Origin of the sequence: Nocardioides sp. JS614 (assembly GCF_000015265.1) — a bacterium.
Taxonomy (GTDB): Bacteria; Actinomycetota; Actinomycetes; order Propionibacteriales; family Nocardioidaceae; genus Nocardioides.
In genome coordinates, this window is sequence record NC_008699.1 from 2263739 (window position 1) to 2715286 (window position 451548).

The 451548-nt window shown below is 70.2% G+C and carries 440 protein-coding genes, 5 tRNA genes, 3 rRNA genes, 1 pseudogene and 1 riboswitch (2 of these 450 only partly in view); of the genes and pseudogenes, 287 read left to right on the forward strand and 162 right to left on the reverse strand.

The features are described from left to right. The 6 genes from NOCA_RS12180 to NOCA_RS12205 all read left to right on the forward strand — a co-directional run. On the forward strand, positions 1-492 hold the 3' portion of the coding sequence (locus tag NOCA_RS12180; RefSeq protein WP_011755573.1) for a DUF2231 domain-containing protein. 30 nt of this gene lie to the left of the window's left edge; only the last 492 of its 522 coding nucleotides appear in the window; its start codon lies beyond the left edge, outside the window; its stop codon occupies positions 490-492. 441 nt (positions 493-933) lie between these two features. Continuing rightward, positions 934-3456, forward strand: a complete 2523-nt coding sequence (locus NOCA_RS12185; protein WP_199797578.1) for an excinuclease ABC subunit UvrA — start codon at positions 934-936, stop codon at positions 3454-3456. Positions 3457-3625: 169 nt separating this feature from the next. Continuing rightward, positions 3626-4726: an NAD(P)-dependent alcohol dehydrogenase gene (locus NOCA_RS12190; RefSeq protein ID WP_011755575.1), complete on the forward strand. Its 1101-nt coding sequence runs from the start codon at positions 3626-3628 to the stop codon at positions 4724-4726. Between the two features lie 131 nt (positions 4727-4857). Beyond that, positions 4858-5124, forward strand: coding sequence for a hypothetical protein (locus tag NOCA_RS12195; protein ID WP_011755576.1), 267 nt, complete (start codon positions 4858-4860; stop codon positions 5122-5124). Between the two features lie 147 nt (positions 5125-5271). Then, positions 5272-5874 (forward strand): DUF1326 domain-containing protein, encoded by a 603-nt coding sequence (locus NOCA_RS12200; protein WP_011755577.1) that lies wholly within the window; start codon positions 5272-5274, stop codon positions 5872-5874. Positions 5875-5878: 4 nt separating this feature from the next. Then, positions 5879-6694, forward strand: a complete 816-nt coding sequence (locus NOCA_RS12205; RefSeq protein ID WP_041546504.1) for a DUF2182 domain-containing protein — start codon at positions 5879-5881, stop codon at positions 6692-6694. 580 nt (positions 6695-7274) lie between these two features. Here the strand turns inward: NOCA_RS12205 and NOCA_RS12210 are convergent. Next, a complete protein-coding gene (locus NOCA_RS12210; RefSeq protein ID WP_140404056.1) occupies positions 7275-8330 on the reverse strand; it encodes a HoxN/HupN/NixA family nickel/cobalt transporter in 1056 nt (351 codons plus the stop codon). 795 nt (positions 8331-9125) lie between these two features. On the opposite strand from NOCA_RS12210, the gene NOCA_RS12215 reads away from it, so the two are divergent. After that, complete coding sequence (locus tag NOCA_RS12215) at positions 9126-10364, forward strand: IS110 family transposase (RefSeq protein ID WP_011754492.1); 1239 nt, start codon at positions 9126-9128, stop codon at positions 10362-10364. Positions 10365-10656: 292 nt separating this feature from the next. Here NOCA_RS12215 and NOCA_RS27085 read toward each other — a convergent pair whose 3' ends face one another. Further along, positions 10657-11223: an IS30 family transposase gene (locus NOCA_RS27085; RefSeq protein WP_238383464.1), complete on the reverse strand. Its 567-nt coding sequence runs from the start codon at positions 11221-11223 to the stop codon at positions 10657-10659. Positions 11224-12207: 984 nt separating this feature from the next. Further along, positions 12208-13215, reverse strand: a complete 1008-nt coding sequence (locus NOCA_RS12230) for an enoyl-CoA hydratase/isomerase family protein (RefSeq protein WP_197687792.1) — start codon at positions 13213-13215, stop codon at positions 12208-12210. 137 nt (positions 13216-13352) lie between these two features. On the opposite strand from NOCA_RS12230, the gene NOCA_RS12235 reads away from it, so the two are divergent. The 6 genes and pseudogenes from NOCA_RS12235 to NOCA_RS28270 all read left to right on the forward strand — a co-directional run bounded on the left by NOCA_RS12235 (position 13353) and on the right by NOCA_RS28270 (position 18736). Further along, a complete protein-coding gene (locus NOCA_RS12235; RefSeq protein WP_049774330.1) occupies positions 13353-13811 on the forward strand; it encodes a cobalamin-dependent protein in 459 nt (152 codons plus the stop codon). After that, entirely contained in the window at positions 13808-15226 is a 1419-nt protein-coding gene (locus NOCA_RS12240) for a phenylacetate--CoA ligase family protein (RefSeq protein ID WP_011755583.1), read from the forward strand. The genes NOCA_RS12235 and NOCA_RS12240 overlap by 4 nt, the downstream gene beginning before the upstream one ends. Beyond that, positions 15226-16209, forward strand: a complete 984-nt coding sequence (meaB, locus tag NOCA_RS12245; RefSeq protein ID WP_011755584.1) for a methylmalonyl Co-A mutase-associated GTPase MeaB — start codon at positions 15226-15228, stop codon at positions 16207-16209. The genes NOCA_RS12240 and meaB overlap by 1 nt, the downstream gene beginning before the upstream one ends. Before the next feature lie 12 nt (positions 16210-16221). After that, positions 16222-17931 (forward strand): methylmalonyl-CoA mutase family protein, encoded by a 1710-nt coding sequence (locus NOCA_RS12250; RefSeq protein WP_011755585.1) that lies wholly within the window; start codon positions 16222-16224, stop codon positions 17929-17931. A 64-nt stretch (positions 17932-17995) separates the two neighbouring features. Then, positions 17996-18214 (forward strand): annotated as a pseudogene (locus NOCA_RS28660) (FadR/GntR family transcriptional regulator); the annotation flags it as partial. Positions 18215-18265: 51 nt separating this feature from the next. Next, positions 18266-18736: a FadR/GntR family transcriptional regulator gene (locus NOCA_RS28270; protein ID WP_238383465.1), complete on the forward strand. Its 471-nt coding sequence runs from the start codon at positions 18266-18268 to the stop codon at positions 18734-18736. 67 nt (positions 18737-18803) lie between these two features. Here NOCA_RS28270 and NOCA_RS12260 read toward each other — a convergent pair whose 3' ends face one another. The 10 genes from NOCA_RS12260 to NOCA_RS12305 all read right to left on the reverse strand — a co-directional run bounded on the left by NOCA_RS12260 (position 18804) and on the right by NOCA_RS12305 (position 27841). Continuing rightward, positions 18804-19580, reverse strand: coding sequence for an IclR family transcriptional regulator (locus tag NOCA_RS12260; protein WP_011755587.1), 777 nt, complete (start codon positions 19578-19580; stop codon positions 18804-18806). Positions 19581-19671: 91 nt separating this feature from the next. Continuing rightward, positions 19672-20877 (reverse strand): NAD(P)/FAD-dependent oxidoreductase, encoded by a 1206-nt coding sequence (locus NOCA_RS12265; RefSeq protein WP_158305665.1) that lies wholly within the window; start codon positions 20875-20877, stop codon positions 19672-19674. After that, positions 20877-21227, reverse strand: a complete 351-nt coding sequence (locus NOCA_RS12270; protein WP_011755589.1) for a non-heme iron oxygenase ferredoxin subunit — start codon at positions 21225-21227, stop codon at positions 20877-20879. The genes NOCA_RS12265 and NOCA_RS12270 overlap by 1 nt, the downstream gene beginning before the upstream one ends. A 54-nt stretch (positions 21228-21281) precedes the next feature. Continuing rightward, positions 21282-22106: an SDR family oxidoreductase gene (locus NOCA_RS12275; RefSeq protein ID WP_011755590.1), complete on the reverse strand. Its 825-nt coding sequence runs from the start codon at positions 22104-22106 to the stop codon at positions 21282-21284. Continuing rightward, positions 22103-23455 carry an aromatic ring-hydroxylating oxygenase subunit alpha gene (locus tag NOCA_RS12280; protein ID WP_011755591.1) on the reverse strand — a complete coding sequence of 451 codons (1353 nt, stop codon included), beginning with the start codon at positions 23453-23455 and terminating at the stop codon, positions 22103-22105. Before NOCA_RS12280 ends, NOCA_RS12275 begins: the two co-directional genes overlap by 4 nt. Continuing rightward, positions 23445-24185 carry a class II aldolase/adducin family protein gene (locus NOCA_RS12285; RefSeq protein ID WP_011755592.1) on the reverse strand — a complete coding sequence of 247 codons (741 nt, stop codon included), beginning with the start codon at positions 24183-24185 and terminating at the stop codon, positions 23445-23447. Before NOCA_RS12285 ends, NOCA_RS12280 begins: the two co-directional genes overlap by 11 nt. Then, positions 24182-24478 carry a hypothetical protein gene (locus tag NOCA_RS12290; RefSeq protein WP_011755593.1) on the reverse strand — a complete coding sequence of 99 codons (297 nt, stop codon included), beginning with the start codon at positions 24476-24478 and terminating at the stop codon, positions 24182-24184. Before NOCA_RS12290 ends, NOCA_RS12285 begins: the two co-directional genes overlap by 4 nt. Positions 24479-24571: 93 nt before the next feature. Beyond that, positions 24572-25600, reverse strand: coding sequence for a ketol-acid reductoisomerase (gene ilvC / locus NOCA_RS12295; RefSeq protein ID WP_011755594.1), 1029 nt, complete (start codon positions 25598-25600; stop codon positions 24572-24574). Between the two features lie 237 nt (positions 25601-25837). Next, the gene (locus NOCA_RS12300) at positions 25838-26692 is read right to left on the reverse strand and encodes an alpha/beta fold hydrolase (RefSeq protein WP_011755595.1); all 855 of its coding nucleotides are present in this window, start codon (positions 26690-26692) and stop codon (positions 25838-25840) included. A 90-nt stretch (positions 26693-26782) separates the two neighbouring features. After that, positions 26783-27841 carry a hypothetical protein gene (locus tag NOCA_RS12305; protein ID WP_011755596.1) on the reverse strand — a complete coding sequence of 353 codons (1059 nt, stop codon included), beginning with the start codon at positions 27839-27841 and terminating at the stop codon, positions 26783-26785. A gap of 328 nt (positions 27842-28169) precedes the next feature. Here NOCA_RS12305 and NOCA_RS25790 point away from each other — a divergent pair, with 328 nt between their 5' ends. Then, positions 28170-28691 (forward strand): MarR family winged helix-turn-helix transcriptional regulator, encoded by a 522-nt coding sequence (locus NOCA_RS25790; RefSeq protein ID WP_049774332.1) that lies wholly within the window; start codon positions 28170-28172, stop codon positions 28689-28691. A 344-nt stretch (positions 28692-29035) separates the two neighbouring features. On the opposite strand, the gene NOCA_RS25795 is transcribed toward NOCA_RS25790, so the two are convergent. The 9 genes from NOCA_RS25795 to NOCA_RS12355 all read right to left on the reverse strand — a co-directional run bounded on the left by NOCA_RS25795 (position 29036) and on the right by NOCA_RS12355 (position 38512). Then, a complete protein-coding gene (locus NOCA_RS25795; protein WP_011755598.1) occupies positions 29036-29881 on the reverse strand; it encodes an amidohydrolase family protein in 846 nt (281 codons plus the stop codon). A 16-nt stretch (positions 29882-29897) separates the two neighbouring features. Further along, entirely contained in the window at positions 29898-30626 is a 729-nt protein-coding gene (locus NOCA_RS12320) for an ABC transporter ATP-binding protein (protein ID WP_011755599.1), read from the reverse strand. Then, positions 30623-32443 (reverse strand): branched-chain amino acid ABC transporter ATP-binding protein/permease, encoded by a 1821-nt coding sequence (locus NOCA_RS12325; RefSeq protein ID WP_011755600.1) that lies wholly within the window; start codon positions 32441-32443, stop codon positions 30623-30625. The genes NOCA_RS12320 and NOCA_RS12325 overlap by 4 nt, the downstream gene beginning before the upstream one ends. Next, positions 32440-33312, reverse strand: a complete 873-nt coding sequence (locus NOCA_RS12330; protein ID WP_011755601.1) for a branched-chain amino acid ABC transporter permease — start codon at positions 33310-33312, stop codon at positions 32440-32442. The genes NOCA_RS12325 and NOCA_RS12330 overlap by 4 nt, the downstream gene beginning before the upstream one ends. 36 nt (positions 33313-33348) lie before the next feature. Next, complete coding sequence (locus NOCA_RS12335) at positions 33349-34521, reverse strand: ABC transporter substrate-binding protein (RefSeq protein ID WP_011755602.1); 1173 nt, start codon at positions 34519-34521, stop codon at positions 33349-33351. A 190-nt stretch (positions 34522-34711) separates the two neighbouring features. Next, positions 34712-35740 (reverse strand): 4-hydroxy-2-oxovalerate aldolase, encoded by a 1029-nt coding sequence (dmpG, locus tag NOCA_RS12340; protein ID WP_011755603.1) that lies wholly within the window; start codon positions 35738-35740, stop codon positions 34712-34714. Further along, positions 35737-36681 (reverse strand): acetaldehyde dehydrogenase (acetylating), encoded by a 945-nt coding sequence (locus tag NOCA_RS12345; RefSeq protein ID WP_011755604.1) that lies wholly within the window; start codon positions 36679-36681, stop codon positions 35737-35739. The genes dmpG and NOCA_RS12345 overlap by 4 nt, the downstream gene beginning before the upstream one ends. Then, positions 36678-37493, reverse strand: a complete 816-nt coding sequence (locus NOCA_RS12350; RefSeq protein ID WP_011755605.1) for a 2-keto-4-pentenoate hydratase — start codon at positions 37491-37493, stop codon at positions 36678-36680. Before NOCA_RS12350 ends, NOCA_RS12345 begins: the two co-directional genes overlap by 4 nt. Before the next feature lie 62 nt (positions 37494-37555). After that, on the reverse strand, positions 37556-38512 hold the full coding sequence (locus NOCA_RS12355; protein ID WP_011755606.1) for a LysR family transcriptional regulator: 957 nt from the start codon (positions 38510-38512) through the stop codon (positions 37556-37558). A gap of 157 nt (positions 38513-38669) precedes the next feature. On the opposite strand from NOCA_RS12355, the gene NOCA_RS12365 reads away from it, so the two are divergent. Continuing rightward, a protein-coding gene (locus NOCA_RS12365) for an IS3 family transposase (protein WP_086000393.1) occupies positions 38670-39937 on the forward strand; the annotation gives its coding sequence in 2 pieces (ribosomal slippage) (positions 38670-39024 and positions 39024-39937; 1269 coding nt in all). Positions 39938-40192: 255 nt separating this feature from the next. Here NOCA_RS12365 and NOCA_RS12370 read toward each other — a convergent pair. From NOCA_RS12370 to NOCA_RS12385, 4 genes are all read right to left on the reverse strand, one after another. Continuing rightward, the gene (locus NOCA_RS12370) at positions 40193-41548 is read right to left on the reverse strand and encodes an FAD-binding oxidoreductase (protein WP_011755608.1); all 1356 of its coding nucleotides are present in this window, start codon (positions 41546-41548) and stop codon (positions 40193-40195) included. 107 nt (positions 41549-41655) lie between these two features. Continuing rightward, positions 41656-42879 carry a CaiB/BaiF CoA transferase family protein gene (locus NOCA_RS12375; RefSeq protein ID WP_011755609.1) on the reverse strand — a complete coding sequence of 408 codons (1224 nt, stop codon included), beginning with the start codon at positions 42877-42879 and terminating at the stop codon, positions 41656-41658. After that, positions 42876-43649: an enoyl-CoA hydratase/isomerase family protein gene (locus NOCA_RS12380; RefSeq protein ID WP_011755610.1), complete on the reverse strand. Its 774-nt coding sequence runs from the start codon at positions 43647-43649 to the stop codon at positions 42876-42878. The genes NOCA_RS12375 and NOCA_RS12380 overlap by 4 nt, the downstream gene beginning before the upstream one ends. After that, entirely contained in the window at positions 43649-44797 is a 1149-nt protein-coding gene (locus tag NOCA_RS12385) for a CaiB/BaiF CoA transferase family protein (protein WP_011755611.1), read from the reverse strand. Before NOCA_RS12385 ends, NOCA_RS12380 begins: the two co-directional genes overlap by 1 nt. Before the next feature lie 46 nt (positions 44798-44843). Between NOCA_RS12385 and NOCA_RS12390 the strand changes: the two genes are divergently transcribed. Then, a complete protein-coding gene (locus tag NOCA_RS12390) occupies positions 44844-45899 on the forward strand; it encodes an NAD(P)-dependent oxidoreductase (RefSeq protein WP_140404102.1) in 1056 nt (351 codons plus the stop codon). Further along, on the forward strand, positions 45896-47386 hold the full coding sequence (locus NOCA_RS12395; RefSeq protein WP_011755613.1) for an aldehyde dehydrogenase family protein: 1491 nt from the start codon (positions 45896-45898) through the stop codon (positions 47384-47386). The genes NOCA_RS12390 and NOCA_RS12395 overlap by 4 nt, the downstream gene beginning before the upstream one ends. 572 nt (positions 47387-47958) lie before the next feature. Here NOCA_RS12395 and NOCA_RS12400 read toward each other — a convergent pair. The 3 genes from NOCA_RS12400 to NOCA_RS12410 are packed head-to-tail and all read right to left on the reverse strand — an operon-like array spanning position 47959 to position 52679. Next, positions 47959-48474, reverse strand: a complete 516-nt coding sequence (locus NOCA_RS12400; protein ID WP_011755614.1) for a hypothetical protein — start codon at positions 48472-48474, stop codon at positions 47959-47961. 37 nt (positions 48475-48511) lie between these two features. After that, the gene (locus tag NOCA_RS12405) at positions 48512-49690 is read right to left on the reverse strand and encodes a cytochrome P450 (RefSeq protein WP_011755615.1); all 1179 of its coding nucleotides are present in this window, start codon (positions 49688-49690) and stop codon (positions 48512-48514) included. Between the two features lie 25 nt (positions 49691-49715). Further along, a complete protein-coding gene (locus NOCA_RS12410; protein ID WP_238383466.1) occupies positions 49716-52679 on the reverse strand; it encodes an MMPL family transporter in 2964 nt (987 codons plus the stop codon). A 244-nt stretch (positions 52680-52923) separates the two neighbouring features. Between NOCA_RS12410 and NOCA_RS12415 the strand changes: the two genes are divergently transcribed. From NOCA_RS12415 to NOCA_RS12430, 5 genes are all read left to right on the forward strand, one after another. Next, positions 52924-53502, forward strand: coding sequence for a TetR/AcrR family transcriptional regulator (locus tag NOCA_RS12415; RefSeq protein WP_238383467.1), 579 nt, complete (start codon positions 52924-52926; stop codon positions 53500-53502). A gap of 365 nt (positions 53503-53867) precedes the next feature. Then, positions 53868-54515 (forward strand): helix-turn-helix domain-containing protein, encoded by a 648-nt coding sequence (locus NOCA_RS12420; RefSeq protein WP_041546508.1) that lies wholly within the window; start codon positions 53868-53870, stop codon positions 54513-54515. Further along, positions 54512-55084 (forward strand): PaaI family thioesterase, encoded by a 573-nt coding sequence (locus NOCA_RS12425; RefSeq protein WP_011755618.1) that lies wholly within the window; start codon positions 54512-54514, stop codon positions 55082-55084. The genes NOCA_RS12420 and NOCA_RS12425 overlap by 4 nt, the downstream gene beginning before the upstream one ends. Positions 55085-55151: 67 nt before the next feature. Next, positions 55152-55532 (forward strand): BtrH N-terminal domain-containing protein, encoded by a 381-nt coding sequence (locus NOCA_RS28275; RefSeq protein ID WP_011755619.1) that lies wholly within the window; start codon positions 55152-55154, stop codon positions 55530-55532. Continuing rightward, a complete protein-coding gene (locus tag NOCA_RS12430; RefSeq protein ID WP_011755620.1) occupies positions 55529-56263 on the forward strand; it encodes a DUF4872 domain-containing protein in 735 nt (244 codons plus the stop codon). The genes NOCA_RS28275 and NOCA_RS12430 overlap by 4 nt, the downstream gene beginning before the upstream one ends. Positions 56264-56297: 34 nt before the next feature. On the opposite strand, the gene NOCA_RS12435 is transcribed toward NOCA_RS12430, so the two are convergent. Continuing rightward, positions 56298-57869: an MDR family MFS transporter gene (locus tag NOCA_RS12435; protein WP_197687769.1), complete on the reverse strand. Its 1572-nt coding sequence runs from the start codon at positions 57867-57869 to the stop codon at positions 56298-56300. Between the two features lie 759 nt (positions 57870-58628). Between NOCA_RS12435 and NOCA_RS12445 the strand changes: the two genes are divergently transcribed. Both NOCA_RS12445 and NOCA_RS27090 read left to right on the forward strand, forming a co-directional pair. Beyond that, positions 58629-59123, forward strand: a complete 495-nt coding sequence (locus NOCA_RS12445) for a MarR family winged helix-turn-helix transcriptional regulator (protein ID WP_158305667.1) — start codon at positions 58629-58631, stop codon at positions 59121-59123. Between the two features lie 344 nt (positions 59124-59467). Next, entirely contained in the window at positions 59468-59797 is a 330-nt protein-coding gene (locus NOCA_RS27090) for a hypothetical protein (protein ID WP_140404101.1), read from the forward strand. 977 nt (positions 59798-60774) lie between these two features. Here NOCA_RS27090 and NOCA_RS12450 read toward each other — a convergent pair. Both NOCA_RS12450 and NOCA_RS12455 read right to left on the reverse strand, forming a co-directional pair. Then, positions 60775-63129, reverse strand: a complete 2355-nt coding sequence (locus NOCA_RS12450) for an MMPL family transporter (RefSeq protein WP_011755624.1) — start codon at positions 63127-63129, stop codon at positions 60775-60777. Positions 63130-63164: 35 nt separating this feature from the next. Continuing rightward, positions 63165-63767 (reverse strand): TetR/AcrR family transcriptional regulator, encoded by a 603-nt coding sequence (locus NOCA_RS12455; RefSeq protein WP_011755625.1) that lies wholly within the window; start codon positions 63765-63767, stop codon positions 63165-63167. 189 nt (positions 63768-63956) lie between these two features. Here NOCA_RS12455 and NOCA_RS12460 point away from each other — a divergent pair, with 189 nt between their 5' ends. Further along, on the forward strand, positions 63957-64442 hold the full coding sequence (locus tag NOCA_RS12460) for a MarR family winged helix-turn-helix transcriptional regulator (RefSeq protein ID WP_083768147.1): 486 nt from the start codon (positions 63957-63959) through the stop codon (positions 64440-64442). A gap of 572 nt (positions 64443-65014) precedes the next feature. On the opposite strand, the gene NOCA_RS28665 is transcribed toward NOCA_RS12460, so the two are convergent. Both NOCA_RS28665 and NOCA_RS12470 read right to left on the reverse strand, forming a co-directional pair. Further along, positions 65015-65398 (reverse strand): MarR family transcriptional regulator, encoded by a 384-nt coding sequence (locus tag NOCA_RS28665; protein WP_083768148.1) that lies wholly within the window; start codon positions 65396-65398, stop codon positions 65015-65017. Continuing rightward, positions 65395-66186, reverse strand: a complete 792-nt coding sequence (locus NOCA_RS12470; RefSeq protein ID WP_049774336.1) for an MFS transporter — start codon at positions 66184-66186, stop codon at positions 65395-65397. The genes NOCA_RS28665 and NOCA_RS12470 overlap by 4 nt, the downstream gene beginning before the upstream one ends. A 240-nt stretch (positions 66187-66426) precedes the next feature. Between NOCA_RS12470 and NOCA_RS28445 the strand changes: the two genes are divergently transcribed. Further along, on the forward strand, positions 66427-66804 hold the full coding sequence (locus NOCA_RS28445; protein WP_011755628.1) for a helix-turn-helix domain-containing protein: 378 nt from the start codon (positions 66427-66429) through the stop codon (positions 66802-66804). A 120-nt stretch (positions 66805-66924) separates the two neighbouring features. Here the strand turns inward: NOCA_RS28445 and NOCA_RS12480 are convergent, their stop codons facing one another. Both NOCA_RS12480 and NOCA_RS12485 read right to left on the reverse strand, forming a co-directional pair. Further along, positions 66925-67527, reverse strand: coding sequence for a GNAT family N-acetyltransferase (locus NOCA_RS12480; RefSeq protein ID WP_011755629.1), 603 nt, complete (start codon positions 67525-67527; stop codon positions 66925-66927). Positions 67528-67602: 75 nt separating this feature from the next. Continuing rightward, a complete protein-coding gene (locus NOCA_RS12485) occupies positions 67603-68352 on the reverse strand; it encodes a tyrosine-type recombinase/integrase (RefSeq protein WP_197687768.1) in 750 nt (249 codons plus the stop codon). A gap of 57 nt (positions 68353-68409) precedes the next feature. Here NOCA_RS12485 and NOCA_RS27960 point away from each other — a divergent pair, with 57 nt between their 5' ends. Next, the gene (locus NOCA_RS27960) at positions 68410-69510 is read left to right on the forward strand and encodes a GNAT family N-acetyltransferase (protein WP_197687767.1); all 1101 of its coding nucleotides are present in this window, start codon (positions 68410-68412) and stop codon (positions 69508-69510) included. A gap of 393 nt (positions 69511-69903) precedes the next feature. Here NOCA_RS27960 and NOCA_RS28670 read toward each other — a convergent pair whose 3' ends face one another. The 7 genes from NOCA_RS28670 to NOCA_RS12530 form a co-directional block, all read right to left on the reverse strand. Continuing rightward, a complete protein-coding gene (locus NOCA_RS28670; protein ID WP_011755632.1) occupies positions 69904-70371 on the reverse strand; it encodes a PGPGW domain-containing protein in 468 nt (155 codons plus the stop codon). A gap of 129 nt (positions 70372-70500) precedes the next feature. Then, on the reverse strand, positions 70501-71355 hold the full coding sequence (locus tag NOCA_RS12505; RefSeq protein WP_011755633.1) for an SDR family oxidoreductase: 855 nt from the start codon (positions 71353-71355) through the stop codon (positions 70501-70503). A gap of 22 nt (positions 71356-71377) precedes the next feature. Beyond that, a complete protein-coding gene (locus NOCA_RS12510) occupies positions 71378-72019 on the reverse strand; it encodes an NAD(P)-dependent oxidoreductase (protein WP_011755634.1) in 642 nt (213 codons plus the stop codon). Between the two features lie 30 nt (positions 72020-72049). Then, entirely contained in the window at positions 72050-72985 is a 936-nt protein-coding gene (locus tag NOCA_RS12515; protein ID WP_011755635.1) for an NADP-dependent oxidoreductase, read from the reverse strand. 55 nt (positions 72986-73040) lie between these two features. Beyond that, positions 73041-73394 (reverse strand): DoxX family protein, encoded by a 354-nt coding sequence (locus NOCA_RS12520; protein WP_011755636.1) that lies wholly within the window; start codon positions 73392-73394, stop codon positions 73041-73043. Positions 73395-73439: 45 nt separating this feature from the next. After that, the gene (locus tag NOCA_RS12525) at positions 73440-74477 is read right to left on the reverse strand and encodes an LLM class flavin-dependent oxidoreductase (protein ID WP_011755637.1); all 1038 of its coding nucleotides are present in this window, start codon (positions 74475-74477) and stop codon (positions 73440-73442) included. A 1-nt stretch (position 74478) separates the two neighbouring features. After that, positions 74479-75192, reverse strand: a complete 714-nt coding sequence (locus NOCA_RS12530) for a TetR/AcrR family transcriptional regulator (protein ID WP_011755638.1) — start codon at positions 75190-75192, stop codon at positions 74479-74481. Positions 75193-75314: 122 nt separating this feature from the next. Between NOCA_RS12530 and NOCA_RS12535 the strand changes: the two genes are divergently transcribed. Together NOCA_RS12535 and NOCA_RS12540 are read left to right on the forward strand one after the other, a co-directional pair. Next, positions 75315-76097 carry a maleylpyruvate isomerase family mycothiol-dependent enzyme gene (locus tag NOCA_RS12535; protein ID WP_011755639.1) on the forward strand — a complete coding sequence of 261 codons (783 nt, stop codon included), beginning with the start codon at positions 75315-75317 and terminating at the stop codon, positions 76095-76097. Between the two features lie 137 nt (positions 76098-76234). Further along, positions 76235-76687, forward strand: a complete 453-nt coding sequence (locus NOCA_RS12540; RefSeq protein WP_041546513.1) for a hypothetical protein — start codon at positions 76235-76237, stop codon at positions 76685-76687. A gap of 128 nt (positions 76688-76815) precedes the next feature. Here the strand turns inward: NOCA_RS12540 and NOCA_RS12545 are convergent, their stop codons facing one another. Next, positions 76816-77595 carry a GTP pyrophosphokinase gene (locus NOCA_RS12545; protein ID WP_041546514.1) on the reverse strand — a complete coding sequence of 260 codons (780 nt, stop codon included), beginning with the start codon at positions 77593-77595 and terminating at the stop codon, positions 76816-76818. A 40-nt stretch (positions 77596-77635) separates the two neighbouring features. Here NOCA_RS12545 and NOCA_RS27965 point away from each other — a divergent pair, with 40 nt between their 5' ends. The 3 genes from NOCA_RS27965 to NOCA_RS28455 are packed head-to-tail and all read left to right on the forward strand — an operon-like array spanning position 77636 to position 78395. Next, positions 77636-77848: a hypothetical protein gene (locus NOCA_RS27965; RefSeq protein ID WP_049774338.1), complete on the forward strand. Its 213-nt coding sequence runs from the start codon at positions 77636-77638 to the stop codon at positions 77846-77848. Then, a complete protein-coding gene (locus NOCA_RS28450; protein ID WP_274378278.1) occupies positions 77845-78078 on the forward strand; it encodes an aldehyde dehydrogenase family protein in 234 nt (77 codons plus the stop codon). Before NOCA_RS27965 ends, NOCA_RS28450 begins: the two co-directional genes overlap by 4 nt. Further along, complete coding sequence (locus tag NOCA_RS28455; RefSeq protein WP_049774341.1) at positions 78075-78395, forward strand: aldehyde dehydrogenase family protein; 321 nt, start codon at positions 78075-78077, stop codon at positions 78393-78395. The genes NOCA_RS28450 and NOCA_RS28455 overlap by 4 nt, the downstream gene beginning before the upstream one ends. Positions 78396-78428: 33 nt before the next feature. On the opposite strand, the gene NOCA_RS12555 is transcribed toward NOCA_RS28455, so the two are convergent. The 3 genes from NOCA_RS12555 to NOCA_RS12565 all read right to left on the reverse strand — a co-directional run bounded on the left by NOCA_RS12555 (position 78429) and on the right by NOCA_RS12565 (position 80057). Beyond that, on the reverse strand, positions 78429-79061 hold the full coding sequence (locus tag NOCA_RS12555; protein WP_011755642.1) for an NAD(P)-dependent oxidoreductase: 633 nt from the start codon (positions 79059-79061) through the stop codon (positions 78429-78431). A gap of 132 nt (positions 79062-79193) precedes the next feature. Next, entirely contained in the window at positions 79194-79640 is a 447-nt protein-coding gene (locus NOCA_RS12560) for an alcohol dehydrogenase catalytic domain-containing protein (RefSeq protein ID WP_011755643.1), read from the reverse strand. A 45-nt stretch (positions 79641-79685) separates the two neighbouring features. Further along, positions 79686-80057, reverse strand: a complete 372-nt coding sequence (locus NOCA_RS12565) for a DoxX family protein (RefSeq protein WP_011755644.1) — start codon at positions 80055-80057, stop codon at positions 79686-79688. Positions 80058-80161: 104 nt separating this feature from the next. Here NOCA_RS12565 and NOCA_RS12570 point away from each other — a divergent pair, with 104 nt between their 5' ends. Then, a complete protein-coding gene (locus NOCA_RS12570) occupies positions 80162-80845 on the forward strand; it encodes a TetR/AcrR family transcriptional regulator (RefSeq protein ID WP_197687766.1) in 684 nt (227 codons plus the stop codon). Between the two features lie 342 nt (positions 80846-81187). Here NOCA_RS12570 and NOCA_RS12575 read toward each other — a convergent pair whose 3' ends face one another. Continuing rightward, positions 81188-81754: a class I SAM-dependent methyltransferase gene (locus NOCA_RS12575; protein WP_238383470.1), complete on the reverse strand. Its 567-nt coding sequence runs from the start codon at positions 81752-81754 to the stop codon at positions 81188-81190. Positions 81755-82220: 466 nt separating this feature from the next. On the opposite strand from NOCA_RS12575, the gene NOCA_RS12580 reads away from it, so the two are divergent. Further along, positions 82221-82457 (forward strand): hypothetical protein, encoded by a 237-nt coding sequence (locus tag NOCA_RS12580; protein ID WP_011755647.1) that lies wholly within the window; start codon positions 82221-82223, stop codon positions 82455-82457. Between the two features lie 97 nt (positions 82458-82554). Here NOCA_RS12580 and NOCA_RS12585 read toward each other — a convergent pair whose 3' ends face one another. The 6 genes from NOCA_RS12585 to NOCA_RS12610 all read right to left on the reverse strand — a co-directional run bounded on the left by NOCA_RS12585 (position 82555) and on the right by NOCA_RS12610 (position 88522). After that, positions 82555-83508, reverse strand: coding sequence for an alkylmercury lyase family protein (locus NOCA_RS12585; RefSeq protein WP_011755648.1), 954 nt, complete (start codon positions 83506-83508; stop codon positions 82555-82557). Next, positions 83505-83912 carry a MerR family transcriptional regulator gene (locus NOCA_RS12590; RefSeq protein WP_011755649.1) on the reverse strand — a complete coding sequence of 136 codons (408 nt, stop codon included), beginning with the start codon at positions 83910-83912 and terminating at the stop codon, positions 83505-83507. Before NOCA_RS12590 ends, NOCA_RS12585 begins: the two co-directional genes overlap by 4 nt. A 522-nt stretch (positions 83913-84434) precedes the next feature. Continuing rightward, complete coding sequence (locus NOCA_RS12595) at positions 84435-85265, reverse strand: cytochrome c biogenesis CcdA family protein (RefSeq protein ID WP_011755650.1); 831 nt, start codon at positions 85263-85265, stop codon at positions 84435-84437. Positions 85266-85362: 97 nt separating this feature from the next. After that, entirely contained in the window at positions 85363-86346 is a 984-nt protein-coding gene (gene ccsB / locus NOCA_RS12600) for a c-type cytochrome biogenesis protein CcsB (RefSeq protein WP_011755651.1), read from the reverse strand. Beyond that, positions 86343-87836 carry a cytochrome c biogenesis protein ResB gene (gene resB, locus NOCA_RS12605; RefSeq protein WP_140404099.1) on the reverse strand — a complete coding sequence of 498 codons (1494 nt, stop codon included), beginning with the start codon at positions 87834-87836 and terminating at the stop codon, positions 86343-86345. The genes ccsB and resB overlap by 4 nt, the downstream gene beginning before the upstream one ends. A 101-nt stretch (positions 87837-87937) precedes the next feature. After that, positions 87938-88522, reverse strand: coding sequence for a TlpA family protein disulfide reductase (locus NOCA_RS12610; protein WP_011755653.1), 585 nt, complete (start codon positions 88520-88522; stop codon positions 87938-87940). Between the two features lie 156 nt (positions 88523-88678). On the opposite strand from NOCA_RS12610, the gene NOCA_RS12615 reads away from it, so the two are divergent. Continuing rightward, complete coding sequence (locus NOCA_RS12615; protein ID WP_041546515.1) at positions 88679-89260, forward strand: TlpA family protein disulfide reductase; 582 nt, start codon at positions 88679-88681, stop codon at positions 89258-89260. A 54-nt stretch (positions 89261-89314) separates the two neighbouring features. After that, on the forward strand, positions 89315-90922 hold the full coding sequence (lnt, locus tag NOCA_RS12620; RefSeq protein WP_140404098.1) for an apolipoprotein N-acyltransferase: 1608 nt from the start codon (positions 89315-89317) through the stop codon (positions 90920-90922). 89 nt (positions 90923-91011) lie between these two features. Here the strand turns inward: lnt and NOCA_RS12625 are convergent, their stop codons facing one another. The 5 genes from NOCA_RS12625 to NOCA_RS12645 all read right to left on the reverse strand — a co-directional run bounded on the left by NOCA_RS12625 (position 91012) and on the right by NOCA_RS12645 (position 94974). After that, positions 91012-91608 carry a cadmium resistance transporter gene (locus tag NOCA_RS12625; protein ID WP_011755656.1) on the reverse strand — a complete coding sequence of 199 codons (597 nt, stop codon included), beginning with the start codon at positions 91606-91608 and terminating at the stop codon, positions 91012-91014. A gap of 129 nt (positions 91609-91737) precedes the next feature. Continuing rightward, positions 91738-92259, reverse strand: a complete 522-nt coding sequence (gene lspA, locus NOCA_RS12630) for a signal peptidase II (protein WP_011755657.1) — start codon at positions 92257-92259, stop codon at positions 91738-91740. A gap of 44 nt (positions 92260-92303) precedes the next feature. Further along, positions 92304-94274 (reverse strand): heavy metal translocating P-type ATPase, encoded by a 1971-nt coding sequence (locus NOCA_RS12635; protein WP_011755658.1) that lies wholly within the window; start codon positions 94272-94274, stop codon positions 92304-92306. Beyond that, the gene (locus tag NOCA_RS12640; RefSeq protein WP_011755659.1) at positions 94271-94585 is read right to left on the reverse strand and encodes a hypothetical protein; all 315 of its coding nucleotides are present in this window, start codon (positions 94583-94585) and stop codon (positions 94271-94273) included. The genes NOCA_RS12635 and NOCA_RS12640 overlap by 4 nt, the downstream gene beginning before the upstream one ends. Beyond that, on the reverse strand, positions 94582-94974 hold the full coding sequence (locus NOCA_RS12645) for an ArsR/SmtB family transcription factor (protein ID WP_011755660.1): 393 nt from the start codon (positions 94972-94974) through the stop codon (positions 94582-94584). Before NOCA_RS12645 ends, NOCA_RS12640 begins: the two co-directional genes overlap by 4 nt. Positions 94975-95072: 98 nt before the next feature. Here NOCA_RS12645 and NOCA_RS12650 point away from each other — a divergent pair, with 98 nt between their 5' ends. The 4 genes from NOCA_RS12650 to NOCA_RS12665 all read left to right on the forward strand — a co-directional run bounded on the left by NOCA_RS12650 (position 95073) and on the right by NOCA_RS12665 (position 99120). Then, positions 95073-95684, forward strand: coding sequence for a class I SAM-dependent methyltransferase (locus NOCA_RS12650; RefSeq protein ID WP_011755661.1), 612 nt, complete (start codon positions 95073-95075; stop codon positions 95682-95684). Positions 95685-95749: 65 nt separating this feature from the next. Further along, positions 95750-96688, forward strand: a complete 939-nt coding sequence (locus tag NOCA_RS12655) for an ABC transporter ATP-binding protein (RefSeq protein WP_011755662.1) — start codon at positions 95750-95752, stop codon at positions 96686-96688. Beyond that, the gene (locus NOCA_RS12660) at positions 96685-98271 is read left to right on the forward strand and encodes an ABC transporter permease (RefSeq protein ID WP_011755663.1); all 1587 of its coding nucleotides are present in this window, start codon (positions 96685-96687) and stop codon (positions 98269-98271) included. Before NOCA_RS12655 ends, NOCA_RS12660 begins: the two co-directional genes overlap by 4 nt. A gap of 147 nt (positions 98272-98418) precedes the next feature. After that, entirely contained in the window at positions 98419-99120 is a 702-nt protein-coding gene (locus NOCA_RS12665) for a DUF305 domain-containing protein (RefSeq protein WP_049774344.1), read from the forward strand. Between the two features lie 362 nt (positions 99121-99482). On the opposite strand, the gene NOCA_RS12670 is transcribed toward NOCA_RS12665, so the two are convergent. Continuing rightward, entirely contained in the window at positions 99483-99983 is a 501-nt protein-coding gene (locus NOCA_RS12670) for a methyltransferase family protein (protein ID WP_011755665.1), read from the reverse strand. 81 nt (positions 99984-100064) lie between these two features. On the opposite strand from NOCA_RS12670, the gene NOCA_RS12675 reads away from it, so the two are divergent. The 19 genes from NOCA_RS12675 (at position 100065) to NOCA_RS12760 (ending at position 115400) form a co-directional block, all read left to right on the forward strand. Beyond that, a complete protein-coding gene (locus tag NOCA_RS12675) occupies positions 100065-100400 on the forward strand; it encodes an ArsR/SmtB family transcription factor (protein WP_011755666.1) in 336 nt (111 codons plus the stop codon). Further along, positions 100400-101317 (forward strand): cation diffusion facilitator family transporter, encoded by a 918-nt coding sequence (locus NOCA_RS12680; protein WP_011755667.1) that lies wholly within the window; start codon positions 100400-100402, stop codon positions 101315-101317. Before NOCA_RS12675 ends, NOCA_RS12680 begins: the two co-directional genes overlap by 1 nt. A 249-nt stretch (positions 101318-101566) precedes the next feature. Then, complete coding sequence (locus NOCA_RS27980) at positions 101567-101854, forward strand: hypothetical protein (protein WP_197687765.1); 288 nt, start codon at positions 101567-101569, stop codon at positions 101852-101854. Next, entirely contained in the window at positions 101855-102058 is a 204-nt protein-coding gene (locus tag NOCA_RS27985) for a hypothetical protein (RefSeq protein WP_197687764.1), read from the forward strand. It begins immediately after the preceding gene. A gap of 67 nt (positions 102059-102125) precedes the next feature. Next, positions 102126-102659: a hypothetical protein gene (locus NOCA_RS12690; protein ID WP_238383471.1), complete on the forward strand. Its 534-nt coding sequence runs from the start codon at positions 102126-102128 to the stop codon at positions 102657-102659. A 342-nt stretch (positions 102660-103001) separates the two neighbouring features. Further along, entirely contained in the window at positions 103002-103442 is a 441-nt protein-coding gene (locus NOCA_RS28675) for a helix-turn-helix domain-containing protein (RefSeq protein ID WP_011755669.1), read from the forward strand. Between the two features lie 326 nt (positions 103443-103768). After that, on the forward strand, positions 103769-104449 hold the full coding sequence (locus NOCA_RS12700; protein ID WP_197687763.1) for an SAF domain-containing protein: 681 nt from the start codon (positions 103769-103771) through the stop codon (positions 104447-104449). A 3-nt stretch (positions 104450-104452) separates the two neighbouring features. Then, positions 104453-105292 carry a hypothetical protein gene (locus tag NOCA_RS12705; protein ID WP_011755671.1) on the forward strand — a complete coding sequence of 280 codons (840 nt, stop codon included), beginning with the start codon at positions 104453-104455 and terminating at the stop codon, positions 105290-105292. Continuing rightward, a complete protein-coding gene (locus NOCA_RS12710; RefSeq protein WP_011755672.1) occupies positions 105289-106968 on the forward strand; it encodes a CpaF family protein in 1680 nt (559 codons plus the stop codon). Before NOCA_RS12705 ends, NOCA_RS12710 begins: the two co-directional genes overlap by 4 nt. Beyond that, positions 106965-107897, forward strand: a complete 933-nt coding sequence (locus NOCA_RS12715; RefSeq protein WP_011755673.1) for a type II secretion system F family protein — start codon at positions 106965-106967, stop codon at positions 107895-107897. Before NOCA_RS12710 ends, NOCA_RS12715 begins: the two co-directional genes overlap by 4 nt. Beyond that, positions 107894-108805 carry a type II secretion system F family protein gene (locus NOCA_RS12720; protein ID WP_011755674.1) on the forward strand — a complete coding sequence of 304 codons (912 nt, stop codon included), beginning with the start codon at positions 107894-107896 and terminating at the stop codon, positions 108803-108805. The genes NOCA_RS12715 and NOCA_RS12720 overlap by 4 nt, the downstream gene beginning before the upstream one ends. Before the next feature lie 74 nt (positions 108806-108879). Beyond that, complete coding sequence (locus NOCA_RS12725) at positions 108880-109083, forward strand: hypothetical protein (protein WP_011755675.1); 204 nt, start codon at positions 108880-108882, stop codon at positions 109081-109083. A 6-nt stretch (positions 109084-109089) separates the two neighbouring features. Continuing rightward, positions 109090-109485 carry a TadE/TadG family type IV pilus assembly protein gene (locus tag NOCA_RS12730; RefSeq protein WP_011755676.1) on the forward strand — a complete coding sequence of 132 codons (396 nt, stop codon included), beginning with the start codon at positions 109090-109092 and terminating at the stop codon, positions 109483-109485. Beyond that, positions 109482-109940, forward strand: a complete 459-nt coding sequence (locus tag NOCA_RS12735; protein WP_011755677.1) for a TadE/TadG family type IV pilus assembly protein — start codon at positions 109482-109484, stop codon at positions 109938-109940. Before NOCA_RS12730 ends, NOCA_RS12735 begins: the two co-directional genes overlap by 4 nt. Next, positions 109937-110389, forward strand: a complete 453-nt coding sequence (locus NOCA_RS12740) for a pilus assembly protein TadG-related protein (protein WP_011755678.1) — start codon at positions 109937-109939, stop codon at positions 110387-110389. Before NOCA_RS12735 ends, NOCA_RS12740 begins: the two co-directional genes overlap by 4 nt. After that, complete coding sequence (locus NOCA_RS12745) at positions 110386-113646, forward strand: LysM peptidoglycan-binding domain-containing protein (protein ID WP_011755679.1); 3261 nt, start codon at positions 110386-110388, stop codon at positions 113644-113646. Before NOCA_RS12740 ends, NOCA_RS12745 begins: the two co-directional genes overlap by 4 nt. Before the next feature lie 22 nt (positions 113647-113668). Continuing rightward, positions 113669-113944, forward strand: coding sequence for a hypothetical protein (locus NOCA_RS12750; protein ID WP_011755680.1), 276 nt, complete (start codon positions 113669-113671; stop codon positions 113942-113944). Then, complete coding sequence (locus tag NOCA_RS12755; protein WP_011755681.1) at positions 113941-114507, forward strand: hypothetical protein; 567 nt, start codon at positions 113941-113943, stop codon at positions 114505-114507. The genes NOCA_RS12750 and NOCA_RS12755 overlap by 4 nt, the downstream gene beginning before the upstream one ends. Positions 114508-114770: 263 nt before the next feature. Beyond that, positions 114771-115400 carry a hypothetical protein gene (locus tag NOCA_RS12760; RefSeq protein ID WP_083768149.1) on the forward strand — a complete coding sequence of 210 codons (630 nt, stop codon included), beginning with the start codon at positions 114771-114773 and terminating at the stop codon, positions 115398-115400. A 265-nt stretch (positions 115401-115665) separates the two neighbouring features. On the opposite strand, the gene NOCA_RS27990 is transcribed toward NOCA_RS12760, so the two are convergent. The 4 genes from NOCA_RS27990 to NOCA_RS12775 all read right to left on the reverse strand — a co-directional run bounded on the left by NOCA_RS27990 (position 115666) and on the right by NOCA_RS12775 (position 119134). Continuing rightward, positions 115666-116505 carry a hypothetical protein gene (locus tag NOCA_RS27990; RefSeq protein ID WP_011755683.1) on the reverse strand — a complete coding sequence of 280 codons (840 nt, stop codon included), beginning with the start codon at positions 116503-116505 and terminating at the stop codon, positions 115666-115668. 248 nt (positions 116506-116753) lie between these two features. Next, the gene (locus NOCA_RS27565; protein WP_158305670.1) at positions 116754-116915 is read right to left on the reverse strand and encodes a hypothetical protein; all 162 of its coding nucleotides are present in this window, start codon (positions 116913-116915) and stop codon (positions 116754-116756) included. An 86-nt stretch (positions 116916-117001) separates the two neighbouring features. Continuing rightward, on the reverse strand, positions 117002-117646 hold the full coding sequence (locus NOCA_RS12770) for a hypothetical protein (protein ID WP_011755684.1): 645 nt from the start codon (positions 117644-117646) through the stop codon (positions 117002-117004). A gap of 249 nt (positions 117647-117895) precedes the next feature. After that, positions 117896-119134, reverse strand: a complete 1239-nt coding sequence (locus NOCA_RS12775) for an IS110 family transposase (RefSeq protein ID WP_011754492.1) — start codon at positions 119132-119134, stop codon at positions 117896-117898. A gap of 408 nt (positions 119135-119542) precedes the next feature. Between NOCA_RS12775 and NOCA_RS12780 the strand changes: the two genes are divergently transcribed. The 16 genes from NOCA_RS12780 (at position 119543) to NOCA_RS12850 (ending at position 136286) form a co-directional block, all read left to right on the forward strand. Continuing rightward, on the forward strand, positions 119543-120496 hold the full coding sequence (locus NOCA_RS12780) for a hypothetical protein (protein WP_041546517.1): 954 nt from the start codon (positions 119543-119545) through the stop codon (positions 120494-120496). 61 nt (positions 120497-120557) lie between these two features. Next, positions 120558-120779, forward strand: a complete 222-nt coding sequence (locus NOCA_RS12785) for a hypothetical protein (protein WP_140404174.1) — start codon at positions 120558-120560, stop codon at positions 120777-120779. Continuing rightward, positions 120776-121624, forward strand: a complete 849-nt coding sequence (locus tag NOCA_RS25830) for a hypothetical protein (protein WP_011755686.1) — start codon at positions 120776-120778, stop codon at positions 121622-121624. Before NOCA_RS12785 ends, NOCA_RS25830 begins: the two co-directional genes overlap by 4 nt. 39 nt (positions 121625-121663) lie before the next feature. After that, a complete protein-coding gene (locus NOCA_RS12795; protein WP_011755687.1) occupies positions 121664-121957 on the forward strand; it encodes a hypothetical protein in 294 nt (97 codons plus the stop codon). Further along, positions 121957-122823 carry a hypothetical protein gene (locus NOCA_RS25835; RefSeq protein ID WP_011755688.1) on the forward strand — a complete coding sequence of 289 codons (867 nt, stop codon included), beginning with the start codon at positions 121957-121959 and terminating at the stop codon, positions 122821-122823. The genes NOCA_RS12795 and NOCA_RS25835 overlap by 1 nt, the downstream gene beginning before the upstream one ends. Further along, the gene (locus NOCA_RS12805) at positions 122823-123599 is read left to right on the forward strand and encodes a hypothetical protein (RefSeq protein WP_011755689.1); all 777 of its coding nucleotides are present in this window, start codon (positions 122823-122825) and stop codon (positions 123597-123599) included. Before NOCA_RS25835 ends, NOCA_RS12805 begins: the two co-directional genes overlap by 1 nt. Next, positions 123596-125566, forward strand: a complete 1971-nt coding sequence (locus tag NOCA_RS12810) for a type IV secretion system protein (protein ID WP_011755690.1) — start codon at positions 123596-123598, stop codon at positions 125564-125566. Before NOCA_RS12805 ends, NOCA_RS12810 begins: the two co-directional genes overlap by 4 nt. Before the next feature lie 65 nt (positions 125567-125631). Beyond that, positions 125632-127137 carry an SCO6880 family protein gene (locus tag NOCA_RS12815; protein ID WP_011755691.1) on the forward strand — a complete coding sequence of 502 codons (1506 nt, stop codon included), beginning with the start codon at positions 125632-125634 and terminating at the stop codon, positions 127135-127137. Beyond that, positions 127137-128675: an ATP-binding protein gene (locus NOCA_RS12820; protein ID WP_011755692.1), complete on the forward strand. Its 1539-nt coding sequence runs from the start codon at positions 127137-127139 to the stop codon at positions 128673-128675. Before NOCA_RS12815 ends, NOCA_RS12820 begins: the two co-directional genes overlap by 1 nt. Positions 128676-128703: 28 nt before the next feature. Beyond that, the gene (locus NOCA_RS25840) at positions 128704-131850 is read left to right on the forward strand and encodes a peptidoglycan DD-metalloendopeptidase family protein (protein ID WP_011755693.1); all 3147 of its coding nucleotides are present in this window, start codon (positions 128704-128706) and stop codon (positions 131848-131850) included. Between the two features lie 77 nt (positions 131851-131927). Further along, positions 131928-132530 (forward strand): hypothetical protein, encoded by a 603-nt coding sequence (locus NOCA_RS12830; protein ID WP_011755694.1) that lies wholly within the window; start codon positions 131928-131930, stop codon positions 132528-132530. Continuing rightward, complete coding sequence (locus NOCA_RS27095; protein ID WP_140404175.1) at positions 132527-132814, forward strand: hypothetical protein; 288 nt, start codon at positions 132527-132529, stop codon at positions 132812-132814. Before NOCA_RS12830 ends, NOCA_RS27095 begins: the two co-directional genes overlap by 4 nt. Further along, on the forward strand, positions 132811-134289 hold the full coding sequence (locus tag NOCA_RS12835; RefSeq protein WP_041546521.1) for a type IV secretory system conjugative DNA transfer family protein: 1479 nt from the start codon (positions 132811-132813) through the stop codon (positions 134287-134289). Before NOCA_RS27095 ends, NOCA_RS12835 begins: the two co-directional genes overlap by 4 nt. After that, positions 134286-134987, forward strand: a complete 702-nt coding sequence (locus tag NOCA_RS12840) for a hypothetical protein (protein ID WP_011755696.1) — start codon at positions 134286-134288, stop codon at positions 134985-134987. Before NOCA_RS12835 ends, NOCA_RS12840 begins: the two co-directional genes overlap by 4 nt. A 5-nt stretch (positions 134988-134992) precedes the next feature. Next, entirely contained in the window at positions 134993-135340 is a 348-nt protein-coding gene (locus NOCA_RS12845; RefSeq protein WP_140404176.1) for a hypothetical protein, read from the forward strand. Between the two features lie 142 nt (positions 135341-135482). Beyond that, positions 135483-136286 carry a M48 family metalloprotease gene (locus NOCA_RS12850; RefSeq protein WP_011755698.1) on the forward strand — a complete coding sequence of 268 codons (804 nt, stop codon included), beginning with the start codon at positions 135483-135485 and terminating at the stop codon, positions 136284-136286. 467 nt (positions 136287-136753) lie between these two features. Here the strand turns inward: NOCA_RS12850 and mobF are convergent, their stop codons facing one another. After that, complete coding sequence (gene mobF, locus NOCA_RS12855) at positions 136754-142684, reverse strand: MobF family relaxase (protein WP_011755699.1); 5931 nt, start codon at positions 142682-142684, stop codon at positions 136754-136756. A gap of 313 nt (positions 142685-142997) precedes the next feature. Here mobF and NOCA_RS12860 point away from each other — a divergent pair, with 313 nt between their 5' ends. After that, entirely contained in the window at positions 142998-143384 is a 387-nt protein-coding gene (locus NOCA_RS12860) for a hypothetical protein (protein WP_041546522.1), read from the forward strand. Further along, positions 143365-143892 (forward strand): hypothetical protein, encoded by a 528-nt coding sequence (locus tag NOCA_RS25845; protein WP_011755701.1) that lies wholly within the window; start codon positions 143365-143367, stop codon positions 143890-143892. The genes NOCA_RS12860 and NOCA_RS25845 overlap by 20 nt, the downstream gene beginning before the upstream one ends. A 61-nt stretch (positions 143893-143953) precedes the next feature. Here the strand turns inward: NOCA_RS25845 and NOCA_RS12870 are convergent, their stop codons facing one another. The 7 genes from NOCA_RS12870 to NOCA_RS12900 form a co-directional block, all read right to left on the reverse strand. Then, positions 143954-144184, reverse strand: coding sequence for a hypothetical protein (locus NOCA_RS12870; RefSeq protein WP_011755702.1), 231 nt, complete (start codon positions 144182-144184; stop codon positions 143954-143956). A 114-nt stretch (positions 144185-144298) separates the two neighbouring features. Further along, entirely contained in the window at positions 144299-144550 is a 252-nt protein-coding gene (locus NOCA_RS12875; protein WP_011755703.1) for a hypothetical protein, read from the reverse strand. Next, a complete protein-coding gene (locus NOCA_RS12880) occupies positions 144547-144843 on the reverse strand; it encodes a hypothetical protein (RefSeq protein ID WP_011755704.1) in 297 nt (98 codons plus the stop codon). Before NOCA_RS12880 ends, NOCA_RS12875 begins: the two co-directional genes overlap by 4 nt. Then, positions 144840-145079, reverse strand: a complete 240-nt coding sequence (locus NOCA_RS12885) for a hypothetical protein (protein ID WP_011755705.1) — start codon at positions 145077-145079, stop codon at positions 144840-144842. The genes NOCA_RS12880 and NOCA_RS12885 overlap by 4 nt, the downstream gene beginning before the upstream one ends. Continuing rightward, positions 145076-145372 (reverse strand): hypothetical protein, encoded by a 297-nt coding sequence (locus NOCA_RS12890; RefSeq protein WP_011755706.1) that lies wholly within the window; start codon positions 145370-145372, stop codon positions 145076-145078. Before NOCA_RS12890 ends, NOCA_RS12885 begins: the two co-directional genes overlap by 4 nt. 76 nt (positions 145373-145448) lie before the next feature. Further along, positions 145449-146453, reverse strand: a complete 1005-nt coding sequence (locus tag NOCA_RS12895; RefSeq protein ID WP_011755707.1) for a DUF932 domain-containing protein — start codon at positions 146451-146453, stop codon at positions 145449-145451. A gap of 115 nt (positions 146454-146568) precedes the next feature. Beyond that, positions 146569-148149: a ParB/RepB/Spo0J family partition protein gene (locus NOCA_RS12900; RefSeq protein ID WP_011755708.1), complete on the reverse strand. Its 1581-nt coding sequence runs from the start codon at positions 148147-148149 to the stop codon at positions 146569-146571. A 311-nt stretch (positions 148150-148460) separates the two neighbouring features. Between NOCA_RS12900 and NOCA_RS12905 the strand changes: the two genes are divergently transcribed. Further along, positions 148461-148916 (forward strand): hypothetical protein, encoded by a 456-nt coding sequence (locus NOCA_RS12905; RefSeq protein WP_011755709.1) that lies wholly within the window; start codon positions 148461-148463, stop codon positions 148914-148916. 726 nt (positions 148917-149642) lie between these two features. Continuing rightward, on the forward strand, positions 149643-150032 hold the full coding sequence (locus tag NOCA_RS12910; RefSeq protein WP_011755711.1) for a single-stranded DNA-binding protein: 390 nt from the start codon (positions 149643-149645) through the stop codon (positions 150030-150032). A gap of 373 nt (positions 150033-150405) precedes the next feature. Here NOCA_RS12910 and NOCA_RS12915 read toward each other — a convergent pair whose 3' ends face one another. Beyond that, on the reverse strand, positions 150406-150723 hold the full coding sequence (locus NOCA_RS12915; RefSeq protein WP_041545921.1) for a hypothetical protein: 318 nt from the start codon (positions 150721-150723) through the stop codon (positions 150406-150408). 264 nt (positions 150724-150987) lie between these two features. On the opposite strand from NOCA_RS12915, the gene NOCA_RS12920 reads away from it, so the two are divergent. Further along, complete coding sequence (locus NOCA_RS12920; RefSeq protein WP_041545920.1) at positions 150988-151212, forward strand: hypothetical protein; 225 nt, start codon at positions 150988-150990, stop codon at positions 151210-151212. Positions 151213-151246: 34 nt separating this feature from the next. Here NOCA_RS12920 and NOCA_RS12925 read toward each other — a convergent pair whose 3' ends face one another. Together NOCA_RS12925 and NOCA_RS12930 are read right to left on the reverse strand one after the other, a co-directional pair. After that, a complete protein-coding gene (locus NOCA_RS12925; protein WP_011751502.1) occupies positions 151247-153640 on the reverse strand; it encodes a site-specific integrase in 2394 nt (797 codons plus the stop codon). An 8-nt stretch (positions 153641-153648) separates the two neighbouring features. Further along, the gene (locus NOCA_RS12930) at positions 153649-154884 is read right to left on the reverse strand and encodes a tyrosine-type recombinase/integrase (RefSeq protein ID WP_011751501.1); all 1236 of its coding nucleotides are present in this window, start codon (positions 154882-154884) and stop codon (positions 153649-153651) included. Between NOCA_RS12930 and NOCA_RS12935 the strand changes: the two genes are divergently transcribed. Genes NOCA_RS12935 through dprA form a run of 3 tightly spaced genes read left to right on the forward strand, consistent with a single transcriptional unit; the run spans position 154864 to position 157150 of the window. Continuing rightward, positions 154864-155925 (forward strand): DUF4192 domain-containing protein, encoded by a 1062-nt coding sequence (locus NOCA_RS12935; protein ID WP_274378279.1) that lies wholly within the window; start codon positions 154864-154866, stop codon positions 155923-155925. The two genes, NOCA_RS12930 and NOCA_RS12935, sit on opposite strands and share 21 nt — an antisense overlap. 14 nt (positions 155926-155939) lie before the next feature. Then, a complete protein-coding gene (locus tag NOCA_RS27825; RefSeq protein WP_011755714.1) occupies positions 155940-156104 on the forward strand; it encodes a hypothetical protein in 165 nt (54 codons plus the stop codon). Further along, positions 156101-157150 (forward strand): DNA-processing protein DprA, encoded by a 1050-nt coding sequence (gene dprA, locus NOCA_RS12940; RefSeq protein ID WP_011755715.1) that lies wholly within the window; start codon positions 156101-156103, stop codon positions 157148-157150. The genes NOCA_RS27825 and dprA overlap by 4 nt, the downstream gene beginning before the upstream one ends. A 242-nt stretch (positions 157151-157392) precedes the next feature. On the opposite strand, the gene NOCA_RS12945 is transcribed toward dprA, so the two are convergent. Together NOCA_RS12945 and NOCA_RS25850 are read right to left on the reverse strand one after the other, a co-directional pair. Continuing rightward, a complete protein-coding gene (locus NOCA_RS12945; RefSeq protein WP_011755716.1) occupies positions 157393-157662 on the reverse strand; it encodes a hypothetical protein in 270 nt (89 codons plus the stop codon). Beyond that, positions 157659-157961, reverse strand: a complete 303-nt coding sequence (locus NOCA_RS25850; RefSeq protein WP_011755717.1) for a hypothetical protein — start codon at positions 157959-157961, stop codon at positions 157659-157661. Before NOCA_RS25850 ends, NOCA_RS12945 begins: the two co-directional genes overlap by 4 nt. A 62-nt stretch (positions 157962-158023) precedes the next feature. Between NOCA_RS25850 and NOCA_RS12955 the strand changes: the two genes are divergently transcribed. Then, positions 158024-158980 carry an ATP-dependent DNA ligase gene (locus NOCA_RS12955; protein ID WP_011755718.1) on the forward strand — a complete coding sequence of 319 codons (957 nt, stop codon included), beginning with the start codon at positions 158024-158026 and terminating at the stop codon, positions 158978-158980. Here NOCA_RS12955 and NOCA_RS12960 read toward each other — a convergent pair. Beyond that, the gene (locus tag NOCA_RS12960) at positions 158947-159162 is read right to left on the reverse strand and encodes a hypothetical protein (protein ID WP_041546523.1); all 216 of its coding nucleotides are present in this window, start codon (positions 159160-159162) and stop codon (positions 158947-158949) included. The two genes, NOCA_RS12955 and NOCA_RS12960, sit on opposite strands and share 34 nt — an antisense overlap. Positions 159163-159660: 498 nt before the next feature. Between NOCA_RS12960 and NOCA_RS12965 the strand changes: the two genes are divergently transcribed. From NOCA_RS12965 to NOCA_RS12980, 4 genes are all read left to right on the forward strand, one after another. Continuing rightward, complete coding sequence (locus NOCA_RS12965) at positions 159661-160440, forward strand: hypothetical protein (protein WP_011755720.1); 780 nt, start codon at positions 159661-159663, stop codon at positions 160438-160440. Then, positions 160437-161123: a hypothetical protein gene (locus tag NOCA_RS12970; RefSeq protein ID WP_011755721.1), complete on the forward strand. Its 687-nt coding sequence runs from the start codon at positions 160437-160439 to the stop codon at positions 161121-161123. Before NOCA_RS12965 ends, NOCA_RS12970 begins: the two co-directional genes overlap by 4 nt. 328 nt (positions 161124-161451) lie before the next feature. Next, positions 161452-161901 (forward strand): hypothetical protein, encoded by a 450-nt coding sequence (locus NOCA_RS12975; RefSeq protein ID WP_011755722.1) that lies wholly within the window; start codon positions 161452-161454, stop codon positions 161899-161901. Positions 161902-161990: 89 nt separating this feature from the next. Further along, complete coding sequence (locus tag NOCA_RS12980) at positions 161991-162629, forward strand: HNH endonuclease family protein (protein ID WP_011755723.1); 639 nt, start codon at positions 161991-161993, stop codon at positions 162627-162629. 112 nt (positions 162630-162741) lie between these two features. Here the strand turns inward: NOCA_RS12980 and NOCA_RS27100 are convergent, their stop codons facing one another. From NOCA_RS27100 to NOCA_RS13030, 10 genes are all read right to left on the reverse strand, one after another. Beyond that, positions 162742-162957 (reverse strand): hypothetical protein, encoded by a 216-nt coding sequence (locus NOCA_RS27100; protein ID WP_011755724.1) that lies wholly within the window; start codon positions 162955-162957, stop codon positions 162742-162744. A gap of 167 nt (positions 162958-163124) precedes the next feature. Beyond that, positions 163125-164585: a sigma factor-like helix-turn-helix DNA-binding protein gene (locus tag NOCA_RS26550; RefSeq protein ID WP_158305671.1), complete on the reverse strand. Its 1461-nt coding sequence runs from the start codon at positions 164583-164585 to the stop codon at positions 163125-163127. Continuing rightward, a complete protein-coding gene (locus tag NOCA_RS25865) occupies positions 164582-165127 on the reverse strand; it encodes a hypothetical protein (protein ID WP_049774349.1) in 546 nt (181 codons plus the stop codon). Before NOCA_RS25865 ends, NOCA_RS26550 begins: the two co-directional genes overlap by 4 nt. Before the next feature lie 29 nt (positions 165128-165156). After that, complete coding sequence (locus tag NOCA_RS13000; RefSeq protein WP_011755727.1) at positions 165157-166833, reverse strand: DEAD/DEAH box helicase family protein; 1677 nt, start codon at positions 166831-166833, stop codon at positions 165157-165159. Continuing rightward, positions 166830-169172, reverse strand: a complete 2343-nt coding sequence (locus NOCA_RS13005; RefSeq protein ID WP_011755728.1) for an ATP-binding protein — start codon at positions 169170-169172, stop codon at positions 166830-166832. The genes NOCA_RS13000 and NOCA_RS13005 overlap by 4 nt, the downstream gene beginning before the upstream one ends. A 372-nt stretch (positions 169173-169544) precedes the next feature. Further along, entirely contained in the window at positions 169545-170006 is a 462-nt protein-coding gene (locus NOCA_RS13010; protein ID WP_011755730.1) for a very short patch repair endonuclease, read from the reverse strand. Further along, positions 170003-171202 carry a DNA cytosine methyltransferase gene (locus tag NOCA_RS13015; protein WP_011755731.1) on the reverse strand — a complete coding sequence of 400 codons (1200 nt, stop codon included), beginning with the start codon at positions 171200-171202 and terminating at the stop codon, positions 170003-170005. The genes NOCA_RS13010 and NOCA_RS13015 overlap by 4 nt, the downstream gene beginning before the upstream one ends. Positions 171203-171316: 114 nt before the next feature. Further along, entirely contained in the window at positions 171317-171646 is a 330-nt protein-coding gene (locus NOCA_RS13020; protein WP_011755732.1) for a hypothetical protein, read from the reverse strand. 186 nt (positions 171647-171832) lie between these two features. Continuing rightward, positions 171833-173356 carry a hypothetical protein gene (locus NOCA_RS13025; protein WP_011755733.1) on the reverse strand — a complete coding sequence of 508 codons (1524 nt, stop codon included), beginning with the start codon at positions 173354-173356 and terminating at the stop codon, positions 171833-171835. Beyond that, positions 173346-173711, reverse strand: coding sequence for a hypothetical protein (locus tag NOCA_RS13030; RefSeq protein ID WP_011755734.1), 366 nt, complete (start codon positions 173709-173711; stop codon positions 173346-173348). The genes NOCA_RS13025 and NOCA_RS13030 overlap by 11 nt, the downstream gene beginning before the upstream one ends. A gap of 216 nt (positions 173712-173927) precedes the next feature. Between NOCA_RS13030 and NOCA_RS13035 the strand changes: the two genes are divergently transcribed. Next, positions 173928-174797 carry a hypothetical protein gene (locus tag NOCA_RS13035; protein WP_011755735.1) on the forward strand — a complete coding sequence of 290 codons (870 nt, stop codon included), beginning with the start codon at positions 173928-173930 and terminating at the stop codon, positions 174795-174797. Between the two features lie 31 nt (positions 174798-174828). On the opposite strand, the gene NOCA_RS27570 is transcribed toward NOCA_RS13035, so the two are convergent. The 11 genes from NOCA_RS27570 to glnA form a co-directional block, all read right to left on the reverse strand. After that, a complete protein-coding gene (locus NOCA_RS27570) occupies positions 174829-175005 on the reverse strand; it encodes a hypothetical protein (protein ID WP_158305672.1) in 177 nt (58 codons plus the stop codon). 10 nt (positions 175006-175015) lie between these two features. Continuing rightward, the gene (locus tag NOCA_RS13040) at positions 175016-175243 is read right to left on the reverse strand and encodes a hypothetical protein (RefSeq protein WP_041546525.1); all 228 of its coding nucleotides are present in this window, start codon (positions 175241-175243) and stop codon (positions 175016-175018) included. A 120-nt stretch (positions 175244-175363) separates the two neighbouring features. Further along, on the reverse strand, positions 175364-175597 hold the full coding sequence (locus tag NOCA_RS13045) for a hypothetical protein (RefSeq protein ID WP_140404030.1): 234 nt from the start codon (positions 175595-175597) through the stop codon (positions 175364-175366). 246 nt (positions 175598-175843) lie between these two features. Further along, positions 175844-176560 carry a hypothetical protein gene (locus NOCA_RS13050; RefSeq protein WP_011755736.1) on the reverse strand — a complete coding sequence of 239 codons (717 nt, stop codon included), beginning with the start codon at positions 176558-176560 and terminating at the stop codon, positions 175844-175846. Beyond that, positions 176557-176721, reverse strand: a complete 165-nt coding sequence (locus NOCA_RS27575; RefSeq protein ID WP_158305673.1) for a hypothetical protein — start codon at positions 176719-176721, stop codon at positions 176557-176559. Before NOCA_RS27575 ends, NOCA_RS13050 begins: the two co-directional genes overlap by 4 nt. Positions 176722-176844: 123 nt before the next feature. Further along, positions 176845-177240, reverse strand: coding sequence for a hypothetical protein (locus tag NOCA_RS13055; protein WP_041546527.1), 396 nt, complete (start codon positions 177238-177240; stop codon positions 176845-176847). Between the two features lie 506 nt (positions 177241-177746). Then, on the reverse strand, positions 177747-179096 hold the full coding sequence (locus tag NOCA_RS13065; protein ID WP_011755738.1) for an ATP-binding protein: 1350 nt from the start codon (positions 179094-179096) through the stop codon (positions 177747-177749). 61 nt (positions 179097-179157) lie between these two features. Continuing rightward, positions 179158-179508 carry a hypothetical protein gene (locus NOCA_RS27105; protein ID WP_011755739.1) on the reverse strand — a complete coding sequence of 117 codons (351 nt, stop codon included), beginning with the start codon at positions 179506-179508 and terminating at the stop codon, positions 179158-179160. A gap of 166 nt (positions 179509-179674) precedes the next feature. Then, positions 179675-180862 carry a site-specific integrase gene (locus NOCA_RS13075; RefSeq protein WP_011755740.1) on the reverse strand — a complete coding sequence of 396 codons (1188 nt, stop codon included), beginning with the start codon at positions 180860-180862 and terminating at the stop codon, positions 179675-179677. A 105-nt stretch (positions 180863-180967) separates the two neighbouring features. Next, positions 180968-181243, reverse strand: a complete 276-nt coding sequence (locus NOCA_RS13080) for a helix-turn-helix transcriptional regulator (protein WP_011755741.1) — start codon at positions 181241-181243, stop codon at positions 180968-180970. A 389-nt stretch (positions 181244-181632) separates the two neighbouring features. Then, complete coding sequence (gene glnA / locus NOCA_RS13085) at positions 181633-183057, reverse strand: type I glutamate--ammonia ligase (protein ID WP_011755742.1); 1425 nt, start codon at positions 183055-183057, stop codon at positions 181633-181635. Between the two features lie 187 nt (positions 183058-183244). On the opposite strand from glnA, the gene NOCA_RS13090 reads away from it, so the two are divergent. Both NOCA_RS13090 and NOCA_RS13095 read left to right on the forward strand, forming a co-directional pair. Beyond that, positions 183245-183658, forward strand: a complete 414-nt coding sequence (locus NOCA_RS13090) for an RDD family protein (RefSeq protein WP_238383472.1) — start codon at positions 183245-183247, stop codon at positions 183656-183658. 74 nt (positions 183659-183732) lie between these two features. Further along, a complete protein-coding gene (locus NOCA_RS13095; RefSeq protein ID WP_041546530.1) occupies positions 183733-184581 on the forward strand; it encodes a hypothetical protein in 849 nt (282 codons plus the stop codon). A gap of 5 nt (positions 184582-184586) precedes the next feature. Here NOCA_RS13095 and NOCA_RS13100 read toward each other — a convergent pair whose 3' ends face one another. Genes NOCA_RS13100 through lipB form a run of 3 tightly spaced genes read right to left on the reverse strand, consistent with a single transcriptional unit; the run spans position 184587 to position 187130 of the window. Next, the gene (locus NOCA_RS13100; protein WP_011755745.1) at positions 184587-185303 is read right to left on the reverse strand and encodes a DUF4191 domain-containing protein; all 717 of its coding nucleotides are present in this window, start codon (positions 185301-185303) and stop codon (positions 184587-184589) included. 36 nt (positions 185304-185339) lie between these two features. Then, entirely contained in the window at positions 185340-186290 is a 951-nt protein-coding gene (gene lipA, locus NOCA_RS13105) for a lipoyl synthase (RefSeq protein ID WP_011755746.1), read from the reverse strand. A gap of 39 nt (positions 186291-186329) precedes the next feature. Beyond that, positions 186330-187130, reverse strand: a complete 801-nt coding sequence (gene lipB / locus NOCA_RS13110; RefSeq protein WP_083768155.1) for a lipoyl(octanoyl) transferase LipB — start codon at positions 187128-187130, stop codon at positions 186330-186332. On the opposite strand from lipB, the gene NOCA_RS13115 reads away from it, so the two are divergent. Further along, on the forward strand, positions 187129-187608 hold the full coding sequence (locus NOCA_RS13115; protein ID WP_041546531.1) for a hypothetical protein: 480 nt from the start codon (positions 187129-187131) through the stop codon (positions 187606-187608). The two genes, lipB and NOCA_RS13115, sit on opposite strands and share 2 nt — an antisense overlap. On the opposite strand, the gene NOCA_RS13120 is transcribed toward NOCA_RS13115, so the two are convergent. Genes NOCA_RS13120 through lpdA form a run of 3 tightly spaced genes read right to left on the reverse strand, consistent with a single transcriptional unit; the run spans position 187554 to position 191666 of the window. Beyond that, on the reverse strand, positions 187554-188450 hold the full coding sequence (locus NOCA_RS13120) for a TIGR01777 family oxidoreductase (protein ID WP_011755749.1): 897 nt from the start codon (positions 188448-188450) through the stop codon (positions 187554-187556). The genes NOCA_RS13115 and NOCA_RS13120 overlap by 55 nt on opposite strands. A 7-nt stretch (positions 188451-188457) precedes the next feature. After that, positions 188458-190251: a 2-oxoglutarate dehydrogenase, E2 component, dihydrolipoamide succinyltransferase gene (gene sucB, locus NOCA_RS13125; protein WP_011755750.1), complete on the reverse strand. Its 1794-nt coding sequence runs from the start codon at positions 190249-190251 to the stop codon at positions 188458-188460. 35 nt (positions 190252-190286) lie between these two features. Next, complete coding sequence (gene lpdA, locus NOCA_RS13130) at positions 190287-191666, reverse strand: dihydrolipoyl dehydrogenase (RefSeq protein WP_011755751.1); 1380 nt, start codon at positions 191664-191666, stop codon at positions 190287-190289. Positions 191667-191813: 147 nt separating this feature from the next. Here lpdA and NOCA_RS13135 point away from each other — a divergent pair, with 147 nt between their 5' ends. After that, the gene (locus tag NOCA_RS13135; protein WP_041547577.1) at positions 191814-192182 is read left to right on the forward strand and encodes a hypothetical protein; all 369 of its coding nucleotides are present in this window, start codon (positions 191814-191816) and stop codon (positions 192180-192182) included. Between the two features lie 10 nt (positions 192183-192192). Here the strand turns inward: NOCA_RS13135 and NOCA_RS13140 are convergent, their stop codons facing one another. Beyond that, positions 192193-193701, reverse strand: coding sequence for a leucyl aminopeptidase (locus tag NOCA_RS13140; protein WP_041546532.1), 1509 nt, complete (start codon positions 193699-193701; stop codon positions 192193-192195). Positions 193702-193742: 41 nt separating this feature from the next. Here NOCA_RS13140 and gcvT point away from each other — a divergent pair, with 41 nt between their 5' ends. The 7 genes from gcvT to NOCA_RS13175 are packed head-to-tail and all read left to right on the forward strand — an operon-like array spanning position 193743 to position 199837. Then, positions 193743-194858, forward strand: a complete 1116-nt coding sequence (gene gcvT / locus NOCA_RS13145; RefSeq protein WP_011755754.1) for a glycine cleavage system aminomethyltransferase GcvT — start codon at positions 193743-193745, stop codon at positions 194856-194858. A gap of 1 nt (position 194859) precedes the next feature. After that, complete coding sequence (locus NOCA_RS13150) at positions 194860-195120, forward strand: hypothetical protein (RefSeq protein ID WP_011755755.1); 261 nt, start codon at positions 194860-194862, stop codon at positions 195118-195120. A gap of 55 nt (positions 195121-195175) precedes the next feature. Beyond that, positions 195176-196714, forward strand: a complete 1539-nt coding sequence (locus NOCA_RS25870; protein WP_049774352.1) for a sigma factor-like helix-turn-helix DNA-binding protein — start codon at positions 195176-195178, stop codon at positions 196712-196714. A 24-nt stretch (positions 196715-196738) separates the two neighbouring features. After that, positions 196739-197560 (forward strand): PhzF family phenazine biosynthesis protein, encoded by an 822-nt coding sequence (locus tag NOCA_RS13160; RefSeq protein WP_011755757.1) that lies wholly within the window; start codon positions 196739-196741, stop codon positions 197558-197560. Between the two features lie 16 nt (positions 197561-197576). Continuing rightward, entirely contained in the window at positions 197577-198398 is an 822-nt protein-coding gene (locus NOCA_RS13165; RefSeq protein ID WP_011755758.1) for a thymidylate synthase, read from the forward strand. A gap of 19 nt (positions 198399-198417) precedes the next feature. Next, a complete protein-coding gene (locus NOCA_RS13170; protein ID WP_011755759.1) occupies positions 198418-198900 on the forward strand; it encodes a dihydrofolate reductase in 483 nt (160 codons plus the stop codon). A 13-nt stretch (positions 198901-198913) separates the two neighbouring features. Beyond that, complete coding sequence (locus NOCA_RS13175; RefSeq protein ID WP_041546533.1) at positions 198914-199837, forward strand: LLM class F420-dependent oxidoreductase; 924 nt, start codon at positions 198914-198916, stop codon at positions 199835-199837. A gap of 24 nt (positions 199838-199861) precedes the next feature. Here NOCA_RS13175 and NOCA_RS13180 read toward each other — a convergent pair whose 3' ends face one another. After that, on the reverse strand, positions 199862-200374 hold the full coding sequence (locus NOCA_RS13180; RefSeq protein WP_011755761.1) for a flavodoxin domain-containing protein: 513 nt from the start codon (positions 200372-200374) through the stop codon (positions 199862-199864). Between the two features lie 112 nt (positions 200375-200486). On the opposite strand from NOCA_RS13180, the gene dapA reads away from it, so the two are divergent. The 8 genes from dapA to NOCA_RS13220 all read left to right on the forward strand — a co-directional run bounded on the left by dapA (position 200487) and on the right by NOCA_RS13220 (position 215155). After that, on the forward strand, positions 200487-201383 hold the full coding sequence (gene dapA, locus NOCA_RS13185; RefSeq protein WP_011755762.1) for a 4-hydroxy-tetrahydrodipicolinate synthase: 897 nt from the start codon (positions 200487-200489) through the stop codon (positions 201381-201383). Positions 201384-201391: 8 nt separating this feature from the next. After that, a complete protein-coding gene (locus NOCA_RS13190; protein ID WP_011755763.1) occupies positions 201392-203077 on the forward strand; it encodes a ribonuclease J in 1686 nt (561 codons plus the stop codon). Between the two features lie 465 nt (positions 203078-203542). Beyond that, entirely contained in the window at positions 203543-206179 is a 2637-nt protein-coding gene (locus NOCA_RS13195) for an FtsK/SpoIIIE family DNA translocase (protein WP_011755764.1), read from the forward strand. Continuing rightward, on the forward strand, positions 206176-207873 hold the full coding sequence (locus NOCA_RS13200) for a helix-turn-helix domain-containing protein (protein ID WP_011755765.1): 1698 nt from the start codon (positions 206176-206178) through the stop codon (positions 207871-207873). The genes NOCA_RS13195 and NOCA_RS13200 overlap by 4 nt, the downstream gene beginning before the upstream one ends. A 96-nt stretch (positions 207874-207969) precedes the next feature. After that, the gene (gene rimO, locus NOCA_RS13205; RefSeq protein WP_238383495.1) at positions 207970-209373 is read left to right on the forward strand and encodes a 30S ribosomal protein S12 methylthiotransferase RimO; all 1404 of its coding nucleotides are present in this window, start codon (positions 207970-207972) and stop codon (positions 209371-209373) included. A 34-nt stretch (positions 209374-209407) separates the two neighbouring features. Continuing rightward, positions 209408-210016 (forward strand): CDP-diacylglycerol--glycerol-3-phosphate 3-phosphatidyltransferase, encoded by a 609-nt coding sequence (pgsA, locus tag NOCA_RS13210; RefSeq protein ID WP_011755767.1) that lies wholly within the window; start codon positions 209408-209410, stop codon positions 210014-210016. Between the two features lie 277 nt (positions 210017-210293). Then, on the forward strand, positions 210294-212288 hold the full coding sequence (locus tag NOCA_RS13215) for a bifunctional metallophosphatase/5'-nucleotidase (RefSeq protein WP_140404029.1): 1995 nt from the start codon (positions 210294-210296) through the stop codon (positions 212286-212288). Between the two features lie 77 nt (positions 212289-212365). Then, positions 212366-215155, forward strand: a complete 2790-nt coding sequence (locus NOCA_RS13220; RefSeq protein WP_011755769.1) for an ExeM/NucH family extracellular endonuclease — start codon at positions 212366-212368, stop codon at positions 215153-215155. 36 nt (positions 215156-215191) lie between these two features. Here the strand turns inward: NOCA_RS13220 and NOCA_RS13225 are convergent, their stop codons facing one another. Continuing rightward, positions 215192-216961, reverse strand: a complete 1770-nt coding sequence (locus tag NOCA_RS13225; protein WP_011755770.1) for a glycoside hydrolase family 15 protein — start codon at positions 216959-216961, stop codon at positions 215192-215194. An 18-nt stretch (positions 216962-216979) separates the two neighbouring features. On the opposite strand from NOCA_RS13225, the gene NOCA_RS13230 reads away from it, so the two are divergent. The 4 genes from NOCA_RS13230 to NOCA_RS13245 are packed head-to-tail and all read left to right on the forward strand — an operon-like array spanning position 216980 to position 218301. After that, positions 216980-217486, forward strand: a complete 507-nt coding sequence (locus NOCA_RS13230; RefSeq protein ID WP_011755771.1) for a CinA family protein — start codon at positions 216980-216982, stop codon at positions 217484-217486. A gap of 34 nt (positions 217487-217520) precedes the next feature. Beyond that, positions 217521-217790 (forward strand): helix-turn-helix domain-containing protein, encoded by a 270-nt coding sequence (locus NOCA_RS13235; RefSeq protein WP_011755772.1) that lies wholly within the window; start codon positions 217521-217523, stop codon positions 217788-217790. Between the two features lie 44 nt (positions 217791-217834). Further along, complete coding sequence (locus tag NOCA_RS13240) at positions 217835-218089, forward strand: hypothetical protein (protein WP_011755773.1); 255 nt, start codon at positions 217835-217837, stop codon at positions 218087-218089. After that, the gene (locus tag NOCA_RS13245; RefSeq protein WP_011755774.1) at positions 218089-218301 is read left to right on the forward strand and encodes a hypothetical protein; all 213 of its coding nucleotides are present in this window, start codon (positions 218089-218091) and stop codon (positions 218299-218301) included. The genes NOCA_RS13240 and NOCA_RS13245 overlap by 1 nt, the downstream gene beginning before the upstream one ends. Positions 218302-218304: 3 nt before the next feature. On the opposite strand, the gene NOCA_RS13250 is transcribed toward NOCA_RS13245, so the two are convergent. From NOCA_RS13250 to NOCA_RS13260, 3 genes are all read right to left on the reverse strand, one after another. Continuing rightward, a complete protein-coding gene (locus tag NOCA_RS13250) occupies positions 218305-219111 on the reverse strand; it encodes a DNA-formamidopyrimidine glycosylase family protein (protein WP_011755775.1) in 807 nt (268 codons plus the stop codon). Further along, on the reverse strand, positions 219104-223654 hold the full coding sequence (locus NOCA_RS13255; RefSeq protein WP_011755776.1) for an ATP-dependent helicase: 4551 nt from the start codon (positions 223652-223654) through the stop codon (positions 219104-219106). Before NOCA_RS13255 ends, NOCA_RS13250 begins: the two co-directional genes overlap by 8 nt. 165 nt (positions 223655-223819) lie before the next feature. Next, positions 223820-224335 (reverse strand): carboxypeptidase-like regulatory domain-containing protein, encoded by a 516-nt coding sequence (locus NOCA_RS13260; protein WP_011755777.1) that lies wholly within the window; start codon positions 224333-224335, stop codon positions 223820-223822. Between the two features lie 251 nt (positions 224336-224586). Between NOCA_RS13260 and NOCA_RS13265 the strand changes: the two genes are divergently transcribed. After that, complete coding sequence (locus NOCA_RS13265) at positions 224587-224940, forward strand: SPW repeat domain-containing protein (RefSeq protein ID WP_443189696.1); 354 nt, start codon at positions 224587-224589, stop codon at positions 224938-224940. Between the two features lie 91 nt (positions 224941-225031). After that, positions 225032-225601 carry a TetR/AcrR family transcriptional regulator gene (locus tag NOCA_RS13270; protein WP_011755779.1) on the forward strand — a complete coding sequence of 190 codons (570 nt, stop codon included), beginning with the start codon at positions 225032-225034 and terminating at the stop codon, positions 225599-225601. A 223-nt stretch (positions 225602-225824) separates the two neighbouring features. Here NOCA_RS13270 and NOCA_RS13275 read toward each other — a convergent pair whose 3' ends face one another. After that, positions 225825-227087, reverse strand: coding sequence for a GNAT family N-acetyltransferase (locus tag NOCA_RS13275; RefSeq protein WP_011755780.1), 1263 nt, complete (start codon positions 227085-227087; stop codon positions 225825-225827). Positions 227088-227147: 60 nt separating this feature from the next. On the opposite strand from NOCA_RS13275, the gene NOCA_RS13280 reads away from it, so the two are divergent. Continuing rightward, on the forward strand, positions 227148-228254 hold the full coding sequence (locus NOCA_RS13280; RefSeq protein ID WP_011755781.1) for a DNA glycosylase AlkZ-like family protein: 1107 nt from the start codon (positions 227148-227150) through the stop codon (positions 228252-228254). On the opposite strand, the gene NOCA_RS13285 is transcribed toward NOCA_RS13280, so the two are convergent. Both NOCA_RS13285 and NOCA_RS13290 read right to left on the reverse strand, forming a co-directional pair. Then, positions 228251-228634 carry a RidA family protein gene (locus NOCA_RS13285; RefSeq protein ID WP_011755782.1) on the reverse strand — a complete coding sequence of 128 codons (384 nt, stop codon included), beginning with the start codon at positions 228632-228634 and terminating at the stop codon, positions 228251-228253. The genes NOCA_RS13280 and NOCA_RS13285 overlap by 4 nt on opposite strands. Positions 228635-228660: 26 nt before the next feature. Continuing rightward, the gene (locus tag NOCA_RS13290) at positions 228661-229095 is read right to left on the reverse strand and encodes a DUF4153 domain-containing protein (protein ID WP_011755783.1); all 435 of its coding nucleotides are present in this window, start codon (positions 229093-229095) and stop codon (positions 228661-228663) included. A gap of 286 nt (positions 229096-229381) precedes the next feature. Here NOCA_RS13290 and NOCA_RS13295 point away from each other — a divergent pair, with 286 nt between their 5' ends. From NOCA_RS13295 to NOCA_RS13345, 11 genes are all read left to right on the forward strand, one after another. Continuing rightward, entirely contained in the window at positions 229382-230542 is a 1161-nt protein-coding gene (locus tag NOCA_RS13295; RefSeq protein WP_041546535.1) for a methyltransferase domain-containing protein, read from the forward strand. A gap of 7 nt (positions 230543-230549) precedes the next feature. Next, positions 230550-230744 carry a DUF3046 domain-containing protein gene (locus tag NOCA_RS13300; protein WP_011755785.1) on the forward strand — a complete coding sequence of 65 codons (195 nt, stop codon included), beginning with the start codon at positions 230550-230552 and terminating at the stop codon, positions 230742-230744. A 7-nt stretch (positions 230745-230751) separates the two neighbouring features. Further along, the gene (locus tag NOCA_RS13305; protein ID WP_041546536.1) at positions 230752-232014 is read left to right on the forward strand and encodes an MFS transporter; all 1263 of its coding nucleotides are present in this window, start codon (positions 230752-230754) and stop codon (positions 232012-232014) included. Further along, positions 232011-232805 (forward strand): S-methyl-5'-thioadenosine phosphorylase, encoded by a 795-nt coding sequence (locus NOCA_RS13310; protein WP_011755787.1) that lies wholly within the window; start codon positions 232011-232013, stop codon positions 232803-232805. Before NOCA_RS13305 ends, NOCA_RS13310 begins: the two co-directional genes overlap by 4 nt. 194 nt (positions 232806-232999) lie before the next feature. Continuing rightward, positions 233000-234052 carry a recombinase RecA gene (gene recA, locus NOCA_RS13315; protein WP_011755788.1) on the forward strand — a complete coding sequence of 351 codons (1053 nt, stop codon included), beginning with the start codon at positions 233000-233002 and terminating at the stop codon, positions 234050-234052. Next, a complete protein-coding gene (locus tag NOCA_RS13320; RefSeq protein ID WP_011755789.1) occupies positions 234036-234644 on the forward strand; it encodes a regulatory protein RecX in 609 nt (202 codons plus the stop codon). Before recA ends, NOCA_RS13320 begins: the two co-directional genes overlap by 17 nt. Then, positions 234634-235125 carry a phosphoribosyltransferase gene (locus tag NOCA_RS13325; RefSeq protein ID WP_011755790.1) on the forward strand — a complete coding sequence of 164 codons (492 nt, stop codon included), beginning with the start codon at positions 234634-234636 and terminating at the stop codon, positions 235123-235125. The genes NOCA_RS13320 and NOCA_RS13325 overlap by 11 nt, the downstream gene beginning before the upstream one ends. After that, positions 235122-235826, forward strand: coding sequence for a GNAT family N-acetyltransferase (locus tag NOCA_RS13330; protein WP_011755791.1), 705 nt, complete (start codon positions 235122-235124; stop codon positions 235824-235826). Before NOCA_RS13325 ends, NOCA_RS13330 begins: the two co-directional genes overlap by 4 nt. Positions 235827-235833: 7 nt before the next feature. After that, positions 235834-236685, forward strand: a complete 852-nt coding sequence (locus NOCA_RS13335; protein WP_011755792.1) for a PPK2 family polyphosphate kinase — start codon at positions 235834-235836, stop codon at positions 236683-236685. Beyond that, on the forward strand, positions 236682-237461 hold the full coding sequence (locus tag NOCA_RS13340) for a HipA family kinase (RefSeq protein ID WP_011755793.1): 780 nt from the start codon (positions 236682-236684) through the stop codon (positions 237459-237461). Before NOCA_RS13335 ends, NOCA_RS13340 begins: the two co-directional genes overlap by 4 nt. Continuing rightward, positions 237458-237850, forward strand: coding sequence for a DUF3037 domain-containing protein (locus NOCA_RS13345; RefSeq protein WP_011755794.1), 393 nt, complete (start codon positions 237458-237460; stop codon positions 237848-237850). Before NOCA_RS13340 ends, NOCA_RS13345 begins: the two co-directional genes overlap by 4 nt. A 1-nt stretch (position 237851) precedes the next feature. Here NOCA_RS13345 and NOCA_RS13350 read toward each other — a convergent pair whose 3' ends face one another. The 4 genes from NOCA_RS13350 to NOCA_RS13365 all read right to left on the reverse strand — a co-directional run bounded on the left by NOCA_RS13350 (position 237852) and on the right by NOCA_RS13365 (position 241357). Beyond that, on the reverse strand, positions 237852-238595 hold the full coding sequence (locus tag NOCA_RS13350) for a sirohydrochlorin chelatase (RefSeq protein ID WP_011755795.1): 744 nt from the start codon (positions 238593-238595) through the stop codon (positions 237852-237854). 103 nt (positions 238596-238698) lie between these two features. Then, the gene (locus NOCA_RS13355; protein ID WP_011755796.1) at positions 238699-239445 is read right to left on the reverse strand and encodes a phosphoadenylyl-sulfate reductase; all 747 of its coding nucleotides are present in this window, start codon (positions 239443-239445) and stop codon (positions 238699-238701) included. Then, entirely contained in the window at positions 239442-239639 is a 198-nt protein-coding gene (locus NOCA_RS13360; protein WP_011755797.1) for a hypothetical protein, read from the reverse strand. The genes NOCA_RS13355 and NOCA_RS13360 overlap by 4 nt, the downstream gene beginning before the upstream one ends. Next, entirely contained in the window at positions 239636-241357 is a 1722-nt protein-coding gene (locus tag NOCA_RS13365) for a nitrite/sulfite reductase (protein ID WP_011755798.1), read from the reverse strand. The genes NOCA_RS13360 and NOCA_RS13365 overlap by 4 nt, the downstream gene beginning before the upstream one ends. A 351-nt stretch (positions 241358-241708) precedes the next feature. Here NOCA_RS13365 and NOCA_RS13370 point away from each other — a divergent pair, with 351 nt between their 5' ends. Then, positions 241709-243157, forward strand: a complete 1449-nt coding sequence (locus NOCA_RS13370; RefSeq protein ID WP_011755799.1) for a glycine hydroxymethyltransferase — start codon at positions 241709-241711, stop codon at positions 243155-243157. Between the two features lie 17 nt (positions 243158-243174). Here the strand turns inward: NOCA_RS13370 and NOCA_RS13375 are convergent, their stop codons facing one another. Next, positions 243175-244848, reverse strand: coding sequence for an acyl-CoA dehydrogenase family protein (locus tag NOCA_RS13375; protein ID WP_011755800.1), 1674 nt, complete (start codon positions 244846-244848; stop codon positions 243175-243177). Between the two features lie 17 nt (positions 244849-244865). On the opposite strand from NOCA_RS13375, the gene NOCA_RS13380 reads away from it, so the two are divergent. From NOCA_RS13380 to NOCA_RS13395, 4 genes are all read left to right on the forward strand, one after another. Continuing rightward, positions 244866-245849 (forward strand): YihY/virulence factor BrkB family protein, encoded by a 984-nt coding sequence (locus tag NOCA_RS13380; RefSeq protein ID WP_011755801.1) that lies wholly within the window; start codon positions 244866-244868, stop codon positions 245847-245849. A 10-nt stretch (positions 245850-245859) separates the two neighbouring features. Then, positions 245860-246960: a potassium channel family protein gene (locus tag NOCA_RS13385; RefSeq protein ID WP_011755802.1), complete on the forward strand. Its 1101-nt coding sequence runs from the start codon at positions 245860-245862 to the stop codon at positions 246958-246960. Between the two features lie 85 nt (positions 246961-247045). Beyond that, positions 247046-249052, forward strand: a complete 2007-nt coding sequence (locus tag NOCA_RS25875) for an ATP-binding protein (protein WP_011755803.1) — start codon at positions 247046-247048, stop codon at positions 249050-249052. Between the two features lie 451 nt (positions 249053-249503). Beyond that, positions 249504-249803, forward strand: a complete 300-nt coding sequence (locus tag NOCA_RS13395; protein WP_011755804.1) for a hypothetical protein — start codon at positions 249504-249506, stop codon at positions 249801-249803. Between the two features lie 41 nt (positions 249804-249844). Here NOCA_RS13395 and NOCA_RS13400 read toward each other — a convergent pair whose 3' ends face one another. The 4 genes from NOCA_RS13400 to NOCA_RS13415 are packed head-to-tail and all read right to left on the reverse strand — an operon-like array spanning position 249845 to position 254252. Further along, positions 249845-251479: an NAD(P)-binding protein gene (locus NOCA_RS13400; RefSeq protein WP_011755805.1), complete on the reverse strand. Its 1635-nt coding sequence runs from the start codon at positions 251477-251479 to the stop codon at positions 249845-249847. A gap of 1 nt (position 251480) precedes the next feature. After that, a complete protein-coding gene (locus tag NOCA_RS13405) occupies positions 251481-252485 on the reverse strand; it encodes a thiamine pyrophosphate-dependent enzyme (RefSeq protein WP_011755806.1) in 1005 nt (334 codons plus the stop codon). After that, entirely contained in the window at positions 252482-253687 is a 1206-nt protein-coding gene (locus NOCA_RS13410; protein WP_011755807.1) for a transketolase C-terminal domain-containing protein, read from the reverse strand. Before NOCA_RS13410 ends, NOCA_RS13405 begins: the two co-directional genes overlap by 4 nt. Beyond that, complete coding sequence (locus tag NOCA_RS13415; RefSeq protein ID WP_011755808.1) at positions 253680-254252, reverse strand: 2-oxoacid:acceptor oxidoreductase family protein; 573 nt, start codon at positions 254250-254252, stop codon at positions 253680-253682. Before NOCA_RS13415 ends, NOCA_RS13410 begins: the two co-directional genes overlap by 8 nt. Positions 254253-254424: 172 nt before the next feature. On the opposite strand from NOCA_RS13415, the gene NOCA_RS27580 reads away from it, so the two are divergent. Beyond that, on the forward strand, positions 254425-255066 hold the full coding sequence (locus NOCA_RS27580) for a hypothetical protein (protein ID WP_011755809.1): 642 nt from the start codon (positions 254425-254427) through the stop codon (positions 255064-255066). Here NOCA_RS27580 and NOCA_RS13425 read toward each other — a convergent pair. Next, on the reverse strand, positions 255054-256118 hold the full coding sequence (locus NOCA_RS13425) for an NAD(P)-dependent alcohol dehydrogenase (RefSeq protein ID WP_011755810.1): 1065 nt from the start codon (positions 256116-256118) through the stop codon (positions 255054-255056). The two genes, NOCA_RS27580 and NOCA_RS13425, sit on opposite strands and share 13 nt — an antisense overlap. Before the next feature lie 256 nt (positions 256119-256374). Between NOCA_RS13425 and NOCA_RS13430 the strand changes: the two genes are divergently transcribed. Next, positions 256375-256719, forward strand: a complete 345-nt coding sequence (locus NOCA_RS13430; RefSeq protein WP_011755811.1) for a helix-turn-helix transcriptional regulator — start codon at positions 256375-256377, stop codon at positions 256717-256719. Further along, a complete protein-coding gene (locus NOCA_RS13435; protein WP_011755812.1) occupies positions 256709-257944 on the forward strand; it encodes a type II toxin-antitoxin system HipA family toxin in 1236 nt (411 codons plus the stop codon). The genes NOCA_RS13430 and NOCA_RS13435 overlap by 11 nt, the downstream gene beginning before the upstream one ends. Positions 257945-258121: 177 nt before the next feature. Here the strand turns inward: NOCA_RS13435 and NOCA_RS13440 are convergent, their stop codons facing one another. From NOCA_RS13440 to NOCA_RS13455, 4 genes are all read right to left on the reverse strand, one after another. After that, positions 258122-259360 carry an IS110 family transposase gene (locus NOCA_RS13440; RefSeq protein WP_011754492.1) on the reverse strand — a complete coding sequence of 413 codons (1239 nt, stop codon included), beginning with the start codon at positions 259358-259360 and terminating at the stop codon, positions 258122-258124. A 292-nt stretch (positions 259361-259652) separates the two neighbouring features. After that, positions 259653-259727 (reverse strand) — tRNA-Val (locus tag NOCA_RS13445). Positions 259728-259751: 24 nt separating this feature from the next. After that, positions 259752-259825: transfer RNA gene (locus NOCA_RS13450), tRNA-Cys, on the reverse strand. Between the two features lie 31 nt (positions 259826-259856). Further along, a tRNA-Gly gene (locus NOCA_RS13455) sits at positions 259857-259929 on the reverse strand. A gap of 167 nt (positions 259930-260096) precedes the next feature. Here NOCA_RS13455 and NOCA_RS13460 point away from each other — a divergent pair. Next, on the forward strand, positions 260097-260921 hold the full coding sequence (locus NOCA_RS13460; protein WP_011755813.1) for an aminotransferase class IV: 825 nt from the start codon (positions 260097-260099) through the stop codon (positions 260919-260921). On the opposite strand, the gene NOCA_RS13465 is transcribed toward NOCA_RS13460, so the two are convergent. Next, positions 260907-261338: an SsgA family sporulation/cell division regulator gene (locus NOCA_RS13465; protein WP_041547603.1), complete on the reverse strand. Its 432-nt coding sequence runs from the start codon at positions 261336-261338 to the stop codon at positions 260907-260909. The genes NOCA_RS13460 and NOCA_RS13465 overlap by 15 nt on opposite strands. 138 nt (positions 261339-261476) lie before the next feature. On the opposite strand from NOCA_RS13465, the gene NOCA_RS13470 reads away from it, so the two are divergent. After that, positions 261477-261548 (forward strand) — tRNA-Val (locus tag NOCA_RS13470). 114 nt (positions 261549-261662) lie between these two features. On the opposite strand, the gene NOCA_RS13475 is transcribed toward NOCA_RS13470, so the two are convergent. After that, the gene (locus NOCA_RS13475; RefSeq protein ID WP_041546538.1) at positions 261663-261848 is read right to left on the reverse strand and encodes a hypothetical protein; all 186 of its coding nucleotides are present in this window, start codon (positions 261846-261848) and stop codon (positions 261663-261665) included. A 279-nt stretch (positions 261849-262127) separates the two neighbouring features. On the opposite strand from NOCA_RS13475, the gene thrS reads away from it, so the two are divergent. After that, positions 262128-264134 (forward strand): threonine--tRNA ligase, encoded by a 2007-nt coding sequence (thrS, locus tag NOCA_RS13480; RefSeq protein ID WP_011755816.1) that lies wholly within the window; start codon positions 262128-262130, stop codon positions 264132-264134. A gap of 10 nt (positions 264135-264144) precedes the next feature. Here the strand turns inward: thrS and NOCA_RS13485 are convergent, their stop codons facing one another. Continuing rightward, a complete protein-coding gene (locus tag NOCA_RS13485) occupies positions 264145-264630 on the reverse strand; it encodes a GNAT family N-acetyltransferase (RefSeq protein ID WP_011755817.1) in 486 nt (161 codons plus the stop codon). Between the two features lie 23 nt (positions 264631-264653). Here NOCA_RS13485 and NOCA_RS13490 point away from each other — a divergent pair, with 23 nt between their 5' ends. From NOCA_RS13490 to NOCA_RS13500, 3 genes are all read left to right on the forward strand, one after another. Next, positions 264654-265178: an HIT family protein gene (locus NOCA_RS13490; protein WP_011755818.1), complete on the forward strand. Its 525-nt coding sequence runs from the start codon at positions 264654-264656 to the stop codon at positions 265176-265178. After that, positions 265175-265954, forward strand: coding sequence for an inositol monophosphatase family protein (locus NOCA_RS13495; protein ID WP_011755819.1), 780 nt, complete (start codon positions 265175-265177; stop codon positions 265952-265954). Before NOCA_RS13490 ends, NOCA_RS13495 begins: the two co-directional genes overlap by 4 nt. 92 nt (positions 265955-266046) lie before the next feature. Next, the gene (locus NOCA_RS13500) at positions 266047-266667 is read left to right on the forward strand and encodes an antibiotic biosynthesis monooxygenase (protein WP_011755820.1); all 621 of its coding nucleotides are present in this window, start codon (positions 266047-266049) and stop codon (positions 266665-266667) included. 24 nt (positions 266668-266691) lie between these two features. Here NOCA_RS13500 and xylA read toward each other — a convergent pair whose 3' ends face one another. Further along, positions 266692-267855 carry a xylose isomerase gene (gene xylA, locus NOCA_RS13505; RefSeq protein ID WP_011755821.1) on the reverse strand — a complete coding sequence of 388 codons (1164 nt, stop codon included), beginning with the start codon at positions 267853-267855 and terminating at the stop codon, positions 266692-266694. A 410-nt stretch (positions 267856-268265) separates the two neighbouring features. On the opposite strand from xylA, the gene NOCA_RS13510 reads away from it, so the two are divergent. From NOCA_RS13510 to NOCA_RS13545, 8 genes are all read left to right on the forward strand, one after another. Continuing rightward, on the forward strand, positions 268266-269396 hold the full coding sequence (locus NOCA_RS13510; protein ID WP_011755822.1) for a sugar ABC transporter substrate-binding protein: 1131 nt from the start codon (positions 268266-268268) through the stop codon (positions 269394-269396). A gap of 91 nt (positions 269397-269487) precedes the next feature. Beyond that, positions 269488-270246, forward strand: a complete 759-nt coding sequence (locus NOCA_RS13515; protein WP_011755823.1) for an ATP-binding cassette domain-containing protein — start codon at positions 269488-269490, stop codon at positions 270244-270246. Beyond that, positions 270243-271502, forward strand: coding sequence for a sugar ABC transporter permease (locus NOCA_RS13520; protein WP_011755824.1), 1260 nt, complete (start codon positions 270243-270245; stop codon positions 271500-271502). Before NOCA_RS13515 ends, NOCA_RS13520 begins: the two co-directional genes overlap by 4 nt. Positions 271503-271507: 5 nt before the next feature. After that, the gene (locus tag NOCA_RS13525; protein WP_011755825.1) at positions 271508-272695 is read left to right on the forward strand and encodes an ROK family transcriptional regulator; all 1188 of its coding nucleotides are present in this window, start codon (positions 271508-271510) and stop codon (positions 272693-272695) included. A gap of 30 nt (positions 272696-272725) precedes the next feature. Continuing rightward, complete coding sequence (gene pgsA / locus NOCA_RS13530; RefSeq protein ID WP_011755826.1) at positions 272726-273346, forward strand: phosphatidylinositol phosphate synthase; 621 nt, start codon at positions 272726-272728, stop codon at positions 273344-273346. Positions 273347-273349: 3 nt separating this feature from the next. Next, positions 273350-274279, forward strand: a complete 930-nt coding sequence (gene pdxS, locus NOCA_RS13535; RefSeq protein ID WP_011755827.1) for a pyridoxal 5'-phosphate synthase lyase subunit PdxS — start codon at positions 273350-273352, stop codon at positions 274277-274279. Continuing rightward, entirely contained in the window at positions 274276-274881 is a 606-nt protein-coding gene (gene pdxT / locus NOCA_RS13540; RefSeq protein ID WP_011755828.1) for a pyridoxal 5'-phosphate synthase glutaminase subunit PdxT, read from the forward strand. Before pdxS ends, pdxT begins: the two co-directional genes overlap by 4 nt. Before the next feature lie 9 nt (positions 274882-274890). Continuing rightward, positions 274891-275670: a YebC/PmpR family DNA-binding transcriptional regulator gene (locus tag NOCA_RS13545; protein WP_011755829.1), complete on the forward strand. Its 780-nt coding sequence runs from the start codon at positions 274891-274893 to the stop codon at positions 275668-275670. 108 nt (positions 275671-275778) lie between these two features. Here NOCA_RS13545 and NOCA_RS13550 read toward each other — a convergent pair whose 3' ends face one another. Continuing rightward, complete coding sequence (locus NOCA_RS13550) at positions 275779-276774, reverse strand: type IV toxin-antitoxin system AbiEi family antitoxin domain-containing protein (protein WP_011755830.1); 996 nt, start codon at positions 276772-276774, stop codon at positions 275779-275781. A gap of 315 nt (positions 276775-277089) precedes the next feature. On the opposite strand from NOCA_RS13550, the gene ruvC reads away from it, so the two are divergent. From ruvC to NOCA_RS27995, 9 genes are all read left to right on the forward strand, one after another. After that, complete coding sequence (gene ruvC, locus NOCA_RS13555; protein WP_011755831.1) at positions 277090-277623, forward strand: crossover junction endodeoxyribonuclease RuvC; 534 nt, start codon at positions 277090-277092, stop codon at positions 277621-277623. Further along, the gene (gene ruvA, locus NOCA_RS13560) at positions 277620-278222 is read left to right on the forward strand and encodes a Holliday junction branch migration protein RuvA (RefSeq protein ID WP_011755832.1); all 603 of its coding nucleotides are present in this window, start codon (positions 277620-277622) and stop codon (positions 278220-278222) included. Before ruvC ends, ruvA begins: the two co-directional genes overlap by 4 nt. A gap of 4 nt (positions 278223-278226) precedes the next feature. Next, positions 278227-279309, forward strand: a complete 1083-nt coding sequence (gene ruvB, locus NOCA_RS13565) for a Holliday junction branch migration DNA helicase RuvB (RefSeq protein WP_011755833.1) — start codon at positions 278227-278229, stop codon at positions 279307-279309. A gap of 165 nt (positions 279310-279474) precedes the next feature. Further along, complete coding sequence (yajC, locus tag NOCA_RS13570) at positions 279475-279786, forward strand: preprotein translocase subunit YajC (RefSeq protein ID WP_011755834.1); 312 nt, start codon at positions 279475-279477, stop codon at positions 279784-279786. Between the two features lies 1 nt (position 279787). Continuing rightward, positions 279788-281482 (forward strand): protein translocase subunit SecD, encoded by a 1695-nt coding sequence (gene secD / locus NOCA_RS13575; RefSeq protein WP_011755835.1) that lies wholly within the window; start codon positions 279788-279790, stop codon positions 281480-281482. Next, positions 281482-282720, forward strand: a complete 1239-nt coding sequence (gene secF, locus NOCA_RS13580) for a protein translocase subunit SecF (RefSeq protein ID WP_011755836.1) — start codon at positions 281482-281484, stop codon at positions 282718-282720. Before secD ends, secF begins: the two co-directional genes overlap by 1 nt. Continuing rightward, a complete protein-coding gene (locus tag NOCA_RS13585; protein WP_011755837.1) occupies positions 282717-283274 on the forward strand; it encodes an adenine phosphoribosyltransferase in 558 nt (185 codons plus the stop codon). Before secF ends, NOCA_RS13585 begins: the two co-directional genes overlap by 4 nt. Before the next feature lie 92 nt (positions 283275-283366). Beyond that, positions 283367-285598 carry a RelA/SpoT family protein gene (locus tag NOCA_RS13590; protein WP_011755838.1) on the forward strand — a complete coding sequence of 744 codons (2232 nt, stop codon included), beginning with the start codon at positions 283367-283369 and terminating at the stop codon, positions 285596-285598. A gap of 179 nt (positions 285599-285777) precedes the next feature. Further along, positions 285778-286671, forward strand: coding sequence for a collagen-like protein (locus tag NOCA_RS27995; RefSeq protein WP_041546539.1), 894 nt, complete (start codon positions 285778-285780; stop codon positions 286669-286671). A 24-nt stretch (positions 286672-286695) separates the two neighbouring features. On the opposite strand, the gene NOCA_RS13600 is transcribed toward NOCA_RS27995, so the two are convergent. Continuing rightward, entirely contained in the window at positions 286696-287922 is a 1227-nt protein-coding gene (locus tag NOCA_RS13600; protein WP_041547608.1) for a DUF349 domain-containing protein, read from the reverse strand. Positions 287923-288193: 271 nt separating this feature from the next. Here NOCA_RS13600 and NOCA_RS13605 point away from each other — a divergent pair, with 271 nt between their 5' ends. From NOCA_RS13605 to NOCA_RS13845, 50 genes are all read left to right on the forward strand, one after another. Beyond that, the gene (locus tag NOCA_RS13605; RefSeq protein WP_011755841.1) at positions 288194-289864 is read left to right on the forward strand and encodes a trypsin-like peptidase domain-containing protein; all 1671 of its coding nucleotides are present in this window, start codon (positions 288194-288196) and stop codon (positions 289862-289864) included. A 72-nt stretch (positions 289865-289936) separates the two neighbouring features. Then, positions 289937-290650, forward strand: coding sequence for an MBL fold metallo-hydrolase (locus NOCA_RS13610; RefSeq protein ID WP_011755842.1), 714 nt, complete (start codon positions 289937-289939; stop codon positions 290648-290650). 1 nt (position 290651) lies between these two features. Further along, positions 290652-292007 carry a histidine--tRNA ligase gene (gene hisS, locus NOCA_RS13615; RefSeq protein ID WP_011755843.1) on the forward strand — a complete coding sequence of 452 codons (1356 nt, stop codon included), beginning with the start codon at positions 290652-290654 and terminating at the stop codon, positions 292005-292007. Beyond that, positions 292004-293776, forward strand: a complete 1773-nt coding sequence (aspS, locus tag NOCA_RS13620; RefSeq protein WP_011755844.1) for an aspartate--tRNA ligase — start codon at positions 292004-292006, stop codon at positions 293774-293776. Before hisS ends, aspS begins: the two co-directional genes overlap by 4 nt. Positions 293777-293939: 163 nt before the next feature. Then, positions 293940-294950: an ABC transporter permease gene (locus NOCA_RS13625; protein ID WP_011755845.1), complete on the forward strand. Its 1011-nt coding sequence runs from the start codon at positions 293940-293942 to the stop codon at positions 294948-294950. Positions 294951-295041: 91 nt separating this feature from the next. After that, positions 295042-296799: an ABC transporter substrate-binding protein gene (locus tag NOCA_RS13630; RefSeq protein ID WP_041546541.1), complete on the forward strand. Its 1758-nt coding sequence runs from the start codon at positions 295042-295044 to the stop codon at positions 296797-296799. Between the two features lie 175 nt (positions 296800-296974). Continuing rightward, positions 296975-297991 carry an ABC transporter permease gene (locus tag NOCA_RS13635; protein ID WP_011755847.1) on the forward strand — a complete coding sequence of 339 codons (1017 nt, stop codon included), beginning with the start codon at positions 296975-296977 and terminating at the stop codon, positions 297989-297991. A 10-nt stretch (positions 297992-298001) separates the two neighbouring features. Further along, positions 298002-299045, forward strand: coding sequence for an ABC transporter ATP-binding protein (locus tag NOCA_RS13640; protein WP_011755848.1), 1044 nt, complete (start codon positions 298002-298004; stop codon positions 299043-299045). Next, a complete protein-coding gene (locus NOCA_RS13645; RefSeq protein WP_011755849.1) occupies positions 299042-300319 on the forward strand; it encodes an ABC transporter ATP-binding protein in 1278 nt (425 codons plus the stop codon). The genes NOCA_RS13640 and NOCA_RS13645 overlap by 4 nt, the downstream gene beginning before the upstream one ends. Before the next feature lie 30 nt (positions 300320-300349). Next, on the forward strand, positions 300350-301720 hold the full coding sequence (locus tag NOCA_RS13650) for a replication-associated recombination protein A (RefSeq protein ID WP_011755850.1): 1371 nt from the start codon (positions 300350-300352) through the stop codon (positions 301718-301720). Positions 301721-301725: 5 nt separating this feature from the next. Next, on the forward strand, positions 301726-302241 hold the full coding sequence (locus NOCA_RS13655) for a hypothetical protein (RefSeq protein ID WP_041546542.1): 516 nt from the start codon (positions 301726-301728) through the stop codon (positions 302239-302241). Beyond that, entirely contained in the window at positions 302238-302555 is a 318-nt protein-coding gene (locus NOCA_RS13660; protein WP_011755852.1) for a DUF6167 family protein, read from the forward strand. The genes NOCA_RS13655 and NOCA_RS13660 overlap by 4 nt, the downstream gene beginning before the upstream one ends. Beyond that, complete coding sequence (gene alaS / locus NOCA_RS13665; protein WP_011755853.1) at positions 302555-305245, forward strand: alanine--tRNA ligase; 2691 nt, start codon at positions 302555-302557, stop codon at positions 305243-305245. The genes NOCA_RS13660 and alaS overlap by 1 nt, the downstream gene beginning before the upstream one ends. A 23-nt stretch (positions 305246-305268) precedes the next feature. Further along, entirely contained in the window at positions 305269-305739 is a 471-nt protein-coding gene (ruvX, locus tag NOCA_RS13670) for a Holliday junction resolvase RuvX (protein ID WP_011755854.1), read from the forward strand. Then, positions 305740-306933, forward strand: coding sequence for an endolytic transglycosylase MltG (gene mltG, locus NOCA_RS13675; protein WP_011755855.1), 1194 nt, complete (start codon positions 305740-305742; stop codon positions 306931-306933). Positions 306934-306967: 34 nt separating this feature from the next. Then, positions 306968-307780 (forward strand): shikimate dehydrogenase, encoded by an 813-nt coding sequence (locus NOCA_RS13680; protein WP_011755856.1) that lies wholly within the window; start codon positions 306968-306970, stop codon positions 307778-307780. Then, positions 307777-308505, forward strand: coding sequence for a prepilin peptidase (locus tag NOCA_RS13685; RefSeq protein WP_011755857.1), 729 nt, complete (start codon positions 307777-307779; stop codon positions 308503-308505). The genes NOCA_RS13680 and NOCA_RS13685 overlap by 4 nt, the downstream gene beginning before the upstream one ends. A 39-nt stretch (positions 308506-308544) precedes the next feature. After that, positions 308545-309723: a chorismate synthase gene (gene aroC / locus NOCA_RS13690; RefSeq protein ID WP_011755858.1), complete on the forward strand. Its 1179-nt coding sequence runs from the start codon at positions 308545-308547 to the stop codon at positions 309721-309723. Further along, positions 309720-310271: a shikimate kinase gene (locus tag NOCA_RS13695; protein WP_011755859.1), complete on the forward strand. Its 552-nt coding sequence runs from the start codon at positions 309720-309722 to the stop codon at positions 310269-310271. The genes aroC and NOCA_RS13695 overlap by 4 nt, the downstream gene beginning before the upstream one ends. After that, entirely contained in the window at positions 310268-311365 is a 1098-nt protein-coding gene (gene aroB / locus NOCA_RS13700; RefSeq protein ID WP_011755860.1) for a 3-dehydroquinate synthase, read from the forward strand. Before NOCA_RS13695 ends, aroB begins: the two co-directional genes overlap by 4 nt. Beyond that, positions 311362-311802: a type II 3-dehydroquinate dehydratase gene (locus NOCA_RS13705; RefSeq protein WP_011755861.1), complete on the forward strand. Its 441-nt coding sequence runs from the start codon at positions 311362-311364 to the stop codon at positions 311800-311802. The genes aroB and NOCA_RS13705 overlap by 4 nt, the downstream gene beginning before the upstream one ends. 112 nt (positions 311803-311914) lie before the next feature. Next, positions 311915-312712, forward strand: coding sequence for an SIMPL domain-containing protein (locus NOCA_RS13710; protein WP_011755862.1), 798 nt, complete (start codon positions 311915-311917; stop codon positions 312710-312712). A gap of 244 nt (positions 312713-312956) precedes the next feature. Next, complete coding sequence (gene efp / locus NOCA_RS13715; protein ID WP_011755863.1) at positions 312957-313520, forward strand: elongation factor P; 564 nt, start codon at positions 312957-312959, stop codon at positions 313518-313520. Then, positions 313520-313927 carry a transcription antitermination factor NusB gene (gene nusB, locus NOCA_RS13720; protein ID WP_011755864.1) on the forward strand — a complete coding sequence of 136 codons (408 nt, stop codon included), beginning with the start codon at positions 313520-313522 and terminating at the stop codon, positions 313925-313927. The genes efp and nusB overlap by 1 nt, the downstream gene beginning before the upstream one ends. A gap of 36 nt (positions 313928-313963) precedes the next feature. Next, complete coding sequence (locus tag NOCA_RS13725; protein WP_011755865.1) at positions 313964-315340, forward strand: dihydrolipoyl dehydrogenase family protein; 1377 nt, start codon at positions 313964-313966, stop codon at positions 315338-315340. Continuing rightward, complete coding sequence (locus tag NOCA_RS13730; RefSeq protein WP_011755866.1) at positions 315337-316173, forward strand: DUF1206 domain-containing protein; 837 nt, start codon at positions 315337-315339, stop codon at positions 316171-316173. Before NOCA_RS13725 ends, NOCA_RS13730 begins: the two co-directional genes overlap by 4 nt. Positions 316174-316288: 115 nt before the next feature. Then, positions 316289-317608: a hypothetical protein gene (locus NOCA_RS13735; RefSeq protein ID WP_011755867.1), complete on the forward strand. Its 1320-nt coding sequence runs from the start codon at positions 316289-316291 to the stop codon at positions 317606-317608. Positions 317609-317619: 11 nt separating this feature from the next. Beyond that, positions 317620-318651 (forward strand): NADPH:quinone reductase, encoded by a 1032-nt coding sequence (locus NOCA_RS13740; RefSeq protein ID WP_011755868.1) that lies wholly within the window; start codon positions 317620-317622, stop codon positions 318649-318651. Between the two features lie 228 nt (positions 318652-318879). Then, entirely contained in the window at positions 318880-320349 is a 1470-nt protein-coding gene (arcD, locus tag NOCA_RS13745) for an arginine-ornithine antiporter (RefSeq protein WP_011755869.1), read from the forward strand. Between the two features lie 141 nt (positions 320350-320490). Continuing rightward, positions 320491-321786: an arginine deiminase gene (gene arcA / locus NOCA_RS13750; protein WP_011755870.1), complete on the forward strand. Its 1296-nt coding sequence runs from the start codon at positions 320491-320493 to the stop codon at positions 321784-321786. 28 nt (positions 321787-321814) lie between these two features. Next, the gene (locus NOCA_RS13755; protein WP_011755871.1) at positions 321815-322819 is read left to right on the forward strand and encodes an ornithine carbamoyltransferase; all 1005 of its coding nucleotides are present in this window, start codon (positions 321815-321817) and stop codon (positions 322817-322819) included. Between the two features lie 14 nt (positions 322820-322833). Further along, a complete protein-coding gene (arcC, locus tag NOCA_RS13760) occupies positions 322834-323790 on the forward strand; it encodes a carbamate kinase (RefSeq protein ID WP_011755872.1) in 957 nt (318 codons plus the stop codon). Between the two features lie 147 nt (positions 323791-323937). Continuing rightward, on the forward strand, positions 323938-324552 hold the full coding sequence (pyrR, locus tag NOCA_RS13765; protein WP_011755873.1) for a bifunctional pyr operon transcriptional regulator/uracil phosphoribosyltransferase PyrR: 615 nt from the start codon (positions 323938-323940) through the stop codon (positions 324550-324552). After that, complete coding sequence (locus NOCA_RS13770) at positions 324549-325523, forward strand: aspartate carbamoyltransferase catalytic subunit (protein WP_011755874.1); 975 nt, start codon at positions 324549-324551, stop codon at positions 325521-325523. The genes pyrR and NOCA_RS13770 overlap by 4 nt, the downstream gene beginning before the upstream one ends. Continuing rightward, the gene (locus NOCA_RS13775; RefSeq protein WP_011755875.1) at positions 325520-326818 is read left to right on the forward strand and encodes a dihydroorotase; all 1299 of its coding nucleotides are present in this window, start codon (positions 325520-325522) and stop codon (positions 326816-326818) included. The genes NOCA_RS13770 and NOCA_RS13775 overlap by 4 nt, the downstream gene beginning before the upstream one ends. Next, positions 326815-327951, forward strand: coding sequence for a glutamine-hydrolyzing carbamoyl-phosphate synthase small subunit (gene carA, locus NOCA_RS13780; protein ID WP_011755876.1), 1137 nt, complete (start codon positions 326815-326817; stop codon positions 327949-327951). Before NOCA_RS13775 ends, carA begins: the two co-directional genes overlap by 4 nt. Further along, positions 327951-331382, forward strand: a complete 3432-nt coding sequence (carB, locus tag NOCA_RS13785) for a carbamoyl-phosphate synthase large subunit (RefSeq protein WP_011755877.1) — start codon at positions 327951-327953, stop codon at positions 331380-331382. Before carA ends, carB begins: the two co-directional genes overlap by 1 nt. Before the next feature lie 31 nt (positions 331383-331413). Then, on the forward strand, positions 331414-332451 hold the full coding sequence (locus NOCA_RS13790) for a quinone-dependent dihydroorotate dehydrogenase (RefSeq protein ID WP_041546543.1): 1038 nt from the start codon (positions 331414-331416) through the stop codon (positions 332449-332451). Next, positions 332448-333269, forward strand: a complete 822-nt coding sequence (pyrF, locus tag NOCA_RS13795; protein ID WP_011755879.1) for an orotidine-5'-phosphate decarboxylase — start codon at positions 332448-332450, stop codon at positions 333267-333269. Before NOCA_RS13790 ends, pyrF begins: the two co-directional genes overlap by 4 nt. Beyond that, entirely contained in the window at positions 333266-333697 is a 432-nt protein-coding gene (locus tag NOCA_RS13800; protein ID WP_011755880.1) for a hypothetical protein, read from the forward strand. The genes pyrF and NOCA_RS13800 overlap by 4 nt, the downstream gene beginning before the upstream one ends. Before the next feature lie 102 nt (positions 333698-333799). Next, positions 333800-334126: an integration host factor, actinobacterial type gene (mihF, locus tag NOCA_RS13805; RefSeq protein ID WP_011755881.1), complete on the forward strand. Its 327-nt coding sequence runs from the start codon at positions 333800-333802 to the stop codon at positions 334124-334126. Between the two features lie 15 nt (positions 334127-334141). Further along, positions 334142-334726 (forward strand): guanylate kinase, encoded by a 585-nt coding sequence (gmk, locus tag NOCA_RS13810; protein WP_011755882.1) that lies wholly within the window; start codon positions 334142-334144, stop codon positions 334724-334726. Between the two features lie 9 nt (positions 334727-334735). Continuing rightward, on the forward strand, positions 334736-335068 hold the full coding sequence (gene rpoZ, locus NOCA_RS13815) for a DNA-directed RNA polymerase subunit omega (protein ID WP_011755883.1): 333 nt from the start codon (positions 334736-334738) through the stop codon (positions 335066-335068). Between the two features lie 82 nt (positions 335069-335150). Further along, positions 335151-336353: a bifunctional phosphopantothenoylcysteine decarboxylase/phosphopantothenate--cysteine ligase CoaBC gene (gene coaBC, locus NOCA_RS13820; protein ID WP_041546544.1), complete on the forward strand. Its 1203-nt coding sequence runs from the start codon at positions 335151-335153 to the stop codon at positions 336351-336353. Positions 336354-336434: 81 nt separating this feature from the next. Next, positions 336435-337625, forward strand: a complete 1191-nt coding sequence (gene metK / locus NOCA_RS13825) for a methionine adenosyltransferase (RefSeq protein WP_011755885.1) — start codon at positions 336435-336437, stop codon at positions 337623-337625. Between the two features lie 124 nt (positions 337626-337749). Continuing rightward, complete coding sequence (locus NOCA_RS13830; RefSeq protein WP_011755886.1) at positions 337750-339783, forward strand: primosomal protein N'; 2034 nt, start codon at positions 337750-337752, stop codon at positions 339781-339783. Between the two features lie 75 nt (positions 339784-339858). Then, the gene (gene def / locus NOCA_RS13835) at positions 339859-340404 is read left to right on the forward strand and encodes a peptide deformylase (RefSeq protein ID WP_011755887.1); all 546 of its coding nucleotides are present in this window, start codon (positions 339859-339861) and stop codon (positions 340402-340404) included. Between the two features lie 2 nt (positions 340405-340406). Continuing rightward, entirely contained in the window at positions 340407-341357 is a 951-nt protein-coding gene (gene fmt, locus NOCA_RS13840; RefSeq protein ID WP_011755888.1) for a methionyl-tRNA formyltransferase, read from the forward strand. 25 nt (positions 341358-341382) lie between these two features. Continuing rightward, a complete protein-coding gene (locus tag NOCA_RS27125; protein WP_087530591.1) occupies positions 341383-341571 on the forward strand; it encodes a hypothetical protein in 189 nt (62 codons plus the stop codon). Then, positions 341568-342986: an RsmB/NOP family class I SAM-dependent RNA methyltransferase gene (locus NOCA_RS13845; RefSeq protein ID WP_011755889.1), complete on the forward strand. Its 1419-nt coding sequence runs from the start codon at positions 341568-341570 to the stop codon at positions 342984-342986. The genes NOCA_RS27125 and NOCA_RS13845 overlap by 4 nt, the downstream gene beginning before the upstream one ends. On the opposite strand, the gene NOCA_RS28460 is transcribed toward NOCA_RS13845, so the two are convergent. After that, entirely contained in the window at positions 342966-343661 is a 696-nt protein-coding gene (locus NOCA_RS28460; protein WP_274378257.1) for an AAA family ATPase, read from the reverse strand. The two genes, NOCA_RS13845 and NOCA_RS28460, sit on opposite strands and share 21 nt — an antisense overlap. Positions 343662-343709: 48 nt before the next feature. Here NOCA_RS28460 and ligD point away from each other — a divergent pair, with 48 nt between their 5' ends. The 9 genes from ligD to NOCA_RS13890 all read left to right on the forward strand — a co-directional run bounded on the left by ligD (position 343710) and on the right by NOCA_RS13890 (position 350838). Next, a complete protein-coding gene (ligD, locus tag NOCA_RS13850; protein ID WP_011755890.1) occupies positions 343710-344690 on the forward strand; it encodes a non-homologous end-joining DNA ligase in 981 nt (326 codons plus the stop codon). A gap of 9 nt (positions 344691-344699) precedes the next feature. After that, entirely contained in the window at positions 344700-345362 is a 663-nt protein-coding gene (gene rpe / locus NOCA_RS13855; protein ID WP_011755891.1) for a ribulose-phosphate 3-epimerase, read from the forward strand. Between the two features lie 120 nt (positions 345363-345482). Next, positions 345483-345640: riboswitch (FMN riboswitch) on the forward strand. Between the two features lie 77 nt (positions 345641-345717). Continuing rightward, a complete protein-coding gene (ribD, locus tag NOCA_RS13860; RefSeq protein WP_041546545.1) occupies positions 345718-346785 on the forward strand; it encodes a bifunctional diaminohydroxyphosphoribosylaminopyrimidine deaminase/5-amino-6-(5-phosphoribosylamino)uracil reductase RibD in 1068 nt (355 codons plus the stop codon). Positions 346786-346787: 2 nt separating this feature from the next. Next, on the forward strand, positions 346788-347441 hold the full coding sequence (locus tag NOCA_RS13865; protein WP_011755893.1) for a riboflavin synthase: 654 nt from the start codon (positions 346788-346790) through the stop codon (positions 347439-347441). Then, the gene (locus tag NOCA_RS13870; protein WP_011755894.1) at positions 347438-348718 is read left to right on the forward strand and encodes a bifunctional 3,4-dihydroxy-2-butanone-4-phosphate synthase/GTP cyclohydrolase II; all 1281 of its coding nucleotides are present in this window, start codon (positions 347438-347440) and stop codon (positions 348716-348718) included. The genes NOCA_RS13865 and NOCA_RS13870 overlap by 4 nt, the downstream gene beginning before the upstream one ends. A gap of 3 nt (positions 348719-348721) precedes the next feature. Next, positions 348722-349207, forward strand: a complete 486-nt coding sequence (gene ribH / locus NOCA_RS13875) for a 6,7-dimethyl-8-ribityllumazine synthase (RefSeq protein WP_011755895.1) — start codon at positions 348722-348724, stop codon at positions 349205-349207. Positions 349208-349218: 11 nt separating this feature from the next. Then, positions 349219-349482: a phosphoribosyl-ATP diphosphatase gene (locus NOCA_RS13880; RefSeq protein WP_011755896.1), complete on the forward strand. Its 264-nt coding sequence runs from the start codon at positions 349219-349221 to the stop codon at positions 349480-349482. A gap of 11 nt (positions 349483-349493) precedes the next feature. Beyond that, the gene (gene hisG / locus NOCA_RS13885) at positions 349494-350357 is read left to right on the forward strand and encodes an ATP phosphoribosyltransferase (protein ID WP_011755897.1); all 864 of its coding nucleotides are present in this window, start codon (positions 349494-349496) and stop codon (positions 350355-350357) included. Then, positions 350341-350838, forward strand: coding sequence for a PH domain-containing protein (locus tag NOCA_RS13890; protein WP_011755898.1), 498 nt, complete (start codon positions 350341-350343; stop codon positions 350836-350838). Before hisG ends, NOCA_RS13890 begins: the two co-directional genes overlap by 17 nt. On the opposite strand, the gene NOCA_RS13895 is transcribed toward NOCA_RS13890, so the two are convergent. The 4 genes from NOCA_RS13895 to NOCA_RS13910 are packed head-to-tail and all read right to left on the reverse strand — an operon-like array spanning position 350835 to position 354013. Then, complete coding sequence (locus NOCA_RS13895; protein ID WP_011755899.1) at positions 350835-351758, reverse strand: aldose 1-epimerase family protein; 924 nt, start codon at positions 351756-351758, stop codon at positions 350835-350837. The two genes, NOCA_RS13890 and NOCA_RS13895, sit on opposite strands and share 4 nt — an antisense overlap. A 10-nt stretch (positions 351759-351768) precedes the next feature. Beyond that, the gene (locus NOCA_RS13900; protein ID WP_011755900.1) at positions 351769-352323 is read right to left on the reverse strand and encodes a 4-amino-4-deoxy-L-arabinose transferase; all 555 of its coding nucleotides are present in this window, start codon (positions 352321-352323) and stop codon (positions 351769-351771) included. An 8-nt stretch (positions 352324-352331) separates the two neighbouring features. Next, the gene (locus tag NOCA_RS13905) at positions 352332-353567 is read right to left on the reverse strand and encodes an amino acid deaminase/aldolase (protein ID WP_011755901.1); all 1236 of its coding nucleotides are present in this window, start codon (positions 353565-353567) and stop codon (positions 352332-352334) included. Next, positions 353567-354013 carry a hypothetical protein gene (locus NOCA_RS13910; protein ID WP_011755902.1) on the reverse strand — a complete coding sequence of 149 codons (447 nt, stop codon included), beginning with the start codon at positions 354011-354013 and terminating at the stop codon, positions 353567-353569. Before NOCA_RS13910 ends, NOCA_RS13905 begins: the two co-directional genes overlap by 1 nt. Positions 354014-354082: 69 nt before the next feature. On the opposite strand from NOCA_RS13910, the gene NOCA_RS13915 reads away from it, so the two are divergent. From NOCA_RS13915 to pheT, 9 genes are all read left to right on the forward strand, one after another. Then, positions 354083-354610, forward strand: a complete 528-nt coding sequence (locus NOCA_RS13915; protein WP_011755903.1) for an SseB family protein — start codon at positions 354083-354085, stop codon at positions 354608-354610. Positions 354611-354890: 280 nt separating this feature from the next. Next, positions 354891-355622, forward strand: coding sequence for a translation initiation factor IF-3 (gene infC, locus NOCA_RS13920; protein WP_011755904.1), 732 nt, complete (start codon positions 354891-354893; stop codon positions 355620-355622). A gap of 97 nt (positions 355623-355719) precedes the next feature. Beyond that, positions 355720-355914 (forward strand): 50S ribosomal protein L35, encoded by a 195-nt coding sequence (rpmI, locus tag NOCA_RS13925; RefSeq protein WP_011755905.1) that lies wholly within the window; start codon positions 355720-355722, stop codon positions 355912-355914. 70 nt (positions 355915-355984) lie between these two features. Next, positions 355985-356377, forward strand: a complete 393-nt coding sequence (gene rplT, locus NOCA_RS13930; RefSeq protein ID WP_011755906.1) for a 50S ribosomal protein L20 — start codon at positions 355985-355987, stop codon at positions 356375-356377. Further along, positions 356374-357153: a TrmH family RNA methyltransferase gene (locus NOCA_RS13935; RefSeq protein ID WP_041547636.1), complete on the forward strand. Its 780-nt coding sequence runs from the start codon at positions 356374-356376 to the stop codon at positions 357151-357153. Before rplT ends, NOCA_RS13935 begins: the two co-directional genes overlap by 4 nt. A 10-nt stretch (positions 357154-357163) precedes the next feature. Beyond that, positions 357164-359470: an alpha-glucosidase gene (locus NOCA_RS13940; protein WP_011755908.1), complete on the forward strand. Its 2307-nt coding sequence runs from the start codon at positions 357164-357166 to the stop codon at positions 359468-359470. Then, positions 359467-360495 (forward strand): sensor histidine kinase, encoded by a 1029-nt coding sequence (locus NOCA_RS13945; protein WP_011755909.1) that lies wholly within the window; start codon positions 359467-359469, stop codon positions 360493-360495. The genes NOCA_RS13940 and NOCA_RS13945 overlap by 4 nt, the downstream gene beginning before the upstream one ends. Positions 360496-360595: 100 nt before the next feature. Next, positions 360596-361702, forward strand: a complete 1107-nt coding sequence (gene pheS / locus NOCA_RS13950; RefSeq protein WP_011755910.1) for a phenylalanine--tRNA ligase subunit alpha — start codon at positions 360596-360598, stop codon at positions 361700-361702. Between the two features lie 7 nt (positions 361703-361709). Next, complete coding sequence (pheT, locus tag NOCA_RS13955) at positions 361710-364193, forward strand: phenylalanine--tRNA ligase subunit beta (RefSeq protein WP_011755911.1); 2484 nt, start codon at positions 361710-361712, stop codon at positions 364191-364193. A 59-nt stretch (positions 364194-364252) separates the two neighbouring features. Here the strand turns inward: pheT and NOCA_RS13960 are convergent, their stop codons facing one another. Beyond that, a complete protein-coding gene (locus tag NOCA_RS13960; RefSeq protein ID WP_011755912.1) occupies positions 364253-365053 on the reverse strand; it encodes a maleylpyruvate isomerase N-terminal domain-containing protein in 801 nt (266 codons plus the stop codon). Positions 365054-365152: 99 nt separating this feature from the next. Here NOCA_RS13960 and argC point away from each other — a divergent pair, with 99 nt between their 5' ends. From argC to NOCA_RS14025, 13 genes are all read left to right on the forward strand, one after another. Beyond that, positions 365153-366199, forward strand: coding sequence for an N-acetyl-gamma-glutamyl-phosphate reductase (gene argC, locus NOCA_RS13965; RefSeq protein WP_011755913.1), 1047 nt, complete (start codon positions 365153-365155; stop codon positions 366197-366199). Then, on the forward strand, positions 366196-367347 hold the full coding sequence (gene argJ / locus NOCA_RS13970; RefSeq protein WP_011755914.1) for a bifunctional glutamate N-acetyltransferase/amino-acid acetyltransferase ArgJ: 1152 nt from the start codon (positions 366196-366198) through the stop codon (positions 367345-367347). Before argC ends, argJ begins: the two co-directional genes overlap by 4 nt. Further along, positions 367344-368282, forward strand: coding sequence for an acetylglutamate kinase (argB, locus tag NOCA_RS13975; protein WP_011755915.1), 939 nt, complete (start codon positions 367344-367346; stop codon positions 368280-368282). The genes argJ and argB overlap by 4 nt, the downstream gene beginning before the upstream one ends. 95 nt (positions 368283-368377) lie before the next feature. Beyond that, positions 368378-369514, forward strand: a complete 1137-nt coding sequence (locus tag NOCA_RS13980; RefSeq protein WP_238383352.1) for an acetylornithine transaminase — start codon at positions 368378-368380, stop codon at positions 369512-369514. Next, on the forward strand, positions 369511-370431 hold the full coding sequence (argF, locus tag NOCA_RS13985; RefSeq protein ID WP_011755917.1) for an ornithine carbamoyltransferase: 921 nt from the start codon (positions 369511-369513) through the stop codon (positions 370429-370431). The genes NOCA_RS13980 and argF overlap by 4 nt, the downstream gene beginning before the upstream one ends. After that, positions 370428-370970 (forward strand): arginine repressor, encoded by a 543-nt coding sequence (locus tag NOCA_RS13990; RefSeq protein ID WP_011755918.1) that lies wholly within the window; start codon positions 370428-370430, stop codon positions 370968-370970. Before argF ends, NOCA_RS13990 begins: the two co-directional genes overlap by 4 nt. Continuing rightward, positions 370967-372400, forward strand: a complete 1434-nt coding sequence (gene argG, locus NOCA_RS13995) for an argininosuccinate synthase (RefSeq protein ID WP_011755919.1) — start codon at positions 370967-370969, stop codon at positions 372398-372400. Before NOCA_RS13990 ends, argG begins: the two co-directional genes overlap by 4 nt. Then, on the forward strand, positions 372400-373812 hold the full coding sequence (argH, locus tag NOCA_RS14000; RefSeq protein WP_011755920.1) for an argininosuccinate lyase: 1413 nt from the start codon (positions 372400-372402) through the stop codon (positions 373810-373812). Before argG ends, argH begins: the two co-directional genes overlap by 1 nt. Then, positions 373796-374389 carry a DNA-3-methyladenine glycosylase gene (locus NOCA_RS14005; protein ID WP_011755921.1) on the forward strand — a complete coding sequence of 198 codons (594 nt, stop codon included), beginning with the start codon at positions 373796-373798 and terminating at the stop codon, positions 374387-374389. Before argH ends, NOCA_RS14005 begins: the two co-directional genes overlap by 17 nt. A gap of 421 nt (positions 374390-374810) precedes the next feature. Then, positions 374811-376337: ribosomal RNA gene (locus NOCA_RS14010) — 16S ribosomal RNA — on the forward strand. A gap of 438 nt (positions 376338-376775) precedes the next feature. Next, positions 376776-379904, forward strand: a 23S ribosomal RNA gene (locus NOCA_RS14015). Positions 379905-380034: 130 nt separating this feature from the next. Then, positions 380035-380151, forward strand: a 5S ribosomal RNA gene (gene rrf, locus NOCA_RS14020). The 16S, 23S and 5S rRNA genes sit together here, the layout of an rRNA operon. A 193-nt stretch (positions 380152-380344) precedes the next feature. Then, complete coding sequence (locus tag NOCA_RS14025; RefSeq protein ID WP_011755922.1) at positions 380345-380701, forward strand: single-stranded DNA-binding protein; 357 nt, start codon at positions 380345-380347, stop codon at positions 380699-380701. Here the strand turns inward: NOCA_RS14025 and NOCA_RS14030 are convergent. Beyond that, complete coding sequence (locus NOCA_RS14030) at positions 380676-381800, reverse strand: DUF1015 family protein (protein WP_011755923.1); 1125 nt, start codon at positions 381798-381800, stop codon at positions 380676-380678. The two genes, NOCA_RS14025 and NOCA_RS14030, sit on opposite strands and share 26 nt — an antisense overlap. A 14-nt stretch (positions 381801-381814) precedes the next feature. Here NOCA_RS14030 and NOCA_RS14035 point away from each other — a divergent pair, with 14 nt between their 5' ends. The 13 genes from NOCA_RS14035 to NOCA_RS14095 all read left to right on the forward strand — a co-directional run bounded on the left by NOCA_RS14035 (position 381815) and on the right by NOCA_RS14095 (position 397153). Further along, entirely contained in the window at positions 381815-382846 is a 1032-nt protein-coding gene (locus NOCA_RS14035; RefSeq protein WP_238383353.1) for an HAD-IIA family hydrolase, read from the forward strand. Positions 382847-382856: 10 nt separating this feature from the next. Continuing rightward, the gene (locus tag NOCA_RS14040; protein ID WP_041546548.1) at positions 382857-383066 is read left to right on the forward strand and encodes a hypothetical protein; all 210 of its coding nucleotides are present in this window, start codon (positions 382857-382859) and stop codon (positions 383064-383066) included. Between the two features lie 10 nt (positions 383067-383076). Beyond that, positions 383077-383916 (forward strand): TlyA family RNA methyltransferase, encoded by an 840-nt coding sequence (locus tag NOCA_RS14045; protein ID WP_011755925.1) that lies wholly within the window; start codon positions 383077-383079, stop codon positions 383914-383916. After that, a complete protein-coding gene (locus tag NOCA_RS14050) occupies positions 383916-384875 on the forward strand; it encodes an NAD kinase (protein ID WP_011755926.1) in 960 nt (319 codons plus the stop codon). The genes NOCA_RS14045 and NOCA_RS14050 overlap by 1 nt, the downstream gene beginning before the upstream one ends. Further along, positions 384868-386622, forward strand: a complete 1755-nt coding sequence (gene recN, locus NOCA_RS14055; RefSeq protein WP_011755927.1) for a DNA repair protein RecN — start codon at positions 384868-384870, stop codon at positions 386620-386622. The genes NOCA_RS14050 and recN overlap by 8 nt, the downstream gene beginning before the upstream one ends. A gap of 84 nt (positions 386623-386706) precedes the next feature. Then, entirely contained in the window at positions 386707-387879 is a 1173-nt protein-coding gene (gene steA, locus NOCA_RS14060; RefSeq protein WP_041547641.1) for a putative cytokinetic ring protein SteA, read from the forward strand. Continuing rightward, on the forward strand, positions 387876-388742 hold the full coding sequence (locus NOCA_RS14065; protein WP_011755929.1) for a copper transporter: 867 nt from the start codon (positions 387876-387878) through the stop codon (positions 388740-388742). The genes steA and NOCA_RS14065 overlap by 4 nt, the downstream gene beginning before the upstream one ends. 11 nt (positions 388743-388753) lie before the next feature. After that, on the forward strand, positions 388754-390463 hold the full coding sequence (locus NOCA_RS14070) for a CTP synthase (protein WP_011755930.1): 1710 nt from the start codon (positions 388754-388756) through the stop codon (positions 390461-390463). Positions 390464-390483: 20 nt separating this feature from the next. After that, the gene (locus tag NOCA_RS14075) at positions 390484-391065 is read left to right on the forward strand and encodes an NUDIX domain-containing protein (protein ID WP_011755931.1); all 582 of its coding nucleotides are present in this window, start codon (positions 390484-390486) and stop codon (positions 391063-391065) included. A 55-nt stretch (positions 391066-391120) separates the two neighbouring features. After that, positions 391121-392431, forward strand: a complete 1311-nt coding sequence (locus tag NOCA_RS14080; RefSeq protein ID WP_011755932.1) for an SIR2 family protein — start codon at positions 391121-391123, stop codon at positions 392429-392431. Between the two features lie 49 nt (positions 392432-392480). Continuing rightward, positions 392481-393596 carry an alanine dehydrogenase gene (gene ald / locus NOCA_RS14085; protein WP_011755933.1) on the forward strand — a complete coding sequence of 372 codons (1116 nt, stop codon included), beginning with the start codon at positions 392481-392483 and terminating at the stop codon, positions 393594-393596. Beyond that, positions 393593-394549, forward strand: a complete 957-nt coding sequence (xerD, locus tag NOCA_RS14090; RefSeq protein WP_011755934.1) for a site-specific tyrosine recombinase XerD — start codon at positions 393593-393595, stop codon at positions 394547-394549. The genes ald and xerD overlap by 4 nt, the downstream gene beginning before the upstream one ends. Before the next feature lie 6 nt (positions 394550-394555). After that, a complete protein-coding gene (locus tag NOCA_RS14095) occupies positions 394556-397153 on the forward strand; it encodes a DEAD/DEAH box helicase (protein WP_011755935.1) in 2598 nt (865 codons plus the stop codon). 121 nt (positions 397154-397274) lie between these two features. Here NOCA_RS14095 and NOCA_RS14100 read toward each other — a convergent pair whose 3' ends face one another. Further along, positions 397275-398651 (reverse strand): glycoside hydrolase family 26 protein, encoded by a 1377-nt coding sequence (locus NOCA_RS14100; protein WP_011755936.1) that lies wholly within the window; start codon positions 398649-398651, stop codon positions 397275-397277. A 23-nt stretch (positions 398652-398674) separates the two neighbouring features. Here NOCA_RS14100 and NOCA_RS14105 point away from each other — a divergent pair, with 23 nt between their 5' ends. The 13 genes from NOCA_RS14105 to NOCA_RS14165 all read left to right on the forward strand — a co-directional run bounded on the left by NOCA_RS14105 (position 398675) and on the right by NOCA_RS14165 (position 408313). After that, positions 398675-398965, forward strand: a complete 291-nt coding sequence (locus NOCA_RS14105; protein WP_011755937.1) for a GNAT family N-acetyltransferase — start codon at positions 398675-398677, stop codon at positions 398963-398965. 326 nt (positions 398966-399291) lie between these two features. Continuing rightward, positions 399292-400272, forward strand: coding sequence for a ParA family protein (locus NOCA_RS14110; RefSeq protein ID WP_443189697.1), 981 nt, complete (start codon positions 399292-399294; stop codon positions 400270-400272). Continuing rightward, complete coding sequence (locus NOCA_RS14115) at positions 400269-400616, forward strand: hypothetical protein (protein WP_011755939.1); 348 nt, start codon at positions 400269-400271, stop codon at positions 400614-400616. Before NOCA_RS14110 ends, NOCA_RS14115 begins: the two co-directional genes overlap by 4 nt. Next, positions 400613-401542 carry a segregation and condensation protein A gene (locus NOCA_RS14120; RefSeq protein ID WP_011755940.1) on the forward strand — a complete coding sequence of 310 codons (930 nt, stop codon included), beginning with the start codon at positions 400613-400615 and terminating at the stop codon, positions 401540-401542. The genes NOCA_RS14115 and NOCA_RS14120 overlap by 4 nt, the downstream gene beginning before the upstream one ends. After that, entirely contained in the window at positions 401532-402257 is a 726-nt protein-coding gene (scpB, locus tag NOCA_RS14125) for an SMC-Scp complex subunit ScpB (RefSeq protein ID WP_011755941.1), read from the forward strand. Before NOCA_RS14120 ends, scpB begins: the two co-directional genes overlap by 11 nt. Beyond that, a complete protein-coding gene (locus NOCA_RS14130) occupies positions 402254-403009 on the forward strand; it encodes a pseudouridine synthase (RefSeq protein WP_011755942.1) in 756 nt (251 codons plus the stop codon). Before scpB ends, NOCA_RS14130 begins: the two co-directional genes overlap by 4 nt. A gap of 62 nt (positions 403010-403071) precedes the next feature. Then, positions 403072-403593 carry a nitroreductase family deazaflavin-dependent oxidoreductase gene (locus NOCA_RS14135; protein WP_011755943.1) on the forward strand — a complete coding sequence of 174 codons (522 nt, stop codon included), beginning with the start codon at positions 403072-403074 and terminating at the stop codon, positions 403591-403593. 112 nt (positions 403594-403705) lie between these two features. Then, positions 403706-404092 carry a chorismate mutase gene (aroH, locus tag NOCA_RS14140; RefSeq protein WP_011755944.1) on the forward strand — a complete coding sequence of 129 codons (387 nt, stop codon included), beginning with the start codon at positions 403706-403708 and terminating at the stop codon, positions 404090-404092. Further along, positions 404085-405170 (forward strand): prephenate dehydrogenase, encoded by a 1086-nt coding sequence (locus NOCA_RS14145; RefSeq protein WP_011755945.1) that lies wholly within the window; start codon positions 404085-404087, stop codon positions 405168-405170. Before aroH ends, NOCA_RS14145 begins: the two co-directional genes overlap by 8 nt. 11 nt (positions 405171-405181) lie before the next feature. Next, positions 405182-405883 carry a (d)CMP kinase gene (cmk, locus tag NOCA_RS14150; RefSeq protein WP_041546550.1) on the forward strand — a complete coding sequence of 234 codons (702 nt, stop codon included), beginning with the start codon at positions 405182-405184 and terminating at the stop codon, positions 405881-405883. A 21-nt stretch (positions 405884-405904) separates the two neighbouring features. After that, the gene (locus NOCA_RS14155) at positions 405905-406669 is read left to right on the forward strand and encodes a lysophospholipid acyltransferase family protein (protein ID WP_011755947.1); all 765 of its coding nucleotides are present in this window, start codon (positions 405905-405907) and stop codon (positions 406667-406669) included. Then, a complete protein-coding gene (gene der / locus NOCA_RS14160) occupies positions 406666-408051 on the forward strand; it encodes a ribosome biogenesis GTPase Der (RefSeq protein WP_011755948.1) in 1386 nt (461 codons plus the stop codon). The genes NOCA_RS14155 and der overlap by 4 nt, the downstream gene beginning before the upstream one ends. A gap of 188 nt (positions 408052-408239) precedes the next feature. Then, positions 408240-408313, forward strand: a tRNA-Pro gene (locus NOCA_RS14165). A 62-nt stretch (positions 408314-408375) separates the two neighbouring features. Here NOCA_RS14165 and NOCA_RS28465 read toward each other — a convergent pair. After that, entirely contained in the window at positions 408376-408510 is a 135-nt protein-coding gene (locus NOCA_RS28465; protein ID WP_274378258.1) for a hypothetical protein, read from the reverse strand. Between the two features lie 125 nt (positions 408511-408635). After that, on the reverse strand, positions 408636-409367 hold the full coding sequence (locus tag NOCA_RS14170; RefSeq protein ID WP_011755949.1) for an AIM24 family protein: 732 nt from the start codon (positions 409365-409367) through the stop codon (positions 408636-408638). A 123-nt stretch (positions 409368-409490) separates the two neighbouring features. Here NOCA_RS14170 and NOCA_RS14175 point away from each other — a divergent pair, with 123 nt between their 5' ends. The 6 genes from NOCA_RS14175 (at position 409491) to NOCA_RS14200 (ending at position 414501) form a co-directional block, all read left to right on the forward strand. After that, positions 409491-409907, forward strand: a complete 417-nt coding sequence (locus NOCA_RS14175) for a hypothetical protein (protein WP_011755950.1) — start codon at positions 409491-409493, stop codon at positions 409905-409907. Between the two features lie 43 nt (positions 409908-409950). Further along, on the forward strand, positions 409951-410670 hold the full coding sequence (locus NOCA_RS14180) for a sulfite exporter TauE/SafE family protein (protein ID WP_011755951.1): 720 nt from the start codon (positions 409951-409953) through the stop codon (positions 410668-410670). A gap of 163 nt (positions 410671-410833) precedes the next feature. Beyond that, positions 410834-411595, forward strand: coding sequence for an SDR family NAD(P)-dependent oxidoreductase (locus NOCA_RS14185; RefSeq protein ID WP_011755952.1), 762 nt, complete (start codon positions 410834-410836; stop codon positions 411593-411595). 68 nt (positions 411596-411663) lie between these two features. Continuing rightward, entirely contained in the window at positions 411664-412416 is a 753-nt protein-coding gene (locus NOCA_RS14190) for an SDR family NAD(P)-dependent oxidoreductase (RefSeq protein WP_011755953.1), read from the forward strand. Between the two features lie 79 nt (positions 412417-412495). Further along, entirely contained in the window at positions 412496-413983 is a 1488-nt protein-coding gene (locus NOCA_RS14195) for a cobyric acid synthase (RefSeq protein ID WP_011755954.1), read from the forward strand. Continuing rightward, positions 413980-414501 carry a bifunctional adenosylcobinamide kinase/adenosylcobinamide-phosphate guanylyltransferase gene (locus NOCA_RS14200; protein WP_011755955.1) on the forward strand — a complete coding sequence of 174 codons (522 nt, stop codon included), beginning with the start codon at positions 413980-413982 and terminating at the stop codon, positions 414499-414501. The genes NOCA_RS14195 and NOCA_RS14200 overlap by 4 nt, the downstream gene beginning before the upstream one ends. 160 nt (positions 414502-414661) lie before the next feature. Here NOCA_RS14200 and NOCA_RS14205 read toward each other — a convergent pair whose 3' ends face one another. Genes NOCA_RS14205 through NOCA_RS14215 form a run of 3 tightly spaced genes read right to left on the reverse strand, consistent with a single transcriptional unit; the run spans position 414662 to position 416929 of the window. Further along, entirely contained in the window at positions 414662-415351 is a 690-nt protein-coding gene (locus NOCA_RS14205; protein WP_011755956.1) for an adenosylcobinamide-GDP ribazoletransferase, read from the reverse strand. Beyond that, positions 415344-416363 (reverse strand): nicotinate-nucleotide--dimethylbenzimidazole phosphoribosyltransferase, encoded by a 1020-nt coding sequence (gene cobT / locus NOCA_RS14210; protein WP_011755957.1) that lies wholly within the window; start codon positions 416361-416363, stop codon positions 415344-415346. Before cobT ends, NOCA_RS14205 begins: the two co-directional genes overlap by 8 nt. Positions 416364-416368: 5 nt before the next feature. After that, positions 416369-416929: an ATPase AAA gene (locus NOCA_RS14215; protein WP_011755958.1), complete on the reverse strand. Its 561-nt coding sequence runs from the start codon at positions 416927-416929 to the stop codon at positions 416369-416371. Between the two features lie 22 nt (positions 416930-416951). Here NOCA_RS14215 and NOCA_RS14220 point away from each other — a divergent pair, with 22 nt between their 5' ends. Then, positions 416952-417740: a spermidine synthase gene (locus NOCA_RS14220; protein ID WP_011755959.1), complete on the forward strand. Its 789-nt coding sequence runs from the start codon at positions 416952-416954 to the stop codon at positions 417738-417740. Between the two features lie 141 nt (positions 417741-417881). On the opposite strand, the gene NOCA_RS14225 is transcribed toward NOCA_RS14220, so the two are convergent. The 3 genes from NOCA_RS14225 to NOCA_RS14235 form a co-directional block, all read right to left on the reverse strand. Further along, positions 417882-419180 carry an ISL3 family transposase gene (locus NOCA_RS14225; RefSeq protein WP_011755226.1) on the reverse strand — a complete coding sequence of 433 codons (1299 nt, stop codon included), beginning with the start codon at positions 419178-419180 and terminating at the stop codon, positions 417882-417884. Between the two features lie 125 nt (positions 419181-419305). Next, the gene (locus NOCA_RS14230; protein WP_011755960.1) at positions 419306-420418 is read right to left on the reverse strand and encodes an acyl-CoA dehydrogenase family protein; all 1113 of its coding nucleotides are present in this window, start codon (positions 420416-420418) and stop codon (positions 419306-419308) included. A 15-nt stretch (positions 420419-420433) separates the two neighbouring features. Then, the gene (locus NOCA_RS14235) at positions 420434-421621 is read right to left on the reverse strand and encodes an acyl-CoA dehydrogenase family protein (RefSeq protein ID WP_011755961.1); all 1188 of its coding nucleotides are present in this window, start codon (positions 421619-421621) and stop codon (positions 420434-420436) included. Between the two features lie 110 nt (positions 421622-421731). On the opposite strand from NOCA_RS14235, the gene NOCA_RS14240 reads away from it, so the two are divergent. The 4 genes from NOCA_RS14240 (at position 421732) to NOCA_RS14255 (ending at position 425066) form a co-directional block, all read left to right on the forward strand. Beyond that, positions 421732-422928, forward strand: coding sequence for a Rieske 2Fe-2S domain-containing protein (locus NOCA_RS14240; RefSeq protein ID WP_011755962.1), 1197 nt, complete (start codon positions 421732-421734; stop codon positions 422926-422928). After that, on the forward strand, positions 422928-423230 hold the full coding sequence (locus NOCA_RS14245) for a hypothetical protein (protein ID WP_011755963.1): 303 nt from the start codon (positions 422928-422930) through the stop codon (positions 423228-423230). The genes NOCA_RS14240 and NOCA_RS14245 overlap by 1 nt, the downstream gene beginning before the upstream one ends. After that, the gene (locus NOCA_RS14250; protein ID WP_011755964.1) at positions 423231-424331 is read left to right on the forward strand and encodes a ferredoxin--NADP reductase; all 1101 of its coding nucleotides are present in this window, start codon (positions 423231-423233) and stop codon (positions 424329-424331) included. It begins immediately after the preceding gene. Between the two features lie 156 nt (positions 424332-424487). Next, positions 424488-425066: a hypothetical protein gene (locus NOCA_RS14255; RefSeq protein ID WP_011755965.1), complete on the forward strand. Its 579-nt coding sequence runs from the start codon at positions 424488-424490 to the stop codon at positions 425064-425066. A 33-nt stretch (positions 425067-425099) separates the two neighbouring features. On the opposite strand, the gene NOCA_RS14260 is transcribed toward NOCA_RS14255, so the two are convergent. After that, positions 425100-425792 carry an MBL fold metallo-hydrolase gene (locus NOCA_RS14260; RefSeq protein ID WP_011755966.1) on the reverse strand — a complete coding sequence of 231 codons (693 nt, stop codon included), beginning with the start codon at positions 425790-425792 and terminating at the stop codon, positions 425100-425102. Continuing rightward, on the reverse strand, positions 425792-426520 hold the full coding sequence (locus tag NOCA_RS14265) for a maleylpyruvate isomerase family mycothiol-dependent enzyme (RefSeq protein WP_011755967.1): 729 nt from the start codon (positions 426518-426520) through the stop codon (positions 425792-425794). The genes NOCA_RS14260 and NOCA_RS14265 overlap by 1 nt, the downstream gene beginning before the upstream one ends. Before the next feature lie 142 nt (positions 426521-426662). On the opposite strand from NOCA_RS14265, the gene uvrA reads away from it, so the two are divergent. The 11 genes from uvrA (at position 426663) to NOCA_RS14320 (ending at position 439083) form a co-directional block, all read left to right on the forward strand. Then, complete coding sequence (gene uvrA, locus NOCA_RS14270) at positions 426663-429722, forward strand: excinuclease ABC subunit UvrA (protein ID WP_011755968.1); 3060 nt, start codon at positions 426663-426665, stop codon at positions 429720-429722. Positions 429723-429812: 90 nt separating this feature from the next. Beyond that, positions 429813-430229, forward strand: a complete 417-nt coding sequence (locus NOCA_RS14275) for a Rieske (2Fe-2S) protein (RefSeq protein WP_041546551.1) — start codon at positions 429813-429815, stop codon at positions 430227-430229. Between the two features lie 29 nt (positions 430230-430258). Then, positions 430259-432259, forward strand: coding sequence for an excinuclease ABC subunit UvrC (gene uvrC / locus NOCA_RS14280; protein WP_011755970.1), 2001 nt, complete (start codon positions 430259-430261; stop codon positions 432257-432259). A gap of 3 nt (positions 432260-432262) precedes the next feature. Further along, on the forward strand, positions 432263-433168 hold the full coding sequence (rapZ, locus tag NOCA_RS14285; protein ID WP_011755971.1) for an RNase adapter RapZ: 906 nt from the start codon (positions 432263-432265) through the stop codon (positions 433166-433168). Between the two features lie 7 nt (positions 433169-433175). Beyond that, on the forward strand, positions 433176-434168 hold the full coding sequence (locus tag NOCA_RS14290) for a gluconeogenesis factor YvcK family protein (RefSeq protein ID WP_011755972.1): 993 nt from the start codon (positions 433176-433178) through the stop codon (positions 434166-434168). Positions 434169-434190: 22 nt separating this feature from the next. After that, entirely contained in the window at positions 434191-435177 is a 987-nt protein-coding gene (gene whiA / locus NOCA_RS14295) for a DNA-binding protein WhiA (RefSeq protein ID WP_011755973.1), read from the forward strand. A gap of 167 nt (positions 435178-435344) precedes the next feature. Next, complete coding sequence (gap, locus tag NOCA_RS14300; protein ID WP_011755974.1) at positions 435345-436340, forward strand: type I glyceraldehyde-3-phosphate dehydrogenase; 996 nt, start codon at positions 435345-435347, stop codon at positions 436338-436340. A gap of 2 nt (positions 436341-436342) precedes the next feature. Continuing rightward, the gene (locus NOCA_RS14305) at positions 436343-437542 is read left to right on the forward strand and encodes a phosphoglycerate kinase (RefSeq protein WP_011755975.1); all 1200 of its coding nucleotides are present in this window, start codon (positions 436343-436345) and stop codon (positions 437540-437542) included. Between the two features lie 101 nt (positions 437543-437643). Continuing rightward, positions 437644-438438, forward strand: coding sequence for a triose-phosphate isomerase (tpiA, locus tag NOCA_RS14310; RefSeq protein WP_011755976.1), 795 nt, complete (start codon positions 437644-437646; stop codon positions 438436-438438). Positions 438439-438469: 31 nt separating this feature from the next. Further along, positions 438470-438700 carry a preprotein translocase subunit SecG gene (secG, locus tag NOCA_RS14315; protein ID WP_011755977.1) on the forward strand — a complete coding sequence of 77 codons (231 nt, stop codon included), beginning with the start codon at positions 438470-438472 and terminating at the stop codon, positions 438698-438700. 23 nt (positions 438701-438723) lie between these two features. Beyond that, positions 438724-439083, forward strand: coding sequence for an RNA polymerase-binding protein RbpA (locus NOCA_RS14320; protein ID WP_011755978.1), 360 nt, complete (start codon positions 438724-438726; stop codon positions 439081-439083). A gap of 59 nt (positions 439084-439142) precedes the next feature. Here the strand turns inward: NOCA_RS14320 and NOCA_RS14325 are convergent, their stop codons facing one another. The 7 genes from NOCA_RS14325 to tkt form a co-directional block, all read right to left on the reverse strand. After that, positions 439143-440108, reverse strand: coding sequence for a type IV toxin-antitoxin system AbiEi family antitoxin domain-containing protein (locus NOCA_RS14325; protein ID WP_011755979.1), 966 nt, complete (start codon positions 440106-440108; stop codon positions 439143-439145). Between the two features lie 118 nt (positions 440109-440226). Next, a complete protein-coding gene (pgl, locus tag NOCA_RS14330) occupies positions 440227-440952 on the reverse strand; it encodes a 6-phosphogluconolactonase (protein WP_011755980.1) in 726 nt (241 codons plus the stop codon). After that, complete coding sequence (locus NOCA_RS14335) at positions 440949-441860, reverse strand: glucose-6-phosphate dehydrogenase assembly protein OpcA (RefSeq protein WP_011755981.1); 912 nt, start codon at positions 441858-441860, stop codon at positions 440949-440951. The genes pgl and NOCA_RS14335 overlap by 4 nt, the downstream gene beginning before the upstream one ends. Next, complete coding sequence (gene zwf, locus NOCA_RS14340) at positions 441857-443407, reverse strand: glucose-6-phosphate dehydrogenase (protein ID WP_011755982.1); 1551 nt, start codon at positions 443405-443407, stop codon at positions 441857-441859. Before zwf ends, NOCA_RS14335 begins: the two co-directional genes overlap by 4 nt. Next, entirely contained in the window at positions 443404-445071 is a 1668-nt protein-coding gene (locus tag NOCA_RS14345; protein ID WP_011755983.1) for a glucose-6-phosphate isomerase, read from the reverse strand. The genes zwf and NOCA_RS14345 overlap by 4 nt, the downstream gene beginning before the upstream one ends. Continuing rightward, on the reverse strand, positions 445068-446180 hold the full coding sequence (gene tal, locus NOCA_RS14350; RefSeq protein WP_011755984.1) for a transaldolase: 1113 nt from the start codon (positions 446178-446180) through the stop codon (positions 445068-445070). Before tal ends, NOCA_RS14345 begins: the two co-directional genes overlap by 4 nt. A gap of 57 nt (positions 446181-446237) precedes the next feature. Beyond that, a complete protein-coding gene (tkt, locus tag NOCA_RS14355; RefSeq protein ID WP_443189698.1) occupies positions 446238-448283 on the reverse strand; it encodes a transketolase in 2046 nt (681 codons plus the stop codon). A gap of 260 nt (positions 448284-448543) precedes the next feature. On the opposite strand from tkt, the gene NOCA_RS14360 reads away from it, so the two are divergent. Then, a complete protein-coding gene (locus NOCA_RS14360; protein WP_011755986.1) occupies positions 448544-449488 on the forward strand; it encodes a heme o synthase in 945 nt (314 codons plus the stop codon). Positions 449489-449829: 341 nt separating this feature from the next. Here the strand turns inward: NOCA_RS14360 and NOCA_RS14365 are convergent, their stop codons facing one another. The 3 genes in view from NOCA_RS14365 to NOCA_RS14375 are tightly spaced (each overlapping or abutting the next) and all read right to left on the reverse strand, a layout consistent with a single transcriptional unit that may run on beyond the window. Then, positions 449830-450747: a COX15/CtaA family protein gene (locus NOCA_RS14365; RefSeq protein ID WP_011755987.1), complete on the reverse strand. Its 918-nt coding sequence runs from the start codon at positions 450745-450747 to the stop codon at positions 449830-449832. Then, entirely contained in the window at positions 450747-451544 is a 798-nt protein-coding gene (locus NOCA_RS14370; RefSeq protein ID WP_011755988.1) for an ABC transporter permease, read from the reverse strand. The genes NOCA_RS14365 and NOCA_RS14370 overlap by 1 nt, the downstream gene beginning before the upstream one ends. Further along, on the reverse strand, positions 451541-451548 hold the 3' portion of the coding sequence (locus tag NOCA_RS14375; RefSeq protein ID WP_011755989.1) for an ABC transporter ATP-binding protein. It continues 940 nt past the right edge of the window; the window shows 8 of its 948 coding nt (coding positions 941-948); its start codon lies off the right edge, out of view — the gene reads right to left on this strand; the stop codon is at positions 451541-451543. The genes NOCA_RS14370 and NOCA_RS14375 overlap by 4 nt, the downstream gene beginning before the upstream one ends.

The window sequence follows — 451548 nt, forward strand, 5'->3', positions numbered from 1 at the left end:
TTGCCGGCGAAGCACCCCCGATCCGCCCTGGCCGGCCCGTACGGTCATCCGTTCCACCCGATCCTGGTGACGGTCCCGATCGGGGCCTGGGTGGCCAGCCTCGTCTTCGACATCGCGTCGATGGCCGCTGATGGCGACGAGGCGGTCTTCGCCGAAGGCGCCTACTGGCTGATAGCGGTGGGCATCGTCGCGGCGCTCGCCGCCGCCCTCTTCGGTCTGCTCGACCTGCTGGCGATCCCACGTGCCACGCCCGCTTTCAAGACCGGCCTCACCCACATGGTCCTCAATCTGGCGGTCGTCGCACTCTTCCTCGTCGACTTCCTCGTGCGCGCCGCAGACGGGTACGAGGAAGCCGCGGGCGCCCTTCCGTTCATCCTGTCGATCGTTGCGCTGCTCCTGCTCGGCGCATCAGGGTGGCTGGGCGGGAAGCTCGCCTATCGCTACGGTGTCCGGGTGGCCGACGAGGCGACGCAGGCCGACGGGTTCCGCTGACCCCATCGCGAGACGACGCCGCACGACGTTGGAAGGTGCCGAGTCTCAGCTCGACACCAGAGCGGTGACCCCTTGCTCGTTCGCCGCTGTGGAGGTCGCGTTCGACCTCGAGGTCGTAGGCGGTCTGGACGCTGGTCCAGCACCATTCGTCGACACCGGGTGCCTTCGACAGCCGCAGGGCGGTGTCGATGGTGATGGCCCACGTGTCACGTACGATCTCGCTGGGGCCCGCACGTGGCCGAATCCTGCGGACAAGGGTCGCGCACGATCCCTTCGAGCGACTTCAAAGAAGGCCGCGACGTCGTCAAGGGTCTTGAGATAGTCAGCCGCGTCGAAGCGCTTGTCGTCCTCGTCGCCATCAGCCGAGGACGGGTCCTGGAGACGCCCCTGATCGAGAGGCGCGACCAGATCGAGAAGACTGACGGGATCGAGAAGGGGCACGTGATCGACGAGGTGAAGGGCGCCGGCCGGACCGCGCGGAACGGAATCCAGGTGCGGGGCGCGCGTGTGCACAACCTCAAGGACGTGTCGGTCGATGTTCCCTTGGACGGCTTGGTCGCGATCGCGGGGGTTTCGGGTTCGGGGAAGTCGTCGCTGGCGATGGGGGTGCTGTATGCCGAGGGGTCGCGCCGCTACGTCGAGGCGTTGTCGACCTACACGCGGCGACGGATGGCGCACGCCACCCGCGCGCAGGTCGACGAGGTGCGGCACGTGCCGGCGGCGCTGGCATTGCGACAGCGTCCGGCCGTGCCGGGGGTCCGTTCGACCTTCGGGACGTCCACGGAGCTGTTGAACGTGTTGCGGGTGATGTTCTCTCGTCTTGGCGCGCACCTGTGCCCCAACGGTCACCGGCTGGCACCGACGATCGACGTGGCGGCGGACAAGGATCTGGTCTGTCCCGAGTGTGGCGCGCAGTTCTCCCCGCCTGGCGCCGAGTCTTTCGCGTTCAACTCCGGCGGCGCCTGCCCGGTCTGCCAGGGCACCGGCACGGTCCGCGACGTCGACGATGCCGCGCTCGTCCCCGACGAGTCCAGGTCCATCGCGGACGGTGCGGTCGCACCGTGGGGCATGTTCGGGCTGACGGTGATGCCGCAGGTCGTCGCCGAGCTGGGGGTCCGCACGGGGGTCCCGTACGCCGACCTCACCGACGCCGAGCGGGAGATCGTGCTCGACGGCCCGCAGGTGAAGAAGCACATCAGGGTGCCATCGAGGAACGGGAAGCTGTTCGACCTGGACTTCACCTACCGCAACGCCCGGCTGGCGGTGCGAGAGGCGATGAACAACGCCACCAGCGAGAAGGGCCTGGCTCGCGTGGCCCGGTTCATCACCGCCCACACTTGCCACGCCTGCGGCGGCACCCGCCTCTCCGAGGAGGCACGCGGCACCCAGGTCGCCGGCATCGACCTCGCCGAGGCAACCGCCTTGACCCTGGACGAGGCGGTCGCCTGGGTGCCCTCGGTGACCGACACCCTGCCCGCGGACATGCATCCGATGGCCCGGATGCTCATCATCCAGTTCGAGGCGATGGCCCGGCGGCTGACCGAGCTCGGGCTGGGCTACCTGAGCCTGGACCGGACGGGTTCCACCCTGTCGACCGGTGAACGGCAACGCGTCCAGCTCGCGCGAGCGGTCCGCAACGACACCACCGGGGTGCTCTATGTCCTCGACGAGCCTTCCATCGGCCTGCACCCGGCGAATGTGGAGGGGCTCGTGGCAGTGATGCGGGATCTCCTCGACAACGGGAACTCCGTTGTCGTGGTCGACCACGACGTGCAGGTCCTGCGTGAGGCGGACTGGATGATCGAGCTCGGCCCCGGCTCCGGCGCAGACGGCGGGACAGTCCTCACCCAGGGCACCATCGCGCAGGTTGCCGCCGATCCCTCGTCGCTGATCGGCCCGTTCCTCACCGGCGGTGTGGACGTCGTCCGTCGTCTTCGTACGCCGCTCGAGACATCGGAGGACCGTGGTGTGATCCGGCTGGTGACCTCGCGGCTGCACACCGTGCAGGCCCTGGACGTCACCATCCCCCAGGGTCGACTGACCGCGGTGACCGGGATGTCGGGGTCGGGCAAGACCACGCTCGTGCTCGACAGCCTGGTCCCTGCGTTGCGGGCCACCGCCGACAACACCCCGCTGCCCGACCATGTGGTCTCCGTCGACACCGCAGGGGTGTCGAGGGTCGACGTGGTCGACGCCTCTCCGATCGGCGTGAACGTCCGCTCCACCGTCGCGACGTACTCGGGGATCCTCGACGAGCTGCGCCGAGCGTACGCAGCCAGTGATGCCGCGAAGGACCGCGGACTGACCGCGGCCGACTTCTCCTACAACACCGGGTCGCTGCGCTGTCCGCGCTGCGAAGGCACCGGCCAAGTCGTCCTGGACGTGCAGTTCCTGCCCGACGTCGACATCCCCTGTCCCGACTGCGGAGGCGCCCGCTACTCACCCAGCAGCAACGACATCCTCCTCGACACCGAGGACGGTACGCAGTCGCTTCCCGGGCTGCTCGCCCTCACCGTCCGGCAGGCTCATGAAGTGCTCGACGGGCTGCCGAAGGTGCGTCGCAAGCTGCAGACCCTCATCGACCTCGGACTCGGCTACCTCACCCTCGGCGAAGGCACCCCGGCCCTCTCCGGCGGGGAGGCGCAACGGCTCAAGCTCGCCTCCGAGCTCGGCCGCGACCAGTCCGGCACGCTGTTCGTTCTCGACGAGCCGTCCGTGGGCCTGCACCCCCTCGACACCCAGGTCCTGATCGGGGTGCTCGACCGGCTCCTGGCCAAGGGGGCCACGATCGTCCTCGTCGAGCACGACCTCGAATTGATCGCCAACGCCGACCACGTCATCGACATGGGCCCCGGCGGTGGGACAGCCGGCGGTCGCATCATCGCCAGCGGCACTCCCGAGCACATCGCCGCCTCCACGGACAGCATCACCGGCCGGTACCTCCGGGTCGGACCCTGTCGGTGAATGTCGCCGTTCGGGTGACATCCACGGTCTGGCGACACGCCGTGTCAGCCGACCAGCCGAGCATGACCGTAGGTCGGACCTCCCATCCGGACCATCCACACTCGCCTCGGTTGCGGAATCCACGGCACGGTCGAAGAATGGTCGGCATCCAACCGGAGGGAGCTCTCTCATGACCGTCACCGCTGCCGTTTCCCGTGAGAAGGGCGCGCCGCTCGTCGTCGAGGAGCTGGAGCTGGATGCGCCACGCTCCACCGAGGTGCGCGTGCGAATGGTGGGTTCCGGGATCTGCCACACCGACGCTGTTGCCCGGGACCGCATCTACCCGGTGCCCGAGCCGTCGGTCTTCGGACACGAGGGGTCTGGCGTCGTCGAGGAGGTCGGCTCCGATGTGCGTGGCGTGCAGGTGGGGGACCACGTCGTGCTGGGCCCGTCGTACTGCGGCAAGTGCACCTTCTGCCGAAGCGGTGAGCCGATGTACTGCGAGAACGGCTTCCCCGAGCTGTTCGGTTGTCGTCGGCACGATGGGACCACGGCCTTCAGCAAGGATGGCGAGATGGTCGGCTCCCACTTTTTCGGGCAGTCGTCGTTCGCGACCCACGCCAACGTCACCGAGAACAGCGTCATCGTCGTCGACAAGGACGCCCCGCTGGAGCTGCTCGGCCCACTGGGATGCGGGCTCAACACCGGTGCGGGGGCCGTGCTCAACGAGATGCGGCCGGCGGCCGGGTCCTCGATTGTCGTCTTCGGTACCGGAGCGGTCGGCTTCGCCGCGCTCATGGCGGCAGCCGCGGTGTCGTGCTCCACGATCATCGGCGTCGACATCCACGACTCCCGTCTGGAGCTGGCCCGGGAGCTGGGCGCGACGCACACCATCAACTCCTCGTCCCAGGACCTGCATGCCGAGCTGGAGAAGATCACCGGCGGGCGGGGCGTGAACTACGCACTGGACACCACCGCGAGGTCAAGCGTGGTTCGGGACGCTGCCGATGCGCTCGGCAAGCGGGGTGTGCTCATCGCGGTCGGCGCGGCCGCGCCCGGCGATGAGGTCAGCTTCGAGGTCGGCAACTCTCTGGTCAAGGGCTGGACCTTCAAGACCGTGATCGAGGGGTCGGCAGTGCCGCAGGTGTTCATCCCGCGCCTGGTCGACCTGTGGAAGCAGGGCAAGTTCCCCTTCGACAAGCTGGTGAAGACCTACTCCCTGCATGACATCAACACCGGCTTCGAGGACTCCGCCTCCGGGGCCGTCATCAAGCCCGTGGTTGCCTACTGACAACGGTCTCGATCGAGATGGCCTGATCTGCACTGCGATCCCGCTGCAGCCGTCCGCCGCGCCGACTCGAGCCATCTGTTGCTCCGCAGTCAGCGGGAGCCGGGCACTCTTGCTCGCACACGACAGGGAGCGTGCCGTCGCCGTTCGGCGCCCTGACCCTCAAGGCAGCCGCCTATCAAACCGACTCCCGCGACAAGGAGCGCCACCTGCAGGACGCCGCGCTTCTGCTGGCGGCGATCGAAGACCCCTACGCGCTATGCGAGCAGTTCGCGGGATCGGACAAGTCTCGGCTGGCGGCTATCGCGGCGGCATTGCACGACGGCGCCCCGGCTTGGCGGGCGTTGCCGGCGGACCGGCAGGTCGACGGACGGGTAGCCCTTCGAATCCTCGCGGCCTGATCTGCGCTCCACCCACCATCAGTGGCGGCGGTGTGACGCGCTTAGTGCGCCGCGCCGGAGGAGGGGACACGATGCCGGCCGCAAGCCGTTGACGCCCTGGTCGGTCCGGGAGAACACTGACCGGAAGCGAGCGCGAAGGGGAGTCCGATGACGTGGAACCTGGCCGGCAGCTACAGCGAGACCTGCTCCTGCGAGCTCATGTGCCCCTGCAACATGTCTTTCGACCACGGGGCCACCTACGACTTCTGCCGCGTGACGCTGGCCTTCAACGTCCATGAGGGCTCGGTGGAAGGCACCGACATCGCCGGGCGGAAGGTCGTGCTGATCGCAGACACCCCGAAGGTCATGACGGACGGCAACTGGCGCGTGGGCGTGTTCGTCGACGACGGAGCGTCGGAGGAGCAGTTCGACAAGCTGGTCCAGGTCTTCGGCGGCCAGCTGGGTGGCCCGATGGCGGGACTCGCACCGCTGATCGGGGAGATGCTCGGCGTGCAGCGCGCGGCCATCGACATCGAGGACGACGGCCTGCTGCACAGCGTCCGGGTCGGTGACGAGATCGACTTCCAGATCCAGGACATCGTCCCGTTCGGCGTTGAGACTGGTGAGCCGGTGAGGTTCGCGGGGATGTTCCACCCGGTGGGGTCGGATCTGGTGATGGCTGAGGCGAAGCGCACCAGGATCAACGCCTTCGGCATCACCTACGAAGGAAAGACGGGGTTGTCGAAGTCGAGCTTCACCTGGGCCGCTTGAGCCCATGACCGAGGCAGAGTCGATCACCGGCTCGGGCCTTGGACCGGCATACGCTGCGTCGCGTGCCCATGTCGGGATCGTTGCTGTGCTCGTCGCGCTGGCCGGGGTCGGCTGGTGGTGGACGGCCGACGAGATGCGCGGCATGGATCAAGGGCCCTGGACCGCCCTGGGTACCTTCGGCTGGTTCATGGGCGTATGGGTGGTGATGATGGCGGCCATGATGTTCCCGTCGGTCGCCCCGACCGTCGCCCTGTACGCACGGATGAGCAGGTCGTCCACCCGACCCGTCGTGTTCACCACCGGCTACCTGGCCGCGTGGGCGGGCGCGGGAGTGATCGCATTCGTGGGTGGGTTGGCCACGGCGAACGCGGTGCATGGTGCGCTCGGATGGGATTCCGCAGGCCAGAGGATTGCCGGGGGCACCTTGCTGGTTGCTGCCGCCTACGAGCTCACGCCTCTCAAGGACGTCTGCCTGGGCAAGTGCCGCAGCCCGCTCGGGACACTGCTCGGGTCCTGGCGCGACGGGTGGGCCGGTGCCTTCCGGATGGGGTTGGGCAACGGCGCCTGGTGCGTCGGTTGCTGCTGGGCGCTGATGGTTTCGCTGTTCGCCCTCGGCGTGATGAGCGTGACATGGATGGCAGTGGTCGCCGGTCTGATCGCGGTCGAGAAGCTGATGCCGTGGCGTCGCGTGGCGACGTACGCGACGACGACTGTGCTGATCGTGCTCGGCCTCTTCATGACGTTCGCCCCTGACGCGCTGCCCGGCCTCACCGTCCCGGGCCACAGCCCCATGCCTTCGATGTCGTCCATGCGCTCCTGAAGCGACCCCCCGCGGCGGATTGCCGCACCTGAAGCGACCTTCTGTACCACGCTTGTAACGAGCGCGGCTCCCGATCGTCCGCCGCGACAGAGGATCGTCTGGCTCGGGACCGGGATCGCTGACGGGATCTGCCGGGATCGTTCGGGCCGCAACAGACCATCTCGCAGCAGCCCAGTCGGTTCTGCGCGGACGCACTTCGGAGAAGACCCATGCCCGGCTGGTGGCTGAGGTCGACGCCGAACGAGGGCATCGACTGGAAGATCTCTCTCGGTCGACCCACCGTCAAGGCCACCAACACGCCACCACCCTGTGGCGGATGGAACGGCCCGGTGGCCTCACTGGGGGAGCCGGGGGCGTGGCAGCCGCTCCGAGCGACGCCAGATGGCACAGGGCGCAACGTCGCGACGCGGTCCTCTGGAGCCGCTACACGTCTTGGTCATCTTCGCCGGCACCACGCTCGCTCTTGGAGTCCTCGCTGGCATTCCGCGAGACGCGGCTGCCGCGCACATCCTCGTCGCCGTCGCCAACCTCACCCGCTGGTGTTCGAGTACGAGACCGACGTTCCGCGGTTTACCGAACTTCAGGTGTCCGACTCCATGAGCGTCCGTGACCGTCTGGCGTTGATCGTCAGAAGGCCCACCGTCCAAACGATGACGAAGACGGCGACGATGCCGAACCCCACGTAGTCGAGATTGAGGGCTGTCGATCCCGAAAGCCAGCTGATGCTGAACTCCTCAGCCACCAGCTGCACTAGCAGGATCGTTCCTATGGTAAGTGCGATAAGCACCGACAGCAGCGTGATGACGGCGTTGTACGTGATCCGACGCTTCGGGTCGTCCGAGGACCACTCGTACGCACGCGACATGACGATGCCGTCGGTGCTGTCGCCGATCACCATGCCGGCGGTGAACAACACGGGCAGGACCATCACCGCGTACCACGGAAGCGCGTACGCCGCCGTTCCACCGGCAAGGACCAGAAGCGCGACCTGGGTAGCTGTGTCGAAGCCGAGACCCATCAGCAGACCGGCAGGGTACAGGTGCCACGGCTTGTCGATCTTCTTGATGACGCGACTGAAGAGCTTTGCCAGGATGCCGCGGCTGTGGAGGTGGTGCTCGAGACGATGTTCGTCGAATGTTCCCGCTTTGATGTGACGCCGGGCGTGCAGTATGCCCGTCAGAGCGTTCATGTTCATGAGGCCGACCGCGACGAGGAAGAACCCGGCCGCAGAGGAGCCGATGACCCCCAGGGTGTGCTGCAACTGGGAGTCGGCGTCTTGCACTGGCCCGGCGACGGCCGTAACACCCAGTGCGATGACCGCGGCGAGCCCGAAGACCACGCTCGAATGGCCCAGAGCGAACCACAGGCCAGTGCTGCGAGCAGCCTTGCCGTCATTGACGAGCTTGCGGGTCGCGTTGTCGATGATCGTGATGTGATCAGCATCGAAGGCGTGGCGGGCGCCGAGCAAGAACGCGGTCACGCCTACGCCCAGGCCGAAGACACCGGCGTTGCCGATCTGGTAGGCATGCGGAAGCACCGCAAGAACGAGGGTGCCCCAGCCAACAACATTGAGCGCCAGAGCGACGACGGCCACCAAGGTGAGTTGTCGGCGGGACTGAGACATCGCGTCATTCACACCACAATGTTATTGCAAACAGTTCGCAATAGGTGCTGAGGGGTGTCTCACGTCGCGCCCTCCTCCCGTGGCCGGCCCGGGTCGTGCACGATCCGCGTCACCGTTTCGCCCTCACTTGGGGTTGCACGGCGTGGATCACTAGCTGAACCACCCGGTCGACTCCGGCCTGGTCGGGAGCCGTCGCGGCCGCGCCCAGCGCATGCAGGCAGTCGTCCGCCAGCTCGCCTCATCCGAGCGCGCCGCGAGGACGAACGTGAGTGTGAGGTCGACGGCGAGGTGATCCTCGCCGCCAGGGATCTCGTTGTGGACGATCCCACTTGGGCCAGGAGCGATCGGAGGTACATGACGCCCAGCCGCCCTATCTGATGGCTCTCAGCGACCGCCTTCGCCCCTGCCACGAAGCCGAGACCATGAGGCTAGGGGTCCTCCCTGGTCGGGACCTCGCACGGATCTCCTGCGGAATCCCGCTGGTTTCAGGGCAACAGAAAGGGCCCCTGAACCTGAAAACATTCAGGTCAGCAACGCGGCGCCTTCGTTCCTTGGCGCACCGTGGTGCGCGAAGATTCGGCACGGCTTGCGCGTTGCAGTCCGCGGGCGAAGGGGCGGATGCTGAGGGGTTCGTCGTGGTCGACCCCGGATACTCTGTGGTGCTTGCGAGCCTGTAGGTCAGCATGGTGGTGGAGGGCTTCCACGGGAACCGTGGATTGGTGCCAGCGAGCCCGAGCGTCAGACTTTCGAATCTCCCTGCCCTCCTCACGACGGACGCCTGGATCCGATCGCGAGGAGGAGATGGCCATGGAAGTGATCCACGTCCGGTGTGCGGGCATGGACGTGTCGAAGAAGGACGCCAAGGTCTGCGTCCGACATGCGGGAGCAGGTCGGCGCAAGACCGTGGAAACGGTCACGACCTGGACCTCAATGACCGGCCAGATCCTGGCGCTGCGCGAGCATCTGATCGCCGAGCAGGTCACGTGTGTGGTGATGGAGGCAACCGGTGACTACTGGAAGCCGTTCTACTACCTGCTCGAAGACCTGCCCGGTGTCGAGGTGATGCTGGTCAACGCCCGCCATGTCAAGACCCTGCCGGGACGCAAGAGCGACGTCGCCGACGCGACCTGGCTGGCCCAGCTCGGTGCGCACGGCCTGGTCCGGGCCTCGTTCGTGCCACCCGAACCGATCCGGCAACTGCGGGACCTGACCCGGGCACGGACCGCGATCACCCGCGAACGTGGCCGGGAGGTCCAACGGCTGGAGAAGCTGCTGGAGGACGCCGGGATCAAGCTGTCCGCGGTCGCCTCCGACATCATGGGCGTCTCAGGACGGGCCATGCTCGAAGCGCTGATCGCCGGCGACCGCGATCCCGCCGGGCTTGCCGACCTGGCCAGGCGTCGACTGCGGTCCAAGATCCCTGAACTGACCGAAGCGCTCGCTGGCCGGTTCACCGAACACCACGCGTTCCTCGCCCGGGTCCACCTGGATCTCATCGACCGACACACCGCCGCCGTCGAGCAGTTGACTGAGCGGATCGAGGTGGTGATCGAGCCGTTTCAGGGCTTCCACGACCTGATCTGCACGATCCCGGGAATCTCCACGATCACCGCCGACATCATCACCGCCGAGACCGGCGCGGACATGACCCGGTTCCCCACTGCCAAGCACCTCGCCTCTTGGGCCGGGACCACACCCGGCAGCAACGAGTCCGCCGGGAAGGTGAAGTCCTCACGGACCAGGCCCGGGAACCCCTACCTGCAGGGCGCACTCGGGGCGGCCGCGATGGCGTGCTCACAGAACCGGACCACCTACCTCGGCGCGCGCTACCGGCGGATCGCCAGCCGGCGCGGCCCGCTGAAGGCCAACGTCGCGATCCAGCACTCCATGCTCATCGCGATCTGGCACATGGGCACCACCGGCACCCTCTACGACGACCCTGGAGGCGAGTTCTTCAACCGCCTCCACCCCGACCGCACCAAGATGCGAGCCATCAGCCAGCTCGAAGCCATGGGCTACCGCGTCACCCTCGACCACGCGAGCTGAAGACCTCTGACGCGAAGGCCCACCCGCTGGGGTGAATCTTCGCGTCAGAGGCCCTTTCGGGTCTACGACACTTCTCAGATGTCGTAGTACTGACTGACTGACCCACTCTGACCTGCGCAAACGTCGACGTCGTTCCTCTATTTGTACCACGCGTGTAACGCGAGCGGGTCCGACGCTGAACTCGTCGCGGTAGTCGACGTCGATCGACGGTTGCGGCCCTCGGTTGTCGATCGCGGGGGAGTAGGCACCAGGCCGGGCGGAAGCGCCCTGTCATGCCTGCGGGTTCAGGCGGTCAAGGCAACAGCTCGGCGAGTGCTGGTGATGGTGTCTTGAACTCGAGGGTCTGTCGAGGTCGTTCGTTGAGCTCTTGGGCGATGGCGTCGAAGTCGGCTTGGGTGAAGATGCGGAAGTCGAGCCGTCGAGGCCGGTACTGACGCAGCAGGTCGTTGGTGTTCTCATTGCTTCCGCGCTGCCACGGCGACTTCGCATCACAGAAGTGGACCCGGATCCCGGTGGTGTCGGTGAACCTGCGGGGCGCAGCCATCTCGTGGCCCTGGTCCCGGGTCAGCGACCTGGCCAGGTGCCTCGGCAAGGTAGCGATCCGCGGCGTCAAGTGCGTCGGCCACCGTGTCGGCCTTGTGGTTGCCATCGGGCAGCGCGACCAGGCATCAGGAATCGAGTCGACCGCTCGACCAGCGTGACGACCGGGCTCATGTTTCATGCCGAAGACCAGGTCGCCTTCAAAGTGGCCCGGCACGGCACGGTCCTCGACCTTGGCCGGGCGTTCGTAGACGGTGAGGATGCCCGGTCGTCCGCCACGACCATCGGGAAGCCGGACACCCGGAGGGCGACGGATCACCCGCCCGGTGCGCAGGTAGCGGTCAGCTCGCGACGCAGTGCGTCGCGCGACTGCACGAACAAGGTGCAGTAGATGCTCTCGTGCGACGGGGCGGTCTCAGTGGGTCAACGCAACACTTCTCTAACTCAAGGAGGTTGCGGTGGCGCGGACTCGATAAGCAGGCGTTGTTCAACCATCATGAGACTCAGAGCCACTTGACGTCGCCGACCGGGACACTGAGGCCACTGAGGACCCCGGTCGTCTGCACCGACATGGCGAAAGTGACCTTGACTCACCCTTGATGTCGCTCGTGTCAGCCATGATCCAAACCTCAGTCGGGAGAGCCGATCCTGGAGTGAAGTTCCGTCGGGTGTGCAACGCGCACTCACATACCCGTGGAGGCGGACAAGATGCGCGACCTAACACGTTGACTGCAGACAGTGACGAGGTCGCCAAGGTCTGAAGGCCCCGGCCAGATCCCTCAGCGGGAACGGTGTTCGCCGTTCGCGGGGCCCCAAACCCGACTGGAGGTCGCACGCACGCCTCCACATCGACGAGCGAGCTCGGTCATTCGATTCTGTACGGGATCTGCGCGGACCGCCGGTTCGGACAGGGTTAGAGGCGCCCAGCTTCGTCTATGCCATCGACCACTAGCCTCATCCCATGGAGTGGGATGTCGCCGGCCACGCGATCCGGATGACAGGAGACGAGCACTACGCTCCCGCCTACTACGGTCCTTGGTACTCCGTGCGGTGCGTTGGATGTGCGGGCATGGGAGAGGAGGCCTGCGCTCATATGCTCTGGCGGGTCCGAGGAGGTCAACGTCGAGCAGCTTGAGGTCGATGTCCCGGCTATCCTTGACGAGGCTGTCGCGCACCTTCGGCGCAACCTCGTGCCTCTTCCCAAAAGATGCCGTCGATTCCGTCACGATGATGGCCGCGCCATGTTGGATGAGCCCGGCGACGCCTTGGTTCTCCTCGCCGAGCGCTTGCACGCATGCGACGACTAGGAGTCGAAGAACTCAGCTACCGCGGCGTCGGTGACCTCCGACAACGTGGCGGGCTGCCAGACCGGGGAGCGCTTCTCGACCATCCTTGCCCGGATTCCTTCGGTGAAGTCGTGATGAATGAGACTGCGGCTAACAATCCCGAACTCCATGGCTAGCACCTCCGCGAGGTCCGATGCCTGACGAGCGGTGCGTAGTGCTCGCAGGGCTACCTTGAGCGCGGTCGGTGGCTGCGACTCAATGATGGTGGCTGCGTTTCTGGCGAGCTGCTGGGGGTGCGATCGGAGTCGTTCAAGGATGAGCTCGACCGTGGGCGCTGAGTAGCACTCGTCAATCCAGGGGCGCTGCGCGGCAAGGGACGGACACGGTGGTTCTTGGTGCTGTTGGGCAAGCCGAAGGACGCCGGGTGGCGACTCCAGCAAGGAGTGAAGATCCCTAGAGTTGATCGCGCGGTCGGCGAGTCCGCAGTAGATGATGTCGGCGGCCTCAAGGGACGCCGAGGTGAGAGCAACGTGGAGCCCGACCTCTCCCGGTGCGTTGGCGAGCAATCGCGTTCCACCGACGTCTGGGCAGAATCCGATACGTAGTTCGGGCATTGCCAGGCGGGTGCGTTCGGTGACGATGCGGTGTCGGCCGTGCGCTGAGATACCTACTCCGCCTCCCATGACGATGCCATCCATGACTGCGACGTATGGTTTATGTAGCTGATGGATGGCCAGGTCGAGGTCATATTCGGCTCGCCAGAAGGCGCGGACGTTGTCGGGCCGTTCTGCGATCTCCTCGACGATCCACCGCACGTCGCCGCCTGCGCAGAATGCGCGGCCTTCGCCGGTGACTAGGTAGGAGTCGATCTGCGGATCCGTCTCCCAGTGCGCGAGAGCTGCTCGCATGGAGGTCACCATTTCGAGGGTCAGGGCGTTCAACGCCTCTGGTCTGTCGAGTCGGATCCACCCCACCCGGTCGGCGACGACGATGTCGATTCCGGAACCGGCCACAGCGCTCTCCACTTCGGTCGAAGGTCGGCTGGGGGCCGACACGCCCATCAAGAATAGTGATTCTTTATAACTTCTTGCGGAGTGCGAGTGTGTTACCTAAGGTAGGACCACATATGTGGCACACGCCACAGGCCAACCTAGGAGCCCCCATGCCGCTGTCCGCACACTCCGACATCGACGCAGGCGACACCGCTCCGATCCGCATCATGCTCGCTAAGATCGGTCTCGACGGGCACGATCGAGGCGTCAAGGTCGTCGCCCGCACACTGCGTGACGCCGGCATGGAGGTCGTCTACACCGGCCTTCACCGCAGCCCAGAGCAGGTCCTCGAAGCCGCCGTGCAAGAAGACGTCGACGTGCTCGGCATCAGCCTGCTCTCCGGAGCACACCTGACCATTTTCGGTCGACTCTTCACGCTCATCGCAGATCTTCCCTACACGCCACGATTTGCCGTCGTCGCTGGCGGCGTCATGCCCGACGAGGACGAGAGGACCCTGATCGAACTGGGTGTCGCCGCTGTCCTCGGCCAGGACACCGCGCCGCGCCACATCGTCGAGGTCGTCACCGACGCCGCGAACCAGGCCCGGAACCAGGTAGAGGCCTCGTGAGCCTCAAGCAACCGCTCGAAGACTGGAAGTGGCCACCGTCGTACGACGACACCTACCTGCCCGCTAATAACGACCAGCCGTACTGGTTTCCAATTCGAGAAACCATGGCCCCCGAGGATCGCGACGAACTGATCCTGACCCGCATCCAGGACGTCATGGCGTATGCCTGGGACCACGCGCCGTTCTACCGCCGAAAGTGGACTGTCGCAGGCCTAGAACCTGGCGACATCAAGTCGCTCGACGACTATGCACGCGTCCCAGTCGTCGAAAAGGCCGAACTGCGGCTCGACCAAGAAGAGAATCCGCCCTTTGGCAGCTACCTCAGTGTCGATCGCGAAGAGGTCACCCACATCAACGGAACCTCAGGTACCACCGGTCGCCCGACAGCCTTCGGCATCAACGAGCGCGACTGGCGAGCCGTCGCCAACGCCCACGCCAGAGTTATGTGGGCCATGGGAATCCGCCCCACCGACACCGTGCTCATCGGCTCCCCCCTCTCCTTGTACTGGGGATCCTGGGGCGCGTACATCGGGGCCGAGCGACTCGGAGCCACCGTCTTTCCCTTCGGTGCCGGTGTCGCCGGTCAGAGTCTGCGCACCATCCAATGGATGAAGCAGATGGGCGTGACCGTCTTCTACGGCACTCCTTCATACGCTCTTCGCCTTGCAGAGGTCGCAACAGACGCAGGAATCTCCCCAGACACTCTCGGGCTGCGAACAATGTTCTTCTCCGGAGAACCGGGCGCAAGCATTCCTGCAGTACGTGACCGCATCGCAGGAGCGTTCAACGCCGCGGTTTACGACTCCGGGAACATGGCCGAAGTCAGCCCTTGGATGTCACTCGGCGGAGATCAGGACGGACCAGGGATGCTTTGCTGGCAGGACCTCGTCTACACCCAGGTATGCGACCCATCGACATACCTGCCCGTGCCGTACGGCTCCGAAGGCACTCCGGTTTACACAACGCTTGAGCGAACCAGCCAGCCGATGATTCGACTGCTTTCCAACGACCTCACCAAATGGGAGGCACCCGCAACCGACGGCCGTCGCACCTATCCCCGCCTTCCTCGCGGGATCTACGGCCGGATCGACGATATGTTCGTGGTCCGCGGCGAAAACATCTACCCGAGCGCCATCGACGACGTCGTGATGCAGTTACCGGGTTACGGCGGCGAACACCGAATCGTCATCTCCCGCGAGAGCACCATGGACGATCTTCTCGTTCAGATCGAGCACCGCGAGTACACGACCGCTGAGACGTCCGCATGGACCAACCGCGTCGCCGACGAACTGCAGGCCGTACTCGGTATCCGCGCCCGAGTGGTCGCGGTCGCACAGAACACCTTCGACCGGACGGACTTCAAAGCTCGCCGCGTCATTGATGACCGCCGCCTCTTTCTCACTGGCGACAACTGATGACCCGAACAACCACTCGCCCAAGCGGCGCATCAGCGAACCCGGCCGAGCTCGCACAACGCATCCGGAGCCAAGAACCCAGCGCAATCGGGGTTGCTCTGACAGCGGTCGAACGCAGGGATCGATCGGCCGACGACCTGCTCGCCGCACTCCGAGGGACCGAGCCTCACGCTCACGTCATCGGAATCACCGGCCCGGCCGGCAGCGGAAAGAGCACGCTCGTCGCCAGACTGGCCGCCAACTACCGCGACGATGGTCTGACAGTCGCTGTCCTCGCAGTCGACCCCTCAAGCGGTTACTCCGGCGGAGCCATCCTCGGCGACCGGATCAGGATGAACGCACTGTCAGGGGACACCGGCATCTTCATCCGGTCCCTGGCCACCCGAGGAGCAACCGGTGGGCTCTCACGAGCAGTCTTCGATGCCATCAAAGTCTTCGACGCCGCCAGATTCGACCGCGTACTCGTCGAAACAGTCGGCGTCGGACAGGACGAAATCGACGTCATGAGCGTCGCGCAGACGATTGTCGTGGTCAGCGTGCCCGGGCTCGGAGATGACATCCAAGCCATCAAGGCCGGGATCCTAGAAATCGCCGACGTCCACGTGGTCAACAAGGCCGACCGCCCCGGTGCAGATCTCACCGCCTCTGAGATCCGAGAGTCACTGCGACTCGCGTCCAGCGCACCCGACTCTTGGCGCCCGCCGATCATCCGGACAGTGGCGACCGGCGGGAAGGGCTTCGACGAGCTGCGCGAAGCCCTTGAGGAGCACCAGTCGTGGCTCACCGCGTCCGGCGCCCTAGAACTCTACGAACGCAACGCAGCCACATCACAGATTCGGTGGGCCGCCGTCGACATCGCGATGCGGTCGACCCAACCCGGTACCACGCACCTGAACGAACTTGTCGAAGGCGTACGCATCGGGCGGCTCAGTCCGCACGAAGCCGCACATGCACTGGTAAGCGGCAAAACACAACTTGACTGAGGAAGGACGAGCATGAGCACCCACGAGGCCGACGCCATCAAGATCACCAACGAGGCCGCCGTCAAGGCCATCGAGGAACGACTCGCAGGGTGGGAGAGCCACGAGCTCGAGGCATTCTTGCAACGGACGCCAGAGTCGAAGGGAGTGTTCCGCACTGGCAGCGGCGCCCCCGTCAAGAGGGTCTACACGCCGGCTGACCTTCCCGAGGACTGGAACGATATCGGACTTCCGGGTCAATTCCCGTTCACGCGAGGGCCTTACCCGACCATGTACCGGGGCCGCCACTGGACGATGCGCCAGATCGCCGGATTCGGTCAAGCCGAAGAGACCAACAAGCGCTTCCAGTACCTCATCAACCAGGGACAGACGGGCCTCTCCGTCGACTTCGACATGCCCACACTGATGGGTCTCGACAGCGACGACCCCATGAGTCTGGGAGAGGTCGGCCGCGAAGGAGTCGCCGTCGACGTGCTCTCCGACATGGAGGCACTCTTCGACGGAATCGACCTGGAGAACATCTCCGTGTCGATGACCATCAACCCGTCTGCCTGGATCCTGCTGGCCATGTACATCGCTGTAGCCGAAGACAAGGGCTACGACCTGAACCGACTGAGCGGAACGATTCAGAACGACATCCTCAAGGAGTACGTCGCCCAAAAGGAATGGATCTTCCCGGTTCGTCCGAGTATGCGCATTGTCCGAGACTGCATCGCTTATTGCGCTGAGAATATGGCCCGTTATAACCCGGTCAACATCAGCGGGTACCACATCAGCGAAGCCGGCGCGAACGCCGTGCAGGAGGTCGCCTTCACCATGGCGATCACGCGCGCCTACGTGAGTGACGTCATTGCGGCCGGCGTCGACGTCGACACGTTCGCTCCGCGACTGTCGTTCTTCTTCGTGAGCCAGGCTGACTTCTTCGAGGAAGCCGCAAAGTTCAGGGCTGTCCGGCGCTTCTACGCCAAGATGATGCGCGACGAGTTCGGAGCCGAGAACGAACAGTCCATGCGGCTCCGGTTCCACGCTCAGACTGCAGCGGCAACGCTGACCAAGCCACAACCCATGAACAACATCATCCGCACGACGCTCCAAGCCCTCTCAGCAATCCTGGGCGGGGCACAGTCGCTCCACACCAACGGTCTCGACGAGGCGTACACGATCCCGAGCGAAACCGCCATGAAGATCGCGCTTCGCACCCAGCAGGTCATCGCACATGAGACTGGCGTTCCTAGCATTGTCGACCCCCTCGGCGGCTCGTACTACGTCGAGGCACTTACCGATGAGATCGAAACGGGAATTCACGACTATCTAGCCAAGATCGAAAGCCTTGGTGGAGTCGTAGCAGCGATCGAGAACGGCTTTATGCAGCGCGAGATCTCAGACACGGCCTACCAGTACGCGCTCCGCAAGGAGAGCGGCGACCGCCCTGTGCTTGGGGTCAATATGTACATCGATGAGAACTCGACGGAAGAGATCGAGACACACCAGCTCGACCCCGAGTCCGAGCAGCGCCAGATCCGCCGCGTGCAGCAGGTACGTGCGGAGCGCAACGCCGAGACCGCACAGGCAGCTCTCGCAACCCTGGTCGAAACAGCTCGCGACAACGACGCCAATCTCATGCCGGCAACCATCGCCGCTGTCCGAGCCGGTCTGTCGATGGGCGAGATCACCGGTGCACTACGCGACGTGTTCGGAACCTACGTCGAGACACCTGTGTACTGAGCAGGCAATCCCAACCTTGCGTGGGAAGGTGGTCTTACGACCATGCGTTCAGGAAGGGGATGCGATGGACCCAGCTGAGGCTCATTGGACCCCGATTCGAGTACCACGCAGCCACGAACTAGTTCTCGCACAGATAGAAGACCAGATCGTGCACGGCAGGCTACGGCCCGGGGACCGACTCCCTCCCGAACGTGACCTGGCCAAGAGCCTAAGCGTCAGTCGCGGCGCGGTCCGCGAAGCGATAAGAGTTCTGGAATCTTTGGGGGTTATTCGTGCATCGCCCGGCTCAGGCGCAAAGGCCGGGTCCCTTGTCGTTGCCGAAGACACAGCCGCGATGTCGACCGTCTTCCGCCTTCACCTTGCGCTCGCTTCCTTCTCCCAACGTGAGGTCATGGAGGTGCGGGTGCAGCTCGAACGCTGGAGCGCCCACGAGGCCGCCCAAGCTGCTGGCCGCGGAAACCTTGAGGACCTCGACCGCTTGCTTGAGGCAATGAAGTCTCCCGAAATCGAAAGCGCGCGCTTCAACGCCATCGACGCCGCGTTCCACCTGGGCCTGGCCGAGGCTGCTGACAACCGGCTCCTTGCGACCCTCATGAGCGCCATTCGCGACGCCGTGCAACGAGAGATGGCCGCCGCATTCGCTGACCTGGCCAACGCGCCGGCCGTCATGAGCCAACTCGCTTCGGAGCATGCGGCGATCCTCGAGGCAGTTCGCGGCGGCAAGGCCGAGGAAGCTGCGGACCTGGTTCAAGCACACATCGAGGGGTTCTACGGATACCTCGACGTCGACCGACGCCGCACCTAAGTCGATCACACGACCCAACGCGTCAGCTGTAGCCGACGGGGTGCCTGTGGGCGCGGGTTCTGCGCTGTTAGCTCCAGGTTCTCCCACCGAGAGCGGTGGCCAAGCCAGCAGCAGCCTGCGTGACGGCCCGGATGCTTCGCTGAACAGCAGGTGCGTCCAACGGACCGGAGACTGACAACGCCAGGCTGGCGTTCCCGGCGGCATCAACGACCGGCGCCGCCACGCACAACACCCCGAGAGCGTGCTCCTCGCGATCCAAGGCGTATCCGTCTTCTGCGACCTGAGCGAGCTGTCGAGAGAGACCTGCAGGGGAGGTGATCGTGTACCGAGTACGTGGAGGCAATCCACGGGCGATGACCGCTTCCTTGGCCTCTGCCGAGCTGTAGGCGAGCATCGCTTTCCCAAGCCCAGTGCAATGCATCGGCTTCCTGGTCCCGGGTCTGGTGTTGACGACGTTGCGGTGCGGCCCGCTGATCTTCTCCAAGTAGAGAACCTCTCCGCCATGCTGGACACCCAAATGGATTGAGTGTCCGACGCGCTGGTGGAGGTCCTCCAGGAACGGCATTGCAACCTCGCGGAGACGCTGCTGCCGACCGACCGACGCTCCGAGCTCGAAAAGTCTGATACCCGGGCGATAGTGCTGACCAACTCGCTCTACGGCGCCCTGGGCGATGAGTTGCTGCAGCAACCGGTGCACCGTCGGCTTCGGAAGCGAAGTTCGCTCACTGATTTGACCCAGTGCGGTGGGCTCGCCTGCCATGTCAAGTGCTCCCAGCACCTGAAACACGCGCTCTACCACCGACGTAGAATCATCGGCGGCTCGAACAGTCGAAACCTCACTCATGACCCTCTCCTCTCAGCGTCGCTGCTCGTCGGCACGGCGGGTGACCAGACAGCCCTCTTCTCGAGAACGCACCGCCCGTCACCAAGCATCGTCAGACCCCTAGGTCCTTGGCCGCCGCCCGCCAGAGTTCGCGAGCAACAGGTCCGTCGCTGAGGACCTGCTTCGCAAGTGCGATTACATCGGGGCGTGCGTATGCAGCAACCGCCGCAACAGCGCCACCAGTCAGGTAAGCGGCTGTGAAGCTCGTCTCGTCGGTCTGGACGACCGCCTCATTCCATCCACGTGTGTATCCGACGTACTCCAACGTGTCGCCGTACTGGTCGGACCACACGTAGGGGAGGTGGTTGTACTCTGTCGACCCGCCGAGAATGTTCCGTGCAGCGACGACAGCCTGCGCTTGGGCGTTGGTTTCGTGCTCCAGCCGAATCGAGCCGTACTGCGGGTGAGTCCATCGCACGGCGTCACCTGCAGCAAACACCCCAGGCCTGCTCGTCTCGCATCGTTCATTGACGAGGATTCCGTCGCCGATCTCCACACCGGATCCCGAGAGCCACTCGACATCGGGGACCACTCCGATCCCAACGACGACCGTGCTGGCTGGCAACCTCGTCCCATCGTCGAGGCGAACGCTGCCGACCCGGTCTTCGCCGTCCATGTGTACGACGGTCCGACCTGTCACAAACTTGACGCCACGCCGTTCGTGGAAGGACCGAACCCATGCTCCGACCTCTGCCCCTAAGGAGATCCCGAGTGGCTCGGAGCCCGCCTCGACGACGGTGACGTCGACCTGGAGTCCCGCCATGACCGCTGCCAACTCGCAACCCACGTAGCCCGCGCCGACGACCACGACAGGACCGCCGCCATGGACGGCGTCCCACAGGCCTTTCGCGTCCGGAATCGACCTCAGGTAATGAACACCTCTGAGATCGGAGCCGGGCACTTGTAGTCGGCGCACTCGGCAACCGGTGGCAATCAACAGCCTTGAGAATGCGATCTTCTCGCCCTGATTCGTGATCAAGACATCGCTGTCCGGCAACAACCCTTCGACCCGTGTTCCGAGAGCCAGTTGAACTCCCTTGGATGCGTAGAACTCTTCATCTCTGAAGAACAGCTCCTCTCGAACCGGATCGTCCCAAGTCGACTCCTTGGACAGCGGAGGCCGCTGGTACGGACGGTGATCTTCGTCCGACACCAAGACGACGCGAGTGCCGCGGCCTCGCATCGCGAGGAACTCCGCAGCGCGACCACCTGCCATGCCGCCGCCGAGGACGACCACCGGATCCTCGGTCTCGACCATCACGAGGCCCGCACTGACGCCGTCGCCGGATCCGGGGCACCTTCGACGAGGAAGATGTCCCCATCCTCGACCTCGACCCGGTACACAGGGACGGGCTCGGTCGCAGGCTCGTGCGTGGCTTGTCCAGTGCGAAGGTCGAACCGGCCATCGTGGAGCGGACATCCGATCTCACAACTAGATTCGAACAGTTGCCCCATGTCGAGCCAGCCCTCTGCATGCGAACAGAGGTTGTTGATGGCGTAGACCTTGTCCTTGATTCTGACGAGCAGCACTTCCTCGCCATCCAGGTCTACAACCGTGGTCTGCCCTGGGGTTAGGTCAGAGATGTGCGCCACGAGGTTGCGGGCCATGAGTCCTCCGCTTTGAGTCGTTGAGATGGGATTGGTGCAGGCGATCGACTGCTTTCAGAGCATCGAGGACCCACCGTTGACGCTCAGAACCTGGCCGGTAATGAACGACGCGTCGTCAGAGGCAAGGAATGCGATCGCAGCCGCCTGCTCCTCGGGGTAGGCCGGGCGACCCAAGGGAATCGAATCGAGCATCATTTCGTTGATTCGCGCGATGTGCGCGAGCTCTTCGGGGCTTCGCTTACGGTCGACTCGGCGCTCTAGCCGGCCGTCGGTGCGTCCGGTCGCCGCAGGCGCGACACAATTGCAGAGGATGCCCTTGTCGGCCGTCTCGCGAGCGATGCTCGTCGTGAGCGCGTGGACAGCTCCCTTGGCCATGTTGTACGGCGCCCGATCCCACAACCCGTTTCGGACGGACTCCGCGCCGACGTTCACGATCCGGCCCTGCCCCTGTTCAATCATGGTCGGCAGCACGGCCCGGCAACACCAAACAGTCGGAAGGATGCTGCGGTTCATCTCCGCTAGGATCTCCTCGTCGCTCCAGTCCCACAGCGGCTTGAGCGCTGTTGCACCGCCGATGTTGTTCACGAGGACATCGACCTGGCCGTATCGCTCGAGACAGGTTGAGATCAACTTCTCCGCTGTCGCGTACTGCATAAGGTCGCCGGTGAAGGCTGACGACGTGGTGATCTCGGAGGTCTCTTGGATCACCTGGTCCAGCGTTTCGGCATTGAGGTCGGCGAGCAGGAGCTGGGCGCCTTCGGTCGCCATGCGCCTGGCGGCTGCCCGTCCGATCCCGCGCCCGGCACCGGTGATGATGACGGTTTTGCCGCGCAGTCGATTGCCGGCCCGAACATCTAGGTCGGCGTCTTCAGGCCTCATTTGCTGTCCTCCTTGGCCGACGTGGCGCCTGCAGCATCAGGCCACTCGGTGTCGTGACCGTCCTTGAGGTGGAAGTCGCGTGCGTTTTCGAGAATGAGCTTGCGCAGGGTGAGCGGGAAGACATCGGTGGCCGAGAACGTCTCCGGGGTGTCGTAGGCCTGATGGCGCACGACCTTCTCGTCCTGGCCGGAGAAGTTGTAGTTCATCATCCAGTTCTGGAAGACCTCGAAGTACACGTGGTCCCAGATTCGCTTGGTCCGGGTCAGCGGCATCGTGGCGTGGAAGTAGAACACTCGAGACGTTTCGGCATCAATCGGAACGGTGATGCGGGAGTAGATGTGATCGGAGTACGAGACCTGGAATGTGCACGGAAGGTGTGCATCCTTCCACTCAGGGTCGATCTCAAGTGGGTCGCGCTTAAAGGGCGTGGGCATGACCTTCTTCGTCGCGCCGTAGACCTTGTGCCACGCGACCCGCCGATCACTCTTCGGCCACTGGGCTCCGCCGAGGCCGGGGTAGGAGTCCTGCAGGCCTGCCTCCGGGGCAGGGGGCCAGGTCTTAACCTCGGTCGCTGTCGCCTTCTCGGCGGCGTGCTTGGCGCCGGTCCCGACGAAAGCGTCGGCGAACCCCAGGGCGCCAGGCGGGTACATGAGTGCGCGTCCGTTGACGACGCGCGGACGGGGCCGACGGGGGCCCATCTTGCTGGCGATCAAGAGGTTCGCTGCATCCATCATCATGAGGTGCACGGAGTTCCGGTGCACGTAAAAGACGTGCGAGTCGAGAAGGTTCTCGAAGGCCGGCCGCCAGTTGCAGTTCCAACTGGTCACGCTGACCTGGATGAGAAATTCGTCGTTGAAGAACTGCGGCGGCACATCCTCTTCAATCGGCGCTGGGTCGCTCTCGCCCATCCATGCGAAGACGATGCCCTTGTGGGTCTGGGTCGGGTACGAACGGACCCGGGCGTCAGGCATTCCGGGGATGCGCGACTCGGGGCCTTCGCCCAGTACCGCCACACACGCGCCGGTCTCGTCGAAGGTCCAACCGTGGTAGGGACACGTGATCGTGCCCGCGAAGTGGCACTTGCCGTGCGCGAGGCTGGCTCCGCGGTGTGGGCACGTACTGCTGGTGGCCACCACGTTCCCGTCCTTGCCACGAAAGAACGAGAGGTCCTGCCCAAGCATCTTGACCGTGGTCGGCTTGCCGGACTTGACCTTCTTTGCCTCGATCGCGGGGTACCAGTACTCCTTAAGTCCCATCTCCGGAATTCGCTCGCGCAGTGCTGAGGGGTGAAGAGAGTTGGTGTTCTCGTCCTCCGCGGCTGCGGGCCGCGCTCCTGCGCTACCTGCCATTGTTCTGTCCCTTCTGATGGGCACCGACGTCTTGCCGGGTGCAGTAGTAGGCCCAAGCCCGGTCGATCTGACGGGACTTATCGGGGATATCGGCGAAGGCTGCGATCTCGTCGCCGATGAGTGACATGGGGGTTCCAAGCGCGCTGGCTTGCAGCACTGCTCGGGCCGTGCCTTCCAGCCAGACGGCGCGCACGAGCGCTTCACGGACTGTCGTTCCGGTGCTCACGGCTCCGTTACCCCGGAGGATGACGGCTGTGCCGGCTGCCAACGTGCCAGCTAGTCGCGCGCCGGCTTCAGGGGTGCGAATGAGCCGAGGGTCTGCGTGAACTGGAACGTGTGCGCCAAGGTAGGCGCCATAGCCGACGGTCGGGTGAACCGCGTCTACGACGGTGGAGAGCGCAAGTGTCCACGGCCCGTGGAACCGAAGGACAGCGTTTACGTCAGGGCGTGCGTCGTAGATCTGCTCGTGGATGTGTCGCTCAGGGGGAAGCTGCGCCAACTGGTCGTCACTAGGCTCAGCCGGTCGGTAGTGGATGAACTCGGTCGCCTCGCGAATCAGACCTGGGGCGGTGCGCGGTGTGATGAGCAGGTACTCCGGAGCAGTCGACCGGGATGAAATATGGCCGAAGCCTTCGGTCAGCCCCAAGTTGTCGCTAAGTCGGCACGCGCTCAAGAGGTCATCTAGGACGTCCGCGTTGATGGCCGTCGTGGTCGCTTCTCGGGTGTTCATGTCCGCTTGCCGCCAAAGTCCTCAGCGTGGACGCTCGCGAGGATCTCGAACGCGTCCAGCCAAGCGTCCAGGAGCTCCCGGCTCTCACATAGACGGTCATCGCGCTGGACGGCTTCTGCTACCTGCTCAAGGCGGCCGTAGGAGGCTCGATCGAGCAGACCGCCGTCGCGCAAATCACTGTAGTTGTAGCCGCTGGCCACGGCCCGGTGAACGATCGGGTCGCCTTGTCGCCGCCAGAGAATGAGTCCGTCCACCTGCTGATCGATCTCGCCGGCGTCGTCGACGTGGGTCATATGGACCCTCCTCGCAGAAAGTTATGAACTACAACTAGTTTGGAACGGAAACGTGACGAAGTCAACACAACTGGGAATCCGACTCTGGCCCCGTCAGCGGGTTGCGGTGCCCTCGGTGTAGTCCGAGTCGTGCGACTTCACCCAGGACATCAGCTTCCGCATCTCGCTGCCGGTCTGCTCGATCGGGTGCGACTCACCCTTCTTGCGGAACTCGGTGAACTCCGGCGAGCCGTTGTCCATGTCGCCGATGAAGCGCTCGGCGAACGAGCCGTTCTTGATATCGGCGAGGACCGCCTCCATGTTCTTCTTCACGTCGGGCGTGATCACCCGCGGGCCCGAGAGGTAGTCACCAAACTCCGCCGTGTCCGAACACGACCAGCGCTGCTTGGCGATGCCGCCCTCGTACATCAGGTCGACGATCAGCTTCAGCTCGTGGAGGCACTCGAAGTAGGCGACCTCGGGCTGGTAGCCGGCCTCGGTGAGGACCTCGAAGCCGTACATGACCAGCTGCGAGGCACCGCCGCAGAGCACGGCCTGCTCGCCGAACAGGTCGGTCTCGGTCTCCTCGGTGAAGGTCGTCCTGATGCCGCCGGCACGCAGGCCGCCGATCGCCTTCGCGTACGACAGCGCGAGGTTCCACGCCTTGCCGGACTCGTCCTTCTCGACGGCCACGAGGACCGGGACGCCGCGGCCGTCGACGTACTCGCGACGCACCAGGTGGCCCGGGCCCTTCGGCGCGACCATGAACACGTCCACGCCGTCGGGCGGGGTGATGTAGCCGAACCGGATGTTGAAGCCGTGGCCGAAGACCAGGGTGTCGCCCGGGGTCAGGGCGGGCTCGATCTCCTCGGCGTAGAGCTTCCGCTGGTGCTGGTCGGGCGCGAGGATGACGATGACGTCGGCCTCCTCGGCCGCCTCGGCCGGCGTGACCACACGCAGGCCCTCCGCCTCGGCCTTCGCCCGGCTCTTCGAGCCCGGCTGCAGGCCGACGCGGACGTCGACGCCCGAGTCGCGCAGCGACAGCGCATGGGCGTGGCCCTGGCTGCCGTAACCGATGACCGCCACGTTCTTGCCCTGGATCAGGGACAGGTCGGCGTCGTCGTCGTAGAACATCTCAGCCACGGGGGCTCCTAGTCTTCTTCGGTGATTGTGTAGACGTCAGTCCCGGATGTTCCGGGTGACTACGGGCATGACCTGGGCTTACGGTGAGCGCTGCCCTGACGCGAGCGTGGGACCCTCAAGTCCGGTGCGCCAACGATCGCTTCGGCCCTGGCTCACACTTGCCTGGGGGACCGACGTCGACTGAGGGCGCATAATGTGCCGCTGGCCTCCGGCCGGATCAGAATTCGACGCCTTAGCTCAATGCAGTAGGAAGTCGGTCGTGAGGCGATCGAACGCGTCCTGGTGTTCCAGTTGGGCCCAGTGCCCACACCGAGGGAACACGTGCAGTTGCGCATCCGGCATCTCCTTCAGGGCGAAGAACGCGCCATCGAGCGGCATAGTCCGATCGTCGCGCCCCCACATCAGAAGCGTGCGATGAGGCACGTTCGCCAGATGCCGCCAGAGCTGGTTCTCGTTCGGGCTCGCTGACGACCCAATGGACCGCAGTGCCCGAAGGGCACCCTCCTCGGCGCCCGGAGCGGTCGCGGCCGCGAAGCGCTCCTCGATCAGGTCATCGGTCACGAACGAGTGGTCGTAGGTCATAATCTCGACGAGGCGGCGCATCTTCTCGCGAGTGGGCCCCGGTGCTGCGTAGAAGTCGATCAGGACCTTCTGGCCTTCTGCCGGGTCGACGGCGAAGATGTTCTTCGCCCCTCCTCCGGGACCCATCAGGATGAGCCGCCGCACACGGTCGGGATAGTCGATCGCCAGGCGGAGGGCGGTCCCGCCGCCCAGAGAGTTCCCGACGAAGTCAGCCTGCTTGATTCCCAGGATGTCCAGGACATCGCGAATGACCCGAGCCGAGAGGACGTAGTAGGGCTCGTCGAACTCCGGCTTGTCCGTCAGGCCGTACCCAACCTGGTCTATGACGAGAACACGGAAAGATTTGCTGAGCGTCGCGACGTTCTGTTTGAAGTTGCTCCATCCCGAACCCCCGGGACCGCCCCCGTGTAGCAGGACCAGCGGAGGCCCATCGCCGGTCTCGTTTAGGTGAACTCGCGCCTCAGGTGTCGTGACGAACCGGCTGGTCGAATCAAAGTCGATTGATGTCATCTACTTGCATCTGCTTTCAAGCTCGAACTGACGGATAGATCCTGGGACGTGGTCCCGGCCGCCGTTCTCGGCGGCCCGGCCGGAGGTTTGCTAGCTGAACAGGGCGAAGCATTTGTTCGAGTTGAAGAGGTCGGTGACCACCAGGTCGGACCAGTTCAACTCAAGGCCGGACTCGGCGCAGGCACCTGCAAGGCAGAACCAATTCAGCATCTCGTGCTGTCCAGCGCCCACGATGTGTTCCACGGTGGGCGCGGTGAAAGCAGCCCAGTCTTCAGCCTGGAACGCCTCGTAGAGCTTTTCGTCGGCCGGGGTGTCCGGGACGATGTGCCAACTCTTGTCGTTGAGGAAGGCGTGGGACCAGCTCGACGATGCCACGAAGGCCACCCGGAGATCGCGGTCGCGGAACGATCGAGCCATTGCTCGACCCAACTCGAAACAACGCTGCGGGGAGGGCCCGACCGGATCGACATCCTCGTTCTCGATATCCGCGAACCTCGCCATGCCTCCTCGTCGCACGATGGCGTGCTGCCCGTAACAGTTCACAGTCATCGGAACGAGCGCGTACGGGAACTTCGAACCCGCGTTGTCGTAGTCCAAGAAGAGCTGCGTATTGAGAATCGCGTGCGGAAAGCGTGAGTTGGCGCGCTTCTCGTACGAGTAGGCCACGTCGAAGCCTGCGCGCACCAGGTCGTTGGTCAGCTGGCGCGCGCGGGCTGCGTCTCCGCGCACCGGAATAGTGAAGTCGTCGGGCCAACCCCATGCGTTCGGCACCCCGAACTCGTTCATGTGTTCAAACGGTGCGACCTCAAGGTCGGGGTAGGCCAGCACGCAGAACGGCGGCACGACCTCTTCTCGGAAGTTCTCGTACTGGTCGTCTCCCCAGACCACCACGACGTCTGGTTGGAAGTCGTCCAGGTAGTCGCGGCAACGCCGCAGGTGCTCGAGGAGGTCGGCGCGATGGCCGGCTGCGGCGGCGACACCCTCGTCATCGGCCCACTCCTTCTGCATGAGGGGCGGCCAGTTGGCCGGGTCCTTGTAGCCGGCCGGGATGCCGGGGTCGTTGAGCGTCCACTTGAGCAGGTCGGCCATGTGCTCGTCGGTTCCGGCGAGCATTGGGTAGTGCGTCATGCCGATGCCGATCGCATCCATCGGTGCCCCTTGTTAACAGCGTAGAGATCAAGACTGTTATGAACCATAACCTCTTTGCCGGAGCATGTGAAGGGGGCAATTCCGGGAGATGGCCGGTTGGAGCAAGAGTGCTCGGACCCGTGCGTCGACCTGGGCGCTGGTATACCTTGTGGCCTTGTCGCGACCGGTCGCCCGTCGCCGCGCGACCCCCGCAGTTGAAGGTCAAGTGTCTTCGGAGCGAAGGAGCAGTCCCATCAGTCGCTCGCCAGATGCCCCGGCGTCCACCAGCCCGAAGGAAGGGGCACGTCCTCGACGAACCGTCGAAAGCCTCGCACGTCAGATAGACCTCGTGCGCACTGAATACGGTCACGACTTCGACGTGCTGCCCCTGAAGACCCTCCTACTCCTGCACCGCATCATCGCCACCGTGAGCCGCGCAGAAGGCATCGAACTGGGCCCGTCCAAACTGAACGGCACCTACTTCAACATCCTCACCGTTCTGCATCGCTGCCCTGGACCGATTTCAATGAAGGAACTGGCCGAAGCCCTCTCAGTGCAGCCCCCGAACCTCACTGGCGCAGTGCGAGACCTCATCGATCGAGGCCTGCTGGCTCGCAACGAGAACCCCGAGGACCGACGCTCCTACACCGTGGGCATCGCGCCAAGAGGCGAAAACCTGTTGAGCGCGCTACTGCCAGGTCACTGGTCGATGCTCTCAGTCATCTTCTCAAGTCTCTCGCACGACGAACTCGACGTCCTCTCCGGGCTGCTCGAGCGCGTGCTCGCAGACATCGCGGATCCGCTCGGCCCCAAGGGCCTAAAGCCCACCCTTCACGACGCCGCGAACCACACCGCTAGCGACACCACCTGAGCTGCGAGTCGTCGCCCCGGTTGGTCACAGACCGCAAGGTGGCGCGACGGAGTTGAGCTGTCCGTCGGCCGAGGAGTCAACGCCGCCAGCGTCGAATCCCCGCCGACGTCGAACCGCACCATCCTGCGCTACCGCTAGATGTCGTTGTCGTGTCGCGGTGGGCCGAGATCCCCTTCCTGCCGCACGACTCCGGGCGACTCACATAAGAGTTCCGTCCCAGGAACCGCTGTGGCGAACTAGAGAGATACTCGTCCGAAGTCCGAAGTCCGAAGTCCGAAGTCCGAAGTCCGAAGTCCGAACTCCGATGTCGTGTTACGCGTCGACGACCAGATGTCGCAGATGTGTCAACGCTTGTCCCGTCGGTAAACACTCACAGCCGTTTCGCTCCCTATACATCGGGCCTCGGTTTCACTGAGCTCGTCGACCAACTCAGCGGTCCACGCCATCGTCGTGCGGTAGCCAGCGCGCATGCTCGACACAGGCCAATTCGATCCCATCATCAGTCGCCGTGATCCGAACCGCGCCATCAACACATCGACGAAGGGCCGAATCAGCGCGAGTGGAACATCGTCGTGGCGCGTGGTCCAACCAGACAGTTTCACGAACACGTTCGTCCTCGTCGCGAGGTCGGCAACAACCCTCGACCAGGCATCGAAGGCGCCCCGGTCGTGCAAGACCGGACTGACCATGTGGTCGAGGACAATGGTTAGGTTAGGTGCTGCCGAAGCGATGGCGTCGCATGCTGCTAACGCGCTGGCGAACGGCACCTGCACGTCAAGAGTCAGGTCGAGGCCATCCAGCAATTGAAGTGACTCTCTCGCCCTGCCGTCGACGAGCACCCCATGGTCGGGTTCCCAGCCATCGAGATATCGGAGTCCCACCAACTTCTCGTTGCCTGTGAGTCGCTGAAGGCCAGCAGCCGTCTCGGTCGGAGTCGACAACGGCACCCATCCGACGACGCCCGCAATGGCAGGATGCTGGCTGCCGATTTCCAGCAGGGACTCACTCTCGGATACTTCGGTAGTCGAGCTCACCAGGACCACGTCCGAGACGTCGGCAACTCTCATGTTGGCGAGCAGGTCGGCTATCGAGTAGTCACGGCGAATCGCTCGGAAACGGTTCTCGTTGAGCCAGCCCATACCGGGGCCGTCCACGCTCCACACGTGGGCGTGCGTGTCTGTAAGCGGCATCGACCTGGCTCAAGTTCTAGGAGATGCCAAGGTAGCGACCCTCAAGGCGCTTCATTACGTTCTCGGCATGCCCTTGAAGGTTCAGCTCCTCAGCGATCTGCCCGCGCTCCATCACAAGCGCTCGGTCAGCGAGCTTAAGAGCGCGCTGCGGACTTTCCTCGATGATCAAGAGCGAAATTCCGGAGTCTCGCAGTGAAGCGAACTCGTCGTACAGCCCGTCGGTGATGATGGGCGCAAGACCAAGTGACGGCTCATCGACGACGAGCAAGGCGGGCTCACCCACGAGCGCCCGAGCAACCGCAAGCATCTGTTGCTGGCCGCCCGAGAGTAGCCCCGCGTGACGCTCGAGCATCTCCCCGAGCACAGGGAATCGCTCGATGGACTTCACGAGGGCCGGACTTCCCATGGCCTTCGACATACGCAGGTACCGGCCGTAGGTTCCCAGAACGAGATGGTCCCGGACTGTCAGCTCGGGAAAGAGCTCCCGCCCCTGCGGCACCAGTGCCCCGCCCGCCTGGCGGAAGCGCTCCGGATGCTGGTTCTTCACGACGGTTGATCCGACCGCGACCGTTCCAGTGCGGGCTACGAGACCGGCGACAGCCTTCGCAAGGCTGGTCTTACCCGCTCCGTTGCTGCCTAGCAACGCAACGACCTCGCCCGGCTGAACCTCAAAGGACACGTCGCGGACCGCAATCGCCCCTCTGTACGAGACGGTCACGCCGTCAACTGCCAACGCGGCGCTCATGCCTGACCTCCGGTCGTTCCATCTACCCGGTCTAGCGGCTCACCCAAGTACGCCGCGATGACAGCCGGATCGCTCAAGGCCGCGCCTGTCAATGCAGTCAGAAGCACCGAACCTCCTACGAGAACCGTGACCTGGGAAGCCACTGATCGCACAAAGTTCATGTCATGCTCCACCAGGACGATCGGAAGGCTCTGACCAACCCGCGTCAGCGTATGCGCCAAGGTGCGCCGCTGCTCATCGGATAGGCCAGAGGCCGGCTCATCCAGCAGAAGGAGTTTCGGCTCCCGACAAAGAGCGCGAGCAAGTTCAACGAAACGCTGGTCGGCCAGCGACAACTCGCTGGGCATGCGGTTCGCCAGCTGGGCAATCTCAAGTTCGTTGAGGATCGCCATCGCACGCGCCCGGGCAGCACCCAGTTGCTTACCATCCCCGAGACGGAAGAATGACGTGTTGTTTGCGAGCGCGCTTCCGACGGCGACGTTGTCCAGAACCGTCAGTTGTTCGGAGAGCCGAACCGTCTGGAACGTTCGTGCGAGACCAGCGCGCGCGATCGCTACTGGTCCACTGGAAGTGTGATTCTGTCCAAAGATCTCGATGCTGCCATCGTCTGGCTTACTCAGTCCCGATACCAGGTTGAACAGGCTTGTCTTGCCGGCACCGTTCGGGCCGATCACAGCGTGGATGCCCCGGGAGCCGATCGTCAGGTCGACATCAGACACGGCCTTAACGCCGCCAAAGCTCTTCGATGCTCCTGTGATCTTCAGCGACGCTCCACCTGACAGGGAAGCGTCTGCCGACGTTGGCCGCAGGACCGTCAATGCGGTCTGCTTCACTACCGAATGCGGAGCTTCGCGGACCGAGCTGGGAAGAACTCTCGCGACGCTTTGCCCAACGAATCCGATGAGCCCGCGGTCGCGTACCAGCGCAAAGATCGCAAGGAACAACACGCCCTCGATGATCAGAAGGTAATCCTGCAGTGAGATTGCGATGTCTGGCAGGAATCCCAAGATCAAAGCACCCAGGAATCCGCCCAAAAGGAACCGCAATCCGCCGATGTACATCATTAGAAGCAGTTCAAAGATTAATCCCGGACCAAACTGGTCAGGGGACACGTAGAGGCGGGTGTGCGCAAACACAGAACCAGCAAGGCATGCGACCAACGCGCCGAACACGAAGACCTCCAGGCGTCGCCGACGGACCGCCACACCCAGCGATTCGGCCATCGTCGCATCGTGGCTCAATGCCACGACCTCCAGGCCGGTCAGCGCACGAAGCCGGTATCGGGCGAACAGCCACACGGCGAGCAGAACGACTCCGGCCAGGACTGCTTGCTGCGTGCGGGACTCAAACGAGTACCCGAAGACTTCGAGCGGCTCGATTCCGCTGATGCCGAAGGTGCCGCCGAAGGCATCGAGATGACTTACGAGCTGTTCAACGATGATCACCATGAATAGCGTGACGAGGGCGAGCGTGAGCTCGGAGATCCGCAAGCACAGGGAGCCGATGATCAGGGCGGCGCCGAGCGAGATCAGAAGGCTCACACCGATTGCGGCGAGGGGGTTCATATCGTGCTCAGTCGTGAGGACTCCGCTGCCGTAAGCCCCAACGGCCATGAAGGCGACGGCACCGAGCGAGAGCTCCCCTGCATACCCGATCTGGACGTGCATTCCAACTAGTGCAATGCCGTAGACGACGGCAAGGGAAAGAATGCCGGTTCGGTACGAGTCTCCAAGGGACGCGACCAGCAGTGCGAACACTGCGATCGCGATCAGTACGGGAGTTGCGCTCCGCGCATGACGGACGGTCGATTCGTTCATGCCCTGGCCTTAGCTGTGGCGAATGCGCTGGGTACCGCCAACATAAGAACGGTCAGCACGATGTAGACGAGTGAGGTTTGCAGATCCGCAGAGACGTAGCGAGCAATCATCTGCTCAAGGACGCCGATGACGATGCCGGCAGCCATGGCTACGCCAATGTTCACGAATCGAGCGAGTGTGGCGCCCACCATCCCGACAAGTGCGAGGGGCAGGCCTGCGTTGTACACGAAGGGAGTGATGGGGATAAGCATGCAGCCGAGGAGCGCGGCGATGACGGCGGTTCCAACGAACGCTACGTCTCGGAATCGGCTCACGCTGATTCCGACAAGCGCTGCTCCCACAGGGTTCTGGGATGTCGCGGTCATCGCCCTGCCGTGCACCGACCTGGAGAAGTAAAGGACGAGGCCGGTTCCCAGCGCGAGCGTGGCGGCGAGGATCAGAAGCCGCTGGGGCTGGAGGACCACTCCGCCGATCGTCATCCCGTCACCGCCGATCCACGCTGGCGCGGAGTGAATGTCTCGGCCGTAGGCGACGAGCATGACGCCCTGCAAGAGGATGCTGAGAGAGAAGGTGACGAGGAGCAGCTGACTCATGGTCGACTTCGCCTTGATGGCTGGGCGAAGAATGATGCCACTAAAGGCAGCCGCGACCAGGCCGACCACGCCGACGCCGACCACAACAGCGATCGCGAGCGGCCAGCCCCTACCGATCAGCGACGATGCGATCAGGGCTCCAAGGACCATCAACTCACCGATAGCCGCGTTGATGACCTTGGAGACCCTATAGGTGAGGCAGATCGCTACCGCGAGTAGGCCATATACCGCGCCACTTGTGATGCCTGCGACTAGCAGGACCCAAAAGGTATGCAACTCTCAACCTCAATCTGGATCGGACTCGGGTTTTTACTATTCGTCGATGGGGTGCCACTGACCATCGTCGTACTTCACCAGGACGTACCCGCCCAGTGCGCCGGCGTGATCGTCAGGAGTGCGCTTCCACGGTGTGATCGCACCTTCAAAGCTTTGGATCTCCAGGGCGTCACGGACCTCACTCGGGTCCGTGGAATCGGCAGCCTCAATTGCGTCGGTAGCACTGATCATGGCGTCCCACGCCATGATTGCGTTGCTAGCTCCACCGACGGTGTCCTCACCGGCCGCCTCCATCCCGTCGAGGTACGCCTGAACGGCATCCTTGCCAGGGCCGGCGGGCAGCGTGTCGACGACCTGGGAGCGGTAGCTCCAAGCAGTCGTCCCCTCCAGAAGGTCTCCGGCGATCTCTTCGAAGGCCGTGGTTGTTGTGCCGCCGTTGAGTCCCCGCGGCATGTCAGGGGCTAGCGAGTCGAGGGCCTTAAGCGCAGTGACACCGTCGGGGCCAGTCGACCAACTGAGAACGAAGTCCGGGTCGGAGTCGAGAACCGTGGTCATCTGCGCCGTAATGTCAGTGGCGCCCGGCGAGAAACTCTGAAGGGTGGTCAACTCGACGCCATCGGTCTTGTTCTCGAAGTAGCCCTTCGGCACGTCGAGGAAGGGCGTGTCGGCCCCGATGATTGCAACCTTCTCCACTCCGATGCTGGCCCAGTACTCCTCGTAGGCGTCCAGTCCCGCGGTCGTCGGGGGGGTTGCCGTGAAGGCCCACTCCAGGTCGTCGCCAGACATGCCGTACGACCAGGATCCGCCCGTGGAGACAAGTGGAGTCTGCGCGCGAGTCGCTGCGGGAATGGCTGCGATCGTGGTCGGCGTACCGTCAGGGCCGATGATGACCGAGACCTGCTCCTGCTCCGCGAGTCGAGCCACTGCGTCTGCGGCCTTCTGCGGGTCAGATGCAGCGTCGATGGTGATGAGCTCGACGTCGCGACCGAGGAGACCGCCGTCGGCGTTGATCTGCTTGACGAACGCCTCGGCGCCTCGGATCTCGTCGGCGCCGAGCACGGACCCGTCGCCAGTCAGGTTGAAGACGGCACCGATCTTGATGGCATCAGAGGCGCTGTCTCCGGAGTTTTCGCTGCTGCCGCATGCGGCGCTCGTCATCACGGTGAGAGCGGCGACAACTAGCGCCAAGGCCCTCTTCTTGTGGGTCATTCGTGTTCTCCCTAGGCGTGTTCCGAGAGCGGACGTGACTGTGAGGTCGGTCACTGGCGCATTACAGTGACAGTCCTCACGTGTGGCCACAACGGCTCCATTCCTTTGAGTGGAATGCTGGCGAGGCCAATGCGAAGTTGTTACCTGACGAGGTGCAGAGCGTCGCGATAGAGCAGTCGGCCAACCGTCCTCAACGGTCTGCCGCTACCTCGGACAGTTCCATGGCGATGTCGACGATCATGTCTTCTTGGCCTCCGACGAGCCGGCGATTCCCCACCTCGGTCAGGATGGTTCGAACGTCGAGGTCGTAGGTCTGAGCCGCCTTCTCGGCGTGCCGCAAGAAGCTGGAGTACACGCCGGCGTAGCCGAGCGTCAAGGTTTCCCGGTCCACGCGTACAGGCCGGTCTTGGAGCGGGCGAACGAGGTCCTCGGCAGCGTCTTGCAGTTGGTAGAGGTCGCAGCCATGTTGCCAGCCGAGGATATTGGCCACGGCGACAAAGGCCTCGATGGGGCAGTTTCCCGCACCTGCACCTTGTCCCGCGAGCGAGGCGTCGACCCGAGTGACGCCCGCTTCAACCGCAACCACGCTGTTAGCGACCGACAGAGACAAGTTCTCATGGGCATGGATACCGATCTCGGTCGTGGCATCCAAGACGTCACGGTATGCCCGGACGCGGTCACGCACGGCGTCCATGGTCAGCCGGCCACCCGAGTCCGTCACGTAGACGCAATGGGCGCCGTAGGACTCCATGAGAGCCGCTTGGGCTGCCAGCTCGCTGGCCGCAGCCATGTGGCTCATCATCAGAAATCCTGCGACATCCATGCCGAGGTCGCGCGCCGTCTCGATGTGCTGGGCCGAAACGTCGGCTTCCGTGCAATGCGTCGCGACACGAACGGAGCGAACACCGAGGTCGTGCGCCTTGCGCAATTCATCCACCGTCCCGATGCCCGGAAGTAGGAGCGTGGTCAACCGAGCGCGTTGGATGTTGGCAGCTGCAGCCTCGATCCACTCCCAGTCGGTATGGCTTCCGGGACCGTAGTTGAGGCTGCTTCCGGCGAGACCGTCGCCATGCGAGATTTCGATGGCGTCGACCCCTGCGACATCAAGGGCTGCGGCAATCTGGGCTACCTCGCCGGGCGCAAGCTGGTGTCGGATGGCGTGCATGCCGTCGCGGAGAGTGACGTCCTGGACAAAGACAGTCGTACGCGTTTCGTTCACGCCACTGCTCCGCTGAGTTTCTGGGCTGCCATCGCTTCCGCAACACGCAACGCTGCGGAGGTCATGATGTCGAGATTGCCTGCATATGCCGGCAGGTAGTGCGCTGCGCCCTCTACTTCCAGAAAGACGCTCACCTTGTGTGTGACGGGCTCCGAGGTGAGCGTCCCGACCGGCAGTCCGTCCAACGGCTGAATTTCAATACGCTGCTTGAGGCGATACCCGGGGACGTACTCGGCAACAGCATCAACCATCGCACGTATGGACCCCTTGACCGCGTCGTGGTCGGAAGGTCCGATGAGCGCAAGAACCGTGTCACGCATGATGAGAGGTGGCTCCGCAGGGTTCAGAATGATGATGGCCTTCCCCTTCCGGGCACCGCCGACCTGCTCGATGGCGTGGGCCGTCGTCTCGGTGAACTCATCGATGTTCTGACGTGTTCCAGGCCCCGCCGACTTCGATGCAATTGAAGCGACGATTTCCGCATACGCAACAGGAGTGACTTGGGAAATTGCCGCGACGATCGGGATAGTGGCTTGCCCGCCGCACGTCACCATGTTGACGTTGTCTGCAGAGAGGCTCGCGCCCATGTTGACGGCGGGCACTACGAACGGTCCGACGGCTGCAGGTGTCAGGTCGATCATTCGCTTGCGGTAGCGCCTGAGGGCGGTGTAGTTGGCAGCGTGGGCGCGGGCAGAGGTCGCGTCGAGCACGATGTCGATGGCCTCGAAGTTGGGCATGCGAATCAGGCCGTCAACCCCGTCCGAGGTCGTAGGTACTCCGAGCCGGTTCGCGCGTGCGAGCCCGTCGCTATCGGGGTCAATGCCAACCATCGCTCCGACCTCAAGCGTCTTTGATAGCCGCAGAACCTTAATCATCAGATCAGTACCGATGTTGCCGGAGCCGATGATGGCGATTTGACGGGGAATCGTTGATGCAGTCACGGCTTCTCTCCTATGCCGAAAGATGCGGACACGGTCCCGAGACCGTTGATGTTGGCCACGGCCGTCATACCCGGGTGAACGGTGACCATTGGACCGAGAGCACCCGAGAGAACGACCTGGTCCTTGCGCAAGGGCGTCCCGAGATCTCTCATCGTGCGGGCGAGCCACGCGAGGGCCTCGAGCGGATCCCCGAGGCAGTCGATGCCAGAGCCAGACGAAGCCATAGCTCCGTCGACCGTCATCTCCATCGTGACCTCCCGAGGTTCGAAGCTGTCGAGGCTCCGGCGTTGCGCCCCGAGTACGTACATGCAGCTCGACGCGTTGTCGGCGACGGTGTCCACGAAGGTGATATCCCAGGACTCGACTCGACTGTCGACGATCTCCAGGGCCGGCACTGCGTAGTCGACTGCCGCCCGCGCTGAGCCAGCGTCGAGATTGGGGCCGTCTAGGTCGGACTTGAGAATAAACGCAACCTCGGCCTCGATGCGGGGTTGCAGCAGCCGCGTCGAATCAATGGTGGCTGCGCCCGAAACCTCCATGTCGTCGAAGAGGATCCCGAAATCGGGTTGGTCGACACCGAGTTGTCTTTGGACCGCAGGCGATGTTAGTCCGATCTTGGCTCCGACGACCCTCGCGCCCCTTTGTTTGCGGCGCTCAACGTTGCGGCGCTGCACCTCGTAGGCCCGTGCGCCATCGGCGCCGATGAGGTCACGAACCGGGGCGCAGGGCTTCCTCGTCTGCTCGGCGGCAGACAGCCGGTCGGCCGCGTCCTGTATCGCTGATGTGGCTTGAGCCGCGCTTGGTTGGTTCATGGTCACCTCTCGTCATGTGAGCGTGACCACTGTGTGACGTGGGGGCGGGCGGCGCCATCGCATCATTCCGATAGTCGAAACGGATGGCGAAGTGGTGGCGAGCTTGCCCGTTCAGCCGTTGGTCGGGAGGGGGCGACGTCGCAGGTGAGGAATCTCTTGTTCGAGGCGGACACGTGGTGGACGATGGCCGAGGCGACAACTCGGACATTCGCTCTCCGGCTCGAATGTGGCGATGTGACGAGCCAGTAGGTTCGCTCGACCATCACGCTGGCACTGAGGACGGGGCGAAGGTCACCGGCTTGCCCCACCATGAACAGGGGAAGTACACCGACTCCTGCGCCCGCTCGGACTGCCGCGAGCTGTCCGAGCGAGGTCGTGCACCTGACGACCTTCTGTTCGTCGGGTATGCCCAGCTCGCGAAAGTCGAGCTCTGACATGTCGAGGAGCGACTGGACGTACCAGACGAAATCGTGGGCACGCAGGGAATCCAGGTCGGGGGGAGTTCCGTGACGATCGAGGTAAGGGATGCTGGCGAACAGCCCGAGCCGATAGGGAGTGAGTCTTACGGTGTCGATGTTCGGGTTCATCGGAGGCTGAAGGGTGATCGCGATGTCGAAGTCTCTGGCTGAAACCGACGGTGTGCGACTCGTCATCATCAGTTCGATCTCGATGGACGGGTCGGCTCGGCGAATCTGCGCCGATAGTGGCGCGAGAATGTGTGTTCCGAATCCTTCGGTAGTTGCGACGCGCACTGTCCCAGCCGTGTTGTCACGTCCGGCGAACGCGGCAAGCGCCTCGTGTTCAATCCGCTCAGCGCGCTCCAACAGTCGGAGACCTTCGTCGGTGAGGTTCCAGCCAGCCGGTCCCTTGTCGAAGAGCCTGTAGCCAACATACTTTTCCAGGGTCCTGACGTGCCGGCTGACGGTGGTGTGGCTGACCTGGAGATCCGTCCCCGCGGCTGACAGACTGCCGTTGCGCGCCAGCGCAAGAAAGTACTGGAGGTCCTCGAGCGGATTCATTCCCATCCTCCGTATCGCGTCGGCATCTAGCCAAGATCAAGTTCATCTCAGCCGTGGATGCCTGTCCGATGCCATCAGAAGGCATGGCCGGGCCCTGACCCCGGTTCTTGGACACGCTGAATCCAGCATTCGCTGGGGAAGCGAGATGATCCTCACCATGGCCCGCAAGAACTACTCCGATGAGTTCCGTCGGCAGGCCGTCGACTTGTACGAGTCCACTCCGGGGGCGACGGTGCGTGGCATCGCCGATGACCTGGGGGTCGAGCGTGGCACTCTGCGCCACTGGCTCGAGCAGTTCGGGACCGGCAAGAAGACCGCTGCTGACGGCACGTTGACCTCCAGCCCCCTCAAGACCGACCAGCCTGCACGGCGCGCCTCGAAGGTGGCGGCCGAAGAAACCCCTGAGCAGCGGATCGCCCGACTCGAGGCCAGGGTCCTCGAACTGGAGGTCAGCGAGCAGAAGCTCACCACCGAGCGTGAAATTCTCCGGTCGGCAGCCAAGTATTTCGCTGGGGAGACGCGCTGGTGACCCGCTTCCAGTTCGTCGCCGACCACCAGCACGCCTTCGAGGTGAAGCGGATGTGTGAGCTCGTCGAGATCGGACGCTCGTCGTTCTACGCCTGGCAGGCTGCCGCGCCAGGCCGGGAGGCGCGGGCCGAGGCCGACGCCGAGCTCGCCGAGAAGATCCGGACGATCCACACCGAGGACAACACCATCGGAGCACCACGGGCGACCGCCGAGCTCAACGACGGCGTCGCGCCGAGCGAACGGGTCAACCACAAGCGGGTCGCCCGGGTGATGCGTGAGCACGACATCCGCGGCTACCAACGCAAACGACGGGTCCGGACCACGATCCCCGAGCCGTCGCAGCAGAAGGTGTCCGACCTGCTCAAGCGGGACTTCACCGCCGACGCGGCCAACCTCAAGTACGTCGGCGACATCACGTACCTACCGATCGCGGACGGCACGAACCTGTACCTGGCCACCGTGATCGACTGCTACAGCCGCCGAGTCGCGGGCTGGGCGGTCGCGGACCATATGCGCGTCGAGCTCGTCCAGGACGCCCTCAAGGCCGCCCAGCTCACCCGCGGCAGCCTCGCCGGCGCTGTGTTTCACAGCGACCACGGGTCGGTCTACACATCGAAGGACTACGCCAAGCTCTGCGCCGACCTGGGCGTCACCCAGTCGATGGGTGCCGTCGGCACGAGCGCCGACAATGCACTCGCGGAGTCGTTCAACGCGACCCTGAAACGCGAGGTCCTCCAAGACGCCAACGTGTGGCCTGACGAGACCACCTGCCGCCGCCAGGTGTTCCGGTGGCTCATCCGCTACAACAACCGCCGCCGGCACTCCTGGTGCCGCTACCAGTCCCCGGTCGCCTTCGAGACCGGCACCATCGCAGCTAGGCTCCCGTCAGCTGCGTAATCCAACCCCGTGTCCAAGAACCGGGGGTAAGGCCCGCCCTATCCCCGATCATGACGCAGGATGATCCATGCCTTATCGGGCGCATTTCGTTGACCGGAACGGCTCAGGATGTGGGCGAGGCATTGCGCCCAGGCGCTGCTGTCAGAGCATGGGTGCTGTCCCGCCACCCAAAGCGTGGAACGGCTGTACTGCGGCGCCGCTCGAGTTCACCTTCGCGAGGGCGGTCGTGCGACGGAACTAGTCGCAGGCGACGCCCTAATAGCTGCGGCCGGGGTTCAGGATGCCGGCCGGGTCGAACGCTTGCTTGATCCGAAGGTGAAGGTCCCGTTCAGCACTTCCGAGCTGACGCTCCAGCCATGGCAGTTTGAGGCTGCCGACCCCATGCTCACCGGAGGCGGTGCCGCCCAGCCCGAGGGCGGCATCGACGATCTGTCCGAACGCAGTTTCGGCTCTGGCTCGCTGCTCCGCTGACGAACCATCGAATACAAGTGTTGGATGCAGATTGCCGTCGCCCGCGTGTCCAAAGGTGCCGATCATGACGCCCGACTCGTCACGAATTCGGTCGATCTTGTCGAGCAACGCGGGTAGCAGGTGCGGCTGGACCGCGACGTCGTCGAGGATGGTGGCTCCGAACCGTTCGAGGGCAGGGAGCGCGGCACGACGAGCCGCCATGATCGCCGCGCCCTCGTCCTCATCCTCGGTTCGGAACGTCTCCGCGCCATTGGCGGTCGACATCTCCTTGAACGAGAGTGCGGCGGCGGTCGCCTCAGAGCCGTCAAACTGAGCGATCAAGAGCGCGCCTGCTGCTTCGTCGAGATCCATGCGCGTCAGGGCGTTGACCGCGGCGATTGTGGGTCGGTCCATGATCTCCATAGCCAGCGCCTCCAGGCCGGTCTGTTGGGACTCGAGGACCGTGGCTATCGCCGATTCGGGAGATTGGAAGGATGCGGCTACCGTCGCCACAAGCGCGGGTCGTGGACGCAGCCGAACCGTTGCTTCGACGATGACTCCTAGTGTTCCTTCGGATCCGATGATGAGACGTCGAAGGTCGAGCCCTACGACGTTCTTTCGGGTCAGCGAGCCAGTCTCGACGACCTCTCCCGTGCCGATGACGGTCTTCAGGCGCAAGGCGTGGTCCGCGGTGACGCCATACTTTGAGCAGCACATGCCGCCGGCGTTAGTGGCGAGATTGCCCCCGATCGAGGAGATCTCTCTGCTGCCTGGGTCTGGGGCGTACCACAGACCGTGCCCTCGGGCCGCGCGGTCGAGGTTGCCGTTGATGACCCCTGGCTGGACTCGCGCCGTTCGTGCAATCGGGTCGATCGCGAGGATGGTGTCGAGCCGCGCAACGCTAAGAACCACGCCGCCGTCGATGGCGTTGGCGGCTCCGGCGAGCCCGGTTCCAGCGCCTCTTGGGACCAGTGGTACCGCGTGATCGCTGCACCAGCGGACGACATTGACCACTTCCTCCACCGTGTCGGCGAGGACGACAGCAAGTGCCTTGCCGTTTTCCGCGATCAGGCACTGGTCGCGTTCGTATCCGAGCATCGCACTTGGGTCGGTGAGGACAGTTCGGGCCTGATTCTTCAGGCTGAGGAGGTTTGGGGTCATAGCGGTGATGACTTCCTTGGGGAGTGCATTGGACTACTCACGAAGCCGGACTACCCGACGCCGGCCATTCGCCGTGTCGTCGCCTGGTTCGCTGATACAGCGACGGCTCAATGCTTCTGGTTATCAATCGAGTCTCGTTGGTCGAGCCAGTCTCGGACCGCTCGGTTGTGCTCACCCAGGCCCGGTGGGGGCAGATGCCAGCTCGGCATCAGGTCTGCCCCATCGCGATTCTCGATTCGCACTGGCGAGCCTGGAAGGTTGAGCCGACCTGCAGTCTCGTGTTCGACTTGTATGACAAGGCCTTGGCTGAGGGCCTGGGGCCATTCGTAAACGTCTTCAATTGACCGCACTCGACCACATGGCACACCGGCGGCCGTGATGACATCGATCCAGTGATCTGACGTGTTGCTGGTCAACCGGGTCTCGATGGACTCGATCAGTTCTGCCCTGTGGGCGACTCGCGCCTGGTTGGTAGCGAATTCCGTAGCCGTTGGGTCGATTCGCAGCTCATGCGCGAGCGCGCTCCACAGTCGATCGTTGGCGGCCGCGATTTGGATGATCCCGTCAGATGCCGTGAATGTTCCGTACGGTGCGATCGATGGGTGGTGATTTCCGGACGAGACGGGGTTCTCACCACCCACGAGAAACCGCGTCGCCTGGAAACTGTGCACCCCGCAGATCGCGGCCAGAAGAGACGTTCTGACAATGGCACCCTCGCCAGTCTCGCGAGCCCGGAGGATCGCGGCCAGCGTGCCGTAAGCGCCGTAGATTCCGGCCAGCAGGTCCGCGATGGGAACTCCGACCCGCGTCGGCTCCCCCGGCGGACCCGTTATCGACATCAGGCCGGCCTCGCCTTGTGCAATTTGGTCGTAGCCGGGGCGGGCGCCTTCTGGTCCGTCATGTCCCAATCCGGTGATGGAGAGAACGACGAGCTTCGGGTTGATGTCAAGCAAACGCTCTGGCGGCAGGCCCAGACGCTCTAGTACGCCGGGGCGAAAGTTCTCCATCAGTACGTCCGCGTGACGAACAAGGCGGATCAGGAGAGATATGTCGTCGCCTGACTTGAGGTCCAGTTGGAAGGACTGCTTGTTGCGGTTGGCCGCGAGGAAGTAGGTGGAGACCCGGTCGTCGTCGCCATCGCCGATGAACGGGGGTCCCCAAGATCTGGACTCGTCGCCCGCTGCCGACTCCACTTTGATCACATGGGCACCGAGATCACCTAGGAGCATTGCAGCGTGGGGACCGGCAAGGGCACGCGTCATGTCGATGACGGTGGTTCCTCGCAACGGTCCAGGCCTGGGCCGAAGGTCCGAGTTGTCCCCGTCGGTCATCGGCCACTCCACTTCGGGTCCTGTCTCGCTCCGAAGCGTTCCACGGCTTCGCGAAAGTCGTGGCTTCCGTATACCTGTTCCAGGACGTCGTCGTTACTACGGTCGGGTTCAAAGAGAAGGCGGTTCAGCGAGGTCTTCGCTGCCCGCATGCTGAGCGGCGAATGATTCTTGAGTCGTTCAGCTTCGCTCTCTACCACGACACTGATTTGACCGGCGGCACATAGCTCTGCGACGAAGCCACGCTGGTGAGCCTCGGCAGCAGTCATGAGCCGTGCTCGCAGGAGGAGGTCGAACGCTGTGCTTCGTCCCAGGAGCTCAACGATGAGCCGGTAGGAATGTTGAGAAAGACAGTTGCCAAGGGTGCGTGCCATCGGCGCACCGAACTGTGCCGACGTGGTTGCAATGCGTAGGTCACATGCGGCGGAGATCAGGAAGCCTCCACCGACGCAGTAGCCGTCGACTGCGGCAATGGTTGGCACCGGAACGCTCAGGATTGCGTCGATGACTCCGTCAATTTTTCGCTCGTAGTCGACGCCGTCTCGACCCGAGTCGAACGATTGGAACTGGGTGATGTCCGTTCCAGCGATGAACGCGCGCGGTGACGAGGATTGCAGAACCATTGCGCGTACGTCGTCGGCCTCTGCCTCTCGGCAGGCAGACTCGAGTCGGGCGTACATCTCCCAGGTCATGGCGTTCAGCTTTTCTGGCCGGTCGAATGTGACGTAGAGCACGTCATGGAGCCGGTGGACTTGAATGTTGGGTTCGCTCATCACGCCTCCCCCGCGCCGAACTCCGCTAGGACTTGCTGGGTGTGCTGGCCCAGAAGCGGCCCAGCCTGACCTGCGACTGTCGGCGTCCTCGAAAACCGCATCGGCGACCTCGTCTGTCGCACGGTCCCGATGGTCGGATGTGAGGAATCCCAAAAGAACTCGCGTTCCGCTAGGTGCGGATCTGTGAGGGCCTGTTCGATGTCAGCGATCCTTGCGCATGGCACCTGTGCACGGATGAGCTTGTCGAGAAGCTCTGAGGTGGAGAAGGCCCGGGTCGCCCCCTCGAGAACTTCGGCCAGTTCTGCACGATGGCGGAATCGTGTCCCGCCGTCGACGAACCTCGGGTCTCGTTCTAGTTCGGGCAGGCCAAGCACCTCGCACAGTGCCGACCACGTCTTGGTCGTGACCGCGCCAAGAGTGACTTTGCCGTCGCTGGTTCCAAACGCCTGATATGGGGCGAGGCTTTGGTGTGCGGTCCCTAGAGGCGCGCCAACTTCGCCGTTGACAAAGTATCGGGGGGCCTCCCAAACGGCCAGAGAGACCGCTGACTCGAGCAGCGAGACGTCGATAAATTGGCCCAGTCCGGACCGCTGACGCTCGTGGAGCGCGGCTGTGACAGCCAGCGCGACATACAGTGCACATACGAGGTCGCAGACCGGGACGCCGACCTTGACGGCGGGCCCACCCATCGACCCAGTGAGGCTCATGAGACCGCTGCGGGCTTGGGCCATGATGTCCAACCCAGGCAGTCCGGCGTCAGGGCCGTCTTGTCCCCACCCGGACGCCGAGGCATAGATCAACGATGGTGCGCGGGGTGCGAGGTCTGAGTACCCCAATCCCAGTTTGGACATCGCTCCTGGTCGTAGGTTCTCGACCAGAACATCAGTGTTCCGGACCAGCTCCAAGAATGCGGACATCCCGTCGGGGGACTTCAAATCGAGGACGACGGATTCTTTGTTGCGATTGATGGTGGCGAAAGCCGCGCTCTCGCCGTTGACGATTGGGGCCGTCTGGCGGACAGAGTCGCCTTGACCGGCCATCTCGACCTTGATGACTCTGGCTCCCAAGTCAGCCAGGTGCATCGTGGCCCACGGGGCAGCGAGAAACCCGCCGACCTCTAGGACGGTGATGCCTTGCAACGTCGTCATATAACCGCCTCCCTGTCTGTGCGGCGCAAGGCGACCACAGCCTCAGATGCTGGGTCAACCTGTTCGTTTCTGCACAGGAGGTGCACGCAGTTGGCCCTTGTCCTTGGACCTTGCTACGCCGAGTGTTGCGTCCAAATTCCTTACTCCAACACTGACTACGGGAGATGGCCTCGACATGGAGCGCATCGCATTCATTGGACTCGGCAACATGGGCAACTCGATGGCGAAGAACCTGATCGCCGCCGGGTTCGACGTGGTTGGGTTCGACGCCGACTCTCGTACGAACCAGCGTTCGGCCGAGACAGGCATCCCAGTCGCCGCGGACGTTGTGGACGCCGTCACCGGCGCAGACGTTGTGATCACGATGCTCCCCAATGGCGACATCCTTCGCCAGGTGCTGCTGGGCGCTGGCGCCGAATCTGGCGTCTTGAACTACCTCGCACCGGGGGCGCTCGTCATCGACTCATCCTCGATCGACGTCGCCAACTGTTTGGCGGTACACGAGAGCGCGGCCTCGGCGGGCATCGCCTTCCTCGACGCTCCGGTCTCCGGCGGGGTCGGAGGCGCTGCGGCAGGGACCCTCACCTTTATGGTGGGTGGGGACGAAGCACACGTGAGGCGAGCCTGGCCGCTCTTCGAGGCCATGGGCAAGAAGGTCGTTCGAGTCGGCGGACCGTCGACCGGACAAGCCGTCAAGATGTGCAATCAGATGATCTACGCCTCGTCGCTCGTCGCGGTTGCAGAAGCCTTCTCTCTCGCCGACAAACTCGGTGTCGCACCGAAGATGCTGTTCGAGGTAGTCACGAGCTCCTCAGGAGACTGTTGGGCCATCCGCAACTCCTGCCCCTGGCCCGATGTTGTCGAAGGAGGATCAGCAGCCGACGAAGGCTTCGCCCCACGCTTCTCCTCGCGGCTAATGAGCAAGGATCTTCGACTGGCTACCTCCGCAGCCTCGAACGTTGGCCAGCCTCTGCCTCTGACGGGCAAGACTGTGACGTTCTACGAGAAGGTCGCCGTACATGAGCCGGCACTTGATGTCACTGCCGTGATCCGCGAGATCAATGAAGCCGGCGCGTCTACTGCGACTGTAGTCACCCGATGAGCCTCGGCATCACCGCGCCGACAGACGCGATCTCGATGGACATGCAGATGCTCATCGGAGGCAACTGGGTGGACGCGCTGGGCGAGGAACGCATCCCCGTCGAGAGCCCCAGCACGATGACCACGATCGGATCCGTTCCGCGCGCACGCTCCGTCGACATTGATCGTGCAGTGGTCGCGGCGCGCCAGTCGTTCCCGGCCTGGCGTGATACACCGCCACGGCAACGGGGGCGACTGCTCGCACGAATCGCTGACGCCCTGGAACCGTTGGCCGAAGAACTTGCTCGAACAATCTCCACCGAGAACGGCAACGCGATTCGGACACAGTCTCGCGGAGAGGTCGCGTTCTCCGTCGACGTATTCCGGTACTTCGGGGGGATTGCAAGCGAGGCCAAGGGAGAGACCATTCCGCTGGGAAGCACAGTCCTCGACTACTCCCGTCGTGAGCCTTTCGGCGTCGTCGGTGCGATCGTTCCCTGGAATGCGCCCTTACAGCTCAGCGCCATGAAGATCGCTCCGGCTTTGGCAATGGGAAACACCATCGTCCTCAAGGTTGCCGAAGATGCTCCGCTGGCGGTGCTCCGGCTGGCCGAGGTTGCCAACCAAGTCCTGCCGGCGGGCGTCCTCAACGTCATCCCAGGGTATGGCGACGAAGCAGGCGAAGCGCTCATTCGCCATGCCGACGTCGATAAGTTGACCTTCACGGGCTCGACTGCGATCGGCAGTCACGTCATGGCGACGGCCGCGGAAAGAATCGTTCCAGTCTCGCTGGAGCTCGGAGGGAAGAACCCACAGATAGTCTTTCCGGACGCGGACAACGACGAAGTAGCACGTGGCGCCATCATGGCAATGCGGTTCGCTCGCCAAGGCCAGTCGTGTACTGCAGGGTCGCGTCTATTCGTGCACTCCTCAATCTTCGATTCCTACCTCGATCGATTCGTTGGCGCGCTACGCGAACTCAGGGTCGGTGACCCATTGGACGAAGCCTCCGACATCGGCGCCATCGTCAATAGGAAGCAGTTCGACAAAGTCTGCGGCTACATCTCGGAGGGCATCGAATCGAACTCGACCGTGCTGCTCGGTGGACTCCCGCCCTCCGACGGGCCACTAGCGAACGGCTACTACGTCACGCCCACAGTGCTGTCGCAGGTCGATCCTGCGTGGCGCCTGGCTCGCGAGGAGATCTTCGGGCCCGTCGTGTGTGCCATCCCGTGGACCGATGAGGAGGAGGTCTTGGAACTCGCCAACCGGTCCCACTATGGGCTGAGCGCGTTTATTTGGACCTCTAACCTCGGAGCTGCCTTGCGAGCGGCACATGCGGTCGAGAGCGGATGGGTTCAGGTGAATCAAGGCGGCGGTCAAGTACTTGGCCAGTCCTACGGAGGGTTTAGGCGGAGCGGCATCGGGCGCGAGTTCTCACTCGAAGGAATGCTCGACAGCTACACCCATCGCAAGCACGTCTCGATCAATCTCGCTCCCATCGGATAGGACGAGCAAATGGTCTCAGGGGAGGAAGGGACTGCATCATTTGGTGACAGCACGACCACAGCGCGGGGCGTCCCTGGCGCGGTACGGCTTGGGCACGATGCATCGTCACCATCGGTGTCATCGAGTCTGGAACGCCTCTTCACCGAGTCCGGAGAACCGGGGGAACATCAACAGTTTCGGGCTACCGGGCCAGGATCCACAGCGAGCATCTGGACTAAGCCGACTGTCTCTACCTCTGACGACAAGTTCGAGCACTACGCCGAGAAGTGATCACAGGTCGTAGTACTGACTGACTGACCCATGCTGACCTGCGCAAACGTCGAGGATGTTCGACAATTTGTACCACGCTTGTAACGAACGCTGGCCTGAGGACCGCGCCAGAGTGCCCGGCGGAGCTGGTCCGGCTCGCCGCTGTCCACGGCGTCCCGTGGGCGGCGCGCGAAGGGACTAGTCAGACGCTGCATCGAGAGCACCTGGGTCTGGGCGGGAGGCGTGCGGACGTCGAGACCCTCGACAAGCTTGACTCCTCGATAGCGCACGGCAGGTCGCTACATCTGGTGAACCCGCCTGCACTATCCCATCCAGGCAACGGGCTTCCAGGATCGTCGTTTGCGGGCCTCCGGGTGTGTTGCAAGCCTCAGGCGGCGCCGCGCTTCGAGTTCGAGACGGTGTCCGACTCGGACAGCTGGTTCATCGAAAGCACTGGCCAGCCCGGCCGCGAGGGCCATGGCGGCCCAGTCGTTGCGTGCGGTTGCGCGGACGGCGTGTGCAACTTCCGCGTTGGGCGGGTGGTCCGCGAGGTCGTCGATGACCTTCCGGACGCCCCGGTAGATCCAGTTGGCGTGCTGCCATGCCTCGATGACGGAGTCCTCGCGGTCCTCGGGTTCGTCGGCGAGCCCTCGTTCCAGCGATGCCACCAGGCGTGTGTGCCATCGGAGCAGAAGAGCGTTCGCGAGGTCTTCGATGCCATCGAAGAGGGTGTCGATGCCGACGATGTCGGTGGGAATCTGCCCGTCATTGCGGGCGAGGATCTCCTCGATCACCGCATGGAGGACGCCAGCGCGGCTCGGCTTTGGATCATCCTTCATGGGTGTCCCCTTCCTGAGGATGCGGTGTGCGCGTGTCCTATCGCAGGGGCAGCGAGGAGTACCCGCGGATCGGCCCGGAGCGGAGTCGCACCGCTGAGTCGAGGTCGACGTCCCAGTCACGGCGGCGGGCTAGGAGTGTTTCCAGCGCGATGCGTGCTTCGAGGCGGGCCAGGGATGCGCCGAGGCAGAAGTGGATGCCGCGTCCGAACGCGACCTGGCGTTCCGGGTCACGGTGGATGTCGAAGTGGTCCGCTTCGGGGAACGCTTGGTCGTCTCGGTTGGCCGAGCCGAAGAGCAACAGCACGGTGTCGCCGGGTTCCATGGCCTGCCCGTGCAGGTCCACCTGTCGCGTCAAGGTGCGTGCCAGGCCTTGGACCGGGGAGTCGTAGCGGAGCAACTCCTCGACTGCTGCCGGGACGAGCTTGGGGTTGTCGGCCAGCTGTCGTCGGCTATCGGGGTGTTGGGCGAGGACGACGGCGCTGTTGGAGAGCAGGTTCGTGGTCGTCTCGTGCCCGGCGACGAGTAGCAGCAGGCAGAAGCCAAGGAGCTCGTCCTCACTGAGATGTTCACCGTCCACCTCGGCGTGGACGAGTGCGGTCATCAGGTCGTCTTGGGGGTGCGCCCGTCGTTCGGCGAGGAACGCGGAGAAGTATTCGTAGAGCGCGGACGCGGCGTCCAGCCCTGCGCCGAACTCGCCTCGGGTGGGGTTGGACTGGATGAGGGTGGTGGACCAGGTTCGGAAGCGGTCGCGGTCTTCACTCGGCACGCCGAGCATGTCGGCGATGACGATGGCCGGCAGCGGGCCGGCGAACCCGGAGACGAAGTCCCAGGCGCCGGCCTCCGGGGCCTCGTCGAGGAGGCCATCGACGAGGGTCTCGATGTGCGCCTCGAGCCCGGCGATGCGGCGTGGGGTGAAGGCCTTGCTGACGAGGCGGCGCAGCTGGGTGTGCCGGGGAGGGTCGCTCATGATGAGCATGGGCAGGAACAGTTCGGTCATGTCCACGCCGGGTGGGGTGGGGAAGATGCCGGACGCCGAGGAGTAAGTCGTCGGGTCGGCCAGGGCTCCCCAGACGTCCTGGTGGCGGCTGAGCACCCAAGAGCTTGCCTGTGGCGACCAGTACGCGGGGGCGTTGTCGCGAAGCTCGCGGTACACGGGGTAGGGATCCGCGATCACCGTTGGGTCAAACGGACTGTAGGTCAGCTGCTGGTGGTCCATGGCGGGAGCCCCTTCGGGTGTCGGGTCATGCGCGAGCACCGGCAGTCGTGCCTGGCTGCGGCGCGGATGCCGCGGCCGGGTTCCGGTGTGGCCACCAGCTGCGGTCCTCGAGCAGTGCTGCGCAGGCGGGGACGACGAGGGTGCGAACGACGAACGTGTCGAGCAGGAGTCCTGCGGCGACAGCGAACCCGGTCTGGGCCAGAGCCTCGACGGGGGAGAACAGCAGGGCGACGAAGGTGGAGGCGAAGATCAGGCCGGCGGCGGTGATGACGGGTCCGGTGGCGGTGACCGCTCGGGCGACCTCATCGCGGTCCAGAGCGAGCCCGCTCTCGCGCATCCGGCTCATCAGCAGGATGTTGTAGTCCGCGCCCACGGCGACGAGCAGGACGAACACGATGACCGGGACCGTGAAGTGGATGTCCTGGCCGATCAGGTGCTGGAACACCAGCGTGGTCAACCCCAGGGCGGCCGCACACGACAGCACCACGGAGGCGAGCAGGTAGAGCGGTGCGACCAGAGCGCGCAGGGTGAGGATGAGGATCAGCAGCACCATGAGCAGGACGGCCGCGACTACCAGGACGGCATCCTCGGCAAGGTAGTGGGCGAGGTCGGCGCCCAGGCCGGCGGCGCCGGTGGCGAGGACGGTGGAGCCATCGAGGCGGGTGTTGTTCATGGCCTGCTCGGCGGCGTCCTGGATCTCGTTGTAGCGCTCCTGGCCGGCGGGGGTGAGGGGGTCGGTGTCGCCGGTCACCTGGATTCGGGCCAGTTTTCCGTCCTCGGAGAGGAACAGGTTGCGGGCAAGAGCGAAATCGGGCTTCTCGAGCGCGGAGGCGGGTAGGTAGAAACCGCCGGCCTCGGGAGTGTCGGCACGTTGGTTGACGGCGCGGAGGTAGTCGCCGGAGTCCTCGAGCCCGTTGCTCAACTTCTCGGTCTGCGTCAGGAGCTGCTCGATGCCCGGTGCGATACCGGCGGCCCCGGTCGCGAGCCGCTCGGTGCCTCCTTCGAGTTCGCCGAGCTTCTCGCTCAACAGGGCCTGCCCGCGGGCGATCCGGTTGCTGCCGGACTGTGCCTGGCGAAGTCCGGCGGCGAGCTGGTCGAGCCCGGTCGCGAGGCGTCCGTCGCCGGCAGCAAGACGCTCGGCGCCGGCGGCCGCTTTGGCGAGGCCTGGCAGGAGCTGGTCCCGCTGTCCGGTGTAGATCGTGCGCAGCCCTTCGCGGGAACGTCTGCAGGTCGGGTCGGCCGTACAGAGCGGGTCGCCCTCAAGGGCCTCGACGATCGTGCCGAGGCCCTCGACCGCTTGGGTGACCTGGTCGTGGGCGGTGCTGAGTCCGGCGGCCAGCGCGGCGGCACCGTCGCGGAGCCTGCGGGCACCGCTGGCGGCCTGGTTCGTGCGGTCGGCGGCCTGGCCGAGGCCGTCGGCGATGCGGCGGGTGCCGTCGCTGAGCTTCCCGGCGCCGTCTTGGGCCTTGCCGGCGCCGGAGGAGACCTGGTCGAGGGCGCCGCCGAGGTCTCCGGCCCCCGACGCGAGTCGTTCCAGCCCGGGCTCTCCGGCCTCGAGCTTGCGGTCGGCCTTGCGCAGTCCTTGGGCGAGCTTGCCGAGCTGGTTGGCGATCGAGGCGGGCTTTAGCGATGTGCCGGTCGGCTGGGTGATGCTGCGGACCTGGTCGGCGCCGTCGACCTTGGCTACCGCGGCGCTGACCGAGTTCAGGACGGCAAGGTCTCGGGTGTTGGCCATGTCGTGGTCGGAACCGATGAGCACGTAGTCCGGCAGCGTCTGGTTCGGCGGGAAGTGCTCGGCCATCGCAGCAAGTCCCAGGTTGCTGGGGGTGTCGGCGGGTTGGGCTGCACGTTCGTCGAAGGAGAGCTGCATCGTGGGCAGCACCAACGCCAGCAGAATCAGCACCGTCACCCCGGCGATCAGGATCTGGGCGGGGCGGCGGGCGACGAGGCGTCCGGTGCGGGCCCAACGGGAGTCCGCCCGGGTTGCCGGGGCGGGTCCGATTCGCGGGCCGAGCCAGCGCATCAGTGCGGGGGTGAAGGTGAGGCTGACCGCGACGGTGACTGCGACGCAGATCGCCATCGGGGGGCCGGTGGTGGCGAAGATGGCGAGATCGGTGAAGCCCAGGCAGGTGGCGCCGAGGATGACGGTGGCCGCCGAGGCGAGCAGTGCTGGGCCGACCCGGGAGACCGACTCGGCGACCGCTTCGGAGGGTTCGAGGCCGTTGCCGTACTCCTCGCGGAATCGGGAGATGAGGAACACGCAGTAGTCGGTCCCGGCGCCCAACGTGATAGCCACGACGAACGCATCGGTGTAGGTGGACAGCGCCAGCCCATGCTCCCCTGCCCAGGCAAGGGCGCCGCGGGTGCACAACAAGGCCACGCCGATGGTCACCAGCGACACGAGCACGGTCGCGAACCGGCGGTAGACCAGCCACAGGATCCCGACCAGCAGGAGGAGGGAGACGGCGGTGATCTTCAACGAGGCGTCGTTCACCGCCGTGGTCAGGTCTGTGATCATCGCTGGGTCGCCGGTCACGTGGACGTCGGTTCCGGGTGGGACGTCGAGCTCGTCGACGACCGAGCGAAGCCACTTCACGTCCTCATCGGAGGCCGGTGACCCGACCGCGGAGCGCAGCCCGACGACCAGGTAGGTCGCTTCGCCGTCCTTGCTGGTCATCGACCGCTGCGCCTGGGGTTGGCCGAGGTAGTCCTGGACCTCCGAGACCCGCCCCGGCTCCTCCTCGAGGGCGTGAACGAGGTCGGCGTAGACACGACGGTCAGCGGCACCCAGCCCGTCGTCGTCGGTGATGACGACAAACACGTAGGACTGGGTGTCGCCGGACCCAAAGGCGGTGTCCATCACCCGCAGCCCGTGCAGCGTCGGGGAGTCCTCGGGCAGGAACGCGGTGCTGCTGCGTTCGACCACGGTCCCTAGCGGAGTCACCAGGAGCGAGAGCGCCGCGGCCGCCAGCACCCAGCCGAGAACCACGATCGCTGGGAAGCGGTGCCCGACACGGAGGGCAGACCTCAGCGGCCCCCTGATCTCCGGCCGAGCGCCACGCCGCATCCTCTGCACCAATCGTCTAGATCTTTGGTTTGTACTCGCAGTACAACATACGATGTGGACGGCGTCGACCCCCGAGAACCGAACGGTCCGGGCGGACAGGGAGCAGAGGTGGGCAATGAGGAAGCTGCCGGCGAAGCTGGCCAGTCAGCTGTACGGCGCGGCCGAGTTGATCGCGGAGCGCGGTCTGGATGGCACCAAGATCGAGGACATCGCCGAGGCCACGGGCATTCCCAAGGCCACGATCTACTACCACCTCGATGGCAAGAACGCCGTCCTGGAGTTCCTCCTCACCGACCTGCTGGAGATGATCGCTGGGGCCGTCGGTGTTGCGGTGTCGAGCGCTGAGGACGCGCGGACCCGTCTCGAGGCGGCAGTCGCCGCGCAGTTGGGCGTGATGCTCGCGCACCCGTTCCTGTGCCGGGCGCTGGTGGGCGACCTCGGTCGGGCCACCCGGCTGCCTGACCTGGCGGTGGCGTTGCGCAGCGCGTTCTACGAGCCGATCGAGAAGCTGCTGGCCGACGGCGTCGCCGACGGGTCGCTGCGCCAGGTCGCCGATCCGGGCGCCGTGGCCCTGAGCGTCTTCGGCGCCATCACCGTCGCCGGCCTCAGTGCAGCGGTCGAGGGGCCGTCCGCCGATCCGTCCGCCGACGCAGCGCGCTTCTCCGCCGCGGTCGGCGAACTCATCCTCGACGGCCTCGCCACGCCTCGCCCGCGCGGTGGCCACGAATCGGACGAGCGGCCGTGACGGCCTGGGCGACCTGGGCGGCCTGGGCGAGCTCCTGCGCCGGTTGAGAGGAGAGTTCCGCGGCAGCTGCTTGGCTCGGCGAGTCCAAGATCAGCGGTCAAGTTCCGAGATTGCGTGTCCGCATGCGCTGCACTCGTACCGGAGCCGCTGAACGGGCTCCTGGCCCATCTGCTGAAGCGTCTGCACCCTAGGTGGGGGAAAGGGGGTCTGGCACGCGGGGCACGTTTCCGTACGGACGTGATGAGGCGACGCGAGCTCGGGTTCGTCCGGCTCCGTGCGTGGCCCGGCGGTGCCGTCGGGCTCACTCACTGGATCGGGTCCGGCGACGCGAACTTGGATACATGCATGGATGTATCCTGCCGGATGTGACTGCTGGCGAACAGACCCGACAGGTTCGGGCGGCGACAACCCGCCTGCTGTTGCTGGACACCACCGTGGCGTGCCTGGCGGAGCTGGGGTACGCGGGGACCACTGGGCCGGCGGTAGCTGAGCGAGCCGGCTTGTCGCGAGGCGCGCAGCTCCACCACTTCGGCACGCGAGACCAGATGGTCGTCGCGGCTGTCGAGCACCTGGCCCAGCAGCGCCTGACGCATGTTGACGACAGCCTTGCGAAGCGCATGGGAGACAGGGCGGATGCCTCGGCTCAATCCAGCAGGGCGGCGGCGCTGGCGGCCCTCGAGCTCCTGGCGGAGGCGATGTCCGGGCCGCTGTACGGAGCGACGTTGGAACTGTGGGCCGCGGCGCGAACCAACGACGACCTTCGCAAGCACCTGGTGCCGGCCGAGGAACGCGTGCGCGCCGATCTTCGCGACGTCTGTCGCGCATGGATCACGACGGACCCGCTACTGGTTGAACTCACTCTGGATCTCCTGCGAGGCCGGGGCGTGAGCGGGATGCTGGTCCCTCACCCTTCTGATGCGCAACGGCTTGTCCTGGAGCGTTGGATCGACACGATCGACGCCGTCGAGACCATTGGTGCGGTCGGTTTCCGCGAGGGCGGCAGGGCGCAGTGAGTCGTCTTGATGAGCTGATCGCGACGTTCGCTGAGAAGTTCCGTCCTCGAGAGGACGGAACTCGTCTTCCTTCGCACCACGCCAACTGCCTGGGCTGCGGCGAGGACAATCCGCATGGCCACCGTCTCGAGGTGCGACGTGCCGGGCAGGGCGTGGTCGCTGAACACACCTTCGACCATCGGCACGAAGGCGCACCGGGTATCGCTCATGGTGGGGCCTTGGCGACGGTCGTCGACGACCTCTACGGTTTTCTCCAGTACCTGGTGGGCGGCCCCGCGGTCACTCGACGCCTTGAGATCGAATACTTGCGTCCAGTGCTCCTCGACGTCCCGTACCGGTTGGAGGCCCACCTCACCGGCCGCAAGGAGCGCCGGCTCGAGGTCGAAGCGAGCATCGCCGACCCGGAGGGGCAGATTGTGCTCACCTCGACCGCCGTGTTCGTGCTCGTCGACGTCGGCCACTTCGCGACCGCGTACGCACGAACCCAGGAGAACACCTCCACAAGCGCGATCACCGATACCGCAGCCGAGGCCGGAGACCCGGGAACCGTCCCGTGGCCGCAGCCGTGAACGCACGGCCCGACGACCGACGGGCACCCCCCGCCCTACGCAGATCTCGACGCCCGAGGAAGACCAGATGACGACCAGCCGTGCGTCCGTCCAGGTGTCGCCGTATCCGCATCGGACGGGTGGACACTGCGGTTCCGGCGCCCTACGAGACCTCCTGGAATGGGCCGGACTCGGATGGGACGGCCCTCCCATCGAAGGCCTGGTCTTCACCCTCGGCGGCGCGCTCGGTCTGTCCTACGTACGCTCGCCCAACCTGTTCCCCCCCTTATACCTGGTTGGCCGCGGCGGTGAACTCGAACTGGACCTACCTCGCCGGCTCGGCGGGACCGCCCAGCAGCGGGCCACCGACGACCCCACCGAGGGGTGGTCCTGGGTGCGCTCGGAGGTCGACCAAGGCCGACCGGTGATGGTGTGGGCCGACATCGCTGAACTGCCTACCTGCGAGTGAAGCTCTCGATGAGTCGCCACGACATCGTGGTCATCGGGTACGACGACGACGCCCAGGTAGCTCTTGTGGTCGACAACGATCGCGAAGACATCCAACAGGTTCACTACGACGCCCTCGCCCGGGCCCGTTCCTCGACCTCGTTCCCGCAGCCCACCCGACACACCATGTACGACATCACGTGGCCCACTGAGCTTCCGGATCTGGCATCCGCCGCCGCTGGCGCGTTCGCTCAGTCAGCCCGGTCCATGAACGAGCCGGCCACCGCTGCCGGCATCTTCGACGACCTACACCCCGCGCCGGGTGACGCTGCTGGAGGGCTCCGCGGCACCCAGGAGGAGGTCCACAGTGCCGGGGTTGCGGCAGCGACTGCTTTCGCCGAGGACATCGCGGGCTGGATGCAACACGACGACGAGCAGCTGGAACTCATGTTGTTCAGCCTCGGCGCGTTCATCGAGAAGGCAGGAACCGCCGGTGGTCTCTTCCGTCGGCTCCTGGAGCAGGGTGCCTCCGAGATCGCGCAGATGACCGGGGATGAGGCGACTGCCGCCCTTGCGCGTTCGGCCAGCGCCACCGCGAACGCTTGGACTTCCGTGGCGAAAGCGGCTACCGCTCGCGAGAGGTCAGCGCATGAACGGGTTCGCGACGCCGCGAAAGCGGCGTCGGCCCTCCCTGAGCTCGAGTTCACGTTGACCGAACGCCTCCGGGGCGCCTCAGAGGCGCTTCGAGGGTGACCGACCTGACCGGGCTGCGCTGTGGGTAGCGGGATCACTCGCCGTGGGTAGAGGTATCGGCCACGAGACTCCCGGCTCCGCGGCTGTCGTCCTCGCGGGCGGTCCCGCGGCTGTGTCGCAGTGGTGTCTCGTGCAAAAAGAGGAGGATCACGAATCCGGCGAGGGCGAAGGGCACGGCGGCGAGGAAGGTCGTCTGGAGCGCTTCCGCGAAACCACCGGTGACCGCGGCGTGGATGGCGTCAGGTAGTTGATCGATCTGTTGGGGGGTGGCCTGGGTGGGTGATCCCTGCGGCATCTGGTCGGGTGTGATGCCGGCTGAGGCGAGGTGGGCCGGGATGGTGTCGCGGAGGCGGTGCGTAAGCAGGGCGCCGAACATGGCGACACCCATCGCGCCGCCCAGGGAACGGAAGAATGTCGCGCCTGAGGTCGCCACTCCCAGGTCGTCGTGGGGTACGGCGTTCTGGGTGGCGAGTACCAGCACCTGCATCGTCATGCCGATCCCGAAGCCGGTCACGAACATGTAGATCCCGGCGACCCACAGCGACGTGTCCACGTCCAGCGTGCTCATCAATGCCAGCCCGATGGCGGCGATGAACATCCCGGCGACGGGGAAAATCTTGTAGCGACCGGTGCGGGTGATGATCCGACCGGATCCGATCGAGGTGAGCAGCAGTCCCACCATGAGGGGGAGTGTCTGCAGACCGGAGGCGGTCGGCGATTCGCCCTTGACGATCTGGAGGTACTGCGGCAGGAAGATGATGGCGCCGAACATGGCCACCCCGATGACGAAGCCGGCCAGGCTCGTGATCACGAAGGTGTGGTTGGCGAACAGGCGTGGCGGCATGATCGGCTCGGCAGCTCGGCGTTCCTGGACCACAGCAAGGGCGAGGAGGACGATCGCTGCGGCGGTCAAGCCATAGGTCCATGCGGAGTTCCAGGCGAACTCCTTGCCGCCAAGCGACAGGACGAGCAGCAGGGCGGATACCCCGGCCACGATCAAGAAAGCGCCGAGCCAGTCGATGGCATGGCGGCGGCGCGGGAACGGGAGCTGGAGAACCCGTTCGGTCACCACGAGCGCGACGATCCCGATCGGGATCCCGACCCAGAAGCACCAACGCCACGACAGGTGCTCGACCAGGAAGCCACCCAACAGCGGCCCCGCCACCGTGGCGAGCCCGAACACCGAACCGATGTAGCCCTGGTACCGCCCGCGCTCCCGCGGACTGACGACGTCACCGATGATGGCCTGGGACAAGGCCATCAAGCCGCCGACACCGATACCCATCACCGCTCGGAACGAAACGAGCTGGGCCATGTTTTGCGAGAAACCTGCTGCGAGGGAGGAGACGAGGAAGATCGCGATGGCCGCTTGGAACATGATCTTGCGGCCGTAGAGGTCAGAGAGCTTTCCCCAGATGGGTGTGGACGCGGTCGCGGTCAGCAGTGTCGCCGAGACCACCCAGGCCAGTTGGTCCTGCCCGCCCAGCTCACCGACGATCGTCGGTAGAGCTGTCGCCACGATCGTCTGCGACAACGCGGCGACGAGCATTCCCAGCATCAATCCGACGAGCACCGTGACAATCTGCCGGTGGGTCAGGTGCGGCATCTCGGGTTGGGTTCCGATTACCCCAGGAGACGCGGAAGGAGTTTCGCTTCGACCGTTCTGCGACTGCGACCTCGGGGGGCGTGCCTGCTTCATCGACCACTTCCTGTCTTGGCTGTTCACATCGTCGTAGAGGGTTGGGAGAGGCGGCCCACGTCACCCGTCCAAGCGGTCCGGCGGCGGTCAGTGGGGAGCCCGTCGTCGACTCGACTCGCGGCGTCGCCGATCGCGTCGCGCTGCGGGGGGCCGCGATTGCGGTGGTCGGACCATCGTCGGCGGAGTCACGGGGTCGGCGTTGCCGAGGAACGACTCGATCTGCCGGATGCCTTCCTTGGCTTCTCGAGCTAGCCGCTTATCGCCCCGCCGCGGGGCGGGGCCCACCGCAAGGGCCCACTCCTCGGGCGTCAGCACGTGTCCGCTTGTCGAGAGACCCATGGCGACCAAGCCGGTCAAGGCGTTCCACGCCAGCCAGTGCGCCGCGTCGCAGCATTCGTCCAACAACTGGCGTGATAGCCGCTGAGGGATGTCCGGGTCCACTGTCGTCACCTCGGTCGACGACCTTCAAGTCAAGCCCTGATGCTTGGCTTTGCCAAGGACTTTGACGTTACGCCGTCTTCGAGAGCCCTGCAAGCACCCGACGGGGCTTGCTGACTGGGAGAGCCTCTTCTTCCACCTGCCGGCTTGCGCCGACTCACATCCCCCGTACGGATCTACAGTGGGCAGGTGCCGGCATCTCCTCGACGCGCGAATCGTCCCGGGTCAGTGAGCAGCAACACGGTCGCGGGTCAGGATGGAGGCAAGGCTGCACGGCCCGGAAGCCGCGACGCGGTTGATGACATCGAACGGGAACTCACGCTGGTGGTTCGGCGTGCCCAGAAGGTCCAGCTGGGCGGAGGGCCCGCGCTCTCCATCGACCGTGCTGGGTACTCGGTGCTCGCGCGGCTGCACGAGGTCGGCCCCCAACGTCCGAGTGCCTTGGCCGACCAGTTTCACCTCGACGCGTCCACCATCACTCGCCAGGTCCGGATCCTGCAACGGGAGGGACTGGTTGAGCGTGCATCGTTCGACGGAGACGGCCGCGTGGCCATCTACGGCCTGACCGATCAAGGTGTCGAGGTCATCAACAGCCTGCTCGCCAGACGACGTCAGCTCCTCGCCGACCTCCTTTCGAGTTGGACAGACTCCGACCGGACGGCCTTCGCGGACCTGCTGAAAAGCTTCAACGGCAGGCTCGATGAGCGCTTCGGATCAGACTAGGCAATCTGTCCCGGGTGAGGCCCCACGTCGGCATTCCGCATCTTCGGGCCTCTCATTGCATCCGCACGAACATGCCATCGCCCGGGTATCAGTCCCTGCTCGATGTGCTCTGCTGAGATGAGTCGCCGCTGGGACCATGGGTGGTATGAGCCAACCGTGATCGGTCGGATCGAACGCCGTCGCCGGCCGGCAGCCCGCCACTGGCGGCGCCGAGGAGGGGCGCTGGGTGGCCCCGCACGACGGAACCCTTTTCCTCCTATGTATCTCGGCGTAGGCTGAACGCCACCGCTACGTACCGGGTGATTGTGATCCCGGGTTCGGCCGCCCGACTGGAGGTGGGCGAAGTGAGATACTGGAACCTGAACGGGTTGGCTTGGCAACATCTGGCGACGGCGCTGTGTGATGTGCTGGCAGTCGTGTGGTGGACGCTCGTGGCGGGCCTCGTTGCCTACGGCGGATGCTGGTACGTGGGTCGGCTCGTCTATGGCGAGTGGGTTCGCGAACACCCCCCGCCCCGCCTGCGTTTCCTTGCTGAACGACGGCTGCGCCGAGACCTCGCCCGCGGGCTTGCCGACCTTGAGGCATACCTGAGCGAACGCGATCCAGTACACGTCAACGAGACCCGTCCTGGCCGGGTGCGGACTTGGAGCCGCCAGGTGTGGCGTCGGCATTGAGAAGGCGCCGATGCTTCGGAGCCCTCCAGGGTCTGGGGTTTGCCGGTCATTTCTGACGCCTCTTAAAGCCGGCCGTCGATGGCTGCGTGCGAGGCGAACGATCGCCGCCAGAGAATCGGCAACCCGGTCGTTTGGGGACCGATCGTCCCGGGTGCGGCAGACGTAGCCCCGCGCGGTGCAAGACCCGCACGGGGGCGGATCTCGCACCGCGCGGGCGAGGTCGGTGAGCAGCGAGGAGGCTGCGGCCCTCCAGGCAGGCTCAAGGTGGCGGCCGTCCGTCCATGGGCCGCACCCGGGGGCGTCGTTGGGTCATCGTGAGCAGATGATGTCGAACCGCGGCAGGACGATAGCGAGACCTGTTCCGCGTCACTGAGCGCAGCCGCGTGAGGTGAACAGGCCCGAGGCATCACGGGTGTTGGTCAGGTGTTCGGCTGTTGCTCACCGACGACCCCCTGTCGCTACGCCGCCGCGCGATCGCAGAGGGCGACGGGGCAGCCCGGCCGCCATCCCGGGGGCGGTTGCGCCCATTCGCCGCGACGCGGATGATGGTCGAGGAGCGCGAACCCAGGGCAGGGCGACCCCTACCGCGTCCGTGAGGGCGATGTCGGCAACATGATCGTCGCTGCCTGGATCCCGGTTCTCACGCATGGGGGCCGCAGTGGAGGCCGCCCCGGTCGAGCCCGCGTAGCGGCCGTGGCCTCGACCAGATCCAGCATGGCGAGCTGGCACGCGAGGCCGCGACGGCTCGGTGGGCACGGCCGTAGCGGCCTTCTGATTAGCCGAGACGTCGACGTTCATCGCGATCCTGCGCGGAGAGATGGAGGGAATGCTGGATTGCTGGTTTGATGGCCGCCGGGATCTTGGGTAGCCGAGGGGCCAGGACGTTGATGGTCTACCGCGCTTGACCGTGCCCGGGTCGGTCTGGTGATGGCTCCAAAGTGTGTCAGGAGCGATCGGCTCTGGGTGCGTCAGCCTTCTCATCGGCTGCGGATGTCGTTGTCTTCTCGGTCGGTGGGTTCGGCCTGCTGGTTGAGCATGGCCAAGAGCTTGTCGCCCTCGATGTCGAGGTCCGGCAGTAGGTGGTCGAGCCAGCGGGGCAGCCACCATGCTCGCTCGTCGAAGGCGGCCATGAGCGCCGGGACGAGGGTCAGCCGGACGAGGAAGGCGTCGATGAGGATGCCGGCGGCGAGGGCGAAGCCGATCTGCTTGATCATGATGTCGTGGCTGAAGATGAAGCCGGAGAACACTGCGACCATGATGATGGCGGCTGCGACCACGACCCGGCTGGCCTGGTCGAACCCGTGGACGACGCTCTGGCGGGCTGCTTGGCCGTGGATGTGCGCCTCGCGCATCGAGGAGACCAGGAAGACCTCGTAATCCATGGCGAGTCCGTAGAGGATGCCGGTCACGATGATCGGCATGAAGCTCATCAGCGGGCCGCCGGTGTCGAACCCGAAGAGGCCGCTGAGCCAGCCCCACTGGAAGACGGCAGTGGTGGCACCGAAGGTGGCCAGGATGCTGAGCAGGAAGCCCGCTGTGGCCTTGATTGGGACCACGACCGAGCGGAAGACCAGCATCAGGATCAGGATGGAAAGGATGATGATGATGCCGAGATAGAGGGGAAGAACGCCGGCGATCTTGTCGGACATGTCGATGCGGATGGCGGTGAACCCGGTCACGCCCAACTGCACCTGGTTGCGCTGGGCGATGGCGTTGCCGGGCTCGCGTAGCGATTTGACGAGGTCGCTGGTGGCCTCGTCATCGGGTCCGGAGGCGGGGATGATGCTGAACACAGCCAGGTCGCCAGCCTCGTTGACGCCAACGGGGGCGGCCAGCACAATGTCGCCTCGGTCCTGGAACTCGCCGATTAGTTTCGCGGTCAGCTCGGGCGTGACGCGGCCTGAGGTGCCGACGGGCTCGGCGGTGACCAGGAGGGGGCCGTTGAATCCCTCGCCGAAGCCTTGGGACACTGCCTCGTAGCTCTGGCGGGCGGCTGTGTCCTGGTTGGCGGTCGCGCCGGAAGGGATCCCCAGGTGCATGCTGGCTGCGGGGATCGCCATCACGCCCAGGATCGCGACCACACCGGCGATGACAGGCCACCTGAACCTGATCACACCCTTGACCCAATGGTCAGCGACGCCGTGCGACTCGGCCTCGACCTTGGTGCGGCGTCGGGCTCGGGCTTTGTCGGAGCAGATCCGCTCCCCGACCAGACCGAGCAGCGCCGGCAGAAGGCTCAGGGCGATGAGGACGGCCAGGGCCACCGTGGACGCGGCGACCAGTGCCATCGTGGACAGCACTGCGATGCCGATGACGGTGAGCGCGGTGAGCGCGATGAGGACGGTCAGGCCGGCGAAGAACACGGCACTGCCCGCGGTGCCGACTGCTCTGCCGGCTGCCTCCTGAGCGGTGAGTCCCTGGTCGAGGATCAGTCGTCGCTGCCGGTTGACGACGAACAGTGCGTAGTCGATGCCGACGGCGAGCCCGACCATGAGGCCGAGGACGGGAGTGGCGGAGTTCATCTCGACGACGTTCGAGAGCGCGTATGCGCCGCCCACGCCGATGCCGACGCCGACCAGTGCGGTGATCAGGGGCAGGCCGGCGGCGACAAGGGAACCCAGGGTGAGCACCAGCACGAGGGCGGCGACGGCGAGACCGATCACCTCGCCGATGCCGATGGGGATCTCGAGGGCCTTGAGCGAGTCGCTCGGTAGAACGGTCATCCCCGTTCCCTGCTCGGCGCGTTCCACCACCTCGACCACCGAGGTGACGTCGTCATCTGTCAGTGAGGTTGCGGCGACCGTGAATTGAAACTGGAACAGCGCGACCTGCCCGTCCGAGGACACCAGCACGCCGGGCACCGGTTCCCCGTCCACCAGCAGCGGCTGGTACGGAGGCCCCTGCTCCTGTGCCGGTTCTTGGTCCGACCCGGCTGGGGGATCGCCCGGTGCATTCTCCTGGGGGGTGCCCGGTCCTCCCTGCTCGGCGGCACCCAGCGCGGCGTCGAGGGGGTTGACGACCTTCTCGAGGTCATAGACGTCGCTGACGGTGCCGCTGATGACCGCGAGTCGCTCCGGAGTGTCGAGGCGCTCGCCGTCCGGCACGGTGAAGACCACGCTGGCCTGGCCTCCCGAGGCCTCGGGGAGCTCATCGGCCACGCGGTCGAGCACGGTCTGGGCCTCGGTGCCCTCGATCTTCATCTCGGAGCTGACGCTTACCCCGTTGATTGCCATGCCACCAACGACCACCGCGAGGACTGCGACCCAGCCGGCGACGAACAGCCACGGTTTGCCGAACGCGGTTCTTCCGAGCCGGTACAGGAAGGTTGACATCGGTCTGGTTCTCCTAGAGGGCGTGGAGTCGCTGGCTAGAGGCCGTGGCGTAGGTAGTCGAAGGTGAGGTCGAGGAACGAGTCGTAGTCCATCGACACGGGGCTGAGGTCGTTCTCGCCGTCCAGGTGCACGTCGAGGGTTCCCTCTAGGGCGGCCATCACGGCGCCGTACACGGCGCCAAACAGCAGCGGTACGTAGATGGCGGGGTACCGGTCCCCGGCCACGGATCCCAAGAGTTCCTGTGCGGTGTGGCGCATGCGTTGCTGAACGCCCAGGACGTAGGGTTCCAGGGTCGGGTAATGCCGCGCCATCGCCATCAGTTCGCGCATCCTGACCAGCGTGTCCGCGGCGAACTGATCCCGCATCACCGCCAACAGAGCATCGAGCAGGGGCAGGTCCGCAGGTAGGCCGGCGAGGATCGCGCTGGCGTCGTCGACACCACCGAACGCGACCGAAGCGACTGCTTCCTCCTTGCAGGAAAAGTGGTTCGCGAACGTTCGCCGCGAGTATCCCGCCCGCTCCACCACGTCCGTTGTCACGAACCCGAACAGCCCTCGCTCGCGGGCCAACTCGAAAGCCGCTTGAGCCAGCGCCTGTCTTGTCGCCTCACGCTTGAGGTCTCGCAAACCACGATCCATTGCCTCAGTATGCCCAGCTCTGCCCATCGAGCAACATTGCCCAATGGGCAGGTAGACATGCGGCCCGGCCGTTCCTTCGGCAATGCAGCTGCCCGCCGGCTGCGGGCCGGTAGCGTGGCGGCCGGACGAAGCGGCCGATCTGCCTCCGGCGCCGGTTTTGTCATGGGCCATTGACTTACGGGAGTACGCATGGCTGTTGGTAATAAAGGGGTCGGTGCTGGAAACGGACGGAACCAGGCGGCGACCGGTGACGGGGGGCAATTCGCCGATGCGGTGCTGGCGTTGCTCGCGGTTGCTCGCAGAACGAGGGGACGTTTGCAGCCGCTCTTTGACGACGTCACTGTGCCGCAACTGGTCCTGCTCGACGCCGTGCAGGCGTGCGGTCGCGAGGGTGTCGGCGCCATCTCGGCGTACACGCTGCTGAGTCAACCGACGGTGACCCAACAGGCGGCCACGCTAGAAGCTGCCGGTCTCCTGCGCCGCATCCCGGCCGAGGATGATCGACGCCGGCGCGTGCTCACCCTCACCGAACGCGGAGAGCGGCTCTTGGCTGCGAAGCGTGGCTTGGTCGCCGACCGACTTTCGGTGGCCTGGACATCCCTCTCGGTCGAGGAGCAGTCGATCGCGGTCCCATTGCTTCGTCACATTACGAATCTCGTCGCGGAACTCACTTGACCCCTCAGGACCGCTCTGCTGCGTGAACGCTACCGGTTCGGAACACGTCAGATAGAGAGAGGAAGGTGGTTGAGAACGGCACGCGATTTCCCCCACACCACTGATTGGGGGAGTCGAGTTTGAGGATCCTCCCGCGACGGGCGGCCGGCTCGTCTCATGCCGCACCCGAGGACACGACGTGCTGCACCGACACGAGGGCGGTCACCAACGGGAAGGCCCTCTGCACGGACTGCTGACACCTGGGCATGCTCTTGCGAGGCCTGAGCTCGGGCGCGTCGTCGCTTTACGTGCGATGAGGGGCTCCTGCGTGCCGGGGATCGTTCTCAAACCGCGAGTTCGAGCTCTGCGTCCGATGATTACAGGCCGTAGTACTGACTGACTGACCCGTGGTGAACTGCGCGAACTCCGATTCGTTCGGGCGATATGTATCCCGTTGGTAACAGCCGAGCGATGTCGGCCCTCGAGGGGCGTTCAGCTACGAGGACGTCCTCCCCTGCGCGGGGACCCGCGGCGATTGCGCCAACGTCAATAGCACCTTGTTCAGCTCGCTGAGGAGCGTGACAAGCCTGGCTTCATCCTCCTCGGGCATACGCGAAAGGCCACTCGCAAGCGCATCGACGAGCCGTTGCCGCCGCTCGGCAAGCAGGGTCACTGCCTCGGGGGTGGGGAGGACGAGGACGCCTCGGGCCGTCCGAGTCGTCCGGCTCGCGCCGGAGCAGTCCAATGGAGGCGAGCGAATCGACCGTACGACTGGCGGTGGCATCCGTCGTTCCCATCCGGGCCGCAAGCGCGCCGAGGCGAAGCGGCGACTCGTCGACGGCGACCGCGAGCGCGAGCCGCTGCGTCCAGGAGAGCGGGCGCTCGTCAGCCTCCTGGAACTGGCCTCGGGGGTGGACGAGGAGCAGGACGAGCCGCTCAAGATGCGCTGCTAGCCGAGCAGGTTCCGGTCCGCTCATTCGACTGCCTCTGCGACGGGGACGAGCCGCGATTGCGGTAGGCGCGGAGTGACGAGGAGGGCGACGAACACTGCGACGAACGCGGCTGCCGCTCCGATCGAGAAGGCGGTTACAAAGGCCGACTCGGCCGGGATGTTCGTCCTTCGGATCGTGTCGGCGGTCAGGATCGCCGCCCCGACCTGGCCGCCGATCACGCCGCCGACGGTGCGCATCACGGTGTTCATGCCCGTCGCGACTCCGGTCTCGCTAGGCCGCACCGAGTCGACGATGACTTTCGCCATCGCCGCAAAGGTGAAGGGGATACCGCTGCCGAGCACGATCATGCCCAGCACGATCTGCCAGGGATGGTCGTGCCAGAGGGCGAACATGGCGAGCCCGACTGAAGCCATCGCCATCCCGAGCGCCATCGGCCACTTCGACCCGTAGCGCCGGCCGAGCACGCCGGCGAGCGGACCGGAGACGAACCCGGCGAGCGCGCCAGGTAACAGATAGAGCCCCGCGGTCGTCGTGCTCGCGCCGAACCCGTATCCGACCAGGCGTGCGAGCGAGTCAGGAAGCCCCTGCGGCGTCTCGGCGAAAATCGGGATCAGCACAAAGGAGCCGAACATGGCAAAGCCCGCGATCAGGCCGGTCAGATTGGAGAAGAGCACCGGCCGCCTAGCCCCAATGAAAGGCGTGACCACGAACGCGACGGGCACCATCGGCAGGCTGATCTCGAAGATGATGCATGGCGGCGCGAGGGCGTCGCACAACTCGGCGGCGACGTCTGGCGAGACGATCTTCGGCAACGGACGTCGCGACGATCGTCTGCGTTGAGCGCCGTCAAGGCGTAACCAACAGCAAGACCGCAAAGACGCGCAGCGTCGGCCCGACTGTCATACCCGGTCCGACTGCCACATAGGGAGGCCCTCCGTCGCTGGCACGTCCAACAACATTACATTGCGTAACGAAACAAGAGTTCCGGTCGCTCAATGACGAGGAGGTTCGCGGCGGCGGCTCCCGCTTGCTCCGACTAGTGTCTGTCAGCGATGGTTTCCGGAATCGACCCCTCAGCGCTGCGCGCCGCCCGCGAGAAGGCGGGCCTGACCCAGCATGAGTTGGCGCGTCTTGTTGGTGCCGCCGGTGGGGAGCGCATATCTCGTTGGGAGCTGGGCGCGTCGGTTCCTCGACCGGACTTCTTGGTCAAGCTTGCTAGACCGTTGACCGTGTCCCTGGCCGCCCTCGTTCAAGATGACCTCAGCGGCAACGCCCCCGGTTGGATGGTCCGCCTTCACTCCACGGGCTCGTGGGCGGGACCTCGCCTACTGCTCGCCACGTTCGCGGCCTACACGGGTCGCAACCACCTGCTCGCGGAGTTCCAGGAGATGGCCCGCGTCTTCTGGGACAACTCCCTCCAGTCGGACTAGGCACGGGCGAGCCCTAGGACGTGCCGCGCCCGCGGCGTAGGGACCTGTCGGCACGTTCATGAAGACATGCGCTCTGAGGAGCTGGTTGGAATCGCCCGGTCATGCCGAGTTTCGGGCGCGTCAGGGCGACGGACGCAGGCGGTCGTGGATGTGCGTCACCTTGACCCATTCCGCGCGCAACATGGCATACATGTATCCGTCGTGCCATGTTCCATCGCGGTGCAGTCCGGATTGCACCGTGTGCGCCTCTCGTCGCATGCCTAGTCGCTCCATCAGCCGCCAAGAAGCTCTGTTCTCGACGGTGCATCCGGCGACAACGCGATGCAGCCCGAGGTGACCGAAGCAGATGTCGAGGAGGGCCGACACAGACTCGGTGGCCAGGCCGCGTCCTTGCCAGTCGGGGCTAACGACCCAACCGATTTCCGCCGCTACGCCCTGGGCTTGTTCGCGTACTTCAGCCTGTGAATAGGCGTTCTCGCGCACCAGCAGGAGGTCCCCAATCACTTGGTCGCCGACCTCCACGACCAAAGTGCTGGCGAGGCGCTCCGCCTCGACGAATCTGTCCGTCCACGGGCCCAGTTCACCTGGCAAACCGGTCAGGAAGTCGGAGACCCCTGGCCTTCGGCGGATGGCCCAGATGACCTCTGCATCACTTCGTGTGGCTGGTCTTATGGAGGCACGCGCAGTCCGGTGGGGCCAAGCAACCGATTCAGCGAACGTCATGACATGGAGTCTCGCGCAGCCCGTATACAAAAGGCACAGGCTGGTCGAAACCGCCCGACCATGCCGCTGACCGGGTCAGGTGCCGGACGCCATGTAGGCCGCCAGGACGTAGTTGGGGTGTCGGTCGAGGTTCTTGCGGGCGCGGTCGTAGCGCATGGTGGTTCTCGGGTCGGCGTGCCGGGCCGCGATCTGGACGTCACGCAGGTCGACCCCGGCGTCGAGCATGGTGGTGACGAAGGTGTGGCGGAGCATGTGCGGGTGCATCCGATCGGTGGCGATTCCCGCGACCCGGGCGAGGGCTCGCAGCCGGCGGGTGGCGCAGTGCCGGTCCATCCGGTTGCCGGTGCGGCTTCTGAGGATCGGCCCACCGGTCCGGCCGTCGACCGCGCGCTCGATCGCGCGTCCCACCGCGGGTGGCAACGGGACCAGCGCGATCTTGTCGCCCTTGCCCCACACGCGGAGCACGCGATGTCCGTGCACTTCCTCAAGAGCCTCGACATTGGCGCCGGTCGCTTCGAAGATCCGCAGCCCGAGCAGGCCCAGCATGGTCACCAGGGCGAAGTCGTTGATGTTGGCCGACTTCCTGCCGGCGGTGAGCATGGCCTCGAGCTGGAGGTGGCTGAGACCCAGCGTGGGTGACTCCGTGGAGACGCGGGGACGGCGCACGTACTCCGCTGGCGAGTGCTTTAGGAGGCCGTCGATGACGCAGGTGCGGTAGAAGCCGGCGACCACCGATAGCCGACGCGAGACGGTGGAGGGCTTGTATCGGCCGACCTCCTGCATCCAGCGGAGGAAGAGCTCGACGTGGGGGCGCTGGGCCGCCAACGGGTCCAATCCTTGCCGGCCGCACCAGCCGAGGTAGGAGCGTAGGTCGGACTCGGTGTGAATCCGGGACTGGCCCTTGAAACGTGCAAGGTAGGCCGCGACGGCGATGCGAAGCGTGGCGCTGGCGTCTGCGCCAGGGACGATGAGTTGGGCAGTGTTCATCGCCCCACTGCGTCACTCGCAGAAGGCGCTGTCAACGCCACCGCTCTGCAGCCGTCGTCATCGGCGCCTGGGGGCGCCGCGTTCCCACCAGTCGACAGGCGGACCGTTACCAATCAGGCTGGTTGTGAACTCGACGTCCGAAGCGTTGCAGAACTTCCAGAGTTCCTTCGCCGCGCGGCTGTACTGAAAGACGACCTGATCGACCTCGAAGACATCGAGCTGACCGGCACGAAAGCGGTCAACGGCCTCCCCGACATGTTGGACAAGTTCAGCCAACTGAGCCTGGTGATACTCCGCAACCGCCTCACGTGCGGCCCTCCGCTCCGACTTGCTGGACATACCAGCGAGGCTACTAAGTCGGCAGCGGCAGGACGCTTCCTCGACGACCATGCCCTCACAGCGGCAAGGGAGGACGTCTTCAGTTCGCCTAGGGTACTGTCGGCACGCTGCAACTTCCGGTACAAGAACGCCATGGTGCGACTTCGTGTGGATGACTCGGCCGCCGCTAACGACGGTGCAGCGGTGTGGCCCATGTACAAGTCAGTCTTCGGCGATTACTCCGACTACGAAACGTGGCACGGGGCCGTCTGGGGCAAGCACAGCGTCCGGAACGGATTTCGCCTCGCCCGCGCGTACGACGCCGACGTGCTCGTCGGCTTCGCCTACGGCTACACGGGTGAGCACGGCCAGTGGTGGACCGACAACGCGCTCAGGGTGCTGGAGCATGAGGTCGCCGATGCCTGGCTGGGAGGACACTTCGAGTTGGTCAGTATCGGGGTGCTCGACACTGCTCGGCGTCGGGGTATTGGTCGAGGACTCATGCACGTCCTCCTTGAAGGTCTTCCCCATGAGCGTCTGCTCCTGATGACGTCTTCAGATCCTTCAGACCCGGCGAGGCGGCTCTACGCGTCCGAAGGCTGGCACGTCCTAGGTCCAGGCATTGGTGACGGGACCGTCATCATGGGGCGGCGTACCGGTGATCCGCCGACGGTCTAGAAGAGCCCGCACATCGGCATGAGAGTGCGCTTTGACTGCAGGTCGCGGGGGAGTGGCAGGTGCCCACAGAGCTCAGGTTCCGGCGCCAACTCGAATGGAACGAGGGCCCCGGCGTCGCCGAGGCCCTCGTTCTCGAACGCTGAGTTCGAGCTTTACGTGCACAAGTGACTATATGTCGTAATACTGACTGACTTACCCATGCTGACCTGCGCAAACGTCGAGGACCTTCGGCCATGTGTACCACGCTTGTAACGAGCGGGCGCGGAATCGAGCGCTGTACGTACAAGGGCACGTCCCGCGGCGTTGCCGTTCGAGGCGGCCGTCCGAGCCCCGCTTCGTGGGTGACATCGCGGGCGCCAAGCTGCTCACGTCGTCGGATCCATGCCGTCACGATCACTCGTCGCACGCATGGCCAGGTCCGCTCGGGAGAGGCGCCACACTCGCTCGGCGGAAACGCCGATAGCTCCACGCGATCAACCCCAGGGCCACGAGCCCCGACATGACGAGCGAGATGCCTGCCGCGGGGCCGCCGGGGAGCCAGCTGCGGTGGGAGAACCACCACCATGGGGGAACCGGGGGACCCGACACCCAGAGCAGTCCGCACGCCAGGACTCCGACGGCCAGCAGGGTGGACGAAGCGATCCTGGGCCAAGTCTCGACGTTACGCGCTGCACCGGCCAAGGCACGCTGCTTGAGCGGCTCGAGACGTCGCTCCGCCCATTCGTACTGCCGGGCCAGGATCGCTACCGCCGCGAAGATCATCAGGGTCCCCGGACCGGGAACGGCCAGAGCGACGAATCCAGCAACCAGAAGGGTCCAGCCGACGACTTCTAGCGCCAGTCGCTGTCCAACACGTTTCACAGCAACAGCGCCCGCATAAGACGCCGCGACAACCGTGCTGCAGGGTCATCGGATGAGGCCGCAGTCGCAGCGGCGACAAGCATCAGAGGAGTCATTCCGAGCGTGAACCTGTCGCCGACGGCTGAGTGGTCAGACCCACGTGCGCAAGGTAGTCGCCAGGGGCTCGGTGGGGTGACCGATGAGGCGGGCGAGGTCGCCCGGGGTAGGTGCGAGGGCGCCGTCGCGCATGTTGCCGTGGAGGGCGACCATGAAGCCGGCGGTCCCCTCGTCGAGACCGAACGCGAGCATCTGGTCGTGCTCCTGCTCGGGGGTCAGTGCCTGGTAGCGCACGGGCTGGTCCAGCACCTGCCCGGCGACGCCGGCGAACTCTTCGTAGCTCCATGCGGTGTCACCGGAGAGCTCGTAGGCCTGCCCCTCGTGACCGGTGCTGGTCAGCACCACAGCGCCGGCTTCGGCGAAGTCCTTGCGGGGTGCGGTCGCGAGACGCCCGTCGCCGACACTGTTGGCGATGACCCCCTGGTCCCGGGCGGCAGCGAAGTCCTGCTGGTGGTTCTCGGTGTACCAGCCGTTGCGCAGGAAGGTCGCCGGGATGCCAGAGGCGGTGATGAGCTCCTCGGTGGCCTTGTGCTCGGCAGCGAGGCCGAGGATGGTGGTCGGCGCCTGCAGCGCGGAGGTGTAGATCATGTGTCCGACGCCGGCGCGGCGGGCTGCCTCGATGGCGTTGCGGCGCGGTCCGAGGGCTTGCCCGGGTGCCCCGACGGAGATCAGCAGCAGCCTGTCGACGTCGGCGAGTGCGGCTGTGGTGCCCTCGACGTCGTCGAGGTCGAGAGCAGCGGTGCGCACTCCTCGGTCGGCGAGGGCGCTGAGGCGATCGGCGTTTCGACCGAGGGCGAGGATGTCGCCTGCGGGGATGCCGCGCCCGAGGAGCGCGTCGATGGTGAGGCCGCCGAGCTGTCCGGTGGCGCCGACGATGGCGATGGTCATGAGTTGAGTTCCTTTGTAGTTGTCAGTTGCTGATGGCGGGGGCGCGGTGGACATAGGTGGTGTCGTCGACCTGCCCAGCGGTGAAGGCGGCGATGTCGGCGCGGCCGATGGCGAAGCCGAGCTTGTCGGTGCCGAAGAACCCGACCCGGGGGGTGCCCTTCTTGGGGGTGTCCTTGGGGGCGATGAAGCGGACGATCGTCCAGTCGAGGTTGGACGCCATGACCAGGTCGGTCATCCCGGTGATCTCGTCGTAGGCGCGCCGCATGAAGGTGCGAGGCATGAAGGTCGTGAACCTGGTGACCAGCGTCGGCCGCTCGCGTGGGTCGAGGATCGCCGGGGTTGCGTGACCGACGTAGCGCCGTACGCCGTGGCGCCCCATGGCATCAAGGATGTGGCCGATGCCCACGACGAGGGGCAGCCCGGTCGCTGTGCGTTCCATGCTGGGGCCGAGCGCACTCACCACGGCGTGAGCCCCGAGGATGGCGGTGTCGATCGCGGCGGCATCGTCCAGCTCGCCGATGACGACGCGGACCCGGTCGGCCCAACCGGGCGGGACCTTGTCGGGGTTGCGGGCGTAGGCGGTGACGGTGTGGCCTCGGTCGAGCAGCTCAGTGACGGTGAGTGATCCGATGGCGCCGGTGGCGCCGAAGACGGTCACGTTCATGAGTTGGAGCTCCTGGTTTCGTGTAGGTGTTCAGCGGGTGATGAGGACCTTGCCGAGGGTGCCGTCGGCGAAGGCCGCGAACGCCTCGGGCGCGCGCCCCAAGGGGATGGCGGTCTCAACGTTGACGCGGAGCTCACCCCTGGCTACCCGCTCGAGCAGCGCCGCGAGCTTCTCGGCGGTGGCGTCGGCCATGATCGTGGCGACGGTGACGTCGTCGCGGCCGAACTGCTCGGCGCTCGCACCGAGGGTCGAGGCTGCGGCGCCGCCGGGCTTGAGGACGGTGGCGAGCGCGCTGGGGTCGCCGGCGGCGTGCACGATCTTGTCGACGCCCTGCGGCGCGATGGCCTCGATGGCGGCGGCGACGTCGCCGGTGTAGTCGAGGGTGTGCGCCGCGCCGAGGCTGCGGACGTAGGCCTCCTCCTGACCGGGCTGGGCGGTCCCGATGACAGTGGCACCGGCTGCCGCTGCGAGCTGGGTGGCGATGGAGCCGACGCCCCCGGTGGCTCCGGAGACGAGCACCGTCTCACCGGCCTGGATGTCGAGTGCCTCGAGCGCGTCTGAGGCGGCGACGCCGGCCAGGCCGATGACGGCAGCCTGCTGGGAGTCGACTCCGGACGGGACAGCGGTGACGGCGGTGGCGGGCAGCGCGACGTACTCGGTGAAGCTGCCGGTCCTGGGGCCGAGCGCCATGCCGGGGAAGACGGCGGTGACCCGGTCGCCGACCGCGACGCCTTCGACGCCCTCACCGAGGGCGGTGACGGTGCCGACGAGGTCGCGGCCGAGCACGACGGGGAACTCGATGCCGGGGATCATGTCCCAGACGTAGCCGGCGGTGACCGACAGGTCGAATCCGTTGACCGAGGCCGCCTCGACCTCGACGAGGACCTCGCCGGCGGTGGGCTCGGGAGTCGGCAGGTCCTGGACGGTGGGCTGGGTGTCGCGGGCGGTGATGGCGAATGCCTTCATGGTGTTCCTCCTGTGGATGGGTGGATCGGGTGGTGGGTCGGGCAGGGATGGATGTTCAGGCGGTGACGATGCGCAGCACCAGGACTGCGACCGACAGCACGAGCGGGACCAGCGGCATGGCCAGGCCCTTGGTGTCGCCGACGCGCAGGTGGCCGCCCATGGCACCGAGGAAGTAGGCAGTCAGGCCGGCCGCGGCGGCGATGCCGAGGGGCTCGAGCCACAGACCGGCGACGATGCCGATGGCACCGGCGACTTCGAGGGCGGCCAGGACGGGGATGTAGCGCATCGGGACGCCAACGGTCTTGTGGATGCTGGTGACGACCTGCTCGTTCTGGCGCAGCTTCATTGCCGCGGAGTTGACGGCGAGGAAAGCGAGCAGGACGGTGGCGATGACGAGGGCGATGAACATGGTTCGTTTCCTTCGGTGGAGGGGACAGCTGGTGGTGTGGCCGGCCTACTGGCCGAGCTCTTTGCGGATTTGGGGGAGCACCTCAGTGCCCAGGAGGTCGACGCTCTTCAGGAAGTCGGCGTGCGGCATGCCGCCGACGTCCATCTGCAGGATCTGTCGGTCGTGGCCGAGCAGCTGGTGGAGGTGCAGGATGCGGTCGGCCACCTCGTTGGGTCCACCGGCGAAGACCATGCCGCCGGGCTCGACTGCTGCCTCGCGACCCGGGAGCGCCATCGCGGGTCGGCCGACCTCGGCTGCGCCGGTGGCCATCATGCGGCGCTCGTGCTCGAGGTAGGTGGCCTTGGCCGCCTTGTTGTCGGTGCCGACGAACCCATGGACTGCGACGGCGATCCCGGCCTCCTCCGCGGGGTGTCCCATCTGGGCCCAGGCGTCGCGGTAGGCGTGGCCGTACTGGGCCCAGTGCTCCGGGGTGCCGCCCAGGATTCCGAGGAACATGGGGACACCGAGCTCGACGGCGCGACCGACCGAGCTGGGGCTGCCGCCGGTGCCGAGCCAGATCCTCAGTGGCTGCTCGGGTCGGGGCACGATCAGGACGTCGGATAGCGGCCGCTGCCGGTGGGGCCCGTTCCAGGTGACTCTCTCCTGGGCGTTGAGCGCGAGCAGCATCTCGAACTTCGAGGCGTAGAGCAGGTCGTAGTCGGCCTCGTCGTGGTCGAAGAGCGGGAACGTGATCGCCGAGGATCCCCGGCCGGCAACCGCCTCGATACGGCCGGGCGCAATGGCGGCCGCGGTGGAAAGCTGCTGGAAGACCCGGACCGGGTCGTCGGTGGACAGCACGGTCACGGTCGTGCCCAGCTTGATGCGGCGGGTCGAGGCGGCCGCGACGTTGACCATCGCCGTGGGGGAGGACAACGGCATCGAGCGGGTGTGGTGCTCGCCGAAACCGAAGAAGTCGAGCCCCACCTCCTCGGCCAGGTGGACGGCCTCGAGGACGTCGCGAATGGCCCGTGCGGTGGTCCCGTAACCGCCGTCGGCGGTACGAGGGGTGTTTCCGAACGTGTAGACGCCGAGCTCGAACGTCATCTCAGTTGCCCTTCTCGGGAGTGGACGGGGTGGTGCTCTGCGGGCAGACCGGCTTGCTGCCCTTGGTCTTGCGGGTGCCGGCACCGAGGCGGTGCTCGCTGTTGCGGCGCATCGCCTCCTCGGTGGCGGAGGCCTGGGGGGCCGCCGGGCCGTCGGTGGCGGCGGAGGCCCGCAAGCCGTCGAGGACCAGGTGGACCAGCCGCGCCGACGCCTCGTCGGAGATGTCGTGGGCGCGCTCGACGAGGCCCGCGTTGGCCATCAGCAGGAGTACGACGTCCTGGGTGGTGAAGTCCTGGCGCAGGACGCCTGCGGACCGGGCGCGGTCGACGAGCGTGACGAGACCCTGAAAGGCACGAGCCCTGAAGGCCTCGATCTCCGGTGCTCGGGTGACGTCCATGGTCACCAGGTCCGCGATGCCGCGGTCACGGGCCTGCATGAGACCCACCGCGGTGACGTATGAGGCGAAACCGTCCCAGGGGTCGGGCTCGGCCAGTGCTGCCTCGACCGCGTCCAGCTCCTCGGCCATGCGCTCCGCGAACACCGCAGCGATCAGGTCACCCCGCGTGGGGAAACGCCGGTACAGCGTCGCGTTGCCCGTGCCCGCCTGACGGGCGATGTCGTCCAGCGGTGCGTCCAGACCCTGCTCGGCGAACACGGCGCGGGCGGCCTCGACGATAGCGGCCCGGTTGCGGGCGGCGTCTGCTCTCAGCTCCATGGACACCAGAACATAGCAAGAGTGGGGACTATTCCCCACTTTTGTCGTAGAGTTCCGTCCATGACCCACCACGTTGCTCGTCCTGCACCGTTCGACCTCGACGACCCGAACGGTGGCCGGCGATGAATCCCACCGCACGCGACTCCTCGGCAGCCGCGCACCTCACCGCGTTGGGCTCGTCCGTGCGACAGCTCCGCGCCGTCGTCGAGCCGCTGGGGGGCGACGACCTGACCAGCGGTGCCTACACCAGCGAGTGGAGCGTCGCGGACGTGCTGTCACACCTCGGCTCCGGGGCAGTCATCAGCATGCGCCGCCTCGAGGACACGCTCGCCGGTCGGCCGACACCGGACGACCACGCCCCAGGAGTGTGGGAGGAGTGGAACGCCAAGACGCCGATGCAGCAGCGGAGCGACGCGCTGGAGGCGGACACTCGGCTCCTGACCAGTCTGAAGCAGGTGCCGCTGGATTCCCTTGATGAGCTCTCGTTCCCGATGGGCCCGATGACGTTGACGTTCACCGACTTCGTCGCGATGCGCCTCAACGAGCACGTCTTCCACACCTGGGACATCGCGGTCGTGACCGAGCCGTCGGCGACCCTGCTTCCGGACGGCGCAGCGCTGGTGGTGGACAACCTCGGCCTTGTCGCGCGCTTCACCGCGCGGCCCACCGGCGACACCTGCACCATCACCGTGCGCACGTCCGCGCCCACGCGCACGTTCTCGGTGGACCTGACCCCGGATGCCGCTGCCCTGCGCACGGTTGACCCCGAGGTTGAAGCCGAGGTGGAGCTGCCGGCAGAGGCCTTCGCACGTCTCGTCTACGGCCGCCTGGACCCCGACCACACGCCGCCTGGCCAGCACGGCGACGCGCTCGACCAGCTGCGGCACGTGTTTCCGGGCCCATGACGCCCCGCGGCTGGAATCGGTGGTCGGGCCCCGGCCCGCGGGGCGCGAACGCCGCTCCTGGCAGGAGCGAACGACCGTGGACACGACTCGGCATCATCTCGATCGCGGCTCATCTGGGTTATGAGCTCGCTGCCGGCGTGGCGGTGCCGCTCGCGCCCCACGTCGGGGTGCGTGCCGGGGTGGCGGCCTTCGCGGTCCCCGCTGCCGCTGCCTACGCGCCGGCCGGCCGGCTGCCCAGTCCACGCGGGGACCGCACGTACGCCATCGTCAACGGGCTCTTCCTGGCGGCCGTAGTGGCGCACTACACCAGCTGGCCACGTGTCTGGCGCGCCGGAGTGCCGTGGCTGACCGAGTGCGAAGGGCTCGACGGCCCCGTGATCGGCCCGTACAACGTGATCCTGCAGGTCTCCGCCGTGGCGGCGGTCGCCGGACTCGTGGAGAACCGGAGTCGGTGGCGCTGGGGAGTCGTCACAGTACTGATGGCAGCGCCCGTCCTGCGGTGGGCCACGCCTCGGGAGTACGCCAGGCTCTTGCAGCAAGCAGCGGAGCACCCACGGCGGTGGAACCGGCGGCTGGCGGCACAGGCGTAAGAGCTGCGAGAGTCGCGAGGGTTGCCAGCCCCGCGAAGCCAATGCGAAGGCCCGGGCGGAGCCGGGCCTTCGTGTACGAACACTCTGAGTTGCGAGTGTCAACCAAACGCGGGGCAGTCCCGGACGGTTCAGCCTCCTGGTGGGGATTTCCGTGCTGCGGAGATGAAGCTCAAGAAGTCAGACACCGTCTGGTCGGTGATGACGTCGTCAGCGAGCCCTGTGTCCGCGAGGTCCTGGACCTCCCCCGAGAGCCTCTCCATCTCGCGGTCCAGCTCGGCGGCCGTCGCTGCGGCGTCCCGAAGACCGACCCGGAGCTCGTGGGGTACTGAGCGGTCGTACTTGTAGAAGATCTTGTGCTCGAGGCTGGCCCAGAAGTCCTGGGCGATCGTGCGGAACTGCATCTCCACCGGGACGAGCACGGTCTCACCCGACAAGAACACCGGGATCTCGACGATGGCGTGCAGCGAGCGGTAGCCGCTCGGCTTGGGGTCAGAGATGTAGTCCTCGAGCTCGACCAGTCTGATGTCGGCCTGGCTGCAGAGCACCTGCTGCACGCGATACACGTCGCTCGTGAAGCTGCACACCACCCGGACCCCGGCGATGTCGCGGACGCCGTCCCGCAGCTCAGCGAGGCTCGGGCCGCAACCCTGTTTGCGAGCCTTGGCCACCACGCTCTCGGGGCTCTTCAAACGGCTGATGATGTGTTCGATGGGGTTGTACTGATGGAGGAGGCGGAACTCGTCCTGCAGGATCGAGACCTTGGTCTCGATCTCCATGATGGCGAACTGGTACGTCGCCATGAACCTGGTCACATCTTTCCGTGCCGACCTGAGATTTGTGAGTGCATCACCTAGTCCGAGAGGCTCGGCCGACGAGGGGTCCGAGCTTGGATGATGCGCGTCGTCCACATCCGAAGGCTACGCCAGGCCTCGCAGCAACAGGGGGAGTGTGCACGATGTCGGCCGGCACCGCGCGACCGCTCTTGTCGGTGCTCCTCAGCTTGTCCACGCCGGCTTCGTCGACAAGGGTCACGGCTCCACCCCCGTGTCGATGCTCAATGACGTGAACCTGATCGAGCGCGAGCCTGATGGCATCATCATCCCCTGGAACGGGCCTCTGTTCGTCATCGGATTGGCGGTCGTTCCGGCCCTCGCCGCGTGAAGTGCTGTGGTCCTCAAGCTCCCGGAGCTCGCGACGTCCTGGTGCAACACCTCGACATCCGGAAGATCCACTTCGCCGGTGGCGGTCCGACGGCTCGCAAGATCACTGTCGCCGCTTCCGCCAACCTCACCCCGGTCGCCACCGAGCTCGGGGGCAAGTCGGCCAACCTCGTGTTCGCCGATGCGGATCTCGACGCCGCAGCGCAGCTCACTGCGTTCCAGGGCCGTTGAGTCAGAGCGGGCAAAGCTGCGCTTGCGGTAGCCGGATCCTGGTCCAGGACGGCATCTACGACGCGTTCGTGGAGAGGCTCATCGCCGCCGTGGAGTCAGCTTCGGTCGGCGATCCCTTTGATCCGTCCGTCCTGGTCGGCCCAGTCATCACCAAAGGCGCAGCTGATCGGATCATGGGCATCATCGACCAGGCAGGCGATGAGAAAATGGGCGAGCTCGTCATGGGCGGCAAGCGACTCTCGGGCGACCTGAAGGATGGCTTCTTCATCGCCCCGGCCGTCGTGCCCCGAGCGAAGCGTCGCGCAGGAGCCGAGTAGCGGCTGGCCCCGGTGTCGCGAGGGGCAACACACTCAGCGGTCGGCGAGGATCGGCGCCTGACAGACCCAGGTGGCGTCTTCTGCTTCACCGATGAGAAAGTCTGCGAGGGACGTTCGGGAGAGACGCAAACCTCCCGAATCGCCGATCTGTCGCGCGCGGGCGGGAGCGTCGAGGGGCTTGTCGTGGAGAAGGGGCAACCTGACGATGGTCCAGTCAAGGGTCGAGGCGCGGACGACCTCTGCCATGGCGACGATGGCACGATAGGCCGGACCTGCTCCGTACCGGATGCCGGTCACGAGCGCCTTGATGCGCAGGTCACGACGGTCCGCGGGGTCGGGTGCCGAGGGCGTCGAGGTTGTGACGAGTCGGCGGGTGCCGGCCTCGGTCATCTGATCGATGATGGTCTGCATGCCCGGCACGAGCGGCGCGATGCTGGCCTTGTCCCGTCCGGGACCGAGGAGGCTGATGACAGCGTCTGCACCGGTGACCGCCGTACGGACGGCGGCGGCATCGTCGAGCTCGCCGACCACCACGTGCAGTCCCGGCAGCTCGTCGAGCTTGGCCGGGTTGCGGGCGTAGGCGGTGACCCGGTGGCCCTGGTCGAGGGCGCGGCGGATCACGAGCTTCCCGGCCGGTCCGGTGGCACCGAAGACGGTGATGTGCATGGTTCTCCCGGTGGTCTTTGGTACTTCTCTACGAGGAGTCAGTTGGTCGTGATGACGAGTTTGCCGAGGGGCCCGGCGGTGACTCGGCGAGCGCGGCCGGGGCCTTGTCGAGGGGGAAGGACTCTTGGATCGTCAGGTGGGTGACACCGTCGACCTGGTGGGTGGCGGCGCGGACCAGGATGGTCGGATCGGGGTTGGCGTAGATGCCGATGACGATCGCCTCTGGGTGGGCAGTTGTTCGGGGGAGCCGATGAGCGTGGAGACGAATCGGCCACCGGCGCGCGCGGCCGGGAGGTGGGCGCCCGGGTCTCCAGCGAGGTGGAAGGCGACGTCCACACCGTCGGGGTGGGTCTGTCGGACGGCTTGGACCACGTCGCCGGTGCCGGCGAAGTCCTTGCCCAGGACGACCGGGAACCGGTGCTCCATCCCGTTGAGGTAGCTGTTGGCGACCGCGACATCGAAGCCGTTGACCGAGGCGGCATGGACGCGGACGTGCACCTCACCTTCGGCGGGCTCCGGTACGTCGAGGTCGGCCAGTTCGGGGGTGTTGCCGAAGTCGGTCAGGACGAATGCGCGCATGTCAGGTCTCCTTCGTCGAAATCGATCGGCGGGTCCCGCCAGGGGTCAGAACGAGTACGGACCGAAGCGGCCCCAGGCCACGAAGGCGGCGACGATGAACAGGGCCGCGTTGAAGGCGATCGCGCCGGGTTCGTGACGTCGGCGGTGGGTGTCGGCCGCGAGCAGCATCACGACGGCCAGGCCAGCGGCAGCCAACGGTGTGAGGACCGGCGCGATCTCGGTGGCGGCCGGCAGGATCAAGCCGATCGCAGCGAGTAGTTCGATCACACCGATGATCCGCACGGTGCCGGCCGAGTAGTCCTCCACCCACGGCAGGCTGGTGGCCAGCTTCTCCTTCGGCTGGCTGGCCTTCATGACGCCGGCCATGGCGAACATTGCGGCGAGGACGATCTGGAGGACCCATAGAAGAACGTTCATCAGTCGGTGTTGTCTCTCTTGCTCAGGCGGAACGGTCGCTCCACTTGCATGGCAATCTATCAGACAAGTGAAGTTGCTGTTCCACTTGCGCGTAGAGTAGGGCCATGTCGCGTGAGTCGGGTCCCGGACAGATGCACGTCGACGCTGAGAGGTGTCTGCGCGTCGATGCGGAGCGGAACCGCGAGCGCGTCATCCACGCGGCACGCGAGGTCTTTGCCGAGCAGGGGCTTGAGGCCTCGACCAACGAGATCGCCCGTCATGCCGGGGTCGGTGTTGCCACACTCTTCCGTCGTTTCCCGACCCGAGACGAGCTGGTCGCGGCGGCGTTCGCCGACAAGATGAACGCCTACGTCAGCGCCGTCGACGACGCGCTCGCCGACCCTGATCCATGGCATGGCTTCTGCGCCTACATCGAACGCGTCTGCCGCATGCAGGCCGACGACCGCGGCTTCGCCGACGTCCTCACCATGACCTTCCCTACCGCCAAGGCATTCGAAGAGGAACGCAGAAGGTCCGCCGAGGCGCTGACCGAGCTGCTCGAACGCGCGAAAGCCACCGGCCGGCTCCGCGAGGACTTCGCCCACCAGGACGTGCCCCTGATCCTGATGGCCAACGCTGGCGTCGTCACCGCCACCAAGGACGCCGCCCCTGAGGCATGGCGTCGCTTCGTCGGCTACCTCATCCAGTCCTTTGCCGCCGAGGCCGCTCAGCCCCTCCCGGACCCGCCCACGCATCGTCAGATGTACCGAGCGCTCATGCGACTGACGAAGACATCAAGAAAAAGTTGACAGCTCAGTTGGGTCGCCGACCATCGCTGCCGGGGGACTCGTAGTTCCGTGGTTTGCCGAACACCGGTCGCACCCGCACGCTCAGTGGGCACTTCGACCCCGGCGGGGGAGGGCTGTCGCGCGTGCGTCGCGAACGTCGGAACGGGAGCATGAAACGAGGGCCCCGGCTCTGCCTTGGGGCCCTCGTCGTCGAACGATGAGTTCGAGCTCTACGTGCACAAGTGACTAGATGTCGTAATACTGACTGACTGACCCATTCTCACCTGCGCAAACGTCGATAATCTCCGGCCATTTGTACCACGCTTGTAGCGAGCGCGTCCTTCACTCGTATTGCGGTCGCCGTCACGCCGACGGTTCTCCTGCCTTGCGCGCGACGAGTCGCTCGACCAGACCCAGTTTGAACCGCTGCACTTGCTCGATCCGAAGCCCCCGTACTTTCACGTCGTCATGCGGGCGGCGCATGAAGTGCTCTCCTCCCAACGGCATCGTGACCAGTTCCAGCAGCCGCTGCACCCCGCGAGCGATGGCTGAGGTGCTCCGGACGTGGTCGACGAGGATCAGCTGGCCGCCTGGCCGCAGGACCCGGACCATCTCGTCGAGCGCTGTGTCGAGGTCCGGGATGGCGCAGAGCCCGAAGGTGCACACGACGGTGTCGAAGGACTCATCCTCGAAGGCCAGCGAGTGCGCGTTGCCCTGGCTCAGGTCCGCCGCTCTGCCTTGGTTCGCGGCGCGACCGCGCGCGATCTCGAGCATCGCGTCGCTTAGGTCGATGCCGGTCAGCCGTACTTCAGGTGGATAGAAGGAGAGGTTCAGGCCGGTGCCGATTGCCACCTCGAAGGTGTGACCTGAGGCTTGCGAGCAGGCCCACTGCCGCGAGTTGCCGAAAAGCACTCGGTCCCACATGCCCATCTCGCGGTCGTAGCCACGCGATTTCTTGTCCCAGTAGCGCTGCCACCTCGCTGGTTGGTATGCACTCTGTGTCATCGCACCGCACCCGCTTCGGTCATGTCTTCAGCACCCTACTTCCTCCTAGCGGCACGAAGTGCTTTGGGCGGGCTGAGCGCTCGGCTCCACAAGGCGGTGCAGGAGCGCACTGGGGTCGAGGCGAGGCGGGGCAGTGCCATGGTTTCCTCCGGTCCTTCGCGTGGGTGACCATCGGTCTGCCTGCTCATACGAGGGGTGGAGAACGTGCCAGCCATGCCTCCCGATGCGCCCCGGCGAAGTCTCGGCCCTCAACGTCGAGGACATCCTCTGTCAGTTGACCAGAGTCCTGATCAGCATCCGCCGGTCCAAGACCGACCAGTACGCGCGCGGCACTCGTCGGAGTGGCTCGCGATGACAACCTGCTGACGGATCGGGCGCACTGTTCACCCGCGTGTTCTGGCGCAACCACCCCACCGCCGAGCGCATCGGACCTCGAGCGATCAGCGGGACGGTCCAGGGGAGGGCCATAGCGGCCGGCTTCGTCGGCATCCCCGTGTCCGGACACTCGCTCCGGGCCGGCCACGCCACGACCGCCGCTGGCAACGGCGCCTCGATCGACCGCATCGCCGCGCAGGCCCGGCATCGCGACCTCGGCACCCTGCTCAACCACTACATGCGGCTGCACTGAGGCGATGGCCACCACCACCAGCCGGGACCTCGGCCTCTGAAGCGGAGTGCCGGAGCGCTCAGTGTCGATCCAGTACGCGATCAGGGTCGTGGAATGCTCAACGTCCCAGCAGCGGTTGGAACAGTCGGACGGCGAGGTCCAGCGCTTCGGTCCGATCGAGGATCTGCCCGGGGATGTGCGGGTTTGCCGAGGTCCAAGCTTGGGCTGCAGTGCGGTCGGTGAAGAAGTTGAGGTAGTCGCAGCAGCAGTCGGACGAGGGGCCCCCACCTGCAGTGGCGCCGACGAAGACGACCACCTGGTTCGGTTCCCACGTAGCGTCACCTGTTGTCATCGTCACGGTGATGGGTTCGCCGGACGTGACGTCGAAGGAGTCGATGCGGGTGTTCTGGCCGAGCATGGCCGAGATACCCAGTGCGTCGATGGCGCACATCGCGTGTACCTCGACCCGGTCTGCGATCCGGACCCGGTGTCGGGTAGGCGAGCTCGAGAACGGGTAGGCGACCGCGATGCCGCCGTCGGGGTCCAAGCGGATCGCGTCTGCCTCATGCAACGCGGACAACACCTCCGAGGTAGGTCGACCAGCTGCGGCGGTCACGGCGTCGAACTCGCTGGGGGCCGGGGGTCGTCCCCTCGCCGCGAAAGCGCGCAGGATTTCCTGGTGGACCGCCTTCTCGACGGGGTCGAGCGGGACCGCTCTGCTACGCCAGGCGCTCAGGACTTCGCCGGGCACTACCGCTGAACGCGCCAGCGCTGTTCGCTTCGCTTCGGCTATCGCTTCGCGCAGCTGGTCGACCGACGGCGCTGGGACGATCCGGCCTTCCTGATCGCGGTAGAGCCGGCACGAGACGCCGCAGTCGCATTGATCAGCCCATGCGAAGGGATCGGTCCCGTCGATCAGCAGCGTCGGCGACCCGTTCATTCCCAGTGTGGCCGCCTCAGTGTCAGTGGTGACCTCTCGTGTGGCGACCGGGAGGTCGGTGGCCTCGGCCAGCCGGTCCAGCATCGGCCGCACGTTCGGGCAGTCGGTCACGTGCAGCACCTCGAGCTTCATCGGACCACCTCTCGTGTGACTGTCAGAGCGTCGAGCAGAGCGCATGTGCGGTCAGCCCGGGGAAGTTCGCAGGTGTCCACCAGGGCGGTCAGCGAGTCGTGCATCCGTTGGAGATCGGAGATCCTCCGCTGCAGGTCGGCCCTGCGCTGCTCGGCCAGCCCACGAGCCGCATCGCAGCTTTCCGGGCCACCGGCATCGAGATGAAGCAGTTCATCCACCTCATCCAGCCTGAATCCCAGCTCTTGGGCGCGCTTGATGAACAGCAGCAGGCCAACGGTCGAGGACGGGTAGTCGCGATAGCCGCCCGGAGTGCGTGGTGGTTCAGACAACAGGCCGCGGCGTTCGTAGTAGCGCAGGGTCTCGCTGTTCACGCCGGCTCGATCCGCCAGTTCCTTGGTCCGCATGACTCCATCGTGAACCCTGTACCCAACTACGAAGTCAATCCCGACCCGGGGAACCGCCCAGCCGACTATCAGGACGGCTCGTGGTCTCGTTTCCACTGCGCCGTGACTGCACTCTTGTGGTGCACCCCGAACAGTCTGGCCGGGACCCACCACTTGACCGCGCGACCCAGTGTCGTGCGGCGGCACCAGCAGTCGGCATCGCACCCACATTCGCGGTTGCGCGGATTGTGCAGACGCTGGATCAGGCTTCGGCTCACCCTGTGGAGTCTAGGTCGCTCTGAGTTGAGCGAGACCCTCGGAAGCCTGGCGTCAGGCGGCTCCTCCGCGGAGCTGCCAGCTGACCACGGATGCGGCGAAGACCTCGTCGATGCCGATGCCGATCCGGTCGAGGGAGCCTGCGGCCAGACCAGCGGTGCGGACTGCGCGACCTTCCTCCAGGTGCCCTTCACCAAATCGGCCGGGGTATTCCGCGACACCCAGTTCCTTGCCACCGCTCCGGGCGAGGAATGCCGGGAGGCATGGTCAGATCGGCGTCTGCCAGTTGGCGACCACGCCTTGGAGGCGCGTCATCAGGTCCAGCCACAGCCCGCTGACCTGGAGTACCCCGAGCGTGACCATGACCAGCCCTCCGACCAGCATCACCGTGGAGGCGTGGCGGCGCGCCCATTGGAGCCGGCCCATCGCCCGCGAGACCGAGAACGCGGCGATGATGAACGGGATCCCCAGGCCGACGCTGTAGGCGAAGGACAGGAAAGCGCCGCGTCCGGCGCCGGCGCTGCTGGTGGCAAGGGTGAGCACGGCGGCGAGAGTGGGGCCGATGCAAGGGGTCCAGCCGAGTCCGAACATGACGCCGAGGAGTGGTGCACCGGCGAGCCCGGCGCGCGGGCGGTAGCCGAGCCGCAGGCTGCGACTGGCGATCGGCAGTTTCCAGAACAGGCCGGTGAACATCAGACCGAAGACGATGGTGAGCGCCCCCAGGACGCGGACCAGCGTCTCCTGGTGAGCGATCAGCAGGGAACCGAAGGTGCCGAACAGGACTCCGTAGCTGGTGAACACTGCGGCGAACCCGCCGACGAACAGGACAGCGCCCAGGACCACCCGACGTGTGCTGGGCGCGCGGGCGGTCGTGCGGGCCGCGGTCTTCGTCGCCCGGGGACCCTCCAAGGTCGTTTCGGTGGCGCAGGCATCGGTGGGCTGGCGGTTCTCCGCGCCGGACATCCCGGCGACGTATGACAGGTAGCCGGGCACGAGCGGAAGGCAGCACGGCGAGAGGAAGGACACCAGTCCGGCCGCGATCGCCAACAGTGCGGCGACCACGAGCGGTCCGGACATCACCAGGTCGCTGGCGTTCATGGCAACGATGGTCTCGGTCCTTTCCTTGTGTGGGCCGCGCTGTCCGCGGCGGATCTAGTGCGAAACCTAGGCCAAAGGCCTCGATCGATGGGGTGGGTCAGACGCCGGCGTAGGAGTGGAGTCCAGAGATCCACAGGTTGACGCCGAAGAAGTTGAACAGGAACGCGGCGTAGCCCGCGAGGGCGAACCAGGAGGCGCGGACGCCGCGCCACCCGGCGGTTGCCTGGGCGTGCAGGTGTGCGGCGTATAAGACCCAGGTGATGAACGCCCAGGTCTCCTTGGGATCCCAGCCCCAGTAGCGGCCCCAGGCGTTTTCGGCCCAGATGGCGCCGGCCATCACGGCGAAGGTCCAGATCGGGAAGGCGAAGATGTGGGCGGTGTGGGCGACCTGCTCCAGGGTGCGCGTGGTGGGGAGGCTGGCGGCGTAGCGTCCCCTGGGGGTCTGCGCGGTGCCGCGGCGCTCTTGGCGATGGCGGACCAGGAACAGGGTGGTCGCGACGGCGCCGACGGTGAAGACGCCGCCGCCGGTGATGGCGGCGGCGACGTGGATCAGCAGCCAGTAGGAGTCCAGGACCGGCACCAGCTCGCCGGCGGGGGCGTAGAGGACGGTGACGGCCAGGCCGAGGGCGAGTAGGACGATGGCCACGATCCAGACGCCGAAGGCCCGGACCGGGCGCCTGGACAGGAACGCCAGGTACGCCGCGCCGGCTGCGAGGGCGCACACGAGCACGAACTCGTACATGTTGCCCCACGGCACCCGGCCGGCCGCGAGACCCCGGGTGACCACGCCGCCGAGATTCAGCAGGAACGCCAGCACGGTCAGCGACGTGCCGAACGCGCCCAGCAGGCGGCTGCGGGATGGCGGGTCGGCGACCAACGTGCCGGTGTCTGCCTCCTGGGTGCCTGCCGCACGAGCGCCTTCCAGGCGTGCGCTTGCCACCCCGGCGCCGTCCATCTGGGCGCCTGCCATGCGTCCGGCGGTTTCGGCGGCGTAGGCCAGCATGGCCAGGGCGTAGACGGCGATGGCGGAGTACACCAGGCCGTTGGAGAGCTGGGCGAATGTCTGCTCGTCGAGGATCATGCGGAGGCGTCCTTGCTAGCGGTAATGGAGGGGTGGTCCGGGCCGTGCAGCGCGGCGACGAGGTCCTGGATCTCGTCGGGGGGAGGTTCACGGCGGGTCAGGGAGTAGCCGGCGACCTCGACAAGGGCCCCGCCGTCCTCGGTGGGGCGAACCCGCAGCCACAGCCGGCGGCGGCGGATGGCCAGTGAGGCGGTGAGGCCGACGAGGAGGACGACCGCGGCGGCGAGGGTGATCTCCTTGCCGGGGTCGTAGGCGATCTGGAAGTTGGCGAACCGGGACACGCCGTCGAAGGTGAGGCTGCCTTGACCGCCGGGAAGCCGCATGGTCTCACCGACGGACAGAGCCTGGCTGAAGGGCTTCCCGTTGCGGCGCACCTGGGTGAGCTCGTCCTTGTCGAGGGTGAACACCGACTGCGGGACGCCGTCGGCGAACCCGAGGTCGCCGGTGTAAGCGGTGAGGAACAGTTGGGGGTTCAGGGTGTCGGGGAACATCGAGTAGGGGCCTTGCGGGCCGACGTCGGCGGTGGGCAGGAAGAAGCCCTCGAAGGCGAGCTGGGTGGGCTGGGCGTCCGGCGCCTTGATCACGCCGTCGGAGGCGTAGCTGGTGTCCAGCGGCAAGAACTGCACCGGTCCGGTGAACACGGCCTTGCCACGCCCGTCGCGCACGGTGACAACGGGGGCGTATCCGTTGCCCGTGAGGAAGAACTTCGTCTCGTTGACGTCGAGCGGGTGGTTGGGCTCGACTGTGACGGTCTGCTCCTCACCGCCCCCGGCGCGGTAGGCGAGCCGGGCGGCGAACTGTGAGGGCTGACCGAGGTTGCGTCCGCTGGTCTGGTACGAGACGTCGAACTCCTCCAGGCGGAAGGCCAACGGCTCCAGGTCGTCCACGTCGGTCCACGCCGAGGGGGAGAAGGCGTCGTACTGGGAGAGGTCATTGGCGAAGGTTCCGCCCTCGGTGACCGCCACCCGGCCCTCGAACCCGACCAGCTTGCCGGCGGCGATGCCAACCAGGAGCACCAGCAGCGACAGGTGGAAGGCGAGGTTGCCGACCTCGCGCAGGTAGCCGCGCTCGGCCCGGACTTCATCACGGGAGGCGACGACGCGGAACCGGCCGCGGCGCAGGTGCGCCGCGGCGGTGGCGATGACCTCGGCCGGCTCACGTGTGGTTTCCCAGGCGCGGTGGCTCTCGAAGCGGGCCAGGTTCCGTGGGGCAGCTGGGGGAGCGCTCCGCGCGGACTGCCAGAGTCGACGGGATCGGGGCAGCACGCACCCGGTCATGGAAACCAGCAGCAGCACGTAGATGGCGGCGAACCACGAGGACGCGTAGACGTCGAACATCCCGAGCCGGTCCAGCCACGGCGCGAGTCGGGGATGCTCAAGGACGTACTGCTGCACCGCGGCCGGATCGGTGGCCACATTGCGCTGCGGAAAGACCGACCCCGGGATCGCGGCAAGCGCGAGCAGACCGAGCAGGACCACCGCGGTACGCATCGACGTCAGGGTGCGCCACGCCCAGCGCAGCCACCCCCACGACGGCGGCGCCTGCGCCGTGCCTGCTGGGGCGGCTTCCGTTGCCTTCGTCTTGACGTCAGTCACTGCCCGGCCCCCGATTCCGCTGCGGTCTCGGTGACGATCGTCGACAACGTCGAGTAGTCGACGGGGCCGACGATTCTGGCGGCGAGGCGACCTTGGGCGTCGACGACCATGGTGCTCGGCACTGCGCTGGGCGGCAGCGCCGGACCGAAGGCGAGCACCGCATCGGTCGAGGTGTCGGTGGTGATGCTGGGGTACTCGACGCCGTAGCTGTCCTCGAACGCCCGCGCCGCGGCGTCGTTGTCGCGCACGTTGATCCCGACGAACCGCACGCCCAGCTTCTGGGACTCCTCCGAGACCCGCTTCAACACGGGTGCCTCGGTGCGACACGGCGCGCACCAGGACCCCCAGACGTTGAACACGACCACCTTGCCGGCCAGGGAGGTGCTGTCGAAGCGACCGCCATCCAGCAGCTCGCCCGTGAACGGCTCGACCTGTTGTCGGTCTCCAGCGGCGATGACCTCGACGACCCCGTCGGTGGCGGTCGGGGTCCTGCCGTCGGCGGCGCAAGCCGACAGGGTCACAGCCACGGCAACCAGGCAGGCCAGGCCGCGCACCCGGGATCTCGACCGGCTGGTCCTCATGGTGGAGCTCCTCCAGGGCAACGGGGGTAGGGTGCTTCGGATCGCGCCGCAGCCGGGTCCTAATGTACGTAGTAGCAATCAGGTCCACCGCGCCGGCACCGGCGACCGAGACAGCAGGTAGGGAAAATGGGACGACCCAGCCGGGGCGGACGTGTCTTGACGGGGAGGGTCGCCGGGGTCGCGGTTGTCGCGCTGCTGACTGCGTGTGGCGCACCGTCCAGCGACGCGCCGGGCGAGGACTTCGCGGCTCCGCCGGTCGAGCCGATCGCAGTGGACGGTCTCGATCGCTGCACGGGGTTGGAGCGCGACGCCTCCGGCGACGACGACGCCGATCGGCTGCCAGAGGTGGACCTGCCGTGCCTCAACGAGTCGAGGAAGGTTGACGTCTCCCGGCTCGACGGCCCAGCCGTGGTCAACCTGTGGGCGTCGTGGTGTGGACCCTGCCGCAAGGAGATGCCGATGCTCGCGGACGCGGCCCGGCGCAACCCCGATGTCCGGTTCCTCGGCATCAACACCCAGGACCGTCCCGAGGCGGCCGCCGACTTCCTCGCCCGGACAGGTGTGACGTACCCACAACTCGTCGACATCGACGGGGTCGTGCTCGGCGACACCCGCGTCCCCGGGCTGCCGGTGACCCTCGCCTTGGATGCCGACGGCAGGGTCGTGGACCGGGTGATCGGCGAACTCTCCGGCGCGGAGCTCGCCACGCTGTTGGACTCGCTGGCAGAGCAGGAGTGACCGGTGCCACCCGCGCCCCCGACTTCCGTCTCGGCCCGGTCAGCCTCACCGGACGTGACGGCCCTCTGTCCCGTCTACCAGCCTCGACGCAGCAGCCGGCTCGCACGACTCGCGGGCGCATCGCTGGCCGGCATCGCCGCTGCAGGAGCCAGCGCTCCGTGGGAGCAGCGCTGGCTCCTACCGTTGGCGGTCGCTGCGCTGGTGCTCCTGCTTCAGCGAGTGTCCCTGCGCCAAGGGTTCCTCCTCGGGCTGCTGTTCGGCCTCGGCTACACGCTTGTCCTCACGGTGTGGATGCGGGCAGTCGGCACCGACGCCTGGCTGTTGATCAGCCCGGTGGTCGCCGCCTACTACGCCCTCGCGGGGGTCGGCATCGCGCTCGTGGGTCGGCTACGCGGCTGGCCGTGGTGGACCGCCTGCGTGTGGGTGGCGGTCGAGACCGCAATGTCGACCTGGCCTCTCGGCGGCTTCCCGTGGACCCGGTTGGCGTGGGCCACCGTGGACACCCCGTTCGCCCTGTGGCTGCCCTGGGTCAGCGCCACCGGCGTCAGCTTCCTGGTTGCCCTAACCGGCGCCACGCTTGCCTGGATGGTCCGTGAGGGCCGAGCCCGCCCCCTTGGAGCGGGTGCGGCCATCGTGGCCGCACTTCTGGTCGGCTCCGCGCCCGTCCAGTTCAGGCCCGATTCGTTGACCTCCTCCTGGGAAGCCGGACGGCCGACCGTGACGGTCGCCGCGGTGCAAGGCGACGTGCCCGGCGCCGGGAACGACCTGGTCGCCGTGCACGAGCAGGTCACCAACAACCACGTCCAGGCCACCATCAGCCTCGCCCAGCAGGTGCGGTCCGGCGATGTCGAACAGCCCGACTTCGTGTTGTGGCCGGAGAACTCCACCGCCGTCGACCCGTTCCGCGACGCGCAGACCAACTCAGGGATCTCCCGGGCCGTGTCGGCGATCGGAGTGCCGGTGCTGGTTGGCGCCATCGTCGACGGCCCTCGTCCGGACGCTGTGCTCAACCAGGGGCTGGTCTGGTTGCCGGACGGCTTGACCGAGGTCCGCTACACCAAGCGTCACCCGGTGCCGTTCGGCGAGTACGTGCCATTCCGCAGCCAGCTCTCCGGGCTCAAGATCGGGCGTCTGGACATGATCCCGCGCGACATGATCGCCGGCACGCGCACCCAGCCGCTCGACATCGCAGGCACCCGCGTCGTGGACCTGATCTGCTTCGACGTGGCGTTTGACGACTCCGTCACCGACCAGGTCCAAAACGATGGAGAGATGGTGACTGTGCAGACCAGCAACGCCACGTTCACCGGGACCGCGCAGCTGCAGCAGCAGTTCACCATCAGCCGGGCTCGGGCCATCGAGACCGGCCGCACCGTGGTGGTCGCCTCCACCAATGGCATCAGCGGCGTCATCGGCCCGGACGGCACCGTCCGCGACCGGCTGGCGCCCCGGACAACCGACATTGCGGTCGCTCAGGTACCCCTGATCGACGCACAGACGCCCGCAGTGCGCTACGGCTCGCTGATCCGACAAGTCCTGTCGCTGGCAGGTGTCACTGCTGTGATCGCTGCGACCGCAGCGGCCGCCGGACGCAGATTCCCGAGGCTGCGTCGCCTTGGCGGATGGCCTGCGCGCCGTAGCGAGCGAAAGCTAGGTCCTTGAAGGCAACAGTCCCAATCCCTTCCGGACGGGGCGTCGCGACGAGGTGAGTCGGCGAAGCCTGTCCCTCGCCTCTCACCTAGACGGGGCTGTCAGAGGCCGAACGCGCCGCCCTCGATCAGGATGACGAGGCCGAGCACGATGAGGACGAGCGGGAACAAGATGTGCTCCCAACGCTCCAGCACCTCTGCAATCGGCTTGCGGGTGGCCACGAACCTGGCGGCGAGGACGAGAACAGCGACCAGGGCCAGGAACACGATGCTATAGGCCACCAGGGCGCCGGTGCCGACAGCGAGGAACACCGGCACGTAGACCCCGATGTTGTCCCCGCCGTTGGCGAAGGTGACTGCCGCCACGGTGAGCGCGCTGATGGGCTTATCGGCGAACTTGTCGTCGTCATCGTCCCCGTTACGCCATACCTGCCAGGCGGCATAAATACCCAGGAGCAGTGGAATGAGACCGAAGTACGGGATGGCGTCGTCGGGAAGGAATACCCCGGCACCGAATGTCACCGCGAGTGAGGCGAGCAGGATGGCGCCGAAGCCTAGGTACTGCCCGACGATGATCTTGGTGGTGGTACCTCGTTGTCCGGCTCCGCGTGCGAAGAACAGGGACAAGACGATGATGTCGTCGATGTTGGTAACCAGGAACAGGCCAATAGCCTGCAACGCGGAGGAGATCACGTTCATGCTTCGGCGTTCCTTCGGTTCGACGTTCTTCGTCGTCTTGGGTCTCGAGGGGGTCTGTGCCTGCTCGGTGGCGACGACAGCCGAGTTCATGGCGCCCAGGCTCGCGCTGCTGGGCACTGGAGGCGATGGCTATGTCCGTGGAGGGTCGTTCGTGACCGGCCGGGCGGCGGTGTGGTTTTTCGCCGGCGCCGCAGCCGTCTCCTTGGTGCGTTCTGGGCGGGCGTGCAGCACGGCGATCACGACGAACCCGGTGACCAGGAATGTGTCGGCGAGGTTGAACGTGGGCCACCAGCCGGTGTGCAGGTAGTCGGTGACCACGCCGTCGCGGGCGCGGTCGACCACGTTGGCGAGGGCGCCGCCGATGACCGCTCCGCCGGCGATCCGCTCGACCCACCCGGCGTGCGGGGCCCTGCGCCACGCGTACACGGCCAGGGTGACGGCGATGGCCGCGGTGATGGCCACGATCACGCCCACCGGAAGTCGGTCGCCCATGCTGAACGCGACGCCGGAGTTGTGGGCCAATTTGAGCTGCAGTAGCCCGAGATCGACCGAAGAGTTGGCCAGCTGGACCTCGGATACCGCCTTCGCGGTCAGGTCGATCCCAGCAACCGTGGCCGCCGCCAACAGGACTACGACACGACCAGTCCGCACCCGCGTGCCTGCCTCCGCTAGACCGCGGCTCAGCGGGCCCCGGCTCACGTGGCCCCGGCTTCCGCTGGCGCGGGAGCGACGGGCGGCTGTTCCGGCGGCGGGGGAGGAAGCGGTCGGACGCGGCCGGCACGTACGCCGTTGCCGATCACGAAGATCTCCGCTAGCTCGTGGACCAGGACCACTTCGGCGAGTCCGAGCACGCCGAGGGCGGCCAGCGGGATCAGGATGGCGATCAGCACGAGGGAAAGTCCGACGTTCTGCAGCATGATCGACCGTGCGCGGCGGGCGTGGGTCAGGGTGTGCGGCAGGTGGCGCAGGTCTTCGCCCATGAGGGCGACGTCGGCGGTCTCGATGGCCACGTCGCTGCCCATGGCGCCCATCGCGATGCCGACGTCGGCGGTGGCCAGCGCGGGGGCGTCGTTGACGCCGTCGCCGACCATCGCGGTCGGCCGGTCCTCGCGGAGCCGGGCGATGATGGCCGACTTGTCCTCGGGCCGAAGCTCGGCGTGCACGTCGGTGATGCCGGCCTGGGCGGCCAGGGCGGCGGCGGTGCGCTCATTGTCGCCGGTGAGCATGGCGACCTGGTAGCCGCCAGCGCGGAGCCGTGCGACCACCTCGGCGGCCTCTGGTCGCAGGTCGTCGCGGACCGCGACGGCGCCGATCAGATCTCCGTCGTACTCGACCAGCACCGCGGTGGCGCCCGCCTCCTGCATGGCGGTCACGGGTGCGGCGAGCTCGCCGGCGGGGATCCACCCGGGTCGGCCCAGTCGGGCCAGCCGGCCGCCGACGGTTCCGGTCAGACCGGCGCCGGTCACCGCCTCGACGTCCTCAGCGTCCCGGTGGTCGGGGACGTCGGCCAGGATCGCGCGGGCCAGGGGGTGCTCGCTGCGGGACTCCAGGGCGGCCGCGATATCGAGGACCTGCTCTCGGGTCTGGCCGGGGGCGGTGGCGACCTCGACCACAGACGGTTGGTTGCGGGTCAGGGTGCCGGTCTTGTCCAGGGCGACGGCACGGATCCGGCCCAAGGCCTCGAGGGCGGCGCCGCCCTTGACCAGGGCGCCGATCCGGCTGGCGGCGCCGATGGCGGCGACCACGGTGACCGGCACGGAGATCGCCAGTGCACACGGGGAGGCGGCGACCAGGACCACCAGGGCGCGTTCGATCCAGGTCGCGGGATCGCCAAGCAGGCTGCCGGCGACTGCGATGATGGCAGCGAGGATCATGATGCCCGGCACCAGTGGTTTGGCGATGCGGTCGGCGAGCCGCTGGGCGTTGCCCTTGCGGGACTGCTCGGCCTCGACGATGTTGACGATCCTGGCCAGGGAGTTGTCCTCGGCGGTGGTGGTGACCTCGACTTCGAGGACGCCGGTGCCGTTGATCGAGCCGGCGTACACGGTGTCGCCGACGCCGGCCTCCACTGGCACTGACTCGCCGGTGAGCGCGGAGACATCCAGGGCAGTGCGGCCGGTACGGATGACGCCATCGGTGGCTACCTGCTCTCCGGGGCGAACCAGGAGCGTGTCACCTATCACCAGGTCGGCGGGGGAGACCCTGACCTGGGCGCCATCACGAAGGATGGTGGCCTCGGCCGGGACCAGCGAGAGCAGCGCGCGCAGGCCGTGGCGGGTGCGGGCTACGGCGTACTCCTCCAAGCCCTCGCTGATGGAGTAGAGAAAGGCCAGTATGGCGGCCTCGGGGACCTCGCCGAGGATCACCGCGCCCACGGCGGCGATCGTCATGAGTGTGCCCACCCCGATCTTGCCCTTGGCCAGCCGCTTCAGCGTGCCGGGCACGAACGTCCAGGCACCCAGCGCCAGTGCGACCGCGTTCAGGCCAGTGACGACGGACTCGGAGGCGTCGTTGAGGTCGGCGATAAGGCCGGCGATCAGGAAGACCCCGGCCAAGGCAGCGAAACGGAGCTCGCTGACCTCCCACAGCCGTTCGGGTTCCTGCTCCTCCAGCTCGCCGTCGTCGGTACGGGGTTCGTCGTGGCCGCAGCCGCAGGCGTCCGTCACGGTTCCACTTCCTCTGTAGTGCTGGTGGGCGTGGTCTCGGTGTCTGTGTCGGTGTGGATGTCGTCTGGACCGTAGGTGGGGCAGAGCTCGACGGCCTCGCCGGTCAGGGCGAGCAGCAGCTCGGCCGTGCAGAGCAGGTCGATCAGCTCGGTGTGAGGCGATGGAGTAGTACATCTGCCGGCCCCAGGACGACCCACGATCAGGCCGCGGTCCCGCCGGCAGGCCAGGGTCCCGGACACTCCTCCCTGCGACGGCCCCAGGTCTTTGGTCGCGCCGACCACTCGGGGCTCGATGGCGATCACCGCACTCACCGTGCGCCGTCCTCGCCGGTCGCCCCGCTCAGGTCACCGCTTAGGCCACCGCTCGGGTCGCCGTAGTTCGGACACAGGGCCACCGACTGCCCGGTCGCTGCCAACAGGGTCTCGGCAGAGGCGAGCAGGCCCATCAACTCGGGGCGGCTCAGCGAGTAGAACGATTGCCGGCCCACCGCCCGATACTCGACGAGGCCGCATTCGCGCAGGCACCCCAGGTGTGCCGACACCGTGGACTGGGCCAAACCCAGACGGCGTTCCAAGTCCACGACCCGCGCCTCTCCCGATACGAGCTGCCGCACGATCGCCAGCCGCACTGGGTCGGCCAGCCCGCGGAACAGCGCGGTCGCCGGGGCCAGCGTCTCCCGCTCCTCTTGCATCATCGCCATATCTGGATGATAACTTGCGAGCTAGATAGATCGTCAAAACCGGATGCCACCTGGCTCTGGCGCTGACTCCTAGGGGTCCCGACGAGAGGGTGTGCGCGATGTTGATGAACCGGACCGAGACGTTGATGGTCGACAACCCGGCCCGCCGGGCGCTTCAACGCTGGTACGAGGCGCCCACCCTGAGGCGGCTCGGCGGCCCGCTGCCGGCCGGCTCCCGGGTGCTGGAGATCGGCTGCGGGCCCGGCTATGGCACGTCACTGATCATCGACTACTTCGGCGCCGGGCACGTCGACGCGGTGGACCTCGACCCGCGGATGATCGGCAAGGCCCGGCGGCGCCTGCGCCACCACAGCGACCGGGTGCGGCTGGCAGTCGGCGATGCCACCGACTTGCATGCCGCACTGGGTGTGGGCGAGGAGGCGTACGACGCCGCGTTCGACTTCGCGATCGTCCACCACATCGAGGACTGGCGCGCGGCGCTGGCCGAGATCACCCGGGTGTTGCGCCCGGGCGGGGTCTTCTACTTCGAGGAGGTCACCGCCCACGCCTTGGCCCGACCCAGCTACCGGGCCCTGTTCGACCACCCCGAGCGCGACCGATTCACCGCCGAGGAGTTCCTCTACGAATTGCCCCGCCACGGCCTGCGGCCCCTCGGCACGGTCATCAGAATCCGCGGCGACTACCTGCCCGGCGACGCCCGGCGCAGCTGAGCGGCTCGGTCCCTCGGCGTGTGCACGCCGAGCCGCCGAGCAGCCCGTTGAAGGGAGAAGCGCAGATGACATCTACAACCACGGCTGAAGCCATCACGGTGGCCGGCCTGCGCAAGAGCTTCGGCCCGACCCGGGCTCTGGATGGCCTGGACCTGGCCGTCGGCGCGGGTGAGGTGCACGGCTTCCTCGGCCTCAACGGGGCCGGGAAGACCACCACGATCCGGATCCTGCTCGGCCTGATGCGCGCCGACGCAGGCACGACGCGACTGCTCGGGGGCGACCCCTGGGGGGACGCCACCCGGCTGCACCGCCGGATCGCCTACGTGCCCGGCGATGTCGCGTTGTGGCCCGGCCTGACCGGCGGTGAGGTGATCGACCTGCTCGGCCGGATGCGCGGCGGCCTGGACGGGAAACGCCGCGACGAACTGCTCGAGCGGTTCGACCTCGACCCCCGCAAGAGGGGCCGCGCCTACTCCAAGGGCAACCGGCAGAAGGTCCCCTTGGTCGCCGCGCTGGCCTCCGACGCCGAACTGCTGCTCCTCGACGAGCCCACCTCCGGACTGGACCCGTTGATGGAGGAGACCTTCCGTCAGGTCATCGCAGAGGACCGTCACCGGCTCGGCCGGACGGTGCTGCTGTCGAGCCACATTCTGGCCGAGGTCGAGGTGCTGTGTGACCGGGTCACCATCATCCGTGACGGCCGGGCCGTGGAATCCGGCACTCTCACCGAGCTTCGCCATCTGACCCGCACCTCGGTCACCGCCGAAGTGACCGGCCCGGCGCAGGACTTGGGCACCCTCGCCGGTGTCCACGACCTGCACATCGACGGCACCCGGGTCCGGTTCGGGGTCGACGGCGCCGGGCTCCCGGACGTGTTGAGCTTCCTCGGATCCGCGGGGGTCCGCTACATCGTGTGCCGGCCGCCCAGCCTGGAGGAGCTGTTCCTGCGCCACTACGAAACCCAGCCCGCCACCACAGCGTCCGGGCCCGGCGGCACCAGATGAACGCCCCGGCCGATTCCCTGGTCGGTACCGGCTCCCTGGTCCGGCTGATCCTGCGCCGGGACCGCTGGCTCTTGGCGCTGGGGATCCTGCTCCTGGCCGGCTACCCGATCCTGGGGGTCGAGAACGCGTCCGCCGGTTTCGTGGAGTTGGCCGAGAGTCCGGGGATGCTGATGCTGCACGGGCCGCTGTACGGCACCACCCGTGGGGCGCTGGCCACCTGGTCCTCGGTCGATTTCCTGTGGGCGTACGGGCTGGTCAGTCTGCTGATGGTCATCAGGCACACCCGGGCCGATGAGGAGGCCGGTCGACGTGAGCTGCTCGGTGCCACCGTGGCTGGTCGGCATTCCGGGTTGGCGGCGGCGCTCGCCGTGACCTTGGCCGGCAACCTGGTGTTGGCGCTGGTCACCGCGGCCGGGGAGATCGCCCAGGGCCTGCCTGTTACCGGCGCGATCGCGTTTGGGCTGATGCTGGCCGCCGTTGGGTGGACGTTCGCCGCCCTCGGTGCGCTGGTGGCCCAGCTCACCCAGACCGCCGCGGCGGCCCGGGGCATCGGGGTGGCCGTGCTCGGTATGACGTTCTTGCTCCGCGCCGCCGGCGACGTCGGCGGCGCGGGCGGCAGCCGGTCCTGGCTGTCGTGGCTCTCCCCGCTCGGCCTGGCGAACGAGATCCGGCCCTTCGCCGGAGAACGATGGTGGATCCTCGCCCTCTTTGCCGTCATGGTCGCCGCGCTCACCTCCGCGGCTGTCGTGCTGTCGGCGCGACGTGACGTCGGCGCCGGGCTGGTCCGCCCCGGGCTGGGCCCGGCCCGGGCGACCCCGTGGCTGCGCGGCCCGGTCGCCCTGGCCTGGCGGCTCCAGAGGGGACCGATGCTCGGCTGGGTGGTGGGATTGGTCGTGCTCGCCGGGGTGTTCGCCGGCACCGCCGAGAGCGCGGGCGAGTTCTTCGATGACAGCGAGCAGCTCAAGGACATGTTCGAACGGATCGGGGGCCGGGCCGGGGCCAGCGACGTGTTCCTTGCCGCCATTTTCGGCATCCTGGGCCTCATCGCCGCCGGCTACGCAGTACAAGCCGCGCTGTGGCTCCGGACCGAGGAAGAACAACTCCGCGCCGAGCCGGTGCTCGCCACCGCGACCGCGCGTCTCCGCTGGGTCGCCAGCCATCTGGCCTTCTCGCTGCTCGGCCCGGCAGTGGCACTGGCGGCGGCCGGCCTGGTCGCGGGGCTGGTATACGGCGTCAGCGTCGGCGACCTCGGACGGCAGGTCCCCCGGATGCTGGGTGCGGCCACGGTGCAACTGATCGGCGTCTGGGTCCTCACCGGAATCGTGGTCGCACTGTTCGGGTTGCTACCCCGGCTCGCGCCGGCAGCCTGGGTCGCTTGGGTCGCCTTCCTCATCTTGATGATGATCGGCGCGGTCTTTCAGGTCAGCCAGACCCTGCTCGACCTCTCCCCGTTCACCCACCTGCCCAAGCTGCCTGGCGGACACCTCGACAGGACCACGCTCGCCTGGCTCCTTGGCATCGCTGCGGGACTCACCCTCGCCGGACTGACCGGCGTCCGACACCGCGACATCGGCCGCACCTAGCCACAGGTCAGCGCGCGCCCGGGGACCTCCGACCCTCGGTCGTGGGCAGATCTGCCCTACCGGTGATGCCGTGTGGGCAAAACCGTGGAGTCTGAGAAGCGCCCCGGAACTCAGGAGACTCCCATGCGACGGCTGCCTGCACTGGTCGTGACCCTGGTCGTGGTCGCAGTAGTGACCACCATGGCCGCTGTCGGCGCGATTGCATGGGCTATCCAAGGCAACGACTCGCAGGGGCGGATGGGGCCCGGGATGATGGCTAGCGGCTCCAGCAGTACACCTGGTTGGTGGGACGACTCCTGGGGCTCGATGATGGGAATGATGAGCTCGGCCGGCGTGGCCAGCGAGCCCGAGTACCTGGCCGAGATGGTCGCCCACCACCAGGAGGCGGTCACCGCCGCAGGCGAACTCGCCCGCTCAGACCGGGCCGAGATGCGGGCCTTCGGCGAGTCGATCGTGAAGACCCAGTCCGCGCAGATCCAGCAGATGCGGTCCTGGCTCAAGGACTGGTACCCGGAGCAGTCCACCGGGCTCGACTATCGGCCGATGATGCGCGACCTGTCCGAACTCTCCGGCGACCAGCTCGACCAGGCGTTCTTGCAAGACATGATCGGCCACCACATGGCCGCGGTGATGATGTCCCAGCAATTGCTCTGGCGCGGCACTGACCATGGCGAGGTGGCAGAGCTGGCCCGAACCATCCGAGATGACCAACACACCGAGATCGTCCAGATGCAGCGCTGGCTCGCGCAGTGGTTTGACACCGACTGGCGCGGCGGCATGGGCTGCGGCACCTGGTCTGATCAGGGCTGGGGCATGGGCCCGGGGATGATGTGGGGATCTGGGCGCTGAGGCGGCACCAGATGGTGGAGTCTATGCTTCGCAGCGGTGTGAGCCGGAGCTGTCGAAGCGCTTGCATCCGGTACACCTAGGTACGGTCTTAGAGCTATGACCGGGGGCACCCTGGACGGGTAACTGCTCGGCGATCGCGTATCGCCACTACCAGGAAGGGCTTTGTGGCCCGACGGCCCACATCGTCGTACGACGTGTCCGTCGCGGCCTACGCCAGATCATGGGCGTCGCGCCCTGCGGTCAGGCGCAACCGCTCAACGTGGCCGAGATCGGCCAGATCGTGTCCGCGATCGATCCCGGCCTTCCACCAGCCAGATCGACCATGCTCAACGTCCACGCCGTCGGCGGCGCCTGCTTATTCCTCATGGGGAATCGACCCCCTCCACCGGGAGACGGACCGCCCGGAAGGTCCTCAGGTCGAGCCAGCGCGGCACGTTGCGAACGTACGCCGCATAGTCCTCGCCGAACTGTGCGCGCAGGGCGTCCTCCTCGGGTGCGACCTGGAACCGGTCGATGTACGCGACGAACGCCGCGACCGGGATAAGCGCAGCCCACTGGCCCCGCGCGGCGGCGTGAGCTGCCAGCAGTCCGGCCATGCCGACGTACATGGGGTTGCGCGTGAAGCGATTGGGCCCCCCGGTGACGAGGGTCGTGGCCACAGCGGGGTCGAGCGGATTCACTGAGGTGTTGCTGCGCCGAAACGCCCTGACCGACGACGCGAGGAGGGCGGTCGAAGCGGCCGCCACCGCCGTTGCGGTGAGGGTCCTCGCCGTGCTTCGGGGCGTGGAGTTGGCGACGAGCACTTGGCCCAGGGCCGCGCCGACCGCGACCGCCACAGGCGGCACGCGGTTCTGCAACTGCATCGCGACTCCCATCGGTTTCCGGATCTGACCAGCACAATACATCGTGTCATGAATACAGCAAGTCATGTACTATCCCGGATCATGGTCACCGCCACCGCATCCTCGCTCGATGCCCTCGCCCGATTCGGGCATGCGCTGTCCGATCCGACCCGGGCCCGCATCCTCATGCACCTGCGAGTCGCCCCTGCCTATCCGGCTGAGCTCGCCGACGACCTCGGCGTGACCCGACAGTCGATGTCGAACCACCTGGGCTGCCTGCGGGGATGTGGCCTGGTTGTCGCAGTCCCCGAGGGTCGGCGTACCCGCTACGAGCTTGCCGATGCGCGGCTCGCCCACGCGCTGGCCGACCTGCACGACATCATCCTGGTGACCGATCCCGACGCCTGCACCGAGACTGAAGAGCAGGAATGCTGCTGATGGGACACGGACATGGACATAGTCACTCCGCGGCGGCGGGGCACGCCGGCGGCAGGTACCGGTGGCGGCTCGCGGTCACGTTCGCCATGGTTGCCACCTTCCTGGTGGTCGAGCTCGTCGTCGGGTTGTGGTCGCATTCGCTGGCCCTGATCTCCGATGCCGGCCACATGACCGCGGACGTCGTGGCGCTCGGGGCCGCGCTGGTCGCCACCCGGATCGCGACCCGCAAAGACACCAGCGGGCGGCGTACCTATGGCTCCTACCGCGCCGAAGTGTTCGCCTCTGGACTCACCGTGCTCATCATGCTCGGCGTAGCGGTCTACGTCGTAGTCGAGGCTGTCGGTCGGATTGGTGCGGAACCCGAGGTGCAGACCGGCGCGATGCTGGTCGTCGGCGCGATCGGACTCGCCGTCAACATCGCCTCGATGCTGCTCCTGCGCGAAGGGTCCACCGAGTCCCTCAACGTCAAGGGCGCCTACTTTGAGGTCGTCGCCGACGCAGTCGGCAGCGTCGGGGTCATCCTCGCTGGCCTGCTCGTCGCCACCACCGGCCAGACCTGGTGGGACACCGGTGTCGCCGTCGCGATCGGACTCTTCGTCGCCGTCCGCGCCATCGTCCTGGGCCGTCAGGTGCTCGCTGTGCTCGGCCAGCATGTCCCCGACGGCATGCAGGTCGATCAGGTTGTCGCCGACCTCGAAGCACTGCCGGGAATCGAGGACGTCCACGACCTCCACGTCTGGACCCTCACCTCCGGGATGAACGTCGCCACCGCCCACCTCGTTGTCGCCCCCGACGCTGACCCCCAGCGGGTCCTGACCGACGCCCAGGCATTGCTCTCATCGAGCCACCGCATCGAACACGCCACCCTCCAGACCGAGACAGCCCCCACCCGGCAATGTCACGAGGTCACCTGGTGAACACCAACCTGCCCCTGGAGACCGGCGGCGCAACCTCTCCCGTGCTGCCCAAGCCGCCGACCTCAGGCCAGGGCCGCGCCCGCCGCCCCGCCCCGTCCTGGTCCGCCGGGTGCGCCTGTCGTCGCATTCACGATCGCCTACAACGTCATCGAAGCCGTTGTCGCGCTCGTCGCGGGCTCGGTCGCGGGGTCGGCCGCCCTGCTCGGCTTCGGCCTCGACTCGGTCATCGAGGTGTCCTCGGCCGCGGCCGTGGCCTGGCAGTTCGCCGGCACCAACCACAAGGCCCACGAGAAGGTCGCGCTCAAGGTGATCGCCTTCTCGTTCTTCGGCCTCGCCGCCTTCGTCACCTACGACGCCACAAGCAGCCCGATCACCGGCCAGGCACCCGAGCACTCAACCCTCGGCTTCGCATCGGCAGCGCCGCCCTTAAGCCTGCTGATGATGCCGATCGCATCGCTCATCCAGCGCCGCACCGGAACCGAACTCGGCTTCAGCTCCGCCGTCGCAGACTCCAAGCACACCCTGCTGTGCACCTAGATGTCCGCCGCGCTGCTGCTGGGCCTGGCCGCCAACAGCCTGTTCGGCTGGTGGTGGGCCGACACCATCGCCGCCCTCTTCATCGCCGCCCTCCCGGTCAAGGAAGGCATCGGCGCCTGGCGAGGAGGCCTGTGCTGCTCACCGGCGGAGGTCTTCTTCGAACGCGACCAGGAAGACTGCGATGAGGGTGGTGCATGCTGCTGACCGAACACCTGACGGATCTCTCAGAAGGCTCCTTGTGACGACACGTCTCATCTACCTCACGCCCGTCGTGCTTGCCGCCCTCCTGCTCACGGGTTGCGGTGGCGCTGACGGGCCAGACGACGATGGCGCTGCCTCGCCACCCACGTCGGCCGGCCAGGTCGAAGCCGATGCGACAGCGATGCCACCGTGGCCAGCCCCCGTCGACGATGTGCCCGCCCGGGTCGAAGCAGCCGGTCTCGATCTGGGACCGATGGGCACGGCCGAGCACTACCACCCGCGGCTGGAGATCATCATCGGCGGGAAACCGGTCCAGCTGCCGGCGAACATCGGGGTCGACCCCTCCACCGGCGCGATGTCGGCCGTCCATACCCACGAGACGGACGGCACCATCCACATCGAGGCCGACACGGTCGGCGAGGTGTTCACCCTCGGCCAGCTGTTTACCCAATGGGGCGTGCAGTTGACCTCCACCCAGATCGGTGGGGTGAAAGCCGAACCCGGCGAGAAGGTCGTCGTCACCAGCAACGGAACCCAGGTCCCCGGCGACCCCCGTGAACTGCGGCTCGAGCCCGAGCAAGTAATCGTGCTGCGACTCCCGTAATCGCTGGCCCTGTCGCGGGATTCGGTAACCCTCCACGAACCCTCCAGATTCCTTCGGCGGTCACCTCGCTTTCGCCGAGGAATCTGGATCGCCCCGGCCTTTTTGAGGGTACGAGTCACCTCCGACAGACCGAGGCAGCCGCGGTTCAGAGGCGGTGCTACCTGTGGGGCGTCCGGATATGAAGAGGCCAGGCCCACCGAGCGCGCACAGGCGCAACGCCCGACAGGATCAGCGGACGTGTCCCAGCGCCTCCTGCCCATCGCGGCTACCACGTAGGTCGCTCAATGATGAGGAGATTCGCGGCGGCTGCTCCCCGCATGCTGCGACTAGTGTCTGTCAGCGATGGTTTCCGGACTCGACCCCTCAGTGCTGCGCGCCGCCCGCGAGAAGGCGGGCCTGACCCAGCATGAGTTGGCGCGTCTAGTTGGTGCCGCCGGTGGGGAGCGCATATCTCGTTGGGAGCTGGGCGCGTCGGTTCCTCGACCGGACTTCTTGGTCAAGCTTGCTAGAGCGCTCGACATCCCGACCCTTCGTCTAATTCACACGGAGGGTGAGGTTCCTGATCTCAGAGCACTGCGCTTGAAGGCGGGGCTGACGGTGCCCGAGTTGGCTGCGGCCGTCAACGTGGCTGTGCCGACCTACTACGCCTGGGAGCAGGGCCGTTGGACCAGACTCCCAGCAGCCAGGCAGCTTGAGAGTCTCGCGCGTGGGTTGGGGGACACAGTCGACGTCGTCGCCGCGGCCTTCCAGGAAGCCCGGCAGCAGCGTCTGCGGCGCGGGTAGGTCCAGCGCCGTAGACGGGCGCGCCTGGCGCCGAGTTTGACCGTAATCCACAGGGAGATATTCCTCCCGAAAAGTCCGCACGATTTGTGGTCCCATTGACCTGGATGTTCGGTGCGTGCGAGCGCTCAGTCCCATCGGGGGGATTGGGCCACGCAACCACTTCCGGTCAGGACTCGGGCGATGACATCTCGGAATCGGTCAGCTGTGGAGAACGATTCTCTCGATAGAAATGCACTAGTGTGATTCTATCGAGTCGGGCTCGCGATGACCGCTCCCGGCACGTCTTGACACGTAGGTGATCGAGACAAGAGAGGACTCGGGGATCCATGTCGATGAACACTGCTCAACAAGCACGGGACGAGGTTGGCGCCAATGTCAAGGCACCTCCCGACCACAACCACTTCCCACGGCTGAGGCGCCGCCGCAGGCGTTGGGTCCTGGCACTCTGCGCGGCTCTTGTCGCTGCCGGCGGCCTGGGGACCGCGTTCGCGTTCACCTCGGTTAACGACACCCAAGAGGTCCTGGTCGTCAGCAACGACATCAAGCGTGGCGAGACCATCGAGGCCGGCGACCTCGCCGTCGTGCGGGTCAGCGTCGACCCGGCGTTGACCCCGGTCCCCGGCAGCCAGAAGGCCGTGCTCGAGGGCAGCCGCGCTGCCGTCGACCTGTGGGCCGGCACCCTGCTCACCGCGCAGGCGGTCACCGACAACCTGGTGCCGGGGGAGGGAGAGTCCCTGGTGGGCGTCAGCCTTACTCCCGCCCAGATGCCGTCGGAGCCGCTCTACGGCGGCGACGTCGTCCGGATCGTCACCACGCCCGGCGACCAGGGCGAGATCACCGACGAAGACCCGGTCACCATCGAGGCCACCGTCGTTGGTGTTAACCGGGTCGAGGAGACGGGCGAGACCGTCGTCGACGTCGCGGTGCCCGAAGCCGAGGCGGCCGAACTGGCTGCCCGGGCTGCCACCGGACGGGTCGCACTCGTCCTGGACGCGCGGGAGCGCTGAGGCATGGCGGTGATCGTCCTGGCCTCCGCGAGCGGTTCGCCCGGCGTGTCCACCACGGCGCTCGGGCTCACCCTCAACTGGCACCGACCCGTGCTCCTGGTCGACGCAGACCCGACCGGATCCTCCTCGGTCTTCGCCGGCTACTTCCAGGGCGCCCAGGAGCCGACCGGCGGCCTGATCAACCTCGCCCTGTCCCTGCGCGAAGGAACGCTGGCGGACGCACTGCCCCGGGAGACGCTGCTGCTGGACCCCGAGGCGCCGGCCGAGCGGTCTGCTTGGTTCCTGCCCGGCATCCGGGCCCACGAGCAGGCCCCCAGCCTGCTGCCCCTGTGGGAACCGCTCACCGAGCAACTGCGCGCCCTCGACCGCAACGGCCAGGACGTCATCGTCGACGCCGGACGACTCGGCCTCGCCGGCTGGCCCCAGCCGCTGATCGCTGCCTCCGACCTGACCCTGCTCGTCACCCGCAGCTCGCTGCCGGCCCTGGCCGGTGCCACCAGCTGGGCCAAGACCCTGCGGGCACAGTTCGCCGCGGTCGGTGGGCTCTCCCGTCTCGGGGGATTCCTCGTCGACGAGGAGCGACGCTGGCCCTCGCTTCCCACCGGCGCCCGAGTCCGGCCCTACACCGCACGCCACATCGCCAAGGCCCTCCAGATCCCCGTGGTCGCCTCCGTGGACTGGGAGCCCGCGGTGGCCGAGGTCTACTCCCACGGCGCCCGCAAGCCACGCAAGTTCGAGTCCTCCGGACTGCGGCGCGGCTACCGAGGCAGCACCGCCGCAATCCAGTCCATCCTCGGCGCCAACCAGGCCGCCCTCGCTCCCACGAACGGAGGCCACGCATGAGCACCAACGGACACCACCCGGAGACCAACCGCCGCGACCCGCTGCGCGCAGACGAGTGGCTTGAGGCCCGCCATCCCGCGAACCGTGAGCAGACCTCGCCGTTCGCCCGAGGACGCGGTTCCAACGGCACCCCGCCGCCCCCGCCGGTCGTCGAGGACGACGACCCGACCTCGCTGCCGATCTTCGCCGGCGCCTGGACCAGCGAAGGCGAGGGCCAGATGCCTGGCCGCGCCCGCTCGGAGTTCAGCCTGCGCCCGCTTGTGGCGCCCGCACCGGAGCAGCACCAAGACACCCGCGGCACGGATGGCGAGGTCGAGCTGGACTGGGAGCTGATCGCGCAATACCGCGCTGAGATCTCCGCGCGACTGACCGCCCGGCTCGACAAGGAAGGTGGTCGGGTCACCGAGGAGGACCGCGAGCAGATGGGCCTCGACGTCATCGAGGAGCTCATCAAATCCGAGGCCGAGACGTTGGTCTCGACCGGCCGTCCGCCGTGGACGAAGGACCACGAGAAGGCACTCAAGTCCGCCCTCCACGCCGCCCTGTTCGGGCTCGGCCGCCTGCAGCCCCTGGTCGAGCGCGAGGACGTCGAGAACATCATCGTCATCGCCCGCGGCCCGGTCTGCTCGGTGTGGCTGGAGCTGGTCGACGGCACCCTTGTGGAGGCCGCCCCGATCGCCGACTCCGAGGACGAGCTGCGCGAGTTCCTCTCCGACCTAGGCGCACGGCAGAACCGGCCCTTCACCGAGGCCCGGCCGCACCTGGACCTCCGGCTGCCCGGGGGAGCGCGGCTCGCGGCCGGCTCCTGGGTGATGGCCTACACCTCCGTCGTGATCCGTCGCCACAGCATGCGCGAGGTGTCGATGGACGAGATGGTCTACGACCGCAAGGCGTGCAGCGCGGTCCTGGCCGACTTCGTCGCAACCTGCGTGCGGGCGGGCAAGAGCATCGTCGTCTCCGGGGTCCAAGGCAGCGGCAAGACCACCTGGGTCCGGGCCCTGTGCTCGTGCATCCCGCCCTGGGAGATGATCGGCACCTTCGAAACCGAGTTCGAGCTGCACCTGCACGAGCTCGTCGACCGCCACAAGATCGTCCACGCGTGGGAGCACCGCCCCGGATCCGGCGAGGTCGGCATCGACGGCCGCCAGGCCGGTGAGTTCAGCCTCGAGGAGGCCATCCACCACTCCTTCCGGTTCAGCCTCGCCCGCCAGATCGTCGGTGAGGTCCGCGGCCCGGAGGTCTGGAACATGCTCAAGGCCATGGAGTCCGGGCCGGGCTCGATCAGCACCACCCACGCCCGCAGTGCCGAGCACACGATCGAGAAGCTCGTCTCCTGCGCCATGGAGAAAGGCCCCCAGGTCACCCGCGAGCTGGCGATCAGCAAGCTGGCCGCCGCGATCGACATCGTGATGTACCTGCGCTCGGAGGTCGTCGCCAATCCCGACGGCACCTTCCGCAAGCAGCGCTGGGTCGAGGAGGTCCTGGTCGTCCAGCCCAGCATCGACGCCGCCAGGGGATACGCCACCACCCCGATCTTCACCCCTAACCAGCTCGGCCAGGCCGTCGCGACCGGCAAGCTCGACAACTTCCTCGCCCAGGAGCTGGCGCGGCATGGGTTCGACCTCGAGGCGTACAAGGCCGAGTCCCAGGCCAACCCGGGGGTGGCCACCTCATGAGCACTGCGTTCCTGCCCGCCGTCTTCGGTGCGCTCATCGTCATCGGTCTGATCGGGATGGTCTACGCGCTAATCCCCGCGCCGCCGGAGCCGCCGCGGCCCGCCCGGACCGTCACCCCGTTCGGGCGGCTGGGGAACTGGTTCGTCCGGCTCGACCGGCGCACCCGGATGCTGATGGTCGGCGGTGCCATGGCTGGCCTCCTGGTCGCGCTGGTGACCGGCTGGGTGATCGCGATCGTGCTCGTCCCGGCCGGGATCGTCGGTATCCCGCTGTTGCTGACGCCCCCGCCGGCGGCCGCGAGCATCGAGAAGCTCGAGGCGCTCGAGGAGTGGACGCGGTCCCTGTCGGGCAAGCTGACCGCCGGCCAGTCCCTGCGCTCGGCGCTCATTAAGTCCCTGCAGTCCGCGCCGGCGCCGATCGAGCGCGAGGTCGGACTGATGGTCTCCCGGTTGTGGAACAACACCGCCAGCACCGAGGACGTGCTGCGCGCCTTCGCCGAGGACCTCAACGACTCCACCGGCGACGTCGTCGCCAGCCAGCTGATCCTTGCCGCCAGCGGCCGCGGCCAGGCCGGACTGTCGAAGGCCTTGGACGCCCTCGCTGAGACCGTCGCCTCCGACGTGCGCGCTCGCCGCCAGATTGCCGCCGACCAGGCCAAGCCCCGCACCACCGCCCGCACCGTCACCGTGATCACCCTCGGTGTGCTGGGCATGCTCGCCTTCACCGGGGACTACATCGAGCCCTACGGGTCCCCGCTGGGCCAGGTCATCCTCGCCGTCCTGCTCTCGGCCTACGTGGCCACGCTGCTGTGGATGCGCCGGATGGCTGTCGCCAAGCCGCTCCCGCGGTTCCTCGACCTCCAGGCCCGCAACGCCCACCGCGCCGCCCAGCGCACGGCACCGGGCGAGAAGGAAGGAGCGCTCGCATGACCGGCTTGCAGATCGCGCTCGCCAGCGGCACCCTCATCGGACTGGCCCTCGCCCTGCTCGTATGGCGCATCGCGCCCTCCGACCCCGACCTGGTCGACGCGCTGGACCGTCTCTCACCTGACCACGTCGTGCCCCGCCGCAACACTCCCGGCCTCGACGTCGACACCGGCACCGGCTCGGCGGTCGATCGGATCGGCTTGTGGGCGATGAAGAACCTGCCCGGCGGCGCCTGGGCCCACACGCCTCGCAAGGACCTGGCCATCCTGCAGATCAGCGAGACCCGGTTCTACGGCGAGAAGGTCGTCTGGGCTGCGCTCGGCCTGATCATGCCGCCGCTGCTGGCCGCCTTCTTCACTCTGATCGGCCTTCCGCTGCCGTTCGCCATTCCGACGCTCGGCTCGCTGGCCCTGGCAGCCCTGTTCTGGTTCATGCCCAACTACAACGCCGCCGACGATGCCAAGAAGGCCCGCATCGAGTTCAGCCGCGCCCTGGGCGCCTACATCGACATGGTGGCCACCGGCGTCCGCGACGGATCCAGCGGCCAGCAGGCGCTGCGCTCGGCAGCCGAGGTCGGCGACAAGTGGGTCTTCAAGCGGATCGAGAGCGAGCTGCGCCGCGCCCGCTACATGACCCGCGCACCCTGGGACTCCCTGCACGGTCTCGCCGACGAGCTCGCCGTCCCCGAGCTCGATGACCTCGCCGACATCATGCAGCAGTCCGGCCAGGACGGAGCCCAGATCTACAACAACCTCCGGGCCCGCGCCGCCGCACTCCGCTCGGCGATGCTCAGCGCCGAGGTCGGCAAGGCCAACGCCACCTCCGAGCGCATGTACATCCCAGCCAGCCTGCTCGGCATCGTCTTCATGGCGATCCTCGTCACCCCCTCCCTGCTCCGCTTCACCACCTGACCGACCTAACACCGACCCCAAAGAACCAGGGTCACCCAGACCGCCAACCGAACAACCAGGAAGGAAGAACCCCGATGTTGAAGCTCTTCATCGCCCTCCAGATGGCGGCGCTGACCTCGCTCGCCTCCCTCGAGGACCGCGTCACCAGGCAGCGCGACGAGCGCGGCTCCGTCACGATCGAGCAGGTCCTGTGGGCCGGCGCCGTGATCGTCATCGTCGGCATCGTCGTCGCGGCCATCAAGTTCTTCGTGACCAGCGAGTCCGCCAAGATCAAGTAGGCCGCCATGTTCGCCAGCCTCTACCGCCGCAGCCGGGACGAGCGCGGGTCGGTGACCATCCAGATGGTCTTCCTGATGCCCGCGCTGTTCCTGCTGATGTTCCTCGGCCTCCAAGGCGCCCTGTACTACCACGCGAAGCAGGTAGCGCTCGCGGCCGCGCAGGAGGGCGCCCGTGAGGCGGGCAGCGAGACCGGCACCCGCGATGCCGGTGTGGCCACGGCGAACACGTTCCTCCAGGACGCCGGAGGCTCCGACGTGATGACCTCCACCAGCGTCTCCGGATCACGGACCACGACCACGGCCACGATCACCGTGACGGGCAAGTCCATGAGCGTCATCCCCGGCTGGCACGTGACCGTCACCCAGAGCGCCAGCGTCCCGGTCGAGAGGCTCACCGAATGACCAGGCAGACGAGGCGGACCAGCGCACGCCGCCGGCGCCGGGACGAGCGCGGGTCGGTGGCCATCGAGGCCGCGATCGGTGTCCCGGCCTTCGGCCTGTTCGTGGCGATGATCATCCTCGGCGGCCGCGTGGAGATGGCCAAGCAGTCCGTGGACGCAGCCGCCTACGAGGCGGCACGAGCGGCCTCCATCGAGCGAACTCAGAGCGAGGCCATCACCTCCGGCAAGTCCGCGGCCACCAGCAGCCTGCACGACCAGGGCCTGCAGTGCACGACCACCAACATCACGATCAACGCTGCGGCCTTCAACGCCCCGCTGGGAACCACCGCCCAGGTCACCGCCACCGTGACCTGCAAGGTCGACGTGGCGGACCTGAGCATCCCCGGCCTGCCCGGCACCCGGACGATCACCGCCACCGCCAGCAGCCCCGTCGACGCCTACCGGGAGCGCCGATGATGACCGCCCGCATCCGCAGTCTCACGACGCGGCGCTCGCGTGATGAGCGCGGCTCCATCAGCGTCTGGTTCGCCACCGCAGCACTGGCGATGATCATCCTCGTCGGGATGGCCGTCGACCTCGGCGGCAAGGTCCACACCCAGCAGCAAGCCCGCAGCGCTGCCGCCCAGGCCGCCCGCACCGGCGCCCAGGAGGTTCAGGGCTCGACCGCAGTCCGCGGCGAGGACCTCCGCGTCGACCTCACCGCCGCCAAGACGGCCGCCATGGACTATCTCCGCGCCGCCGGCGTGGAGGGAACCGTCCGCGTCGTCGACGGCGACACCCTGATCGTCACCACCACCGACACATACACCAGCAAGTTCCTCGGGATCATCGGCCTGGACACAATGCAGGTCACCGGGGAGGCGTCCGCGCGGCTCATCCGCGCCGAAGGAGGCATCGAGAGATGACCACGCCCACCCATCCCACCCTGGGCCAGCGGCTCACCGGCCTCGCAGCCTCGATCGCCGTACTCGGCATCGTCCTCGGGCTGCCCGCACTATTCCTCGCGATCGGTGCCAGCCCAATCCCGGACCACGTCCCGACCCTGGACGGCATCAAGAACGCGCTCATGGCGCCCGACGACGGCACCCTCGTCCTCGGCCTGTTCAAGGTGATCGGCTGGGTCGCGTGGGCCTTCATGGCGCTGAGCCTGGTCGTGGAGGCCATCGCACGGCTCCGCAAGGTCCAGGCGCCCCAGCTGCCGGGCCTGGGCCGGCCGCAGGCCGCAGCACGCGGCCTCATCGGCCTCGCCGCTCTGCTGTTCATCGCCGCGCCCATCGCCGCCCAGGCAGCCACGATCACCACGGCCGCCGCGGCGCCGGTGACGGTGGGACCTGTCAACGCCGGTGCCGCCGACCAGGCACCCGCCCAGCAGGACGTCAAGGTCGAGACGAAGCAGGAGCGCCAGCGCAAGACCGTCGACCACGCTGTGAAGCCGGGGGAGAGCCTGTGGTCGATCGCCGAGAACCACTTCGGCGACGGTGCCCGCTACAAGGAGCTCGTCGAACTCAACCGCGACCTCCTCGGCGCGCAGCCGAGCTTCCTCGAGCCCGGTTGGGTTCTCAAGCTGCCCGCGGTCAACGGCGGGGCACCGGCGCACGACTACACGGTGCAGCCCACCGACACCCTCAGCGAGATCGCCCAAGAGCAGCTCGGCGACGCCGACCGCTGGCCCGAGATCTACCGGGCCTCCAGCGGCATCACCCAGCCCGGCGGGGCCCGGCTGACCGACCCCGACGTCATCGAGGTCGGCTGGAAGCTCAACATCCCCGGCGCCGAGCAGGGAGGCAGTCACGACGACACCCGGCACCAGCAGCCGCGCGACGTCGAGCCCGAGACGCCCGCCAGCCCCGAGGACCAGCGGCCCGTCGACCCGCCGGCCGAGGAGGAGCCGCCGGTCGCCCACGAGCCTGAGGTGCCCGAGGTACCCGAGACGGCCGTGCCCGACGCGCCGCCCCAAGCCGAGGCGCCGGCGTCGCCGGCCGCCGACGTCGACCAGGTCGACGACGCTGACGACTCGATCCTCGACGCGCCGTGGGTCCTCGCCGGTCTGACCGGCGGGGGCGTCCTGCTGTCCGGGGCGCTGCTCATGGCCCTGCGGTCCCGCCGCCGCGCCGGCTACCGGAACCGGACGCCCGGCCGCGCGATCGCCGCGCCGCCTTCGGAGCTCGCGCCGGTCGAGATGACCCTGAACGCCACCGGTGCCGCGGCCGCGGCGACCGTGGAGTTCGCGGACGAGGCGCTGCGCCGCCTCGCGGCCGCCGTCGGCGCGCAGGGCACCACGATGCCGCCGCTCGCTGCCGTGGAGCTCGGGCACGGCAAGTTGACCCTGCACCTGAGCGCGCCGGCCGCAGTCCCGGCGCCCTGGGTAGGCAGCACGGACCAGACCCACTGGCAGGTCAGCACGGACACCGCCGTCGACGAGCTCGGCCCCGACACCGGCAACGTCGAGCCGCCCTACCCGCTACTGGCCACAATCGGCATGAGCGACACAGGGGAGACGTGGCTGCTCAATTGCGAGGAGCTGTCCACACTCACCATTAGCGGCGACCCGACCTACGGCCGGGACTTCGCCCGCCACCTCGCCGCGCAGCTCGCCGTCAACCCGTGGTCGCGCCGCGTCCAGGTCGACTGCATCGGCGTGGCTGAGGAAGCCGTCGCCATGGACGAGCGGATCAGCTACTACCCGACCGGATCAGCCGGGTCACCCGCGACCGCGGAGGCCCTCGCGGCCGCCGTCACCACTGTCGACCGGGCGAAGCGACATGACACCGACGCGTCCACGGCGCGCACCGGCAGCGTCGACGACGACACCTGGCCCGCCCGGATGCTGTTGCTCGACGCGGCGGCCGGAGACCCCGAGGACCTTGAGCAACTGCTGCAGCTGGTCACCAACCACGTCGGGCAGTCCGCCACCTCCATCGTCGTCGCCGGCGAGCGTCCCAACACACCGGGCGCCGTCCTGCACATGACGAACACCGGCCGCGTCGTCCTCGAGCACGCCGGCCTCAACCTCATCGCCGTCGGCCTCACCAGCGACGAAGCCCGCGGCTGCGCCCTGGTCTACGCACAGAGCGAGGTCGCCGAGGACGTCCCCGTGCCGGTCGACGAGACCGTCACCGACGGCTGGGAGGCCTACACCGACCAGTCCGGGGCACTGCGCCGCGAGTACACCCTGCCGCGCAACACCCCCGCGGACACCGTCGACGAGCCGCTGTCCTCCCTCCTGGAGGGCGACGACGAGGACTACATCCGTCAGAGCGCGATCGTGCAGGAGGACCTCGAGACGCTGGCGCCGAAGGTGCCCGAGCACGTCCGAGCCGAGGTCGAGCAGAGCGACCCCACTCTCGACCAGGACATCGCCGACTGGTTCTCGACCAACAGCGACCGTCCACGGCTCAGCCTGCTCGGTCCGGTCACCGCGCGCACCCACGGCAAGGCCCTGGCCAAGCGCAAGCCCTACTTCACCGAGCTCCTCGCGTACTTGGCCCTGCACCGCAAGCACGGAGCCACCCGCGAGGAGATCGGCGAGGCATTCGGGATCACCCCCGGCAAGGTGCGCGACTACACCAACACCGTCCGCGAATGGCTGGGCACCAACCCCACAACTGGAGAGCCCCACCTGCCCCACGCCGACAAGGCCCCTGCCACCAAGCTCCGCGGCGTCAACGTCTACCAGGTCGACGACGGCCTCCTGGTCGACCTGCACCTCTTCCTCCGACTGCGCAAGCGCGGGCAGGCCCGGGGCGGCGCGGAAGGCGTCGCCGACCTCTGCACCGCGCTCGAGCTCGTGGGCGAGGCGAAGCCGTTCAGCCAGCTGCGTGAAGAGGGATGGTCTTGGCTCGTCAACGAGCCCGACCGCGTCGACCTCATGGCTTCTGGCTGGATCGCCGACGTCGCCCTCATCGTCGTCACCGAGGCTCTCGCCGCAGGCGACCTGGTCAAGGCCCGCTCCGTCGCCTACGTCGCCAACCGGGCCGACCCTGACGGCGAGAGCACCCGCCTGTGCCTGGCCCACGTCATGAAGGCCGAGGGCGACCAGCTCGAGGCCGACCGGATCCTCCGCGAGGAGATCTGCAACCGGTCCGATGACGGCGACGCCCCCATGGAACTGTCGGAGCGCACTAAGACCATCATCAGTACCCACGGCTGGCTCGCGAGCTGACTCGGGAAGGGAGCACCAGCACATGACCACCTTCAACCAGGAGCTCACCGGCCGCTACGTCGCGGCCGGCGGCGACCGCCCCGACCTCGACGCCCGACGCGTCGCCAGAGCCGTCTTCGTCCGCGACACCATCCGCACCCTCTACGACGCCGACAAGCGATTCGGCATCGACCCCGCCGACAGCGGCTCGCTGGCCGAGCTCGTCGACGCCGCCGAAGAACACCTCGAGCACATCGCCACCGACGTCAGCCAGCGATCAGTCATGGCGCCGCCCAACACAGGAGGAGACCCCGCATGAGGAAGCACCACTCCGCACTTGGGGGAGTGGCCCTCGCCCTCGCCCTCACCCTCACGGGCTGCTCGGACGACGGCACCGACCCCGAGGCCGAGGACACCCCGACCGCCACGCCCAGCTCGACCCCGACGAGCACTGCGCCGACGCCGCAGACTCCCGAGGAGAAGGCGGCAGCTCAGCTGACCGGGTACCTGAAGGTGCGCGACGACTTCTACCGAGCCGCCACGATCGACTTCAAGCGTCTGAACAAGGTCGCAACGGGCGACGAGTTCCTCCAGATTCAGGCCGCCGTCGCGGATCTGGAGCGGTACGCGATCAAGGTCACGGGCCAGTACGGCCACACCCTCGACGAACCGCGGCGCCGCACCGACTCGATGATCATCATCACCGACTGCGAGGACCGAACCGACGTAGTCGAGCGCAACAAGGACGGCAAGAGCATCAAGCACACGGACCCTAACGGGGATCCGCTGGGCAACCCCCTTCCTGTCGAGTACACCCTGGTCAAGGACAAGGGAGCGTGGAAGGTTTCCAAGTCCGACATCAAATGGGATCAGTCATGCTGAGGCGGCTCCTCGCTCTCGCGCTGACGGTCGCGGCGTCGCTGGTTGTCGTGTTGTTCACCGCGTCGAGCGCAAGTGCGGAGTGCGTCGAGGTCTACAACCCGGAGACAGGCCAGTTTGAGCTTGACTGTTCGGACGGCGGCGGCGATCCCGGAGGGAGCGGCGACAACGGCGGTGGAGGTTCGTCAACCTGCTCGTACGCGGGCAACGAGATCCCATGCACCGGACCGGACGGGTCGGTGTGGAGTAGTGCTCATGGGTGCTACGTGGGGGAGGCCTACCCGGCGGATGAGACCGAGCCACCGCCTGGTCAGACCGAGGAGGACGGCGCCTGGCACGTCTGCTACTTCCCGCCGCCGGGGTCCTCGTGGGAGCTGATGTGGATCGAGAACGGCACGGTGACGATCGACCCGGTGGTCCTTGCGAACCGAGCGATCGCCTCGATGGACCTGGACCCGATCACGATCGGGATCGTCCCCGAGTCGGGCCCCAACCGGGTCGGTCTCGTCGGTCTGCCGGTGTGGATGTGGGTGGACAGCCCGACTGGCGACACGTTCGGCCCGATCACCGCCTCAGCCAGCGAGGGCACGGTCTCGGTCAGCGCGACCGCCAGCGTCTCCAGCATCGTGTGGAATATGGGTGACGGCAACAAGGTGACCTGCGCCGGGAAGGGGACGCCGTACGCCGATCACTACGGGAAGCAGGACTCCCCGACCTGCGGGCACCGCTACGCGAAGATGTCGACCGACCAGCCCGAGGGTGCGTACCAGGTCACCGCGACGAGCCACTGGGTGGTCGAGTGGACCGGTGGCGGCCAGTCCGGAACCATCGAGTTCGACCTGGCCACCGAGCCCCTCCCGATCCGCATCGGGGAGGCCCAGGTGCTGACCCAGTGACCCTGTACTAGCAGACCGACCACCGACACAGGTCCCCGTCCTCACAGCAGGAAGGGGACCTGTGTCGTTCGCTGCCCGAGCGCGCCCGGAGGCACCCGGCCCGCCGAGCGGAGCTGCTCGTGCTGCCGCTGCTGGACATGAAAGAGCCCCAGGCGTCTCGGGTCACCTGGGGCTCGCGAGAAGTAGAGCATGGGGTGGCTCGCCTGCGCAGATGAATAGGAAATCGCGGCCCTAGGCGTTCACCATCGGGGCGCCAGCTGGCCCGTCACGTGACCTGGGTGCCGCCCTCCTGGCGGTCGACGAGGCGGGGACCCGGGCCAGCGCCGCGCCGACCTGGCTGCCCCGGCGAGAGGAAGCCGCGCCGTCGTGCGGTGCCGATCCAGTCCCGCACGGTCGGCTCGGGGCGCCCGAACTTCGTGGCGAGCCGACCCGTTAGCCCCGGCCCGTTGGCGGCTTCCTGGAGGTACGCGCGCGCTACGTCCTCGAGCAGCGTGTCCGGTAGGCCTGGTCGGCCGCGGCGCTTGCCTGCCGCGGAGCTCGTCGCAGTCTCCAATGCGCTGAGTTCCTCGGGCAGGAGGTCCTCTACCGCGATGTCTCGCCGGCCATCGAGGCCGAGCTGGATGACGCCCTCGCTACGCCAGTCGTCTTGGGCGAGAGTCGCCTGAGCGCGAGCGACGATCTTGCCAAGAGGGATGCGGCGAAGGAGATCGCTCGTGATGAGCTGGCCCGGTTCAGCGCCGCGATCGTGGTCGGTTGCAGCGCGGTCCTCGTCGCTGCCGTCCTCGTATCGCCAGGTCAGCTTGAAGAGCTCGAGTTCCGCAACCTCCAGGCCGCGGCCGCGGTTGACCAGGATCCCGTAGACCCGGACCGGGAGGTCTCGCGACGTGTAGACGAAGTCCGCCACGTAGCCGGCGCCGCGCGCGCGGCTCTTCATGTAGAGCTCGAGGCGATCCGGCGGCGGCGCGTCGCCGGGAGAGTCAAAGCCGGGATCGAAAAGAGACTGCTTGAACAGGTCGTACATCTGGCGCGTCCGCGTGAAGTCGTACGACAGGTCGCGGACCTCGAGGTGGTCGTCGGGCAAGTGATCGGTGGCGTTCTCGGTCATGGTCTCGACGGTAGGCCAGCAGGGCCGCGAACCGTACGGAAAAACCGTCCGACTTGCGCCGCCCAATTAGTCGGACGCCTGCGGCTGTTGAGGCAGGCACGGAAGGGGAGGCGGGGCGCTGACGTAACGCGCACCCTCAGGCCCTCGATCGGCGGCGCTCGTCAAACTGTGAGCGAGGCTCTCAGGGGAGAGCTCATCCCGTGTCCGTTCACCGGCAAGCGCCTGGGCGGTCGACAGGAACCGGCTGTCTAGCGGTAGTCGTCCGGTGACATGAACGTGGAGATGTCGGAGCTGGGCACGCACGGTTCCGCCAGTCGGGCGGCAAGCTCCTCCTCGGTCAGCTCCCGAGAGGCCGGCGTCACGTAGTCCGGGTCGTCCCAGCCGCAGCGGATGCAGGCACCGGCGACCATTCGGTAAGAGCCACAGCTCGCGCACCGGCTCCTCGCGCCCGTTGCCGCCCTCAGGCACATGGCGGTGATCACCGATAGGAAGTGGCTCACCCCCGAGACTCCGATGTGCGCGTCGTTGGCGATCGCGTTCTTGGCGTGGGCAGCCAGTTGACGTAGTCCCACGTCTCACGTGTGAGCTTGGTGCTGTACGAGCGCAGCTGCTTGCTGGAAGGACCCTCGGCTTGATCAGCGATCAGCAGGTTGGTCCAGCCCACGACGTCAGCCGCCTTGGGGGCGTCGCCACCTTCGGGTATGAGCGAGTCGTCGGCAACTTCGCCGGCGCAGGTGACCATCGCCTCGCGCAGTCGCACCCCGACCGCCTGGAAGTCCTCGGCCTCGCGTGCGCCGTCGAGGGACTCGACCGCCTGCTCCCACAGGCGCCACGCTCGAGGAAGCAGTCCCGCAGCCTCATCGGTGATCGGGCGCTCCTCCCGGCTGGCGATGCGAACCATGAGCCCGACGTGAAACGTGAGCGCGACGTCGCGGCTGGTGAAGTCGTCCTGCGAGTAGTAGTTGAGCGAGTTGCTGATCGCCCACCAACGACTGTCGCTGCAGTGCACGTCCCAGATGTCGTGCAGCACCGAGCCGACCCGCTCGACCGCGACCTTCTCCAAATGCACCACGGGGTCGTCGGCCATCTGGGCCGCGAAGTAGTCGAGGACCTGTTCTCGCTCGAGGTCGGACGCCTTCACCGTTGTCCTCCCCGGTCATCGGCAACCACCCCGCCAGTCTGACAGGGCCTTGAGCTGCCCATCCGGCCGCTGGTCATGAATGTCTACCAGTCCGGTGTGGAAAGTCGGCATTCGCCGGTTGGAAGAGTCCGCTGCATCTCGACAACTAGGCCCCGCACCACCCTGGTCAAGAAGTTTCTGCACCTTTCGGGGGGACGTCCTCTGACGCGAAGATTCACCCCAGCGGGTGGGCCTTCGCGTCAGAGGTCTTCAGCTCGCGTGGTCGAGGGTGACGCGGTAGCCCATGGCTTCGAGCTGGCTGATGGCTCGCATCTTGGTGCGGTCGGGGTGGAGGCGGTTGAAGAACTCGCCTCCAGGGTCGTCGTAGAGGGTGCCGGTGGTGCCCATGTGCCAGATCGCGATGAGCATGGAGTGCTGGATCGCGACGTTGGCCTTCAGCGGGCCGCGCCGGCTGGCGATCCGCCGGTAGCGCGCGCCGAGGTAGGTGGTCCGGTTCTGTGAGCACGCCATCGCGGCCGCCCCGAGTGCGCCCTGCAGGTAGGGGTTCCCGGGCCTGGTCCGTGAGGACTTCACCTTCCCGGCGGACTCGTTGCTGCCGGGTGTGGTCCCGGCCCAAGAGGCGAGGTGCTTGGCAGTGGGGAACCGGGTCATGTCCGCGCCGGTCTCGGCGGTGATGATGTCGGCGGTGATCGTGGAGATTCCCGGGATCGTGCAGATCAGGTCGTGGAAGCCCTGAAACGGCTCGATCACCACCTCGATCCGCTCAGTCAACTGCTCGACGGCGGCGGTGTGTCGGTCGATGAGATCCAGGTGGACCCGGGCGAGGAACGCGTGGTGTTCGGTGAACCGGCCAGCGAGCGCTTCGGTCAGTTCAGGGATCTTGGACCGCAGTCGACGCCTGGCCAGGTCGGCAAGCCCGGCGGGATCGCGGTCGCCGGCGATCAGCGCTTCGAGCATGGCCCGTCCTGAGACGCCCATGATGTCGGAGGCGACCGCGGACAGCTTGATCCCGGCGTCCTCCAGCAGCTTCTCCAGCCGTTGGACCTCCCGGCCACGTTCGCGGGTGATCGCGGTCCGTGCCCGGGTCAGGTCCCGCAGTTGCCGGATCGGTTCGGGTGGCACGAACGAGGCCCGGACCAGGCCGTGCGCACCGAGCTGGGCCAGCCAGGTCGCGTCGGCGACGTCGCTCTTGCGTCCCGGCAGGGTCTTGACATGGCGGGCGTTGACCAGCATCACCTCGACACCGGGCAGGTCTTCGAGCAGGTAGTAGAACGGCTTCCAGTAGTCACCGGTTGCCTCCATCACCACACACGTGACCTGCTCGGCGATCAGATGCTCGCGCAGCGCCAGGATCTGGCCGGTCATTGAGGTCCAGGTCGTGACCGTTTCCACGGTCTTGCGCCGACCTGCTCCCGCATGTCGGACGCAGACCTTGGCGTCCTTCTTCGACACGTCCATGCCCGCACACCGGACGTGGATCACTTCCATGGCCATCTCCTCCTCGCGATCGGATCCAGGCGTCCGTCGTGAGGAGGGCAGGGAGATTCGAAAGTCTGACGCTCGGGCTCGCTGGCACCAATCCACGGTTCCCGTGGAAGCCCTCCACCACCATGCTGACCTACAGGCTCGCAAGCACCACAGAGTATCCGGGGTCGACCACGACGAACCCCTCAGCATCCGCCCCTTCGCCCGCGGACTGCAACGCGCAAGCCGTGCCGAATCTTCGCGCACCACGGTGCGCCAAGGAACGAAGGCGCCGCGTTGCTGACCTGCGGAAACGCGCGTCCCCCCTCTGCGTCCCCCCTCCAATTCGGGGGTTTGGGGGGACGGATGCGGGGACGCCCGCTCGCGACCTTTCTGCCGTGCACAGCCACGGACGAAAGGGGAGCGAGTGCGATGAGTGTGGGTGACCAGCTCGGCCTCGACGACAACAGCGAACTGCTCGACCAGGCCCGCCAGAAGTGGCTGGCTTGGGTGGCCGTGGATCCACGGCTTGGAGTCGTCGAGGAGTTCGACGACCTCCGGGCCTGGCTGCCCTCGGTGGACAGCGCAGCCTCTGACGAGGTCCTCCTGGCGCTGGCCATGCTGGCGGCCCCCGATGGCGGCGACGACATCGCCGCTGCGGCCGCGCTCGCCAAGTGCCTGCTGCCCGGCGCGTGCCGGCTCGCCGGCTGGCTGAGCACTCTCCCTCCCCGCGAGGTCTTCCGCGACAGCCAACCCGTCGCGGCCGGCTCCTGGTCGGCCGTCGAGCGGATCGACGAGCTGGTGGCCTCCCAGCTGTGGATCGAGGTTCGGACCTTCAAGTGGCGCCGGCTGCGCAAGGTCGCCGCGAACATCCTGATCAACACCCGCGTCGGCGTCCTCCGCGAGGTCGGGGATTTCTTCTACGTCACCCGGGCCGACCGCACATGGGCGAACACCACCCTCGTGGAGTCCTTCTCGTCCGGAGATTTGGCCGACCTCGACGCAGGAGCGTGGAGCGCCGCCGCGATCCCGACCGAACGGGTTGCCGGCGCCTTGTTCCGCCGTCCCGAGATCCTCGCCGACGCCGGTCCGGAGCAGGAGGAGCCGTCGGCCACCGAGGAGCTGCTGGAGCTGCTGGCGTGGGCCTGCGAGAACCACGTGATCAGCCCGGCCGACCGCCACCTGCTGCTTTGCCTGGTCGACGAGGCCGACCGGGTCGAGACCCGCAACCTCGCTCGCGGCTACGGCGGTCTGCTGAGCAACGAGGTGTCCAGCCGGGTCGCGCCGCGGGTCGGGGTGTCCGAGGCAACCGTCCGTCGCCACGGCTCCCGCAGCATGCGCGCCCTCGCCGCGGCCGCGCCGGGGAAGTTCGGCCATGACGAATGAGCGCAACCGTGATCGCTCGTACCGCCCCACGACACATAGGCGACTGGAGGTGGTGAAGCCCATGACAAACACCCAAGACGACGGCGAGAGCCGTACGCCGGAGCAGATCGCCGAGCTGTTCGCGATCGCCGGCCGCGAGACCGAGGCGATCGAGCAGCTCACTGGTTGCGTCGCCCATCTGCACGAGGTCCAGGCCGCCAAGGCACAGCTGGCAAGCCTGACCCCGGCTGAGGTCCGCGCCGCGCTTGAGTTCCGCCGCGGCGGCATCGGGGAGGCTCAGTGAGCACCCAGACCTCAAGCCGCCCGGTCGGGGTCGACGAGCTCAAGCGGGCCTGGGACGCCGTGAACGCCGGCGAGTTCCGCACCGGCGTCGGCGCCGGCAAGGGACCCCGCGGCCGCAGCATCGCCGCCGCGGACGACTGGTCGCCAGCCGCGGGGGAGCACACCATCGCTGTGATCGGATGCGCCGGGTCGGTGGGAGCCAGCACCATCGCCCTGGCTGTCGGCCTGGCTGCCGCCGGCCCGGTCCGGGTGATCGAGTGCTGCTCGGTCACCGCTTCTGGTCTCGCCGCGGCGAGCACCGCCGAGCTCGGCCTGCACCCGACCGACTGGCGTCAGGGCAAGCGCGACCACGTCCTGCTCGAGCGGGCCAGCGAGGTCCTCGCCGGCGTCGACGAGATCCCGCTGCCGATTGACGCCGAGAACGAGACCCAGCTGACCATCCTCGACGTCGGCTGGGAGGCCGGCCAGCTGCTGGCCACCGACTGCTGGCTCGCCGAGGCCGTCCGCACCGCCGACCAGGTCGTCCTGGTCACCACAGCCACCGTCCCGGGGATGCGCCGCGTCTCGGTCGCCCTCGAGCTGCTGGCCAACCACTGGCAGCCCGAGCAGATCACCCTCGCCGTGCGCGGTCCGCGCCGCAAGAAGTGGCCCCGGGGCCTCGAGCACGCCGGCGGCCCCGCCGTACGCCGCGCCCTGGTCGCGGACCGGTGCGTGGAGATCCCCGAGGACCGCGACCTCGCGGTCAACGGCCTGGACTCCCGGCCCGTCCCGGCCCCCCTCATCTCGGCAGCCCGTCAGCTGCTCGCGCCCGCCCACCTGCCCGCCGACACCAGCGAAAGCGCCTGACCCGCACCGGGTCAGCAACCCCAGAAAGGAAGTCCACCCATGGACGTCATGACCGCTCTCCTCCCGATGGCCGCCCAGGTCTGCCCGAAGGCGCCGCCGGGTGCTGTCGGACCCACCAACGAGATCACCAGCTACGTGCTGTGGGGCGTCATCGTCCTGTTCGGCCTAGGCATCGTGATCGCCATCGGCGCGATCATCGCCGGCCGCGTGTTCTCCCTGCCGCATGCCTCCAAGGTCGGGGTGATCTCGGTGGTGGTCGTGTTCGCCTGCGCGATCGCCTATCTGGTCCTGCCCGGCATGCTCAACGGGATCCTCGGCAAGGGCTGCATCTGATGCGGCGCGCAGGCACGAAGAAGGCCGAAGGTGCCACGGAGTGGGGCCGGCGTCGCCTGCTCGGAATCCTGGTCGCCGCCGCCGTCGTGGCTGCGCTCCTGCTCGGTGGCCTTGCCTACGCGGTCTATCTGGCCGTCGCCGGGATCGGCGAGGAAGCCAGCGCCAACACCGACGTCGCCACCGGCGAGACCGACCGCTCGACGGTGGCCCAAGGTGCCGTGCACCGCGACGAGGTAGCGGCCGAGCCGATGCTGGCCGTTCCCGAGAGCGCCGCCTTCCCGGCCGAGACCACCAGCGCCAAGGCGCCCGTCATCAAGATCCCGGCTGGCACCGGTGTGAACGGACCGGCGTTCGTGATGACCGGGTTCCCGCACACCCCCGAGGGCGCGATCGGGCAGCTCGCGCAGATCGACCTCGCGGTACTGCAGTCGATGAGCCTGACCACGGCCGCGGAGGTCTACAACGCCTGGGCCCTGCCCGGCGGGGTCCGCGCCGAGGAGTGGTGGATCACCGCCAGCGTCCAGGCCTTCTTGACCAGCACCGGAATGGGCGAGGTCAAGGACCCCAGCTCCTCGGTCTCCCTCGAGCCGGCCGCCGCGCTCGTGAAGGGCACCGATGGGCCCGACTGGACCACCGTCTGCGTGCTGATGAAGGTCACCGCCTCCTACAAGCAGGAAGGCCAGATCGCCTTCGCCCACTGCGAGCGCATGCAGTGGGTCGGCGGCCGCTGGATGGTCGCCCCCGGCGCCCCGCCCGCACCCGCCCCCGCGACCTGGCCTGGCACGCAGCTCGCCCACGAGGCCGGCTGGCGCACCTGGTCGACCGACGACACCACTGACCCTGACCACATCGAAGGGGACCACTGATGAAGAACCTGACGACCGGCAACGACGACTCGCCGGCAACCCTGGTGCACATCGGCATCCTGGTGGCGGTCGCCTGCATGGTGGCCACCGTCGTCTGGCTCGGTGCTCGCACCCGGGCCGACGACGACTCCGGCGGCCCCGACACCACCGGCGGGGACAACTCGAGCCAGACGGTCGAGAACGCATCGGTCGAGCAGGTCGCACCGGACACCGCACCGGCCGACGGCGTCGTGATCCCGACCGGCGACGACCAGGTCGACGGCTACCCGACCGGATTCCCGGCCACCGACCTCGGCGCCGTGGCGCTGCAGGTCGAGCTGGCCAAGGCACAGCTCGGGTTCGACTACGACCAGGCCGTCACCGTCGCCCGCCTCTACGCCAACCCCGAGGACAAGGCCGTCTTCGAGGAGCGCTCCCGTGCCGCGGTCGCGCTGCGCCGCCAGCAGGCCGGCGTCGCGAAGGAGGGCGACGTGCCCGCCCCCGCGTCGTACGCCGTCACCCCGGTCGCCTACACCCTCGAGCAGCTCGACACCGGCTACTACGCGGTGAACCTGCTCAGCTACGTCACCCTCACCACCGCCGACGGCCAGGTCAAGGACAGCCTCTACGCCGGCACCCAGCTGATGCGGTGGCTCGACGGTGACTGGCGACTGGTCCAGGGCAGCGAAGCGGACATCGAGCACCTGGTCTCGGAGGGCCAGCCGCAGGCGGTGGCGCCCGGCACCCCCGAGTTCGCGAAGGCCGGCTGGATCCGGATCAACGGAGCTCCCCAGTGAGCACCGTCATCACCGCCGTGCGCCGGGCGAGCCGACTCGGCATCGCGGCCCTGGCGCTCCTGGTGCTCACCACGCTCCTCGGAGCTGCCTCGACCCTCCAGCCTCCCGCCGCAGCGGCCAGCGAGCCGGCCGCCAGCACGGCGCACCTCGCTCCAGTCGCCCCGGCGGCGACCAGCGGCACTCAGCCGACCCGCAACCTCAAGATGGGCTGCCCGGGGCCCGACGCCCTATGCGACCTCGGCAGCGACGCCGTCGACTGCGCCAAGGACCCGATCGATTGCGGCAAGGACGCCGCCGGCGATGTGAAGGACGGTGCCGGCGACCTGCTCGACGGCGCAGGAGATCTGCTCCCCGACGGCTGCGGGATCCTCGACGCGATCTGCGGCAACATCGGCGGACTGCCCGGGCTTTCGGGCGTCCCTGGGCTGCCCGGGATCCCCGGTCTGCCGAACGTCGGTGACCTCTTCGGCGGCGGCATCCCCGGGCTGGGCGACATCCCCAACCCGTTCGAGGCCATCGGCGACGTCATCGCCAAGGCCGCGGCCGACGCCTGGACCGCGGCCATGCTCGCGATCTGGAACTCCGGCCTGTTCGTGCTGCGCATCGTGCTCACGTTCAGTGAGCTGTTCTTGACTCCGGACCTGAGCGCCGACGGCCCGGGCAAGGACGTCTACGCCTTCACCCTGTGGCTGGCGCTGGCCCTGGTGGTCATCTTGGCGATGATCCAGCTCGGCGCCGCCGCCTTCAAGCGCGAGGGCAAGAGCCTCGCCCGGGCCTTCATCGGGTCCGGCCAGTTCGTCTTGGTGTGCGCCAGCTGGTTCGGGTACTGCGTCATGATCATCGCGGCCTGCGGGGCGCTGACCAAGGCGCTGATGAAGTCGCTGCTCAAGGTGCAGACCTGGCCCGACTGGGACCCGCTCGGCGGACTCGGCATCGACGACATCACCGACGCCGGCGTGGCCACCGCGCTGGCATTCCTCGGGATCTTCCTGTGGCTGGCCGCCATCGGGCACGTCCTGGTCTACCTGGCCCGCGCGGCGTCCCTGCTGGTGCTCACCGCCACGGGGCCGCTCGCGGCCGCCGGCCTGGTCTCGGAGTTCACCCGCTCCTGGTTCTGGAAGTCGCTGCGCTGGTTCCACGCCGCGGCGTTCACCCCGGTGCTGATGGTGATGGTGCTGGGCATCGGCGTGCAGTTCGCCAACGGAGTCGCCGCCCACCTAGCCGAGGACACCGCCAAGGCGTTCGGCACCGCGCTGCCGGCCGTGATGACGATCCTGATCAGCGTCGTCGCCCCGCTGTCCCTGTTCAAGCTCCTTGCCTTCGTCGACCCCGGCACCCCCAGCGGCGCGTCCTTTCGCCAGGGCATGGCCATCCAGGGCGGCCTCCAGGGCCTGCTCAGCGGCGGCGGCGCGGGCGGAGGCTCGTCGGCTGCGTCGACCACCGACGCCAACGGCCGCTCCTCGGGCGAGCAGAGTGCCGAGGCCTCGACCGGCGACCGGTTCAGCAAATCGACCCAGGGCGCCCTGGGCAGCTTCGGCCCGGTGGGCCAGGCCCTGTCGACCGGCATGGGCTGGATCAACTCCGCCGGCGCGAAGGCGACCTCGCTGATGTCGGACGAAACCAACCAGGCCGGTGTCGGCCAGAGCACCTACGGCCCCGACTTCAGCGGCCTGAGTGGACGGCAGTCCGGTGGCCAGTCCGGCGGCCAGGGCGGGACCCACCCCGGGTCGCAGAACGGCGACCAGAGCGACGGGGATTCGTCGATGCCGACCCCGCCCACGCCTCCTGCGCCGCCCACCCCGCCGACGCTGCCCACTGGCGGCGGACCCGGCGGCGGTTCAGGTGGCCAGGGCGGCAGGGGAGCTGACGCAGCTCCCAAGACCCCGGCCGCCGGCGGCGGGGGAGCAGCAGGAGGTGCCGGCGGCGCCGGCGCGGCCGCTGGCGGCATTCCACCGGTGGCGGGGTAACCGATGCACCGACCGCCCCACCTCGAGCACCGATCGACACCCACCGACCAGAAGGGAAGCCGACGATGACCACCTACGCCGACTACCAGCGCGACCGTATCGGCTGGTTCTTCGGCCTCTCCGGAGGCCAGCTGATGTTCCTGGCGCTGGCCAGCCTGCCGGCGTTCTGGGCGATCAGCCGCGGAGCGTGGTTCTCCGCGTTTCTGTTCGCCCTGGTCTGGGTGTTCCTCCTGGCCATCACCGTGATCCCGGTGCGCGGCCGCTCGGCCACCGGCTGGGTGTTCGCCTCGACCATGTACGCCGTCGGCGGCCTGTTCGGCTGGACCTCGTTCCGCGCCAAGGCCACACAGGGCCGCGGCGACGACCTCGACACCCCGGACCTGCCCGGGGTCCTCCAGGGCGTCCAGATCCACGACGGCCCGCCGCACGGCTCGCAGCTGCAGCGCGTAGCGATCATCGAGGACCACGCCATGAAGACCTGGGCGGTCACGGCCTCGATCGTGCACCCCGGCATCGGCATGAAGGACACCGAAGAGCGAGCCCGCTACGGCGAGGCGCTGGCCGGGCTGCTCGACGTCGCCGGTCGCACCGAGAAGGTCGACGAGATCCTCTTCATGGTGCGCACCGTCCCCGAGGACGGCGCCGAGCGCGACCTGTGGGCAAACCGCCACCGCCGCCCCAACGCCCCGGAGCTGTCGGAGGTCGTCAACAGCGACCTGGCCCACGGCCTCACCCAGGCATCGGTGCGCACCGAGCAGTTCGTGACGATCCTGGTCCCGGAGACCCGGATCGCGAGGTCGGCCAAAGAGTCCGGGGGCGGCTTCGAGGGCCGCTGCCGCGAGCTCTACCTGCTCATGGCCGAGATCGAGGCCCAGCTGCGCGGCCCGATGGGGATGACCACGGTGCGCTGGCTCACCAGCCCCGAGCTCGCACTGGCCTGCCGGACCGGATTCGCCCCCGGCGACCGCGCCGGCATCGTCGAGGCCCTCTCGCTGCGGGAGAAGGACCCGAGCGTCAACGCCGACGTCCCGTGGGCGATGGCCGGCCCCTCGGGTGCCGACGCCACAGTGCGGCACTACAGCCACGACGCCTGGAACTCGGTCAGCGCCACCATCAAGCTGCCGACCCGCGGCGTCGCGATGGGTGCCCTGGCACCGATCCTCACCCCCAGCGAGTTCGGTGAGCGGCGATCGTTCGTCGTCGCGTACCCGATCGTGTCCCAGACCAAGGCCGACCGGCAGTCCGGCAACGCCGAGTGGGCCGCCGACCTGGCCGAGGGGATGAACGAGAAGCTCGGCCGCAAGACCCGCGCCAAGCAGCGCGACGAAGCCCACAAGGCCCGCGGCCTGGACGCCAAGCTGGCCCGCGGCAACTCGCTGACCCGGCCCTACGGCGTGTGCACGGTCACCGTCCCCAAGTCGATGCGGATCACCGAGTTCGGGCGCCGCCTGGACGCCTCGGTCCGACGCGCCGGGTTCGCACCGCTGCGCCTCGACCTCGCCCAGGACGTCGGGTTCGCCGCGTCCACCATCCCCCTCGGCTCGAGCCTGACCCGGAGCGGAGACGCCTGATGACCACCACCCCCCGCCGGAACCGCCGCGGCGGCCGCGACATGGCCGCCCTGCTCTCCGACTTCGGGCACGACCTGCCCACGATCCCCACGCTCGCCCCGGAGGCCAAGGAGCCCCGGCTCTTCCGCTACGCGCCGCGCCGCGGTGCCACCCGCCGCGGCCGAGGCTGGGCCGCCGCCACCGCCCCGGCGATGGCCTGGCGGATGACCAGCGACCAGGCCCCGGTGTTCTGGCCCTTCGTCTCCGCTCCCGCCCTGCCCCCGACGGGCGCCCAGATGGGCGTCGACCAGCTCTCCGGCGGCAGCTTCTACTGCGACCCGTTCGGGTGGGTGCTGCGCGACGACGTACCCGCGACCAACCCCAACATCTTCCAGTTCGCCAAGCCGGGAAGTGGCAAGTCCGGCACCACCAAGGCGTTCTGCACCCGGATGATGCCGTTCGGCTACCGCACCCTGGTCACTGGCGACGTCAAGGACGAGTACGAGTCGCTGTGCCGCGCGCTCGGTGTCGACCCCTTCGTCATCGCCCCCGGCTTCTGGGCCCGGGTCAACCCGCTGTCCATGGGGCCGCTCGGCGACGGCTGGGAGAAGCTCTCGGCCGAGGAGGCGCAGCGCCGCGCCACGATCATCTTCAAGCGGTGGCTCGTCCTGGTCCGCGGCCTGGTCGGCAGCATGAAGATCGACGATGAGCGCCGGGTGCCCTTCGGCCCCGACGAATCCGACGTCGTGCGCAACGCGCTGGCGATCCTCACCGGCTACGCCGCCGGCAACAGCGTCCTGCAAGAGACGACCATCCCGCGGCTGTGGGACCTGCTGCGCAACCCCACGGAGGAGCTCGTCCGTGCCTGCGAATACGCGAACACCCGCCAGTTCCTCGACGAGACCCGGCGGCTGCGCAACGCGCTCGGCGAGCTGGTCACCGGCACCCTCGCCGGCCTCTTCGACGACTTCACCAACATCGAGGTCGACTGGCGGGCCCCGATCCAGTCGTTCAGCCTCTCCCGGCTCGACGGCCTGGGCGATGAGGCCGTGGGCATCGCGCTGCTGTGCATGAACTCCTGGGGGCGTGGTCTGCGGGAGATCGCCGAGCCAGGCGACCTGCGCATCGTGGTGCGCGACGAGGTCTGGAAGCAGATGCGCCTCGGAACCGCCGCAGTAGCGAGCTTCGACGCCGACCTGCGGCTCTCACGCGGCATGGCCGGCAAGGGCGGCGACATCCAGTTCTGCAACCTCCACAAGCCCTCCGACCTGCTCTCGGTCGGCGACGCCGACTCCCAGGCCGCGATGATCGCCAAGGACCTCCTCGAGCTGGCCGACATCAAGATCCTCGGTGCCCAGAAGCCCCGTGTCGCCCGCGAGCTCGACTCCATGCTCGGGCTCGGCCCGATCGCCCAGGACCTCGTCTCCGGGTGGGCCATGCAGGACAAGGGCCGCGCCCTGTGGTGCATCGGCGACGCCACCTACAAGGTCCAGACGGTGCTCCACCCGCTGGAGAAGAAGCTCTACTACACCAACGAGGCCATCGAGTCCGCCGCCTGAGCGCGCGCGACCTCGGGACTGACCTGTCATGAAGAAGCTGCTGCTCGCGGGACTGCCCGTCCTGATCATCTTCATGGGGCTGCCGTTCCTCGTGACGCTGATGGTGGTGATGACGACCACCGCGGCCGCCGAGTGCCGCACCCAGAGCAGCCAAGGCACCGCGCCTACCGAGCTCGGTGACCTCGGAGCCATCGACGGCCCGGTGGGCGGCCCGGTCAACGGCAACATCACCATGGCGCAGGCCAACATCCCGCGCCGCTCCGGCCTCGACGGGTTCCGGGCCTCCATGCCCAAGGTCCTGTCCAAGAACCCCGAGTTCGTCACCCTCAACGAGGCCAGCGGCTGGAGCCTGGAGCAGATCGAAGCCGCCGCCCCGGGCTACTCAGCCTTCCGGGTGGCAGCCCCGGCCGGCACCGGCACCGGCCCCGAGCAGGCCATGGGCAACGTCGTGCTCTGGAAGAGCTCGACCTGGACGAAGGTCAACGGCGGCCGGGTCCAGCTCGTCGACGACGACAAGACCTTCTACGACGGGCGTCCGGTCACGTGGGACCGCTTCGCGACATGGGTCATGCTGCGCCGCGCCGACGGCTCCGTGGTCTCGGTGGTCTCCACCCACCACATGACCAACCCGCACCGTTGGCCGAAGCAGCACGGCAACCCGCCGCTGACCCGGCCCCAGCAGTACGGCGCCGGAATGGACATCCTGCTGCAGCTGCGCAACTCGCTGGCCGCCCACGGTCCGGTGCTGATCGGCGGCGACATGAACACCCAGGCCTCCTACACCGACATCCCCTGGACGGCGGCCGCGAAGATGAAGGCCGCCGGCTACGGATGGCACAACCACGGCGTCGACTTCATCTTCTTCCCGCACCACCAGGGCGCCCGGCTCGAACAGGGCTGGGACGGCACGATGGTTTCGGACCACCACTGGCTCTCGGCTCGCATCGCGATGAACGGCGCCGGCCCGGAGAGCGCGCCCGAGACCACCACCACGACTGACGGGGTCGTGCCCGCGGCGACCACCGCCCCGACGTCCGCCGAGCCGCCGGCCGGCGACGTGCTCGCCCAGCTGATGCGGCTACGGTTCGCGTCCAACTACCCGACCATGACCGACGAGCAGGCCCGCAACGCGATCACCATCGCCCAGGTCGCCCGCAATCTCGAGATTCCCCGCTACGGGCTGCAGATCGCGATCGCCGCCGCGATCCAGGAGTCCAAGCTGGTCAACCTCACCGGAGGTGACCGCGACTCCGGCGGCCTGTTCCAGCAGCGCCCCTCGGCCGGCTGGGGAAGCCGGGCCGAGATCACCAACGCCGTCCTCGCGGCCCGCGCGTTCTTCGGCCAGGCCCAGCACACCGGCAACCCCGGGCTCCTCGACATCCCCGGCTGGCAGAACATGCCGCTCACCCAGGCCGCGCAGGCCGTCCAGCGCTCGGGCTACCCCGACGCCTACGCCCAGTGGGAGGACGTCGCCGGCGACATCACCGATCTGCTCGGCGGCGACCTGCCGGACCTGCCCGACGACGGCTCCACCACGAACGTCGCCAACTGCCAGGGCGAGACCGTCAACCCCATCACCGTCGGCACCCTCAACCTGCTCGGCGCCGGCCACACCGACAAGCCGGGGGAGCGGGCCGGGTACGACACCTGGGACAAGCGACTGCCCGGCGCCATGCGCACGATCGAGAACGCCGGCGTCACGATCACCGGCCTCCAGGAGGTGCATGGCCCGCAGGCCCAGGCGCTGGAGAACCAGTACGCGGCCAAGTGGGGGATGTACCCGGCCAGCGGGAAGGCACAGAACCGGGTGATCTGGGACCGCAACGAGTGGGAGCAGACCGACGGGCGCCTCGTCGGCATCCCGTACTTCGGCGGGAAGGACGTCGGCATGCCGCTGGTGCAGCTGACCTCGACGACCACCGGGCAGGTGATCTGGGTCTGGAGCATCCACAACCCGGCCAACACTCAAGGAAGCGCCGCCGGGCACCGCCAGGAGGCGCTGCGTCGCCAGCTGGCCACGATGACCGAGCTCGCCGGCACCGGCACCCCTGCGGTGATACTGGGCGACTTCAACGACGGCAAGGACGGCAGCAACGCCTCGCACTGCGCACTGACCCCTGAGCTGAGCAACGCCTTCGGCGGCTCTGCCGAGCCCTGCAAGAAGCCCAAGCAGGACGCGCCGATCGACCACGTCTACGGCGCGAACCTCACCTGGGCCGGCGCCGAGGTCGACACCAGCACCCAGGCCAGCAAGATCGCCGACCACCCGCTGGTGACCGCCACCACCGCCGGCAGCAGCGCCGGGTGCGCCGTCGACTCCGGTACAGCGGAGGCCAAGTACAACCTCGGCCCGGTCAAGCCGCAGCTGACCCAGCTGGTCAACATCCTCGGCCCCATGTTCGACATCAAGACCGTCGGCGGCTACCGCGAGAGCGCCACCGACCCCAACGGCCACCCGGCCGGGCTCGCGGCCGATTTCATGGTGCCGCTCAACGCGGCGGGCCGCGCGCAGGGCGATCGTCTCGCCGCCTACGCCAAGGCCAATGCCCAGAAGCTCGGCATCGACTACATCATCTGGTACCAGCGGATCTGGTCGGTCGCCCGCGTCGGCGAGGGCTGGCGGCCGATGGAGGACCGGGGGAGCGCTACCGAGAACCACCTCGACCATGTCCACATCAACGTCAAGCCCGGCGCCTCCGTCCAGCCGGTCGGCCTCGAGGGCGCGTCCTGCGACGAGGTCGTCTATCCGGTGCCCGCGCAGTACGTCGGAACCGACAACCACAACTGGCACGAGACCGGCGCGTACTGGTCCAAGTGGCACACCGGCACCGACTTCTCCGCACCCTGCGGAACCACCGTCTACGCTGCCCACGCCGGCACCATCGAGATCGACACCACCCAGCGTTCCTGGGCTGGGCCGCAGCTGGTCAAGGTCACCACCGGCGCCGGGTCCCTGACCACGTGGTACGCCCACATGGCGACCGTCAGCGTCAGCCGTGGCCAGACCGTCGCCGCCGGCGAGCCGATCGGCCAGGTCGGCAAGGAGGGCAACGTCTCCGGCTGCCACCTCCACTTCGAGGTCCACCTCAAGAACGGCTCCATCTACGGCCCCGACAACGTCGATCCCTCGACCTGGCTCGCAGAGAACGCATCACGCCCGAGCCGCGCCGTGTGATCGCACCGAAGCCCTGACGGCACATAGGTGACCAGCAAGGCCCAACGACCCACGACCGCCTGGAGGTGGCCAGACCGATGCAGCGTGAGCGACGACGAGACCCCTACCCGTGGACCTGGGAGATCCCCGTAGCGGTGGCCTTGGCGACCCTGTTCGTCATCGTCATCGGCATCCAGCTCGGCCGATCAGTCGCCAATCTGCTCGCCGGCGCCGGATGGACCTGGCCCGACGCCAACGCCGGCGCGTTCCCCTCACCCATCGGCACCGCGTTCTGGACCAGCCTTCCCGGCGTCCTCGGCGGCCACGCCGACGCCGGGCTGCCCAGCCCCACCCCCGACGGTCTGGCCGGCCGCGGCCTGGTCTGGGTCAGCCTCGCCCTGGCCGAGGTCGCGCTGCTCACCGCGACCATCTGGGTCGGCGCGTGGGCCTACCAGCGCTGGGGCCCGGGCCGCATGCGCGGCATGGCGACCGCAGCCGAGGCCGAGAAGCTGCTCGGCGTCACCCGGCTCCGCAAGGTCGCCGGCATCGTCCGCCCGGACCTCCACGGCAAGCAGGCCGCCCCGACACCGGCACCGGTCCAGCGCACCCCCGGCGACCTCACCGAACAACCCGGCCCGCAGCTGGGCCACGGCCTCAGCCCGTGGCTCCTGGACGGCCGCCGAACGAAGGAACACCGATGAGCCACGAAACCCCACTGCACGGCAACCCGACACTTCGCACCCGCGGCCGCCACCTCTTGGGCGGCATCATCTGTCGCCGTCGCGGACACCGCCCCGTCCTCGTCGAGCGCCACTACTACGTGACTGTCGGCCAGGTGGAACTCCTCGGCGAGGCGCGCGACCTGCTGTCCGACGCCTCCTTCCCGCTCCTCGGTCGCCGAGCAGAAGAACGCCATGGCCGTGCGGTGATCTGCCGTCGATGCCTCGCCCCGTGCGGGGACAGCGTTCCCGAGGTGGCGCGATGAAGCTGAGGTTCGACCCCTGGGACGTGGGCTGGCGCATCGGTAACGCCCACGAGCCGCGAGGCGGCGAGCTGTGGGTCCCGTGGGACCGCACCGCCGGCGTAATCGGCCCGCAGGGATCCGGCAAGACCCTCGACCTGCTCACCCCTGCACTGCTCGGCGCTCCGGGTGCCGCCCTGGTGACACTGACGAAGGTCGAGGACCTGCTGCTCAGCCTCACCGAACGCTCCCGCGACGACCGGCCCTGCGTGGTGCTCGACCCCTTCGGCCTGGCCGAGGGCGTCGTCGACGAGCTGATCTGGGACCCGATCGCCGGCTGCGTAGACCCCAAGGTCGCCGAGCGGCGCGCCAAGGCTTTCACCGCCGGCACCGTCAAGGGCGCGATCACCGGCGGCACCGGCGACGATGCTGCGCGGTTCTACGCCGCCGAGTCCGCGAAGGTGCTGCAGGGCTACTTCCACGCCGCGGCGCTGACCGGTAGGACGCTCGAGGACGTGCTGCAGTGGGTCGCCAACCCCACCGCAGCCACCCAGCCGATGGAGATCTTGCGGCGGCACCCGCACGCCGAGCCGTTCTGGCACGGCCTCCTGCACGGTGCGCTGAACGGTGACGACCGCACCGCCGGCAACACCGTCACCACGGTGCAGCAGGCGGTCTCGCTGTTCTTCCAGGCCGACATCCGCCGCCGCTGCATTCCCAGCCCCGGACGTCCCGCCACCGACCTCGCCGACGTGATCCGTCGACGCGGCACCATCTACCTGCTCGGCCGCGAAGACCCCTACGCCTCGGCCAGCCCGCTGATGACCGCCGTGGCCGAGCACGTCTTGGACACCGGCCTGCTCCTGGCCAACAGCTCCCCGCGGGGCGGCCGGCTGTGCCCGCCCCTGGTCTCGGTGCTCGACGAGCTGCCGTCGACCGCGCCGCTTCCGACCCTCCGTACCCGAATGGCCAACGAGCGCGCCCTGGGGCTGTCGTTCATTTGGGCCGCCCAGACTCGGCCCCAGCTGACCAGCATCTTCGGTGAGCACGAGGCCCGAGCACTGCTCGGCCTCACCAACGCCCTGGTGATGTTCGGCGGCTCCAAGGACGTCGCCTTCAACCAGGAGATCTCCGACCTCCTCGGAACGGTCCGCATCGGGCGGGTCACCCACTCCACCGGCGGAGCCAGTGGCGGTGGGCGCAGCTTCTCCGGCGACGACATCCCGATCATGCGGCCGGAGGAAGTCCGGCAACTGCCCGAACGCCAAGCTCTGGTCGTCGCCGAGAACGGCAAGCCGATCATCGCCAAGCTGCACCGCTGCGTCGAAGGCAAGGCAGGGGAGCGCCTGCTGGCCGACCAGCGGGCGCTGCGCGAGCGCCTCACCAACGACCGGCGCATGGTCATCACCCCCGAGGCCCGAGCCACCGCCGCGCTCGTCGAGGCGCGCCGTCTCGGTTTCGTCGACGACGAGACCGACCACGCAAGGAGTGAACTGTGACCACCGAGCAGCAGACCCGCCGGGCGGCACCCACGCTGATGGTCTTCCCGTTCCCCGTCCCCGGGGACCATGTCCGGCTCGCCTACCGCGAGCTCCACATCGCCATCAGCGGCACCGAGGAGGAGAAGAAGGCCCTCGGCAACCACGCGCTGCTGTCGCGGCCCTGGGAGCCGGCGACTTGCCTGGACCCCGAGCTGCGTCACGACCTGTGGGAGTGGCTCGAGGACGTCGTGATCTGGCTCAACCGCGAGTACACCTGGGACGTCTCCGGTCTCATCCCCAGCTGCTGGCCTCTGCACCCGCACCTGGTCCACGAGATCGCCGTCCTTGCCGACCAGCGCCGGCGGGCCGGCCTGGCGATGACCAGCGACGCGCTCGAGGAGTGGCACCGCTACTGCCTGCCGGCGTTCACGGACCGGATGCGCAACAGGCTGCGCACCCACTGCGACGACGAGCACAAGAGCTGGCCGGCCAACCCGCGCCACAGCGAGCACCTGGCCGACGCCAGCCGCCAGCGCCGCGAGAACACGATCGCCCGCGACATCGACGCTCTGCCCGTCAACCGTCGGGCACACGAACAATCGCCGGCCGGTCCACCGCGGCTCGGCCTCGTCGACCTCGACACGGGCGAGATCCACGACGACGAGCTAGGCGGCGCTCAGCCGCGCACCCGCACCGAGAAGGGACCCCGCGAATGATGCAGATGAACGAACGCTCCGAGGCCATCCGCCGAGCCCAGCGCGCCCTCAAGGCTCTCGGCGAGCACCCGCGCTCAAGCAAGAAGGAGCTCGGCCACGCGCGCGAACACGTCAACGCCTGCTACTCCCACGGCTCGGGTGAGTACGTGTGGAACGCCGTTGCACAGGTCGAGGCGATGGCCGATCGCCGATACGGCGTACCGAGCACAGACGAGCAGCGTCAGCTGGTCGAGGCGACCGAGGACCTCGAGGAGCCTGCGACAGCCGCCCGCGGCCGAGCGGCCGAGGACCGCGCAATCCCGTCGACGTCGGCGACCCCAGACGTGGAGCTCGCGCCCACTGCATCGCGATGAAGTGGGCACGACGGGCTCAAGACGGCGTTAGAACGCCGCTGAGAGAACGGCAACCCCTGCCAGCGGGTAGTCACACACCGCTTCGTTGTGGGAGAGCCATTCTGATCGTTCTCGCCCCGTCGACCTCCCAGGCGTAGAACTGATGCCGGATCAGCTGACCTCAGCGCTCCTGATCGTGGTGGCTATCGCCTACCTCGGCGGAGCCGTTCTGTTGATCGTGGCGCTTGCGAAGGTCCTGTTCGCCTGGTCGGTCAGCTGGCGCACCAGCGGGCAAACAAGCCCGGTTGACGTCGTGCTGCAGCAGCGGGCCGCCGCGGCGATGGCCGCCGTCGCCGCAGTCGCGAACGTCCCGCCTCCGGCAACCGACGTCGTTGCGATCCTGGGCGCCCCGGTCGCCGGGGAAGCCGATGGGACCGTGGGCGATGGTGGTCTCGCTGTGACCCGCTTCCGGGCTGGTCGTCCCCCCACCGTGGTGTTCGCGCGGGCTGCGCTCACCGGCCTCAGCGCCGGCGCAGTGCAGAGCCTGGCCGCCCACGAGCTCGGCCACGTCATCCGCCGCGAGCGCAGTTCGGCCGCGGCGCGGTACTCGTGGCTGGTCGGTTACCTACTCCTCGTGTTGGCAGGCGCTGGTCTCACTGCAGCTGCTCTTGTGGCCTCGCCCCAGCTGGCCGGCCCCTCGTTGCTGGCCACGATGAGTGCGGCCGTTGCGTTTCTCGGTCTCCGCTTCACCTTCGACCGGCGCGAGGAGGCTGCCGCCGATCTCTTCGCTATCGACCTGACTCGCGACCTGGACGCGGCCGCGGAGCTGATGCGGTTCTACGAGGAAAGCCTGGCGCGGCAGACGCCCGACGGCGGCCGCGCGTGGTCGCGGCTGGAGCGGAGGTGGTTCGCAACCCACCCCGAGCCGCAGGCGCGGCTCGCAGCCATGCGCCGTCGCCTTGGGTGACGTCTCGAACGAGGTGGCGAAAACACCTCTGGTAGCAGCCGGACCGACCTCGTTGGCCCCTTCAGCGGCTGGCAGCCGACGTAGTCCATCCGGTCGGCTGAGGCCTCGGTAGACCCCTGGCTTCTCGCTGCGTGAGGATGACGATCGTGACTCCAACCGATCTGGGACCAGTTTGGCGGCAGCACAATTGCTCACGTAAGCACAGGACCTTCCTGACGATGGCGAAGTGCATCTGGAACGACGCTCCTTGGGTCTCCGGCGAAGGAGCTATCGCGTTGGTGGCGTGCAGACCTTCTGGGCCTGTCAGGTACCGGCACGGAGCCGTGTCCCTGCACCAGACGGCTGATAGTGCGTTGGAGGCCAAGACGTTGATCGACGAGACCGGCTGCGGAGGCCGCTGTCACCGCGACCACAGGATCGTGCAGCTGGTCTTACCGTGACGCCAGCGTGCGGGCGTCCGGAGGGGGTCAGCGGCGTGGGGTACCGCGGCGGGGCGGCCGCGGACGGTTCACGTCCTGCCGATCTCGTGCCACGCCCTGCGACTGGGTCGGCGCCGGGGTGCCTTCGCCGGTGTCGATCGGGATCTCGAGGCGGGACACGATCCGGTAGCGCAGGTCACGGGCCGGGCTGTCGCCCAGGGGCTTCTCAGCGACCAGGCCGCGCGTGGCGGCGCCGACGTCGTGACCCTGCTCGTGGGCCTGCTGCAGCATCGCGGCGGTGGCCGGCCAGTCGCCCTGCTCGAGCAGCCGCGGGTCGAGTTCGCGAGCCAGTGGGGCCCACCGCTCGGCCGGGGTCTTCTCGGCCGCGGCCGAGAGCCGTGCGCGAACCTCGCTGCTCTTGTGGAGCTCGGCCAGTGCCGCCTTCCGCGGGTCGGCATCCCAGGTCTTGATCGCGTCGCGCAGGTCGCGTCGCGCCTGCAACTGGGAGAGCTGCAGGCGGGCCCGGACCTGGTTGGCGCCCGGCTCCCAGGCGCGGCTGGGACGTGCCGAGATGACCCGCATAGCGGCCATCTGTGCCTGCTCCGGGGCGAGGTTGTCCAGGCGCTCGGTGAGCAATTGGTCACCGAGCGAGCGGAAGGCGGGCTGGCCGCTGGCCAGCGCGGCAGTGAGCGCAGCGGGCCCGCGCTGGGCGAGCAGGTCGGCGGGGTCGAGGCCGTCGGGGAACCGCGCGAAGCCGGGGTCGAGGCCGTGCGGGGTGAGCATCCAGAAGTCGCGCTCGGCCGCGACCTGGCCAGCGAGGTCGGCGTCGGTGGCCACGATCGGGTCGCGGCCGACGGCAGCCAGCTGGGCGGCCTGCTCGTCGGTCAGCGACGTGCCGAGCGGCGCCACGCCGAGGTAGAGGCCGGCGCTGGCCAGCGTGACCGCCACGGCGTCGATCGGGCCCTCGACGATCACTGGGACCGCACCCTCGGCGAGCAGCTCGTCGACGACACCGAATAGCTGGGCGCCCTTGTGGAACAGCGGGGTGTCGGCTGTGTTGAGGTACTTGGGGCCGCCCTTGTCGGCGTCGGTGAGGTCGGGCCGGCGGCGGCCGACGAAGCCGAGCACTTCGCCCTGGTGGATCACCGGGAACATCACCCGGTCGCGGAACCGGTCGATGAGGCGACCGGTGCTGGCCTCGATGGCGACGCCGGTGGCCACCATCTCGGCGTCACTGACACCGCGGCCGCGCAGGTGGTCGACCAGGTTGGTCCACCCGGCTGGCGCCTGACCGGGACGGAACCGCTCGTCGCCGGCGAGGTCGATGCCGAACCGTCCGGTGAGGTAGTCGCGGCCCCACGAGTCGGTGAACCGGGCCTCGAAGAAGGCCTGTGCCATGTCGTTGATCTCGAGCATGCGCTCACGCGAGACGGGGGAGGAGTGCCACTCGTCAGCCCGCTGGTACATGAGCCGGAGGTCGGCGTCGGTGGGCTCCAGTCGGCTGCCGCCGAGGTCGCGGATGTAGGCGGCCAGCGTCAGGTCGGGCTCGACGAACTGGTCCTCGTCGACGTCGACCAGGTCGCCAGCGACGGCGTCGACCACGTGCTCGTCGGCCGCGTTCTCGTCGACGTCGACCAGGTGCTCGTCGTACGGGCCGGGGTCCTCGGCGAGCGGCCAGTCGCCCCAGTCGGGGTCGGTGGCGTGGTCGACGAGCGTCGCGGGGTCCGGCTCGATCCCGTCCCACAGGTCTGCGGGCGGCTCGTCGAAGTGGTACTCGTGCGCGTGCTCGTCGGGAGCGGTCTCCAGCGCGATCGAGGTCCGCCAGACCAGCGCCTGGCACTCGTCGACGCCCTCCCAGCCGTCGCTCGGCATCGCCCGCCCGGCACCCAGCAGAGCCTCGGCCTGCCAGCCGCGCTGCATGCCGTGGTCCACGTTCGCGACGAGCGCGGGCCACCAGGTGCTGGCCTGGATGCTCGCGGCGCGCTCGGGACCGAACAGATCCGCGAGCCGCGGGGTCCACTCGGTGGTGACGCTCTCACCGTGGGAACCGTCGCCGATCTGGGAGGCAACGGCCGGGGTGAGCTGACGGGCCATGCGCCACCACACGGCCGCCGCGGCGTGCTCGTCGGGCAGCGGCCCGGCCGGGTGGTCGGCCGCGGTGGCGGTGCGCAGCAGCTCGTGGGCGGTGACGCCGGCGCGCGACATCGCGGCGAGTCGCTCGGCGAGCAGCGGGGTGAACTCGTCGTCGCGGACCTGCGGGGCGAGCGAGTAGAGCAGCTGGCGCCATTCCTTGAGCGCCGGGGTGTGGTCGCCGGTGACGGCGCGGTTGAGCCGTCGCTGCCAGGTCGCGGAGGCCTTCTGCAGCTGCGGTGCACCGGTCGGTCGCCGGTCGTCGACCAGGACCTGCATGGCGGCCCGCCAGACCTCGACGTTGGCGACCGTGGCGGCCTCGGGCCGGAGGCCGTTCTGTGCCCACGCCGGTAGTGCGGCCTGGTCGGTCGCCCGCGTTCGGACCTGGTCGGCGAGCTGCTCGACCAGGTGAGCGCGCTGGGAGAGGTAGGCGCCCCAGTGCGGGTCCTTAGCCAGGCGGGCCGGGACCGCGGGCATCCACGGCAGCGGCCCTGCGCCGGCGTTGCGCAAGCCGGAGGCGTCCAGGCGCCAGTCGAGGACCGCGGCGCGGTCGTGCGCGGTCTCCAGCTCCCGGTCGCCGGCGGCCGCCCGGAGCGCGTCGACGGGGTTCTGGCCGGCCGCGCCGAGCAGCAGCAGATGGGCACGCAAGGTTGGCCAGGCGGCCTCCTCCGAGAGCCCGGGGACGAGCGTTTCGACCGCGTTGTCCAGGGCGTCGACCACGTTGGTCGGGGCGCCGTTGGCGTCCTGGCCGACGTCGTCATGGCGCAGGAAGTCCTCCGCGGCGACGTAGAGGCTGTCGAGGTAGCGCTGTGCCGCCTCGCCGAGCCGGGTGGCCGGATCGGCCTGCTCGCGCAGCAGGCTGGTCGCGGACCGCTGCATGTTGTCGCGCGCCAGCATCGACTCGAGGATGTCGGTCGGCGTGAGCGGCCGGACCAGCGTCGGGTGGATCACCGAGTGCGGGTCGCCGTCGCCGACGACCTCGAGGTAGACGTGGTTCGCGTGCACGCCGCGGGTCATCATCGTGTAGAGCTGCTGGCGCGACTCGCTGCCGGTGGCCAGGCCGTGCATCGTGTCGGCGGTGACGCCCTGGGCGGTGTGCACGGTGCACGCGTAGCCGAGCTCGGAGGATCGGGCGACGTAGTCAGCGGGCAGCCGCACGGTGCGGCCGTGCTGGGTGTGCTGGACGGTCAGGTCGCCGTCGTCGTGGATCTCCAGCACGTTCCAGCGGTCGCCGTTCTTCACCCAGTCGGTGGCCGAAGTACGCAGGCGACGGTCGTTCTCGCGGGTGATGATCAGTTCGCCGATCGAGGCCTCGTTGCCGTCGGCGAGCCGGCGGACCGGTCCGCTGGCGGCGACGTCGGCCGGCTCGATTCCTTCGAGCCGGTGGGCGCGGGCCTGCTGGTTCAGCTCGCTGACCAGGTCGCGGGTGGGGGCGAGCATGATCGAGTCCAGGCCGGCGGCACGGTCGGCCTGCCAGGCCGCGAAGACGTCCTCGGTCATGGTGGCCAGGTCGCCTACGTGGACGCGGTCGCGGTCGAGGTAGAAGCCGAGCGACTCGGGCTTGCCTTCGCGCAGCGCGAGCGAGGCGGCGCCCTCGGCGGGATCCTTGAACCGGACGAGCTCGGTCAGCTGCAGTGCCCCGTGGGTGGCGCGGATGTCGCGCAGCACGCCGCCGGCGCCGATCGCGGAGAGCTGCTGGTCGTCGCCGATCAGTCGGACGCTGCCGCCGCGCTCGAGGATGTAGGAGACCGCTGCGTCCAGCGAGAGGGTGTCGGCCATCCCGGCCTCGTCGATGACCACGAGGGTGGAGGAGTCGATGCGGGCGACCCAGGCGGGCATCGCGGCGCCGGACTCGCGGGCCTGCTCGAGCGAGTGGGTCAGCTTGGCCAGGGTGTCGGTCTGGGTGTCGATTTGGGAGCGCAGCGCGTCCGCGGCCGCTGCTGAGGGAGCCAGGCCGATGATGGTGCCGCCGCCATCAGCCCAGGCGCTGGCCAGGGCTCGCATCGCGGTGGTCTTGCCGGATCCGGCGGGCGCGATCGCCAGCTGTAGCCGGGCGCTGGAGGTGGCCATCTCGCGGACCAGCGTTGCCTGTCCGGCGTTGAGGGTGATGCCGTTGGCGGTCGACTCGAGCAGCGCCAGGTCGACCGAGTCGGTCGTGACGGCGTACCCGTCGTGCCGGCCGGCGACCTCGACCAGGCGCTGCTCGGCGGCGAGTACCTTGCCCGAGGTGAACAGCTCGGCGCCGCTCTGGGTGTAGACCGAGGTCCCGTCCGCGCGCCGCAGCTCGACCGGTTCGCTGATGGCGTCCCAGGCGCGGGCCATGCTCACCGAGCGGCCGTCGAGGACCTCGCTTACGAGCAGGTCGACGACGTGGGGGACCTGGTTGGTGGGCACGTTGGCGCCCCGGACCTGCCTCTGGGCCTCGGCGTAGACGTGCCAGAACTGCCAGGTGCTCCGAGCTCCCTCCATCGTCGCCACGATCCGGTCGGTCGTCTTGGCGAACCAGGCCGAGTCGGCCAGCGACCGCGCTGCGCCCTTCGGGTTCAGTGCGCCGTGGACCATATGCTCGACCCGCTGAGGGGTGCCCAGCACCTCGATGGCCTCACGGCTCCAGGTCTCGCGCTGCTCGGCCAGCGAGCGCGGCTCGTGCTTGGCCTCGCGGGTCTCCAGCGTCGCCTGCTGGGACAGCTGGATGGTCTCCACCGGCGTCGGCGGGCGGCCGTGGGTGGCCTGGAACGCGGCCGCGAGGACCTTGCGGCGGTCCTCGACGCTGGCGCGGCGCTTAGAGAAGCGGCGGTTCAGCTCGGGGTCGACGCCGACGATCTCGCGCACCGGCCGCTTGCGGGCGTCCTCGTTCGGCCGCTCCTCGAACCGCACGCCGAGGGCGTCGACCAGGTGCCGCTCGAGCGCGGTGTTGTAGGTCTCCGAGGCCGAGACCACCGCCTTGTGCAGCGGCCGGCCATCGATGGCCAGCCACTTGCCGTCGAGCGTCTGGACCTTGTTCGCCACGGCGACGTGCGTATGCAAGTCAGGGTCTCCCGCGCGGGAGTCGCGGTGGGTGAACGCCGTGGCGACCAGGCCGCGGACGTCAACCTGGCGGACGCCGTTGGTGCCTCGGCGGGTGAACAGTGCCTTGGATTCGATGAAGCCCAGCGCGTCCTTGATCGCCGCCTGGTGGGCCCGCTCGATCACCGCGGCGGTCTTCGGGTCGGAGATCGCCCACAGCACCGAGACGCTCTTGACCGGGGAGAAGGTCAGGTCGTAGCCGGCCACCGCGTTGGTCTTCGGTCGGGAGTGCTTGGCGATCGCGGCGGCCAGCTCGCGTGCGTCGGCGGGTTCACGGCCGTGCTCAGCACGGAAGAACTCGGTGCCGACCTCGGTGCGGACCTTGGCCCGGTCGGCCGCGGGGACCGGCCAGTCACCCGGCAGGCCGGCGGCCTCGTTGAGGGCCGCGATGCGCTTGGCGACCTCGATCCGGAACGGGCTGATGTCGTTCTCGTAGACCTTGTACGGCGTGCCGAGCTGGCGGGCCGTCTTGTAGTCCGCGTAGGTCGGCCGGTCGACGCCGTCGCGGCCGATGCGTAGGTCCAGGTCCTTGGTCCGCTGGGTGGCCAGCGGGTGGTGACCGGAGCCGAACAGGCTCTGCATGTGGTCAGCGGTGACGATGTCGCCGGCGTCGAGCCCTTCGAGTCCCTCCATGCCGGAGCCGACCCACACGCCGGGAGTCTCGCCCTTCTCGGTGTAGTAGCTCGCGAGGCCGGTGTGGCCCTTGTCCGTGGCGTCCATCGCTGCGACCTGGCGGGTCAGGTAGTCGTACCCCGACCCCGCCGTCAGCTTGTGGAGGCTCATCGTCACGGTCACCTACGTGCGCGCGGGCGGTCTGTGCGATCACTTCCGGCCAGATTCGTGCTGTGTTCTTTCTATTCGGCAGACCGAGAATGCAAGAGGTGTGTGGCACTTGGGAGGTCGCGGAAATCTGGGGGGACGCTGAGGGACGTGGGTGACGGCTCGGGCGTCGGGTTCGGACTGGGTGAGGTGGGCGGGGCTGGCTGGGGTCGAGATTGGCGGATTCGGAAGGTTTCTTGGCCGGTGGTGATCGCACGGGGACCGGGATCTGTCGTAGGTGACTGTCAGAGTCCATGTCGACACGAGTGAGGACCGGATGAGTCAGCAGACGATCAAGCAGCAGGCGCGGCGTACGGCGCGGGAGATGGCCGAGAAGCGGCGGCGCGAGCGCGAGGAGCGGGAGCGCCGGGTGGTCGACCTGGCCGAACGGGTCATGGTCGCGATCGGTGAGCGCGACGCGGCGGTGGCCGAGACCGAGAAGCGCGCCGGGGATGCGCTGCGGGAGTTGACCGAGGTCGAGGGGCTGTCACTGGGCGAGGCGGTCGAGTGGTGCGGCGAGACGATCACCGTGCGGGAGGCGACGCGGCTGCGGCGACTGGCCGCACCGGACGGCAGCGCGGAGGCTGAGGGCGGCGCGGCCGCAGAGCGGGAGCCCGACGCAGCGGCCGAGAACGGGGGAGCGGGTGCCGGTTCGGCGGCTTGATGACGCCGGCCTCGCGGCGGTCGCGGCGGCGCTGGCGGACCCGGCAGTGATCACGCGCTACCGGGCAAAGGTCGCCACGGTGCCCGGCAGTGAGTGCCTGTGGTGGACCGGGGCCGTGGCTGGCCGCTCGGAGCGGGAGCGCACGTCTGGCGGTGGCCACGGCCGGTTCTGGTACGCGCCGGGGCGGGTGATCATCGCCCACCGGTTCGCGTACGCGGTCATGCGCGGCGTGGAGGCGCTCGCGGAGGCGCGGCTGCTCGGGCATCGGTGTCACAACCCGCTGTGTCAGCGGATCGCACCGGATCACGTCGTGGTGTCGAGCGCGGCGCAGAACCGCCGGGAGTGGTCGGTGCAGCGGCGGCTGCCGTACAGCCCGCTGGCCGACCCGCGTGGGCCGCGTCGGCGGGCGCGGGAACTGCGCGACCTGGCGCGTGAGGACCCGCAGCTGGTTGCCGACGACCTCGCGCGGCTCCAGGAGTTGCTGGGCGAGCAACTGACGCTCTGGTGACGAGCCCGACGCAGAAGGCCGCCCGCACCGTCGAGGGTGCGGGCGGCCTTGCGATTGTTGGTCAGGCTGGCTCGCCGTCGAGGAGCCGACCGAGCGTCTCCCACAGGTCGAGGTAGCCGTCCGCGTCCTCGGGCGACTGCTCGCCCCACTTGGCGTGAAGAGCGCGGATGCGGTCGAGCCGGTCGAGCCGGTCGGGGAGTGCGGCACGAGCGGCGGCCATGAACTCGACATCGGCGGCGTGGCCGGTGGCCTTGAGGCCGAGCCGGTGGTCGTGCCCGGTGTAGTAGGCCACGAGGACGTTGTCGGGAATCAGGGCGTCGGCGGCGGTGGCGCGGATCTTGTCACCGTCCGGAGTCCACGGCCGGGGTGGCGCGGGCCTCCAGGGCGCGGAGCGTGGCGTCGTCGCTCATGCTGGCTGGTCCTCCCGGGCGGTCGCGGCGGCGAGGTCGAGCCGCCCGGATGCGGCGGTCGCCACGGCGGTGATCCGGGCGGCCAGCGCCCGCAGCTCGGCGGGCGTGCCCTGGATCGCCACCACGTCGTCACCGGCCAGCGTCAGGACCGGCTGGCGGTGCTCACCGGCACCCACCCAGTCCTCGCCGGGGGTGAACACCTGGACGCTGGTCTCGCGGGCTGCCAGCCACTCGATGTGCGCGCTCACGGGGTCACCTCGACGGGTGCGGTGCCGATGAGGCGGCGGAACGCCGCCACGTCGGACTCCATGGTGAGCAGACGCCGGTGCTGATCGTCGGCTCGTGCGGCGACCTCGGTCAGCACCTCCCGCAGGCCGTCGAGGAAGGCGACAACGTCGCGGGCGCTGAGGTCTCCGCGTGTCGGGATCGGCACGCGAAGGTCAGCCGCGTAGGGAACTGCGTTCATGGCTACGCGGATGGCGCGCTGGTCGTCCGCGCTGATCACGGTGCCGGCCGGGTCCGGCTGGGTCTGCTCGGTCATGACTGCTCCTGTTCGGCGCTGCGGTGGGTGTGCTCGGCGTGCAGGGCGTCCAGCGCCGTGGCGAGGCTGGACAGGGCCGCGTCCAGGTGGGCGCGGGCGGTCTCGGGGGTCCAGCGGCGTACGTCGCGCAGGCGGTTCTCGATGACGATCAGGTCGCAGGCCGTCTCGCTGAGGGGGTGCCGGTCCTTGGCAGCGCTGGCCGCGACGTCGGCGGCGGGGGCGGTCGGCTGCCTCATCGCAGCACGTCCTCGACTGCGCGGCGCTTGGCCTCGTCGAGCGTGGCGGTGCGCATCCCCCAGCGCTGGCCGTAGCCACCGTCGATGTCGGCGTAGAACCCCGGCGCGAGGTAGGTCGCACAGTCGCCGGGGGTGATCCGGATCAGGTAGATGCGCCCGTGCGCGTGGACGCTTGCGGTGTGCGCGGTCCAGCGACCCGGCCAGCGGTCGTCGGCGTCCACGGTGTGCCACTCCACTGGCGTGCTGTCGGTGTCGGCGAGTGCGGTGATGACGTGGGTGGTCGTGTCGGTCATGGCTCCTCCTTCAGTTGGGCCGGTGGGGGGCCGGACTCGGGGTCTCAGCCCGCCACCGGAGGAACTGGCGGGACGGTCAGGCCGGAGCGAGCGCGGTCCAGGCGCGTCGCTTGATCCGGTCGGGGTCGTCGCTGGTGAGCACCCGCGTGGCCCGGGCGGCGTGCTCGTCGCCCTTGGTGCGGACCGGGGCGTAGTGGTCGACGTACTCGGCCACGGCCTGGTAGCCGGCCCACGCCGTGGCGCGGATGCCGGCCTGCGTGTCGGCGTCGGCGAACAGCCAGTGCAGCCGGGAGCGGCGGCGGCGCTCGGTCTCGCGGACCCGCTTGGTGCCGTTGGCCTCGGCCTTGCCGAACGTGGCGTCGATCAGGGCGTCGAACGCAGCGTCGGTCATGGTCTGCTGGATCAGCCGCTCGGCCTCGACCTGGAACGCGTCGACGTAGGTGAACGTCAGCCCGAGCGCGTCGCGGGCGGCCTGGACGGCGGCCTTGGCGTTGCGGGTGTGCCGGATCGAGAACGACGACTCGTGGTTGCGCAGGGCCGCGCTCTGGGTGTTCGCGCACACGACGCGGACCGGGGTGACGAGGATGCGGAACGCGCTGGAGCCGTCGTGACTGTTGAGCGCCGCGATGTTCAGGTCGACGCGGTCGGTGCCGCCGACCGTGAGCGAGTCCGGCAGCTGCATGGTGATGAACACCTGCCGACCGCCGCGCAGCGAACCGGCGGTGTCGAAGATCGCGCCCGACTCCTCGGCCAGCAGGTTCAGGAACTCGGCGTGGTCCTCGTTCTGCAGCGGGGTGTAGCCGCCGCCGACGACGCCGAGCGCCTCGGGTGCCCCGGTGAACGGGTTGGTGCGCACCGTGGCGAAGCCGGGGACCTCGATCGCGGTGACGCCGACCTCGCTGACCTCGGCGGTGGTGAGCGGCAACTTGCGGACGTACCAGCCGCCCAGGTGGCCGAGCCGCATGGCCTCCTCGGCGGTGAACGCGCGGTCGCGGACGGTGGTGCCCAGGCGGTGCCAGGCGTCCTTGCGGGCGAAGACGGCTGCTGCCTGCGTGCCGTGGGTCTCGATCTCGTGGGCCATGTCGGGGTCCTCCCGGTGTCGGAATCAAACGAACTGAGTTCAGTCTATGGTTTCTATTCCACTGAGGACGGTTCTCCACAGGGAGAACCGCCCTCAGGTGGGGGAGGGGAGCGGGTCAGGCGGCGCTGTCCCTCGCCTCGCCGCTGGCCTCGTCGGCGTTGTCGCTGGCGTCCTCGGTGGTGCTCGGCTGCGGCTCCTCGCCGAGCAGGATCCGCTCGACCTCGCTGGGCTGGTAGCCCCACTCCACGAGCGCGCCGAGCACGCGGGCGTCCCACGCTGTCGGGTTGCGCCACGAGTGCTTGCCGGTCGTGGCCTCCCACGCGGCCACGACGGCGGCGAGGGTGGTCATGGTCGCGGCCTTCGGCGTGCTCGCCTTGGTCGCGATCTTGTGGCACTCCTCGTACCCCGCGCCGTAGTAGCCAGTCGGGACGTCGATCCCGAGCAGCGTGAAGAGCATCGGGTGCCGGTGGTCCATGGCCTTGCTCAGCGAGTGGTGGCCGGTGACGACGGCCTCGCAGATCAGGGCCTCGGCTCCCTTCGGGGCGGTCTTGCGGGCCACGAAGGTGGCCAGCCACTCGCGGCGCACCGTCTCCGCGCTCGCCCAGGCCTTGTTGTTGGCGATCACGCGGCGGCGCTCCTCGCGGCGGGCCTCGGCCTCCTCCTCGCTCTCGCCCTCGTCGCCGCTCTCGGCGGTGGTGCTGCCGGACCCTCCGCCGCGACGACGCAGGCCGGAGGCGTCGAGGTCGGTGACGACCCAGACCGGCACGTACTGCTGGTAAGGCTCGGCGGGCTCGTAGTCCTCGTCCTCCTCGTCGGTGCCGTCCTCGCTCTCCTCGTCGTACGCGTCCTCGGGGTAGACCCACTCCTTGACGACGTGAACGCGAGCGCCGGGAACGTTGGGCCACTCCTCCTCGGGCAGCGGCTCACCCTCGCCGGTGACCAGCCGCTCGATGCGCAGCACCTCGTCGGCCTCTGCGACCTCCTCCGCGCTCAGCACCGGCAGGCCCTCGGCGCGCAGCCGCTCGACCTCGGCGGCGTCGGCCTCGCGCTCGGCTGCCTCGTCGCGCAGCCGCTGGGCCTCATGTGCGAGCGATCGCCGCCACTGCTTGGTGTTCTCCAGGCGCTGGACGGCCTCGGGGTCGTGCTCGAACTCGGCGAAGATCGCGGCCTCCTCCAGCGTCAGGTCGCCGGAGTCGAGCCGGTTGCGGGTCTGGTCGGCCTTGGTGACCGCCAGGGCCGCGTTCACGGTGGGGCGGTCGATGCTGGTGCGCTTGGCGATCTGCGCGGCGCTCACGCCGAGCAGGGCCAGCTGCTCCACGCCCGCGACGATCTCGGCCTCGCGCATCCCGGCGCGGTGGATGTTCTCGACCATCTGGTCACCGATCCGGTCGGCGTCGGCGGGCTGGGGCACGACACGGGCCGGGATCAGGCCGGTGGGGGTGCCGACCTCGGCGGCGGTCACGGTGCGGCGCTGGCCGCGCAGCAGGACGTACTGGCCGTTCTCGTTGCGGTAGACCGTGACGGCCTCCAGGACGCCGCGCTCCTTGATCGACTTGCGGAACTCCTTGTGGTCGGGTCGCAGGTCGGTCCTGACGTTGGTGCCGATGATGATGTCGGCGGGGTCGAGGTACGCGAACTCCTCGGCCTGGACGGCGTCGGCGGCGGTGTCGGCGGGGGTCTGGATGGTGTCGGTCATGTTGCGGTCCTCCGTAGGTAGAATAGAAAGAACTGACAGGCCTAAGTCTCCCCGCGGGGGCCGACGCCTACCGGGGCACAGGGCGGACCTGTGGAAAGGTGGGCACCCGGTGAGGGTGGGGATAACCCCGGCCTCGGCGGGCGCGGACTCCGCTGCGGCGGCGTGGCGCAGCTGCACCTCGTAGCTGGCTGGAACGGAAGGAATCGAGCGAGGGTGAGAACGGCTGCGGAGGGCCCCGACCGGGAATGCAGTGGCGTTGGTGTTAGCCGCTGCGGCTCGACGCCGGCGGCCGTGACCAGGGGAGTGATCAGGTGACGAGCCAGACCACGATCCCGGTCGGGATCTACTGGAAGCCCGGCGTGTGGGACCTCGCGCGATCGGCCTACATCGCCGACCTGGACACCGACGTCGACTCGCCCGGCTCGTTCGTCGGCTGGCTCGCCCAGGCGCTCGGGCTGCACGCCCGGCGCTCACCACAGCAGCGGGCCGAGCTCGCGGCCGCGGGCGAGAAGCATCCCGCCCTGGTCAGCGTGACCCGCAAGAGCTTCAACAAGAAGCACGACCTGCCGGCCGCGACCATCGAGGCGGTCGAAGACGCGCTCGTGGCCGATCGTCAGGAGCTCGGCCGGATGCTCGCCCGCTCCGCGTTCGCCCAGGAGGCCGTGATCGCCGCGGCCGAGGATGCCCGCCGGCGGCTGGGCCGCGAGCTGCCGCCGCCTCCGCAGAAGCTCAGCAACCGGCCGCCGCGGCGCCGGCCGGCACGGTAGGTCGGCTGGCCGCCGGCACGGGTTGTGTCGGTGCCTACGCCTAGCGTGCTTCTTAGCGCCCCGATCCGGTACCCGAGAGCCGGTCGGGGCGCTTCTTTGCGCCCTCGTTGATCGCCCCGGACCCCTTCGCGGACCTAGGTGACTGCGGGGCCGGCCTGCGTCCCGCCCGAACCGAGGAGGAACGCGTGTCCAGATCACCCTGCCGCGCTCGACGCGGCTCGACCCACCCAGCAGTCCTGGCCACCCTCGCCGCAGTCCTGGCGTCCGCACTGTGCCTGTCCGCCACTTCGCCGGCGGCCGCGGCTGAGCCCGTCGAGGACATGGGCTGCCGGATGGTCATCTGGGCCTCCGACAGCGTCTTCGACACCTCCTACGCCCACGACGGCATGCGGCACGCCTTTCGCGGCTGCCTGGTCAAGCGCAGCTGGTCCACGAAGTCCTACCGCTCCCTCATGAACCGGCAGTGGCGGCTGCACAACCACCTGGCCAGCTCGGAGTGCCGGGTCGGCGACTACCACTCTCCGGCCTCAGGCGAACCACCTACAAGGGCATCCGCGTCGTCGTCTTCAAGTACCGCTTCGACTACCTGGTGCCCTGCTGAGCAGTCCCACGCGAGCACGAGCGGATCCGAACAAGTTCGGCCGATGTGATCGCTGCCGGACCCCGATGGGACCTAGGTGACTGCGGGACCGATCCGAACGTCTCGCAGTCACCTAGGAGGAAGTCATGTCCACCACCGTCACCTTCGCCGGCAACCTGGCCGAGGCTCCCGAGCTGCTCTCCACCCGCGAGAACAAGCCGTTCGTCAGCTGTCGGGTCCTGGTCAACCGGCGCGTACAGAACGACGACGGGGAGTGGGTCAACGACGAGCCCACTGCCCACAACGTCAAGATCTTCGGCTCGGCCGCCACGCACGTGCACGACAGCTGCGGATCCGGCGACCCGATCTTCGTCCACGGCCTCGAGCGCACCGAGAGCTGGCCGGACAAGGAGACCGGCGAGAAGCGCACCAAGGACGTCGTGGTCGTCGACAATCGCTTCGGCGAGGTCGGCGTCTCGCTCAAGTACGTCTCCGCGCGCATCGAGCGCGCCGCCCGCCCGGCTCAGGCCAGCTGACCGCGCGGAGGTTCCGATGGATCTCGTCGTACAGTCCCCGGACGAGCTGCTCGCCGCAGTGCCGCACGTCCTCGGCTTCAAGCTTTTCTGGACTAGCGACTCTGGAGCACGCTGCGAGCGAGCGCTTCGCGCCCTCGGAGTCAGGTCGGCGTCGTCCTGCGTTCCGGTCACGTCGCCATGAGTCGCGGCGCGCGGAGCACCAGCCGCATCAAGCACGCTGGTCGCCGACGCGTCACAGAGGCGATCTACATCGTCGTCGCCAGATGGTACTGACCGTGCCGTGACACCGTATGGAAGAGAACACTTGGCGCCTCGATCCGTTGTCGAGGCGCCAAGCCAGGGGGTGTGCCGATTCACGTCAAGCTGTGGCCTGTCAGGAGAACCCTCCGACCCAGGAGCCGCAGCCGACGATCACGCCGCCGCTACGACGGCATGCCCGGATCTCGATCGCAGCGTCTTCAGTGATGCCGGAAAAGGTCTGCGAGTTGCTGGTTCCGGATCCCCCGGATGCGATCACGGTCTCGATCGTGCCGTTGGGTCGACGCAGCTGGGCAACGGCCGCGTCTCCGTCCGCGGCAGTGTCGGTAGCGGTGAGCCGGTCTGGGACATCGGTCCAATTGGCTCGGGCGCCGGTGGTCGTGGCCTGGAAGTCGTTGGCCCATGCCGGGTTGGCACTGAGGGCGAGGAACATGCTCACTCCGAGCACGACTGCTGCGCGAACTGCTTTCATGGTTGGTCCCTCCCGAGCGGGTGATGTGGCCGCGTTCCCGATGATCGCGGCTGTGATCAGCATCACATTTGGCCCGTGGCTTGCCAATGCCGTCCGCCGAGCCTTCGCCGAAAAGCCACGGAAAGTTCGGCATCGATGCCAACGGATCCGCCACTGGCTACGTCTTAGGTTGTAGGAGCTTTCCGCGAGGCGGGCCGACGGCGGGACCACTCGAAAGGGGATCTGATGACAGAGGAACTCCCGTACCAGGAGTCGATCGATCCGGATCGGTTGCACGCCCTGCTTGAGGAAGAGATCGGTCAGCCACCTCCATGGCGGCCGGGCATGCTTGAGCAGATCGTCAGGGAAGGGCGCGCCTGGCGCCGGTTCCAGTTTGCGATCGACCTGCTCGTGGGTCTTTCGGTCGTGCTGGTCGTCGCCGGCGCCGGCGTCTGGCTTTGGTGGGGCTAACTGCTTCTTCTACGGCCAGGCTCGGGCCCGGGGGTCAGGCTTGCGGCGCGTTCGTCGGGGGTATGGCTGGATCTCCCAGGAACACGCTGCCCTTGCGAGGTGGTGCGGTGGCCAAGATCTTGTCTTGGGCGGCGCGCAGGCTGATCGTGAGTTGTTCGACCTCACCGGGCCAACCGCGTTCCTCGGCTTCTGTGATGCGTTGTAGGAGGCTGGCTGCGATGGCTTCGAGTCTGTCGAGCTGGGCGGGGTCGACACGCAGGACGGGGCAGCGGATGCAGGCGTGCTCGTGTTCGCAGCTCGACCCGTAGGGCCGGGCACAGGAGCCGAGCTCGACACGGCGCAGGGCGAAGTGTTCCTCGAACTCGTCCCACTCTTCGGGGGTGGGCTCGCGGTATTCCTCGGCCGGTCGCGCTGATCGGCGGCGATCGACGAAGGTTCGGAAGGTGCGGATTAGGTCGTCTTGGAAGACGGCGGTGTAGGGCTGGGTGCTGTTGAGGTGGCGGTGCCCGAGGATCCGCGAGGCGATGTGCAGCGGCAGTCCGTCTTGGACGGCAGTGGTGGTGAAGACCCGTCGGAAGTCGTGCGGGGTCAGGTGCATGGGGTTGCCTGCGGTGTCGGTCAGGCCCATCCGGTCGGCCACCTCCCGCAGGGTGACTCGGACCATGGTTGGGCTCATCGCCGTCGGACCGGAGCCGTAGTCACGCTGGAACAGGTGCGGCAGTGGTGGCCCGGTGGTGGCTTCGTAGTTGTCGTAGCGCGCGACCAGCGGTACGGCTCCGTTGTAGCGGTTGCGCAGTCTGCTGATGATCTCGGCCAGGACGCGGGCAAGGTCGGGGGTGACCAGGAGCAGTCGTTCCTCGTTCGTCTTCGACGGGACGATCTGCAGCAGCGGGACGAGCTCGCCGGTGGTGGACAGCCGGTGAGACACCAGCGCAAGGTGGGTGAGCTCGAGGAGTTCCTCCAGGCGCACACCGCTGTGTCGCAGCGTCTCCACGACCGCCCACAGCCAGAATGCGTCCTCCTCGGTCCGGCCGACGCTGAAGCGTTCGCCGGTCTCAACGCAGACCACGTCGTAGGCCAGGTCGGGAGGTAGGCCGCGGCCGCCACGGATCCGGGTGCTGATCCGCTGATAGGTGCGACCGTTGAAGTTGAATGAGGCATCGGCAGGTGTCTGCTTGGCCAGGGCCAGCATCGCCTCGGCGTCGCGGCGGTCCTGTTCCAGCCTGGCGAGCATCCGCGGGACCAGCGGCACTCGTTCGCGGATGCGCTGGTGGATGCGGGCTTGATGGGCCAGCTTCCGTTTCTTGTTGCCGGCCACGTCGGCGCGGGTGACTGGTGAGGCCACCACCCATGGTGCGAGCGTGGCGTCATCGAGCGCCCAGTCACGTAGGTCCAGGTAGAGGCAGCGCACGGTGAGCAGCACGTCGAGGAAGTCGGCTCGCGGCCTCCTCGACCCGTCGGGGGCGACGATGACGGCCAGGCGCTCCTTCCAGGCGGTCACCGTCGTCTTGGGCAGGGCCAGGGTGTCGCTCCCGGCGAGTTCGGGGTGGTGGCGCTCCAGGTCGGCCCAGAAGTTGCCGGCCAGCATCCGCGCGAGCGACTTCAAGGTGGTGTAGTCGACGTTGGTCTTCCGTTCGGCCAGGTAGCGCACCAGCAGGTCACGCACGGGCCCGGGAGCGAGCCCGTAGCGGTCGACCAGCTCGGCGGGGGTGCGTTGCCCCACGCGCAGCGCGGCACGCAGGGAGGAGTCCTTGGGCAAGATGCCGACCCCGGCCAGCAGGGTCCAGGTCTGTCCCAGTCCGGCGGCGGGGACTCCGTGCTTCTCCCGGTAGTGGGCCCGCAGCTCGAAGAGGTCCTCGGCGCTGACGTCCTGGAGGTCTTTGCCGGTGTGGAGCATGATCCTGGCCAGTACCGTCCAGACGTCGCGCTGTTGGCGACGGCTGATCTGATGCTGCTCGGCGAACGCCTCGATCCGGGCGATTAGGGCGGGATCTTGCTGCACCAGGACCTGTTGATAGCCCTTGGTCTTCCAGGTCGCGAAGAACTCGTGGCCGGGCAGGACCACCCGCGACACGATCAGGGTGCGCATCCCTGCGACTGCGATCTGGCGCACCGTCTTCGGGTCGCGGTGGTCCTCGCCGTGGCGCTCGGGCAGCCAGCCCAGCGGGTTCGTGTCGGCACCGGCCGCAACCCATCGGTCGCGCCAACCGGCCCCGGGGAAGATGAGCAGCCAGTCGAGCACCCAATCTGCCCCTTCCAGCAGCCGATTGCTCGCGTACTCGGTCACCGGCCAGTCCGGGAGTTTGGCCACCAGCCGCAAGACCTCGTCCTTCACCGCGGTGTCGTGTGGCCCGGCGAAGACCTGGTCCACCAGCTCGGGATGCTCGCGGTAGTACGGCCCGGCGACCTTCAGCTGCTCGCTGGTCAACACGCTCCTCAAGGCAGTACCCCGTCACCGAACAGCACCGCCAGGTCGGCGGCCCGGTAGCCGCGGTCGACAGGCTCCGGGGCTGGCTTCGGCTTGGCCAGACGGGCCAGGTGTTCGGCGACCCGCTCCACGGTGTGGCGCTCGTCCTCGACGAGATAGATCTCCGCGGTCGTTTCCAGGTGGGCATGGCCCAGGATCGTCTGGACGTCGCGCAGCGAGACGTGCTCGTCGGCGGCCATCCGCAACGCGCAGGTGTGGCGCAGGTCGTGCATGCTCCAGTTGGTGCCCAGCTTCGCGTTTGCGCGGCGCAGCACCGCCCGAAGCGCCTCGTAGCTCAACGGGATCCGGGCCAACTTGCCGTCGGCGTCACGTCGTCTGCGCAGCGTCACCCACAGCGGGTCAGCCGGGCCGACGCCACCGATCTCGGCCAGATAGAGCCGCAGCCACACGAACGCGTCGTTGCTGCCCGGCAGCCACTGCTCGGCACGGCTGCCCTTGCGGATCACCCGGACCTGCTGGTTGCCCCAGTCCACGTCGCAGCCGCGCAGGCCGAGGACCTCCGCCGCGCGGGCGCCGTTGCTGATTGCCAACGCCAGCAGCGCACGGTCCCGGTTCGAGCCCATCGCGTCGAACAGATTTGCCCAGGCTTGGTCCGGCAGCGCCCGCGGCTGACGCCGCGGGACCTTCGGGTTGTGCCGGACCCGACCCTCGGGACGGAACCGCTCCATCGGGTTGTGATGCGCGTTCGAACGTCCCTGGCCGCGATGGTCGCGCGCCACCGGGTTCACCACCGGACCCAACCCCTGCTCGCCCCAGAACTCGTAGAACGAGGAGACCACCGCGTTGCTGTGCCGGATCGTACGTGCCGCGTAGTGGTCGTCCAGGTAGCGCTTGCCGGTCACCTGGTTCACCGTCCCGGCTGTCGCTGCTGAGACGGTCCGCTGTGACCGGCGCGGCTTAGGATGCAACTGCAGCCACAATGTCAGGTCACGTACTTCTGCTTGGGTGGCTCGGTCCCACTCCACGCCGACCGCCGCGAGCCAGCGCCACCACCGAAGCAGCCCATAGGCATAGGACCGCACGCTGCCCCGACTATTGCCCCGCGCTGCGAAGTCCCGGAGGAACTCCGCGATCGGGCGAACCGCATCGCCCGCGTCGTCGTAGACCAGCCAGGCAACACCGGAGCCACCGGAGCGAACGCAACCCAAGCGCTCAATCTGCAGTTGTTCGAGATCACGCGACAAGCCAGGACTCCCGTACGACGACCATCATGGGCGCATACATCTATCAGCCGGCCCCCGCTGGTAGTCCGGTCAACATGGCCTGAGGAGTCGATCGTCCTCGTGCCCTTCCGGCCCGGGCTCCCCATCACCCGCGTCGACCTGCCGAAGACGGCCGCCGACCGCGAGGAGGTCTGGGACGCCCTCCGCGGCCCCTACGGCCGCCACGCCCGCCCCGGAGCGCGCCTGGCGATCCTCTGCTTCACCGAGGACCGCCGCAGCGCCGAGCTGGCCAGCCAGCATCTGTCCAACCACCTCGACACCGTGGGTATCACCACGCACATCCGGCTGTGGGCGGACGGGGAGCGGTGGCGTGAGTTCAACACCGGCCAGACCGGACTTCAGACCCCGGCGACCGCCGAGCGGATCGCGGCCGCGACCGTGCTGACCGGCGCCGCCCAGCCGGCCGCGAGCCGGGCCTCCCTGGCCGCGTCCATGGTCGGGGACCGTGAGCCGATCGCCCAGCTGATCCCCGTGGCCCGGGCCGCGGCCGCGGGCAGCACTCCCGCCTTCGAGCGGGACTGGGCACTGGACCGGCTCGAGCAGTTCCACACCGACGGCAACCGGATCTCCGACGTCGACGGCGCACGGATGCTGGTGGCCCTGGAGACGATCAGCACCCGCGACGCGCTGTGGGAGGACATGAGCAGGGAGAACCACACCTCCCACATGGCCCTCTGGAACGACCTGACCCGACGCGCCCCCGACGAGGTCCGCGCGGCGCCGGCCTCCATGCTCGGCTTCGCCAGCTGGCTGCACGGCGATGGCGCCAAGGCCTGGTGCGCCCTCGACCAGGTGCCCGCCGACCGGCCCTACTCCATGGCCGCCATCGTCGCCTCGGCCCTGCAGAACGGCATCCACCCGCGCGAGTGGGAGCGATACCAGACCCAGATGCGCGACCTCGCCGGCGAGCTCGACGAGTCCTTCGTGCCCAAGCCTCCCGAACACCCGCGGGACCTGCCGAGCACGCAGCCAATCACCGACCGCCCCGCCCCGGGCCGCTGAGAAGGGACAGCGCGATGAACTACGACGACACCGACCCGATCGACGACGCCCAGACAAGCGCCACCGAGCGCCAGCTGCGCCGCCTGGTGGTGCCCGAGCCCGCGGCCTATGCCCCCGATAAGCGCCTCGACGTCATCCACGAACCCGACCTCGACCTGCTGTGGGGAGGCCAGGCATGAGCACCACCCGCACCGACGTCGACGACGTTGACCGGCTCGCCCGCGTCACCCTCAGCAGGACCATCGAGCCCGGGGACGTCCGCGTCACCGGCCTGGTCAGCGAGCTCGGCGCCGGCAAGGTCCTCGGCTACCTCGAGGCCGCCGGCGACGTCGAGTCCCACTGGGGCTTCGCGCTCGCCCAGGAGCTCGGCCGCGTCGACCCCGCCCAGGTGCTTGAGCAGGCCGCCGCCCGCGGCATCCGCTTCATCGTCCCCGGCGACGCCGAGTGGCCCACCCAGCTCGGCGCACTCCGCAATGCCGGCGCCCTCCACGAACGCGGCGGCGAACCCGTCGGCCTGTGGGTCCGCGGAGCGCACGACCTGCGTCAGCTCGCCGGCAACTCCGTCGCGGTCGTCGGATCGCGAGCCGCCACCAGCTACGGCGCCGAGCAGGCAACCGAGCTGAGCCGCGACCTCGCCACCATGGGCCACACCGTCATCAGCGGCCTCGCCTACGGCGTGGACCAGGCGGCGCACCGCGGCGCCCTCATCGCCGGCGGCCCGACCATCGCCGTGCTGCCCGGCGGCGTCGACCGGCCCTACCCGGCCGCACACGCCCAGCTGCTCGAGGCGATCGCCGAACGCGGCCTTGTCGTCTCCGAGGCACCCCCGGGAGCCGGCCCCACCCGAACCCGCTTCCTGGCCCGGAACAGGGTCGTCGCCGGCCTGTCTGAGGGAACGGTCGTCGTCGAGGCCGCACTGCGCAGCGGCGCACTCAACACCGCGCACTGGACCACCAACCTGCACCGACCCGTCATGGGCGTCCCCGGCCCCGTCAGCAGCGCGGCGTCTACCGGCGTCAACCAGCTCGTGCGGCTCGGTCAGGCCAGCATGGTGACCAGCGCCCAGGACGTCATCACCGACCTCACCACCCACGCCAACGCTGCGGCCACCTCCGCCGATGGTGCCTCCGGGGAGCTCGACGAGTCGTTCATTCCCGGCCCCGTGAGCTCCATGCGGAGCGGCGTCCCCGGCCCGGTGGCCCCGGTCGCCGCCCCCCGTCGCTGAGGCGATCTTCAGCAGCCTGTGGATAACCCTGGTTCCGTCCAAGCGCCACCTACGCTGCTGACAGTACGGAGGCGTGCTCGAGGTCGCCGCCAGGAACGCAAACGAACAAGGAGAACACCGATGATCACCCTGACCGTGAGCCCCCGGCCGCGGCGGCCGTCCGCGTTGACTGGATGTGGACCGTGAGTGTCGAGCGCGTGCTGGATGCTGCGCCCGACCTGCTCAACTGGGCCAGCTGAGCCCTAGCTGCCAGGGCCGGTCCAGTTCGGATCGACCGGCACCGGAATCAGGTTCTCCGTCCGCAACCAGTCCATCTTGACGACCGGTTTGAGTGCCGCGTCGTCATGCCACACCACCAGGGCCTCCCATCGCCGGCCCTCACGCTTCCAATCGAGGACCAGCCCCCGGGACGGCTTGAGCCGGCCTGGATTCCGGATCAGCACGAACCGCACGTCGCCGTAGGGCCGCCATGCGTCGTTCTTCGGCGGGTTGGCAGACACGGCGTCGCTCACTCGGTGGTGAGCAGCTCGGCCGGGATCCACTCCTCGACCGTGGCCCAGCGCCCGGGCCTCAACTGCGCGACGTAGACGACTCGGCCTTCCCACAGGTGGCCGGCGCGCCGCCACTCCAGGAGCAGGCCTGGGCGTGGTTGTGACGCGTCGACGGGAACGCTGACCCAGCAGTGCCGCCCCGGGTGCTCGGGCCCGGCTGCGCTCGGCGGCGGCGCTGGCTCCTGGTGGACGCCTCGGTCGACGCGCACGCGGTCCTTCAAGGGGATGCCCGCCCCGCGCCCGTAGCCGCCGCCCACCATGGCCCATAGCGTAGAACACTTGTTCGAAGTGATGGGCGGCGTTGGTTTCGTACGCTGAATGGGTGCCGACCACCTGGGAGCCGATGCTGGCCAAGCCGGCAGCCACGCTGCCAGCGGTCGGCGGCCTGCTGGGCGGCACCGTCTACGAACCGAAGTGGGATGGCTACCGGGCCATCCTCGAGCGCACGGGCGCAGGGTGCCGGGTGTGGTCACGCAAGGGCGCCGACCTAGCGGCAGGGTTCCCCGAGATCGTCCAAGCCGCCCTCGAGCGGCTGGAGCCGGGCACGGTGATCGACGGTGAACTCGTCGTGTGGCGGGACGGCCGACTCGACTTCGGGGCACTGGCCCCGCGGCTGGCATACCGCGGCCGCCGCAGGTCGCCGGCGGACCTCCCACCTGCCTCCTTCCTAGCTTTCGACGTCTTGGTTGCAGGCGACGTCGACCTGCGGACCAAGCCGCTGCGCGATCGCCGGGCAGTGCTCGAGCAGTTGGCGGGATCGTGGCAGCCGCCGATGCAGCTGACGCCGCAGACCGCGGACCCGGCGGAGGCGCAGCGCTGGCTGACGGAGTACGACGCGGCGGACGTCGGTGTGGAGGGCCTGGTCGCCAAGGGAGCCGGTCAGCGCTACCTGCCTGGTCAGCGGGGGTGGGTGAAGTTCCGTATCCGCAACACTCGCGAGGCCACGGTCGGGGCGGTCATCGGTCGTGTCGACCAACCGGTTCGGCTGATCCTCGGCCTCCGAGACGCCGCTGGCACGTTGCGTGTGGCCGGCGCGACCCATCCGCTCACTCCGAGGGAGTCGGTCGAGCTCGCCTCGGTGCTCGTCGGCACCGATGACCACCCGTGGCCGGCTGAACTCGGCACCCGTCAGCTGGGGCGTTTCAGCCGCGAGCCGGTTGCGATCACCCGGGTGATCCCCACGGTGATCGTCGAGGTTGAGGCAGACACCGCGTTTGAGCACGGCCGGTGGCGGCACCTGACCCGTTACCGCCGGCTGCGCCTGGACCGCTCCAGCTGAGGATCGACCCTCGCGGTCGACGCGGAGAGAGGAATGCGCCAGCCCGGCCGCAGCTGCTCCCGAATGCGCTCGAGCGCCTCGTCGTAGGACGCCGCGGTGGCCGACAGATCGGCTCGCGCCAGCTCGTAGCCGCCGCGGTGGTCAGGGGGAATCTCCTGGAGGGCAGCGGTCATCGCGAGCACGAGCCGAAGTGTAGAAGCGCGGGCCGACAGCGGACTCGCCACACGGGTAGACACCCGGGTCGCCGGGCGGTCGAAGTACTCCCTCGCAGGCGTGATCGGGGTTTGGGGCGCCGAAATGCCGATACATATGGTGGAGCGCTCATCGGAGTGCTCGCGAAAGGAGCACGGTGATTGACAAGATGAAGATGCCGGCGGGGGTCACCCCGATGCCGTCGACCACGGTCGCGCGGTTCATGGCGGTCTACGACGAGTTGTGCCCGACCGTCGATGACGAGGTGCCGGTCGAGGTCTTCGCCGAGCGCCTGGTCTGGCCGCTCGGCTCGGTCCTCACGGTCGCGGAGTGGTGCCGCGACCGCGACCTGATCGACACCGACGCCGGCATGGGCGACCCCATCCGGATCATCGAGGGGCGCTACCGCCCGTGGGGTAGAGCCCCAAGGCGGAGAGAAGTACGGCAACCGGTCTCCTCGTGCCGGCCGGGTGCCGTACTTTCTGGCCATGGAGACTCAGGGCCGCACGTCGATTCGGTTCACCCTGAACGGCCACCGCTACGAGCTGACCCGTCAGGACGTCGAGAGCCGGCTCGCGGACGTCGCCCCCGACGCCATCCGCAAGCACGCCGTGAAGGTAAACGGCACCTGGTTCCCGGTCATCCAGGCATTCGAGCTCGCCACCGGCATCCCGCGATCGGAGTTCATGTCCAACACCGCCCGCCGACACCTGGCGGCGCTCGGGTACGAGGTCGCCGGCGACGTCGAGCCGCGCACCGAGCCGCCGAGGGTCCGCAGCGTGGCCACATCGCCCGCTGCTGCGGCGCCCACGCGCGATCTTGAGGAGCCAGCGGAGCTGTCGGGCGAATGGCACACCGAGGCCAACGTCCAGGCATCCCTGGTGACCGCGCTGGCCGCCGAAGGGTGGCGGATCCTGTCGGTGGCCAACACCGCCACCAAGGAGCAGGGCATCGACGTGATCGCCTCGCTTGACGGCCAGACCGTCGGCGTCGAGGTCAAGGGGTTCCCCAGCCGCGGCTACGCCGACCCGGCTCGGGCCGGCGAGGTCAAGCGAACCAGCCCGAGCACGCAGGCCGGCCACTGGTACGCCCAGGCCGTGCTGGCCGCGATGCGCCTGCGGGGCAAGGAACCGACCTGGCGCAGCGTCATCGCCGTGCCCGACTTCCCGCGCTACCGCGACTTGCACGCCGAGACGGCCGGATCACTGGCTGCGGCGCAGATCGAGGTGTGGTGGGTCGACCAGACCGGCGCGGTGCACCGGCCGTGACCCGCGCCCGCTGGTACGCGAGGCCGGAAGGAGAGGGGCTCATCCTCCGAAAGGCGCCAAGGCTGGCCAGCTGGAACAAGGCCACCGATCCCGACCAGGTCCGGCTGCGCGAGTACCTCGAGGACACCGCCGACCTCCTGGCGCCCGCCATGGTTAGCGGCCCCTGGGCGCTCCGGCTCGACGTCGGGCTGCCAGCAGGGCGCGACCTCATCGACATGGCCGACCTGGACAACTACGCCTTCCCGCTGGCCACCCACCTCCGGAGCGAGCACCTGGTCTCGGTGTGGTGCACAAAGCGGCACGCGGACACCTCGAGCGTCGTCGTCGCACCCGCGCACGAGACGGCAGCACCGGAGGCGACCTACACCTTGCGGACCACCGCCTCGTCCCAGACCAAGGCCTACAAGGAGCAGGTGCGCGCCGCGGTCGCCGGCGCCGCTGAGATCCCCGCCGGCGCCGTCCAGCTGCAGGTCGCGTTCGTCGTCGGCCCGCAACGGAACTGGCTCAGCCTTTGGAAACCAACGATCGACGCCCTCGACCCGCTCCTCGGCCGCACCCGAGCCGATCGCGACTGGCACCCCAAGGACGGCCGGATCACCGACCTCGGCCTCCACGTCGACATCGACCCTTCACTGGGCCACGATGTCGTGGCCACGATCGCCGCCGCACCGGCCGGTGCCTGATCGGGGGCACTGAAAGCTCGGGCATTGTCGGCGGGGCGCGGCATGATGCGCTCATGGCCGGTGGGAAGGACGCGTTCCTGGAACTTCTTGAGCGCAGCTCAGGGGAGTTGTACGCCGATTACCCAGGTTTGATGGACACCGGAAGCCTGATCCCCACACCGAATGAGATCCACGAGGACGACGTCGCGCTGTTCGAGGAGGGCCGTGACGCCGGCCTGATCAGCGTGCTGCGCGGCGGACGGTTCAACACCCTCGACCGGCCAACCGCCGGCGGGCACTGGGGTTTGCTGTCTCGATCTCGACAGGGGGGTGGTATAACGCCGAGTATTTGCCGCAGATCGCCGCCTACGTTGACGCGATCCTGCATCTCGGATACCCGGCGGGGCGGGTCTTGTTCGAGCTGCCCGGGGCCGCGCTCCAGCTCGACTTGGCGATCCTCGACGACACCGGGCGGGTGGTGGTGCTGGGCGAGGCGAAGCGCGACACCGCGATGCTGGCCACTCTGCGGGCGAACGTCGAGAACCGGTACTCCGCCACGGCACCTGACATGTCCGCCGCCAAGGACGAGGTCCGCCAGCTCGCGTGGCGGCTGTGGACCGTGGCGCCGGACTACACATGGCTCATCGGGCCGAACCACCGGCTCGCGTTCGAGACCCGCCCGTCACCGCTGCGCCTGCAACTGACGAGCGGAGGGCGACTTCCGCCCGCAGCCAACCTGGGGCTCGACGGCCAGCCACCCGTCGCGATGATGCCGCCGCCCAAGCTGCGGCGGCCGTAGAGCGCATGCGTCGCCGGGCCGTCGGTGCTCATCGCTAACGTGACGCGGTGCCGTCGTCGTGGGTCGAGGGCAGACGGAGGAGGAGATCGGTGCGGTTGCTGTACGTGATCGTCGGTGTTGTCGTGGGGGTCAGCGTCCTGAACGCCCCTGCGTATGGGGAAGAGGAGCGGTTGCGGGATGCCGTACGGCAGCTGTCGGTGGCTCGAGAGACCAACGTCGGTTACGACCGCGAGAAGTTCCAGCACTGGATCGACGTCGACGGCGACTGCCAGGACACCCGTGCCGAGGTCCTCATCGCAGAGTCCCGCGATGGGACGACGGGCGGGTGCGTCGTCGCGACAGGGGAGTGGTTCTCTTACTACGACCGCGAGACGTGGACCGATGCGAGCGACGTCGATATCGATCACATGGTGGCGCTGGCCGAGGCGTGGGGTTCTGGTGCGAAGCGCTGGACTGGGGCGACCAGGAAGCGGTTCGCGAATGATCTGCGCGACCGACGGGCGCTGGTCGCTGTCACAGACAACGTCAACCAGTCCAAGGGGGACCGCGACCCGGCTGAGTGGATGCCCCAGTACGGCCAGTGCCGGTACCTCCGCGAGTGGGTCGCGATCAAGCTGCGGTGGAGCCTGAAGGTGAACCGGGCAGAGAGGCGGCGGCTGGTGGAGCTGGCCGGTGGCTGCAGGAACAAGTCGCTTCGGTGGACACCTGCCCGCGTCGTGTACCGATAGAAGCGGATTGATGCGCGGACGGCATTCGGACTGCGTGCGCACGTCTCCGCTGAGCTAGTCTTCGAGCGTGATCCCTCGGCACCAATGACAGCCCTGCAGAGGGGCTGTCGACTCACATCGAGAAGGGATCACTCATGTTGATCACGATGCTCTGTCGTGCCTTGGCGACGCTCGAGGCGTCGACCGGGCACTGGCTGTGCTCGCCGCCGAGTTGGACGGCCTTCATCGGGAGGCCGTGGAGGCCGGTCGACGAGGAGCCGTTGAACCTCTTCAACCAGTGGTGGCTGCTCGGCCAGTGGGTCTTGGCGCACGAGGAGTAGGCCGACATCGGGAAGGCCCGCCCCCTGGCCTGCCGGTGGCACCGGGCCCTCGGCAGGGCGTGAACGGCTGGGGACGCAGACCAGCCATCCGTCTAGCGAAGCCGACGCTCAGGGGCCGCGTGGTCGAGCTGCTGGCGGGATGCAGGATGCGGCCAGCTCTTCGGGGTACTGAAGATCAGTGCGTCGCGCTACGCGCGCCACACGCGTCCTGCGGGCAGATGTGGCGGACGCTGGCGGTGTCCGTGCTCGTGTTGAGCAGGAGCGCAAACTTGCAGCCCTCAACGAGGCCGAACTCGGCGGCCACCGCACGCAAACTCGAGACTTGAGCATTGCTGGTCATCCGCGTGACGCGCACCTCGCCGTGTCCCTCCGGGAGGGCAAAGTATCTTGTCGACGGAGCGGTTCTGAGGCCCAGCTGCCAAGTGAGCCAGCGATTCACGGGTATACCGCTGCCGCGAAGGATCTCGCGGTCGACTACGAGTTCGATGCCCACCACGTCTCCACTGGTCTTGATGTTCGGAGGCTGCTTGGGTTCCGTGTCCTCGACGGGGACAGCCCCCCGTTCGGCCAGGTCATACAGGCCAGCGGGGTTAAGCCCGATGAGGTTGCTCGACAGGCACTGGTTCACCCGCCAATCACTGACGGGGTAACGGCGCTGTGTCTCAACGCGGAGTTGGTCAACAGGCAGCGGCCCGAGATCTCGGAGAACCTCAACCAGGGCGTCAACGGCGGAGCCATAGCGGTTCTCTGAGCCGGGGACACGCCAATCGGAGAGCGCCCAAGTGCCCTCTGGTCGAACTTGTGAGAAGGCTGGGTCTCGTCGCATGTTCTCCCGCGCGGCATGTTCACTGCATCCTGCCTGTACCGCGATCTCGTCCGCAGCTCGTGGTTCGCCCTCGAGCTTGAGCCAGAGATACGCCACGTCTCGGGTGAGTCGCGCGGGTCGAATCCAACCCAGATCGTGGGCGGCCAGTTTGCTGTTTCTGTGCGCGAGAACGCTTCGCCAATCGAGGTCCTCGGGAAGGCCAAGCCCGGCGGCGGCTTGGTCAGCTTCCTCGTGGGTCAGGGGTGCGAGCTCGACCATTCGGCCCAATTGTTGTCGCAGCTCGTTCGGCCGAAAGGTCCAGAACTCGGAGAGCGCCCCAGCCCAGGTGCGGGGATGGCTGGCACCCAAGGTCTTGAGCAAACACCCCAGCGCGGTCGTGGAGTGAGCGTCCACAAGCTTCGCGAGGTGACGATGCGCCACCGCCGGGGAGTCGCCGAGTTCCGTGTGCAAGGCGGAGAGAAACTGCGGGGCCCGATTTTCCATCGCGCGCACGAGCGCGCCTTCAGACGCCTTCTGTACCTGCCGGACGCGTTCGCGGGTGAGGTTCAGAGCCAGTCCAATCTCATCCAGTGTCTCCCCAGCGAGGCGCCGACGGAGGATGTCTCGGCTGCGTTCAGGGAGAGCCACCCAAGCGTCATCGAGCCACCCGCGAGCGCCGAGGTCCCCGTCGCCCAGGTCATCGACCGTCTCGGCACAGCCGCCAGCGCTGGGCGCGCCCGCGCGGCTGCGCTCATCCTGGGCCGAGTCATCCGCCGATCGAGGCGAGAACACGGCGACCCAGTCGGGTTCGGCGGGATGGTCGTCGCTCATAGTGAAACGTGAACGAGCCGGAGGTCGCATCGCCCTGCGAGCCGTAGGTGCGCCTTCTTCTCGTTGGCTGGAATAGGCCTGGTGAAGGTCTCGATCACACAGATCACCCACGGTCGATGATCGCCCTCAGCACTCGCTGTCAGGGCAGCCCAGCACAGGTGCTTGAGGTCGCGGGCCTGAGCCCAGGTCAGGACGGTTTCCTCCTCCCCCTTCCGGGCGGTTAGGCGGAGTGGCTTGGAGCGGATGGTGTCGGGGTCCAGTTCCCAATCTGAGCCCAGCACCTTACGTACCAGGGCTACGGGCACGTCCTCGGCACCGTCGACCAGCCCCGCGTACTTGCCGACACCACTGAGGGACCGACTCCACTCCTTCATGGGTCCGTCCTTGATCCACACGCGCGCGTCGCCGTCGGAGAGGTACTCCCGAAGGCGGCCGCCGACCTCAGGATCATCCACCCACTTGGCGTACTGGGCCGAGTGCTCCTGCGGCGTCAGGCTCGCCCAGTCGAGCTGCTTTGCGTCGGCGTATAGGCGCGTGACCACCTTCGTCTCTACTTCACGAGGAATGCGCATCATTCGAGACCGATCGCTGTTGGGAACTGGAGGCGTACCTCATCGGCCGCTGTCTCAAGGTCGGCGGCGTCGCGGATCCAGTAGTCGAGGAGCGTGCCGGCGGTCTCGTCGTTGAACGTGATCTGTGAACCACCGGGGAGCGGGAGTGAGAGTTCCTCGATGTCTCCGCCCCGGATCGCCGCAAGGGTTCGCTTGAGGTCCAGGCCGGCGGCGACGCGCCGCACGTCGGTGACGAAGTCAAGCACCTTGAGACTCTCCTTGCCCTCGCGTAGACGTAGGCCGCGGCCGAGCTGCTGGACGAAGATTCGTCGGCTGTGTGTCACACGGAGGAACGCGATGAGGTTGACGTCGGGTACGTCGACGCCTTCGTTGAACACATCGACGCACGTGATGATGGGAACCCGGCCGAGCCGGAACGCATTGAGCAGAATCTGACGTTGTTGTCTGCTGAGCCCGCTGTGCAGATACGAGGCTCTGCGCCAGCTCTGATCGGCGCCAGCGAGCAGAGTGGCCATACGCTCCGCGTGCTCGATCGTCTGGCAGAAGACGATGGCCCGCGGGTCGCGGATCTCCCGCCAGGCCTGCCTGAACTCGTCGACGATCTCCTCATCGCGCTGCGGAAGGAAAAGAGCCTTGTTGAGTTCCTTGATGGAGTAGCCGTGCTCGCTGGCGTGGCGGACGAAGTCCCAGTCGAGGTTGTCGACGTACATGCGGTAGTCCACTTGGGCGAGATACCCGTCCGCCATGCCCTCGGCAATGCCGAGGCTGTACGAAGGTTGCCCGAACCGGGACGTGATGTCGAACTTGTCACCTCGCCAGGGCGTAGCCGTGACCCCGAACTGGCGGGCGTCCTGACACTCGTCGAGGAGCTGGGCAAACATGCCCGTCTCTCCGACGTGGTGGGTCTCGTCGATCATGATCAGCGATGGACGCCAGTCCGTTCTGACAAGGCCAAGCACTGAATCGATCGTCGCCACGGTGACGCCTTCGAAAGAAGTGGGTCTGGTGTCGCCTGTCAGGACCTGGGTTGGCACTGACTTGTCCAGGTGACGCCACAGGGCCTTCTCGAGCTGCTCGACGAGTTCCTTCATGTGGGCGACGACCAGGATCCTGGCGTCTGGGTGGCTCTCCAGATGACGCCGTATCACCTCGCCACCGACCACCGTCTTACCGAGCCCGGTCGCCAGTACGAGCAGGGCTCGGTTCGTGTCCTCGAGGTCCTGCTGAATCCGCTCGGCCGCTTCAAGCTGGTACGGGCGCAGCTCGTACTTAGACGGGACACGTGCGGGCATCTTCGCGTAGATGGCCTCAAGGGTCGGGCCAGCCCACGCGTCGACCTTTATGCCGATCCCGCCGAGGGCCTTGCGTCGTGCCTCGGCGGTGGCGTTGAGGCTCGTATTGGTGACGACGACGGCATGGTCCGCCCCGTAGCGGGACCGGGCCCGCTCGGCGTCGTCGACGCCCGTGCGGTCCACGGCGCCTCTGCTCGAGAACTTGCACTGCAGCACCCACTGCTCGCGGTCCCGGACTGCCAGGATGTCCGCTCCCTCGTCGCCTGCGCCGTCGATGATTCGGACGTCGGTGAAACCTAGGTGCCAAAGCGCCCGCTCGGTTGCGAGGGTAAGGCCTCGTGGACCGCCCGCGAGGAGGGCGCGAGGGGCAAGGAACCCGCTCACTGCTCCTCCGGGGCGAGTTCTTGCTGGAGGAGTTGGAGGCTCAACCGCGTCCGGCGAAGCTGGCTGACGCTCGGTGACGCCTGGAAGGTGAGGAGTGTAGCGACGTCGTTCAGGTAGCCCACCACGCGCGCGAGGCTGAGACGCCGCGAAGAGGGGGATGTCAGGGAGGTGTAGGGACCCGCGAAGACGTTGCCCTCCATGAAGGGTTCCGGCCAGTTCTCCAGCAGTTTCACCAGGTAGAGGGGAGGGGCGTAGAGCAGGAACCGGCCGCTTCCCACCAGCGACGCGGTGAGTGTGTCGCCCCCGTCGGCGATCAGGGCGTTCTCGGTCTGCGTCTGCTCGTCGGGGTCGAGGTAGCTCAACGCCCGCTGAGTGTCCGAGTTCACGTTGTCCGCCATGCGCTGTCGGATGTCGGCCAGCAGCTCGGCGGCCTGCGCGCGGATGACGGCGGGGTCGACGGCCGTGTCCGGCAAGCAGGTCGCGCGCAGCCGAGCCGCGATCTGCGAGTGGGCCAGGTGGCTGTCGGCCTTCACCTTGAGTGCCGCACTCACTTCGGCCACCACCAGTTCGGCGGGCTCGAGGCCGAGCTTGGTGAACGCCTCGTGCGTCAGGTCGATGAGGGCCGTGGCGGTCCCTCCCGGCCCGAGCGCGAGCCAGATCGGCGTCGGGTGGTTGTCGGCGTCCGCGATGTGTTCATGGAGCGTGCGCGTCTCGACCTGAAGCTGTCCCAGGTCGGGTAGTCCGAATGTGCGACTCAGTTCCGGCATGATCTCGCTGGAGCCCACGTATCGGGCGAGCCGCTCCTGGACCGTTTCAGGCTTGGCCGGCGCGGTGGGTTCGGGTTCGGGTGTGGGTTCCTCCGTCGTCGAAGGTTCCTCGGTAGAAGTGGAGCCCTCTCCTCCCAGCGCGGCGATCACCGCATCTTCATCGGCCTGGTTCTTGGAGTCGCCGGTGGCTTTCGCCAACTTAGCGGCCTCGACGCGCTCCTCGTGGATGAGGACCTGTGCCCACCACTTCTCGTCTGTCTGGTAGTCCGGGTCGCCGGCCCAGAACTTGCGCGCCCACTGTCGAGTCTCCTCGTGCAGCGGTCGGTTACCGTCGCCGGGGACCAGACACCTGCGCCCGGCGGCGTTCCTGCGATATCCCTTGTGGAGCCGGGCAAGGGGGGAGTTGTTCTCCGGGTATCCGGCTGCCTTGGCCTTCTCAGGCTGAAGCGGGGCCTCTCCACGCAAGTAGTCGACAGCTGCCTTCCAAGCGCGGTCGCTGTACTCGAAAGCCGTCTTGTCGTAGTGAACCGGGACGTAGTCGAGGTGGATCTCACCGATCAGCCGTCCGCCCTGGTTGACCAGTTCGATCGGGTACTCGACGTCCACGCCAGCGGTCGGGTCGTTCGGATTGGTCCAGTTGAACAGACGCTTGTCGTACTGCAGGATCTTGCGTCCGTTGCGCAGGAAGTCGATCCCGAACTCGCGCTTGTCGAGGTGTCGTTGTACTCCGAGCCAGCCGTGCAGGCGCCGTTCGCGCTGACGGAGTTGGGAACTGCCGCACTGGTCGCAGGTTTCCTTGCCAAGGTTCTGCCAGTTGCCACATATCTCGCAGGCGTCTGCGGGCTGGAAGGTCTGGTCGATGTCGATGTACGCCGGGATCTTCTCGGCGCTCGCCCCGCTGCCGTAGATGATGAATCGGTCGTCGCCCCAGCGGCATAGCTTCCGAGGCTTGACCTTGGCCCCTTGGACCCATAGCTCGTACGGCTTGTTGTCCAGGAGCCAGCCGTATACCCGCCCCAGGGTCGTGCGGAGGTTTTCGGCGTTGCGTTGGAGCCATTCGGCTCGAGCGAGATGCAGGTTGCTGACGATGATCTTGGTGCCGTGCTCGCTCGGGTCGTCCTTGGGCTCGGTGATGTCTGGCGCCTCGAAGTCGGGGCCGAGCTTGTCGAGGTCGATTTCGACACCGATCCACTCCGGGTCGCCCTCGCGGGTCGTGAGGACGCGCGTGCGGCGTCCGAGCCGAGCGGTGCTCACGTTGAATCCCATGCCGAACAGCCCGAGCTTGTCGAACCGGTCGTTGCTGGACCACCCGGCTTTCACCGCCTGCTCGAGGGTGGTCCGGGTCATGCCCCGGCCCGTGTCCTTTACGACCACTTCGGCTCCAGCTAGGCTCGCGCCCGGCCCGGGGAGGGTCACGCTGACCTTGTAGCCTCCGGGCCAGGAGTGACCGCCTTCGATGATGTCTGTGAAGTCGTCGAAGGCGTTGTCGACGAGCTCGGCGATGCACTGCCACTCGTCAAACTCGATCTCGCCGAGCATCCGAAGGATGCGTGGTGAGGGGGTGATGTCCATGAGTGCGGTGGCCCTTTCAGGTCGTGGGGCTCAGGGCCGCAGTCGGCCCATGTGGGTTGTCTGCGTGGACGCGTTTCCATGCGTCGCGTAGCGCGCTGAACCGTTCGGTGTTGTCGGAGACGTCTCCGATGTACCGCTCCGCGGTCCCTCCGGAGCCGTCCGACCACCGGAGATATGCGTAGACGCGCCGGCTGTCGCTGTAGCAGCGCAGTGCGACGCTTCCAAGCGCCGTGGTGCCGTCTTGGCGTCTGATCAGGCGCGCTTCATGGCCGCCGGCAGCCATGTCCTGCTCCGCCGCGCGTTCGCTGCTTGTCAGTCCCTTCGTGGGCAGATACAGGGCGGGGTCGGGCTTGGTTGCCCGGACGCGTCGGCTCATGAGTCTTCCCGCAGGGCGATGATCACGCGGTCGGCTGCGGCGTCTGGATCGGCGATGATGTCGCTCGCCCAAAGGCGCAGCACCCTCCATCCCCGTGCGGCTAGCTCTCGGTCGACGTCCTGATCTCGTCGGACGTTCCGTTCGATCTTGTCCACCCACCACTGGGTCCGGGTGGGGAACAAACCAGCCAGATCGTCCTTGCCCCGACGTCGCCACTCTGCGGGGTTGCCGTGCCAAAGGTCGCCGTCGACGAAGATGGCGATCTTCTTGCCGCGAACCACCAGGTCTGGGCGCCCCGGCACGTCCGGCGCGTGCAGGCGGTATCGGCCGCCGCGCGCATGCACGGCGCGGCGGAGGAGGAGCTCGGGCTTGGTGTCCTTCGCGCGAACCGCGCTCATGATGCGACTGGTCACGGCCGGATCGCGCGGCTGGACTACTTGCGTTTTGGTCTTGGTCATCGTTCCCGCAGAACCTTCGCGATCTCGCGACCCATCACTGCACCGAGACGGACGGGGACGGCATTCCCGAGTTGGCGCATTTGCTCGCCCCGCGGACCCTCGAGCCGCCAATCGTCAGGGAACGTCATGATGCGCGCGACTTCGCGAACAGTCAGGTAGCGGATGCTCCCGTCATCACGCCGGAGAACCGACTCACCGCCAGGAACGCCGTGTACGCCTGCCTTGACGGTCTTGGCCGGCCTGTCGAGCACGTTGGCGGTGTGCCCGGGGTACTCACGAGCGCCTGGCCAGCCGATGTGGTGGATGTAGCCCGGCGTGTCCTGTCGCTCTACCGGTTCGGGCAGGTCGTGGATGGCGTCCCTCAGGGTCTTCCATGGCCGTAGACCGTCCTCCGGTGGCGTGACGCCGGGATGCTCTTTGATCGGCGCGTGGGGATGCCGATCTGAGTACTCTCCGGACAGTTGGGCGCGCAGAAGAGCGCCGGCACTGTGCGTGGGGTCGGGGAAGCTCCACGAGATCCCTAGATCCTTGCGGAAACCGACCAGCACAACTCGCCATCGATTCTGCGGAACGCCGTAGTCGGCGGCGTTGACCAGCTTGAACGCGATGTCGTATCGCTCGGTGGGATCGCCGCCGCCACCGCGCAACGCCTTGACCAGACGGCGGTCATGATCGGCCCATGGTTCCCCGTCGACGCGTTGCTCGAATGGGGCAGCCAGTTCTCGGCGGATGTAATCCCAATAGGGCTCGAAGGAGGGCCGGAGGAGGCCCCGCACGTTCTCGGCGAGGATGACCAGTGGTCGTGTTTCCCGGACACAACGGTTGAACTCAGGCCACAGGTTGCGTTCGTCGAGGTGACCCTTGTGGGCCCCGCCAAGGCTGAACGGCTGGCAAGGTACGCCGCCAGCGACGACATCGACGTCTCCGAGGAACGGCGTGAAGTCGACTTCCCCAATCCCTCCTTCGATGAGGGGCCACGGGTCGGCGAGCGTCGCGGGAGGTGTCTCGTCGGGCAGGTAGTCCACGGCGTTGTTGGCCCTGAGGGTCGCGCAAGCACGCTTGTTCAGCTCGTTGAGCAGAAGGTGGCGAAAGCCAGCCTCGTGCAGTGCCATCGCGAGGCCACCACCACCGGAAAAGAGTTCGATGCAAGAGCCAGAGTCGGCGTCGTCTGCTGCCTCCGGAGCGTCGTGGACCATACCGCGGGACGCTACCGCGGACCTCCGACACGAAGGGCGTGAACACGCGTCTTTAAGAGGGCATCGTGCGACCCGGACAGCACCTAGCTGGTTGAACGAGGTTGACCGGTCGTATCACTCGTCATTGTCTTGGGGGAGCACCCAGACCCAACCTGAGAGGTCGTAAACCGCTCGGCCGTCAGCGGTGGTACCAATCTTTGGAAACTCGTCGACGTAGTCGTCGGCGTCGGACCGGGTGCAGACGAGCGTGTCGCCAACCTCGGTGACGTAGCCCCAAATGCCGTTGGGGTCGTTGGCCCGCCAGGCGTGGAGGAACTCGCCGAGCGCCTCTGCGGTCGCGATGGGGCGCACCCACCCGTTCCAGCGCTCTTCCAAGACACCCTCAGCGTCCAGGGCCAAATCGTCGACCATGTTCTCCGGAGCGCTGTCTATGTAGACCTTCATCGCCTTCCTCCGTCTTCGGGGTCGTCGAGCGCCGATAACACACGTTCCGTCATGCGCCCGACGGCGTGGGCTCTGTCGTCATGATCTTGCCTTCCGTGCTAGGTCCGCTCTGCAGGGCTCGACCCGTCGAGGCGCTCGAGGTTCAGTACGTTGCCCGGGAGCCAGCCGAAACATGCCAATCTGACCCTATCGAGAGGGACCGGATGGTCGCGTGCCCGACAATGTGTGGGGCTCTCGGACCTCATGACCCATGCGCCTATCCGAACCGACAGGCGACGTTCCTCGCCCCAGACCGTGCAGCGCCGCGACCGCGGAAGCGGCGATCGCGGCAGCACTCGTGGCACTGCTGGCTGCGCGCATCGTCTCCGAGACTGGCGCCGGGACAGGGACCATTCGTTTGGCGAGGATATCGGCGGGGGAGACCCAGACGACGTCGCGGCCGAAGGCCGGCGCCGTTGCCAGGCCGGCCTCGACGTCGTTGTGCGCCCGGCGGGACAGGGCTCGCGCCGGCCCGGTGAGGTCGGGAGCGTCGGCCTTCTCAGCGACGACCACGGCGAGCTCGGATCCGGCCTCGATCGCACGAAGCGTTGCGCGCACGGCTTGGGGTAGCCCTGGGCGGTCGGCGATGACCCCGGGGCTGGCCAGGGTGGTCTTGCCGTGGGTGATCTCGCGGTACGCGGCGCGGACGTCCGCGGCCGCGCGGGCCAGTGGCTCCTCGAGGCGGGCCCCGGGGGGAGCGAGGTCGCCCCAGCGGCTGGCCAGGTTGCTCCAGGACCGCCCTGCGTCGGCGATGGCGGGGACGAGGCGATCGTAGCGCTCGAGCAGGCCGGCGGTCTCGGCCGCGTCGACGAGGACCATGCTCGCGCCGGCGATGAGCCCTTGGGTGCGGGTGATCAGCAGGATGTTGGACGGTTGGAGGTCCCGGGCCAGCGCGCGGTGGGTTTGGATGTCCCAGTTGGCCAGTGCTTGCGCTAGCCGGTCGGGGTCGTCGATGGGGCGCATCGCTTCGCCGGCGAGGGCTTGCGGGAACCGGTCGGTCAGGTAGCTGCGGGCGGTGTTCTCGCAGGCGGAGATCCGGTCGATCCAGACACCGGTGGGGGTGATCGCGTAAGGGGAGCGGTGCTGTGCCAGGTGGATCCGTCGGCCGGCGCTTCGAGCGTCGTTGACGCGGTCGCGGCCGTGCTCGTGGAGCGCGACGTTGACGGCGTGGGCGGTCAGGTAGAGCCCGTGCATGATCCGGGTGCGTGCTGCCTCTAGGTCGCGGTGAGCGTCAGGCTGCTCGTGGCGGATCTCGGCGCCGTAGCGGCGGACCAGCGAGGCGGCGTTGAGGAATGTCTGGGTCATCTGGTCGATGCGAGGGCTGGTCGGGCCTTGCCCTGGCCAGGCAGTACGGCCGGAGAGGCTGGTCTCGATGGTGGCGGCCTGGGCGGAGAGGCTGGTGATGGGCCCGTCGCGCTCGTCGACGCCAGGTCGTCGACCGGGCAGGGATGCCCACAGGTCCTCGGCGGCCGCGACCATCGTCGGCCAGCTGCGCAGCAGCGTTCCGGCGGCGTCTCCGTCAATGTCCATGAGGAGCTGGCGCGCCAGGTAGTCGACGTCGACGAGCATCTCACCGACGCTGCGCATGTCGCGGGAGGTCATCGGGATCTGGTCGACGTCGAAGAGCTCCTCGTCGATCTCGGCGTACGCCAGCCGCAGGTCAGTAGCCAAGGCCGCGGGCTTCCCGGATGAGGTCGCACAGGTCGACGACCAGTTGGGAACCGTGCACCAGGTCGGACCGGTGCAGCGCCAGGGGACGGGTTAGCTCCTCGGCCTCGGTGAGCAGTTGGAGCGGCGAACGCTTCTCGAGCTCCGCGTCCTCGTCGAGGTCGGGCAGCTCGTAGTCGTCGGGCAGCAGGGCGCTGGCCTGGGAGTGCGCGAGATAGACACCGAGCCCGAGGTCGTGCAGCGATGAGTGGGCGGCGGCCCGGTCGGCGTCGCTCCACACCTGGGTGGCGGCCTGGTGCAGCAGGAGGGTGATCGAGCCCAGGCGGTCCCAGGTGCCGTCAGCGTTGAGGGTGTCCACGGGTGTTCCTTTCGGTCAGAGGTCGTCTGGCCCATGAACCCACGTCCGGGTCGGTCTTCGCTCCGCTGAGCGGCGGGCTGTGGATAACTCGGGGTCGTGTCGGCGGCTGGGCACAAACTGGTCTCGTTCGCCTATGTCGAACGGCGGTTGCCGGACGATCACCGCAGGCAAAGTCAAGAGATTCGCACTAGTGCTGACAGATGGAGGAGGGTCGTGATGATGAGGTTCCCGATGATCGTGCTGAGGGGGGTGACGCTGGCGCCGGCGCTGCTGGTGAGCCTCGTCCTCACCGTGGTGGTGTGCGCCTTGCTCCCGCCGGCGCTCGGCCTGGTGGCGTTCCTGGCCGCCGTCGGCCTGCTCGTTGCGCTGGCGATCGGCCAGCTCGAGGTGCCGGCGATCGCGACGCTGACCCTGTCCCGTCTCGCGACCGCAGCTGAGCTCCAAGTGATGGCGCCGGTGCTCGCCGAGCTGGGCGGCCGCGGCGTCGACGTCGGTGCCCTGTTCGTGCGCCGGTGTCAGGGTCCGAGCACCCCGGTGGCTGTGGCGATCGCGGGTCGCGCGGTCGTGGTCACCCCCGGGCTGGTGGAGGCCACGTACTGCGGAGGAGTGACCACTGCGGAGGCGGCCGCCGCGATGGCTCATGCTGTCGGCCAGTGGCGAGCGATCCGGCCGCGGCTGGAGCTCGCTGTGCTGGCGGCGGCGACGCCGTGGCGGCTGGTGGTCGCGACGTTCCGTGGCGTGGCCCGGGCCTTCGCCTGGCTTCCGTTCATGCGGCTGGCTTGGACGCTGCGGGGTCTCGTCGGTGTGATCTGCATCGTGCAGTCGGTCGCTGAGGACCGGGCCGCTCCGGGGGTCCTCGGCGGTGCGGTGATCGCCCTGACCTACCTGGTGCCGGCGGCCGTCTGGCGGATCGAGGCCCGGTCGGAAGCCGCAGCCGACCAGCTGGTGGTCTCCCTCGGCCTGGGCTCCGTGCTGGCTGGCCTGCTCCGGCGTCATGGACATCCGATGACGCTCGAGCGGCTGCAGCGCCTGGAGACGGCCGTCGAGCAGCCTCAGCGGCCGCGGCTGCACCTGGTGCACGGCTGAGGACACTCTCTGGGCGTTGCAGGTCTGCGGGCTACTCGTCTTCCTGGAAACCGGACGTGGAGTGGTGCACGCAGCCGCGGCCGTTGCCTTCGTGCGGCTTGTGGTTCATGCACGGCAGCGACCCCAGCTTGTGAGAGCAGTCGACCCAGTGGACCGTCGTGCGGCCGATGATGCGGCGGGCATCCGATGATGCGAACGCGGTAGCCATCGCGAACCTCCTAGCGGCGCGGGGGGCGGCGGCGGCCGAGCTGGGGCCGCCGGTAGGCGGCCGTGTCGGTGTGGTCGTGCTGTCGACCGGACCGGTGGACCTGCGCGATCTCGGCGTCGACGGAGGGTCCGGTGTCGGCAGCCGCGGCCTGGGCGGTCTCCTCGGTGGCCCTGATCTCCTCGGCGCGCTGACGGGCCTCTTCCTCGAGCGCGGCTTCCTCGCGAGCGGCGTCACTCATCTGAACTCCCATGGATCCCGTGGACCGGCACCGGCTGCGCCAGTCCCTTTTGGTCTCCTAAGTGCGGACCAGCGGTGGGAGCGATCACTTCGGCTGATCCGATTGGCGCCCCCGGGCAGGTCAGGTCGGCTGTGCCAGCAGCGTGGCTCCCAGCAGCTGGGCCGTGTGCTCGACGACCGCCAGGGAGCCATGCTCATTGGGGCGGTCGCAGCACGGATGGGTGTCGAAGCCCTCGTCGACGACGACGCGGTGCAGCTGGCTACCGCAGGCACGACATCGCCGGCCGGCGTGGGTGGGGCACTGGTCGACCGCCACGACGCAGGGCAGGCACGCCGCGGGCGTCGGTGGGCTCACGTGGTGGGCACGGTCCCAGTCGCGTCGCTGACTCAGCAGCGTGGCGGTCTGTCGCCACAGCGAATGCTCAAGGTGCGCCGGCGCCTGTTGACCGAGCGCCTGGTCGACGACCGCTTTGAGCAGCTGCTCACCGCAGCCGAGGAGTCGTTCGTCGAGGCCACGGGCGTAGCACCACCGGCCAGCGTCTTCGCGGCCATCGTCAGCTGCTCGTCCATGACCTGCCCTGGTCGAGGTCCATGGCTCCCTCTACCGACTCGGGGACCGGGGCGTCGGGCGCGACGATGCGCTCGGGATCGGGTCCCGGCTCTGCTCGGACATCCGCCGGCGGGCGTTGTCGGTGATCTCGCTGGCGATCCCGGCCGACTGACGGGCGTTAGCCGCAGCGTGGTCGACGATGTTGCCGAGCAGGCGCACGTCCTCGTCGGCGCGGCCGAGCTCCTTGCCGGCGGTTGCGATGCTTCGCTCTAGGTTGACCGGCTCCAGCAGGCCCAGGGCAGTGACGTCCCGGCTGGCCTGGTGCGCGGTCTCGGCGTGCTGGGCAGCCAGCTGGGCGACCGGCTTTGCGAGGGCGACCATCTCGCCGACGACCGCGATGCGCGGCTTGAGCTGAGCGATCTCGCTGGCGATGACGGGATCGGAGGTGTCGGCCAGGTCGAGGAGGGTGCGGGCGTCGGTGACGGACTGCGATGCGCGGTTGAGGTGCGCGAATAGGTCGTGGGTGAGCTCCGGCATGTCGTTGCACCGCGTGTGCAGCCGGCCCAGGTGCTCGCCGGCGGCCTCGAGGTAGAAGGAGCCGCGCTCGGACAGCTTGGCCTTGGCCGAGTCGAGTTCGGCGTCGTCGAGCACGCGGAGTGCGGAGGCGATCGTCTCCTGGAGCTCCTCCACGACCCAGCGCGCTCTGCTCACGGCCTGCTCGGCCTCGAACACAGCGTCGGCGGCGCTCAGCGTGGTGTCGGTGGTCATGCCGACTCACCGTCACTGGTTTCGGGCGGGGGAGCGGTGGGCGGCGGCAGTACCTCGCGGAGTCGATCGAGCGCAGCCAGGGCCTGCTCGAGGTGGGTGCGGGCCTCCTGAACCGGGTCACGGTCCGCCGCGGCGGACGGGGAATCGGTGGGCGTGCTCACGGGCAGCTCCTTGGTGGACCGGGGTCATCTCTCGGTCACCAAAGGAAGGTCGACCCGCCGGGGCGATCACCCGACGCGAAAGAAATCTCGCGATGTTCGAGTGGGGCCGGGTCAGGGCTGGTCCTAGGACATTGACTCCTGCCCGCCGTCGACGTCCTGGCTGATGATGTGCGCGGTCGCGTTCCGCGCGGCGTTGAGTTGCTTGTGGAGGTTGACCGCGAGACCGCGGGCCTCCTCGAGGTGGAGGCGGGCGACGTCGACTGCCATCGCCGGGTCCGACTCGTCGGTCATCGCATCCATGCTGAGCACCTGGTGAGCCAGGGCCCGCTCAAGCGTGCTGGAGAGCTGCGAGAAGGCCTGGGGGAGAGCGGCCGCGAGGTCGGCGAACTCCGCCAGCTGGTCCGAGGTCTTGGCCGGGATCTGGTCGCGCTCCCACATCGTGGCGCGGTTGAAGCCGTAGACGTGCTCGCGGGCGGCCGTCGCGTGTCCGCCTGCTTCGAGCTGGTCGTTGTCGTCCACCGAGTTGTCCTTCCTGCCGAGAGGTGTCGCTGACTCGAGTCTCGCGGATCTCGCCGGCGGACGGGTGGCCGCCGGCGGCCGGCTGTGGATAACCGCAAGGTCCCTCCATGCCTGCGAGGCGAGAGACTGAGCAGCCATCGAGGACAAAGGGGCCCTGATCGCGCGGCGCGTTCGCGATGTCCGCCCTGCGTGGTTCAACGCCCCCAGGATGTCGAGGCCTATCGCCGGCTCGCCGCGGCGGTCAGCGAGTGGAACGCCTACTGCGCCCCGACGACGGAGACACTGACGTCAGACGACTCCGAGTTGCTCGACGGGCTGGCCGATGTCGCGCCACCGCAGCCCCTGGCCGCGCTGCTGCCCGACGTGACAGGGCCCATGTTGCGACGGTCCAGCCGCCAGCTCTAGCGCTATCGCGGTCCGTGTCGGCCCGCTCCGAGCCCGTTACACAGCTGCGTTAAGTAACCGAATTATGCCACCACCGGTCTGGTCGCGGTGCGCGCCGCCACTCAGGAACGCGGCCGCCCAGATCCGCCGCTGGGCGGTGGCAACTGGCGGGGTTCGTTCTGCTCGCTCCGGCGAAGCATGTCCCGACCCGCGTGCGTTGCTGAGGGATCCAGCCCGGCGTTCGCGATCATCTTCTGCAAGCTCAGCAGTTCGGTCGCTGCTTCGGGTCGCGTGCGTTCGTAGTGGCTCAGAACGAAGCGGTTGAAGAGCGGGACCGCCATCGCCAGCTGGCCGCGCTTGGGTGCGTAGACGTCGCCCTCCTCGATGAGCTCCTCACGGAGCCAGGACAGCTCTTGCTGGGAGCGACCGAGAGTCTTGGCGATCGCCGCTGTCGAGGCGCGCCCGCCGTGCAGAGCGAGTGCGGCAAGGAACTCCATCTGTCGATCGCTGATTCGGTCCCATCGGGGGCCAAGGGTGCGGCGCTCGAGCATGTCGGCGACCTGGGGGAGTGCGGCTTCGACGTCGCCGAGGGTGATCTGGTCGGGCCCGGGCGCGGATGTCCAAATGGCGTGGGCGAACAGCTGCACGTGGGCCGGGTAGCCGTTGCTCGCCTCGACCACGGCTGCCGCCGCCTCGGGGGTCCACGCGACGCCGGCCCGGCGTGCCGGCTCCACCACGGCGTAGCGGGCGTCATCGGGTTCGAGAGTGAGGGGGATGGGCTCCAGCACGAAGAGGCGATCTGGGTGGGTCACGCCGGCCTTGCGGAGCGCATCGGGAGTGAAGGGCAGCCCGGTGCCGGCGAAGAGGACCGGCGAGGAGGGGTGGTCGACGTTGAGTCGGTGCAGTGTCGCCGCGAGCAGGGCGAGGTCAGGACCAGAGGCGACCTGGAGCTCATCGACGGTGATCAGCAGGCCCCCGCTGTGGGCGTCCTTCCGTACTTCGGTAGCCAGCGTGGCCAGGGCGTCAGCGAGCGTTCCCGCGTCCAAGCCTGGTGCTGCGGCGTTGGATTGGCGAGTGGAGATCCCGGCACCGATGCCCGCGATGCTGAGGTTGACCCCACCGATCCGCTCGAAGGTTTTGCGGGCGCGCTGCCACGGGCCGGCCTCCTCGGCCATACGGGTGCGAGCGCGCTGGAGCAGCGCTTCTACCAGACCAGCGTGGCCCGAGACAGCCTGGAGGTTGACCACCTCGAAGCCTTGCTCCTGAGCGAGGTCCGCGAATGCGCTCACCGTGACGGTCTTCCCCACGCCGCGCGGGCCGGCAAGGATCATGTCCTGGGCGCGGACGCGGCCGCCAGAGACAATGTCGTTGAGCACCAAGTGCCAGTCACGGAGAAGGCCGTCGCGTCCTGCCAGGACGGGCGGGTTGTGGCCAGCGCCGGGCGTGTACGGGCTCTGATCCACCAGCGCCACCTTCCTAGACTCACCTAGATTTCGAGGAGTTTCTAGGTCAGTCTAGGTGGCAGTCGGCTCACTAGGCCGGACGAGCTCTCGCGCATGTGACCGGCGTGTCAAGGGCCGATCCGGGGTGGCGGGGTGGAGCGCCGCCGGCAGTGGACCGGTCGGCGCCGAGGCGTCGACGGGCTGCATGCTCGGGACTCTCGGGGGTTGGTCCGGCAGCGCCAGCGACGAGGAACTCGCCGAGCTTGTCGGCAAGCTCGGCGATGTCGGCCGACAGCACCTGCTCCAGGATATCGGCGATGCTGGCGGCGGAGCCGTCGCAATGGTCGACCAGGTCGGAGGCGAGGCGATCGAGGGCGCGGTCGCCCTGCTGGGTGAAAGTGACGATGCCGGAGCCCGGCTTCTCCGCGGGTGAAGTGCTCATTGGGTCCTCCTCTGCTTGGTCACCTAGGTGATCCCGGACCTTGCGAGCGATCAGCGAGCGCTTCGTCAGCTCGGCAGCGGGCGGCGGCCGCCAGGTTCGCCGCCGTCGTGCCGCAAAAAGCGATGAGCGCGCCGGCTGAGGGGCGCGGGCGGTCTCGGATCCGCGGCTAGCCCCGAGAGGGTTGCTCGAGTTCTGTGTCAGCCTCTTTGCCCGCGTGGCGCCCGGCTGCAAAGGCCGCATCCACTGCTGCACGGGTTCGCTCCGTGCTGCTGGGCATGAGATGGGTGTAGGTGCGCAAGGTGAAGCCGGGGTCGCTGTGGCCGAGGTATTCGGATACGGCGCGAATCGATTCGCCGGCGTCGAGGAGCACGGAGGCGTACCAGTGGCGTAGGGCGTGCATGCCGTTGTCACGCGCTTGCTCGATGCCCACATGGGCTTGGCCGGGCTTCCAGAGCCGTGTGTTGAAGTAGTTGCGGTTGAGGGCAGAACGCTCGCGTGTGGTGAGTATGAGCCCTGCGCTCGCCTTCTTGTCCGCTTGGGGCGTTCCCCACGGAAGCGTGATGCTCCGTCGCGGGTAGGTAGCGAGGTGGTTGCTGAGTTCCGTCGCGACGCTCTCGGGCAAGGGGACGGTTCGGGTCTTGTCGCCCTTCGGCAGGCCGAAGACCAGGCGGTTGCCTCCGAACACCTTGACTTGCCGCCTGACCTCCACAACTCCGCGGAGGAAGTCGACGTCCTCGACTGCGAGCCCAAATACCTCGCCTTGGCGTAGTCCCAGCCCCGATCCCAACGTGACTGCGATCCTGTACTGCGGCGGAAGCGCGTCGTGCATGGAGGAGACCCACTCGGTCGGCCAAGGCACCACCTTGCGGCGCGACGTTGCGGGTCTTGTCACTGAACTCGCTTTGCACGGATTCTTGGCAATCATGTCGTCGTCGACCGCAGCCGAGAAGATGGCAGACACGTTAGAGAAGATGACGCGCCGGTAGGTCTCGGCCATCTCCATCGACCGTAGGAGCTTCTGGATGGTCGACGGCTTGATTTGTCGCAGTTCGAGGTGTCCTAGCGTCGGGAACACATGGAGCCTGAGTCGCAACTCGGTCGCCTCGTAGGTCAGCGGACTGAAGGTCCGACTATCGAGCCACTCCTCGGCATAGGCGCGAAACGAGATCTTGCCGGCGTCGACATCAAGGTAGGTCCCACGAAGCTTGTCCGCCTCGACCGTGTTGCGGAACGCAACCGCCTCGGCCTTGCGTCGGAAGGTCTTGCGACGCTGCCGCCCCTCGGGATCTCGGTAGTTGACGACGTAACGAGGGCTGCCGTCGTCGGATGATCGCCCAGAGCTAATGCTTGCCATGGCAGCCCTCGGCAGCGTCGGACCGGGTGACCAACCATGCTGATGAGCATCTGCTCGCTGGTGGCGATGGAGTCGATTCCGGGCCAGGCTGGTGGCCTGTCGGGATCACTGATTCTCCTCGAGTCGCACCGTCCAATTGATCACGGTTGCTGCCCGCCAGCGCAGGTGCTTGCCGACACGGAAGCCGGCCGGGCCGTAGCCCGTCGTCCGCCAGGAGTAGATGGTCTGCTTGGTCACTCCAAGGTAGGAAGCGACATCGTCGATGTCCCACAGCTCTTCGGCGTCGACCAGCCTGGGGGCACGGCTTCCGCGGCCTCCGCGACGCTGCGGCCCAAAGATTCCCGGTTCCACAGCCGGCACGTTCGAGTTCGTTGCCATCATCAAGCCCCTCCTTGCGGCGTTGACGGAGATTCGGTCTACAGGCACCTATGTCTGACGGAGGCGCCGGAGCGATCACGCAGGTGCAAGTGATGTCGCAGCGAGCTGACTCGGGATCGGTGGGGGGCGCCGAACCGTGCGATGCCACGCTCGTGGCTCGGGCAACGGACCAAGTTCGAGACCGCTGTGGCGACCTTCCCTGACGGAGCCAGGCGAACCGTGCGCCAAGGGGTGGCGCGTCTGAGATTTGTACCGGATTTGTAACAGACGAGCGGCTACCAACAGAAAACGCCGCCGAACGACCAAAAGGTCGCTCGGCGGCGTTTGTGCAGGTCAGCGGCTGTTCTTTGCGGTCGTTCGGTGTTGCTGAATGACCGCAGCCGGAGGCCCGGTTAGATGTCGTAGTAGAGCTCGAACTCGTGCGGGTGCGGGCGCTGCTGGACCGGCAGGATCTCGTTCTGGCGCTTGTAGTCGATCCAGGTCTCGATCAGGTCCGAGGTGAAGACGTTGCCGGCGGTGAGGAACTCGTGGTCGGTCTCGAGGTTGTTCAGCACGGCGTCGAGGGAGGCCGGGACCTGCTCGATGTCGGCCATCTCGTCCGGCGGGAGCTCGTAGATGTCCTTGTCGATCGGGGCGGCGGGCTCGATCTTGTTCTTGATGCCGTCGAGGCCGGCCAGCAGCAGCGCCGAGAACGCGAGGTAGGGGTTGGCCGAGGGGTCGGGGCAGCGGAACTCGATCCGCTTGGCCTTCGGGTTCGAGCCGGTGATCGGGATCCGGACGCAGGCGGAGCGGTTGCGCTGGGAGTACACCAGCGAGACCGGGGCCTCGAAGCCCGGCACCAGCCGGTGGTAGGAGTTGACCGTCGGGTTGGTGAAGGCCAGCAGCGACGGGGCGTGCTTGAGCAGGCCGCCGATGTACCAGCGGGCGGTGTCGGAGAGGCCGCCGTACCCGGTCTCGTCGTAGAACAGCGGCTCGCCGGCGTTCCAGATCGACTGGTGGCAGTGCATGCCCGAGCCGTTGTCGCCGAAGATCGGCTTCGGCATGAAGGTCGCGGTCTTGCCGTTGCGCCACGCGACGTTCTTGATGATGTACTTGAACTTCATCACGTCGTCGGCGGCCTTGAGCAGCTCGTCGAAGCGGTAGTTGATCTCGGCCTGGCCGGCGGTGCCGACCTCGTGGTGGGCGCGCTCGACCTGCAGGCCGGCCCGCTCCAGCTCGATGACCATCTCGTCGCGGAGCTCGCCGAAGTGGTCGGTGGGCGCGACCGGGAAGTAGCCGCCCTTGTACTTCACCTTGTAGCCGCGGTTGTCGTTCTCGAACGCCGCGCCGGTGTTCCAGGCGCCGGCCGAGGAGTCGATCTCGTAGTAGCCCGCGTTGGCCTTGGTCTCGAAGCGCACGTTGTCGAAGACGTAGAACTCGGCCTCGGGGGCGAAGTACGCCTTGTCGCCGATGCCGGTGGTGCCCAGGTAGGCCATCGCCTTGCGCGCGATGTTGCGCGGGTCGCGGGAGTAGGCCTCGCCGGTCAGCGGGTCGTGGATGAAGAAGTTGACGACCAGGGTCTTGGCGGTGCGGAACGGGTCGAGGTACGCCGTGGTCGGATCCGGGAACAGCGACATGTCGGACTCGTGGATGGCCTGGAAGCCACGGATCGACGAGCCGTCGAAGCCCAGCCCGTCGTCGAAGACCGACTGGTCGAACGAGGACACCGGGACCGTGAAGTGCTGCATGATGCCGGGCAGGTCGCAGAAGCGGACGTCGATCATCTCAACGCCCTCGTCCTTGACGTACTTGAGCAGCTCGTCGCTGTTCTGGAACATTCGTCCTCCTTGGCTGCCACGCGGGGCGACAACCCGAAATTCGGTGAGCAAGAACCGGGGCGACGCTGCTCCGGGCGGTGGTCGCAACGTACGCACGGCCAGTTTCTCGACCGTATCCGGTTTGTTTCCGGCATGTAACAGGTGGCCGATGACTGGACCGGCGACCGCCCGCCCTACCCTGGCCGTCGTGACCGCACCGCACGAAGTCCCGTTCGAGACCGCCTCGTGGGGGCGCCGGGTGCTGGCGCTGCTGGTCGACTGGGTGGCCAGCACGTTCGTGGTGGTCCTGTTCATGGGCTGGTCCGACTACGCCAGGACAGGCGGCCCCGGCGGTCTCTACGTGCTGTTGGTGTTCGTCGTCGAGTCCGCGCTGCTGACCGCCACGGTCGGCGGCTCGTTCGGCAAGCTGGCCACGCGGCTGCGGGTGGTCTGCGTCGACGGCGGCGGGCAGGTCGACCCGCTGCGCTCCCTCGGCCGGGCGGTCGCCGTCGCCCTGGTGATCCCGCCGCTGGTGTTCCGGCCGGACCGTCGCGGCCTGCACGACGTGCTGGCCGGCACCGCCACGGTCACCCTCGGGACGGTCCGTTCTCCACAGGCCTGACCCGGCGGGGGGTTTGCCCGTTGGGTGCACCGGGTCATGCTGGAGGCGTCGACCACTCTCGGAAGGGCCCCGTCGTGACCAGCCTGAGCTCCGTACGCCGTACCCTCGCCGCGCTCGCGGCCGTCCCGCTGCTGCTGACCGGGCTGGCCGCCTGCGGCGACGACCCGGGCCCGACTGCCGCGCAGGACCCGGCCGGGACCTCCGCGCTCGGCGCTCCTGCCGCGGACCTGGCGCCAGGTACGGACGTCGACCCCGCGGACTTCGCCGACCTGCTCGCCGCAGGGGTGGCGCGGATGGACACCGCCCACCTGACGATGAGGTCCGAGATGGGCTCCGCCGGCGCCATGACGGGGGAGGGCGACGCCGACTACCGCGGTGACCGCCCGGTCGCGCAGCTGACGATCACCTCCGACTTCGTCGCCGACGCGATCGAGGCCCGGATCGTCGACGGCGCGCTGTACCTCGACCTCGGCCACCTCAGCCACGACAAGTTCTGGAAGCTCGACCTCGACGACCCCGACAGCCCGTTGGGGGCGCTCGGCTCGCAGCTCGACCCGCGCTCGGCGGTCGACATCGTGGCGAAGGGCCTGGAGCGCGTCACCTACGTCGGCCCGGACGGCGACCTGGACCACTACCGGGCGAGCGTCGACCCGCAGGCCGTGCTCGACGCCGTCGGCGGCCTGGGCCCGATGGGCACGCAGGCCGACGGGACCCCGGCCATGCCGAAGACCCTGGACTACGAGCTCTGGCTCGACGACCAGGGCCGGGTGACCCGGCTGACCTCGACCATGGGCGACCTGGGATCGGTCGAGATGACGATGTCCGACTTCGGCGCCGACGTGTCCGTCGAGGCGCCGCCGGCCGACCAGGTCACCGACATGCCGTCGATGTTCGACCACCCGGGGACCGAGCCGCAGGCCTGAGAGTCCTACCGACCGCGGAGCTGGCCGCGCATGCCCTTCATGCTGGTCGGCACCGGGCCCTTGGGCAGCGGGATGTTGGACCGGTTGGCGTCCAACGCCTTGAGCCGGTTGAGGAGGTCGGTCATCTCGGCGGGCTTGACCGTCTTGCCGAGCTTCTGGACATGCTTGACCAGCTTGGGCAGCGGGACCTGACCCTCGTCGTTGCCGCAGACGACCTCGTGGGTCGGGACCTCCGAGGCGACCCGCTCGTGCTTGCGGCGCTCGGCGGTCATCAGCTGGCGCAGCCGGTTCGGGTTGCCCTCGCCCACGAGCACGATGCCCGGAGGCCCGACCACCCGGTGCACGACGTCCTGCTGCTTGTTGAACGCGATCACGGGGTCCGTCCGCCAGCCCCGCTTGAGCATCCGCAGCGCGGCGGCAGCGGCGCCCGGCTGGCCCTCCATCTGGGAGTACGCCGCACGCTGGGCGCGCCGCCCGAAGACGATCATCGCCAGCAGGGTGCCGACCAGCAGCGCGCCGACCACCGAGAGGACGACGCCGAGGGCGCCCTCGCCGGGGAGGATCCAGAAGACCACGAAGCCGATCACACCGCCGACCAGCAGCGAGCCGAGGATCCACAGGCCGAGGCGCGGGTCGGACCGCTTCGCCATCCGGTAGGTCTCGACGAACTGCTTGCGCCGGCTCATCTTGTCCGGGTCGACGGGCTTGGGGTCCTTCGCCATCTTCTGGTGCTGCCTCACTGAGTCGTTCGGTCGGGATCAGGCCGTGACGCCCTCGCGGGCCTCGACAGCCTGACGGTACAGCCGACCGGCGCGGTAGGACGAACGGACGAGCGGCCCGGACATCACCCCGGTGAACCCGACCTCGTCGGCCTCGTCCTTGAGCTCCACGAACTCCTCCGGCTTGACCCAGCGCTCGACCGGGTGGTGCCGCGGCGAGGGGCGGAGGTACTGGGTGATGGTGAGCAGCTCGCAGCCCGCGGCGTGCAGGTCGCGCAGGGCCTGCGAGACCTCCTCGCGGGTCTCGCCGAGGCCGAGGATCAGGTTGGACTTCGTGACCAGGCCGAAGTCGCGAGCCTGGGTCAGCACGTCGAGCGAGCGGTCGTAGCGGAACGCCGGACGGATCCGCTTGAAGATCCGCGGCACGGTCTCGAGGTTGTGGGCGAGCACCTCGGGCCGCGACTCGAAGACCTGGGCGAGCAGGTCCGGCTTGCCGCTGAAGTCGGGGATCAGGTTCTCCACGCCGATGCCCGGGTTCAGCTCGTGGATCTGGCGCACGGTCTCGGCGTACAGCCAGGCGCCCTCGTCGATCAGGTCGTCGCGCGTGACGCCGGTGATGGTGGCGTACCTCAGGCCCATCGTGCGCACCGACTCCGCGACCCGCCGCGGCTCGTCGCGGTCCAGCGGCTTCGGCCGGCCGGTGTCGATCTGGCAGAAGTCGCAGCGCCGGGTGCACTGCTCGCCGCCGATCAGGAAGGTCGCCTCGCGGTCCTCCCAGCACTCGTAGATGTTGGGGCAGCCGGCCTCCTGGCACACGGTGTGCAGTCCCTCGGACTTCACCAGGTTCTGGAGGTGCTGGTACTCCGGACCCATCTTCGCTCGGGTCTTGATCCACTCGGGCTTGCGCTCGATCGGGGTCTCCGAGTTGCGTGCCTCGAGCCGGAGCAGCTTGCGGCCCTCTGCTTGTGGGGAGGGGGGAGCTTGCGTCACGTTGGCCAACTGTACGCGGCGGGTGGAGGCGGTCCCGCCTCAGGGAGTGAGCAGCTCGATCCGCGGCTGCTTGGCCGGGTCGGGGCGCGGCTCGTAGTCGGGCGTGGGGTCGTACGGCGCCCAGGCGAGGTACTCGCGCAGCCGCCGCTCGACGTACGGCGTCGCCTCGGCCACGCTGACGTCGCGACCGAGCTCGCGGCTCAGCGAGGTGACGCCTGCGTCCGCGATCCCGCAGGGGACGAACCGGTCGTACCACCCGAGGTCGACGTCGCAGTTGAGGGCGAACCCGTGCATGGTCACGCCGCGGCTGACCCGGATGCCGATCGCCGCGACCTTGCGCTCCCCGAGGGGGGCTCCGCCGCCCTCGGACCTCCCGGGCTCGGCCTTGAGCCAGACGCCGCTGCGGCCCGGCACCCGGGCGGTGGTGACGCCCAGGTCGGCGCACGCCCGGATCAGCGCCTCCTCGAGCCGGCGCACGTAGTCGACGACCAGCACGTGGTCGGGCAGGGTGACGATCGGGTAGCCGACCAGCTGGCCGGGGCCGTGGAAGGTGATCTTGCCGCCGCGGTCGACGTCGATGACCGGCGCGCCGCCCGGGTCGGCCGGCCGCTCGTGCGGCTCGGTGCGCTTCCCGGCGGTGAAGACCGGCGGGTGCTCGAGCAGCAGCACGGTGTCCGGCTCGTTGCCGTCCGCGACCTGCTGGTGCACCTCGCGCTGCAGGTCCCACGCGGCGACGTACTCGACCATCCCGACGTCTTGGAGCTTCACGCGCTCGAGCCTACTGCGCGCCCTGTGGACGACGGCGGGCCCGGGGCACCGGTCGGGGTAGGAGAGGACCATGCCGCTCCTGCCGCTCCTGTCCCTCCTGCTGGCGCTGCTCGGCCCTGGCACCGCGCCGGACCCGGCCCCGCCCCGGCCGGTCGTCGTGCTGCACGACTGGGACCAGCAGCGCGCGGCGGCGTGGGCCACGTCCGATGTCGCGGGGCTGCGCGCGCTCTACACCGCCGGCAGCTCGGCCGGTGCGGTGGACGTCGCGATGCTGCGCGCCTGGCGGGAGCGCGACCTGCGGGTCGAGGGGATGCGGATGCAGGTGCTCTCGGTGTCCGTGCGCGCCGACACCGGGCGGCGCCTGGTGCTGGTGGTCACCGACCGGCTCGCGTCCGCGGTCGCGGTCGGCGCCGGCGTACGCCGCCCGCTGCCGCGCGACGCGGTATCGACCCGGCGCCTCGTGCTGGTGCGGGCCGCGGGGGAGTGGCGGATGGCTCAGGTCAGGCCCGCGCCGAGCACGTCGTCCACCGTGCGGTCGTGGAACCGGTAGCCCGCGTCCTCGAGGGCCGCGGGGCGCAGGTTGATCGAGCCGAGCGCCTCGGGGGCGAGCGGGCCGGCGCCGGCCCGGATCGCGAACCGCGGGGCGACCAGGAACGCCTTGCGGTGGGTGGCCCGGGCCAGCGCCTGGGTGAACTCCGCGTTGGTCGGCGTCAGCGGGCAGCACACGTTGAACGGGCCGGCGGCCGTCTCGTGCTCCACCAGGTGGGTGACGCCGCCGACCCAGTCGCGCAGGGAGATCATCGCCATCCGCTGTCGTCCGTCTCCGAGCCGAGCGCCCAGCCCGAGCCGGGTGAGCAGCTGCAGCTGCTTGAGCGGCGCCGCCCGTCGGTCCATCACCGGGGCGGTGCGCAGCACGCACAGCCGGGCGCCGGCCGCCGCGGCCGGGTCGGCGGCATCCTGCCACTCGCGGCTGACGCGGGTGAGCAGGCTGTCGCCGCTGCTCTGGGTCTCCTCGGTGACGACCTGCTCGCCGTGGTCGCCGTACCAGGCGATCGCGTTCCCGGCGACGAAGGCCGGCTTCCGCTCGCTCGCGGCGATGGCGCTCGCGAGCACCCGGGTCGTGGTCACCCGGCTCTCGCGCAGCGCGCGGGCCCAGCGGCGCGAGTGCGGGTTGCCGATCGTCGGCGACCCCGCCAGGTTGACCACCACGTCGGCGCGCTCGACCAGCTCGCGGTCGTAGCCGCCGGCGTACGGGTCCCACGTCGACTCGCTCGGCGACGACGTGGGCCGGCGCACCAGCGCGACCACGTCGTGGCCGCGCTCGGTCAGCTCCCGGCTCAGGTGGGTGCCGAGGAAGCCGGAGGCGCCGGCGATGACGACGGTCAGCGACATGCTCTCCTCAGACCTCGAACTGGCCCGACTCCAGGCGCTGCTTCACGTCGGTGAGGAAACGGCCTGCGTCGGCGCCGTCGACCAGCTGGTGGTCGTAGGTGAGTGCCAGGTAGACCATGTAGCGCACCGCGATCGTCTCGCCGAGGTTCGGGTCGTCGATGACCACGGGCCGCTTGACGACGGCGCCGGGCCCGAGGATCGCGACCTGCGGCTTGTTCACGATCGGGGTGTCCCACAGGGCCCCGACGCTGCCCAGGTTGGTGATCGTGAACGTCCCGCCCGAGAGCTCGTCCGGGCCGATCTTGTTGGTGCGCGTGCGCTGGGCGACGTCGGCGATCTTCTTCGCCAGGCCGGCGATGGAGAGGTCGCCCGCGTCCTTGATCACCGGGGTGATCAGACCCTTCTCGGTGTCCACCGCGATCGCGAGGTTCTCGCGGTCGTAGTAGGTGACCTCGCCCGCCTCGGTGTCGATGGTCGCGTTCAGCGCCGGGTGGTGCTTGAGCGCGTCGATCGCGGCCTTCGCGAAGAACGGCAGGTACGACAGCTTGACGCCCTCCCGGGACAGGAAGTCCGCCTTCGCCTCGTCGCGCAGCCGCGCGATGTTGGTGACGTCGACCTCGACCACCTGGGTCAGCTGGGCGGAGGTCTGCAGCGAGTCGACCATGCGCGTGGCGATGATCTTGCGCAGCCGCGACATCTTCACCGTGGTGCCGCGCAGCGGCGACGGCGCGCCCGAGGAGACCGGTGCCGAGGGGGCAGCCGGGGCGGCCGGAGCCGCCTGGGCGGGCTGCTGGGCCTGTTGCTGGGCCTGTTGCTGGGCCTTGGCGGCGTCGAGCACGTCCTGCTTGCGGATCCTCCCCCCCACGCCGGTGCCGGTGACGCTCGCGAGGTCCACGCCGTGCTGGGCGGCCATCTTGCGCACCAGCGGCGTCACGTAGCCCGGGCCGTCACCGCTCGCGACGGGCTGGGCGGCGGGCTGCGCAGTGGGCTGGGCGGCGGCGGCCGGCGCGGGAGCCGGCGGGGCGGCCTGCTCCTGGGGCGCGGGTGCCGGCTCGGGCTCGGGTGCCGCCTCGGGCTCGGGCTCGGGCTCGGGGGTCGGCTCCGGCTCGGGCTCGGGGGTCGGCTCGGGCTTCGACTCGGCCGGCGCGGCCTGTCCGGACCCGATCACGGCGAGCTCGGCCCCGACCTCGACGGTCTCGTCCTCGGCGACCTTGATCTCGAGCAGGGTGCCGGCGACCGGCGAGGGGATCTCGGTGTCGACCTTGTCGGTGGAGACCTCGAGCAGCGGCTCGTCCACGGCGACCTCGTCGCCGACCGACTTCAGCCAGCGGGTGACGGTGCCCTCGGTGACCGACTCGCCGAGGGCCGGGAGGGTCACGGCCGTCCCGGAGCCACCGGACGGCTTGGCCTCGGCCGCCGGGGCCGGCTGCTCGGCAGCGGGCTGCTGCGCCTCCTGCTGCGCCTGCTCCTGGGCGGGCTCCGGCTCGGGCTGTGCCTCGGGCTCCGGCTCGGGGTCGGGCTGGGCCTCGGCCTGGGCGCCGCCGGAGTCACCCGAAGACTCACCGGCGTCCCCGATCACCGCCAGCACGGCACCGACCTCGACGGTGTCGTCCTCGTTGGCCCGGATCTCCAGCAGCGTGCCGGCGATGGGGGAGGGGATCTCGGTGTCGACCTTGTCCGTGGAGACCTCGAGCAGCGGCTCGTCGACGGCCACCGAGTCGCCCACCTGCTTGAGCCAGCGGGTGACGGTGCCTTCGGTGACGGACTCGCCGAGTGCCGGCAGGTTGACTTCGGTGGCCAATGGACTTCCTTCGCTTCAGGTGCTGGTGTTCGGGTTCAGGAGTGGGCGTGCAGGGGTTTGCCCGCCAGCGCCAGGTGCGCCTCGCCGAGCGCCTCGTTCTGCGTCGGGTGGGCGTGGACAAGGGGTGCCACGTCCTCCGGGTACCCCTCCCAGTTGTAGATCATCTGGGCCTCGCCGATGAGCTCGCCGACCCGGTCGCCGACCATGTGCACGCCCACGACGGGGCCGTCCTTGCGACGGATCAGCTTCACGAAGCCCTGGGTCTTGAGGATCTGGCTCTTGCCGTTGCCGCCCAGGTCGTAGGTGAGCGTCTCGATGCCGTCGGCGCCGTAGGTCTCCGCCGCACGCGCCTCGTCGAGCCCGACGGAGGCGACCTCCGGGTGCGAGTACGTCACGCGGGGGATGCCGGCCTCGTCGATCGGGCTCGGGTCGAGGCCCGCGATGTCCTCGGCGACGAAGATGCCCTGCTGGAAGCCGCGGTGCGCCAGCTGCGGGCCGGGGACGATGTCGCCGACGGCGTACACGCCGTCCAGGTTGGTGCGGCACCGCTCGTCGGTGAGCACGAACCCGCGGTCCATGGTCACGCCCTGCTCGTCGTAGCCGAGGCCTTCGGTGACCGGCCCGCGACCGACTGCGACAAGCAGCAGGTCGGCCTCGATCACGTCGCCCCCCTCGACGGTCACCGCGACGCCGGTGTCGGTGTGCTTGACGCTCTGGAACGGGGTGCCGGTGCGGAACACGATGCCGCGCTTGCGGAACGCCCGCTCCAGCGCCTTGGAGGACGCCTCGTCCTCGACGGCCACCAGCCGCGGCAGCGCCTCGACGATGGTCACGTCGGCACCGAAGCTGCGCCACACGCTGGCGAACTCGCAGCCGATGACGCCGCCGCCGAGCACCACGACCGAGGCGGGCACCCGATCCAGCCGCAAGGCGTGGTCGGAGGTGATCACCCGCTCGCCGTCGATCTCGAGCCCGGGCAGGGTGCGGGCGTACGAGCCGGACGCGAGCACCACGTGCTTGCCGGTGTACGCCGTCTCGCCGACGGTGACCGTCCGCGGGCCGGTGAGCCGGCCGGCGCCCTCGATCACCGTGATGCCGCGGCCCTTGATCAGGCCGGTGAGGCCCTTGAACAGCCGCGAGACGACACCGTCCTTGTAGGCGTTGACCCCCGCCATGTCGATGCCCTCCAGGGTGGCGCGCACTCCGAACGTCTCGGCCTCGCGGGCCTGGTCCGCGACCTCGGCGGCGTGCAGCAGCGCCTTGGTCGGGATGCAGCCGATGTGCAGGCAGGTGCCGCCCAGGTGCGACTTCTCCACCAGGCCCACGGACAGGCCCAGCTGTGCTGAGCGCAGGGCGCAGGCGTAACCGCCGGAGCCCGCACCGAGGATGAGTACGTCGAAGTCGGCGTCGGCCACCCGCCCATCCTTGCACTTCCGCGCAACGTGTCCACACCGGCCTCCGGGCTACTCGCGGGTCACCTCGTGGTCACCGCGGCGAACCTGGCGGCGCACCTTGCGGCGATCTCCCGTGGGTTCGCCCGGGTTGTTGGCACACTGGTCGGCATGTCATGGATGGACCGGCTCCGGCGCAGCTCGGGCCCGAAGATGCGGCGCCCCGCGCGGGACGCCTACCGGACCGGGTCGACCCGGGTGCGCGCGTCGGACTCGGTGGACCTCGAGCACCTGCACTCCTGGGTGAGCGATCGGCGCGGCGTCGAGGGCTTCGTCGAGCCGCGCACCGCCGTCAGCGACGTGACGTTGCTGCTGGTCGCCCACGACGGAGAGTGGACCCGGCGCCGGGTGCCCTCGATCGGCTGGGCGCACGACTTCTGCAACCGCCAGCAGATCCCCTCCTACGACGCCGCGGTCGTCGGCATCCCGCAGCGGATGCGGGACTACAACCGGCGCAAGAAGCTCGAGGGCGGGCTCTGAACCCGCCCGCCTACTTCTGCTCGGACAGTGCCCGGGCGTAGTCGACCAGGGTGGCGACGGCGACACCGGTGCCGCCGGCGGTGACGTGCCCCCAGGCGCCGCCGGAGTTGAACGACGGCCCGGCGATGTCGAGGTGCGCCCAGGGCAGGCCCCCGGTGAACTCGCGCAGGAACGCCGCGGCGAACAGCCCGCCGCCCCACCGGGTCCAGTCGTGCTGGGCGAGGTCGGCGATCTTGCTGGAGGTGATCCGCTCGCGCATCGACTCCGGGATCGGCATCGGCCACATCGCCTCGCCGGCCGTGCCGGCGGCCGCGAGCACGTCGTCGACGACGTCGGTCGACCCGAGCACGCCGCTGACCCGGTCGCCCAAGGCGACGACCATGTGGCCGGTCAGGGTGGCGACGTCGATGATCACGTCCGGCTTCACCTCGGTCGCGCGGACCAGGGCGTCGGCGAGCACCAGGCGGCCCTCGGCGTCGGTGTTGAGCACCTCGACCGTGGTGCCGCCGTACATCGACAAGACGTCGCCGGGCCGGGTCGCCGAGCCCGACAGCATGTTCTCCGCCATCGGCGCGTACGTCGACACCTGCACGGGCAGGCCCAGCCGGGCGATCGCGAACGTCGCCTGGACGACCGCAGCGGCGCCGGCCATGTCCGACTTCATCTCGCTCATGCTCTGCGCCGGCTTGATGGTCAGCCCGCCGGAGTCGAAGGTGATGCCCTTGCCGACGAGCGCAAGGTGGTGCTTGGCGCCCTTCGGCGCATAGCTCAGCTCGACCAGCCGCGGCGGCGCCGACGAGCCGGCACCGACGCCGAGGATGCCGCCGCAGCCGAGCTCGGCGAGCTCCTTCTCGTCGAGGACCCGGATGGACACCTTCGGGGCGCCGCGCCCCTTGGTGAGTGCCTTGGTCGCCTCGGCGACGGTGTCGGCGAAGGCGGGCGGGGTCAGGTCGCCGGGCGGCGTGTTGACCCAGTCCCGGGTCGCCGCGACGGCGGCGGAGACGATCCGCGCCTGCTCGAACGCGGCTACCACGTCCTTCTTGCGCGCGGCGCCGCTGAGCAGGACCACGTCGGCCGGTGCGCCCTTCGCCTCCGCGGCCGGCTTCTTGTACGTCGTGAACGTGTAGCCCCCGAGCTCGTAGCCCTCGGTCACGGCGCGGACCAGCTCGGGCGTCCCGGCGGGCAGTGCGATCGCGACCGAGGCGGCGTTGGTGACCGCGCGAGCCGCGACGCCCGCGCCCCGGCGTACCGCCTCGGTGTCGGGGGTCGCGCCGAGCCCGACCAGCACCAGCAGCGGGGAGGTGATCGCGCCGCTGGTCGGGACCTTGGCGACCTCGCCCGCCTTGCCGGTCACCCCGAGCGTGGCGAGCAGGGGGCGCAGCTTGCGGCCGTAGGCGGAGGCGACGTCCTCGCCGCCGTCGGCGAGGGTCGGCCCCTTGGCGCCTTGGACGACCCCCACCACGACGGCGTCGCTGCGGGTCTTGGCGGGGCTGGCGCTGCGCATGGTGTACGACGTCACCGGGGCAGGATAGTCCGGGGTGCTGCGGTAGGTTCGCGGCCATGGTGGACCTCCACGAACAGGAGCTGCGCTCCCCGCTCCACGCACGTCACGTGGCCCTCGGGGCCAAGTTCGCCGCTTTCGGCGGCTGGTCGATGCCGTTGGAGTACTCCACCGGCATCGTCAAGGAGCACACCGCGGTGCGCGAGTCGGTCGGCATCTTCGACGTCAGCCACCTCGGCAAGGCCGTGGTGGCGGGGCCGGGCGCCGCCGCGTTCGTCAACCGCACGCTGACCAACGACCTCGACCGGATCGGCCCCGGCCAGGCGCAGTACACGCTGTGCTGCGACGACGCGACCGGTGGCGTGGTCGACGACCTGATCGTCTACCTGCACGCCGAGGACCGGGTGCTGCTGGTGCCCAACGCCGCCAACACCGCCGAGGTGGTCCGCCGGCTCGCGGCGGTGGCCCCGGACGGGGTCACGGTCACCGACCGGCACCGCGACTTCGTGGTGCTCGCCGTGCAGGGCACCCGATCGGACGAGGTGCTGGCCGAGGTGGGGCTGCCGACCGGCCACGACTACATGTCCTTCGTCGAGCAGACGTTCGCCGACGAGACCGTCGTGGTCTGCCGCACCGGCTACACCGGCGAGCGCGGCTACGAGCTGATCGCACCGAACGCGGTCGCCGAGCCGCTCTGGGACGCGCTGCTCGCCGCCGGCGAGGAGTTCGGGATGCTGCCCTGCGGGCTCGGCGCCCGCGACACGCTGCGCACCGAGATGGGCTACCCGCTGCACGGCCAGGACATCTCCCTCGACGTCACCCCGAACGAGGCGCGCCTGGGCTGGGCGGTCGGATGGCGCAAGGACGCCTTCTGGGGCCGCGACAAGCTCACCGCCGAGAAGGCGGCCGGCCCGAAGCGCCAGCTGCGGGGCCTGGTCGCCACCGGTCGCGGCATCCCGCGCCCGCACATGAGCGTGAGCCTCACCCCCGACGTGCTGCTCGGCGAGGTCACCTCCGGAACCTTCTCGCCCACCCTGCGCAAGGGCATCGGCCTGGCGCTGATCCCGTCGTTCGTCGACCCGGAGGCCGAGGTCGGCGTCGACATCCGCGGCCGTCGCGAGGTCTTCCAGCTCGTGAAGCCGCCGTTCCTCGACCCGTCCGTGCGGGAGGGCTGAGATGAACCTGCCCGACCAGCCCGCCACGTTCCGCCCACCGTCGCCGACCGAGCGGCCCTGGTGGTGGCGGCTCGAGAACGCCGCCGGCGACGAGGTCACCGTCGGGCCGGACCTCGCCGGCGAGCGGTTCTCGAGCCAGGCCGACGCCGAGTCCTGGGTCGGGGAGACCTGGTCGGACCTGGCGGCCGAGGGCGTCGACGCGGTCACCCTGTTCGAGCACGACCGTCGCGTCTACGGACCGATGTCCCTGCACGCACAGTAGGGGCCGTGGCCTCGGCCCTTGGTGGGCGACCGGCACCAGGAGAAGGATGTCGGGCATGCGGAACGACGCCGACTTCGCGGCGTACCTGGCAGCGCGCTGGCCGTTCCTGCTGCGGTCGCTGCTGCTGATCGGCTGCCCGCCCGGCGCGGCGGAGGCGATCGCGCAGACCGGCCTGGCCCGGTGCTACGCCGCCTGGGACGAGGTGCTCGAGACCGACGACGTCGACGCCACCGTCTACCGCGTGGTGCTCGACGTCTGGCACCGCCGCAAGCGCCCGCCGGTGCCGCCGGTGCCGCCGGTCGAGTCTGGGGGCGAGCCCGGCAGCCAGGCCCCGCCCCGGACCGAGGCCGGGAGCGAGCACCAGGTCGTCGACCCGGCCGAGCTGCGCCGGCGGCTCGAGGCGCGGCTCGCCGAGCTGACGCCGGGGGACCGCGAGGCGGTGGTGCTCCACGTCGTCGCCGGCCTCTCCGAGACCCAGGTGGCCGAGGTGCTGGACCGCCCGGTCCGCAGGATCAGCGCGCCGGCGTCCCCCGAGGACCTGCGGATCGTGACCGAGTCCATCGAGGTGCTCGCCCCGCCCTTCGACGGCGTGGTCGCGGAGGCCGGTGTCCGGCGCCGCCGACGCCGGAGGATCGTGGTCGCCTCGGTCGCCGCAGCCGTCCTCGTCCTCGCGGCGGCCGGCTGGGCGCTGTCCCGTTCGCCGGCCGAGCGGCCGGCGGACGCCGACTGGGTGGTCCTGCCGCAGCCGAACCCCGTCGACGTGCCCTGGTACGCCGGCGGGCTGCTGCACCTCTCGACGGTCGCCATCCGGATGCCGGCCGTGGGCGACCTCGCGGCGGTCAACGACGGGGCCGTGTTCACCGACGCCGAGGGGACGGTCTGGTTCGCCGCGGGCGACGGCGCGGTCACCGAGATCGGCCGGACCGCGCCCGACGCCAGGGTGGCGGTGTCGGACCAGACCGACTGGGCCGCGTGGGTGGATCCCTCCGCCGACGTACCCCGCCTGGTGGTGCACAACCTCGTGTCGGGCAAGGACACCGGCCTGGACCTGCCCGGGTCGGGCTCGGTGCTGGCCGTCGACCAGGCGCGGGTCTACTACACGACGACCGAGGGCGACTTCCAGTGGGAGCCGGCGGGGGACCCGATGCTGCTGGACCGCACCGGCCTGCTGGACGTGGAGTCGGCCAGCCGGGTCTACGCCGACTCCCGCGGGATCGAGATCGTGCAGGCGATCTTCCGGGTCGCGAACCTGCGTCCGGGGATCGGCGCCCTGCTCTCGCCCGGCGGCAACTTCGTGCTGAGCCGGGCCGGCGACGGCTCGGTGCCGTTCCGGCCGCTGCTGTACGACGCGCGCTCCGGCGACCGGATGCGCTCCGGGCTGGCCGCCGGCGAGCTCGCCCTGGACGCGACGTTCGGCCCCAACCACACGGTGAGCTACTTGGTCGCGCCCCGCTCCGAGATCGGCGCACCGCCGGCGGTCGACGGCAACACCGAGCCGCTGGTCATGCTGCGCACCTGCGACCTGGACCCCGTGGTGTGCCACGACGTGATCCCGCTGGCGCGCCCGGGTGAGCGGCCGCTGCTGGGCCACTGAGCGGGTCGCTGCCAGACTCCCGGCATGCGCTTCAGCCAGGTCGACGTCTTCTCCAGCCAGCCGCTGCGCGGCAACCCGGTCGCAGTCGTGCACGACGCCGACGGGGTGACCGACGAGCAGATGGCGGCGTTCGCGCGGTGGACGAACCTCTCCGAGACGACCTTCCTGCTCGCGCCGACCCAGGCCGGGGCGGACTACCGCCTGCGGATCTGGACGCCGGGCGGGGAGCTGCCGTTCGCCGGCCACCCCACGCTGGGCAGCGCGCACGCCTGGCTCGAGGCCGGCGGCGTCCCCGCCACCGACGGCGAGCTCGTCCAGGAGTGTGGCGCCGGGCTGGTGCGGCTCCGGCGGGGCACCACCCTCGCCTTCGCGGCACCGCCCCTCATCCGCTCCGGCCCGGTCGACGACGCCGATCTGGACGCGATCGTCCGTGCGCTGAGGGTGCGCCGCGACGACCTCCTCGAGGCCGCCTGGATCGACAACGGGCCGGGCTGGGTCGGCGTCCTGCTCGCGGACGCGGAGACCGTGCTCGGGCTGCGGCCCGACTGGGCGGCGTTCGGCGACCGCCAGATCGGTGTCGTGGGCCGCCACGCAGCGGACGGTCCGGCCGACGTCGAGGTGCGGGCGTTCTGCCCGGACCTCGGCATTCCGGAGGACCCGGTGACCGGCTCGCTCAACGCCGGGATCGGCCAGTGGCTGGCGGGCAGCCGCCTGCCCTCGGCGTACGTCGCGTCCCAGGGGACCGCGCTGCTGCGTGCCGGGCGGGTGCACGTGGTGAAGGAGGGGCAGACGGTGTGGGTCGGCGGCGACACCCGGACGACGATCAGCGGCTCCGTGGATCTCTGACGGCTACGCTCGCAACGTGCGGGCCTACCTCGACCTCCTCCAGCGCGTCGTCGACGAAGGCGTCCCCAAGGGCGACCGCACCGGCACCGGGACGCTGAGCGTCTTCGGGCACCAGATGCGCTTCGACCTGCGCGCCGGGTTCCCGCTCGTGACCACCAAGAAGGTGCACACCCGCTCGGTCTTCGGGGAGCTGCTGTGGTTCCTGCGCGGCGACACGAACGTGAAGTGGCTCCAGGACCGCGGCATCACGATCTGGGACGAGTGGGCCGACGAGCAGGGCGACCTGGGACCGGTCTACGGCTACCAGTGGCGCTCCTGGCCGACTCCTGACGGGCGGCACGTCGACCAGATCGCCCAGGTGGTCGAGCAGATCCGTGACTCCCCGGACTCGCGGCGCCACGTCGTGTCGGCGTGGAACGTCGCGGACATCCCCGACATGGCGCTCGCGCCGTGCCACACGATGTTCCAGTTCTACGTCGCGCCGCCTGGACCTGGGGAGGAGTCCGGGCCGGGGCGGCTCAGCTGCCAGCTCTACCAGCGCTCTGCGGACGTCTTCCTCGGCGTGCCGTTCAACATCGCGTCGTACGCCCTGCTCACCCACATGGTCGCGCAGGTGACCGGCCTCGAGGTCGGCGACTTCGTGCACACCCTCGGCGATGCGCACCTGTACTCCAACCACCTCGACCAGGCGCGGCTCCAGCTCACGCGGGAGCCGCGGCCGCTGCCCCGGCTGGTGCTCGACTCGTCGGTGACCGAGCTGGACGCGTTCGACCTCGAGCACATCGCGGTCGAGGGCTACGACCCGCACCCCGGAATCAAGGCCCCCATCGCCGTATGAGCCGGCAGGTGAGCGGCCGATGACCCCCGGCGGCAAGCGCGTCGTCCTCGTCGCCGCCGTGGCGCGCAACGGCGTGATCGGCGACGGCCCCGACATCCCCTGGCAGCTGCCCGGGGAGCAGCGGCTGTTCAAGGGCCTGACCTGGGGGCACATCCTGGTGATGGGCCGGGCGACCTACGACTCGATCGGCCGGCCGCTGCCCGGGCGCACCACGATCGTGCTCACCCGGTCCCCGGACTGGTCGGCCGAGGGGGTGCATGTCGCCCACGACCTGCCGGCGGCCCTCGCGCTCGCCGACACGCTCGAGGGCGAGGTGATGGTCGCCGGAGGCGGCCAGGTGTACGCCGCCGCGCTGCCGGTCGCCGACGAGCAGGTGCTCAGCGAGGTGGACCTGGAGCCGCAGGGCGACGCGTTCTACCCCGAGTTCGACCGCAGCGAGTGGCGCGAGACCGCCCGCGAGCAGCACGACGGGTACGACCGCGTGGTGCTTGTCCGGGCCTGACAGGCTGGCGGGCATGGAGCTGCGCGTCTTCACCGAACCCCAGCAGGGAGCCACCTTCGACGACCTGGTGCGGGTCGCCCAGGAGGCCGAACGGCTCGGCTTCGGGGCGTTCTTCCGGTCCGACCACTACCTCGGGATGGGCACCGAGGGGCTGCCCGGCCCGAGCGACGCGTGGGTGACCCTGGCCGGCCTGGCCCGGGAGACCACGACCATCCGGCTCGGCACGATGATGACCAGCGCGACGTTCCGGCTGCCCGGGCCGCTGGCGATCGCGGTCGCCAACGTCGACCAGATGAGCGGCGGGCGGGTCGAGCTCGGCATCGGCGCCGGCTGGTTCGAGGCCGAGCACACGGCGTACGGCATCCCGTTCCCCGGCACCGCCGAGCGGTTCGACCGGTTCGAGGAGCAGCTCGCGATCATCACCGGGCTGTGGGCGACACCGGCGGGGGAGCGGTTCGACTTCGAGGGGGTGCACTACCGGCTCGCGGACTCGCTGGCGCTGCCCAAGCCCGTGCAGCCGGCTCCGCCGGTGCTGGTCGGCGGTCTCGGCAAGCGCCGTACCCCGGAGCTCGCGGCCCGCTACGCCGACGAGTTCAACCTGCCGTTCGTCGACGAGGCGACCACGGCGGCGCAGTTCGCGCGGGTGCGCGAGGCGTGCGCCGAGCAGGGCCGCGACCCGGGCACGCTGACCTGGTCCAACGCGCTGGTGCTGTGCGTCGGTGCCGACGAGGCCGAGCTCGGCCGTCGCGCGGCCGCGATCGGTCGCGAGCCCGCGGAGCTGCGCGTCAACGGGCTCGCGGGGACGCCCGCCGAGGTGGTCGACAAGATCGGGCGGTACGCCGAGCTCGGCGCCGAGCGGGTCTACCTGCAGGTCCTGGACCTGGCCGACCTCGACCACCTGCGGCTGGTGGCCGCGGAGGTCCTGCCGCACGTCTGAGGCGTCCCGGGTGGGTGGCCGTCCTCAGGCGAGCGTCGAGGCGGAGAGCTCGGCCGCGATCTGGTGCGCCCAGTGGTCGATGTCGACCCAGTCGCGCAGGTCGCCCGACCGCAGCGCTCGCCGGCGTGACGGCGCCAGTCGCAGCGCCTGGTCGATCAGGTCCAGGCGGCGGACGACGAGCGCCCCGCCGAACGCCTGGCGGCTCCGGGCCCCGAGCAGGTCGGCGTACCGGTCCAGGTCGGAGGGCCCGGTGGTGGAGCCCTCGTCGTTCGCGAGCATCCCGCTGCTGAACAGCCACACCGGGCGGTCGTTGAGCGCGGCGCGGTACCGATCGGCGAACGCGGCCGCCTGCTCCATCCAGTGGCCGCGGTAGACCGAGCTGCCCAGCACCACGGCCTCGTGGTCGCGGACGGCCTCGACCGCGGCCGCCGGACGGACCCGTACGTCGTGTCCGGCGACCGAGAGCACGGCTCCGATCTGCTGGGCGATCTGGCGCGTCGCGCCGTACCTGCTGGCGAATGCCACAAGCACAGACATGTAGTCCTCCTCGCTCTCACCCTGCCGGGGGACGGCGGAGCCGGCACAGGGAACAAGGCCCCGCGGCGACGGGTCCGAAGGACCCGGCGCGCGGAGCGATAGCCTGTAGGACATGACCTCCGCGCCCGCCGCTCCCTTCGGTCGTGTGCTCACGGCGATGGCCACCGCCTTCCACGACGACGGGTCGGTGGACCTCGAGGGCACCGCCCGGATCGCCGCCTACCTCGTCGACCACGGCCACGACGGGGTCGTGGTCTCCGGCACCACCGGCGAGTCGCCGACGACCACCACCGCGGAGGACGGCGCGATCCTGGCCGCGGTCAAGGACGCGGTCGGTGGCCGCGCGGTCGTCGTGGCCGGCGTCGGCACCAACTCCACGGCACACTCGGTCGAGCTGGCCGAGCAGGCCGCCAAGCTGGGCGCCGACGGGCTGCTGCTGGTCACGCCCTACTACAACAAGCCCGGCCAGGCGGGCGTCCTGCACCACTTCACGGCCGTTGCCGAGGCCAGCGACGTCCCGGTCATGCTCTACGACGTCCCCGGCCGCACCGGCACCCAGATCGCGCTCGAGACCTATGAGGCGGCGATCCGGCTGGAGACCGTCGTCGCGGTCAAGGACGCCGTCGGCGACTTCACCCGCGGCGTCAAGATCATGCAGCTGGGCTACGCCCTCTACTCCGGCGACGACGCGAACAACCTCGGCTGGCTCGCGCACGGCGCCGCCGGCTTCGTCTCCGTCGTCGGGCACGCCGCCGGCGAGCAGTTCAAGGCGATGGCCGACACCTTCCAGGCCGGCGACCACGCCGGCGCGCTCGAGATCTTCACGCGGCTGCTCCCCGCGATCGACGCCGTCATGGGCGTCCCCAACTACGGAGCGACCACCGCCAAAGCAGCGCTCCAGCTGCTCGGCGTCCTCGACAACCGCAACGTCCGGGCACCGCTGGTGCCGTTGGACGACGACGAGGTGGCCGCGCTGCGAGCAGGGCTCGCCGCATCCGGCCTCCTGTAAGGAACCAGATGAGTCATCCCCATCCCGAGCTCTCCGCACCGGCCGCACTTCCGACGGGGGGCCTGCGGGTCATCCCGCTGGGCGGGCTGGGCGAGGTCGGCCGCAACATGACGGCCTTCGAGTACGACGGGCGCCTGCTGCTGGTCGACTGCGGGGTGCTGTTCCCGGAGGACCACCACCCCGGCGTCGACCTGATCCTCCCGGACTGGTCCTCGATCCGCGACCGGCTCGACGACGTCGAGGCGCTGGTGCTGACCCACGGGCACGAGGACCACATCGGCGCGACGCCGTACCTGCTGCGCGAGCGGGGGGACATCCCGCTCGTCGGGTCGGAGCTGACGTTGGCGCTGCTCGGCAGCAAGCTGCGCGAGCACCGGCTCAGGGAGACCGTGCACCACGTGGTCCGGGAGGGCGACCGGGCGCGCTTCGGCCCGTTCGACCTGGAGTTCGTGGCGGTCAACCACTCGATCCCCGACGCGCTCGCGGTCGCCATCCGCACCGGCGCCGGCATGGTGCTGCACACGGGTGACTTCAAGATGGACCAGCTGCCGCTGGACGGCCGGATCACGGACCTGCGAGCGTTCGCGCGGCTGGGGGAGGAGGGCGTCGACCTCTTCCTCACCGACTCCACGAACGCCGAGACACCCGGCTTCACCCCGGCGGAGAAGGCCATCACCCCGGTGATCGACCAGGTCTTCCGCGACTCCAAGCAGCGGATCATCGTCGCGTGCTTCGCCTCCCACGTGCACCGGGTCCAGCAGGTGCTGGACGCGGCGTACGCCCACGAACGTCAGGTCGCGTACGTCGGCCGCTCGATGGTCCGCAACATGGGCATCGCCCGCGACCTGGGCTACCTCCAAGTCCCGCCGAGCGTGCTGGTGGACACCAAGGACCTCGCCGACCTGCCTCCCGAGCGCCAGGTGCTGATCTCGACGGGCTCCCAGGGCGAACCGATGAGTGCGCTGTCGCGGATCGCCCAGCGCAACCACAACTTCGTGCACATCGAGGAGGGCGACACCGTCCTGCTCGCCTCGAGCCTGATCCCGGGCAACGAGAACGCCGTGTACCGGGTGATCAACGGCCTGGCCCGGTGGGGGGCGCGGGTCGTGCACAAGGGGAACGCGATGGTGCACGTGTCCGGTCACGCCAGCGCCGGCGAGCTGCTCTACTGCTACAACATCGTCAAGCCGCGCAACGTGCTGCCGGTGCACGGCGAGATCCGGCACATGCTCGCCAACGGAGAGCTCGCCCGGGAGACCGGCGTCGAGAACGTCGTGATCGCCGAGGACGGCGTGGTGGTCGACCTGATCGACGGCGTCGCCTCGATCGCGGGCAAGGTGGACTGCGGGTACGTCTTCGTCGACGGCTCCTCGGTCGGCGACATCACCGAGTCCGACCTCAAGGACCGGCGCATCCTCGGCGAGGAGGGCTTCATCTCGGTGATCGTCGTGGTCGACTCGGTCAGCGGCAAGGTCGCCGGTGGCCCGGAGATCCACGCCCGCGGTTTCGCCGAGGACGACTCGACCTTCGACGAGATCAAGCAGCCGATCATCGACGCGCTCGACCTCGCGGTCGCCGAGGGCAACACCGACTCCTACCAGCTCCAGCAGACGGTGCGCCGCGTGGTCGGTCGTTGGGTCAGCGCCACCCACCGCCGCCGCCCGATGATCATCCCCGTGGTGATCGAGGCCTGAGGCAGTCGCGCCGACCAGGTCGGTTTCCCCGGTGAACCGGGGAAACTGGAACTTCTCGGCCGAAGTTTCGGGCCCGAAGTGGCAACTTCCCCGGTGAACCGGGGAACCGTCCCCAGCGCGCGGGCCAGAAGGCAAACGGCGGCGCGTCGGGCACTCGCCCGCCTCGTGGATGGCGATGGTGTCCGGACTCACCGACGACGGGGTGGGTGGGCCTCGGTCCGGTCCGGTGGGCGAGCCGCCGAGGGCCGTAGGTGCCCGGGACTCTTCGGCCAATGCCGGAACTTCTCGGCCGAAGTTTCGGGCCAACAGTTCCGGTTTCCCCGGGTAACCGGGGAAACCAACCCCGGCAGGCCCGCGGAGGAGCCCGATGTCAGGAGCCACCCGACCACGGGTGGGCGAGCCACCACAAGACACGCACCCCTGTGATCCGTGTGACGGGAGTGGCCACTGCGTAGGGTGGTGACCATGGCGACCCGTACGTCTTCCCCGCCGGGGTCGCGGAGCAAGAGCACGTCCACGACACGCACCACGTCTGGGAGCTCGAGCACCCGATCCCGGAGTACCAGCCCGAAGCGCAAGCCTGCCCCCAAGACGGCGGCGCCGAAGAGGTCGACCCGAGGATCGTCGACCCGGGGCAAGTCCCGGCGCCCGGCCAGTCGCCGGCCCGCTCCGCGAGCCGTGCGCAGCGGCCCGGGTCCGGTCGCTCGCACCTTCGGCCTGGTCTGGCGGGGGATCTCGGCGGTGTGGCTCGGCATCGCGCACGGTCTGGGCGCGGTCGCGCGGAGCATCGGCCACACCGCCCGTGAGCTGGAGCCGGCGCACCGGCGGGACGGGGCGGGGCTGGCCCTGTTCGGCCTCGCGGTCGTCGTCGCCGCCGCGGTCTGGTGGCAGCTGCCCGGCTCCGTCATGGACGGCGCCCGCACGGTCGTCGAGGGCTCGGTCGGCAAGGTCGGGTTCCTGGTGCCGCTCGCGCTGCTCTACGTCGGGTGGCGCACCATGCGCGACCCCGAGCAGAACGGCCCGGTGGGCCGGCAGGTGGTCGGCTGGTCGGCGTTCGCCCTGGGCCTGCTCGGCATCGTGCAGATCGCCGGCGGCAACCCGCAGCCGGTGCTGGGCGACTCCAGCGACCTGCGCACCGCCGGCGGCGCCGTCGGGTACGTCGTGGCGAGCCTGCTGCTCGACCTGCTCCGCTCGGAGTTCGTCGTGGTGCCGCTGCTGGCGCTGCTCGGCTTCTTCGGCACCCTGATCATCACCGCGACGCCGCTCTACCAGGTGCCCGCCAGGCTGGCCCACGCCCGGGACCGGCTGCTCGGCCGCGCCACCCCGGAGACGGACCCGGACGCGACCCAGGCGATGCCCGCGGTCCGCGGCCGCCGGCACCGGTTCGACGAGACCGGCGAGATCGATCCCGACATGGGCGACCCGGCGTACGACACCCCGGTGCTCAGCGACCGGGAGCTCAAGCGGCGCCGCAAGAAGGCAGCCGCCGACCCCGACGCCGGCCTCGACCTGTTCGCGCCGACCGAGGTGACCCCGGCGATCACGGAGCCCGAGGACGAGACGCACACCGAGCTCGAGCCGCCGCCGCACGCCCCGCTGCCGGGCCGCGTCGAGCAGCTCGAGCTGTCCGGCGACATCGCCTACGTCCTGCCGCCCAACGACGTGCTCAAGCCGGGGTCCGCGCACAAGCCGCGTTCGCGCGCCAGCGACCAGGTCGTCGAACGGCTCACCCAGGTGATGGACGAGTTCGGGATCGACGCCCAGGTCACCGGCTACACCCGCGGCCCGACCGTCACCCGCTACGAGGTCGAGCTCGGCCCGGGCGTCAAGGTCGAGAAGATCACGAACATCCAGAGGAACATCGCGTACGCCGTCGCCTCGGCGGACGTGCGGATCCTCAGCCCGATCCCGGGCAAGTCCGCGGTCGGCGTGGAGATCCCGAACTCCGACAAGGAGATCGTCTCCCTCGGCGACGTGCTGCGGTCGAACACCGCCCGCTCGGACCACCACCCGATGGTCGCCGGTCTCGGCAAGGACGTGGAGGGCGGCTTCGTGGTCGCCAACCTCGCGAAGATGCCGCACCTCCTGGTCGCGGGCGCGACCGGCTCCGGCAAGTCGAGCTTCATCAACTCGATGATCTGCTCGGTGCTGATGCGCTCGACGCCCGACGAGGTGCGGATGATCATGGTCGACCCGAAGCGGGTCGAGCTGAACGCCTACGAGGGCGTGCCGCACCTGATCACCCCGATCATCACCAGCCCGAAGAAGGCCGCGGAGGCCCTCGCCTGGGTGGTGCGCGAGATGGACCTGCGGTACGACGACCTCGCCAACTTCGGGTTCCGCCACATCGACGACTTCAACAAGGCGGTGCGGGGCGGCAAGGTCCACCCGCCGGCGGGCAGCGAGCGGGTGCTCACGCCGTACCCGTACCTCCTGGTGGTCGTCGACGAGCTCGCCGACCTGATGATGGTCGCGCCGCGCGACGTGGAGGACGCGGTCGTCCGGATCACCCAGCTCGCCCGCGCCGCCGGCATCCACCTGGTGCTGGCGACCCAGCGGCCCTCGGTCGACGTGGTCACCGGCCTGATCAAGGCGAACGTGCCCTCGCGGCTGGCGTTCGCCACCTCGAGCCTCGCCGACAGCCGGGTGATCCTCGACCAGCCGGGCGCCGAGAAGCTGGTCGGCCAGGGTGACGGGCTGTTCCTGCCGATGGGTGCCTCCAAGCCGGCGCGGATCCAGGGGTCCTGGGTCACCGAGGCCGAGATCCATCAGGTGGTCAAGCACTGCAAGGGCCAGCTCGAGCCGTCGTACCGCGAGGACGTCACCGCGCCGGCCGCCAGCAAGCGGGACCTGGACGACGACATCGGGGACGACCTCGACCTGGTCATCCAGGCCGTCGAGCTGGTGGTCTCGACCCAGTTCGGGTCGACCTCGATGCTGCAACGCAAGCTCCGCGTCGGCTTCGCCAAGGCCGGGCGCCTGATGGACATCCTCGAGAGCCGGGGCGTGGTCGGGCCGAGCGAAGGCTCGAAGGCCCGCGACGTCCTGGTCAAGCCCGACGAGATCGATGCCGTGATCGCGACCCTCCAGGGGGAGATGTGAGCAACCTCAGCACGGATCTGCAAGAACCCGTCCAGTCCGTCGCGGCGGAGCCGGTCGAGATCCGGGTCGACGCCCGGCTGGCCGGGCCGGTCGGCGGGGTCGCGGCCGTCGTCGCCATCGCCTATCTCTCCCGTGCCATCGGTGGCGGCGGGTGGCTCGACTGGGCGCTCGCGCTCGTCACGGGCGCCATCGCGGTGGCACACCTGCAGTCGCTGGCCGACTCCCGGGTGCCGCTGCTGGTCGCCGACGAGCAGGGCGTCCGGCTGCGGCGCGGCCGCACCTGGCGCGGCCTGCCCTGGCAGGACATCGAGCAGCTCGAGCACGAGCCGCGCCGGGGCCTGCTCCGCGACGGCCGGCTGGTCCTGGTGCCCCGTGACACCGACGCCGCGGTGCTGACCGTCCCGCTGTCGCTCTCGACCCGCGTGGTCGGCGCCGACGACGGCCTGACGGCCGCGCTGGCGCACCTGGCCGACGAGCCCGAGCAGGTCGTCGAGATCGTGACGGAGGACGTCGACCGGGACGACGCGGACGACGTCGTGGACGAAGACCTGGCTGTCGATGCCGAGGACCTGGACGTCGAGGAGTGGGACGAGCCGCACGACGAGCCCGGACCGGTGCACCCGCTCCTGCACGACCCGCGTCCGGCAGTCGCTCGCGGCATCGAGTCCCTGGCGGCCCGGCTGCGGTTGACGCCCCGCCCCGCCGAGGACCCCGTCGAGCCCGAGCCGACGATGCCCGAGCAGGCGGGACCCGAGCCGACGGTGCCGCTGCCGCTCGTGACCAGTCCCACCCAGAGCCCACTACGGGAGCCGGTGCCCGCGGTCCGCTCCGAGATCCGGTTCGACGGTGCCGCCGCGTTCGCGCTGGACCCGGCTGAGGACGCCACCAGGGTCGACGCCCGCCTCCCGGAGGCCGGTGAGCTGCACCGCTCCGAGGGTCTCCTGATCGACGACCTCGTCCTGGAGCAGGGCGCGGTGCTGCCCGCCGCCGACCCCGTCGTCGGCCCCGAGCTCGCCGCGGCCCGGACCCGGCTGTCCCTCACCGTCGACCAGCTCGCGGAGCGCACCCGGATCCGGCCGCACGTCATCGAGTCCATCGAGGTCGACGACTTCGCTCCCTGCGGCGGCGACTTCTACGCCCGCGGCCACCTGCGCACCCTCGCCCGGGTCCTCGGCGTCGACGCGGCACCGCTGCTGGCGGCGTACGACGAGCGCTATGCCGATGCGCCGATCGACGCCCGGCGGGTGCTCCAGGCCGAGCTCGCGACCGGGGTCGACGGCCCGATCCGCAGCACCCGCGGCGGGCCGAACTGGTCGGTGCTGGTCGCCGCGGTGATGGCGATCGTGCTGGCCTGGTCGATCGCCCGGCTGGCCCTGGACAGCCCGGTCGAGCTCGACCGCAAGCCCGTGCTCAACGGGTCCCCGTCGTCGGTCGGCAAGCTCGGGCCGGCGGTGCCCGTCCTCCTGGAGGCCTCCGCCGGCGGCGCCCACGTCGTCGTCCGGGACGGCGCGGGTGAGGTCGTCTACAGCGGCGACCTGGCCTACGGCCAGTCGAAGACGGTCAAGGCGTCCCCACCGGTGCGGGTCCAGTCCTCCGACGGTGCGCTCCACGTGACCGTCGACGGGCAGGACCGGGGGCCGCTGGGTGCCGACGGGCAGCCCGCGCAGAACACCTTCGCGGCCGCGACCGAGTGACGCCGCCGCGGCCCGTTTCGACGGGCCGCGGCCCGGTTGACATACTCGACGACGACCATGACGACTGACTCCAGCCCTGCCCCCGTCCGCGAACTGCTGTCGGTGGCGATGGTGACCCTCGGCTGCGCCCGCAACGAGGTCGATTCCGAGGAGCTCGCCGGGCGCCTCGAGGCCGACGGGTTCCGGCTGGTCCAGGACCCGGCGGAGGCCGACACGGTCGTCGTCAACACGTGCGGCTTCGTCGAGGCCGCGAAGAAGGACTCCGTCGACACCCTGCTCCAGGCGGCCGACCTCAAGGCCCGGTCCGAGCAGGGGCAGGGCCGCACGCGGGCCGTGGTCGCCGTCGGCTGCCTGGCCGAGCGCTACGGCAAGGACCTCGCCGCCTCCCTGCCCGAGGCCGACGCCGTCTTCGGCTTCGACGACTACCCCGACATCGCCGCCCGACTGCGCTCGATCGTCGCGGGCGAGGCCCACGAGGCGCACACCCCCCACGACCGCCGCACGCTGCTGCCGATCACCCCGGTGGAGCGGGTCCTGTCCACCACGCCGGTGCCCGGCCACGCCTCCGGCCCGGCGTCGGTACGACGGCGCCTCGACGACGGCCCGACGGCGGCGCTGAAGCTGGCCAGCGGGTGCGACCGGCGCTGCTCGTTCTGTGCGATCCCGGCCTTCCGGGGCTCGTTCCTGAGCCGCCGCCCGAGCGACGTGCTCCAGGAGGCGCGCTGGCTCGCCGACCACGGCGCTCGCGAGCTGTTCCTGGTCAGCGAGAACTCGACCTCCTACGGCAAGGACCTGGGCGACCTGCGGCTGCTCGAGACGCTGCTGCCCGAGCTGGCCGCCGTGGACGGGGTGGAGCGGGTCCGCGTCTCCTACCTGCAGCCGGCCGAGACCCGGGCGGGACTGATCGAGGCCATCGCGAGCACGCCCGGGGTGGCGCCGTACTTCGACCTGTCCTTCCAGCACGCGAGCGCCCCGGTGCTGCGCCGGATGCGCCGGTTCGGCGACCCGGAGAGCTTCCTCGCCCTGCTCGCGCAGGTCCGGGGCCACGCGCCGGCGGCGGGCGTGCGCAGCAACGTGATCGTGGGCTTCCCCGGCGAGACCGAGCAGGACCTCGAGACCCTGTGCGACTTCCTGGTCGCCGCGCGCCTCGACGTCACCGGCGTGTTCGGCTACTCCGACGAGGACGGCACCGAGGCCGCGACGTACGACGGCAAGCTCGACGACGACGAGATCCGAGCCCGGGTCGAGCACGTGAGCGACCTGGTCGAGGAGCTGACCTCCCAGCGGGCGGCCGAGCGGCTCGGCGAGCAGGTCGAGGTGCTCGTGGAACGGGTCGAGGACGGCCCGGGCGGGCGCACCGTCGAGGGCCGGGCGGCCCACCAGGGCCCCGAGGTCGACGGCGCCACCTACCTGCTGGACAGCGACGCCCGCGTCGGCGACCTGGTGCGTGCGGTCGTGGTGGGCTCCGAGGGCGCCGACCTGGACGCGAGACCCCTGTGACGACCGAGGGTGCTGTGATGACCGAGGTGCCGCGATGACCGAGGTGGCGGCCAAGCCGAGCAACTGGAACGTTCCGAACGTGCTCACCACGTTGCGGATCGTGCTGGTCCCGTTCTTCGGCTGGGCGCTGCTGGTCGACGGCGGCGACTCGATCCTCTGGCGGAGCGTCGCCTGGGTGGTGTTCGTGGTCGCGATGGTCACCGACAAGATCGACGGCGACCTGGCGCGCAAGCACAACCTGGTCACGAACTTCGGCAAGATCGCCGACCCGATCGCCGACAAGGCGATCACCGGGATGGCCTTCGTCGGCCTCTCGATCGTCGGTGACATCTGGTGGTGGGTGACGATCGTCGTCCTGCTGCGCGAGTGGAGCGTCACCCTGCTGCGGCTCTCGGTGCTGAAGAAGGTGGTGATCGCGGCCGCCGACCTCGGCAAGCTCAAGACCACGTTCCAGGCGATCGCCCTGGGGAGCCTCTGCCTGCCGCTGCGCGACCCGGACCTGCCGGACTGGGCCGGGGTTCCCGGCGAGGTGTTCTTCTACGCTGCTCAGGCCTGCCTGGCGGTCGCCGTCGCCCTGACCCTCTGGTCGGGCTGGGAGTTCTTCCGCGGTGTCTGGCAGCAGCGGCACGCGCTGCGAGGCTGAGGCTCCGCCTGCGTGTCAGCGCGCCCACCCTTCCGGGTGAGAAGGCACAAGGTCTGCCCGCCCGAGGGGTCGCCGCTTGGCGACATCTGCTTTGTCGAGAGCCCCTCGAGACGCAGGACTTCCCGTCTACATCCGTTGGTCGCCAAACCGTTACGTCTCGGGCACTTGGACTCTGGATTTCTTGCGGGCGCGTGAGGTTAGGTACCGGCACCAATCCTTTCTCAACCGTCGAAAGGTCGATCCATTGCCTGCCAGTAGCTCTCGGGCGCGACGGGGCGTGCGTGCCCTGACCGCCACCGCCGGACTCGCGCTGGTCGCGACGTCCACCACCATGATCACGACGCCTGCGAGCGCCGCGGACCCGGTCGACATCCAGATCATCGGCACGAACGACTTCCACGGCCGGCTCCAGCCGGATCGCGACATCCCGGGCGCCGCCAAGTACGCCGGCGCCATCGACGCGCTGCGTGCGGCGAACCCGAACACGATCTTCGCGGCCGCCGGCGACCTGATCGGAGCGACGACGTTCGACTCCTTCATCGCCCAGGACAAGCCGACCATCGACATCTTCAACGCGATGGACCTCGACGTCTCCGCCGTCGGCAACCACGAGCTGGACCAGGGCTACGACGACCTGGTCAACCGGGTGATGGCGCCGTTCGACGCGACGACCAACCCCAAGGGCGGTGCCGGCTGGACCTACATCGCGGCCAACCTCGACGAGCCCGGCACCGCTGACGAGATCGCGCCGTCGTTCACCAAGGACGTGGCCGGCGTGACCGTCGGGTTCGTGGGTGCGGTCACCGAGCACCTGCCCGAGCTCGTGAGCCCCGACGGGATCGAGGGCGTCACCGTCACCGACATCGTCGACGCGACCAACGAGGAGGCGGCCGAGCTGAAGGCGGCCGGCGCCGCCGTGGTCGTGCTGCTCGTCCACGAGGGCGCGCCGTCGACCGACTGCGCCACGATGGACGACGACCCGACCTCCGACTTCGGCTCGATCATCAACGGTGTGGGCGGTGACGTGGACGCGATCGTCTCCGGCCACACGCACCTCAACTACAGCTGCTCCTTCCCGGTCGCCTCCTGGGCCGGCGACGCGACCCGCGTCGTCAAGGACCGCCCGGTCGTCTCGGCCGGTCAGTACGGCGCGTTCTTGAACAAGCTCGACTTCTCCGTCGACCCGGCCACCGGCACCGTCCTGGCGGTCACGAACGAGAACCTGAACCTGAACACCGGTACGTACACCGCTGACCCGGAGGTCCAGGCGATCGTCGACCAGGCCAAGGCAGACGCCGAGGGCCCGGGCGCCGAGGTCCTCGGCCAGCTCGGCGGCGCGTTCAAGCGCGCGACCAAGGCGGACGGCTCGGAGAACCGCGGTGGCGAGTCCACGCTCGGCAACTTCGTGGCCGACGTCCAGCGGTGGGCGACGCGCAGCAGCACGTTCGGCGGAGCGCAGATCGCGTTCATGAACCCGGGCGGCCTGCGCAAGGACATGGTCGGCAATGCCGACGCCGGCTACCCGGCCGGCGTGACCTACCGGCAGGCGGCCGACGTCCAGCCGTTCGCGAACACCCTGGTGAACAAGCAGTTCACCGGTGCCCAGATCCGGCAGATCCTCGAGCAGCAGTGGCAGCCCGAGGGCGCCTCGCGGCCGTTCCTCCGCCTCGGCACCTCGAGCGGGTTCAAGTACACCTACGACGCCGACGCCCCCGCGGGCGAGCGGATCGGCACCATGTGGCTGCGCGGCCAGGTGATCGCGGACGACGCGACCTACTCGGTCACGGCGAACAGCTTCCTCGCCGGTGGCGGTGACAACTTCACCGTGTTCAGGGACGGCACGCAGTCGCGCGACACCGGCCAGACCGACCTCCAGGCGATGGTCGACTACATGGCCCGCCACGGCGCCGACAACCCGGCGGTGCCGGTCTGGAAGCAGCACGCGGTCGGCGTGAACTGGATCTCCGACAACATCGTGCAGCCCGGCTCGCGGCGCGTGAAGCTGGACGTCTCCTCGTGGGCGTTCACCGGCGTCGGTGACGTCCAGGACACCAAGATCTTCGCCCGGATCGGGACGAAGACCCTCGGCCAGTTCGCGGTCGACAACACCATCGTCGCGCTCGAGGACGTTCTCTCGGCGTACGACGAGACCGGCACCGCGCGGGTCGCGCTCGGCGTCCCGGCAGACGACACGGGCACCCTCGCGCTGCGCCTGGTCGGCAACAACACCGGCACGGTCATCAAGGTCCCGGTCCGCGTCAAGCGGCGCTAGGCACCACCCTCTCGTCGGGGCCCGCCGTCAGGCGGGCCCCGACCCAGGCGTCACCCCACCCACTCGGAAGGATCCCCATGTCCACGACGTCTCGGACGTCGCGGCGAGGGTTGGCGGTCGTCGCCACCCTCGCAGCGGCGGCGACCGGAATCACCCTGGCCCCACTCCCGGCCGCCCAGGCCGCCAGCACCGGCCTCGTCATCAGCGAGGTGTACGGCGGCGGCGGCAACAGCGGCGCGACCTACACGAACGACTTCATCGAGCTCTACAACCCCACGTCCGCGCCGATCTCGGTCAACGGCATGTCGGTGCAGTACCGCAGCAGCGGCAGCGTCAACCCGGCGACCGGCGTCACCGCGCTGAGCGGGTCGGTCCCCGCCGGCGGTCACTATCTCGTCCAGCAGGCCGCCGGAGCCGGTGGCACGACCGCGCTGCCGACGCCGGACGCGACCGGGTCGATCGCCATGAGCGGCTCGGCCTTCACCGTCTGGCTCGCCAGTGGCACCACCGCGCTGAACCCGACCGCCGACGGCACCGCCGTACGCGACGGGATCGTCGACCTGGTCGGCGTCAACAGCAACACCTTCGAGACCGCCAAGGCCGCGGTGCTGAGCAACACCACCTCCAGCAGCCGCACCGCGCCCGACAACGACAACAACGCGGCCGAGTTCACGGCGGGTGCCCCGGACCCGCAGAACAGCAGCGGTGGCACCACCGAGCCGCCGGCCGAGCCGACCGCCGCCACCATCGCCGAGATCCAGGGCACCGGAGACACCTCGCCGCTGGTCGGGGAGACGGTCGTGACCGAGGGCGTCGTGACAGCGGCGTACCCGAGTGGCGGCTACAACGGCTTCTACCTCCAGACGCCGGGCACCCCGGACACGCCGGGAGCGTCCGACGCGGTCTTCGTCTACGGCTCCGCCGCGACCGCGACCGTCGCGATCGGCGACAGCGTCGAGGTGACCGGCGACGTCAGCGAGTTCAACGGCACCACCGAGATCTCGGCGGCCGCAGCCGACGTCGTCGACCTGACCGACCCGCTGGGCACCGTCAGCCCGCTCGACGTGCCGTGGAGCGAGCTGGACACCGCGGCCGAGAAGGAGTCGCACGAGGGCGAGCTGGTCACCCCGCAGGGTGCGTTCACCGTCAGCGACAACTACGACACCAACTTCTACGCCTCGTTCACCCTCGCCGCCGGCGACCACCCGCTGGTCCAGCCGACCGACGTCGTCGACGCCCAGGACACCGCCGCGGTCGCCGCGGTCCAGGCCGACAACGCCGCCCGCACGATCACCCTCGACGACGGCGCCAGCATCAACTTCAACTCGAGCGCGAACAAGGGCATCCCGCTGCCGTGGCTCTCGCAGGACAACCCGGTCCGCATCGGCTCGGCGGTCACGTTCCACCAGCCGCTGGTGCTGGAGTACCGCAACAGCATGTGGAACCTGCAGCCCACCAGCCAGGTGACCGGCGCGGGGACCGACGTTGCGACCTTCACCAACACGCGCACGGCCGCCCCCGAGGCGGTCGGCGGCGACATCCGGCTGGCGACGTTCAACGTGCTGAACTACTTCCCGACCACCGGTGCCGACTACGAGGCGGCCGGCCTGGGGACCTGCACCTACTACAACGACCGCGCCGGCAACCACATCACCGTGAACCGGTGCGGCACCGACGCGTCGCCCGGTCCGCGCGGAGCGGCCGACGACGTCAACCTCCAGCGGCAGCAGGCCAAGATCGTCGCGGCGATCGACAACCTGGGCGCCAGCATCGTGTCGCTCGAGGAGATCGAGAACTCGGTGAAGTTCGGCCTGGACCGCGACTACGCCGTCTCGACGCTCGTCGACGCCCTCAACGCAGCGGCCGGCTCGGGCGTCTGGGCGTACGCGCCCTCGCCGGACGCCGCCGACCTGCCGACGGTCGCCGAGCAGGACGTCATCCGCACGGCCTTCATCTACAAGCCGGCCGACGTCTCGCTGGTGGGTCCGTCGCACGTGCTGACCGGGTCGGCGGCCTTCGCCGACGCGCGTGAGCCGCTCGCGCAGGGGTTCAAGGCCACCGGCGCGCCGGACGCCGACGCGTTCCTCGTGATCGTCAACCACTTCAAGTCCAAGGGCTCGGGCGTCGACGACGGCACCGGCCAGGGCAACGCGAACCCGGACCGCATCGCCCAGGCCGAGGCGCTCAGCGACTTCGCCATCCAGGTGGCCGCGGGCCTCGACACCGACGCCGTCTTCCTGACCGGTGACTTCAACTCCTACACCCAGGAGGACCCGCTCCAGGTCCTGTACGGCGCCGGCTACGACAACCTCGAGTCGACCACCGACCCCGAGGAGACGACGTACAGCTTCGACGGCCTCGCCGGCTCGCTCGACCACGTGCTGGCCAGCCCGGCCGCCGCGGCGATGGTCACCGGGGTGGACATCTGGAACATCAACGCCGACGAGTCGATCGCGTTCGAGTACAGCCGCTACAACTACAACGCGACCGACTTCTACGCGCCCGGCCCCTACCGTGCCTCCGACCACGACCCCGAGGTCGTCGGCATCGACCTGCCCGTCATCGGCCCGGTCGCATCGACGGTGACCGCCGAGGACGTGACGGTCGTGTTCAGCAAGGAGCGTGCCGAGATCCCGGTGAGCGTGACGGCCGATCACGTCGTGCCGACCGGTGAGGTGACGATCCTCGACGGCGACCAGGTGCTCGGGACGGCCACCCTGACGGACGGCAGCGCGGTCGTGGTGCTGCCGAAGAAGGCCCTCAAGCGCGGCACCCACGTGCTCACGGTGGCCTACTCCGGTGACCAGGCCGTTGCCGCCGGCAGCACCACCGTGACGGTGCGGGTCACCAACCCCGCCGGGCACTGACCGACCACGTCGACCCGCCCGGGACTCTCGGGCGGGTCAACGTGGCGTGAGGTCGAACGCCGCGCGCACGAGGGCCAGGTGGCTGAACGCCTGGGGGAAGTTGCCGATCATCCTCGCGCGCGCGGCGTCGTACTCCTCCGGGAGGAGCCCGACGTCGTTGGCCAGGCCGCACAGCCGGTCGAACAGGGCGTGCGCCTCGTCCGTGCGCCCGCACCGGGCGTACGCGGAGACCAACCAGAACGAGCACGCCAGGAACGGGTGCTCGTCGCCGGGCAGGCCGTCGACACCGGTCTCCGTGCGGTAGCGCAGCACCAGGCCGTCGCGGACCAGGTCCTCCTCGACCGCCTTGATCGTCCCGAGCATCCGGGGGTCGTCGCCGGCGACGAAGCCGATCTTGGGGAGCACCAGCAGCGAGGCGTCCACGGCGGTCGTGCCGTAGTGCTGGACGAACGTGTTGCGTTCGGCGTCGAAGCCGCGCTCCAGGATCTCGGCCCGCACGGTGTCACGCAGCCCGCGCCACTGCTCGACGGGGCCCTCCAGGTCGAAGTCCTCCACCGCGCGCTCCGCGCGGTCGAACGCCGCCCACACCATCGCCTGGGAGTGGGTGAACCGTTGCTGCGGACCGCGGATCTCCCACAGCCCGTGGTCCGGCTCGCGCCAGGTGCGAGCCAGGTTGTCCATCAGCGCCAGCTGGAGCGCCCAGCCGTTGCGATCCAGGCGTCCGGTCGCCTGCCGGGTCTGCTCGAGGGCGATCATCACCTCGCCGACGACGTCGAGCTGGCGCTGCAGCGCGGCACCGTTGCCGATCCGGACCGGCCGCGAGTCCTGGTAGCCGGGCAGGTGCGCGAGCTCGAGCTCGGTGATCCGCCGGCCGCCGTCGACGGCGTAGACGATCTGCAGGTCCGCCGGGTCGCCGGCCACGGCGCGCAGCAGCCAGCCTCGCCACAGCTGGGCCTCCTCGGTGTAGCCGGCCTCGATCAGGGCGCCGATCGTGAGCGCCGCGTCGCGCAGCCAGCAGAACCGGTAGTCCCAGTTGCGCACCCCGCCCGGGTCCTCGGGCAGGGAGGTGGTCGGTGCGGCGACGATCCCACCCGTCTCGGAGTCGGTCAGCATCCGCAGGGTGAGCAGCGAGCGGCGCACCAGGTCGGAGTGCGGCACGTCGGTGCGGCACCGCGCGGCCCAGTCCTGGTCCGCGGCGACGGTCGCCTCGACGCGGTCGTCGAGCACCCCGAGGTCGCGCAACGGCACGTGCGAGGGCAGCCAGGTCGTCGAGAACGTCAGGACCTCGCCCTCGGTCACGTCGAACTCGTCGGTGTGGCGGTGGTCGCTGGCCCGGGGGAGCCGAGGCCCCCGGAGCACGAGGCGGTCGGGACCGCCGATCGCCGTGATCACGGCCTCGCCGTCGACGACCTGGCGGCGCACCCAGGGCAGGATCGCGCCGTAGTCGAGCCGCACCACCCACTCGTGGCGCATCCGCACCGTGCCGCTGACGCCGCAGATCCGGCGTACCACGTCGGAGCGACGGTCACCCGGCGGCATGACGTCGGTCAGGGTCACGACCCCGGTGTCGGTGGTGAACGTGGTCTCCAGGGCCGAGGAGCCGCCGACGTAGCGCCGGCTGACCCGGTAGCCGTCGGCCGGGCACAGCTGCCAGTGACCGTGGTCCTCGGTCCCGAGCAGGGCGGCGAAGCAGGCCGAGGACCCGAAGCGGGGCAGGCAGAGCCAGTCGATCGAGCCGTTCGTCCCCACCAGGGCCCCGGTCTGCCGGTCGCCGACCAGTGCGTAGTCCGCGATCGGTAGCGCCATGCCGCGAGGTTAGCCGCCGTGGCTAACCTGACCTGCGTGACGGACCTGCTCACCCGCGTGCACCTGCTCCTCCGGGCCGGTGGCCACACGATCGCCACCGCAGAGTCCCTGACCGGGGGTCGGCTGGCGGTCGCGCTCACCGACGTGCCGGGCGCCTCCGAGACCTACCTCGGGGGTGTCGTCACCTACGCCACCGAGATCAAGTCGTCGCTGCTCGACGTCGACGACGCGATCATCGAGCAGCACGGGGTGGTGTCCGCCGAGTGCGCCCGGGCGATGGCGTCGGGGGTGCGGGCCCTGATGGGGGCGAGCTTCGGCGTCTCCACGACCGGCGTCGCGGGCCCGACCGAGCAGGAGGGCAAGCCCCCGGGCACGGTGTTCGTCGGGATCGCCGGCCCCGGCCTGGTCGAGGTCGTCGCCCTGGAGCTGAGCGGCGACCGCGGCCGGATCCAGGGGCGTACCTGCGACGAGGCGTTCGCGGCGTTGGAGGCGGTCCTGCGGCGGGAAGAAACGCGCCTCGGGTAGCGTTGTTCGTACGTTCCACGGAGAGGAGAGGCGCATGGTGCTGTTCCGCCGGCTGCTCGGCGACGTGCTCCGCGACCTGCGGATGCAGCGCGGCCTGACGTTGCGCGAGGTCTCCGCCGAGGCCCGGGTCAGCCTGGGCTACATCTCCGAGATCGAGCGCGGCCAGAAGGAGGCCTCCTCCGAGCTGCTCGCCTCCCTGTGCGCGGCCCTCGACGTCCCGCTCTCCGACGTCCTGCGCGAGGTGTCCGACGCCGTGGCTCTCGAAGAGGCGGCGAGCACGCTCACCGTCGTCACCGCGGCCTGATCGCTGCCGCGTAACCGCCCTCCCCGGCGCCTCGTTGGGCGGCCATGACCGGCCGCCCACGCGCTCATCTCGTCGTGCTCGCCGTCCTGGCGCTGGCGGTCGGGACGCTGCCGGCCCTGGCGTTCACCGCACCGGCCGCCGGGGCTCCCGGGGACGGCCCGCTGCTCACCCGGATCTCGGGGTTCCACCTGGACCCCGACCGGGCGCGGGTGCGACCCGACGACTACACCGCGTACCGCGTCGACCTGTCGGGCCTGGCCCGCGCGTACCTCGGGTCGGCGAGCAGGGCGAGCCGGTAGTGGCGCTCGTGGTCGGCACCGGGCCGGGCTACGGACGGGTCGGCGTCTACCTCGAGGGCGAGCTGCTGCGACGGGTGGCGTTGCGCAGCGGCACGGCGCGGGCGCGAGTGCTGGTCCCCGTGGCGACCCTGTCGCACCCGACCAGCGGCCGGCTGACGATCCGGACGCTGAGCGGCAAGCCGGTCCGGATCGAGGGGCTGGGCCTGCGGTAGTCGCTAGCGGCGTGGCTGGCAGGACGGGCACCAGTAGGCGATTCGCTCGCGCCCCGGCTGACCGAGCTGGTCGTGCACGATCGTCGTGCCGCACCGCAGGCAGCGCTCGCCGGAGCGCCCGTAGACCCAGAGGCTGCGGCCCCGGCGCTTGTCGCCGGTGGTGCAGATCTGGGCCTGGTGGCGGTTCTGGTCGAGCATCGAGCGCGCCAGCCGGACCATCCGGAGCGGGTCGGCGACCACGGCGAGCGGGTCGCGCGGGTCGTAGCCGGTGAGGAAGCACAGCTCGCTGCGGTAGATCGTCCCGATCCCGGCGAGGTTGCGCTGGTCCAGCAGGGCCTCGCCGAGCGGTCGGGTCGGGTCGGCGGTGAGCCGGCGGACCGCCTCCTCGGCGTCCCAGTCCGGGCCGAGCAGGTCCGGACCCAGGTGCCCGACGACCTCGTCCTCACGCTCGCGGGGCAGCAGGTCCACCACGCCGAGCTGGAAGCCGACGGCGCTGCGGCCGCCGACGTCGAGCACCACCCGGGCCAGGTGGGCGGGCTTGGTCCAGCGCTCGCCGGCGCGGTAGACGCGCCACGAACCCTCCATCTTCAGGTGGGTGTGCAGCGTCCAGTCCTCGGCCCCGTGGTCGGAGTGGGTGTTGATCCGGGTGAGCAGGTGCTTGCCGCGGGAGACGGTCTCGAGGACCGTGCCGCCCGAGAGGTCGGTGGTGGCGTGCTGCGGGACGCGGAGGTCGGTGCGCACCAGCCGCTGCCCGTCGAGCGCCCGGCGCAGGCGCTCGGCGGTGCGCCACACGGCGTCGCCCTCAGGCACCGGCGGCCGCCCGCAGCCGCAGCCCCTTCGGGGTCGCGACGAACCCGGCGGCCTGGAGCGCCGCGCGCAGCGGTGTCGAACCGGAGCCGAGCAGCTGCTCGCCGTCGGCGCGCTCGACCGTCATCCGGCCCAACGACCCGCGCCGGGCGGCCTCGGCGAGCGAGGCGGTGGCCGGGCCGAGCCGGTCGGGCTCGTCGGACCAGGTGAGCAGGGTGCGGCCGCCGCGTTCGACGTACAGCGTGAGGACGCCGTCGACGAGCACCACCATCGCGCCCGCCTTGCGTCCGGGGCGGTGGCCGCTCGTCTCCGGCCAGGGCAGCGCGGCACCGTAGGGGTTGGCCGGGTCGGTCGCGGCGAGCGCCGCCGCGGTCGGCTTGGCCTCCGCCGCCACCTCCGAGAACGTGCGCAGCCGGTCGACGGCTCCGGCGGTGCCGAACTGGGCGGCGCCGAGCCCGGCGACGAAGTAGCCGCGGCGACAGCGCCCGGAGTCCTCGAAGGCGGAGAGCACCTTGTAGACCGCCGCGAAGCCGCCTGGGACCCGCTCGCTGACCACCGCCCCGCGGGTCACCACTCCGTGGCGATCGAGCAGCCGCTCCGCGGTCGCGTGGGCGCGCCGGGTGGTGTCGGTGTCGAGCGCGGGCAGCAGCGCCCAGCGGCCGGCAGTCTCCGGCGGTCCGGAGCGCGAGGGGCGGCCGGCCCGCGGCGCCGGCCGGCGGGTGCGGTGGGCGGGGGTGCCGGAGCGGGTCAGGGCGCGCAGCGGCGTGAGCGTGTCGTTGCTGATCCGGCCCGCCCACACGAGGTCCCAGAGCGCCGCCGAGAGCGCGGCGTCGTTGGTGGAGCCGACCGCGTCGGAGAGCTGGCGGAAGAACCAGGCGCCGCCCGGGGCCAGGGCGTCGAGGACGGCCTGGTGCGCTTCACTGTGCTCGAACGGCTGCGGCTCCGGCAGCGTGAGGTGCGCCTGGTCCGCGAGGTGCAACGACACCCAGCCGTCGGACCCCGGCAACGCGGCGTGGCCGGCCCAGAGGACCTCGCCGGAGGCGGTCAGCTCGTCGAGGTACGACGGCTCGTAGTCGCTCACCCGGGCGGCGAGCACCAGCGGCTCCAGCGCGGAGGCGGGTAGGGCGCAGCCGGCGAGCTGGTCGACCACGGCGAGGACCCCGTCCACCCCGCGCCGCGCCCCTCGGCTGGTCGAGCCCGTCGCGACGCGCTGCCATGCGGCCAGGAACCGGCCCAGCGCCTCCGGCTCCACCGGCTCGATCTCCTGACGCAGCCGGGCCAGCGAGCGCCGGCGGAGCCGGCGCAGCACCTCGGCGTCGCACCACTCGGTGCCGCTCCCGGAGGGCCGGAACTCCCCGTCGAGCACCCGGCCCTGGGCGGCCAGCCGCTGCAGTGTGTGCCGGACCACCGCCGCTCCGAGACCCAGGCGGGCCGCGACCTGCTCGGTCGTGAACGGACCGTGGCTACGGGCGTAGCGCGACACCAGGTCGCCGAGCGGGTCCTCGACCGGGTCGGTGAACACGTCGGGGGTGCCCGGCGGCACCGGCACGCCCAGGCCGTCGCGGAGCCGGCCGACGTCCTCCACCACCGCCCAGCGCTCCGCGCCGGCCATCCGGACCTGGACCACGCGCCGGGCCCGGCCGAGCGCTTCCAGCCACTCGCCGACGTCGGCGCCGGCAACGCATCGGGCGGCCACCTCGTCGGTGCCGAGAGGGCCGATCAGGCGGACCAGGTCCACGACGCCCTCCGGGTCGCGGGCCCGGCGATCGGGGGCGAGCCGCTGGAGCTCGGCCTCGACCTCTGCGAGCACCTCCGGGTCGAGCAGCTCGCGCAGCTCGGCGCGACCCAGCAGCTCGGCGAGCAGGCCCTGGTCGAGGGCGAGGGCGGCCGCCCGGCGCTCGGCGATGGGCGAGTCGCCCTCGTACATGAACTGCGCGACGTAGCCGAACAGCAGGCTGCGGGCGAACGGCGAGGGCTGGTGGGTCGCGACGTCGACGACCTGGACCTCGCGCCGGTCGACCCCCCGCATCAGCGCGAGCAGGCTGGGGAGGTCGTAGACGTCCTGGAGGCACTCGCGCACGGCCTCGAGCACGATCGGGAAGGAGGGGTACTTCGCAGCGACCTCGAGCAGCGCGGCGGAGCGCTGCCGCTGCTGCCAGAGCGGGGAGCGCCGGCCGGGGTCGCGGCGGGGGAGCAGCAGGGCCCGGGCGGCGCACTCGCGGAACCGGGACGCGAACAGCGCGGAGCCGCCGACCTCGGTGGTGACGATCCCCTCGACCTCGTCGGGGTCGAAGACGATCACGTCGCCGCCGGGTGGCTCGGACTCGGTGTCGGGGATGCGGATCACGATGCCGTCGTCGGAGGCCACGGCCTGACCGTCGACGCCGTACCGCTCCCGCAGCCGGGCGTTGATGGCCAACGCCCAGGGCGCGTGCACCGGGGTGCCGTAAGGGGAGTGGACGACCAGGCGCCAGTCGCCGAGCTCGTCGCGGAACCGCTCGACCACCAGGGTGCGGTCGCTGGGCAGCACGTTGGTGGACTCGAGCTGCTCGTGCAGGTAGGTGAGCAGGTTGCCGGCGGCGTACTCGTCGAGCCCGTCGCGGACCGCGCGCGCCGTCGCCCGGTCGCGGGGCAGGGCGGCCAGCTCGCGGGTGAAGGCGCCGATCGCGGCCCCGAGCTCGGCCGGCCGGCCGAGCGTGTCGCCCTTCCAGAACGGGAGCCGGCCGGGGACGCCCGGCGCAGGCGTGACCAGCACCCGGTCGTGGGTGATGTCCTCGATCCGCCAGCTGGTCGCGCCCAGGGCGAACACGTCGCCGACCCGGGACTCGTAGACCATCTCCTCGTCGAGCTCGCCGACCCGACGGCCGGGTCCCGTGCCTCCGACGAGGAACACGCCGAACAGCCCGCGGTCGGGGATGGTGCCGCCGCTGGTGACGGCCAGGCGCTGGGCGCCGGGGCGACCGGTGAGGGTGCCGGTGACGCGGTCCCACACGATGCGCGGGCGCAGCTCGGCGAACTCGTCGGAGGGGTAGCGGCCGGCGAGGAGGTCGAGGGTCGCGTCGTAGGCGCTGCGCGGGAGCTGGGTGAACGGAGCGCTGCGGCGGACCAGCTCGAACAGCTCGTCGGCCGGCCAGGCGTCGAGGGCGGTGGCCGCGACGACCTGCTGGGCCAGCACGTCGAGCGGGTTCGTCGGGACGCGCAGGGACTCGATCGCGCCGGTGCGCATCCGCTCGACGGCGACGGCGGTCTGCGCGAGGTCGCCGCGGTGCTTGGGGAACAGCACGCCGCGAGAGACCTCGCCGACCTGGTGGCCGGCCCGGCCGACGCGCTGGAGCGCGCTGGCGACGCTCGGGGGGCTCTCGATCTGGATCACCAGGTCGACCGCACCCATGTCGATGCCGAGCTCGAGGCTGCTGGTCGCGACCACGCAGGGCAACCGGCCGCGCTTGAGGTCGTCCTCGATCAGCGCGCGCTGCTCCTTGGACACCGAGCCGTGGTGGGCCTTGGCGATCACGGTGGTGCCCGGGTCGCCGGTCGAGCTCGTCGAGATCCCGGACTGGGCCATGATCGCCGCGGGCGGTCCTCCGCTGGTCGAGGTGCGAGCGGAGCGGGCCTCGAGACCGGCGTCTGCCGCGCGCTCGGTCGCGATCTCGTTGAGCCGGGCGGTGAGCCGCTCGGCGAGCCGGCGGGAGTTGGCGAAGACGATCGTGGAGCGGTGCTGCTGGACCAGGTCGGCGACCCGCTCCTCGACGTGCGGCCAGATCGACTGGGCGCGCTGCGGGTCGTCGGTGTCCTCGTCGTACTCCGCGGGAGCGGTCATGTCCTCGACGGGCACGACGACGCGCAGGTCCCACTGCTTCTCACTCGGCGGGGCGACGATCTCGACCGGGGCGGTGCCGCCGAGGAACCGGGCCACCTCCTCGAGCGGGCGCACGGTCGCGCTGAGGCCGATCCGCTGGGCGGGCCGCTCGAGCAGTGCGTCGAGCCGCTCGAGGCTCACCGCGAGGTGGGCGCCGCGTTTCCCGCCGGCGACGGCGTGCACCTCGTCGACGATCACGGTCTCGACGCCGCGCAGCGACTCCCGCGCCTGGCTGGTGAGCATCAGGAACAGCGACTCGGGGGTGGTGATCAAGATGTCCGGGGGAGCCGTGGTCAGCTTGCGGCGGTCGGCGGCCGGGGTGTCGCCGGAGCGGACGCCCACCCGGACCTCGGGGACCGTCGTGCCGAGCCGCTCGGCGGTGTGCCGGATGCCGGTGAGCGGTGCCCGCAGGTTGCGCTCGACGTCCACGCCCAAGGCCTTCAGCGGGGAGATGTAGAGCACCCGGCAGCGGTGCCGCTTGTCCTCGGGCGGCGGGGTGGTCATCAGCCGGTCGAGGCTCCACAGGAACGCACTGAGCGTCTTGCCCGAGCCGGTGGGTGCCACGACCAGCGCATGCCGGTCGGCGCCGATCGCCGCCCAGGCCCCCTCCTGGGCCGGGGTCGGCGTCGCGAACGCCGCGCCGAACCAGGTGCGGGTCGGCTCGCTGAACCGTTCGAGAGCGCTCACCCGCCCATCCTCGCCCACGGCACCGACAGTCGGGGCCCGGCTACTGGGCCGGGAGGGGCAGCTCCGGGGCGGCCGGCTCGCCGGCGTGCGGCATCGGCACGGGTCTGGCCGACATCCCCGGCGCGAATCGCAGCCGATCCGAGTGTTCTGCCGAAGTCGCCGGTGTCAGCGGATTCCCGTGTCGCAGCCGATGTCGACCTTCGAGTAGGCGCCGACTCTGACTTGTGCGTGCGCCGGGTCGCACGACATGCCGGCGTCAGCGGTCACGACGTAGGCGCCGGGTGCCACGGCGATTCGGTAGGTGCCATCCGTTTCGGTGGTCGTGCGCGCGACCACGTTGTCGCCGGAACTGGAGTCACCGGGGAGCTCCGTGGTCACCGTGATCCTCGCGCCGGCCGCCGGCTTGTCGGCGCACTGGTCGTCCTCGGTCTGGACAGGGCACTGCGGCCCGAGGTGGACCAGGCCGGCGATCCCCGAGTCGTCGCGGCTCGCGCCCGGGCTGCCCTGGTCGCCGCAACCGGCGAGAAACGAGACGGCCACCGCCATGGTGAGCAGTCCACGTACGCGCATGTTGGTGAGACGTTCGAGCCCGTACCGGCGTTCCACGATTCCAGAGGTGCCCGTGACGGCAGCGCCGGCGTACTCGCCCGGCTCCCGGTCCTGGTGCTTGTGCCGAGCCACCTCGAACCACCGGCCCTGGGTCGATCTGGGCCAAGTGGGTCACGCTGATATGTCCCCTCAGCGGCGCCGCCGGCAGAGGTAGCAGACACGCGGTCAACATCCGCAACGTGGCGCAACTAGGGTTCCGATCTGTCTGAGGGATCGCGGAGGGAGGCTTGACCGGGCGGTCAATCAAGGCGCATCCTGGTGGTGGACGATCCGCCTGAGTAGCGACGGGTCCGAGGGGTGAAAGTGAGGAACCACTGATGCAGATGTGGACACGATGGCAAGCCTGGGCGGCGTTCGTGGCTGGCGCCTGCGCAGCGTTGTCACCGCTTTTCATCGAGATGGACGACGCGGCAACCTGGACGATGGTGGTCCTCGGTGTCGTGACGGCGGCGGTCGCGCTGGGGTCGATGGCGATGTCGGAGGACCGGGTGACCGGGTATGCGTTGGTGCTCATGGGTGTGCTGTTCGTCGGGTCCCCTTGGGTGATGGACGTCGCCAGCACCGACAACGACATGGCCGTGACGGCGTGGATCGTCGGTGCGGTCACGGTGGTGGCCGGGCTGTTGAGCCTGCCCGGGATCGAGCAGAGGATGCACCACAGGCTGATCCCGCACTAGGGGCGGCTCAGGTCAACGGCGACGGGCAGGCCGTCGATCGCGGCCTGCCCGTCCTTTCGTCCTGTCCGTCCGCCGACCTTCCGGAGTACTGATGGCAGCTGATGACAGCCGCACCCGCATCCTCGACGCGGCCGAGGAGCTCTTCGCCGAGGACGGCTTCGACGCGACGCCGACCGCCCGCGTGGCCGATGCCGCCAAGGTGCCCAAGGGACTGGTCTTCTACTACTTCCCACGCAAGATCGACCTGCTGCTGACGCTGTTGCAGGAGCGGCTTCCGGTGCCGACGACGGAGGTAGTCAGAGGTGTCGTACGGCGAGGTGATCCCGCCGGGTCGCTGGTGGCCCTGCATCGCAGGATCGGGCTGGACAACCACGACTCGCTGGTGTTGCGTACGATCATCTTCCGCGAGAGCGGCACCCATCCGCAGGTGCGTGACCACCTTCGTCGCTTACGGCATTCGCTTGTCGAGCTCACCGAGTCCGCGCTGGACCAAGCCGTCGAGTGGACGTTGGCGAACACCCTCCGCCGCCAGGCCGCGGAGACGTTCGTCTCCGTGATGCTCGACCACGCCAACGCGCGCAGGGCGGGTGGGGTGCCGCCGGACGTGCAGGGCGCGGCGGCCGTCGTGGCGTTGGCGCTGAAGGCTCCCAAGCTCGCGTGAGCACGGCAGGTGCGGGCGGGCGGCTGGCACTGGAGCGTCGGCCAGAAGCCCTGGTGCCGACCTCGACCCGCTGCTTGACGGCGCGACCGAGGTCGCCCAGCGCGCCGTCGTCGCCGATCAGGCCGCGGTCGCGCATCCGGTATCTCCCCGCAGCGCGACTGCGAAGTTCGGACGCATCCACCGAGTGGCCGAGTCCCCGCGCATCGGCACGGTCATCGCCCGCTCAGAACCCCACCGCCGCGGTCGGCGCGAGATCGGTGCGCATGGCCCGCCACAGCTCGCGCACCGCGCCGGGCCGCTGCTCCTGCACCAGGCCCGCCCGGTGCCGGGCGAGCAGGTTCCCACCGCCGAGGTACGCCGAGCCCAGCGCCGCGACATCCAGCCGTAGGTCCGGGTCCCCGGACGCGCGCTCCACGACGGCCTCGCCCGAGGCATCCGCGCGGATCCGCCACCTGCCCTCGTTCCAGGGCGCCGCGGTGTCGGTGACCTCGACCACGACGTCGCACGCCGCGCTCCACCCGCGGGCCTGCAGCGCGGCCGGCAGGTCGACGAGGCGCACCCACAGGCCGTCGTACGTCCCCACGTCCGCGGCCGACCGGGGTCCACCCAGCCACGAGAGCAGCGGGTCCTCGACGCCGACGCTGCCGACCTTCACGGTCGCGATCAGGTCCAGGTCGACCAGCCGCCTCAGCAGCGCCAGGCGTGCTGCCGGCTCGCCGACGACCGTCCACACCTCCACCTCCCCGGCCGGCCGCGCCTTCTCCCACTTCTCGGTGCGCCGGAACGCCGCGAACCCGACGTCCACGCCGTCGCGCAGCGCGAACAGCACCCGCCACGGCTCCTTGCCGCGCAGGTGCTCGGGCAGCTGCAGGCACACCTGGTGGTAGTAGCCGGGCTCGCCGACGACCGTGCCCAGCTCGGCGTGGGCGAGGTGGCAGGCTCGCAGCCGCGCCGGTACGTCGGGCTCCGAGGCCGGGACCATCCGGGTGGTGAGCGCGGCCGCGGGCGCCTCGAGGCCGGGCGCGGACAGCGCCGTACCCCGCCCGAGCCGCACCTCCAGCTCCAGCGACGCCAGGCCGTAGCCGTGCCGCCCGTAGATCGCCGGCTCGCTCGCGTGCAGGGCCGAGAGGTGCAGGCCCTCGGCCCGCACCTGCTCGAAGTGGTGGCGCAGCATCGCCGTGAGGACGCCGCGACGCCGGTGGTCGGGGTGCACGCCCACCCAGGTCAGGCCCGCGCACGGCACCTGCCGGGCCCCGGCATCGGGGCCGGGGATCGACAGGGTGAGAGGGAAGACGCCGTAGATCCCGGGATACGTCGCCGGGTCCGCGCCGTCCAGGTCGACGGCGAAGCGCTGCTCGGGCGCGAGCCCGGTCAGCTGCACCTCCGTCGGCGCGCTCGGCACCTCGGCGAACCAGACCGTGTGGTCGGTGGCGAGGTACCGCTCGGCGTCGGTGGCGCGATCCACCTTGATCGGGTCGGGGCTCATGTCCCCAGCAAACCCTCGGCACGGTGGCAGGAACAACCGGTTTGACTACCCTCGTGTCCCGTGACCGGGCCGCACCAGCTCTCGCAGGCGGACGCGCGGCGGGTCGCCGTCCGCGCGCAGCTGCTGGACGCCGAGCGACCGGCCGACCTGACGACGGTGCTACGCCATCTCACGGTGCTGCAGCACGACCCGATCAGCGCCATCGCGCCCAGCGCCGACCTGGTGCTGTGGAGCCGGCTCGGGCCGGCGTACGACCCCGGTGAGCTGCGCGACGCCGTGGACGAGCAGCGGGTGATCGACCTGCACGGCCTGCTGCGCCCGGCCGAGGACATCGCACTGTTCCGCGCAGAGATGGCGCGCTGGCCCGGCAGCGGGGACCTGCGGGACTGGCAGGTGCAGCGGGTCGCCTGGGTCGAGGCGAACGCGGCCTGCCGGCTGGACCTGCTCGAGCGGCTGCGCGCGGACGGGCCGCTGCCGATCCGCGAGCTGCCCGACACCTGCGAGGTGCCGTGGGGGAGCAGCGGCTGGACGAACAACAAGAACGTCCAGCGATTGCTGGGGTTCATGGTGCAACGCGGCGAGGTCGCCAGCGCCGGTGGCTGGGGCAAGGACCGGCTCTGGGACCTCGCCGAGCGGGTCTACCCCGACGACCCGGTGCCACCGGCCGACGAGGCGGACCTCCTGCTCCGCGAGCGGCGGCTGCGGTCGCTGGGGATCGCGCGGGTGCGGGTGGCAGAGGTTCCCGGTGAGCCGTACGACGTCGGCGACGTCGGGGAGCCGGCGGTCGTCGACGGTGTCAAGGGGGAGTGGCGGGTCGACCCGCACTACCTCGACGGCGCCCCGTTCGCCGGCCGGGCCGCATTGCTCTCGCCGTTCGACCGGCTCGTCGCCGACCGCAAGCGGCTGGCGGAGCTGTTCGACTACGAGTACCTGCTCGAGATGTACAAGCCCGCCGCCAAGCGCCGCTGGGGCTACTACGCGCTGCCCGTCCTGTACGGCGACCGCCTGATCGGCAAGCTGGACGCGACCGCGGATCGCGCCGCAGGGGTGCTGCGGGTGACGGCGCTCCACGAGGACCAGCCGTTCGCGCCCGAGATCCGCGCCGCGGTCGAGGCCGAGATCGACGATCTCGCGCGCTGGCTCGACCTCGAGATCGAGCGCGGTTAGGAGTCGAGCACCGCGTCCAGCTCGACCTCGACCTTCCAGCGCGGGTCGAGCAGGCCGGCCACGACGACCATGGTCGAGGCGGGCTGCACGTCGCCGAACACCTCCCCGTGCACGGCGCCGATCGCGTCCCCGTCCGCGGCGGAGACGACGTACTGCCGGGTGCGCACCACGTCGCCGACCGACCCGCCGAGCTCGGTCAACGCAGCCAGGCAGATCTCCCAGCAGCGGCGGGCCTGGACGGCGGGGTCGGGGTCGACCGAGCCGTCCGGCCACACCGGCGCGGTGCCGCTGACCGCAACGACCGAGCCGACGCGGACCGCGCGGCTGAAGCCGATGGAGGACTCGAAGGGCGATCCGGAGCGGGCCGAGGTGCGGGTCATGGCCGCAGCCTAGGACGGGCGCGAGGTCAGTCGTCCCGGCACTGGCCCGCCGGGTCCGCGGACCCGGCGGCCGGGTCGAGGAGGCCGGTGGCCCGGGAGCGTCCCAGGTTCCACTCCAGCCAGTCGTCGTCGGCGGGCTCCCGGCCGGCCAGCGCGCAGACCCGGTCGGCGGGATCGACCCGCGCCAGCGCGGGGACGGCATCGTCCGAGAGACCGCGCAGGTAGGTCCAGTCCACCCGCCCGGTCTCGGCGTACCGGTCCAGGTTGTGCTCGGCGATCCAGGCGTCCGGGTTCAGTGCCGCCAGCGCCAGCAGCGCCACCGCGCCGCTGAGCGGTGCGAACCGCGGCAGCCACCGCGCTCGCAGCACGGTGCCGGAGGCCAGGACGGCCAGCACCAGGATCCCGAGCCAGCCCTCGAAGACGTCGACGAGCAGCCGCCCGCGGGCGGTAGCTGCCCGCACAGCTGTAGCCCACCAGCGCGCCGGCCCGCTCGGCCACCAGGAGGTGGTCGCCGGGTTCGGTGCTGGCCAGGCGGGCCGTCCAGTGGTCCGGCCCGGGCGGCTCCGTGGCGAACGTGGAGATCCCGTGACGGACCTCCTCGTCGTAGATCGCGGCGATCCCGGGCAGGTCCGCCACGGTTGCCGCCCGGATCGTCGCCCCCGTGCTGGCGCCAGTCATGGCGCCATCTTCGCGGAGCCTGGCCGGAACCGGTGCCCAGGTGTGGCTGCCGGCTGGTTGGATTGCCCCATGAGCAGCGACACGTCCCGGGACGGCGCGATCGTCCCCGACACCAAGGACTGGACCTGGGTCCTGGACCGGGCCTGCCCCGAGTGCGGCTTCGAGGCCTCGCGGGTCACCGTCGACCGGCTCGCCGAGGTCGTCCGCGACAACGCGACGACGTGGGAGGCGGTGCTGACCCTCGACGACGCGACCGTTCGCCCGGACCCGGCGACCTGGTCGGCGCTCGAGTACGCCTGCCACGTCCGCGACGTGCACCGCCTCTTCGATGTCCGGCTCGGGCTGATGCTCGACGAGACCGACCCGCAGTTCGCCAACTGGGACCAGGACGAGACCGCGATCGCCGAGCGGTACGCCGAGCAGGACCCGGCCACGGTCGCCACCGACCTGCTCGACGCGGCGGAGGTCGTCGCGGCGCGCTACGAGGCGGTGCCGCCCGACGCGTGGAGCCGGCGCGGCTTCCGCAGCGACGGCAGCGCGTTCACCGTCGAGAGCCTGGGCCGCTACCACCTGCACGACATCGTCCATCACGCGTGGGACGTGCGGGCGCTTGCCGCCCGGGCAACCGTCGAGGCCTACGACGCGCACGCCGCGTCCTACCGCGACGGGACGAACGACGTCTCGGCCGAGACCGCCGCGCAGGTCGCCGACCTCGTGGCCACGCTGGGGCCGGGCGCCCGCGTGCTCGAGATCGGCAGCGGGGGCGGACGCGACGCGGTGGTGCTCGAGCAGGCGGGCTTGTCCGTGCGCCGCACCGACATCACCCCGGCCTTCGTCGACCTGCTGCGCGAGGCCGGTCACGAGGCCGATCTGCTCGACCCGCTCGTGGACGACCTGGCCGACCCGCGTGCCCCGAGGAGGCCGTACGACGGCGTCTGGGCGAGCGCCAGCCTGCTCCACGTCGACCGGGCCGACCTGCCGGCGGTGCTGCACCGCTTGGCCGCGGCCACGCGTCCTGGGGGCGCGCTCCTGCTGTGGCTGAAGGAGGGTGACGGTGAGGCGTGGTCCACCCACGGCTTCGTCGGCGCCCCCCGCCACTTCGTCTACTGGCGCGAGGCCCCGCTGCGCGCCGCGTTGGAGGGCGCGGGCTGGACCGTCGACCGGGTCGACCACAGCGTGAGCAGCCGCACCGGCGAGCCGTGGCTGGACGTGCGGGCGACGCGGGCGTGAGGAACCCATGAGACACACCGAGTTCTGGTCCCGACTGGACGACGCACTGGGGCCGGCGTACTCCCGATCCTGGGCCGACATGTACGTGATGGCCGAGCTCGGCGGCCGGACCGCCGCGCAGGCGCTGGCCGCGGGCGTGCCGCCCAAGCAGGTCTGGGCGGCGGTCTGGAGCGCGCTCGAGCTGCCGGCGAGCAAGCGGTGATCGAGTGGTGAGCGTCCGTGCCCTGCCCGACGTCGCGGAGGTGCAGCGGCGCACGATGCGCACGCTGGTCGCCGCGCAGGCGGTCGGCGCCATCGGCATCACCATCGGCATCGCGACGGCCTCGCTGCTCGCGCGGGACATCTCCGGGTCGGAGAGCCAGGCCGGCCTCGCCCAGACCTTCCAGGTGCTCGGCGCGGCGGTCGCGGCCTACCTGCTGGCGCGGCTGATGTCGGTGCGCGGCCGGCGGGTCGGCCTGGTGACCGGCTACCTCCTCGGCGCCGCCGGCGCGCTGCTCGCCGTACTGGCCGGCGTGGTGGACTCGATGCTGGTGCTGCTCGTGGGCGCGGTGCTGCTCGGCTCGACGACCGCCGCGAACAGCAGCGCCCGGTACGCCGCGACCGACCTCGCCGAGGACGCCCACAAGGGCCGGGCGCTCTCCACGGTGGTGTGGGCGACGACCATCGGCGCGGTCGCCGGCCCCAACCTGACGGGACCGGCGGGCGCCCTGGCGGGCTGGCTCGGCATTCCCGAGCTCACCGGGCCGTTCGCACTCGGCAGCCTCGGCATGCTCGGGGCCGCGTTGATCACGTTCCTGATGCTGCGGCCCGACCCGCTGCTCACGGCCCGGGAGGTGGCCGGGGTCGCTCCCCAGGCGCCCGGCGGGACCGGCTGGGGGCGCGCCGTCGCCGCCGCCCGGGAGCGCCCGGTGATCGCCTTCGCCGTCCTGGCCATGGCCTGCTCGCACGCCGCGATGGTCGCGGTGATGGTGATGACGCCGCTGCACATGGAGCACGGGCACGCGGAGCTGCGGGTGATCGGCATCGTGATCAGCGTCCACGTGCTCGGCATGTTCGCGTTCTCCCCGCTGGTCGGCATGCTCGCCGACCGCACCGGCCGGCCGGCCGTCCTGCTCGAGGGCGCGGCGCTCCTGCTCGCGTCGCTGGTGCTCTCCGCCCGCGCGCCCGAGGGCAGCTCCTGGCAGATCTTCGTCGGGCTGTTCCTGCTCGGGCTGGGCTGGTCGTTCGCGACCGTCGCCGCCTCGACCCTGATCGCGCAGCACGCGCCGCTCGACGCGCTCACCGACGTCCAGGGTGCGGCCGACCTGGTGATGGGGCTGACCGCCGCCGGGGCCGGCGCCCTGGCCGGCGTCGTGGTCGGCGCCTGGGGCTACCCGGAGCTCGCGATCTCCGCGATCGGCCTGGTCGCGTTGGTCGCCGTCGGCGGTCTGGGCGCCCGCGCGTCCACCCGGCCTGGCAGGGTGGACGCATGACCGTCGCGGACGTCGCCGTGATCGGCGGCACCGGCTTCTACTCCTTCCTCGGCGCCGCCGGGGAGGAGGTCGAGGAGCACGTCGTGGACACGCCGTACGGTGCGCCCTCGGCCCCGGTCTCGGTCGGCACTGTCGCCGACCGCCGGGTGGCGTTCCTGCCCCGGCACGGCCGGCACCATGAGTACCCACCTCACCGGATCCCCTACCGCGCCAACCTCTGGGCGCTGCGCTCGCTCGGTGTGCGCCAGGTGCTGGCGCCGTGCGCGGTGGGCGGCCTGAGCCCGGAGGTGGCGCCCGGGGACGTCGTGGTGCCCGACCAGCTCGTCGACCGCACCCAGGGGCGGGTGTCGAGCTATGTCGAGACCGGTGCGGTGCACCTGCCGTTCGCCGACCCGTACTGCCCGGGGGTCTCGGCCGCGCTGCTGGCCGCGGCGCCCGACGCCCGCGTCGGGGGAGCGATGGTGGTGATCGAGGGGCCGCGCTTCTCCACCCGAGCCGAGTCGCGCCACTACGCCGAGCAGGGCTGGGCGCTGATCAACATGACCGGGGCACCCGAGGCGGCGCTCGCCCGCGAGCTGCGGCTGTGCTACGCCACGATCGCGCTGGTCACGGACATGGACGCCGGCGCCGAGAGCGGGGCGGGGGTCAGCCAGGAGGAGGTGTTCGCGCTGTTCCGCGCGAACCTCGGCCGGCTCGAGGGGGTCCTGACCCGGGCCGTCGCCGGGCTGCCGGACCCCGAGGGCTGCACGTGCTCGTCGTGGGCCGACGGCATCGATCTGACCTACCTCTGAGGAGGGCGGAGGTCCGGACGACACGCCGCCCCTCCTGCCGACGTCGAACAGGTGTTCGGGCTAGGTTGGGTCCACAGGTACGACGCGGAGCGAGGTCGTCCACAGCTTCGGCGGTGCTGATCAGGGCACTGTCGGTGGCTCGCTCTAGCGTCGCCGATGTGCCTGGACCACGACGAGAGAAGAGGAAGCAGCAGATGGCTGGAGGAGACCGCGAGAAGGCCCTGGACGCCGCACTCGCCAACATCGAGAAGCAGTTCGGCAAGGGTTCGGTCATGCGCCTCGGTGACGAGGTCCGGGCCCCGCTCGAGATCATCCCGAGCGGCTCGATCGCCCTCGACGTCGCACTCGGCCTGGGCGGCTTCCCGCGCGGTCGCGTCGTGGAGATCTACGGCCCGGAGTCCTCGGGCAAGACGACCGTCGCCCTGCACGCGGTGGCCAACGCCCAGCGCGCCGGCGGCATCGTGGCGTTCATCGACGCCGAGCACGCCCTCGACCCCGACTACGCGAAGAACCTCGGCGTCGACACCGACGCGTTGCTGGTCTCCCAGCCCGACTCCGGTGAGCAGGCGCTCGAGATCGCGGACATGCTGATCCGTTCCGGTGCGCTCGACCTGATCGTGATCGACTCGGTCGCCGCGCTGGTGCCCCGGGCCGAGATCGAGGGCGAGATGGGCGACAGTCACGTCGGCCTCCAGGCCCGCCTGATGAGCCAGGCGCTGCGGAAGATGACCGGTGCGCTCAACAACTCCAAGACCACGATGATCTTCATCAACCAGCTGCGCGAGAAGATCGGCGTGATGTTCGGCTCGCCCGAGACCACCACCGGCGGCAAGGCACTGAAGTTCTACGCCTCGGTCCGCCTCGACGTGCGCCGCATCGAGACGCTCAAGGACGGCACCGACATGGTCGGCAACCGGACCCGCGTCAAGGTCGTGAAGAACAAGGTGGCCCCGCCGTTCAAGCAGGCCGAGTTCGACATCATGTACGGCAAGGGCATCAGCCGCGAGGGTGGCCTGATCGACGTCGGCGTCGAGGCGGGCCTGGTTCGCAAGGCCGGTGCCTGGTACACCTACGAGGGCGACCAGCTCGGCCAGGGCAAGGAGAACGCTCGCGCCTTCCTGCGCGACAACCCCGACCTGGCCAACGAGCTCGAGAAGAAGATCCTCGAGAAGCTCGGCGTCGGGCCGACCGTCGACCAGGACGTGGCCGAGCTGCCGGCGGAGCCGATCGGTGTCGGCGACTTCTGAGTCCCGACAGCTGCCGCCCTGGCTCGGTGATGTCGCGGCCGGGGTCGACGCGTGGACCCGACGTGCGTCGGCCCCGCCCGACCCGGTTGCCGACGGGCCCGACGCCGACCCCGAGGCGGTGGCCCGCAAGATCCTGCTCGACCAGCTCACCGGGCAGGCCCGCAGCCGCAAGGAGCTGAGCGACAAGCTCGCCTCGCGCAACGTGCCCGACGAGGTCGCCAGCCGGCTCCTCGACCGGTTCGAGGAGGTCGGCCTGGTCGACGACCGCGCCTTCGCCCGGGCCTGGGTGCAGTCCCGTCAGCCCAACAAGGGCCTCGCCCGACGGGCGCTGGCCCAGGAGCTGCGCCGCAAGGGCGTCGCCGACGAGGTGGCGCGCGAGGCTCTCGACGAGGTGGACCCGGCCGACGAGGAGGCGGCCGCCCGGGCGCTGGTGCGCAAGAAGCTGCGCTCCCTGGCCCGGGTTGACGAGACAACCGCGACCCGGCGGCTCGTGGGCCTGTTGGCCCGCAAGGGCTACGGATCCGGCCTGGCGTTCGCGGTAGTGCGCGACGAGCTGGCCTCGGCTGGGCAAGAATGCCCAGGTGGCGAGTGAGCGCGAGGTCCTGACGTACGAGCTGTTCGGCATCGCGGTGCGAGAGCTGGCCCAGCAGGTCGTCGACTCCGGCTACGAGCCCGACCTGGTGCTCTCGATCGCCCGCGGCGGTCTCGGCCTCGGGATGGGGCTGGGCTACGCGCTGGACGTGAAGAACCTCTCCGCGATCAACGTCGAGTTCTACACCGGGGTGGACGAGCGGCTGGAGCTCCCCGTGGTGCTGCCGCCGACCCCCGACGCCGTCGACCTGGCGGGTCTCAGGGTGCTGATCGCCGACGACGTCGCCGACACCGGCCGGACGTTGGAGATCGTCCGCGACTTCTGCGCGGACCACGTCGCCGAGGCGCGGATCGCGGTGATCTACGAGAAGCCCTGGACGCTCGTGCGCCCCGACTACGTCTGGCGCCGCACCGAGTCGTGGATCGACTTCCCGTGGTCGGCCGAGCCGCCGCTGACCCGGCGCCCGGCAGGTGCCTCGTGAACGGCCACCGGGTGGTCGTCCACGACCGTGGCCGCGACCTCACCGGCGTGGTCCACGACGGCGAGGCCTGGGCGGCGGCCGCCAGGCGTACGGTCGCGAGCCTGCACGCCGACCCGGTGCCGGTGGACCTCTCCGGGGAGGTGAAGCAGTTCGCGGTCGACCACGACAACCGGGTCGCGGTGCGGGCGATGACCCGTGGGGACCTGCCGGACGTGACGCGCTGGCGCCAGAGCGAGCACGTCCGGCGCTGGTGGGCCGCCGAGGGCGACCCGACGCCGGAGCGGATCGAGGCCCGCTACGGACCCTGCATCGACGGGATGCGGCCGACCCGGATGTGGGTGGCCGAGGTCAACGGCCGCTCGGTGGGGTTCGTCCAGGACTACCGGATCGGCGACTACCCCGACTACGCCGTCCTCGGCCCGGACCCGGACGCCGTCGGGGTCGACTACGCGCTGTGCGAGGAGTGGAGCGGGCGCGGCTTCGGCGCCCGCGTGCTCTGGGCGTGGATGACCCGCGCCCGGCAGCGGTTCCCGGCGGCGACGACGTACTTCGCCGCCCCCGACCACCGCAACGCCGCCTCGTTGCGGATGCTCGCCAAGGCCGGCTTCACCGAGGGGTTGTGGTTCGACGAGCCGAAGGAGGACGGATCCGTCGACACGGTCGTGGGCTGCAGCCTCGACGTCCCGCGGGTCCTGGGATGATGCCTCGATGACCGCCCACGCCCAGCCCATCCCGCGCGGCCCCGTCGACCTGGCCGCGCTCCGCACCGACCGCACCGCCGGGGTGAAGGGCGGCAAGACGGCCGGCAAGCAGGCGCTGGTCGACCTCGGGCCGGAGCTCTCCGACCTCCAGGAACGGCTGTTCGCCCAGGGCCGCAAGGGCTCCCCGCGCCGGGTGCTCCTGGTCCTCCAGGGCATGGACACCTCCGGCAAGGGCGGCATCCTGCGGCACACCGTCGGCCTGGTCGACCCGCAGGGCGTCCGGATCACGTCGTTCAAGGCGCCGACGGACGAGGAGCGCGCGCACGACTTCCTGTGGCGGATCCGCAAGGCGCTGCCGGGGCCCGGCCTGATCGGCGTCTTCGACCGCTCCCACTACGAGGACGTGCTCGTCCCGCGGGTGCACGGGCTGGTCGAGCCCGAGGAGATCGAGCGCCGCTACGAGGTGATCAACGACTTCGAGCGTGGGCTGGTCGAGGAGGGGACGACGATCCTCAAGTGCCTGCTGCACATCTCGCCCGAGGAGCAGAAGAAGCGCCTGCTCGCCCGGCTGGCCCAGCCGACCAAGCACTGGAAGTACAACCCCCACGACGTCGACGAGCGCGCGCGCTGGGCCGACTACCGCAGCGCCTACGAGGCGGCGATCGAGCACACCAACACCGAGGTCGCGCCGTGGCACCTGGTGCCCAGCGACGCGAAGTGGTACCGCAACCTCGCCATCGGGCAGCTGCTCCTGGAGACGCTGCGCGGACTCGACCTCGCCTGGCCGGCGGCGGACTTCGACGTGGCGGCCGAGCGGGACCGGCTGCTGCACGAGGACCCCGAGGGCCCGGTCTCGTGATCCCCTCCGTCGCCGTGACCCGCTACGTGACGCCACTGCGGGAGGGCGGCAGCCTGCCGGGCATCGTCGAGGGCGACGACCTCGGCACCTACGTGTGCAAGTTCCGCGGTGCCGGGCAGGGCGTGCGGGTGCTGGTGGCCGAGGTGATCGTCGGCGAGCTGGCCCGCCGGATCGGCCTGCGCACGCCCGAGCTGGTGGCGCTCGACCTCGACCCGGAGATCGCCCGCTACGAGGCCGACGAGGAGGTCCAGGACCTGCTCAACGCGAGCCCGGGGCTCAACCTCGGCGTGGACTTCCTGCCCGGCGCGTTCGGCTTCGACGGGGAGGTCCCGACGGACGCAGGGGTCGCCGGCAAGGTGTTGTGGCTCGATGCGTTCACCGCCAACGTCGACCGCTCCTGGCGCAACCCCAACCTGCTGGTCTGGCACGGCGACCTGTGGGTGATCGACCATGGCGCGGCGCTGTACTTCCACCACGCCTGGCCCGGCGGCTCCTTGACCAAGGACGGCGCGGCGGCCCGGTTCGCCGCCCAGCCGTGGAGCCCGGACGACCACGTCCTCCTGGGGTTCGCGAGCGAGCTGCCGGCCGCCGACGACGAGGTCCGCGCCCGGCTCGCGCCCGACGTGTTCGCCGAGGTGCTGGCCGCGGTCCCCGACGCCTGGCTCGAGCCGGTTCCGGGCGCCGACGGCCCCGACGCGCTCCGGGCGGCGTACGTCGACTTCCTGTCCGCGCGGCTCGCCGCCCGGCAGTGGCTGCCGGAGGTGTCGGCCCGATGACCGCCGTGACCCCCCGGCTCTCCTACCAGTACGTCGTCCTGCGCTGCGTGCCCCGCGTGGACCGCGAGGAGTTCGTCAACGTCGGCGTCGTGCTCTACTGCGAGGCCACCGGCTTCCTCCAGGGCGCCTGGCACGTCGACCGGGAGCGGCTCCGCGCGTTCGCGCCGGGCCTGGACCTCGACCAGGTCTGCGACGCGCTGGAGTTCGTCGAAGGGGTGTGCGCGGGGGACGAGCGCGCCGGTGCCGTGGCCGGACAGCCCCTGGGCCAGCGCTTCGGCTTCCTGAAGGCGCCGCGCAGCACCGTCCTCCAGCCCGGCCCGGTCCACGGCGGGCTGACCCGCGACCCCGCACGCCAGCTCGAGCGCCTGGTCGAGCAGCTGGTCTCCTAGCTCAGACGGGCACCAGCTCGACCGCGCCGACGGCGTACCGCGCCAGCACGGTGCGGGCCAGCTCCGGGTGGGCGCCGAGCGGCTGGGACACCGCGATCGCGCCCGCCTCCAGGGCCAGCTCGGCGGCGCGGTCCGGCAGGAAGCCCGGGGCGAGGAAGAGCGAGGCCACGGCGATGTGGCGCCGCCCCTCGCCGCGGAAAGCGCGCACCGCCTCGCCGGTGGTCGGGGGGGAGGCCGAGGCGAACGCGGCGGTCACGGGCAGCTTGTGGCGCGAGCCCCACACACGGGCGAGCCGGGCGACGGACTGGTTGGCGAGCGGGTCGCTCGAGCCGGCCGCGGCGAGCACCAGGGCGTCGAGCTCGCGGGCCCGAGCCGCGCGCAGCGCCTCGCGCATGCGCACGTCCAGCACCTCGAGGAACCGCGCCTCGAGCCCGAGGATCGAGGTCGCGCGGACCTGCAGGCCCGGGTGCCGCTCGGCCGCCTCGGCGACGGCGCTTGGCACGTCGACCTTGGCGTGGAACGCCTCCGTGAGCAGCAGCGGGACGACCACGATCTCGTCGAAGCCCGCCTTCACGAGGCGGTCCACGACGGTCGTGAACGACGGTCGGGAGAGCTCGAGGAACGCCGGCTCGATGCGCAGGTCCGGGCGCAGCGCCCGGACCTCGTCGACCAGGGCCTTGATCGTGGCGGCAGACCGCGGGTCACGACTGCCGTGAGCGAGGGCCACCAGAGCAGGAGCAGCCATCACGCCGCCTCCTTACGTGTGCGTGCGGTTGGTGCGGGGGAGTGCATCTCGGGCAAGCCGCGGTCGGCCACGCTGTCGGCCGGGCTGGGGTGCGGGATCCGGGTCATGAGTGGATCCCGCACTCGGTCTTGGTGGTGCCGGCCCAACGGCCGCTGCGTGGGTCCTCGCCGGGAGCCACGCGGCGTGTGCAGGGCCAGCAGCCGATGGACGGGTAGCCGTCGTACGCGAGCGGGTTCACCAGCACGTCGTGGTCGGCGATGTAGCGCTCGATCTCCTCGTCGGTCCAGCGTGCCAGCGGCGAGACCTTGACCTTGCCGCGCTTGGCGTCCCAGCCGATGACCGGGGCGATCACGCGGTGCTGGGTCTCGGCGCGGCGCAGCCCGGTCGCCCACGCGTCGTACCCCTCGAGGGCGTCCGCGAGCGGCTGCACCTTGCGCAGCGCGCAGCACAGGTCGGGGTCGGTCTTGTAGAGGTCCGTGCCGTACGCCGCGTCCTGCTCGGCGACCGACTGCACCGGGGTGATCGTGATCAGGTTGACCGGCAGCGTCGCCTGGACCGCGTCCCGGGTCCCGATCGTCTCGGCGAAGTGGTAGCCGGTGTCCAGGAAGAGCACGTCGATCCCCGGCGCGACGCGGGAGACCAGGTGCGCGAGGACGGCATCCGCCATCGACGACGTCACGCAGAACCTCTCGCCGAAGGTCGCCACCGCCCACTCGACGATGTCCTCGGCGGGCGCGAGCTCGAGCTCGGCGCCCCAGTGGGACACCAGCTCGCGCAGCTCCTCGGAGGAGCGGCCAGCGGTCTCGATGCCACGGAAGTTGCGAGCCGAGTTCGTGGTCGCCGCGGTCATGACGGCGCTCCCGGTGCAGCGGTCGAGGGGCGGACCAGACCGAGCATCTTCAGGGAGAAGGCGCGCAGGCAGGCGCGGCACTCCCAGGTGCCGTGGGGCGAGTGGACCTCGCCGTTCTCCGAGAGGACCTCGTGCGGGCGCAGGTCCTCCTCCCCGCAGTAGGGGCAGTGGAAGGGGACGGCGCGCTCGCTCATGTCGCCACCGCCTCCAGGGTCTTGTCGCCGCGCAGCAGCTCCTCGTCGGCGCGCTCGACCCAGGCGGCGAACGCCTCGCCGTCGGTGCGGTCGGTGAGGTAGTTGGTGACGACCGAGGTGATGTAGTCGTCGAGCCCGGCGCTGGTGACCTTGTGCGCGCGCAGCTTGCGGCCCAGCCGCTGGGTGAGCCCGATGCCACCGCCCAGGTGCACCTGGAAGCCCTCGACCTGCTCGCCCTCGTGCAGGACGAGCTGGCCCTTGAGCCCGATGTCCGCGACCTGGGTACGCGCGCAGGCATTCGGGCACCCGTTCACGTTGACGGTGATCGGCGTGTCGAGGTCGGGGAAGCGCCGCTCCAGCTCGTCGACCAGGGCGCTGGCCCGATGCTTGGTCTCGACGATCGCCAGCTTGCAGAACTCGATGCCGGTGCAGGCCATCGTGGAGCGCCGCCATGGGGAGGGGCGCGCGGACAGGCCGATCAGCTCCAGGTCGTCGAGCAGCTCGTCGACCCGGGCGCCGTCGACGCCGAGGATCACGAGTTTCTGGTACGCCGTGAGCCGGACCCCGTCCACGCCGTACTTCTCGACCAGGTCGCCGAGCCGGCTCAGCAGGCTGCCGCTCACGCGTCCCACGGTCGCGCTCGCGCCGACGTAGAACCGGCCGTCCTTCTGCTCGTGCACGCCGATGTGGTCGCCGTTGCCGGCCGCGACCTCCGGCGACGCGCAGTCGGGGAGCCGGCGGTGGAGGTACTCGTTCTCGAGCACCTCGCGGAACTTCTCGATGCCCCAGTCCTGGACGAGGAACTTGAGCCGGGCCCGGGACCGGAGGCGCCGGTAGCCGTAGTCCCGGAAGATCGAGATCACGCCCTCCCACACGTCGGCGACCTCGTCGAGCGGGATCCAGACGCCCATCTTGGCGGACAGGAAGGGGTTGGTCGACAGGGAGCCGCCGACCCACAGGTCGAAGCCGGCGCCGAGCTCGGGGTGCACCACGCCGACGAACGCGACGTCGTTGATCTCCGGCGTCGCGTCGAGCGAGGGGTGCCCGGAGACGGAGGTCTTGAACTTGCGGGGGAGGTTGGCGTAGTCGGGGTTGCCCGCGCGCCGGCGGCCGATCTCCAACAGGGCCGGGGTCCCGTCGATGATCTCGTCCTTGGCGACGCCGGCGACCGGGGAGCCGAGGAACCCACGGGGGGAGTCGCCGCAGGCCTCCTCGGTGGTCAGCCCGACGCGGGCGAGGCGGTCCCAGATCTCCGGGACGTCGACGATGTCGATCCAGTGGTACTGGATGTTCTGCCGGTCGGTGATGTCGGCGGTGTCCCGGGCGAAGTCGGTGGAGATGCCGCCGAGCGTCCGCAGCTGCTCGGCGCCGAGCAGTGCCCCGTCGCTGCGCACCCGCATCATGAAGTAGCGGTCGTCGAGCTCGTGCGGCTCGAGGGCTCCGGTCTTGCCGCCGTCGAGCCCGGGGCGACGCTGGGTGTAGATGCCGTACCAGCGGAACCGGCCGCGCAGGTCGGCGGGGTCGATGGAGTCGAACCCGCGCTTGCTGTAGACGTTCACGATCCGGTCGCGCACGTTGAGCGGACTGTCGTCCTTCTTCTGCTGCTCGTTGGCGTTGAGCGGCTCGCGGAGGCCGAGGGCCCACTGGCCCTCGGCCCGCTTGGGACGCGGGATCTCGGTGCTGCTGGCGGGCTGGACGGTGTAGCGCAGGTCAGTCATCGGGGCTTCCTGAAGCGACGGTGCGAGCGACCATCGAACCGGGGGCGGCCACGTCGTCGGGGCCTGCGGTCAACCGGTGCGGTCAGCTGCGCGGTGGGCGAGGGTCAGGAATGCCAACACATCATGCTGCGGGTGCGCCCGAGGTCCACGTGGCGTCGAGCCACGAGGTAGGCGTGCGTCACAGCGGAGACCATGTCAAGGAGTCTCAGGGGGCGGACGGGCATCCCACAAGACGAAATCTCATGATGTGAAACGAGAGTCCGCTATGCGAGACAACAGCCAGGCGCATCCGCCCCGCGGGCGCGTGGACTGCGACCCACGTCACACCACGGCCACCACTAGGCTGGCCGCATGAGCGACGAGCGCATCAGTTCCCTCACCAGCAGCGCGTACCAGCAGGCTCTCGAGGTGATCGCCTCGGTCGAGCCGCGGATCGCGGAGGCGACCCGGCAGGAGCTCGTCGACCAGCGAGGTTCGCTGAAGCTGATCGCGAGCGAGAACTACGCCTCGCCGGCGGTGCTGCTGACCATGGGCACCTGGCTGAGCGACAAGTACGCCGAGGGCACCGTCGGCCACCGCTTCTACGCAGGCTGCCAGAACGTCGACACCGTCGAGGCGCTGGCCGCCGAGCACGCGCGCGAGCTCTTCGGGGCGCCGTACGCGTATGCCCAGCCGCACTCCGGCATCGACGCGAACCTGGTGGCGTTCTGGTCGATCCTGGCCCACCGGGTCGAGACCCCGGCGCTCGAGCGGCTCGGCGCCAAGAACGTCAACGAGCTGACCGAGGCGGACTGGGAGTCGTTGCGCCACGAGCTCGGCAACCAGCGGCTGCTCGGGATGGCCCTGGACGCCGGCGGCCACCTCACCCACGGCTTCCGCCCGAACATCAGCGGCAAGATGTTCCACCAGCAGCAGTACGGCACCGATCCGGAGACCGGGCTGCTCGACTACGCCGCGGTCGCCGCCAAGGCCCGCGAGTTCAAGCCGCTGGTGATCGTCGCCGGCTACTCCGCCTACCCGCGCCGGGTGGACTTCGCGAAGATGCGCGAGATCGCCGACGAGGTCGGCGCGACGCTGATGGTCGACATGGCGCACTTCGCGGGCCTGGTCGCCGGGAAGGTGTTCACCGGCGACGAGGACCCGATCCCGCACGCCCACATCACCACGACCACGACCCACAAGTCACTGCGTGGCCCGCGCGGCGGCCTGGTGCTGGCCCAGGAGGACTTCGCCGCCGACGTCGACCGCGGCTGCCCGATGGTGCTCGGCGGCCCGCTGGGGCACGTGATGGCGGCCAAGGCCGTGGCCCTCGCCGAGGCCCGCCGCCCGGAGTTCCGGACCTATGCGCAGAACATCGCCGACAACGCCCAGTCGCTGGCCGAGGGCTTCCTGTCCCGCGGTGCCCGGCTCGTCACCGGTGGCACCGACAACCACCTGGTGCTGCTCGACGTCTCGGCGTTCGGGCTCACCGGCCGGCAGGCCGAGTCGGCGCTCCTCGACTCCGGCGTGGTCACCAACCGCAACTCGATCCCGCAGGACCCGAACGGCGCCTGGTACACCTCCGGCATCCGCCTCGGCACGCCGGCCCTGACGACCCGGGGCTTCGGCCACGACGAGTTCGACCGGGTCGCCGAGCTGATCGTGGACGTGCTCAGCAACACCGAGCCCGGCACCACCAAGGACGGCAAGCCGTCGAAGGCGTCCTACCGGCTCGGTGACGGCGTGGCCGACAAGGTCCACGCCGCCGCCGCGGAGCTGCTCGACAAGCACCCGCTCTACCCAGGCCTCGACCTGGCCTGAGCCTCGAGCGGCTCCGGTCAGAGCGTCGGCGTCGCCCGCTCGACGATCGCGCGCAGGTCGCCGCCGTCCAGGGTGCCGAAGACGCCGTCGTACGACGTGCCGAGCCGGGAGGCGCAGAACACGTCGGCGACCTCCGGGGGGGCGAAGCGCACGAGCAGCGCGCCCTGCAGGCACAGCGCCATCCGGCTGGCAAGCCGCCGGGCGTTGACCTCGAGCGAGTCGGGGTCGCCCAGGAGGGATCCGATCAGCGCCAGCGTGTCCTCGATCGCCCGGTCGAGGCGGGCGTCGCCGCCGCGGGCCCGGCCCACCTCGGTGATCCAGGCGTCGAGCACCTCGGGCTCGCGGCCCAGGGCGCGCAGCACGTCGAGGGCGTTGACGTTGCCCGACCCCTCCCAGACGGAGTTGACCGGGGCCTCGCGGTACAGCAACGGCATCCCCGAGTCCTCGACGTAGCCGTTGCCGCCCAGGCACTCCAGCGCCTCCGCCACCAGGAACGGGGTGCGCTTGCAGACCCAGAACTTCGCGAGCGGGAGCGCGATCCGGCGGAACGCGGCCTCGTGCGCCGCCTCCGCGGCGTCGGGCCGGCCCAGGCCGTCGACAGCGGCCGCCAGCCGGATCGCGAGGGCCGTCGCCGCCTCCGTCTCGACCGCCAGGTCCGCGAGCACGTTCTGCATCAGCGGCTTGTCGGCGAGGAGCGCGCCGAAGGCCGTGCGGTGCGCGGCGTGCCAGGACGCCTCGTTGACCGCGCGCCGCATCAGCGAGGTCGACCCGAGCACGCAGTCGAGCCGGGTGGCGGCGACCATCTCGATGATGGTGCGCACCCCGCGGCCCTCGTCGCCGAGGCGGTAGCCGACGGTGCCGTCGAGCTCCAGCTCGGACGAGGCGTTCGAGCGGTTGCCGAGCTTGTCCTTGAGGCGGACCACGTCCATCTGGTTGCGGGTGCCGTCGGCGAGCACGCGGGGGACCACGAAGCAGGTCAGGGCCGACCCCTCGGCCTGGGCGAGGACCAGGAACATGTCGTTCATCGGCGCCGAGGTGAACCACTTGTGCCCGTGGAGGGTGTACTCGCCGTGCGCGGAGGTCGGGCGCGCCTCGGTCACGTTGGTGCGGACGTCGGAGCCGCCCTGCTTCTCCGTCATCCCCATGCCGGCCAGTGCGCCGGCCTTCGTCGTGGCGAGCCGGAGGCCCGGGTCGTACGTCGTGGACGCCAGCAGCGGCGTCCACTCCTTGGCGAGCGCCTCGTCGGCGCGTAGCGCGGGGACGGCGGCGTACGTCATCGAGATCGGGCAGCCGTGGCCCGCCTCGGTGTGCGACCAGGCCATGAAGCCGGCGGCGCGGCGCACGTGCGCGTGCGGCGCCCCGGCCTCCTGCTGCTCCCAGGGTGCGGCCGCCAGTCCGTGGCCGACGGCGCGGCCCATCAGCCAGTGCCAGGAGGGATGGAACTCGACCTCGTCGATCCGGTTGCCGTAGCGGTCGTACGGCGCGAGCCGCGGCTCGTTGCGGTTCGCGAGCAGGCCGTGCTCGCGCGCCTCGTCGGTGCCGGCCTCGGCGCCGAGGGCGGCCAGGTCCTCGACCACGTCGGCGGAGGCGTGCCGGGTGACCGCCTCGACGAGGGCGAGGTCGGCCGTGACGACGTTGTGACCAACCAGTGCTGGCGGCTGGTTGGCGGATGCGCGGATGTCGGATCGCATGGGCCTACGGTAGATCCATGTCCGGGGCGGAGGGAGCAGAGCGCCAGGAACGCGCCCCCCGGGCCTCCCCGCTGGCCCTCCGGCTGCGCCGGCTGCGCGAGGTGGTGTGGCGGCTGTTCGTCACCACCGTCGCCTCCTGCCTGAAGTACCGGGTGACCGGCCTGGCGGCGGAGGCGGCGTTCTTCGCCGTGCTCTCCGTGCCCCCGCTGATCTTCGCGATGGCCGGCGCCATCGGGTACGTCACCGACCAGTTCAGCCCGGCCCAGGTCGCCGACGTGCGGGCCGCGGTCGTCGATCTCTCCGCGCGGGCGCTCACCGACGGGGCGGTGCACAAGATCATCGAGCCGACCATCGACGACGTGCTCCGGGGCGGCCGTTTCGACGTCATCTCGCTCGGGTTCGTGCTGGCGCTGTGGTCCGGCTCCCGGGCGCTGAACGTCTTCGTCGACACCATCACGATCATGCACGGGCTCGGCGGGCACCGCGGGATCGTGAAGACCCGGGCGCTCTCGTTCCTCCTCTACGTCCTCGCGATGGTCACCGGGGTCGTGACGATCCCCCTGGTGATCGCCGGTCCGAGCCTGGTCGAGGACTGGCTGCCGGAGCGGCTGGACCTGCTGATGGGGTTCTACTGGCCGGTGGTGACCGTCGTGTGCATCTGCTTCCTCGCGACGCTCTACCACGTGTCAGTGCCAGTGCGGACGAACTGGAGCTTCAACCTCCCGGGTGCGACCTTCTCGTTGTTCTGCTGGGTCGTCGGGTCCTACCTGCTGCGGTGGTTCCTGACCGTCACGGCGACCGACTCACGCTCGATCTACGGTCCGCTGGCGGCACCCATCGCGGTGCTGCTCTGGCTCTACCTGGTGTCGATCGCGGTGCTCATCGGGGCAGCGGTCAATGCGGCCTTCGACACGGTCTTCCCGCAGAAGGCCACCACGCGCGCCAGACTCGAGCTCGTGTCGCGGCTGCGTCGCTTCGGTGCGCGGCCCGACAACGACTAGATTCACCACCGTGGCCGAGGACTCCAGCGACATCACGCAGGGTCGCGTGCGCGGGAAGCTCTCGCTGCCCGACCAGGCGCGTTCGCCCTGGTGGGAGCTCGGCCGCCGGCTGCTGGCCGCCCTCGCGATCCTGGTCGGCACCGTGCTGCTGGTCTGGCTCGACCGGGAGGCGTACGTCGACGGCAACGACCCGACCGGGCGGGTCGACCTGGTCGACTCGCTCTACTACACGACCGTCACGCTGAGCACGACCGGGTACGGCGACATCGCGCCGGTCGAGGCGCACGCCCGGATGATCAACGCGTTCGTCGTCACCCCGCTCCGCATCGCCTTCCTGGTGCTGCTGATCGGGACCACCCTGGAGGTCCTCGCCTCCCAGGGCCGCGAGCTGTTCCGAGCCGCCCGTTGGAGGAAGCACATGAGATCCCACGTCGTCGTGGTCGGCTACGGCACCAAGGGCCGGGCCGCCGTCGACACGCTGGTCAACAACGGTCAGGACCGCGAGTCGATCATCGTGGTCGACCCCGGCGCGGCGGCGCTCCAGGAGGCGCACGCCGACGGGCTCGCGGTCGTCACCGGCGACGCCACCCGGCAGGACGTGCTGCGCCGGGCCGGGGTGGAGAACGCCGACCAGGTCATCATCACCACCGACCGGGACGACTCCAACGTCCTCGCGACGCTGACCGTGCGGCAGCTCAACCCGGAGGTCTGGATCGTCGCGGCGGTGCGCGAGCAGGAGAACGTCGCGCTGATGCGCCAGTCCGGGGCGAACTCGGTGATCACCTCCTCCGACGCCGTCGGGCGGCTGCTCGGGCTCTCGTCCCTCTCGCCGACGCTCGGCTCGGTGATGGAGGACCTGCTCACGTACGGCGAGGGCCTGGAGGTCGCCGAGCGCGACCTCCTGGTCAGCGAGGTCGGCCGACAGCCCCAACGGCTGCCCGACCAGGTGATCGCCGTCGTGCGGGACGAGAAGGTCTACCGCTACTTCGACCCGGTGGTCACCCAGCTCGCCCGGGGCGACCGGCTGATCGTCGTACGCCCCGCCAAGGAGCTGCCCTGGGCGCCTCGGCCCGGCACCCACGACGAGGACCTCGCCAACGACGACGACTGACGCCGCGCCGTCTGCGAGACCTGCTGATGCCACGATCGCCCGCGACCACTAGCCTCTCCTCGGGGGTACATGGGTGGGGGTAGGGATGCCGGGGGACCGGAGCGAGCCGCGCTCGCGCGCACATCCCGGCACGGCTTACGGGCTGGCCGGGTGCCTCGTGCTGCTCGCGGTGCTGGCCCGCGAGCCTGCGCTCGACAGCCCGGGCTTCGCGACGGTCTGGCCGGCCGGCGGCCTCGCGGTCCTGTGGTTCGTGCTGCGAGACGCGCGCCTGCTCAGCTTGGACACGCTCCTCCTTGCCGCCGCCGCGGCCACCGGCAACGCCGTCCTGGGGGCTGATCCCCGCCTCAACGCGGTCTTCGTCGGCGTCACGGTCACGCAGACGCTGCTCGCGGTCTGGCTGCTGCGCCGCTGGAGCCCGGAGCTGTGGGGCTGCGGGGGTGACCGGCCGCTCGACCGCCCCCGGATGCTGCCGCGCTACGGGGGAGCGCTGGCCGTGGCCATGGCCGTCGGCGCGCTGCTCGGCACGGCCGGAGCGGCGGCCGTCAGCGGGGAGTACGAGCCGCTGTCGGGAGCGCTCTACTTCGGTCGCACGCTGGTCAGCAGCCTGATCGTCGTGACACTGGGGATCCTGGTCGGGCAGTGGGTCTCGCGGCCCCGGCCGCGGGGCTCGCTGGTCGGCTACGGGCCGGTCGTGGAGCTGCTCGCTGCCTCGGGCTTCACCGCGGCCATGTACGGCTTGGCGTTCGCCTTCGACGACCTGCCCCTCGTGTTCCCGCTGCTCGCCGCCACGGTGTGGTTCGGACTGCGGTTCAGCACCCTCGCCAGCGCGGCGCACTCCTTCGTGGTCGGAGTCGCCACGCAGGCGTTGACGATGACCGGCTACGGCCCGTTCGCGGCCGTGGAGCGGGCCGACGTCGGCACCCTGCTCGCCGAGTTCTACGTCGCGACCATCGTGGTCACCGGCCTCGCTCTCTCGACCGGTCGGGACGAGCGGCAGGCGCTCTCGGCCGAGCTGCTGCGCACGCAGGAGGAGACGCTGTACCAGGCCAGCCTGCGCGAGGCCGTGCTCGGCTCGATGAACGAGGGCCTGTTCGTCCTCGACGAGGCCGGCAACCTGTTGGTGCACAACGCCGCGGCGGCCGAGATCTTCGGGCTCGCCTACGACGAGGTCGACTGGGAGGTCCTGGCCGCGCGCTCCCGGCAGTGGGCCGACGGCAGTGCCGTCGGCACCCCGGAACGCCCGTCGATGCGCGCCCTGGCCGGCGAGACCGTGCGCGACGCCGAGCAGATGATCACTCGTACGGACGGCACGCAGCGGGTCGTCTCGGTCTCCGCGGTCCCGCTGCCGCGCGACGAGGTGCGGCACCGGGCCCGGGCGCTGGTCATCTTCCGCGACATCTCCAGCGAGCACGCCCGGCGCGCGGAGCTGGCCGCGTTCGCCGGGGTCGTCGCCCACGACCTGCGCAACCCGCTGGCCGCGATCGACGGCTGGACCGAGATGATCGCCGACGAGCTGGACTCCGGGAACCTCAGCGCCGACCTGGCGCGCGACTTCGTCTCGCGGGTCCGGTCCTCCTCGCGCCGGATGCGGGAGCTGATCCGGGACCTGCTCGCGCACGCGACGGCCAGCCAGCGCGACCTCGAGGTCGAGCGGGTCGACCTCGCTGCGCTCGTCGCCGAGGTCGCGACCGCACGCCACGCCGAGTCCCGGGTGCGGGTCGACCCGCTGCCCGTCGTGCTGGCCGACCCGGTGCTGGTCCGCCAGGTGCTGGACAACCTGATCGGCAACGCGCTGAAGTACGTCGCCGCCGGGGTCGAGCCGGAGATCGTCGTCCAGGGCTGCCGCACCGACTCGCGGATGGTGACCGTGCAGGTCGCCGACAACGGGATCGGCATCCCGGCAGGAGAGCACGAGCGGGTCTTCGACGAGTTCCACCGGGCGCACTACCGCGACTACGAGGGGAGCGGTCTGGGCCTCTCGATCGTGCGCCGGATCATCAGCCGGCACGACGGCACGATCGTGGCCCGTGCGAACCCGAGCGGTCAGGGCTCGATGTTCGAGTTCACCCTCCCGGCGTACGACGGAGAGTGATCCCGGTTCATCCCCACGGGTGAGCCGGAGCGGTGCCCGGTACGGCGATCCTGGCCCGGTCGGGCAGCCCGTTCGCCGTCCTCGAGCCACGGGGGTCCGGGGGCGGCGACGGGGCCGCCCGACGACGCGACGGGCCGGGTACCGGTCCTGACCTTTCCTCCAGATTCGCTCAACCGGCCCCGCGCAAGGCCGATGTCTGCCTACAGTCGACCTGGATCGCCTCGGTGACCCGAGACACCGGCGAGATCCACCTCCGGGAGACGGAGCCCGGGGAGCGCTACGTCGACAGGGAGGCGGCCCGCGGTCGTCGCTGCCCTCGGGCCACTCCCTGTCCACGCCGCCGGTCGCAGGTCCCGAGGGCCCGGGACCATCGACCCTGCTCCGTCCCGCCACGCGCGCGCAGGCTGGAACCGAAGGCCGACGTGGACGCAGGAAGAGCGGAGGTGTCGTCGTGCAGTTCCCCTGGCAGTCGCGCCCGCGCGCTCCGCGCCCGCAGGTCGACCCGATCCGCCTGGACCCCGCCGCCGACGTCGCGAGCCAGCGGGCCGTGGTCGCGCGGCTGAGCACCGAGCAGATCACCGCGGCCTGGTACCTCTCCGGCGACGCCCTGGTGGCGGCCCGGGACCCGCGTCGGTCCGCGCAGCTGGTGGTCCTGCGCGGCGTCCTGCTCGACGCCCTCGAGCGCCGCGACCCCGCCCGCTACGACCGGTGGCTGCGCGACGGCGGCCCGCCGGTCGAGGCGTGCAGCTGACCGAGGCTGAGCCCCGTCCCGGCCGGGCGAACCCGGGTCCGCTAGATCTCCTCGGGTGCCATCCGGATCGCCCCGGCCGGGCACTCCGCGGCGCACAGCCCGCAGCCCTTGCAGTAGTCGAGGTCGATCAGGTACGGCGTGTCCGGGTCGCCGGTCTTGGTGATGGCGTTGTCGGGGCACACGCCGAAGCAGTTGTCGCAGGAGAAGCAGTTGCCGCAGGACATGCAGCGCCGTGCCTCGTAGAGGGCGCTGTCGGCGTCGAGGGACTCCACGACCTCGTCGAAGGTCGACGACCGGCGCACCGCTTCGAGCAGCGGCCGGTGCGCGCGGGGCGCGTCGGCGAAGTACCAGGTGTTCAGCGCGTCGAACTCGGCGGGAGCCGGCTCCGCGGGCCGCGGCGCCGTCCGGTCGCGCAGCCAGGCATCCACCCCCATCGCCGCCCGTCGGCCGTGGCCGATGCCGACCGTCGCCGAGCGCTGGTCGGGCACCATGTCGCCGCCGGCGAAGATGCCCGGGCGACCGGTCATCATCTGGTCGTCGACAGACACCACGCCGTGGTCGACCTCGATGCCGGCGACCCCGTCCAGGAAGCGCAGATCGGTGTCCTGGCCGAGCGCGAGCACGAGTGAGTCGGCCGGCAGCTGCTCGGTGACCCCGGTCGGCTGTGGGAACCCGGTCTCGTCGAGCTCCATCCGCTCGATGGTCAAGGAGCCCTCCTCGACCTGGGTGATCGAGGACAGCCAGGTGAACCGGACGCCCTCCTCCTCGGCCTCGCGGACCTCGGCCTCGTGCGCGGGCATCCGGTCGCGGGTGCGCCGGTAGACGACCAGCGACTCCTCGGCGCCGAGCCGCTTGGCGGTGCGGGCCGCGTCGACGGCGGTGTTGCCGCCGCCGTAGATGGCGACCCGGCGCCCGAGCATCGGACGCTCGCCCTCGCCGAGCTGGTGCAGCAGCGCGACCGCGTCGACGACGTGGGAGGCCGCGCCGGCCGGCAGGTAGGCGCGCTTGCCGAGCTGGGCGCCGACCGCCAGGAAGGCCGCGTCGTACCGCCCCTCGCGCATGGTCGCGTCGAGGTCGGTCACGGTGACGCCCACCTGCAGGCGCACGCCCAGGTCGAGGATCCGCTGGATCTCGGCGTCCAGGACCGCGCGGGGGAGGCGGTACTCCGGGATGCCGTAGCGCATCATGCCGCCGGGCTTCGGGGCCGACTCCAGGACCGTCACGGCGTGCCCGAGCCGGGCGAGCTGGTAGGCCGCCGAGAGCCCCGAGGGGCCGGCGCCGACGACGAGCACCCGCAGCCCGCTCGACGGGCGGTCGACGGTGACCTGCCAGCCGCAGCGGATCGCCTCGTCGCCGAGGAAGCGCTCGACGGAGTTGATGCCGACGGCCTCGTCGAGCTGGCCGCGGTTGCAGCCCGTCTCGCACGGGTGGTAGCAGACCCGGCCCATGACCGCCGGGAACGGGTTGACCTCCATGATCCGGCGCCACGCCCGCTTGTAGGCGTCCCCGCCCTCCTCGGCGTCGTACAGCCAGGTGCGGATGTCCTCGCCGGCGGGGCAGGCCCGGTTGCACGGCGGCTGGTTGTGGACGTAGACGGGACGCTCGGTACGCCAGGAGCCGGTCTTGTTGGCCCGGCTCGAGCCGACGTCCAGGGTGATGGCGAACGGGTGGTCCATGTCAGTCGCTCCCGGTTCGGGGCTCGGCCTCGAGGAGGCCGAAGCGGGCGATGTTGCGGTCGGCGCCGGCCTGGAGCCGCGCGACGAGATCGGGACGGGCGTGCTTGCCGAAGAGGTGCGCGTAGCGGCCCTGCAGCTTCAGATACTCCTCGACGGGGACCTGGCGGCGGATCGGAGACACGTCGGTGACCTCGCCGTGCTCGGCCTCGAAGACCGGGAAGATCCCGGACTCGGTCGCGAGCCGAGCCAGGCGGATCGTGTCGCTGGGGGCCGCGGCCCACCCCAGCGGGCAGGGGACCAGCACGTGGAGGTAGCGGGCGCCGCGGATCGACATCGCCTTCTCGACCTTGCGCTCGAGGTCGCGCAGGTCGGCGACGGTCGCGGTGGCGACGTACGGGATCTCGTGCGCCATCGCGATCAACGGCGCCGACTTGCCCTGGCCGAACGCGTTGCCCGGCTCGGGCCCGACCGGAGCCGTGTTCGCCGTCCGTGCTGCCGGAGGCGTGGCACCCGAGCGCTGCACGCCGGTGTTCATGTAGCCCTGGTTGTCGTAGCAGACGTACAGCACGTCGTCGTTGCGCTCGAACATGCCCGAGAGGCAGCCGAACCCGATGTCCACCGTGCCGCCGTCCCCACCCTGTCCGACGACCCGGGTCTCGCGGCCGAGGGCCCGCAGGCCGGCGGCCATGCCGGCCGCGACCGCGGGGGCGTTGCCGAACAGCGAGTGCAGCCAGGCGACCTGCCAGGAGGACTCCGGGTACGGGGTGGAGAAGACCTCCAGGCAGCCGGTGGCATTGGCGACCACCAGGTCGCCCCCGGCCGCCCGCATCGCCGCGTCGAGGACGTAGCGTGCGCCGAGCGCCTCGCCGCAGCCCTGGCAGGCCCGGTGGCCGGAGGTGATCGAGTTCGTCCGGTCGGGGTGCGCCTGCACGGAGCGGAGCTCGAGGTCGACGAGCCGGTTGCCGGCCGCGAAGGTGCCGACCTGGTAGAGCTTGAGATCCGTCACGACGTCCTCCTCCAGGGGGTACCGGCCCGCGCGAGCAGGTCATGGTCGAGGTCCAGGAAGTGCAGGCCGCGTGGGTCGAGCCGCTCCGCGAGGACGTCGTCGACGAGCCGGCGCAGCGAGCCGCGGGTCACCGGGCGTCCGCCGAGGCCGGCCACGACGTCGTACACCGCCGGGCCGCCGCCGACGGTCCCGCGCAGGGCCAGCCGGACGTCCCGTCCGACGATGCCGCCGACGCCGGGGGAGAAGGCGCGCTCGACCACGACCACCTGGCGCGCCGATCCGAGCGCCTCGCGCACGGCGTCGAGCGGCCAGGGCCGGAAGCAGGTGATGCCGAGCGAGCCGGCAGCGATGCCGTCCTCGCGGAGCGCGTCGACGACCTCGTTGACGCCCCCGAGCACCGAGCCGAGCGCCACCACGACGACGTCGGCGTCCTCGGTGCGGTAGGGCCGCACCAGGCCGCCGGTGTCCCGGCCGAACTCCGCGTGGAAGTCCCGCTGGATCCGGGGCAGCTCGTCGAGGGCCGCGAGCTGCTGGTCGTGCATGAGGTAGCGGACCTCGGTGAACGCCTCCGGGCCGACCATCGAGCCGATCGTGATCGGGTCGCTCGGGTCCAGGTGCTGGCGTGGCACGAACGGGGGCAGGAACGCGTCGACCTGGGCCTGCTCCGGCACGTCGATGGCCTCCACCGCGTGGGTGAGCACGAAGCCGTCCATGCACACCATCACCGGCAGCGACAGGCGCTCGGCGAGGACGAACGCCTGCAGGTGCAGGTCGACGGCCTCCTGGTTGGAGACCGCGAACAGCTGCACCCAGCCCGCATCGCGCTGCGACATCGAGTCGGACTGGTCGTTCCAGATGTTGATCGGCGAGCCGATCGCCCGGTTCGCGACCGTCATCACGATCGGCAGCCCGAGGCCCGAGGCGTTGAAGAGCGCCTCGGCCATGAACAACAGGCCCTGGCTCGCGGTCGCGGTGTAGGTCCGCGCCCCGACGCCGGAGGCACCGATGCACGCCGACATGGCCCCGAACTCCGACTCGACCATGAGGTACTCGCACCCGCGCAGCTCACCGGTGCGGACGAAGTCGGAGAGCGCCTCGACGATGTGGGTCTGCGGCGAGATGGGGTACGCCGCGATCACGGCGGGCCGGCAGCGAGCCACCGCCGTGGCGACCGCGCGGGAGCCTTCGAGCTGCTCAAACATGACAGATCACCCCATGCGCTCGGGTGGCGACCTCGACGTTCGCCTCGACGATGTCCGGCGGCAGCACGCCGCCGAACCGGTGCCGGATCGCCGTCGTCACGGCCTCCAGGGTGACGACCCCGGTGAGCGCCGCGAACGCGCCCAGGAGCGCGGTGTTGGGCATCGGCCGGCCGAGGAACTCGCGTGCCATCTCGGTCGCCGGCAGGGTGGCGGCGCGCCCAGGGGCGAGCCAGTCGACGTACCCCTCCAGGCCGACGTCCGCGAACGAGCGCGAGGTGTTGACCAGCAGGTAGGTCACGGGGCTGGCCCCCTCGAGGACCGCCAGCACGTGCAGCAGGGTCGGGTCCTGGACGACGAGGGCGTCGGGGACCGAGATGGGCTCGTGGAAGCCGATCGGGCGGTCATGGATGCGACAGAACGACACGACCGGGGCGCCCGTGCGCTCGGAACCGAACGTCGGGAACGCCTGGCCGTGCAGCCCCATATCGAAGGCGGCGGCGGAGAGCATCTCCGCCGCCGTCACGACACCTTGGCCACCGCGGCCGTGGAACCGGACGTTGAACACGCCCTTACGTTCCCCGTGGTGCCTCCGAGGGCGCAGGGCCGAAGGTCCCCAGGGCGCGCGACGTTCTTCCTCCGCGGCCCGGTCCCGCACGGAGCAGGCGAGGGACGGACGTCCCAGGTGCGGCGCACTTTCGGCCCTGCCGGGTCCGGCGGCCGCGGCGGATCGTGAGGGCATGAAGGGCACACCGGAACGGGTCATCGAGAGTCGGGCGATGCGGCGTTACCGCGCCGGCTGGAACGGCGTCGTCATCCTGCTGGTCGCCGTGGGGACCGCGGCGGGCTCCGTCGCCATCGGCTGGGCGCCGCTCGTGGGCATCACGGCGTGTCTGGCCGTGCTCGGCGCCGCGTTCGGTGTCGCCTGGGTCGAGCCCGACGGCGACCGTCGGCTGGCCGCCACGACCGGCGCACGCTACGGCGCCGCCGCCGCGACGATCCTCGGCGGGTTCCCGGCGCTGATCGACGGCTGGACCGCCCTGGTGCTGATCACGACGACCCTGACCGCGCCGCCGATCCTCGAGCAGCTGCGGCGCAGCCTGCACGGCAAGAGCGCTCCGGGCGCCGTCGACGATCCCACTCGGCTGAGCGAGCGCGACCTGGCCGAGCGGTGGCGCTCGTCGTACGACGAGGTGCACCGCGCCGACGCGACGCCTCGGGAGCTGCTCGACGTGATCGCGGAGCGCGGGCGCCTGCTCGACGAGCTGGAGCGTCGCGACCCGCGCCGGTTCCGCGCCTGGCTGGCCGCGACCGCGGAGACCAAACCGGGGCCGCGACCGGGCAGCAAGCCCGGCAGCCAGCCCGGGGCTCAGGGCCGGTAGGCCCGGTTGGGCACCACCACCGCCCGCCCGTCGATCTCGCCGCGGGCCAGCTCGGCGTAGACCTCGGGTGCCTGCGCGAGCTCGAAGGTCGTGGTGTGTGCGGTGAGCAGGCCCCGCGCCGCGAGGTCGAGAACCTCGACCAGCTCGGTCCGGTTGCCCCAGTACGTCGTCTGCACGCTGCACTCGTAGGGGACGCCGAAGAAGGAGAACGGCAGGCTGCCGCCGGCGATGCCGACGACGGTGAGGTCCCCGAGCTGGCGGACCGCCTGGGCGGCCAGGGCCAGCGTGTCGTCCGAGCCGACGAAGTCCAGCACGACGTCCGCGCCGACCCCGTGGGTGAGCTCACGGACCTCCGCCGCCGTGGCGGGTCCGGGGGTGAGCGTGGCGTCGGCACCCACCTTCGAGGCCAGGCTCAGCGCGGAGGAGCGCGGGTCGACAGCGATCACCCGGGCGGCCGTGACAGCACGGAGCACCTGGACGCCGAGGTGGCCGAGCCCGCCGACGCCGATGACCAGCGCGGTGGCGCCGGGCGCCAGCTTCGCGAGCGAGCGTCGCACGGCGTGGTAGGGCGTGAGGCCTGCGTCGGTCAGTGGAGCGGCGGTCACCGGGTCGAGGCCCTCAGGCAGCGGAACGACGTGTCGCGCGCCGCGCACCAGGAGGTACTCCGCCATCCCGCCGTCCAGGCCGAGACCCCCGCCGCCGGACGGCACGGGTGCCAGGTCGGGGCGCTCGCAGTAGGTCTCGACACCTGCGCGGCAGCGGTCGCAGACGCCGCAGCCCCAGGCCCCGACCACGGCGACCGGCTGGCCGGGCTCGAGCCCGGTGACCCCGGTGCCGACGGTGTGCACCCAGCCGGCGTTCTCGTGGCCGAGCGTGAACGGCGGGGACCAGGGCAGCGTCCCGGGCTCGAACTCGTGCATCAGGTGCAGGTCGGAGTGGCAGGCGCCCGCACCTCCCACCTGGACCAGGACCTCGTCGGGGCCCGGTTCGGGGACGGCGACGTCCTCGAGCACCGGGTCGGACTTCCATGCGCGCAACCTGAGAGCCTGCACCGCTCCCACCTCCGGTACGAGTCGATGCTCGCAGTCTGCGCGGATGCCGGCGTCAGCGCACGAGGCCCGGGGCACCAACCGGGGGAGACGAAGGTCCCGAGTGCTTCAGCCGGTCGAACTCGATGCGCACGTTGCCTGGAGCCCGACCAGGAGCCCCGCCAGCTGTGTGGGCGAACGACCCGCTGCAAGAATTGCGTCGCGTGGTGTGCATTAGATTGGATCTAATGCTAGGTTAAGTACAAAGTAAGGGGCATCCATGGCCAGGATTCGGGTCTCGCCGCGCCGAGGTGCGGCCGACGCAGCGGTCGTGCTCGGCCAGCAGGTGAAGGCTGCGCGCGTCGCACGCAGGTGGACCGCAGTCGAGCTGGCCGAGCGGATCGGGGTCGACCGCCGTACGGTCGCAGCCATCGAAGCGGGGGACCCGGGCGTCTCGCTCGGCAACGCGTTCAATGCCGCCGACATCCTGGGCGTCCCGCTGTTCGGCGCTGAGGACCGCGCGGAGCTCGCGCGGCTCCGTCGAGAGGGACGAGACCGGCTGGCACTGCTGCCCACTCGGGTGGACAAGCCTCGGAAGCAGGCGGAGCCTGACGATGACTTCTGAGCCGTACCGGGCCCGTCGCGTCTTCGTCTGGACCTGGCTGCCCGGCGAGTCGACGCCCGTGGTGGCCGGGGCGGTCGACCGCGTCGGCGCCGATCGTCTGGACTTCACCTACGCCCGGTCCTACCTCGACAACGAGAGGGCGATCAGCCTCTACACGCCCGAGTTGCCGTTGCGTCGCGGAACCCAGGAGCCGATGGACGGCCTGACGGTCGCTGCTTGTCTCAGGGACGCGACACCGGACTCCTGGGGTGAGCGGGTGATCGGCAACCGCCTCGGCTCGGGCGACACTGAGCTCAGCGTCGAGACCTACATGTTGGAGTCCGGCTCGAACCGACTTGGTGCCATCGACTTTCAGGAGAGCCCCGAGGACTACAGCCCGCGCGTGGACACAGCCGGCCTGGACGAGCTGTACGACGCCGCCGAGAAGGTCCTTGCTGGGGAGCCGTTGAACCCGGCCATCGGCGATGCTCTGATGAACGGGACCGCCATCGGTGGCGCGCACCCGAAGGTCCTGATCAGCGACGACTCGGGAGTCGAGCACCTCGCCAAGCTGTCGGTCTCCAGCGACGTGCATCCATGGGTTCGAGCCGAGGCCGTCGCAATCGAGCTCGCACGACTCTGCGGCATCGAGGTGCCCAAGGCGCACGTCATCAAGTCGGTGGGCCGGGAGGTGCTGCTCATCGAGCGGTTCGACCGTCCACCCGGTGGCCGGCGCCGTCACGTCGTCTCGGGTCTGACGATGCTCGGTTTCGACGCGCTCCTGGGTGCGCGCTACGGGTCGTACCCCGAGATGCTCGACGTCCTTCGTGAGTGGGGCCGCGCTCCACAAGACATCGGCCACCGGCTCTTCGAGCGCATCGTCTTCAACATCGCGGTCGGCAACAACGACGATCATGCACGGAACCACGCAGCGTTCTGGGACGGCACGAGCCTCGAGCTCACCCCGGCGTTCGACCTGACCCCGCAGCCCCGTTCGACCGACACGTCTGCCCAGGCGATGGCCATCGGCCGTGACGGAAGCCGAGCCAGCCGGTTCTCCGTGTGCGTGGCCGCGGCCGCTGACTACGGACTCTCCCGAGCCGAGGCAGGGCAGATCGTCGAGCGCATTGTCGCGACGGTCGAGAACCACTGGTCCGAAGCTGCGGACGCCGCCGGGCTGAGCGAGGCGGATCGGAACCTGCTCTGGAAGCGGTCCATCCTCAACCGTTCGTCCTTCTACGACTGAGACTTCACGAGTGGCCCGGCCCGGCGGGGCCTGGCCCCTCTGAGTTCATGCAGGCATACGCAGTCAGCAGCGTCCGTTGCTTGCTCCTCGCAGGTTCCCCGAAATGGAAAGAGACCCTCGAAAGGGCCTCTGACGCGAAGATTCACCCCAGCGGGTGGGCCTTCGCGTCAGAGGTCTTCAGCTCGCGTGGTCGAGGGTGACGCGGTAGCCCATGGCTTCGAGCTGGCTGATGGCTCGCATCTTGGTGCGGTCGGGGTGGAGGCGGTTGAAGAACTCGCCTCCAGGGTCGTCGTAGAGGGTGCCGGTGGTGCCCATGTGCCAGATCGCGATGAGCATGGAGTGCTGGATCGCGACGTTGGCCTTCAGCGGGCCGCGCCGGCTGGCGATCCGCCGGTAGCGCGCGCCGAGGTAGGTGGTCCGGTTCTGTGAGCACGCCATCGCGGCCGCCCCGAGTGCGCCCTGCAGGTAGGGGTTCCCGGGCCTGGTCCGTGAGGACTTCACCTTCCCGGCGGACTCGTTGCTGCCGGGTGTGGTCCCGGCCCAAGAGGCGAGGTGCTTGGCAGTGGGGAACCGGGTCATGTCCGCGCCGGTCTCGGCGGTGATGATGTCGGCGGTGATCGTGGAGATTCCCGGGATCGTGCAGATCAGGTCGTGGAAGCCCTGAAACGGCTCGATCACCACCTCGATCCGCTCAGTCAACTGCTCGACGGCGGCGGTGTGTCGGTCGATGAGATCCAGGTGGACCCGGGCGAGGAACGCGTGGTGTTCGGTGAACCGGCCAGCGAGCGCTTCGGTCAGTTCAGGGATCTTGGACCGCAGTCGACGCCTGGCCAGGTCGGCAAGCCCGGCGGGATCGCGGTCGCCGGCGATCAGCGCTTCGAGCATGGCCCGTCCTGAGACGCCCATGATGTCGGAGGCGACCGCGGACAGCTTGATCCCGGCGTCCTCCAGCAGCTTCTCCAGCCGTTGGACCTCCCGGCCACGTTCGCGGGTGATCGCGGTCCGTGCCCGGGTCAGGTCCCGCAGTTGCCGGATCGGTTCGGGTGGCACGAACGAGGCCCGGACCAGGCCGTGCGCACCGAGCTGGGCCAGCCAGGTCGCGTCGGCGACGTCGCTCTTGCGTCCCGGCAGGGTCTTGACATGGCGGGCGTTGACCAGCATCACCTCGACACCGGGCAGGTCTTCGAGCAGGTAGTAGAACGGCTTCCAGTAGTCACCGGTTGCCTCCATCACCACACACGTGACCTGCTCGGCGATCAGATGCTCGCGCAGCGCCAGGATCTGGCCGGTCATTGAGGTCCAGGTCGTGACCGTTTCCACGGTCTTGCGCCGACCTGCTCCCGCATGTCGGACGCAGACCTTGGCGTCCTTCTTCGACACGTCCATGCCCGCACACCGGACGTGGATCACTTCCATGGCCATCTCCTCCTCGCGATCGGATCCAGGCGTCCGTCGTGAGGAGGGCAGGGAGATTCGAAAGTCTGACGCTCGGGCTCGCTGGCACCAATCCACGGTTCCCGTGGAAGCCCTCCACCACCATGCTGACCTACAGGCTCGCAAGCACCACAGAGTATCCGGGGTCGACCACGACGAACCCCTCAGCATCCGCCCCTTCGCCCGCGGACTGCAACGCGCAAGCCGTGCCGAATCTTCGCGCACCACGGTGCGCCAAGGAACGAAGGCGCCGCGTTGCTGACCTGTGGGTTTGTGGTGGGCGATACTGGGTTTGAACCAGTGACCTCTTCCGTGTCAAGGAAGCGCGCTACCACTGCGCCAATCGCCCGGGTCTTGAGTTAGTGGGACTGCATGGAGGTGGGTACGGGATTTGAACCCGTGTACACGGATTTGCAGTCCGTTGCCTCGCCTCTCGGCCAACCCACCATGGAGGCCAAACCAGGGAGAGACCTCTCCGAGCGGACGACGAGGCTCGAACTCGCGACCTCAACCTTGGCAAGGTTGCGCTCTACCAACTGAGCTACGTCCGCTTGCGCATCCGATCCGGTCACCCGGTCGGCGTGCGTGAGAACAGTAGCCGATGCCCCAGACCATGCAAAATCGACCCCCGGACCGCGCGCCGCGCGCCTCCGAGGCGGTGTTCGGGGCCGCGCGAGCCGCCCGTCCCGGCCGAATCCGACCCTCCTAGAGTGACCGCATGCGCGCCTGGATCAACGGCCATCTCCTCCCCGATGCGACGGCTCCGGCCGTCCCGGTCACCGACCACGGGCTGACCGTCGGGGATGGGGTGTTCGAGGCGGTCAAGGTCGTCGACGGACGGCCGTTCGCGCTCGACCGGCACCTCGAGCGGCTGCACCGCTCCGCGCACGGGCTCGGGCTCGCGGGCATCGACGAGGACGCCGTACGGCGCGGCGTCGCCGCCCTCCTCACCGGGGAGCCGCTCGCTCTCGGCCGGCTGCGGATCACCTGCACCGGTGGGCCGGCACCGCTCGGCTCGGGCCGCGGTGACGCGGCGCCGACGCTGATCGTCGTGCTCGACACGATGACCGCCTGGCCGGACACGACCAGCGTCGCCACGGTGCCGTACCCGCGCAACGAGCGCGGCGCGCTGGCCGGGCTGAAGACGACGTCGTACGCCGAGAACGTCGTCGCGCTGGCTGCCGCGCGCGAGCGCGGTGCGAGCGAGGCGATCTTCGCCAACCTCGCCGGTCACCTGTGCGAGGGCACCGGCTCGAACGTGTTCTACGTCCTCGACGGCGAACTGCGCACCCCGACGCTCGCGAGCGGGTGCCTGGCGGGTGTCACGCGGGCGCTGGTGCTGGAGTGGTACGGCGCCCGCGAGGTCGACGAGCCGATCGAGGTCGTCGAGCGCGCCAGCGAGGTCTTCCTCGTCTCGACCACCCGCGACGTGCAGGCCGTCGCGCGCTGGGACGAGCGCGAGGTCCCCGCGCCCGGCCCGGTCACGACCGCGGTCCGCGAGGTGTGGCGGAGTCGGGAGCCGGAGCTGCTACTCCGCGCGTGAGATCCCGGTGAGTTCGGCGACGAGGTCGTCGAGGTCGATCGCCTCCGACCCGACCGGCACGATCGCGAGCGTGCGGGTCAGGAAACGATAGAGCTCGTGGGTGTGCAGCTGGGTCACCAGGCGGCCGTCCGGGGAGCAGAGCTCCATTACGACCGCGGCGCGGCCATGCTCGTCGATACTCGGCCACAGCTGGATGTCGCCCTCGCCGGCCGGATCGGTCAGGCCCTGCAGCAGCAGGTCGCGCCCGACCGCCCAGCGGACCTCGTCGCGCGGGCCGCGGAAGGTGATCCACACCGCCCACGGGTCGGCGGGGTCGTAGCCGAAGGTCGCCGGGAGGTCCACGGCATGCCCCGAGGCATCGAGGCACTGGAGGGACAGGTCTTGGGCGATGGCTCGAGCCCGGGGCTGCTGCGTCACGGTGGGGGGACGGAGCACCCGGCCGTCCGTGACGCGATTCGCCGCAGCCGTTGCGACCCGGTGCCCGCCGAATGTGAACCGGCCCGGACGGTGCGCTAGAGTCTGCGACCGCACCGCCCTTCCGGCGGAGCACGTCTCGGGCGATTGGCGCAGTGGTAGCGCGCTTCGTTCACACCGAAGAGGTCACTGGTTCGAACCCAGTATCGCCCACCGAGAGCAGGCCGCACGCAGCGCGTGCGGCCTGTCGTGCGTTCGGGTGGGTGGTAGCGCGGCTCTGCCGTTTGCACGCAGCGCGTGCGGCCTGTGTCGTTCGTGCGGAAGGGCTCAGATCCCGCTGCGCGCCAGTGCACTCTTCGTGCGGGTGCTCTCGCGGCGGGGCAGGTGGTTGCCGAAGGTGTCGCCCGCGCACAGGTCGTAGCTGTCCCCGAGCTCGGGAGCGACCCAGCCGACCTGCGGTACGTCGACGATCAGGTGACCGCAGTGGGAGCAGATCTCCCGGGGGCCCGGCACGGTTCCACGTCGTCCGAATGCCTTCACGTCTCTATCGTCTTCCCTCCACTTCCGTATTGCAGAGGCCAAAGTATGTCTAGAACAAGGCATTAGTGCCCGAGATCGCCGAGCCGGTCCCGGTGCTGCCCGCCCGCACCCGACATGTCTCGGAGCTCATCGGTCAGGGACCCCATCGGCCTCCGGTCGGCCCACCTGACCCATCGGAAACCGGAGCGCGCTCGCCTGAGACGCCCCGATACGATCGGTGGGTCCGTCTCGTCTGCCGCCCCAGGAGTCACCGTGTCCGACCTGAAGATCGCCCTCACCCACGCCGACGCGCGTGAGGAGCGGACGGTCACGACGGGCACCAAGGCATGGGAGCTCTTCCAGGACGACCCGTCGGTGATCGCGGCCCGGGTGAACGGCGCGTTGCGAGACCTCGCCCACGAGCTCGCCGACGGCGACCAGGTCGAGCCCGTGGCCATCGACAGCCCCGACGGGCACGACATCCTGCGCCACTCCACCGCGCACGTCATGGCCCAGGCGGTCCAGCAGCTGTTCCCGGACGCCAAGCTCGGTATCGGCCCGCCGGTCGAGAACGGCTTCTACTACGACTTCGACGTCGATACCCCCTTCAACCCTGCGGACCTCGACAAGATCGAGACCGCGATGCGCAAGATCATCAAGGAGGGCCAGCGGTTCTCCCGCCGGGTCACCACCGACGCCGACGCGATCAGCGAGCTGCGGGACGAGCCCTACAAGATCGAGCTGATCGGCCTGAAGGGGTCCGGCGCCTCGACCGGCTCGACCACAGAGGCCGTCGAGGGTGCGAGCGTCGAGGTCGGTGCCGGCGAGCTGACGATCTACGACAACATCCGCCGCAACGGCGACGTCGCGTGGAGCGACCTGTGCCGTGGCCCGCACCTGCCCACCACCAAGCGGATCCCGGCGTTCAAGCTGATGCGCACCGCCGCGGCGTACTGGCGCGGGAACGAGAAGAACAAGCAGCTCCAGCGCATCTACGGCACCGCCTGGGAGTCCAAGGACGCCCTCGAGGAGCACCTGCACCGGATCGAGGAGGCCGAGCGGCGCGACCACCGCAAGCTCGGGCGCGACCTCGACCTGTTCAGCTTCCCGGACGAGATCGGGTCCGGTCTCCCCGTGTTCCACCCCAAGGGCGGGGTGATCAAGCGGGTGATGGAGGACTACGTCCGCCAGCGCCACGTCGAGGAGGGCTTCGAGTACGTCGGGACCCCGCACATCGCCAAGGAGGGCCTGTTCTACACCTCCGGGCACCTGCCGTACTACGGGGAGGCGATGTTCCCGCCCCTCGACGTCGACGGCATGGACTACCGGCTCAAGGCGATGAACTGCCCGATGCACAACCTGATCTTCCGGTCGCGGCAGCGCTCCTACCGCGAGCTGCCGCTGCGGCTGTTCGAGTTCGGACACGTCTACCGGCACGAGAAGTCCGGCGTGATCCACGGGCTGACCCGCGTCCGGGGGTTCGCCCAGGATGACTCGCACTCGTACGTCACCAAGGAGCAGGCGCCGGCGGAGATCAAGCACCTCCTCGACTTCTGCCTCGGGCTGTTCCGCGATTTCGGCCTGGACGACTTCTACCTCGAGCTGTCCACCCGGGACGACTCCAAGCCCGACAAGTTCATCGGGTCGGACGAGGACTGGGCGGTCGCGACCAAGGTGCTCGAGGACGTCTGCATCGCCTCGGGCCTGGAGCTGGTCCCCGACCCGGGCGGGGCGGCGTACTACGGGCCGAAGGTCTCCGTGCAGGCGCGTGACGCGATCGGCCGGACCTGGCAGATGTCGACGATCCAGTACGACTTCAACCAGCCCTCGGCGGACCGGTTCGACCTCCACTACACCGCCGCCGACGGCTCGCGTCAGCAGCCGGTGATGATCCACTCCGCCAAGTTCGGCTCGATCGAGCGGTTCATCGGCGTGCTCGTGGAGCACTACGCCGGCGCCTTTCCTCCGTGGCTGGCGCCCGTGCAGGTGCAGGCGATCCCGATCGCCGAGCGGCACAACGACTACCTCTACGACGTGGCCAAGCGGATGCAGGCCCAGGGGCTGCGGGTCGAGGTCGACGACTCCGACGACCGGATGCAGAAGAAGATCCGCAACGCCCAGCTCCTGAAGGTGCCGTTCATGATGATCGCCGGCGACGACGACGTCGCGGCCGGCGCGGTCTCCTTCCGCTACCGCGACGGGCGCCAGGACAACGGCGTTCCCCTCGACGAGGCGATCCGCCGGGTCGCCGACGCGGTCGCGAGCCGCGAGCAGGTGTAGCGGCAGGCGGCTACGCCCGGAGGCTCTTCACGTAGCGGCGGCACGGCGAGACGTACGTCGTGCCGCCGGCGGTGACCTCGTAGGGCAGGTCGCCACCGTCGCGCCAGCCGTGCTTCTCGTAGAACCGCCGCGCGCGGGCGTTGCCGGCCACCACGGCGAGCCACGCCTCGGCATGTCCCGCCGCGGCGATCTGCCGCTCGGCCTCCGCGAGCAGCGGAGCCGCCACGCCGGAGCCGTGCCGGGCCGGATCGACGAAGAGCTGTTCCAGCTCGTCGTCCGCGATCATGATGAACCCGGCCAGGCCGCCGTCGACCTCGGCCACCGTGGTGTCGGCGACCCGACCGGGCGTCCGTTCGTGGAAGGCCGCCAGGGTCCGGGCGGCGGTGAGGCCCTCGGGCACGTGCCCGGCGTGCGCCAGGTGCCACCCGCGGTGCCAGATGTCCGCGGCCACCGCCATGTCGTCGTCGCGGGCGGGACGCAGCGTCGGGTCACTCACGGGTCCACCCTAGGGTTGGGCCCATGACCGACCCTGCCGGCCACGAGCGCGACGGGTTCGAGGGCTTCGACCGGCTCTGGACACCGCACCGGATGGCCTACATCGTCCCGAGCATCCCGGTCGACGGCGACGGCTGCCCGTTCTGCGCGATGGAGCACATGGCGCCCGAGGACAGCCTCGTCGTGCACCGCGGCGAGACCTGCTTCGTCGTCCTCAACCTGCACCCCTACAACCCCGGGCACCTGATGGTGCTGCCGCACCGGCACGTCGCCGAGCTGGAGGACCTCAGCGTCGAGGAGGTGACCGAGCTGATGACGACCACCCAGCAGGCGGTCCGGGTGCTGCGCGAGATCGCCGGCCCGCACGCCTTCAACATCGGGGTCAACCTCGGCGGGGTCGCGGGCGGCTCGCTCTCGCAGCACCTCCACCAGCACGTGGTGCCCCGCTGGTCCGGGGACGCCAACTTCATCACCGTGCTCGGCGGCACCAAGACGCTCCCGCAGCTGCTCGCGGACACGCGCCGCCTGCTCGTCGAGGCCTGGGCGTGAGCCCGGACCCGAGCCTGGCCGAGGACGCCGCCCTCGCCGCCCGCCTGGTCCGCGACGCCGGCACCCTGGCGGCCCGGATGCGCGCCGAGGGGCTCGAGGCCGCGACCAAGACCTCGATCTCCGACGTCGTGACCGCTGCCGACCACGCCGCCGAGCGACTCGTCGTCGACGCCCTCGCGGCCGAGCGACCCCGCGACGGCGTGCTGGGGGAGGAGGGCGCGGCGAGCGAGGGTACGTCGGGCCGCACCTGGGTGATCGACCCGGTCGACGGCACCTACAACTTCGTGGCCGGCCTGGACTGGTGGTGCTCCGCGCTCGCGCTGACCGATGGTGACGACCTCGTGCTCGGGGCCGTCCACCACCCGGCCTCCGGGCGGACCTTCGTCGGTGGGCCGGGCCTCCCGACGACCGTGGACGGCGTCGCGTTGCCCGCCCTCGACGACCGCCGACTCGCCGCGGCCTGCCTGACGACCTACCTGCATCCGCCGTCGTACGGCGCGGAGGTCGGCGCGGCCTTCACCCGCCTGGTGGGCGGCGCGGCGACCCTGCGGATGCTCGGTTCGGCGTCGATGGACGCCACCGCGATCGCGTCGGGTCAGCTGCACGTCCGGTGCCAGCACTCGTTGCCACCCTGGGACGACCTGCCCGGCGCCGCGCTGATCCTCGGGGTGGGCGGAGCGACCGCGCACGTGGACGCTGCAGGTGTGCGCTGGTCGGCTGCGGGTGCGCCGCGCGCCGTGGCGGACGTCTGCGCCGCCCTGGAGGCGACCGGCTGAGGTTGTTCGTTGCGGATCGGCTGACGGGGGAGGAGCGTGGTCACCGTCCGGCGACGCCATCCGGGCGCCGTCCCGAGGCGGGAGGCACAGCCATGCACGCACGTTCGATCACCTTCATGGGTGACCCCAGCCGGCTGGCCGCCGGCATCGACTACGTCCGCGACGACGTGATGCCCATGCTCGACGCGATCGAGGGCTGCCTCGGGATGTCCATGCTCGCCGACCCCGAGACCGGCCAGGTGATCGTCACCAGCTCGTGGCGCTCGGCCGAGGACCTGGACGCGAGCGACCGGCTGCTGACAGGGAGCCGGGCCCGGGCCGCCGAGATCATGGGCGCCCCGCCCGAGGCGGCGGTGTGGGAGGTCGCGGTCATGCACCGCGACCACCGGGCCGCGGCGGGCTCGTGCTGCCGGGTCACCTGGCTGCGGCTCAACCACACCGACGTCGGGCGCGGCGTCGAGCTGTACCGCACCGCGCTGCTGCCCGCGATGGCCGAGCTGCCCGGGTTCTGCAGCGCGAGCCTCCTGGTGGACCGGAGGGCCGGCCGGGCATGCAGTACGACGACCTACGACTCACGCGCGGCCATGGAGAGCAGCCGGGACCGCAGCTGGGCGATCCGGGACGCCGGCGTGCGCGAGTCGGGCGTCGACGTGATGGACGTGGCCGAGTTCGACCTGGTGCTGGCGCACCTGCACCTTCCCGAGCTGGTCTGAGCTGAGCCCGGCCGCGCGGCGAGCTCAGCGCACGCCGTACAGGTGCTCCAGGGCGAGCTGGTCGAGCTTCTCGAAGCCCATGCCACGCTGGGCGGCCTGGTCGGGATCGAACGCCTCGGCGCGCAGGTCGGCGAGCGACTCGCCGGCGGCCACGGTCGGGACCGCGAGCTGGTCGACCCGGGCGTCCTTCAGGGCCTGCTGCACCTCGGGGTCGGCGCGGAAGGCACGTACCTTCTCGCGCAGGATCAGGTAGTTGCGCATGCACGCCTCGGCGGAGACCCAGACACCGTCCATGTCCTCGGTGCGCGGTGGCTTGTAGTCGAAGTGCCGCGGGCCCTCGTAGCCGCCGTTCTCGACGATGTCGACGGTCCAGAACGCGCCGCGTGCGTTGCCGGCGCCGAAGCGGAGGTCCTGGTCGTAGCGGGGGCCGTGCTGGCCGTTGAGGTCGATGTGGAAGAGCTTGCCGTGCCACAGCGCCTGGGCCAGGCCGTGCGCGTAGTTCAGGGACGCCATCTCCTCGTGCCCGACCTCGGGGTTGAGGCCGACCAGCTCGGGGTGCTCGAGCTCGTTGATGAACGCCAGGGCGTGGCCGACGGTCGGCAGCAGGATGTCGCCGCGCGGCTCGTTGGGCTTGGGCTCGATCGCGAAGCGCAGGTCGTAGCCCTGCTCCAGCACGTAGGCGCCGAGCAGGTCGAAGGCCTCCTTGTAGCGCGACAGCGCCGACTTGATGTCCTTCGCCGCCCCCGACTCGGCTCCCTCGCGGCCGCCCCAGGCGACGAAGATCTTGGCGCCGAGCTCGGCGGCCAGATCGATCTGGTCGGCGGCCTTGCGGATCGCGAACCGGCGTACGTCGCGGTGGTTGTTGGTGAAGCCGCCGTCGCGGAACACCGGGTGGGAGAACAGGTTCGTGGTGACCATGGGGACCACCAGGCCGGTCTCCTCGAGCGCCTTGCGGAACGGTGCGAGGTGCTGCTCCTTGGTGGTGGCGTCCGCGTCGAAGGGGAACACGTCGTTGTCGTGGAACGTCACGCCGTACGCGCCGAGGTCGCTGAGCCGGTGGATCGCCTCGGCCGGCTCGAGGACCGGGCGGATCGCGGTGCCGAAGACGTCGACGCCCTGCCACCCCACGGTCCACAGGCCGAAGGTGAAGTGGTCGTCGCGCGTGGGGCTGAAGCTCGACTCGGTCATGGTGCCTGGTGCCTCCGGGTGAGTACGGGTGGATGGAGCAACGGAACCGGTGCGGCCACGGGCGGGGTAGGGCCATGGGACCCGGATATGTTGGCGACCACAACATACTCGGTGACCGTCGTCACGTCACCCTCCTGGCCACCAGGTTCGAGATCGATTTCGCGGGCGACCGGTCGCCGGGGCGTTGCACCGCGTCGGACGCGGTCCGTCCGACCTGGCGGACTAGTCCGTGGGACCCGTTCGGTCACGATTCGATCACGGCCCCGCCTGTGACGACTTGGTTTGATCGTGCAACAAAACCCGGGCACCTGGTCCCCTTGCCGGGGGTGGTGGTGCTCAGTAAGTTGTCCGCCACAACATATCCGGTGATGGTCGTCACATCATCGGGTCCAAGCCATGGAGGTCGAGGAATGGTCAGGATCCAGGGGGCGCGGCTCGCGTCCCTCGTTGCAGTAGGAGCGCTCGCCTTCGGGTCGCTCGCCGCGTGCGGCAGCGACTCCGACGGCGGCGACACCGGCAGTGAGAGCACCAACGGCACCAGCGAGTCGTCCGCACCGGAGGTCACCGGGAAGGTCGGCGTGATCCTTCCGGACTCGAAGACCTCGGTCCGCTGGGAGACGCAGGACCGGCCGAACCTCGAGGCCGCCTTCAAGGCAGCGGGCCTGGAGTCGATCATCCAGAACGCCGAGGGCTCGCCGGACACGTTCGGTCAGCTCTGTGACCAGATGATCACCGAGGGCGTCCAGGTCCTCATCGAGACCGACCTCGACCCGGACTCGGGCAAGGCCTGCATCGACAAGGCCAAGAACGCGGGCATCGCCGTCATCGACTACGACCGTCTCACCCTGGGCGGCGGCGCGGACTACTACGTGTCGTTCGACAACGTGAAGGTCGGCGCGCTGCAGGGTCAGGGCCTCATCGACGCCCTCCAGGCCAAGGGCGAGAAGAGCGGCAACATCGCCTTCATCAACGGCGCCGCGACCGACAACAACGCCACGCTGTTCAAGCAGGGCTACGAGCAGGTCATCAAGGACGACGGCAGCTACACGGTCGTCGGCGACCAGACCGGTGAATGGGACCCGGACACCGCCGGCAAGGTCTTCGACCAGTTCTACGCCGCGCACCCCGACCTGGTCGGGCTCGTCACCGCCAACGACGGGATGGCCGGTGGCGTCATCGCCCGTGAGAAGGCCGCGGGCGTCGAGGGCAAGATCCTGGTGACCGGCCAGGACGCGACCGCCGAGGGTCTCGCCAACGTGCTGCTGGGCTACCAGGCCGGCACCGTCTTCAAGGACACCTCGATCGAGGCCAAGGCCGCTGCCGACCTGGCGATCGCGATCATCAAGGGCGAGGACCCGTCGACGATCGCGACCGGCTCCGTCAACGACTCGGTGCTCGGTGTCGACGTGCCGTCGGTGCTCGCCACCCCGGTCTGGATCACCGCGGACACGGTCAAGGACGTGGTCGCCGCCGGCCAGGCGAACGCCGCCGACATCTGCAAGGGTATCGAGGACCTCTGCAAGAAGTACGGAGTCGCGTGACCGCCGTCGTGGTCGTCTGACAGCTTGAGACACGGGGGCCCGCCCGGCTGGGCGGGCTCCCGTTCCACGATCAACCCCGGAGGGGACGCAAATGTCGAGTGGAGAGCCGCTGCTGGAGCTGCGCGGCGTTCAGAAGAGCTTCGGCGCCGTGCATGTGTTGCAGGGCGTCGATCTGACGGTACGACCCGGTCGCGTCACGGCGCTGGTCGGCGACAACGGGGCCGGGAAGAGCACCCTGATCAAGGGGATCGCGGGCATCCACCCGTTCGACGAGGGCGACTACGCGTTCGAGGGCAACCCCGTCCACGTGAAGAACCCTCGTGACTCGAACGCACTGGGCATCGAGGTCGTGTACCAGGACCTCGCCCTGTGCGACAACCTCGACGTCGTGCACAACATGTTCCTCGGTCGCGAGCTGACCAAGGGCGGCATGGTCGACGAGGACACGATGGAGGCGCGTGCCCGAGAGACGCTCGACGGCCTCTCCGTCCGCACCCTCCAATCGGTACGCACGCACGTCGCCGCCCTCTCGGGTGGCCAGCGCCAGACGGTCGCCATCGCACGCGCCGTGCTCTGGAACTCCAAGATCGTCATCCTCGACGAGCCGACCGCAGCACTGGGCGTCGCACAGACCGAGCAGGTCCTCAAGCTGGTCCGCCGGCTCGCCGACCGTGGCCTCGGGGTCGTGCTGATCAGCCACAACCTCAACGAGGTCTTCCAGGTCGCCGACGACATCGCCGTCCTCTACCTCGGCCAGATGGTCGGCCAGGTGGATGTCGCCACCACCAGCCGTGAGCGGGTCATCGCGGCGATCACGACCGGCAAGGTGAACGAGGGGGATGCGGCATGAGCGTCGCGACCGAAGAGATCCACGACCGCCAGGACACCCACAGCCGCGCCACCGTCGGCGGCCTGGTGAAGGAGTATCTGGCCAAGCTCCGAGGCGGCGACGTCGGCTCGCTTCCGGCGATCCTCGGACTCGTCGCGCTGGTCATCGTGTTCTCCAGCCTGCGGCCCGAGACCTTTACCAAGGCGTTCAACTTCGGCAACCTGATCCAGCAGTCGGCGGGCGTCACGATCATCGCGATGGGGATGGTCTTCGTGCTGCTGCTCGGCGAGATCGACCTCTCGGCGGGCTACACGGGCGGCACGGCCGCCGCCGTGATGTCCCTCCTGCTCACCGAGCAGGGCTGGCCGACCCCCCTGGCGATCCTGGCCTGTCTCGCCACCGGCATGGTGATCGGCACCGGCATCGGCCTGATCGTCGCCTGGCTCGGCATCCCGTCGTTCGTCGTGACGCTGGCCATGTTCCTCGGCCTGCAGGGCGTCATGCTCTCGATCATCGGCGAGAAGGGCTCGATCGACTCCGGCGAGTTCGTCGCGAAGCTCAACAGCGAGACCATCTCGGTCTGGCTCGGATGGGTGATCGCGGTCGCCCTGGTCGGGCTCTACGCGACGTCGACGTTCCTGAGCAACCGGCGTCGGCGGCGCCACGGCCTGACCAGCCAGCCGACGCTCCTCTGGGCACTGAAGTCGGGCGGCCTCGCCGTCATCACCATCCTGGTCGTGTTCTACCTCTCGATCGAGCGCAGCCCGAACGCACACATCAAGTCGATCAAGGGCGTCCCGATCTCACTGCTCATCCTGATCGGGCTCGCCCTCGTGCTCGGCGCACTGTTGAGCAGGACCAAGTGGGGCAGTCACGTCTACGCGGTCGGCGGCAACGCCGAGGCGGCGCGCCGTGCCGGCATCAACGTCGCGATGATCAAGCTGAGCTGCTTCGTGCTGGGCTCCACGGTCGCGGCCGTCGGCGGCATCATGCTCGCGAGCTACAGCGGCGGGGTGAACAACGTCACCGGAGGCAGCACGATCCTGCTGTACGCCGTGGGCGCGGCCGTCATCGGCGGCACCAGTCTGTTCGGGGGCAAAGGACGCGTCATCGACGCCTTGATCGGCGGCACCGTCGTGGCGGTGATCGCCAACGGCATGGGGCTGCTGAACCAGCCCGACAGCCGGAAGTACATCGTCACCGGCCTGGTGCTGCTCGTGGCCGCCAGTGTCGACGCGATCAGTCGCAGGCGAGCGACCGCCACCGGACGGGCCTGATCTCGATGCCCACCCCCACCGGAGTCGGCACCGACGAGCTGCGGCGCGCGAATCTCCGCGCGATCCTGCAGACGGTGCACACGCGCGGTCCGACGACCCGCGCGGTCCTCACCCGCCAGCTCGGGCTCAACCGCAGCACGATCGGTGCGCTCACCGGCGAGCTGCAGAGCCTCGGGCTGGTCTCGGAGGAGACCTCGGCGGTGGGTGGGCGCTCGGGACGTCCGTCGCACCTGGTGGTGCCGCGGGAGGACAACGTCGTCGTCGCGGTCGACGTGGGGGTGGATCGGATCGCGGTGGCCCTCGTGGGTCTCGGCGGTGAGGTCCTCGACCGGCGCGACCGTCGCCACCAGCGGGGCGAGCACGACGTCGCACATGTCGTCGACGCGGTCGCCCAGATGGTGGAGGACATCCTCGCCGGGGCCGGCCACCGGGTGCGGTGCCTCGGCGTCGGCGTCGCCGTACCGGGTGCGGTCCGGGCTGCCGACGGCTTCGTCCGGTTCGCGCCGAACCTCGGCTGGGTGGAGGAGCCGTTCACCGACCTGCTGGCCGCGCGGCTCGACCGGCCGGTGGCCACGGGGAACGACGCCGACCTGGGCGCGCTCGCCGAGCACGTGCGGGGGGTCGCGATCGGCTACTCCGAGGCGGTCTACCTCAGCGCCAGCGTCGGCATCGGCGGCGGCTTCCTGATGGCGGGCCGGCCACTGGCCGGCGCGCGCGGGTACGCCGGCGAGGTCGGCCACATGCAGGTCGACAGCCAGGGCCCGGTCTGCCGGTGCGGTGCCGTCGGCTGCTGGGAGACCAAGGTGGGGGAGAACGTGCTGCTGCGGCTTGCGGGCCGACTGCCCGGCGGCGGACCGCCCGCGATCGCCGAGGTCATCGAGGCGGCCCGGGCGGGGGAGCAGCGCGCCGCAGACGCGGTCGCGGAGGTCGCGGAGTGGTGCGGTGTCGGCCTGCGCGGGATCGTCAACCTGTTCGATCCCGAGATCGTGGTGCTCGGTGGCTGCCTGGCGCAGGTGTGGAAGGCAGCGGAGGCAACCGTCAACGAGGCGATGGCGCGGAGCACGATGATGCCGCGCGACGACGTCTTGATCCGCGCCGCCCAGTTCGGTGTCGACTCCCCGCTGATCGGCGCCGCCGAGCTGGCCTTCGCGCCGGTGCTCGACCACCCCCAGGCCGTGCCAAACGCCAGCTGAGGGGCTCCGGCCCGGTAGCCTGCTGCCGCCATGCTCGAACGTTTCCGCGCCTTCTGGACCAAGGTGATCTCGCCGATCGCCCATCTGCTGATCCGGATGGGGGTGAGCCCCGACGCCGTGACCCTGGTCGGCACGCTCGGGGTGTGCGCCGGCGCCCTGGTCTTCTTCCCCCAGGGCCGGCTGCTCACCGGCGTCCTGGTGATCACCGCGTTCGTCTTCAGCGACCTCCTCGACGGCTACATGGCGCGCACGATGGGGCGGGTCAGCAAGTTCGGGGCGTTCTGGGACTCCACGCTCGACCGGGTCGGCGACGGCGCGATCTTCATCGGCCTCGCGCTGTACTTCGCGTGGGAGGAGCCGAGCCGGCTCTACCTGGTGCTCAGCCTGGTCTGCCTGCTGATGGGCGGCGTGACGTCGTACGCCCGCTCCCGTGGCGAGACCCTCGGGTTCTCGGTGAAGGTCGGCATAGCCGAGCGCGCCGACCGGCTGGTCGCGATCCTCGTGATGACCGGCTTCAGCGCGATCTTCGACCTGCCCGTGCTGCTCTACATCGCGCTCTGGGCGCTGGCGATCGCCTCCACGATCACGGTCGGGCAGCGCGTCTGGGTGGTCCGGAAGCAAGCGATCGCCGAGGCCCGCACTAGAATCTGAGGCATGGTCGACAGCCCCACCCCTGACAGCACCGCCAGCACCCCCACCACCGGCACCACCGGCACCACCCGCGTCAAGCGCGGCATGGCCGAGATGCTCAAGGGGGGCGTGATCATGGACGTGGTCACGCCGGAGCAGGCGAAGATCGCCGAGGACGCCGGAGCGGTGGCCGTGATGGCGCTCGAGCGGGTCCCGGCCGACATCCGGGCGCAGGGCGGGGTGTCGCGGATGAGCGACCCCGACATGATCGACGGGATCATCGAGGCGGTCTCGATCCCGGTGATGGCCAAGGCCCGGATCGGGCACTTCGCCGAGGCGCAGGTGCTGCAGTCGCTCGGCGTCGACTACGTCGACGAGTCCGAGGTGCTCACGCCCGCCGACTACGCCAACCACATCGACAAGTGGGCCTTCACCGTGCCGTTCGTGTGCGGTGCCACCAACCTGGGCGAGGCGCTGCGGCGGATCACCGAGGGCGCGGCGATGATCCGCTCCAAGGGCGAGGCCGGCACCGGCGACGTGTCCAACGCCGTGACCCACATGCGCACGATCCGACGCGAGATCCGGCGGCTGGGTGCCCTCGAGTCCGACGAGCTCTACGTGGCCGCCAAGGAGCTGCAGGCGCCGTACGACCTGGTCAAGGAGGTCGCCGAGCGCGGCAAGCTGCCCGTCGTGCTGTTCACCGCGGGCGGGATCGCCACCCCGGCGGACGCGGCGATGATGATGCAGCTCGGCGCTGAGGGCGTCTTCGTCGGCTCGGGCATCTTCAAATCCGGCAACCCCGCCCAGCGTGCCGAGGCGATCGTGAAGGCCACCACCTTCCACGACGACCCCGACGTGGTCGCGAAGGTCTCCCGCGGTCTCGGTGAGGCCATGGTCGGCATCAACGTCGAGGAGCTTCCCCAGCCGCACCGGCTCGCCGAGCGCGGCTGGTGACGACCGCCCCCACGATCGGTGTCTTCGCCCTCCAGGGCGACGTCCGCGAGCACCTCGGGATGCTCACCGGCCTCGGTGTCGAGGCGATCGCCGTACGCCGTCCCGCCGAGCTGGACGTGTGCGCGGGCCTGGTGATCCCAGGTGGCGAGTCGACCACGATGGCCAAGCTGGCTCGCACCTTCGACCTGTTCGAGCCGATCCGGCAGCGGATCAAGGAGGGCATGCCCGCCTTCGGGACGTGCGCCGGCATGATCATGCTCGCGGACCGGATCGAGGACGGCACCCGCGACCAGGAGACGCTCGGCGGCCTGGACATCACGGTGCGGCGCAACGCGTTCGGGCGCCAGGTCGAGTCGTTCGAGGGTGAGATCGACGTCGTCGGCCTCGACGCGCCCCTGCACGCGGTCTTCATCCGCGCGCCCTGGGTGGAGGCCGTGGGCGACTCGGTCGAGGTGCTCGCGCGTGTCGAGCAGGGCGAGGCCGCGGGTAGGATCGTCGCGGTCCGTCAGGGTTCGCTGATGGCGACGTCGTTCCACCCCGAGGTGGGTGGCGACTCCCGGGTCCACCGGCTGTTCGTGGACCTGGTCACCGAGGAGAGATAGGGATACGCCATGTCTGGCCACTCCAAGTGGGCGACCACCAAGCACAAGAAGGCGGCGATCGACGCCAAGCGCGGCAAGCTGTTCGCCAAGCTGATCAAGAACATCGAGATCGCAGCCAAGATGGGCGGCCCCGACCCGGCCGGCAACCCGACCCTCTACGACGCCATCCAGAAGGCCAAGAAGCAGTCGGTCCCGAACAAGAACATCGACTCCGCGGTCAAGCGCGGCGGTGGCCTCGAGAGCGGCGGCGTCGACTACGAGACGATCATGTACGAGGCCTACGGACCGCAGGGCGTGGCGCTGCTCGTCGAGTGCCTCACCGACAACCGCAACCGCGCGGCGATGGAGGTCCGCACCGCGGTCACCCGCAACGGCGGCACGATGGCCGACCCCGGCTCGGTCTCGCGGCTGTTCACCCGCAAGGGCGTCGTGGTGGTCGAGAAGGAGCAGGAGCGCGGCGGCAAGCCCTGGGAGATCAGCGAGGACGACATCCTCGAGGCGACCCTCGATGCGGGCGCGGAGGAGGTCGACGACCTCGGGGAGAGCTTCGAGATCCAGTCGGAGGCCTCCGACGTCGTCGCGGTGCGTACGGCGCTGCAGGCCGCGGGCATCGACTACGACTCCGCCGAGGTGCAGTTCGTGGCCACCCTCGACATCCCGGTGGCCGAGACCGACGTCGCGGGCAAGGTGTTCCGCCTGATCGACGCGGTCGACGACCTGGACGACGTCCAGAACGTGTTCACCAACGCCGACATCCCCGACGACGTCCTGGACTCCATCGACGCGTAGCGAGGGCCGGCCGCCGTTCGCTGTAACGCCGGGTTACCCCTTGTGCCGACCCTGCTGCAACACGGTGGCTAGCTGGGGTAAACGGGCGTTACAGCTCGCGGTGGTCGCTCAGGGCCCGGTCCGACGGACGACGTACGGCGCGAGGTCGCTGATGTCGGTGCCGAAGCGGGCACAGGTGTCGGCGTGCTCCCGCAGCAGCCGCTGGCGGGCGGCCCGCGCCCCGGCGCGGCAGTCGAAGGCCGTGATTCTGGAGACCCCGAGTTTGAAGCCGAGGATGAAGTCCTGACGCTCCTTCTCGTTCCAGAGCACCGCCTCCGGGTCCTGGCCGAGCGCGTTGGCGGCCGTGTACTTGAGTCGTCCGTCCGCCTCGAAGATGTGACGGCCGACCCTCATGTCGCACCAGACCGTGCGGCTGCCGTCGGTCAACCCGAACTGGGTCTGGGGGCGGCCGATGCCGAGCGAGGTCACGAAGACCCGAGCCTCGGACTCCAACCACGACTCGGCGCCGCGATCGGCGAGCCTGACGGCAGCGTCCATCACTCGGCTGCCAGGCCAGCAGCGCATCGCCTGACGGGCCCGGTCGAGATCGGTGCAGGTGGCGCCGCGGCGGAGCGCGGCGTCGCAGCACGCGACACCGGCGACCAGCCCGTGCTCGCGCGCCATGTCGAGCGCGGTGCGCGCCGGGTCAAGGACCTGCAGGCCGTCGACCACCAGCACCTGGTCGGCGGAGTACGGCGCGAGGTGATGCTTGATGCCGGCGCGGTCTGCGTCACCGTGGACTTTGGGGCGGGTGACGTGGACGAGCGCCGTCCGGGGGTCCGGGCACCCGAGCTCGAGCACCAAGGCCGCCGAGTCGTGGCTCAGCACGTGGTCGCGCTGCAGAGATTCCTGTGCGGCCCGGACCCGCAGCAGGGGGCGGCCACGGAACTCGTCGAGCATGTTCCAGTGCTCCGCCTCGACGAACACCCCGCGCCGCATCCGGATCAGCCGGCCGTGCTTCACCAGGTGTCGCAGGTCGGCATCGTCGAGCCCGGCGGCCCTCGCCCCACGGCGGGTGATCAGACCGTGCCGGTCCGGATGCAGGAGGGGGTATCGATCGAACATGCCGGAGAGGCTCGCCCAAGCCGGGGGGCGCTTGCATCGGCGGATTGCGCGGCTGTGGAGAACCTGGATCGCCCGGTCGATGTGGACGTCCGGCGGGCGCCGTCCGTCAGCCGTAACGCCGTGTTACCTCTTCCGCCGACCCCGCTGCAGCATGGTGGGTAGGCAGGGTAAACGGGCGTTACAGCGGTTCGGGTCCCGGAGCCCGCGGCAGCGGCACGATCCGCAACCCGCGCACCCGGGCGTGTCCTGCAGGCATCGGAGGGACTCGCCGGATAGCGTGGCCTCCGAACACCTGTTCGGACGGAGGCTGGCGGCATGCGCGTGCTCGGGATCGATCCCGGCCTGACCCGCTGTGGGATGGGCGTCGTGGACGGCTCGGTCGGTCGACCGCTGACGCTGGTCGACGTGAACGTGCTGCGCACCTCCGCCGATCTACCGGTGCCCGAGCGCCTGGTGACCATCGAGCGGGGCGTGGAGGCCTGGATCGAGGAGCACGCCCCGGACGCGGTCGCGATCGAGCGGGTCTTCGCCCGGTCCGACGTCAGCACGGTGATGGGCACGGCGCAGGCGAGTGGCGTCGCGATGGTGGTTGCCGCGCGGCGTGGCCTGCCGATCGGGCTGCACACGCCCAGCGAGGTCAAGGCCGCCGTGTCGGGCAACGGCCGGGCGGGCAAGGCCCAGGTCGGCGCGATGGTGACCCGGATCCTCCGGCTCGACGTGATGCCCAAGCCGGCCGACGCCGCCGACGCGCTGGCACTGGCCATCACCCACATCTGGCGCGGTGGCGCCCAGGCCCGGATCGACGCCGCGGTGACCGCAGCCCGACAGCAAGTGAGGAGCAGACGATGATCGCGTTCGTGCGCGGCCAGGTGGCGGCCGTGACCCTGTCGAGCGCCGTGCTCGAGGTCGGCGGCGTCGGCCTCGACATCATGTGCACACCCGGCACGCTGGCCACCCTCCGGGTCGGTCAACAGGCCGCGCTCCCGACCAGCATGGTGGTCCGGGAGGACTCCCTGACGCTCTTCGGGTTCGCCGACGAGGACGAGAAGCAGACCTTCGAGCTGTTGCAGACCGCCTCCGGCGTCGGCCCGAAGCTCGCCCAGGCGATGCTCGCCGTGCTCTCCACCGACGACCTGCGCCTGGCCATCACCGGGGACGACGTCAAGACCCTGACCCGGGTGCCGGGCATCGGCCAGAAGGGCGCCCAGCGGATCATCCTGGAGCTCAGGGACCGGATCGGGGCACCCACCGGTGCCGGGCGCTCGGCCGGCGTTCCGGCGCCGGCAGGAGCCGTCTGGCGAGACCAGGTCCATCAGGGCCTGGTGGGCCTGGGCTGGCCGGTCCGCGACGCCGAGAAGGCCGTGGCTGCCGTCGCCCCCGAGGCGGGCGACGTCCCGGACGTCGCCGCGCTCTTGCGGGCGGCCCTGCGGACGCTGAGCAAGGCCTGAGCCGATGACGTTCCACGAGGAGGACCTCGACCAGGCCGAGGAGGTGCACGTCCGCTCGCTCACCGCTGCTGAGGCGGACGGCGACGAGCGGGCCGTCGAGGCGGCGCTGCGGCCGCGCACCCTCGACGAGGTGGTCGGCCAGGTCCGGGTGCGCGACCAGCTCGGGCTGGTGCTCGAGGCCGCACGCCGGCGTGGCCGGGCTCCCGACCACGTGCTGCTCTCCGGCCCGCCGGGTCTCGGCAAGACCACGCTGGCGATGATCATCGCCAGCGAGATGGGTGCGCCGCTGCGGCTGACCAGCGGTCCGGCGATCACGCATGCCGGCGACCTGGCCGCGATCCTCTCCGGCATGAACGAGGGTGACGTCCTCTTCGTCGATGAGATCCACCGGATGTCGCGGCCGGCCGAGGAGATGCTCTACATGGCGATGGAGGACTTCCGGGTCGACGTCGTCATCGGGAAGGGCCCCGGCGCCACCGCGATCCCGTTGGAGATCCCGCCCTTCACCCTGGTCGGGGCGACCACCCGGGCAGGGCTGCTGCCCGGCCCGCTTCGAGACCGGTTCGGCTTCACCGCCCACCTGGAGTTCTACGAGCCCGATGAGCTGGACCTGATCGTGCAGCGCTCGGCCCGGCTGCTCGACGTGCACGTCCTCCCGGACGGGACCGCCGAGATCGCCTCGCGCTCGCGCGGTACGCCGCGGATCGCCAACCGGCTGCTGCGCCGGGTCCGCGACTTCGCCCAAGTCCGCGCGGACGGCGTGGTCACCTTGCCGGTCGCCCAGGACGCGCTCGACCTCTACGAGGTCGACCAGCTCGGGCTCGACCGGCTGGACCGCGGCGTCCTGGACGTGCTGTGCCGGCGCTTCGGTGGCGGGCCGGTCGGCATCTCCACCCTGGCCGTGGCGGTCGGTGAGGAGCGCGAGACCGTGGAGGAGGTCGCGGAGCCCTTCTTGGTCCGCAACGGCTTCTTGGCGCGGACCCCGCGGGGCCGGGTGGCCACCCCGGCCGCCTGGGAGCACCTCGGTCTCACGGCTCCTCCGACGCTGACACTTCCCGAGAGCGATCCGCCACTCTTCGAGGACTGACGCGCCGGGCCGCAGGGGGGCCCGGATTCGCGGCGCCGCCCGCCGGCCCGGTTATGCTTGCCCGTCGGCCGGTCCGGTCCGGGTCGCGCACTCGGTGCGCACGCTCGCAATTCCGCCGGCGCCGTGTCGTCCAAGGTCGTTCGAGCTCGTTCGAGAGGTTGTTCCGTGCTGGAGTTGCTGCCGCTTGTCGGCATCGCCCTGCTCTTCTGGTTGTTCATCATCAGGCCGGCCAGTCGGCGGCAGAAGGAACTCGGACGCATGCAGTCCTCGTTGTCCCTGGGGGACGAGATCGTCCTGACGTCCGGTGTGTACGGCACCGTCCGCGACATCGAGGACGGCCACGTGCTCGTCGAGATCGCGTCCGGGGTGACCATCAAGGTCGTCCGGGGCGCGGTGGGCAGCATCGCCACCAAGGCCGATGTGCCGGACCTGACCGATGACCGGCCGGAGAGCGCCTCCGGCCCGGAGGAGAGCTGACATGGCACGCAAGTCGTACCGCCCCGGACGCACCCTGGTGGTGTTCTTCCTGGTGGTGGCGGTCTCCTACGGCCTGGTGGCCCTCGGCGGCACCTGGAAGCCGGAGCTGGGGCTGGACCTCAAGGGCGGCACCCGGATCATGATGACAGCGACCGGCAACCCCACCTCGGCGAACCTCAACGAGGCCGCCGGCATCATCGACCAGCGCGTGAACGGCTCGGGTGTCGCCGAGGCCGAGGTGACCACCCAGGGCGGCCGGAACATCATCGTCGAGATCCCGGGCCCGACCTCGAACTCGCTCGTCGGCCTGGCGACCCGGACGGCGCAGCTGCGCTTCCGCACCGTCGCCTGCACGAGCCAGACGCCCGGTCCGTGCGCCACCGGCGCCGCGCCGACGCTGCCGAACGACGGGCCCTCGCTCGCGCCCACGGACGGCGCGACGGGGAACTCCAAGAACCGCCCGGGCTTCCTGGCCAAGCCGTCGGCCAAGCCGTCGCAGCAGCCCTCCCAGACGGCGTCGGCCTCCGAGTCCTCCTCGCCGACGGAGTCGCCCAGCGAGTCGTCCAGCGAGTCCCCGGGTGCCGGCTCCGACGACCCCGCCCAGATGGCCCTGGACTTCATGACCGACCCCGGCCGGGCCGCGATCGAGGCGTTCAACGCCTACACCTGCCCCACGACCAAGCCGGTCGACGACAACCCGGACAAGTTCCTGGTCACCTGCGGGACCGAGGCTGAGGGCGACGCCGGCGTCAAGTACCTGCTCTCGCCCGCCGCTGTCGAGGGCACCGACCTGAACAGCGCGGACGCGGTCGTCCCCTCGCAGTCGGTGTCCTGGATCGTTCAGCTCTCCCTCGGCGGCGAGGGCAAGGGCGTCTTCGCGGACCTGTCCCGCGCGATGTCCGGCACCGGCCAGCAGTTCGCGGTGGTGCTCGACGGCGTCGTGATCTCCAGCCCCGTGTTCACAGGGGTGATCCCGAACGGTGACGCCCAGATCACCGGCAACTTCACCAAGAGCTCGGCCCAGTCGCTCGCGACCAGCCTCAAGTACGGCGCCCTGCCGATCGCCTTCGACAAGGAGGCGACCTCGGTCGAGCAGATCGGCGCCTCCCTGGCGGGCGACCAGCTCTCGGCGGGCATCCTCGCGGGCATCATCGGCCTGGCCCTCGTGATGCTCTACTGCCTGCTGTACTACCGCGGCCTCGGCCTGGTGGTGATCGCCTCCCTCGTCGTCGCCGGCGTGGTGACCTACTCGACGGTGCTGCTGCTCAGCAGGACGGCCGGCTTCACGCTGACGCTGCCCGGCATCGCCGGCCTGATCGTGGCGGTCGGCATCACCGCGGACTCCTTCATCGTGTACTTCGAGCGGATCCGTGACGAGATGCGGGACGGCAAGTCGATGCGGGTCGCGGTCCAAGCGGGCTGGAAGCGCGCACGGGGCACCTGTGTAGCGGCGGACACGGTCTCGCTGCTGGCCGCGATCGTGCTCTACATCTTCGCCACGGGCGTCGTGAAGGGCTTCGCGTTCACGCTCGGCATCTCCACGGTCATCGACCTGGCCATCTTCTTCTGGTTCACCCACCCGATGGTGTCGGTGCTCGGCAAGTACAAGTTCTTCAACCGGGGGCACAAGCTCTCCGGCCTCGACGCCGAGGCCCTCGGAGTCGACCGGATCAACATCGCGGGAGGGAGGGCCTGATGGGCAAGTTCTCGCGCCTCGGCAACGACCTCTACTCCGGCGACAAGTCGATCGACTTCGTCGGTCGCAAGTGGCTCTGGTACGCCATCTCGGTCGTCATCATCGTCGGCTCCCTGCTCGGCCTGGCCGTGAAGGGCCTGGACATGGGCATCGAGTTCGTCGGTGGCGCCGAGTACAAGGTCAAGGTCGCCTCGGCCGACCAGGCCCTCGCGGACCAGCTGCGCACCGACGTCGCGGCCACCGGCATCGACGCCGCGCAGCAACCGGTCGTCACCACCAGCGGCAAGGACGCGGTCCTCATCCAGGTCAAGCCGCTGACGACGGCCGAGAACGAGCAGATCAAGAACACGATCGCGGACACCACCGGCACCGACCCGACCCAGATCAACGCCACCGAGATCGGCCCGAGCTGGGGCAAGGAGATCGCCAAACGGTCCGGGACCGGCCTGGTGGTGTTCCTGATCCTGGTCGTGATCTTCATCTGGGCGTACTTCCGTGAGTGGAAGATGTCCGTCGGCGCGATCGTGGCCCTCGCCCACGACGTGGTGATCACCGTCGGCGTCTACGCGCTGTCGGGCTTCGAGGTCACGCCCGCGACGGTCACCGGCCTGCTGACCATCCTGGGCTTCTCGCTCTACGACACCGTCGTGGTCTTCGACAAGGTCCGGGAGAACACCAAGAACCTCCGTGAGAGCCGCACCACCTACGCCAAGGCGGCCAACCTCGCGGTCAACCAGACCCTGGTGCGCTCGATCAACACCTCGGTGGTGGCCCTCATCCCGGTCGGCGTGATCTTGTACGTCAGCGCCGTGCAGCTCGGCGCGAGCACCCTGAAGGACCTCGCGCTGGCGCTGTTCGTCGGCATGGCGGCAGGGGCGTACTCCTCGATCTTCATCGCCACGCCGCTGGTGGTGCAGCTCAAGGCCGGTGAGACCGACGTGGTCCAGGCCGAGAAGCGGGACAAGGCCCGGCAGAAGAAGGTCGAGGCCGACCGGTACGCCGCGGTGCCGGCGTTCGCCGAGGACATGCCGATCCACGACGAGCCGGGCGTCGCCGACGTGCCCGAGGGTGACGGCCCGGTCGCGCGGCCGGCGAGCCCGGGCCGGGCGCCGCAGACTCCCGAGGCCGCCGGTCGGGGCCGGATCGCCCCCCAGGGTCACGGCCCGGTCCGGCCCTCCAGCGCCGCCGGCCGCCAGCAGCCGACCCGCCAGCCCCGCTCCAAGCGGGGCAAGAAGTGACGCTGCCCGGGCCGGAGGCACCGGGGCTCTCCGAGGCGCTCGCCCTGATCGCCGACGTCCCCGACTTCCCCCAGCCCGGGATCCTCTTCAAGGACATCACGCCGCTGCTGGCCGAGCACGCGGCGCTCGAGGCGGTCGTCGCGGCCCTCGCCGCACCCGGGCGCGATCAGACCGGTGCCCCGGTCGTCGACAAGGTGCTGGGGATGGAGTCGCGCGGCTTCATCCTGGGCGCGCCGGTCGCGCTGGCCCTCGGCGTGGGGTTCGTCCCGGTCCGCAAGGCCGGCAAGCTGCCGCGAGCGACGTACGCCGTCTCCTACGCGCTGGAGTACGGCGAGGCCACGCTCGAGGTGCACCAGGACGCACTCGAGCCGGGGGACCGGGTGCTGCTCGTCGACGACGTGCTCGCCACCGGCGGGACCGCGCGGGCGACGATCGACCTGGTCGAGAAGTGCGGTGCCAGCGTGCACGCCGTCGCGATCCTCATGGAGCTCGGCTTCCTGCCCGGCCGCGAGGCGCTCGGTACGGTGCCCCTGACCACGCTCCTCACCGTCTGAGAGATACGTAGACTGGCCGGGTGACCGAGGAACGCACCGCCCCGCCCACGCAGGAGCGGCGCGCCTCGGAGCCGGCACCGTCCACGCGCAGCATGCGCGCGCGGTTCGCGCGGATGGGCGCCCGCAACCAAGGCGCGAACCCGGTCCTGGAGCCGCTGTTCCGCTCGGTGCGGGCCAACCACCCGAAGGCCGACCTGGCCCTGCTGGAACGCGCGTACACCACCGCGGAGCGGATGCACGGGACCCAGACCCGCAAGAGCGGTGACCCGTACATCACCCACCCGCTCGCGGTGACGACGATCCTCGCCGACATCGGCATGACCGAGCCGACGCTCGCCGCGGCCCTGCTGCACGACACGGTGGAGGACACGCCGTACACCCTCGAGCAGGTGCGTCAGGACTTCGGCGAGGAGATCGCCCAGCTGGTCGACGGCGTGACCAAGCTCGACAAGGTGAAGTACGGCGACTCCGCGCAGGCCGAGACGATCCGGAAGATGATCGTCGCGATGTCGCGCGACATCCGGGTCCTGGTCATCAAGCTCGCCGACCGGCTGCACAACATGCGGACCCTGCGCTACGTGCGGCAGGAGACCCAGGAGCGGGTCGCCCGCGAGACGCTCGACATCTACGCGCCCCTGGCCCACCGGCTGGGCATGAACACGATCAAGTGGGAGCTCGAGGACCTGGCGTTCGCGACCCTGCACCCCAAGATCTACGACGAGATCGTCCGGATGGTCGCGGAGCGGGCGCCGTCACGGGACCAGTTCCTGGCCGAGGTGATCGCCCAGGTGGAGGCCGACCTGCGCGAGGCGAAGGTGAAGGCGTCGGTCACCGGACGGCCCAAGCACTACTACTCGATCTACCAGAAGATGATCGTGGGCGGCCGGGAGTTCTCGGACATCTACGACCTGGTCGGCATCCGCGTCCTGGTCGAGAACGACCGGGACTGCTACACCGTCCTCGGAGTGCTCCACTCGCGCTGGAACCCGGTGCTGGGGCGGTTCAAGGACTACGTCGCGATGCCGAAGTTCAACATGTACCAGTCGCTGCACACGACGGTCATCGGCCCGCAGGGCAAGCCCGTCGAGCTGCAGATCCGGACCTTCGCGATGCACCGGCGCGCGGAGTACGGCGTGGCCGCGCACTGGAAGTACAAGGAGGACGGCCGCGCCGGCGTCGACACCGACCGGTCGGGCGACCTCGACGACATGACCTGGGTGCGCCAGCTCCTCGACTGGCAGAACGAGATGGAGGACCCCGGGGAGTTCCTGGAGTCGCTGCGCTTCGAGATCAACCGCGCCGAGGTCTACGTCTTCACCCCGCGCGGCGACGTGATCGCGCTGCCGACCGGTGCGACCCCGGTCGACTTCGCGTACGCCGTGCACACCGAGGTCGGCCACCACACGATCGGCGCCCGGGTGAACGGGCGCCTGGTGCCCCTGGAGTCCGGCCTCGAGAACGGCGACGTCGTCGAGGTCTTCACCTCCAAGGCCCCCACCGCGGGCCCGTCGCGCGACTGGCTCGGGTTCGTGAAGTCCCAGCGCGCCCGCTCCAAGATCCGCCAGTGGTTCACCAAGGAGCGTCGCGAGGAGGCGATCGACCGCGGCAAGGAGCAGATCGCCAAGCTGATGCGCAAGGAGGGGCTGCCGCTCAAGCGGCTGCTGTCCCACGAGTCGCTCACGTTGGCGGCGGGCCACTTCAAGCTGGCGGACGTCTCCGCCCTGTACGCCGCCGTGGGTGAGGGCAACCTGTCGGCGCAGTCGGTCGTCCGCCGCGTCATCGACGTCCACGGCGGGGACGGTGGCGCCGCCGAGGACCTCGCCGAGGGCGTGACGATCACCGGGCGACGCGGCCGGGCCAAGGCCCAGCCGGGTGGCGACGCCGGCGTGATCGTCAAGGGCGCCCCGGACGTGTGGGTCAAGCTCGCGAAGTGCTGCACCCCAGTGCCGCCGGACCCGATCCTCGGCTTCGTCACGAAGGGTGGGGGAGTCTCGGTGCACCGCCAGAACTGCACCAACGCCGCCAGCCTGCAGGCCCAGCCGGAGCGGCTCCTCGACGTCGAGTGGGCCCCCACCGGACAGTCCAGCTTCCTGGTCAACATCCAGGTCGAGGCACTGGACCGGGCCCGGCTGCTCTCGGACATCACGATGGCGCTCTCCGACGCGCACGTGGACATCCTCAGCGCCAACCTCTCGACCACCCGCGACCGGGTCGCCAAGAGCCGGTTCACCTTCGAGATGGCCGAGGCCAAGCACCTCGACAACGTGCTCAAGGCGGTCCGTTCGGTACCCGGCGTCTTCGACGCCTACCGCGTCACGCAATAGCGCTACGGAGCGTCCGCGGCGTTGCCGGCACTCGACGACCCGCTTCGCTCGGCGGTCGCCTTCGCGCCGGCGCCTTGCGGCCGCACGCGTAGCGCTACCGCGTCACGCAGTAGTCCTGCGGTCTGGACCGCACGAACCTACCCGTCGGTATGGCGGCTGCCGGCCCTACGTTGCCGTGCATGCGCATGCCTCGCGTCTCCGGACGGGCCGGCCTGTTCGCTGCCGCGCTCGCCGTCACGCTCGTCGTCGGCGCGACCTCGGGCGCGGTGGCCGGCCGGCTGATCTCCTCACCCGACATCCAGGACCACGGGATCAAGTCCCGAGACCTCGGCACCGACAGTGTCAAGAACCGCAACCTCGCCCGCGGCGCGGTGACCTGGGAGAAGTCCCTCAACCGCGCCACCCGGCACCGGATCACCGCGCTCGTGCGCTCCGGTCCGGCCGGGCCCGCGGGTCCGCAGGGTGAGCCCGGGTTGCCGGGCGAGCCGGGGCCGCAGGGTGACGCTGGTCCGCAGGGGCCACAGGGCAGCCGGGGACCGGCCGGCCCGGCCGGTGGCGGGCTCGTCGGCTCCGCGGTCTACGAGGTGAGCGACTTCGTGGTCGTCGACGACGGCACGTCGGGCTTCGATGCCTACTCGCGCGTGATCGACCCAGGGATCACCTTGCCCGGGCCGGGCACCTACCTGCTGAGCGTGCAAGCCGCATTTCTCACGGGGCCGGGCTCGATCTTCTTCGAGGCTCCCGACCCGGCGGGACTCGACCTGTCCGACCTGGACGTGCTGGTCGACTTCTACCCGAGCTCGTGCAACACCCTCTTCGAGCCCTGGTGCCAGGTCAGCATCCCGTACGTCGTGCCGGCCGGGTCGCCGGCGTCGGTGCCGCTGGAGGTGTTCGCCCTGGGAGACCCGGCCGATCTCTGCGGCTGCGACTCGATCCCCGACCGCACCGTGGTCACGGTCTTCAAGATGGACGACGACCCGAGGGTCCTGCGGACCGTCCGGGCGCCCCGCCTGAGCGGGCAGGAGCTGCGGGCGCTGCGCGACCGGCTCGACGACCTGCGGGGCGTCAGGTAGGGCGACGGGGCCCGGCCGGGCCGCTCAGCTGAAGTCGGCGCTGGCCCGCTTGGCGGTCTCGAGGAACATCTGCCGGGAGGCGAGGTTCTCCTCCAGCTCCTTGATCTTGCGCTCGTTGCCGGCGGCGCGCGCCTTCTCGAGGTCGGCCTCGACCTGGGCGATCGCGGCCTCGAGCTTGGAGACCATGTCGTCGGCGCGGGCGGACTTCTCCGGGTCCGAGCGGCGCCACTGGTCCTCCTCGACGCCGCGGATCTCCTGCTCGACCTTGCGGATCCGGCCCTCGAGCTCCTTCATCCGGTCGCGGGGGACCTTGCCGGCGGCGTCCCACCGCTCCGCGATGTCGCGGAAGGTCCGCTTGGCAGCCTCCAGGTCGGTGACGGGCACCAGCGCCTCGGCCTCGGTGAGCAGCTGCTCCTTCACCTGCGCGTTGGCGGCGAACTCCTGGTCCTGCTCGGCCGCGGCGGCGTCGCGCGCACCGAAGAAGGCGTCCTGGGCACCGCGGAAGCGCTTCCAGAGCGCGTCGTCGACGTCGCGGGGCGCGGGGCCGGCGGCCTTCCACTGGCGCATCAGGTCGCGGTACCGGCCGGCGGTGGGACCCCACTCCGTGGAGGTGGCGAGCTCCTCGGCCTCCGCGGCCAGCCGCTCCTTGACCACCCGGGCGGTGTCTCGCTTCTCGTGCTGCTCGGCGAAGTGCGCCTTGCGGCGCCGGGTGTACGCCGTGCGCGCGGTGGAGAACCGGCGCCAGAGCGCGTCGTCGGACGACCGGTCGATCCGCGGCAGCGCCTTCCACTCGTCGAGCAGCTCGCGCATCCGGTTGGCGCCGTTGCGCCAGTCGGAGCCCTCGGCGAGCTGCTCCGCCTCGGTGACGATCCGCTCCTTGCTGGCGCGGGACTCGGCGGATCGCTGTGCCCGCTCGGCCTTGCGGGCCTCGCGCTGCACCTCGAGCACCGGACCGAGCGCGTCCAGGCGCGCCACGAGGGCGGCGAGGTCGCCGACTGCGTGCGCCTCCTCGACCTGGGTGCGCACCGTGCGCACGGACGCGGTGGCCTCGTCCGGCGACATCACCCCGGACTGGACCCGCTTCTCGAGCAGCTCCACCTCGAACGCGAGTGCGTCGAAGCGCTCGGTGAAGAACTTCAGTGCCTCAGCTGGGGTGCCCTCGGGGTACTGGCCGACGGGACGCTCCCCGTCGGCGGTCCTGACGTAGACGGTGCCGTCGTCGTCTACTCGGCCCCACTGATGGCTAGTCACCACGTTGTCCCGGTTCCCTCGAAGTGCGATATGCGATCGACGTCCGCCGGCGGCGGCGCGCAGGAGCCCATGCTAGTCATGAAGCCGGATCGACCGCCCGCGGTCGGCGACACGCCGCGCCGTGGCGGATCGGGACGCCGGGATCACCCCTTCGGGTCATCGAAGTTCCGTCCGTCCTAGTCATTTCTGACGCAGTGCAATGTTTCGGCGCCCCGCCAGGTCTAGCGTCCGGCGTTAAGCGGCGTCGATGGACCCTAGGGACGGCGATGACATGAACGGTCTACGTGGTGCACGCAAGGCGGCAGCGGCCCTCGCTGCGAGTGCGGTAGCGGTCCTCCTCCCGCTGGGAGGTACGACGGCGCTGGCCGCGGACGAGTCCCCCGGCCCGGCGGCCGTGGACGTCACCCCGCTGGAGAAGGTCAACGCCTTGGTCCAGCCGAGCGTGGTCTTCCTGCTCCAGACCTGGGACGGCTACGTCTACGACACCTTCAACAAGCAGTACCTGAACGACGGCAATCCGTTCGAGCTGCAGTTCCAGTGCACCGGCTTCGTGGTGAATCCCAACGGCTACATCGCGACCGCCGGCCACTGCGTGGACTTCAAGGAGGTCGAGGGCAGTTTCGTCGAGACCGCCGCCCAGTGGGCGCTCGCCAACGGCTACTACAGCAGCACCACCCTCACCCTGGACGACATCGTCGGGTTCGACGACTACCGGATCGAGTCGAGCGAGCGCAAGAACACCGCCGACCTGGACATCCAGGTGGGCTGGGGTGCCTCCGTCTCCGGCATCGAGACCTCCGAGGTCAAGCGGGCTCGCGTCATCGACTTCGACCGGCAGTCCAAGGGCGACGTCGCGCTGATCAAGGTCGAGGCCACCGATCTGAACGCCTTGCCGATGGCGACCGACGAGGTGGACGTGGGGACCGACGTCGTGTCGATCGGCTACCCCGCCTCGGTCGACTCCGTCACCGACCCCAACCTGACCCCGTCGTTCAAGGACGGCTCGATCAGCTCGGTCAAGACGGTCCAGGGCGGCGTACTCCCGGTCTACGAGATCTCCGCCGCTGTCTCGGGCGGGATGAGCGGGGGGCCGTCGGTGAATCTCGACGGCGAGGTGATCGGCGTCAACAGCTTCGGCATCCTCGGTGAGCCGCAGGCCTTCAACTTCCTCCGCCCGTCCTCCCAGCTCGCGGAGCTGATGGCCGGTGCGGGCGTGACCAACGAGCTCAGCGAGACCACGCAGGCGTACCGAGATGGTCTCCTCGCCTACTGGGCGGGCGACCGAACCACGGCCGTGGACAAGCTCGGGAGCGTCGTCGACGAGCAGCCCACCAACAAGCTCGCCGCGGAGTTCCTCGAGAAGGCCCAGGACCTGCCCGAGCCGCCTCCGGCCGAAGAGTCGGACTCCGGCCTGCCGGTGGTGCCGATCGTGATCGGCGTTGCCGTGCTGGTCCTGGTCGGCGGGGGTCTCCTGGCCTTCCTCCTGCTGCGGCGCAAGGGCGGATCGTCGCCCGCCGCGACCCCGCCGGCGGCTCCGGTGGCACCCGCGACCCCGGCGGCACCGGCCGCTCCGCTCGGCGGACCGTACGCCGCGCCGTACGCGGACCCGGTGTCGAGCGCGCCCGCCGCACCGCTCGGCTTCTCCGGCGGGGTGACCACGGCCCCACCGCCGACCATCCCGCCGACCATCCCGCCCACCAGCCCGGCCGCGCCTCCGCCGACGCCGGTGCCCACGGCGTCCGTCACGCCGCCGCCCGCCGCGCCTGCCCCGGCGCCCGCCCCGGCGTCCACGCCGGTGTCGGCGTCGGGCCCGCTGCCGACACCCCCGGTGGCCTCGGAGGAGCCGGCGGAGAAGCACGAGCCGCACTTCTGCGGGAACTGTGGGGAGCCTGCGGAGCACGGCAAGAAGTTCTGCAGCAACTGCGGGAGCCCGCTGGCCTGAGGGCGCCTGCACGGGGGTGGCCGGCGGAGCACCGATGCGACGCCGGCCAGGCGCGCTCGATAGTCTGCCCGGGTGCTGATCGCCGGATTCCCCGCAGGCCCGTGGGGCACGAACTGCTACGTGGCGGCCACCGGCCCCGGTAGCGAGTGCGTGATCGTCGACCCCGGCAAGGACGCCACCGACGGCATCGCCGAGGTCGTGCGCGAGCACCGGCTCAAGCCGGTCGCGGTGCTGGTCACCCACGGCCACGTCGACCACATGTGGTGCGTCGCCCCGGTCGCGGGGACGTACGACGCGACCGCGTGGATCCACCCCGAGGACCGGCACCTGCTCGGGGACCCGATGGCGGGCATGTCCCCGGACACCGCTCAGCTGGTGCTGGGCAGCGGCTACGAGTTCGCCGAGCCCGACGACGTGCAGGAGCTCGCCGACCTCCAGGAGCTCGAGCTCGCGGGGCTGAGGTTCGTGGTCGACCACACGCCCGGCCACACCCGGGGCTCGGTCACCTTCCGCTCGCCTTTCCCGGGGGGCACCCGGGGGGCGGAGCCCTCCGGGAGTGACGTGTCGGAGGTGATGTTCTCCGGCGATCTGCTGTTCGCGGGCTCCATCGGGCGGACCGACCTGCCGGGGGGCGACCACCAGACGATGCTGCAGAGCCTCAAGAGCAAGGTGCTCCCGCTCGCCGACGACGTCGTCGTCCTGCCGGGCCACGGCGAGCAGACGTCCATCGGTCGCGAGCGTGCGACCAACCCCTACCTGATTCCGTTGAGTCTCCAGGATCTGTGACATGGCCAAACCCACCCCGCTGAGCGGGTTCCCCGAGCTGCTGCCCGAGCAGCGGGTCGTCGAGCAGCAGGTCGTCGACACCCTCCGGCACACGTTCGAGCTCTACGGCTTCGCGGGCATCGAGACCCGGGCCGTCGAACCGCTCGACCAGCTGCTGCGCAAGGGCGACACCTCCAAGGAGGTCTACCTCCTGCGCCGGCTGCACGAGGAGTCGGCGGAGGGGCACTCCGGCATCGGGCTGCACTTCGACCTGACCGTGCCGTTCGCGCGCTACGTGCTCGAGAACGCCGGCAGGCTGGAGTTTCCGTTCCGCCGCTACCAGATCCAGAAGGCGTGGCGCGGCGAGCGGCCGCAGGAGGGCCGCTACCGCGAGTTCACCCAGGCCGACATCGACGTCATCGGCCGCGACGAGCTGCCCTTCCACCACGACGTCGAGGTCACCCGGGTGATGGTCGACGCACTGAACCGGCTCGACTTCTTGCCGGCGTTCCGGCTCCAGGTGAACAACCGCAAGCTGATCCAGGGTTTCTACGCCGGCCTGGGCGTCGCCGACACCGACGAGGCGATGCGGATCGTCGACAAGCTCGACAAGCTCCCGGTCGAGAAGGTGCGCGCGATGCTGGTCGCCGAGGCCGGCGTCGACGAGGCGACCGCCGACCGCGTGCTGTCGCTGGCGACGATCCGCGCCACCGACGACTCCTTCGTCGACGCCGTCCGGGCGCTGGGCGTCGAACACCCGCTGCTCGACGAGGGCCTGGCCGAGCTCGGTGCACTGGTGCGGGCGTGTGCCGATCTCGTCAGCGACCGGGTGCAGGTCGTCGCGGACCTCTCGATCGCGCGCGGCCTCGACTACTACACCGGCACGGTCTTCGAGACCCGGCTCGACGGCTACGAGTCGCTGGGATCGATCTGCTCCGGCGGTCGCTACGACGCGCTCGCGTCCGACGGCCGCACGACGTACCCCGGCGTCGGCATCTCGCTCGGCGTCAGCCGGGTCGTCGTGCCGCTGATGGCGCGCACCGGCCTGGCGGCCAGCCGCAAGGTGCCGAGCGCCGTCGTGGTCGCGGTCGTCTCCGAGGAGTCGCGACCCGAGAGCGAGGCGGTCGCCGCCGCCCTGCGTGCCCGCAACATCCCCTGCGAGGTCGCGGCGAGCGCGCAGAAGTTCGGCAAGCAGATCCGGTACGCCGAGCGGCGGGGCATCCCGTACGTCTGGTTCCCGGACCAGGCCGAGGTGAAGGACATCCGGTTGGGGGAGCAGGTGGCGGCCGACCCCGCCTCCTGGACCCCACCCATCGAGGACCTGCGACCGCAGGTCGTTGCGACGAGCCCGACAAGCGAGATGGAGAGTACGAAGTGATTCGCACCCAGGACGCCGGCGCACTGCGCGCCGAGAACGTCGGCCAGACCGTGACTCTCGCGGGGTGGGTGGCCAACCGGCGCGATCACGGTGGGGTCGCCTTCATCGACCTCCGCGAGGCCAGTGGGGTCGTCCAGGTCGTGATCCGCGACGAGCAGGTCGCCCACCACCTGCGCGCGGAGTACTGCCTCGCGGTCACCGGCGAGGTCACCCGTCGCAAGGAGGGCAACGAGAACCCCAACCTGGCCACCGGCGAGGTCGAGGTCGTCGCGAACGAGGTCGAGGTGCTCAGCGCGGCCGCGCCGCTGCCGTTCCCGATCAGCGACCACGTCGACGTGGGGGAGGAGGCCCGGCTCAAGCACCGGTACCTCGACCTGCGCCGCTCCGGGCCCAACAACGCGCTGCGCCTGCGCAGCAAGGTCAACAAGGCCGCCCGCGACGTGCTCGATCGTCACGACTTCGTCGAGATCGAGACTCCCACGCTGACCCGGTCCACACCCGAGGGCGCGCGTGACTTCCTGGTGCCCGCCCGCCTCCAGCCCGGCAGCTGGTACGCCCTGCCCCAGAGCCCACAGCTGTTCAAGCAGCTGCTGATGGTCGCCGGCATGGAGCGCTACTACCAGATCGCGCGGTGCTACCGCGACGAGGACTTCCGCGCCGACCGTCAGCCCGAGTTCACCCAGCTCGACATCGAGATGAGCTTCGTCGAGCAGGACGACGTGCTCGCGGTGGCCGAGGAGGTCCTCGTCGCGCTGTGGAAGCTGGTCGGGCACGACGTACCCGTCCCGCTGCCACGGATGACCTACGCCGAGTCGATGGAGCGCTACGGGACCGACAAGCCGGACCTGCGGATGGGCCAGGAGCTGGTCGACTGCACCGCGTACTTCGCCGACACGCCGTTCCGCGTCTTCCAGGCCGACTACGTCGGTGCGGTCGTGATGCCCGGTGGCGCGAGCCAGCCGCGCAAGCAGCTGGACGCCTGGCAGGAGTGGGCCAAGCAGCGGGGCGCCAAGGGTCTGGCCTACGTCCTGGTGCAGGACGACGGGGAGCTCACCGGTCCGGTGTCGAAGAACATCACGGACGGGGAGTCGGCTGGCCTGGCCGAGCACACCGGGGCGAAGCCCGGTGACTGCATCTTCTTCGCAGCGGGCGCGCCGAAGCCCAGTCGCGCACTGCTCGGCGCCGCGCGCCTCGAGATCGGCCGGCGGTGCGACCTGATCGACGAGGACGCCTGGAGCTTCCTGTGGGTCGTCGACGCGCCGCTGTTCGAGCCCACGGCCGACGCCACCGCCTCCGGCGACGTCGCCCTGGGCTACAGCGCCTGGACCGCCGTGCACCACGCGTTCACCTCGCCACAGGACGTCGACGGCTTCGACGCCGACCCCGGCAGCGCGCTCGCGTGGGCCTACGACATCGTCTGCAACGGCAACGAGATCGGTGGCGGGTCGATCCGTATCCACCGCGAGGACGTCCAGAAGCGGGTCTTCGCGATCATGGGGATCGACGAGGCCGAGGCGCAGGAGAAGTTCGGCTTCCTGCTCGAGGCGTTCAAGTACGGCGCCCCGCCGCACGGAGGGATCGCGTTCGGGTGGGACCGCATCGTCGCGCTGCTCGCCGGCACCGAGTCGATCCGTGATGTGATCGCGTTCCCCAAGTCCGGTGGGGGTTTCGACCCGCTCACTGCAGCTCCTGCGCCGATCACGCCCGAGCAGCGCAAGGAGGCGGGCGTGGACGCCCGACCTCAGCAGGACCTCCCGCCGCAAAGCTGATCCGACGGACGTGGGGGCGAACGTCCCGAGACCAGATCGTTACACGCGGTAGACCCATTGATGTGCTGGCGTCACATAGAGTCGCACCGGTCGCCGGCCCTCCGGTGCCCGTGATCCGGGCTCTGGAACCGACGGACAGCACACCCGAGAAGACAGAGGTGACATGACTGTTCAGGCCTCCAACCTGGAGAGCGAACACCTGCCGGATCCCGCCGGTCCCCCGGAGGGTGAGACCAAGAAGATCGCCGGCAAGTCCCCGACGAAGCTGGCAATGGACCGGTTCCGCCGCGACAAGTTGTCCATGGTTTCCTTCACCGTCGTCGCGATCTACATCGTCATCGGTGTGTCGGCGCCGTTCCTGGTGAAGTTCGGCGTGCTGGACCCGTTCAAGTTCCACCAGGACCTGCTGAACCCCGACACGCTGCCCAAGGGCCAGCTCGGTGGCATCAGCTGGGACCACCCGCTCGGCGTCGAGCCGGGCACCGGACGCGACGTGCTGTCCCGGCTGATCTACGGCGTCACGTTCTCGCTGACGATCGCGCTCTCGGCGACCGTCGTCGCGATCGCCATCGGCACCGTGCTCGGCATCATCTCCGGGTTCAGCGGGGGCTGGGTGGACGCGATCATCGGCCGCGCGGTCGACCTGACCCTGTCCTTCCCCCAGACGCTGATGCTGCTGGCCCTGTCGGGCATGGGCGTCGCGCTGGTCGCGGACTTCCTACCGGGCAGCGAGTCCGACGACCTCCCGAACGGCTTCTACGTCGTCTTGGTGCTCGGCCTGTTCGGCTGGCCCGGCATCGCGCGCATCATGCGCGGCCAGGTGCTCTCGGTCCGCGAGCGCGAGTTCGTCGACGCGGCCGTGCTGATCGGAGCGTCGCGACGCCGGATCTACTTCAAGGAGATCCTGCCGAACCTGTGGGCGCCGCTGCTCGTCACGTTCACGTTGACGATGCCGGCCTACATCTCGGCGGAGGCTGCCTTGAGCTACCTGAGCGTCGGGATCCATCCGCCGACACCGACACTCGGCAACATCCTGCGCGGGTCGATCAACTACTCGATCGGCGACTTCATGTTCTTCTTCGCGCCCGCCTTCGTGATCATGGTGATCGTCGTGAGCTTCAACCTGCTCGGTGACGGCATCCGTGACGCGCTCGACCCCAAGTCGGCCCGTTGAGCCCCGACCACGGGGACCCCCATTCTTCGGCGGCACGGAGCCGCCGAATGTGCCGCCGCTCCAGGCGCGACACACACCCAAGGAGAAGTTAATGGTCAAGTATCGAAAGCGGTTGCTCGCAGCCACCGCTGCGATCGCGATGGCGGCCAGTCTCGCCGCCTGCGGTGGCGGCTCGGACGGCGACAGCAACCCGGGCGGCTCGAGCAGCGAGCCGGGTGCCGAGGGCGCGGCCGGCGGCACGCTGTACTACTACATCTACGCGCCGTACGAGCACGTCGACCCGCAGCGCACCTACGTCGGTGTCGAGCTGACGAACTTCCGCCGGACGATCTACCGAAGCCTCGTGGCGTTCCCGATCTCGACCGACGCCGAGGTGGCCAACACCCCGGTCCCCGACCTCGCGACCGACACCGGCACCGACGCTGACGGCGGCAAGACCTGGTCGTACACGATCAAGGACGGCGTCAAGTGGGAGGACGGCCAGCCGATCACGTGTGAGGACTTCAAGTACGGCGCGTCCCGCGTGTTCGCGACCGACGTCATCACCGGTGGCCCGAACTACCTGCTGAGCTACCTCGACGTCCCCACCGACAAGGCCACCGGGCTGCCGATCTACACCGGCCCCTACAACTCGAGCCCCGAGGGCCAGGCCGCGTTCGACAAGGCGATCACCTGCGACGGCAACACGATCACCTACCACTTCAACAAGCCGTGGCCCGACTTCCCGCTGGCGGTCGCCGGTCTGTCGATGATGGACCCGTACCGTCAGGACAAGGACCAGGGCGCGAAGTCGAACTACCAGATGTTCTCGAACGGTCCTTACCGGATCGAGGGCAGCACCTGGAACAAGAACAAGGGTGCGACGTTCGTCCGCAACGAGAACTACGACGCCTCGACCGACTCCACCGACATCCGCATGGCGCTGCCGGACCAGATCGAGTTCAACGTGGGTCAGACCACCGAGACGATCTACGACCAGCTGATCCAGGACTCCGGTGACGCTCAGTACGCCGTGACCAGCCAGCGCGTGCCGCCGGCCTACTACTCGCAGATCGTGGGCGACGTGGAGAGCCGCTCGGTGCTCGTGGCCTCGCCGTACGTCGACTACCTGGTGCCGAACTTCCGGGTGCTCGACAACCCCGCGGTCCGCGAGGCGCTCAAGGTCTCGACGAACACGACGGCGTGGATCAACGCCGGTGGTGGCGAGAAGGCCTACGCCCCGGCCGAGTCGATCGTGAACCCGGCCGTGGTCGGCTACCAGGACAACCCGGCCTTCTCCGGCCCCCAGGAGGGTGACCCGGAGGCTGCGAAGCAGATCCTCGAGGACGCCGGCGTCCAGATGCCGTACCCGATCAAGTTCACCTACCCGAGCTCGGAGACCGCCGACAAGCAGGCCGCGGCGCTCAAGGAGACCTGGGACAAGGCGGGCTTCGACGTGACCCTCGACGGTCTCGGCGACACCTACTACGACGTCGTGCAGCAGCCCGACAAGGACAGCAGCGTCATGTGGGCCGGCTGGGGCTCCGACTGGCCGTCGGCCATCACCGTCACCCCGCCGCTGTTCGACAGCCGCCCGAACCTGACCGCGAACAGCGACGGCCAGGACTACGGCGCCTACAAGAGCGACAAGTTCAACGCTCTGGTCGACCAGGCCGCCAACGCGGCCACGCTGGACGAGCAGACCGCCGCCCTGCAGGAGGCCGACAAGGTCCTCGGTGAGGACGTGGCCTACATCCCGCTGGAGATCGCGCAGTTCTTCTTCCTCCACGGGTCGAAGGTCACCGGCTACACGAACACCCCCGCCTCCTCCATGTACCCGGACCTCGGTCCGATCGGCGTGGAGCAGTGACGGTCGTTCGTCACCGGTAACACCCAGCAACACCCGCGTCGGGTGGCCGCCCAGCGGCCACCCGACGCCTGGGGGTGGGGGCCTCGTCGAGGGGCCCTCACCCTCACCGCCGTCCAGGGTGCGATGCTGAGACCCAGCACGTCCCCACCGACACGACCCGAGGTGGTCCCTCCCGATGTTCGCGTACATCGTCCGCCGGCTCTTCATCGGCGTGATCCTGCTGATCGTGATGAGCCTGGTGACGTTCATCCTGTTCTTCGCCTCGCCGGTCGACCCGGCGCGGTTCGCCTGCGGCAAGAACTGTTCGCTGGCCCAGATCGAGCAGACCCGCAAGGCCCTGGGCTACGACGACGGCCCGCTGACGCAGTGGACCAGCTTCCTCGAGGGCGTCGTCGTCGGGCGCGACTACCCCGACGACCCGGAGCTGCGGAAGAATGCGCCCGAGCTGATCGCGGACTGCGCGGCGCCCTGCCTGGGCTACTCCCGGGTCAACCAGGTGACCGTCGCCTCCGAGATCAAGGAGGCGTTCCCGGTCTCGCTGTCGCTGGCCATCTTGGCGTTCATCATGTGGATCGCCGGCGGCGTGCTCTTCGGAGTCATAGCGGCGATCACCAAGGGGACCGTCATAGACCGCGGCATCGTGGCGGCGTCGCTCGTCTTCTACGCGTTCCCGACGTTCTTCATCGGCTTGTTCTTGTTGAAGTTCATCGCGATCAAGTGGGGGCTGGTCGACGTGCCCAGCTACGTGTCGATCGCCGAGGGCGGCGTCGGCACCTGGCTGAGCAACCTCTTCCTACCCGCCCTGACCCTCGCGCTGTTCTTCATGGCCGGGTACGTCCGGATGACGCGCGCCTTCGTCCTGGAGTCGATGAGCGAGGACTACATCCGCACCGCCCGGGCCAAGGGGCTCAAGCGCGGCCGGGTGCTGTACAAGCACACGATGCGCGCCGCGTTGACCCCCCTGGTGACGATGGCGGGACTCGACTTCGCCGGCCTGATGGGCGGCGCGATCATCACCGAGTCGGTCTTCAACTTCAACGGGCTCGGTAAGTTGGTCGTCGACGCGAACAACACCTACGACCTGCCGACGCTGATCGGCCTGGTGCTGCTGCTCGGGGCGTTCGTGATCATCGCCAACATCATCGTCGACGTGCTGTACGCCGTCATCGACCCGCGCGTCCGCGTCGGCTGAGGGGAACAAGGTGAGCTTTCTTTCCGTCCGTGACCTCAAGGTCCACTTCCCGACGGTCGACGGCGTCGTCAAGGCCACCGACGGCCTGTCGTTCGACCTCGAGAAGGGCAAGACCCTCGGCATCGTGGGGGAGTCCGGCTCCGGCAAGTCCGTGTCGACCTCCGCGATCCTGGGCCTGCACCGGGGCACCAACGCGATCGTCAGCGGCGAGATCCTGCTCGACGGGGTCGACCTGCTGAAGATCAGCAACGAGGACATGCGCCGCCGGCGGGGCCGCGAGGTGGCGATGATCTTCCAGGACCCGCTCTCGGCGATGCATCCGTACTACCGGGTCGGCAACCAGATCGCGGAGGCCTATCGGGTCCACCACGACGTCAGCAAGAAGGCCGCCCGGACTCGGGCGATCGAGATGCTCGACCGGGTCGGCATCCCGCAGCCGGACCGCCGCGTCGACGACTACCCACACCAGTTCTCGGGTGGCATGCGCCAGCGCGCGATGATCGCGATGGCGCTGATCAACAACCCGAGCCTGCTGATCGCGGACGAGCCGACCACCGCACTCGACGTGACCGTGCAGGCCCAGATCCTGGACCTGCTCCAGGACCTCCAGCGCGACTTCGACGCCGCGGTCATGATCATCACCCACGACCTCGGCGTGGTGGCCGAGATGGCTCACGAGGTCCTGGTGATGTACGGCGGCCGCTGCGTCGAGTACGGCTCGACCAAGGAGATCCTGACCCACCCGGAGATGCCGTACACCTGGGGCCTGCTCTCCAGCATCCCCGAGGTCGACGCGGACCCCGACGCGAAGCTGGTGCCGATCCCCGGCAACCCGCCCAGCCTGTTGAACCCGCCGAGCGGCTGCCACTTCCACCCGCGGTGCACCCACCGCGACAAGGTGCCCGGTGACCTGTGCCGGACAGTGACGCCCGAGCTCACGCCCGGGACTCGCGGTGAGGGGCACGTGAAACGCTGCCACCTGGCCAACCCGGACGTGGTGTACGAACGAGAGGTCCTGCCGGATATCGCGCCGGACCTGGTGGAGGGACGATGAGCGACCAGCAGCTGCCGACCAGCGTCGGCATGCCGGGCGACGACCCGAAGGGCCGCGGCGAGGACGCGACCACGGAGTCAGCCCAGTACGTCGAGACCGAGCGTCCGCACGGCGCCTCACGCGCGCACTTCGACGCCGAGCCGATCCTCGAGGTCCGCGACCTGAAGATGTACTTCCCGGTCCGCTCGGCCGGCATCATCCGGCGCACCATCGGCCACGTGCAGGCGGTGGACGGCGTGTCCTTCCAGGTGCCCAAGGGCGGCTCGCTCGGGCTGGTCGGAGAGTCCGGGTGCGGCAAGTCCACCACGGGGCGGATGATCACCCGGCTCTACGAGCCCACCGCGGGCTCGATCGAGTTCGACGGCCGGGACATCGCGAAGACCTCGGCGCGCGGCCTCAAGCCGCTGCGACGTGAGGTCCAGATGATCTTCCAGGACCCCTACACGTCGCTGAACCCGCGGCACACCGTCGGCTCGATCGTCGGCGCCCCGCTGGCGATCCACAACGTGCTGCCGAAGAACAAGATCCTCCCGCGGGTCCAGGAGCTGCTGGAGATCGTCGGCCTCAACCCCGAGCACTACAACCGCTACCCGCACGAGTTCTCCGGCGGCCAGCGCCAGCGCATCGGCATCGCCCGGGCGCTCACGCTCCACCCGAAGCTGCTGGTGGCCGACGAGCCGGTCTCCGCGCTGGACGTCTCGATCCAGGCACAGGTGATCAACCTCCTCCAGGAGGTGCAGGACGAGTTCGACATCGCGTTCCTGTTCATCGCCCACGACCTCGCGGTGGTCCGGCACTTCTGCCCCGAGGTCGCGGTGATGTACCTCGGCAAGATCGTGGAGATCGCCGACCGGGACTCGCTCTACAACCACCCGAACCACCCCTACACCCAGGCGCTGCTCTCGGCGGTGCCCGACGTCAAGCAGGCCGCGATCGGTGGTCGGCGCGAGCGGATCCGGCTGGAGGGCGACGTCCCCAGCCCGATCAACCCACCGTCGGGCTGCCGGTTCCGCACCCGCTGCGCGCTCGCCCAGGAGATCTGCGCCCGGGTCGAGCCGCCGCTGCTGCAGATCGGCAAGCGCCACAAGGTCGCCTGCCACTTCGCGGGCGAGCTGGGCCACCACCCGGACCGGCCGGTGACCGCGCCGCTGCTCGGGGTCGACGACACGGGCACGCCCGACCCGGGCGCGAGCCCGAGCATCGAGGTCGGCAACGATCCCGGGTACGCCGACACGTGGTTCGACCTCGAGCGCAAGACGATGGCCTCCGCCTGACCCGTTGGGTCCGGGCCCTAGCCTGATCGGGTGGACGAGGGACTCTTCGCGGCGCCGGGTACGGCGGCCCGCACCGGCGGCGGCTCGCTGAGCGCGAACACCCATGCCTCGGCGCCGCTGGCGGTGCGGATGCGGCCGCGCACGCTCGACGAGCTCGTCGGGCAGGCGCAGCTGCGGGCCGCCGGGTCGCCGCTGCGCCGCCTGGTCGAGGGTGACCAGTCGATGTCCTTGCTGCTGTGGGGCCCGCCGGGCACCGGCAAGACGACGATCGCGGCGATCGTGAGCCAGCAGACCGACCGGCGCTTCGTCGAGGTCTCGGCCGTCTCGGCCGGCGTCAAGGAGGTGCGGGCCGCGATCGACGCGGCTCGTGCCGAGCTCGCCGGCGGCGGCCGGGAGACGGTCCTCTTCGTCGACGAGGTGCACCGGTTCAGCAAGGCCCAGCAGGACGCCCTGCTGCCCGGCGTCGAGAACCGGTGGGTCACGCTGATCGCCGCGACCACGGAGAACCCGTTCTTCAGCGTGATCTCGCCGCTGCTCTCCCGGAGCCTGCTGCTGCGCCTCGAGTCCCTCGACGACGACGACGTCCGCGCCGTGCTCGACCGGGCCATCACCGACGAGCGCGGGCTCGCCGGGTCCGTGGGCGTCGACGACGATGCCCTGGGCCACCTGGTCCGGCTCGCCGGCGGCGACGCGCGCCGCTCCCTCACCTACCTCGAGGCGGCGGCCGGAGCGGCGCTCGCGCAGGGGCTCGAGACCGTCGACCTGGCCACCGCCGAGACCGCGGTCGACCGGGCCGCGGTGCGCTACGACCGGCAGGGAGACCAGCACTACGACGTCGTCAGCGCCTTCATCAAGTCGGTCCGGGGGTCCGATGCCGACGCAGCCCTGCACTACCTGGCCCGGATGATCGAGGCGGGCGAGGACCCGCGGTTCATCGCCCGCCGGCTGATGATCCTCGCCTCCGAGGACGTCGGCCTCGCCGACCCGACGGCGCTGCCGACTGCCGTCGCCGCGGCGCAGACCGTGCAGCTGATCGGCATGCCCGAGGCGCAGCTCACCCTCGCTCACGCCACCATCGCCCTGGCGGTCGCGCCGAAGTCCAACGCGGTCACCACCGCGATCGGGGCGGCGCTGGCCGACGTCAGGGCGGGGAAGATCGGCCAGGTGCCGCCCCACCTGCGCGACGCGCACTACTCGGGGGCCAAGAAGCTGGGACACGGCGCGAGGTACAAGTACAGCCACGACGAGCCGTTCGGCATCGCCGAGCAGCAGTACGCCCCCGACGTGGTTGCCGACGCCGAGTACTACCGGCCGACCACGCTGGGCGCCGAGGCGGCGATCAAGGAGCGCTGGGAACGGGTTCGCCGGCTGATTCGCGGCCAGCGACAGGGCGAACGATAGGGTCGGTGACCATGCAGGACTGGACCCTCCCCGCCGTGGCCGTGGCGCTCGCGCTGCTGGCCCTGGGGCTCGGCGCCGCCCTGTACCGCTCCCGGTCCCGCACCGACCGGGAACTCGCCGCTGCCCGGTCGGAGACGGCCGCTCTGCGAGCGCAGCTCGATGCCCTGGAGCGCCGGCTGGACCCGCCCGCCCGGCCGGGCGCCCCCGAGCCCGAGTACGTGATCACCCACCTCGGCGAGGCGGAGCCCGGGTCCGTGCAGCCGGAGCGGATCGAGACCGCGCTGTTCGCCGACCTGGTGCTGCGGGAGTCGGTGGTCAAGGCGGCGGCGCTCGCCCACGGGCTGCGCCGGGCCCTCGACCCCGAGACCCGCAACCGGATCCGCTTCGAGATGAGACGCGAGGTGCGCCGCGCCCGCAAGCAGCGCCGCGCCGACACCCGCCAGGCGCGACGCGAGTGGGAGGCGCGCCGGCGCGCAGCTGCCGACACCGACGACCCCGACGACCAGGACAGCGCCGCATGAGGCGCGGGCTCTGGTTCGTCGCCGGGGCCGGGACCGCCGCCTACGTGCTGGTTCGCGGCCGCCGAGCAGCCGAGGCGCTCACCGTCGACGGCCTCCAGGACCGCCTGGGCGCGCTCTCGGTCGGGATGCGGCTGTTCCGCGACGAGGTCGCCCAGGGGCGCGCGGAGAAGGAATCGGAGTTGCGCGAGCGGCTCGGCCTGGTGCCTCATGGGAGGCCCGAGCTCGAGGGCGGCCGGCACCGGGCCGTCCCGTCACCGACACCTACCCAGACCACGACCACGACCAGGACCACGACAGAGGAAGGCAGCACCTGATGGACACCGCGGAGATTCGCCGACGGTTCGTGGCTCACTTCGAGCACAACACCACCGTCGGGGCGCACACCCCGGTGCCGTCCGCGTCGCTGCTGCTCGACGACCCCAACCTGTTGTTCGTCAATGCCGGCATGGTGCCGTTCAAGCCGTACTTCCTCGGCCAGGAGGCGCCGCCGTACCCGCGCGCCACGAGCGTGCAGAAGTGCGTGCGCACGCCCGACATCGAGGACGTCGGCAAGACCACCCGGCACGGCACGTTCTTCGAGATGTGCGGCAACTTCTCCTTCGGCGACTACTTCAAGGAGGGCGCCATCGAGCTGGCCTGGGACCTGGTCACCAGGCCCCTCGCCGACGGCGGCTGGGGCCTGGAGGAGAGCAAGCTCTACCCGAGCGTCTACGAGGACGACCCGGAGGCGGTGGCGCTGTGGAAGAAGGTCACCGGCCTGCCGGAGGAGCGGATCATCCGGCTCGGCAAGCGCGAGAACTACTGGTCGATGGGCGTCCCCGGCCCGGGTGGGCCGTGCTCGGAGATCCTCTACGACCGCGGCCCGGACTACGGCCCGGACGGTGACTTCGGACCCAAGGGCGAGGACCGCTACCTCGAGATCTGGAACCTCGTCTTCATGCAGGACGAGCTGAGCGCGGTGCGGTCCAAGGAGGACTTCGACATCGCAGGCTCGCTGCCGAAGAAGAACATCGACACCGGCATGGGCCTGGAGCGGGTCGCGTTCCTGCTGCAGGGCAAGGCCAACATGTACGAGATCGACGTGATGTTCCCGGTGATCCAGAAGGCCGAGGAGCTCACCGGCCGGCGCTACGGCGCCGATCATGACGACGACGTGCGGTTCCGCGTCGTCGCCGACCACGTCCGCAGCTCGATGATGCTGATCGGCGACGGCGTCACCCCCGGCAACGAGGCTCGCGGCTACGTCCTGCGCCGGCTGCTGCGCCGCGCGGTGCGCTCGATGCGGCTGCTCGGCTACGAGGACCCGGCGCTGCCCGAGCTGTTCCCGATCAGCCGGGACAAGATGGGGGAGACCTACACCGCGCTGCACCGCGACTGGGAGCGGATCTCCACGGTCGCGTACGCCGAGGAGCACGCGTTCCGCCAGACCCTGCGCTCCGGCACCACGATCTTCGACCAGGCCACCGCCGAGCTGAAGCAGGCCGGTGGCAGCCAGCTGTCGGGCGACAAGGCGTTCGCACTGCACGACACCTACGGCTTTCCGATCGACCTCACCCTGGAGATGGCGGCCGAGCAGGGGCTCGCGGTCGACGAGGTCGGCTTCCGGCGGCTGATGAACGAGCAGCGGCAGCGGGCCAAGGACGACGCCAAGGCGAAGAAGGGCCAGCATCGCGACGCCTCGGCGTACCGCCAGGTCGCCGACTCCCTGGGCCGCCCGGTCGAGTTCACCGGCTACGACGTGGTCACCGACGAGGCGTCCGTGCGCGGCCTGGTCGCCGCCGGGGGTGTGGTGTCCTCCGCCGGCCCGGGCGACGACGTCGAGATCATCCTCGACCGCACCCCGTTCTACGCCGAGGGCGGCGGCCAGCTCGCCGACCAGGGTGTGATCGAGCTCGACAACGGGGCCCGGGTCGAGGTCCGCGACGTGCAGTCCCCGGTCAGGGGGCTGATCGTGCACCACGCCACGGTGCTCTCCGGAGAGGTCAGCATTGGCCTCGGCGCCCATGCCCTGGTCGACGTCGAGCGGCGACGATCGATCTCCCGGTCCCACACCGCGACCCACATGGTGCACAAGGCCTTCCGCGAGGCGCTCGGCGAGACCGCGACCCAGGCCGGGTCGGAGAACTCCCCGGGCCGGTTCCGGTTCGACTTCTCCGCGGTCGGGGCGGTGCCGGAGTCGGTGATGGCCGACGTCGAGGCGCGCGTGAACGAGGTCGTCCTCGACGACCTCGCGGTGCACGCCGAGGTGATGAGCCAGGCCGACGCGGTGAAGTCCGGGGCGATGGCGCTGTTCGGCGAGAAGTACGGCGACCGGGTCCGCGTGGTCTCGGTGGGCGACTGGGCGCGCGAGCTGTGCGGCGGCACCCACGCCGGCAGCTCCGGCAAGCTGGGCGTGGTCAAGCTGCTCGGCGAGTCGTCCATCGGCTCGGGTGTGCGGCGCGTCGAGGCCCTGGTCGGCAGCGACGCCTACCGGTTCCTGGCCCGCGAGCACGTCCTGGTCGCTCAGCTCTCCGACACGCTCAAGGTCCGGCCCGAGCAGCTGCCCGAGCGGGTCCACGACCTGGTCGAGAAGCTCCGCGAGGCGGAGAAGGAGATCGAGAGGGTCCGGGTCGGGCAGCTGCTCGCCGCAGCCGGCGAGCTCGCCGCGGGCGCGGCGAAGGTCGGGCCGGTCAACCTGGTCGCGCACCGGGCCGACGGCGCCGGTGGCGGCGACGTCCGCACGCTGGCGCTCGACGTCCGCGGCCGGCTCCCGCAGGGCGAGCCGGGCGTGGTCGTGGTCATCGGAGCCGTCGACGGCAAGGTGGCGGTGGTCGCGGCGCTCAACGACGAGGCGCGGGCCCGCGGGCTCAGCGCGAACGAGCTGGTCCGCGCCGTCGGCCCGCTCGTCGGCGGCAAGGGCGGTGGCAAGGACGACGTCGCGCAGGGCGGCGGCACCGACGCCTCGCGCATCGACGAGGCGATCACGCTGGTGACCGCCGAGGTCGGGCGGGTGGCCGCCGGCTGACGCCGGTCCGGGATGGTGAGGCGATGAGGGCCGGCGTGCGGATCGGCATCGACCCCGGCGACGCCCGCATCGGGGTTGCCCGCAGCGACCCGTCGGGGTTCCTCGCCACCCCGGTGGAGACGGTGCGTCGGGGGAAGGGCGACCTCGCGAGGATCGGCCGGATCCTTGCCGCCGAGGAGGACGAGGGCGCCACCGTCCTGGAGGTGGTCGTCGGGCTGCCACGCTCGCTGTCCGGCCGCGAGGGCCCGGCGGCGGCCAAGGTCCGGGAGTTCGCCGGCCGGCTGGCGGCGCGGGTCGCGCCGGTGCCGGTGCGCCTGGTCGACGAGCGCATGACCACGGTGTCCGCTGAGGCTATGCTGCGCGACCAGGGCCGCACGGGGGGCAAGCGGCGAGCCGTCGTCGACCAGGCAGCAGCCGTCCTGATCCTGCAGCACGCACTGGACACCGAACGCGCGACGGGGGCCGCGCCGGGCGAGATCGTCGAGGAGACGTAGATGACCGACGAGCACGACGCCGAGTACGACGACCCCCGCGACGACGCTGGGTTGCTCGGCGTCCAGGAGCCGGCGTACGAAGCAGGCCGCCGGCGCGGCCGCAAGCGACGGAGCCTGCCCGGCTGCCTCGCGGTCCTCCTGGCCCTGGCGATCATCGTGGGCGGCTTCTACGTCGTGGTCACCTGGGGCATCGACAAGGTGCGCGACCAGTTCGACTCCGCGGAGGACTATCCGGGACCCGGCCGCGGCAACGTCACCTACCAGGTCGTGAGCGGCGCCACCGCCGGGAGCATCGGGCGTGACCTCAAGGCCGCGGGCGTGGTCGCCTCGGTCGACGCGTTCGTCCAGGCCGCCAACGCCAGCCCGGACTGGGCCGACCTCCAGGCCGGCTACTTCGCCCTGAAGAAGCAGATGGCGGCCGCGGACGCGGTCGAGATCCTCGTCGATCCCGCCAACATGGTGAAGGACACCGTGACGATCCCCGAGGGCCTCCGGGTGGTCGACATCGTGGGCATCCTCGCGAAGAAGACCGACTACCCGAAGGCAGACTTCGAGAAGGTGCTCGACAACCCGGGCGACCTCGGCCTGCCGTCGTACGCCGAGGGGAACCCCGAGGGCTACCTGTTCCCCGCGACCTACGACTTCGGCCCGGACGCGACCCCGGAGTCGATGCTCACCGCCATGGTGACCCGGTGGAAGCAGGCCGCCGAGGACGCCGACCTCGAGGCGGCGGCCGCCGAGCTCGGCTACACGCCCGCCGAGCTGATGACGGTCGCCAGCCTGGTCCAGGCAGAGGGGCGCGGCGACGACATGCCGAAGATCGCGCGGGTGATCTACAACCGGGTCGAGAACCCCGACAACGGGGTGACCAACGGGCTGCTGCAGGTCGACGCCTCGGTCAACTACGCGCTCGAGCGCTCGACCATCGCCGTGCTGACGCAGGCCGAGATCGACTCGGTCGCGGACTCGCCGTACAACACCTACACCCAGACCGGGCTCCCGCCGGCGCCCATAGAAGCGCCCGGCGACGACGCGATCGAGGCGGCCGCCCACCCCGCGGACGGGGACTGGCTGTTCTACGTCACGGTCAACCTGCGCACCGGCGAGACCAAGTTCACTGAGGACTACCAGGAGTTCCTGGGCTTCAAGCAGGAGCTCCAGGAGTACTGCGACACCCAGTCCGACCGGTGCTGAGTCCCCGGGACCGGCGGGGTCGGCAGGGTCGGCGATGACGCGCTGCGCCGTCCTCGGCGACCCGATCGCGCACTCGCTGTCGCCGGTCCTGCACCGGGCCGGGTACGCCGCGCTCGGGCTGGACTGGAGCTACGAGGCCGTGCGGGTGCCGGAGGACGGGCTCGAGGGCTTCCTGACCGGCCTCGGCCCGCAGTGGCGCGGGCTGTCGCTGACCATGCCGCTCAAGCGGCGCGCGCTGGCGATCGTGGCGGGCGTGACCGAGCGTGCTCGGCTGGCCGGCGGGGTCAACACGCTGGTCCTCGAGGACGGCGCGGTCGTCCTGGCCGACAACACCGACCTGCCGGGGGCGGTGGCCGCCGTGCGGGAGCGGTACGCCGGGCCGGTGACCGCGGGTACCGTCCTCGGGGGCGGTGCGACGGCCGCCGCCACCGGCCTCGCGCTGGTCGAGCTCGGCGCCCGGCGGGTGCGCCTGCTCGCCCGCACGCCCGAACGCGCGGCGGCGGCCGCCGGGGCGATCGCGGCCCACCCGGCGGCCCCCCAGGTCGAGGTCGCGACGCTCGCGGACGGCCCGGTGGACGGCGAGATCGTGGTCTCGACGATCCCGGCGGCCGCCCAGGACCCCTCGCTGGTCGCGCGCTGCGGCGCGGTCCCGGTGGTGTTCGAGGTGGTCTACGACCCCTGGCCGACCCCGCTCGCCGCGTCCGCCACCGGCCGGATCCTCGTCGGCGGCCTGGACCTGCTGGTGCACCAGGCGGTCCTGCAGTTCGAGCTCTTCACCGGGGCACCCGGCCCCCTGGACGCCATGCGAGCAGCGGGGGAGCGGGCGCTCGGGACGGCGCCGGCGTGAGCGTCGACCCCGGTGCCGTCGTGCTGGGCGCCGCTGCCTGCGGCGCGGCCGGCCTGCTGGTGCCGGCCCTGATCGCGCGGATCCCCGAGCCGGATGCGGATCCCGAGCACGACGTGGTGACCGAGGACCCGGGCGCGCCGTCGTACGCCGAGGTCGCGGCCGCGCCCGGCCTGCGCTCCGTCGCGGCGGTGCTGAGCCTGGTCGCCGGTGGCCTGGTCGGCGCCGGTGTGGGCCTCGACTGGCCGCTGCTGTTCCTGCTGCCGCTGGTGCCCGTCGGGGTCGCGCTCGCGGTCGTGGACCTGCGCACCCGGCTGCTGCCCACCGTGGTGGTGTGGCCGACCCTCGCGGCGACCGCTGTGCTGGCGGTGCTGAGCGGGCTCCTCGACGACGACCAGGATGCTCTGGTCCGGGCCGGGCTGGGCGGGGTCGTCGTGTTCGCGTTGTTCTTCGCGCTGTGGTGGATCCACCCGGCGGGCATGGGGTACGGCGACGTCCGGCTCTCGGCCGTGCTCGGGCTCGCGCTGGGCTACCTGGGTTGGGCCGAGCTCGCGATCGGCATCTACGGCGGGTTCCTGGCCTTCTCGGTGCCCGGGCTCCTGCTGGCGCTGCTGCGGCGCGACCGGGCGATCCTGAGAGCGGCCTACCCGTTCGGCCCGTTCCTGCTCGCCGGCGCGCTCGCGGGCGTCGTGCTCGGTCCGCTCTGGACCGGTCTCGCCTCGGGGTGACCGGCCCGGTCGGCGTACCCCACGTGAAAGACTGACCCCATGCTGCGTTGGCTGACCGCGGGCGAGTCCCACGGCCCCTCTCTGGTCGCGATCCTCGAGGGGCTGCCCGCCCACGTCCAGGTGACCTCCGACGACGTCGCGGACGCGCTGGCCCGGCGCCGGCTGGGCTACGGGCGCGGTGCGCGGATGAAGTTCGAGCGCGACGAGGTGACGCTGGTCGGCGGCATCCGGCACGGCGAGACGATGGGTGGGCCGGTCGCGATCGAGATCGGCAACACCGAGTGGCCGAAGTGGGAGAAGGTGATGGCGGCCGACCCGGTCGACCCCGTCGAGCTCGAGTCCCTGGCCCGCAACGCCCCGCTCACCCGGCCCCGCCCCGGGCACGCCGACCTGGTCGGCATGCAGAAGTACGACTTCACCGAGGCCCGACCCATCCTCGAGCGCGCCTCGGCCCGCGAGACCGCCGCCCGCGTGGCGCTCGGCCGGGTGGCGTCGAACCTGCTCGAGCAGGCGGTCGGTGCCCGCATCGTCTCCCACGTCATCGAGCTCGGCGGCGTCCGCGCCCCGGCGGGCCTGTGGCCGCAACCCGAGGACGTCGACCGGCTCGACGACGACCCGGTCCGCTGCCTGGACGCCGACACCAGCAAGCTGATGGTCGAGGCGATCGACCAGGCCCACCAGGACGGCGACACCCTCGGTGGTGTCGTCGAGGTCGTCGTCCACGGCCTGCCGCCGGGCCTGGGCTCGCACGTGCACTGGGACCGGCGCCTCGACGCGCGCCTCGCGGGCGCGCTGATGGGCATCCAGGCGATCAAGGGGGTCGAGGTCGGCGACGGCTTCGAGCTGGCGGCCACGCCGGGCTCGCGCGCCCACGACGAGATCGTCTCCGGCACGGACGGCCTGCGGCGGGTCAGCGGTCGCTCCGGCGGCACCGAGGGCGGGATGAGCACCGGGGAGGTGCTCCGGGTCCGCGCCGCGATGAAGCCGATCGCCACGGTTCCCCGCGCCCTGCGCACCGTGGACGTCGCCACCGGCGAGGCAGCGGTCGCCCACCACCAGCGCTCCGACGTCTGTGCCGTGCCGGCCGCCGGGATCGTCGCCGAAGCGATGGTCGCGCTGGTGCTCGCCGACGCCGTCCTGGAGAAGTTCGGGGGCGACTCGGTGCGCGAGACCCGCCGCAACGCGGAGGGCTACCTGGACACCCTGAGGTTCCGGTGACCGGACCCGCACGCCCCCGCGTCGTCCTGGTCGGGCCGATGGGGGCCGGCAAGACCACCGTCGCCCGGCTGCTGGCCGACGCCTGGGGCACCGGGGTCCGGGACACGGACCACGACGTCGAGTCGGCCGAGGGTCGGACCATCTCCGACATCTTCGTGGACTCCGGCGAGGGCGCCTTCCGAGACCTGGAGCGACGAGCGGTCGCGGCCGCGTTGCGCGAGCACGACGGCGTGCTCGCGCTGGGCGGGGGAGCCGTGCTGGACCCTGGGACCCGCGACCTGCTGGCCGGCCACCGGGTCGTGTTCCTGCGGGTCGGCCTCTCCGACGCCGTCAAGCGAGTCGGCCTCGGCGTCGCCCGCCCGCTGCTCCTCGGCAACGTCCGCGGACGGATCAAGGCGCTCCTCGACGAGCGCACCCCCATCTACGAGTCGGTCGCGACCTTGGTCGTGGACACCGACGGCCGCAGCCCCGAGGATGTCGCCCAGGAGATCCGCGCTGCACTCGACGGGCCTGCGCTCGACGGGTCGGCGCTGGAGGGGGAAGCATGAGGGACACCGTCGTCCGGGTGACCGGGGCCGCGCCGTACGACGTCGTCATCGGCCACGACCTGTCCGAGCGGCTGCCGCAGCTGCTCGGGGTCGGGGTGCAACGGGTCGCGGTCGTGTTCTCCGACGCGTTGGCCGAGCTGGTGAACCCCGTCCTCGACTCGCTGGCGGCGGCGTACGACGTGATGGTGCTCCCGATCCCCGACGGCGAACGGGCGAAGAAGGCTGCGGTCGCGGTCTCGTGCTGGGAGGCGCTCGGTGAGGCCGGGTTCACCCGCTCCGACGCGGTCGTGACCTTCGGGGGCGGTGCGACCACGGACGTCGGTGGCTTCGTCGCCGCGACCTGGCTGCGCGGCGTGAAGGTCGTGCACGTGCCGACCACGCTGCTCGGCATGGTCGACGCCGCGGTCGGCGGCAAGACCGGCGTGAACACCCGCAGCGGCAAGAACCTGGTGGGTGCCTTCCACGAGCCGGCCGGCGTGCTCTGCGACCTGTCGACGCTGCGCTCCCTGCCCCGCGCCGAGCTGCTCGCCGGGCTCGGCGAGGTCATCAAGTGCGGGTTCATCGCCGACCCCGCGATCCTCAACCTCGTCGAGGGCAACGAGGCCTCCCGCCTCGATGCCGACTCCCTCGTCCTGCGCGAGCTGGTCGAGCGTGCCGTGCGGGTGAAGGCCGGGGTCGTCTCGGCCGACCTCAAGGAGACCGGCGGCCGCCCGGACGACCCGGGCCGGGAGATCCTCAACTACGGGCACACGATGGCGCACGCCATCGAGCGCACCGAGAACTACCGGATCCGGCACGGCGAGGCCGTCTCGATCGGGTGCGTGTACGTCGCGGAGCTGGCCAACCGGGCCGGCACCCTCGCCTCCGACATCGTCGAGCGGCACCGGCACGCGTTCGCCCGCGTCGGGCTGCCCACGTCGTACTCCAAGGCCTCCTTCGACGACCTGCACCGGGCGATGCGGGTCGACAAGAAGGCGCGCGGCTCCCAGCTGCGCTTCATCGTGCTCTCCGACCTCGCGGTCCCGACCGTGCTGGCCGGACCGTCCGTGGTGGACCTGCGCGACGCCTACGCCGCGATCGGTGGCCCCGCGTGAGCCACGGCCGCCGCGTGCTCGTGCTCAACGGACCGAACCTCGGCCGGCTGGGACGGCGCCAGCCGGAGATCTACGGCACCACCACCCACGCCGAGCTCGCCGACCTGTGCGTCGCCTGGGGGCGCGACCTCGGCCTGGATGTGGAGGTGCGCCAGACCAACCACGAGGGCGAGCTGCTCGACTGGCTCAACGCCGCCGCCGACGACGCCGAGCCGGTGGTGCTCAACGCCGCCGCGTGGACGCACTACTCCTACGCATTGCTCGACGCCTGCGCCCAGCTGGTCGCACCGCTGGTCGAGGTGCACATCTCCGACCCCCGCCAGCGACCCGAGGAGTTCCGGCACACCTCGGTGGTCACGCCGTACGCCGTCGAGGTGTTCGCCGGCCACGGCATCGAGGGCTACCGGCTCGCGCTCGAGGCCGTCGCCCGGCGTTGAGTCGGGAGTTCTGGCGGTCGAGTCGGGAGTTCTCGACCGCCGGGACCCGCGACTCGAGGGGGGAAGTCCCGACTCGAGGGAACCGGTCGGGCTGCGGGTTCGTCGGACCGCCATGAACGCGAACGTGACGGTGAGTGTGCGTGGCCTGCTCGTGGCTGCGCTGGTGGCGATGGCACTCGTGGTGGCCTACCTCCTCGGCGGCTCCGGGGGTGGGACGCCGGCGGCGCAGGCGGCCGACGACGGGGGCACCTCGGCCCCGGCCGAACGACCACGGCTGCTGACGATGACCGGGACCGGCGAGGCGGGGGCGGTGCCCGACCAGCTGTCCTTCGGCCTCCGGGTGACGCTCACCCGGGTGGACCTCGACGAGGCCCTCGCGGCCGCGAACGCGAGCATGAGCCGGGTGCTCCGCGCGCTGGACGAGTACGACGTCGCCAGGTCCGACGTGCAGACCACCGGTCTGTCGATGACGCCGGTGTACGCGTACCACGACTACAGCCCGCCGACGATCACCGGCTACCGGGTCTCCGAGCGGGCCTCGGTGCTGGTCAAGGAGCTCGCCCAGGGCGGCAAGGCGGTCAGCGCGGCCGTCGCCGCCGGCGGCAACGCCGTGCGGGTGGGCGACATCCGGCTGCTCGTCGGCGACTCGGACGCGGTCCTGGAGAAGGCGCGCGACGCCGCTGTCCAGGAGGCCACCGCCAAGGCACAGCAGTACGCCGAGGCCTCCGGGCAGACGCTCGGCGACGTGGTCACGCTGCGGGAGGTGCACGCTCGCCCGCTGCCCTCGCCGTACCTGCAGTTCGGCTCCGCCGTCGCGGGTCGCGCCGCGATGGATCTGAGCGCCGTGCCGATCCGCGCCGGTCGGGACAAGAGCGCCGTCACCGTCCGGGTCGTGTGGGAGCTGTCCTAGCGGTGGCCGGCGGCGGTTTCCCCGGTGAACCGGGGAAACCGGAACTGTTGGGCCGAAACTTCGGGCCAGAAGTTCCAACATCCCCGGTGAACCGGGGAAACCGACCCCGGGCAGGCAACGACGGACTGGACGCCCGGGCCAGCGGTTTCGGTGCGTGGACACTGAGCCGATAGACTCGTGCGCTGTGCCCGGCGCGGTCCGGGTGCCTCTTTCGACACCGCGACCAGAAGGCTGACACGCGCGCATGGCAACGACGAACGACCTCAAGAACGGCATGGTTCTCAACATCGACGGTCAGCTCTGGGCCGTGGTGGAGTTCCAGCACGTCAAGCCCGGCAAGGGTCCGGCCTTCGTGCGCACCAAGCTGAAGAACGTCGAGTCGAACAAGACCGTCGACAAGACCTTCAACGCGGGCACCAAGGTCGAGACCGCCACGGTCGACCGTCGGACCATGCAGTACCTCTACAACGACGGCTCGTCGTACGTCTTCATGGACGTCCAGAGCTACGACCAGCTCGAGATCGCCCCGGAGATCGTGGGCAACGCCAAGAACTTCCTCCTGGAGAACCAGGAGGCGATCGTCGCCACCAACGAGGGCCGCGTCCTGTTCATCGAGCTCCCGGCCTCCGTCGAGCTCGAGATCACCTTCACCGAGCCCGGCCTCGCCGGCGACTCGGCGACCGGCCGCACCAAGCCGGCCACGCTCGAGACCGGCCACGAGATCCAGGTCCCGCTGTTCATCAACCAGGGCGAGAAGGTCAAGGTCGACACCCGCGACTCCTCCTACCTCGGTCGCGTGAAGGGCTGATGAGCGCCCGTTCCAAGGCCCGCAAGCGCGCCCTGGACGTCCTCTTCGCCTCCGACGTGCGGGGCGAGGACGCCGTGGCCGCCCTGGACCGGGCGATCGCGGAGGGCGAGGGGCCGACTAACGACTACACGGCCACGCTGGTCCGGGGCGTCGTCGAGCACCAGGCGCGCATCGACGAGCTGCTGTCGTCGTACTCCCACGGGTGGGCGCTGGACCGGATGCCGGCGGTCGACCGCAACGTGCTGCGACTGGGCGTGTGGGAGCTGCTGTACGCCGACGACGTCCCCGACGCGGTGGCCGTGAGCGAGGCGATGGCGCTGGTCACCGACCTCTCCACCGACGAGTCGCCGCAGTTCGTCAACGGCATCCTCGGCAGCATCGTGCGCAACAAGCCGTCCCTCGCCTGAGCAGCCGCCGACTGCGCCTGGGCCCATAGTGGACCCATGGACGCACACGAGGTGGACCTGGTCGTGATCGGCACCGGCCCCGGCGGCGAGGCGCTCGCCACCGGCGCCGCCCGGGCGGGGCTGCGGGTCGTGGCCGTGGACAGGCACCTGGTCGGCGGGGAGTGCCCCTACTACGGGTGCATCCCCACCAAGATGATGGTCCGCGGCAGCGATGCGGTCGCCGAGGTCCGGCGGGCCGCCGGCGTCGCCGGCGAGGCCACCATCGCCCCGGCCTGGTCCGTGGTGGCGCGGCGCATCGACGAGGAGGCGACCACCGGCTGGGACGACACGATCGCCGTCGACCGCCTCCGGGATGCCGGGGTGACCTTCCACCACGGGGCGGGCCGGCTCGACGGCCCCGGCCGGGTGCGCGTCGAGGAGCCGGACGGCACGGCGACGACGTACGCCGCCACGCGGGGCGTGCTGGTCAACCCCGGCACCCGCCCGGCCGTGCCCCCGGTCGACGGCCTGGCGGACGCGCCGTACTGGACCAACCGCGAAGCGGTGCGGGTCACCGAGCTGCCCGGCTCCCTGGTCGTCCTCGGGGGCGGGCCGATCGGCTGCGAGCTCGCGCAGGTGTTCTCCCGGTTCGGCGTCCGGGTCGCGGTGGTCCAGCGCGGTCCCCGGCTGCTGCCCGCGGACGAGCCCGAGGCCGCGGAGCTGGTGGCGGAGGTCTTCGCCGAGGAGGGGATCCGGGTGCTCACCGGCGCCGAGGCGACCCGCGTGGCGTACGACGAGGGCGGCTTCACGATCCGGCTCGACACAGGAGAGCAGCTGAGCGCCGACAAGCTGCTGGTCGCCGCCGGGCGGACCCCCAACCTGGACGACCTCGGCCTGGATACGGTCGGCCTGGACCCGACCGCGCGGACCCTCGAGGTCGACGAGCGCCTGCGGGCGGGGGACCGGCTGTGGGCGATCGGCGACGTGACCGGCAGAGGCGCCTTCACCCACGTCTCGATGTACCAGTCGGCGATCGCGCTGCGCGACATCCTGGGTGAGCCGGGAGCGCCGGCCCGCTACCACGCGGTGCCACACACGACGTTCACCGACCCGGAGGTCGGCGGGGTGGGGCTGACCGAGTCCCGGGCCCGGGAATCGGGACTGCGGGTCCGCACGGGCGGCACCGACCTGGCGGGCTCGTCGCGAGGTTTCACCCACGGGCCCGGCGGGCACGGCCTGATCAAGGTCGTCGAGGACGCGGACCGCGGAGTCCTCGTCGGAGCCACCGCGGTGGGTCCGGCGGGTGGCGAGATCCTCGGCTTCCTGGCCGTCGCGGTCCACGCGGAGGTCCCCGTCGAGACGCTGAGGAACATGATGTACGCCTACCCCACCTTCCACCGGGCCATCGAGTCCGCCATCGCCGACCTGTCATGACAGTGTCGGGAGGGAGCACCGCCCGTCGGGCCGAGGGAGCGGCCCGCGAGGCGCAGCACAGCGAGTGGGTCGATCACGCCGTTCGGGCCGGCCTGGTCGCCTACGCCGTCGTCTACCTGATGATCGGCTGGCTGGCCGTCCAGCTCGCCTTCGGCGACCGGTCCGGCAAGCCGTCCAGCTCGGGCGCGATGCACGAGCTGGCGCAGCAGCCCTTCGGCGACGTCCTGATCTGGGTCGTCTCGCTCGGCATGTTCCTGCTGGTGGCCTGGAAGCTCCTCGACGCGGGCTTCGGGCACCGCGACGAGCAGGACTCCGGCAAGCGCACCCGAGCCCGGCTGACGTCGGCCGCGAAAGCGATCGTGTACGCCGCGATCGGTGTCTCCGGCCTGCGGGTCGCCACCGGCTCGGGCTCGTCGGGCAAGGGCCAGAAGAGCTGGACCGCCGAGCTGATGGACGTCACCGGTGGCCAGCTCCTCGTCGGCCTGATCGGCCTCGCGATCATGGGCTACGGCGGCTACCAGGTCTACAAGGCCTGGACCGAGGGGTTCGCGGACAAGCTCGACGCGGAGGGCCGAAGCGGCAGCACCGGCACGGCGTACCTCGCGTTCGGGAAGGCGGGCTACACCGCCCGGGGGATCGCGTTCCTGATCGTCGGTGGCCTCGTCCTGTACGGCGCGATCACCCACGACGCGTCGAAGTCCGGTGGCCTGGACCAGGCGCTCTTCAAGGTGCTCGACCAGCCCTTCGGGCCGGTCCTGCTCTGCCTGCTGGGCGTCGGCCTGGCCTGCTACGGCATCTTCACGCTGGCCCGGGCCAGGCACCTGTCGCGGTGAGCTCGGCGGAGCCGCCCGGTGTGGACCGGCGCGCGCAAGCCGCTGCGTGTGGCGGGCGCGAAATGGGGGAAGGAGCCCTTCAGCACGAACCCGCCTGTCTCGGAGGAGGACCTCGATGTCGCAGGATGCGTGGAGCTCGGCCGGCTCGCGACACGACCACGACGCCACCAGCGACCGGCTCTACACGCCGGAGGACCTGGCCGGGTACGCCGCCCGCCGGGACGCCCGCGCGGGTGCCGGCTCGCGGGGACCGTCGGCCGGACCTACCGACCCGTTGACCGACCCGTTGACCGCCCCGCTCGCCGACCCCGGGCTCGAGCCGCCGGTCGGGACGGCGCCGACCCGCGTGCCCGCCTCGCCCCCGCCGAGCGGGCCGCCGCCGTCCTACCGACCGGCCGGCCCGCCCCCGTCGGCACCACCGTCGGTACCGGTGGTGCTGGTCGCCGAGGGCGAGCCCCTGGACCCCGAGCAGCCCGCCGACGCGGGCGAGCTGCGCCGCTTCATGACCGCCACCGACTTCTTGGACCGGCGCGACGCGGCCCAGGAGCACGGCCCGGCGACCTGGGGCTGGCGGGGTGCCGTGCGCCGCTGGAGCGGCGGCCTGGTGACGCCGCGGATGGGCCCCGCCGAGCAGGCCTACGAACGCGACCGACAGGCCATCCAGAAGGACTTCGACGGCCCCCGCACGATCGCCTTCATCAACCCCAAGGGTGGCGCTGCGAAGACGACCGGGGTGCTCGCGGCCGGCTACACCTTCGGCACCGTGCGCGGCGGCGGCGTCGTCGCCTGGGACAACAACGAGACGCGCGGCACCCTCGGCATCCGGGGCACCCGCAGCGCCCACCGCAACACGACGCGAGAGCTGCTGGAGGACCTGGAGCGCTTCACCGACGTCTACCAGTCGCGGATCGGAGACCTCGGCGCCTTCGTCCGCTCCCAGGGCGACGCGCACTTCGACGTCCTCGCCTCCGACGAGCGGCCCGACGTGACCGGCACGATCCGCGCCCAGGACTTCGACGCGGTGCACAAGCTGCTCGAGCGGTTCTACCGGATCATCCTGGTCGACACCGGCAACAACATGCGTGCCGAGAACTGGCTGGCCGCGGCCGGCGCCGCCGACCTGCTGGTCGTCACGAGCACCGTGCGCGAGGACACCGGGTACAGCGGCCTCTGGATGCTCGACGCCCTCCAGGACGCCGGCTACCAGAACCTCAAGTACAAGGCGATCACCGTGCTCTCCGACCCCTCCGCGACGGTCGACACCAAGCTCGCGGCCGACCTGGTCGACGTCTACCAGCAGCGGACCCGTGAGGTCTACCGGGTGCCCTACGACCCGGCCCTGGTGGCCGGCTCGGTGGTGCCCTACTCCCAGCTCTCGCGCGGCACCAAGCGGGAGTGGTTGAAGGCCTGTGCGGGGATGGCCGCGGCGCTCTGAGAGACTGCGCCATGCGTGCAGTCGTCTACCAGCAGACCGGCCCGTCCTCGGTGCTGGAGGTCGTGGAGCGCGACCTCCCCGTGCCCGGACCCGGCGAGGTCCGGGTCCGGGTCGTCCGGGCCGGCGTGAACCCGACGGACTGGAAGTTCCGGGCCGGCATGATGACCGAGTATGACGAGGTCGTGCCCGGCCAGGACGGAGCGGGCGTCGTCGACGCGGTCGGTGAGGGGGTCGACGGCCTGGCGGTCGGCGATCGGGTCTGGCTGGTGCTCGCCCAGGCGGGGCGCGCGTACGGGACCGCCGCCGAGCTGACCGTCCAGCCCGCCGCTCGGGTGGTACCCCTCCCGGCCGACGCGTCGTTCGACCTCGGCGCGAGCCTCGGCGTGCCCGCGGTCACGGCGCACCGCGCCCTGACCGCAGCCGAGGGTGGGCCCAGCCGGCTGTGGCCGGGTGCACTGGAGGGCCGGGTCGTTCTCGTGGCAGGGGGAGCGGGCGCCGTCGGCAATGCCGCGATCCAGCTGGCCCGCTGGGCCGGGGCGACCGTGGTCACCACGGTCAGCAGTGCCGAGAAGGCCGCGCTCGCCCGCGCCGCCGGCGCCGACCACGTCGTGAACTACCGGGAGCCGGGCGCGGCGCAGGCGATCCTCGAGACCGCCCCCGACGGCGTCGACCTCGCCGTCGAGGTCGCACCCGCGCAGAACATCGAGCTCGACCTCGACGTGGTGCGGGTGCACGGCACCGTCTCGATCTACGCCAACAACGGCGGGGACACCCTGACCATGCCGCTGCGGGCGGCGTTCGGGAAGAACCTGCGCTTCCAGTTCCTGATCCTCTACACGCTGCGCGAGGACCTGCTCCGGGCGGCGGTCGAGGACATCTCTGTCGCCCTCGCCGCCGGTGCGCTCCGGGTCGGTGAGGAGGCCGGCCTGCCGCTCCACCACTACCCGCTGGCTCAGGCCGCCGAGGCCCACGACGCGGTGGAGGGCGGCGTCGTCGGGAAGGTGCTGCTCGACGTGGGGTCTGCCGCGGACCGGGACCTTTGACTGCAAGGTCATTCACGGCGGTGCACGGTCATTCGCGCCACCCCGCGCAGCCACCGGCCCGGTGTCGCGAGACTCCTCATGCGGGCCCCGTCGGGGCTCCCGCGCGGGCCGGGACGCATCCCAGGTGGTCGTGCCGTTCGTCCCTGCTGCGGACCTGTCGTGGCCTCCTAGCGTCCTTCACAGGACGGGAGATCGGTCTTCCGTCTCCTGAAGGAGGCCCTAGAAACCATGACTCAGCAGATGGTCCGACCACCGTCGGGCCCGAGCCCTGAGCAGTCCGCGAGAGGCGCCGGCACCCTGGCGCTGCCCGCCCTGATCGCCCTCGTCGTGGGGTCCATGATCGGTAGCGGCATCTTCGCGCTGCCCTCGCAGATGGCCGGGAGCGCTGCTCCCGGGCCGCTGCTCATCGGCTGGCTGGTGACCGGCGTCGGCATGCTGATGCTGGCGTTCGTGTTCCAGACCCTGTCGCGCCGCAAGCCCGACGTGGACGGCGGCGTCTACGGATACGCCCGCGCCGGCTTCGGCAACTACCTCGGCTTCACCTCGGCCTGGGGCTACTGGATCAGTGCCTGGATCGGCAACGTGGGCTACCTCGTCCTGCTGATGTCGACGCTGGGCTACTTCGTGCCGGCGTTCGAGGGCGGCAACACCGTGGCGGCCATCATCGGGGCCTCCGTCGTGCTGTGGGTCGTCCAGGCGCTGACGCTGCGCGGCGTCCAGAGCGCCGCGTTCGTCAACACCCTCGTGACGATCGCCAAGATCGTGCCGCTCCTGACCTTCATCGCGATCGCAGCCGTCGGCTTCAAGGCCGGTATCTTCACCGCCGACGTGTGGGGCGACAGTGCGGGCCTCGGCTCCACCCTGGACCAGGTCAAGAACATGATGCTGGTCACCGTCTGGGTGTTCATCGGCATCGAGGGTGCCGCGGTCTACAGCCAGCGCGCCACCCGGCGCAGCGACGTCGGCCGGGCGACCGTGATCGGCTTCGTCGGCGTACTGGCGCTGCTGCTCGCCGTCAACGTGCTCTCCTACGGCCTGATGAGCCAGGCCAAGCTGGCCGGGCTCGAAGACCCGTCGATGGCGGGCCTGATGCGGCAGGAGGTCGGCGCCTGGGGCACCGGCTTCATCTCGATCGGGCTCGCGGTCTCGGTGGCCGGCGCGCTCCTCGCCTGGGTGCTCCTGAGCGTGGAGATCCTGCGGCTGCCCGCCCGGGAGGGCGTGCTCCCGCGCCAGCTCGGCACGGAGAACCGGTACGGCGCACCATCGGTCGCCCTGTGGCTGACCAGCGGTTGCGTCCAGCTGATGCTGCTGTGGACCCTGGTCAACGAGAACACCTACACCGACCTGATCTACCTGGCGACCTCCCTGATCCTGCTGCCGTACCTCTGGTCGGCGCTCTACCAGGTCAAGCTGGCGATCAGCGGTGAGTCCTACGCCCAGGGCGAGAGCCGGACGCGCGACCTCCTGGTCGGACTGGTGGCCCTCGCCTACGCCGTGTGGCTGGTCTACGCGGGTGGCTGGGAGTACGTGCTGGTCGCCGGCATCTTCTACCTGGTCGGCACCGCGCTCTACGTCTGGGCACGCTCGCAGGCCCGGGCCGCGATCTTCACGGTCGCCGAGCGCGCGGTCGTGGCCGTGGTCGTCGGCCTCTCCATCGCCGGCGTCATCGGCCTGGTCCAGGGCTTCGTCTCGATCTGACGGAGCCGGCTCCACCCGCTCGGGGGCGGGGCGGTCCTCGGGCCGCCGCCCCGCCCGACCGGCCGCTTCCGCGCGCCGTCCGGGCACCCCGTCGACACTTCGGCCCCCCCGCACAAGGAAGCTGCACAAGGAAGGTTCATCATGGCAATCGAACAGCTGCCCCGAGCGGCCGTCGAAGAGACCGTCGCCGAGCCCAGAGTCGGCGTATGGTCCGAGGTCGGCCGTCTGCGACGCGTGATGGTGTGCGCGCCGGGACTCGCCCACCTCCGCCTCACTCCTGACACCTGCGACGAGCTCCTCTACGACGACGTCATCTGGGTCGGCCAGGCCAAGCGTGACCACTACGACTTCGTGATGAAGATGCGCGACCGCGGCGTCGAGGTGCTCGACATGCTGCAGCTGCTCGTCGACGTGGTGCGCTACCCCGAGGGCCGCAACTGGATCCTGGACCGGAAGGTCACCGACGACCAGGTCGGCCCCGGCCTCGTCCATGAGGTGCGCGCCTGGCTGGAGAGCCTGCCGGCGGAGAAGCTCGCCGAGTTCCTGATCGGCGGCGTCGCCTTCGGCGACGTGCCCGATGACATGGCCGGCCCGTTCCTGAGGGCGTTCCGCGACGCCGAGGTGCAGCAGTTCGTGCTGCCGCCGCTGCCGAACACCACGTTCGCGCGCGACAACTCCTCGTGGGTCTACCAGGGCGTGACGCTCAACAGGATGTACTGGGGCGCGCGCCGTCAGGAGACGCTGCTCACCACGGCGATCTACCGGTTCCACCCGAGCTTCGCTGGCGAGGACTTCCGGGTCTGGTTCGGCGACCCGGACCAGCAGCCGCGGGACCGCGGCAACGCCACGATCGAGGGCGGCGACGTGATGCCGATCGGCAACGGCGCGGTCGTGATCGGGATGGGGGAGCGGACCTCGCAGCAGGCGATCACCCAGGTCGCCCGGTCCCTGTTCGCCGCGGGTGCGGCCGACCGGGTGATCGCGGCGGGCCTGCCCCGCATGCGGGCGGCCATGCACATCGACACGGTGTTCACCTTCTGCGACCGCGACGTCGTCACGGCGTACGGACCGGTCGTCGACGCGATCAACAGCTTCTCGCTGCGCCCCGACGACTCCTCGCCGTCCGGCCTGGACATCCGCCACGAGGGCAAGCACTTCGTCGACGTCGTCTCCGACGCGCTCGGCACGCCGATGCGCGTCGTGCCCACAGGCGGCGACCGCTACGGCTCCGCGCGCGAGCAGTGGGACGACGGCAACAACGTGCTCGCGATCGAGCCCGGCGTCGTCGTCGGCTACGACCGCAACACCCACACCAACACGCAGCTCCGCAAGGCGGGCATCGAGGTCATCACCATCGACGCCAGCGAGCTGGGCCGCGGCCGCGGCGGCGGGCGCTGCATGACCTGCCCGATCCTGCGCGACCCCGTCGACTACTGACCACCGACCAGAAACCGAGGAACAACCCATGCCTGTCAACCTTCGCGGGCGGCACCTGCTCAGCCTGCGCCACCACAGCGCCGACGAGATCCGCTACCTGCTCGACCTCTCCCGCGACCTCAAGCGTGCGAAGTACGCCGGCAGCGAGCGGCAGCTCCTGCAGGGCCGCAACGTCGCGCTGATCTTCGAGAAGACCTCCACCCGCACCCGCTGCGCCTTCGAGGTCGCGTCCTACGACCAGGGTGCGCACGTCACCTACATCGACCCCGCGTCGTCCCAGCTGGGGCACAAGGAGTCGGTCAAGGACACCGCTCGCGTCCTCGGCCGCATGTACGACGCGATCGAGTACCGCGGCTTCTCCCAGCAGGTCGTCGAGGAGCTGGCCGAGTACGCCGGCGTCCCGGTCTTCAACGGCCTCACCGACGAGTTCCACCCGACCCAGATGCTCGCCGACGTGCTCACCATGCGTGAGCACTGCGACAAGCCGCTGCACGAGATCGCGTTCGCGTTCATGGGCGACGGCCGCAACAACGTGGCGAACTCGCTGCTGCTCGTGGCCGCCAAGCTCGGGATGGACGTCCGCATCGGCGCCCCCAAGGAGCTCTGGCCCGAGGACGAGCTGGTCAAGCTCTGCCACGATCTCGCCGACGTCTCCGGTGCCCGGATCACGATCACCGACGACCCGACCCAGGCCGTGGCCGGCGTCGACTTCATCTACACGGACGTGTGGGTCTCGATGGGTGAGCCGGTGGAGTCGTGGGCCGAGCGCGTCGAGCGCTGCCTGCCGTTCCAGGTGAACGCGGACCTGCTGCACGCCACCGGCAATGCCAGGGTCAAGGTGCTGCACTGCCTGCCCGCGTTCCACAACACCGAGACGAAGGTCGGCCACCAGGTGGTGGCGCAGTACCCGCAGCTCGCGAACGGCATCGAGGTCACCGAGGACGTCTTCGAGTCCGCGGCCAACATCTCCTTCGACCAGGCGGAGAACCGGATGCACACGATCAAGGCGCTCCTCGTGGCGTCGCTCGCGTGAGGGGGACGGACGACATGCGCATCGTGATCGCTCTGGGGGGCAATGCCCTCCTGCGCCGGGGTGAGCCGCTGACGGCGGACAACCAGCGCGCCAACATCCGCATCGCCGCCGAGCGGATCGCCACCGTGGTGCCTGACAACGAGGTGGTCATCGCCCACGGCAACGGCCCCCAGGTCGGCCTCCTGGCGCTCCAGGCCGCGGCCTACGAAGACGTGCGGCCCTATCCGCTCGACGTCCTCGGCGCCCAGACCGAGGCGATGATCGGCTACGTCATCGAGCAGGAGCTCGGCAACGTGCTGCCCGAGGAGCAGCACATCGCCACGCTGTTGACGATGGTCCGCGTGGACCCCGAGGACCCGGCGTTCCAGAACCCCACCAAGTTCATCGGCCCGGTCTACATGCAGGACGAGGCCGAGGAGCTGGCGGCCGAGAACGGCTGGGTCATCAAGCAGGACGGTTCCGCGTTCCGGCGGGTCGTCGCCTCACCGGAGCCGCAGCACATCTACGAGGTGCCCTCGATCCGCTCCCTGGTGGAGGACGGCACCGTCGTGATCTGCGCCGGCGGCGGCGGCATCCCGACCGTCCTCGAGCCGGGCCGCATCCTGCGCGGGGTCGAGGCGGTGATCGACAAGGACCTCGCCTCCTCCCTCCTGGCACAGGAGATCGGCGCGGACCTGCTGGTGATCGCCACCGACGTCGACGGCGTCTACCTCGACTGGGGCAGCCCGGACCAGCGCCTGCTGACCGAGACGACGCCGCAGGAGCTGCGGGCCTTCGACTTCGCGGCCGGCTCGATGGGCCCGAAGGTCGAGGCCGTGTGCCGGTTCGTGGAGCAGACCGGACGGTCCGCCGCGATCGGCTCGCTCGCCGACATCGCCGAGATCGTCGCGGGCCGCGCCGGCACCCGGGTGGTGCCCGACGGGCACGGCCCGGCATCGGGACAGGATCGGGAACTGGTCGTCTCCGGCTGACTCCCGAGCCGCGTCCGGCGTGGGCCGTCCATCCCGTGAGATCGACCGGGGGCGGGCGCGCCGCGAGCGCGCGGAGGAGTAGGGTCGTCCTCGATCGACATCCTTTAACGAGCCGTCCTGTGAGGCGGAGAAGGAGGTCCGAGGCTCATGCCTGCGCACCCTCAAGCCGTGCCCCCCGGTCCGTCGTCCAGCACGGACCGCGCCCACCCCGTCCGCACCGTCCTCGACGAGCGTGACATCGGCCGGGCCCTGACCCGGATCTCCCACGAGATCCTCGAGCGCAACAAGGGCGCCACCGACCTGGTTCTGCTCGGCATCCCCAGCCGCGGGGTCCCGCTCGCCGAGCGGATCGCCGAGCGGATCAGCACCGTCGAGGGGTACGCCGTCCCCGTCGGCTCCCTCGACGTCACCATGTACCGCGACGACCTGCGGATGAAGCCGGCCCGCACGCTGCTGCCCACGCAGATCCCGGCCGGCGGCATCGACGGGCGCACCGTCGTGCTCGTCGACGACGTGCTGTTCTCCGGACGCACCATCCGGGCCGCGCTCGACGCGCTCAACGACCTGGGCCGCCCGCGAGCGGTCCAGCTGGCCGTGCTCGTCGACCGCGGCCACCGGGAGCTGCCGATCCGTGCCGACTTCGTCGGCAAGAACCTCCCGACGTCGCTCGTCGAGCGGGTCCGGGTCAGCCTGGTGGGCATCGACGACGTCGATGCGGTCACCATCCAGGGCACGGCGCCCGCCGGGGAGGTGACCGCATGAAGCGGCACCTGCTGAGCGCGGGCGACCTGAGCCGCGACGACGCGGAGCTGGTGCTCCGGACCGCCGCCGAGCTGCGCGAGCTCGCCGACCGGCCGATCAAGAAGCTGCCGGCGCTGCGCGGCCGCACCGTGGTGAACCTCTTCTTCGAGGACTCCACCCGGACCCGGATCTCCTTCGAGGCCGCCGCGAAGCGCCTCTCCGCAGACGTCATCAACTTCGCGGCCAAGGGCTCCAGCCTCTCGAAGGGGGAGAGCCTGAAGGACACCGCGTTGACGCTCGAGGCGATGGGCGCCGACGCCGTCGTGGTCCGCCACGGCGCGAGCGGCGCGCCGCACCGGCTCGCCCACTCCGGGTGGGTGCGTTCCAGCGTGGTCAACGCCGGCGACGGGACCCACGAGCACCCCACGCAGGCCCTGCTCGACGCCTTCACGATGTGGCGCCACCTGGGCCAGGGCAAGGAGCAGAGCCTCGACGGCCGGCGGATCGCCATCGTCGGCGACGTGCTGCACAGCCGGGTCGCGCGCTCGAATGCGCTCCTGCTCAAGACCCTCGGCGCCGAGGTCACCCTGGTCGCGCCGCCGACGCTGCTGCCGGTGGGGATCGACACCTGGCCGGTCGAGACGTCCTACGACCTCGACGCCGTGTTGCCCAAGGCCGACGCCGTGATGATGCTGCGGGTGCAGCGGGAGCGGATGAGCGGCGGGTTCTTCCCGACCGCCCGCGAGTACTCCCGCCGCTACGGCCTCGACGGGCGCCGGATGGCGACCCTGCAGGACCACACCATCGTCATGCACCCGGGACCGATGGTCCGCGGCATGGAGATCACCGCGGACGTCGCCGACAGCGACCGGTCCGTGATCGTCGAGCAGGTCACCAACGGCGTCGCCGTGCGGATGGCCGTCCTGTACCTGCTGCTGGGCGGCTCCGAGCCCGCGGTTTCGACCAGCTCAACCAACGAGGCGGAAGAGTGAGCACCAGCTACCTGATCAAGAACGTCTCCGTCCTGGGCGGCACGCCGACCGACCTGCTGCTCGAGGACGGGGTGATCCGCGAGGCCGCGGACCGGCCCGACGCCGAGGTGATCGATGCGACCGGCCTGATCGCACTGCCCGGGCTGGTCGACCTGCACACCCACCTGCGCGAGCCCGGTCGCGAGGACGCCGAGACCGTCGAGACCGGTACGCACGCCGCCGCGATGGGCGGCTTCACCGCCGTGCACGCGATGGCCAACACCGAGCCGGTGGCCGACACCGCCGGCGTCGTCGAGCAGGTCTGGCGGCTGGGCCGCGAGGCCGGCTACTGCGACGTGTTCCCGGTCGGCGCCGTCACCGTGGGCCTCCAGGGCGAGCGCCTCGCCGAGCTCGGTGCGATGGCGGACTCGGCCGCCCGGGTGCGGGTGTTCTCCGACGACGGGAAGTGCGTCAGCGACGCGGTGCTGATGCGCCGCGCGCTGGAGTACGTCAAGGCGTTCGACGGCGTCGTCGCGCAGCACGCCCAGGAGCCACGGCTGACCGAGGGCGCCCAGATGAACGAGGGCGAGCTGTCCGGCCGGCTCGGACTGGCCGGCTGGCCGGCGGTCGCCGAGGAGGCGATCATCGCCCGCGACCTGCTGCTCGCCGAGCACGTCGGGTCCCGGCTGCACGTCTGCCACGTGTCGACGGCCGGCTCGGTCGAGCTGATCCGCTGGGCCAAGGCGAAGGCCGAGAAGGACGGGCACTGGGAGGTCACGGCCGAGGCGTGCCCCCACCACCTGCTGCTGACCGACGAGCTGGCGGCGACCTACGACCCGATCTACAAGGTGAACCCCCCGCTGCGCACCGCGGCGGACGCCCAGGCGCTCCGTGCCGGGCTGGCCGACGGCACGATCGACATCGTCGCCACCGACCACGCGCCGCACCCCCACGAGGACAAGGACTGCGAGTGGGCGGCCGCCGCGTTCGGCATGCTCGGCCTGGAGACGGCGCTCTCGGTGGTCCAGCAGACGATGGTGGACACCGGGCTGCTCGACTGGGCCGGCCTGGCCGAGCGGATGTCCTACGCCCCGGCCCGGATCGGCCGGGTCTCCGACCAGCACGGGCGCCCGGTCGCGATCGGTGAGCCCGCGAACATGGTGCTCTACGACCCCGGAGCCACCCGCACGATCGACCCGTCGGAGTCGGCCAGCCTGAGCCGCAACACGCCGTACCGCGGCATGGAGCTGCCCGGCCGGGTGGTCGCGACATTCCTGCGTGGCCGCGCCACGGTGCTCGACGGGAAGCTGCAGTGACGAGGGCGATCCTCGTCCTGGAGGACGGCCGCAGCTTCCAGGGCGAGTCGTACGGCGCCGAGGGGGAGACCTTCGGCGAGGCGGTCTTCAACACCGGCATGACCGGCTACCAGGAGACGCTGACCGACCCGTCCTACCACCGCCAGGTCGTGGTGATGACCGCGCCCCACATCGGCAACACGGGCGTCAACGACGAGGACCCGGAGAGCCGCCGGATCTGGGTGGCGGGCTACGTCGTCCGCGACCCCGCCCGGCGCTCCTCGAGCTGGCGCTCACGGCGCACGCTCGACGACGAGCTGCGCGAGCAGGGGGTCGTCGGCATCTCCGACATCGACACCCGCGCGCTGACCCGGCACCTGCGTGAACGGGGCGCGATGCGGGTCGGGATCTCCTCGACGGAGACCGACCCGGCCGTGCTCCTCGAGCGGGTCCGGGCGTCCGAGCCGATGAGCGGAGCCGAGCTCGCCTCGGAGGTCTCCACGCAGGAGGCGTACGTCGTGCCGGCGATCGGGGAGCGGCGCTACACCGTCGCCGCGCTCGACCTCGGCATCAAGTCGATGACCCCGCACCGGATGGCCGAGCGCGGCATCGAGGTGCACGTGCTGCCCGCGACCGCGAGCCTGGCGGACATCAACGCGGTGTCGCCGGACGGGCTGTTCTACTCCAACGGCCCCGGCGACCCGGCCGCCACGACGCACCAGGTCGACGTGCTCCAGGGAGCGCTCGCCCAGGGGCTGCCGTACTTCGGCATCTGCTTCGGCAACCAGCTGTTCGGTCGCGCGCTCGGCTTCGGCACCTACAAGCTCAAGTACGGCCACCGCGGCATCAACCAGCCGGTCATGGACCGCACGACCGGGAAGGTCGAGGTCACCGCGCACAACCACGGGTTCGCGGTCGACGCGCCGCTGTCGGGTAGCACCACCACGCCGTACGGCGAGGCCTCGGTCAGCCACGTCTGCCTCAACGACGACGTCGTCGAGGGTCTCGAGCTGCGCGACGGCGCCGGGGCGCTCCGGGCCTTCTCGGTCCAGTACCACCCCGAGGCTGCGGCCGGGCCGCACGACGCCGCCTACCTGTTCGACCGTTTCGTCGACCTGATGTCCGGAGACCACCACTCGGGAGAGGAGGCCTGATGCCGAAGCGTGAGGACATCAAGAGCGTGCTGGTGATCGGGTCCGGGCCGATCATCATCGGCCAGGCCTGCGAGTTCGACTACTCCGGCACCCAGGCCTGTCGGGTGCTCAAGGCCGAGGGCCTGCGGGTGGTGCTGGTGAACTCCAACCCGGCCACGATCATGACCGACCCGGAGTTCGCGGACGCGACGTACGTGGAGCCGATCACCCCGGAGTTCGTGGAGAAGGTGATCGCCAAGGAGCGACCGGACGCGCTGCTGCCCACGCTGGGCGGCCAGACCGCGCTGAACGCGGCGATCGCGCTGCACGAGCGCGGGGTGCTGGAGGAGTACGGCGTCGAGATGATCGGCGCCTCCTTCGAGGCGATCCATCGGGGCGAGAACCGCGAGCTGTTCAACGGGATCGTCGCATCCGTCGGCGGCGAGGTCGCCCGCAGCGTGATCTGCCACTCGCTGGAGGACTGCGAGAAGGCGGTCGTCGAGCTCGGCTACCCGGTCGTCGTGCGGCCCTCGTTCACGATGGGCGGCACCGGGTCGGGGATCGCGTACGACGAGTCCGACCTGGCCCGGATCGCCGGCGCCGGACTGGCTGCCAGCCCGACCACCGAGGTGCTGATCGAGGAGTCGATCATCGGGTGGAAGGAGTACGAGCTGGAAGTCATGCGCGACAAGGCGGACAACGTCGTCATCGTCTGCTCGATCGAGAACGTCGACCCGATGGGCGTGCACACCGGCGACTCGATCACGGTCGCGCCGGCGATGACGCTGACCGACCGCGAGTACCAACGGCTCCGCGACCTCTCGATCGCGATCATCCGCGAGGTCGGCGTCGACACCGGCGGCTGCAACATCCAGTACGCCGTGAACCCGGTCGACGGCCGGGTGATCGTCATCGAGATGAACCCGCGGGTGTCCCGCTCCTCCGCGCTCGCCTCCAAGGCGACCGGCTTCCCGATCGCGAAGATCGCGGCCAAGGTGGCCATCGGCTACACGCTCGACGAGATCCCGAACGACATCACCACAGTGGGGGGCTTCGCCCCCCACACCCCCCGCGCCCCCCACACCCCCACAGTGGGGGGCTCCGCCACAGTGGGGGGCTCCGCCCCCCACACCCCCCGCGGCGCGCACGGCTCCCAAGGCTCGGACATGTGGCGGCCGTTCACTCCCGCGGCCTTCGAGCCGACGCTCGACTACGTGGTGGTGAAGGTGCCCCGCTTCGCCTTCGAGAAGTTCCCGGGCGCCGACCCGACGCTGACCACGCACATGAAGTCGGTGGGCGAAGCGATGGCGATCGGGCGCAACTTCACCGAGGCGCTGCAGAAGGCGCTGCGCTCGCTGGAGAGCCGCGACGCCGTCTTCGACTGGGAGAAGGAGTGGGTCGACCTCGACAAGCAGGCGATCCTCGAGGAGATCCGCAAGCCCCACGACGGCCGGCTGAAGAAGGTCATGGACGCGATCCGGGCCGGCGCCACCCCGGAGGAGGTCTTCGACGCGACCGGCATCGACCCGTGGTTCGTCGACCAGCTGATGCTGATCAACGACCTCGCCGCCGAGGTGACCGCCGCGCCCGAGCTGACCCCCGAGCTGCTGCGCAAGGCCAAGCGGCACGGCTTCTCCGACCTCCAGATCGGCAAGATCCGGGGGATGACGCCGGCAGTCGTCCGCGGGGTCCGGCACGCGCTGGGGATCCGGCCGGTCTACAAGACCGTCGACACCTGCGCGGCCGAGTTCGCCGCGACCACGCCGTACCACTACTCCTCCTACGACGAGGAGACCGAGGTCCGGCCTCGGGACCGGGACGCGGTGATCATCCTCGGCTCCGGACCGAACCGGATCGGCCAAGGCATCGAGTTCGACTACTCGTGCGTGCACGCGGCGCTGGCGCTCTCCGACGCCGGCTACGAGACCGTGATGGTGAACTGCAACCCGGAGACGGTCTCGACCGACTACGACACCTCCGACCGCCTGTACTTCGAGCCGCTGACGCTCGAGGACGTGCTGGAGATCGTGTACGCCGAGCAGCAGGCCGGCCCGGTCGCCGGCGTGATCTGCCAGCTGGGCGGGCAGACGCCGCTCGGGCTGGCCCAGGGCCTGAAGGACAACGGCGTGACCGTGCTCGGCACCAGCCCCGAGGCCATCCACCTCGCCGAGGAGCGCGGCGCCTTCGGGCACGTCCTGCACGAGGCGGGGCTGCCCGCCCCCAAGCACGGCATGGCCACGAGCTTCGCCGAGGCGAAGGAGATCGCCGACGAGATCGGGTTCCCGGTGCTGGTGCGCCCGTCGTACGTGCTCGGTGGCCGCGGCATGGAGATCGTGTACGACGACGACGCGCTCCGCGGGTACATCACCCGCGCCACCCAGATCAGCCCCGCGCACCCGGTGCTGGTGGACCGCTTCATCGACGACGCCGTCGAGATCGACGTGGACGCGCTCTTCGACGGCGAGGAGCTCTTCCTCGGCGGGGTCATGGAGCACATCGAGGAGGCGGGCATCCACTCCGGCGACTCGTCGTGCGCGCTGCCGCCGATCACCCTCGGCGACTCCGAGATCCGGCGGATCCGGGAGGCGACCGAGGCGATCGCCCGCGGGGTCGGGGTGCGTGGGCTGCTCAACATCCAGTTCGCGCTCGGCTCGGACGTCCTCTACGTGCTCGAGGCGAACCCGCGCGCCAGCCGCACCGTGCCGTTCGTGTCGAAGGCGACGGCCACGCCTCTGGCGAGGGCGGCGGCCCGGATCATGCTCGGGGAGACGGTCGCCGGGCTGCGCTCGGCGGGCATCCTGCCGGCCGTGGGCGACGGCGGCTCGCTGCCCCCGGACCAGCCGATCGCGGTCAAGGAGGCCGTGATGCCGTTCAACCGGTTCCGCACCCCGGACGGGCGGCAGGTGGACACCGTCCTCGGGCCGGAGATGAAGTCCACCGGCGAGGTGATGGGCCTCGACGCCGACTTCGGGGCTGCGTTCGCCAAGGCGCAGGCCGGGGCGTTCGGCGCGCTGCCGACCAGCGGGAGGGTGTTCGTGTCGGTTGCCAACCGCGACAAGCGGAACATGATCTTCCCGATCAAGGTGCTCGCCGAGCACGGCTTCGAGATCCTCGCGACCCAGGGCACCGCGGAAGTGCTGCGGCGCAACGGCGTCGACGCCACGGTGGTGCGCAAGCACTTCGAGGGGGCCGGGCCGCACGGCGAGAAGACCACCGTCCAGCTGATCCTCGAGGGCGAGGTGCAGCTCGTCGTGAACACCCCGCACGGGTCGACCAGCGGCAGCTCGGTGCGCCTGGACGGCTACGAGATCCGGACCGCGGCGATCCGGGCGAACATCCCGTGCGTCACCACGATCCAGGGACTGGGCGCGGCGGTGCAGGGGATCGAGGCGGTCCGGCGCGGCGAGATCGGGGTCCGGTCCCTCCAGGACTGGGCGCGCAACGGTGGTTGAGGTGCGAGGGGAGCGAGGCTCGAAGCCATCGGTGTACTCGCTGTTCTTCGACGGGGTCCTGACCCGCACCGACCCGGAGCGCGCCCACCACGGCGCGTTCCGGGCGATCCGGGCAGCCCGGCCGGTGCTCGCCTCCCGGCGTACGCCGGGCGAGCAGGTCACGGCGCTCGGCCTCACGTTCCCCAACGTCTTGGGGCTGGCCGCCGGCTTCGACAAGAACGCCGTCGGCATCGACGCCCTCGCGGCTCTCGGCTTCGGGCACGTCGAGATCGGCACCGTCACCGGCGAGCCCCAACCCGGCAACCCGAAGCCGCGGCTGTTCCGGCTCCCCGAGGACCGTGCGATCGTCAACCGGATGGGCTTCAACAACGACGGCGCGGAGGTCGTCGCCCGACGTCTCGCGGAGCGCTCCCGGGGCCGCGACAGGCTCGGCCACCGCAGTCGGCCGGTGCTCGGCGTGAACATCGGCAAGTCGAAGGTGGTGCCGGACGACGACCAGGCCGCCGTCGAGGCGGACTACGAGAAGAGCGCCCGGCTGCTGGCGCCGTACGCCGACTACCTCGTCGTGAACGTGAGCTCGCCGAACACGCCCGGGCTGCGCAACCTGCAGGCCGTCGAGAAGCTCCGGCCGCTGCTCGAGCACGTCCGCCGCACCGCCGACGCGGTCACCCGGACGCGGGTGCCGCTCCTGGTGAAGATCGCCCCCGACCTCGCCGACGAGGACGTGCTCGGTGTGGCCGACCTGGCGCTCGCCATCGGGCTGGACGGGATCATCGCCACCAACACCACGATCTCCCGTGCCGGCCTGCGCACGCCGGCCGACCGGGTCGGGGAGATCGGCGCCGGCGGGCTCTCCGGGCGACCGCTCACCGGGCGTGCACTCGAGGTGCTGCGGCTGCTGCGCGAGCGGGTCGGACCGGACCTGACCCTGGTCGGGGTCGGCGGCATCAGCACCGTGCAGGACGCTCGCGACCGGCTGACCGCCGGCGCCGACCTGCTCCAGGCCTACAGCGCGTTCGTCTACGAGGGCCCGCTGTGGCCCCGCCGCATCGTCAGGGGAGTCGCATGATCCCGTTCGGCAGCCGCCTGCACGCCGCGATCGCGGATCGCGGTCCGCTCTGCGTCGGCATCGACCCGCACGCCGGGCTGCTGAGCGACTGGGGCCTGGGCGACGACGTGGCCGGGCTGGAGACGTTCGCGCTCGAGGTGGTCGAGGCGATCGCGCCGTACGTCTCGGTGGTCAAGCCGCAGTCGGCGTTCTTCGAGCGCTTCGGCAGCCGGGGGATCGCGGTCCTCGAGCGGGTGATCGCGCAGTCGCGGGCCGCGGGCGCGCTGGTGCTGCTGGACGTCAAGCGCGGCGACATCGGGTCGACCAGCCAGGCCTACGCGGACGCCTACCTCGATCCGACCTCGCCGCTCGCCTCGGACGCGATCACCGTCAGCCCGTTCCTCGGATTCGGCTCGCTGGACCCGATCGTCGAGACCGCGCGGACCCACGGCGCCGGGCTCTTCGTGCTCGCCCTGACCTCCAACAAGGAGGGCCCCGAGGTCCAGCACGCCCGCGTCGACGGTGTCGCCGGCGGGGGGACCGTCGCCGGGCTGATGCTCGACCACCTGCGCCGGCTCAACGCCGAGGCCAGCCCGCTGGGCTCCTTCGGTGCCGTGGTGGGTGCGACGATCGGGTCCACCGACGAGGACCTGGCCTTCAACGGGCCGGTGCTGGCTCCGGGCTTCGGAGCGCAGGGCGGCACGATCGCCGACGTACGCCGGCTCTTCGGAGCCGCCGCCGCCGTCCTCCCGAGCTCCTCCCGCGACGTGCTGCGGCTCCAGGACCCGGACGTGATGCGCGACTTCGTCGTGCGCACGAACGACGAGCTCCGGTCGTGAGGCGGCTGCTGGCGGTCGCCGTGCTGCTCCCGCTGCTGGCGGCCTGCGGGTCCGGACCGGACGAGTACTGCGCGGCCGTGAAGGACCACCAGCAGGAGCTCAGCGACCTGGTCGGCAGCGGCGCACCGGACGCACTCCTCAAGGCCCTCGGTCCGTTCCGCGACCTGCGCGACCACGCACCCGAGGACATCACCGACGAGTGGCAGCAGGTCGTCGGCCGGATCGAGGCTCTGGCCGAGGCCCTCGACGACGCCGGAGTCGATCCGGCCACCTACGACCGCGACCACCCGCCGGCCGGAGTCTCGGCAGCGGACAAGGCGCGGATCGACGCTGCCGCGGCGCAGCTCGGCAGCGGGACGACGCTGCGGGCCCTGCAGGACCTCGACCAGCAGGCGCGCGACGTCTGCCGGACGCCGCTCACGCTCTGAGGAACGGGGTCGACCGGGACCCGATTGCTGCCCGGTCACCGTTCTGACTAGTGTGACCTCTCACCGGCCCGTCCGGACTCCAGACCCTGACCGAAGGACCCAATGCTCGTGGCTCTGCCCCCGCTCACCCCCGAACAGCGCCAGGCGGCCCTCGAGAAGGCCGCCGCGTCCCGCAGGGAGCGGGCCGAGGTCAAGAACCGGCTGAAGAACTCCGGCGCCTCGATCGTCGACGTCCTGCAGGAGGGTCAGCGCAACGAGGTGATCGGCAAGATGCGGGTCGTCGACCTGCTCCAGTCGATGCCCGGCCTGGGCAAGGTCCGCGCCCGCCAGGTCATGGAGCGGCTCGGCATCGCGGAGAGCCGCCGGGTGCGGGGCCTGGGCGCCAAGCAGGTCGCGGCGCTGGAGAAGGAGTTCGCTGCGCGTGACTGAGCGGAGGCTCTCGCGGTGACCGCGCCCTCCACCCGTCGTTCGCGACTCGTCGTCCTTGCCGGCCCCACGGCAGTGGGGAAGGGGACCGTCGCAGCAGAGGTCCGGCGTACCCATCCCGAGGTGTGGATCTCGGTGTCGGCGACCACCCGCCCGCCCAGACCGGGCGAGGAGAACGGCGTCCACTACTGGTTCGTGTCCGACGAGGAGTTCGACGCGATGGTCGAGCAGGGCAACCTGCTCGAGTGGGCGGTGGTCCACAAGGCGGCCCGCTACGGCACGCCGCGCCAGCCGGTCGAGCTCGCTCTGGCCTCGGGCCGCCCGGCGATGCTGGAGATCGACCTGCAGGGCGCGCGCCAGGTCCGCGCGACCATGCCCGATGCGCTGTTCGTGTTCCTCAAGCCGCCGTCGTGGGACGAACTCGTGCGTCGCCTCGTGGGCCGTGGCACCGAGACCGAGACGGAGCGCGAGCGCCGACTGGAGACCGCGCGCGAGGAGCTCGCGGCCGAGGCGGAGTTCGACCTGACGATCGTCAACCACGAAGTTAACGCTGCCGCGGAGGAGTTGGTAGCCTTGATGGCGCCATCCCCGACAGATCTGTGAGGCTTTAGCGTGTCCGGACCCACCATCGCCGCCGAGGGTGTCACCAACCCCCCGATTGACGAGCTGCTGACGAAGACCGACAGCAAGTACAAGCTGGTCCTCTACAGCGCCAAGCGCGCCCGGCAGATCAACGCCTACTACTCCCAGCTCGGGGAGGGCCTGCTCGAGTACGTCGGCCCGCTGGTCGACACCCACGTCCAGGAGAAGCCGCTCTCGATCGCGCTGCGCGAGATCAACGAAGACCTGCTGACCTGCGAGGACGTCGACCCCGCCGAGCTCGCCGCCGAGGAGGCCGCCGCGCAGGCCGCCGCCGCGGATGCGGGCAGCTCGTTCAGCGAGTGATCCGCTGACCACCAGCAGCACCCACGAGGCCGCCTCCCCGTCAGGGGGGCGGCCCGCTGCTCGTCCCGAGCAGGCTCCGCGGGTGGTGCTCGGGGTCTCCGGCGGCATCGCGGCCTACAAGGTCTGCGAGCTGCTGCGCCGCTTCACCGAGTCAGGTCATGACGTGACCGTCGTGCCGACCGTCGCCGCGCTGGAGTTCGTCGGAGCCCCGACCTGGGCAGCGCTGTCCGGCAAGCCCGTGTCGACCGAGGTGTGGAACGACGTCCACCAGGTGCCGCACGTGCGGATCGGCCAGTGGGCGGACCTCCTCGTGCTCGCGCCCGCGACCGCCGACCTGATCGCGAAGGCCGCCCACGGGCTGGCGGACGACCTGCTCACCAACACGCTGCTGACCGCCCGCTGTCCGGTGGTCCTCGCCCCGGCGATGCACACCGAGATGTGGGAGCACCCGGCGACCCAGGCGAACGTGGCCACCCTTCGGGAGCGGGGCGTCGTGGTCATCGAGCCCGCCGAGGGCCGGCTCACCGGCAAGGACACCGGCAAGGGCCGGCTGCCCGAGCCGGACGCGATCTTCGACCTGTGCCGGGAGCTGCTGACCCGGGGGAGCGGTGCTCCCGACCTGGCCGGGCGGCAGGTCCTGGTCACCGCCGGCGGCACCCGCGAGTACCTCGACCCGGTCCGGTTCCTCGGCAACAGGTCCTCGGGCCTGCAGGGCTACGCCCTGGCCCGCGCGGCTGCCGCGCGTGGCGCCGAGGTCACCCTCGTCGCCGCGAACGTCAGCCTCCCCGACCCCGCGGGGGTGAAGATCGTGCGGGTCGGCAGCACCGCCGAGCTGCGCGACGCGGTGCTGGCCGGCGCTGCGTCGGCCGACGCGGTGGTGATGGCAGCCGCGCCCGCGGACTTCCGGCCCGTCGACGTGAGCGAGGCGAAGATCAAGAAGGACGTCGACGGCTCCGCGCCGACCGTGACCCTCGCGCAGAACCCCGACATCCTCCACGAGATCAGCACCCATCGGGCCCGCCCGGGCGCCGTGATCGTCGGCTTCGCCGCCGAGACCGGCGACGAGACCGGAACCGTGCTCGACCTGGCCCGCGCCAAGCTCGCCCGCAAGGGCTGCGACCTGCTGGTGGTCAACGACGTCAGCGGCGGCGCGGTCTTCGGCAGCCCGGAGAACCAGGCGGTGATCCTCGCGGCGGACGGCGCCGAGGTGGAGGTGCCGCGGGGCCCGAAGAACGCGCTGGCCCACATCATCTGGGACCAGGTGGCGAGCAGGCTGCAGGATTGAGACCGCCGTCCCGTGATCCGGGACGCTCGATATCGTTGGCAATCGTTGGCAGACCGCCAACCAGGACACAGGAGCGCAGAAGTGACCGGACGCCTCTTCACCTCGGAGTCGGTGACCGAGGGTCACCCGGACAAGATCGCCGACCAGATCAGCGACTCGGTGCTCGACGCCATGCTGGAGCTGGACCCCACCAGCCGGGTCGCGGTCGAGACGCTGCTGACCACCGGCGTCGTGGTCGTCGCCGGTGAGGTGACCACCACCGGGTACGTCGACGTCAAGGACGTCGTCCGCCGCCGGATCATCGAGATCGGGTACGACTCCTCGGTCAAGGGCTTCGACGGGCACTCCTGCGGGGTGATGGTGGCGATCGGCGGCCAGTCCGGCGACATCGCGCAGGGCGTCGACACCGGCCACGAGAGCCGCACCGGCTCGGTCGACGCGATGGACAAGCAAGGTGCCGGCGACCAGGGCCTGATGTTCGGGTACGCGTGCGACGACACCGACGTGCTGATGCCGCTGCCGATCGTGATCGCCCAGCGGCTCGCCGAGCAGCTCACCGCGGTCCGCAAGGACGGCACGCTGCCCTACCTGCGCCCCGACGGGAAGACCCAGGTCACCATCGAGTACGACGCCGAGAACCGCCCGGTGCGGGTCGACACGGTCGTGCTGTCCTCCCAGCACGACGAGGACACCGAGCTCGACACCTTGGAGGCCGACGTCAAGAAGCACGTCATCGACCCGGTGCTCGCCACCTTCCCGATCCCGTCCGAGGGCTACCGCCTGCTGGTGAATCCCACCGGTCGTTTCGTCGTCGGCGGCCCGATGGGCGACGCCGGCCTGACCGGCCGCAAGATCATCGTCGACACCTATGGGGGGATGGCGCGGCACGGCGGCGGTGCGTTCTCCGGCAAGGACCCGTCGAAGGTCGACCGCTCCGCGGCCTACGCGATGCGGTGGGTCGCGAAGAACGTCGTGGCCGCCGGTCTCGCCACCCGGTGCGAGGCGCAGGTCGCCTATGCCATCGGCAAGGCCCAGCCGGTCGGCGTCTTCGTCGAGACGTTCGGCACCGGCGTCGTGGACGACGAGCGGATCCAGGAGGCGGTCCTCGAGGTGTTCGACCTGCGGCCCGCCGCGATCATCCGCGACCTCGATCTGCTCCGGCCGATCTACGCCAAGACCGCGGCGTACGGCCACTTCGGCCGCGAGCTCCCCGAGTTCACCTGGGAGCGCACCGACCGCGCGGACGCGCTGCGCGCCGCCGCCGGCCTCTAACGGCGCCTCGCGCGTCGCCTTCGGCGCCGCGCGGGTCGCGGGGTCGGTCCTCGGGCCGGCCAGTCCTCGTTGTGGTTACGGTGGGTGCGCGGGTGCGTCGCCGCCCCCTGGTAGACATCAGCCCATGACGGACTCGGAGGAGCAGCCCGAGCTGCTGCCGGGGATGGTCCGGGCGAGCGTCAAGGCGTCGCGTGCCAAGGCGCGGGCGACCCGGGCCCGCAAGGCCGCCGAGGCCGAGCCGGCCGCGGTCGACCCGGTCGCCCGGGTGCTGGTCGACCTCCCGCTCGCCCACCTGGACCGGCCCTTCGACTACGCCGTCCCGGCCGCGATGGCCGACGACGCCCGGCCCGGAGCGCGGGTGAAGGTCCGCTTCGCGGGTCAGGACGTCGACGGCTACCTCGTGGCCCGGGCGGCGGAGTCCGAGCACCTCGGCCGGCTCGCGCCCCTGCGGCGTGTGGTGAGCCCCGAGCCGGTGCTGGCGCCCCAGATCGAGGCGCTCAGCGCCGAGCTCGCGGAGCGGTACGCCGGCACCCGCTCCGACGTGCTCCGGCTGGCGGTCCCGCCCCGGCACGCGACCACCGAGAAGGCGCCCAGTCCGCCGGTGCCGTCCTGGGGCGGACCCGACCCGGCCGCGGGCGAGGCGGCCTGGGCCGGACACGAGCCGGGCGCGGCCTTCCTGCGGCACCTGACCGCCGGGGGCATCCCGCGCGCGGTGTGGACGGCCGCCCCGGCGGCCGACTGGCCCGTGATGATCGCCCACGCCGTGGCAGCGACGTACGCCTCCGGGCGCGGGAGCCTGGTCTGCGTCCCGGACCACAAGGACGTCGCCCGGGTCGGTGCGGCGCTCACCGACGTCCTCGGCGAGGGCCGGCACGTCACCCTGACCGCGGACTCCGGGCCGGCGGCGCGCTACCGCGACTTCCTCGCCGTCAGCCGGGGCGCGCGTCGGGTGGTCGTCGGCACCCGTGGGGCGGCGTTCGCCCCGGTCCACGAGCTCGGGCTGGTCGTGGTGTGGGACGACGGTGACGACCTGCACGCGGAGCCGCGCGCGCCCTACCCGCACACGCGCGAGACCCTGCTCCTGCGGGCCGAGCGCGAGGGTGCCGCTGCACTCGTCGGTGGCTTCGTGCGCACCGTGGAGGGCGAGTACCTCCTCCGCACCGGCTGGGCCCACGAGCTGGTGCCCGCACGCGAGGAGGTGCGCCGACGGGTCACGGTGTCGGTGGCCGGGGACGCCGGTGACCGCGACGTGCACGCGCGCGGGGTGCGGATGCCCCGCGCGATCCACCAGGCGATCCGGGAGGCACTGGACGACGGGCCCGTCCTCGTGCAGACGCCGCGGGTGGGCTACGTCAACGCCCTGGCCTGCGAGCGCTGCCGGACGCCGGCCCGTTGTGCTGCCTGCCAGGGACCGCTCGCCCTGACCGGCCCGACGACCCCGCCCGCCTGCCGCTGGTGCGGGATCCTGGCGGAGGGCTGGGCGTGCCGGGAGTGTGGCTTCCGGGGGCTGCGTGCTCCCGTCCTCGGCGATGCCCGTACGGCCGAGGAGCTGGGACGGGCCTTCCCCGGCACCACCGTGCGCACCAGCTCGGGCGAGGCCGTCGTGGCAGCGGTGGGCGCCCGTCCCCAGGTCGTCGTGGCGACTCCCGGCGCCGAGCCGGTCGCCGAGGACGGCTACGCCGCGGTGGTGCTGCTCGACACCTGGCTGCTGCTGTCCCGGATCGACCTGCGCGCCGAGGAGGAGGCGCTGCGCCGGTGGGCCAACGCCGCAGGCCTGGTGCGCCCCGGCGGCCGGGTCGTGGCCGTCGGCGACGCGGCCCACCCGGCGCTCCAGGCGCTCGTGCGCTGGGACCCGGCCGGGTTCGCCGCCCGGGAGACCGCCGAGCGGGTCGAGGCGCACCTGCCGCCGGCCAGCCGGCTCGCGACGATCACCGGGGAGCCGGGGGCGGTCGACGACGCCTTGATCCTCCTGGACGCCCCATCGGGTGCCGAGATCCTCGGCCCGGTGGACGTCGGGGAGGGCGAGTCCCGCGTCGTCGTCCGGGTGCCACGCGCGCAGGGGCCGGCGCTCTCCCACGCGCTCGGCCAGCTCCAGCGGGTCCGCTCGAGCCGCAAGCTCGACGCCGTCCGCATCCAGGTCGACCCACCGACCCTCTGACCGACGGCACGGCCCCGGGTGCTCGCTCGACCACCACCAGGGAGTCCGCTGACGCGTCCTCCCTAGACTGACGCCGTGGCCATCCAGCCGATCCGTCTCTTCGGGGACCCCGTCCTGCGCAAGCCCGCCATCGAGGTCGTCGACTTCGACAAGGAGCTGCGCCGGCTCGTCGCGGACCTCACCGACACCATGATGGACGCCCCCGGCGCGGGGTTGGCCGCGCCGCAGATCGGCGTGGGACTCCGGGTCTTCACCTGGTACGTCGACGGCGAGCCCGGGCACCTGGTCAACCCGCAGCTGGACCTGTCGGACGAGCTGCAGGACGGTCCCGAGGGCTGTCTCTCGATCCCGGGCCTCAGCGTGGACTGCCAGCGCGCGATGGCTGCTGTGGCCCGCGGCTTCAACATGTACGGCGACCCGGTGACCATCGAGGGCACCGAGCTGCTGGCCCGCGCGCTCCAGCACGAGACCGACCACCTCGACGGGGTGCTGTTCATCGACCGCCTGGACACCGAGGCCCGCAAGGCCGCGATGAAGGCGATCCGCGAGTCGGAGTGGTTCGGCCTCGACGCCCCCCAGGTGAAGGTCTCTCCGCACGCCACGCACGGGCTCGGCTTCTGAGCATGCGCGTCGTCTTCGCCGGCACCCCCGAGGTGGCCATCCCCGTCCTGGACGCGGTCGCCGCGTCCTCCCACGAGCTCGTCGCCGTGGTCACCCGTCCCGACGCACCCGCCGGCCGGGGGCGGCGGCTGCTGGCGAGCCCGGTCGCGCTCCGTGCGGAGGAGCTGGGGGTCCCGGTGCTCAAGCCCGCCCACCCCAAGGATCCGGAGTTCCAGGAGCAGCTGCGCGCGCTGCGGCCGGACTGCTGTCCCGTCGTCGCGTACGGCGCGCTGCTGCCGCAGGCGGCGCTCGACATCCCGGTCCACGGGTGGGTCAACCTGCACTTCTCGGCGCTCCCCGCCTGGCGGGGAGCGGCCCCCGTCCAGCACGCGATCTGGGCCGGGGACGAGGTCACCGGGGCCACCACCTTCCGGATCGTCAAGGAGCTCGACGCGGGGCCGACGTACGGCGTGATGACCGAACGGATCCGCCCCACCGACACCGCAGGGGACCTGCTCGCGCGACTCGCCGAGGGCGGCGCGGGGCTGATGGTCGCCACGCTCGACGGCATCGAGGACGGCTCCCTGGAGGCCCGGCCGCAGCAGGCCGAGGGGGTCTCCTACGCCCCGAAGGTCGAGGTCGAGGACGCACGCGTGGACTGGTCGCGACCGGCGGTCGTGATCGACCACCAGGTGCGCGCCTGCACCCCCGCCCCGGGCGCCTGGACCACCGTGGCCGGCGAGCGCCTCAAGCTCGGGCCGGTCACCCACGCCGATGCCCACGGCTCCCAGGGCCTCGGGCCGGGAGAGCTGGGGGTCGGCAAGCACGACGTGCTGGTCGGCACCGGCACCACGGCCGTCCGGCTCGGTGACGTGCGCCCGCACGGCCGCAAGCAGATGGCCGCCGCGGACTGGGCCCGCGGAGCCCGGCTGCAGACAGGTGTCCGAATCGGCGTGGCTTTCGGTGAAAGCTGAGGCGCGGGTCGATACGGTCGTCTGCATGAGCCGTCCGGCGCATGCAGGCGACCAGGTGCCGTTCACCAAGGGGTCCTACAGGCCGCGGCCCGCCCGTCTCGGAGAGATCGAGCGCGAGGAGTGGGTGGAGATCGCCACCGATGCTGGGGCCGTCCAGGCCGTCCAGGCAGCACAGTCCGTCCGGAGCCCGTCGACGAAGCGCCTCGCCGGATGAGCGATACCCGGCCTCGGGGCCACCAACGAGAGCCTCAGCGCGGGTCCCCGGGTGGGTCCCAGCGCGGCAACCGGCCCCGCGTCGACCCGGCCCGGCTCGCGGCGCTCGACGTGATGAAGGCCGTGCGGGTCGACGGCGCCTACACGAATCTCGTCCTGCCGTCGGTGCTGCGCCAGCACGGGCTCTCCGGCCGGGACGCCGCGTTCGTGACCGAGCTGGTGTCCGGCACCATCCGCAGACGTGGGACGTACGACGCCATCCTGGCCGCCTGCGTCGACCGGCCCCTGAGCAAGGTGGAGGCCAAGGTCCTCGACGCGCTGCGGCTCGGCACCCACCAGCTGCTCTCCATGCGGGTCCCGGTGCACGCGGCGATCAGCACGACGGTCGACCTGGTCCGGGCCAAGGTCAGCTCGGGCGCGGGTGGCTTCGCGAACGCCGTCCTGCGCCAGGTGGCCCGGCAGGAGCTGACCGAGTGGATCGCCCGGGTCGCTCCGGACCCGCGGGTCGCGCCGACCCGGTTCGCCTCGATCGCCTACAGCCATCCACGCTGGATCGTCGACGAGCTCCGCTCGGCCGTCGGCGCCGACGAGCTGTTCGAGCTGCTCGCGGCGGACAACGAGCCGCCGCGGGTGACGCTCGTGGCTCGCCCCGGGCGGTCCGGCCGCGAGGAGCTGCCGGGTGAGCCGACCCCCTACTCGCCGTACGGCGTGGTCCTCGGCGGGGGCGACCCGGGTGAGATCCCGGCGGTCGCCGAGGGCCGGGCGGGGGTCCAGGACGAGGGCTCGCAGCTGGTCGCTGCGGCGCTCGCGGCCGCACCGATCGAGGGGCCCGACCGCCGCTGGCTCGACCTGTGCGCCGGTCCCGGCGGGAAGTCGGCCTTGCTGGCCGCGCTGGCCGCCCAGCGGGGCGCCCGCCTGGTGGCCGCCGAGCGCCAGGAGCACCGGACCCGGCTGGTGCTGCGCGCGCTGCGCGACGCGCCCGGTGTTGCTGGCATCGTGACGTCCGACGGCACCGCGCCGCCGTTCGCCGAGGGCACCTTCGACCGAGTGCTCGTCGACGCGCCCTGCACCGGCCTCGGCGCGCTCCGGCGCCGGCCCGAGGCCCGGTGGCGGCGCCGGGCCGACGACCTGCTCAGCCTGGTGCTGCTCCAGCGACGCCTGCTCTCCTCCGCCCTCGACCTGGTCCGGCCCGGTGGCGTGGTGGTCTACGCCACGTGCTCGCCGGTGATCTCCGAGACCCGGGGCGTGGTGTCCTCGGTGCTCGAGAGCCGCGACGACGCGGAGCCGGGGGACACGCGGTCGTTGCTGCCCGCGATCCCCGGCTGCGAGGGTCCGATGCCCGGAACGGTGCAGCTGTGGCCGCACCGGCACGGCACCGACGCGATGTTCCTCGCGTTACTGCGGCGCACCGCCTGAGGGCTCACGGGCGCGACGAACGCGCCGTACACCTCGCCGACGAAGGTGTGCTCGCCGGCCTTGCCCGGGTCCTGGCGTGGGGCGTTGTGGTCGATCCGCAGACGCCCGTCGATCGAGCACGTGGCGCAGGTAGCGCCCGGGGCGTCCAGGTAGGCCTTCCGGTGCTGGACGAGCTCGAGCTCCGCCCAGGTCGTGCGCCGGAAGCCGCACGGCCCGGTCTCGAGGATCGTCGCGCCCGGCATGGCGCGAGCACGGGTGAGTGGGTGGCGCACAGAGCGGCGCCGAGCGGGGGCGGCGGGGGTCGACCTGCTGCTCCTCGAACGTGTACCAGCCGTGCCTCGTCTCGGCCCGGAGGAAGAATCCCCACCTGCTCGCGGCGAGGCCACGCTGCCGGCGCAGCGATCGGCCCAGCGCCGACTCCGTCGGGCGCGTCGAGTGGTGGCCCTGGGTCGAGCCACCCTCGGGAGAGAGGCCGAAGGCCGCCGCGACCGCCTCCACGATCGTCGACTTTCCCGAGCCGTTCTCACCGACCAGGAACGTGACGAACGGCGACAGCTCGAGGCCCTCCCGGACCAGCTGGGCGACCGCGGGCACGTCCGCCGGCCAGACGCCTTCTCGCAGCGGCCGGTCCGGGTCGGCCCAGACCCGGACGACGGGCGGCTGGTCGAAGTCCATGCCCGCACCGTACGGCTCCCCGCCCCCACCCCCTCTAGATTGGGCCGCATGCCCGCCTCGAAGACGCCCGCGGTCGAGATCGAGGTCGACGACCGGGTCGTGCGGATCAGCAACCCCGACCGGGTGTACTTCCCCGACAGCGGAGCGACCAAGCTCGACCTGGTCGAGTACTACCTCGCGGTCGGTCCGGGCATCGTCAACGCCCTGTTCGAGCGGCCGTGCATGCTGCACCGCTTCCCGAAGGGCCTGGCGGGGGAGAAGGTGCACCAGAAACGGCTGCCGAAGGGCGCACCGCCCTGGGTGGAGACGGTCCGCCTGCACTTCCCGCGCTGGAACCGTACGGCGGACGAGCTCTGCGTCACCGAGCTGGGCAGCGTGATCTGGGCGGTGCAGATGTCCACGGTCGAGTTCCATCCCTGGAACAGCCGCCGCGAGGACACCGAGCGGCCGGACGAGTGGCGCATCGACCTCGACCCCGGCCCGGAGTGCTCCTACGACCGGGTCCGGCGGGTGGCCCACGTCGCCCACGAGGTCCTCGACGAGCTCGGCGTCGTCGGCTTCCCGAAGACCAGTGGCAGCAAGGGACTGCACGTGTACGTCCGGATCCGCCCGGACCATGGGTTCAAGGAGGTACGCCGGGCCGCGCTCGCCTTCGCCCGCGAGGTCGAGCGCCGGGCGCCCGAGGACGTGGACCTGACCTGGTGGCGCAAGGACCGGGACCCCGCGACGGTCTTCGTCGACTACAACCAGAACGCCCGTGACCACACCATCGCGGCGGCGTACTCCGTCCGCGGCCTCCCCGACGCCCGGGTCTCCACGCCCATCCGGTGGGACGAGGTCGACGACGCCGACCCGCGTGACTTCACGATCTTCACGGTGCCCGAGCGGTTCGCCCGGCTCGGCGACCTGCACACCGATATCGACGACGGCGGCGGCCGGGGGCCGTTCGACATCGCGTCGCTCCTGGAGTGGGCCGACCGCGACGAGCGCGACGGCGCCGCCGGTCCCGACGACGAGCAGTCCGAATAGGCTGGCCCGGTGGGCATCCAGATCACCCCGAGCATCCTGAACGCCGACTTCGCCGCGCTCGGCGCCGAGGTCGCCCGGATCGGCAGCGCCGACTGGGTGCACGTGGACGTGATGGACAACCACTTCGTCCCTAACCTCACGTTCGGCCCGACCATGGTCGAGGCGCTCGCCCGGTCGACCGAGGTGCCGCTCGACGCCCACCTGATGGTCGAGGTCCCCGACCGGCACGCGCTCGCGTACGTCGAGGCCGGCTGCGGATCGGTCACCTTCCACGTCGAGGCCGCGCAGGCGCCCGTCCGACTGGCCCGCGAGATCCGCGCGCACGGCGCCCGGGCGAGCATGGCGCTGCGTCCGGCCACGCCGGTCGAGCCCTACGAGGACCTGCTGCCCGAGCTCGACATGCTGCTGATCATGACCGTCGAGCCCGGCTTCGGCGGCCAGCGGTTCCTCGACCTGTGCCTGCCGAAGATCCGCCGGGCCCGCGAGCTGATGGACAAGCACGGGCTGGAGACCTGGCTGCAGGTCGACGGCGGCATCAGCCTGGAGACGATCGAGCGCTGCGTGGACGCCGGTGCCGACGTGTTCGTCGCCGGTTCGGCCGTCTACTCCGCCGCGGACCCCGACCGGATGGTCGCCGAGCTGAGGGCCGCCGCCGAGCGCGCCGTCCGCTGACCCACGCCGTTGGTGACCGAACCGCGCTGCTGGGCGACCGCGCGGCCGGTCTCACCGCGGCGGCCCCACGCCTCGGCGTCTGATGCCGTGTGGCAGACTGGTGCTCGACGAGTTTTCAGCTCGCGTGCTCTGGGGTCGGTGAAATTCCGAGCCGGCGGTGACTGACGAAGGCAGGATCGCTTCGCTCAGAAGTCCGCGACCCGGTCACAGCCAGTGACCGGTTGACCAGGTGGAACTCCTGGACCGACGGTCAAAGTCCGGATGGGAAGCGCACGCACGGCGTCCCGTCGGGCACCCGCCCGCCGGTGCCCGCCTGTCAGCCCCGGAGTCCGCGACCGGACCGGAGGGGCACCAGATGACGTTCACCGCCGCCGAGCAGGCCGCCATGCGGCGTGCGCTCGAGCTCGCGGCGGCTCCCGGCGTCCCGCTCGGACCCAACCCGCGCGTCGGCTGCGTGCTGCTCGACGAGGACGGCCGCACCGTGGCGGAGGGCCACCACCGCGGCGCGGGCACGGCGCACGCCGAGGCCGACGCGCTGGCGCGGGCCGGCGTCCGGGCCAGGGGAGCGACCGCAGTCGTCACCCTCGAGCCGTGCAACCACACCGGACGCACCGGCCCCTGCGCGCAGGCCCTGATCGGCGCCGGCGTACGCCGGGTGGTCTTCGCCCAGCCCGACCCGAACCCGGCCGCCGCCGGCGGCGCGGACACCCTGCGCGCCGCCGGTGTCGACGTCGAGTCGGGACTCCTGCACGTCGAGTCGGGACTTCTGAACCGGTTCTGGGCCTTCGGGCTCGCGCACGGCCGGCCCTTCGTCACCTGGAAGTTCGCCACCACGCTGGACGGCCGCAGCGCCGCCGCCGACGGGACCAGCCGCTGGGTCAGCTCGCGCGCCGCCCGGCTCGACACGCACCGGCTCCGGGCCCGGTGCGACGTGATGCTCGTGGGCACCAACACCATCGAGGTCGACGACCCGCTGCTGACCGTGCGCGACGAGCACGACCGCCCGCTGGAGCACCAGCCGCTGCGGGCGGTGATGGGGGAGCGCGACCTGGACCCGGGCCGCCGGGTCTTCGACCAGCGACCGGCGAACGGTGCCGAGAGCGTTCACCTGCGCACGCGCGACCCCGAGAAGGCCCTTGCCGAGCTGGCCGCTCTCGACCGGCAGCACGTGTTCCTCGAGGGCGGGCCGACGCTGGCCGCCGCCTTCCTGAAGGCCGGGCTGGTCGACGAGATCGTCGCGTACGTCGCCCCGATGCTGCTCGGGTCCGGCCGCGCGGCTGTCGGCGACCTCGGAATCCCCACCATCGCGCAGGCGTTCCGTCCGCGGGTCACCGACGTCACGGTGCTCGAGGGGCTCGACGGCGAGCAGCCGAACGTGCGCCTGACCCTCACCCCTTCAGAACCCCGCGCAGAAGGAGCCTGACCATGTTCACCGGGATCGTCGAGGAGCTCGGCACCGTCGCCGCCGTGGAGGACCAGGGCGACGCGATCCGCCTCACCATCCGGGCCACCACTGTGCTCGAGGACGCTGCGCTCGGCGACTCGATCGCAGTCAACGGCTGCTGCCTCACCGTCGCGGCTCGCGACGGGGACACCTGGACCGCCGACGTCATGCAGGAGACCCTCGACAAGACCAGCCTCGCCGGCGTCCGGCCCGGCGACCGCGTGAACCTCGAGCGAGCGGTCACGGCGCACACGCGGCTCGGTGGCCACATCGTCCAGGGCCACGTCGACGGCGTGGGGACCGTCGTCCGCCGGACCCCGAGCGAGCACTGGGAGGTCGTCGAGATCTCCTTCCCGCCGGCGGACCAGCGGGGCACGCTGGCCCGCTACCTCGTCGACAAGGGCTCGATCACCGTCGACGGCGTCAGCCTGACCGTCGTCGAGGCCACCGCGGACGGCTTCACCGTGAGCCTGATCCCGGAGACCCTGGCCCGCACGACCCTCGGCACCCGCCGTCCGGGCGACCGGGTGAACCTCGAGGCCGACATCCTCGCCAAGCACGTCGAGCGACTGCTGGCCCACCGTGACCAGGTCGACCGAGTCGGGGCCGACCGCACCGAAGGAGCACCCGCATGAGCACCGAGATCAGGCTCGACACCGTCGAGCGGGCGATCGCCGACATCGCCGCCGGCAAGGCCGTGGTCGTCGTCGACGACGAGGACCGCGAGAACGAGGGCGACATCATCTTCGCCGCCAGCAAGGCGACCCCCGACCTGATGGCCTTCACGATCCGCTACAGCAGCGGCGTGATCTGCGTGCCGATGCCGGCCCGGATGCTCGACCGGCTCGAGATCCCGCTGATGACGCCGCACAACAAGGACCGGCTGCGTACGGCGTACACGATCTCGGTCGATGCCCGCGACGGGGTGACCACGGGCATCTCCGCCGCCGACCGGGCGCACACCGTCCGGGTGCTCGCCGACTCGGCGACCGAGCCGTGGGAGATCACCCGCCCCGGTCACGTCTTCCCACTGCGCTACCGCGAGGGCGGCGTGCTGGTGCGCCGCGGACACACCGAGGCCGCGGTCGACCTCGCGAAGCTGGCCGGGTTGACCCCCGCGGGCGTGCTGGTCGAGGTCGTCAACGACGACGGGACCATGAAGCGCGGGCCCGAGCTGCGCGCCTTCGCCGACGAGCACGGCCTGGCGATGATCTCGATCGACGACCTGGTGCGCTACCGGCGGCGCCACGAGACCCTCGTCGAGCGGGTCGCCGAGACCCAGCTGCCGACCCGGCACGGTGACTTCACGGCGTACGGCTACCGGATCACCGTCGACGGCTCCGAGCACATCGCGCTCGTCCACGGCGACATCAGCGGACCGGAGCCCGTGCTCACCCGGGTGCACTCGGAGTGCCTGACCGGCGACGTGTTCGGCAGCCACCGCTGCGACTGCGGGCCACAACTGGAGGAGGCCCTCGAGCGGATCGTGGCCGAGGGGCGCGGCGTGGTCGTCTACCTGCGCGGCCACGAGGGCCGCGGGATCGGGCTGGTCGCGAAGCTGCAGGCCTACCAGCTCCAGGACGGCGGCCGGGACACCGTCGACGCGAACCTCGACCTCGGCCTGCCGGCCGACGCCCGCCACTACGGCACGGCCACCCAGGTGCTGCGCGACCTCGGCGTCGGCAGCGTCCGGCTGATGACCAACAACCCGGACAAGGTGCGCAACCTCGAGGACTACGGTGTGTCGGTCGCCGCCCGGGTGCCGCTGACGCCGCACCCCAACGACCACAACATCGCCTACCTGCTCACCAAGCGCGACCGAATGGGTCACGATCTGCCCAACCTTGCCGATGGGGTGCCCGACACCCGTGCCGACGGGGTGCCCGACACCCTTGCCCAGAACGGAGCCTGACCGATGTCCGGACACGGAGCACCTGCCCCGGCGCCCGTCGACTGCAGTGACCTGCGGGTCGCCGTCGTCGCCGCCAGCTGGCACACGCAGGTGATGGACGGCCTGATCGCGGGCGCGCAGCGCGCGCTGGCGGACTACCACGTCGCGGAGCACCGGCTGGTCCGCGTGCCGGGCGCCTTCGAGCTCGCGGTGGTCGCCGACGCCCTCGCCCGCCAGCACTACGACGTGGTCGTGGCGTTGGGCGTGGTCATCCGCGGCGGCACGCCGCACTTCGACTACGTCTGCCAGGCGGTGACCGAGGGTCTGGTCCGGGTCGCGCTCGACCGTAGTCTCCCGGTCGGCTTCGGCGTCCTCACCTGCGACGGCGACCAGCAGGCGCTCGACCGCGCCGGCCTGGAGGGCTCGAAGGAGGACAAGGGCTACGAGGCCACGTCCGCTGCGCTGCTCACCGCCCGGACCCTGAAGGAGCTCGGGACCACCGCCCCGTAGGCTGGTGGCCTGTGAAGACGTTCGACGAGCTCTGGGCCGAGCTGAGCGAGAAGGCCCGGTCCCGCCCCGAGGGGTCCGGAACCGTGCGCGCGCTCGACGCGGGCGTCCACGGCATCGGCAAGAAGCTGGTCGAGGAGGCCGCAGAGTCCTGGATGGCCGCCGAGCACGAGGGACCCGAACGCGCGGCCGAGGAGATCAGCCAGTTGCTCTACCACGCCCAGGTGCTGATGCTCGCCACCGGCATCGACCTCGACGACGTCTACGCACACCTGTGAGGAGGCGCTCGATGGCTCTGCTGCGCATCGCGGTCCCGAACAAGGGATCGCTGTCCCAGTCCGCCTCGGAGATCCTGCGCGAGTCCGGCTACCGCCAGCGCGAGGATGCCAAGCAGCTGACCCTCACCGACGCCGAGAACGGCGTGGAGTTCTTCTACCTGCGGCCCCGCGACATCGCGCTGTACGTCGGCGAGGGCACGCTGGACATCGGCATCACCGGCCGCGACCTGCTCTGCGACTCCGGCGCCAAGGCCGAGGAGGTCCGGGGCCTGGGCTTCGGGCGCAGCCGGTTCCGGTTCGCCGGGCCGAAGGGCTCCTTCACCGACCTCGCGCAGCTGGAGGGCCTGCGGATCGCCACGTCGTACGTCGGCGTCGTGCGCTCCTTCCTCGAAGAGCGCGGGATCGACGCGACCGTGGTGCGGCTGGACGGCGCCGTGGAGACCAGCATCCAGCTCGGCGTGGCCGACGTGATCGCCGACGTGGTCGAGACCGGAAGCACGCTGCGCCAGGCGGGCCTGGAGACCTTCGGCGAGACGATCCTGGACTCCGAGGCGGTGCTGATCGCCCGCAGCGCGACCCTGGAGGGCGGCGCGGTGGCCGAGGCGTTCGAGGTCTTCCGCCGCCGGGTCGAGGGCGTCCTCGTGGCCCGCAGCTACGTGATGATGGACTACGACATCCCCACCGACCGGGTCCGCGACGCGGTCGGGCTCACACCGGGCATCGAGAGCCCCACGGTGGCGCCCCTCCATCGCGAGGGGTGGTCCGCGGTGCGGGCGATGGTCCCGCGCGACGGCGCCCAGCGGTTGATGGACGAGCTCTACGTGATCGGCGCCCGCGGCATCCTCCTGACGGACATCCATGCCTGCCGCCTCTGAGTCCGCGTCGGCTCCCGCACCGGACCCCGCGCAGGCCCTGCCGCACACCTGGCGCCCCTTCGGCGTGCGGATCGCCGGCACCCTGCTGGGCGCCGCGCTGCTGCTCTGCTTCGGACTGGCCTGGTTCGGGTTCGACCAGGAGACGCGGGACAAGTTCACGCTCTTCCAGCTCAGCACCCTGGCATTCCTCGGGCTGCTCGCGTTCTCGGTCTGGTACGCCCTGGTCCGCTGCCGCGTGATCGCCGAGCCGGAGCGGCTGGTCGTCGTCAACGGCTACCGGCGCCGCGAGCTCGAGTGGCCCCAGGTCGTGGGCGTGCACCTGCCGCCCGGGGCGCCCTGGGTGACGCTGGACCTCGCCGACGGTACGACGGTCTCGGCCATGGGGATCCAGGGCTCCGACGGCGGCCGCGCGCGCCAGGCCGTGCGCGAGCTCCGGGCCGTGGTCGACCGGCTCGCCACCGACACCGAGCACGGGGGCTAGGCGAACGCCCGGATCCCCCAGGTGGCGGCGAAGACGTCACCCGGCTGCCCGGCCGGGGCCAGGGTCACGAGGCCGGTGCCGCTCCGGAACGCGTCCGCCGGCGCGGTCATCGGCTCGACCGCCAACGAGCGACGCGCGGTCCCCGGCACGTCGTCGGCGCTGAACAGTTGCAGCCACCCGTGCCGCTCGTCGACCCAGAGCGCCACGCCCCGGCCGCTCCGCTGATCGGCCAGGACCACGGTGGCTCGGCCGTCGCCGTCCCTGGTCAGGTCGGTGAAGGCGTCGTCGAACCCGACCTCGTGGATCGGCCGGGCGACGCGGAAGTCGTACGCCGTGTCCGTGACGTCCTCCTGTCCGATGGGCAGCAGGCGGTCGTCGACGAGCACGCGGGCTGCTGCCGGCAGGGTGAGCTCCCAGCCGTCCACCGGCCCCGGTCCGACGGCGAGATAGGGGTGCGCGCCGCTCGCGTACGGCGCTTCCGTCGCCGCGTGGTTGCGGGCGGTCTGGGTGACGCTCAGCCCGTGGTCGGAGAGGGCGTACCCGACCCGCAGGTCGAGGGTCCACGGGTAGCCGCTCTGGGCCATCAGCCGGTAGGTCAGCGTCACCGAGTGGGCGGTGTGCTCCGACACCGACCAGCCGGCCCAGCGGACCAGCCCGTGCGAGGCGTTGTGCCGGGCCGGCTCGCTGAGCGGGAGCTGGTGGTCGCCACCGCCGAAGGAGTAGGCGCCGTCCCCGATCCGGTTCGGCCACGGTGCCAGCAGCTGCCCGCGCCCGCCGGGGGCGACCTGGTCCGCAGCGAAGCCGTCGACCAGCGGGACGCCCGCGTGCTCGAGCAGCCGCAGCCCGGCACCGCACTCCGTCACGACCGCCCGGTAGCCGCCCGCCGAGATCTCGTACTGGTCGCCGCTGGGAGGGAGCATGGACCACACCCTAGGACGGGGCGGAGGTCCCGGTGTCGACCACCAGGTCGGCGCGGGCCCGGGTGTCCTCACGGGCGAACAGCGCCGCCTCGTCGACCTGCCACTGCACCCACTGGGGGCGCATCCCCTCGCCGTCGCGCGCCAGCCCGCGGCGCAGGCGCACGCCGGCGGGCGCCTCCACCCAGGCCAGGGCCGTGACCAGGGGCGCATGTCGTCGGGTGCCGCACCCGACCCCCTCGAGCAGCAGGACCGGCACCGGGTCCACGGTCACGGTCTCGGCCAGCGCCTGCGCGGCCCAGTCGTAGCGGCGGTAGGTCCCGGCGACCCCGCGCGCCAGCGGCAGCAGCAGGTCGTCGAGCTGGTCGGCCACGCGAGGCAGGCCGGCCCAGCCCTCGTAGAGATCGTCGAGGTGCACGACCCGGACGGCCGGATCCAGCGCTGCGACGGTGGCCGCCAGCGTGGTCTTGCCCGACCCCGCCGGGCCGTCGACGCAGATCAGCCGCGCTTCGCCGAGCGTCGGTGGACGGCGCCGCGCCAGGGCCAGCAGCTCGGCGGCGGGTCCCATCCAGCGTCCTAGAAGGCCAGGCCGCAGCCACGGTAGGTGGGCACGGCGTCGACGAACCGGCTGCCGGACAGCAGGTGCACGGTGGTGCCGTGCTCGAAGGGCTCGCCGGACTTGGCGTGCCGGAACCACACCAGGTCGCCGATGCCGAGCAGTGCCGCACCGCGCCCGGTGAGCGGGGTCTGCACCTCGCCGGCCCCCTCCAGGCCGGTCAGGTGCAGCCCGGCGGGCGCCCAGGGGGTCGGCAGCCGATCGGCGCCGGCGGGGCCGGAGGCGATCAGGCCGCCGCCGTGGACGGTCGCGAGGTCCGGCGCCGGCTTGCGGCTCACCCGGAGGCCGAAGAACGACGCGGGCACCGGCCGGAACGATCGGTAGTGGTCGAACAGGGTGGGGACCAGGAGTCCCGAACCTGCGGCGACCTCGGTGACCACCGGGTCCGCGGCCGAGGACTCGACCGAGCCGGAGCCGCCGGCGTTCCAGAACTCCAGCTCGGCCACCTCGCGCAGGGCGGCCGCGATCTCCCGGCGGCGTACGGCGAGCTGGGGCAGCGACAGCGCCTTGAGGCGGCGCACCACCATCGACCGGGCGCGCGCGGTCGGCACCGAGTCGGGGAGGCCCGCGACCTGGCCCTCGTAGGTCATCGCGCCGACCAGGCGGAATCCCTCGCGGGCCTGCACCGTGCGGGCCAGCTCGACGACGGCGGCCGTGTCGCGCAGGGGCGAGCGCTTCGGGCCGACGTGCTGTCCAGCCATCTGCAGCCCGGCGTCGACGTCGATCGCGACCCGCACCGGGACGGCGGGGGAGGAGCGCACCGAGTCGACGACGTCGAGGTGGGCGACGTCGTCGACCATGATCGTGATCGCGGCCGCGGCGGAGGGCGACGCGACGAGCTCCGCGAGCGCGGCCCGGTCGACGGTCGGGTAGGCGACCAGGATGTCGTCGCAGAGCTGCTGCTCGTGGAGCCACAGGGCCTCGCCCAGCGTGTAGGCCAGGACGCCCTCGATGCCGTCGCGCTCCAGCGCCCGCGAGATCAGCGCCGGGACGCGGACCGACTTGGTGGCCAGGCGGACCGGCTTCCCTGCGGCGCGACGGACCAGGTCGGTCGCGTTGGCGTCGAACGCGTCCAGGTCGACCACGAACAGCGGCGTCGGCAGCGAGGTGCCGTGCTGCTCGACCGCGCCGTTGAGCCGGGCGCACAGGCGGTTGCGGTCGACGAAGCCCTGCGACACGGGTGTGGCGGGGACCATCAGCTGATGCCGCGCTTGCGCAGCAGCGCCTCGATCTCGGCCAGCTCGCCGTCGACAGCGTCGTCGACGACCGGTGCGGAGCCCCGCGCCCGCTTCGGCGCGGCGACCGCGCGCGGCGCGTCGTCCCGCTTGTCGCGGCGCCCGCCGAGCTGGCGGGCCCGCATCGCGCCGGAGACCACGAACAGCACGCCGGAGACGCCCGCGACCACGATGCCGGCCCAGACGGTCGGGTTCCACGCCAGGTTGAGGGCCCAGTCACCGATCGCGTCGGCGATCCGGGTGAACATCCGCAGCGTCTTGGTCAGGTAGGCCGCCACGGGCAGCAGCGTGAAGGCCAGGGCCCGCAGCCCGGAGGCCAGCCCGCGGCGGCGGAAGGACAGCCAGGTCCAGATGGCCCCGAGCACGGTCAGGCTCAGCGTCAGTGCTGCCCACGATGCGTCGTCCACGTGGTCAAGGGTCCCACATCGCAGGTGACCTGATTGGCGCCCGGGCGGCCCGGTCGGGACAATCGTCGGGTGAGCGAGCGCACCACCATCCCCGACCCCGGGTTCGCCGGCGACGACGGATCCGCCGACCCGGCGGTGTCGGCCGCGCTGGCGGCCTGGGCCCGGGGCGAGGTGGCGTACGCCGACGCGCTCGCGGCGCTCAGGACCGCCCGGCTGCTGGTGCCGGTGGTCGCGGTGCTCGGCGAGGTCGAGTACGACGAGGCGGGCCGGGCGCACGACAAGACGAGCGACATGGCCACCGTGCTGCTGCAGGGCGCGGACGGGCGGCTGGCGCTGCTGGCCTTCACCGGGACGGCTGAGCTCACCGCCTGGAACCCCGACGGCCGACCGGTGCCCGTGACGACCGCGGTCGCTGCCTGGGCGGCGCTCCAGGACGGCGCCGCGGCGCTGCTCGTCGACGTCGCCGGGCCCGTCCGGTTCGTGGTCGAGGGGGACGATCTCGAGGGCCTCGCGGCCGGCTGGACCCTTGCACGTGTGGGCGCCGGTACCGCCTGGATTCGGCCGGACCGGGAATCGTCGGCTACGATGCAGCGTTGACCGATCAGTTCCGCCGAACCCTCGACGGAGCAGATCCGCAAGCGGAGGCTCGCACGATCGCCTCCCACCCGCACCGACCGCCGTTGCAGCACTGGATCACACCAGGGTGGCAGCACAGGTCGTCGGGTCCGGTCCCGAAGGCCGAGGCCGCGGAGCGTACGCCGTACGCGACGGGAGCCGGGGCCCTCGGTGGCGAACCCCGCGCTCGGGGGGCGTCGGACTGGCTTCCGCTTGCACACCAGCGGAAGCCTTTGTTGATTTCGCACCACCCTCTCGGGGGGTGACGAGCGGCAGAGACCTCCGGCCACAAAGCCATCCAGGAGGACACATCAGCACCGAGCTGCGAATCAACGAGCGGATCCGGGTTCCCGAGGTCCGGCTCGTTGGACCCAACGGGGAGACCGTGGGCATCGTGCCCACCGATCAGGCCCTGAAGCTTGCGCAGGAGGCGGACCTCGACCTCGTCGAGATCGCCCCGCAGGGGAAGCCGCCCGTCTGCAAGCTCATGGACTACGGGAAGTTCAAGTACGAGAACGCCCAGAAGGCTCGTGAGGCCCGTCGCAACCAGACGAACGTGATCATCAAGGAGATGAAGCTTCGTCCGAAGATCGACGCGCACGACTACGAGACCAAGAAGGGTCACGTGGTGCGGTTCCTGCGCGCCGGGGACAAGGTCAAGATCACGATCATGTTCCGTGGCCGCGAGCAGCACCGCCCCGAGCTGGGCTTCCGGCTGCTCCAGCGTCTCGCCGAGGACGTCACCGAGCTGGGCTTCGTCGAGTCCGCGCCCAAGCAGGACGGGCGCAACATGATCATGGTGCTCGGCCCGCACAAGAAGAAGGCCGACGCGAAGGTCGACCTGAAGGCCGAGAAGGAGTCGCGAGCCGCCGAGCGCGCCGCGCACGAGGCGGAGGAGCGCGCCGAGCGCGACGCCGCCCACGCGGCCGGGCCGGTCGCCCAGAAGAAGGAGCGAGGCCGCTCCGAGAACCTCGATCCCGAGATCGAGGCCTGAGAACAACCCGGCCGGTGGTCGACCCGGACCACCGCCGTGCACGGTGTCGAGCGCGACGTCGAGACCACGCCCAGCAGGACGAGAAGAGAGAGCAGAGATGCCGAAGAACAAGACGCACTCCGGTGCGAGCAAGCGCTTCCGGGTGACCGGTTCGGGCAAGATCCTTCGGGAGAAGGCCGGCAAGCGTCACAACCTGGAGAAGAAGGCGTCCAAGGTCACCCGACGGATGACCGGGACGACCGAGCTCGCCAAGGCCGACGTCAAGCGCGCCAAGAAGATGCTCGGTCTCTGACCAGCCCCCACCCTCGGTGGTCGAGCTCGTCGAGACCCCCGCACCGAACCAGAGCAACAAGGAGTAAACAGTGGCACGCGTCAAGCGGGCAGTGAATGCCCAGAAGAAGCGCCGGGTCGTCCTGGAGCGCGCCAGCGGCTACCGCGGCCAGCGCTCGCGTCTGTACCGCAAGGCCAAGGAGCAGGTCACCCACTCGCTGGTCTACAGCTACAACGACCGCCGCAAGAACAAGGGCAACTTCCGCAAGCTGTGGATCCAGCGGATCAACGCCGCGGCCCGCGCCCAGGGGATGACCTACAACCGGTTCATCCAGGGCCTCAACCTCGCCGGCGTCGAGGTGGACCGCAAGATCCTCGCCGACCTGGCCGTCAACGACGTGACCGCGTTCAATGCGCTCGTCGAGACCGCGAAGGCCGCGCTGCCCGCGGACGTCAACGCGCCCAAGGCGGAGGCCTCGGCCTGACCACCCCGCTCACGGCCGGCAACGGCCGGGTCAAGGAAGCGCGCAAGCTCAGCCGCCGCTCGGTGCGAACCGAGCGGCGGCTCTTCCTTGCCGACGGCCCGAAGGCCGTCGAGGGTGCCCTCGCCGCCGACGTGGTCGTCGAGCTCTTCGCGACGCCGGCGGCAGCGGAGCAGTACGCCGACCTGCTCGGTGGCTTCCCGGCGGCGTTGGTCGACGACGGCGCCATGGCGGGGCTCTCCGACAGCGTGACCCCGGCGGGTCTGGTGGCCGTGTGCCGGTTCCTCGACGACGAGCCCGTGGTCGACGCCCGGGTGTCGCGGTTGTTGGCGATCTGCGCCGACGTACGCGATCCCGGCAACGCCGGCACGGTCATCCGCTGCGCCGATGCGGTCGGCGGCGACGGCGTCGTGCTCGCCGGGAACTCGGTCGACCCCTACAACCCCAAGACGGTCCGCGCCAGCGTCGGCAGCCTGTTCCACGTGCGGATCGGGCAGGAGCGGCACCCCGCGACGGCGGTGTCGCACGCCCGCTCCGCCGGCTTCACGGTGCTCGCCGCCGACGGCGCGGGAGACGTCGATCTCTTCGACGCCGACGAGTTGCTGGCGGGTCCGTCCGCCTGGCTGTTCGGCAACGAGGCCTGGGGCCTCCCCGAGGAGCTCGCGGCGTTGGCCGACCACCGGGTGCGGATCCCGATCTACGGCCGCGCCGAGAGCCTCAACCTGTCCACCGCGGCGGCACTCTGCCTTTACGCCTCGGCCCGGGTCCAGCGTCGGTAACCTCGCGGCCGTGCCCCCGCGTCGCCTGCTGATCCGACTCGCCCTCGCGCTGAACCTCGCGCTGGCCCTCCCGGTGGCCCTCGTCGCCCCCGGTGCCGTCGAGGCCGCCGCACCCCGGGCCGCCGGGGTCCCCGTGGACCTGGTCGACACCGTGACGCCGGGCAGCCTCGACGTCACGCCCGGCGCCACCGGGACCTGGACCGTCGGCGACCTGACGGTGGACGTCAGCGCGGCCGCGGGATTGAGCGTGCGGTCCGGCTCCCGGACCGTGTGGGCGGCCCCACCCGGTGGCGCCTTCGTGACCGGCGGCCGCGGGTCGGTCTCCTGGGAGGAGCACCGGGGCTACTTCTGGCCGACCGTGTCCTACACCGACCGGCTCACCGAGCAGAGCGTCGACACGGTGCAGGCCTCGGCCGACGACATCGTGCTCACCGGCCGGCTCAGCGGCCCGCTGGCTCCGGGCGGCGACGCGGCGTACACGCTGACCGTGCGGGCCCGCGCGGCCGGGGGAGCGGCGCTCGACCTGACCAGCTCGGCGGCTGTCCCGCTGACCTCGGTGGCCCTGGTGTCCGGCCGCTCGGCGCATGCCGGCGTGCACGGCTTCGGTGAGCAGTTCAGCGACTTCGACCTCGACGGCCGGCTGCTGCCCATCGTCGCCCGGGAGCAGGGCGTCGGCCGCGGCGAGGAGCCGATCACCTCCCTCGCGGACGCGACCAACCACGGCGCGGGCGGGACCAGGGACATGACCTACGCCGCCTGGCCCTCCTTCGTCACCGACGATCTCCGCGGCCTGCGCCTGGACGCGGCCGCCTCCTCGTCGACGGCGTTCGCGGTCGCCGACACCCGGGACCCCGACGCGGTCGCGCTCGAGCTGTGGTCGCCCACGCTCTCGGCGCAGGCGTCCGCGGCCGCGACGCCCGCGCGGCTGGTCGCCGCCCAGCAGGCGGGTGACCAGCGGCGCCCGCTGGCGCGCTGGGCCACCCGCGGCGCCATCGTCGGCCTCCAGGGCGGCACCCAGGAGGTACGTCGCGAGCTGGGCCGGCTCCTCGACGCGGGCGCGAACGTGTCCGGGGTCTGGATCCAGGACTGGACCGGCAAGCGCACCACCTCGTTCGGTGACCGGCTGTGGTGGACCTGGCAGCTGGACCGGGAGCGCTACCCAGGCTGGGCCCGGCTCGTGCGCCGGCTCTCGGCGCTCGGGATCACGACGACCACCTACGTCAACCCGTTCCTGGTCGATGCCGCACCCAAGGGGGATCCCGGCATCCGGAACCTGTGGGCCGAGGCCCGTGACCGAGGATTCCTGGTCACCGACGAGTCGGGCGCGCCGTACGCCCTGGACCAGGGTGAGTTCGAGGCGTCGCTGGTCGACCTGACCGACCCGGCCGCCCGGTCCTGGTTCGCCGAGGTGATCGCCCGCTACGTGCTCGCCGACGGGGTGCGCGGCTTCATGGCCGACTTCGCCGAGGGTCTGCCCTTCGACGCGCGGCTGCACACCGGCACTCCCGCCACGCTGCACAACCGTTGGCCGGCGCTGTGGGCGAGGACGGTGCGGCTGGCCTGCCGACGGGCCGAGCAGCCTCGGTGCGTCACGTGGTTCCGCAGCGGCGCCCTCGGCCAGGCGGCGCACGCCCCGCTGTTCTGGAACGGCGACCAGCTGGTCACCTTCGGCCGCGAGGACGGCCTCGCGTCCGCGCTCCTGGGGACGCTGTCGGCGGGCGTCTCCGGGTGGCCGCTGGTCCACTCGGACGTCGGCGGCTACACCTCGGTCAACGCGGTCGTGAAGAACTACGTCCGGACGCCGGAGCTGCTGGCCAGGTGGGCGGAGTTCCAGGCGTTCGGGGTCGTGCTGCGCACCCACGAGGGCAACCGGCCGGCGGACAACCCCCAGGTCTTCAGCACCCGCGACACCGCTCGCGCCTTCGCCCGGTCGACCCGGATCTTCGGCGCGCTGGCGCCGTACCGCGACCGGGTCGTCCGCGCGGCGACCCGCACGGGCGTCCCGGCGGTGCGCCCGATCTGGCTGGTCGCACCGGGCTCGTCGGCTGCGGCGTCCGACACCGAGTTCTTCCTCGGCCGGCACGTGCTCGTCGCACCGGTCCTGGAGGCCGGGGCCACCTCCGTGCCGGTGATCCTCCCGCCCGGCCGGTGGGTGCACCTGTTCACCGGACGCGGGTACGCCGGAGACCGGACCGTGACCGTGCCCGCGCCGATCGGGCGCCCGGCCGCCTTCGTGCGGGAGGGCGGGCCGTGGTCGACGCGGCTCCCCGCACGGTTCCGGGCCGCCGGACTGACTGCTCTAGGCTCGGGGGCGTGAGCCAGGCGGACCTCGACGCGCTCGCCGACGGCACCGTGCTGGCCGGCCCCGACGGCCGGGTCACCGCGGTCAACGTGGCCGCCGCCCGGCTCCTCGGCGCCGACCCGAGGAACGCCGTGGGCCGCCCGCTGGGGCAGGTCCTCGCCCTCCGCGACCACGACGGGCGCGACTGGTGCTCGGTGAACCGGCCCTACGAGGGGCTGGCCACCCGGACCGGCGTCCCGGAGCAGACCTGGCTGCTGCCCGATGGCACCGAGGTGCTGGTCGTGGCCCGGCTGCACCGCCCGGCCCTGGACCGACCCGTCGACCGGGTGGCCGTGAGCCTGCGCTCGGGGCGCGGCCGGGCCCGCCTGGACCGGGAGCGCTCCGACCTGGTCGCCACGGTCGCGCACGAGCTGCGCTCGCCGCTCACCGGCGTCAAGGGCTTCGTCCAAGCACTGCTGAACCGCTGGGACAAGCTCAGCGACGACCAGAAGAAGCTGATGCTGAGGACCGTCAGCGCGGACTCCGACCGCCTCAGCAGGCTGATCGCCGAGCTGCTCGACGTCGCCCGGATCGACACCGGCCGGCTCCAGCTCTACCCGCGGCCCTCGGACCCGGGGCTGCTCGTGCGGCGCGTGGTGGACTCCGTCGGGGCGAGCACCAGCCGGACCCTGGTGCTCGAGGTCTCGGCTGCGGTGCCCGAGGTCCTCGTGGACCCCGACAAGTTCACCCAGGTGGTGACGAACCTGGTCGAGAACGCCGTCCGCCACGGCGCCGGCACGGTCCGGGTCGTCGTCGACGCGGTGGCGAAGGGGGACCGACCGACGGCCGTCCGGCTCGTGGTGGAGGACGAGGGCGAGGGCATCGCGCCCGAGCTGCGCCGCCGGGTCTTCACGAAGTTCTGGCGCAGCGGGTCGAGCGGCGGCTCCGGTCTCGGGCTGTACCTCGTGAACGGGCTCGTGGAGGCCCACGGCGGCACCGTCGCGATCGGGGAGACCGGCTCCGGAGGGGCCCGCATCGAAGTCTCCGTCCCGGTCGCCTGACCAGTGGGCCTGCGGACGAGCGGGACAACCGGTTCGCGCCGCTCACAGGCTGCTCCCTAGACTCGGGGGGCACACGAACCCGAACGACGAGAGGCGTCCCTTGTCGGGCCCGAACACCGATTACGACCCCGTGGAGGTCACCCCGTTGCAGCCCGAGGAGGTCGAGGCCGCGCGCGACGCGGCGCTCGCGGCCATCGCGGCGGCGGGCGATCTCACCGAGCTCAAGCAGGCGCGCCTGGAGCACGCCGGCGACCGCTCGCCGCTCGCGCTCGCCAACCGGGAGATCGGGGCGTTGCCGCCCCAGGCCCGCAAGGAGGCCGGCCAGCGCATCGGCCAGGCCCGCGGCGCCGTGAACCAGGCCCTCGCCGCCCGCCAGGCCGTGCTCGAGACGGAGCAGGAGGAGCGGATGCTGGTCGAGGAGACCGTCGACGTGACGCTCCCGACCGACCGGGTGCCCACGGGTGCCCGCCACCCGCTCACGACGGGCGCCGAGCTGATCGCCGACATCTTCGTCGCGATGGGCTGGGAGGTCGCCGAGGGGCCGGTCATCGAGGCCGAGTGGCTCAACTTCGACGCCCTCAACCTCGGTCCCGACCATCCGGCTCGCACCATGCAGGACACGTTCTGGACCGAGCCCGCCGACCACGGGATGGTGCTGCGCACCCACACCTCACCGGTCCAGGCCCGGACGATGCTCACCCGCACCCCGCCGATCTACGTCGTGTGTCCCGGGCGCGTCTTCCGCACCGACGAGTACGACGCCACGCACAGCCCCGTCTTCCACCAGGTCGAGGGCCTCGCGGTCGACGAGGGCATCACGATGGCGCACCTCAAGGGCACCCTCGACCACTTCGCGGCCGCGATGTTCGGCGCGGGCATCAGCACCCGGTTCCGGCCGTCGTACTTCCCGTTCACCGAGCCCAGCGCCGAGGTCGACCTGGTCTGCTTCGTGTGCCGCGGGGCCGGCGAGCTCGACGGCGCGCCGTGCCGCACCTGCCGGGGCGAGGGCTGGATCGAGTGGGGCGGCTGCGGCGTGGTCAACCCACGGGTGCTCACCGCCTGCGGCGTCGACGCCCAGCGCTACACGGGCTTCGCGTTCGGCATGGGCATCGACCGCACCCTGATGTTCCGCCACGGCATCGAGGACCTGCGCGAGCTGTTCGAGGGCGACGTCCGGTTCACCACGGCCTTCGGAACGGAGCTCTGAGCCAGCCATGAAGACCCCCGTCTCCTGGATCCGCGAGCACGTCGACCTCCCCGACGGTGTCACCACCGAGGACCTGACGCGCCGGCTGACTGCCCTGGGCCTCAAGCTCGAGGCGATCGAGAGCGCCGGCGCCGACATCACCGGGCCGCTCGTCATCGGCCGGGTGCTGACGATGCAGCCGGAGCCGCAGAAGAACGGCAAGACGATCAACTGGTGCACGGTGGACGTCGGCGCCGCCAACGGGACCGGAGAGCCCCAGGGGATCGTCTGCGGCGCGCACAACTTCGCACCGGGCGACCTCGTGGTCGTCGTGCTGCCGGGAGGGGTACTCGCCGGCGGGTTCGAGATCTCCGCCCGCAAGACCTACGGCCACGTCTCGGCCGGCATGATCTGCTCGGCCCGCGAGCTCGGCATCGGCGAGGACCACGACGGCATCATCGTGCTGCCCCCCGACGCCGGTGAGCCGGGCGAGGGCGCGTTCGACGTCCTCGGGCTCGGCGAGGAGGTCATCGAGTTCGAGATCAACCCGGACCGTGCCTACGCACTGTCGGTGCGCGGCGTCGCCCGCGAGGCCGCGCTCGCGTACGGCGCGCCGTACCGGGACCCGGCCGACCGGCCCGTCCCGGCCCCGAACCGCGACGGCTACCCGGTCGTCATCGACGACCCCGACGGCTGCCCGATGTTCGTGGCCCGCACCGTCTCAGGGTTCGACCCGACCGCCCCGACACCCGGCTGGATGGCGCGCCGCCTCCAGCAGTGCGGCATGCGGCCCATCTCGCTGGCCGTCGACGTCACCAACTACGTGATGCTCGAGACCGGTCGTCCGATCCACGGCTACGACGCCGACAAGCTCCAAGGCCCGATCCGGGTCCGCCGGGCCCGGGCCGGCGAGCGGCTCACCACCCTGGACGGGGCCGACCGGGAGCTGTCCACCGAGGACCTGGTCGTCACCGACGACTCCGGGATCATCGGCCTGGGCGGGGTGATGGGCGGCGAGACGACCGAGCTGTCCGAGTCGACCACGACCGTGCTCGTCGAGGCTGCGCACTGGGACGCCGTCTCGATGTTCCGCACCGGCAAGCGGCACAAGATCAGCTCCGAGGCCGGCAAGCGCAACGAGCGCGGAGTCGACCCGGTGATCACCCCCGCCGCCGCGGACCGCGTGGTCGAGCTGCTCACGACGTACGGCGGGGGCACCGCAGAGCCGGGCGTCACGGTCGTCGGCACCGCTCCGGCGCGGCCCACGATCACCATCGGCTACGACCTGCCGGCGCGGGTCACCGGCATGGCGATCGACGCCGCGACCACCGTCACGAACCTCGAGGCCGTCGGCTGCGCGCTGGTCAAGGCGGACACGACCCTGACCGCGACCCCGTCGCCGTGGCGACCCGACCTCAACGACCCCTTCGACCTGGTCGAGGAGGTGGCCCGGATCGTCGGCTACGACCAGGTGCCCTCGGTGCTGCCCCGGGAGGCCGCCGGCCGCGGGCTGACCCGCGAGCAGCGGCTGCGCCGGCGCGTGGGCCGCACCCTCGCCGGCGCCGGCTGCGTCGAGGTGATCAGCTTCCCGTTCATCGGCGACGCCGCGTTCGACGCCCTCGGGCTCGAGGCCGACGACCCGCGGCGGCACACGGTGCGGCTCGCGAACCCGCTCTCCAGCGAGGAGCCGTCGTACACCACGACGCTGCTCCCGGGCCTGCTCCGGGCGGCCGCGCGCAACCTCGGCCGCGGTGCGTCCGGGGTGTCGCTCTTCGAGACCGGCACCGTCGCGTTCCCCGTCGACCGCGGTCCCGCGCCGATCTACGGCGTGGACTGGCGCCCGACCGCCGACGAGGTGGCCAAGCTGGACGAGGCGCTCCCCGAGCAGCCGCTGCACCTCGTCGTCGTCCTCGCCGGTGAGCGCGAGCGGGCCGGCTGGTGGGGCGCGGGACGGGAGTCCGGCTGGTCGGACGCCATCGCCCTGGTCCGCCGGCTCGGCACCGAGCTCGGCGTCGCGGTGGACGTCGACGGCGCCACCCGGATGCCCTGGCACCCGGGCCGGTGCGCGCAGGTCAGCGTCAACGGTGAGCTGCTCGGCCACGCGGGTGAGCTGCACCCCAAGGTCTGCCAGTCCTTCGGCCTCCCACCGCGCAGCGCGGCCGTCGAGATCGACCTGGACGCGCTGATGCGGCACGCCCGCGACGTCACACCCGGGCCCGACTTCTCGACGTACCCGTTGGCGAAGGAGGACGTCGCCCTGGTCGTGGACCAGGCTGTGACCGCGGCCGAGGTCGGCGCCGCGCTGCGGGAGGGCGCGGGCGAGCTGCTCGAGTCGATCCGGCTGTTCGACCTCTACACCGGGGAGCAGGTCGGTGCCGGCCGCAAGTCGCTGGCCTTCGCCCTGCGCTTCCGGGCGCCCGACCGGACGCTCACCGAGGAGGAGACGGCGGCCGCCCGCGACGCAGCCGTCGCGCTGGCCGCCGAACGCACCGGTGCCGTCCAGCGGAGCTGACCGACCGGGGGCCCCGTCCTGAGGTCGCGCATCTGCGGCATCCAGGCTGGTCCACCGCCTCAGTCGATCGGCTGGTCCACGGCCCGGCGGAACCGGTCGTAGACGGCGCGGTCGCCGGCGACCCGGATCTCCCGGTCGTCACCGCGGCGCCAGAGCCAGGCGTCGACGGCGCCGGCCGGCCCGTCGACCACGACGTCCGGCTCGCCCCCGGGGTCGGGGACCACGGAGATGTCGTCGACCCCGTCGTGGTGGGCGCCGCTCTCGGGGTCGGTGCCGGTGAAGTGCCCGATCTGCACCCACACCGACTCGTCCCGGTCGGTCAGGTCGACGCGGACGTGCAGCGGGAGACCGGTGAAGGCGCCCCACGGCGGGGTGCCGCCGAACATGACGGCCAGGGCCTCCTCGACCCCGTCCGCGGCCAGCTCGGGGTCCAGCGGCGTGACCTCGCCCGCCGTCTGCTCGGCGTCGAGGCGGTGGATCAGCGCCTCGTGGGCCTGGCGGCGGAAGGTGAACCCGACGGTCTGCTCCTCCGACCACGACCAGGCGGGCTCGGCCGGGTCGGCGGCCTCCAGGGTGGCTGCCAGCGCGGCCGAGTGCTCGTCGAAGGCCACCAGGAGCGCGTCGTACGACGCCGGGCGCTCGGGCTCCACCCAGTCCTCGCCCGGAGCGGCGGGGCGCTCGCGGATCACCCGGGCCCAGAACTGGTGCACCTCGGCCAGGTGCCAGAGCAGGTCGGCCGCCGTCCAGTCGGGGCAGCCGGGCACGCGGGCGTCCGGGTCGCACCCGGCCAGCACCGCCCGGAAGCGGGCGGAGTCCGCACGGAGGTGCCCCACGTAGTCGTCGAAGGCGAGTCTTGCCATGATGGGAACCTAGACCGCGGCGCCGACGGCGCGCACCGGCGTTTCGGTGCCGGCCGGCGGAAGGCACTTGCACATGAACATGCGGTTCACTGTATAGTCATGCACATGACCAGCATTCGGATCGCGGTCGCCGGCGCCAGCGGCTACGCGGGGGGCGAGCTGTTGCGCCTGCTCCTGGGCCACCCGGACGTGGAGATCGGCGCCCTCACCGGCGCCTCGAACGCGGGCCAGCCCCTGGGCGCGTTGCAGCCGCACCTGGTCCCGCTCGCCGACCGGGTCCTGGTGGAGACCTCCCTGGAGACGCTCTCCGGCCACGACGTGGTGTTCCTGGCACTCCCGCACGGTCAGTCCGGTGAGCTCGCCGCGCGGCTCGGCGACGCGGACCCGGAGACCGTGGTCGTCGACTGCGGTGCCGACTTCCGGCTCGCCGACGCCGCCGCGTGGGAGCGGTACTACGGCGGCCCGCACGCCGGCACCTGGCCCTACGGCCTCCCGGAGCTCCCCGGTCAGCGGGAGCGGCTGTCCGGCGCCCGCCGGATCGCGGTGCCCGGCTGCTACCCGACGATCTCGACGCTCGCGCTCGCGCCGGCGGTCGCGGCCGGCATCGTCGAACCCGACGTGGTCGTGGTCGCCGCCTCCGGCACCAGCGGCGCCGGCAAGGCGGCCAAGCCCCACCTGCTCGGCAGCGAGATCATGGGCAACGCGAGCGCCTACGGCGTCGGCGGCGTCCACCGGCACACCCCTGAGATCACCCAGAACCTCTCCGCGCTGGTCCACGAGACCGTCAAGGTCAGCTTCACGCCGCTGCTCGTGCCGATGCCCCGCGGCATCCTCGCCACCTGCTCGGCGCCCCTGCGCGGCGACGTCAGCGCCGAGGACGCCTACGCCGTCTACGCCAAGGCGTACGCCGACGAGCCGTTCATCCACCTGCTCCCGGTCGGCCAGTGGCCGCAGACCAAGTCGGTGACCGGGTCCAACGCCGTGCACCTCCAGGTCACGGTCGACGAGGACGCACGACGAATGGTCGCCGTCGGAGCCGTGGACAACCTGTCCAAGGGCACCGCCGGCGCTGCCGTCCAGTGCATGAACCTCGCGCTCGGTCTCGACGAAGGACTGGGCCTCTCGACCGTAGGAGTAGCTCCGTGAGTGTCACCTCCCCGAAGGGCTTCCGGGCCGCCGGCGTCGCCGCCGGCCTGAAGTCCACCGGCGCCAAGGACGTCGCCCTCGTTGTCAACGACGGGCCGCACTTCGACTCCGCCAGCGTCTTCACGTCCAACCGCTGCAAGGCCAACCCCGTGCTCTGGAGCCAGGAGGCCGTCAAGGACGGCACGGTCCGCGCCGTCGTCCTCAACTCCGGTGGGGCCAACTGCTACACCGGCCCCGACGGCTTCCAGACCACCCACGCGGTCGCCGAGCGCGTGGCGGAGCGGCTGGGCTTCGGCCCGATCGACGTGGTCGTCTGCTCGACCGGCCTGATCGGCCTGGCCAACGACCGCGCGCAGGTGCTCGCCGGCGTGGATGCGGCGTACGCCGGGCTCGCGGGCGACGGTGGCCCGCAGGCGGCCGAGGCGATCATGACCACCGACTCGGTCAGCAAGCAGACCGTCGTCGAGGGCGCCGGCTGGTCGATCGGCGGGATGGCCAAGGGCGCCGGGATGCTCGCGCCGCAGCTCGCCACGATGCTGGTCGTCCTCACGACCGATGCCGTGGTCCCCGCAGCCGACCTCGACGCCGCGGTCCGCGCCGCGACGGCGGTGTCCTTCGACCGGCTGGACTCCGACGGCTGCATGTCGACCAACGACACGGTCACGGTGATGGCCAGCGGCGCATCCGGCATCACGCCCTCGTCCCCGGACTTCACCGCGGCGCTCACCCAGGCGTGCACCGACCTCGCGATGCAGCTGCTCCGCGACGCCGAGGGCGCCGACCACGAGATCGCGATCACCGTGCTCAACGCCGCGACCGAGGCGGAGGCCGTCGAGGTCGGGCGCAGCGTCGCCCGGTCCAACCTGTTCAAGGCCGCCGTCTTCGGCAACGACCCCAACTGGGGCCGGGTGCTCGCCAGCATCGGCACCACCAGTGCCCAGTTCGACCCCGCGGACCTGGACGTGGCGATGAACGGCGTCTGGGTCTGCCGCCGGTCCACGCCGGACGCCGACCCGGCGACGGTCGACCTGAAGCCGCGCGAGGTCAGCGTCACCATCGACCTCAAGTCCGGCTCCGAGCGGGCGACGGTCTGGACCAACGACCTCACCCACGCCTACGTCCACGAGAACAGCGCGTACTCCTCATGAGCATCGAGCACACGTCCCACGACCCGAGCAAGCCCGATCCGGCCAAGGCCCGCACGCTCGCGGCGGCACTGCCCTGGCTGAAGCGCTACCACGGCAAGATCGTGGTCGTGAAGTACGGCGGCAACGCCATGACCGACGAGACGCTGAAGCGGGCCTTCGCCGAGGACATCGCCTTCCTGCGGTTCGCCGGCTTCAAGCCCGTGGTCGTCCACGGCGGTGGCCCGCAGATCTCGACGATGCTGGATCGCCTCGGGATCAGGTCGGAGTTCCGCGGCGGCCTGCGGGTGACGACCCCGGAGGCCATGGACGTCGTCCGGATGGTGCTGGTCGGCCAGGTGCAGCGTGAGCTCGTCGGGCTGATCAACGAGCACGGCCCGCTCGCCGTGGGCTGCTCGGGCGAGGATGCCGGGCTGTTCACCGCCGAGCCGGCGAACACCGTCATCGACGGCGAGGAGGTCGACCTCGGCCTGGTCGGCGAGGTCGCCCGGGTGCGGCCCGAGTCGGTGCTCGACTTGATCGAGGCCGGCCGGATCCCGGTCGTCTCCAGCGTCGCGCCGGACGCGGACGGGCAGGTCCACAACGTGAACGCCGACTCCGCCGCCGCGGCCCTCGCCGTCGCGCTCGGCGCCGAGAAGCTGCTGGTCCTCACCGACGTCGAGGGCCTCTACCTCGACTGGCCGAGCTCGGACGACGTGATCGGCGAGATCAGCCCGGAGGCGCTGGAGGAGATCCTCCCCACCCTCGCCTCGGGGATGGTGCCGAAGATGGGCGCCTGCCTGCAGGCGGTCCGGAACGGCGTCCCTCGGGCCACCGTCGTCGACGGCCGCGAGCCGCACGCGGTCCTGCTGGAGCTCTTCACCAACGAGGGCGTCGGCACCCAGGTGCTGCCCGGCGTCGAGACCAAGACCCGGAAGGCGAGGGACACCCAGTCATGACCGATTCCACCGAAGCCGTTTCTGGGGGGTCCAAGGAGGGCGGAGCCCCCCTTGTGGGCGGAGCCCCCCTTGCGGAGCGTTACGCCGCCAGCCTGATGAACACCTTCGGCCCCCCGAAGCTGGTGCTCACCCGCGGTGCGGGCGCGCACGTGTGGGATGCCGACGGCAACGAGTACGTCGACCTCCTCGGCGGGATCGCCGTCAACGCCCTCGGCCACGGCCACCCGGCGCTGGTCGCGGCCGTCACGACCCAGCTGCAGACCCTCGGGCACATCTCGAACTTCTTCACCAGCGCCCCGCAGGTCGAGCTCGCCGAGCGGCTGCTCGCCCTGCTGGGCGCCGGACCGGGCGGCGGCAAGGTGTTCTTCACCAACTCCGGCACCGAGGCCAACGAGGCCGCGTTCAAGCTGACCCGCCGCACCGGGCGCACCCACGTCGTGGTCGCCGACGGCAGCTTCCACGGCCGCACGATGGGCGCGCTCGCACTCACCTCGAAGGCGGCCTACCGCGCCCCGTTCGAGCCGTTGCCCGGCGAGGTGACGTTCGTGCCGTACGGCGACGCCGATGCCCTCGCGGCGGCCGTGACCGACGCGACGGCGGCGGTGCTGCTCGAGCCGATCCAGGGCGAGGCCGGCGTCGTCGTGCCCCCGGAGGGCTATCTCGCGGCGGCGCGCGCGATCGCCGACGAGCACGGCGCGCTGCTCTGGCTCGACGAGGTGCAGACCGGGCTGGGCAGGACCGGCCGATGGTTCGCGTTCGCGACCTCCGGGATCACTCCCGACGTCGTGACCGTCGCCAAGGGCCTGGGCGGCGGCTTCCCGATCGGCGCCTGCATCGGCGTCGGCGACGCCGGGAACCTGCTCGAGCCGGGCAACCACGGCACCACCTTCGGCGGCAACCCGGTGGCCTGCGCCGCAGCACTCGCCGTGCTCAGGACCATCGAGGACGAGGACCTCCTCGAGCACGTCACGGTCCTCGGCGAGCAGCTCCGCGACGGGCTGGCCGCCGACCCGCGGGTCTCCGAGGTCAGGGGGGAGGGGTTGCTGATCGGCCTCGACCTGACGACCGACGCCGCTGCCGCGGTCGTCGCCGCCGCCCAGCGGGCGGGCTTCATCGTGAACAACCCGACCCCGAGCCGGATCCGGCTGGCCCCGCCGCTGGTCCTCACCCCGGAGGACGCCGAGTCCTTCCTGCGGGCGTGGCCGGCCATCTTGGACGAGGCGATGGCATGACCCGGCACTTCCTGGCGGACGACGACCTGAGCCCCGCCGAGCAGGCGCGGGTCCTCGACCTGGCGGCCGAGCTCAAGCAGGCGCCGTACGACGCCAAGCCGCTCGCGGGCCCGCGCACGGTCGCGATGATCTTCGACAAGCAGACGCTGCGCACCCAGGCCTCGTTCGCCGCCGGCATCGCCGAGCTCGGCGGCCACCCGATGCTCGTCGACGGCGCCCTCGCCGGCATCGGCGTCCGGGAGTCGGTGCACGACGTGGCGCGGGTCCTGGGCCGGCAGGCGGCGATGATCGTCTGGCGCACCTACGCCCAGGCGCGGCTCGAGGAGATGGCCGAGCACGCGGGCGTGCCCGTGGTCAACGCGCTCACCGACGACTTCCACCCCTGCCAGCTGCTCGCCGACCTGCTCACGATCCGGGAGCACAAGCAACGGCTGGCCGGGCTGACCGTGGCGTTCGTCGGCGACGGCGCCTGCAACATGGGCAACTCGTGGCTGCTCGCGGGCGTGACCGCGGGCCTGCACGTGCGGGTCAGCTCTCCCGAGGGCTACGCCCCGGACCCGGCGATGGTCGAACGGGCCGCGGCCATCGCCGCGACCACCGGCGGGTCGGCCACCCTGGAGCCGGACCCGGTGGCCGCCGTGACCGGCGCCGACGTGGTCGTCACCGACACCTGGACGTCGATGGGCAAGGAGGAGGAGGCGGTGGCCCGGACGGTGGCCCTCGCGCCGTACTCCCTGACCACCGAGCTCCTCGGGCGGGCCGACCCGGACGCGATCGTCCTGCACTGCCTGCCTGCCTACCGCGGCAAGGAGATCGAGGCGGCCGTCCTCGACGGGCCCCAGAGCGTGGTCTGGGACGAGGCGGAGAACCGCCGCCACGCGCAGAAGGCCGTTCTGTCGTTCCTGTTGGAGGCGTGATGAACACCGTCCTGAGGCCCACCACGAAGAGCGCCCGGCACCAGCGCATCGTCGAGCTCGTCACGCAGCGCGAGGTCCACTCGCAGGCCGAGCTCGCCGACCTGCTGGCCGAGAGCGGCCTGCGGGTCACCCAGGCGACGCTCTCGCGCGACCTGGTCGAGCTCGACGCGATCAAGGTCCGCTCGCCCTCGGGCTCGCTCGTGTACGCCGTGCCGGCGGAGGGCGGGGACCGACGACCGAGCGCGCCGGGGGAGACCGCGGCGGCGACCCACCGGCTGGCCCGGCTGTGCGGCGAGCTCCTCGTGAGTGCCGACGCCAGCGCCAACCTGGTCGTCCTCCGCACTCCTCCCGGCGCGGCCCAGTTCCTCGCCTCGGCCTTCGACAAGGCCGAGTTCCCCGAGATCCTCGGCACCATCGCCGGCGACGACACCGTGCTGGTGATCGGCCGCGGCGCGAGCAGCGGCGACGCCCTGGCCCGCCGCTTCCTCGCCCTCGCCGACGCCAACCAGCACCTCCAGCAGAGAGAAGATCATTCGTGAGCAAGGTCCTGACGTCCCTCCCGGTCGGCCAGCGGGTCGGCATCGCGTTCTCGGGAGGCCTGGACACCTCGGTGGCGGTGGCCTGGATGCGCGACAAGGGCGCGATCCCGTGCACCTACACCGCCGACATCGGCCAGTACGACGAGCCCGACGTCTCGGGCGTGCCCGCCCGGGCCCGCGAGTACGGCGCCGAGATCGCCCGCGTGGTCGACTGCCGGGCGCAGCTGGTCGAGGAGGGGCTGGCGGCTCTCGCCTGCGGCGCCTTCCACATCCGCTCGGGCGGCCGGATCTACTTCAACACCACGCCACTCGGCCGCGCCGTGACCGGCACCATCCTGGTCCGGGCGATGCACGAGGACGGCGTCGACATCTGGGGCGACGGGTCCACCTTCAAGGGCAACGACATCGAGCGGTTCTACCGCTACGGCCTGCTGGCCAACCCGCAGCTGCGCATCTACAAGCCCTGGCTGGACCCCGACTTCGTCCACGAGCTCGGTGGCCGCACCGAGATGAGCCAGTGGCTGACCAGCCACGGCCTGCCCTACCGCGACTCCCAGGAGAAGGCGTACTCCACCGACGCGAACATCTGGGGCGCCACCCACGAGGCGAAGACCCTCGAGCACCTGGACACCTCGCTGGAGGTGGTCACGCCGATCATGGGGGTCCGCTTCTGGGACCCGGCGGTCGACATCGCCACCGAGGACGTCACCGTCGCGTTCGAGCAGGGCCGCCCGGTGGCGCTCAACGGCCGTCGGTTCGACGACCCGGTCGAGCTGGTCGAGGAGGCCAACGCGATCGGGGGCCGGCACGGCCTCGGGATGTCGGACCAGATCGAGAACCGGATCATCGAGGCGAAGTCGCGCGGCGTCTACGAGGCGCCCGGCATGGCCCTGCTGTGGCTCACCTACGAGCGGCTGATGAACGCGATCCACAACGAGGACACGCTGGCGAACTACCAGATCAGCGGGCGTCGCCTCGGCCGCCTGCTGTACGAAGGACGGTGGCTCGACCCGCAGGCGCTGATGCTGCGCGAGTCGATCCAGCGCTGGGTCGCGTCGGTGGTGACCGGCGAGGTGACCGTCCGGCTGCGTCGGGGGGAGGACTACACGATCGTGCGGACCGAGGGCCCGGCGCTGTCCTACCACCCCGAGAAGCTCTCGATGGAGCGCACCTCGAACTCGGCGTTCGGGCCGACCGACCGGATCGGCCAGCTCACGATGCGCAACCTCGACATCGCCGACTCGCGCGCGATGCTCGAGATGTACGCCGGGCAGCCACTCGACCAGGGCCAGGTGCTGGTCGAGAACGGCACGCTGTTCGGTGAGCTGCCGTCCGGCGGGTTCGACCAGATCACCGAGAACCCGGAGGTGCAGGCCGAGCCGGAGGAGGAGGCCCTCGACGCGGCCGCGATGGAGGCCGGGACCGACTGATGGGCACGAACACCGGGAAGCTCTGGGGCGGCCGCTTCGCGGGCGGCCCGTCGCCGGAGCTGGACGCGCTGTCCCGCTCGACCCACTTCGACTGGCGGCTGACGCCCTACGACCTCGCCGGGTCGCGGGCGCACGCCAACGCCCTGCACCGCGCCGGTCTGCTGACCGACGCGGACCTGGCCGAGCTGCGCCGCGGCCTGGACGCACTGGGGGAGCGGTACGCCGCCGGCACGCTGCGGCCCGACCCCTCCGACGAGGACGTCCACGGCGCCCTCGAACGGCTGCTGGTCGACGAGGTCGGCCCCGAGGTCGGTGGCCGGCTGCGCGCCGGGCGCAGCCGCAACGACCAGATCGCGACGCTGTTCAAGGTGTTCCTCCGCGACCATGCCGCCGTGGTCGCGGGCCAGGTGCTCGACCTCGTGGACGCACTGGCCGGCCAGGCCCGCGCGGCCGGTGACGCGGTGATGCCCGGCCGCACCCATCTCCAGCACGCGCAGCCGGTGCTGCTGGCCCACCACCTGCTCGCACACTGCTGGGCGCTGCTGCGCGACGTCGACCGGCTCCGCGACTGGGACGCCCGCGTGGCCGCGGACTCGCCGTACGGCTCCGGTGCGCTGGCCGGCTCGAGCCTCGGCCTGGACCCGGAGGGCGTGGCGGCCGAGCTCGGCTTCAGCGGCTCCAGTGCCAACTCGATCGACGGGACCGCGTCACGGGACTTCGTCGCCGAGTTCGCCTACGTCACCGCCCAGATCGGCGTCGACGTCAGCCGGATCGCCGAAGAGGTGATCTTGTGGTCGACCCGCGAGTTCGGCTTCGTCACGCTGCACGACTCCTGGTCCACCGGGTCCAGCATCATGCCGCAGAAGAAGAACCCGGACATCGCGGAGCTGGCGCGCGGCAAGGCCGGCCGGCTGATCGGCAACCTGTCGGGCCTGCTGGCCACGCTCAAGGCGCTCCCTCTCGCATACAACCGCGACCTGCAGGAGGACAAGGAGCCGGTGTTCGACTCGGTGGACACGCTCGAGGTGCTGCTGCCGGCGTTCACGGGCCTGGTGGCGACCCTCGCCTTCGACACCGAACGGATGGCCGACCTCGCGCCCCAGGGATTCTCCCTGGCCACCGACGTCGCCGAGTGGCTGGTCCGCGAGGGGGTGCCGTTCCGGATCGCCCACGAGGTCGCGGGCGCCTGCGTGCGTCGTTGCGAGGAGCTCGGCATCGAGCTCGCGGACCTCACCGACGAGCAGTTCGCCGAGATCTCCCCGGCGCTGACGCCCGGGGTGCGCGAGGTGCTCAGCGTCGCCGGCTCCGTCTCGGCGCGGGACGGACGCGGCGGCACCGCGCCGATCCGGGTCCGCGAGCAGCTCGCCGAGCTCACCGGCCTCGTCGACGGACACCGTGACCGGCTCGGCTGACCTTCCCGCCCAGCTCGCCGGCCCCGTCCTCGACGTGGCGCCGCGGCTGCTGAACGCGGTGCTCCGGCACGGCGACGTCGCGGTGCGGCTGACCGAGGTCGAGGCGTACGACGGCGCGAACGACCCCGGCTCGCACGCCTTTCGTGGCCCGACGCGGCGCAACGCCGTGATGTTCGGCCCCGCCGGACACCTGTACTGCTACTTCACCTACGGCATGCACGTGTGCTGCAACGTCGTCTGCGGAACCGAGGGGACGGCCAGCGCCGTGCTGCTGCGCGCGGGCGAGGTCGTCGAGGGCCTGGAGCAGGCCCGGGAGCGTCGTCGCAACGCCCGCGACCGCGACCTGGCTCGCGGACCCGCGCGGCTCTGCTCGGCCCTGGGGATCGAGCTCGGCCACGACGGCACCGACCTCGTCACCGGCCCGATCACGCTCACGCTGGGGGAGCCTCCGGACCGGGTCTCCACCGGCCCGCGGGTCGGCCTGCGCGGCGCACCCGACCGGCCGTGGCGGTTCTGGGCGACCGGCGATCCGACCGTCTCGGCCTACCGTCCGGCGGCCCCGCCCCGCCGCCGGTAGCGCGCCGGCCCGACCCGGTTTGGCTCCTGGCCGAGACCCCTGGTAGATTTCTCCTTCGCCGCGACACGCGGCTCCCACTCGGGCCGAGAGGCCGACATCGAGGGGAGCGGTGCGTCCGGCGTCGGTTCGCCGAGAAGCCCGGTCAGCCCCGAGTTGACCTGGTGGATCCGAGCCGGTAAGTTTCTGCAGGTTGCCCCGCAGCCGGTCTCGCAAGGGCCCGGTTCGGTGTGCGTCTGATTCTTGAGAACTCAACAGTGTGTCATAGTCGACGAATTAGTTTGTTATGCCCTGTCTTCCATTTTGGTGGTTGATGGTTTTTTGACAATGATTCTGGCTTTTTTGTCAGGGTTCTTTTTTGTCAGGCATCTCTTTTTCCTCTGTGTCTGTCCCTTTTGGGGGGTGGGTGTGGGGGGTGTTGTTTTCAACGGAGAGTTTGATCCTGGCTCAGGACGAACGCTGGCGGCGTGCTTAACACATGCAAGTCGAGCGGAAAGGCCCTTTCGGGGGTACTCGAGCGGCGAACGGGTGAGTAACACGTGAGTAATCTGCCCTTCACTTTGGGATAACTACCGGAAACGGTGGCTAATACCGGATACGACACAGGTACGCATGTGCTCTGTGTGGAAAGTTTTTTCGGTGGGGGATGTGCTCGCGGCCTATCAGCTTGTTGGTGGGGTAATGGCCTACCAAGGCTTCGACGGGTAGCCGGCCTGAGAGGGTGACCGGCCACACTGGGACTGAGACACGGCCCAGACTCCTACGGGAGGCAGCAGTGGGGAATATTGGACAATGGGCGGAAGCCTGATCCAGCAACGCCGCGTGAGGGATGACGGCCTTCGGGTTGTAAACCTCTTTCAGTACCGACGAAGCACCGGTGATGGTGGTGACGGTAGGTACAGAAGAAGCACCGGCCAACTACGTGCCAGCAGCCGCGGTAATACGTAGGGTGCGAGCGTTGTCCGGAATTATTGGGCGTAAAGGGCTCGTAGGCGGTTTGTCGCGTCGGGAGTGAAAACACTGGGCTTAACTCAGTGCTTGCTTTCGATACGGGCAGACTAGAGGCATGCAGGGGAGAACGGAATTCCTGGTGTAGCGGTGAAATGCGCAGATATCAGGAGGAACACCGGTGGCGAAGGCGGTTCTCTGGGCATGTCCTGACGCTGAGGAGCGAAAGTGTGGGGAGCGAACAGGATTAGATACCCTGGTAGTCCACACCGTAAACGTTGGGCGCTAGGTGTGGGATCCATTCCACGGGTTCCGTGCCGCAGCTAACGCATTAAGCGCCCCGCCTGGGGAGTACGGCCGCAAGGCTAAAACTCAAAGGAATTGACGGGGGCCCGCACAAGCGGCGGAGCATGCGGATTAATTCGATGCAACGCGAAGAACCTTACCTGGGTTTGACATACGCCGGAAAGCGCCAGAGATGGTGCCCCTTTTAGTCGGTGTACAGGTGGTGCATGGCTGTCGTCAGCTCGTGTCGTGAGATGTTGGGTTAAGTCCCGCAACGAGCGCAACCCTCGTCCTATGTTGCCAGCACGTGATGGTGGGGACTCATAGGAGACTGCCGGGGTCAACTCGGAGGAAGGTGGGGATGACGTCAAGTCATCATGCCCCTTATGTCCAGGGCTTCACGCATGCTACAATGGCCGGTACAAAGGGCTGCGATGCTGTAAGGCGGAGCGAATCCCAAAAAGCCGGTCTCAGTTCGGATTGGGGTCTGCAACTCGACCCCATGAAGTCGGAGTCGCTAGTAATCGCAGATCAGCAACGCTGCGGTGAATACGTTCCCGGGCCTTGTACACACCGCCCGTCACGTCACGAAAGTCGGCAACACCCGAAGCCGGTGGCCTAACCCTTGTGGGGGGAGCCGTCGAAGGTGGGGCTGGCGATTGGGACGAAGTCGTAACAAGGTAGCCGTACCGGAAGGTGCGGCTGGATCACCTCCTTTCTAAGGAGCACACGCCCCGATCACTGCCTGGCCCGTTGTGGGTCACGAAGCGTGCAGTGGCGCATGGTGGTGTTCGCTAGTGGAATCGTCGATGAAGGATCATGATCGCGGTGCGGTCGCCTCAGTACTACCTGTCGGTTTGCCGGTGGGTGTGGAACGTGGCGGGTGTGGCGTGGGAGTGGTTGTGACACACTGTTGGGCTTTGAGGGATCAGGCTTTCCTGGTGACAGGGACTGTTCTTCGTGGCCCCCTTGGACCGGAGCGTCGTGGGACGTGATGGCTGTGGTGGGTGTGGATCTTGTGAATTGGATAGTGGACGCGAGCATCTGTGATCGGACCTTCACCAGGGTCCGGTCACTTTCCTGACGCCGCTGGTTGCTCCCGGTGAGGGGGTGGTGGTGGTGTCAGGGTCTTTGTAGTTTTTGTTGAGTGTTTGTGAGACAAGCTATGAAGGGCACATGGTGGATGCCTTGGCATCAAGAGCCGATGAAGGACGTAGGAGCCTGCGATAAGCCCTGGGGAGTTGGCAACCGAGCTGTGATCCGGGGGTGTCCGAATGGGGGAACCCAGCACGAGTCATGTCGTGTTACCCGCGCCTGAATATATAGGGTGTGTGGAGGGAACGCCGGGAAGTGAAACATCTCAGTACCGGTAGGAAGAGAAAACAATAGTGATTCCGAGAGTAGTGGCGAGCGAAATCGGAGGAGGCTAAACCTTATGCGTGTGATACCCGGCAGGGGTTGCGCATGGGGGGTTGTGGGACCACTTGGGGGAGTCTGCCGGCTTCTCAGACAGTAAGAAATCGGAAGTGAAGTTGAAGTCCATTGGAAAGTGGCGCCGGAGAGGGTGATAGCCCCGTAAGTGTAAGCTTCCGACTGTTGAGTGGTATCCCAAGTAACACGGAACCCCTGAAATTCCGTGTGAATCTGGCGGGACCACCCGTTAAGCCTAAATACTCCTTGATGACCGATAGCGGACAAGTACCGTGAGGGAAAGGTGAAAAGTACCCCTGGCGGGGAGTGAAATAGTACCTGAAACCGTGTGCCTACAATCCGTCGGAGCTTCTGCCTTGTGTGGGGGTGACGGCGTGCCTTTTGAAGAATGAGCCTGCGAGTTTGCGTTGTGTTGCGAGGTTAACCCGTGTGGGGGAGCCGTAGCGAAAGCGAGTCCGAATAGGGCGGTTGAGTAGCACGATCAAGACCCGAAGCGAAGTGATCTATCCATGGGCAGGTTGAAGCGCGGGTAAGACCGCGTGGAGGACCGAACCCACTTAGGTTGAAAACTGAGGGGATGACCTGTGGATAGGGGTGAAAGGCCAATCAAACTTCGTGATAGCTGGTTCTCCCCGAAATGCATTTAGGTGCAGCGTTGTGTGTTTCTTGCCGGAGGTAGAGCACTGGATAGCCGATGGGCCCTACCAGGTTACTGACGTTAGCCAAACTCCGAATGCCGGTAAGTGAGAGCGCAGCAGTGAGACTGCGGGGGATAAGCTCCGTAGTCGAGAGGGAAACAGCCCAGACCATCAGCTAAGGCCCCTAAGCGGTGACTAAGTGGAAAAGGATGTGGAGTCGCATTGACAACCAGGAGGTTGGCTTGGAAGCAGCCACCCTTGAAAGAGTGCGTAATAGCTCACTGGTCAAGTGATTCCGCGCCGACAATGTAGCGGGGCTCAAGTCATCCGCCGAAGCTATGGCATTCACGCCCACCTTGTGTGGAGCAGCCCTAACGGGTGTGTGGATGGGTAGGGGAGCGTCGTGTCGCGAGTGAAGCCTCGGAGTGATCCAGGGGTGGATGCGACACGAGTGAGAATGCAGGCATGAGTAGCGAATCAGGAGTGAGAAACTCCTGCGCCGAATGATCAAGGGTTCCAGGGTCAAGCTAATCTGCCCTGGGTAAGTCGGGACCTAAGGCGAGGCCGACAGGCGTAGTCGATGGACAACGGGTTGATATTCCCGTACCGGCAAAGTAGCGCCCATGACGAACCCGGTGATGCTAACCGCCCGAAGCTCATTCGACCGATCCCTTCGGGGTGAGGCGGGTGAGGGGAGCGCGGGACCCGATCTGGTAGTAGTCAAGCGATGGGGTGACGCAGGAAGGTAGCCCAACCGTGGCGATGGTTGTCCACGGGTAAGGATGTAGGGGGTGGTCCAGGTAAATCCGGACCGCTGGCTTGGATGCCGGCCCTGAGATCCGATGCCGATCCGTATGGAGTAGTGGGTGATCCTATGCTGTCGAGAAAAACCTCTAGCGAGCTATGCGCCGCCCGTACCCCAAACCGACTCAGGTGATCAGGTAGAGAATACCAAGGCGATCGAGCGAACCATGGTTAAGGAACTCGGCAAAATGCCCCCGTAACTTCGGGAGAAGGGGGGCCGGATCCGTGACCGGACTTGCTCCGGGAAGCGGTGATGGCCGCAGAGACCAGGCCCAAGCGACTGTTTACTAAAAACACAGGTCCGTGCGAAGTTGTAAGACGATGTATACGGACTGACTCCTGCCCGGTGCTGGAAGGTTAAGGGGACGAGTCAGCACGCCTTGTGTGTGCGAAGCTCAGAACTTAAGCCCCAGTAAACGGCGGTGGTAACTATAACCATCCTAAGGTAGCGAAATTCCTTGTCGGGTAAGTTCCGACCTGCACGAATGGAGTAACGACTTGGGCGCTGTCTCAACCGTGGACTCGGCGAAATTGCACTACGAGTAAAGATGCTCGTTACGCGCGGCAGGACGGAAAGACCCCGGGACCTTTACTATAGTTTGGTATTGGTGTTTGGTTCGGCTTGTGTAGGATAGGTGGGAGACTGTGAAACCTCGACGCCAGTCGGGGTGGAGTCAACGTTGAAATACCACTCTGGTCGTACTAGATGTCTAACCTAGGACCATTATCTGGTTCAGGGACAGTGCCTGATGGGTAGTTTAACTGGGGCGGTTGCCTCCTAAAATGTAACGGAGGCGCTCAAAGGTTCCCTCAGCCTGGTTGGCAATCAGGTGGCGAGTGTAAGTGCACAAGGGAGCTTGACTGTGAGACAGACATGTCGAGCAGGGACGAAAGTCGGAACTAGTGATCCGGCCACGGCATGTGGAAGCGTGGTCGCTCAACGGATAAAAGGTACCCCGGGGATAACAGGCTGATCTTCCCCAAGAGTCCATATCGACGGGATGGTTTGGCACCTCGATGTCGGCTCGTCGCATCCTGGGGCTGGAGTAGGTCCCAAGGGTTGGGCTGTTCGCCCATTAAAGCGGCACGCGAGCTGGGTTTAGAACGTCGTGAGACAGTTCGGTCCCTATCCGCCGCGCGCGCAGGAAACTTGAGAAAGGCTGTCCCTAGTACGAGAGGACCGGGATGGACGAACCTCTGGTGTGCCAGTTGTCCCGCCAGGGGCACGGCTGGTTAGCTACGTTCGGAAGTGATAACCGCTGAATGCATCTAAGCGGGAAGCACGTTTCAAGATGAGGTTTCCCACCCCCTCGAGGGGGTAAGGCCCCCAGCAGAACACTGGGTTGATAGGCCGGAGGTGTACAGCAGCAATGCCCAGCCGACCGGTACTAATAGGCCGAGGGCTTGTCCCACAAACCCTCAACCAAACCTACAAGACAACTGTCTCGCGTCCACATCCAACACCCACCATGATCATTCAACTGAACAATGGCTTGGACGATGCCCGCGTGCACACACCCGCGGCACATCATCCGCAAGAGTTACGGCGGCCATAGCGAAAGGGAAACACCCGGTCCCATCCCGAACCCGGAAGTTAAGCCTTTCAGCGCCGATGGTACTGCAACCGAGAGGCTGTGGGAGAGTAGGACGCCGCCGGACATACTTTTCGAGTAGGGCCACCCCCTTGGGGGTGGCCCTACTTGCATTTCGGGGCTCGACATCGGCTTGCCTCCGTGCTCGGCCCGCCGGCCATCCACAGCGGCTCGCCGGACCCGGATCTCCCCAGCCCGACCGAGGCCGGGCCGGCACCGTCGGTGCGCTCGACCAGCGTGGGGCCCGGAGGTGGTGAGAGATGACCACGAAGAGGACCCAGGAGACCGCGACGACCGCCAACGAGGTGCGCCTCGTCGGAAGGATCTCCCAGGCACCCGCGGAGCGGGTGTTGCCCAGTGGCGACTCGGTCTGGACGTTCCGGGTCGTGGTGCCACGCTCGGCGCGCGAGCGATCCCGGCAGAGCGTGGATGCCGTGGAGTGCGCGGCCTGGTCGCCGCGGGCGCGCCGGTCGGTGAGCGGCTGGGGTGCCGACGACGTCGTGGAGGTGACCGGGTCCCTGCGGCGGCGCTTCTTCCGCGCCGGTGGTGCGGTGGTCTCCCGCGTCGAGGTCGAGATGGCGTCGGGGCGCGTCATCCGTCGCGCAGCGACCGGATGAGCACTCCCACGCTCGGCTTGGGCTGGAAGGAGGTGGCCTTCTCCGGGAGCAGCCGGTCCGCGCCCGCGATCGCGAGCACCTGAGAGACGTCGGGAGCGGGCATCAGCACCGCGACCCCTCGACGGCGCCGGACGGCGCCCAGCGCCTCGTCCACGGCATGCAGGTACGACGTGCTCGTAGGCGGGTGCGGCAACGCCGGGAGCAGGTCCTGGTGCAGCCACTCCACGACCGCGCGGTCGTGATCGAGCGCGGGGCGCAGGACGGCCCACTGCGCGCCGTCGCTGGCCACGACGGTGTCCGGTGCCAGGGCCGCGACGCCACGGCGGGCGTCGGTGCTCTCGAACCGCGCACCGACCCGCTCGGCGGCCCCCTGGAGGGCCGCGACCGTGACCCCACCGAACACGCGGTGGATCGCGCCGAGGAACAGCGGCGTGTCGTCCTGGTCGACCAACATCGCCAGGCCCGAGTCGGTGGCCGGGCCCGGCTGCAGCTCCTGCAGGCGCAGGTACGCGGCGTAGCGGTGGTGCCCGTCCGCGATCAACGCGCGAGTGTCGCGCAGCGCGGCGTCGATCCCGGCGATCTCGTCTGCGGCCCGGACGGCCCAGATGCGGTGTTGTTGCTGGGCCCGGTCGACGAAGGCCAGTTGGGGCGGGCGGGCCTGTACCCGCGCGATCAGCTGCCGGCTGTCCACGGACCCGCGGTACACCAGCAGGATCGGCGCCGGGTTGATCTGCATCTCCACCATCCGGGCCGCGAGCTGGTCGACCTGCGCGGGATGGATCCCCTCGTGGGGGAGCACCGCGACCTCCTCGTGGCTCCCGGCCCGGCAGGAGAGGTCGAGCCCGCCGACCAGGCCGCGGACGGTGATCCCACCCGCGGTGTACTCGTGGAGGTAGACCGCCGGCTGCTGGTCGTGGGTCACCTGCCCCCGGCGCTCCCAACGGTCCAGGCGCTCGGGCACGGTCCGATAGGGGCGGGTGAAGGCGCGCACCGAGGCCAGGCCGCCGATCCGCCGCGGCGCCAGGGTCAGGCCGCGGAACGGCACGAGCCGCAGGGACCCCGCGCCGTGGGGAGGGGTGACCACGGCGTCGGCGTCCATCGAAGCATCGTAGGGTGCGAGCACAGTCGGTCCCGGAGGAGGTGCGTGTGCTCGGCACGTCGGAGCAGGTCCTGTGTCGGGCCTACGACCTGGCCATGTTGGACCTCGACGGGGTCGTCTACGTCGGCGGGGACGCGGTGCCGCGCGCGCCGGAGCACCTCGCTTCCGCCCGCGCTGCCGGCATGCGGCTGGCGTTCATCACGAACAACGCGGCCCGGTCGCCCGGCACCGTCGCCGCGCACCTGTCCGAGCTCGGTGTCCCGGCCGAGGACGCGGACGTGGTCACGTCGGCCCAGGCGGCCGCGCACCTGGTGCTCGAGCGGGTCGGCGCCGGCGCCCGCGTGGTGTGCCTCGGAGCCGAGGGCCTGCGGGAGGCGGTGGACGCCGTCGGCCTGGTGCCCGTGGGCCCCGATGACGAGGCAGCGGCCGTCGTGACCGGCTACGGTCCCGACGTCCGCTGGCGGGACATCATGCGGGTCGCGGTGCGCATCCGCGACGGCCTGCCCTGGGTCGCGAGCAACACCGACCTGACGTTCCCGGCCGCATTCGGGGTCGCGCCTGGTCACGGGGTGCAGGTGGACATGCTGCGCCGGTTCTCCGCTGTCGATCCCGCCGTCGCCGGCAAGCCTGCCCGCCCGCTCCTCGACGAGACCGTCCGGCGGGTCGGTGGCAGGCGCCCGCTGATGGTCGGCGATCGGTTGGACACCGACATCGAAGGCGCCCGCGTCGCCGGTCTCGATTCGCTGCTGGTGCTGACCGGCGTCACGGGCCTCGAGGAGCTGGTCGCCGCCCCCGAACCGCTGCGGCCCACCTACCTCGCCCCCGACCTGAGCGGGCTGTTGGAGCGGCAGGCCGCGCCGGTGCAGGCTGACGGCGAGTTCACGCTCGGCGGGTGGCGCGCTCGGGCCGACTCGGACGGCCTACGGGTCACGGGTGGAGGCGAACCGGCGGACTGGTGGCGCGTCGTCGCCAGTGCGGCCTGGGCGCACCTGGACCGGACCGGGGATCCGGTCCTGGTGTCGGGTCTCGAGGCCCCCGCGCGGTAGCCTCGGCGACATGAGCGAGGACCCGGACCTCCCCGTCCCCGACGAGCCGGAGACGATCCCGTCGGAGCCCGAGCGCGTGCGCACGGGCGTGGCCGACGTGGACGAGGTGATCGCGGCGGTCGAGGAGCTCGAGGAGCGTCCGATCGAGGAGCACGTCGGCGTCTTCGAGGCGGCCCACGACCGGCTCCGCCGCGCCCTGGACTCCACCGAACCGGCCTGAGCCTCCCCTCGTGCCGCCGCGACGCCTGCGCCTCGACGCCGAGCTGGTCCGCCGGGGACTGGCGCGCTCGCGTGAGCACGCCAGCGAGCTGATCGGGCAGGGCCGGGTCAAGGTGACCGGCGCGGTTGCGACGAAGCCCGCGACCGGGGTGACCACGGACGTCGCCATCGTCGTGCTCGACGACCCGGACCGGCCCGACTACGTGTCCCGCGGCGGGCACAAGCTCGCCGGCGCCCTGGCGGTCTTCGAGCCCGCCGGGCTCGTCGTCGCGGGGCGGCGCTGCCTGGACGCGGGAGCCTCGACCGGCGGGTTCACCGACGTGCTGCTCCGGCACGGTGCGTCGCAGGTCGTCGCTGTCGACGTCGGCTACGGGCAGCTCGCCTGGCGGCTCCGGCAGGATGAGCGGGTGTCCGTGCACGACCGGGTCAACGTCCGCGAGCTGGTCCCCGAGACGATCGGCGGTCGGGTCGACCTCGTGGTCGGCGACCTGTCGTTCATCTCGCTGGCCCTGGTGCTCGACGCGCTCCTCGGCGTCACCGAGCCCGACGGGGACCTGGCGCTCATGGTCAAGCCGCAGTTCGAGGTCGGCAAGGACCGGGTCGGCAAGGGCGGCGTGGTCCGCGACCCGGGGCTGCGTGCCGAGGCGGTCACCGGGGTCGCGGCAGCGGCCGCCGCCCGCGGCTGGGGCGCCCGGATGATCGCGACCAGCCCGCTGCCCGGTCCGTCGGGCAACGTCGAGTTCTTCCTCTGGCTCCGCCGCGGGGCCGCCGAGCTGGACGAGGCCGCGATCCACACCGCGGTGCGCGCCGCAGCACCGTCGGGGGTGCCGGGTGAGAGGGTGGACCCGTGATGACCGGCGACCCGGCCCAGCCGCGCCGCGTGCTGCTCCTCGCCCACATCGGGCGGGAAGACGCGCGCGAGGTCGCGCGCGCGTTCGTCAAGGCCCTCACCACCCACGGCCTGGTGGTCCGGGTGCTCGCCCACGAAGCTGTCGAGCTCGGCCTGGACACCGCCTCGGTCGAGGTCATAGTGGGCGGCGACGCGAGCGCCGGCTGCGAGCTGGTGCTGGTCGTCGGCGGCGACGGCACGATCCTGCGCGCCGCCGAGATCACCCATGACTCCGGCGTACCCGTCCTGGGCGTCAACCTCGGCCACGTCGGGTTCCTGGCCGAGGCCGAGTACGACGACCTCGAGTCCACCATCGAGGCGATCGTGCACCGCCGCTACACCGCGGAGGACCGGCTCACCCTCGACGTCACCGTGCACCGCGACGGCGAGGTGGTCACACACACCTGGGCGCTGAACGAGGCCAGCGTCGAGAAGGCGGCCCGCGAGCGGATGCTCGAGGTCGTCGTCGAGGTCGACGGCCGCCCGCTGTCGCGCTGGGGCTGCGACGGTGTGGTCTGCGCAACGCCGACGGGCTCGACGGCCTACAACTTCAGCGCCGGCGGACCGATCGTCTGGCCCGGCGTCGAGGCGCTGCTGATGGTGCCCATCAGCGCGCACGCGCTGTTCGCCCGGCCGCTCGTGGTGTCACCGTCGTCGGTCCTGGCGGTGGAGGTCTTGGCCCGCACCGACGGCGCCGGGGTGCTGTGGTGCGACGGACGACGGACCGTCGACCTGTCGCCCGGCGCCCGGATCGAGGTGCGCCGCGGCGCCAAGCCGGTCCGCCTGGTCCGGCTGCACCAGGCACCGTTCACCGACCGGCTGGTCGCGAAGTTCGGGCTCCCGGTGGCCGGCTGGCGCGGATCGACGGAGCGGCGCCGCCGGCTCGCCCAGGAGTCCGCCCCCAGGGACCGCGATGCTTGAGGAGATCCGGATCAGCTCACTCGGGGTGATCGACTCCTCGACCCTGGAGCTCGGACCGGGCCTGACCGTGATCACCGGTGAGACCGGGGCCGGCAAGACCATGATCGTGACGGCCCTCGGCCTGCTGCTGGGCGGTCGCGCCGACAGCGGCGCGGTCCGCACCGGCGCCCGAACCGCCCGCGTCGAGGGTGTGGTCCGCGTGGGCGACCTCGCGGCGTTCGCCGCCGCGGTCGACGAGGCCGGCGGAGAGGTCGAGGACGACCGGGTGGTGCTGGCCCGCAATGTCTCGGCGGAGGGCCGTTCGCGGGCCTACGTGGGCGGCGCCTCGGTGCCGGTGTCCGCGTTGGCCGCCGTGGCCGAGCCACTCGTTGCCGTCCACGGGCAGTCCGACCAGCACCGGCTGCTGCGGACCCGAGCCCAGCGCGAGGCGCTGGACCGGTTCGGCGGAGACACCCTGGCCGACCTGCTGACGACGTACACCGACCTGCACCAGCGGCTCGAGGCGACCGAGCGGGAGCTCGACGAGGTGGTCGCCAGCGCCCGGGAGCGCGCGCAGGAGGCCGACCTCCTCCGATTCGGCCTCGGCGAGATCGAGGCGGTGGCCCCAGAGCCCGGCGAGGACGTCGTACTGGCGGCCGAGGAGTCCCGGCTCGGCTTCGCCGACACGTTGCGGTCGGCGGCCGAGCAGGCCCGGGAGGCGCTCTCCAGCGAGCAGGGCGACCCGGACGCGCTGGCGACCGCTTCCGCGGCGCGGACCCTGCTGGACGGCGTCCGCGAGCACGACGCGGAGGCTGGGGAGCTCGCCGACCGCCTCGCCGAGCTCACCTACCTGCTCTCCGACCTGGCCGCCGACGTCGCGTCCTACGCCACCCGGATCGACACCGACCCGGCACGCCTGGCCGCGGTCTCCGCACGCCGTGCGGCGCTCACCGCGCTGACCCGCAAGTACGGCGAGACCATCGACGAGGTGCTGGCCTGGTCGCAGCGGTCCGCGGCCCGTCTGCTCGAGCTGGACCACACCGACGACCGGATCGAGGAGCTGCGCACGGCCCAGGCGGGCCTGCGCCGTGACCTGGGTGTCGCGGCGCTCGCCCTGTCGGCGGCCCGGGCCGAGGCCGCCGGCCGGCTCGCCGACGAGGTGACCGCCGAGCTGGCCCTGCTGGCGATGCCGCACGCCCGGCTGAGCGTGGACGTGCGGCAGCACGAGGTCGACGCGCCCGCCCCGGGGACCCACGGTCCACTGCTCGTGGACGGCCGCTGGCTGCGGCACACCGCCTCCGGCACCGACGAGGTGGAACTGCTGCTCGCGGCCAACACCGGGTCCGATCCCCGTCCGCTCAGCAAGGGTGCCTCGGGGGGCGAGCTCTCCCGGGTGATGCTGGCGCTCGAGGTCGCCCTCGCCGGCACCAGCCCGGTGCCCACCTTCGTCTTCGACGAGGTCGATGCCGGCGTCGGGGGTGCCGCGGCGGTGGAGGTGGGCCTCCGGCTCGCGCAGCTGGCGCGGAGTGCTCAGGTGCTCGTCGTCACCCACCTGCCCCAGGTCGCTGCCTACGCCGATCGCCATGTCGTCGTGGAGAAGTCCTCGGACGGCACGGTCACGAGCTCCGGGCTGACCGTGCTCGACGACGAGCAGCGCGAGCGGGAGCTGTCCCGCATGCTCGCCGGCCTCGCTGACTCCGACACCGCGCTGGCGCACGCGCGGGAGCTCCTCGACGTCGCCCAGGAGGCCCGGGCGGCCACGAGCTGAGCCCGTGACTCTCCGGCGGCCGACGCGCCCGGAGTCCGACGATGCCGGGGCCGGCGCGGACCGCCTGGCAGCATGGACGCGGTCATGAGGATGCCCGTACGACAACGCCCGACGGCCGGCCGCCCCGGCGTCGTCGGCACCGCTCGCGTCGACCGTCGGATCCGCGCCCTGCTGCCGCGGCTGCACGCCGGCGACGTGGCCGTGCTCGACCACGCCGACCTCGACCGGACGACCGCCCAGGCCCTGGTGGACGCCGGTGTCGTCGCCGTCGTCAACGCCGCGCCGATGATCTCCGGTCGCTACCCGAGCCTCGGCCCCGAGGTGCTGGCCACCGCGGGGATCGTGATCGTCGACCGGGTGGGCAGCACCGGCCTGGCCGCCATCACCGACGGCGAAGTGGTCCGGGTCGACGGAGGATCGGTCCTCGTGGCGGACCGGCCGGTCGCCGTCGGCCGGCAGGTGGACGGCGAGACCGTTGCCCGGGAGCTCACGTCGGCCCGGGAGGGCCTGACCGCGCACCTCGAGACGTTCACCCACAACACCACCGAGTTCCTGCGGCGCGAGCAGGACCTGCTCCTGCACGGCCTCGGGGTGCCCCGGCTGGCGACCCGGGTGGCGGGCCAGCCGGTCGTCGTGGTCGCAGCCGGGCACGAGCACGCCCGCGAGCTGGCACTGGTCCGCACCTTCGTGCGCGAGCAGCAGCCGGTCCTCGTGGCGGTCGGCCGCGGCGCCGACGTGCTGCGTGCGGCGGGCCTGCGCGCGGACGTGGTGGTGCTCGACGCCGGGGCCGACGACGGCGATACCCCGGCCGCGAAGGCGCTCAAGGCCGCCCGCGACGTGGTCGTGCGCACCGACCGTGGCGCCGGCCGCTCCGCGGTCGACCAGCTCGAGCGTCTCGGGGTGCGGCCGCTGCGCTTCGAGTCGGGCGCGACCCCCGAGGACGCCGCGCTGCTGCTGGTGGCCGCGGCCGATGCGGCGCTGATCGTCGGGGTCGGACTGCGAGCCAGCCTCGAGGAGCTCCTGGACAGCCAGCGCGCCGGCTTGGCCAGCACGTACCTGACCCGCCTCAAGGTCGGGCAGCGGCTCGTGGACGCTGCCGCCGTACCCCATCTGTACGCGGGGCGCGTGCGCCCCCGGCACCTGCTCCTGGTGATGCTCTCCGGGCTGATCGCCCTCGGCGCGGCCGTCGGCGTCACGCCGGTGGGCCAGGAGTGGGCCGATGCCCTGGCCCAGACCCTGCAAGGACTGCTCCCGTGATCTCCTACCGCCACCACATCGTCTCGCTCGTCGCCGTCTTCTTGGCCCTCGCGGTCGGCGTCGCCCTGGGCGGGGGACCGCTCTCCGAGCTGGGCCGCGACGACCAACCCGCCTCGGCGACGACCCGGGAAGGGCGCGCCGCGGTGCGCAGCGCGACCTTCGGCGACGACTTCGCGGCGGCCAGTGCCGCCGCACTCTACGACGGCCGCCTGCGCGACCACCCGGTCTCGCTGCTGCGGATGCCCGGGGCCAGCGGTGAGGTCGTCAGTGCGCTCGGAGCCCAGGTCGAGGCGGCCGGCGGCCGGGTCGCCGGCACCTACGACGTGCAGCCGACGCTCACCGACCCCACGGAGAAGTCGCTCGTCGACACCCTCGGCAGCCAGCTGGCGAAGCAGCTCGGGACGGGTGCGGTCACCGCGGACGCCTCGACGTACGTCCGTCTCGGCGAGCTGGTCGGCCTCGCGGTCACGTCCCCGGAGCGGCCGAGCACCGACGCGGTCGCCGTGCGGCAGAGCCTGGCCGGCGCCGAGCTGCTCAGCTCTCCGGAGGAGGCGGTCCGCGCACCGGTCGTGCTGGTCGTCCTGGGCAAGTCGGCCAATCCCGCCATCCTGTCCGGCCTGCTCTCGGGGATCGCCGCGAAGGCGGTCGGCGTCGTCGTCACCGGTGACACGGCCGCGGCGGCCGGGTCGGGCGACCTGGCCGGGCTCCGGTCCACGCCCGTCGCGGACCAGGTGGCGACCGTCGACGGCGCCGACACCGTGCTGGGCCAGGTGACCGCCGTGCTCGCCCTGATCCGGTCGATGTCGGTCCAGGGTGGGTCCTTCGGTGCGTCGGGGTCGGACGGAACCGTTCCTCTGACGTAGGATGGAGTTCCGTGAACCAGGCGACGCCCACCAAGCACGTGTTCGTGACCGGAGGCGTCGCCTCCTCGCTCGGGAAGGGCCTGACGGCTTCCAGCCTCGGTAGCCTCCTGCGCTCGCGCGGTCTGCGCGTCACCATGCAGAAGCTGGACCCCTACCTCAACGTCGACCCGGGGACGATGAACCCGTTCCAGCACGGCGAGGTGTTCGTCACCAACGACGGAGCCGAGACCGACCTCGACATCGGGCACTACGAGCGGTTCCTCGACACCGACCTGAGCCAGATCGCGAACGTCACCACCGGCCAGGTGTACTCCAGCGTGATCGCCAAGGAGCGCCGCGGCGACTACCTGGGCGACACCGTGCAGGTGATCCCGCACATCACGAACGAGATCAAGGAGCGGATCCTCGCCATGGGCGGCACCGGCGAGGACGGCCGGAGCGTCGACGTGGTGATCACCGAGGTCGGCGGCACCGTGGGCGACATCGAGTCGCTGCCGTTCCTCGAGGCCGCCCGTCAGGTGCGCCACGACATCGGGCGGGAGAACTGCTTCTTCCTGCACGTCTCCCTGGTGCCCTACATCGGGCCGTCGGGTGAGCTGAAGACCAAGCCCACCCAGCACTCGGTGGCCGCGTTGCGTCAGGTCGGCATCCAGCCCGACGCCGTCGTCTGCCGCGCCGATCGCGAGCTCCCGCCGTCGATCAAGAAGAAGATCTCGTTGATGTGCGACGTCGACCAGGATGCGGTGGTCACGTGCGCGGACGCGCCGTCGATCTACGACATCCCCAAGGTGCTGCACCGCGAGGGCCTGGACGCGTACCTGGTGCGCCGGCTCGACCTGCCCTTCCGCGACGTGGACTGGACGGTGTGGGACGACCTGCTGCGCCGGGTGCACCATCCGAAGGAGGAGGTGACGGTCGCGCTGGTCGGCAAGTACGTCGACCTGCCCGACGCGTACCTGTCGGTCGCCGAGGCACTGCGCGCCGGCGGCTTCGCCCATGAGGCCAAGGTCCAGCTGCGGTGGGTCGCCTCCGACGAGTGCCAGACGGCGGCCGGAGCGGCGCGCAACCTGCAGGACGTCGACGCGATCTGCGTGCCCGGCGGATTCGGGGTACGCGGCATCGAGGGCAAGCTGGGTGCGCTCACCTACGCCCGCACGCACGGCATCCCCACGCTGGGGCTGTGCCTGGGCCTGCAGTGCATGGTGATCGAGTACGCCCGCAACGTGGTGGGGCTGGAGAAGGCGGGGTCCACGGAGTTCGACCCCGACACCCCGGAGCCGGTTATCGCGACCATGGCCGAGCAGAAGGCCTTCGTCGAGGGCGCCGGCGACCTCGGCGGGACGATGCGGCTGGGCCTGTACCCGGCGGCCCTCAAGGACGGCTCGATCGCCCGGGAGGTCTACGGCAGCAGCCTCATCGAGGAGCGGCACCGGCACCGCTACGAGGTCAACAACGCCTACCGCGACCAGCTCGAGGAGGCCGGTCTGGTCTTCTCCGGCACCTCGCCGGACAACAGCCTGGTGGAGTACGTCGAGCTGCCGCGAGACACGCACCCCTACTACATCTCCACGCAGGCGCACCCCGAGCTGCGCTCCCGCCCGACCCGGCCGCATCCGCTGTTCGCGGGCCTGGTCGGCGCGGCCATCGAGCGCCAGCGCGAGCTGCGGTTCCCCATCGACGAGACCGGGCTGCGCCGCGAGCCCGAGCCCGACGAGGACTGAGCCCGACGACGGAGGAACGGGTGCCCGAGCTCGCCGACCGGCCCGAGGCGTGGCCGGTCGAGGACAGCGGCTATCCCTACGACGGCGACGGTTGGGTCGTGAAGGTGCGCCGGGACCAGGTCCGCCGACCCGGCCACCCGAGGGAGCCGGCGTTCTCCCGGGTCGTGGTGGAGCACCCCGGCGCCGCCGTGGTGCTCGCCGTGGACGACCGGGACCGGGTGCTGTGCCTGTGGCAGTACCGGCACGCCGTGGCCCGCAACCTCGTGCAACTGCCTGCGGGCCTGTGCGACGTCGACGGGGAGGACGCCGCCGAGGTGGCGCGCCGTGAGCTCGTCGAGGAGGCCGGGTTCGAGGCGGACCGGTGGACCCATCTGGCGTCGGCGTACTCCTCCCCGGGATTCACCGCCGAGCAGGGCCACTACTTCCTCGCCGAGGGGCTGCGCGAGGTCGGTCGGGGCGACTTCCGGCCTGAACACGAGGAGGCGGAGATGGTGGTCGGCTGGGTGCCCTTCGCCGAGCTGCACGAGGCGGTCGTCGCCGGCCGCCTCGCCGACGCCCACCTGGCCCTGGCCGTGCTCCTGACCGGGGCGCGCCGCCACTAGCGTCGCTAGCGGGTCGTACGGACGCGCAGCCCCGCGAACGCCTACGGTTCCACCTATGCGTCCCGAGACCCCGGCCGAGACCCTGGCGACCGACAGCGGCACCGTGGTGCCCCAGCACCTGGTCGACCAGATCGTCGCCGGCCGGTGCGTGGCGTTCGTGGGCGCCGGGTTCGCCGCCCCCGCCGTGCCGGCATGGCAGGTGCTGCTGCGTGGTCTGGCGGATCGGGCGGGACTGGACGAGGAGACCTCGGCCTGGGTCGCCCAGCTCGTGGAGCACGGGGGATCGCGCGACCTCGAGGCGGCGGCGCAGGTGCTGCACACCGCGATGGGGGAGGCGTTCGACCCGGCGCTCGCGGGCATCCTTGCCACGGAGGGGCGCCCCGACGCGATCGCCGCGCGCCGCCGGCTGCTGGCCGGCATCCCCTTCGACGCGATCCTGACCACCAACTTCGATCCGTTCCTGGTCGGCAGCGTGCCCGGGCCGGACGCCTACCAGCAGATCCTGCGCGACCCACCGCACCGGTGGTGGGAGCCGCGGTACTGGACGGCGGAGTCACCCGGCGCGCCGGTCGTGAAGCTGCACGGCGAGGTCGGGCCCCTGGGCGACACGGTCGTCTTCACCCAACGTGACTACCGGGACCGGCTCTACAGCAGCCCGGCGTACATGACCTTCCTGCGGTCACTGTTCGCGACCAGCACGGTCCTCTTCCTGGGCGTGTCGTTCACCGACGCCTACCTCAACGAGCTGCGCTCCGAGGTGCTGGCGATGATCGATCAGCGCGAGGACGACCCACCGGTCGCGTACGCCGTGCTGCCGGACGTGGCACCGCACCAGGCGCGCTACCTGCACCAGCACGAGGGGCTCGGGACGATCACCTTCGACACCGCCGGGGGCAGCGACTGGTCAGGCTTCGACCGGGTGCTCGAGGCCATCCACGCCGCCACGAACCCGCGGGCGCAGCTCGGTGCCGTCCTGGCCGCACGGACCGTGCTGTGGGTCGATTCAAGCGCCGACGACGTCGCCTTCGGTCGCACCGTCCTGGCCGAGGCGGCCGGTGGGGGCGACGCGGGCACCCGCATGGTGCAGGTGGGCTCCGCGGCCGAGGCGGTCGCGTGGCTGCGGCAGGACCGAGCCGACCTGGTGATCGCCGACCTGGCCGCGGGCAGCGACGGCGCACCGGTGGCCGAGAAGCTGTTGACGACGATGCGCCGCGAGGACCTGCGCGCACCGGTCGTCGTGCTCTCCCAGGAGCCCGTCGCCGCGGGCGAGCGGCTACGGATCCTCTCGCTCGGTGCCAGCGAGGTCGCGCACGGCTGGGCCGACCTCTTCCGGGAGCTCACCCGGATCTACGCTCGCCGGGAGTAGGCTCGCGCAGCCACAACGGCGTGGCGCTGAGAACTGAAGGAGCGATGCGGTGAAGGTGGGCGTCCCCAAGGAAGTCAAGAACAACGAGTACCGGGTGGCGATCACGCCCATCGGTGTGCACGAGCTGACCGCGCACGGTCACCAGGTGTACATCGAACGCGGTGCCGGTGAGGGCTCCTCGATCCACGACGAGGAGTACGCCGCGGCCGGGGCGCAGATCGTCCCGGACGCGGACAGCACGTGGGGCGACGTCGAGCTGGTCCTCAAGGTCAAGGAGCCGGTCGCCGAGGAGTACCACCGGCTGCGCGAGGGGCTGACCCTGTTCACCTACCTCCACCTCGCGGCGGACAAGAGGCTGACCGACAAGCTGCTCGACACCAAGGTCACCGCGATCGCGTACGAGACCGTGCAGCTGCCGTCGGGCGGCCTGCCGCTGCTGTACCCGATGTCCGAGGTCGCCGGCTGCCTGGCGCCCCAGGTCGGGGGCTACTCCCTCATGCGGGCCCAGGGCGGCCGCGGCGTCCTCATGGGGGGTGTCGGTGGCGTCGCCAACGCCAAGGTCGTGATCATCGGTGCCGGCGTCTCGGGCCAGAACGCCGCCAACATCGCCCTCGGCATGGGGGCCGACGTCACCTTGCTCGACAACGACCTGGACAAGCTGCGGATGTCGTTCTGGCGCTACAACAACCGGGTGCACGGCCTCGCGTCCTCGAAGCTGGCGATCGAGCAGCAGGTCACCGAGGCCGACCTGGTCATCGGAGCGGTGCTGATCCCCGGGGCCGCCGCGCCCAAGCTGGTCAGCAACGAGCTGGTCTCCCGGATGAAGCCCGGCTCGGTCCTCGTCGACATCGCGGTCGACCAGGGCGGCTGCTTCGAGGACACCCGGCCGACCACGCACGCGGACCCGACGTACCAGGTGCACAACTCGACGTTCTACTGCGTGGCGAACATGCCCGGGGCGGTCCCGAACACCTCGACCTACGCGCTGACGAATGCCACGCTGCCCTATGTCGTCGCCGTCGCGGACAAGGGCTGGCAGCAGGCCAGCCGCGACGACCACAGCCTGGCCCTCGGCCTGAACACCCACGCGGGCCGGCTCACGAACGCGGCCGTGGGTGCGGCGGTCGGGGTCGCGGCCGACCCGTTGGACTCCGTCCTGACGTGAACGACCCAGCGTCGAACGACGTCGCGCGCGCGGTCCGGACCTACCTCGACCACCTGACGGTCGAGCGCGGCCTCGCGACGAACACGCTGACGTCGTATCGGCGCGACCTGCGGCGCTACCAGGAGTACCTCGCCGAGTGCGGCGTGGAGCACCTGGCCGACGTCACGGAGGGCACGGTGGCGGCGTTCCTGGTGCGGCTGAGGGAAGGCGACCGGGACCACCCGGCGCTGAGCGCCACCTCCGCCGCGCGGACCGTGGTGGCCGTGCGCGGCTTCCACCGGTTCGCGGTCGCGGACGGCCTCGCCGCGACCGACCCGGCGAGCGCGGTGAAGCCGCCGACACCGGCCAAGCGGCTGCCGAAGGCCCTGCCGCTCGCCGACGTCGAGGCGATCCTGGAGGCGGCGGGCGCTCCCGGCACCACCCTCGCGCTGCGGGACCGGGCGCTGCTGGAGGTCCTCTACGGCACCGGCGCCCGGATCTCGGAGGCCGTGGGCCTGGACGTGGACGACCTCGACTGGGGAGAGTCCGGGGTCGAGGGGACCGTCCTGCTGCGCGGCAAGGGCGGCAAGGAGCGGCTGGTCCCGGTCGGCTCCTACGCCCGGGAGGCGGTCGACGCCTACCTCGTGCGCGGTCGTCCGGAGCTGGTGGCCGCCTCGGCGCGCGTCACCGGGGGCGCGTTGTTCCTCAATGCGCGCGGTGGCCGGCTCTCGCGGCAGTCGGCCTGGGCGGTGCTGGTGCGGGCGGCCGAGCGGGCCGGCGTCACCCGGGACGTGTCGCCGCACACGCTGCGACACTCCTTCGCCACCCACCTGCTCGACGGTGGGGCCGACGTCCGCGTCGTGCAGGAGCTGCTCGGCCACGCGTCGGTGACCACCACCCAGGTCTATACCCTCGTGACGGTGGACAACCTGCGCGAGGTTTTCGCCACCGCCCATCCGCGCGCTCGCGACTGAGCGGCCGTGGCCGACCTGCTCGACGAAATCACCGCCGCGGCCACCGCGCGCGGGCTGACCCTCTACCCGCACCAGGAGGAGGCGATCCTTGCCGTGCTGGCCGGCGACAACGTCGTGCTGGCCACGCCCACCGGGTCGGGCAAGTCGTTGGTCGCCGAGGCCGCGCATCGGATCGCCCTGGAGGGTGGCCCGGAATGGGGGTCTGGGGGCGAAGCCCCCAGTGGGGCTTCCCGGGGGAAATGGGGGTCTGGGGGCGAAGCCCCCAGTGGGAGCCCCCGGGTGTCGTTCTACACGGCGCCCATCAAGGCACTGGTGAGCGAGAAGTTCTTCGCGCTCGTCGAGGAGTTCGGGGCCGAGGACGTCGGCATGCTCACCGGCGACGCGTCGGTCAACCCCGACGCGCCGATCATCTGCTGCACCGCCGAGGTGCTCGCGAACATCGCGCTGCGCGAGGGCTCCCGCGCCGACGTCCGGCTGGTCGTGATGGACGAGTTCCACTTCTACGCCGAGCCGGACCGCGGCTGGGCCTGGCAGGTGCCGCTGCTGGAGCTCCCGCAGGCCCAGTTCCTGCTGATGTCGGCCACCTTGGGGGACATGTCCGAGCTCGCCGCCGACCTGACCCGGCGCAACGGACGCGAGACCACCGTGGTGGCCGACGCCGTACGCCCGGTCCCGCTGAGCTTCAGCTGGGTGATGACACCGCTCGCGGAGACCCTCGAGGAGCTCGTGACCACCGGGCAGGGTCCGGTGTACGTCGTGCACTTCACCCAGAAGGACGCGGTCGAGCAGGCCACCGGGCTGCTCGGTGCGAGCTGGCTGCCCAAGCCCGACCTCGGGGACCGGCTGGCGGCGAACCGCTTCGGGGCCGGATTCGGCAAGACCCTGTCCAAGCTGCTGCGGCGCGGCATCGGGGTGCACCATGCCGGGATGCTCCCGCGGTACCGACGCCTGGTCGAGCAGCTGGCCCAGGAGGGCCGGCTGAGCGTCATCTGCGGCACCGACACCCTGGGCGTGGGCATCAACGTGCCGATCCGGACCGTGCTGTTCACCGGCCTCGCGAAGTTCGACGGCAGCCGGCAGCGGATCCTGCGGACCCGGGAGTTCCTCCAGATCGCGGGCCGGGCCGGCCGGGCCGGCTTCGACACCGCCGGGTTCGTGGTGGTCCAGGCACCGCAGCACGTCATCGAGAACGAGCTGGCGAAGGCGAAGGTCGCCGCTCGGCAGGCGGCCGGGAAGAAGAAGTCCAAGGCGCAGCTGCGCAAGCCGCCCGAGGGGACGGTCGTGTGGAGCGAGCAGACCTTCGACAAGCTCGTCGCGGGCCAGCCGGAGCCGCTGACCTCGCGGATGAAGGTCGACAACGCGATGCTCGTCAACGTCCTGGCCCGCGAGGAGGACGCCTTCCCGGTGCTGCGCCGCCTGCTCCTCGACAACCACGAGGACCGGCGCCAACAGCTCCGGCTGGCCCGGCGGGCGCTGCGGCTGGCGCGCGCCCTGCTGCGCTCCGGGGTGCTCACCCGGCTCGACACACCGGACGACCGGGGCCGCCGCTACGTGCTGACCGTCGACCTGCCTCCCGACTTCGCGCTCAACCAGCCGCTGGCGCTCTTCGCGCTCGCGGCACTCGACGTGCTCGACCCGGAGTCGGAGACCTACACCCTGGACCTCGTCTCGGTGGTCGAGGCGGTCCTCGAGGGCCCGCGGCAGGTCCTGCTCCAGCAGCAGCACGTCGCCCGCGGCGAGGCGATCGCGGAGATGAAGGCCGACGGCCTCGAGTACGACGAGCGGATGGCGCTCCTCGAGGAGGTCACCTGGCCACAGCCGCTCGCGGAGCTGCTCGAGGCGACCTACGAGATCTACCGGGAGCGGCATCCGTGGCTCCGCGAGGACGCGCTCCAGCCGAAGTCGATCGTGCGGGAGATGTACGAGCAGGGGATGAGCTTCACCGACTTCGTCGGCCGCTACCAGCTGGCCCGGTCCGAGGGGCTGGTGCTGCGCTACCTGACCGACGCCTACCGCACCCTGCGCCAGACCGTCCCGGACCAGCACCGGACGCCCGAGCTCGAGGACCTGGTCGAGTGGCTGGGGGAGACCGTGCGGCAGACGGACTCCTCGCTGCTCGACGAGTGGGAGGCCCTCGCCGACCCCGATCATGCGCGCAGGGACGTCAGCCACCACGAGCCACCGCCGTCGCCGCGGCCGATCTCCCAGCAGGACCGGGCCTTCCGGGTCATGGTCCGCAACGCGATGTTCCGGCGGGTCGAGCTGGTCGCCCGCGACGACCTCGACGGGCTGATGGCGCTCGAGCGGGCCGCCGCCGACCGCACCGACCCGCCGGCCGAGATCCGCATGCCTCGGTCGGCCTGGGACGCCGCGATCGAGGACTACTTCGCCGAGCACGACCGGGTGCGGCTGGACGCGGACGCACGGGGTCCGTCGCTGCTGAGGATCGCGCCGTCGGCACGGACCTGGGAGGTCGTCCAGACGATCCACGACCCCGCCGGCCACCACGACTGGGTGATCGAGGCCGAGGCCGACCTGGACGCCTCCGACGAGGCCGGCGAGCTGGTGCTGCGCACGGTGGCGATGCGACGCCTGGGCGATTGACCGGCCGCGTCTCCCGCCTCGACTTCGTCGCCGCTCGGGCCGCGGGATCGATCCGGGCGTGATGGTCCGACGTCGTGGTTGCGGTCGGCGCGTCAGCTGCGGCCGGGACCCGAGCGGGGCTTCAGCGCAGGTAGCACAGGGCGTTCGGGCAGGAGTCCAGCCAGGGGACCCCACCGGTGAGCGAGGAGAGCTGCTTCTTGCCGGCGGTGTCGTCGAACCACAGCATCGCCCACACCGGCCTCGGGGTCAGCGCCCGGGCGGTGCGCGAGATGACGGCGGGGTTCCAGTCGCCGGCCGCACTGCTCTCGGGGCCGACCTCGGTCAGGGCCAGGCGCGTGACCTGCTCCGCGACGGCGGCGTAGCCGGTCAGGTCGAGCCGGTCGCGGGCGTCGGCGGCCGGTCCCTCCGGGTCGTAGCTGTCGATGCCGGCGACGTCGACGCGCGCCGGCAGCAGCCGCTCGGGGGCCCGGATCCCGGACCAGGTGCGGGCGGCGAAGGAGTAGGCCCACACCACGTTGTGGACGCCTGCTGCCCAGGCGCGCTGCTGCATCATCGCCCAGAGCCGCTTGTACGTCGCCGGGTCGGGCTTGCCCCACCAGAACCAGCCGCCGTTCGCCTCGTGGAACGGCCGGAAGACCACCGCGACCCCCGCCTCCTGGAAGCGCTGGAGCAGCGCCAGCTTGGCGTCGAAGTCGGCCCAGAACCGGGCGCCCTCCGGGGAAGTGGTGCTCAGCAGGGCGTCCAGTGAGGTCCAGCTGCGGTCCCAGGCCGGTCGCGAGGTGTGCGGGTTCGTGGTGTGCCAGGAGGCCGAGAGGACGGCTCCCTGCTGCGCGAGCGTCACCAAGGTGTCGAGGGGCGGGGCGGGGAACTGGTAGGTCTCGCCGGCGGCCAGCTCCTCGAGGTCGAAGCCGACGACCGAGACCCGGCGGGGTGCGAGCGCCGTGAGCGGGGCGAGGTAGTCGATGTTCGACACGTTGAGCTGCTGACCGACGCCCATCAGGCCCGCGGAGCGCCAGCGGTCCAGGCGCGCGGCCAGGCAGCGGGCCGCAGGGTCGGCCGCGCGGTCCACGAGCGCGATCCGGGGAGTGCAGGAGGCGGCGGTGTAGACCTTGAGGGTCAGCTGGGAGGAGACCTTGCGAGGCAGGTCGGCGGTCGCCTCCGCGACCACGCGCAGCACCTGCCGCCCCGCGACGCTCGTGTCGAGCGGGACGACGGCGCGGCCGCGAGCGTTCCCGATCGAGGCGTCGACGACGGTCCAAGAGGTCCCGACCAGGCGCTGGAGCGTGAACGAGCGCCCGGCCCGCACCGGGGTCGCCCGTGCCACCAGCGCGCTCGGCTCGCCGACGGTCACCACCGGCGGGGCCAGCCGGGCGGTCAACGTCGTACCGGTGCGCTCCACCGGCGCGGGGCGCGCGGACGCAGGGGTCGCCCCGGACGCGATCGTTCCCCCCGTGAGCAACCCCGCGAGCAGGGCCAGGACGGCCGCACGTGGGCGCACCGGGCCAGTCTAGAGTCGGTGGCATGACCGACGTCGCGACTTCCCACAATTCCGCCCGGAGCCGCTACGAGGCCCACATCGACGGCGAGCTCGCCGGCTTCGCCGAGTACCAGCTGACCGACGAGCTGGTCACGTTCACCCACACCGAGGTCTTCGAGAAGTTCGAGGGCAAGGGCGTCGGATCGGCGCTGGCCCGGTTCGCCCTCGACGACGTGCGAGCCGGCGGTGCACGCAAGGTGCTGCCGCTGTGCCCGTTCATCAAGGGCTGGATCGGCAAGCACCCCGACTACGTCGACCTCGTGTACGGCGCCTGAGCCGCACGTCGGTCCTCCACAGGCCTGTGCACAGGCGCGCCGGCCCTGTGCATCCAGCGCCGGGCGAGTGCACACTCCATCAACAGATTTCCCCGACGGCCTGGGGGTTTCCGCCTTCGGGTTGTCGGTGTCGGAGCCCGGTCCTAGAGTCGCCCGCGGGTCGGCAACATGTCGTCGTGTCGACAAGTCGGTGAGGAGCGGGGATGACTGCAGGCGGCGCCTTCGAAGGAACGTCCGGCCCGGCCGGGAGCGTCGCCGGCGCGATGCCCCCGCTGATCCGCACCCCAGCCCCCACCGACGACCACACCCCAGAACCCGGAGATGACCTGCCCGTGGCCGACCCGTTGCCCTTCGAGCGTCCGTCCGTCGAGGCGGACCCCCCCGAGCTCGGCCCGACCGGCCGTCCGCTGCCCTTCCTCCCCGAGCCGGGGCCGGTCCCCGCGCACGGTGGGGCCCGGGTGGTGTCGATGTGCAACCAGAAGGGCGGCGTAGGCAAGACCACCACGACGATCAACCTCGGCGCGTCGCTCGCCGAGCTCGGCCGCAAGGTGCTGCTGGTCGACTTCGACCCCCAGGGCTCGCTGTCCGTCGGGCTCGGCCTGAACCCGCACGAGATGGACCTGACCATCTACAACCTGCTCATGCAGCGCGACGTCGACCTGCACGAGGTGATCGTGCCGACCGTCGTCTCGGGCATGGACCTGCTGCCCTCCAACATCGACCTGTCCGCGGCCGAGGTGCAGCTCGTGCACGAGGTGGCCCGGGAGCAGACCCTCCAGCGGGTGCTCGCGCCGGCGATCGCGGAGTACGACATCATCCTGATCGACTGCCAGCCCTCCCTGGGCCTGCTGACGGTCAACGCGCTCACCGCCTCGGACGGAGTGATCGTCCCGCTCGAGTGCGAGTACTTCGCGCTGCGCGGCGTGGCGCTGCTCAAGACCACCATCGACAAGGTCCGCGAGCGGCTCAACCCCAAGCTGGAGATCGACGGCGTGCTCGGCACCATGTACGACGGCCGCACCCTGCACAGCCGCGAGGTCATGGAGCGGCTGGTCCAGGCCTGGGGCGACAAGGTCTTCCACACGGTGATCCGGCGCACGGTGAAGTTCTCCGACTCCACCGTCGCGGGGGAGCCGATCACGACCTACGCCTCCGCGTCGACCGGCGCCGACTCCTACCGGCAGCTGGCCAAGGAGGTGCTCGCCCGCACGCACTCCGAGCCCGCCGCCGGCCGTGACACCGAGCGCGACACCGGGCCTGACACCGGGCCTGACACCGGGCCTGACACCGGGGGGACCACGGAGTGAGCCGACGGGTCAGCCTCCCCGCCGCCGACGACCTGTTCCGGCCGACCGCCCCGCCCGCGGCCGACCGCGGCGCGCCGGACGACTCGGCGGCGGTCGGCGCGGACGAACGCAGCGGCGGGGCCAAGAAGCCCAGCGGCCGGGTCCGGCACGACGAGAAGATGACGGTCTACGTCACCTCCGACGAGCTGCTCGACCTCGAGCACGCGCGGCTGCTCCTGCGCCGCTCGCACGGCCTCGCGGTGGACCGCGGGCGGATCGTGCGGGAGGCGATCGCGCTGGCGCTGGCCGACTTCGACGCCCAGGGCGACGACAGTGCGCTGGTCCGACGATTGACCGAGGGATGACCGCCGCGCCGGTCGAGAGCAGCGGCGAGGCGCCGGCGTTCGAGGTGCGCCTCGACAACTTCGAGGGGCCGTTCGACCTGCTGCTGAACCTGATCGCCAAGCACAAGCTCGACATCACCGAGGTCTCGCTCTCGACGGTCACCGACGAGTTCATCGCCCACGTCAGGGCGGGCGGCTCACCCGACAACCCCGCCCAGTGGGACCTCGAGCAGACGACGTCGTTCCTCCTCGTCGCCTCGACCCTCCTCGACCTCAAGGCCGCGCGGCTGCTGCCGCAGGGAGACGTCGAGGACGAGGAGGACCTCGCCCTGCTCGAGGCTCGTGACCTGCTGTTCGCCCGCCTGCTGCAGTACCGCGCCTTCAAGCAGGTCGCCGCCGTGCTCGCGACCCGCCTGGCGTCGGAGTCTCGGCGGCACCCGCGCGCGGTCGGGCTCGAGGAGCGGTACGCCGGCTTGCTGCCGGAGGTGCTGATCGGCATCGGGCTGGAGCAGTTCGCGCAGCTGGCCGCCAAGGCGCTCGAGCCCAAGCCGGTCCTGGAGCTCTCGCTGCAGCACATCCACGCCGCCAAGGTGAGCGTGCGCGAGCAGGCCGCGCTCGTGGTGGACCGGCTGCGGCGCAGCGGCACGATGACGTTCCGCGCCCTGTGCGGTGACTCCCCGGACCGGCTGACGACGGTGGCGCGGTTCCTCTCGCTGCTCGAGCTGTTCCGCGAGGGCGCGGTCGCCTTCGACCAGGTGACACCGCTCGGCGAGCTGACCGTACGGTGGACGGGAGACGACGACGCCGACGTGGACGAGCTGATCACCGACGAGTTCGACGGCGCGCCGCCCGAGCCGAGTGCCGTGCCGGAGGGAGAGAGCGATGACCGAGTCCCAGCCGGAGACCCAGCCGACCCAGCCGGAGGCGCAGGACCAGATGACGACTGAGATCACGGCCGAGACGACGGAGGCGGCCGAGACGCTCGCCGTCCCGGTGGCCGAGCTGCGGCCGGCACTCGAGGCGCTGCTGATCATCGCCGACCAACCGATGGACACGATGACGCTCGCCACGGCGGCGGGCTACCCGGTCGCCGAGGTGAGCACGGCCCTGGAGGGGCTGGCGGTGGAGTACACCGAGCAGGGCCGGGGCTTCGAGCTGCGGCACGTCGGCGGGGGCTGGCGCTACTACACCCGCGACGAGTACGCCGCGGTCGTGGAAGGCTTCGTGCTCGACGGTCAGCAGGCGCGGCTGACGCAGGCCGCGTTGGAGACGCTGGCCGTGGTCGCCTACAAGCAGCCCGTCTCCCGTGCCCGGGTGTCGGCGATCCGCGGGGTGAACGTCGACGGCGTGATGCGGACGCTGCTGACCCGGGGCCTGGTCGAGGAGGCCGGCCACGACCACGAGACCGGGGCCAACCTCTACCGCACGACGACCTACTTCCTCGAGCGGATCGGGGTCACCTCGCTCGACGACCTGCCCGAGCTGGCGCCGTACCTGCCGGACATGGACGACCTCGAGGAGGAGCTCGCCGAGATGGCGGCGCCGCACCCGACCGAGACCGCCACCGAGGCGGCGCCCGAGCCGGAGCCGCAGCCGGGGCACCCCCACTCCCCGCACAGCGGCGACGGGACCGAGCCCGACGGGGGGACCGAGCCCACGTGACCACCCCGGGCATCGAGTCCGACGACGACGGCCTGGTCCGGCTGCAGAAGCTGCTCGCCCAGTCCGGCGTCGCGTCGCGGCGCAAGTGCGAGGAGCTGATGCTCGAGGGGCACGTCGTCGTCGACGGCGAGGTCGTCACCCGGCTCGGCACCAAGGTCGACCCGCGGACCGCGGTGATCCGGGTCGACGGCAAGCGGCTGCCACCGGTGTCGGAGAAGGTCTACCTGGTGCTGAACAAGCCCCGCGGTGTGGTGTCCACGATGTCGGACCCGGAGGGACGGCGCACGCTGTCCGACCTCGTCGCCGATCGCCCGGAGCGGCTCTTCCACGTCGGTCGTCTCGACACCGACACGTCGGGGCTGCTGCTCCTGACCAACGACGGCGACTTCGCGCACCGGATGGCGCATCCCTCCTACGAGGTCGACAAGACCTACGTCGCAGAGGTCGAGGGCGAGGTCTACCGACGCACAATCAAGCAGCTGCTCGAAGGGGTGACCCTCGACGACGGGCCGGTCACGGTCTCGAAGGCGCGGATCGTCGAGGCGACGGCGGCGAAGTCGATCGTCGAGCTGGTCATCCACGAGGGCCGCAACCGGATCGTGCGCCGGCTGCTCGACCAGGTCGGGCACCCCGTGCGTCGCCTCACCCGCACCGCGATCGGGCCGGTCTCCCTCGGCCGGCTGCCCAGCGGGGAGCTGCGGGACCTGACCCGCCAGGAGCTCGGCGAGCTGCTGGACACCGCCCAGCTGTAGGCGCCCCCGAAGGCTTCGCCGGTTCGGCTCCGGGCCGGTGCCGCGGTCGCTAGCGTCGTCGTATGAGCGTGGCCACCGACCTCTCCTATCAGCCGAGACCGGCGAACCCCGTGCAGCGCGCGGTCCAGGCGTTCGGTGCATCCCGTCCCGGGGCGTGGCTGTTCTCCCGGATCCTGCCGCCGCTCGACACGGTGGTGCAGCGGCTCACCCGGCACCGGCACACCCTGCCGAGCCTGCTGGCCGGGCTCCCGGTGGTCGACCTGACGACGACCGGGAGGCGCAGCGGCCAGCCGCGGACGGCACACCTGATCGCGGTGCCGCACGGCGAGGCGCTGGCCGTCCTCGGCACCAACTTCGGCCAGGCCTCGACCCCGACCTGGGTGCTCAACCTGGAAGCCGACCCGCACGCCCGCCTGAGCTACCGCGACCGGACGGTGGACGTGCTGGCGCGACCGCTCGTCGGCGAGGAGGCCGAGGAGCTGCTCGGGCGCGCCGAACGACTCTATGCGGGCTACCGGAAGTACCAGGGCCGGATCACCGGACGGCGGCTGCGGATCTTCGCGCTCGAGACGGCCGCGCGCTGATCGCGGCCCGAGCGGGTCGACGGGGGTGTCGGCGCGGGCGGGTAGCGTCGACACCGAGACCGGAGAGCCGGCCGGTCCGCAACCGGACGGTGGTGGCCACTAGCCTGGGCGCGTGGCATTCAGGGCAGTGCGAGGAGCGACCCAGCTCGACGCGGACGTGCGCGACCACATGCTCGAGCGGGTCGCCGAGATGGTGGTCGACGTGATGACGGCGAACGGCCTGGAGGTCGACGACTTCATCTCGGTGATCTTCACCGCGACCTCCGACCTGGTCTCGGAGTTCCCCGCGTACGCCGCCCGGAGGCTCGGGTTCGGCGACGTGCCGCTGATCTGTGCGCGGGAGCTCGAGATCGCCGGCTCGATGCCCCGCGTGGTCCGGATGCTGGCGCACGTCGAGACCGACCTGCCGCGGTCCGACATCACGCACGTCTACCTGCACGGTGCTGCGGCGCTGCGTACGGACCTCACCCGGGTCAGGTCGGTACCCGACGATGAGTGACGACCAGCCGGTCCTGACCGGCCCGGTCGAGATCGTCGGCACCGGGCTGCTCGGGACCTCCATCGGCCTCGCCTGCTCGCGGGCCGGGATCGAGGTGGTCCTCTCGGACGCGTCCAGCGAGCACCTCCGCACGGCCTCCGGGCTGGGCGCGGGCCGGCCGAGCACGGCCGCGGACCGACCGCAGCTGGTCGTGGTGGCCGTGCCGCCCGACGCCCTCGGCGCGGTGGTGGCGCAGGCGCTGCGGGACCGTCCGGACGCCGTCGTGACCGACGTGGGCAGCGTGAAGTCCGGCCTTCCGGCGCAGGTCGAGCGGGCGGTCGGGTCGGAGGCAGTGCGGCGGTACGTCGGCGGGCACCCGATGGCGGGCTCGGAGCGCTCCGGGCCGCTTGCCGCCACGCCCGCGCTCTTCGACGGCCGCCCGTGGGCGATCACGCCGCACGAGGGGAACGAGCCGCCCGCCGTACGCCTGGTGGAGGCGCTGGCGACCCGCTGCGGCGCCGTCCCGGTCCGCTTGAGCCCGGAGGAGCACGACAAGGCGGTCGCGCGCACCTCGCACGTCCCGCACCTGCTCGCGGCCCTGGTGGCGGGCCGCCTGGCCGACGCGCCCGAGCAGCACCTGGCGCTGTCCGGGCAGGGAGTGCGAGACGTCACCCGGGTGGCTGCCGGGAGCCCGGCGCTCTACGGCCAGATCGTGTCGGCGAACGCGCAGGCGGTGCTCGGGCTGCTCGCCGAGGTCCGTGCGCAGCTCGACGCCGTCATCGACGCCGTGGCCGCCGACGACCGGACCGCGCTGGAGACCGTGCTGGCCCGCGGCGTCGCCGGCACCCGCGCCATCCCCGGCAAGCACGGCGAGCCGGTCCGCCCGATGCGCTCGGTGTTCGTGTCCGTCCCCGACCACCCCGGCGAGCTGGCCCGGCTGTTCGCCGACGCCGGCGCGAGCGGGGTCAACATCGAGGACGTGCACATCGACCACGACCCGGGCCGGCCGGTCGGCCTGGTCGAGCTGGTCGTCGACGAGACCCGGGCCGAGCACCTCCTGACGTCTCTCGAGTCCCGTGGATGGGTGACTCACCGGTAGGCTGCAGCCCCGTGAACCACACCCCGCGCCCGCCCGCTCCCGGTCTCGTGATCGCCATCGACGGCACGTCCGGGTCGGGCAAGTCCAGCACCTCGCGCGGTGTCGCCAGACGGCTCGGGCTGAGCTATCTCGACACCGGCGCGATGTTCCGCGCGATGACCTGGTGGCTGCTGCGCGAGGGCGTGGACGTCCACGACCCCGCCGCGGTCGCCGCTCGGTGCGGTGCACCCACCATCGTGTCCGGCACCGACCCCGAGGACCCGACGATCACCGTCGACGGGACCGACGTGGCCGTGGCGATCCGCGGCGACGCCGTCAATGCCGCCGTCTCCGCGGTCAGTGCCGTCCCCGAGGTGCGCCGTCAGCTGCTCGACCTGCAGCGCGCGGTGATCGCCCTGCACACCCGCACCGGCGGCATCGTGGTCGAGGGTCGCGACATCGGCTCGGTGGTCGTCCCCAGCGCGCCGGTCAAGGTCTACCTCAGCGCGGACCCCGAGGCGCGGGCCGTCCGCCGTGCCGCCGAGCAGGGCGGGGCGGACCTGGCGGCCACCCAGGAGTCCCTGCTCGCGCGCGACCGGATCGACTCGGGCCGGGCCACGGCGCCCCTCGTGATGGCCGACGGTGCGGTGCACATCGACACCACGCCGTACTCCCTCGACGAGGTCATCGACCTGGTCGTCGAGCTCGCCGAGCAGGCCGCGGCGCGGGCGTGAGGACGACCCGATGAGGCCTCGATGAAGGACGTCTCCGCCCACCGTGAGCTGCCGCGCAGCGACACCGCCCGGGGCGCGCCCCGCTACGCCCTGTACTCGCCGCTGCGCCCGCTGGCGCGCTGGTTGATCCGGCGGTGGTACGACGTGCGCGTGCACGAGCCCCGGCACGTGCCGCGCCACGGGGGAGTGATCTACGCCTCCAACCACGTCGGGATCGTCGACGGGCCGCTGCTGGCCATCTTCGCGCCCCGCCCGGCGCACGCGCTGACCAAGATCGAGATGTTCCGTGGCCTGCTCGGGCGCTTCCTCGTGCAGTCCGGCCAGATCCCGCTGGACCGGTTCCACACCGATCCCGCCGCGGTGAAGACGTGCCTGAAGGTGCTGCGCGACGGGGGCGCGGTCGGCATCTACCCCGAGGGCAGCCGCGGCGCGGGCGACCTCGAGCGGTTCCACCGGGGTGCGGCCTACCTCGCGCTGGTGTCCGGCGCACCGGTCGTACCGGTCACGATGCTCGGGAGCCGCGAGCCCGGCGCCCACCACAACTCGCTGCCAGCCCGGCGGGCCCGGATCGACCTGGTTTTCGGGGAGGCCTACCGCATCGACCCGGTGCCGTGGCCGCGGACCCGGGAACAAGTCGAGAAGTTCTCGTTGTTGCTGCGGGAGCACATGCTGGTCCAGCTGGACCGCGCGCGCACGTCGACCGGCCGGGAGCTGCCGGGTCCGCTGCCCGTGACCGACGTAGACCCAGACCCCGCCACCGGGGTCACCGACCAAGGAGCACCATGACCGAGCTCGAGGGTGCCCCCGAGGGCGCCCCGGAGACCGCTGCGGAGACCGTCCCCGAGGCCGCCGGACCCGTCCCCGTCCTCGCGGTCGTCGGCCGACCCAACGTCGGGAAGTCGACGCTGGTGAACCGGATCATCGGCCGCCGCGAGGCAGTCGTCGAGGACGTCCCCGGTGTGACCCGCGACCGCGTCTCCTACGACGCGAGCTGGAACGGCCGCGCGTTCACCGTCGTCGACACCGGCGGCTGGGATCCGGACGCCCGCGGCCTGGCCGAGCGGATCGCCGGGCAGGCGGAGGTCGCGGTCAGCCTGGCCGACGCCGTGCTGTTCGTGGTCGATGCGACCGTTGGGATCACCGACGCCGACGAGGCCGTCGTGCGGATCCTGCGGAAGTCCGCGAAGCCGGTCGTGCTGGCCGCGAACAAGGTCGACGACCAGCGCACCGAGGCGGAGGCCTACGGGCTGTGGAACCTCGGGCTCGGCGAGCCGTACGCCGTGTCCGCGCTGCACGGTCGTGGCTCGGGCGACCTGCTCGACGCCGTGCTGGCGGCGCTTCCCGAGCCGCCTCCCGAGCGTGAGCCGGAGCCCGGCGGGCCGCGGCGGATCGCGATCGTCGGCAAGCCCAACGTCGGCAAGTCCTCCCTGCTCAACAAGCTCGCCGGCGAGGAGCGGGCCGTGGTCGACAACGTCGCCGGCACCACCGTCGACCCGGTCGACGAGCTGATCGAGCTCGGCGGCAAGACCTGGCGGTTCATCGACACCGCGGGCATCCGCAAGCGGGTCAAGGAGGCCTCCGGGCACGAGTACTACGCCTCGCTGCGCACCGCGACGGCGATCGACCGGGCCGAGGTCGCGGTCCTGGTCGTCGACGGCGGGGAGTCGATCTCCGAGCAGGACGTCCGGATCATCCAGACCGTCCGCGAGGCCGGCCGCGCGCTCGTCATCGCCTTCAACAAGTGGGACCTCGTCGACGAGGAGCGCCGCTACTACCTCGACCGTGAGATCGAGCGCGACCTCGTCCAGGTGCAGTGGGCCCCGCGGATCAACATCACCGCCCGGACCGGGTGGCACGTCGACCGGCTCGTCCCGGCGCTGGAGAAGGCCCTGGAGGGCTGGGAGACCCGCGTCTCGACCGGCGCGCTCAACGGCTTCCTCGGCCGCCTGGTCGCCGAGCACCCCCACCCGGTGCGCAGCGGCAAGCAGCCGAAGATCCTGTTCGGGACCCAGGCCTCGACCGCGCCGCCGACCTTCATCCTGTTCACGAGCGGCAAGCTGGACGCCGCCTACGAGCGGTTCATCGAGCGTCGCCTGCGCGAGGAGTTCGGGTTCGTGGGCACGCCGATCGTGCTGCAGCAGCGGCCGCGGGAGAAGCGCAAGCGGTAGCCCGCGGGTCAGCGTCGGGCCATGCGCAGGCTCGTGGTCCTCGCCCAGGCCGGGGGCGTCGCGGGTCGTGTGCCCCACGACGCGCCATAGCGCGTGCTGAGGCACACGACCCGATTCCGCCAGTCCGGCCGGGCTGCGGTAGTGTTCACGCCGCTCGGTGGTCGCTGCATCGCGACCATGCGGGTGTTCGGGCTGTGGCGCAGCTTGGTAGCGCACTTGACTGGGGGTCAAGGGGTCGCAGGTTCAAATCCTGTCAGCCCGACCGTGTGATGTCTCAAGACATCGGAATCGCCCGGACCTACGGAAGGTAGGTCCGGGCTTGTTCTATTTCGGGGTGGGGTCCGGTGGTGCGCCGGTGGGCTGGTAGTCCTTGCGGGGGTCGATGATCAGGTCGCGGAGGAGCTCGCCGGTGGCCACGGCCGTCGCGGCCGAGCGCGCGACCTGCCTGGCGGCCGGCATGGACGACTTCCTGACCAAACCGTTGGGCACAAGGAGCTCCACGAGGCCCTGGCGCGCTGGGCACAGGTCGACGCGCCCGATCCGGTTCGGGACTGACCGGTCGGTGGGGCATCGGAGCGGGCAGCTCAGCCGCCGAGCAGCCCGCCGAGCCCCCCGCCGCTGCTCTTGCCCGTGGCCGCCTGGTGGCCGCCGGTGATCACGGACTCGCTCGGCTGGACGACGACGTACCCCTGACCGCCGAACGCCATCTGGAACGTCTCGCCCGTGCCCCCGCGCACCAGGGACTTCACGCCCCCGGTGTCGACCCGGATGTCCATGGACACCCCGGAGGTCCACAGCACGACCGCCTGTGCGTCGGCGAACGTCGGCGCGCTCGCGACGTCGAGTGCCACGGGCTCGCCGCTGGTGGTGACGGCGACGTAGCCGGTGCCGCGCAGCGACACGTTGTAGAGCCCGCCGGTCATCACCGCGCCGCGGGCCTGGACCCGGTGGATCTCCCACTCGATGGAGGAGGAGAAGGCCAGCACGCTGGATCCGTTCACCGACACCAGGTCGTTCTCCAGGTAGAGCACCTGGACGTCGGCGGCGAAGTCGGCCACGAACAGCTCACCGCTGCCGGTGCACTGCATCATGTCGACGCCCTCGCCGGTCACCGCCTGCTTCAGCATCTTGCCCAGGCCACCCGAGCCCTTGTTCTCGAACCGGACATCGCCTTGGTAGGCGACCATCGAGCCCGTCTTGGCCCAGACCGGACCGTAGCCCATGTCGATCTTCAGCAGCTTCTTGTTCTGCAGGGAGAACGGGTCGGTCGACGACTTCTCCCTGAACTCCTCCAACAGCGTTCCGTGCAGTGGCATCTCGGCTCCTCCCGGTGCCGTCGGCTCCCGCCGGCGTCCTCCTGTTCCGGACTCTACGAGCGTCGGACGGCGTACGCTGCCGAACGGGAGCACGGCGACGAAGAGCACAGGGAGGGCAGTGGAATGGGGTTCTTGGACAAGGCGAAGGCGGCGGCCAACGAGCTCGCCGCGAAGGCGGACACGGCGCTGTCGAACTCCGGTCTCGGCGGCCCCGGAGCGGCGGTCTCGCCGGAGCGGCTCCTGCGCGACCTCGGCGTGGTCGCCTACCTCGAGGCTGCGGGCCGGCCCGTGCCGGAGGGCGAGCGGGAGCGGCTCCTGGGCGCGCTGAACGAGCACGAGAGGGCGGGGACGTTGCCGCCCCTGGTGCTACAGACCACGCCGCCGCCGGCCGCGGCCCCGCCGCCGGCCGGGACGGTGCCCCCGCCGCCGGGCGGGATGACCCCGCCCGCGTCCTCGGAGCCGGCCGGGACCCCAGCGGCCGCGACGCCGGCACCCCCGCCGCCGCCGCCGTCGTGGATGAACAAGACCGACGGCAGCTGACCTGTCCGAGGTCACCCCTGCGTCGCGGCCGTAGCATCCGTCTGTGACCGACCTGCTGCTGGTCGCCGGCGTCGCGGCGGTGGTGTTCGTGGTGGCAGCGATGGCACAGGCGATCACCGGATTCGGCTCGGCGCTGGTCGCCGTACCGCTGCTGGCGCTGGTGGTGCACCCGATCGCCGCGGTGGTCGCCGCCACCGCGATGAGCCTGGTGCTCACGAGTGGCGCGGCCTGGCGGGAACGGTCGCACCTGGACGGTCCCGCGGCGCGGACCCTGACGGTGACCGGCATCGTGGGGATGCCGGTCGGGCTGGTGCTCCTCGGCCTCGCCGACGAGTCGCGGCTGCAGGCGTGGATCGCGGGCGCCATGTTGGTCATGGTGCTGCTGGTGGCGAGTGGCGCCCGGATCGGCGCTCGCGGCCTACCGGTCGCCGGCCTGGTCAGCGGCGCGCTGCTGACCTCGACCGGCATGAACGGGCCGCCGCTGGTGATGGCGCTGCTGGACCGGGAGCCGCGGCGCTACCGGGCCACCCTCCAGGGGGTGTTCGCGGCCCAGGACGTGGTGGCGGTCGTCGCCTTCCTCGTGCTCGGGTACGTCGACGGCGAGGTCGCGCTGCTGACCGCGTCCGGCGTCGTGGGGCTGCCGGTCGGCTGGCGGCTCGGCGACGCGGTCTTCCACAAGATCCCGGCCGCCCGGCTGCGTCCGCTGGTCATCGGCGGCCTGCTGGTCACGGCCGCCTCGATGCTGGTCGGCGCGGTCACCTGACCGTCGGACCGGACCCCGACGACGGGCCCGGGGAAGAAGCCGCCAGGGAGCAGGACGAGGCCCTGAGCATCCTTCGGTGCCGGTCTCGACCGGGGAATGGACGCGCTTGCAATATGGTTGACATGTCAACTATATTGCCTACGGCTCTGGAAAGGAGCACGCCATGTCCGAGCTGCTCGATTTCACCGGCAAGGTCGTCCTGATCACGGGAGGCGCGACCGGCATCGGGCGGGCCACGGCGCTGGCCTTCGCCCAGCAGGGCGCGCGGGTCGTCGTCGGAGACGTCGACGACCGGGCGGCCGAGACCGTCCGCCTGATCGAGGAGTCGGGGGGCACGGCCCTGTTCGTCCGCACCGACGTCACCTCAGCGGCCGACGTCCAGCAGCTGGTCCGCACCACGGTCGACACCTACGGCGGGCTGCACGTGGCGTTCAACAACGCCGGCATCCTGCCGCCCACCGGGCCCCTCGCCGAGCAGAGCGAGGACGACTTCGACCGGACCATCGCCGTCGACCTCAAGGGCGTGTTCCTCGCGCTCAAGTACGAGATCGAGCACATGGCCGCCGCCGGCGGTGGCTCCATCATCAACACGGCCTCGGTCGCGGGCGTGATCGCCGACCCCGGCATGGCACCGTACGTCGCCGCCAAGCACGGCGTCGTCGGGCTCACCCGCGCGGCCGCGATCGACTACGCCGCGGCCGGCGTCCGGGTGAACGCCCTGGCGCCCGGCCTGGTCGACACGCCGATGACCAAGGTCTGGCAGGAGGACGCCGAGATCTGGGACGCGGTGGCCGCGAGCAACGGCTTCCACCGGGCGGCCGCGCCGGAGGAGATCGCCGGCACCGTCCTGTTCCTGGCCAGTGACCTGGCGTCGTTCACCACCGGGACCGTCGTGACGGCCGACGCGGGCCAGACCGCGCACTGAGCACACCGGTCGACGGCGACCGGCCCCGTTCGACATCGAAGTACCGAACTCACAGAAGGGTGCAGGACATGAGGAGACTGGAAGGTCGCGTCGCGATCGTCACCGGCGCGGCGAGCGGCATCGGCAAGGTGACCGCCCAGCGGCTCGCCGAGGAGGGCGCGGCGGTGCTGGTCACCGACATCCAGGTCGAGGCCGGCGAGGCCACGGTCAAGGAGCTCGAGGAGGCCGGCGGGCGCGCCGCGTTCATGCGGCACGACGTCACGAGTGAGGCCGACTGGGAGGCCGCGTTCGCCAAGGCGGCCGAGGAGTTCGGAGGTGTCGACATCCTCGTCAACAACGCGGGCATGGGTGACATCAAGCCGATCGAGGAGACCACCCTGGCCGAGTGGGACCGCACGGTCGCCATCGACCAGACCGGTGTCTTCCTGGGCATGAAGATCGGCGCGCCGTACCTCAAGCGCTCGGAGCACGCCTCGGTCGTCAACATCAGCTCGATCTTCGGCACCAGCGGTGGCTTCGGCGTCTCACCGGCCTACCACGCCGCCAAGGGTGCGGTGCGCACGCTGACGAAGAACGTCGCGCTGCACTGGGCGACCGAGGGTGTCCGGGTCAACTCCATCCACCCCGGCTTCATCGCCACGCCGATCCTCGAGCAGTCCCGCGACACCCCGATCTGGGACGGCATGGTGCAGCTGACGCCGATGGCCCGCCTGGGCCGCCCCGAGGACATCGCGGCCGGCGTGGCCTACCTGGCCAGCGACGACGCCGCGTTCGTCACCGGGCTCGAGCTCTACATCGACGGCGGCTACATGGCCCGCTGACGCGGGCCGTCCGTCCGACACCCGCGGCCAGGGACCCGCCGGCAGCCGATGCTGCCGGGCTTCCTATGCTGGGCTGCCCATGAGCGGGATCCTGGTCGCGGGCACGAGCTCGGACGCCGGCAAGAGCGTCGTCACCACTGGACTGTGCCGCTCGCTGGCGCGCGCGGGTGTGCACGTCGCGCCGTTCAAGGCGCAGAACATGTCGAACAACTCGATGGTCTGCGCGGACGGCGCGGAGATCGGCCGGGCGCAGTGGGTGCAGGCCGTGGCCGCGAACGCCGAGCCCGAGGCGGCGATGAACCCGGTGCTGCTCAAGCCGGGCAGTGACCTGCGCAGCCACGTCGTCGTGATGGGTCGTCCCGGCGGCACGCTGGGCGCGGACGACTTCGCCGAGGGCCGGGAGCCCCTGGCGGCTGCGGCGTACGCCGCCTTCGACGACCTGGCGTCGCGCTACGACGTCGTCGTCGCGGAGGGCGCCGGCAGTCCAGCCGAGATCAACCTGCGGTCCGGCGACTTCGTGAACATGGGGCTCGCGCGGCACGCCGGCCTGCCGACGGTGGTCGTCGGCGACATCGACCGGGGCGGCCTGCTGGCGGCCATGTTCGGCACCGTGGCGCTGCTCGAGCCCGCCGACCAGCGGCTGCTCGCGGGGTTCGTCGTCAACAAGTTCCGCGGCGACCTCGACCTGCTGCGACCCGGGCTCGAGGAGGTCGCCCGGCTCACCGGCCGGCCGGTGTACGGCGTGCTGCCGTGGCACCCCGACCTCTGGATGGACTCCGAGGACACCCTCGCCGTCGCCGGCCGGCAGGCGCGCGACGGCCGGGCGGCGCTCAAGGTCGCGGTCGTGCGGCTGCCGCGGATCAGCAACGTGACCGACGTCGACGCGCTCGGGATCGAGCCCAGCCTCGACGTCGTCTTCGCCACCGACCCGCGAGCCCTCTCGGACGCCGACCTGGTCGTGCTGCCCGGGACCCGTGCGACCATCGCGGACCTCGCCTGGCTGCGCGAGCGGGGGCTGGACCGAGCCGTCCACGCGCACGCCGCTGCCGGTCGCCCGGTGCTCGGGATCTGCGGGGGCTTCCAGATGCTCGGCCGGTCCGTCTCGGATCCGGGCGGCGTCGAGGGGCAGCCCGGCGCCGAGGTCGAGGGGCTGGCGCTGCTCGACGTACGCACCGACTTCTCCGCGGTGAAGGTGCTCCGGCTCTCCCGGGGTCTCGCGCTCGGCGCCTCGACCGCTGGCTACGAGATCCACCACGGGAGGGTCACGCGGGGCGCCGGCGCCGAGGAGTTCCTCGGCGGGGCCCGGGAGGGCCACGTGCTCGGCACGATGTGGCACGGCAGCCTCGAGGGCGACGCCTTCCGCACGGCGTTCCTGACCGAGGTCGCGCGGCTGACCGGTCACGTGTGGGAGCCTTCCGGGGTGAGCTTCGCGGCGGCACGGGAGGGGCGGATGGAGCTGCTCGCCGACCTCGTCGAGGAGCACCTCGACGTCGCCGCGATCGCCGCCCTCGCCTCCGAGGGCGTACCCGACGGCCTGCCGGTCCTGCCGCCGGGCGCTGACCGGTGAAGGTCCTGGTCACCGGTGGGGTCCGGTCCGGCAAGTCCACGCACGCCGAGGCCCTGGTGCGTGCCGAGCCCGCCGTCACCTACGTCGCCCCGGGTCCGGCCCAGGACGACGCCGACTGGGCCGCTCGGGTCGCCGCCCACCGCGCCCGCCGGCCGGCCACCTGGACCACACTCGAGACCGGCGACCTCGCCGCAGCGCTGCGCACCCCCGGCCCGGTGCTGGTGGACTGCCTCGGCACCTGGCTGACCCGGCAAGTCGACGAGGCCGGGCTCTGGGAGGCCGAGTCCGACGCAGTGGCGGCGTACGTCGACGCCCGGGTGAGCGAGGCGCTGACGGTGCTGGCCGGGCGTCCGGACGGGCCCGTGGTGCTGGTCACCAACGAGGTCGGTCTCGGCGTGGTCCCCGAGCACCGCTCCGGCCGCCTGTTCCGGGACCTCCTCGGGGTCGTCAACCAGCGGTTCGGCCCGGCCTGCGACGAGGTGCACCTCGTCGTCGCGGGCCGGGTCCTCGTCCTCTAGCGTCGCGTCTTGGAAGTTGTTGAACGGTTGGCGTTCTCAGGGTGTGTGCATCGCAACGCGCCGGCGCGCCGCCATACCCACTCGTCTCGCAAGCGTCGGCAACGCAGCGAGGTGCGTGCCATGTGGGCGCGAAGCGCCCAAGAACTTCTGGGACGCGGCGTTAGCGCGCCGCCCAGGCGAGCAGCGTGGCCGCGAGCGCCAGCTCGACCGCGGCACCCATGACGTCGCCGGTGACGCCGCCGAACCGTCGTACGGTGCGGCGGACGAGCACCAGCACGACCAGCCCGCCGACCGCCGACAGCAGCAGGCCGCCGAGGACCGCGACCGGCAGGGGGACGGTGCGCGCGACGTCGGCGCCGAGGCCGTCCGCGCGCGCCGCCGGCACCCGCGTGCAGCACACGATCCAGAGCGCGCACCGGGACAGGCAGACCAGCGCGCCCGCCAGGAGGGGCTGGTCCAGCAGCGTCGCGAGGGCGGCCGCCTGCACCCCGGCCACGACCACGGTCGCCAGGACGCCGGCCGGACCGCTGGTGCCCGACCGCATCACGGCGAGGGAGCGGGCCGGGTCGTACGACGCCGCGAGGCCGTCCACCGTGTCGGAGAGCCCGTCCCAGTGCAGCGCGCGCGAGCTCGCGGCCAGGGCACCGACCGCCAGCAGGCCCACGGCGAGTGGCGGCAGCTCGACCGCCCGCCCGGCGGCCAGGACCGCCGCGACGAGCAGCCCGAGGGGGAGCGCCGCGAGGGGGGCCAGCAGCATCGCGCGACGAGCCGTGTCCCGGTCCACCCGCGTCGGTGGGCGCACCGGCAGGGCGGTCAGGGTCCCGACCGCGAACCGCCAGGCGTCACGCATCGAGCTCGCTGAGCAGGCCCACGTCGCGCAGCAGGGCGACCGCACTGCGCAGCACCGGCACTGCCGCGACCGCACCGCTGCCCTCGCCGAGCCGCAGCCCGAGGTCGAGGGCCGGCTCGAGACCGAGCTTGGCCAGGGCAAGGGACTGGGCCGGTTCCGTGGAGCGGTGGCCGGCGGCGTACCAGGTCGACGCACCCGGATCGATCCGGTCGGCCGTGAGCGCGCACGCGACCGCCATCAGCCCGTCGAGGACAGCTGGAACGCCCTGACGCGCGGCCTCGAGCAGGTAGCCGGTGCTGGCGGCGAGGTCGGCGCTGCCGAGCGCCGCGAGCGCCTCGACCGGGTCGTCGACGCGGGTTCCGGCGCGGCGCAGGGCCCGGTCGATGAGGGCCTGCTTGTGCGCGAGGGTGGGCACGTCGATGCCGGTGCCGCGCCCGGTGACCTCACTGGCCGGGAGCCCGAGACCGGCCGCCACCAGGGCCGCCGCCGGCGTGGTGTTGCCGATCCCCATGTCGCCGCTGAGCAGCAGCTGCGCCCCGGCGGCGATCTCCTCGCGGGCGACCGTGGCGCCGGCGTCGAGCGCGGTCCGGGTCTCCTCGGCGGTGAGCGCGTCCTCCAGGTGGATCGCGCCCGAGGAGCGCCGCACCTTGAACCGGCGTACGTCGTCCGGCACGTCGGCCAGGTCGTCGTCGACGCCCAGGTCGAGGACCCGGACGGCGACCCCGTGCGCACCCGCGAGCGCGTTGACGCCCGCGCGGCCGGCGACGAAGGTCCGCACCATGGCGGCGGTGATCGCGGGCGGGTACGCCGACACGCCGTGGCGCGCGATGCCGTGGTCGCCCGCGAAGATCACCAGGCGGACGTGCGCGAGCTCGCGCGGCGGCACCTCGCCCTGGCAGGCCGAGAGCCAGACGCCGAGGTCGCCGAGGCGGCCGAGCGCTCCGGGAGGGGTGGCCAGGTCGGCGAGGCGGGCCGCGGCGCGGGCCGCGACGTCGGCGGAGGGTGCGCGCATGGCCGTCAGGCTAACGGCGCGAGCACCTCTCGGACCCAGCGGTCGCCCTCGGGCCGGCTGCGCAGGTGCACGATCGGCAGGTCCGGCCGGGCGGCGGCGACCGCCCGGACCCGCTCGTCGTAGAGGTGCCGGGTGCTGATCGTCCATCGGACGATGTGCTCCCGGTCGGTGAAGAACCGGAGCAGCGGGCCCTCCCGGTTGCCGTTCCACAGCTCCTCGCGACGCACGCGGCGGCGGACCGTGCGGCGTACGACCCGGCTCAGGGTCACCCGGAACGGCAGATCCAGCCAGACCATCAGGTCGGCCCGCTCCGTGAGCAGTGGACGCGCGTCGTCGTACTGCCACTCGGTCACCCACCGGCCCGCGGCGAGGAGCGCCGCCAGATCGGACTCGAACGTGGGTCGCCTGGTCCAGCCGGCGCCGTGGAACAGGGCGTCCATCTCGGTGTACGGCAGGTCGAGCACGGCGGCGACCCGACGGGCGAGGGTGCTCTTGCCGGAGCCGGACACCCCCACGACCGCGATCCGCTCCGGCCGGTAGGGGAGCGGGTCGGAGGCGCTGAGCACCGCGGCATCGTACGGTGCGGGCGTGGAGGCGTGCGAGATCGAGCCGGGCGACCGACCGGGGTCGTTCGTGCTGCGCATGTCCGGCCTGAGCCAGTCGCACGTGGACCTCGACGACCCGACCCGGCTCGCCTTCGACTACGTACGCCGGATGGCCGACGTCGTGGACGCCGCCGCCCCGCCCGGGGCGCCGGTGCGGGTCGTACACGTCGGCGGGGCCGCGATGACGCTGCCTCGCTACGTCGCCGTCACCCGGCCGGGTTCACCCCAGGTCGTGCTGGAGCCGGCGAGCGAGGTCACCGAGCTGGTCCGCCGCGAGCTCCCGCTGCCGCGCCGCAGCGGGATCAAGGTGCGTGGGGTCGACGGCCGGCAGGGCGTCGCCGCGCTCCGCGACGCCTACGCGGAGCTGGTCCTCCTCGACGCCTTCGCCGACGGCCGGGTGCCGGCGGACCTGGTGACGGTCGAGTTCTTCGAGGACGTCGCCCGGGTCCTCGGTGCCGAGGGACTGCTGGTGCTCAACCTCACCGACCGGGCGCCGTTCGGGTGGACCCGGCGGGTGGTCGCCGGGCTTCGGCTGGTGTTCGGGTCGGTCGCCCTGGGCGTCGAGCCGGCGACCCTGCGGGCCCGCCGGCTCGGCAACCTGGTCGTCGTCGCCTCGCGGGGCCGGGTGCCGACCGACGCGCTGGCGGCCCGGGCGGCGAGCGGGTCCGCGCCGTACCGGGTGCTGGACGGGCGCCAGGTCAGCGACCGCTTCGGTGGCGGCACTGCCTTCACCGACAGCGACTCCGCCCCCTCGCCGGCTCCGGACGGCTGACCGGGTCGAGTCGGCGCGTCTTGCCCGGCTGGATGGGTCGAGTCGGCGCGTCTTGCCCGCCGGGGCGTACAAGATGCGCCGACTCGGGGTTGCAGGGCGAGCAAGATGCGCCGAGTCGGGCTCTCCTGTCGTTTGTGTGGGTCATGTTCGGCCCGGTAGTGCGGGTGTGTGGCCGCTGAGGGTGAGCATCAGGAGGCTGATCAGGGCGTCGGGGTCCTTGATGCCGAACGCGATCCGGTTGCGGAGTCGGATGCGGGTGTTGACCGATTCGCTGATCGCGTTGGAGAGGCCGTGCTCGATCGCGGCCAGGATCGGGCCGCGTTGCTCGGCGACCATGCGGGCGAGGTCGACAAACTGGGCGATACGACATCGCCGTGCCGAGCGGCACCAGGCGTCGATCGCGATGCGGGCTTCGGCGGCCGGCAGTCGCAGGACGGCGCGGAGGCCTTCCTTGAGTTGGTAGGCCCGCCACAGTCGGGGGTCGGTCTTGGCGATCCAGTCCAGTCGGGCCTGCTGGTGGGTGGTGAGGTTCTCGGGGTTCTTCCACAGCGCGTACCGCGAACGGGTCAAGATCCGCAGCCGCTGGTAGGCGGGGAACTCCTCCTGGACGTCGGCGGGTGCGCGGCCGCGGCCGCGGGAGTTGGCCCGGGCGATCCGACGGGTCTCGCGCCAGACCTCGAGCCGGACCTCGCCGAGGGCGTCGTTGGCCCACTTCACCACGTGGAAGGGATCGGCGACCCGGACCGCCTGCGGGCAGTTCTTAGCCGTCGACTTGGCGATGTAGGGCGCGGCGTCGGCGCTGATGTGGGTGATCTGTGCGCACCGGTGCGGCCCAAGGGCATCGAAGAACGACTGGACGGTCGCGGTGGTGTTGCCCTTGCCGACCCACACCAAACGACCGGTGTCGTGATTGACGACCGCGAGCAGGTAACGCTGATGACGGCGCCAGGACACCTCGTCGATCCCGATCCGGGTCAACCCGTCGAGCAAGTCGACCCGGGCGGCGATCTGGTTCCAGACCCGGGTCAAGATCCCGCTCACGGTGCGCCACGACACCCGCATCAGCTCAGCCACCGTGGACAGCGAGGTCTTGGTGACCAGCCAGGCGACCTGATCCTCGAACGCGTGCGTCGCCCGGGCTCGATGGCGAGCCCAGGGCACGTGCGCGACGACCACGCCATGCGCGCGGCACCGCACCCGTGGCGAGTCGGCTTCCAGGTAGACCCGCACAGTGGCGCTATCCAGGGCACGCCACCGCCGCCGACCGCGCCCAGCGTCGTACCCGGCCGCCGGCGCGCGACACCGCCCACACCGGCCCCGGCGACGCGCCATCGGCCGAACAGCGACCACGAGCACCCGTTCATCGCGATCGAGCTCGACACCCTCGATCACGGTGTCTTCGAGCCCGAGCAGGCACCGCCATAGGCTGACATCACGCACGCCGCTCTCCTTGACGCCGGTTCTGGTTCCTAGACAGCTCCAAAACCTAGGCAGAGAGCGGCGTGCGCCCGTCTACGGCACGCTCAACCCACCCACACATTCAGCAGGAGAGCCCGAGTCGGCGATCAGGCGGGTTCGGCGGCCAGGGCTCGTCCGACGGCCAGCGCCTGCTCGGTCGCCCCGCCGTGGAGGAACTCGAAGCGCTTGGCGCTCGTGAAGTAGCGGTGCGCCTCGCCGTCCAGGTCGATGCCGACGCCGCCGTGCACGTGCACGGTGGTGTGCGCGAGCCGGTGCCCGGCGTCGGCCGCCCACAGCTTCGCGATCGCGACCTCGCTGTCGGCCGGCAATCCCTCCTCGAGGCGCCAGGCCGCCTGCCACAGCGTCAGGCGCTGGCCGAGCACGTCGATGTAGCCGTCCGCCAGCCGCTGCGAGACCGCCTGGAAGGTCCCGATCGGCCGGCCGAACTGCTCGCGCGTCTTCGCGTACGACGAGGTGAGCCGGAGCGACCCCTCGGTGATGCCGAGCTGCTCGGCGCTCGCCGCGAGCAGCAGCAGGTGGCGCAGCCGGCGGTCGGTCGACCCGTCGGCGGCGCCGACCGCGCGGTCCGACCCGACGGCGACGCCGTCCAGGTCGAGGCGGGCCACGCCGTCCCGGTCGGAGAACGTCTGGGCGACCACGGTCAGCCCGGGGTCGCCCGGCTCGACCAGGAAGACGCCGGTGCCGGACGGCGTCTCGGCGGGCACCAGGAACGCGTCGGCGTACGGCCCGGCCGGCACGATCGCCTTGCTCCCGGTGATCCGGTAGCCCTCGCCGTCGGGCGTGGCCACGGTCGTCGGCCGGCTCGGTGCGAACGCCCGCTCCTCGGCGACCGCCGCGGTCAGCACGAGCGCACCCGCCACGGCACCGGGCAGCCACCGCTCCTGGAGCGCAGTGGGTCCGGACTCGGCGAGCAGCCGCGCGGCGGGCCCGTGCGCCACTAGTGGCACCGGCGCCACGGTGCGGCCGACCTCGACGAGCACGCGGCACAGCTCGATCAGGCCGAGCCCGGCGCCGTCGTACCGCTCCGGCAGCGCGAGGCCGAGCAGCCCCGCCGCGCCGAGCTCGGCCCACAGGTCGCGGTCGAAGCGGTCGCCGCCGGCCTCGACGGCCTTCAGCCGCTCGGTGGTCGCGCGGTCGCGCAGGATGCCGGCCGCGAGCGCGGCGGCCTCGTCCTGCTCGGGGGTGAAGGTGAAGTCCATGGTCGTCCCTCTGTCCTACCTCTTCGTCGCGGGCAGTCCGAGCCCGACGTAGCCGATGATGTCGCGCTGGATCTCGTTGGTGCCGCCGCCGAAGGTCATCACCAGTGCGGAGCGGTGGTAGCGCTCGAGCCGGCCCGCCAGCACCGCGCCCTCGGAGTCGCCGGTCACGCCGGCGTTGGGTCCGACGATCTCCATCAGCGACCGGTACACCTCGGTCGCCAGCTCGGAGCCGTAGATCTTCGTGGCCGACGCCTCCGCGGGGGACAGGTCGACCCCCGCGTCGGCGTCGGCCGCGAGCTTCCAGTTGATCAGGGAGAGCGCCTCGGTGCGCGCGTGCGCCCGCCCGAGGGCGATCTGCACCCACTCGGCGTCGATCACCCGTTGACCATCGGGGTTCTTCGTCTCCTGGGCCCAGCGCCGCACCAGCTCGATCGAGTGGGTGAGCGGTGCGGACGAGGTGAGCGCGACGCGCTCGTGGTTGAGCTGGTTGGTCATCAGCGACCAGCCGCCGTTGAGCTCGCCGACCAGGTTGCCGTACGGCACCCGGACGTCCTCGTAGTAGGTCGCACTCGTGCTCACGCCGGCGACCGTGTGCACGGGGGTGTAGGAGAAGCCGGCAGCGTCCGCGGGCACCAGGATCATCGACAGGCCCTTGTGCCGGGGGAGGTCGGGGTCGGTGCGGCAGGCGAGCCAGATCCAGTCGGCGTACTGGATCAGGGAGGTCCACATCTTCTGGCCGTTGATCACCCACTCGTCACCCTCGCGGACCGCCCTGGTCTTCAGGGACGCGAGGTCGGTGCCGGACCCCGGCTCGGAGTAGCCGATGGAGAAGTGCAGGTCGCCCGCGAGGATGCGCGGCAGGAAGTACTCCTTCTGCTCCGCGGTCCCGTAGCGCATGATCGTGGGCCCGACGGTGTTCAGCGTCAGGTAGGGGATCGGCACCCCGGCGACGGCGGCGACGTCGGTGAAGATCAGCTGCTCGACCATCGAGCGAGCCTGCCCGCCGTACTCCTCCGGCCAGCCGATGCCGAGCCAGCCGTCGGACCCGAGGGTGCGGATGACGTCCTTGTAGACGCCCGCCTCGCCGAACTCGCCGGTCGCCGATGCGAGGCCGGCGCGCACCTCGGGGGTGACCAGGGCGGTGAAGTACTCGCGCAGCTCCTCGCGGAGCCGCTGCTGCTCGGGCGTGAGGGCGATGTGCATGGCGGGACTCCCGTGGGGACAGCTGGCGGTGGGAAGGTGGTGCTGCTGGAAACCGCGACCTAAAAACTATAACCTGTTCTCGTTTTGGTCCACTTGTCTGGAGGCACGCCATGAGCCCCACCCCGTCCAGCGCCCGAGCTCTCGACCGCGGTACGCCGCCGGAGCGGTTCGCCCGCGGCTGGCACTGCCTCGGTCTGAAGTCGACGTTCGCCGACGGCAAGCCGCACGGCGTGGAGGCGTTCGGCGGCAAGCTGGTCGTGTGGCAGGACTCCAAGGGCGAGATCAACGCCCTGGACGGCTACTGCCGGCACATGGGCGGCGACCTCACCCAGGGGAGCGTCAAGGGCGACGAGGTCGCCTGCCCCTTCCACGACTGGCGGTGGGGCGGCGACGGCCGGTGCAAGGCGATCCCGTATGCCCGCCGGGTGCCGCTGCGGGCGCGCACCGAGCGCTACCCGGTGGTGGTCCGCAACGGCCAGGTGCTGGTCTGGCACGACGTCGAGGGTTCCGAGCCCGACCTCGACATCCTGCCTCCGGAGCTGCCCGGGATCGGCACCGACGAGTACACCGACTGGACGTGGGAGGTCCTCGACGTCGCCAACGCGCACTGCCGCGAGATAATCGACAACGTCGTGGACATGGCGCACTTCTTCTACATCCACTTCGCGTTCCCGACCAGCTTCCGCAACGTGTTCGAAGGCCAGGTCGCGACCCAGTTCATGGAGTCGACCGGCCGCCCGGACGTGGACGGCGCCGGGTACGGCGACGAGGGGCTGATGCTGAAGTCGGAGGCCTCCTACTACGGGCCGTCGTACATGATCAACTGGATCAACGTCGACTACAAGGGCTTCGAGACCGAGGTCATCCTGATCAACTGCCACGTCCCGACCTCGCAGAACTCCTTCAAGCTCCAGTACGGACTGTGCGTGAAGAAGCCCGACGGCATCGACGACGCCACGGCCGAGTACATCGGCAAGCGCTACTCCGAGACGTTCAAGGAGGGCTTCGAGCAGGATGTCGCGATCTGGCTGAACAAGGCGCCGGTGCAGAACCCGCTGCTGTGCGAGGAGGACGGCCCGGTCTACCAGCTGCGCCGGTGGTACGAGCAGTTCTACGTCGACCAGGACGACGTCACCCCGGAGATGACCGAGCGGTTCGAGTTCGAGGTCGACACGACCAAGGCCAACGAGCACTGGCGCGCCGAGGTGGAGGAGAACCTCGCGCGGAAGAGCGCCGAGGACGCGGCGAGCCAGGACGCCGGGGCGCAGGACACCGACGTCACGCCGCCGATCATGACGGGGACCTGATGGCCTCCTTCGTCCCCGCCAGCCCCGCCACGCTGGAGGACCAGCACCTCTACACCAGGGCCCGGCTGGTCGAGGTGGCCTGCCTGGACTGCCTCGCGAGCGTCGGGGTGAAGAAGAACAGCGAGCACCACACCTCCATCCAATGGTCGGACCAGGCCCTCGCGCACTGCCAGGAGTTCGCGAGAATGGCCACCCAGCCCGGTGGACGACCGGTGCATGCCGGTTGTCCGCGGCTCGCGGCCAGCATCGACGCCGCGGTGCGCGAGGGCCGGATCCCGATCGGAGCCGAGGACGGTTACTGAGTGGCCACGGAAGAGTCGTTCGAGCTGAAGGTCGTGGACGTGGTCGAGGAGACCGCGGACGCGCACTCCGTCTCCTTCGAGGCGCCCGCAGGCGCCGAGGAGCAGTTCGCCTACAAGCCGGGACAGTTCCTCACCCTCGCCGTCCCGAGCGACCAGACAGGGGTCGCCGCTCGCTGCTACTCGCTGTCGAGCAGCCCGGTCGACGGTGGGCCGCTCACCATCACGGTCAAGCGCACGGCCGAGGGCTTCGCCTCCAACTGGATCTGCGACAACGTGCGAGAGGGCGACACCGTCCGCGCACTGCCGCCCAGTGGCATCTTCACGCCAGCCTCGCTGAGCGCCGACCTGCTGCTGTTCGCCGCGGGCAGCGGGATCACCCCGATCATGTCGATCACCCGGACCGCGCTGCAGCAGGGGACCGGCCGGATCGTGCTGCTCTACGCCAACCGCGACGAGCGGTCGGTGATCTTCGCCGATGCGCTCACCCGGCTCTCCGCCGAGCACCCCGACCGACTCGTGGTCGTGCACTGGCTGGAGTCCGTGCAGGGCCTGCCCACCCAGGAGCAGGTCGAGGCGTTCGCCGGCGGGTTCCTCTCCTACGACGCCTTCGTGTGCGGGCCGGCCCCGTTCATGAAGCTGGTCGTCGGAGCGCTCAAGGAGCTGGAGTTCCCGCGCGAACGGCGACACCAGGAGAAGTTCATCTCCCTGGGCGGCAACCCGTTCGGCGACCTGCACGACCAGGAGGCCGCGCAGCACGAGATCGAGGACGCCGAGACCGACGCCGAGGACGTCGGAGCCGACGGTGACGCCGGACAACCGGAGGGTCCGGTGCGACTCGAGGTCGAGCTGGACGGCGAGGAGTACGCCTTCGACGACTGGGCGCCCGGGACCAAGCTGCTCGAGCACCTGGAGGCCAAGGGCATCAAGGCGCCATACTCCTGCCGGGAGGGGGAGTGCTCGGCGTGCGCCGTACGCCTGCTCGAGGGCGAGGTGAAGATGCTCCACAACGACGTCCTCGACGCCGACGACCTCGCCGACGGCATCCGGCTCGGCTGCCAGTCGGTCCCGGTGACCGACGTCGTCAAAGTCACGTACCACTGATCCTTTGCCGATGCAGCCCGAACGCCGAGGTCCGGCGACCCTGGTCTAGCCCGCGGCCGGTCTCGCGGCGTCGCAGCGTAACGCCCGGCCCGGCCGGCGAGTTTCCCTCACGACCACGACCGCCGCCGTCTGGAGTCCGGAAATGAGGGATGCGCCATGTCGCTCGGACTGAGCCTGCTCTGCCTGTTCTGTGTCGGCCTCGTCATCACCGCCACGGCTCGTCCGGCCGGACCACAGGACCGCCGCCGCGAGCTGGACCGCAGGCGCCGGCTGCTCCAGCGCCACCCCGACTACGTCAACCTGCACGACGTCGAGCGGCTGCTCCTCGACAGTGGCCTGCCCGTGCGGACCGCCGAACGGGTGCTACGCCGGGCGCGGGCCCGGCAGGTGTGCGCGCGAACGATGTGGCGGTGGGCGAGCGTCCACGGCACTGAGCTGCTCGTGGTCGCGATGGATGCCGGGCTCGCCGAGGACGCGATGCTCGACCACCTCGACGCCGGCACCTGCCCTCGGTGGGACTCGCTGCGGATCTTCGCGAGCCTCAGTACCGACGACCTGCCGGCCGGCATGCCGCGCGCGGAGCTCGTCGATCTCGACTCGATCCCCACGCTCGACGAGCTCACGTTCCCCATCGGACTCACCGACTGGGCCACGGAGCGGACGACCGACCGACAGACCGGAAGGGTGCCGGACGACCTGAGCGGCTTCGGCGACTGGCCGCACGTGGCGTTCTGAGGCTGGTGGCCGGCCTGAGGACGGGCACCGAGCTCACCAGCCGCGGGCGCGCCACTCGCCGAGGTGCGGACGCTCGGCGCCGAGCGTGGAGTCGTCCCCGTGGCCGGGGTAGAACCAGGTGTCGTCGGGGAGCCGCTGGAAGATCTTCGTCTCGACGTCGTCGATGAGCTGGGCGAAGGCCGCCTCGTCGCCGAACGTGTTGCCGACGCCGCCCGGGAACAGCGAGTCGCCGGTGAACAGGTGGGGGCGACCGCCCTCGGACGCGGTGTCGTCGTACAGCAGCGCGACCGATCCGGGGGTGTGGCCGGCGATCGTGATCACCTGGAGCGTGCACGTGCCGACGGCCACGGTGTCGCCCTCGGAGACCGTGCGGGTCACCTCGACCCCGGTCTGCTCGGTGACGGCCGCGGCGTCGGGTAGGCCGACGACCACCTCCGCGCCGGTGGCCGCGACGATGTCGGCGAGCGCCCGGTGGTGGTCCCAGTGCTGGTGGGTCGTGACGACAGCCGTCAGGCCCGTCTCCCCGATGAGCGGCAGCAGCGTCGCGGGCTCGGCTGCCGCGTCGACGAGGAGCTGGGCGCCCGTCTCCCGGCAGCGCAGCAGGTAGCAGTTGTTCGACATCTGCTCGTCGACGGCGACCTTGGTGATCGACAGGTGCGCCAGCGTGCGTACGTCAGGCGGCCCGCCGGGCCGCACCGCCCCGGTGTAGTCGTGCGCCTCGGTCATCACCACTCCTCGATCCGCGGGAGCTCGCCGCCGTCGCTGGTCAGCCCCTCGCCGGCTCCTCGACCGGTGAGCCACCACGCGAGGTCGGCCGCGGTGCCCGATACCGTCGGTCCGCCGCCGGCCGGGTCTCCGTAGCTCCAGGAGCGGTCCAGGTCGGTGGCGTGGGCCGTGAATGCGGTCCCGGTCGCGCCGCGGGTCACGGCGGTGTCGAGGACGTGTGCGGTCAGCTCCGGGGACCACTGCGACCGGTCGTAGCCCGCTGCCAGGTCCGCGTGGTGGATCTCCACCTCGCGCAACCGCATGCCGGGCACGGCGAGCGCGGGGAAGGCGGGCCCGTCCGGGACCCGGTCGATCGTGGTGTCCCAGGCGTCGTCCGGGACGGCGGCGATGGCGTCGGTCAGGTCGGTGCAGGCGCCGAGCAGTCGGGTCCGGATCGCCGTCGGCGTCTTGCCGGCGAGCTCCTCGATGTCGGTGTTCCGCGCCTCCTGCGAGGCGTACATCGGGACCCGGCGGCCCTCGACGATGCCGGCGAGCGCGCCGGTGAGGCCCTCGGCGTTGAGCGCCAGGTGGGCCAGCACGTGGGCGCGGGTCCAGCCGGGCAGTCGGCTGGGCGCGGCGTACTCGGGGTCCTCGAGCGCGTCGGCCGTGCGGATCAGGGCGCGGGTCGCCTCGGGAAGCAGCACCTCGGCGAAGGAGACGGCTGCCGGGCTGGGCTGGGTGTCGGGCATGGGCCCATCCTGCCCGAGGACCGGCTGTCGGTGGCGCGTGAGATTGTGGGAACAGCCGCGCGCCGGGGTTCGTTATGCCTGGCCGGCAGCGGCTACGATGACGAACACCTGTTCGAAGACGAGGGGACCAGGGGACTACGCAGTGGCGGACCAGCTCATCATCCGGGGAGCCCGGGAGCACAACCTCAAGGACGTCTCGATCGATCTTCCCCGAGACTCGCTGATCGTCTTCACCGGCCTGTCCGGCTCCGGCAAGTCCTCCCTGGCCTTCGACACGATCTTCGCCGAGGGCCAGCGTCGCTACGTCGAGTCGCTCTCGGCGTACGCACGCCAGTTCCTCGGCCAGATGGACAAGCCGGACGTCGACTTCATCGAGGGCCTGTCCCCGGCGGTGTCCATCGACCAGAAGTCCACCTCGAAGAACCCGCGCTCGACCGTGGGCACCATCACCGAGGTCTATGACTACCTGCGCCTGCTCTACGCGCGGGCCGGCCGGCCGCACTGCCCGACGTGTGGTGCCCCGATCGAGCGGCAGACCCCGCAGCAGATCGTCGACCGGGTGCTGACCCTCGAGGAGGGACGGCGGTTCCAGGTCCTCGCGCCGGTGATCCGGGGCCGCAAAGGCGAGTACGTCGAGCTGTTCAAGCAGCTGCAGACCCAGGGCTTCTCCCGGGTCCGGGTCAACGGCGACACGCACCCGCTGGACGACCCGCCCCAGCTCGACAAGCAGAAGAAGCACACGATCGAGGTGGTCGTCGACCGGCTCAAGGTCCTGGAGTCCGCCAAGCGGCGCCTCACCGACTCGGTCGAGACCGCGCTGCAGCTGGCCGGCGGGCTGGTCGTCCTCGACTTCGTGGACCTGGACGCGAAGGACCCGCACCGTGAGCTGCGGTTCAGCGAGAAGATGTCCTGCCCCAACGAGCACCCGATCGACACCGACGAGCTCGAGCCGCGCTCGTTCTCCTTCAACTCCCCGTTCGGTGCCTGCCCGGTGTGCCACGGGCTCGGCACCCGGATGGAGGTCGACCCGGAGCTCGTGGTCCCCGACCGCCGGGCGACGCTGGGCGAGGGGGCGATCCAGCCCTGGAGCCAGGCGCACGTGGCCGACTACTTCCTGCGCCTGCTCGGCGCGCTCGGCGACGAGCTCGGGTTCGACCTGAACACGCCCTGGGAGGACCTGTCGGCGAAGGCGCAGCGGTCGATCCTCGACGGGCATGCCACCAAGGTGCACGTCGTCACCCGCAACCGTTACGGCCGCCAGCGCGCCTACTACGCGGAGTTCGAGGGGGTGCGCAGCTACATCGAGCGCCGGCACCGCGAGGCGGAGTCCGACACCAGCCGGGAGCGCTTCGAGGGCTTCATGCGCGAGGTGCCGTGCCCGGCCTGCCTCGGCAGCCGCCTCAAGCCGGTGTCGATGGCCGTGACGCTCGGCGGGAGCCGGGAGAACGGCGCCAAGAACATCGCCGAGGTGTGTGCGCTGCCGATCAACGAGGCCGCCGACTACCTGCGCCACCTCGACCTGTCCGCCCGCGAGCGCCAGATCGGCGAGCAGGTCCTCAAGGAGATCCAGGAGCGGCTGAACTTCCTCCTCGATGTCGGCCTCGACTACCTCTCCCTGGACCGGCCGTCCGGCTCGCTGTCGGGTGGCGAGGCCCAGCGGATCCGGCTCGCCACCCAGATCGGTGCCGGGCTGGTCGGTGTGCTCTACGTGCTGGACGAGCCCTCGATCGGGCTGCACCAGCGGGACAACCACCGGCTGATCGAGACCCTGGTCCGGCTCAAGGACCTCGGCAACACCCTGATCGTCGTCGAGCACGACGAGGACACCATCCGGGTCGCCGACTGGGTTGTCGACATCGGCCCGGGGGCCGGCGAGCACGGCGGCCAGGTGGTCCACAGCGGCAGCGTCGAGGGCCTGTTGGAGCACCCCGACTCGATGACCGGTCAGTACCTCTCCGGCCGGCGCGAGATCCCGGTGCCCCCGGTGCGGCGACCGCGCACCAAGGGCCGGGCGCTGACGGTGCACGGCGCCCGCGAGCACAACCTGCGCGACATCGAGGTCTCGTTCCCGCTCGGCCTGTTCGTCGCGGTCACGGGCGTCTCGGGCTCCGGCAAGTCCACGCTGGTCAACGACATCCTCTACACGTCGCTGGCCAAGCAGATCTACAACGCCCGCACGGTGCCGGGTCGGCACCAGCGGATCTCCGGCCTCGAGCACGTCGACAAGGTGATCCACGTCGACCAGTCGCCGATCGGTCGCACCCCGCGGTCCAACCCGGCGACGTACACCGGGGTCTTCGACCACATCCGCAAGCTGTTCGCCTCGACCCCGGAGGCGAAGATGCGCGGCTACCTCCAGGGCAGGTTCTCGTTCAACGTCAAGGGCGGCCGCTGCGAGGCGTGCGCCGGCGACGGCACGATCAAGATCGAGATGAACTTCCTACCCGATGTCTACGTCCCCTGCGAGGTGTGCCACGGCGCCCGCTACAACCGGGAGACGCTCGAGGTCCACTACAAGGGCAAGACCATCGCCGAGGTCCTCGACATGCCGATCGAGGAGGCCGCGGAGTTCTTCGCGGCGGTGCCCGCGATCGCGCGCCACATGAAGACCCTGGTGGAGGTCGGGCTCGGCTACGTGCGCCTCGGCCAGCCGGCGACCACGCTCTCGGGCGGCGAGGCACAGCGGGTCAAGCTCTCCTCCGAGCTGCAGAAGCGGTCGACGGGCCGCACGGTCTACGTGCTCGACGAGCCGACGACCGGCCTGCACTTCGAGGACATCCGCAAGCTGCTCCTGGTGCTCGGCCGACTGGTCGACCAGGGCAACACGGTGCTGGTGATCGAGCACAACCTCGACGTGATCAAGACCGCTGACTGGCTGATCGACATGGGCCCCGAGGGCGGCTCGCGCGGTGGCACCGTGGTGGCCGAGGGCACCCCCGAGGAGGTCGCGGCGGACCCGGCGAGCTTCACCGGCCAGTTCCTGGCCCCGCTCCTCGCGGGGCGGCACGCCGAGCAGTCCGCGGACCGGGCGGCTCCCGCCGAGGACGGCCCGCGGCGGCGGACCACGGCGGCGAAGGCGGTCGCCAAGAAGGCGGCCACGAAGAAGCCCGCCGCGAAGAAGCCCGCCGCGAAGGCGGCTGCGACCACGAAGTCTCCGGCCAAGAAGTCCGCGACCAAGGGCGCGGTCCGCAAGGCCGGCTGACCCGGGGCCGGGCGCGCGGTTGAACCGGGCGGTGTTGGTCCGCGTTTGTACCGTGAAGATTCAACCTTCCGCCGCCGAGAGGACCACCACGTGAGCAGGGGCATTTCACGACGCCAGACCCTGACCGGAGCAGCCGCGGTGGGGGTCGGCGTACCCCTCCTCGCCGCCTGCGGCGGGGGGACCGGTGCGAGCCCGAGCAGTGGACCCACGGTGGGGTCTGGGGAGAAGCTGGGCCCCGCCTCGGACATCCCGGTCGGTGGCGGCCGGATCTACGCCGACCAGAAGATCGTCGTGACGCAGCCGACCGCGGGGGAGTTCCACGGGTTCTCCTCGATCTGCACCCACCAAGGGTGCCCGGTCACGTCGGTCCAGGACGGCACCATCAACTGCACCTGCCACGGCAGCAGGTTCTCCATCCAGGACGGCTCCGTGTCCAACGGCCCGGCGACCCAGCCGCTGCCGACGGTCAAGGTGACCGTGGCGGGCGGCGAGGTCAGCACCGCTTGAGTGTCCTGGCGGCCCCGTAGGGTTGCTGCGTGCCTCCTGCTCGACCGCCCCGCTCCACGCGAGGCGCGCTGTCCTACCGGCCGCAGCCCGGCTCCATCCCCACCCAGCCGGGGGTCTACCGGTTCCGCGACGCCCGCGGGCGGGTGATCTACGTCGGCAAGGCGAAGAACCTGCGCGCCCGGCTGTCGTCGTACTTCCAGGACGTCGCACACCTGCACCCGCGCACCGCCACGATGGTGACGACCGCTGCGAGCGTCGAGTGGACGGTCGTCAAGACCGAGGTCGAGGCGCTGCAGCTGGAGTACTCCTGGATCAAGGAGTTCGACCCGCGGTTCAACGTGAAGTACCGCGACGACAAGTCGTACCCGTGGCTCGCGGTCACCGTGGGCGAGGAGTTCCCGCGCGTCATGGTCGGCCGCGGCGCCAAGCGCAAGGGCACCCGCTACTTCGGGCCCTACAGCCACGCCTGGGCGATCCGCGAGACCGTCGACCTGCTGCTGCGGGTGTTCCCGATGCGCTCGTGCAGCAACGGGGTGTTCAAGCGCTCGGCGCAGATCGGCCGGCCGTGCCTGCTCGGCTACATCGACAAGTGCGCGGCGCCGTGCGTCGGCAACGTGACCGCCGAGGAGCACCGGGCGATCGTCGACGACTTCTGCGACTTCATGGCCGGCCACACCACCGCGTTCGTGAAGCGCATCGAGCGCGAGATGTACGCCGCCTCCGACGCGCTCGACTTCGAGAAGGCGGCACGCCTGCGCGACGACCTCGGTGCCCTCAACAAGGCCCTGGAGAAGCAGGCCGTGGTGCTCGGCGACGGCACCGACGCGGACGTGATCGCGCTCGCCGAGGACCCGCTCGAGGTCGCGGTGCAGATCTTCTACGTGCGCGGCGGACGGATCCGCGGTCAGCGCGGCTGGGTGGCCGATCGCGTGGACGAGGGCGGCACCGCCGAGCTGGTCGACGACTTCCTCCTCCAGCTGTACGCCGGTGCGGGTGCGGACGAGATCCCCCGCGAGATCCTGGTCCCGGCCCTGCCGCCGGACGTGGCGACGTACGAATCCCTCCTCGGCGACCTCCGCGGCTCGAAGGTGGCGATCCGGGTGCCACAGCGCGGTGACAAGAGGAACCTGCAGGAGACCGTCGCGCAGAACGCCGGCCAGGCGCTGGCGCTGCACAAGACCAAGCGGGCCAGCGACCTCACGACCCGCAACCGGGCGCTGGAGGAGATCCAGGACGCCCTCGGGCTGGACGAGGTCCCGTTGCGGATCGAGTGCTACGACGTCTCCAACCTCCAGGGGACCGAGGTGGTTGCGTCGATGGTGGTCTTCGAGGACGGGCTCGCCCGCAAGAGCGAGTACCGCCGCTTCGTGATCCGCGGCGTGGACGGCCAGAACGACGTCGCGTCCATGGACGAGGTGATCACCCGCCGGTTCCGTCGACTGCTCGACGAGCAGGGGACCAGCCAGTCGGTGGTCACCGAGAGCGGCCCGATGCTCGTGGATCCCGAGACCGGTCGGCCGCGCAAGTTCGCCTACGCACCGGGCCTCGTGGTGGTCGACGGCGGGCCGCCCCAGGTGGCCGCGGCCCAACGGGCGCTGAGCGAGCTCGGGATCGTCGACATCCCCGTGTGCGGGCTGGCCAAGCGCCTGGAGGAGGTGTGGCTCCCTGGGCAGGAGGACCCGGTGATCCTGCCCAGGTCCAGCGAGGGGCTCTACCTGCTCCAGCGGATCCGTGACGAGGCGCACCGCTTCGCGATCACCCACCACCGGTCGCGGCGCTCGAAGTCGATGGTGGAGAGCCTGCTCGACGACGTGCCGGGGCTCGGTGAGGTGCGTCGCAAGACGCTGCTCAAGCACTTCGGCTCACTGAAGCGGCTGCGTGCGGCCACCGTGGACGAGATCGCTCTGGTGCCGGGCATCGGTCCGCGCACCGCCGGCGCGATCAAGGATGCGTTGGCCCGGACCAGCCGCGAGACTGGGCCTGCCATCGTCAGCGTCAACACCGCCACCGGCGAGATCGAGGAGGGCTAGGCCGTGCCCAGCAACAGCGCGAGCGAGCGGTCGACGACGATCCCGGACCGAACCCCCGGCGAGCTGGTCGTCGTGACCGGCATGACCGGAGCCGGCCGCAGCACGGCGGCCAAGGAGCTCGAGGACCTCGGGTACTACGTGGTCGACAACCTGCCGCCGAGCCTGCTCCGCGACGTGGTCCGGCTGGTCGACGAGACTCGCGGTACTGCGCAGCCGATCGCGGTGGTCGTCGACGTACGGTCCGGTTCCTTCTTCCAGACCCTGCAGGCCAACCTCGCCCAGGGCGCGACCGGGCGGCACGCGACGCTGGTGTTCCTGGAGGCGGACGACGACGTCCTCGTCCGCCGACAGGAGGCCGCGCGGCGGCCGCACCCGCTCCAGGGCGGGGGGCGGCTGATCGACGGGCTGGTCCGCGAGCGCGGCGTGCTCGCGGACCTCCGCGGCGACGCCGACCTGGTGATCGACACGACCGGGCTGAACGTCCACCAGCTCACCGACCGGATCGCCGACGCGTTCGGGACCCCCGACACGGTCCGGCTCAAGGTCACGGTCATCAGCTTCGGCTTCAAGTACGGCATCCCGGTCGACGCCGACTTCGTGGCGGACATGCGGTTCCTCCCCAACCCGCACTGGATCCCCGAGCTGCGACCGCGCACCGGCCGGGACGCCGCCGTCGCCGACTACGTCATGGCGCAGCCCGCGGCAGCGGAGTTCCTCGACGCCTACGTGCCGGTGCTCGAAGGAGTGGCGAGCGGGTACCTCCGCGAGGGCAAGCGGTTCATGACGATCGCGATCGGCTGCACCGGCGGCAAGCACCGCAGCGTCGCGATGACCGAGGAGATCTCGCGGCGCCTGGGCGAGGCGGGGTACGAGACGCGGTCGACGCACCGCGACCTCGGCCGTGAGTGAAGGCCCGATGACGTTGAACCGCGCTCAGGCGGTGGTCGCCTTCGGCGGTGGCCACGGTCTCGCCGCCTCCCTGCAGGCCCTCCGGATCCTCGTCGACGAGCTGGTCGTCGACGACCTGACGGCTGTCGTCACCGTCGCGGACAACGGCGGCTCCTCGGGGCGGCTCCGCTCGGAGTTCGGCGTGCTGCCGCCGGGCGACCTGCGGATGGCGCTCGCGGCGCTGTGCGGGGCCAACCAGTGGGGAGACACCTGGGCCCGCGTGCTCCAGCATCGCTTCGCCGGGCAGGGCGACATGCGCGGCCACGTCATCGGCAACCTGCTGATCGTCGGCCTGTGGGAGCAGCTCGGCGACCCGGTCGCGGCGCTGGACTGGGTCGGTCGGCTGCTGGGCACCTCGGGGCGGGTGCTGCCGATGGCACTGACCCCGCTGGACATCACCGCCGAGGTCCGCGGGCTCGCCGGGGGCCGTGGGCTGACCACGGTCCGCGGGCAGGTGGAGGTCGCCACCACCGACGGCGTGATCGCCTCGATCGCGCTCGATCCGCCCGATCCCCGGCCGTGCCCCGAGGCGATCGACGCGGTGCGCGCGGCCGACTGGCTGGTGCTCGGCCCGGGCTCGTGGTTCACCTCCGTGATCCCACACCTGATGGTGCCGGCGCTGCACGAGGCGATCGTGACGAGCCAGGCTCGGGTCGTGGTGACCCTCAACCTCGACGAGCAGGCGGGGGAGACCCCCGGGTTCGCCGCTGCCGACCACCTCGCGGTGCTCGCCGAGCACGCCCCGGACCTGCGGATCGACACCGTGCTGGCCGACGAGCGGAGCGTGCGTGACGGCCTGGACGACCTGCTCGAGGTGGTCGACGCGACCGGGGCCCAGCTGGCCGTCGCCGACGTCGCCTGCGACGACGGCACCGCGCGGCACGACCCGGCCAAGCTGGCGTCGTCGTACGCCCGGATCCTCGGCGCTGGGGATATCGACCGGACCGTCACACGTCGTTGACGGGCGTGAAAGGATCGGCGCCATGGCGATGACGGCACAGGTGAAGGCGGAGCTGGCCAGCACCCAGGTCACGAAGACGTGCTGCCGGAAGGCCGAGGTGGCCTCGATGCTGCGATTCGCGGGCGGCCTGCACATCGTCAGCGGGCGGATCGTGGTGGAGGCCGAGTTCGACACCGGCGCGGCCGCCCGACGGCTGCGTACCAACATCGCCGAGGTCTACGGCCACCAGTCCGACGTGGTCATGGTGCAGGGCAACGGGATCCGCAAGGGCAGCCGCTACATCGTCCGCGTGGTCAAGGACGGCGAGGCGCTCGCCCGCCAGACCGGCCTCCTGGACCAGCGCGGCCGGCCGGTACGCGGCCTGCCGCCCGCGGTCGTCTCCGGCGGCGGTTGCGACGCCGTGGCCGCCTGGCGCGGAGCCTTCCTCGCGCACGGCTCGCTCACCGAGCCCGGCCGGTCCTCCGCGCTCGAGGTGACCTGTCCGGGTCCGGAGGCGGCGCTCGCCCTGGTCGGTGTCGCGCGCCGGCTGGGCATCCACGCCAAGGCCCGCGAGGTCCGCGGGGTCGACCGCGTCGTCATCCGGGACGGTGACGCGATCGGCCAGCTGCTCACGCGTCTCGGCGCGCACGAGTCGCTGATGGCGTGGGAGGAGCGCCGGATGCGGCGCGAGGTCCGGGCCACCGCGAACCGGCTGGCCAACTTCGACGACGCCAACCTGCGCCGCTCGGCGCGCGCGGCCGTGGCGGCCGGCGCGCGGGTCGACCGGGCCATGGAGATCCTCGGCGAGGAGGTCCCCGACCACCTGCGGATGGCCGGACAGCTGCGCCTGGAGCACAAGCAGGCCTCCCTCGAGGAGCTCGGCCAGCTGCACGACCCGGTGCTGACCAAGGACGCCATCGCGGGCCGGATCCGCAGGCTGCTGGCCATGGCCGACAAGCGCGCCGAGGAGCTCGGCATCCCCGACACCGAGTCCTCGCTGACCCCGGACATGCTTGCCGACGAGGGATAACTTAGGCTCTAGCAAGACCTAAGGTCCCGTGGTCGCAGGACCTTCGCTCGTTACCTGGACGTACCTCAGGACGAGAGATTGGACACGGCGGCCCGAGCGATAGGGTCGAGAAGACGGGCAGCCGGACACTCCAGCCGCCCCAGCTACCGCGACAGAGGAGCTCCGCAGTGACCGTTCGAGTGGGTATCAACGGGTTCGGCCGGATCGGCCGCAACTTCTTCCGGGCCGTCGTGGCCTCCGGCGCCGACATCGAGATCGTGGCCGTCAACGACCTGACGGACAACAAGACCCTGGCGACCCTGCTGAAGTACGACTCGATCCTGGGTCGCCTCGAGGGTGACGTCACGTCGACCGAGACCGAGATCACGGCCGCCGGCCACACCTTCCGGGTCTTCGAGGAGCGCGACCCGAGCGCGCTTCCGTGGGGCGAGCTGGGTGCCGACATCGTGATCGAGTCGACCGGCCTGTTCACCGACGCGACCAAGGCGAAGGCCCACATCGACGGCGGTGCCAAGAAGGTCATCATCTCCGCGCCCGCGAAGAACGAGGACGTCACGATCGTGATGGGCGTCAACGAGGGCGACTACGACCCGGCCGCGCACACGATCATCTCGAACGCGTCCTGCACCACCAACTGCCTCGCGCCGATGGCGAAGGTGCTCAACGACGAGTTCGGCATCGTCAAGGGCCTGATGACCACCGTGCACGCCTACACCGGCGACCAGAACCTGCTCGACGGCCCGCACCGCGACCTGCGCCGGGCGCGCGCCGCGGCGACCAACATCGTGCCGACCTCGACCGGCGCCGCCAAGGCGATCGGCCTGGTCCTGCCGGAGCTCAAGGGCAAGCTCGACGGCTACGCCCTCCGGGTGCCGGTGCCCACCGGCTCGGCCACCGACCTCACCTTCGAGGCCGGCCGGGAGACGACCGTCGAGGAGGTCAACGCCGTGGTCAAGGCTGCGGCCGACGGCAAGATCCTGCGCTACAACGAGGACCCGATCGTCTCCTCCGACATCACCACCGACCCGGCGTCCTGCATCTTCGACGCGCCGCTGACCAAGGTCATCGGCAACCAGGTCAAGGTGGTCGGCTGGTACGACAACGAGTGGGGCTACTCCAACCGGCTCGTCGACCTCGTCGACTACGTCGCGGCCTCCCTCTGACCGTGGCCGCCTACGACGGACTCGGTGAGGTCGCGGGCCGGCGGGTGCTGGTCCGCTCCGACCTCAACGTCCCCCTCGACGGGACGACGATCACCGACGACGGCCGGATCCGGGCGAGCGTGCCGACGATCAAGGCGCTGGCCGATGCCGGCGCCCGCGTGATCGTCACCGCCCACCTCGGGCGCCCCAAGGGGGCGCCCGAGGAGCGGTACTCCCTGCGGCCCGTCGTCGCCCGGTTGGGCGAGCTGCTCGGCCAGGACGTGGCGTTCGCCACCGACACGGTCGGGGAGAGCGCCCGCGCCACGGTCGAGGCGCTCCAGGACGGCCAGGTCGCCGTGCTGGAGAACGTCCGCTTCAACGCCGGTGAGACGAGCAAGGACGAGGCCGAGCGCGGCGCGTTCGCAGACCGGCTCGCCGCGCTCGCGGACGCGTTCGTCTCCGACGGCTTCGGTGTCGTGCACCGCAAGCAGGCGTCCGTCTACGACGTCGCCCAGCGGCTGCCGCACGCGATGGGCGCGCTGGTCGCGAAGGAGACCGAGGTCCTCCGCCGGCTCACGGTGGACCCGGAGCGGCCCTATGTCGTCGTCCTGGGCGGTTCGAAGGTCTCCGACAAGCTCGGCGTGATCGACAACCTGCTCGGCAAGGCGGACCGGTTGCTGATCGGTGGGGGCATGGTGTTCACGTTCCTCAAGGCCCAGGGCCACGAGGTCGGCAAGAGCCTGCTCGAGGAGGACCAGCTCGACACCTGCCGCTCCTACCTCGAGCGCGCGGAGCGGACCGGGGTGCAGATCCTGCTGCCCACCGACGTCGTCGTGGACACCGAGTTCCCCTCGGGCGACCGGGCCCCGGAGCCGCGCGTCGTACCGGCCTCCGAGATCCCCGCGGACGCTCTCGGGCTCGACATCGGGCCGGAGTCCGCCGCGGCCTTCGCCGCTGCGCTCGCCGACGCCCGGACGGTCTTCTGGAACGGCCCGATGGGGGTCTTCGAGACCGATGCCTTCGCCGGGGGCACCCGCACCGTCGCCGAGGCGCTCACCCGGATCGACGGCCTCTCCGTGGTGGGCGGTGGCGACTCCGCCGCCGCTGTCCGCAAGCTCGGCTTCGACCAGGCCGCCTTCGGGCACATCTCCACCGGCGGCGGCGCCAGCCTGGAGTACCTCGAGGGCAAGGAGCTGCCCGGCATCAAGGTCCTGGAGGACTGACACACACGGGAGCTCCGCCCCCGTGGACCCCCACTGGGGCTCCGCCCCAGACCCCTGACCCGCTGGGGCTCCGCCCCAGACCCGGACGACGAAGGACGCTCATGGCAACGAGTCGCACCCCGCTGATGGCGGGCAACTGGAAGATGAACCTCAACCACCAAGAGGCGGTGGTGCTGGTCCAGAAGCTCGCGTGGACGCTCGCTGACAAGAAGCACGACTATGCGCGTGCCGAGGTCGTCGTCGTCCCGCCGTTCACCGACCTGCGCTCCGTGCAGACCCTGGTGGACGGCGACCGGCTGCTCGTGAAGTACGGCGCCCAGGACGTCTCGACACACGACGGCGGCGCCTTCACGGGCGAGATCTCGGCCGGCATGCTCGCCAAGCTCGGCTGCTCCTACGTCGTGGTGGGGCACAGCGAGCGCCGCGAGTACCACACCGAGGACGACCAGGAGGTCAACGCCAAGGCGCACCAGGCCCTGGGCGCGGGCATGGTCCCGATCGTGTGCGTGGGCGAAGGTCTCGACGTGCGCCAGGCCGGGGGACAGGTGGCCCACTGCCTGGCCCAGGTCGACGGCTCGCTCGCCGGGTTCACCGCCGAACAGATCGCCGGCCTCGTGATCGCCTACGAGCCGATCTGGGCGATCGGCACCGGCGAGGTCGCGACCCCGGACGACGCCCAGGAGGTCTGCGCGGCGATCCGCGAGCGGATCCGCGAGGTGCACGGCGACGAGGCCGCGGACGGCGTGCGCGTCCTCTACGGCGGCTCGGTCAAGGCCGCGAACGTGGCCGGCATCATGGCCAAGGACGACGTCGACGGCTGTCTGGTCGGTGGCGCCAGCCTCCAGGCGGACGAGTTCGGCGGCATCTGCCGGTTCTACGACATGCCGGTCATCTGATCGTCTGCGGTCTGACGTAGGCTAGGCGACCGTGACCCTGCTCTTCACGATCCTGCTCATGATCACGAGCGCACTGATGATCGTCCTCGTCCTGCTCCACAAGGGCCGCGGGGGCGGTCTCTCGGACATGTTCGGCGGCGGCGTCTCCAGCTCGCTGGGTGGCTCGTCGGTGGCCGAACGCAACCTGGACCGGTTCACGGTCGGGGTCGGCATCATCTGGTTCGCCTGTGTAGTGGCCCTCGGGCTCCTGTTCGCCTACTGAGACTCGAGAAAGGGATCCGTTCCGTGGCTGGTGGAGGAAACGCTATTCGCGGGAGCCGGGTGGGGGCCGGCCCGATGGGCGAGGCGGAGCGCGGTGAGGCCGCGCCGCGACAGGCCGTGACGTACTTCTGTGCGCACGAGCACCGTTCGGTCGTGACCTTCTCGGTCGAGGCGCAGGTGCCGGACTCCTGGGACTGCCCCAAGTGCGGTCTCCCCGCGAGCCTGGACTCGGAGAACCCCCCGCCCGCGCCGAAGATCGAGCCGTACAAGACGCACCTGGCCTACGTGAAGGAGCGGCGCTCCGACCAGGAGGCGGCCGACATCCTCGACGAGGCGCTCCAGCTGCTCCGCTCGCGCCGCAAGTCCGGCGACATCATCTTCTAGGTCGAGTCGGCGCGTTGTGCCCGGGTGAGGCCGTCGAGTCGGCGCGTCTTGCCCGGCTCTCAGCCGGGGATGCGGAACCCCCGCCGGCGCCGAGCCTCGGCCGCGGCGGACCGGATCACTGCCTCGCAGGAGCGCGCCCGGCCGAAGACGTCGGGGCATCCGAAAGCCTTGATCAGCCAGCCGTCGTCGACAAGCTCCGCGCGACGTTCCTGGTCGTGCCGGAGCTGAGCCGGCGAGCTGTGCCACTCCGCGCCGTCGTACTCGAAGCCGACCTGCAGGTCCTCGTCGGCCAGGTCGATCCGGGCGAAGATGCGGCCGTCTCGGAACACCTCGACCTGGGGGACGACGAGGACTCCGCACTCGATACACCGCAGTCGCAGGACCGACTCGCCAGGCGACTCCGCGCGGCCATCAGCGAGAGGCCCGATGGCGCGCAGTGTCGTCACCCAGCGCATGCGCCCGAACCGCGGAATGCCGTCGAGGAACTCTTCGCGCGTGAACCGCCCGAGCCGGAACATGGCGTCCAACCCGCTGATCGCCTCGTCCGTCCACCGCACTCGACCGATGTCCCATGCGGTCCGCAAGGGTGTCGACACCCGCAACCCCTGCACTTCCATGATCTCGTCGGGACGCAGGTTCCGCTCGCCGCTCGCGGCCAAGGCATTGCGCAGCCGCCCGTGCCCGGACGGCCGAAACAGTGACAGCGGCCTCAGCTCGAGGTGCTCGTTGGGCGCCAGGATCATCTCAGCACCATGGAGCCAGCCGGCGTGCCGGTCGACCACGACGCAGTCCTCCGGGACCACGAGCCGCAGGCAGGCGGCACGAAGCGCGAGGGAGTCGAGGAGGTGCGTCCCGACGTACACCCCTTTGATCGGCCGGCGCACGAGGCCCTCGCTCACGAGTCGGTCGAGCGCTCGGCGTGACAGTCCGGCTGCCCCGGCAGCGGCCCGGGTGAACGGCACGTCCGCAGGCAGCGGGAAGGACGGCCCAATCTGGCCGTCCGCAAGCATCTGATCGATGTCCATGACGAATTCTTTGCCGCGATCGAGGATCTGTAGGCGTGCGAGTTCGCCACCTGTGGATAACGCGGGCAAGATGCGCCGACTCGGGCGCTGGGCGCGGGCAGGATGCGCCGACTCGACGTCAGAGGCGGGAGGCGGCGGGGCGGTCGAGGAACCAGATCGTCTCGTCGTGGCCGGTGACGCCCGCGGCCGGGACGTCGCGGACGTCGGCGCCACCGAGGGCGCGGGCCACGGCGTCGGCCTTGCCGTCACCGCTGACCAGGAACCAGACCGAGCGGGCCCGGTTGAGCACCGGGAAGGTCAGGCTGATCCGCTCCGGTGGCGGCTTCGGCGACCCGGTCACGCCGACCGCGGCCCGATCGGTCACGGCGAGCTGGGCGAAGCCCGGGAACAGTGAGGCGATGTGGCCGTCCGGCCCGATGCCGAGCATCAGCACGTCGAAGTCGGCGGCGTGCTCGCTCAGCACGGCGGCGTACGACGCTGCACCGGCCTCGACGTCGGCCGCGTCTGCGGTCGAGGGCATCTCGTGCACGCGCGCCGGGTCGACCCCGACGGCGTCGAGGAAGGCCGCACGGGCCTGGCCGGCGTTGCGGTCGGGGGAGTCGGGCGGGACGAACCGCTCGTCACCCCACCACACGACCACCTGGGACCAGTCGACCTCCGAGGCGGGCGACAGGCGGGCCAACTCGCGGTGGATGTCCTCGGCGATGGTGCCGCCGGTCAGGACGATCTGGGGCACCCCGCCGGCCGCCTGCGCGTCGGCGAGCCGGGTGAGCAGCTCACCCGCGACGGCGGTGGCCAACGCAGCGCGGTCGGGGTGCACCTCGACCCGGGGCGTGGCGCTCATCCGCGATCACCCATCGTGACGAGGGCCCGCGCGGTCTCGGCGTAGATGTCGTCCTCGTCCAGGCGGCGCAGCTCCTCGGCGAGCAGCTCGGGGAGATCGCGGCGCTTCAGCGCGACCGGGCGGTCCGGCTGGCCGGGCGAGGAGAACGTGGCGAGCTTGCCGTCCGTGCGCGTGATCCGTACCGGCCCCTCCCGGGTCTCCAGCACGACCTCGGTGATGCCCGGGCCCTCGGAGCTGGAGCGGCTGACGTCGACGTGCAGCCGGTCCGAGAGCCACGCGGCCAACAGGTCCGCGCTGGGGCTGACCCGCTCACCGGTCACCGACGCGCCGGTCACCTTCAGCGGCTGCTGGTCGACGGCGGCGGCGAGCAGTGCCCGCCACGGCGTGATCCGGGTCCAGGCCAGGTCGGTGTTGCCCTTCGTGTACGTCGAGCACTGCTGGCGGATCGCCTTGGTCCGCGCTCGCGTGGCCGCAGCCGCGTCGGTGATCCGGCGCTGGGCGAGCCGGCCGAGCGGGTCCTCCGCGGGGTCGTCGGGCGGGTGGCACGGCCACCAGATCGCGACGGGGGAGTCCGGCAGCAGCAGCGGCAGCACCACCGACTCGGGGTGCTTGACGACCTCGCCCTTGAGCCGGATCAGCGCGGTCTCGCCGGTCCAGCCGGACCCGATGCCCACCTGGGCGTTGACCTGTGCGGCGCCCCGGCCGTCCCCGAGGATCACCCCCAGGACCCGGGCGGGGTGCTCGTGGGAGGCGGCCTGCGCGGCCGCCATGGCGCCCTCGGCCTGGTCCTCGTTGACGACGATCACCAGCGTCATCACCATGCCCATCGCCGGGCTGCCGGCGCGGGTGCGGGCCCGGAGGAACTCCGCGGCGATGCCCGACGAGTTGGTGTTTGTCAGCTCGATCATGGTCGTCTCCACACCCGTCCGTCGCGGGCGAGCATCGCATTCGCGGACTCCGGGCCCCAGCCACCGGACTCGTACTGCTCGGGCCTGCTCTTGTGCTGCTCGTCCTGGCGGGCCCAGTGCTCGAGGATCGGATCGAGGATCCTCCAGGACAGCTCCACCTCCTCGTGGCGGGGGAAGAGCGGCGGGTCGCCGAGGAGCACGTCGAGGATGAGGCGCTCGTAGGCCTCGGGAGAGGACTCGGTGAAGGCCCCGCCGTACACGAAGTCCATGTTGACGTCGCGGATCTCCATCTGGGTGCCGGGCACCTTCGAGCCGAAGCGCATCGTCACGCCCTCGTCGGGCTGCACCCGGATCACGAGGGCGTTCTGGGTGAGCTCCTCGGTCGAGGAGGCGGCGAACGGCAGGTGCGGCGCCCGCCTGAAGACCACGGCCACTTCGGTCACCCGCCGGCCCAGCCGCTTGCCGGTGCGGAGGTAGAACGGGACGCCGGCCCACCGCCGGGTGTCCACGTGGAGGGTCACCGCGGCGTAGGTCTCGGTGGTGGAGGTCCGCTTGATGCCCTCCTCCTCGAGGAAGCCGATCACCTGCTCGCCGCCCGCCCAGCCGGCGGCGTACTGACCGCGTGCGGTGGTCAGGTCGAGCCGGCGCGGCAGCACGACGCTGGAGAGGACCTTCTGCTTCTCGATGCGCAGGCTCTCGGCGTCGAAGGACGTCGGCTCCTCCATGGCCACGAGCGCCATCAGCTGGAGGAGGTGGTTCTGGATCACGTCCCGTGCCGCGCCGATGCCGTCGTAGTAGCCGGCGCGCCCGCCGATGCCGATGTCCTCGGCCATCGTGATCTGGACGTGGTCGACGTAGTTGGAGTTCCAGATCGGCTCGAACATCTCGTTGGCGAACCGCAGCGCCAGGATGTTCTGCACCGTCTCCTTGCCGAGGTAGTGGTCGATCCGGAAGATCGAGCCGGAGGGGAACACCTCGGCCAGCACCGAGTTGAGCCGCTGCGCGGACTCCAGGTCGTGACCGAAGGGCTTCTCCACGACCACCCGACGCCAGGAGTCGCCGCGGCCCTCGGTCAGCCCGTGCTCCTGGAGCTGACCCACGACATCGGCGAAGAACCCCGGCGGGATGGCCAGGTAGAACGCGTGGTTGCCGCCGGTGCCGCGCACCTCGTCGAGCTCCTCGATGGTCCGGCGCAGCCGCTCGAAGGCCATGTCGTCGTCGAAGTTGCCCGGCACGAAGCGGAAGCCTTCCGCGAGCTGACGCCACACCTCCTCGCGGAACTCGGTCCGGGCGTGCGTCTTGACCGAGTCGTGGACGATCTGCGCGAAGTCCTGGTCGGCCCAGTCGCGGCGCGCGAAGCCGGTCAGGCTGAAGCCCGGCGGCAGCAGCCCGCGGTTCGCGAGGTCGTAGATCGCCGGCATGATCTTCTTGCGGGACAGGTCGCCGGTGACGCCGAAGAGCACCATCCCGCTCGGCCCCGCGATCCGCGGCAGCCGACGATCGCGCGGGTCGCGGAGGGGGTTGTGCCAGCCCGGAGGCGTCGTCACCCGAGCGCTCCCAGCACGGCGTCCAGGTCGCTCGGTGACGACAGGTGCAGGCGGAGCACGGGCCGGCCCTTGGCTGCGAGGACCTGGCCGTCGCCGACCGCCTGCGCGGTGATGAACTCGTGGAACGTGAACGGGCGGTCGGGTACGCCGAGGTCGGCCTCGGGCTGGCCTGTCACCTGGAGGTAGACGCCGGTCGCGGGCCCGCCCTTGTGGTACTGCCCGGTGGAGTGCAGGAAGCGTGGGCCCCAACCGAAGGTCACCGGCCGGCCGGTCCGTACGGCGAGCGCGTCGCGCACCTCCGCCAGGCGCGCGTCGCGGTGCCGGTCGAGGTAGGCCTGGACCGCGACGTAGCCCTGCTCGCCATCGACGCGGTCCAGCAGCGCCGCGACCGCGGCGGTGACCGTGGAGACGCCGTCGGGCAGCCAGCCCTCCGACACGAAGACGGCGACCGGACCGTCGGTGAAGGCCGGCTCGGGGGTGCTGGCGCCGCCGTCGAGCATCTGGCGGGCGGCCGCCTTGGCGCTCTCGACGTCGGGCTGGTCGAACGGGTTGATGCCGATCAGCCGGCCGGCGATGGCGGTGGCGTACTCCCACAGGAGCAGCTGCGCGCCGAGCGGCGCGTCGACGGTGGCGCCCCAACCCGAGGCGGGCCGGATCCGGTCCGCGCGCTCGGCGTGGCCGGGCCCGAACGCGACCAGCACCTCGTCGGGGGTGCTGGGGGTGAAGTTCGGCGAGTCCAAGGAGCCGACGACGACCGGCAAGATGCCCTTGCCGTCCTTGCCGGTCGACTCGGCGACCAGCTGCTCGGCCCAGTCGCCGAAGCCGGCGTACGGCGCGCCCACGCCGGTCAGGACGAGCTTGTCGGCACCCGCGAGATTGGCGACGCCGAGCAGCGCGCCCAGGCGCAGGGCCGGGTTGTCGACCGAGTCCGCCTCGAGCGCCGGGCGGATCGCCTCGGCCTCGTCGAGGAGCTCGGCGACGTTCGCGCCCGCCAGGCCGCTGGGGACGAGGCCGAACGCCGTCAGCGCGGAGTAGCGGCCCCCGACCTCCGGGTCCGCCAGGAACACCCGGTAGCCCGCGTCGCGCGCCGACTTCTCCAGCGGCGACCCGGGGTCGGTGACGACGACGATCCGCCCCGCGGGATCGATCCCGGCATCGGTGAACGCCTTCTCGAACGCCCGGCGCTGGCTGTCGGTCTCGACGGTGCCGCCGGACTTGCTCGAGACGATGACCACGGTCTCGTCCAGGCGCTGCTCGATGGCCGAGCGCACGAAGTCGGGGTCGGAGGAGTCCAGCACCACGAGGTCGACCTCGTCGCTCTGGCAGATCACCTCGGGCGCCAGGGAGGAGCCGCCCATGCCGCACAGCACCACGCGGAACAGCTCCTGCTCACGCAGCTCGACCTCGAGCTCGGCGATGTCGCTGATCAGGTCGCGCGAGGACCGGGACAGGCCGACCCAGCCGAGTCGCTTGGCGGCCTCGTCCTCGGCCGCCGATCCCCACAGCGTGTGGTCGCGAGCGGCGAGCCGGCTGGCGACCTTGTCGTCGACGAGGCCGCGGACCGCGGCGACGTACGCCGACTCGTCGCGGAAGCCGACGTGCAGCTCGTGGTGATCACCCCGGGCGACATGCCAGCCACCTGCGGGCGCGGGGTGATCGCTCATGCCGAGGCCTCGGCCTTCTCCATCTGGGCGGACACCTTCTCGGTGAGCTCGGACCACGACTTCTTGAACTTGTCCACGCCCTCGGTCTCCAGGACCGCCAAGACGTCGTCGAAGTCGACGCCGACCTCACCGAGGCGCTCCAGGATCGCCGCGCCGGCGCCGGCCCGGCCGGTCACCACGTCGCCGAGCACCTCGCCGTGGTCCGCGAACGCGTCCAGGGTCTTCTCCGGCATCGTGTTGACCGTCTCGGCGACCACGAGGTCGCGCACGTACATCGTGTCGTCGTAGTCGGGGTTCTTGACTCCCGTCGATGCCCACAGCGGCCGCTGCCGGTTGGCGCCGGCCGCCTCCAGGGCACGCCAGCGCTCGGAGCCGAACACCTCCTCGAACGCGCCGTACGCCACCAGGGCGTTGGCGACGGCGGCCTTGCCACGCAGGGCGAGCGCCGTCTCCGAACCGATCGCCTCGAGCCGCTTGTCGACCTCGGTGTCGACCCGGGAGACGAAGAACGATCCGTAGGAGTGGATCCGGGACAGGTCGCGGCCCGCTTCCTGAGCGTGCTCGAGGCCGGTGAGGTAGGCGTCCATGACCTCGCGATAGCGCTGGGTGCTGAACATCAGGGTCACGTTCACGCTGATGCCCTCGGCGGTCGCGGCGGTGATGGCGGCCAGGCCCTCCTCGGTCGCCGGGATCTTCACCAGCGCGTTGGGTCGGTCGACGGCCGACCACAGCGCGCGGGCCGACGCGATCGTGGCCTGGGTGTCGTTCGCCAGGTCCGGCTCGACCTCGATGGAGACGCGCCCGTTGGCGTGGTCCGCCTCGTACGTCGGGCGCAGGATGTCGCACGCGTTGCGGACGTCCTCGGTCGTGAGCTCGAAGACGATCCGGTCGACCGGCTCGCCCTTCTCCACCAGCTGGGCGACCTGCGCGTCGTAGCGCTCGCCGTCGGAGATCGCGGCGGCGAAGATCGTCGGGTTGCTCGTGACCCCCACCACCGATCTCTGCTCCACCAGCTCGGCCAACGTGCCGGACTCGATCCGCTCCCGGGAGAGATCGTCGAGCCAGATGGACACACCGGCGTCGGTGAGGGCTTTCAGTAGGTCGCTCATGGGTTCCTCCGATGTAGGTGGTCGGTGGTCGCGTAGGCGGTGAAGCCGGTTACGGCACTAGCTGCTGCTCACGCGGATGCTGTCGCGGGCGGCGTCGGCGACGGCCCGGGCGGTGATGCCGTACTCCTGGTAGATGCGGGCGTAGTCGGCCGAGGCGCCGTACGTCTCGATCGAGACGATCCGGCCGTGGTCGCCGACGACCTCGTGCCAGCCCTGGGCGATGCCCGCCTCGACCGAGACGCGCGCCTTGACGATCGGCGGGATGACGGCCTCGCGGTAGGACTCGTGCTGGGCGGCGAACCACTCGCGGCACGGCATCGAGACCACGCGGGCGCGGATCCCGTCCTCGGCGAGCAGGGCTCGGGCCTCGACGGCCAGCTGGACCTCCGAACCGGTGCCGATCAGTACGACGTCGGGCTGGCCGCCCTGGCCGTCGATCTCGGGGGCGTCGATCAGGATGTAGCCGCCCCGGTGCACGTCGGCGGTGCCGGCGAAGCCGTCCTGCTCCCGCGGGAACACCGGCACGTTCTGGCGGGTGAGGGCCAGGGCGGAGGGCCGGTCCGTGTGCTCCATGACCGCCTTCCAGCAGGCGGCCACCTCGTTGGCGTCCGCAGGCCGGATGACGTCGAGGCCGGGGATGGCGCGCAGCGCGGCGAGGTGCTCGATCGGCTGGTGCGTCGGCCCGTCCTCGCCGAGACCGATGGAGTCGTGGGTCCACACGTAGGTGACCGGGAGCCCCATCAGCGACGCGAGCCGGACCGCGGGCCGCATGTAGTCGGAGAACGTGAGGAAGGTGCCGCCGAAGACGCGGGTGCCACTGTGCAGGGCGATGCCGTTCATGATCGAACCCATCGCGTGCTCACGGATGCCGAAGTGCAGCACCCGGCCCGCGTACGGGTCGCCCGCCCACATCTTCGAGGACCGGTCGACCGGCAGGAACGACGGGACGTCCTCGATCGTGGTGTTGTTGGACTCGGCGAGGTCGGCGGAGCCGCCCCAGAGCTCCGGGACGCGCTTCGCGATCGCGTTGATCACCTGGCCGGAGGCCTTGCGCGTCGCGACCCCCTTCGGGTCGGCGTCGAAGACCGGCAGGTCGTCGGCCCAGCCCTCGGGTAGCTCGTGGCCGCGCAGCCGCATCAGCACGTCGAAGGCGTCCGGGTTCTTGGCCCGCCACGCGGCGAAGTCCTCGTCCCAGGCCTTGCCCGCGGCCGCACCGCGCTCCCCGAGTCGCCGGGTGTGCTCGAGGACGCCCTCCGGGACCTCGAAGGTCTGCGCCGGGTCGAAGCCGAGGACCTCCTTGGTGGCGGCGACCTCGTCGGCCCCGAGGGCGGATCCGTGGGACTTGCCGGTGCCCTGCGCGTTCGGCGCGGGCCAGGCGATGATCGTCTTCAGCTCGATGAAGCTGGGCCGGTCGGTGACCGCCTCGGCGGCGCGGAGCGCGTCGTACAGCGCGTGCACGTCCTCGCGGTACTCGGTGCCGCCGTTGGTCCAGTCGACGACCTGGACGTGCCAGCCGTACGCCTCGTAGCGCGCGGCCACGTCCTCGCTGAGGGCGATGTTGGTGTCGTCCTCGATGGAGATCTTGTTGGCGTCGTAGATCAGCGTGAGGTTGCCGAGCTGCTGGGTGCCGGCGATCGAGGAGGCCTCGCCGCTCACGCCCTCCTCGATGTCTCCGTCACTGCAGATCGCGTAGACCCGGTGGTCGAACACCGAGGGCCCGGTCTTCGCGCCCGGGTCGAGCAGCCCACGCAGCCGCCGCGCGGCCATCGCCATCCCGACCGCGTTGCCGACGCCCTGACCGAGCGGGCCCGTGGTCGTCTCGACCCCCGCGGTGTGGCGGTACTCCGGGTGCCCGGGGGTCTTGCTGCCCCAGGTGCGCAGCGCCTTGAGGTCGTCGAGCTCGAGCCCGAAGCCGCCGAGGAAGAGCTGGATGTACAGGGTGAGCGAGGAGTGACCCGCCGAGAGGACGAACCGGTCCCGCGCGATCCAGCGCGGGTCGGACGGGTCGTGGCGCATCACCTTCTGGAACAGCAGGTACGCCGCGGGGGCCAGGCTCATCGCCGTGCCCGGGTGGCCGTTGCCGACCTTCTGCACCGCGTCCATCGCGAGCACTCGGGCCGTGTCCACCGCCTTCTGGTCGAGGTCGGTCCAGTCGAGCGCAGCGGTGTCGGTCACAGGATTCCTTTCGAGGTCATCGGCCACACCCGAGCCTACTCACCCCGGGGACCCGGCCGGACAGGGACGGGCGCTCGCGAGCGACGGCCGGTGCAGGCGGGCGCGCGGATCGTTCCGCAGGGTCCTCGGATAGACTCGCGGCAGTCCTGCTACCTGCTGGTACCCCTGTCCCCGCCCGAGGATCCCCTGTGACGTACGTCGGCCAGTCGGCCTCTGCTGCCCAGCAGTCCGTGGCCGAACGGGCGAGCGTCAAGGACGTCCTGGCGGCGTACGTCGGGCTCACCAAGCCGCGGGTGATCGAGCTCCTGCTGCTCACCACTGTCCCCGTGATGTTCTTCGCCGACCGCGGCATCCCCGAGCTCTGGCTGGTGGTGGCGACCGTCGTCGGCGGCGCGTTCTCGGCCGGGTCGGCGTCGGTGTTCAACTGCGTCTACGACCGGGACATCGACGAGCAGATGCGGCGGACCCGCCGCCGGGCCCTGCCGCGGCACATCGTGTCGCCGGCCGCGGCCCTGGTGTTCGGGTTCGTGCTCGGGATCCTGTCGACGGTGATCCTGTACGTCTGGGTGAACCCGCTCTCGGCGGCGCTGTCGGTGGCCGCGAACGCGTTCTACGTGCTCGTGTACACGATGCTGCTCAAGCGCCGGACCACCCAGAACATCGTCTGGGGCGGCCTGGCCGGGTGCTTCCCCGCCCTGATCGGCTGGACGGCGGTCACCGGGTCGCTGTCCTGGGTGCCGGTCGTGCTGTTCGCCGTGGTCTTCTTCTGGACCCCGCCGCACACCTGGGCGCTGGCGCTGCGCTACCGCGAGGACTACGCGAACGTCGACGTCCCGATGCTCCCCGTGGTCGCGCCGGCGCGCGAGGTCGGGCGCCAGGTGGTCATCTACAGCTGGGTGATGGTCGCGACCTCGCTGCTGCTGTGGCCGGTCGCCGGCACCGGGATCTTCTACCCCATCGCCGCCGGCGTCCTCGGTGCCGTCTTCCTGCTCGAGGCACACCGGATGTGGGCCCGCTCCCGGGACACCGAGAGCCTCTCGGTGATCCAGCCGATGCGGCTGTTCCACTCCTCGAACCTGTACCTCTCGCTGCTGTTCGTCGCGGTCGCGCTCGACCCGCTGCTGGCCGGCTGAGGAGCCCCGGGGGCCTGGCGCCATCGCTTGGCGCCGGGACGATAACGCCGGGCTCCGGAGCAACTCGTCCGAGAAAGTCGCGCCCCGCCTGCAACCTCCGGGGGCGCTCCGGCGTCTGAGGGGTGACGGCGGCCGGCCTGCCCACGGGGGTGCGGGCCGGGCGCGGTCGACCGAGGCGGGGCCTCGCAGCACACCCTGTCGATCGAGACCCGCACGACCCGCCGCAGCGGCATCGCGAGTCGTGCGGGTCTCCCCGGTCCGCCGGGGAGACCCCGGCCGGGAGTCGATCGCGACCACCCGCACGCCAGGCAACGCCCGACCCGGACCGTCCGACCCAGGCGCTACGACGCCACAGGTGGGACAGGAGAGCCGGGGAGACCCGCAGGCTCGCGCACCCGGATCAGGGCCCAGGTGACGGCGGCGGAGGTGCAGGCCGCACCGAGCATGTGGAAGCCGACCAGGACGACCGGGAGGTCGGTGAAGTACTGCACGAAGCCGATCGCCCCCTGGGCGACCTCGACGACCAGCAGCACCACCACGGCCTGCCGGGTCGAGGCGGGCGCGCCGGCCGCGACCACGGCGAACAGCAGCCCCACGGTGAGCCCCACGAACAAGAACACCCCGTCGGCGTGCAGCTGGCTCATCTGGAGCGGGGAGAGCCCGTTGCGCGCCGAGTCCGCATCGCCCGCGTGCGGGCCGGAGCCGGTGACGATGGTGCCGACGTAGAGCACGGCCCAGGCGGCGGCGAAGGTCGCCCAGGCGAGCCCCACCAGCCCGCCCCGCGGCGGTACGGCGGGCGCGGGCTGGCCGATCCGGTGCAGGAAGAGCACCGCGAGGCCCATGATCGCCAGGGACAGGAGCAGGTGCAGCGACACGATCCACGGGTTGAGGTCGGTGAGGACGGTGATGCCGCCGATCACGGCCTGCGCCGGGATGCCCAGGCCCATGACCAGGGCGAGCACGCGCAGCTCCCGCCGACCGGACTGCCAGGCCGCGAGGAAGGTGCCGATCGCGACCGCGGTGAGCACGTAGGTCAGCAGCCGGTTGCCGAACTCGATCGCCGAGTGCACGTCGTAGGCGCCGTGCGGCGTGAACGACTCCTCGGTGCAGCGCGGCCAGGTCGGGCAGCCGAGGCCGGAGCCCGTCAGGCGGACCACGCCCCCGGTGACGACGAGGACGCCGTTGGCAACCAGCGAGGCCCAGCCCCAGCCGCGCAGCCAGTCGTGGAGGTGGCGCAGCCGGAAGGTCAGTCGATCCATCACTCCCACTTGAAGGTCCGGGCGGTGAGGGCGGTGCCGAGCACCGCCCACGCGAGCAGCACGGCCAGGTCGGTCCAGGCCGTCGCCCCGTCGATGAGCGCCTCCCGCATCGCGCCGCCGAGGGCGCCGGAGGGCAGCCAGCGGACCACCTCGCCGAAGGAGCCGTACGCCGAGACGGGCAGCACGACCGCGCCACCGGCCATCAGCAGGAGATAGACGAGGTTGGCGGCCGCGAGGGTCGCCTCGGCGCGCAGCACTCCGGAGAGGAACAGGCCGAGCGAGGCGAACGCCGCGGTGCCGAGGACCACGGCGAGGAGCGCGCCCAGCACGCCCGGCTCGGGGTCCCAGTCGAGCGCGAGCGCCACCAGCGAGATCACCAGCACCTGGAGCGCCTCGATGAGGAGCAGGCCGCCGATCTTCCCCGCCAGCAGGCCCGACCGGGGGAGCGGGGAGGAGCCGAGGCGCTTGATGACGCCGTACCGGCGCTCGAATCCGGTCGCGATGGCCAGCGACGTGAACGCGGTGGACATCACGGCGAGCGCCAGGACGCCCGGCGCGAAGACGTCCACGGGCGCGTGCGAGAGGTCCATGCCGACCCGCTCCGCGCCGGCGACGCCCCCGATGAGCACGATGACGGGGATCACGACGGCCAGCAGCAGCTGCTCCCCGTTGCGGAGCATCAGCCGGGACTCCATCGCCGCCTGGGCGAGCACCTGGCGGTGCAGGGGGGCCGCGCCGGGCCGAGGTGCGAAGGTGCCACTCGGTCGTCCGGTCGGTCGTCGGGTCGCCGGGCTCATGGCG

What these genes read in the sequence shown, in the direction of transcription:
- NOCA_RS12850 (WP_011755698.1), top strand. Translation starts at nt 135,483, where the DNA reads ATGCCGGATCAGCTGACCTCAGCGCTCCTGATCGTGGTGGCTATCGCC.
- NOCA_RS14205 (WP_011755956.1), bottom strand. Translation starts at nt 415,351, where the DNA reads ATGCGTGACGCCTGGCGGTTCGCGGTCGGGACCCTGACCGCCCTGCCG.
- NOCA_RS12745 (WP_011755679.1), top strand. Translation starts at nt 110,386, where the DNA reads ATGACCACGCCCACCCATCCCACCCTGGGCCAGCGGCTCACCGGCCTC.
- NOCA_RS13180 (WP_011755761.1), bottom strand. Translation starts at nt 200,374, where the DNA reads ATGTCTGTGCTTGTGGCATTCGCCAGCAGGTACGGCGCGACGCGCCAG.
- nusB (WP_011755864.1), top strand. Translation starts at nt 313,520, where the DNA reads ATGAGCGCCCGTTCCAAGGCCCGCAAGCGCGCCCTGGACGTCCTCTTC.
- NOCA_RS12265 (WP_158305665.1), bottom strand. Translation starts at nt 20,877, where the DNA reads ATGGTCGAGACCGAGGATCCGGTGGTCGTCCTCGGCGGCGGCATGGCA.
- ribD (WP_041546545.1), top strand. Translation starts at nt 345,718, where the DNA reads ATGACGTTCACCGCCGCCGAGCAGGCCGCCATGCGGCGTGCGCTCGAG.
- NOCA_RS14135 (WP_011755943.1), top strand. Translation starts at nt 403,072, where the DNA reads ATGAGCGTGGCCACCGACCTCTCCTATCAGCCGAGACCGGCGAACCCC.
- arcD (WP_011755869.1), top strand. Translation starts at nt 318,880, where the DNA reads ATGACTCAGCAGATGGTCCGACCACCGTCGGGCCCGAGCCCTGAGCAG.
- NOCA_RS12250 (WP_011755585.1), top strand. Translation starts at nt 16,222, where the DNA reads ATGAGCACCCACGAGGCCGACGCCATCAAGATCACCAACGAGGCCGCC.
- NOCA_RS12650 (WP_011755661.1), top strand. Translation starts at nt 95,073, where the DNA reads ATGTTGATGAACCGGACCGAGACGTTGATGGTCGACAACCCGGCCCGC.
- NOCA_RS12300 (WP_011755595.1), bottom strand. Translation starts at nt 26,692, where the DNA reads ATGACATCAATCGACTTTGATTCGACCAGCCGGTTCGTCACGACACCT.
- ruvX (WP_011755854.1), top strand. Translation starts at nt 305,269, where the DNA reads ATGAGGGCCGGCGTGCGGATCGGCATCGACCCCGGCGACGCCCGCATC.
- argB (WP_011755915.1), top strand. Translation starts at nt 367,344, where the DNA reads ATGAGCATCGAGCACACGTCCCACGACCCGAGCAAGCCCGATCCGGCC.
- NOCA_RS28465 (WP_274378258.1), bottom strand. Translation starts at nt 408,510, where the DNA reads ATGCCGGCCGCCAGGCAGGTCGCGCGCTCGGCCGCGACGGCCGTGGCC.
- pyrR (WP_011755873.1), top strand. Translation starts at nt 323,938, where the DNA reads ATGCCTGCGCACCCTCAAGCCGTGCCCCCCGGTCCGTCGTCCAGCACG.
- ruvB (WP_011755833.1), top strand. Translation starts at nt 278,227, where the DNA reads ATGACGTTCCACGAGGAGGACCTCGACCAGGCCGAGGAGGTGCACGTC.
- NOCA_RS13020 (WP_011755732.1), bottom strand. Translation starts at nt 171,646, where the DNA reads ATGAAGGTCTACATAGACAGCGCTCCGGAGAACATGGTCGACGATTTG.
- NOCA_RS13170 (WP_011755759.1), top strand. Translation starts at nt 198,418, where the DNA reads ATGACCCCCGGCGGCAAGCGCGTCGTCCTCGTCGCCGCCGTGGCGCGC.
- NOCA_RS14080 (WP_011755932.1), top strand. Translation starts at nt 391,121, where the DNA reads ATGCGTCCCGAGACCCCGGCCGAGACCCTGGCGACCGACAGCGGCACC.
- NOCA_RS25870 (WP_049774352.1), top strand. Translation starts at nt 195,176, where the DNA reads ATGCGGAACGACGCCGACTTCGCGGCGTACCTGGCAGCGCGCTGGCCG.
- NOCA_RS13865 (WP_011755893.1), top strand. Translation starts at nt 346,788, where the DNA reads ATGTTCACCGGGATCGTCGAGGAGCTCGGCACCGTCGCCGCCGTGGAG.
- NOCA_RS12565 (WP_011755644.1), bottom strand. Translation starts at nt 80,057, where the DNA reads ATGAACGTTCTTCTATGGGTCCTCCAGATCGTCCTCGCCGCAATGTTC.
- NOCA_RS13660 (WP_011755852.1), top strand. Translation starts at nt 302,238, where the DNA reads ATGAGGCGCGGGCTCTGGTTCGTCGCCGGGGCCGGGACCGCCGCCTAC.
- NOCA_RS27565 (WP_158305670.1), bottom strand. Translation starts at nt 116,915, where the DNA reads ATGGTCGCCGGTGCCTGCATCCGCTGCGGCTGGGACGACCCGGACTAC.
- NOCA_RS14155 (WP_011755947.1), top strand. Translation starts at nt 405,905, where the DNA reads ATGAAGGACGTCTCCGCCCACCGTGAGCTGCCGCGCAGCGACACCGCC.
- NOCA_RS14235 (WP_011755961.1), bottom strand. Translation starts at nt 421,621, where the DNA reads ATGCACATCGCCCTCACGCCCGAGCAGCAGCGGCTCCGCGAGGAGCTG.
- recA (WP_011755788.1), top strand. Translation starts at nt 233,000, where the DNA reads ATGGCTGGAGGAGACCGCGAGAAGGCCCTGGACGCCGCACTCGCCAAC.
- NOCA_RS13040 (WP_041546525.1), bottom strand. Translation starts at nt 175,243, where the DNA reads ATGAGTGACGCCGCTCGCGAGGAAGCCGCGCTCGAGGAAGAGGCCCGT.
- alaS (WP_011755853.1), top strand. Translation starts at nt 302,555, where the DNA reads ATGGACACCGCGGAGATTCGCCGACGGTTCGTGGCTCACTTCGAGCAC.
- NOCA_RS12660 (WP_011755663.1), top strand. Translation starts at nt 96,685, where the DNA reads ATGAACGCCCCGGCCGATTCCCTGGTCGGTACCGGCTCCCTGGTCCGG.
- NOCA_RS12700 (WP_197687763.1), top strand. Translation starts at nt 103,769, where the DNA reads ATGTCGATGAACACTGCTCAACAAGCACGGGACGAGGTTGGCGCCAAT.
- NOCA_RS13235 (WP_011755772.1), top strand. Translation starts at nt 217,521, where the DNA reads ATGGTGCTGTTCCGCCGGCTGCTCGGCGACGTGCTCCGCGACCTGCGG.
- ruvC (WP_011755831.1), top strand. Translation starts at nt 277,090, where the DNA reads ATGCGCGTGCTCGGGATCGATCCCGGCCTGACCCGCTGTGGGATGGGC.
- pgsA (WP_011755767.1), top strand. Translation starts at nt 209,408, where the DNA reads ATGACCGAGGTGGCGGCCAAGCCGAGCAACTGGAACGTTCCGAACGTG.
- NOCA_RS13730 (WP_011755866.1), top strand. Translation starts at nt 315,337, where the DNA reads ATGACAGTGTCGGGAGGGAGCACCGCCCGTCGGGCCGAGGGAGCGGCC.
- NOCA_RS12385 (WP_011755611.1), bottom strand. Translation starts at nt 44,797, where the DNA reads ATGACGACGTTGCAAGGCATCACCGTCCTAGAGGTCGGCGGGTTTCTC.
- NOCA_RS12965 (WP_011755720.1), top strand. Translation starts at nt 159,661, where the DNA reads ATGGAGACTCAGGGCCGCACGTCGATTCGGTTCACCCTGAACGGCCAC.
- resB (WP_140404099.1), bottom strand. Translation starts at nt 87,836, where the DNA reads ATGCGTACCGCGGTGGTCCTGCTCGGTCTGCTCGCGCTTGCCGCGATC.
- NOCA_RS12595 (WP_011755650.1), bottom strand. Translation starts at nt 85,265, where the DNA reads ATGAACGCCAGCGACCTGGTGATGTCCGGACCGCTCGTGGTCGCCGCA.
- NOCA_RS13550 (WP_011755830.1), bottom strand. Translation starts at nt 276,774, where the DNA reads ATGTTCGATCGATACCCCCTCCTGCATCCGGACCGGCACGGTCTGATC.
- NOCA_RS13735 (WP_011755867.1), top strand. Translation starts at nt 316,289, where the DNA reads ATGTCGCAGGATGCGTGGAGCTCGGCCGGCTCGCGACACGACCACGAC.
- NOCA_RS12285 (WP_011755592.1), bottom strand. Translation starts at nt 24,185, where the DNA reads ATGAACACCCGAGAAGCGACCACGACGGCCATCAACGCGGACGTCCTA.
- arcA (WP_011755870.1), top strand. Translation starts at nt 320,491, where the DNA reads ATGGCAATCGAACAGCTGCCCCGAGCGGCCGTCGAAGAGACCGTCGCC.
- NOCA_RS13075 (WP_011755740.1), bottom strand. Translation starts at nt 180,862, where the DNA reads ATGGCAAGCATTAGCTCTGGGCGATCATCCGACGACGGCAGCCCTCGT.
- mltG (WP_011755855.1), top strand. Translation starts at nt 305,740, where the DNA reads ATGACCGACGAGCACGACGCCGAGTACGACGACCCCCGCGACGACGCT.
- NOCA_RS27105 (WP_011755739.1), bottom strand. Translation starts at nt 179,508, where the DNA reads ATGAGCACTTCACCCGCGGAGAAGCCGGGCTCCGGCATCGTCACTTTC.
- NOCA_RS14175 (WP_011755950.1), top strand. Translation starts at nt 409,491, where the DNA reads ATGGGGTTCTTGGACAAGGCGAAGGCGGCGGCCAACGAGCTCGCCGCG.
- NOCA_RS12525 (WP_011755637.1), bottom strand. Translation starts at nt 74,477, where the DNA reads ATGACGTTCGAGCTCGGCGTCTACACGTTCGGAAACACCCCTCGTACC.
- NOCA_RS12205 (WP_041546504.1), top strand. Translation starts at nt 5,879, where the DNA reads ATGACCGAGGCAGAGTCGATCACCGGCTCGGGCCTTGGACCGGCATAC.
- mobF (WP_011755699.1), bottom strand. Translation starts at nt 142,684, where the DNA reads ATGAGCCTCCACAAGCTGACGGCGGGGTCGGGGTACGACTACCTGACC.
- NOCA_RS13845 (WP_011755889.1), top strand. Translation starts at nt 341,568, where the DNA reads ATGAGCGATACCCGGCCTCGGGGCCACCAACGAGAGCCTCAGCGCGGG.
- NOCA_RS12750 (WP_011755680.1), top strand. Translation starts at nt 113,669, where the DNA reads ATGACCACCTTCAACCAGGAGCTCACCGGCCGCTACGTCGCGGCCGGC.
- NOCA_RS12715 (WP_011755673.1), top strand. Translation starts at nt 106,965, where the DNA reads ATGAGCACTGCGTTCCTGCCCGCCGTCTTCGGTGCGCTCATCGTCATC.
- NOCA_RS13890 (WP_011755898.1), top strand. Translation starts at nt 350,341, where the DNA reads ATGCCTGCCGCCTCTGAGTCCGCGTCGGCTCCCGCACCGGACCCCGCG.
- NOCA_RS14245 (WP_011755963.1), top strand. Translation starts at nt 422,928, where the DNA reads ATGGCCTCCTTCGTCCCCGCCAGCCCCGCCACGCTGGAGGACCAGCAC.
- NOCA_RS12775 (WP_011754492.1), bottom strand. Translation starts at nt 119,134, where the DNA reads ATGGAAGTGATCCACGTCCGGTGTGCGGGCATGGACGTGTCGAAGAAG.
- NOCA_RS12645 (WP_011755660.1), bottom strand. Translation starts at nt 94,974, where the DNA reads ATGGCGATGATGCAAGAGGAGCGGGAGACGCTGGCCCCGGCGACCGCG.
- NOCA_RS13645 (WP_011755849.1), top strand. Translation starts at nt 299,042, where the DNA reads ATGAGCGACCAGCAGCTGCCGACCAGCGTCGGCATGCCGGGCGACGAC.
- mihF (WP_011755881.1), top strand. Translation starts at nt 333,800, where the DNA reads ATGCTCGTGGCTCTGCCCCCGCTCACCCCCGAACAGCGCCAGGCGGCC.
- argC (WP_011755913.1), top strand. Translation starts at nt 365,153, where the DNA reads ATGCACATGACCAGCATTCGGATCGCGGTCGCCGGCGCCAGCGGCTAC.
- NOCA_RS13275 (WP_011755780.1), bottom strand. Translation starts at nt 227,087, where the DNA reads ATGAGCCCCGACCCGATCAAGGTGGATCGCGCCACCGACGCCGAGCGG.
- NOCA_RS27580 (WP_011755809.1), top strand. Translation starts at nt 254,425, where the DNA reads ATGAAGGGCACACCGGAACGGGTCATCGAGAGTCGGGCGATGCGGCGT.
- NOCA_RS13770 (WP_011755874.1), top strand. Translation starts at nt 324,549, where the DNA reads ATGAAGCGGCACCTGCTGAGCGCGGGCGACCTGAGCCGCGACGACGCG.
- NOCA_RS13630 (WP_041546541.1), top strand. Translation starts at nt 295,042, where the DNA reads ATGGTCAAGTATCGAAAGCGGTTGCTCGCAGCCACCGCTGCGATCGCG.
- NOCA_RS12795 (WP_011755687.1), top strand. Translation starts at nt 121,664, where the DNA reads ATGGACGTCATGACCGCTCTCCTCCCGATGGCCGCCCAGGTCTGCCCG.
- NOCA_RS25850 (WP_011755717.1), bottom strand. Translation starts at nt 157,961, where the DNA reads ATGGTGGGCGGCGGCTACGGGCGCGGGGCGGGCATCCCCTTGAAGGAC.
- pgl (WP_011755980.1), bottom strand. Translation starts at nt 440,952, where the DNA reads ATGAGCGCCACGCCCCGGGTCGAGGTGCACCCCGACCGCGCTGCGTTG.
- NOCA_RS14370 (WP_011755988.1), bottom strand. Translation starts at nt 451,544, where the DNA reads ATGAGCCCGGCGACCCGACGACCGACCGGACGACCGAGTGGCACCTTC.
- NOCA_RS12380 (WP_011755610.1), bottom strand. Translation starts at nt 43,649, where the DNA reads ATGAGCGAACCCAACATTCAAGTCCACCGGCTCCATGACGTGCTCTAC.
- NOCA_RS12805 (WP_011755689.1), top strand. Translation starts at nt 122,823, where the DNA reads ATGAAGAACCTGACGACCGGCAACGACGACTCGCCGGCAACCCTGGTG.
- NOCA_RS12370 (WP_011755608.1), bottom strand. Translation starts at nt 41,548, where the DNA reads ATGACCCCAAACCTCCTCAGCCTGAAGAATCAGGCCCGAACTGTCCTC.
- dprA (WP_011755715.1), top strand. Translation starts at nt 156,101, where the DNA reads ATGAGCACCACCCGCACCGACGTCGACGACGTTGACCGGCTCGCCCGC.
- argH (WP_011755920.1), top strand. Translation starts at nt 372,400, where the DNA reads ATGGGCACGAACACCGGGAAGCTCTGGGGCGGCCGCTTCGCGGGCGGC.
- NOCA_RS13605 (WP_011755841.1), top strand. Translation starts at nt 288,194, where the DNA reads ATGAACGGTCTACGTGGTGCACGCAAGGCGGCAGCGGCCCTCGCTGCG.
- NOCA_RS25795 (WP_011755598.1), bottom strand. Translation starts at nt 29,881, where the DNA reads ATGCCGCTTACAGACACGCACGCCCACGTGTGGAGCGTGGACGGCCCC.
- lipB (WP_083768155.1), bottom strand. Translation starts at nt 187,130, where the DNA reads ATGGTCCTCTCCTACCCCGACCGGTGCCCCGGGCCCGCCGTCGTCCAC.
- NOCA_RS14335 (WP_011755981.1), bottom strand. Translation starts at nt 441,860, where the DNA reads ATGATCGAGCTGACAAACACCAACTCGTCGGGCATCGCCGCGGAGTTC.
- NOCA_RS12910 (WP_011755711.1), top strand. Translation starts at nt 149,643, where the DNA reads ATGTCCACCACCGTCACCTTCGCCGGCAACCTGGCCGAGGCTCCCGAG.
- NOCA_RS13285 (WP_011755782.1), bottom strand. Translation starts at nt 228,634, where the DNA reads ATGACCCGCACCTCGGCCCGCTCCGGATCGCCCTTCGAGTCCTCCATC.
- NOCA_RS13515 (WP_011755823.1), top strand. Translation starts at nt 269,488, where the DNA reads ATGTCGAGTGGAGAGCCGCTGCTGGAGCTGCGCGGCGTTCAGAAGAGC.
- NOCA_RS13115 (WP_041546531.1), top strand. Translation starts at nt 187,129, where the DNA reads ATGCCGCTCCTGCCGCTCCTGTCCCTCCTGCTGGCGCTGCTCGGCCCT.
- pyrF (WP_011755879.1), top strand. Translation starts at nt 332,448, where the DNA reads ATGATCCCGTTCGGCAGCCGCCTGCACGCCGCGATCGCGGATCGCGGT.
- NOCA_RS13310 (WP_011755787.1), top strand. Translation starts at nt 232,011, where the DNA reads ATGACCGTCGCGGACGTCGCCGTGATCGGCGGCACCGGCTTCTACTCC.
- NOCA_RS13295 (WP_041546535.1), top strand. Translation starts at nt 229,382, where the DNA reads ATGAGCAGCGACACGTCCCGGGACGGCGCGATCGTCCCCGACACCAAG.
- carB (WP_011755877.1), top strand. Translation starts at nt 327,951, where the DNA reads ATGCCGAAGCGTGAGGACATCAAGAGCGTGCTGGTGATCGGGTCCGGG.
- NOCA_RS27995 (WP_041546539.1), top strand. Translation starts at nt 285,778, where the DNA reads ATGCGCATGCCTCGCGTCTCCGGACGGGCCGGCCTGTTCGCTGCCGCG.
- ligD (WP_011755890.1), top strand. Translation starts at nt 343,710, where the DNA reads ATGCCCGCCTCGAAGACGCCCGCGGTCGAGATCGAGGTCGACGACCGG.
- NOCA_RS12830 (WP_011755694.1), top strand. Translation starts at nt 131,928, where the DNA reads ATGCAGCGTGAGCGACGACGAGACCCCTACCCGTGGACCTGGGAGATC.
- NOCA_RS13080 (WP_011755741.1), bottom strand. Translation starts at nt 181,243, where the DNA reads ATGATGGCAACGAACTCGAACGTGCCGGCTGTGGAACCGGGAATCTTT.
- ccsB (WP_011755651.1), bottom strand. Translation starts at nt 86,346, where the DNA reads ATGATCCTCGACGAGCAGACATTCGCCCAGCTCTCCAACGGCCTGGTG.
- NOCA_RS14170 (WP_011755949.1), bottom strand. Translation starts at nt 409,367, where the DNA reads ATGCCACTGCACGGAACGCTGTTGGAGGAGTTCAGGGAGAAGTCGTCG.
- aroC (WP_011755858.1), top strand. Translation starts at nt 308,545, where the DNA reads ATGCTGCGTTGGCTGACCGCGGGCGAGTCCCACGGCCCCTCTCTGGTC.
- NOCA_RS14345 (WP_011755983.1), bottom strand. Translation starts at nt 445,071, where the DNA reads ATGAGCGATCACCCCGCGCCCGCAGGTGGCTGGCATGTCGCCCGGGGT.
- NOCA_RS13120 (WP_011755749.1), bottom strand. Translation starts at nt 188,450, where the DNA reads ATGTCGCTGACCGTCGTCATCGCCGGCGCCTCCGGCTTCCTCGGCACC.
- NOCA_RS12680 (WP_011755667.1), top strand. Translation starts at nt 100,400, where the DNA reads ATGGGACACGGACATGGACATAGTCACTCCGCGGCGGCGGGGCACGCC.
- NOCA_RS12755 (WP_011755681.1), top strand. Translation starts at nt 113,941, where the DNA reads ATGAGGAAGCACCACTCCGCACTTGGGGGAGTGGCCCTCGCCCTCGCC.
- NOCA_RS12405 (WP_011755615.1), bottom strand. Translation starts at nt 49,690, where the DNA reads ATGGACCACCAGCAGCTGACCTACAGTCCGTTTGACCCAACGGTGATC.
- NOCA_RS13380 (WP_011755801.1), top strand. Translation starts at nt 244,866, where the DNA reads ATGTCCGGGGCGGAGGGAGCAGAGCGCCAGGAACGCGCCCCCCGGGCC.
- NOCA_RS12820 (WP_011755692.1), top strand. Translation starts at nt 127,137, where the DNA reads ATGACCACCACCCCCCGCCGGAACCGCCGCGGCGGCCGCGACATGGCC.
- efp (WP_011755863.1), top strand. Translation starts at nt 312,957, where the DNA reads ATGGCAACGACGAACGACCTCAAGAACGGCATGGTTCTCAACATCGAC.
- NOCA_RS13100 (WP_011755745.1), bottom strand. Translation starts at nt 185,303, where the DNA reads ATGGCGAAGGACCCCAAGCCCGTCGACCCGGACAAGATGAGCCGGCGC.
- NOCA_RS12885 (WP_011755705.1), bottom strand. Translation starts at nt 145,079, where the DNA reads ATGAGGCAGCCGACCGCCCCCGCCGCCGACGTCGCGGCCAGCGCTGCC.
- NOCA_RS13175 (WP_041546533.1), top strand. Translation starts at nt 198,914, where the DNA reads ATGGAGCTGCGCGTCTTCACCGAACCCCAGCAGGGAGCCACCTTCGAC.
- NOCA_RS12530 (WP_011755638.1), bottom strand. Translation starts at nt 75,192, where the DNA reads ATGGAGCTGAGAGCAGACGCCGCCCGCAACCGGGCCGCTATCGTCGAG.
- NOCA_RS14145 (WP_011755945.1), top strand. Translation starts at nt 404,085, where the DNA reads ATGAGTGACGACCAGCCGGTCCTGACCGGCCCGGTCGAGATCGTCGGC.
- NOCA_RS12520 (WP_011755636.1), bottom strand. Translation starts at nt 73,394, where the DNA reads ATGTTCATCGCCCTCGTCATCGCCACCGTCCTGCTCGCTTTCCTCGCC.
- NOCA_RS13895 (WP_011755899.1), bottom strand. Translation starts at nt 351,758, where the DNA reads ATGCTCCCTCCCAGCGGCGACCAGTACGAGATCTCGGCGGGCGGCTAC.
- NOCA_RS12720 (WP_011755674.1), top strand. Translation starts at nt 107,894, where the DNA reads ATGACCGGCTTGCAGATCGCGCTCGCCAGCGGCACCCTCATCGGACTG.
- NOCA_RS13240 (WP_011755773.1), top strand. Translation starts at nt 217,835, where the DNA reads ATGACCGGCCGCCCACGCGCTCATCTCGTCGTGCTCGCCGTCCTGGCG.
- NOCA_RS14040 (WP_041546548.1), top strand. Translation starts at nt 382,857, where the DNA reads ATGAGCGAGGACCCGGACCTCCCCGTCCCCGACGAGCCGGAGACGATC.
- hisG (WP_011755897.1), top strand. Translation starts at nt 349,494, where the DNA reads ATGGCTCTGCTGCGCATCGCGGTCCCGAACAAGGGATCGCTGTCCCAG.
- whiA (WP_011755973.1), top strand. Translation starts at nt 434,191, where the DNA reads ATGGCGATGACGGCACAGGTGAAGGCGGAGCTGGCCAGCACCCAGGTC.
- tal (WP_011755984.1), bottom strand. Translation starts at nt 446,180, where the DNA reads ATGAGCGACCTACTGAAAGCCCTCACCGACGCCGGTGTGTCCATCTGG.
- NOCA_RS12560 (WP_011755643.1), bottom strand. Translation starts at nt 79,640, where the DNA reads ATGCGCGCATTCGTCCTGACCGACTTCGGCAACACCCCCGAACTGGCC.
- NOCA_RS12670 (WP_011755665.1), bottom strand. Translation starts at nt 99,983, where the DNA reads ATGCAGTTGCAGAACCGCGTGCCGCCTGTGGCGGTCGCGGTCGGCGCG.
- NOCA_RS25835 (WP_011755688.1), top strand. Translation starts at nt 121,957, where the DNA reads ATGCGGCGCGCAGGCACGAAGAAGGCCGAAGGTGCCACGGAGTGGGGC.
- NOCA_RS14120 (WP_011755940.1), top strand. Translation starts at nt 400,613, where the DNA reads ATGACCGCCGCGCCGGTCGAGAGCAGCGGCGAGGCGCCGGCGTTCGAG.
- NOCA_RS27100 (WP_011755724.1), bottom strand. Translation starts at nt 162,957, where the DNA reads ATGTCGGCCTACTCCTCGTGCGCCAAGACCCACTGGCCGAGCAGCCAC.
- NOCA_RS13590 (WP_011755838.1), top strand. Translation starts at nt 283,367, where the DNA reads ATGCGCGCGCGGTTCGCGCGGATGGGCGCCCGCAACCAAGGCGCGAAC.
- NOCA_RS12450 (WP_011755624.1), bottom strand. Translation starts at nt 63,129, where the DNA reads ATGTCAACCTTCCTGTACCGGCTCGGAAGAACCGCGTTCGGCAAACCG.
- NOCA_RS13900 (WP_011755900.1), bottom strand. Translation starts at nt 352,323, where the DNA reads ATGGGACCCGCCGCCGAGCTGCTGGCCCTGGCGCGGCGCCGTCCACCG.
- NOCA_RS13015 (WP_011755731.1), bottom strand. Translation starts at nt 171,202, where the DNA reads ATGGTCCACGACGCTCCGGAGGCAGCAGACGACGCCGACTCTGGCTCT.
- NOCA_RS12215 (WP_011754492.1), top strand. Translation starts at nt 9,126, where the DNA reads ATGGAAGTGATCCACGTCCGGTGTGCGGGCATGGACGTGTCGAAGAAG.
- NOCA_RS13500 (WP_011755820.1), top strand. Translation starts at nt 266,047, where the DNA reads ATGCACGCACGTTCGATCACCTTCATGGGTGACCCCAGCCGGCTGGCC.
- NOCA_RS13870 (WP_011755894.1), top strand. Translation starts at nt 347,438, where the DNA reads ATGAGCACCGAGATCAGGCTCGACACCGTCGAGCGGGCGATCGCCGAC.
- rpmI (WP_011755905.1), top strand. Translation starts at nt 355,720, where the DNA reads ATGCCGAAGAACAAGACGCACTCCGGTGCGAGCAAGCGCTTCCGGGTG.
- arcC (WP_011755872.1), top strand. Translation starts at nt 322,834, where the DNA reads ATGCGCATCGTGATCGCTCTGGGGGGCAATGCCCTCCTGCGCCGGGGT.
- NOCA_RS13350 (WP_011755795.1), bottom strand. Translation starts at nt 238,595, where the DNA reads ATGGCTGCTCCTGCTCTGGTGGCCCTCGCTCACGGCAGTCGTGACCCG.
- NOCA_RS12890 (WP_011755706.1), bottom strand. Translation starts at nt 145,372, where the DNA reads ATGACCGACACGACCACCCACGTCATCACCGCACTCGCCGACACCGAC.
- NOCA_RS12535 (WP_011755639.1), top strand. Translation starts at nt 75,315, where the DNA reads ATGAATCCCACCGCACGCGACTCCTCGGCAGCCGCGCACCTCACCGCG.
- NOCA_RS12675 (WP_011755666.1), top strand. Translation starts at nt 100,065, where the DNA reads ATGGTCACCGCCACCGCATCCTCGCTCGATGCCCTCGCCCGATTCGGG.
- NOCA_RS13360 (WP_011755797.1), bottom strand. Translation starts at nt 239,639, where the DNA reads ATGAGCGAGCGCGCCGTCCCCTTCCACTGCCCCTACTGCGGGGAGGAG.
- NOCA_RS13345 (WP_011755794.1), top strand. Translation starts at nt 237,458, where the DNA reads ATGACCGCCGTGACCCCCCGGCTCTCCTACCAGTACGTCGTCCTGCGC.
- NOCA_RS12350 (WP_011755605.1), bottom strand. Translation starts at nt 37,493, where the DNA reads ATGAACCAACCAAGCGCGGCTCAAGCCACATCAGCGATACAGGACGCG.
- NOCA_RS12480 (WP_011755629.1), bottom strand. Translation starts at nt 67,527, where the DNA reads ATGACGTTCGCTGAATCGGTTGCTTGGCCCCACCGGACTGCGCGTGCC.
- NOCA_RS12320 (WP_011755599.1), bottom strand. Translation starts at nt 30,626, where the DNA reads ATGAGCGCCGCGTTGGCAGTTGACGGCGTGACCGTCTCGTACAGAGGG.
- argF (WP_011755917.1), top strand. Translation starts at nt 369,511, where the DNA reads ATGACCCGGCACTTCCTGGCGGACGACGACCTGAGCCCCGCCGAGCAG.
- NOCA_RS12515 (WP_011755635.1), bottom strand. Translation starts at nt 72,985, where the DNA reads ATGAAGGCATTCGCCATCACCGCCCGCGACACCCAGCCCACCGTCCAG.
- NOCA_RS27985 (WP_197687764.1), top strand. Translation starts at nt 101,855, where the DNA reads ATGTCCGCCGCGCTGCTGCTGGGCCTGGCCGCCAACAGCCTGTTCGGC.
- dapA (WP_011755762.1), top strand. Translation starts at nt 200,487, where the DNA reads ATGACCTCCGCGCCCGCCGCTCCCTTCGGTCGTGTGCTCACGGCGATG.
- NOCA_RS13005 (WP_011755728.1), bottom strand. Translation starts at nt 169,172, where the DNA reads ATGGACATCACCCCCTCACCACGCATCCTTCGGATGCTCGGCGAGATC.
- hisS (WP_011755843.1), top strand. Translation starts at nt 290,652, where the DNA reads ATGGCCAAACCCACCCCGCTGAGCGGGTTCCCCGAGCTGCTGCCCGAG.
- NOCA_RS12920 (WP_041545920.1), top strand. Translation starts at nt 150,988, where the DNA reads ATGACAGAGGAACTCCCGTACCAGGAGTCGATCGATCCGGATCGGTTG.
- NOCA_RS13625 (WP_011755845.1), top strand. Translation starts at nt 293,940, where the DNA reads ATGACTGTTCAGGCCTCCAACCTGGAGAGCGAACACCTGCCGGATCCC.
- NOCA_RS13035 (WP_011755735.1), top strand. Translation starts at nt 173,928, where the DNA reads ATGATGAGGTTCCCGATGATCGTGCTGAGGGGGGTGACGCTGGCGCCG.
- NOCA_RS12435 (WP_197687769.1), bottom strand. Translation starts at nt 57,869, where the DNA reads ATGCCGCACCTGACCCACCGGCAGATTGTCACGGTGCTCGTCGGATTG.
- NOCA_RS12335 (WP_011755602.1), bottom strand. Translation starts at nt 34,521, where the DNA reads ATGACCCACAAGAAGAGGGCCTTGGCGCTAGTTGTCGCCGCTCTCACC.
- NOCA_RS14365 (WP_011755987.1), bottom strand. Translation starts at nt 450,747, where the DNA reads ATGGATCGACTGACCTTCCGGCTGCGCCACCTCCACGACTGGCTGCGC.
- NOCA_RS12705 (WP_011755671.1), top strand. Translation starts at nt 104,453, where the DNA reads ATGGCGGTGATCGTCCTGGCCTCCGCGAGCGGTTCGCCCGGCGTGTCC.
- NOCA_RS14195 (WP_011755954.1), top strand. Translation starts at nt 412,496, where the DNA reads ATGAGCGGGATCCTGGTCGCGGGCACGAGCTCGGACGCCGGCAAGAGC.
- NOCA_RS12735 (WP_011755677.1), top strand. Translation starts at nt 109,482, where the DNA reads ATGACCAGGCAGACGAGGCGGACCAGCGCACGCCGCCGGCGCCGGGAC.
- NOCA_RS13460 (WP_011755813.1), top strand. Translation starts at nt 260,097, where the DNA reads ATGCGCGCCTGGATCAACGGCCATCTCCTCCCCGATGCGACGGCTCCG.
- NOCA_RS12575 (WP_238383470.1), bottom strand. Translation starts at nt 81,754, where the DNA reads ATGGGCATGTGGGACCGAGTGCTTTTCGGCAACTCGCGGCAGTGGGCC.
- scpB (WP_011755941.1), top strand. Translation starts at nt 401,532, where the DNA reads ATGACGACTGAGATCACGGCCGAGACGACGGAGGCGGCCGAGACGCTC.
- NOCA_RS14030 (WP_011755923.1), bottom strand. Translation starts at nt 381,800, where the DNA reads ATGGACGCCGACGCCGTGGTCACCCCTCCCCACGGCGCGGGGTCCCTG.
- NOCA_RS12190 (WP_011755575.1), top strand. Translation starts at nt 3,626, where the DNA reads ATGACCGTCACCGCTGCCGTTTCCCGTGAGAAGGGCGCGCCGCTCGTC.
- NOCA_RS14325 (WP_011755979.1), bottom strand. Translation starts at nt 440,108, where the DNA reads ATGGACATCGATCAGATGCTTGCGGACGGCCAGATTGGGCCGTCCTTC.
- NOCA_RS12815 (WP_011755691.1), top strand. Translation starts at nt 125,632, where the DNA reads ATGACCACCTACGCCGACTACCAGCGCGACCGTATCGGCTGGTTCTTC.
- NOCA_RS12260 (WP_011755587.1), bottom strand. Translation starts at nt 19,580, where the DNA reads ATGAGTGAGGTTTCGACTGTTCGAGCCGCCGATGATTCTACGTCGGTG.
- NOCA_RS13435 (WP_011755812.1), top strand. Translation starts at nt 256,709, where the DNA reads ATGACTTCTGAGCCGTACCGGGCCCGTCGCGTCTTCGTCTGGACCTGG.
- NOCA_RS12880 (WP_011755704.1), bottom strand. Translation starts at nt 144,843, where the DNA reads ATGACCGAGCAGACCCAGCCGGACCCGGCCGGCACCGTGATCAGCGCG.
- NOCA_RS13225 (WP_011755770.1), bottom strand. Translation starts at nt 216,961, where the DNA reads ATGGCGCTACCGATCGCGGACTACGCACTGGTCGGCGACCGGCAGACC.
- NOCA_RS12390 (WP_140404102.1), top strand. Translation starts at nt 44,844, where the DNA reads ATGCTGGGTCAACCTGTTCGTTTCTGCACAGGAGGTGCACGCAGTTGG.
- NOCA_RS12860 (WP_041546522.1), top strand. Translation starts at nt 142,998, where the DNA reads ATGAGTCAGCAGACGATCAAGCAGCAGGCGCGGCGTACGGCGCGGGAG.
- NOCA_RS12270 (WP_011755589.1), bottom strand. Translation starts at nt 21,227, where the DNA reads ATGGCCCGCAACCTCGTGGCGCACATCTCTGACCTAACCCCAGGGCAG.
- secD (WP_011755835.1), top strand. Translation starts at nt 279,788, where the DNA reads ATGGCACGCAAGTCGTACCGCCCCGGACGCACCCTGGTGGTGTTCTTC.
- aroB (WP_011755860.1), top strand. Translation starts at nt 310,268, where the DNA reads ATGAGGGACACCGTCGTCCGGGTGACCGGGGCCGCGCCGTACGACGTC.
- NOCA_RS13160 (WP_011755757.1), top strand. Translation starts at nt 196,739, where the DNA reads ATGCGCTTCAGCCAGGTCGACGTCTTCTCCAGCCAGCCGCTGCGCGGC.
- NOCA_RS12235 (WP_049774330.1), top strand. Translation starts at nt 13,353, where the DNA reads ATGCCGCTGTCCGCACACTCCGACATCGACGCAGGCGACACCGCTCCG.
- tpiA (WP_011755976.1), top strand. Translation starts at nt 437,644, where the DNA reads ATGGCAACGAGTCGCACCCCGCTGATGGCGGGCAACTGGAAGATGAAC.
- meaB (WP_011755584.1), top strand. Translation starts at nt 15,226, where the DNA reads ATGACCCGAACAACCACTCGCCCAAGCGGCGCATCAGCGAACCCGGCC.
- NOCA_RS12610 (WP_011755653.1), bottom strand. Translation starts at nt 88,522, where the DNA reads ATGAGGACCAGCCGGTCGAGATCCCGGGTGCGCGGCCTGGCCTGCCTG.
- NOCA_RS13905 (WP_011755901.1), bottom strand. Translation starts at nt 353,567, where the DNA reads ATGGTCCCCGCCACACCCGTGTCGCAGGGCTTCGTCGACCGCAACCGC.
- recN (WP_011755927.1), top strand. Translation starts at nt 384,868, where the DNA reads ATGCTTGAGGAGATCCGGATCAGCTCACTCGGGGTGATCGACTCCTCG.
- der (WP_011755948.1), top strand. Translation starts at nt 406,666, where the DNA reads ATGACCGAGCTCGAGGGTGCCCCCGAGGGCGCCCCGGAGACCGCTGCG.
- xylA (WP_011755821.1), bottom strand. Translation starts at nt 267,855, where the DNA reads ATGACCGAGTCGAGCTTCAGCCCCACGCGCGACGACCACTTCACCTTC.
- NOCA_RS13545 (WP_011755829.1), top strand. Translation starts at nt 274,891, where the DNA reads ATGTCTGGCCACTCCAAGTGGGCGACCACCAAGCACAAGAAGGCGGCG.
- NOCA_RS13370 (WP_011755799.1), top strand. Translation starts at nt 241,709, where the DNA reads ATGAGCGACGAGCGCATCAGTTCCCTCACCAGCAGCGCGTACCAGCAG.
- pgsA (WP_011755826.1), top strand. Translation starts at nt 272,726, where the DNA reads ATGCTCGAACGTTTCCGCGCCTTCTGGACCAAGGTGATCTCGCCGATC.
- NOCA_RS25840 (WP_011755693.1), top strand. Translation starts at nt 128,704, where the DNA reads ATGAAGAAGCTGCTGCTCGCGGGACTGCCCGTCCTGATCATCTTCATG.
- NOCA_RS13755 (WP_011755871.1), top strand. Translation starts at nt 321,815, where the DNA reads ATGCCTGTCAACCTTCGCGGGCGGCACCTGCTCAGCCTGCGCCACCAC.
- NOCA_RS13635 (WP_011755847.1), top strand. Translation starts at nt 296,975, where the DNA reads ATGTTCGCGTACATCGTCCGCCGGCTCTTCATCGGCGTGATCCTGCTG.
- NOCA_RS12290 (WP_011755593.1), bottom strand. Translation starts at nt 24,478, where the DNA reads ATGACCCACGTCGACGACGCCGGCGAGATCGATCAGCAGGTGGACGGA.
- NOCA_RS27825 (WP_011755714.1), top strand. Translation starts at nt 155,940, where the DNA reads ATGAACTACGACGACACCGACCCGATCGACGACGCCCAGACAAGCGCC.
- NOCA_RS13440 (WP_011754492.1), bottom strand. Translation starts at nt 259,360, where the DNA reads ATGGAAGTGATCCACGTCCGGTGTGCGGGCATGGACGTGTCGAAGAAG.
- secF (WP_011755836.1), top strand. Translation starts at nt 281,482, where the DNA reads ATGGGCAAGTTCTCGCGCCTCGGCAACGACCTCTACTCCGGCGACAAG.
- NOCA_RS12725 (WP_011755675.1), top strand. Translation starts at nt 108,880, where the DNA reads ATGTTGAAGCTCTTCATCGCCCTCCAGATGGCGGCGCTGACCTCGCTC.
- NOCA_RS12710 (WP_011755672.1), top strand. Translation starts at nt 105,289, where the DNA reads ATGAGCACCAACGGACACCACCCGGAGACCAACCGCCGCGACCCGCTG.
- NOCA_RS13190 (WP_011755763.1), top strand. Translation starts at nt 201,392, where the DNA reads ATGAGTCATCCCCATCCCGAGCTCTCCGCACCGGCCGCACTTCCGACG.
- NOCA_RS12400 (WP_011755614.1), bottom strand. Translation starts at nt 48,474, where the DNA reads ATGAAGGATGATCCAAAGCCGAGCCGCGCTGGCGTCCTCCATGCGGTG.
- fmt (WP_011755888.1), top strand. Translation starts at nt 340,407, where the DNA reads ATGCGCGTCGTCTTCGCCGGCACCCCCGAGGTGGCCATCCCCGTCCTG.
- ribH (WP_011755895.1), top strand. Translation starts at nt 348,722, where the DNA reads ATGTCCGGACACGGAGCACCTGCCCCGGCGCCCGTCGACTGCAGTGAC.
- NOCA_RS13725 (WP_011755865.1), top strand. Translation starts at nt 313,964, where the DNA reads ATGGACGCACACGAGGTGGACCTGGTCGTGATCGGCACCGGCCCCGGC.
- NOCA_RS12455 (WP_011755625.1), bottom strand. Translation starts at nt 63,767, where the DNA reads ATGGATCGTGGTTTGCGAGACCTCAAGCGTGAGGCGACAAGACAGGCG.
- NOCA_RS12325 (WP_011755600.1), bottom strand. Translation starts at nt 32,443, where the DNA reads ATGAACGAATCGACCGTCCGTCATGCGCGGAGCGCAACTCCCGTACTG.
- NOCA_RS14185 (WP_011755952.1), top strand. Translation starts at nt 410,834, where the DNA reads ATGTCCGAGCTGCTCGATTTCACCGGCAAGGTCGTCCTGATCACGGGA.
- NOCA_RS12280 (WP_011755591.1), bottom strand. Translation starts at nt 23,455, where the DNA reads ATGGCAGGTAGCGCAGGAGCGCGGCCCGCAGCCGCGGAGGACGAGAAC.
- NOCA_RS12395 (WP_011755613.1), top strand. Translation starts at nt 45,896, where the DNA reads ATGAGCCTCGGCATCACCGCGCCGACAGACGCGATCTCGATGGACATG.
- NOCA_RS28275 (WP_011755619.1), top strand. Translation starts at nt 55,152, where the DNA reads ATGACGACCAGCCGTGCGTCCGTCCAGGTGTCGCCGTATCCGCATCGG.
- NOCA_RS14230 (WP_011755960.1), bottom strand. Translation starts at nt 420,418, where the DNA reads ATGGACTTCACCTTCACCCCCGAGCAGGACGAGGCCGCCGCGCTCGCG.
- NOCA_RS27570 (WP_158305672.1), bottom strand. Translation starts at nt 175,005, where the DNA reads ATGGCTACCGCGTTCGCATCATCGGATGCCCGCCGCATCATCGGCCGC.
- tkt (WP_443189698.1), bottom strand. Translation starts at nt 448,283, where the DNA reads ATGGACGCGGTGCAGAAGGTCGGCAACGGCCACCCGGGCACGGCGATG.
- NOCA_RS14240 (WP_011755962.1), top strand. Translation starts at nt 421,732, where the DNA reads ATGAGCCCCACCCCGTCCAGCGCCCGAGCTCTCGACCGCGGTACGCCG.
- cobT (WP_011755957.1), bottom strand. Translation starts at nt 416,363, where the DNA reads ATGCGCGCACCCTCCGCCGACGTCGCGGCCCGCGCCGCGGCCCGCCTC.
- NOCA_RS13375 (WP_011755800.1), bottom strand. Translation starts at nt 244,848, where the DNA reads ATGCGATCCGACATCCGCGCATCCGCCAACCAGCCGCCAGCACTGGTT.
- NOCA_RS12900 (WP_011755708.1), bottom strand. Translation starts at nt 148,149, where the DNA reads ATGACCGACACCATCCAGACCCCCGCCGACACCGCCGCCGACGCCGTC.
- NOCA_RS14190 (WP_011755953.1), top strand. Translation starts at nt 411,664, where the DNA reads ATGAGGAGACTGGAAGGTCGCGTCGCGATCGTCACCGGCGCGGCGAGC.
- NOCA_RS12510 (WP_011755634.1), bottom strand. Translation starts at nt 72,019, where the DNA reads ATGAACGTGACCGTCTTCGGCGCCACCGGCGCCATCGGATCACTCACC.
- NOCA_RS12555 (WP_011755642.1), bottom strand. Translation starts at nt 79,061, where the DNA reads ATGCACATCACCGTCTTCGGTGCCACCGGACCGGCCGGGAAGCTCGTG.
- NOCA_RS28460 (WP_274378257.1), bottom strand. Translation starts at nt 343,661, where the DNA reads ATGGACTTCGACCAGCCGCCCGTCGTCCGGGTCTGGGCCGACCCGGAC.
- NOCA_RS12655 (WP_011755662.1), top strand. Translation starts at nt 95,750, where the DNA reads ATGACATCTACAACCACGGCTGAAGCCATCACGGTGGCCGGCCTGCGC.
- NOCA_RS13300 (WP_011755785.1), top strand. Translation starts at nt 230,550, where the DNA reads ATGAGACACACCGAGTTCTGGTCCCGACTGGACGACGCACTGGGGCCG.
- NOCA_RS28445 (WP_011755628.1), top strand. Translation starts at nt 66,427, where the DNA reads ATGGTTTCCGGAATCGACCCCTCAGCGCTGCGCGCCGCCCGCGAGAAG.
- NOCA_RS13010 (WP_011755730.1), bottom strand. Translation starts at nt 170,006, where the DNA reads ATGACCAAGACCAAAACGCAAGTAGTCCAGCCGCGCGATCCGGCCGTG.
- NOCA_RS12585 (WP_011755648.1), bottom strand. Translation starts at nt 83,508, where the DNA reads ATGAAGCTCGAGGTGCTGCACGTGACCGACTGCCCGAACGTGCGGCCG.
- NOCA_RS14290 (WP_011755972.1), top strand. Translation starts at nt 433,176, where the DNA reads ATGACGTTGAACCGCGCTCAGGCGGTGGTCGCCTTCGGCGGTGGCCAC.
- NOCA_RS13220 (WP_011755769.1), top strand. Translation starts at nt 212,366, where the DNA reads ATGTCCACGACGTCTCGGACGTCGCGGCGAGGGTTGGCGGTCGTCGCC.
- NOCA_RS13270 (WP_011755779.1), top strand. Translation starts at nt 225,032, where the DNA reads ATGGCAGCTGATGACAGCCGCACCCGCATCCTCGACGCGGCCGAGGAG.
- NOCA_RS13335 (WP_011755792.1), top strand. Translation starts at nt 235,834, where the DNA reads ATGACCGCCCACGCCCAGCCCATCCCGCGCGGCCCCGTCGACCTGGCC.
- NOCA_RS13490 (WP_011755818.1), top strand. Translation starts at nt 264,654, where the DNA reads ATGACCGACCCTGCCGGCCACGAGCGCGACGGGTTCGAGGGCTTCGAC.
- NOCA_RS14260 (WP_011755966.1), bottom strand. Translation starts at nt 425,792, where the DNA reads ATGACCGAGGCGCACGACTACACCGGGGCGGTGCGGCCCGGCGGGCCG.
- NOCA_RS14105 (WP_011755937.1), top strand. Translation starts at nt 398,675, where the DNA reads ATGACCGACGTCGCGACTTCCCACAATTCCGCCCGGAGCCGCTACGAG.
- NOCA_RS13830 (WP_011755886.1), top strand. Translation starts at nt 337,750, where the DNA reads ATGACGGACTCGGAGGAGCAGCCCGAGCTGCTGCCGGGGATGGTCCGG.
- NOCA_RS14050 (WP_011755926.1), top strand. Translation starts at nt 383,916, where the DNA reads ATGACCGGCGACCCGGCCCAGCCGCGCCGCGTGCTGCTCCTCGCCCAC.
- NOCA_RS12835 (WP_041546521.1), top strand. Translation starts at nt 132,811, where the DNA reads ATGAAGCTGAGGTTCGACCCCTGGGACGTGGGCTGGCGCATCGGTAAC.
- NOCA_RS13050 (WP_011755736.1), bottom strand. Translation starts at nt 176,560, where the DNA reads ATGACCACCGACACCACGCTGAGCGCCGCCGACGCTGTGTTCGAGGCC.
- NOCA_RS12915 (WP_041545921.1), bottom strand. Translation starts at nt 150,723, where the DNA reads ATGTTCCTCGCCCTCAGTGCCAACCCGGCATGGGCCAACGACTTCCAG.
- NOCA_RS13150 (WP_011755755.1), top strand. Translation starts at nt 194,860, where the DNA reads ATGAACCTGCCCGACCAGCCCGCCACGTTCCGCCCACCGTCGCCGACC.
- NOCA_RS28665 (WP_083768148.1), bottom strand. Translation starts at nt 65,398, where the DNA reads ATGAGCGGACCGGAACCTGCTCGGCTAGCAGCGCATCTTGAGCGGCTC.
- NOCA_RS13135 (WP_041547577.1), top strand. Translation starts at nt 191,814, where the DNA reads ATGTCATGGATGGACCGGCTCCGGCGCAGCTCGGGCCCGAAGATGCGG.
- NOCA_RS12570 (WP_197687766.1), top strand. Translation starts at nt 80,162, where the DNA reads ATGTCGCGTGAGTCGGGTCCCGGACAGATGCACGTCGACGCTGAGAGG.
- pheT (WP_011755911.1), top strand. Translation starts at nt 361,710, where the DNA reads ATGAAGACCCCCGTCTCCTGGATCCGCGAGCACGTCGACCTCCCCGAC.
- NOCA_RS13740 (WP_011755868.1), top strand. Translation starts at nt 317,620, where the DNA reads ATGCGTGCAGTCGTCTACCAGCAGACCGGCCCGTCCTCGGTGCTGGAG.
- NOCA_RS13410 (WP_011755807.1), bottom strand. Translation starts at nt 253,687, where the DNA reads ATGTTTGAGCAGCTCGAAGGCTCCCGCGCGGTCGCCACGGCGGTGGCT.
- NOCA_RS13710 (WP_011755862.1), top strand. Translation starts at nt 311,915, where the DNA reads ATGAACGCGAACGTGACGGTGAGTGTGCGTGGCCTGCTCGTGGCTGCG.
- NOCA_RS12785 (WP_140404174.1), top strand. Translation starts at nt 120,558, where the DNA reads ATGACAAACACCCAAGACGACGGCGAGAGCCGTACGCCGGAGCAGATC.
- NOCA_RS13195 (WP_011755764.1), top strand. Translation starts at nt 203,543, where the DNA reads ATGGCGACCCGTACGTCTTCCCCGCCGGGGTCGCGGAGCAAGAGCACG.
- NOCA_RS12730 (WP_011755676.1), top strand. Translation starts at nt 109,090, where the DNA reads ATGTTCGCCAGCCTCTACCGCCGCAGCCGGGACGAGCGCGGGTCGGTG.
- NOCA_RS27095 (WP_140404175.1), top strand. Translation starts at nt 132,527, where the DNA reads ATGAGCCACGAAACCCCACTGCACGGCAACCCGACACTTCGCACCCGC.
- NOCA_RS12590 (WP_011755649.1), bottom strand. Translation starts at nt 83,912, where the DNA reads ATGCGGACCAAGGAACTGGCGGATCGAGCCGGCGTGAACAGCGAGACC.
- NOCA_RS12275 (WP_011755590.1), bottom strand. Translation starts at nt 22,106, where the DNA reads ATGAGGCCTGAAGACGCCGACCTAGATGTTCGGGCCGGCAATCGACTG.
- steA (WP_041547641.1), top strand. Translation starts at nt 386,707, where the DNA reads ATGAGGATGCCCGTACGACAACGCCCGACGGCCGGCCGCCCCGGCGTC.
- NOCA_RS14025 (WP_011755922.1), top strand. Translation starts at nt 380,345, where the DNA reads ATGACCACGAAGAGGACCCAGGAGACCGCGACGACCGCCAACGAGGTG.
- NOCA_RS13510 (WP_011755822.1), top strand. Translation starts at nt 268,266, where the DNA reads ATGGTCAGGATCCAGGGGGCGCGGCTCGCGTCCCTCGTTGCAGTAGGA.
- NOCA_RS14255 (WP_011755965.1), top strand. Translation starts at nt 424,488, where the DNA reads ATGTCGCTCGGACTGAGCCTGCTCTGCCTGTTCTGTGTCGGCCTCGTC.
- ruvA (WP_011755832.1), top strand. Translation starts at nt 277,620, where the DNA reads ATGATCGCGTTCGTGCGCGGCCAGGTGGCGGCCGTGACCCTGTCGAGC.
- gcvT (WP_011755754.1), top strand. Translation starts at nt 193,743, where the DNA reads ATGGTGGACCTCCACGAACAGGAGCTGCGCTCCCCGCTCCACGCACGT.
- NOCA_RS27990 (WP_011755683.1), bottom strand. Translation starts at nt 116,505, where the DNA reads ATGACCGAGAACGCCACCGATCACTTGCCCGACGACCACCTCGAGGTC.
- NOCA_RS12460 (WP_083768147.1), top strand. Translation starts at nt 63,957, where the DNA reads ATGGCTGTTGGTAATAAAGGGGTCGGTGCTGGAAACGGACGGAACCAG.
- NOCA_RS12355 (WP_011755606.1), bottom strand. Translation starts at nt 38,512, where the DNA reads ATGAATCCGCTCGAGGACCTCCAGTACTTTCTTGCGCTGGCGCGCAAC.
- NOCA_RS12375 (WP_011755609.1), bottom strand. Translation starts at nt 42,879, where the DNA reads ATGACCGACGGGGACAACTCGGACCTTCGGCCCAGGCCTGGACCGTTG.
- glnA (WP_011755742.1), bottom strand. Translation starts at nt 183,057, where the DNA reads ATGTTCCAGAACAGCGACGAGCTGCTCAAGTACGTCAAGGACGAGGGC.
- NOCA_RS28675 (WP_011755669.1), top strand. Translation starts at nt 103,002, where the DNA reads ATGGTTTCCGGACTCGACCCCTCAGTGCTGCGCGCCGCCCGCGAGAAG.
- NOCA_RS13365 (WP_011755798.1), bottom strand. Translation starts at nt 241,357, where the DNA reads ATGACTGACCTGCGCTACACCGTCCAGCCCGCCAGCAGCACCGAGATC.
- NOCA_RS13960 (WP_011755912.1), bottom strand. Translation starts at nt 365,053, where the DNA reads ATGGCAAGACTCGCCTTCGACGACTACGTGGGGCACCTCCGTGCGGAC.
- NOCA_RS27125 (WP_087530591.1), top strand. Translation starts at nt 341,383, where the DNA reads ATGAGCCGTCCGGCGCATGCAGGCGACCAGGTGCCGTTCACCAAGGGG.
- pdxS (WP_011755827.1), top strand. Translation starts at nt 273,350, where the DNA reads ATGGTCGACAGCCCCACCCCTGACAGCACCGCCAGCACCCCCACCACC.
- NOCA_RS13525 (WP_011755825.1), top strand. Translation starts at nt 271,508, where the DNA reads ATGCCCACCCCCACCGGAGTCGGCACCGACGAGCTGCGGCGCGCGAAT.
- NOCA_RS13265 (WP_443189696.1), top strand. Translation starts at nt 224,587, where the DNA reads ATGTGGACACGATGGCAAGCCTGGGCGGCGTTCGTGGCTGGCGCCTGC.
- NOCA_RS12845 (WP_140404176.1), top strand. Translation starts at nt 134,993, where the DNA reads ATGAACGAACGCTCCGAGGCCATCCGCCGAGCCCAGCGCGCCCTCAAG.
- NOCA_RS13980 (WP_238383352.1), top strand. Translation starts at nt 368,378, where the DNA reads ATGAACACCTTCGGCCCCCCGAAGCTGGTGCTCACCCGCGGTGCGGGC.
- NOCA_RS28270 (WP_238383465.1), top strand. Translation starts at nt 18,266, where the DNA reads ATGTCGACCGTCTTCCGCCTTCACCTTGCGCTCGCTTCCTTCTCCCAA.
- NOCA_RS13680 (WP_011755856.1), top strand. Translation starts at nt 306,968, where the DNA reads ATGACGCGCTGCGCCGTCCTCGGCGACCCGATCGCGCACTCGCTGTCG.
- NOCA_RS12780 (WP_041546517.1), top strand. Translation starts at nt 119,543, where the DNA reads ATGAGTGTGGGTGACCAGCTCGGCCTCGACGACAACAGCGAACTGCTC.
- NOCA_RS13520 (WP_011755824.1), top strand. Translation starts at nt 270,243, where the DNA reads ATGAGCGTCGCGACCGAAGAGATCCACGACCGCCAGGACACCCACAGC.
- NOCA_RS12305 (WP_011755596.1), bottom strand. Translation starts at nt 27,841, where the DNA reads ATGGATGCGATCGGCATCGGCATGACGCACTACCCAATGCTCGCCGGA.
- NOCA_RS14265 (WP_011755967.1), bottom strand. Translation starts at nt 426,520, where the DNA reads ATGCCCGACACCCAGCCCAGCCCGGCAGCCGTCTCCTTCGCCGAGGTG.
- NOCA_RS12740 (WP_011755678.1), top strand. Translation starts at nt 109,937, where the DNA reads ATGATGACCGCCCGCATCCGCAGTCTCACGACGCGGCGCTCGCGTGAT.
- NOCA_RS26550 (WP_158305671.1), bottom strand. Translation starts at nt 164,585, where the DNA reads ATGAGCGACGACCATCCCGCCGAACCCGACTGGGTCGCCGTGTTCTCG.
- NOCA_RS13430 (WP_011755811.1), top strand. Translation starts at nt 256,375, where the DNA reads ATGGCCAGGATTCGGGTCTCGCCGCGCCGAGGTGCGGCCGACGCAGCG.
- NOCA_RS13400 (WP_011755805.1), bottom strand. Translation starts at nt 251,479, where the DNA reads ATGGACCACCCGTTCGCCATCACCCTGGACGTCGGCTCGAGCCGGGCC.
- NOCA_RS12895 (WP_011755707.1), bottom strand. Translation starts at nt 146,453, where the DNA reads ATGGCCCACGAGATCGAGACCCACGGCACGCAGGCAGCAGCCGTCTTC.
- NOCA_RS13355 (WP_011755796.1), bottom strand. Translation starts at nt 239,445, where the DNA reads ATGACCGCGGCGACCACGAACTCGGCTCGCAACTTCCGTGGCATCGAG.
- NOCA_RS12200 (WP_011755577.1), top strand. Translation starts at nt 5,272, where the DNA reads ATGACGTGGAACCTGGCCGGCAGCTACAGCGAGACCTGCTCCTGCGAG.
- NOCA_RS12625 (WP_011755656.1), bottom strand. Translation starts at nt 91,608, where the DNA reads ATGAACGTGATCTCCTCCGCGTTGCAGGCTATTGGCCTGTTCCTGGTT.
- NOCA_RS12505 (WP_011755633.1), bottom strand. Translation starts at nt 71,355, where the DNA reads ATGACCATCGCCATCGTCGGCGCCACCGGACAGCTCGGCGGCCTCACC.
- NOCA_RS25875 (WP_011755803.1), top strand. Translation starts at nt 247,046, where the DNA reads ATGCCGGGGGACCGGAGCGAGCCGCGCTCGCGCGCACATCCCGGCACG.